392 protein-coding genes, 2 tRNA genes, 1 other RNA gene and 2 pseudogenes (2 of these 397 cut by a window edge) are annotated in these 461,373 nt (G+C 43.6%); 226 read left to right on the forward strand and 171 right to left on the reverse strand.

The window, feature by feature from the left end:
* A protein-coding gene (locus AC6H3C_RS12670; protein WP_497515736.1) for a PepSY-associated TM helix domain-containing protein crosses the window boundary here: on the forward strand, positions 1–609 show its 3' portion. The gene continues 540 nt to the left of window position 1, outside the view; the window shows 609 of its 1,149 coding nt (coding positions 541–1,149); the start codon falls outside the window, past its left edge; its stop codon occupies positions 607–609.
* A gap of 13 nt (positions 610–622) precedes the next feature.
* Entirely contained in the window at positions 623–2,227 is a 1,605-nt protein-coding gene (locus tag AC6H3C_RS12675; protein WP_497515738.1) for a diflavin oxidoreductase, read from the forward strand.
* A 15-nt stretch (positions 2,228–2,242) separates the two neighbouring features.
* Here AC6H3C_RS12675 and AC6H3C_RS12680 read toward each other — a convergent pair whose 3' ends face one another.
* Positions 2,243–4,483: a type IA DNA topoisomerase gene (locus tag AC6H3C_RS12680; RefSeq protein WP_497515739.1), complete on the reverse strand. Its 2,241-nt coding sequence runs from the start codon at positions 4,481–4,483 to the stop codon at positions 2,243–2,245.
* A 64-nt stretch (positions 4,484–4,547) separates the two neighbouring features.
* Positions 4,548–5,381: a CvfB family protein gene (locus AC6H3C_RS12685; RefSeq protein WP_497515740.1), complete on the reverse strand. Its 834-nt coding sequence runs from the start codon at positions 5,379–5,381 to the stop codon at positions 4,548–4,550.
* Positions 5,382–5,517: 136 nt separating this feature from the next.
* On the opposite strand from AC6H3C_RS12685, the gene AC6H3C_RS12690 reads away from it, so the two are divergent.
* From AC6H3C_RS12690 to hemH, 6 genes are all read left to right on the forward strand, one after another.
* The gene (locus AC6H3C_RS12690) at positions 5,518–6,621 is read left to right on the forward strand and encodes a Gfo/Idh/MocA family protein (RefSeq protein ID WP_497515741.1); all 1,104 of its coding nucleotides are present in this window, start codon (positions 5,518–5,520) and stop codon (positions 6,619–6,621) included.
* Positions 6,611–8,107: a 4-alpha-glucanotransferase gene (gene malQ / locus AC6H3C_RS12695; RefSeq protein WP_497515742.1), complete on the forward strand. Its 1,497-nt coding sequence runs from the start codon at positions 6,611–6,613 to the stop codon at positions 8,105–8,107. The genes AC6H3C_RS12690 and malQ overlap by 11 nt, the downstream gene beginning before the upstream one ends.
* Positions 8,108–8,195: 88 nt before the next feature.
* Positions 8,196–9,572 carry an oxygen-independent coproporphyrinogen III oxidase gene (gene hemN / locus AC6H3C_RS12700; protein ID WP_497515743.1) on the forward strand — a complete coding sequence of 459 codons (1,377 nt, stop codon included), beginning with the start codon at positions 8,196–8,198 and terminating at the stop codon, positions 9,570–9,572.
* Complete coding sequence (gene hemG / locus AC6H3C_RS12705) at positions 9,573–10,922, forward strand: protoporphyrinogen oxidase (protein WP_497515744.1); 1,350 nt, start codon at positions 9,573–9,575, stop codon at positions 10,920–10,922.
* Between the two features lie 60 nt (positions 10,923–10,982).
* A complete protein-coding gene (gene hemF / locus AC6H3C_RS12710) occupies positions 10,983–11,879 on the forward strand; it encodes an oxygen-dependent coproporphyrinogen oxidase (protein ID WP_497515745.1) in 897 nt (298 codons plus the stop codon).
* A 74-nt stretch (positions 11,880–11,953) separates the two neighbouring features.
* A complete protein-coding gene (hemH, locus tag AC6H3C_RS12715; protein ID WP_497515746.1) occupies positions 11,954–12,976 on the forward strand; it encodes a ferrochelatase in 1,023 nt (340 codons plus the stop codon).
* Between the two features lie 66 nt (positions 12,977–13,042).
* Here the strand turns inward: hemH and AC6H3C_RS12720 are convergent, their stop codons facing one another.
* The 6 genes from AC6H3C_RS12720 to folP form a co-directional block, all read right to left on the reverse strand.
* Positions 13,043–14,314, reverse strand: a complete 1,272-nt coding sequence (locus AC6H3C_RS12720) for a M16 family metallopeptidase (RefSeq protein ID WP_497515748.1) — start codon at positions 14,312–14,314, stop codon at positions 13,043–13,045.
* Complete coding sequence (locus AC6H3C_RS12725) at positions 14,311–15,549, reverse strand: M16 family metallopeptidase (RefSeq protein ID WP_497515749.1); 1,239 nt, start codon at positions 15,547–15,549, stop codon at positions 14,311–14,313. The genes AC6H3C_RS12720 and AC6H3C_RS12725 overlap by 4 nt, the downstream gene beginning before the upstream one ends.
* Positions 15,546–16,514 (reverse strand): NAD(P)H-dependent flavin oxidoreductase, encoded by a 969-nt coding sequence (locus AC6H3C_RS12730; RefSeq protein WP_497515750.1) that lies wholly within the window; start codon positions 16,512–16,514, stop codon positions 15,546–15,548. Before AC6H3C_RS12730 ends, AC6H3C_RS12725 begins: the two co-directional genes overlap by 4 nt.
* Positions 16,515–16,631: 117 nt before the next feature.
* Positions 16,632–17,702, reverse strand: coding sequence for a mechanosensitive ion channel family protein (locus tag AC6H3C_RS12735; protein WP_497515751.1), 1,071 nt, complete (start codon positions 17,700–17,702; stop codon positions 16,632–16,634).
* Position 17,703: 1 nt separating this feature from the next.
* Positions 17,704–18,504 carry a diadenylate cyclase CdaA gene (gene cdaA, locus AC6H3C_RS12740; RefSeq protein WP_497515752.1) on the reverse strand — a complete coding sequence of 267 codons (801 nt, stop codon included), beginning with the start codon at positions 18,502–18,504 and terminating at the stop codon, positions 17,704–17,706.
* On the reverse strand, positions 18,505–19,383 hold the full coding sequence (gene folP / locus AC6H3C_RS12745) for a dihydropteroate synthase (RefSeq protein WP_497515754.1): 879 nt from the start codon (positions 19,381–19,383) through the stop codon (positions 18,505–18,507). It abuts the gene before it with no gap.
* Positions 19,384–19,618: 235 nt separating this feature from the next.
* Between folP and AC6H3C_RS12750 the strand changes: the two genes are divergently transcribed.
* The 3 genes from AC6H3C_RS12750 to AC6H3C_RS12760 all read left to right on the forward strand — a co-directional run bounded on the left by AC6H3C_RS12750 (position 19,619) and on the right by AC6H3C_RS12760 (position 21,912).
* Complete coding sequence (locus AC6H3C_RS12750; RefSeq protein WP_497515755.1) at positions 19,619–20,161, forward strand: DUF1599 domain-containing protein; 543 nt, start codon at positions 19,619–19,621, stop codon at positions 20,159–20,161.
* Positions 20,162–20,173: 12 nt separating this feature from the next.
* Entirely contained in the window at positions 20,174–21,322 is a 1,149-nt protein-coding gene (locus tag AC6H3C_RS12755) for a BT_3928 family protein (protein ID WP_497515756.1), read from the forward strand.
* A 152-nt stretch (positions 21,323–21,474) separates the two neighbouring features.
* A complete protein-coding gene (locus tag AC6H3C_RS12760; RefSeq protein WP_497515757.1) occupies positions 21,475–21,912 on the forward strand; it encodes a hypothetical protein in 438 nt (145 codons plus the stop codon).
* Positions 21,913–22,149: 237 nt separating this feature from the next.
* Here AC6H3C_RS12760 and AC6H3C_RS12765 read toward each other — a convergent pair whose 3' ends face one another.
* Together AC6H3C_RS12765 and AC6H3C_RS12770 are read right to left on the reverse strand one after the other, a co-directional pair.
* Positions 22,150–23,589 carry an FISUMP domain-containing protein gene (locus tag AC6H3C_RS12765; RefSeq protein WP_497515759.1) on the reverse strand — a complete coding sequence of 480 codons (1,440 nt, stop codon included), beginning with the start codon at positions 23,587–23,589 and terminating at the stop codon, positions 22,150–22,152.
* A gap of 308 nt (positions 23,590–23,897) precedes the next feature.
* Positions 23,898–24,758, reverse strand: coding sequence for a sugar phosphate isomerase/epimerase family protein (locus AC6H3C_RS12770; protein WP_497515760.1), 861 nt, complete (start codon positions 24,756–24,758; stop codon positions 23,898–23,900).
* 270 nt (positions 24,759–25,028) lie between these two features.
* Between AC6H3C_RS12770 and AC6H3C_RS12775 the strand changes: the two genes are divergently transcribed.
* The 3 genes from AC6H3C_RS12775 to AC6H3C_RS12785 all read left to right on the forward strand — a co-directional run bounded on the left by AC6H3C_RS12775 (position 25,029) and on the right by AC6H3C_RS12785 (position 28,799).
* Positions 25,029–25,679 (forward strand): DUF4377 domain-containing protein, encoded by a 651-nt coding sequence (locus AC6H3C_RS12775; RefSeq protein ID WP_497515761.1) that lies wholly within the window; start codon positions 25,029–25,031, stop codon positions 25,677–25,679.
* Positions 25,680–25,864: 185 nt separating this feature from the next.
* On the forward strand, positions 25,865–26,527 hold the full coding sequence (locus AC6H3C_RS12780; protein ID WP_497515763.1) for an SGBP N-terminal domain-containing protein: 663 nt from the start codon (positions 25,865–25,867) through the stop codon (positions 26,525–26,527).
* A 133-nt stretch (positions 26,528–26,660) separates the two neighbouring features.
* Complete coding sequence (locus AC6H3C_RS12785) at positions 26,661–28,799, forward strand: Tex family protein (protein WP_497515765.1); 2,139 nt, start codon at positions 26,661–26,663, stop codon at positions 28,797–28,799.
* Between the two features lie 26 nt (positions 28,800–28,825).
* Here AC6H3C_RS12785 and AC6H3C_RS12790 read toward each other — a convergent pair whose 3' ends face one another.
* Positions 28,826–29,026 carry a PspC domain-containing protein gene (locus AC6H3C_RS12790; RefSeq protein ID WP_497515766.1) on the reverse strand — a complete coding sequence of 67 codons (201 nt, stop codon included), beginning with the start codon at positions 29,024–29,026 and terminating at the stop codon, positions 28,826–28,828.
* Between the two features lie 12 nt (positions 29,027–29,038).
* Entirely contained in the window at positions 29,039–29,299 is a 261-nt protein-coding gene (locus AC6H3C_RS12795) for a DUF8828 family protein (protein ID WP_497515767.1), read from the reverse strand.
* A 258-nt stretch (positions 29,300–29,557) separates the two neighbouring features.
* Between AC6H3C_RS12795 and AC6H3C_RS12800 the strand changes: the two genes are divergently transcribed.
* Genes AC6H3C_RS12800 through AC6H3C_RS12815 form a run of 4 tightly spaced genes read left to right on the forward strand, consistent with a single transcriptional unit; the run spans position 29,558 to position 34,406 of the window.
* Positions 29,558–29,755, forward strand: coding sequence for a hypothetical protein (locus AC6H3C_RS12800; RefSeq protein WP_497515768.1), 198 nt, complete (start codon positions 29,558–29,560; stop codon positions 29,753–29,755).
* An 8-nt stretch (positions 29,756–29,763) separates the two neighbouring features.
* Positions 29,764–31,443: an alanine/glycine:cation symporter family protein gene (locus AC6H3C_RS12805; RefSeq protein WP_497515769.1), complete on the forward strand. Its 1,680-nt coding sequence runs from the start codon at positions 29,764–29,766 to the stop codon at positions 31,441–31,443.
* Positions 31,444–31,473: 30 nt separating this feature from the next.
* Complete coding sequence (locus AC6H3C_RS12810; protein ID WP_497515770.1) at positions 31,474–31,869, forward strand: response regulator; 396 nt, start codon at positions 31,474–31,476, stop codon at positions 31,867–31,869.
* Positions 31,870–31,922: 53 nt separating this feature from the next.
* The gene (locus AC6H3C_RS12815; protein WP_497515771.1) at positions 31,923–34,406 is read left to right on the forward strand and encodes an endonuclease MutS2; all 2,484 of its coding nucleotides are present in this window, start codon (positions 31,923–31,925) and stop codon (positions 34,404–34,406) included.
* 367 nt (positions 34,407–34,773) lie between these two features.
* Here the strand turns inward: AC6H3C_RS12815 and AC6H3C_RS12820 are convergent, their stop codons facing one another.
* The gene (locus tag AC6H3C_RS12820; RefSeq protein WP_497515772.1) at positions 34,774–35,985 is read right to left on the reverse strand and encodes a S8 family peptidase; all 1,212 of its coding nucleotides are present in this window, start codon (positions 35,983–35,985) and stop codon (positions 34,774–34,776) included.
* A gap of 125 nt (positions 35,986–36,110) precedes the next feature.
* Here AC6H3C_RS12820 and AC6H3C_RS12825 point away from each other — a divergent pair, with 125 nt between their 5' ends.
* The 4 genes from AC6H3C_RS12825 (at position 36,111) to rbp (ending at position 39,165) form a co-directional block, all read left to right on the forward strand.
* Positions 36,111–36,728 (forward strand): DUF5063 domain-containing protein, encoded by a 618-nt coding sequence (locus AC6H3C_RS12825; RefSeq protein ID WP_497515773.1) that lies wholly within the window; start codon positions 36,111–36,113, stop codon positions 36,726–36,728.
* A 5-nt stretch (positions 36,729–36,733) separates the two neighbouring features.
* Positions 36,734–37,312, forward strand: coding sequence for a 3'-5' exonuclease (locus AC6H3C_RS12830; protein ID WP_497515774.1), 579 nt, complete (start codon positions 36,734–36,736; stop codon positions 37,310–37,312).
* Complete coding sequence (locus tag AC6H3C_RS12835) at positions 37,309–38,499, forward strand: class I SAM-dependent rRNA methyltransferase (protein ID WP_497515775.1); 1,191 nt, start codon at positions 37,309–37,311, stop codon at positions 38,497–38,499. The genes AC6H3C_RS12830 and AC6H3C_RS12835 overlap by 4 nt, the downstream gene beginning before the upstream one ends.
* A 327-nt stretch (positions 38,500–38,826) precedes the next feature.
* Positions 38,827–39,165 (forward strand): RNA-binding regulator, encoded by a 339-nt coding sequence (rbp, locus tag AC6H3C_RS12840; protein WP_497515776.1) that lies wholly within the window; start codon positions 38,827–38,829, stop codon positions 39,163–39,165.
* Positions 39,166–39,283: 118 nt separating this feature from the next.
* Here the strand turns inward: rbp and AC6H3C_RS12845 are convergent, their stop codons facing one another.
* From AC6H3C_RS12845 to AC6H3C_RS12875, 7 genes are all read right to left on the reverse strand, one after another.
* Positions 39,284–39,730 (reverse strand): GAF domain-containing protein, encoded by a 447-nt coding sequence (locus tag AC6H3C_RS12845; RefSeq protein WP_497515777.1) that lies wholly within the window; start codon positions 39,728–39,730, stop codon positions 39,284–39,286.
* Positions 39,731–39,789: 59 nt separating this feature from the next.
* A complete protein-coding gene (gene pyrI, locus AC6H3C_RS12850) occupies positions 39,790–40,260 on the reverse strand; it encodes an aspartate carbamoyltransferase regulatory subunit (protein WP_497515778.1) in 471 nt (156 codons plus the stop codon).
* Positions 40,261–40,268: 8 nt separating this feature from the next.
* Positions 40,269–41,177: an aspartate carbamoyltransferase gene (pyrB, locus tag AC6H3C_RS12855; protein ID WP_497515779.1), complete on the reverse strand. Its 909-nt coding sequence runs from the start codon at positions 41,175–41,177 to the stop codon at positions 40,269–40,271.
* A gap of 294 nt (positions 41,178–41,471) precedes the next feature.
* Complete coding sequence (locus tag AC6H3C_RS12860) at positions 41,472–42,074, reverse strand: IMPACT family protein (protein WP_497515780.1); 603 nt, start codon at positions 42,072–42,074, stop codon at positions 41,472–41,474.
* 50 nt (positions 42,075–42,124) lie between these two features.
* Positions 42,125–43,555: a chromosomal replication initiator protein DnaA gene (gene dnaA, locus AC6H3C_RS12865; RefSeq protein WP_497515781.1), complete on the reverse strand. Its 1,431-nt coding sequence runs from the start codon at positions 43,553–43,555 to the stop codon at positions 42,125–42,127.
* Between the two features lie 273 nt (positions 43,556–43,828).
* Positions 43,829–45,091 carry an MlaD family protein gene (locus AC6H3C_RS12870; RefSeq protein ID WP_497515782.1) on the reverse strand — a complete coding sequence of 421 codons (1,263 nt, stop codon included), beginning with the start codon at positions 45,089–45,091 and terminating at the stop codon, positions 43,829–43,831.
* 72 nt (positions 45,092–45,163) lie between these two features.
* Positions 45,164–46,315 carry an N-acetylmuramoyl-L-alanine amidase family protein gene (locus AC6H3C_RS12875; protein WP_497515783.1) on the reverse strand — a complete coding sequence of 384 codons (1,152 nt, stop codon included), beginning with the start codon at positions 46,313–46,315 and terminating at the stop codon, positions 45,164–45,166.
* Positions 46,316–46,545: 230 nt separating this feature from the next.
* Here AC6H3C_RS12875 and AC6H3C_RS12880 point away from each other — a divergent pair, with 230 nt between their 5' ends.
* From AC6H3C_RS12880 to AC6H3C_RS12895, 4 genes are all read left to right on the forward strand, one after another.
* On the forward strand, positions 46,546–49,131 hold the full coding sequence (locus AC6H3C_RS12880; protein ID WP_497515784.1) for a putative LPS assembly protein LptD: 2,586 nt from the start codon (positions 46,546–46,548) through the stop codon (positions 49,129–49,131).
* Between the two features lie 194 nt (positions 49,132–49,325).
* The gene (locus tag AC6H3C_RS12885) at positions 49,326–49,913 is read left to right on the forward strand and encodes an FKBP-type peptidyl-prolyl cis-trans isomerase (protein ID WP_497515785.1); all 588 of its coding nucleotides are present in this window, start codon (positions 49,326–49,328) and stop codon (positions 49,911–49,913) included.
* A 62-nt stretch (positions 49,914–49,975) separates the two neighbouring features.
* Complete coding sequence (gene aroC / locus AC6H3C_RS12890) at positions 49,976–51,049, forward strand: chorismate synthase (RefSeq protein ID WP_497515786.1); 1,074 nt, start codon at positions 49,976–49,978, stop codon at positions 51,047–51,049.
* Positions 51,049–51,462 carry a DUF134 domain-containing protein gene (locus AC6H3C_RS12895; protein ID WP_497515787.1) on the forward strand — a complete coding sequence of 138 codons (414 nt, stop codon included), beginning with the start codon at positions 51,049–51,051 and terminating at the stop codon, positions 51,460–51,462. The genes aroC and AC6H3C_RS12895 overlap by 1 nt, the downstream gene beginning before the upstream one ends.
* On the opposite strand, the gene AC6H3C_RS12900 is transcribed toward AC6H3C_RS12895, so the two are convergent.
* Complete coding sequence (locus tag AC6H3C_RS12900; protein WP_497515788.1) at positions 51,459–52,679, reverse strand: dicarboxylate/amino acid:cation symporter; 1,221 nt, start codon at positions 52,677–52,679, stop codon at positions 51,459–51,461. The two genes, AC6H3C_RS12895 and AC6H3C_RS12900, sit on opposite strands and share 4 nt — an antisense overlap.
* A 142-nt stretch (positions 52,680–52,821) precedes the next feature.
* On the opposite strand from AC6H3C_RS12900, the gene AC6H3C_RS12905 reads away from it, so the two are divergent.
* The 4 genes from AC6H3C_RS12905 to AC6H3C_RS12920 all read left to right on the forward strand — a co-directional run bounded on the left by AC6H3C_RS12905 (position 52,822) and on the right by AC6H3C_RS12920 (position 58,380).
* Complete coding sequence (locus AC6H3C_RS12905; protein ID WP_497515789.1) at positions 52,822–54,603, forward strand: L-fucose isomerase; 1,782 nt, start codon at positions 52,822–52,824, stop codon at positions 54,601–54,603.
* Position 54,604: 1 nt separating this feature from the next.
* Positions 54,605–55,747: a DUF6786 family protein gene (locus AC6H3C_RS12910; protein ID WP_497515790.1), complete on the forward strand. Its 1,143-nt coding sequence runs from the start codon at positions 54,605–54,607 to the stop codon at positions 55,745–55,747.
* A 53-nt stretch (positions 55,748–55,800) separates the two neighbouring features.
* Positions 55,801–57,111 (forward strand): L-fucose:H+ symporter permease, encoded by a 1,311-nt coding sequence (fucP, locus tag AC6H3C_RS12915; protein WP_497515791.1) that lies wholly within the window; start codon positions 55,801–55,803, stop codon positions 57,109–57,111.
* A 276-nt stretch (positions 57,112–57,387) separates the two neighbouring features.
* Entirely contained in the window at positions 57,388–58,380 is a 993-nt protein-coding gene (locus tag AC6H3C_RS12920) for a substrate-binding domain-containing protein (protein ID WP_497515792.1), read from the forward strand.
* A gap of 17 nt (positions 58,381–58,397) precedes the next feature.
* On the opposite strand, the gene AC6H3C_RS12925 is transcribed toward AC6H3C_RS12920, so the two are convergent.
* Positions 58,398–59,213, reverse strand: coding sequence for a CPBP family intramembrane glutamic endopeptidase (locus AC6H3C_RS12925; RefSeq protein WP_497515793.1), 816 nt, complete (start codon positions 59,211–59,213; stop codon positions 58,398–58,400).
* Between the two features lie 381 nt (positions 59,214–59,594).
* Between AC6H3C_RS12925 and rpmB the strand changes: the two genes are divergently transcribed.
* Genes rpmB through AC6H3C_RS12940 form a run of 3 tightly spaced genes read left to right on the forward strand, consistent with a single transcriptional unit; the run spans position 59,595 to position 60,193 of the window.
* Entirely contained in the window at positions 59,595–59,837 is a 243-nt protein-coding gene (gene rpmB / locus AC6H3C_RS12930; RefSeq protein WP_423127431.1) for a 50S ribosomal protein L28, read from the forward strand.
* Between the two features lie 12 nt (positions 59,838–59,849).
* A complete protein-coding gene (gene rpmG / locus AC6H3C_RS12935; protein WP_497515795.1) occupies positions 59,850–60,032 on the forward strand; it encodes a 50S ribosomal protein L33 in 183 nt (60 codons plus the stop codon).
* Positions 60,033–60,040: 8 nt separating this feature from the next.
* A complete protein-coding gene (locus AC6H3C_RS12940) occupies positions 60,041–60,193 on the forward strand; it encodes a DUF4295 domain-containing protein (RefSeq protein ID WP_423127433.1) in 153 nt (50 codons plus the stop codon).
* A 63-nt stretch (positions 60,194–60,256) separates the two neighbouring features.
* On the opposite strand, the gene AC6H3C_RS12945 is transcribed toward AC6H3C_RS12940, so the two are convergent.
* A complete protein-coding gene (locus tag AC6H3C_RS12945) occupies positions 60,257–61,030 on the reverse strand; it encodes a TIGR03915 family putative DNA repair protein (RefSeq protein ID WP_497515796.1) in 774 nt (257 codons plus the stop codon).
* A gap of 4 nt (positions 61,031–61,034) precedes the next feature.
* Positions 61,035–62,339 carry a putative DNA modification/repair radical SAM protein gene (locus tag AC6H3C_RS12950; protein ID WP_497515797.1) on the reverse strand — a complete coding sequence of 435 codons (1,305 nt, stop codon included), beginning with the start codon at positions 62,337–62,339 and terminating at the stop codon, positions 61,035–61,037.
* Positions 62,340–62,495: 156 nt separating this feature from the next.
* Here AC6H3C_RS12950 and AC6H3C_RS12955 point away from each other — a divergent pair, with 156 nt between their 5' ends.
* The 3 genes from AC6H3C_RS12955 to rimO all read left to right on the forward strand — a co-directional run bounded on the left by AC6H3C_RS12955 (position 62,496) and on the right by rimO (position 65,653).
* Positions 62,496–63,269, forward strand: a complete 774-nt coding sequence (locus AC6H3C_RS12955; RefSeq protein WP_497515798.1) for a S24 family peptidase — start codon at positions 62,496–62,498, stop codon at positions 63,267–63,269.
* 98 nt (positions 63,270–63,367) lie between these two features.
* Positions 63,368–64,318: a signal recognition particle-docking protein FtsY gene (gene ftsY / locus AC6H3C_RS12960; protein ID WP_497515799.1), complete on the forward strand. Its 951-nt coding sequence runs from the start codon at positions 63,368–63,370 to the stop codon at positions 64,316–64,318.
* 33 nt (positions 64,319–64,351) lie between these two features.
* Positions 64,352–65,653: a 30S ribosomal protein S12 methylthiotransferase RimO gene (gene rimO / locus AC6H3C_RS12965; RefSeq protein WP_497515800.1), complete on the forward strand. Its 1,302-nt coding sequence runs from the start codon at positions 64,352–64,354 to the stop codon at positions 65,651–65,653.
* A 16-nt stretch (positions 65,654–65,669) separates the two neighbouring features.
* Here the strand turns inward: rimO and msrA are convergent, their stop codons facing one another.
* The 6 genes from msrA to AC6H3C_RS12995 form a co-directional block, all read right to left on the reverse strand.
* The gene (gene msrA, locus AC6H3C_RS12970) at positions 65,670–66,200 is read right to left on the reverse strand and encodes a peptide-methionine (S)-S-oxide reductase MsrA (protein ID WP_497515801.1); all 531 of its coding nucleotides are present in this window, start codon (positions 66,198–66,200) and stop codon (positions 65,670–65,672) included.
* An 89-nt stretch (positions 66,201–66,289) separates the two neighbouring features.
* The gene (locus AC6H3C_RS12975) at positions 66,290–66,595 is read right to left on the reverse strand and encodes a DUF6787 family protein (protein WP_497515802.1); all 306 of its coding nucleotides are present in this window, start codon (positions 66,593–66,595) and stop codon (positions 66,290–66,292) included.
* A 54-nt stretch (positions 66,596–66,649) separates the two neighbouring features.
* Entirely contained in the window at positions 66,650–67,216 is a 567-nt protein-coding gene (locus tag AC6H3C_RS12980) for a hypothetical protein (protein ID WP_497515803.1), read from the reverse strand.
* On the reverse strand, positions 67,213–67,449 hold the full coding sequence (locus tag AC6H3C_RS12985) for a 4a-hydroxytetrahydrobiopterin dehydratase (protein ID WP_497515804.1): 237 nt from the start codon (positions 67,447–67,449) through the stop codon (positions 67,213–67,215). The genes AC6H3C_RS12980 and AC6H3C_RS12985 overlap by 4 nt, the downstream gene beginning before the upstream one ends.
* A gap of 48 nt (positions 67,450–67,497) precedes the next feature.
* Positions 67,498–68,073, reverse strand: coding sequence for a flavodoxin family protein (locus tag AC6H3C_RS12990; RefSeq protein ID WP_497515805.1), 576 nt, complete (start codon positions 68,071–68,073; stop codon positions 67,498–67,500).
* A 49-nt stretch (positions 68,074–68,122) separates the two neighbouring features.
* Positions 68,123–68,698: a DUF4159 domain-containing protein gene (locus AC6H3C_RS12995; protein WP_497515806.1), complete on the reverse strand. Its 576-nt coding sequence runs from the start codon at positions 68,696–68,698 to the stop codon at positions 68,123–68,125.
* A 217-nt stretch (positions 68,699–68,915) separates the two neighbouring features.
* On the opposite strand from AC6H3C_RS12995, the gene AC6H3C_RS13000 reads away from it, so the two are divergent.
* Positions 68,916–70,151 (forward strand): aminotransferase class I/II-fold pyridoxal phosphate-dependent enzyme, encoded by a 1,236-nt coding sequence (locus AC6H3C_RS13000; protein WP_497515807.1) that lies wholly within the window; start codon positions 68,916–68,918, stop codon positions 70,149–70,151.
* A gap of 6 nt (positions 70,152–70,157) precedes the next feature.
* On the opposite strand, the gene AC6H3C_RS13005 is transcribed toward AC6H3C_RS13000, so the two are convergent.
* Both AC6H3C_RS13005 and AC6H3C_RS13010 read right to left on the reverse strand, forming a co-directional pair.
* The gene (locus tag AC6H3C_RS13005) at positions 70,158–70,859 is read right to left on the reverse strand and encodes a 16S rRNA (uracil(1498)-N(3))-methyltransferase (RefSeq protein ID WP_497515808.1); all 702 of its coding nucleotides are present in this window, start codon (positions 70,857–70,859) and stop codon (positions 70,158–70,160) included.
* Between the two features lie 38 nt (positions 70,860–70,897).
* Positions 70,898–71,392, reverse strand: coding sequence for a SixA phosphatase family protein (locus tag AC6H3C_RS13010; protein ID WP_497515810.1), 495 nt, complete (start codon positions 71,390–71,392; stop codon positions 70,898–70,900).
* A 63-nt stretch (positions 71,393–71,455) separates the two neighbouring features.
* On the opposite strand from AC6H3C_RS13010, the gene AC6H3C_RS13015 reads away from it, so the two are divergent.
* From AC6H3C_RS13015 to AC6H3C_RS13025, 3 genes are all read left to right on the forward strand, one after another.
* Positions 71,456–71,956 (forward strand): metallophosphoesterase family protein, encoded by a 501-nt coding sequence (locus tag AC6H3C_RS13015; protein ID WP_497515812.1) that lies wholly within the window; start codon positions 71,456–71,458, stop codon positions 71,954–71,956.
* Positions 71,957–72,040: 84 nt separating this feature from the next.
* Positions 72,041–72,691: a hypothetical protein gene (locus tag AC6H3C_RS13020; protein WP_497515813.1), complete on the forward strand. Its 651-nt coding sequence runs from the start codon at positions 72,041–72,043 to the stop codon at positions 72,689–72,691.
* A 4-nt stretch (positions 72,692–72,695) separates the two neighbouring features.
* Positions 72,696–73,418 (forward strand): DUF3307 domain-containing protein, encoded by a 723-nt coding sequence (locus AC6H3C_RS13025; RefSeq protein WP_497515814.1) that lies wholly within the window; start codon positions 72,696–72,698, stop codon positions 73,416–73,418.
* Position 73,419: 1 nt separating this feature from the next.
* Here AC6H3C_RS13025 and AC6H3C_RS13030 read toward each other — a convergent pair whose 3' ends face one another.
* From AC6H3C_RS13030 to AC6H3C_RS13075, 10 genes are all read right to left on the reverse strand, one after another.
* On the reverse strand, positions 73,420–74,085 hold the full coding sequence (locus tag AC6H3C_RS13030; protein WP_497515815.1) for a phospholipase D-like domain-containing protein: 666 nt from the start codon (positions 74,083–74,085) through the stop codon (positions 73,420–73,422).
* 2 nt (positions 74,086–74,087) lie between these two features.
* On the reverse strand, positions 74,088–74,918 hold the full coding sequence (gene prmA / locus AC6H3C_RS13035; protein ID WP_497515816.1) for a 50S ribosomal protein L11 methyltransferase: 831 nt from the start codon (positions 74,916–74,918) through the stop codon (positions 74,088–74,090).
* A 58-nt stretch (positions 74,919–74,976) separates the two neighbouring features.
* Positions 74,977–75,705, reverse strand: a complete 729-nt coding sequence (locus AC6H3C_RS13040; protein ID WP_497515817.1) for a TerB family tellurite resistance protein — start codon at positions 75,703–75,705, stop codon at positions 74,977–74,979.
* Complete coding sequence (gene coaE / locus AC6H3C_RS13045) at positions 75,698–76,285, reverse strand: dephospho-CoA kinase (protein ID WP_497515818.1); 588 nt, start codon at positions 76,283–76,285, stop codon at positions 75,698–75,700. The genes AC6H3C_RS13040 and coaE overlap by 8 nt, the downstream gene beginning before the upstream one ends.
* 5 nt (positions 76,286–76,290) lie before the next feature.
* The gene (locus tag AC6H3C_RS13050) at positions 76,291–77,214 is read right to left on the reverse strand and encodes a CdaR family protein (RefSeq protein WP_497515819.1); all 924 of its coding nucleotides are present in this window, start codon (positions 77,212–77,214) and stop codon (positions 76,291–76,293) included.
* A gap of 135 nt (positions 77,215–77,349) precedes the next feature.
* The gene (gene yajC / locus AC6H3C_RS13055; protein ID WP_497515820.1) at positions 77,350–77,664 is read right to left on the reverse strand and encodes a preprotein translocase subunit YajC; all 315 of its coding nucleotides are present in this window, start codon (positions 77,662–77,664) and stop codon (positions 77,350–77,352) included.
* 20 nt (positions 77,665–77,684) lie between these two features.
* Positions 77,685–78,113, reverse strand: coding sequence for a DUF1573 domain-containing protein (locus AC6H3C_RS13060; protein WP_497515821.1), 429 nt, complete (start codon positions 78,111–78,113; stop codon positions 77,685–77,687).
* Positions 78,110–79,072: a transcription antitermination factor NusB gene (nusB, locus tag AC6H3C_RS13065; RefSeq protein ID WP_497515822.1), complete on the reverse strand. Its 963-nt coding sequence runs from the start codon at positions 79,070–79,072 to the stop codon at positions 78,110–78,112. The genes AC6H3C_RS13060 and nusB overlap by 4 nt, the downstream gene beginning before the upstream one ends.
* A 72-nt stretch (positions 79,073–79,144) precedes the next feature.
* On the reverse strand, positions 79,145–79,870 hold the full coding sequence (locus AC6H3C_RS13070; protein WP_497515823.1) for a rhomboid family intramembrane serine protease: 726 nt from the start codon (positions 79,868–79,870) through the stop codon (positions 79,145–79,147).
* 1 nt (position 79,871) lies between these two features.
* Entirely contained in the window at positions 79,872–80,894 is a 1,023-nt protein-coding gene (locus tag AC6H3C_RS13075; RefSeq protein WP_497515824.1) for a threonine aldolase family protein, read from the reverse strand.
* Positions 80,895–80,997: 103 nt separating this feature from the next.
* Between AC6H3C_RS13075 and AC6H3C_RS13080 the strand changes: the two genes are divergently transcribed.
* The 3 genes from AC6H3C_RS13080 to AC6H3C_RS13090 all read left to right on the forward strand — a co-directional run bounded on the left by AC6H3C_RS13080 (position 80,998) and on the right by AC6H3C_RS13090 (position 85,152).
* Positions 80,998–84,330 carry a UvrD-helicase domain-containing protein gene (locus tag AC6H3C_RS13080; protein WP_497515825.1) on the forward strand — a complete coding sequence of 1,111 codons (3,333 nt, stop codon included), beginning with the start codon at positions 80,998–81,000 and terminating at the stop codon, positions 84,328–84,330.
* Positions 84,331–84,412: 82 nt separating this feature from the next.
* Positions 84,413–84,856 (forward strand): DUF4293 domain-containing protein, encoded by a 444-nt coding sequence (locus AC6H3C_RS13085; RefSeq protein ID WP_497515826.1) that lies wholly within the window; start codon positions 84,413–84,415, stop codon positions 84,854–84,856.
* Between the two features lie 17 nt (positions 84,857–84,873).
* Positions 84,874–85,152, forward strand: coding sequence for a tetratricopeptide repeat protein (locus AC6H3C_RS13090; RefSeq protein ID WP_497515827.1), 279 nt, complete (start codon positions 84,874–84,876; stop codon positions 85,150–85,152).
* A 9-nt stretch (positions 85,153–85,161) separates the two neighbouring features.
* On the opposite strand, the gene AC6H3C_RS13095 is transcribed toward AC6H3C_RS13090, so the two are convergent.
* Both AC6H3C_RS13095 and AC6H3C_RS13100 read right to left on the reverse strand, forming a co-directional pair.
* Positions 85,162–86,043 carry a fructosamine kinase family protein gene (locus AC6H3C_RS13095; RefSeq protein ID WP_497515828.1) on the reverse strand — a complete coding sequence of 294 codons (882 nt, stop codon included), beginning with the start codon at positions 86,041–86,043 and terminating at the stop codon, positions 85,162–85,164.
* A gap of 69 nt (positions 86,044–86,112) precedes the next feature.
* A complete protein-coding gene (locus AC6H3C_RS13100; protein WP_497515829.1) occupies positions 86,113–86,655 on the reverse strand; it encodes a glutathione peroxidase in 543 nt (180 codons plus the stop codon).
* 229 nt (positions 86,656–86,884) lie between these two features.
* Here AC6H3C_RS13100 and AC6H3C_RS13105 point away from each other — a divergent pair, with 229 nt between their 5' ends.
* The 5 genes from AC6H3C_RS13105 to AC6H3C_RS13125 all read left to right on the forward strand — a co-directional run bounded on the left by AC6H3C_RS13105 (position 86,885) and on the right by AC6H3C_RS13125 (position 92,629).
* On the forward strand, positions 86,885–87,988 hold the full coding sequence (locus AC6H3C_RS13105; protein WP_497515830.1) for a DNA polymerase III subunit gamma/tau: 1,104 nt from the start codon (positions 86,885–86,887) through the stop codon (positions 87,986–87,988).
* Positions 87,989–88,119: 131 nt separating this feature from the next.
* Entirely contained in the window at positions 88,120–88,620 is a 501-nt protein-coding gene (locus AC6H3C_RS13110) for a DUF8439 domain-containing protein (protein ID WP_497515831.1), read from the forward strand.
* Positions 88,621–88,730: 110 nt separating this feature from the next.
* Positions 88,731–89,243, forward strand: a complete 513-nt coding sequence (locus AC6H3C_RS13115) for a ferritin (RefSeq protein WP_497515832.1) — start codon at positions 88,731–88,733, stop codon at positions 89,241–89,243.
* 82 nt (positions 89,244–89,325) lie between these two features.
* Positions 89,326–91,512 (forward strand): RelA/SpoT family protein, encoded by a 2,187-nt coding sequence (locus tag AC6H3C_RS13120; RefSeq protein ID WP_497515833.1) that lies wholly within the window; start codon positions 89,326–89,328, stop codon positions 91,510–91,512.
* Positions 91,490–92,629 carry a glycerate kinase gene (locus AC6H3C_RS13125; protein WP_497515834.1) on the forward strand — a complete coding sequence of 380 codons (1,140 nt, stop codon included), beginning with the start codon at positions 91,490–91,492 and terminating at the stop codon, positions 92,627–92,629. The genes AC6H3C_RS13120 and AC6H3C_RS13125 overlap by 23 nt, the downstream gene beginning before the upstream one ends.
* On the opposite strand, the gene AC6H3C_RS13130 is transcribed toward AC6H3C_RS13125, so the two are convergent.
* The 9 genes from AC6H3C_RS13130 to AC6H3C_RS13170 form a co-directional block, all read right to left on the reverse strand.
* A complete protein-coding gene (locus tag AC6H3C_RS13130; protein WP_497515835.1) occupies positions 92,626–93,222 on the reverse strand; it encodes a nitroreductase family protein in 597 nt (198 codons plus the stop codon). The genes AC6H3C_RS13125 and AC6H3C_RS13130 overlap by 4 nt on opposite strands.
* 297 nt (positions 93,223–93,519) lie before the next feature.
* On the reverse strand, positions 93,520–94,974 hold the full coding sequence (gnd, locus tag AC6H3C_RS13135) for a decarboxylating NADP(+)-dependent phosphogluconate dehydrogenase (protein WP_497515836.1): 1,455 nt from the start codon (positions 94,972–94,974) through the stop codon (positions 93,520–93,522).
* A gap of 48 nt (positions 94,975–95,022) precedes the next feature.
* Entirely contained in the window at positions 95,023–96,159 is a 1,137-nt protein-coding gene (gene pdxB / locus AC6H3C_RS13140; protein WP_497515837.1) for a 4-phosphoerythronate dehydrogenase PdxB, read from the reverse strand.
* A 96-nt stretch (positions 96,160–96,255) separates the two neighbouring features.
* Positions 96,256–97,266: a Gfo/Idh/MocA family protein gene (locus AC6H3C_RS13145; protein ID WP_497515838.1), complete on the reverse strand. Its 1,011-nt coding sequence runs from the start codon at positions 97,264–97,266 to the stop codon at positions 96,256–96,258.
* Positions 97,267–97,360: 94 nt separating this feature from the next.
* Positions 97,361–98,650: a nickel-dependent putative hexonate epimerase gene (locus tag AC6H3C_RS13150; protein ID WP_497515839.1), complete on the reverse strand. Its 1,290-nt coding sequence runs from the start codon at positions 98,648–98,650 to the stop codon at positions 97,361–97,363.
* Between the two features lie 74 nt (positions 98,651–98,724).
* Positions 98,725–99,804, reverse strand: coding sequence for a sugar kinase (locus AC6H3C_RS13155; RefSeq protein WP_497515840.1), 1,080 nt, complete (start codon positions 99,802–99,804; stop codon positions 98,725–98,727).
* Positions 99,805–99,883: 79 nt separating this feature from the next.
* The gene (locus tag AC6H3C_RS13160) at positions 99,884–100,735 is read right to left on the reverse strand and encodes an SDR family oxidoreductase (protein WP_497515841.1); all 852 of its coding nucleotides are present in this window, start codon (positions 100,733–100,735) and stop codon (positions 99,884–99,886) included.
* On the reverse strand, positions 100,722–101,816 hold the full coding sequence (locus tag AC6H3C_RS13165) for a LacI family DNA-binding transcriptional regulator (RefSeq protein ID WP_497521268.1): 1,095 nt from the start codon (positions 101,814–101,816) through the stop codon (positions 100,722–100,724). Before AC6H3C_RS13165 ends, AC6H3C_RS13160 begins: the two co-directional genes overlap by 14 nt.
* Before the next feature lie 297 nt (positions 101,817–102,113).
* The gene (locus AC6H3C_RS13170) at positions 102,114–102,911 is read right to left on the reverse strand and encodes a 2-oxo acid dehydrogenase subunit E2 (protein WP_497515842.1); all 798 of its coding nucleotides are present in this window, start codon (positions 102,909–102,911) and stop codon (positions 102,114–102,116) included.
* 237 nt (positions 102,912–103,148) lie between these two features.
* Here AC6H3C_RS13170 and AC6H3C_RS13175 point away from each other — a divergent pair, with 237 nt between their 5' ends.
* From AC6H3C_RS13175 to AC6H3C_RS13195, 5 genes are all read left to right on the forward strand, one after another.
* Complete coding sequence (locus tag AC6H3C_RS13175; protein ID WP_497515843.1) at positions 103,149–104,396, forward strand: tagaturonate epimerase family protein; 1,248 nt, start codon at positions 103,149–103,151, stop codon at positions 104,394–104,396.
* 34 nt (positions 104,397–104,430) lie between these two features.
* Entirely contained in the window at positions 104,431–105,831 is a 1,401-nt protein-coding gene (uxaC, locus tag AC6H3C_RS13180) for a glucuronate isomerase (protein ID WP_497515844.1), read from the forward strand.
* 100 nt (positions 105,832–105,931) lie between these two features.
* On the forward strand, positions 105,932–106,969 hold the full coding sequence (locus AC6H3C_RS13185) for a PfkB family carbohydrate kinase (RefSeq protein ID WP_497515845.1): 1,038 nt from the start codon (positions 105,932–105,934) through the stop codon (positions 106,967–106,969).
* Between the two features lie 124 nt (positions 106,970–107,093).
* Positions 107,094–107,762 (forward strand): bifunctional 4-hydroxy-2-oxoglutarate aldolase/2-dehydro-3-deoxy-phosphogluconate aldolase, encoded by a 669-nt coding sequence (locus tag AC6H3C_RS13190; protein ID WP_497515846.1) that lies wholly within the window; start codon positions 107,094–107,096, stop codon positions 107,760–107,762.
* Between the two features lie 55 nt (positions 107,763–107,817).
* Positions 107,818–109,275 carry an MFS transporter gene (locus AC6H3C_RS13195; protein WP_497515847.1) on the forward strand — a complete coding sequence of 486 codons (1,458 nt, stop codon included), beginning with the start codon at positions 107,818–107,820 and terminating at the stop codon, positions 109,273–109,275.
* 135 nt (positions 109,276–109,410) lie between these two features.
* Here AC6H3C_RS13195 and AC6H3C_RS13200 read toward each other — a convergent pair whose 3' ends face one another.
* Positions 109,411–111,318 carry an AMP-dependent synthetase/ligase gene (locus AC6H3C_RS13200; RefSeq protein ID WP_497515848.1) on the reverse strand — a complete coding sequence of 636 codons (1,908 nt, stop codon included), beginning with the start codon at positions 111,316–111,318 and terminating at the stop codon, positions 109,411–109,413.
* Positions 111,319–111,409: 91 nt separating this feature from the next.
* Positions 111,410–112,456, reverse strand: a complete 1,047-nt coding sequence (locus AC6H3C_RS13205) for an aldose epimerase family protein (RefSeq protein WP_497515849.1) — start codon at positions 112,454–112,456, stop codon at positions 111,410–111,412.
* 149 nt (positions 112,457–112,605) lie between these two features.
* On the opposite strand from AC6H3C_RS13205, the gene AC6H3C_RS13210 reads away from it, so the two are divergent.
* The 12 genes from AC6H3C_RS13210 (at position 112,606) to AC6H3C_RS13265 (ending at position 124,394) form a co-directional block, all read left to right on the forward strand.
* The gene (locus AC6H3C_RS13210; protein ID WP_497515850.1) at positions 112,606–113,604 is read left to right on the forward strand and encodes a GntR family transcriptional regulator; all 999 of its coding nucleotides are present in this window, start codon (positions 112,606–112,608) and stop codon (positions 113,602–113,604) included.
* A gap of 90 nt (positions 113,605–113,694) precedes the next feature.
* Positions 113,695–114,750, forward strand: coding sequence for a UDP-glucose--hexose-1-phosphate uridylyltransferase (locus tag AC6H3C_RS13215; protein ID WP_497515852.1), 1,056 nt, complete (start codon positions 113,695–113,697; stop codon positions 114,748–114,750).
* 23 nt (positions 114,751–114,773) lie between these two features.
* Positions 114,774–116,063 (forward strand): galactokinase, encoded by a 1,290-nt coding sequence (locus AC6H3C_RS13220; protein WP_497515853.1) that lies wholly within the window; start codon positions 114,774–114,776, stop codon positions 116,061–116,063.
* A 92-nt stretch (positions 116,064–116,155) separates the two neighbouring features.
* Positions 116,156–116,518, forward strand: a complete 363-nt coding sequence (locus AC6H3C_RS13225) for a hypothetical protein (RefSeq protein ID WP_497515854.1) — start codon at positions 116,156–116,158, stop codon at positions 116,516–116,518.
* Between the two features lie 144 nt (positions 116,519–116,662).
* Positions 116,663–117,373, forward strand: a complete 711-nt coding sequence (locus AC6H3C_RS13230; protein ID WP_497515855.1) for an NUDIX hydrolase — start codon at positions 116,663–116,665, stop codon at positions 117,371–117,373.
* A gap of 18 nt (positions 117,374–117,391) precedes the next feature.
* Positions 117,392–118,885, forward strand: a complete 1,494-nt coding sequence (gene araA, locus AC6H3C_RS13235; RefSeq protein WP_497515856.1) for an L-arabinose isomerase — start codon at positions 117,392–117,394, stop codon at positions 118,883–118,885.
* Between the two features lie 36 nt (positions 118,886–118,921).
* Positions 118,922–120,640 carry a sodium:solute symporter gene (locus AC6H3C_RS13240; protein ID WP_497515857.1) on the forward strand — a complete coding sequence of 573 codons (1,719 nt, stop codon included), beginning with the start codon at positions 118,922–118,924 and terminating at the stop codon, positions 120,638–120,640.
* 29 nt (positions 120,641–120,669) lie between these two features.
* On the forward strand, positions 120,670–121,353 hold the full coding sequence (gene araD, locus AC6H3C_RS13245) for an L-ribulose-5-phosphate 4-epimerase (protein WP_497515859.1): 684 nt from the start codon (positions 120,670–120,672) through the stop codon (positions 121,351–121,353).
* Between the two features lie 17 nt (positions 121,354–121,370).
* Positions 121,371–123,044 (forward strand): ribulokinase, encoded by a 1,674-nt coding sequence (locus tag AC6H3C_RS13250; protein WP_497515860.1) that lies wholly within the window; start codon positions 121,371–121,373, stop codon positions 123,042–123,044.
* Positions 123,045–123,115: 71 nt separating this feature from the next.
* A complete protein-coding gene (locus AC6H3C_RS13255; RefSeq protein ID WP_497515861.1) occupies positions 123,116–124,024 on the forward strand; it encodes a metallophosphoesterase in 909 nt (302 codons plus the stop codon).
* Between the two features lie 196 nt (positions 124,025–124,220).
* Positions 124,221–124,294: transfer RNA gene (locus AC6H3C_RS13260), tRNA-Asp, on the forward strand.
* Positions 124,295–124,320: 26 nt separating this feature from the next.
* A tRNA-Asp gene (locus AC6H3C_RS13265) sits at positions 124,321–124,394 on the forward strand.
* 212 nt (positions 124,395–124,606) lie between these two features.
* Here AC6H3C_RS13265 and AC6H3C_RS13270 read toward each other — a convergent pair.
* The 3 genes from AC6H3C_RS13270 to AC6H3C_RS13280 are packed head-to-tail and all read right to left on the reverse strand — an operon-like array spanning position 124,607 to position 128,374.
* Positions 124,607–125,371: a phosphosulfolactate synthase gene (locus AC6H3C_RS13270; protein ID WP_497515863.1), complete on the reverse strand. Its 765-nt coding sequence runs from the start codon at positions 125,369–125,371 to the stop codon at positions 124,607–124,609.
* Positions 125,372–125,375: 4 nt separating this feature from the next.
* Positions 125,376–126,794 (reverse strand): tetratricopeptide repeat protein, encoded by a 1,419-nt coding sequence (locus tag AC6H3C_RS13275; protein WP_497515864.1) that lies wholly within the window; start codon positions 126,792–126,794, stop codon positions 125,376–125,378.
* Positions 126,795–126,841: 47 nt separating this feature from the next.
* Positions 126,842–128,374, reverse strand: a complete 1,533-nt coding sequence (locus tag AC6H3C_RS13280; protein ID WP_497515866.1) for a DUF4301 family protein — start codon at positions 128,372–128,374, stop codon at positions 126,842–126,844.
* A 212-nt stretch (positions 128,375–128,586) separates the two neighbouring features.
* Here AC6H3C_RS13280 and mnmL point away from each other — a divergent pair, with 212 nt between their 5' ends.
* The 7 genes from mnmL (at position 128,587) to AC6H3C_RS13315 (ending at position 137,038) form a co-directional block, all read left to right on the forward strand.
* Complete coding sequence (gene mnmL / locus AC6H3C_RS13285; protein WP_497515868.1) at positions 128,587–129,528, forward strand: tRNA modification radical SAM protein MnmL/YtqA; 942 nt, start codon at positions 128,587–128,589, stop codon at positions 129,526–129,528.
* Positions 129,529–129,551: 23 nt separating this feature from the next.
* Positions 129,552–129,945: RNase P RNA component class A (gene rnpB, locus AC6H3C_RS13290), an RNA gene on the forward strand.
* A gap of 1,322 nt (positions 129,946–131,267) precedes the next feature.
* The gene (locus tag AC6H3C_RS13295) at positions 131,268–133,916 is read left to right on the forward strand and encodes a type I restriction-modification system subunit M (protein WP_497515869.1); all 2,649 of its coding nucleotides are present in this window, start codon (positions 131,268–131,270) and stop codon (positions 133,914–133,916) included.
* Positions 133,909–134,268, forward strand: coding sequence for a restriction endonuclease subunit S domain-containing protein (locus AC6H3C_RS13300; protein ID WP_497515870.1), 360 nt, complete (start codon positions 133,909–133,911; stop codon positions 134,266–134,268). The genes AC6H3C_RS13295 and AC6H3C_RS13300 overlap by 8 nt, the downstream gene beginning before the upstream one ends.
* A gap of 41 nt (positions 134,269–134,309) precedes the next feature.
* Positions 134,310–134,921, forward strand: coding sequence for a transposase (locus tag AC6H3C_RS13305; RefSeq protein WP_497515872.1), 612 nt, complete (start codon positions 134,310–134,312; stop codon positions 134,919–134,921).
* A 101-nt stretch (positions 134,922–135,022) separates the two neighbouring features.
* Positions 135,023–136,186: an IS4 family transposase gene (locus tag AC6H3C_RS13310; RefSeq protein ID WP_497515873.1), complete on the forward strand. Its 1,164-nt coding sequence runs from the start codon at positions 135,023–135,025 to the stop codon at positions 136,184–136,186.
* An 18-nt stretch (positions 136,187–136,204) separates the two neighbouring features.
* Positions 136,205–137,038, forward strand: a complete 834-nt coding sequence (locus tag AC6H3C_RS13315) for an IS1380 family transposase (protein ID WP_497521269.1) — start codon at positions 136,205–136,207, stop codon at positions 137,036–137,038.
* 294 nt (positions 137,039–137,332) lie between these two features.
* Here AC6H3C_RS13315 and AC6H3C_RS13320 read toward each other — a convergent pair whose 3' ends face one another.
* On the reverse strand, positions 137,333–138,541 hold the full coding sequence (locus AC6H3C_RS13320) for an ISAzo13 family transposase (RefSeq protein WP_497515874.1): 1,209 nt from the start codon (positions 138,539–138,541) through the stop codon (positions 137,333–137,335).
* Positions 138,542–138,559: 18 nt separating this feature from the next.
* On the opposite strand from AC6H3C_RS13320, the gene AC6H3C_RS13325 reads away from it, so the two are divergent.
* The 6 genes from AC6H3C_RS13325 (at position 138,560) to AC6H3C_RS13350 (ending at position 145,587) form a co-directional block, all read left to right on the forward strand.
* Positions 138,560–139,564 carry a restriction endonuclease subunit S gene (locus AC6H3C_RS13325; protein WP_497515875.1) on the forward strand — a complete coding sequence of 335 codons (1,005 nt, stop codon included), beginning with the start codon at positions 138,560–138,562 and terminating at the stop codon, positions 139,562–139,564.
* A 57-nt stretch (positions 139,565–139,621) separates the two neighbouring features.
* Entirely contained in the window at positions 139,622–139,969 is a 348-nt protein-coding gene (locus tag AC6H3C_RS13330; RefSeq protein WP_497515877.1) for a four helix bundle protein, read from the forward strand.
* 85 nt (positions 139,970–140,054) lie between these two features.
* Entirely contained in the window at positions 140,055–140,669 is a 615-nt protein-coding gene (locus AC6H3C_RS13335) for a DUF6088 family protein (protein ID WP_497515878.1), read from the forward strand.
* Positions 140,662–141,690 carry a nucleotidyl transferase AbiEii/AbiGii toxin family protein gene (locus AC6H3C_RS13340; protein WP_497515879.1) on the forward strand — a complete coding sequence of 343 codons (1,029 nt, stop codon included), beginning with the start codon at positions 140,662–140,664 and terminating at the stop codon, positions 141,688–141,690. Before AC6H3C_RS13335 ends, AC6H3C_RS13340 begins: the two co-directional genes overlap by 8 nt.
* Entirely contained in the window at positions 141,683–144,907 is a 3,225-nt protein-coding gene (locus AC6H3C_RS13345) for a type I restriction endonuclease subunit R (RefSeq protein ID WP_497515880.1), read from the forward strand. Before AC6H3C_RS13340 ends, AC6H3C_RS13345 begins: the two co-directional genes overlap by 8 nt.
* Positions 144,904–145,587: a M48 family metallopeptidase gene (locus AC6H3C_RS13350; RefSeq protein ID WP_497515881.1), complete on the forward strand. Its 684-nt coding sequence runs from the start codon at positions 144,904–144,906 to the stop codon at positions 145,585–145,587. Before AC6H3C_RS13345 ends, AC6H3C_RS13350 begins: the two co-directional genes overlap by 4 nt.
* A 298-nt stretch (positions 145,588–145,885) precedes the next feature.
* Here the strand turns inward: AC6H3C_RS13350 and ltrA (AC6H3C_RS13355) are convergent, their stop codons facing one another.
* The gene (ltrA, locus tag AC6H3C_RS13355) at positions 145,886–147,280 is read right to left on the reverse strand and encodes a group II intron reverse transcriptase/maturase (RefSeq protein WP_497515882.1); all 1,395 of its coding nucleotides are present in this window, start codon (positions 147,278–147,280) and stop codon (positions 145,886–145,888) included.
* Positions 147,281–148,056: 776 nt separating this feature from the next.
* Here ltrA (AC6H3C_RS13355) and AC6H3C_RS13360 point away from each other — a divergent pair.
* The 6 genes from AC6H3C_RS13360 to AC6H3C_RS13385 all read left to right on the forward strand — a co-directional run bounded on the left by AC6H3C_RS13360 (position 148,057) and on the right by AC6H3C_RS13385 (position 156,364).
* Positions 148,057–149,517: a DUF3375 domain-containing protein gene (locus AC6H3C_RS13360; RefSeq protein WP_497515883.1), complete on the forward strand. Its 1,461-nt coding sequence runs from the start codon at positions 148,057–148,059 to the stop codon at positions 149,515–149,517.
* The gene (locus AC6H3C_RS13365; RefSeq protein WP_497515885.1) at positions 149,514–150,089 is read left to right on the forward strand and encodes a DUF4194 domain-containing protein; all 576 of its coding nucleotides are present in this window, start codon (positions 149,514–149,516) and stop codon (positions 150,087–150,089) included. The genes AC6H3C_RS13360 and AC6H3C_RS13365 overlap by 4 nt, the downstream gene beginning before the upstream one ends.
* Positions 150,090–150,126: 37 nt before the next feature.
* Complete coding sequence (locus tag AC6H3C_RS13370; RefSeq protein WP_497515886.1) at positions 150,127–152,346, forward strand: ATP-binding protein; 2,220 nt, start codon at positions 150,127–150,129, stop codon at positions 152,344–152,346.
* Between the two features lie 41 nt (positions 152,347–152,387).
* Positions 152,388–153,785 carry an IS1380 family transposase gene (locus tag AC6H3C_RS13375; protein ID WP_497515887.1) on the forward strand — a complete coding sequence of 466 codons (1,398 nt, stop codon included), beginning with the start codon at positions 152,388–152,390 and terminating at the stop codon, positions 153,783–153,785.
* 543 nt (positions 153,786–154,328) lie between these two features.
* Positions 154,329–155,207, forward strand: a complete 879-nt coding sequence (locus tag AC6H3C_RS13380; protein WP_497515888.1) for an SbcC/MukB-like Walker B domain-containing protein — start codon at positions 154,329–154,331, stop codon at positions 155,205–155,207.
* A complete protein-coding gene (locus AC6H3C_RS13385) occupies positions 155,204–156,364 on the forward strand; it encodes a Wadjet anti-phage system protein JetD domain-containing protein (RefSeq protein ID WP_497515889.1) in 1,161 nt (386 codons plus the stop codon). The genes AC6H3C_RS13380 and AC6H3C_RS13385 overlap by 4 nt, the downstream gene beginning before the upstream one ends.
* Positions 156,365–156,847: 483 nt before the next feature.
* On the opposite strand, the gene AC6H3C_RS13390 is transcribed toward AC6H3C_RS13385, so the two are convergent.
* The 4 genes from AC6H3C_RS13390 to AC6H3C_RS13405 form a co-directional block, all read right to left on the reverse strand.
* A complete protein-coding gene (locus AC6H3C_RS13390) occupies positions 156,848–159,394 on the reverse strand; it encodes an alpha/beta hydrolase family protein (RefSeq protein ID WP_497515890.1) in 2,547 nt (848 codons plus the stop codon).
* On the reverse strand, positions 159,394–160,764 hold the full coding sequence (locus AC6H3C_RS13395; protein WP_497515891.1) for a RagB/SusD family nutrient uptake outer membrane protein: 1,371 nt from the start codon (positions 160,762–160,764) through the stop codon (positions 159,394–159,396). Before AC6H3C_RS13395 ends, AC6H3C_RS13390 begins: the two co-directional genes overlap by 1 nt.
* Positions 160,765–160,956: 192 nt before the next feature.
* On the reverse strand, positions 160,957–163,989 hold the full coding sequence (locus AC6H3C_RS13400) for a SusC/RagA family TonB-linked outer membrane protein (protein ID WP_497515892.1): 3,033 nt from the start codon (positions 163,987–163,989) through the stop codon (positions 160,957–160,959).
* A 75-nt stretch (positions 163,990–164,064) separates the two neighbouring features.
* Positions 164,065–164,223, reverse strand: a complete 159-nt coding sequence (locus tag AC6H3C_RS13405) for a hypothetical protein (RefSeq protein WP_497515893.1) — start codon at positions 164,221–164,223, stop codon at positions 164,065–164,067.
* Between the two features lie 599 nt (positions 164,224–164,822).
* Here AC6H3C_RS13405 and AC6H3C_RS13410 point away from each other — a divergent pair.
* The 6 genes from AC6H3C_RS13410 to AC6H3C_RS13435 all read left to right on the forward strand — a co-directional run bounded on the left by AC6H3C_RS13410 (position 164,823) and on the right by AC6H3C_RS13435 (position 172,414).
* Positions 164,823–165,257: a helix-turn-helix domain-containing protein gene (locus tag AC6H3C_RS13410; protein WP_497515894.1), complete on the forward strand. Its 435-nt coding sequence runs from the start codon at positions 164,823–164,825 to the stop codon at positions 165,255–165,257.
* 961 nt (positions 165,258–166,218) lie between these two features.
* Positions 166,219–167,514, forward strand: coding sequence for a group II intron reverse transcriptase/maturase (gene ltrA, locus AC6H3C_RS13415; RefSeq protein WP_497515896.1), 1,296 nt, complete (start codon positions 166,219–166,221; stop codon positions 167,512–167,514).
* A 199-nt stretch (positions 167,515–167,713) separates the two neighbouring features.
* Positions 167,714–167,926 (forward strand): helix-turn-helix transcriptional regulator, encoded by a 213-nt coding sequence (locus tag AC6H3C_RS13420; RefSeq protein WP_497515897.1) that lies wholly within the window; start codon positions 167,714–167,716, stop codon positions 167,924–167,926.
* Positions 167,927–167,929: 3 nt separating this feature from the next.
* On the forward strand, positions 167,930–169,165 hold the full coding sequence (locus AC6H3C_RS13425; RefSeq protein WP_497515898.1) for a DNA cytosine methyltransferase: 1,236 nt from the start codon (positions 167,930–167,932) through the stop codon (positions 169,163–169,165).
* Complete coding sequence (locus AC6H3C_RS13430) at positions 169,158–171,479, forward strand: sensor histidine kinase (protein ID WP_497515899.1); 2,322 nt, start codon at positions 169,158–169,160, stop codon at positions 171,477–171,479. Before AC6H3C_RS13425 ends, AC6H3C_RS13430 begins: the two co-directional genes overlap by 8 nt.
* Complete coding sequence (locus AC6H3C_RS13435) at positions 171,479–172,414, forward strand: hypothetical protein (protein ID WP_497515900.1); 936 nt, start codon at positions 171,479–171,481, stop codon at positions 172,412–172,414. The genes AC6H3C_RS13430 and AC6H3C_RS13435 overlap by 1 nt, the downstream gene beginning before the upstream one ends.
* A 602-nt stretch (positions 172,415–173,016) precedes the next feature.
* On the opposite strand, the gene istB (AC6H3C_RS13440) is transcribed toward AC6H3C_RS13435, so the two are convergent.
* Together istB (AC6H3C_RS13440) and istA (AC6H3C_RS13445) are read right to left on the reverse strand one after the other, a co-directional pair.
* Entirely contained in the window at positions 173,017–173,736 is a 720-nt protein-coding gene (gene istB, locus AC6H3C_RS13440; RefSeq protein WP_497515901.1) for an IS21-like element helper ATPase IstB, read from the reverse strand.
* A gap of 19 nt (positions 173,737–173,755) precedes the next feature.
* Positions 173,756–175,306, reverse strand: a complete 1,551-nt coding sequence (gene istA, locus AC6H3C_RS13445; protein WP_497515902.1) for an IS21 family transposase — start codon at positions 175,304–175,306, stop codon at positions 173,756–173,758.
* Positions 175,307–175,573: 267 nt separating this feature from the next.
* Between istA (AC6H3C_RS13445) and tnpA (AC6H3C_RS13450) the strand changes: the two genes are divergently transcribed.
* The 3 genes from tnpA (AC6H3C_RS13450) to tnpC (AC6H3C_RS13460) all read left to right on the forward strand — a co-directional run bounded on the left by tnpA (AC6H3C_RS13450) (position 175,574) and on the right by tnpC (AC6H3C_RS13460) (position 177,997).
* Positions 175,574–175,879 carry an IS66 family insertion sequence element accessory protein TnpA gene (tnpA, locus tag AC6H3C_RS13450; protein ID WP_497515903.1) on the forward strand — a complete coding sequence of 102 codons (306 nt, stop codon included), beginning with the start codon at positions 175,574–175,576 and terminating at the stop codon, positions 175,877–175,879.
* 6 nt (positions 175,880–175,885) lie between these two features.
* The gene (tnpB, locus tag AC6H3C_RS13455; RefSeq protein ID WP_497515904.1) at positions 175,886–176,242 is read left to right on the forward strand and encodes an IS66 family insertion sequence element accessory protein TnpB; all 357 of its coding nucleotides are present in this window, start codon (positions 175,886–175,888) and stop codon (positions 176,240–176,242) included.
* 75 nt (positions 176,243–176,317) lie between these two features.
* The gene (gene tnpC / locus AC6H3C_RS13460) at positions 176,318–177,997 is read left to right on the forward strand and encodes an IS66 family transposase (protein ID WP_497515906.1); all 1,680 of its coding nucleotides are present in this window, start codon (positions 176,318–176,320) and stop codon (positions 177,995–177,997) included.
* 95 nt (positions 177,998–178,092) lie between these two features.
* On the opposite strand, the gene ltrA (AC6H3C_RS13465) is transcribed toward tnpC (AC6H3C_RS13460), so the two are convergent.
* Positions 178,093–179,400: a group II intron reverse transcriptase/maturase gene (gene ltrA / locus AC6H3C_RS13465; RefSeq protein ID WP_497515907.1), complete on the reverse strand. Its 1,308-nt coding sequence runs from the start codon at positions 179,398–179,400 to the stop codon at positions 178,093–178,095.
* A gap of 623 nt (positions 179,401–180,023) precedes the next feature.
* On the opposite strand from ltrA (AC6H3C_RS13465), the gene AC6H3C_RS13470 reads away from it, so the two are divergent.
* Positions 180,024–180,785, forward strand: coding sequence for a phosphatase PAP2 family protein (locus AC6H3C_RS13470; RefSeq protein WP_497515908.1), 762 nt, complete (start codon positions 180,024–180,026; stop codon positions 180,783–180,785).
* Positions 180,786–181,082: 297 nt separating this feature from the next.
* Here AC6H3C_RS13470 and AC6H3C_RS13475 read toward each other — a convergent pair whose 3' ends face one another.
* The gene (locus tag AC6H3C_RS13475; protein ID WP_497515909.1) at positions 181,083–181,331 is read right to left on the reverse strand and encodes a hypothetical protein; all 249 of its coding nucleotides are present in this window, start codon (positions 181,329–181,331) and stop codon (positions 181,083–181,085) included.
* A gap of 294 nt (positions 181,332–181,625) precedes the next feature.
* On the opposite strand from AC6H3C_RS13475, the gene AC6H3C_RS13480 reads away from it, so the two are divergent.
* The 5 genes and pseudogenes from AC6H3C_RS13480 (at position 181,626) to AC6H3C_RS13500 (ending at position 185,042) form a co-directional block, all read left to right on the forward strand.
* Positions 181,626–182,666: a Fic family protein gene (locus AC6H3C_RS13480; RefSeq protein WP_497515910.1), complete on the forward strand. Its 1,041-nt coding sequence runs from the start codon at positions 181,626–181,628 to the stop codon at positions 182,664–182,666.
* A 29-nt stretch (positions 182,667–182,695) separates the two neighbouring features.
* Entirely contained in the window at positions 182,696–183,247 is a 552-nt protein-coding gene (locus AC6H3C_RS13485; RefSeq protein WP_497515911.1) for an ORF6N domain-containing protein, read from the forward strand.
* A 304-nt stretch (positions 183,248–183,551) separates the two neighbouring features.
* On the forward strand, positions 183,552–183,962 hold the full coding sequence (gene rhuM, locus AC6H3C_RS13490) for a RhuM family protein (protein WP_497521270.1): 411 nt from the start codon (positions 183,552–183,554) through the stop codon (positions 183,960–183,962).
* Positions 183,923–184,165 (forward strand): annotated as a pseudogene (locus tag AC6H3C_RS13495) (transposase domain-containing protein); the annotation flags it as partial. The gene rhuM and the pseudogene AC6H3C_RS13495, both read left to right, overlap by 40 nt.
* 229 nt (positions 184,166–184,394) lie before the next feature.
* Entirely contained in the window at positions 184,395–185,042 is a 648-nt protein-coding gene (locus tag AC6H3C_RS13500; RefSeq protein WP_497515912.1) for a BRO family protein, read from the forward strand.
* Here AC6H3C_RS13500 and AC6H3C_RS13505 read toward each other — a convergent pair.
* The 3 genes and pseudogenes from AC6H3C_RS13505 to gmd form a co-directional block, all read right to left on the reverse strand.
* On the reverse strand, positions 185,039–186,142 hold the full coding sequence (locus AC6H3C_RS13505; RefSeq protein ID WP_497515913.1) for a GDP-L-fucose synthase family protein: 1,104 nt from the start codon (positions 186,140–186,142) through the stop codon (positions 185,039–185,041). The genes AC6H3C_RS13500 and AC6H3C_RS13505 overlap by 4 nt on opposite strands.
* 137 nt (positions 186,143–186,279) lie before the next feature.
* Positions 186,280–186,669 carry a GxxExxY protein gene (locus AC6H3C_RS13510; RefSeq protein WP_497515915.1) on the reverse strand — a complete coding sequence of 130 codons (390 nt, stop codon included), beginning with the start codon at positions 186,667–186,669 and terminating at the stop codon, positions 186,280–186,282.
* Positions 186,670–189,232: 2,563 nt separating this feature from the next.
* Positions 189,233–190,394 (reverse strand): annotated as a pseudogene (gene gmd / locus AC6H3C_RS13515) (GDP-mannose 4,6-dehydratase).
* Positions 190,395–190,610: 216 nt separating this feature from the next.
* Between gmd and AC6H3C_RS13520 the strand changes: the two are divergent.
* The 8 genes from AC6H3C_RS13520 (at position 190,611) to AC6H3C_RS13555 (ending at position 195,966) form a co-directional block, all read left to right on the forward strand.
* Positions 190,611–191,051 carry a nucleotidyltransferase substrate binding protein gene (locus AC6H3C_RS13520; protein ID WP_497515917.1) on the forward strand — a complete coding sequence of 147 codons (441 nt, stop codon included), beginning with the start codon at positions 190,611–190,613 and terminating at the stop codon, positions 191,049–191,051.
* Between the two features lie 68 nt (positions 191,052–191,119).
* Complete coding sequence (locus tag AC6H3C_RS13525) at positions 191,120–191,437, forward strand: nucleotidyltransferase domain-containing protein (protein ID WP_497515918.1); 318 nt, start codon at positions 191,120–191,122, stop codon at positions 191,435–191,437.
* A 683-nt stretch (positions 191,438–192,120) separates the two neighbouring features.
* Positions 192,121–192,312, forward strand: a complete 192-nt coding sequence (locus AC6H3C_RS13530; RefSeq protein WP_497515919.1) for a hypothetical protein — start codon at positions 192,121–192,123, stop codon at positions 192,310–192,312.
* A 280-nt stretch (positions 192,313–192,592) separates the two neighbouring features.
* A complete protein-coding gene (locus AC6H3C_RS13535; RefSeq protein WP_497515920.1) occupies positions 192,593–192,973 on the forward strand; it encodes an HU family DNA-binding protein in 381 nt (126 codons plus the stop codon).
* Between the two features lie 888 nt (positions 192,974–193,861).
* Positions 193,862–194,239, forward strand: a complete 378-nt coding sequence (locus tag AC6H3C_RS13540) for a PH domain-containing protein (RefSeq protein WP_497515921.1) — start codon at positions 193,862–193,864, stop codon at positions 194,237–194,239.
* Positions 194,240–194,436: 197 nt separating this feature from the next.
* Complete coding sequence (locus tag AC6H3C_RS13545; protein WP_497515922.1) at positions 194,437–194,610, forward strand: KilA-N domain-containing protein; 174 nt, start codon at positions 194,437–194,439, stop codon at positions 194,608–194,610.
* 59 nt (positions 194,611–194,669) lie between these two features.
* Complete coding sequence (locus tag AC6H3C_RS13550; RefSeq protein WP_497515923.1) at positions 194,670–195,302, forward strand: KilA-N domain-containing protein; 633 nt, start codon at positions 194,670–194,672, stop codon at positions 195,300–195,302.
* A gap of 25 nt (positions 195,303–195,327) precedes the next feature.
* Positions 195,328–195,966: an IS66 family transposase gene (locus AC6H3C_RS13555; protein ID WP_497515924.1), complete on the forward strand. Its 639-nt coding sequence runs from the start codon at positions 195,328–195,330 to the stop codon at positions 195,964–195,966.
* Between the two features lie 289 nt (positions 195,967–196,255).
* Here the strand turns inward: AC6H3C_RS13555 and AC6H3C_RS13560 are convergent, their stop codons facing one another.
* The 18 genes from AC6H3C_RS13560 to AC6H3C_RS13645 all read right to left on the reverse strand — a co-directional run bounded on the left by AC6H3C_RS13560 (position 196,256) and on the right by AC6H3C_RS13645 (position 214,834).
* Positions 196,256–196,705: a cupin domain-containing protein gene (locus AC6H3C_RS13560; RefSeq protein WP_497515925.1), complete on the reverse strand. Its 450-nt coding sequence runs from the start codon at positions 196,703–196,705 to the stop codon at positions 196,256–196,258.
* Between the two features lie 5 nt (positions 196,706–196,710).
* The gene (locus tag AC6H3C_RS13565) at positions 196,711–197,901 is read right to left on the reverse strand and encodes a glycosyltransferase family 4 protein (protein ID WP_497515926.1); all 1,191 of its coding nucleotides are present in this window, start codon (positions 197,899–197,901) and stop codon (positions 196,711–196,713) included.
* A gap of 14 nt (positions 197,902–197,915) precedes the next feature.
* Positions 197,916–198,785, reverse strand: a complete 870-nt coding sequence (locus AC6H3C_RS13570) for a dTDP-4-dehydrorhamnose reductase family protein (RefSeq protein ID WP_497515927.1) — start codon at positions 198,783–198,785, stop codon at positions 197,916–197,918.
* Entirely contained in the window at positions 198,778–199,905 is a 1,128-nt protein-coding gene (gene wecB, locus AC6H3C_RS13575; protein WP_497515928.1) for a non-hydrolyzing UDP-N-acetylglucosamine 2-epimerase, read from the reverse strand. The genes AC6H3C_RS13570 and wecB overlap by 8 nt, the downstream gene beginning before the upstream one ends.
* A 5-nt stretch (positions 199,906–199,910) precedes the next feature.
* Positions 199,911–200,942 (reverse strand): polysaccharide biosynthesis protein, encoded by a 1,032-nt coding sequence (locus AC6H3C_RS13580; RefSeq protein ID WP_497515929.1) that lies wholly within the window; start codon positions 200,940–200,942, stop codon positions 199,911–199,913.
* Positions 200,923–202,077, reverse strand: coding sequence for a glycosyltransferase family 4 protein (locus tag AC6H3C_RS13585; RefSeq protein WP_497515930.1), 1,155 nt, complete (start codon positions 202,075–202,077; stop codon positions 200,923–200,925). The genes AC6H3C_RS13580 and AC6H3C_RS13585 overlap by 20 nt, the downstream gene beginning before the upstream one ends.
* A gap of 106 nt (positions 202,078–202,183) precedes the next feature.
* On the reverse strand, positions 202,184–203,479 hold the full coding sequence (locus tag AC6H3C_RS13590) for an O-antigen polymerase (protein WP_497515932.1): 1,296 nt from the start codon (positions 203,477–203,479) through the stop codon (positions 202,184–202,186).
* A 24-nt stretch (positions 203,480–203,503) separates the two neighbouring features.
* Positions 203,504–204,733 carry a lipopolysaccharide biosynthesis protein gene (locus AC6H3C_RS13595; protein ID WP_497515934.1) on the reverse strand — a complete coding sequence of 410 codons (1,230 nt, stop codon included), beginning with the start codon at positions 204,731–204,733 and terminating at the stop codon, positions 203,504–203,506.
* Between the two features lie 155 nt (positions 204,734–204,888).
* Positions 204,889–205,680: a LicD family protein gene (locus AC6H3C_RS13600; RefSeq protein ID WP_497515935.1), complete on the reverse strand. Its 792-nt coding sequence runs from the start codon at positions 205,678–205,680 to the stop codon at positions 204,889–204,891.
* Between the two features lie 46 nt (positions 205,681–205,726).
* Positions 205,727–206,848 carry a phosphonoacetaldehyde reductase gene (locus AC6H3C_RS13605; protein WP_497515936.1) on the reverse strand — a complete coding sequence of 374 codons (1,122 nt, stop codon included), beginning with the start codon at positions 206,846–206,848 and terminating at the stop codon, positions 205,727–205,729.
* Complete coding sequence (gene aepY, locus AC6H3C_RS13610; protein WP_497515937.1) at positions 206,849–208,033, reverse strand: phosphonopyruvate decarboxylase; 1,185 nt, start codon at positions 208,031–208,033, stop codon at positions 206,849–206,851.
* Positions 207,985–209,283 carry a phosphoenolpyruvate mutase gene (gene aepX / locus AC6H3C_RS13615; RefSeq protein ID WP_497515938.1) on the reverse strand — a complete coding sequence of 433 codons (1,299 nt, stop codon included), beginning with the start codon at positions 209,281–209,283 and terminating at the stop codon, positions 207,985–207,987. The genes aepY and aepX overlap by 49 nt, the downstream gene beginning before the upstream one ends.
* 352 nt (positions 209,284–209,635) lie before the next feature.
* Positions 209,636–210,700, reverse strand: a complete 1,065-nt coding sequence (locus tag AC6H3C_RS13620) for a metallophosphoesterase (RefSeq protein ID WP_497515939.1) — start codon at positions 210,698–210,700, stop codon at positions 209,636–209,638.
* Between the two features lie 842 nt (positions 210,701–211,542).
* Positions 211,543–211,788 (reverse strand): hypothetical protein, encoded by a 246-nt coding sequence (locus AC6H3C_RS13625; protein WP_497515940.1) that lies wholly within the window; start codon positions 211,786–211,788, stop codon positions 211,543–211,545.
* A gap of 750 nt (positions 211,789–212,538) precedes the next feature.
* Positions 212,539–212,775 (reverse strand): hypothetical protein, encoded by a 237-nt coding sequence (locus AC6H3C_RS13630; RefSeq protein WP_497515941.1) that lies wholly within the window; start codon positions 212,773–212,775, stop codon positions 212,539–212,541.
* A 277-nt stretch (positions 212,776–213,052) separates the two neighbouring features.
* Positions 213,053–213,673, reverse strand: a complete 621-nt coding sequence (locus AC6H3C_RS13635; RefSeq protein ID WP_497515942.1) for a nucleotidyl transferase AbiEii/AbiGii toxin family protein — start codon at positions 213,671–213,673, stop codon at positions 213,053–213,055.
* Positions 213,628–213,939 (reverse strand): DUF6922 domain-containing protein, encoded by a 312-nt coding sequence (locus AC6H3C_RS13640; RefSeq protein WP_497515943.1) that lies wholly within the window; start codon positions 213,937–213,939, stop codon positions 213,628–213,630. The genes AC6H3C_RS13635 and AC6H3C_RS13640 overlap by 46 nt, the downstream gene beginning before the upstream one ends.
* Positions 213,940–214,693: 754 nt before the next feature.
* Complete coding sequence (locus tag AC6H3C_RS13645) at positions 214,694–214,834, reverse strand: hypothetical protein (RefSeq protein ID WP_497515944.1); 141 nt, start codon at positions 214,832–214,834, stop codon at positions 214,694–214,696.
* Positions 214,835–215,557: 723 nt separating this feature from the next.
* On the opposite strand from AC6H3C_RS13645, the gene hutI reads away from it, so the two are divergent.
* Both hutI and ftcD read left to right on the forward strand, forming a co-directional pair.
* Positions 215,558–216,805: an imidazolonepropionase gene (gene hutI, locus AC6H3C_RS13650; protein WP_497515946.1), complete on the forward strand. Its 1,248-nt coding sequence runs from the start codon at positions 215,558–215,560 to the stop codon at positions 216,803–216,805.
* A gap of 9 nt (positions 216,806–216,814) precedes the next feature.
* Complete coding sequence (gene ftcD / locus AC6H3C_RS13655; protein ID WP_497515948.1) at positions 216,815–218,497, forward strand: glutamate formimidoyltransferase; 1,683 nt, start codon at positions 216,815–216,817, stop codon at positions 218,495–218,497.
* Positions 218,498–218,619: 122 nt separating this feature from the next.
* Here the strand turns inward: ftcD and AC6H3C_RS13660 are convergent, their stop codons facing one another.
* Both AC6H3C_RS13660 and AC6H3C_RS13665 read right to left on the reverse strand, forming a co-directional pair.
* Positions 218,620–218,841 (reverse strand): PLDc N-terminal domain-containing protein, encoded by a 222-nt coding sequence (locus tag AC6H3C_RS13660; RefSeq protein WP_497515949.1) that lies wholly within the window; start codon positions 218,839–218,841, stop codon positions 218,620–218,622.
* Positions 218,842–218,976: 135 nt separating this feature from the next.
* Positions 218,977–221,049 carry an HD family phosphohydrolase gene (locus tag AC6H3C_RS13665; RefSeq protein ID WP_497515950.1) on the reverse strand — a complete coding sequence of 691 codons (2,073 nt, stop codon included), beginning with the start codon at positions 221,047–221,049 and terminating at the stop codon, positions 218,977–218,979.
* Positions 221,050–221,133: 84 nt separating this feature from the next.
* On the opposite strand from AC6H3C_RS13665, the gene AC6H3C_RS13670 reads away from it, so the two are divergent.
* On the forward strand, positions 221,134–221,922 hold the full coding sequence (locus tag AC6H3C_RS13670) for a C40 family peptidase (protein ID WP_497515951.1): 789 nt from the start codon (positions 221,134–221,136) through the stop codon (positions 221,920–221,922).
* A gap of 5 nt (positions 221,923–221,927) precedes the next feature.
* Here the strand turns inward: AC6H3C_RS13670 and AC6H3C_RS13675 are convergent, their stop codons facing one another.
* From AC6H3C_RS13675 to AC6H3C_RS13685, 3 genes are all read right to left on the reverse strand, one after another.
* Entirely contained in the window at positions 221,928–222,986 is a 1,059-nt protein-coding gene (locus tag AC6H3C_RS13675) for a tetratricopeptide repeat protein (RefSeq protein ID WP_497515952.1), read from the reverse strand.
* Between the two features lie 66 nt (positions 222,987–223,052).
* A complete protein-coding gene (locus AC6H3C_RS13680; protein WP_497515953.1) occupies positions 223,053–223,313 on the reverse strand; it encodes a hypothetical protein in 261 nt (86 codons plus the stop codon).
* A gap of 99 nt (positions 223,314–223,412) precedes the next feature.
* Positions 223,413–224,402: a Gfo/Idh/MocA family protein gene (locus AC6H3C_RS13685; RefSeq protein ID WP_497515954.1), complete on the reverse strand. Its 990-nt coding sequence runs from the start codon at positions 224,400–224,402 to the stop codon at positions 223,413–223,415.
* A 246-nt stretch (positions 224,403–224,648) separates the two neighbouring features.
* Here AC6H3C_RS13685 and AC6H3C_RS13690 point away from each other — a divergent pair, with 246 nt between their 5' ends.
* From AC6H3C_RS13690 to AC6H3C_RS13705, 4 genes are all read left to right on the forward strand, one after another.
* The gene (locus AC6H3C_RS13690; RefSeq protein WP_497515955.1) at positions 224,649–225,479 is read left to right on the forward strand and encodes a sulfide/dihydroorotate dehydrogenase-like FAD/NAD-binding protein; all 831 of its coding nucleotides are present in this window, start codon (positions 224,649–224,651) and stop codon (positions 225,477–225,479) included.
* A 2-nt stretch (positions 225,480–225,481) separates the two neighbouring features.
* The gene (gltA, locus tag AC6H3C_RS13695; protein ID WP_497515956.1) at positions 225,482–226,966 is read left to right on the forward strand and encodes an NADPH-dependent glutamate synthase; all 1,485 of its coding nucleotides are present in this window, start codon (positions 225,482–225,484) and stop codon (positions 226,964–226,966) included.
* A gap of 21 nt (positions 226,967–226,987) precedes the next feature.
* Positions 226,988–227,974, forward strand: a complete 987-nt coding sequence (locus tag AC6H3C_RS13700) for a dihydroorotate dehydrogenase-like protein (RefSeq protein ID WP_497515957.1) — start codon at positions 226,988–226,990, stop codon at positions 227,972–227,974.
* 110 nt (positions 227,975–228,084) lie between these two features.
* On the forward strand, positions 228,085–230,418 hold the full coding sequence (locus AC6H3C_RS13705; RefSeq protein WP_497515958.1) for a LysM peptidoglycan-binding domain-containing protein: 2,334 nt from the start codon (positions 228,085–228,087) through the stop codon (positions 230,416–230,418).
* A 153-nt stretch (positions 230,419–230,571) separates the two neighbouring features.
* Here AC6H3C_RS13705 and AC6H3C_RS13710 read toward each other — a convergent pair whose 3' ends face one another.
* The 3 genes from AC6H3C_RS13710 to rocD form a co-directional block, all read right to left on the reverse strand.
* The gene (locus tag AC6H3C_RS13710) at positions 230,572–231,306 is read right to left on the reverse strand and encodes an IS1634 family transposase (protein ID WP_497515959.1); all 735 of its coding nucleotides are present in this window, start codon (positions 231,304–231,306) and stop codon (positions 230,572–230,574) included.
* The gene (locus AC6H3C_RS13715) at positions 231,281–232,144 is read right to left on the reverse strand and encodes an IS1634 family transposase (protein ID WP_497515960.1); all 864 of its coding nucleotides are present in this window, start codon (positions 232,142–232,144) and stop codon (positions 231,281–231,283) included. The genes AC6H3C_RS13710 and AC6H3C_RS13715 overlap by 26 nt, the downstream gene beginning before the upstream one ends.
* Before the next feature lie 597 nt (positions 232,145–232,741).
* Positions 232,742–233,965: an ornithine--oxo-acid transaminase gene (gene rocD / locus AC6H3C_RS13720; RefSeq protein ID WP_497515961.1), complete on the reverse strand. Its 1,224-nt coding sequence runs from the start codon at positions 233,963–233,965 to the stop codon at positions 232,742–232,744.
* A 212-nt stretch (positions 233,966–234,177) separates the two neighbouring features.
* On the opposite strand from rocD, the gene AC6H3C_RS13725 reads away from it, so the two are divergent.
* Positions 234,178–236,094 carry a tetratricopeptide repeat-containing sensor histidine kinase gene (locus AC6H3C_RS13725; RefSeq protein WP_497515962.1) on the forward strand — a complete coding sequence of 639 codons (1,917 nt, stop codon included), beginning with the start codon at positions 234,178–234,180 and terminating at the stop codon, positions 236,092–236,094.
* On the opposite strand, the gene AC6H3C_RS13730 is transcribed toward AC6H3C_RS13725, so the two are convergent.
* A complete protein-coding gene (locus AC6H3C_RS13730; RefSeq protein WP_497515963.1) occupies positions 236,072–238,126 on the reverse strand; it encodes a BatA domain-containing protein in 2,055 nt (684 codons plus the stop codon). The genes AC6H3C_RS13725 and AC6H3C_RS13730 overlap by 23 nt on opposite strands.
* A gap of 43 nt (positions 238,127–238,169) precedes the next feature.
* Positions 238,170–239,156, reverse strand: a complete 987-nt coding sequence (locus tag AC6H3C_RS13735) for an alpha/beta hydrolase (protein WP_497515964.1) — start codon at positions 239,154–239,156, stop codon at positions 238,170–238,172.
* A 117-nt stretch (positions 239,157–239,273) separates the two neighbouring features.
* Between AC6H3C_RS13735 and AC6H3C_RS13740 the strand changes: the two genes are divergently transcribed.
* Both AC6H3C_RS13740 and odhB read left to right on the forward strand, forming a co-directional pair.
* Complete coding sequence (locus AC6H3C_RS13740; protein ID WP_497515965.1) at positions 239,274–242,000, forward strand: 2-oxoglutarate dehydrogenase E1 component; 2,727 nt, start codon at positions 239,274–239,276, stop codon at positions 241,998–242,000.
* Between the two features lie 19 nt (positions 242,001–242,019).
* Positions 242,020–243,270, forward strand: a complete 1,251-nt coding sequence (odhB, locus tag AC6H3C_RS13745; RefSeq protein WP_497515966.1) for a 2-oxoglutarate dehydrogenase complex dihydrolipoyllysine-residue succinyltransferase — start codon at positions 242,020–242,022, stop codon at positions 243,268–243,270.
* Here the strand turns inward: odhB and AC6H3C_RS13750 are convergent.
* A complete protein-coding gene (locus AC6H3C_RS13750; RefSeq protein WP_497515968.1) occupies positions 243,267–243,455 on the reverse strand; it encodes a hypothetical protein in 189 nt (62 codons plus the stop codon). The genes odhB and AC6H3C_RS13750 overlap by 4 nt on opposite strands.
* Between AC6H3C_RS13750 and AC6H3C_RS13755 the strand changes: the two genes are divergently transcribed.
* Positions 243,454–244,497 carry a sensor histidine kinase gene (locus AC6H3C_RS13755; protein ID WP_497515969.1) on the forward strand — a complete coding sequence of 348 codons (1,044 nt, stop codon included), beginning with the start codon at positions 243,454–243,456 and terminating at the stop codon, positions 244,495–244,497. The two genes, AC6H3C_RS13750 and AC6H3C_RS13755, sit on opposite strands and share 2 nt — an antisense overlap.
* A 42-nt stretch (positions 244,498–244,539) precedes the next feature.
* Positions 244,540–245,268, forward strand: coding sequence for a LytR/AlgR family response regulator transcription factor (locus AC6H3C_RS13760; protein ID WP_497515971.1), 729 nt, complete (start codon positions 244,540–244,542; stop codon positions 245,266–245,268).
* A gap of 34 nt (positions 245,269–245,302) precedes the next feature.
* Here the strand turns inward: AC6H3C_RS13760 and bamG are convergent, their stop codons facing one another.
* Both bamG and AC6H3C_RS13770 read right to left on the reverse strand, forming a co-directional pair.
* Positions 245,303–246,562, reverse strand: a complete 1,260-nt coding sequence (bamG, locus tag AC6H3C_RS13765; RefSeq protein ID WP_497515972.1) for a BamG family beta-barrel-assembly machinery protein — start codon at positions 246,560–246,562, stop codon at positions 245,303–245,305.
* The gene (locus AC6H3C_RS13770) at positions 246,555–247,886 is read right to left on the reverse strand and encodes a DUF4270 family protein (protein ID WP_497515973.1); all 1,332 of its coding nucleotides are present in this window, start codon (positions 247,884–247,886) and stop codon (positions 246,555–246,557) included. The genes bamG and AC6H3C_RS13770 overlap by 8 nt, the downstream gene beginning before the upstream one ends.
* 340 nt (positions 247,887–248,226) lie before the next feature.
* Here AC6H3C_RS13770 and AC6H3C_RS13775 point away from each other — a divergent pair, with 340 nt between their 5' ends.
* The 3 genes from AC6H3C_RS13775 to AC6H3C_RS13785 are packed head-to-tail and all read left to right on the forward strand — an operon-like array spanning position 248,227 to position 250,585.
* Entirely contained in the window at positions 248,227–249,264 is a 1,038-nt protein-coding gene (locus AC6H3C_RS13775; protein WP_497515974.1) for a Kelch repeat-containing protein, read from the forward strand.
* A 27-nt stretch (positions 249,265–249,291) separates the two neighbouring features.
* Positions 249,292–249,597, forward strand: coding sequence for a DUF4907 domain-containing protein (locus tag AC6H3C_RS13780; protein WP_497515976.1), 306 nt, complete (start codon positions 249,292–249,294; stop codon positions 249,595–249,597).
* Between the two features lie 22 nt (positions 249,598–249,619).
* Positions 249,620–250,585, forward strand: a complete 966-nt coding sequence (locus AC6H3C_RS13785; protein WP_497515977.1) for a D-2-hydroxyacid dehydrogenase — start codon at positions 249,620–249,622, stop codon at positions 250,583–250,585.
* A gap of 29 nt (positions 250,586–250,614) precedes the next feature.
* Here AC6H3C_RS13785 and AC6H3C_RS13790 read toward each other — a convergent pair whose 3' ends face one another.
* Entirely contained in the window at positions 250,615–250,830 is a 216-nt protein-coding gene (locus AC6H3C_RS13790) for a hypothetical protein (protein WP_497515978.1), read from the reverse strand.
* A gap of 273 nt (positions 250,831–251,103) precedes the next feature.
* On the opposite strand from AC6H3C_RS13790, the gene AC6H3C_RS13795 reads away from it, so the two are divergent.
* From AC6H3C_RS13795 to lgt, 6 genes are all read left to right on the forward strand, one after another.
* The gene (locus AC6H3C_RS13795; protein ID WP_497515980.1) at positions 251,104–251,244 is read left to right on the forward strand and encodes a hypothetical protein; all 141 of its coding nucleotides are present in this window, start codon (positions 251,104–251,106) and stop codon (positions 251,242–251,244) included.
* A complete protein-coding gene (locus AC6H3C_RS13800; RefSeq protein ID WP_497515981.1) occupies positions 251,241–251,684 on the forward strand; it encodes a thioredoxin family protein in 444 nt (147 codons plus the stop codon). The genes AC6H3C_RS13795 and AC6H3C_RS13800 overlap by 4 nt, the downstream gene beginning before the upstream one ends.
* An 82-nt stretch (positions 251,685–251,766) precedes the next feature.
* The gene (locus AC6H3C_RS13805) at positions 251,767–252,342 is read left to right on the forward strand and encodes a porin family protein (RefSeq protein ID WP_497515982.1); all 576 of its coding nucleotides are present in this window, start codon (positions 251,767–251,769) and stop codon (positions 252,340–252,342) included.
* Between the two features lie 657 nt (positions 252,343–252,999).
* Entirely contained in the window at positions 253,000–253,440 is a 441-nt protein-coding gene (locus AC6H3C_RS13810) for a hypothetical protein (protein ID WP_497515983.1), read from the forward strand.
* Positions 253,441–253,746: 306 nt separating this feature from the next.
* Positions 253,747–257,058, forward strand: coding sequence for a preprotein translocase subunit SecA (gene secA / locus AC6H3C_RS13815; protein WP_497515984.1), 3,312 nt, complete (start codon positions 253,747–253,749; stop codon positions 257,056–257,058).
* Positions 257,059–257,073: 15 nt separating this feature from the next.
* Positions 257,074–257,886 (forward strand): prolipoprotein diacylglyceryl transferase, encoded by an 813-nt coding sequence (gene lgt / locus AC6H3C_RS13820; RefSeq protein ID WP_497515985.1) that lies wholly within the window; start codon positions 257,074–257,076, stop codon positions 257,884–257,886.
* Positions 257,887–257,895: 9 nt separating this feature from the next.
* On the opposite strand, the gene AC6H3C_RS13825 is transcribed toward lgt, so the two are convergent.
* Both AC6H3C_RS13825 and AC6H3C_RS13830 read right to left on the reverse strand, forming a co-directional pair.
* Entirely contained in the window at positions 257,896–258,948 is a 1,053-nt protein-coding gene (locus tag AC6H3C_RS13825; RefSeq protein ID WP_497515986.1) for a DUF6340 family protein, read from the reverse strand.
* Between the two features lie 10 nt (positions 258,949–258,958).
* Positions 258,959–260,731: a hypothetical protein gene (locus AC6H3C_RS13830; protein WP_497515987.1), complete on the reverse strand. Its 1,773-nt coding sequence runs from the start codon at positions 260,729–260,731 to the stop codon at positions 258,959–258,961.
* A 473-nt stretch (positions 260,732–261,204) separates the two neighbouring features.
* Here AC6H3C_RS13830 and AC6H3C_RS13835 point away from each other — a divergent pair, with 473 nt between their 5' ends.
* Positions 261,205–264,102: a TolB family protein gene (locus AC6H3C_RS13835; protein ID WP_497515988.1), complete on the forward strand. Its 2,898-nt coding sequence runs from the start codon at positions 261,205–261,207 to the stop codon at positions 264,100–264,102.
* On the opposite strand, the gene AC6H3C_RS13840 is transcribed toward AC6H3C_RS13835, so the two are convergent.
* Complete coding sequence (locus AC6H3C_RS13840) at positions 264,094–265,296, reverse strand: metallophosphoesterase (protein WP_497515990.1); 1,203 nt, start codon at positions 265,294–265,296, stop codon at positions 264,094–264,096. The genes AC6H3C_RS13835 and AC6H3C_RS13840 overlap by 9 nt on opposite strands.
* Positions 265,297–266,178: 882 nt before the next feature.
* Here AC6H3C_RS13840 and AC6H3C_RS13845 point away from each other — a divergent pair.
* From AC6H3C_RS13845 to AC6H3C_RS13885, 9 genes are all read left to right on the forward strand, one after another.
* Entirely contained in the window at positions 266,179–266,595 is a 417-nt protein-coding gene (locus tag AC6H3C_RS13845; protein WP_497515991.1) for a helix-turn-helix domain-containing protein, read from the forward strand.
* Positions 266,596–266,631: 36 nt separating this feature from the next.
* Positions 266,632–267,411: a dihydroorotate dehydrogenase electron transfer subunit gene (locus AC6H3C_RS13850; protein ID WP_497515992.1), complete on the forward strand. Its 780-nt coding sequence runs from the start codon at positions 266,632–266,634 to the stop codon at positions 267,409–267,411.
* Positions 267,399–268,310, forward strand: a complete 912-nt coding sequence (locus tag AC6H3C_RS13855; RefSeq protein ID WP_497515993.1) for a dihydroorotate dehydrogenase — start codon at positions 267,399–267,401, stop codon at positions 268,308–268,310. The genes AC6H3C_RS13850 and AC6H3C_RS13855 overlap by 13 nt, the downstream gene beginning before the upstream one ends.
* Before the next feature lie 137 nt (positions 268,311–268,447).
* Positions 268,448–269,635: a serine hydrolase domain-containing protein gene (locus tag AC6H3C_RS13860; RefSeq protein ID WP_497515994.1), complete on the forward strand. Its 1,188-nt coding sequence runs from the start codon at positions 268,448–268,450 to the stop codon at positions 269,633–269,635.
* A gap of 81 nt (positions 269,636–269,716) precedes the next feature.
* Positions 269,717–270,172, forward strand: coding sequence for a hypothetical protein (locus AC6H3C_RS13865; protein ID WP_497515995.1), 456 nt, complete (start codon positions 269,717–269,719; stop codon positions 270,170–270,172).
* Between the two features lie 183 nt (positions 270,173–270,355).
* Positions 270,356–271,660, forward strand: a complete 1,305-nt coding sequence (locus AC6H3C_RS13870) for a dihydrolipoamide acetyltransferase family protein (RefSeq protein WP_497515996.1) — start codon at positions 270,356–270,358, stop codon at positions 271,658–271,660.
* Positions 271,661–271,667: 7 nt separating this feature from the next.
* A complete protein-coding gene (locus tag AC6H3C_RS13875; protein WP_497515997.1) occupies positions 271,668–273,713 on the forward strand; it encodes an alpha-ketoacid dehydrogenase subunit alpha/beta in 2,046 nt (681 codons plus the stop codon).
* A gap of 44 nt (positions 273,714–273,757) precedes the next feature.
* A complete protein-coding gene (locus AC6H3C_RS13880; protein WP_497515998.1) occupies positions 273,758–274,264 on the forward strand; it encodes a flavodoxin in 507 nt (168 codons plus the stop codon).
* Between the two features lie 185 nt (positions 274,265–274,449).
* Complete coding sequence (locus AC6H3C_RS13885) at positions 274,450–274,920, forward strand: methylglyoxal synthase (protein WP_497515999.1); 471 nt, start codon at positions 274,450–274,452, stop codon at positions 274,918–274,920.
* Between the two features lie 373 nt (positions 274,921–275,293).
* Here AC6H3C_RS13885 and AC6H3C_RS13890 read toward each other — a convergent pair whose 3' ends face one another.
* Positions 275,294–276,481: a tetratricopeptide repeat protein gene (locus AC6H3C_RS13890; RefSeq protein WP_497516000.1), complete on the reverse strand. Its 1,188-nt coding sequence runs from the start codon at positions 276,479–276,481 to the stop codon at positions 275,294–275,296.
* 79 nt (positions 276,482–276,560) lie between these two features.
* Positions 276,561–279,056 (reverse strand): DNA gyrase subunit A, encoded by a 2,496-nt coding sequence (gene gyrA / locus AC6H3C_RS13895; protein ID WP_497516001.1) that lies wholly within the window; start codon positions 279,054–279,056, stop codon positions 276,561–276,563.
* A 278-nt stretch (positions 279,057–279,334) separates the two neighbouring features.
* On the opposite strand from gyrA, the gene AC6H3C_RS13900 reads away from it, so the two are divergent.
* Positions 279,335–281,851, forward strand: coding sequence for an ATP-dependent Clp protease ATP-binding subunit (locus AC6H3C_RS13900; RefSeq protein ID WP_497516002.1), 2,517 nt, complete (start codon positions 279,335–279,337; stop codon positions 281,849–281,851).
* Between the two features lie 82 nt (positions 281,852–281,933).
* Here AC6H3C_RS13900 and AC6H3C_RS13905 read toward each other — a convergent pair whose 3' ends face one another.
* The 3 genes from AC6H3C_RS13905 to fabG all read right to left on the reverse strand — a co-directional run bounded on the left by AC6H3C_RS13905 (position 281,934) and on the right by fabG (position 285,786).
* Positions 281,934–282,962 carry a mechanosensitive ion channel family protein gene (locus tag AC6H3C_RS13905; RefSeq protein ID WP_497516003.1) on the reverse strand — a complete coding sequence of 343 codons (1,029 nt, stop codon included), beginning with the start codon at positions 282,960–282,962 and terminating at the stop codon, positions 281,934–281,936.
* Between the two features lie 48 nt (positions 282,963–283,010).
* Positions 283,011–284,906, reverse strand: a complete 1,896-nt coding sequence (locus AC6H3C_RS13910) for a SpoIIE family protein phosphatase (protein WP_497516004.1) — start codon at positions 284,904–284,906, stop codon at positions 283,011–283,013.
* Positions 284,907–285,039: 133 nt separating this feature from the next.
* Positions 285,040–285,786, reverse strand: a complete 747-nt coding sequence (gene fabG / locus AC6H3C_RS13915; RefSeq protein WP_497516005.1) for a 3-oxoacyl-[acyl-carrier-protein] reductase — start codon at positions 285,784–285,786, stop codon at positions 285,040–285,042.
* Positions 285,787–286,025: 239 nt separating this feature from the next.
* Here fabG and mnmE point away from each other — a divergent pair, with 239 nt between their 5' ends.
* Positions 286,026–287,423 (forward strand): tRNA uridine-5-carboxymethylaminomethyl(34) synthesis GTPase MnmE, encoded by a 1,398-nt coding sequence (mnmE, locus tag AC6H3C_RS13920; RefSeq protein WP_497516006.1) that lies wholly within the window; start codon positions 286,026–286,028, stop codon positions 287,421–287,423.
* Between the two features lie 155 nt (positions 287,424–287,578).
* Here mnmE and AC6H3C_RS13925 read toward each other — a convergent pair whose 3' ends face one another.
* Positions 287,579–288,823, reverse strand: coding sequence for an IS4 family transposase (locus tag AC6H3C_RS13925; RefSeq protein ID WP_497516007.1), 1,245 nt, complete (start codon positions 288,821–288,823; stop codon positions 287,579–287,581).
* Positions 288,824–288,922: 99 nt separating this feature from the next.
* Between AC6H3C_RS13925 and AC6H3C_RS13930 the strand changes: the two genes are divergently transcribed.
* On the forward strand, positions 288,923–289,921 hold the full coding sequence (locus AC6H3C_RS13930) for a virulence RhuM family protein (protein ID WP_497516008.1): 999 nt from the start codon (positions 288,923–288,925) through the stop codon (positions 289,919–289,921).
* 125 nt (positions 289,922–290,046) lie between these two features.
* On the opposite strand, the gene AC6H3C_RS13935 is transcribed toward AC6H3C_RS13930, so the two are convergent.
* The 8 genes from AC6H3C_RS13935 to AC6H3C_RS13970 all read right to left on the reverse strand — a co-directional run bounded on the left by AC6H3C_RS13935 (position 290,047) and on the right by AC6H3C_RS13970 (position 297,236).
* Positions 290,047–291,096, reverse strand: a complete 1,050-nt coding sequence (locus AC6H3C_RS13935) for an aldo/keto reductase (protein WP_497516009.1) — start codon at positions 291,094–291,096, stop codon at positions 290,047–290,049.
* A 17-nt stretch (positions 291,097–291,113) separates the two neighbouring features.
* Positions 291,114–291,980, reverse strand: a complete 867-nt coding sequence (locus AC6H3C_RS13940) for a VOC family protein (RefSeq protein WP_497516010.1) — start codon at positions 291,978–291,980, stop codon at positions 291,114–291,116.
* Between the two features lie 80 nt (positions 291,981–292,060).
* Positions 292,061–292,270, reverse strand: a complete 210-nt coding sequence (locus AC6H3C_RS13945) for a hypothetical protein (protein WP_497516011.1) — start codon at positions 292,268–292,270, stop codon at positions 292,061–292,063.
* 579 nt (positions 292,271–292,849) lie between these two features.
* Positions 292,850–294,529, reverse strand: coding sequence for an IS66 family transposase (tnpC, locus tag AC6H3C_RS13950; RefSeq protein ID WP_497516012.1), 1,680 nt, complete (start codon positions 294,527–294,529; stop codon positions 292,850–292,852).
* Between the two features lie 74 nt (positions 294,530–294,603).
* A complete protein-coding gene (gene tnpB / locus AC6H3C_RS13955) occupies positions 294,604–294,960 on the reverse strand; it encodes an IS66 family insertion sequence element accessory protein TnpB (RefSeq protein WP_497515904.1) in 357 nt (118 codons plus the stop codon).
* A 6-nt stretch (positions 294,961–294,966) separates the two neighbouring features.
* Entirely contained in the window at positions 294,967–295,311 is a 345-nt protein-coding gene (gene tnpA, locus AC6H3C_RS13960; RefSeq protein WP_497516013.1) for an IS66 family insertion sequence element accessory protein TnpA, read from the reverse strand.
* An 83-nt stretch (positions 295,312–295,394) separates the two neighbouring features.
* Positions 295,395–296,159, reverse strand: a complete 765-nt coding sequence (locus AC6H3C_RS13965) for a DUF4832 domain-containing protein (protein WP_497516014.1) — start codon at positions 296,157–296,159, stop codon at positions 295,395–295,397.
* A gap of 234 nt (positions 296,160–296,393) precedes the next feature.
* Positions 296,394–297,236: an RNA polymerase sigma factor gene (locus AC6H3C_RS13970; protein WP_497516015.1), complete on the reverse strand. Its 843-nt coding sequence runs from the start codon at positions 297,234–297,236 to the stop codon at positions 296,394–296,396.
* Between the two features lie 106 nt (positions 297,237–297,342).
* Between AC6H3C_RS13970 and AC6H3C_RS13975 the strand changes: the two genes are divergently transcribed.
* From AC6H3C_RS13975 to istB (AC6H3C_RS14040), 14 genes are all read left to right on the forward strand, one after another.
* Positions 297,343–297,927, forward strand: coding sequence for a vWA domain-containing protein (locus tag AC6H3C_RS13975; protein WP_497516016.1), 585 nt, complete (start codon positions 297,343–297,345; stop codon positions 297,925–297,927).
* Positions 297,928–298,042: 115 nt separating this feature from the next.
* Entirely contained in the window at positions 298,043–298,870 is an 828-nt protein-coding gene (locus tag AC6H3C_RS13980) for a hypothetical protein (protein ID WP_497516017.1), read from the forward strand.
* Between the two features lie 57 nt (positions 298,871–298,927).
* The gene (locus tag AC6H3C_RS13985) at positions 298,928–303,082 is read left to right on the forward strand and encodes a hypothetical protein (RefSeq protein ID WP_497516018.1); all 4,155 of its coding nucleotides are present in this window, start codon (positions 298,928–298,930) and stop codon (positions 303,080–303,082) included.
* The gene (locus AC6H3C_RS13990; protein ID WP_497516019.1) at positions 303,066–303,728 is read left to right on the forward strand and encodes an abortive infection system antitoxin AbiGi family protein; all 663 of its coding nucleotides are present in this window, start codon (positions 303,066–303,068) and stop codon (positions 303,726–303,728) included. Before AC6H3C_RS13985 ends, AC6H3C_RS13990 begins: the two co-directional genes overlap by 17 nt.
* A gap of 79 nt (positions 303,729–303,807) precedes the next feature.
* A complete protein-coding gene (locus AC6H3C_RS13995; protein ID WP_497515887.1) occupies positions 303,808–305,205 on the forward strand; it encodes an IS1380 family transposase in 1,398 nt (465 codons plus the stop codon).
* Positions 305,206–305,599: 394 nt separating this feature from the next.
* Positions 305,600–305,956, forward strand: a complete 357-nt coding sequence (locus tag AC6H3C_RS14000; RefSeq protein WP_497516020.1) for a hypothetical protein — start codon at positions 305,600–305,602, stop codon at positions 305,954–305,956.
* 11 nt (positions 305,957–305,967) lie between these two features.
* The gene (locus tag AC6H3C_RS14005) at positions 305,968–308,514 is read left to right on the forward strand and encodes an Hsp70 family protein (protein WP_497516021.1); all 2,547 of its coding nucleotides are present in this window, start codon (positions 305,968–305,970) and stop codon (positions 308,512–308,514) included.
* Entirely contained in the window at positions 308,511–310,268 is a 1,758-nt protein-coding gene (locus AC6H3C_RS14010; protein WP_497516022.1) for a protein kinase domain-containing protein, read from the forward strand. Before AC6H3C_RS14005 ends, AC6H3C_RS14010 begins: the two co-directional genes overlap by 4 nt.
* Before the next feature lie 324 nt (positions 310,269–310,592).
* Positions 310,593–310,937, forward strand: a complete 345-nt coding sequence (gene tnpA, locus AC6H3C_RS14015; RefSeq protein ID WP_497516023.1) for an IS66 family insertion sequence element accessory protein TnpA — start codon at positions 310,593–310,595, stop codon at positions 310,935–310,937.
* A gap of 6 nt (positions 310,938–310,943) precedes the next feature.
* Positions 310,944–311,300, forward strand: a complete 357-nt coding sequence (tnpB, locus tag AC6H3C_RS14020; protein WP_497515904.1) for an IS66 family insertion sequence element accessory protein TnpB — start codon at positions 310,944–310,946, stop codon at positions 311,298–311,300.
* A gap of 74 nt (positions 311,301–311,374) precedes the next feature.
* On the forward strand, positions 311,375–312,310 hold the full coding sequence (locus tag AC6H3C_RS14025) for an IS66 family transposase (RefSeq protein WP_497516024.1): 936 nt from the start codon (positions 311,375–311,377) through the stop codon (positions 312,308–312,310).
* Positions 312,295–313,053, forward strand: a complete 759-nt coding sequence (tnpC, locus tag AC6H3C_RS14030; RefSeq protein WP_497516025.1) for an IS66 family transposase — start codon at positions 312,295–312,297, stop codon at positions 313,051–313,053. Before AC6H3C_RS14025 ends, tnpC (AC6H3C_RS14030) begins: the two co-directional genes overlap by 16 nt.
* Positions 313,054–313,537: 484 nt before the next feature.
* Positions 313,538–314,899: an IS21 family transposase gene (gene istA / locus AC6H3C_RS14035; protein WP_497516026.1), complete on the forward strand. Its 1,362-nt coding sequence runs from the start codon at positions 313,538–313,540 to the stop codon at positions 314,897–314,899.
* Positions 314,900–314,982: 83 nt separating this feature from the next.
* A complete protein-coding gene (gene istB, locus AC6H3C_RS14040) occupies positions 314,983–315,702 on the forward strand; it encodes an IS21-like element helper ATPase IstB (protein ID WP_497515901.1) in 720 nt (239 codons plus the stop codon).
* A gap of 67 nt (positions 315,703–315,769) precedes the next feature.
* Here the strand turns inward: istB (AC6H3C_RS14040) and AC6H3C_RS14045 are convergent, their stop codons facing one another.
* On the reverse strand, positions 315,770–316,138 hold the full coding sequence (locus tag AC6H3C_RS14045; protein ID WP_497516027.1) for a transposase family protein: 369 nt from the start codon (positions 316,136–316,138) through the stop codon (positions 315,770–315,772).
* A gap of 436 nt (positions 316,139–316,574) precedes the next feature.
* Here AC6H3C_RS14045 and AC6H3C_RS14050 point away from each other — a divergent pair, with 436 nt between their 5' ends.
* The 6 genes from AC6H3C_RS14050 (at position 316,575) to AC6H3C_RS14075 (ending at position 321,041) form a co-directional block, all read left to right on the forward strand.
* On the forward strand, positions 316,575–317,156 hold the full coding sequence (locus tag AC6H3C_RS14050) for a TetR/AcrR family transcriptional regulator (RefSeq protein WP_497516028.1): 582 nt from the start codon (positions 316,575–316,577) through the stop codon (positions 317,154–317,156).
* Positions 317,157–317,240: 84 nt separating this feature from the next.
* A complete protein-coding gene (locus AC6H3C_RS14055) occupies positions 317,241–317,795 on the forward strand; it encodes a 1-acyl-sn-glycerol-3-phosphate acyltransferase (protein WP_497516029.1) in 555 nt (184 codons plus the stop codon).
* A 4-nt stretch (positions 317,796–317,799) separates the two neighbouring features.
* A complete protein-coding gene (locus AC6H3C_RS14060) occupies positions 317,800–318,714 on the forward strand; it encodes a patatin-like phospholipase family protein (protein WP_497516030.1) in 915 nt (304 codons plus the stop codon).
* A gap of 44 nt (positions 318,715–318,758) precedes the next feature.
* Positions 318,759–319,625 carry a patatin-like phospholipase family protein gene (locus AC6H3C_RS14065; RefSeq protein ID WP_497516031.1) on the forward strand — a complete coding sequence of 289 codons (867 nt, stop codon included), beginning with the start codon at positions 318,759–318,761 and terminating at the stop codon, positions 319,623–319,625.
* 12 nt (positions 319,626–319,637) lie between these two features.
* Positions 319,638–320,348: a glycosyltransferase family 2 protein gene (locus tag AC6H3C_RS14070; protein WP_497516032.1), complete on the forward strand. Its 711-nt coding sequence runs from the start codon at positions 319,638–319,640 to the stop codon at positions 320,346–320,348.
* Between the two features lie 69 nt (positions 320,349–320,417).
* Positions 320,418–321,041 carry a LysE family translocator gene (locus tag AC6H3C_RS14075; RefSeq protein ID WP_497516033.1) on the forward strand — a complete coding sequence of 208 codons (624 nt, stop codon included), beginning with the start codon at positions 320,418–320,420 and terminating at the stop codon, positions 321,039–321,041.
* Positions 321,042–321,283: 242 nt separating this feature from the next.
* On the opposite strand, the gene AC6H3C_RS14080 is transcribed toward AC6H3C_RS14075, so the two are convergent.
* A complete protein-coding gene (locus AC6H3C_RS14080) occupies positions 321,284–321,715 on the reverse strand; it encodes a transposase (RefSeq protein ID WP_497516034.1) in 432 nt (143 codons plus the stop codon).
* 228 nt (positions 321,716–321,943) lie between these two features.
* Here AC6H3C_RS14080 and AC6H3C_RS14085 point away from each other — a divergent pair, with 228 nt between their 5' ends.
* The 13 genes from AC6H3C_RS14085 to AC6H3C_RS14145 all read left to right on the forward strand — a co-directional run bounded on the left by AC6H3C_RS14085 (position 321,944) and on the right by AC6H3C_RS14145 (position 337,297).
* Positions 321,944–322,204: a hypothetical protein gene (locus AC6H3C_RS14085; protein ID WP_497516035.1), complete on the forward strand. Its 261-nt coding sequence runs from the start codon at positions 321,944–321,946 to the stop codon at positions 322,202–322,204.
* A complete protein-coding gene (locus AC6H3C_RS14090) occupies positions 322,192–322,455 on the forward strand; it encodes a hypothetical protein (protein ID WP_497516036.1) in 264 nt (87 codons plus the stop codon). The genes AC6H3C_RS14085 and AC6H3C_RS14090 overlap by 13 nt, the downstream gene beginning before the upstream one ends.
* A gap of 329 nt (positions 322,456–322,784) precedes the next feature.
* Positions 322,785–323,438, forward strand: a complete 654-nt coding sequence (locus AC6H3C_RS14095) for a hypothetical protein (RefSeq protein WP_497516037.1) — start codon at positions 322,785–322,787, stop codon at positions 323,436–323,438.
* Between the two features lie 104 nt (positions 323,439–323,542).
* Positions 323,543–325,375 carry a BamA/OMP85 family outer membrane protein gene (locus AC6H3C_RS14100; protein WP_497516038.1) on the forward strand — a complete coding sequence of 611 codons (1,833 nt, stop codon included), beginning with the start codon at positions 323,543–323,545 and terminating at the stop codon, positions 325,373–325,375.
* Positions 325,376–325,384: 9 nt separating this feature from the next.
* Positions 325,385–329,266, forward strand: coding sequence for a translocation/assembly module TamB domain-containing protein (locus tag AC6H3C_RS14105; protein WP_497516039.1), 3,882 nt, complete (start codon positions 325,385–325,387; stop codon positions 329,264–329,266).
* 206 nt (positions 329,267–329,472) lie between these two features.
* Complete coding sequence (locus AC6H3C_RS14110; protein ID WP_497516040.1) at positions 329,473–329,757, forward strand: YtxH domain-containing protein; 285 nt, start codon at positions 329,473–329,475, stop codon at positions 329,755–329,757.
* 31 nt (positions 329,758–329,788) lie between these two features.
* Positions 329,789–330,148 (forward strand): phage holin family protein, encoded by a 360-nt coding sequence (locus tag AC6H3C_RS14115; protein WP_497516041.1) that lies wholly within the window; start codon positions 329,789–329,791, stop codon positions 330,146–330,148.
* 9 nt (positions 330,149–330,157) lie between these two features.
* Entirely contained in the window at positions 330,158–330,367 is a 210-nt protein-coding gene (locus tag AC6H3C_RS14120; protein WP_497516042.1) for a hypothetical protein, read from the forward strand.
* Positions 330,368–330,511: 144 nt separating this feature from the next.
* Positions 330,512–331,411 carry an EamA family transporter gene (locus tag AC6H3C_RS14125; RefSeq protein ID WP_497516043.1) on the forward strand — a complete coding sequence of 300 codons (900 nt, stop codon included), beginning with the start codon at positions 330,512–330,514 and terminating at the stop codon, positions 331,409–331,411.
* Between the two features lie 142 nt (positions 331,412–331,553).
* Positions 331,554–332,057, forward strand: coding sequence for an O-acetyl-ADP-ribose deacetylase (locus tag AC6H3C_RS14130; RefSeq protein ID WP_497516044.1), 504 nt, complete (start codon positions 331,554–331,556; stop codon positions 332,055–332,057).
* A 213-nt stretch (positions 332,058–332,270) separates the two neighbouring features.
* Positions 332,271–334,688, forward strand: a complete 2,418-nt coding sequence (locus AC6H3C_RS14135) for a hybrid sensor histidine kinase/response regulator (RefSeq protein ID WP_497516045.1) — start codon at positions 332,271–332,273, stop codon at positions 334,686–334,688.
* A gap of 143 nt (positions 334,689–334,831) precedes the next feature.
* On the forward strand, positions 334,832–336,190 hold the full coding sequence (locus AC6H3C_RS14140) for a sigma-54-dependent transcriptional regulator (protein WP_497516046.1): 1,359 nt from the start codon (positions 334,832–334,834) through the stop codon (positions 336,188–336,190).
* Between the two features lie 207 nt (positions 336,191–336,397).
* Positions 336,398–337,297: a Cbp1 family collagen-binding glycoprotein adhesin gene (locus AC6H3C_RS14145; RefSeq protein ID WP_497516047.1), complete on the forward strand. Its 900-nt coding sequence runs from the start codon at positions 336,398–336,400 to the stop codon at positions 337,295–337,297.
* A 224-nt stretch (positions 337,298–337,521) separates the two neighbouring features.
* Here AC6H3C_RS14145 and AC6H3C_RS14150 read toward each other — a convergent pair whose 3' ends face one another.
* The 3 genes from AC6H3C_RS14150 to AC6H3C_RS14160 all read right to left on the reverse strand — a co-directional run bounded on the left by AC6H3C_RS14150 (position 337,522) and on the right by AC6H3C_RS14160 (position 340,465).
* Positions 337,522–337,905 (reverse strand): SRPBCC domain-containing protein, encoded by a 384-nt coding sequence (locus AC6H3C_RS14150; protein WP_497516048.1) that lies wholly within the window; start codon positions 337,903–337,905, stop codon positions 337,522–337,524.
* Between the two features lie 38 nt (positions 337,906–337,943).
* The gene (locus tag AC6H3C_RS14155; protein WP_497516049.1) at positions 337,944–339,917 is read right to left on the reverse strand and encodes a DUF3078 domain-containing protein; all 1,974 of its coding nucleotides are present in this window, start codon (positions 339,915–339,917) and stop codon (positions 337,944–337,946) included.
* 86 nt (positions 339,918–340,003) lie between these two features.
* A complete protein-coding gene (locus AC6H3C_RS14160) occupies positions 340,004–340,465 on the reverse strand; it encodes a CYTH domain-containing protein (protein ID WP_497516050.1) in 462 nt (153 codons plus the stop codon).
* Positions 340,466–340,711: 246 nt separating this feature from the next.
* Between AC6H3C_RS14160 and nuoE the strand changes: the two genes are divergently transcribed.
* From nuoE to AC6H3C_RS14215, 11 genes are all read left to right on the forward strand, one after another.
* The gene (nuoE, locus tag AC6H3C_RS14165; protein WP_497516051.1) at positions 340,712–341,176 is read left to right on the forward strand and encodes an NADH-quinone oxidoreductase subunit NuoE; all 465 of its coding nucleotides are present in this window, start codon (positions 340,712–340,714) and stop codon (positions 341,174–341,176) included.
* A 17-nt stretch (positions 341,177–341,193) separates the two neighbouring features.
* Positions 341,194–342,381, forward strand: a complete 1,188-nt coding sequence (locus AC6H3C_RS14170; RefSeq protein ID WP_497516052.1) for an NADH-ubiquinone oxidoreductase-F iron-sulfur binding region domain-containing protein — start codon at positions 341,194–341,196, stop codon at positions 342,379–342,381.
* A gap of 18 nt (positions 342,382–342,399) precedes the next feature.
* Entirely contained in the window at positions 342,400–344,190 is a 1,791-nt protein-coding gene (locus AC6H3C_RS14175; protein WP_497516053.1) for an NADH-dependent [FeFe] hydrogenase, group A6, read from the forward strand.
* Between the two features lie 100 nt (positions 344,191–344,290).
* On the forward strand, positions 344,291–345,307 hold the full coding sequence (locus AC6H3C_RS14180) for a serine hydrolase domain-containing protein (protein ID WP_497516054.1): 1,017 nt from the start codon (positions 344,291–344,293) through the stop codon (positions 345,305–345,307).
* Positions 345,307–345,588 (forward strand): serine hydrolase, encoded by a 282-nt coding sequence (locus AC6H3C_RS14185; protein ID WP_497516055.1) that lies wholly within the window; start codon positions 345,307–345,309, stop codon positions 345,586–345,588. The genes AC6H3C_RS14180 and AC6H3C_RS14185 overlap by 1 nt, the downstream gene beginning before the upstream one ends.
* Positions 345,589–345,686: 98 nt before the next feature.
* Positions 345,687–346,169, forward strand: coding sequence for a methylated-DNA--[protein]-cysteine S-methyltransferase (locus AC6H3C_RS14190; protein ID WP_497516056.1), 483 nt, complete (start codon positions 345,687–345,689; stop codon positions 346,167–346,169).
* Positions 346,170–346,420: 251 nt separating this feature from the next.
* On the forward strand, positions 346,421–346,810 hold the full coding sequence (locus tag AC6H3C_RS14195) for a hypothetical protein (RefSeq protein ID WP_497516057.1): 390 nt from the start codon (positions 346,421–346,423) through the stop codon (positions 346,808–346,810).
* Between the two features lie 10 nt (positions 346,811–346,820).
* Positions 346,821–347,510, forward strand: a complete 690-nt coding sequence (locus AC6H3C_RS14200) for a DUF2490 domain-containing protein (RefSeq protein ID WP_497516058.1) — start codon at positions 346,821–346,823, stop codon at positions 347,508–347,510.
* A gap of 9 nt (positions 347,511–347,519) precedes the next feature.
* On the forward strand, positions 347,520–348,332 hold the full coding sequence (locus tag AC6H3C_RS14205) for a polyphosphate polymerase domain-containing protein (protein ID WP_497516059.1): 813 nt from the start codon (positions 347,520–347,522) through the stop codon (positions 348,330–348,332).
* Positions 348,295–348,975 carry a DUF4956 domain-containing protein gene (locus AC6H3C_RS14210; protein ID WP_497516060.1) on the forward strand — a complete coding sequence of 227 codons (681 nt, stop codon included), beginning with the start codon at positions 348,295–348,297 and terminating at the stop codon, positions 348,973–348,975. The genes AC6H3C_RS14205 and AC6H3C_RS14210 overlap by 38 nt, the downstream gene beginning before the upstream one ends.
* Before the next feature lie 23 nt (positions 348,976–348,998).
* Positions 348,999–352,553 (forward strand): CotH kinase family protein, encoded by a 3,555-nt coding sequence (locus AC6H3C_RS14215; protein ID WP_497516061.1) that lies wholly within the window; start codon positions 348,999–349,001, stop codon positions 352,551–352,553.
* Positions 352,554–352,595: 42 nt separating this feature from the next.
* Here the strand turns inward: AC6H3C_RS14215 and hydE are convergent, their stop codons facing one another.
* Positions 352,596–353,687 carry a [FeFe] hydrogenase H-cluster radical SAM maturase HydE gene (gene hydE, locus AC6H3C_RS14220; protein ID WP_497516062.1) on the reverse strand — a complete coding sequence of 364 codons (1,092 nt, stop codon included), beginning with the start codon at positions 353,685–353,687 and terminating at the stop codon, positions 352,596–352,598.
* Positions 353,688–353,752: 65 nt separating this feature from the next.
* Between hydE and sigZ the strand changes: the two genes are divergently transcribed.
* The 5 genes from sigZ (at position 353,753) to hydG (ending at position 357,761) form a co-directional block, all read left to right on the forward strand.
* A complete protein-coding gene (sigZ, locus tag AC6H3C_RS14225; protein WP_497516063.1) occupies positions 353,753–354,415 on the forward strand; it encodes an RNA polymerase sigma factor SigZ in 663 nt (220 codons plus the stop codon).
* Positions 354,416–354,484: 69 nt separating this feature from the next.
* Positions 354,485–355,288 carry an arsenite methyltransferase gene (locus tag AC6H3C_RS14230; RefSeq protein WP_497516064.1) on the forward strand — a complete coding sequence of 268 codons (804 nt, stop codon included), beginning with the start codon at positions 354,485–354,487 and terminating at the stop codon, positions 355,286–355,288.
* A 99-nt stretch (positions 355,289–355,387) separates the two neighbouring features.
* On the forward strand, positions 355,388–355,819 hold the full coding sequence (gene arsN2 / locus AC6H3C_RS14235) for an arsenic resistance N-acetyltransferase ArsN2 (RefSeq protein WP_497516065.1): 432 nt from the start codon (positions 355,388–355,390) through the stop codon (positions 355,817–355,819).
* A gap of 284 nt (positions 355,820–356,103) precedes the next feature.
* Positions 356,104–356,358, forward strand: a complete 255-nt coding sequence (locus AC6H3C_RS14240) for a TM1266 family iron-only hydrogenase system putative regulator (RefSeq protein WP_497516066.1) — start codon at positions 356,104–356,106, stop codon at positions 356,356–356,358.
* A 5-nt stretch (positions 356,359–356,363) separates the two neighbouring features.
* On the forward strand, positions 356,364–357,761 hold the full coding sequence (gene hydG / locus AC6H3C_RS14245) for a [FeFe] hydrogenase H-cluster radical SAM maturase HydG (protein WP_497516067.1): 1,398 nt from the start codon (positions 356,364–356,366) through the stop codon (positions 357,759–357,761).
* A 74-nt stretch (positions 357,762–357,835) separates the two neighbouring features.
* On the opposite strand, the gene AC6H3C_RS14250 is transcribed toward hydG, so the two are convergent.
* A complete protein-coding gene (locus AC6H3C_RS14250) occupies positions 357,836–362,227 on the reverse strand; it encodes a hybrid sensor histidine kinase/response regulator transcription factor (protein ID WP_497516068.1) in 4,392 nt (1,463 codons plus the stop codon).
* 217 nt (positions 362,228–362,444) lie between these two features.
* Between AC6H3C_RS14250 and AC6H3C_RS14255 the strand changes: the two genes are divergently transcribed.
* From AC6H3C_RS14255 to AC6H3C_RS14280, 6 genes are all read left to right on the forward strand, one after another.
* Positions 362,445–363,863 (forward strand): glycoside hydrolase family 28 protein, encoded by a 1,419-nt coding sequence (locus AC6H3C_RS14255; RefSeq protein ID WP_497516069.1) that lies wholly within the window; start codon positions 362,445–362,447, stop codon positions 363,861–363,863.
* Positions 363,864–363,942: 79 nt separating this feature from the next.
* Positions 363,943–365,181, forward strand: a complete 1,239-nt coding sequence (locus tag AC6H3C_RS14260) for a DUF4861 family protein (RefSeq protein ID WP_497516070.1) — start codon at positions 363,943–363,945, stop codon at positions 365,179–365,181.
* Positions 365,182–365,206: 25 nt separating this feature from the next.
* Positions 365,207–366,592, forward strand: a complete 1,386-nt coding sequence (locus tag AC6H3C_RS14265; protein WP_497516071.1) for a glycoside hydrolase family 28 protein — start codon at positions 365,207–365,209, stop codon at positions 366,590–366,592.
* A gap of 21 nt (positions 366,593–366,613) precedes the next feature.
* Positions 366,614–367,585 (forward strand): alpha/beta hydrolase fold domain-containing protein, encoded by a 972-nt coding sequence (locus AC6H3C_RS14270; protein WP_497516072.1) that lies wholly within the window; start codon positions 366,614–366,616, stop codon positions 367,583–367,585.
* Between the two features lie 15 nt (positions 367,586–367,600).
* Positions 367,601–369,202 (forward strand): glycoside hydrolase family 43 protein, encoded by a 1,602-nt coding sequence (locus AC6H3C_RS14275; RefSeq protein WP_497516073.1) that lies wholly within the window; start codon positions 367,601–367,603, stop codon positions 369,200–369,202.
* 80 nt (positions 369,203–369,282) lie between these two features.
* Positions 369,283–370,026 (forward strand): rhamnogalacturonan acetylesterase, encoded by a 744-nt coding sequence (locus AC6H3C_RS14280; protein ID WP_497516074.1) that lies wholly within the window; start codon positions 369,283–369,285, stop codon positions 370,024–370,026.
* An 18-nt stretch (positions 370,027–370,044) separates the two neighbouring features.
* On the opposite strand, the gene AC6H3C_RS14285 is transcribed toward AC6H3C_RS14280, so the two are convergent.
* From AC6H3C_RS14285 to AC6H3C_RS14295, 3 genes are read right to left on the reverse strand one after another with little or no spacing between them, the layout of a single operon-like run.
* Positions 370,045–370,326 (reverse strand): secondary thiamine-phosphate synthase enzyme YjbQ, encoded by a 282-nt coding sequence (locus tag AC6H3C_RS14285; protein WP_497516075.1) that lies wholly within the window; start codon positions 370,324–370,326, stop codon positions 370,045–370,047.
* Positions 370,327–370,356: 30 nt separating this feature from the next.
* The gene (locus AC6H3C_RS14290) at positions 370,357–370,938 is read right to left on the reverse strand and encodes an indolepyruvate oxidoreductase subunit beta (RefSeq protein WP_497516076.1); all 582 of its coding nucleotides are present in this window, start codon (positions 370,936–370,938) and stop codon (positions 370,357–370,359) included.
* A 12-nt stretch (positions 370,939–370,950) separates the two neighbouring features.
* Positions 370,951–372,561: a thiamine pyrophosphate-dependent enzyme gene (locus AC6H3C_RS14295; protein WP_497516077.1), complete on the reverse strand. Its 1,611-nt coding sequence runs from the start codon at positions 372,559–372,561 to the stop codon at positions 370,951–370,953.
* A 111-nt stretch (positions 372,562–372,672) separates the two neighbouring features.
* Here AC6H3C_RS14295 and AC6H3C_RS14300 point away from each other — a divergent pair, with 111 nt between their 5' ends.
* Positions 372,673–374,019 carry a sodium:solute symporter family protein gene (locus tag AC6H3C_RS14300; RefSeq protein ID WP_497516078.1) on the forward strand — a complete coding sequence of 449 codons (1,347 nt, stop codon included), beginning with the start codon at positions 372,673–372,675 and terminating at the stop codon, positions 374,017–374,019.
* Positions 374,020–374,194: 175 nt separating this feature from the next.
* Here the strand turns inward: AC6H3C_RS14300 and AC6H3C_RS14305 are convergent, their stop codons facing one another.
* Together AC6H3C_RS14305 and AC6H3C_RS14310 are read right to left on the reverse strand one after the other, a co-directional pair.
* The gene (locus tag AC6H3C_RS14305; RefSeq protein WP_497516079.1) at positions 374,195–374,740 is read right to left on the reverse strand and encodes a hypothetical protein; all 546 of its coding nucleotides are present in this window, start codon (positions 374,738–374,740) and stop codon (positions 374,195–374,197) included.
* 13 nt (positions 374,741–374,753) lie between these two features.
* Entirely contained in the window at positions 374,754–376,160 is a 1,407-nt protein-coding gene (locus AC6H3C_RS14310) for an amidophosphoribosyltransferase (protein WP_497516080.1), read from the reverse strand.
* Positions 376,161–376,485: 325 nt separating this feature from the next.
* Here AC6H3C_RS14310 and AC6H3C_RS14315 point away from each other — a divergent pair, with 325 nt between their 5' ends.
* From AC6H3C_RS14315 to AC6H3C_RS14330, 4 genes are all read left to right on the forward strand, one after another.
* Positions 376,486–377,895 carry a voltage-gated chloride channel family protein gene (locus AC6H3C_RS14315; protein ID WP_497516081.1) on the forward strand — a complete coding sequence of 470 codons (1,410 nt, stop codon included), beginning with the start codon at positions 376,486–376,488 and terminating at the stop codon, positions 377,893–377,895.
* Between the two features lie 16 nt (positions 377,896–377,911).
* A complete protein-coding gene (locus tag AC6H3C_RS14320) occupies positions 377,912–378,610 on the forward strand; it encodes a CPBP family intramembrane glutamic endopeptidase (RefSeq protein WP_497516082.1) in 699 nt (232 codons plus the stop codon).
* Positions 378,611–378,643: 33 nt separating this feature from the next.
* Entirely contained in the window at positions 378,644–379,621 is a 978-nt protein-coding gene (locus tag AC6H3C_RS14325) for an SDR family oxidoreductase (protein WP_497516083.1), read from the forward strand.
* Between the two features lie 93 nt (positions 379,622–379,714).
* Positions 379,715–380,569: a pirin family protein gene (locus AC6H3C_RS14330; RefSeq protein WP_497516084.1), complete on the forward strand. Its 855-nt coding sequence runs from the start codon at positions 379,715–379,717 to the stop codon at positions 380,567–380,569.
* A 41-nt stretch (positions 380,570–380,610) separates the two neighbouring features.
* Here AC6H3C_RS14330 and AC6H3C_RS14335 read toward each other — a convergent pair whose 3' ends face one another.
* The 11 genes from AC6H3C_RS14335 to rhaT form a co-directional block, all read right to left on the reverse strand.
* Entirely contained in the window at positions 380,611–383,844 is a 3,234-nt protein-coding gene (locus AC6H3C_RS14335) for an ABC transporter permease (protein ID WP_497516085.1), read from the reverse strand.
* Positions 383,841–384,521 carry an ABC transporter ATP-binding protein gene (locus AC6H3C_RS14340; RefSeq protein ID WP_497516086.1) on the reverse strand — a complete coding sequence of 227 codons (681 nt, stop codon included), beginning with the start codon at positions 384,519–384,521 and terminating at the stop codon, positions 383,841–383,843. The genes AC6H3C_RS14335 and AC6H3C_RS14340 overlap by 4 nt, the downstream gene beginning before the upstream one ends.
* A 51-nt stretch (positions 384,522–384,572) precedes the next feature.
* The gene (locus AC6H3C_RS14345; RefSeq protein WP_497516087.1) at positions 384,573–385,862 is read right to left on the reverse strand and encodes a glycosyltransferase family 4 protein; all 1,290 of its coding nucleotides are present in this window, start codon (positions 385,860–385,862) and stop codon (positions 384,573–384,575) included.
* 191 nt (positions 385,863–386,053) lie between these two features.
* On the reverse strand, positions 386,054–387,349 hold the full coding sequence (locus AC6H3C_RS14350; protein ID WP_497516088.1) for a class II aldolase/adducin family protein: 1,296 nt from the start codon (positions 387,347–387,349) through the stop codon (positions 386,054–386,056).
* 83 nt (positions 387,350–387,432) lie between these two features.
* A complete protein-coding gene (locus AC6H3C_RS14355; RefSeq protein ID WP_497516089.1) occupies positions 387,433–388,797 on the reverse strand; it encodes an FGGY-family carbohydrate kinase in 1,365 nt (454 codons plus the stop codon).
* An 84-nt stretch (positions 388,798–388,881) separates the two neighbouring features.
* Positions 388,882–390,150, reverse strand: coding sequence for an L-rhamnose isomerase (locus tag AC6H3C_RS14360; RefSeq protein ID WP_497516090.1), 1,269 nt, complete (start codon positions 390,148–390,150; stop codon positions 388,882–388,884).
* Positions 390,151–390,193: 43 nt separating this feature from the next.
* Positions 390,194–392,917 carry a glycoside hydrolase family 78 protein gene (locus tag AC6H3C_RS14365; RefSeq protein ID WP_497516091.1) on the reverse strand — a complete coding sequence of 908 codons (2,724 nt, stop codon included), beginning with the start codon at positions 392,915–392,917 and terminating at the stop codon, positions 390,194–390,196.
* A 20-nt stretch (positions 392,918–392,937) separates the two neighbouring features.
* Positions 392,938–393,252, reverse strand: coding sequence for an L-rhamnose mutarotase (gene rhaM, locus AC6H3C_RS14370; RefSeq protein WP_497516092.1), 315 nt, complete (start codon positions 393,250–393,252; stop codon positions 392,938–392,940).
* 39 nt (positions 393,253–393,291) lie between these two features.
* Positions 393,292–394,512 carry a glycosyltransferase WbsX family protein gene (locus AC6H3C_RS14375; protein ID WP_497516093.1) on the reverse strand — a complete coding sequence of 407 codons (1,221 nt, stop codon included), beginning with the start codon at positions 394,510–394,512 and terminating at the stop codon, positions 393,292–393,294.
* 45 nt (positions 394,513–394,557) lie between these two features.
* The gene (locus AC6H3C_RS14380; protein ID WP_497516094.1) at positions 394,558–397,251 is read right to left on the reverse strand and encodes an alpha-L-rhamnosidase; all 2,694 of its coding nucleotides are present in this window, start codon (positions 397,249–397,251) and stop codon (positions 394,558–394,560) included.
* 42 nt (positions 397,252–397,293) lie between these two features.
* The gene (gene rhaT, locus AC6H3C_RS14385; RefSeq protein ID WP_497516095.1) at positions 397,294–398,346 is read right to left on the reverse strand and encodes an L-rhamnose/proton symporter RhaT; all 1,053 of its coding nucleotides are present in this window, start codon (positions 398,344–398,346) and stop codon (positions 397,294–397,296) included.
* Between the two features lie 145 nt (positions 398,347–398,491).
* Between rhaT and AC6H3C_RS14390 the strand changes: the two genes are divergently transcribed.
* Positions 398,492–399,358, forward strand: coding sequence for an AraC family transcriptional regulator (locus AC6H3C_RS14390; protein WP_497516096.1), 867 nt, complete (start codon positions 398,492–398,494; stop codon positions 399,356–399,358).
* Between the two features lie 81 nt (positions 399,359–399,439).
* Here the strand turns inward: AC6H3C_RS14390 and AC6H3C_RS14395 are convergent, their stop codons facing one another.
* On the reverse strand, positions 399,440–401,377 hold the full coding sequence (locus tag AC6H3C_RS14395) for an OmpA family protein (protein ID WP_497516097.1): 1,938 nt from the start codon (positions 401,375–401,377) through the stop codon (positions 399,440–399,442).
* Between the two features lie 100 nt (positions 401,378–401,477).
* Here AC6H3C_RS14395 and AC6H3C_RS14400 point away from each other — a divergent pair, with 100 nt between their 5' ends.
* Positions 401,478–402,674, forward strand: coding sequence for a hypothetical protein (locus AC6H3C_RS14400; protein WP_497516098.1), 1,197 nt, complete (start codon positions 401,478–401,480; stop codon positions 402,672–402,674).
* Here the strand turns inward: AC6H3C_RS14400 and AC6H3C_RS14405 are convergent.
* The 3 genes from AC6H3C_RS14405 to AC6H3C_RS14415 all read right to left on the reverse strand — a co-directional run bounded on the left by AC6H3C_RS14405 (position 402,666) and on the right by AC6H3C_RS14415 (position 405,799).
* Entirely contained in the window at positions 402,666–403,052 is a 387-nt protein-coding gene (locus tag AC6H3C_RS14405; RefSeq protein WP_497516099.1) for a response regulator, read from the reverse strand. The genes AC6H3C_RS14400 and AC6H3C_RS14405 overlap by 9 nt on opposite strands.
* Before the next feature lie 19 nt (positions 403,053–403,071).
* Positions 403,072–404,664: a response regulator gene (locus AC6H3C_RS14410; protein WP_497516100.1), complete on the reverse strand. Its 1,593-nt coding sequence runs from the start codon at positions 404,662–404,664 to the stop codon at positions 403,072–403,074.
* A gap of 535 nt (positions 404,665–405,199) precedes the next feature.
* Entirely contained in the window at positions 405,200–405,799 is a 600-nt protein-coding gene (locus tag AC6H3C_RS14415; protein WP_497516101.1) for a thioredoxin family protein, read from the reverse strand.
* 89 nt (positions 405,800–405,888) lie between these two features.
* Here AC6H3C_RS14415 and pdxH point away from each other — a divergent pair, with 89 nt between their 5' ends.
* Positions 405,889–406,518 carry a pyridoxamine 5'-phosphate oxidase gene (gene pdxH / locus AC6H3C_RS14420; RefSeq protein WP_497516102.1) on the forward strand — a complete coding sequence of 210 codons (630 nt, stop codon included), beginning with the start codon at positions 405,889–405,891 and terminating at the stop codon, positions 406,516–406,518.
* Between the two features lie 92 nt (positions 406,519–406,610).
* Here pdxH and AC6H3C_RS14425 read toward each other — a convergent pair whose 3' ends face one another.
* The 3 genes from AC6H3C_RS14425 to AC6H3C_RS14435 are packed head-to-tail and all read right to left on the reverse strand — an operon-like array spanning position 406,611 to position 408,705.
* Positions 406,611–407,585, reverse strand: a complete 975-nt coding sequence (locus AC6H3C_RS14425; RefSeq protein WP_497516103.1) for a TonB family protein — start codon at positions 407,583–407,585, stop codon at positions 406,611–406,613.
* Positions 407,585–407,992 (reverse strand): ExbD/TolR family protein, encoded by a 408-nt coding sequence (locus tag AC6H3C_RS14430; protein ID WP_497516104.1) that lies wholly within the window; start codon positions 407,990–407,992, stop codon positions 407,585–407,587. Before AC6H3C_RS14430 ends, AC6H3C_RS14425 begins: the two co-directional genes overlap by 1 nt.
* Positions 407,993–407,997: 5 nt before the next feature.
* Positions 407,998–408,705, reverse strand: coding sequence for a MotA/TolQ/ExbB proton channel family protein (locus tag AC6H3C_RS14435; protein WP_497516105.1), 708 nt, complete (start codon positions 408,703–408,705; stop codon positions 407,998–408,000).
* Positions 408,706–408,900: 195 nt separating this feature from the next.
* On the opposite strand from AC6H3C_RS14435, the gene AC6H3C_RS14440 reads away from it, so the two are divergent.
* Entirely contained in the window at positions 408,901–410,133 is a 1,233-nt protein-coding gene (locus tag AC6H3C_RS14440; RefSeq protein WP_497516106.1) for a nucleoside recognition domain-containing protein, read from the forward strand.
* Positions 410,134–410,144: 11 nt separating this feature from the next.
* Here AC6H3C_RS14440 and AC6H3C_RS14445 read toward each other — a convergent pair whose 3' ends face one another.
* Positions 410,145–410,555 carry a Dabb family protein gene (locus AC6H3C_RS14445; RefSeq protein WP_497516107.1) on the reverse strand — a complete coding sequence of 137 codons (411 nt, stop codon included), beginning with the start codon at positions 410,553–410,555 and terminating at the stop codon, positions 410,145–410,147.
* A 23-nt stretch (positions 410,556–410,578) separates the two neighbouring features.
* Positions 410,579–411,385, reverse strand: coding sequence for a 3-deoxy-8-phosphooctulonate synthase (kdsA, locus tag AC6H3C_RS14450; protein WP_497516108.1), 807 nt, complete (start codon positions 411,383–411,385; stop codon positions 410,579–410,581).
* An 86-nt stretch (positions 411,386–411,471) separates the two neighbouring features.
* Between kdsA and AC6H3C_RS14455 the strand changes: the two genes are divergently transcribed.
* Positions 411,472–412,194: a sensor histidine kinase gene (locus AC6H3C_RS14455; protein WP_497516109.1), complete on the forward strand. Its 723-nt coding sequence runs from the start codon at positions 411,472–411,474 to the stop codon at positions 412,192–412,194.
* A complete protein-coding gene (locus AC6H3C_RS14460; protein ID WP_497516110.1) occupies positions 412,191–413,276 on the forward strand; it encodes a response regulator in 1,086 nt (361 codons plus the stop codon). Before AC6H3C_RS14455 ends, AC6H3C_RS14460 begins: the two co-directional genes overlap by 4 nt.
* Positions 413,277–413,282: 6 nt before the next feature.
* On the opposite strand, the gene AC6H3C_RS14465 is transcribed toward AC6H3C_RS14460, so the two are convergent.
* The gene (locus AC6H3C_RS14465) at positions 413,283–413,933 is read right to left on the reverse strand and encodes a response regulator transcription factor (protein WP_497516111.1); all 651 of its coding nucleotides are present in this window, start codon (positions 413,931–413,933) and stop codon (positions 413,283–413,285) included.
* Positions 413,926–414,885 (reverse strand): sensor histidine kinase, encoded by a 960-nt coding sequence (locus tag AC6H3C_RS14470; protein ID WP_497516112.1) that lies wholly within the window; start codon positions 414,883–414,885, stop codon positions 413,926–413,928. The genes AC6H3C_RS14465 and AC6H3C_RS14470 overlap by 8 nt, the downstream gene beginning before the upstream one ends.
* Before the next feature lie 254 nt (positions 414,886–415,139).
* Here AC6H3C_RS14470 and AC6H3C_RS14475 point away from each other — a divergent pair, with 254 nt between their 5' ends.
* A complete protein-coding gene (locus tag AC6H3C_RS14475; RefSeq protein ID WP_497516113.1) occupies positions 415,140–416,507 on the forward strand; it encodes an alpha-L-fucosidase in 1,368 nt (455 codons plus the stop codon).
* 88 nt (positions 416,508–416,595) lie between these two features.
* Here AC6H3C_RS14475 and AC6H3C_RS14480 read toward each other — a convergent pair whose 3' ends face one another.
* The 13 genes from AC6H3C_RS14480 to AC6H3C_RS14540 form a co-directional block, all read right to left on the reverse strand.
* A complete protein-coding gene (locus AC6H3C_RS14480; protein WP_497516114.1) occupies positions 416,596–419,400 on the reverse strand; it encodes an alpha/beta hydrolase family protein in 2,805 nt (934 codons plus the stop codon).
* Between the two features lie 59 nt (positions 419,401–419,459).
* A complete protein-coding gene (locus AC6H3C_RS14485) occupies positions 419,460–419,969 on the reverse strand; it encodes a threonine/serine exporter family protein (protein ID WP_497516115.1) in 510 nt (169 codons plus the stop codon).
* A gap of 42 nt (positions 419,970–420,011) precedes the next feature.
* Positions 420,012–420,782 carry a threonine/serine exporter family protein gene (locus AC6H3C_RS14490; RefSeq protein WP_497516116.1) on the reverse strand — a complete coding sequence of 257 codons (771 nt, stop codon included), beginning with the start codon at positions 420,780–420,782 and terminating at the stop codon, positions 420,012–420,014.
* A gap of 161 nt (positions 420,783–420,943) precedes the next feature.
* The gene (locus AC6H3C_RS14495) at positions 420,944–421,885 is read right to left on the reverse strand and encodes a dihydrodipicolinate synthase family protein (protein ID WP_497516117.1); all 942 of its coding nucleotides are present in this window, start codon (positions 421,883–421,885) and stop codon (positions 420,944–420,946) included.
* Between the two features lie 91 nt (positions 421,886–421,976).
* On the reverse strand, positions 421,977–423,659 hold the full coding sequence (locus AC6H3C_RS14500) for an exo-alpha-sialidase (RefSeq protein ID WP_497516118.1): 1,683 nt from the start codon (positions 423,657–423,659) through the stop codon (positions 421,977–421,979).
* A gap of 9 nt (positions 423,660–423,668) precedes the next feature.
* Positions 423,669–425,147 carry a sulfatase gene (locus AC6H3C_RS14505; protein WP_497516119.1) on the reverse strand — a complete coding sequence of 493 codons (1,479 nt, stop codon included), beginning with the start codon at positions 425,145–425,147 and terminating at the stop codon, positions 423,669–423,671.
* Positions 425,148–425,227: 80 nt separating this feature from the next.
* Complete coding sequence (locus tag AC6H3C_RS14510; RefSeq protein WP_497516120.1) at positions 425,228–426,679, reverse strand: RagB/SusD family nutrient uptake outer membrane protein; 1,452 nt, start codon at positions 426,677–426,679, stop codon at positions 425,228–425,230.
* Positions 426,680–426,712: 33 nt separating this feature from the next.
* Positions 426,713–429,892, reverse strand: coding sequence for a SusC/RagA family TonB-linked outer membrane protein (locus AC6H3C_RS14515; protein ID WP_497516121.1), 3,180 nt, complete (start codon positions 429,890–429,892; stop codon positions 426,713–426,715).
* Between the two features lie 107 nt (positions 429,893–429,999).
* Positions 430,000–431,163 carry a sialidase family protein gene (locus AC6H3C_RS14520; protein WP_497516122.1) on the reverse strand — a complete coding sequence of 388 codons (1,164 nt, stop codon included), beginning with the start codon at positions 431,161–431,163 and terminating at the stop codon, positions 430,000–430,002.
* 22 nt (positions 431,164–431,185) lie between these two features.
* On the reverse strand, positions 431,186–432,109 hold the full coding sequence (locus AC6H3C_RS14525; RefSeq protein WP_497516123.1) for a dihydrodipicolinate synthase family protein: 924 nt from the start codon (positions 432,107–432,109) through the stop codon (positions 431,186–431,188).
* 30 nt (positions 432,110–432,139) lie between these two features.
* A complete protein-coding gene (locus AC6H3C_RS14530; protein ID WP_497516124.1) occupies positions 432,140–434,806 on the reverse strand; it encodes a sodium:solute symporter family protein in 2,667 nt (888 codons plus the stop codon).
* A gap of 7 nt (positions 434,807–434,813) precedes the next feature.
* Positions 434,814–435,521: a FadR/GntR family transcriptional regulator gene (locus tag AC6H3C_RS14535; RefSeq protein WP_497516125.1), complete on the reverse strand. Its 708-nt coding sequence runs from the start codon at positions 435,519–435,521 to the stop codon at positions 434,814–434,816.
* A 116-nt stretch (positions 435,522–435,637) separates the two neighbouring features.
* The gene (locus AC6H3C_RS14540; protein WP_497516126.1) at positions 435,638–436,663 is read right to left on the reverse strand and encodes a LacI family DNA-binding transcriptional regulator; all 1,026 of its coding nucleotides are present in this window, start codon (positions 436,661–436,663) and stop codon (positions 435,638–435,640) included.
* Between the two features lie 300 nt (positions 436,664–436,963).
* Between AC6H3C_RS14540 and AC6H3C_RS14545 the strand changes: the two genes are divergently transcribed.
* The 5 genes from AC6H3C_RS14545 to AC6H3C_RS14565 all read left to right on the forward strand — a co-directional run bounded on the left by AC6H3C_RS14545 (position 436,964) and on the right by AC6H3C_RS14565 (position 442,625).
* Positions 436,964–438,307, forward strand: a complete 1,344-nt coding sequence (locus AC6H3C_RS14545; RefSeq protein WP_497516127.1) for a Gfo/Idh/MocA family protein — start codon at positions 436,964–436,966, stop codon at positions 438,305–438,307.
* Between the two features lie 33 nt (positions 438,308–438,340).
* Positions 438,341–439,324, forward strand: coding sequence for a Gfo/Idh/MocA family protein (locus AC6H3C_RS14550; protein WP_497516128.1), 984 nt, complete (start codon positions 438,341–438,343; stop codon positions 439,322–439,324).
* Positions 439,325–439,400: 76 nt separating this feature from the next.
* A complete protein-coding gene (locus tag AC6H3C_RS14555; protein ID WP_497516129.1) occupies positions 439,401–440,582 on the forward strand; it encodes an N-acetylglucosamine-6-phosphate deacetylase in 1,182 nt (393 codons plus the stop codon).
* Between the two features lie 21 nt (positions 440,583–440,603).
* On the forward strand, positions 440,604–441,842 hold the full coding sequence (locus AC6H3C_RS14560; protein WP_497516130.1) for an Nramp family divalent metal transporter: 1,239 nt from the start codon (positions 440,604–440,606) through the stop codon (positions 441,840–441,842).
* 15 nt (positions 441,843–441,857) lie between these two features.
* Positions 441,858–442,625, forward strand: a complete 768-nt coding sequence (locus tag AC6H3C_RS14565; RefSeq protein ID WP_497516131.1) for a glucosamine-6-phosphate deaminase — start codon at positions 441,858–441,860, stop codon at positions 442,623–442,625.
* A gap of 66 nt (positions 442,626–442,691) precedes the next feature.
* On the opposite strand, the gene AC6H3C_RS14570 is transcribed toward AC6H3C_RS14565, so the two are convergent.
* Complete coding sequence (locus AC6H3C_RS14570) at positions 442,692–443,351, reverse strand: HAD family hydrolase (protein ID WP_497516132.1); 660 nt, start codon at positions 443,349–443,351, stop codon at positions 442,692–442,694.
* Positions 443,352–443,860: 509 nt separating this feature from the next.
* Here AC6H3C_RS14570 and ppdK point away from each other — a divergent pair.
* The 3 genes from ppdK to AC6H3C_RS14585 are packed head-to-tail and all read left to right on the forward strand — an operon-like array spanning position 443,861 to position 448,589.
* Positions 443,861–446,575, forward strand: a complete 2,715-nt coding sequence (ppdK, locus tag AC6H3C_RS14575) for a pyruvate, phosphate dikinase (RefSeq protein WP_497516133.1) — start codon at positions 443,861–443,863, stop codon at positions 446,573–446,575.
* Positions 446,576–446,592: 17 nt separating this feature from the next.
* Entirely contained in the window at positions 446,593–448,008 is a 1,416-nt protein-coding gene (locus AC6H3C_RS14580) for a nicotinate phosphoribosyltransferase (protein ID WP_497516134.1), read from the forward strand.
* 41 nt (positions 448,009–448,049) lie between these two features.
* Entirely contained in the window at positions 448,050–448,589 is a 540-nt protein-coding gene (locus AC6H3C_RS14585; RefSeq protein WP_497516135.1) for a nicotinamidase, read from the forward strand.
* A 72-nt stretch (positions 448,590–448,661) separates the two neighbouring features.
* Here AC6H3C_RS14585 and AC6H3C_RS14590 read toward each other — a convergent pair whose 3' ends face one another.
* Entirely contained in the window at positions 448,662–449,210 is a 549-nt protein-coding gene (locus tag AC6H3C_RS14590) for a DUF6515 family protein (protein WP_497516136.1), read from the reverse strand.
* A 201-nt stretch (positions 449,211–449,411) separates the two neighbouring features.
* Between AC6H3C_RS14590 and ruvX the strand changes: the two genes are divergently transcribed.
* The 5 genes from ruvX (at position 449,412) to AC6H3C_RS14615 (ending at position 455,465) form a co-directional block, all read left to right on the forward strand.
* Complete coding sequence (ruvX, locus tag AC6H3C_RS14595; RefSeq protein ID WP_497516137.1) at positions 449,412–449,831, forward strand: Holliday junction resolvase RuvX; 420 nt, start codon at positions 449,412–449,414, stop codon at positions 449,829–449,831.
* Complete coding sequence (gene def, locus AC6H3C_RS14600) at positions 449,831–450,391, forward strand: peptide deformylase (RefSeq protein ID WP_497516138.1); 561 nt, start codon at positions 449,831–449,833, stop codon at positions 450,389–450,391. The genes ruvX and def overlap by 1 nt, the downstream gene beginning before the upstream one ends.
* Positions 450,392–450,511: 120 nt before the next feature.
* A complete protein-coding gene (locus tag AC6H3C_RS14605) occupies positions 450,512–452,437 on the forward strand; it encodes a ComEC/Rec2 family competence protein (RefSeq protein ID WP_497516139.1) in 1,926 nt (641 codons plus the stop codon).
* 225 nt (positions 452,438–452,662) lie between these two features.
* Positions 452,663–453,997: a Trk system potassium transporter TrkA gene (trkA, locus tag AC6H3C_RS14610; protein ID WP_497516140.1), complete on the forward strand. Its 1,335-nt coding sequence runs from the start codon at positions 452,663–452,665 to the stop codon at positions 453,995–453,997.
* 19 nt (positions 453,998–454,016) lie between these two features.
* Positions 454,017–455,465 (forward strand): TrkH family potassium uptake protein, encoded by a 1,449-nt coding sequence (locus AC6H3C_RS14615; RefSeq protein WP_497516141.1) that lies wholly within the window; start codon positions 454,017–454,019, stop codon positions 455,463–455,465.
* Positions 455,466–455,482: 17 nt separating this feature from the next.
* Here the strand turns inward: AC6H3C_RS14615 and AC6H3C_RS14620 are convergent, their stop codons facing one another.
* The gene (locus tag AC6H3C_RS14620; protein WP_497516142.1) at positions 455,483–456,097 is read right to left on the reverse strand and encodes an L-threonylcarbamoyladenylate synthase; all 615 of its coding nucleotides are present in this window, start codon (positions 456,095–456,097) and stop codon (positions 455,483–455,485) included.
* Positions 456,098–456,183: 86 nt separating this feature from the next.
* On the opposite strand from AC6H3C_RS14620, the gene mnmC2 reads away from it, so the two are divergent.
* Entirely contained in the window at positions 456,184–456,858 is a 675-nt protein-coding gene (mnmC2, locus tag AC6H3C_RS14625; protein ID WP_497516143.1) for a tRNA (5-methylaminomethyl-2-thiouridine)(34)-methyltransferase MnmC2, read from the forward strand.
* 254 nt (positions 456,859–457,112) lie between these two features.
* On the forward strand, positions 457,113–458,192 hold the full coding sequence (locus AC6H3C_RS14630; RefSeq protein ID WP_497521271.1) for an ISAs1 family transposase: 1,080 nt from the start codon (positions 457,113–457,115) through the stop codon (positions 458,190–458,192).
* A 279-nt stretch (positions 458,193–458,471) separates the two neighbouring features.
* Here the strand turns inward: AC6H3C_RS14630 and AC6H3C_RS14635 are convergent, their stop codons facing one another.
* Complete coding sequence (locus tag AC6H3C_RS14635) at positions 458,472–459,623, reverse strand: aldose epimerase family protein (RefSeq protein WP_497516144.1); 1,152 nt, start codon at positions 459,621–459,623, stop codon at positions 458,472–458,474.
* Between the two features lie 332 nt (positions 459,624–459,955).
* Here AC6H3C_RS14635 and AC6H3C_RS14640 point away from each other — a divergent pair, with 332 nt between their 5' ends.
* The 3 genes from AC6H3C_RS14640 to AC6H3C_RS14650 all read left to right on the forward strand — a co-directional run.
* The gene (locus AC6H3C_RS14640; protein WP_497516145.1) at positions 459,956–460,477 is read left to right on the forward strand and encodes a helix-turn-helix domain-containing protein; all 522 of its coding nucleotides are present in this window, start codon (positions 459,956–459,958) and stop codon (positions 460,475–460,477) included.
* 113 nt (positions 460,478–460,590) lie between these two features.
* Positions 460,591–460,983, forward strand: a complete 393-nt coding sequence (locus AC6H3C_RS14645) for an HYC_CC_PP family protein (protein ID WP_497516146.1) — start codon at positions 460,591–460,593, stop codon at positions 460,981–460,983.
* A 110-nt stretch (positions 460,984–461,093) separates the two neighbouring features.
* Positions 461,094–461,373: the beginning of an efflux RND transporter permease subunit gene (locus tag AC6H3C_RS14650; RefSeq protein WP_497516147.1), read on the forward strand. Its footprint extends 3,590 nt past the window's final position; only the first 280 of its 3,870 coding nucleotides appear in the window; the start codon lies at positions 461,094–461,096; its stop codon lies off the right edge, out of view.

Consider the following 461,373-nt stretch of genomic DNA (forward strand, 5'->3'; position numbering starts at 1 on the left):
AACCTGTTTGCTTTCAGATGGAAAAAAACGGGCAATGGGTATAAAAAACTTTACGATTTACACAATGTAAGCGGATTTTACAGCCTGCTGCTTGCCCTGATTGTCGCTCTTACCGGGATGATTTGGGCTTTTAAATGGTTTCAGGCTTTTGTTTATGTACTGGCGGCCGGAACAACCAGCCTGCCTGAAGCCGGCCCGGTAAAATCTGTACCACGCGAAATTGAGGCAGTTCTTCCTGTTGATCGTGCGCTTGGCGAAACCCGAACCCGATATGCCGGTGCAGGGGCATACCGGTTGTCGCTTCCTTCCGACAGCCTGGGGGTAATTCAGGTGTTGGTACAGGAAAAGGCGGGCCGTTATGCTAAAACAAATCAGTTGCAGTTTGACCGATATTCGGGGCAGTTGCTAAATGAACGCAAACATGAGAACAAAAATCCCGGTGAAAAACTCATCGCGGCCAATTACGATATTCATGTGGGGGCAATTCTGGGTTTTCCCGGAAAAATTCTTGCCTTTTTTCTCAGTTTGGTTTGTGCGTCCTTACCCGTAACTGGCTTTTTGATGTGGTTGAAACGGCGTCGAAAAAAATCTTCTTTACTGGTCAACTAATTGGATATTAAACATGATTGCAACAGCTGTCCGAAAATTGCTTACACGCCGTAAACCTGTTGCCGGCGAACAAATTACCATTCTCTACGGAGGGAAGTCCGGTAATTCGGCTTACATCGCCAATGAAACCGGAAAATGCCTTCAGCGCAGCGGAAGACGCAGCCGGGTAGTCAACATGGCGTCCTACAACATGGACCAGCTCAAAAGCGAGTCATTTGTGCTGATTGTGGTAAGCACCCATGGCGAAGGCGAGCCGCCGCCTGCAGCAAGTCGTTTTTTTCGCCGGTTATTTTCAGAACAACCTGATTTGTATGGAGTTGGTTATGCGGTGTGCGCGTTGGGCGACTCGTCGTATGAGCATTTTTGCAAGGCTGGTAAGGATATCGACCATCGGTTGTCGGACCTGGGGGCGAAGCGTATTTGCTCCAGAGCAGATTGTGACCTCGATTTCGGAACAGCTGCTTCCGGCTGGATTTCATCGGTACTCAGGCGGCTCCCGGGACAGGTTGACGGACAGGACGTACTGAAACTAAACGCTCAGGAGAAGATTACCGTTAAAGCCGTGGTGAAAGAAAAATACCAGTTGAATGCCGGATCGGAAGATGCCGTATACCACATTTGCCTGGCAACCGATGATCAGTCGTTCCGTTATTGCAGCGGCGATTCGGTTGGCCTTGTGCCTCAAAATCCGGTTTCGCTGGTAAACAGCATCATCGATATACTGAATATCTCTGCCTATGACTTGCTTATGGCTGATCAACAGGAGTTTTTGGCTCGCGACTACCTGTTGCATCGGGCAGAACTGACTACGCTGAACAAAGAAGTTTTGGTAAAATACGCCGAAATGAGCGGGAATGAACAGTTGCTGGATTTACTCAACGGCAAATCCGGATTGGATGCTTACCTGGAAAACCATGATGTACTGGATTTGTTGCAGGATTTTCCCTGTCCTTTGCCGGCAGTCTGGTTGCCTGATTTGTTGCGGCCTTTACAGCCGAGGTATTATTCCGTCTCATCCTATCAGCCGGAGCACCCGGGCGAGTTGCATCTCACCGTAAAAAGGGTGCAGTTTCAATTAAAAAACCGTCTCCGGCAAGGCAGTTGTTCGGCTTATTTGAGCGACTGGCTTGAAACAGGTGCGGCTGTTTCGTTTTTCCTGGCGCCGAACGACAATTTTCGATTGCCCGGGAAACCCGGCATTCCCGTGATCTTTATTGCTGCCGGTACCGGAATTGCCCCGGTGAGGGCGTTTTTACAGGAACGCGCAGCCCGGGGAGAAACGAAAAACTGGCTTTTTTTTGGCGGGAAAAACCGCCGGACTGATTTCCTGTATGGCGCTGAGATTCTGGATTTTTATGGGCAGCAGGCGCTTGAACGACTTGATCTGGCCTTTTCACGGGACGGACAAGCGAAAGTATACGTGCAGGATCTCCTGTTGCAAAAAGGGAAGGAGTTACTGGAATGGATCAGCGAAGGAGCGGCCATTTATGTGTGCGGTTCCATCAAAATGGGCAAAGGTGTACGCGAGACGCTTACCGACTTATTCACTTCTGCTGCCGCTGACATGTCGCTCGAACAGTTAATCGCTGAGTGGAAATATCTGGAGGATTTATACTGATGGCGCCAGTCAGCCTTATTCGATCTCAAAAGGTATTCTGAAATCGCAACCGCCCTTGAAATTGGAACAACCCCATGCGGTTTTGCCTTTCAAAATTTTCCCATTTTGGCATTTGGGGCAGCTCAGTTCGTCTTTTATTTCAGCTTGAAGTTGAATGTGGTGGTCGCCGGTTAAAATCAACCGGCCGTCGAGTTTCAGATTCTGATAAACAAAGCCTTTAATCACAGCGCTTTTTTTCTTGCCAACCAGTTGGGCGATTTGTTTGTCAGTGAGTTTTTTTTCGTGCAAAACAAAAGGAATCATAAAGCGGCAGCCTTCTTTCCATCCGGAACAGCCCCAGGCCGATTTGCCCTTTAGCAGCCGGCCTTTACCGCATTGCGGACAAACGACCTCTTCATCCTCCTTTTTCTTTTCCCCCGCCTTTGGCTTTTTTACGTCTTGTTTTTCTGCCTTTTCCACTGGCTGAGCCTTCTCGTCTTCCAAAATAGTAATCTCCTTTTTGGGCGAACTTTTTACCTGGGTAATGACCTCGGTCACCATAGCTTTCAGTTCGTCCATAAACCGGCTGATCTCAAGTTCTCCCGATTCAATTTGCCGGAGTTTCCGTTCCCATTGACCGGTCAGTTCGGCTGATTTCAGCAGTTCATTCTCGATGCTTTTAATCAAATCGACACCGGTTTGCGTGGCTACCAGCCGTTTGCGTTCTTTGCGGATGTAGCGGCGGCGAAAAAGCGTTTCGATGATGTTGGCCCGGGTAGATGGCCGACCAATGCCGTTTTCTTTCATCAGGTCGCGAAGTTCTTCATCATCCATATTTTTACCGGCCGTTTCCATGGCCCTAAGCAGGCTTGCCTCGGTATAATAATTTGGGGGCTGGGTTTGTTTTTCCTGCAAATCGGGCTGATGCGGACCGTGTTCTCCCTTTGTAAAAGCAGGCAGTATGCGGTCTTCGCTGTTATCGTCCTTCTCATTTTGAAAAATGACCCGCCAACCCGGTTCCAGGATCTGCTTTCCGGTTGCCTTGAACGAATGGCGCCCGATTTCTGCTTCGGCATTGGTGTTGGCAACCTGGCAATCGGGGTAAAAAACAGCGATAAACCGTTTGGTTACCATGTCGAAAACCTTCCGTTCGATCTCGGTCAGATCGATCCGGTTTTGCCCGGTTGGAATGATGGCATGGTGATCGGTTATTTTTTTGTTGTCAAATACCTTGGACGATTTACGGATTTTTCCACCCTCCAAAACCGGTTGGGTAAAGTTTTCGTAGCCTTTCAGATTTTTCAGGATACCCGGCACTTTTTTGTAAATATCGTCCGACAGAAACGTGGTATCCACCCGCGGATAGGTGGTCACCTTTTTTTCATACAGCGCCTGAATGGTGCGCAAGGTTTCGTCGGCGCTCAGGTTGAGTTTCCGGTTGCAGTCCACTTGAAGGGAGGTCAGGTCTAAAAGCCGGGGAGGATGTTCGTTGCTGTTTTTTGTTTCAATTTTGGTGATGTATAAATCTACACCGGTGATCTCCTGCAATACGCCGGAGGCTTCCTCCGGGCTCTTAAACCGTCCGCTGGCAGCCGCGAAAACAGTATCGCGGTAGGTGGTTTTAATTTCCCAGTATGGCTCGGGTTTAAAATTTTCGATCTCCAGTTGCCGTTCAACAAGCATGGCCAGGGTAGGGGTTTGTACCCGTCCGATCGATAATACCTGTTTATTTTGTCCGTATTTCAGCGTGTACAAACGGGTGGCGTTCATGCCCAGCAACCAATCGCCGATGGCCCGTGCGCTGCCTGCTTCGTAAAGCTTGTCAAACTCTTTGCCGGGGAGCAGCTTGTCGAATCCTTCGCGGATTGCTTCTTCGGTCAGCGATGAAATCCAAAGCCTTTTTACCGGCGCTTTGTTTTGTGCTTTTGTCAGCACCCAGCGCTGAATCAGTTCTCCTTCCTGACCCGCATCACCACAATTGATAATTTCATCGGCTTTTTCAATCAGACCTTTCAGGATGTAAAACTGCTTTTTCACCCCTTCGTCGTCTATAACCTTAATGCCAAACCGCGACGGAATCATGGGCAGTTCGCGCAGATTCCAATATTTCCAGCGGTCGGTATAATCGTTGGGCTCTTTCAGTGTGCACAGGTGCCCAAAGGTCCAGCTTACCTGGTAGCCATTTCCTTCAAAATACCCGTCTTTCCGGTTTTTGGCCCCGATAATCTGCGCAATTTCTCTGGCGACACTTGGTTTTTCTGCAATACAAAGTTTCATGCTTGGAGTTACAGGTTACGTGTTTCGGGTTGCGAAACTGAGACTGATCACCACGACTGAATACTTAATATGCCAGCCTGATTCCTTGATCTTCGATATTGATCAACCGTTTTTTGTATAAGGCGCCAATGGCCTTTTTAAAATTCTTTTTACTAATGCCAAACACGTTTGAAATTACCTCCGGACCGCTTTTATCGTTGTAGGGAAGGTAACCACCCGCTGCTTTCAGTTTGTCCAATACCGAGCCCGATATACCGTCAATCTTTTCGTAACCGGCTTTTTCGAGTGAAAGATCGATTTTTTCATCCGGCCTGATATTTTTGATGTAGCCTTTCAGTTTATCCCCGGTTTTCAGGGGTTTGAACACTTCATTTTTAAATAATACGCCCCAATAGCAGTTATCGATAATGGCTTTGTAACCCAGGTCGGTTTGTCCTGCAATAATGAGGTCAACTTCTTCGCCCACTTCAAAATCAACCGGAACGTTATCCAAAAATTTATCGAGTTTGGACGAAGCAACAATTCGCTGGCTTTCATCGTCGAGATAAACGAATACCAGGTACGATTTTCCCTCTTCCATTTTTACCTGTTGCTCACGAAAGGGGACAAGCAGGTCCTTGGGCAGGCCCCAATCCAGGAAAGCTCCAATAGCCGTGGTCGAAACAACCTTTAAGCGGGCAAATTCACCAACCATGACGTATGGCTTGTCGGTTATGGCTACCAACCGGTCTTCAGAATCGAGGTAGATAAACACGCTCACGGTGTCGCCCACCTGACAATTTTCGGGAACATACCGTTTGGGCATCAGGATTTCTCCATGCTGCCCACCGTCGAGGTAAACTCCGAAATCGACTGTTTTTAAAACCTCCAGTTCATTTAATGAGCCAATTATTGCCATAAATCTGCATTTTTTATTGAACGCAAAGGTACTGCTTCGGGGCGGATTTGTTAGCTTTTAATTGTAATCTTTTTGACCGGGAAGAACCGATGCCAGTTGAAAAGTTATATTTTTGTCTGAAACAGAACCCCATACCATGAACAATATACGTATTGGATTTTTAGGGGCCGGCGGAATAGCGCGCGCTCATGCCTATGCCTTACAGGCCTTGAAGTATTACTACGATCAGGTTCCCGAAATCATCTTTGAATCAGTCTGTTCTGCTACGGCAAACAAACGTGAGAAATTTGCTTCTCAGTTTGGATTCAATCGGGCGGAATCGGAGGATGATTTTTTTCAGAACAAGCAACTAAATGGCATATTTATTTTAGGCCCTAATAAGGTTCATTTTGAACATTTGGAACAGGCGCTTAAAATGCCAAATGTCGGGTTTATTTACCTGGAAAAGCCGGTTTGCGCTTCATGGGAGGAGGAACAACAGATGTGGCAATTGCAGGAAAACCTGAACCCGGGAGTAAAGGTTCAGGTTGGTTTTCAATACCTGCAAACCGCTTCGGTGCGGGAGGCGCTAAACTTTTGGAAATCGGGGAAGTTGGGCAAGCCCATTCACTTCGACCTGAAATACTATCATGCCGACTACCTGCAACGGGCTTACCGCGATAAGCGGAAAACACGCCTGGTTGCGGCGCCCGACGGCGGGGCGATGGCCGACCTGGGCTCTCACGGAATTAGCTTGTTGCTGGCTTTCCTGGGCGACCAGCTTCAAATTACCGGGGCCTTGCAGGGGGGTAGCTTCAGCGATGTGCCGGATGATTCGGACTTGTTCAGTTCACTTTCGTTGTACGATCCTCAGAGCAGGGCAGTGGGTCACTTGTCGGCCAGCCGGATCAGTTCCGGGACCGGCGACCTGGTTCATCTCGAAATTTATGCCGAAAAGGGTTGCCTGCGTTATTCGTCGCACCGGCCGGAGCAGTTCGGTTACTTCCTCGAAGAAACCGGGCAATGGGTGAGCCAGGTGGTCGGGAGCCACTATCAGCCGATCAGCAGTTTTCCATCGGGACATGTGCCGCCGGGATGGCTGCGTTCGATGGTGCATGCGCATTATTTGTTTTTGGGCGGACCGGACGAAAAAGCTTTTATCCCCGATCTGAAACATGGACTGGAAGTACAGCGTTTGGTCCGCGAAACGGCCGGTTATCTTGGTGGATTCAGAAAAAAAATAAAAGAATATGGAGCGTAGTAGTGGTATTTTGCTTCATATCAGCTCGTTGCCAAATCCTTACGGTATTGGCAGCATGGGGCACGATGCCTATCAGTTTGTCGACTTTTTACACGAAACAGGGCAAACGCTCTGGCAGATCCTGCCGCTCGGACCTACCGGCTATGGTAATTCGCCCTACCAGTCTTATTCGGCTTTTGCAGGAAATGTCCTGTTAATCAGCCTGGAAAAACTGATTGAAGCGGGTTTGATTGGTGAAGAAGATCTGGAAGATATGCCCGTGCTGTCGTCGCAAAAAGTAGAGTACGATTTGGTAACGGAAGGAAAAACCAAACTCCTGCGAAAAGCCTGGTTAACATTCAATAAGAAATTTGATATCTGGAAAGATGATTATTACATTTTTTTGGATGAACACTCCTGGTGGCTCGATGATTATGCTCTTTTCAGCGCCATTAAAGGGAAAGATGAGAAATTGTGCTGGAACGAATGGGCTGAAAAACTGAAATACCGCGATACCCACGAACTGGATGTGGCCAAACACCGGTATCACGAGGATATCCGGTTTCATTGTTTTGTGCAGTTTATATTTTTCAGGCAGTGGTCAGAGCTAAAAGCCTATGCCAATTTAAAGGAAGTCCGGATCATCGGAGACCTGCCTTTATATGTTTCGCTCGACAGTTCGGATGTTTGGGCTAATCAGGACATTTTTTTACTGAATGAGCAAGGTGAAATGACCCATGTGGGCGGAGTGCCTCCTGATTATTTCAGTGAAACGGGACAGTACTGGGGCTGTCCGGTGTTCGATTGGGAACGGTTGGAACAACGCAACTACGATTGGTGGGCGGCCCGGGTCCACTTTAACTTACGGATGTTTGATTTGATTCGTATTGATCATTTCAGGGGACTGGAATCGTTTTGGGCGATTCCGGCCGGCGAAGAAACTGCCGTAAACGGCGAATGGCGCCCTGCCAAAGGCTTTGAACTGTTGGCACTGCTAAAATCGCAGCTGGGATCATTACAGGTGATTGCCGAAGACTTGGGTATCATTACCCCTGAGGTTGAGAAGTTACGCGACGATTTTGAACTACCAGGCATGAAAGTACTCCAATTTGCTTACGCATCCGACGAAACCAATGAAAATCTGCCGCATAATTTTAGTCCGAACTTTGTTGTTTATACCGGGACCCACGATAACGACACGACCATTGGCTGGTTGAAATCAGCTACAAAAACGGAACGGAAGAACCTGAAACAGTATTTCGCCTCGGGTTGGGGAAATATGCACCGAAGCTTAATTGAAGCAGCCTGGGCGTCTGTGGCGAAGATGGCCATTTTGCCCATGCAGGATCTGCTGGAACTGGATGGCCGGGGGCGGATGAATACGCCGGGAACCGTAACCGATAACTGGGAATGGCGGCTGGAATGGAAACAGCTTAAAAAATCGCATAAAGCCTTTCTGAACACGCTGACCCGGAAGTATAACCGGTGCGGGAGCCGGCAGGCGTAAATCAGCTGCGGTTGATATGTGTCAAACTCATTTATGGAACAGATAATTTTTGCTATTTTTGGAATCTTGCTGAACAAAAAAAGAATACATGAAGATACCTCAAGCATTAGTCGAAAAATACAATATTCCGGTTCCCCGGTATACCAGTTATCCGCCTGCCAACTTTTTTGGCGATGACTTTGGTACGGCCGACTACCTGAAGGCCGTGGAACAATCAAACCGGGAGAAACCTGAAAATATTTCCATTTACCTGCATATTCCGTTTTGCACCCGGTTGTGCCTTTACTGCGGGTGCAACACGCACATCACCCGCGACCAGCAGTTAATGCGTCACTATGTGGACGTCCTGAAAAAGGAAATCCGCATGATCCGTCCGCTTCTGGACAAAAATCGCAGAGTATCGCAAATTCACTGGGGAGGGGGTACGCCGAATGCACTTCCGGCTGAATACATCGGTGAAATTATGGAATTGCTGACTTCGGAATTTCACTTCATAGAAAAGCCGGAGATTGCGGTGGAATGTAATCCCGCCCACCTGGACAAATCCTATATCGACAAACTGGCTTCTTTCGGTTTTAACCGCATCAGTATGGGGGTGCAGGATTTTCAGGAGAACGTATTGAATGCGGTCCACCGCGAAGTGCCGGCCATCCCGGTACCCGAACTGTATGCCATGATTAAATCGCATCCGGGCATGTCGGTTAACCTCGATTTTATTTACGGGTTGCCTTATCAAACGGCTGAAACTTTTGCAAAAACCATGGAGCAGGCGCTGGCGATCTCGCCCGACCGCCTGGTCACCTTTTCGTATGCACACGTTCCCTGGGTGAAAAAAGCCCAGCAAAAACTGGAAAAATACGGCTTGCCTTCGGCCGACGAGAAGGTGAAAATGTTTGAATCGGCCTGGGAGCAGATAAAAGCAGCCGGTTATATCCCCATCGGGCTCGACCATTATGCCAAACCCGACGACGATATGGCGCAGGCGCTGTTAAGCCGGACGCTTCACCGGAATTTTCAGGGATACTGTACCCGCGAAACAACCGGGCAGGTATATGCTTTCGGTGTAACCGGCATCAGCCAGTTGGAAAATGTTTACGCTCAAAATGCGCGGACGGTAAAAGAGTACATGAAGTATCTGGATAAAGGCGAAATACAGATTGTAAAAGGGTACGCCCTTTCGCGTACCGAAAAGATCATCCGGCAAATCATCAACGAAATCATGTGTAACCAGTATTTATCGTGGCAGCAGGTTGCCGGCAACTTTGGAACAACGGCAACCGAAATCAAGCAGTTGCTGAATTTCGGGAATGAAAAGCTGGAACCCTTCAAGGCAGACCGCTTGCTGGAATACAACGATGATGAAGTGGTGATCCACGATATCGGCCGGTTCTTTTTAAGGAATATTTCGGCCGTCTTTGATATTCATATCGGCGATCCCAACCGCAAATTTTCAAAATCGGTTTAAATGACAAAAAAAGTAGCTGTTATCGGCGCCGGCTTAACCGGGTTAACTACTGCCTATTATCTTCTAAAAAGAGGAATTGACGTAGCTGTGTTTGAAAAAGCAGACCGGGCAGGAGGAGTGATCCAAACCGTTCAGCAAGATGGATTTTTATATGAAAACGGACCCAGTACGGGAGTGTTGGGGCACCCGGAAGCGGCCGAACTAATTGAAGAACTGGCTGGTTTGTGCGAACTCGAAATAGCCGACGAGACAGCCAAATACCGCTGGATTTGGAAAGGCGACCGATGGCATGCTTTGCCTTCGGGTTTGATTGGCGGTATCCGGACTCCCTTGTTTTCAATTGCCGACAAGTTTCGCTTGTTGGGCGAGCCTTTCCGAAAACCCGGAACCAATCCGAATGAATCACTGGCCGACCTGGTCAGGCGCCGGATGGGCAAAAGTTTTCTGGATTATGCAGTCGATCCGTTTATCCTGGGTATCTATTCGGGCGATCCCGAAAAACTGATTACCAAGTACGCCATGCCCAAGTTATATAACCTGGAGCAGAAATACGGCAGTTTTATCGGCGGGGCAATCAGGAAAGCAAAAGAGCCGAAAACCGAACGCGACAAAAAAGCGACCCGGCAGGTATTTTCGCTGAAAGACGGCTTGTCGAATCTGATTGACGCGCTGGTTCATGAAATCGGTCCGGATCGGATTCAACTGAATGCGACCGGCATAAAAGTTAGCAGGCTAAATCAAGGTTACGAACTGAAGTATGCCGGCGCCTCGCCGCTTCATTTTGATCAGGTTATTTCGACGGTAGGTGCGTATACCCTAAAAGATATTTTTGATTTTTTACCAACCGGTCAACTGGCAAAAGTTGAAAAATTACCCTATGCCCGGGTGGTACAGGTTTCGGTTGGCTTTAAAAAATGGGAAGGTATTGATTTAAAGGCCTTCGGCGGATTGATCCCTTTCCGTGAAAAACGGCAGGTACTCGGATGCCTCTTTCTGTCTTCATTTTTGAAAAACCGGGCCACTGAAGGAGGTGCGCTGATTTCTACCTTCTTAGGAGGTGTGCGTAAACCCGAAATGGTTGATCTGGCCGACGAAGAGATCCGGAATATCGTTTCTTCCGAATTAAAAATGCTCCTGGGTCTAACAAAATGGGCCCCTGACTTGTTGGTAGTAAATCGCTATCAATATGCTATTCCGCAGTATGGTATTGAGTCGGAGGAAAAACTGGCTGCTATCGCTGATCTGGAAAAAGCAAACCCAGGCTTGGTTCTGGCCGGTAATATCCGTGACGGTATCGGCATGGCCGACCGGATCAAACAGGGGCGAATGATAGCTGAAAGCCTGACCTGAGTTTTGTTGTAAAAAGCACGGCAAGGGTAGGCCCACCAGTATGGATTTACAATAAAAACCATGAGAAAAGATCGGGTAGCAACTACTTACCGTAAATTGCAGCAGCAAATCTGTCAGCAACTGGAAACAGCCGACGGAAAATCAGAATTTAGAACAGATCGTTGGGAAAAGTCTATTGGTCACGGGTATACGATGGTATTTCAGGGAGGCGATGCCATTGAGAAGGCCGCGGTCAATTTTTCGGCTGTCGGCGGAAATGTAACACCGAGCATGCGCAAAGCCCTCGCTATTGAAGAAGGGCAGGAGTACTTTGCCAGCGGAATCTCATCCATTATCCATCCGTTAAATCCGCATGTTCCGGTTACCCATATGAATGTACGTTATTTTGAGTTAAGCTCGGGCCAGTCGTGGTTTGGAGGAGGAATCGATTTGACGCCGCATTACGTGGATCAGCAGGAAGCTTCCTGGTTTCACCGGGAGCTAAAAACGGTCTGTGATCGTTTTGATACCGCTTACTATCCTGAATTTAAGAAGTGGGCCGACGATTATTTTTTTTTGAAACACCGGAACGAAACACGGGGTATTGGTGGCGTTTTTTTTGATCACCGGCCGGCAACAGAAGACGAAGCTTTTGAGAAACTGTTTGCTTTCACCCGCGATTTGGCCGAAGCCTATCCGCGTATTTACATCGAACTGCTCAATAAGAACCGTAACCGGAAGTTCACCGAGGCCGAAAAAAAATGGCAAAGCCTGCGACGAGGCCGCTACGTGGAGTTTAATCTGTTATATGACCGCGGCACAAAATTCGGTTTGGAATCAGATGGCCGCACTGAGTCCATTTTTTTAAGTATGCCTCCAATGGCTTCGTGGACTTACGATTATCAGGCAGAACCGGGATCAAGGGAAGAGGAGACGCTTAATCTGTTAAAAAAGGAAATCGACTGGCTGAATGCTTAAAAACAGGAGATCGTTTCATCTTCATAGGAGAAAGTTTGTTTGCATAAAGAAGACACATAAAAAACCAAAAAGCAATGAAAGGAACAGATCATTCAAAACGCACCGCTGTTTTGCTGGTGAATGTAGGCACGCCCGACGAACCAAAAGTGCCTGCCGTTCGTCGTTATTTGTTTCAGTTTCTGAACGACCGCCGGGTCATTGACCTGCCGCTCATTCTGCAAAAGTTGCTGGTAAACCTGATCATTGTGCCATTTCGGGCACCAAAGTCAACCAAACTGTATCAGATGTTATGGACCGACGAAGGTTCGCCTTTGCTGGTAAATGCCGAAAAAAACAGGGCAAAGCTTCAGGAGGCGCTGGGCGACGATTACGAGGTGTTCACTGCCATGCGCTACCAGAATCCGGCATTGAAACAGGTTTTACAGGAAGTACGCCGGCGGGGTTTCGGGAAAATGGTGGTGATTCCGGTTTTCCCTCAATATGCCTCATCAACAACCGGCACCATCTTTCAGTATGTGGCCAGGGAGATTTCCGGCTGGGAAGTGATTCCTGAGTTGCGGCTGGTCGGCCAGTTTTACGATCATCCGAAGTTTGTGGAAGCCTTTGTTTCGCGCATCCGGGAATATCAGCCGGAAAGCTGGGATCACCTGATATTTTCATATCACGGTTTGCCGAACCGGCAATTAAATAAAGTGCATCCTCAGGCCGACTCAACGGCATGTCAGTGTACGACCGGGATGCCTGCGCACGGAAAATTTTGTTACCGGGCCACCTGTTATCATACTTCACGCCTGCTGGCCCAGGCATTAAACCTGACTCCGGCAGATTATTCGGTTTCTTTTCAATCGCGCCTCGACCGCAACTGGATGGAACCTTTTACCGATGAGTTACTGATTGAAAAAGCCAAAGAAGGTAAAAAGAGGATTCTGGTGGTTGCGCCTGCCTTTGTTGCCGACTGTCTCGAAACTTCGGTTGAAATCGGGATTGAATACCAGGATTTGTTTGTGGAACATGGCGGCGAAAAGGTCCAACTGGTCGAAAGCCTGAATGACCATCCCCTTTGGATTGAAACACTCCGGCTGCTGGTTGAAAATTAGATGCGCCAGATGAAACCTTTATAAAACCGTCGTTTTTGTAAAAGAAAAGTATGGCCGGGTCTCGCTTTACCCGGCAATCACGGTGTAAAAGCTGTCCCGGTCGAAATATTTTTGGGCTAATTGCTGCAATTGAACGGGCGAAACCTCGGTCATGCATTGATAATATTTGTCGTAGAATGAATAGTCGAGCCCAAAATCGTGTATGTTCCGAAAGGTCTGTGCCAGGGCAAAAGGTCCGTCCAGGTCGCGTACAAATTCGCCCAGCAGATATTGCCGTACCCGGTCGAGCTCATTTTCACCGACAGCTTCCTGTTTCAGCCTTTCCAGTTCATTAAAAATTTCAGTAATTGTGTTTTCGGTATAACTTTTATCTACCTCGGATGAAATGACCAGGTACCCCAGTTCTTTAAAGCTGATAAAACTGGCGCCTATGCCATAGGTATAGCCTTTTTCTTCGCGAATGTTGGCCATCAGTCTCGAACTAAAATAACCGCCAAGAATGGTGATGAGCACTTGCAGTGGCAAATAGTCCGGATGGCTTTTATTGACAAGAATTTTACCGATACGGATAGCCGATTGAATCGAGTCGGCCTTGGGAACGTACCGTTTTTTAACAACCGATGGATTAACCTGAAAAACGGGATCAACGCTTTTCGTTCGCAGCCAGTCATTTTCACCGAAATGAGTATTAAGCAGGTGTTCAACACCGTCGTCGAACCGGCCGGCCAGTAAGATTTCGCAATTACCTGCATGATAAAATTTTCGGTGGAAGCTGAGCAACGATTCACGCTGAAGCAGGTCAAAGTCTTCAGCCTTTACCGTTTGTGCGTAGGGGTGACCTTCGCCAAATAATAAGGTGGAGAACATTTTTTGGCACAGCACTTTTACCTTTTCGTTTTCGAGCAAAAAGCGTTGTTTCCGGCGTTGTACCAGGGTTTCAAATTCCTGCTCGGGGAATGTCGGATTTTTAAGAAGATCTTCGATTACCGGCATTAATCCGGGTAAATGCCTGGTCAGGCTGATGATACTGACCAAGCCGTACTGCTGGTCGGCCAGCAACTGGAGGTAGGCCCCGTGAAAATCGAAAATTTCAGCAATCTGCGGGGCCGAATACGACTGGCTGCCTTCCTGTAACATGGCATTGCACAAGGCCGCTTGTAACTGGTCGGTTTGTTGCCACGAACCGGCCTCAAACATAAAATCAATCTTACAAACTTCCTGGGTTCCCGCGTGAAGCGAATAAACCGGGATCCCGTTATCCAGCCGTGTTTTTTTTGCTTGAAGAATTTCCGGTTTATCCGTTGGCCTGACCGGAGGCGCCATGTATCTGTTAATCATGGTTTGGCAAGGTAATTAAGTTGAGAACAGTTTTCGGGCCGGAATAATTTTTGTGCCGTCATCATCAGTTCAGCCGGACTCACCGAACGGTAGATATCCAACTCTTCATTGATCAGTTCCGCTTTTTCAATATTTTCGAAGGTGGCCAGTTCCTGGGCCATATTCAGGTAATTCATCTGCGAATAGACATGGTTGGCTTCGAGCTTGTTTTTCACTTTTTCCAATTCCGACCTTGGTACAAACTCCTGCTGCAACTTTTGCAATTCAACCCATACCGCCTTTTTTGCCTGCTCAATGTTAACCTGTTTCGATAATTTTCCGGAAACAATGAACAGTCCGGGATCGTGATCCCCCGAAACGTAGGCATCGAGCTCAATAAAAAGCCGTTCTTCTTTTACCAGTTTTTGGTACAGGCGCGACGAATTTCCGTTTGACAATACATCCGAAATCAAATCGCAAACGTAATATTCGCGATTGCGCCGGTCGGTCATGTGAAAAACCAGGTATATGGCCGTATCGGGTACCGAACGTTCAACGGTTAACTCGCGGAAAGCGGTTTGTTCAGGCTCGTCAGGTATCTGCGGTTTTACGACATTTCGGACAGGAACGGAGCCAAACCATTTTTCCGCCATCGTTAAACTCATGTCAACATCGACATTTCCGCTTAAAACCAGTACCGCATTGTCAGGTGCATAAAAGCGGTAGAAAAACGATTTGACATCGTCAAGAGTGGCATCGGCGATGTGGCTGATTTCTTTTCCGATGGTTGGCCAGTTATACGGATGCACCCGGTAAGCCAGGTCGCGGATTAAAGCCCAAACATCACCGTAGGGCTGATTCAGGTTGCGTTGTTTGAATTCTTCGATCACTACATTCCGTTGCACATCCAGGCTTTCTTCCGAAAAAGCGAGTTCGAGCATCCGGTCCGATTCGAGCCAGAATCCGGTTTCCATGTTTGTTTTGGGAACTGTCAGGTAATAATTGGTAAAATCGTTGGTGGTATAGGCGTTGTTCTCACCTCCGGCTTGTTGCAGGGGGATATCGTAGTCGGAAATATGTTTTGAGCCGCCAAACATCAAATGTTCAAACAGATGGGCAAATCCGGTGCGGTTGGGGTCTTCATATTTTGCTCCCACATGATAACACAGATCAAGCGCCACCATCGGTGTCGAATAATCCGGATATACCAGGATGCTGAGCCCGTTTTTGAGTTGATGCCTGTAGAATTGAATCATACGCTGAAATCAAAATTTGTACCTTCAACAAGTTCGCGAAGGGCTTGTTCAAATTCACTGATCAGGGTATGCATAATTTCTTCGACCGTTGGAATATGATCAATCATGGCCGATACTTGTCCGATTTCGAGTTCGCCTTCGGTCAGGTCTCCTTCAAACATACCTTTTTTGGCGCGTCCGCGTCCCAGCAACTGACGAAGTTCTTCTTCAGATGCCCCACGTAATTCATATTCATTCACCTTGTTAAAGAATTCATTTTTTATCAGTCGGACCGGTGAGAGTTTCTTCAAAGCCAGTTTGGTGCCGCCTTCTCCCAGGGAAACAACCAGTTTTTTGAAATCGGGGTGCGCCGACGATTCCTGCGAAATGGCAAAGCGCGACCCGATTTGAACGCCGTCGGCCCCCAGGACCATAACGGCCAGCATGGAACGCCCGCAGCCGACGCCACCTGCTGCCATTAAGGGCATATCCGTAGTTTTCCGCACCGACGGGATCAGAGTCAGGGTGGTTGTTTCATCCCGTCCGTTATGGCCGCCTGCCTCAAAACCTTCGGCTACAATGGCATCCACTCCGGCCTCTTCGCATTTTTTTGCGAAGTAAGAAGAAGCGATCACATGGGCAACCATTATCCCCCGTTGGTGCAGCCAGCTGGTCCAGGCTTTCGGGCTGCCGGCCGAGGTAAAAACAATGGGCACTTTTTCGGCGGCAATGATTTCCATGATGGTTTCCAACTCGGGATAAAAGAGTGGAACATTAACCCCGAAAGGCTTATTGGTGGCTTTTTTGGTTTTTTGAATGTGTTCGAGCAGGGTTTCGGGATGCATTGAACCGGCGCCCAACAGCCCCAACCCCCCGTGGTTACTTACGGCCGAAGCCAGTTTCCATCCGCTGCACCAGACCATACCGCCTTGCACGACCGGGTATTTGATATTAAATAATGTTGTAATTCGGTTTTTTGTATTCATCGTGTATTTCTTGCTAAAGAAGAGCGACAAAGTTAGCAAAAATGGGTAACAGGCAGAATGAACCGTGCCGCAAGAAACGAGCTTAAACCGCTAATTTAATATCGCGGGCTTGGATGCCTATTCGAAATGCTTTGATTTGAGATGCAGATCGCGTTGGGGAAAAGGAATCTCGATCTGATTTCTGCGAAACTCATCGTCGATAATAAAGCGAAGGTCACTTTTAATACTTTCAACAATAAAGTCGTTTTCTGTCCAGAAATGCAGCTCAAAATCGAGCGACGATTCTCCAAAATCATTAAACCGGACAAAGGCTTTCGGTTCTTTCACGATGAGCTCATGGCGGGCAGCGGCAGCCAGCAGAATCCGCTCCACCAGCCTCACATCCGAACCGTAGGCCACGCCTACCTTTACATGAAACCGGGTAACTTCTTCATTATGGGTCCAGTTAATTACTTTTTCGCCGGTAAACCGCGAATTTGGAACAATAATGACGACATTGTCGCGTGTCAGCACTTTTGATACCCGAAGGCCGATCTCAAGAACCCGGCCGACCACGCCTTCCACTTCGACAATATCATTTATTTCAATGGAACCGTCAAACAAGATGATGATACCGGAAAAGAAATCGTTAAAGATATGTTGCAAACCGAACCCGACTCCAACCAATAAGGCAGATATACTGGCAACCACCAGGGTGATCTGAAATCCCAGAGAGCTGATGATCACGATAAAACCGATCATCCAGGCCAGGTATTTAATGATTTGCATGAGCGATTTTCCGCGCCCGATGTCCATATGTTTCTGTTCTACACGCTTGTCCATCAGGTATTCCAGCATATAAATAAGAATCCGTGTGAAATAGATAATTAGGAAAATGATAAACAGATTGACCACCTTGATGGTGAATTTTTCTCCGGTGTACAACGGAAATTGTGAAACCGACTGGTAATGGATCTGTAAAATTTCCAGGAAAAGCATAAGAGCTGTAAACCAGATGAAAAAGCGGATTCCCTGCCGGATAAAACGGGCAAATTTTGCCGGAAATTGTTTTCTGCGTTCGACCTGATTAACCAGGCTGATACCGAAATGATTGAGAAATATGGCCGCAAGCAGTACCGATGCAAGAAAAATAACTTCGGTAAGCGTATAGGTGATGCCTCCTGATTGAAAAACTACCAGTTCATTCATGCTAATCTAATTCGTCGTTGATTGGTTGAAAGACATCTTCCAACCTTTTTATTAGTTCGGCCAGCGAAATATGCAGGTGGATTTCTCCGGCCTCTGCCAACGAGATTTTTCCTCTTTCTTCGGAAATCACGATCGCGATGGCATCTGTTACTTCTGTAATCCCGAGGGCTGCCCGGTGCCGAAGTCCCAGTAAGGGATCGAGGTCGCGTTTTTCGGTAATTGGCATGATGCAGCGTGCTGCAGCGATACGGTTGCCAATGATGATTAGCGCACCGTCGTGCAGTGGCGTATTTTTAAAAAAAATAGTTTCGAGCAGAGCGTCGGAGATACGGGCATTAATTTTTTCACCGGTACGTACAAACTCCCGAAGCTCCGATTGTTGTGCAATAATAATCAATGCCCCGGTTTTAGTACGCGCCATATTTTCGCATGCTTTTACCAGCATTTTTAATTGCTGGTTGGTCACTGCCTTGTGTTTGTCAGACGAAAAAAGTTTATCCATACCAAACAGCCTGTTCACCTGGTTGTTACTGCCAATCAATAATAAAAAGCGGCGGATTTCCTGTTGAAAAACCACGATAAGCGCCAAAACACCAACTCCGATAAACTGCCCCATCAGGGTGTCAATCAATTCCATATTCAGCGCCCTGACCAGTAACCAGAAGAGGTAAATAACAAAAAGCCCGATAAAAATATTGAACGCTACGGTGCCTCGTATCAGCTTATATAACTGGTAAAGCAGGAAAGCTACCATGAAAATATCCAACAGGTCGAGAATGCGTATGGTGATAAATAAATTCATTTATTTGGCCACTTCCTTAATCTTTTTAAATAAGTTGACCGACTGTACGGCATCCCGAACATCGTGGACCCGCAAAATATCGGCTCCGCCAAGCAAGGCCATTGTATTGGCGGTAATTGTTCCTGCCAGTGCGTTTTCCGGATCGGTTTCGAGTAATTTGTAAACCATAGACTTTCGGCTAAGGCCTACTAACAGCGGCAATTGGAATACTTTAAAGGAATCCAGCTTGTTAAGCAGGTCATAATTATCATTCAGGCTTTTTCCAAAGCCAAACCCCGGGTCAATAATGACATCTCTCACGCCGGCTTTGGTGAGTTTTCGTACTTTTTCCGAAAAATATTTCGAAATATCTTTAATGATATCCTCATATTGCGGGTTGTCCTGCATGGTCCGCGGGGTTCCCTGAATGTGCATCAGGATATACGGAACGCCTAACTTGGCAATTGTGTCGAACATGTGCTCGTCAAAATTGCCGCCTGATATATCATTAACAATACATTCCCCGATTTCATCGATTACACGCAGGGCAACCCATGAGCGAAAAGTATCGACCGACAGGGGAATATCCGGGAAATGTTTCCGGATGGCGGTAACAGCAGGCAGCAAGCGGGTAAGTTCTTCTTTGGTTGAAACACTGTCGGAGCCAGGGCGGGTAGAAATGGCTCCAACATCAACAATATCAACTCCTTCTTCAATCATCTGCTCCACTCGTTTTAAAACGGCATCTTCGGTAACATATTTGCCTCCGTCGTAAAATGAGTCAGAACTCACATTTAAAATACCCATAACAAGCGGATCAGTCAGATCCAGTAACTTGCCGTTGAGTGATATTGTATTTTTACGTTTAAAGAACTTACTTGCCGAACCGGTGATTAACATAGATCATCAAGATTTGAGAAGTTAAACAATGCTTCTTACAAAAGTAAAATAATGCCGTCAAATTACACATTTAATTCCTATTTTTATGGCTGAATGCATCAACGAAATCAAGATGGAGCTACACGGCCGGGTGAAAAGGGATATCAAATATAGTGCACCGCAGAATTTAGCCGGTAACACAGTTGATTCTCGCCGTGCAGCTTACTTACCATAAAAGACTCAAATTAAACAAGCAATGGAAAAAACGATTCAGGAATATGATCATGTGATTAGCATTTGTCAGGATATTTTTACGAAAAAAATGAAAGATTACGGGACAGCCTGGCGGATTTTACGGACCAGTTCGCTGACCGATCAGATTTATATCAAAGCCCGGCGAATCCGTAATATCGAGATGACAGGCACGATGAAAGTAAAGGAAGACAGCCGTTCGGAATATATCGGTATCATCAATTACTGCATCATGGCGCTGATTCAACTGGAAAAGGGAACATCGGAGAAAGATGATCTGAGCCATGAGGAAACCCTGCAATTATACCTGAGTTGGTTTAATCAGGCGAAAGAGCTGATGCTGAATAAAAATCACGATTACGATGAGGCCTGGCGAAATATGCGGCTTAGCTCGGTGACCGACCTGATACTAATGAAAATCAGGCGAACCAAACAAATTGAAGACCATGCCGGACAAACACTTGTTTCGGAGGGAGTTGATGCAAATTACCTGGATATGATCAATTACGCTGTTTTTGCGTTAATTATGCTGGAGTTTTACAAATAAACAGAATTTGTTATGAAGCTATTTTGGCATATCGCCCGTATATTGCTGGGCCTGGTTTTTATTTTCTCCGGTTTTGTCAAAGGAATTGATCCCTGGGGATCGGCCTATAAGTTTACCGACTACTTCAGCGCATGGGGGATGGAAGGTTTCAGTGTTTTATCGCTTCCCCTGGGGATCTTGTTGTCGGCCACCGAGTTCATCACCGGCCTGGCTTTGATGACCAATGTTTTCATCCGGTTCTTTTCAACTGTTGCCCTGTTATTCATGTTTTTCTTCACCGGGCTCACCCTGGTTATTGCCATAAAAAATCCGGTTACCGATTGCGGTTGTTTTGGCGACGCCCTGGTGCTTACCAATTGGCAAACCTTCTATAAAAACATTGTTTTTCTGGCTTTTGCCGTTTTGGTATTCCGCTACCGCCATGAATTTGGCCCGGCAAAGCTTTTACTAATTCCGGCCATCCTGAGCGGGGCGACTGTTTTGGTGTTTGCCTACCTGGTTGATTATTCGTATAATCATTTGCCAATCATTGATTTTCGCCCGTATAAAGTGGGCGCTAATCTTATTGAAGGGATGAAGACACCCGAAGGAGCGCCTGTTGACGAATGGGCCAATATCATGTACTACAAAAACAAGACAACCGGAAAAACCGAAAAATTTAACCAGAATAATTATCCCTGGCAGGATAGTCTGACCTGGGAATTTGTATCGATGGATTCCAAACTGGTTAAAAAAGGTTATGAGCCGCCTATTCAGAACTTTACCATCGAAACGTCTTACGGCGAGGATATTAAGGATTTTTTCCTGTACGACGAAAACTACACCTTTATTTTGGTAGCCTACAATCTGGAGAAATCCAATAAGTCAAAAATCAATGAAATCAGGGAACTGTCTCAATACGCGATGAACGACGGGATGAATTTCATCGGGCTCAGTTCGACTACCTTTGATGAGGCAGAACAGTTTCTGCGGGTCTATGATTTACCTTTCGCGTTTTTTAACTGTGACGAAATTACGCTGAAAACCATGATTCGCTCCAATCCGGGGTTGTTTTTGGTAAAAAGAGGCACCATTTTATATAAATGGCATTACAACGATATCCCTTCGGTGGATGAATTTATTAAACACCGGGCCTATCTGGAAAAAACCGATCCATCCTGATAATATTAGGTTGTTTGACGATATATACAGCCAGTCGCGCGACTGGCTGTATTTTTTACAGACCGGCGTGTACCGGAAAATCAACTTGTCGAAGAAATTTGCTGGCAGCGCAACCAGCCCTTGACCTTTTGCATCTTCGAAAAAACAGATAGATGAAAACCTTAAATTTTGTATTTGCCTTCGTGATGATCAGCTTGTCCCTTCCGTCCTGCACGAAAGGCAAGGACGACTGTCATCAATCACCGGTTTGCGATCAGTTTGTTATTATTGATGGCGCTCAATATCTGACTGCTCCCGACGATCAGCTTACGATCGTCAGCGCTGAATTAACTGACGATTGTTTGAGAATCAAATTTGCATCAAGCGGATGCAGCGGAAGCAGCTGGAAGGTCAAATTGATCGATTCGGAAACAGTCCTGTATTCAGATCCGCCACAACGGAACTTAAGGTTGTCATTAAAAAATCAGGAATTGTGTGATGCGTATATTGGAAAAGAAATAACCTTTGATATCAGTGTGTTACGGGTGAATGGGAATCGGGTTTTACTGAATATTACCAATTCAGGGAGCCAGATTTTGTATGAATATTGATTCTGTTTTTTGCCGGATCAACAGAATGATGTGATTTGCCACAGCAAATGATCCATTTTTTCCATGCAGGTTTAAAAGCAGAGGCTATATCAAAAGTCTTTAATAGAGTCATCCTGTCCGGAAGTTGCCGGATCAGGATCTCAACCCCTTGAATGACAGACCCCGAAATAAATTTGGGGTGACCAGATTCTCAAAGATTAACGACTTTTGATATAGCCTCTAATTTTTTTCATCGTTTTATTGTTCGTCTTTTACGCAGCGAATCGAAAAAAGAATGAGTGGATTAGCGGTCGCCTGTTGACGGACAATTCTACCCGTACTGTTTGGAGGGTAGTATAATTCACGGGTAATAATCCCCTGGCTGGCATCCCCCGTTGAAGTCCAGAAGGTTGTTCCGTTTCCAAGGTGATTATAGGCAGCGTTCATTGCAAAACCGGCCGGAAGAGCGTTAAATCCGCTGGCATTATTCACTGTTGGAGAGGGAGTAGTCCAGTGTGCCGAACCTTGTTCCCGCATTTTGTCAGCAACAATATTCGAGAGGCCGTTGTTGTTTGCTTCTATTTCGGTCATACCCAGGTAAACCAGCAACTGGTTCCATTCTGCATCAGAGGGTAGGTGCCAACCTGCAGGGCAAACCTGCTGGGCAGCATTCCAGTTGTAAAGTACCCCGTACTCCCGGTAATTTTCGGTGTTTCCAGCTTCCGCTACATCTGTGCCGGTATATCCGTACACCTTAAACAGGGGTACATCGCCGGGTGTGTTGTTTACTGCCGGTAAGAGTGCCAGGTTTTCGGCCATCCATTCCTGTTGGCCGATTTTCACCGTCTTGTAGGTTTTATTGTCCCGGGGATCGGTAAAGCTTCCGGTGGTGATGGGTTCTGCCCAGTTGACGGGGTTGACGGTAAACCAGGATTCTTCGCTTTCGGTTGATTTATGCGCATCGTCCATCGAAGTGACTTTCCAGTAATAGGTTTCTCCATGCCTGAGCGGTGTGGTCAGGGTATAGGAAGTACCGGAAAGCGATGTGGCCAGGTAATTTCCGTATTGACCGGGTTTAGTTGCCAGCGAAACAGAATATGTAATTCTCTTCATTTCAGGATCGGTGGAAGCTTGCCAGCTTAGTGTGGGAGTTGGCGCCACCTGCGTCGCCCCTTCGGCCGGAGAGGTTAACATCGCAGCCGATGGAGCCTGGTTGAGTGTAAAGAAAAAGAAAACAGGTGATTCAATACGACTTCCGTCGTTCTTTTTTGCTGCAACTTTCCAATAGTAAATCTCACCCGCTGCCAGATTTGCCTGATAGGTGGAAGCCGTTTGATTCTCACTGACCAAACTAAACCGGTGGTTTCCCGCTGCATCATCGTCTCGCTGTTTGGCCAGGTAAACATCGAAAGTTAATCCGGTTGCCGGACTTGCTGTCCACGCGAAGGTGGCATTAAGGGGAACATCGTTCTGTACCATCGATGGAGAAGATAGTTCAATTGTCACCGGTCCGTCAGGAGTGGTTTTGATTGGGATGACCTGTTTGGAAATGGGTTTTGTCGCCGGCGTGAGGATTTTTTTGTTTGGTTGAATCTGTCCGGTAACCTGGCCCTGAAACAGACAACAGGTTGCCAGTAAGAGCCCGAAAACTTTGATTTGCCCTGAACGGCAAAAACGACTGAGGTTGTTGTTTTTCATTGGTTTTGTTTTAGTATGACATAAGGATGATGTAATTTACGAAAAAAAAAGAAACAGATGTTCATAATTTTAGCTTAACACATTACCTTAAACCTGCGGAAGGGAAACGAGGACGCTGTTTATTTTTCGTTTTTTTTGAGGAACCTTTAACAATCGCGGTTACACCGGTCGAATTCGGCGGGATTAGAAAAGAAAAAAAATCATCAACTTGCAGCGAAATCCTTTAAATACAGACAAAAAAAAATCCCCCGCCGGTAAGGTGAGAGAAAGGATTTTGGCGGGGGGTTAATATGAATGATTGATCAAAGTTATACAAATTTAGCCTGATTCAGATAGTTAAAGCTGAGTTCAACGCTTTCGAAGGGGTCGAGATCACGGAAACGATCTTGTTCCACAAAGAAATATTTCAGTCCGGCGGCCTCTTTTTCAGCAAAGATTTTTTCAAAATCGATTCGTCCATGGCCAACCGGCGCAAAGAACATATCGTCGGTGGTTACCATATCTTTTACATGCCACAATTCGAAACGTCCCGGGTATTTCCTGAAATAATCAACCGGATCGTACCCGCCCCGTGTGACCCAATACAGGTCGATCTCGTAAGTAACCAGCGCCGGGTCGGTTTGGTTGATTAACAGATCCATCGGGATTTGTCCTTCCATTTCTTCAAATTCGAAGGCATGGTTATGGTAGCCGAACTTTAAACCGTATTTTTGAGCAATCTCGCCCATTTTATTGAATTTTTCGGCCGTAGCTTTATAGCCATCCAGGTTTTCCCGCAGGTTATCGGGCAAATACGGGTAAATCAGGTATTCAACACCTGCTTTGGCCGCATCTTCGCTGACTTTTTCGGCGCCGTCCAATTCGTAAACCGTGTGCGAGGCGTGTAAGGTCATGCCCATACCTTTGGTTAACGATGCAAAGGCATCGGGAGCCATTCCGTAGAAGGTGCCGTCGTTCATGTTGTAACCGGCTGCTTCGAGCGAGTTGTAGCCAATTTGAGCCAGCTTTTCGAGTGTCGAATTCAAGCCGGCATTGATTTTATCACGTACAGTATACAGCTGTAAGCCAATAATTTTCGTCCCCGGTTGGCAGGAGATCAAGGACGGAATAAATACCGATCCGGCCGTAAATGCTGTTGCTGTCCTTAAGAAATCGCGACGATTGGTCATAGCTTGTCCGTTTAGTTATTAAATTTTGGGTATCTGTTTTTTTGTAAAATGATAAAAATAGTAAATAATTTAGAAAGCGGGAAGCTTCAGGTGTCTGGTGTTTATATTTTATTCTTAACGATTCAACTATTTTAAAAAGCCGCAATCATAATCGGTCAATGTAGAATTAAAATGATTCCAAATTAGCTGTCAATTAATAATAATTACGCAACGTTTTGGTTATATTACTCATCTATACAGACGTATATACCCGAATAAAATTAAAAAAAAATGAAGAGAATGAATTTGCTTTTAAGTGTCATCCTGGTCAGTGTTTTTTTTACGAGTTGTTTCAACGATGATGATGGCGACAAGGAAAAAATCGTTGAAATGACCATCTACGAAGAGACGGGCTATGGGGCAAGTGTATTGAGTGATATACTGACTGAACCGCTGCTGTTTTCCGACAGTGATGACACGCAAAAGCGAATGTTGGTTGACATCATGACTGAAGGATTTGATTTTGAGTATGAACGGGGCTATCAGTATATCCTGAACGTAAAAAAGATCTGGATGAAAGAACCTCCGCAGGATGTTTCTTCGGTGAAGTATGTATTCATCGGGCTTCTTTCGAAAAATAAAGTAATCACGGAAGATAGCGAAGAAGAAGTTGAACTTTTTGTGTCATCAGAGACCGTTAAGTTTATTCCAAGATATCCGGTTGAATATGAAGAAGCAGTAGGTGGCCAAACTCCGAAGATCTATGATGCTTTACATGTTAAAAAAATTGGAACAAATGACTGGATGGCGCTGACCGGGATCGAAGGATTTGATTTTGAGAGTGGCTACGAATACAGACTAAGCGTAAAAAAGATAACGCAGGCAGAGCCTTATTCCGTCAGATACATGTTACTTGCTGTTTTATCGAAAGAGATCGGCTAACATCCCGGAAGTACATCCATGAACCCTTCAAAGTCTCCAGGTGAATTTAAGAGCAAAAGGACCTTTTGACGTAAACTAAATCAAAAATCAAAAAGAATTTTAAAACCTTAACCGTACTTTTTCTGGTTTTTATGCTGGCATGCCGGAAGGACGACACAAAAAACGATGCAGTTTCGATTGTGAAAATGAACTTTGATTTTGGCGAAGTTACATTCCACGGAAATGAAGGCACCATCAATGCGCCTGTAAATACAGATTTAAAAAAATTAGTCCCCGCAATATATCTGTCCGAAGGGGCAGTCGTACATCCTCCGTCAAATGCGATCACCGATTTTACAACTCCGGTTGACTATATTGTCACATCGGAAGATGGGAAAAATGTGGCACATTATACGGTTTCTGTTTTTCTTCCAGTGGTGAAATTCATTGTTTTTGACTGCACAAACCGTTCAGCGGATCATCCAACGGCAGAATTAGCCCTTGGCGACAAAATCTCCATATACACCGATAAATCAGGACAGAAAGAACTTTTAGAAGAACTTACCACGGATGATAACGGGGAAGCTTTTTTATACGCTGACCGGGATCTGATATATTATTTTCGGACAGATCAAAACGGAGCTGTTGACCTGATTGACGGGTATGTGATAAATGGAATATTTGAAAGTCAGGCAGGTATCGACGTTTATCCACTACAAATTCAACCCTCTCAAATCGGCGATTTGAAGTTTTTGGATACCAATGCAGACGGCGTCGTTAACGAAGATGATCGGGTAGATTATCAAAGTATCCGGAATATCCCGGAGCCGGGTTTATATGAAATTAATGTATACATCGCAAGAGAATAAACGCCAGGTTACCGCGGGTGCCGGTTTCGACCATTCTTTCGGCCTAAGTTGAGGATTCATCGAAAATAAGACGGCCCAACGGTACGCAAGTCCTCGTTTTTCTGTGTATCTTCGTTCCCCCAAAATAAAACGCATGATGAGCCCCGAATTGATTCAACGGATAGCCGGATTGCTCAACCTGAGCCCGGTACAGGTAAAAAATACGATTGATTTGTTAGATGATGGCGCTACTGTGCCCTTTATTTCGCGTTACCGGAAAGAACGGACCGGCAGCCTGGATGAAGTGCAGGTGGGGCAGGTTAAGGATGAAAAGTCCAAATTGGAAGAATTGTTGAAGCGGAAAGAAACCATCCTGAACACCATCGAAGAACAAGGTCAGCTCAGTCCTGAATTAAAAAGCCGGATCGAAAACTGTTTTGATTCCACTGAACTGGAAGATATTTACTTGCCGTATAAACCCAAACGAAAAACCAAAGCGACCATCGCACGAGAAAAAGGTCTGGAGCCTTTGGCTAAAATCATGATGAAACAACAGGAACGGGATTTGGAAAGTCGCGCTCATGATTTTGTGAAAGACGAGGTAGAAACGGTGGAAGACGCGCTGTCGGGGGCCCGCGACATTGTGGCCGAGTGGGTTAACGAAAACGAAAAAGCCCGTAACATGGTACGCCGCGCTTTCGAAATCGGGGCGGTGGTTAAAAGTAAAGTGGTAAAGAACAAGGAAGAAGAAGGGGAGAAGTACCGTGATTATTTCGACTGGGAAGAAAGTCTGAAACGTTGCCCCTCGCACCGGCTGCTGGCGATGCGAAGAGGCGAAAACGAAGGCTTTTTACGCTTATCGGTCGCCCCCGATGACGAGGATATTCTGGAGCGGCTCGATCGTTATTTTGTACGTTCGGAAAACGAATGCGGACAGCAGGTAGCGCTGGCGGTGAAAGACAGCTATAAGCGCCTGCTGGCGCCTTCAATCGAAACTGAATTCGCCAATGCTGCCAAACAAAGAGCCGATCAGGAGGCGATTCGTGTGTTTGCCGAAAACCTGCGTCAGTTGCTGCTGGCTGCTCCGCTCGGACAAAAACGGGTGCTGGCCATCGATCCGGGTTACCGCACCGGCTGCAAGGTCGTGTGTCTCGATGCCCAGGGGAATTTACTGCACAATGAAACGATTTATCCGCATAAACCCCAGGAAGAAACCAAACAGGCTGCCCGGAAAATTAGCTCGTTGGTTGGCGCTTACCAAATTGAAGCGATTGCTATCGGTAATGGAACAGCCAGCCGCGAAACGGAACACTTCATCAAAAAGCTGCACTACGACCGCGATCTGAAAGTGTTCGTGGTCTCCGAAGACGGCGCTTCCATTTATTCGGCCTCCAAAGTGGCGCGCGACGAGTTTCCGCAATACGACGTTACCGTGCGCGGGGCGGTTTCGATTGGTCGCCGGCTGATGGATCCGCTGGCCGAATTGGTAAAAATTGATCCGAAATCAATTGGGGTGGGACAATATCAGCACGATGTTGATCAAAAACTCCTGAAAGAAAGCCTCGATACCGTTGTTGAATCGGCTGTGAATCTGGTTGGGGTCAATGTGAACACCGCTTCAAAACACCTGTTAACCTATATTTCGGGCCTGGGGCCACAATTGTCGCAAAATCTGGTTGATTACCGCAAAGAAAACGGGGCTTTTTCGTCGCGGAAAGATTTGCTGAAGGTTCCGAGGATGGGAGCAAAAGCCTTTGAACAGGCTGCCGGATTTCTGCGTATTCCCGATGCGAAAAATCCGCTCGACAATTCGGCTGTTCACCCCGAGTCCTATCATGTGGTGGAAAAAATGGCCAAAGACCTGCATTGTACTGTCGCCGAACTGATGGCCAACAAAAGCCTGCAGGAGCAAATTAAACTCGAAAGTTATGTGGATGGGGCGATTGGCCTTCCTACCTTAAAAGATATTCAGGCTGAACTGACTAAACCCGGCAGAGATCCGCGCAAGGGAATCAAGGTATTTGAATTTGCCGACGGTATCTTTAAAATCGAGGATTTACAGGTAGGCATGGTGTTGCCCGGAATCGTGACCAACTTAACCAAGTTTGGAGCCTTTGTTGATCTGGGAGTGAAACAGGACGGCCTGATCCACATATCACAACTGGCCGACCGTTTTATCAGCGACCCGAATGAAATCGTAAAGCTACATCAACATGTAAAGGTAAAAATAACCGAAGTTGATATCGCCCGAAAACGAATACAACTGAGTTTGAAAGATGTACCTCAGGAATAAAAATTTCAGATTAAAACCGAGAGACTTTACTTTTTAGGAATAACCAACCACAGAACCAGATATACCAGAATCCCTGGGAATCCGGCCGTGAAAAAACTTAAAGCCACATAAATGATCCGGACAATCAGCGGATCCATGTCGAAGTATTCGGCAAATCCACCCAACACCCCGGCGATGATTTTTTTGTCTGATCGTTTGATTCTTCTGGGTTCCGGTAATTGGTTCATAATTATCCTAAATTAATCGTCTTCTCCTTCATCTTCAGCATAAAGGTTATCCTGATTTTCAAATTCATCATCCAGAAAGGTCTCTGCATCCTCAAGTAAGGCCTGGATTAATTCTTTTGATGCCGGGGCTTCGCTGATCCAATGAACGTGCTGGTTAGACCAAAAGTCCTCAATATCACTTTCAACAATAAATTTGGGTTCTTCGGTGTGAACAACAAAAATAGTATCCGGGCATTCCTGCGAATTGTCAGCTAATAAGAATTTTGGCAGCATAATGGTTTTGTTTAATCGTTTGAAACAAAAATAGGGAAAAACAAATTCATAAAGCCGAAATTAGACTGAATTTTAAGTAAAATTTTTTTTTGAATGGCAGATTATTAAAACTTGGTGATATCATTAAATAATTTTAAGGAAAATAACGTTTAAATTTTAAGGAGAAAAAACTTAATGCTATTTTAGGCAATGAAACGGGCAGCTTGCTATTCCTTTCAACAGGATTTGAATGCAAAATTCTAAAAATACAAATAAGATATGGGAAATTTGAAAACGACATCCGGCAGGATTTTTTACGGATGGGAGTATCTTTATTTTTTGATTGCTGCCGTGGTAACTGTTCTTGCTTTTTTCCCTTCTTACTTCAAGCGTTTAGCGGATACCGACGGTGCAAATCATTTGCATGGGAGCACTGCTGCTTTGTGGATACTTTTACTCGTCATTCAACCTTTTTAAATAAACTTATGAACAAATTAAACGAGGTACTATCGGTAATTGACGGGTATATTGGAGGAAGCGACTGGTTCGTATACCTGCTGCTGGGTACCGGTTTATTTTTTACGCTTTATCTTAAATTTCCGCAGTTTCGCTACTTAAAACATGCTGTCCGTATTGTTCGGGGAAAATTTGACCGGGAGGGCGATGTCGGCGACACTTCTCACTTTCAGGCCTTAACAACGGCTCTTTCGGGTACCGTTGGCACCGGAAATATTGCCGGGGTTGCCCTGGCGATCCATTTGGGAGGGCCGGCGGCTTTGTTTTGGATGCTGGTAACAGCCCTGCTGGGGATGACCACCAAATTCGTGGAGGTGACGCTGTCGCATAAATACCGCGAAAAAACCGATGACGGCACCATGGCCGGCGGGCCGATGTATTATATGCGAAACCGGCTGAACCTGAGATGGCTGGCGGTAATTTTCGCCATAGCCACTGTGTTTTCGTCTTTTGGCACCGGGAGCCTGCCACAGATTAATTCTATATCGAACTCGGTTTTTGCCACATTCGGCGTCAATAAAGTGCTCACCGGGGCAGTACTGGCCTTGCTGTTGGGGTTTGTCATTATCGGCGGTATTAAGCGCATTGCCAAAGTGACTTCGCGGCTGGTACCCATCATGGCCCTGATCTATTTTATCGGAGCTTTGTTCGTCATCATCTATAATTACGAAAATATTATTCCTTCGCTGATCGCTGTTTTCCGGGATGTTTTTACCGGAACAGCTGCCGTGGGAGGATTTTTGGGCGCAGGTTTTGCCTTTGCATTTAATCGCGGGGTAAACCGCGGATTGTTCTCAAACGAAGCCGGGCAGGGTTCGGCCCCGATTGCCCACGCTGCTGCCCGCGCCCACGAACCGGTTTCTGAAGGCCTCGTGGCTTTGCTCGAGCCGTTTATCGATACCATTATCATTTGTATGCTCACGGGTATGGTGATTCTCTCATCCGGGGTGTGGACCGAAAAACTGGATAATCGCTTCCAAAATGCTGACCTGACGATCTTGTCGTCGTATTACAACGAACAAGATCCGGAGGACAAGCAAAAACTCCATGATTTTCTGCTCGGTCATGAACACATACAAGCGTACTCGGGAGAACTCGAGGTGGTTGATGGTCAGATTCGGAATCACCTGACAATTCTGCATGCCCGTTCGGTTGCTGAAAACGTGAAGGTTTTATCGGGGGAAAAACCATTTTCAGGGAAAGTGACGATCAGGAATGGGATACCTGCGAATAATGCACAGGTGGTATTAACCGGAAAGTCGCTGACCCACAGCGCTCCGCTCACTACCGAAGCCTTTACCAAAAGCTGGCTGGGCAGTTATGGGAGATATATTGTGGCCATTGGATTGTTGCTGTTTGCTTTTTCAACAGCAATCTCCTGGTCGTATTACGGCGACAGGGCCATGACTTTTTTGTTTGGCTCAAAAAGTGTGTTTTATTACCGCTTGGTGTATGTTATTTGCTTCTTTTTTGCTTCTTTTACCGATACCACGATCATTTGGACATTGTCGGGAGTTACCATTGCCCTGATGACCGTTCCAAACCTAATCGGTATTTTGTTGTTAAGAAAGGAAATGAAGTCGGAAGTGAAAAGCTTTTGGAAAGAATACGCCGAACGTTTTCCGGGTGAAAAAGTACCGGTTGATTAGAAAAAACAATAAACGATAATTAACCCTTACATGTTAGCAGAACCTGATTATTCGAACTTAAGCCTGTTAATTGTCGACGACAGCCCGATCAACCACCGGGTGGTGACGTTGTCGCTTCGGGGAAAATTTAAGGAAATTGACAGCGCGTACAATGGTCTGGAAGCCTTTGAAAAATATAAACAAAAGCCTTTCGACCTTATTTTAATGGATGCCATTATGCCGGTCATGAATGGTTTTGAGTCGACGATTGTTATCCGGGTGTACGAAAAGGAACAAGGATTTGAAAAGAAATCAAAAATAATTGCCATGACGGCCAGCGATGGAGACGGAGAAGTTGAACAATGCCTGAGCGCCGGGATGGATGCTTTTCTTGGAAAACCCTTTGTCGTTTCACAATTTCTCAAGATTCTTGAAGAAATACTTTAAGCATTGGCATAAAACGCCGCTTCTTTCTATTTTTGCTCCGGCAAAAAACAACTATGACAAAAATTTATCCTGAAAATTTCGAAACAAAAATCGGTTTCGACCGAATCCGGGAACTCTTAAAAGGCTCTTGTCTCAGCTCCCTGGGAAAAGACAAGGTAGACGATATCGCCTTTATGACCCATCCCGGCGAAATCGGGTTTGAGCTGTCGGCAACCTGGGAATTTTCAAGATTGATCATCGAAACCGATCATTTTCCGACGAATTTTTATTATGATCTTCGGCCGGCGCTTGCCAAAATAAAAACTGAAGGCCGTTTTCTGGAAGTGAACGAGTTATTTGACTTAAAAAGGTCGCTCGAAACGATTATCGCCATTGTTCGTTTTCTCAATAATTTAAAAGAAGAAGTTTACCCGACGTTAAAAAAAATACCGGAACACGTGCAGGTATTTCCGTACATTAAAGATCGGATTGACCAGATTTTGTCGCCCTACGGAAAAGTGAAAGACCAGGCATCGCCCGAGTTGGGGCGCATCCGCAGGGATTTGCTGGCCCGGCAAAACAGTGTGTCCAAACGCCTGCACAGTATCTTAAAACAGGCCCAAAAAGACGGGCTGGTCGAAGACGATGCCACCATCTCGATCCGCGACGGCCGGCCGGTTATCCCGATTTCGTCGGGAGTAAAACGCAGGCTGAACGGGATTGTTCACGATGAATCGGCGACCGGAAAAACAGCTTATGTGGAGCCTGCCGAAGTAGTGGAAATGAACAATGAGATCAGGGAACTTGAGTATGCCGAAAAGCGCGAAATCGTTAAAATCCTGATAGAAATTTCGAATGATATCCGTCCGTATTTACCCGCTTTAAACGAACAGTATGAATTTTTGGGGACGATTGACCTGATCCGTTCAAAAGCCTTGTTGGCTAACCGGATGGGAGGCATCAGGCCGGTTTTTGACCCGGAAGGACAGTTGTTTTGGAATAAAGCAATCCATCCTTTGCTGAAGTTTAACCTGGAAAAGGAAAAGCGTACGGTTGTTCCGCTGGATATTCAGTTGAGCCTGAAAAATCACCTGTTACTTATTTCGGGACCAAATGCCGGGGGAAAGTCGGTTTGCCTGAAAACGGTGGGACTGCTGCAATACATGTTGCAGTGCGGTTTGCTGATCCCGGTTGACGAAACCAGCCGGGCCTGCATTTTCGATCGGATTTTTATCGATATCGGCGACGAGCAGTCGATTGAAAACGATTTGAGCACGTATAGTTCGCATTTGATGAACATGAAGTTCTTTTTGAGATATGCGAACAACAGGACCCTGGTTTTGATTGATGAATTTGGTACCGGCACCGAACCCATGCTGGGCGGCGCCATTGCCGAGGCCATTCTCGACCAGTTAAACCAGCTTGGCGCTTTTGGCGTGATCACGACCCACTATACCAACCTGAAACATTTTGCCTCGTCGGCCGAGGGCATCGAAAACGGGGCCATGATGTACGATTCGCACCGGATGGAGCCTTTGTTTCAGCTCCAGATTGGCAAACCGGGCAGTTCGTTTGCCTTCGAGATTGCCCGCAAGATCGGGATGCCCGAGATCATTTTACAGGAAGCTACCAATAAAATTGGGAAAGATCACATCAATTTTGATAAACATTTGCGCGATATTTTGCGCGACAAGCGTTATTGGGAGTCCAAACGACAGCGTATCCGGCAGGTTGAAAAAACGCTGGATGAAATTTCTTCGAAATACGAAACCGATCTGAAAAAACTGAATGAGCAGCGCAAACAGATTATCGAAGAAGCGAAATCGGAAGCCGGAAAGATCCTGTCGGAAGCCAACAAACAAGTAGAAAATACCATCCGCGAAATCAGGGAAAGTCAGGCCGAAAAGGAGAAAACAAAGGCTATTCGCAAGCGCCTGGAGACCTTTAAAGAGGAAGTCGTCAGGAGCGATGCGGAAGCGGATGACTGGATCAAACGCAAAATGGAGAAGCTGAAGCAAAAGCAGCAAAAGCAGAAAGAAAAGAAAGTTGTTCCGGCAGAAAAGAAACTGGCAGAGCCTAAGGAAAAGAAGGACCTGACCATTGGCGACAAAGTAAAAATTGAAGGGCAAAGCACAATTGGCGAGATCCTGGAAGTAGGAGAGAAGTCGGTGATTGTGGCTTTTGGGCAGCTGCGTACCTCGGTGAATCGTGAAAAGCTCACTTGGTTGAGCAGCAACGAGGCGAAACGCGAGATGCGCGGGCTCAATCAAACAAAGGCCAACATCAACAAAAATATTTCGGAGCGCAAGCTTACTTTTAAACCCGACATCGACATCCGAGGGCAGCGGGCCGAAGAGGCCATTACAAACATCCAGGCGTTTATCGATGAAGCGATCATGTTGGATGTTCACGAGTTGCGCATTCTGCATGGTAAAGGGAATGGCATATTGAAAGAAGTGATCCGCAGTTTCCTGAAATCAGATCCGGTGGTTCGTTCGTTCCGCGACGAACACGTCCAGTTTGGCGGCGCCGGAATTACCATTGTCGAGTTGGGCTAAAATAAACCAGATCCCCCTTTTCAGGTACTGCATTTATAGCATCCATGAGCCCCTTGTTGTCGATACAATAATTCAGCGAATCAACAATCAGATGTTTGTAAACCGGTCGGGTAAACAAATCAATCCATTCTACAACCGTCAACGTTAGGCAGTAAACATAGCCTGGTGATATTTTTTGCGTATTCCCATAGGCGTGAAGGTATAAATTCTTTGGCTTATGTGGATTATAAATCCAGTGTTAAAAGGTCAGGATTGCAAATCCTGACCAGTCATTCCAGCTTTCGACATATCAGGAAGAGCGGGAGGCTGCAGCGATTAAAAAATCCCGTCTGCCTGACGGGATTTCATTCATTGGTTTTAATAGAAATCAGCGATGGGCGATTGGATCCGGATTTCCGTCGGGGTCGCCCGACACGGTTCCGTCGGTATTCACGGTGCCCAGCAATAACAGACCGGCAACATGCGGGGCGGCCATGGAGGTTCCGCTCAGGGTGGCATAACCGCCGTCTTTATAGGTTGAATAAATGCTCACGCCTGGTGCGCAGAAGTCGACCGGTGGATTGCCGTAATTCGAGAAATAGGCAAAAACATCGCTGCTGTTCATGGCCGAAATGGTGTAAACGTGGGGTCCGTTTGCCCTGGCAGGAGAATGGTTGTTTGCATCGTCCGACTCGTTTCCGGCAGCAAGTGAAAATTGAATACCGGTCGCGGCAGCTGCAATAACCGCGTTATCCAGGGTAGTTGAAACTCCTCCTCCCAGGCTCATATTGGCCACATCGCCCGGAGAACCATTGGCAGCAACGAAATCGATGCCGGCAATTACTCCCGAGAAAGTTCCGCTACCTCTCCGGTTTAATACTTTTACCGGAATTACTGTTGCTCCGGCAGCGACGCCAATAACTCCCAACGAATTGTTTGTCGCAGCAATGGTGCCGGCAACATGCGAGCCATGCCCGTTCAAATCATCAATGGTCTTATCGGTTGAGAAATTTGCTCCGCGCGAAGCATCCACGTTCAGGTCGGGATGGTCGGTGTCGATGCCGGTATCAATTATCCAGGCTGTTTTTTCGACTCCGCTTTGTCCGCCGCCAACACGGGAAATTCCCCACGGAATGGTTTGCGGGGGAGGCGTCGTACCGGCAGGTTTTACTGAAATTTGAATCGGGCTGAGCATAACAAGCTGATCTTCCTCAATGTGGATGATCACACCGTCGGCTGCCAGTTTTTTAAACTGACCCGGAGGAATCTTCACCGAGAAACCGGTTATGGCTGTAGAATATACAAAACCAATTTCACTGTCGGTAATGCCGTTTCGTTTAAAAATTTTTTCAACTGTGGCCTGTACTTTTTCATTCCGTTTCGCATAGTCTTTCACTGAAACAAGTTCCTGGTTCAGCTCCGGTACATGGATACGGACAATGTAGCTCATTTTGTTCAAGTTCGCAGATTTCAGGACGAGACTTAAATCTGAATCTGTTTCTACTTCTTCAAGGATGGGCGATTGGCACGATTGGATTGCCGTAAAGATCATCACCACCAGAAAAAGTCTTGCGATTTGGGAAAAGGTTTTTAATGGCATAAGTACAATTTAATTTTAAATGTTAAGATAAGATACGATTACACCCATACAATTGTTTGTCAGCCGTCATAAAATTCTCGCGAAAAGGAAAAACTTATTACTTTTGCAGCAATTAAAATAAGTATATGACTGACGATGGTTTAAATCCGCTGGTCTATTCCAGAGATATAATCGAATTTGTTACTGTTGCCAATGAATATTGCCGGTTTGTTGAGAACGCAGGTTCGGAGAACACGCGGGAGGTGCTGGGTAAAATCCAGAAAATACTTCCTTTGCTGTACCTGAAAGCCAGTGTTCTGCCCGAATTTGACAGTACAGAGGAGCTTGGGCTGGAAAAATATGTGACCGAGGTGGATTATAACTTTTTGCAGCAGCGGATCATGAATTTGCTGGGGGAGCACGATGATTACCAGGAAATTTTTGATCCGGAAATGCAGTTCAGTGATGTACCCTTAACCTCCAGTATTTCGGAAAACCTGGCCGATATTTACCAGGATCTGAAAGATTTCATTATGCTTTACCGTACAGGCGATGAGTTGGTTATGCAGGAAGCACTTTGGGAATGCCTGAATAATTTTAGAAATTACTGGGGACAAAAACTGGTGAATGGTCTTCGGGCGATTCATGCGCTTATTTACAGTCAGATTGACTTTAATCAGGAGGTTAAATTGAGCCATGAAGAGGATGAAGAAAATACAAAGCCGGATTGGTTGAATAATCTATTTAATAACCAGATTGATTAATACAGATGTTTCAGGAAAGTATTACCAAAGAACAGTTAGATGAATTGCCATTAAAAGCATTTGACGGGGAAATTATTCTGGTTGATCATCTCTCCTCGCTCAAATTGGCGGTGGCCAGTTTGTCGGAAGCAGATGTTCTGGGGTTCGATACTGAAACAAAACCTTCGTTTAAACGCGGACAGGTGAATAAGGTGGCTTTGCTTCAATTGTCAACCGATAAAAAAGCGTATCTGTTCCGAATAAACCGGATGGGATTACCTGCCGAACTGAAATCGCTCTTTTCGAATCCCGGGATATTAAAGGTGGGCGTTGCCATTCGCGACGACATTAAAACATTGCAGCGTATCAGTCATTTTAAACCAGCCGGTTTCGTTGAACTTCAGGACGAAGTAAAAGATTATGGCATCCACGATTTCAGCCTGAAAAAAATAGCCGGAATAGTGCTGGGCATACGCATTTCAAAATCACAGAGGTTAACTAACTGGGAAGCCGACGAATTAACCGACGCTCAGCAACTCTATGCTGCAACCGACGCCTGGGTTTCCTATGAAATATTCCATTCTTTAGCCGCCGCGCAATCATGACAAACAAAATGACCAACCTGGTTCTGAAACCTGGTAAAGAACAATCGCTTCAGCGTTTTCACCCCTGGGTCTTTTCCGGGGCTATCAGAAAAATCGAAGGAGAAGTTCAGGAGGGCGATTTGGTAAGGGTACTTTCCAATGACCGGAGTTTTCTGGGAATCGGCCATTACCAGATTGGTTCGATTGCTGTGCGGATTGTTACTTTTACCGACGAGCCAATTGATTCGGCTTTCTGGAAACAAAAACTTTCGGAGGCCCTTCGGGTCAGGACGTCGCTGGGATTGTTCGGGAGCGCCAATACCACAGTTTTTCGGCTCGTACATGGCGAAGGTGACGGTATGCCCGGATTGATTGTCGATTTTTATAATGGAACTGCCGTATTTCAGTTTCATTCCATCGGCATGTATCTGATCCGGACCGAACTGGCCGCTTTGCTGAAAGAATTGTTGGGTAACCAACTTCAGGCGGTTTACGACAAAAGCGACAAGACCTTGCCGTTTAAAGCGGATATTGAGCCGGAGAATGGTTATTTGCTGGGTGAATCAGCTCCGACTATTGTGAAAGAATACGGGCATGCTTTTCAGGTTGATTGGGTGGAAGGTCAAAAAACCGGTTTTTTTATCGATCAACGCGAAAACCGTCGCCTGGTGAAAACGTATGCGCAAAACCGCGATGTGTTGAATATGTTTTGTTACAGTGGCGGTTTTTCATTTTACGCCATGAGTGGCGGAGCGCGTTTGGTCCATTCGGTGGATGCTTCGACCAAGGCCATTGAACTGACGAACCGGAATGTACAACTTAATTTTGACAACGATCCGCGACACGAAGCCTATGTGGCTGATGCCTTTGAGTTTATGCGTGATATGAAAGACAAGTACGACCTGATTATCCTTGATCCGCCGGCTTTTGCCAAACACCGCAATGCGCTGCATCAGGCTTTGCAGGCCTATAAACGACTAAATGCCAAAGCCTTTGAGCAAATTCGTTCCGGAGGTATTGTATTTACGTTCAGTTGTTCGCAGGTGGTGACAAAAGAAAAATTCAGGGAGGCCGTTTTCTCAGGGGCCGCAATTTCAGGCCGGAAAGTCCGCATTTTACATCAACTAAACCAACCGGCTGATCACCCGATCAACATCTACCATCCGGAGGGCGAGTACCTGAAGGGCCTCGTGTTGTATGTTGAATAAGCGTAAAGATCAGACTTTTGCGTCATCTTTCCATCATAAAACCAACTTAAAAAATAACAAGGAAAGCACTTGCCAAATCAAAACAATCTTTAATTTTGTATAGAGCGGTGGTGTAATGACTTGTAATATTTTACGTGAAAAGGGCCTGCCTTCCATGTTAATTGACTTACCAATCATGACCATCTCGTTGATTTAATGAATGGCAGGATCTTAGCTTTTAGGTTTCAGTGATTCTCTCATTTTCAACAGATAAATCTCCGGTCCGAAATTCAACGATTCTGCCAACTGTGTACTTAAATTTTTTATTTAATTCTTATCCTTTTATTTATGAACATTTATGTAGGTAATTTAAACTACAACCTCAAAGAAAGCGACTTGGAGGAATTGTTTTCACAATTTGGAGAAGTAATTTCTGTAAAGATTGTAAAAGACCAGGAAACCGGACGAGCCAAAGGGTTTGGTTTCGTTGAAATGGCTGATGACAGTGAAGGCGCCCAGGCAATTGAAAAATTAGACGGCGCTGATGTGCGTGGCAGGAACATCAAAGTAAATCAGGCAAATCCAAAACAGCAAAGAGGTAGCAGACCGGAGAGAAACGATCGGTTTCAGAAACCGCAACAACGCCGCTCTCAGCAACGACCATCGCAACGGCGGGAGCATTACTGATAAGTAAGTAAAACTTAGAACTGAAACAGCTTGCTGCTTTCAGGTACTCCGAATTGAACCGGACGTTTAGTCAAACAAAATATGGTTCGCCGGGAATTTCCGGGCGGACCTTTTTGCTTTAAAACTGATCGGCAATCATGGTGCAAACCAATTCCAGAAACTTCCGGTCAATCGGTTTGAACGGGGCAGGAGAGTGGCTGTCGATATCCAGCTCGGCCACAAATTCCCCGTTTCTTAAAACAGGTACCACAATCTCCGACTGCACGTCAATACTACATGAAATGTAGTTATCTTCCTGGCTGACATCCTGAACAACGATGGTTTGTTTTTTTTCGGCCACCTGCCCGCAGATGCCTTTTCCTACAGGAATGCGGGTGTGTTCGGTTGGTTTACCAACATAAGGGCCAAGAATTAATTCGCCGTTTTCGAGCTTGTAAAAACCAACCCAGTCGTAGTGGTAGATGTTCTCTTTCAGTAATTTGCATACTCTGAGCAACAAGTCAGACGGCCTTTCTGCAGCTAATGCTCTGATTTCTTCCAGGGTTTTATCAAATATTTTTTCCATTTTCTAATTTAGTTGAAAAGCGAAAATAGCAGGTATTCCCGAAATTATTAAATGACTCCTTATTTAATAACCATCTGGTGACCGTGGGTAATTTTCTCGCAATACCTGCACTTTAAGGCCAGAGGTTCTTTGTTAATCACTTTAAATGAGGTCACAACTGCTTCGTTGTTTGTAATACATTTCGGGTTGAAACACTTCACGATACCGATGACTTGTTCCGGTATTTCAACCGATCGTTTCTCAACTACTTCGTAATCGCGAATGATATTCAGTTTGGCATGGGGCGAAATCAACGCGATTTTGTTAATGTCGTCGTCTTTGAAAAATTGGTTCGACACCTTGATGATTGCCTTGCTTTTCAATTTGTCGCTGTCCAGGTTTGCTCCAAACGTGATCATGTTCGGTGTTTTGTCCAACTCAAGGATCGATATTACCTTGAACAGGTTTTCGGAAGTGATGTGGTCAATCACGGTTCCTTCGCTGATGGCGCTGACTTTTAACTTGAGTTTCTTTTTTTTCGAATCTTTCATGGTGTCTGCTATTTTAAGTTCAGGGTATGGGCAATGATGGCTTCGCGGGTAAATACGCCGTTACGGGCCTGTTCAAAATAATAGGCTTTTTCATTTTTATCCACATCAGGATGGATTTCGTTTACTCGTGGCAGCGGATGCAGAATACGCATGTTGGGCTTGGTGTTTTTCAACATGTTGTTTCTCAGGATGTAAACATTTTTAACCTGTTCATATTCAATCGGGTCGGAAAAACGTTCTTTTTGTACCCGGGTCATATAAACAATATCCGCTTCGGAAATAATATCGGTGAACTCGCGGTGTTCGAAGTAACGGATTCCTTTTTCGCGGAGGAAAATCTTATATTCTTCGGGCATTTGCAGTTCTTCGGGCGCGATAAAGTTGAAAATCGGGTTTTCAAATTGCGACATCGCCATCAGCAACGAATGAACTGTTCGTCCGTAACGCAGGTCACCCACCATGAAGATATTCTGGTTGTCCAGTGTTCCTTGTGTTTTGATGATCGAATACATATCAAGCAAGGTTTGCGTAGGGTGCTGATTGGCTCCGTCGCCTGCATTGATAATGGGAATATCCGATATTTCAGCCGCATAGCGGGCGCTGCCTTCGTGTGGATGACGCATCACAATCAGGTCGGCATAGTTGGATACCATCCTGATGGTGTCGTGCAGGGTTTCTCCTTTTGAAACACTGGAAGAGTTGGAGTCGGAGAAGCCGATGATCCGGCCACCAAGCCGGTTAATGGCTGTTTCGAAACTTAACCGGGTACGCGTAGAAGGTTCGAAGAACAAGGTGGCCACCACTTTCCCTTCGAGAAGTTTTTGATTCGGGTTCTCCTCAAACTCGGCAGCCAGTTGCATGATCCGAAGATATTCTTCTTTCGAATAATCAGTGATTGAAATTAAATCTTTCTTCATTTATGGTGTTTTTTTGAGATGTGACCTGAGGACAAAAAAAAACCAACAGAATTAAAAATGACTGTTGGTTTTTTTACCGGCATACTGCCTGATAAATGATTTAATTTGAATAACGCATTGTTATCCTTATATCCGGTGTTTTGGGAAAAACTTCTCCCGTGAGTTAACTCATCAGGGGAAGGGAAACGATATCGAATTAGTGCACCTTTCATCAAAACTCAAAGTTAATAGCTGTAAGCTGTAATAAATAGGATACAGAACATGATTTATTACCGACTTATGAACAACATGGCATCATTCAATTAGTTGGACGACGACGCCTTCAATTTTTTTAAACGACTGAAACAATCGTTCTGATCCACTTTTCCGGATGAACGTTTTGATTTTACAGCGTAAATCAAATTCATTTTTTAGTTGAGGCAGGTTTTCATCTTTAAAAATTTTCATCACCTTGTTCATATTCAGGTAATCAAATTCAACCCAAAACGAAACTTCAACCAGTTTCTTAACGATCTCGGCATGATTCAGGGCATCGGCGGCCGCTTCCCGGTAAGCATGAATCAAGCCGCTGACACCAAGCAAGGTTCCGCCAAAATAGCGAACAACCACGATCAGCACGTTGGTCAGGTTGAACCGCTGAATTTGTCCAAGGATTGGCTTTCCTGCCGTTGACGAGGGTTCGCCATCGTCGTTTGCGCGGAAAAGGTTTTTTTCGGCGCCCAATTGCCAGGCATAACAATGGTGGCGGGCCGAGAAATGTTCTTTCTTCAGATCTTGAATCAGTTGCTTGATTTCATCTTCCGTCTCAACCGGATAGGCATAGGCCAGAAACCGACTTCCTTTGTCCTTAAACAGTCCTTCTGCAGATTTTGCTATGGTCAGATAAGAATCGGTCATGTTTACGGGCTCATGAAAAAGGCAGATCAACTGACCTGCCCTGGTGTGTCTTACATTTTTAGTTTCTTTTCGATCTCGTCGACAAACAGCCGGAAATTTTTGTCGGTTTCGATGAGGTTGTTTACGGTTTTACAGGCATGCAGCACCGTCGCATGATCTTTTTTTCCGATTTGAGAGCCGATGGAGGCCAGCGAAGATTTGGTCATATTTTTTGAAAAATACATCGCCAGTTGCCTGGCCTGAACAATCTCGCGTTTTCTTGTTTTCGTCTGCAAATGATCAACCGATAAGTTGAAATAATCGCATACCACTTTTGATATATAGTCGATCGATAATTCGCGTTTCGAACTTTTAACCAGTTTTGTGATCATTTCACTGGCCAATTCGATGGTAATCTCCTTTTTATTCAGGGTGGATTGCGCCAACAGCGAAACCAGCGCTCCTTCCAGTTCACGGACATTGTTGTTGATGTGTGACGCGATGTATTCCAATACTTCGTCACTGATTTCAATGCCGTCCTTATAAATTTTTCGTTTCAGAATTTCCATCCGGGTTTCAAAATCAGGCGCCTGTAAATCGGCCGTCAATCCCCATTTAAAGCGGGACAGCAGACGTTGTTCCATTCCTTTTAACTCAATTGGCGGCTTATCGGATGTTAAGATCAATTGTTTTCCACTTTGGTGTAAGTGGTTGAAGATATGGAAAAAGGTTTCCTGAGTTTTCTCTTTGCCTGCAAATTCCTGAACATCATCGAGAATAAGCACATCAATCATTTGATAGAAGTGAAGAAAATCATTCCGGTTATTGTTCCGGGTTGCCTCTGTAAATTGAGTTTGAAATTTATTGGCATTTACGTACAAAACAACCTTGTCAGGGAATCTTTCTTTCACCTCGATACCAATCGCATGAGCCAGATGTGTTTTACCCAGGCCGGAATTGCCGTAAACCATTAATGGATTAAAAGCTGTTCCTCCCGGATTCTGAGAGACGGCATAACCGGCGCTCCGCGCCAGTCGGTTACATTCTCCTTCAACAAAGTTTTCGAAGGTGTTGTCCGGTCTCAGTTGCGGATCGACATGCAGTTTCTGAATTCCGGGAATAATAAAGGGATTTTTTATAGAGGGCTTTCCCTCTGTTTTTAAAGGGACCGTAAGTGGTTTGTTCTGAATTTTAGTGTTGTTGTTTGTCGGGTACTTCACGGTGTAGGGCTGCGAGTTGGCCTGGTTGTTTCCCATAACAACGACATACTCAAGCTTGGCGTCCTGACCTACTTCCTTACGTAATGTTTTTCTCAACAAATCAATGTATTGCTCTTCAAGATACTCGTAAAAAAACGGACTCGGCACCTGAATCGTCAAAACCTGATTATCGATCTTTAACGGCATGATTGGTTCAAACCACGTCTTAAAGCTAATTGCAGGAACATTGTCGCGTATTACCGAAAGACAACGATTCCATACAGCAAGATGATTGTTACTCATTTTGAACAGTAGGATTTTAAAAAATTCGACAAAAACTTCCCTGTTATTTTTCCCGAAAGCAAAAGTGTTTAAAAAAAAAGTATAAAAAAAATGAAAATAGCCTTGACTTTTTAGAAATAATTATAACGGGTTTATGAGTCAGGCACTTAATCTTTTGATTTTTTTATATGTTCTATAATTAACTGATAATCAATTAATTGACATTATGCACATTTGTAAGTACCGTGAATAAAGCAAGTTGTGTGATTTTCAATAAATTATAATTATGAAAAATTATTTGGCCGCTCTCCTTAAAGCCCGGTCAAGCTTGATTTGGCGGTTATTTTTAAATGCGATAATACTGGCATCCGGAAACACGTTTGTTGCCTGCTCATGCAATTTTATGATTTTTTCGATGTTAGACGAATTTCCGGTCATGTAGTTGTATATGCCGGAGATTTCCACCTCTTCAATTTCTTCAAACGAGCTGAATACCTCGTTTTCCAAATCCAGTCGGGTAGGGCTGGAGATTAAATGAACCTTAAACGAGTAGTCTGATTTTTCGTCCTGACTCTGGCTGCGGGTGGTGATGTATACGTCTTTGCCGAAATCCATCGCCGAGAAATGGACGTAACGTTTTGGATTGCTGCGGATGTCTTTCATCAGGTAATCCAGGCTCAGGCTCAATTGGGTCAGGTTATTATACAAGCCGGTATCGTTTATTAATAATCCGGCAGTACCTTCGCCTTCATTTATTTTTTCGATGATTTGTTTCATGTTTTCAGCTGAACCGGCAAAATCGTTTATCAGGCTTTTAATTTGCGTGTCGGCAATACTGTCGCTGATATTTGAAAAATTTTCAGCAATATTGGCAAAATTGACAGCACTGTTACTTAGGGTGGCGCTCAGCTGATTCAGGTTTCCCAGGATCGCATGAATATTTTCTCTTTCGGCAAGCAGCAAGGCGTTCAGGTGTTCGGAGGTTTCTTCCAGGTTGATGATGGTCCGGTTGATGTGCTCAAAACTTTCAGATAAATTTTGGCGGGTTTCGGCGTTAAATACATAAGTTACCACGGTTATGGCCGAATCGAGTGACGCCAGCAACTGTTCGGCCTTGTTTTTTAACGGCAATACCTGCATGCTGACTTGTTCTTTTAATCCTTCTTCGATGGTTCCAGGGATGGTATCATTTTCCTGGTAATATTCATTCGATTGGTTAATCAGCAGTTTTACGGATTTCGTTCCCATGATGTCACTCGAAACAATTTGTGCAATCGTTCCTTTCGGAATTTTAAAATCGCCTTCAAGTGAGAAAGAAACCAACAGACTGCCATCATTTTTTTCGGAGATATTGATTTTTTTTACTTGTCCAACCTGATATCCGTTCATGGTCACTGCGCTGGATTCAAGCAATCCGTCGATATGGCCGTAAACAACGTAGTAGGTTGTATTCTTGTTAAAAAAGTCAATGCCTTTCAGGTAGTTCAGCCCCCAAATAAAGACAGCGATGCAAAATGTAATGAGAATTCCGAGTTTTGTGTATTTGGATAATTTCATCCGTATAAATTTGTGTATTTCGTTATACAATATTAAGAAGCATTGTGCAGGAAAGCAAACGATGAAACCGGCCTAAAGTTTTATTTTTTGCAAGGCATTTTGCAGCGGAACCTGATTTTCATTTTCAAAAGCTGTAATAAAAGCATCCCGAAAATGCTTAACGGCTTCGTCTTTTCTTTTGGTGATCTCGTCGTATGAGCGTTCTTTCCCGTAAAAATATTTAAAAAGACCATCCTTTTCAACGACAAAAACATTCTTAAGTCCTTTGAAGTTGGCAGGTGTTGGTGCGATACGCCTGGACGAAACGGCGAGTTGGACACTGAAGGTAATATGGGTGTTTTTTTGGATATCGGTTATTGGTACTTCTTCCGTGTTTATTTTTTCGTATTCCTGGATAGGTTCTGTTTTTATGTCGGTGTGTTCTGCCAGTTTAATTTCACTTCTTGATTCCAGCGAACTTTTATAGTCTTTAAACGCCCGAAAGATTGCCGAGGCAAGGTAGGTCTGGCCGTCGTCTGAATTCATATACTGGGCTTCCGACTGGTTACTCAGAAAACCTGCTTCAATTAATACGCCGGGCATGCTGGTTCGTCTTAAAACCAGGAATCCGGCCTGTTTCACGCCCCGGTCTTTTCGCGATGCCCTGTTCCTGAACTGATCCTGAACCAGGGCCGCCATGCTGATGCTCTGGTCGAGGTATTGATCCTGCACCATTTCAAACATGATATAGGATTCAGATGAATTTGGATCAAATCCTTCATATCGGGTTGAATAATCATCTTCCAAAAGGATTACCGAGTTTTCTTTCTTTGCCACATCAAGGTTTTCGTTGGTACTGTGAAGTCCCAGTACGAATGTTTCGGTGCCGGTAATCGAAGGCGTCCCGCAATAGTTCGCATGCAGGGAGATAAACAAGTCGGCTTTGTTGCTGTTGGCAATTTCGGCTCTTTGGTGCAGCGGAATGAAAATATCTTTATCGCGGGTGAAAATGACTTTGGTATCGGGCATGTTTTGACGGATATACTCTCCCAGTTTGAGCCCCAGCTTTAAAACGATGTCTTTTTCCCGGATGTTTCGGTAAACGGCTCCCGGATCTTTCCCGCCATGACCGGGATCAATAACAACGGTAAACGGCTTTCCCTGAATATTTTTTGAGAATCCGGATTGGCTTATCGGGATCGTAAAAATAAGCAGCAGCAAGATGTAATAATGTGTATTCCCCATGGTGAAATGAATATAAGTCAAACAAAAATAGAAATATTAAAATTATTTTGCATTTGTTGAGTCTTTAGTCACCAATGAATTTATATTTTTGTGGCCAACCAGCCATGATGGCTATCTAATTTTCTGTTTTGATAAGAAAACTAATAATATACTTATTTTTGTTTGCCTGCTTTTCTGTTGCTGCGCAGGAGCAACCAGACACAACGATTCTGGTAAAACCGGAGCCGCTGATGGTGACTGATAGTTTGCTCAGGGATGAAACAAAGCTTGTACCGGATAGTATAGAATTTAGTCTGAGTAGCGAACCGGCAGATAGTTTGGCAGGCGATAGTCTCAAAATTCAGAATCAGAAAAAACCTACCGTACTCGAAGCGCCCATCAATTATACTGCTGTTGATTCAATTATCGTGTCTCTCGACGGGCAAAAGGTGTTTCTGTACAAATCGGGGGTGGTCACTTATCAAAGTATTGAGTTAAAGGCCGACTATATCGAGCTGGATTTGAACACCAAGGAGATTTATGCCGAGGGGCTTCCTGATTCGGCCGGAGTTGTACAGGGTTCCCCGGTGTTTAAAGATGGAACTGATGAGTTTGAGTCTAAAGTGCTTCGCTACAATTTCCAAACGGAGAAGGGGATAATCTTGGATGTAAAAACGGAGCAGGGAGAAGGCTATGTGCACAGTGAGCGAACCAAAAAAATTGATAAAGACTCGTTTATTTTGAAACATGGCAAGTATACGACCTGTGATGCCGATCATCCTCATTTTTACCTGCACATGACCAAGGCGAAGGTCATTTCAAATAAGAAGATTATTACCGGGCCTGCCTATATGGTGCTGGAAGATTTCCCGATTTATTTTCCCATATTGCCTTTTGGTTTTTTCCCGAATACGCCTTCTTATTCGTCGGGCATCATTATTCCTTCGTACGGCGAAGAGTATAACCGTGGTTTTTTCCTGCGCGAAGGTGGTTACTACTGGGCTGCCAGCGAGTTTTTTGATTTAACGCTGAAAGGTGATATTTATTCAAAAGGCTCGTGGGGAACTTATCTGAACTCAAAATACAAGAAACGGTATAAATACTCGGGGAACGTTGATCTTCGGTACAATGTAAACAAATACAGCGAAAAAGATCTGCCCGATTACAGCCGGAGCCCCGGGTTCAGTATCCGGTGGTCGCATTCACAGGATAGCAAGGCTAACCCTAATCAAACGTTTTCTGCGAGTGTTAACCTGTCGACAACCAGCTACGATAAGCAAAACTCGTACGATGTAAGCAGTTATTTGAGTACGCAAAAATCATCCAGTATTTCGTATACCAAAAAGTGGGAGAATTCTCCCTTTAATATGTCGGCAAACTTCAGGCATTCGCAAAACTCAACAGATTCGACCATGAGCCTGAGCTTCCCGGAACTGACTTTCTCGATGGCTAAGATTTATCCGTTCAGGGCAAAGGTTCGCACGGGCAAACTCATGTGGTACGAAAAAATCGGCTTTAATTATACCGGAAATATTAAAAATTCAATTACGGCAAAGCAAGATGTTATTCTGGAACAATCGTTGATAAAAGACTGGAAGAATGGCTGGAAACACTCCATCCCGATTACCCTGCCCAGTTTTAACCTGATGAAATACATCAATGTGAGCCCCAGTGTAAGCTATTCGGAAAGGTGGTATACCAATAATATGAACCGCCGGTATTATTATGACCATGTGGCCCGTGAAGGCACATTGGTGGTGGATACCATTTACGGATTTAAGCGAAACTATGATTATTCTTATAGTATCAGTTCATCGACCAACATTTACGGGATGTACATGATGAAAAATCCAAACTCCCGGATTAAAGCGATTCGCCATAAAATGACTCCTTCATTAAGCTTTAGTTATCATCCTGATTTTGGCAATCCAAAATACGGGTTTTGGGACAGTTATGTGGATGAAAACGGGAAAGAAATCTTTTATAACCGTTTTGAGGGCGCCGTGTTCGGATCGACCGGGCGGGGAGAAAGCGGATCAATCAGCTTTAACCTGGCGAACAACCTCGAAGCCAAAGTCGCGGCAAAAAATGATACGACCGGGAAAGGTGATAAATTTGAGAGAGTAAAAATTATTGATAACCTGGGTCTGAGCGCTTCCTACAATTTGGTGGCCGATTCATTAAACCTCAGTAATATTCAAATTCGCGGACGTACTACCGTGAAAGGGATCAGCATTAACTTTGGAGGTACCTTAAACCCTTATATGACTGATACAACCGGCAGCAGGCTGATCAACGAATATGTTTGGAACCATAAGTCGGGCTTAGCCAAGCTGGGGCGCTTAACCAATGCGAACCTGTCGTTTGGAATGTCATTCAAATCGAAAGATAAAAAGAACCAGGGAGCCGGCGCCGGCGATGAGCCGGATGGTGATGCGGTTAGGCCCGAAGAGTTACCGGTAACCACCATGATGGGGCCTGTTTACTACGATTTTACAATGCCCTGGGAATTTCGTTTTGATTACAGTTTCAGTTACAACCGTTCAAATCCGTTCAGAACGGCAACAATCAACCAAAGTCTTAATTTTAACGGGCGGATGAGCCTGACGGATAAATGGAATATGGCATTAACGACTAACTTTGACGTTCAGGCTAAAAAATTCTCGTTTACAACGATTAATGTGACCAGGAACCTGCATTGCTGGAATATGAGTTTCAATTTTGTGCCTTTCGGGCAACGCCGAAGTTACAGTTTTTCACTCAATGCCTCTTCTTCCATGCTGAAAGACCTGAAGATAAACAAACAGCGCAGCTGGTTTGATAACAGGAATTTTTAACGCACGTTCAAACTTGCCCGTTTCTCGACGGGAATAGAAAAACCTTTTCTCAATTTAGCTGTTTATAAAAAACGACAAGTTAGTGTGATTTTATCCTTAAAATAAACATCGGGAAGGCAATAGAGATTTCATTATATGAATGAATTTTATTTCTTTGCAAATTAATAATTAAAAATCAATCTAAATAAATTGTAATGGTAATTGCTAAAAACAAAATGGTTTCTTTGACTTACGACTTACGGATCGAAAGTGCAGAAGGAGAATTGATAGAGCAGGCGACTGCCGGGAGGCCATTAAACTTTGTATACGGAGCTGGAACTATGCTTCCCAAGTTCGAAGCTTTGCTCGAAGGTTTGGAACAGGGAAAATCATTTGAAATAAGCCTGGCATGTGAAGATGCTTACGGCGATGTTGATGAAAATGCGATTGTTGAACTTCCCAAAGGTATTTTCCTGATTGATGGCAAGTTTGATGAAGAGATGATTAGTATCGGCAACACCGTTCCGATGATGAGCACCAGCGGTCAGCGAATGAATGGCCTGGTGCTGGAAGTCACCGACGATATGGTGAAAATGGATTTTAATCATCCGCTTGCCGGCGAAGATCTGTTTTTTCAAGGTGAGATTCTGGAAGTCAGGGATGCAACTGATGAAGAAATTGCGGCTACCGTAGGCGGCGGCTGTGGTTGTGGAAGCGGCGGTTGCGGCGACCAGGGTTGTGGTTGCGACGATGAAAGTTGCGCCACCGAAAAAGCGCATGGCAGCTGCGGCTGTGGCTGTTAGTAATACTCAGTTTTTACGAATTGCTTCTGATTAATCAGAAGCAAATTTTTTATATTTCAAGCATGAACAGCTTCGGACAAATTTTCAGGTTAACATCGTTTGGCGAATCTCATGGCCGTGGAATTGGAGGAATCATAGATGGCTGCCCTGCCGGACTTGAGATTGATTCTGATTTCATTCAACACGAGCTGAACCGACGTAAGCCTGGTCAGTCAAAAATTACTACACAGCGGGATGAAGCGGATCAGGTTGAATTTTTATCGGGTATTTTTGATGGAAAAACTCAGGGAACACCCATCGCTTTTGTTGTTTGGAACAAGGACCAACATTCGGGCGATTATGATAATCTGAAAGATGTATTCAGGCCGTCACATGCCGATTATACCTACCTGAAAAAGTACGGTAGCCGCGATCACCGGGGTGGGGGACGTTCGTCTGCCCGCGAAACCATTGCCCGGGTTGTGGCAGGCGCTGTGGCCAAGTTGTTGCTGAAACAGGTTGGAATTCAGGTGCAGGCATATGTTTACCGCGTTGGCGAAATTAGCCTGGATAAAAGCTACCGGGAACTTGATCTGAGCCTGACGGATACAAACATTGTTCGCTGTCCGGATCCGGTGGCGGCGGAAAAAATGATTGCCCGGATTGAAGAAGCCGGGCGAAATCACGATACGGTTGGCGGTGTCATTCAGGGGGTCATTCAAGGCGCTCCTGTTGGGCTTGGCGAACCTGTTTTTAATAAATTGCATGCTGATTTGGGGCATGCGATGCTTGGAATTAATGCCGTAAAAGGCTTTGAATATGGTTCCGGGTTTGAAGGAACAAAACTTTCAGGATCCGAACACAATGATATTTTTGTGAAAACTGAATCCGGTATACGGACAAAGACCAATCATTCCGGGGGGATACAGGGTGGTATCAGTAATGGAGAAGATATTTTCTTTAACGTTGCATTTAAACCCATTGCAACCCTCCTGAAAGAGCAACAAACGGTTGATAAAGAAGAAAATGTAACCGTGATCAATCCCAAAGGTCGTCACGATCCCTGTGTTTTACCGCGTGCCGTACCTATTGTTGAAGCCATGGCTGCGTTAGTGCTGGCTGATCATTATTTGTTGAGTAAAATAAATCACTTGTAATGCCAAGAAAAAAGAGAGACCGCAAGCTTTTAGCTCCGCCTTCCATAAAGGGATTATCAGTTTATGGCCCTAAAAACAGATCAGAGCAGATTATGCTGTATTTTGAAGAATATGAGGCCATCAAACTGCTGGACTATGAGAACATGACACAGGAAGAAGCTTCAGTTTGTATGGATGTTTCTCGTCCAACCCTGACGCGAATTTATGAATCGGCGCGGAATAAAGTGGCCCGATCGATGGTTGAAGGGAAAGACCTGATAATTCGCGGGGGAAATTTTCAGTTTGATGAAAACTGGTTCTGTTGCAATTCGTGCCAGGCAAAATTTAACTTGTTATCCGAAAATGATAAGAACTGCCCTGTATGCAGTTCAACCGAGATAATCACATTAAACCAGTTTTACACCGAAGATTAAACTCGTATTGTTTCACCTTCGCTTTTTGCGATAACTACTGCGGCGCAGCTGTCGCTCCATACATTGACGGCAGTGCGGTACATGTCTAAAATACGGTCGACGGCCAGGATAAATCCAACGCCTTCCAGCGGAAGGTTGACAGCTGTTAAAATAACGGTCATCATAACCAATCCGGCCATGGGAATTCCGGCAGCGCCAATCGATGCAAGCAAAGCGGTTGCTACAACGATCACTTGCTGGCCGAAACCGAGCTCCACCCCGTAAACCTGAGCAATAAAAAAGACAGCAACGCATTCATAAAGCGCCGTACCGTCCATGTTGATGGTTGCTCCCAATGGCAAAGTAAAACTTGTAATTTTATTGGAAACACCGCTTTCATTCTCAACGGCGTCCATCGTTAAGGGCAAGGTGGCGCTTGATGAAGCGGTTGAAAAAGCGGTAATCAGCGGGCTGATCATATTTTTCAGATGCTGGTAGGAACGGGCTTTGCCAATAAACCTGACAATTACCGGCAGGGTAATAAAGGCATGAACCGTTAAGGCGACAAAAACAGTCAGCATGTAAAAAGCCATACTCCCGGCGATTGATGCCAGCTGGTCTGCATTTCGGGCCACTTCGGTGGCTACAATCCCCAAAATTCCCAGCGGGGTGAACCGGATAATAAACATGGTCACTTTCATCATAACATCAAACAGACCATCAAAGAAATTAGTCAGAGTTTGTTTATAATTGTCGTTTACCCGGGTAATGAAAAAGCCTAAAACAATGGAAAAGAAAATAACGGACAGGATGTTTCCTTCGGCCATGGCCTGAATAATATTATCCGGAATCATCCGGATAAAAATATCTTTCACCGACGTCCCTTCTGCCGTGAATTCTTGAGTAGGTGAAGTAAATCCTAAATCAACACCAACGCCGGGACGGAAGAGATTGACAAATAACAGCCCGGTTAAAATGGCAAATAACGAGGTCAGTAAATAATACGAAATGGTTTTAAAACCTAATCGTCCCAAACTTTTACTGCTTCCCATGCTGGTAACCCCGCTGACAATCGAACTGAAAATAAGCGGAATAATAATCATTCTCAGAGCACGTAAAAACAACTCGCCCAACCAACTGATATAGCCAACATGCTCATTAAAAAAATAACCAAATAAAACAGCAGCGATTAAGGCAGTAAAAATTTGCCAATGCAGCTTCAATTTCAGAAGGTTCATAGCGTAAGGGATTGATTATGCACAAATCTAACTTTAAAAAACATGTTTACCAACATAATCCAGGATAAACGAATTCTTCTTATTTTAGCAGCACAGTACAGCACAATACAATATACTATAAAATTTTTAAACACGAATAGATATGAAAAATCGTTTAATCGGACGCTTGCCTAAAGTTGGGATACGTCCTGTTATTGATGGGCGTGAACGCGGTGTTCGCGAATCGCTGGAAGAACAAACCATGAATATGGCGAAAGCAGCCGCGCGGCTGATTGAAGAAAATCTGCGTTTTCCGTCAGGCGAAAAGGTGGAATGTGTTATTGCAGAAACAACCATTGGCGGTGTGGCCGAAGCCGCAAAATGTGCCGACCAGTTTAGCAGGGAAGGAGTTGGCGTTTCGTTAACCGTTACCCCCTGTTGGTGTTACGGTACAGAGGTAATGGACAGCGATCCGCTGGTGCCGAAAGCCGTGTGGGGTTTCAACGGAACCGAAAGACCCGGGGCCGTTTACCTGGCAGCAGCTTTGGCCGGATACGCGCAAAAAGGCTTACCGGCTTTTGGAATTTATGGCCGCGATGTTCAGGATGGAGGAGATACAACAATTCCGGAAGACGTAAAAATAAAGATTCTTCGTTTTACGAAGGCTGCTCTGGCTTCTGCTCAAATGAAAGGGAAATCGTACCTGTCGATTGGTTATACCTCTATGGGAATTGCCGGCTCAATGGTCGACGCCAATTTCTTTCAGGAATACCTGGGAATGCGTACCGAATTTGTTGAGTCGGTTGAGTTAATGCGCCGGATGGACGAGGGTATTTTCGATAAAGAAGAATATGGAAAAGCGCTGACCTGGGTGAAAGAAAACTGCATGGAAGGCCAGGATCGTAATGCGCCTGAAAAACAACACAGTCGCGAACGGAAAGACTGGGAATGGGAAACGGTGGTTAAAATGACCCTGATTTGCCGCGATCTGATGATCGGTAATCCCAAGTTGGCTGAGCTTGGCTTCGGCGAAGAATCAAAAGGACACAATGCCATTGCCGGCGGTTTCCAGGGACAGCGCCAGTGGACCGATTATTATCCGAATGCCGACTTTACCGAGGCGATCCTGAACTCTTCGTTTGACTGGAACGGTATTCGCGAAGCCTTTGTATTTGCCACCGAAAACGACAGTTTAAATGCTGTGCCCATGTTATTTGGCCATTTGCTGACCAATACAGCGCAGATTTTTTCGGATGTCCGTACTTACTGGAGTCCGGAAGCGGTGAAGCGGGTAACCGGAAAAGAACTGACCGGATTGGCTAAAAACGGGATTATTCACCTGATTAACTCCGGTTCGACTACACTTGACGCGACAGCCCGGCAAAAAGATGCAGGCGGAAATCCGGTGATGAAGCCTTACTGGGAAGTAACCGAGGATGAGGCAAAAGCCTGCCTCGACAATACCCGCTGGTGCCCGGCAAGCCTGGGATATTTCCGTGGAGGCGGCTACTCGTCACAATTTAAAACGGCCGGACAAATGCCGGTTACCATGTCGCGCATTAATTTGGTTAAAGGAATCGGGCCAGTACTTCAAATTGCCGAAGGTTGGACGGTTGAATTACCCGACGATATTCACCCGATCCTGGATGAACGGACTGATCCTACCTGGCCCACAACCTGGTTTGTTCCCCGTTTGAATGATTCTGACAACTTTAAAGATGTATACAGCGTGATGGCGAACTGGGGCGCTAACCACGGCGCGATTTCCTATGGCCATATCGGGGCCGATTTAATGACACTGGCTTCGATTTTACGCATTCCCGTGTGTATGCACAACGTGGATGCGAAAGATATTTTCCGTCCGAGCGCCTGGGCTTCTTTCGGAATGGATAAGGAAGCGGCCGATTATAAAGCCTGTCAAAACTACGGACCCTTATACCGTTAACATGATGTTCACAAAGGGACAATATGGTTTTGATCTTGAAAAACTGAAGGAAAATTTTTCGACAATAGAATTAGTAGCGGGACCATCACGACTGGTGTTGGTCCCCGAACTTCAGGGGAGGGTAATGACCAGTACCACTTCAGGGGAAGACGGATTCTCATTTGGTTGGATTAATCATCAGCTGGTTACGTCAAACGAACGTTCGGAGCAGTTCAACGCTTTTGGAGGCGAAGAACGTTTATGGCTGGGACCGGAAGGCGGACAGTTTTCGGTGTATTTTGAAAAAGGAAAACCGATGGTCATAAACAACTGGAAAGTTCCTGCATGTATCGACACCATGCCTTGGGAAGTCAGGGAAGTGATGCCGGAGATGGTTACTTTTTTCAAAGAATTTTCGGTGAAAAACTATTCCGGAACGGAATTCAGTTTGGCCGTTACCCGGCGCGTGGGAGTTATTTTCCCGGAGGAAGTGGCTGATATTCTACCGGTTGAGATTGGGACTTCCATAAAATCTGTCGCTTACGAATCCATCAATGAAATTAAAAATAATGGTTCTGACGACTGGAATAAAGAAACCGGTTTATTGTCGGTTTGGATGCTTTCCATGTACAACCCGTCGCAGGAGGTTACCATTGTGGTTCCGTTCAAAAAAGATGGAAGCGGCGAGATTGTAAAAGATGATTATTTCGGTAAAATTTCCCCGGACAGGCTAAAAATAGCGACTGATGCGGTTTACTTTAAAGCCGATGGAAACCAACGCGGTAAAATTGGCATTTCACCCGAACGGGCTATGCCGGTTTTGGGAAGTTACGATGCTAAAAACGGCTGCCTGACTATTCTGGAAACCTCAATCAACCCGGAAGCTTCGGACTATGTTAATTCGTCCTGGGAAGAGCGTCAGGAAGAACCCTTTAAGGGGGATGTCATCAATGCCTACAATGACGGACCGCTGGACGGCGGTGGCCAGCTTGGACCATTTTACGAATTGGAATCATCTTCGGCAGCTCTGGCATTAAAAGCGGGCGAGACAAAATTTCATTTGCAGCGGACCTACCATTTCGAAGGAAATGAAGAAGACCTGAGCCGAATTGCAGAAAAAATACTGGGCGTTTCCATTCAAACCATAAAAAAGGTTTTTGATTGAACATGTATTGACGCCAAACCAAACATTTTAAAACTAAACAAACTAACTGACACGTGAAAAAAAAAGAAAGAGTTATTCCTGCGGAATACCTGGTTCCGTTTATTCTGATTACAAGTTGCTTTGCCCTGTGGGGATTTGCCAACGATATCACCAACCCGATGGTCGAAGCATTCTCGCGGATTTTCAACATGGGAGTTGGCGGAGGTACCTGGGTGCAGGTGGTGTTTTACGGCGGATACGGAGCCATGGCTTTTCCCGCGGCGTTTTATATCCGTAAATTTTCATATAAAGCCGGTATTTTGATGGGCTTGGGCCTGTACGCCACTGGTGCTTTGCTGTTTATTCCGGCCAGCTACATCGGTTTGTATTATCCGTTCCTGATTGCCTACTTTGTTATGACCTGTGGATTGTCATTCCTCGAAACGAGCGCCAACCCCTACATCCTGTTTATGGGACCCGACAGTACTGCCACCCGACGCTTGAATTTTGCACAGGCTTTTAATCCGATGGGGTCGATTACCGGAATGTTTGTGGCAAAAACCTTCATTCAGGCCCGGCTTGATCCGCGGGGAGCAGACGAACGCGCATTGCTTTCTCCTGAGCAGTTTGAGGCGGTAAAAGCAAATGACCTCCACATTTTGAGTTCGCCCTATATCGCCATTGGCGGTGTGATTATTGTGGTTTTCCTGATCATTTTTTTTGCAAGGATGCCAAAGAATGAAGATTCGGATCACAAGCTGAACTTTTTTGGGGCCGTAAAAAATCTCCTCAGGGTAAAGCGTTATTGGGAAGGAGTCATCGCACAACTGTTTTATGTGGGCGCTCAAATTATGTGCTGGACCTTTATCGTGCAGTACGGGCAACGTATTTTTACAGAGCAGTTTGGCATGTCGGCAGGAGATGCTGCACAAAAGGCCCAATACTATAACATCATTGCGATGGGAATTTTTCTCGTTTCACGTTTCATCTGTACCTTCCTGTTGAAATATATTCAACCCGGGAAACTATTGCTTGTGCTTTCTTTGGGAGGAATCGGGCTTTCGGCCGGAACCATGTTTTTGCAGGATATCACAGGTCTCTATTGTCTGGTAGGTATTTCGGCCTGTATGTCGCTGATGTTTCCTACCATTTACGGAATTGCCCTGAGAGGAATGGGCGAAGATGCCAAATTCGGGGCAGCCGGATTGATCATGTCGATTGTAGGCGGAACTTTTCTGCCTAAAATACAAGCTTATATCATCGATATGGGGACCGTATTTACTTTTCCGGCAGTTAATATCTCGTTTATCATGCCTTTGTTTTGTTTTATCATCATTGGTATTTACGGTTATCGCACGTTTACGGTGCATTTTAAACCAGTTTAATCAAGATCCGGCGGGTAATGAAAGGTACTGCGATAGATGGACAACTCCGAAGCTTTTTTCCGAAAGCATTAAGAAAGACTGTCTGTTTTTTAGCCGGAATCGCTATTTTTGAGACGAATATAAAGGTTGTCGTAAAAAACAACCGGGTTAGAATATCCGTTAATGGCCTATCCGGGTCGCTAACGCTTTTCTACTCAATATTCAGATAAGTTGTTGGGTTTATAAGCCTGAATTGCAAAGGCAGTTCAGGCTTTTCGCATCCATAAAATATTCAGCATGAGTTTTAATTTTAAAATAGATGACACATCAGCTCAAACCAAGTTGCAACAACTGATTCATTCCATTAATGAAGCGATCAGTAACGGGCTGCTGAAAGAAGGTGATTTTCTTCCCTCTGTTAATAAACTGAGCAGGGACAGCGGATTGTCGCGCGATACGATTTTTAAAGCTTATACCATCTTAAAACAACGGAGTATTATCTCTTCAACGCCAACGAAAGGATATTTTGTGAATTCCTTATCATTTAAGGTGATGATGCTGCTGGATGATTTTAGCGTTTTTAAAGAACAACTTTACAACAGTTTCCGGAGCCAATTGCCCGAGAATTATTCGGTCGACCTTTTGTTTCATCATTATAATGCCGATGTATTTGAACAACTAATCCTGAATAGTCTGGGGCGATACAGCATGTACATCGTGATGAATATCCACAACCAGCGGATGGAAGACGTGGTGCGCAAGATTGACCCCAATAAATTACTGATCCTGGATATGGGAATGCCCGATAGTCCCGAAATTTCGTACCTGACGCAGGATTTTTATCTTGGCGCCATAAACTGCTTAAACGAAGGGTTGGGAAATATTTCAAAGTACAAGGAATTTCACTTGGTTTTCCCGGCCACCACGCCCCACCCGCAGGAAATAACCGAAGCGTTCAGACAATTTTGCAGCTCCAGCGGGTTGAAACATTCAGTCATTCAACAGATCAAAAATCATGAAATCAGCGCAGGGCAGGCATTTTTGGTTATTAAAGAAGACGATTTGGTTTATATCATCAAAACCTGTAAACAGAACGGCTTGAAGGTGGGAACCGATGTCGGGCTGATTTCATACAATGACACGCCGATGAAAGAAATCGTCGGATCGGGGATTACGGTTATTTCGGTTGACTTTCAGGAAATGGGACAAAAAGCCGCACGCTTTATTGAAACCAAGCAGAAAGTATTTGAAACACTTTCGCCCCGACTGATTCTGAGAGGCTCGCTCTGATAATTATTAAGTTGGGTTCAGGTTGATTTTTTGCGGCTTGTAACGGCAATCAGGCCAATTAACACGACACTAAATCCGGCTGTCAGGTAGCTAATTTCTAATTGCTCATCTTTTCCCATCAGGAAAAAGGAGAATTCATTGATTTCTTCCCAGTATTCCAGACTGAGCAATACCAGGAGGTTGTTGATGGCGTGCCCGGCAATACAAACAAAAATATTACGGGTAATCACCATCGCCCAACCCAGAAGTAAGCCGAGCAGAAAGGTTGCCGGAAACTGCCACGGATTGAGATGAAACAGGGCAAAAAACAAGGCTGAAATTAAAATAGCCGTAATTTTAGAATAATTGCGCATGAAACCATGCATGATAATTCCCCTGAATATCAGTTCCTCAATGACAGGGGCAATAATCACCACTTTCATGAAAGCGCCGTAGATGCCGTAATCGTTCTCAAATATCCGGTCGAACAACTCCCAGAACCAGGGTGGGGCAGGTATCAACTGATCGACAGCCCGGTTGATTTCAGTTAAAAATACATGGGCCGACATTAAAAACAGTGTCATGGGAATAAAAATCAGCGGGTTGAATCGCCTGGCAGGGAAAAGTTCCTTTAAACTTGTTTGGGCTTTCCGGTAGCCAAAAAACAGAATAAAAACAACTGAACCGACTCCCAGCGCGATCTTTTTGAACGGATTGTATAAAAACTCGGTTCCGTGGTAATAATCCCAAACAGCCAGCGGAAAATCAACAATCGTTTGAATGAAAATATATAAAATAACCAGGTGTGCAGCACCCAGTATCGTTGGATAATAATTCGAGCGTTCCTGATTCATTGTTTGATTTTGCACTAAAATAAGTTTCTTTTCTCAAAAAAGAAAAAGAACAGCCTTTCAATTCAAAGCTTATTTCCGACAAACAAAAAGATCAAGGTGATATGCTTTTCAGCTTGCAATAAATCCTGACTTGAAGAACGAAACTCGCTTTGCTGTAATAGAAAATAGTAAATTTGCCGGTATAACCTTGAAGTAAAATGAGGGTGTAAACGGGAATAGGACATGGCGGTTCCCGGCCCGAAAAAAAACATTTTGATTTTTAAACAATTAGTTGTTGAAAAAAGAAGAAAAAACTTTGCTGACAATTTGATTAATTCAGGAAAAAGCACTTATTTTGCGATCTGTTTGAAAAACGTGTGATTCTGCTAAAAAAATAAGACAATGTCAAGAATTTGTCAAATAACCGGAAAAAAAGCGATGGTGGGAAATAATGTTTCTCACTCGAAAAGAAGGACCAAACGTCGGTTCAGTCCGAACTTATTCAACAAGAAATTCTATCTTCCCGGCGAAGATCGTTGGATTTCGTTGACTGTATCGGCTGCCGGCTTGCGTACCATCAATAAGAATGGGCTGAGTGTTGCATTGAAAGATGCTAAAGCAAAAGGTCTGGTAACAAATATTTAAAAAGCTTAAGAAATGGCAAAAAAGGGAAATAGAGTTCAGGTAATTCTGGAATGTACCGAACAAAAGGAAACAAGCGTTCCCGGAACTTCGAGGTATATTACAACTAAAAACCGGAAAAATACAACTGAACGTTTGGAGTTGAAAAAATACAATCCAAACCTGAAAAAAGTAACTGTTCACCGCGAAATTAAATAATTTGAGATATGGCAAAGAAAGCAGTTGCATCATTACAAAAAGGAGCAGGTAAAGGTTATGCCAAAGTAATTAAAATGGTAAAATCGAGTAAAACCGGCGCTTACACATTTCAGGAAGGCGTAGTTCCTAACGAAATGGTTAAAGATTATTTCAAAAAGTAAAATATTTTTGCTTACAGGTAAAAGCTTTCACTTGCAGTGAGAGCTTTTTTTGTTCGGGATGTTTTACAATCCCGGTGTTTTTTCAGGCAGGAATTTCCAGTAACGACGGGGCATATGTTGTGCCTGAAGCTTTGAATTTTTTCGTTCTTCAATATGGATGTGGTCGAAATAGGCTTTCCACAATACCTGGTAGGTTATTTCCTGTTCTTCAAGCAAGTTGGCCCGGATTTTTCCGTTCGTTTCGGAGAATGTCTTTTCAGACAAAACTATTTCCCGGGTTTCCCTAAGGTTGTAAAAGATTCCGTAATCGCGCCTGAGATCATAAATCAACCATTGCTGATCGGCAAAACGATGTTTGAAATGATCGATAGTAAAAGGCAGGACATCATATTCCGGTTCGATGGGCGCAAAGTAAAGGCCGTCTTTTGTTTGCTGAAACCGCACAAACTGGAGTATTCGCATGGTTTCGCGTAAAACCTGGCGTTCAATTTTTTTTAGTTCAAGCACATCCGGATCGCCAAAGTCGGTTTCAATACTTCGTTGTGTATCAAACAGCCGGCGGATAAAACGGTAAAGTTTCATTTCTATCCCCTGGTTTTCAGACAGGAAAGCATGCAAGAGAAGGTATTTGTTCCGTTTGTGCAATTTAGACTGTAAGGCTTTCCATACCCTCCTGGCTTTTTGTTCATCGCCGGGAATTCTCATTTTATCGATAAACAAATTCTCCTGAAATGAGGTTTCCTTACAAATTTCAGTTGGAATAATCTGTTGTGCGTAACATTCGAAAACAACGGTTAGGAAACCTTCAAAACTGCCGTCATATAAAAGAAATGCCATATGCTCAATGTTTAAAATGGAGTAGCGCTTTCGCAGGTGGAGTTGCCTGACTAAAGTGAAACAGATTCAGTTGGGTATCGCCTGTTTTTTTGCCTTTGCAGTGGCTCTCCGTTATTAGTTGGTTCCTTAGCCGTTCCGAATCCCAATAATTTGGATGAGATGGCAGTTCGTTGCAGGTAATAAAATATTGTGCCCGCTTCATCACTACGCCTATTTTTTTGAGGTGATAGCTCGTCAACCGGCGAAATCTGCGTGCATCCACAATCATTCTTGCCGATTGTACGCCAACGCCCGGAATGCGCAGAATCATCTCGTAATCAGCTTTGTTCACATCAACCGGAAAAAGATGCAGGTTTCGCAAGGCATAAGCCAGTTTGGGGTCAATTTCAAGATCGAGGAAAGGTTGTTCCTGTGTTAGGATTTCATCGGCCCGGAAATAATAAAAGCGCATCAGCCAATCGCTTTGATACAGGCGGTTTTCGCGAACCAGCGGAGGCGATTGGAGCGCCGGCAGCCGTTTGTCGTATTCATTAACCGGTAAATAGCCGGAGTAATATACCCGCTTTAATTTTTGTTCGTGATAAAATCCGGAGGCCAGTTGCAAAATTTGCCGGTCGCTTTCGGGGGTGGCGCCAACAATGAGTTGTGTGCTTTGTCCCGCAGGGGTGAAGACCGGCGCATTACGATATTTTTTCCGTTCTTCCCGGTAAAGTTGAATACCTTCTTTTATCTGGTTCATCGGTTGCAAAACGGTGTCGAAATTCTTTTCGGGGGCCAGCCTTTTTAACTCAGTTTCAGTAGGAATCTCGATGTTTACACTTAGCCGGTCGGCATACAGGCCAGCTTGTTGAATTAGCAGTTGGCTGGCTCCAGGGATGGCTTTCAGGTGAATATACCCGTTGTAACGTTCTTCCAAGCGCAGTTTTTTGGTTACGAGCATCAAACGTTCCATCGTGAAGTCCGGGTTTCTGACGACCCCGGAGCTTAAAAACAAACCTTCAATATAATTGCGCCGGTAAAAATTGATGGTTAAATCAACCACTTCCTGAACGCTGAAGGTCGCCCGTGGACGATCGTTGCTCCGGCGATTGATGCAATATGCGCAGTCATAAATGCAGTGGTTGGTCATCAGAATTTTCAAAAGGCCGATACAGCGGCCGTCATCTGTAAAGCTGTGACAAATTCCGCAAGCTACCGCGCTGCCAATGCCTCCCGTATTTTTGCGGTTATTGCCGCTTGATGAGCAGGATACATCGTATTTTGCAGCGTCAGCCAATATTTTTAGTTTTTCTTCAACAGTTTGCTTCATGTTCTGCTATTTTTATCAAATCAGATTAATCGATTTGCAGAATACAATTCAAAATTACTAAAAATATTAGCAATTACTAAAAATATTAGCTAATTTTGAAAGACATTTTTACGATTATATTTGAATGAATTGTGAATCAAATACATCCGTTTTTTTATGAATTACCTGTCCGAAAACATAAAGCTGCTAAGACGAATTCACCGGTTAACTCAACAGGAGCTGGCCGATAAAATCTATGTAAAACGCTCATTGGTTGGCTCATACGAGGAGGGGAGAGCGACCCCTAAAATTTCGGTATTGCAACAGTTGGCTGCTGTTTTTGAATTATCAGTTGATCAGCTTGTCAGTCTGAATCTGGAGCAGGATGGTTTGCCCGAAAACAAGTTGGTGAAGCCTGCTTTGCAGGTTTTGCCAATCGTTGTTGATCGGCACAACGACGAACTGATTTCCATTGTACCGGTCAAAGCTTCGGCCGGTTACCTGAACGGTTTTTCCGATCCCGAATTTATTGGTCAGTTACCCCGGTTTTCCATGCCTGTTCCTGAGCTTTCGGCCGGGAAAACATATCGTGTATTCCAGATAAAAGGAGACAGCATGCTTCCTGTGACAGCCGGTTCATACCTGTTTTGCGAATTTGTGGAATCGGTTTCCGAATTGCGCGACGGACAAACTTACGTATTGATTACCAGCGAAGAAGGCTTGGTGTACAAACGGGTTTATCTGAAAGAAAATAATCAGTTTTTATTGAAATCGGACAATCCGGACTATGAGCCTTATCGGGTATCCGGGGAGTTGGTGCTGGAAATCTGGAAAGCCAAAGGTGTGCTCAGTTTTGAACTTCCGAAACCCGACAGCTTGGATATTACCCGTATTTCGGATGTGCTGGATGAAATGAAAGAGGAGATACGCAAACTCAGAAATTCAGGTTGATTTCTTGGTTTACTGATGTTTATTCTGCTCAAGACCGATTTTAATCCCTGATTATCCGTCAAATTTTGTAAATTGCACACCTAAAAATTTTGAAAATTATGGGTCTTTTCGGAGCATTTTCCAAAGCTAAAAAAGAAAGCCTTGATCAGGGACTTTCCAAAACCAAGGAAAACGTATTTAAGAAACTTAGCCGGGCGGTTGTTGGGAAGTCAACAGTTGATGATGAAGTTTTGGATAATCTGGAAGAAGTTTTAATTACTTCGGATGTGGGTGTGGATACAACGCTTAAAATTATTCGCCGGATTGAAGACCGGGTCAACCGGGACAAATACCTGGGAGTTGATGAACTGAACCTGATTCTGAAAGAAGAAATAGCTGCTTTGCTTGAAGAAAACAACACGGAAGATGTTTCTGATTTTGATCTTCCTGAACGCTCTGATCCGTATGTGATTATGGTCGTTGGGGTAAATGGTGTCGGAAAAACCACGACGATCGGAAAATTGGCCTGGAATTTTAAACAAGCCGGTAAACAGGTTGTTTTGGGGGCTGCAGATACCTTCAGGGCTGCTGCTATCGATCAGCTTCAAATATGGGCTAACCGGGTGGATGTTCCGATTATCCGTCAGAATATGGGATCAGATCCGGCTTCGGTAGCTTATGACACGCTAACCTGGGCAAAAGCTTCGGGCGCCGATGTGGTTATTATCGACACCGCGGGCCGCTTGCACAACAAAGTTAATCTGATGAACGAACTGTCGAAAATTAAGAAAGTGATGCAAAAAGTGGTTCCTGACGCACCGAATGAAGTGCTGCTGATTCTCGATGGTTCTACCGGCCAAAATGCATTTGAGCAGGCCAAACAGTTTACATTAGCCACCGAAGTGACCTCCCTGGCATTGACAAAGCTTGACGGAACGGCAAAAGGAGGCGTTGTTATCGGGATCAGCGATCAATTTAAGATACCCGTAAAATACATCGGAATTGGCGAAAAGATGGAAGACCTTCAAATTTTCCGTCGAAAAGAATTTGTAGACTCCTTGTTTTCTTAATAGAAACACCTATTCAGCGATTAAAAGACAGAGATGAAGAGAGGAAAAGTCAATATCATGACACTGGGTTGTTCCAAGAACCTGGTTGATTCGGAAATGTTGCTGAACCAGTTGGATTTAAATGGTTTTAAAGTGGTTCACGACAGCGACCAGGATGATGCCAATATTGTCATACTGAATACCTGTGGTTTTATTGCCGATGCCAAAGAAGAATCGATCAATACGATCCTGAACTTTGCAGACGCCCGGAAATCGGGGAAACTCGATAAACTTTTGGTCATGGGATGCTTGTCGGCAAGGTATAAAGACGAACTGACCAGTGAAATCCCCGAAGTGGATAAATTTTACGGTAAGTTCGACTTTAAGGAAATCATCAAAGATTTAAATGCCAATTTTTACGAACAGAAAATATACCATCGGGTAAAGACCACGCCAGGACACTTTTCGTACCTGAAAATCAGCGAAGGCTGTAACCGGCATTGTTCGTTTTGTGCCATCCCTCAGTTTACGGGCAACCACAAATCCCGCAGCCTGGAAAGCCTGCTTGAAGAAGCCCAAAATCTGGTGGATGGCGGCGTAAAAGAACTGCTGATTATTGCGCAGGACCTTTCGTATTACGGAATTGACCGCTACGGCGAAAGTAAACTGGCCGAGTTGATTGATAAACTGGCCGATATTGAAGGGCTGGAGTGGATTCGCTTGCATTATGCATACCCGTCAAAGTTCCCGGCAGATGTGCTTGACGTGATGCGTAAGCGCGATAATGTTTGCAAGTACCTGGATATCCCTCTGCAACACATCAGCGACCGGATGTTGGGTATGATGCGCCGTAAAATTACGAAAGAAGAAACCATCAGCCTGATAAAAAAGATTAGAGAAGAAGTTCCCGGAATTGCCTTGCGTACAACTTTTCTGGTGGGACATCCGGGAGAAACCGAAGACGATTTTGAAGAGCTGAAGGCTTTTATTCAGGAATATCCGTTTGAGCGGATGGGCGTGTTTGCCTATTCGAGTGAAGATGACACTTATGCTTTTAAAATGTATAAAGATGATATTCCACAGGAAGTGAAAGATGCCCGCGCCGCCGAATTAATGGACATACAGCAGGAAATTTCGGCCAATCTGAGTCAACGGCAGATTGGTAAAACGCTAAAAGTTTTGGTTGACAGGGAAGATGATGACTATTATATTGGCCGGACAGAATATGATTCTCCTGAAGTAGACGGCGAGGTTTTAATTGATAAATCAGATCATATTCAGATTGGTAAATTTTACCCGGTCCAAATTGACGATTCTGCTGAGTTCGATTTGTTTGGAAAACTGATGCCGGTATAGCCAGATGTGATTCCGCTTAAGGTTTTAGTTTTTCACGAAAGATTTTTCTGAACTTTTTGACTTTTGGGATAATTACAAACCGGCAATAGGCCTGATTGGGGTTATTGCTGAAATAGTTTTGATGATCATTTTCAGCTCTGAAAAAATTTTTCCAGGGGCTAAGCTCGGTGACGACCGGTTTTCCATAGATGTTTTCCCTGTTGAGCCCGTCAATTACCGATTCGGCAATTTCCTTTTGGTTTTGATTATGGTAGAAAATAACCGACCGGTATTGAGTTCCCACATCTGCTCCCTGCCTGTTTAGGGTTGTTGGATCGTGGGTGGCAAAAAATACTTCCAACAAGTCGGCAAATGAGATGATCGCAGGATCAAATTCAACTTCAACCACTTCGGCATGCCCGGTTCGTCCGGTGCAAATTTCTTTGTATGAAGGGTTGACGATATCGCCTCCCGAATACCCCGAAATGACTGAAATGACGCCGTTCAGTTCATTGAATATGGCTTCGGTGCACCAAAAACATCCGCCTCCTAATGTAATCCGGTCCATACTTTTTGATTTTGGTTGTGCCGGTAGATCAACGTTTAAACTACCGGAAATGATTATTAAAAGAGCAACTGTTTTTATTGTTTGCTTCATCAGCATGGCTTATCCAGTTTTATTCCTAAGCGGCGCAGAGCCTTTTTCTCGAAACGCCAAAAAAAATCAAACTGTCCAAACAGGGTGCCGATAAGCAATAAAGTGATCTGGTAGATCGGGATAATTGTCAGAATGTAAATAATCGCCTTTAAAATAAATGGCCACTCCGGGTCATAATTGATCCAATGGAAAAGGTAATTTTTTATAAAAAGGGTTGCACTTCCGCTAACCGAAAAAACAATCAAAATAATGATTAACTGTATGTTAGAGTCTACTTTCCAACGTAATTTTAACTTATTCAACATGTATTCCAAATTAAACCTTCAAGCTATTAAACAAGCAGGGGCGCGAATGGTTTTTCAAAATTGATGGGTTTGAAATATAATGTATCCGTAGGCAACAAAACGGAAGATCCGGAAAAAGGCCATGTAAACGAAACGTTTCATGGGGTACTCGGTTGAGCCGACCAACATGCTGATAGCAGCCCAAGGCAAGGGAGTCAGTGCAGCCGTGATAATCAGAATTGATCCGTATTTTTTGAACAGATCCCAATAGTGGCTAAAAAACCGACGACTCATATACCTGAAAATTACAACGCGGCGCAATACCCTGCCGATCAGAAATGCCAGGTATCCTGCTCCGTATGAGATTACCGCAAAAAAAATAACGTTCAGGGAGTAATGCAGGAGATCTGATTTGTAATATGCCCAGAGCATAAAAAATTCGGGGGGAAAAATCCCAAAGAAGATTTCAGAACCGATATAGATCAAGTAAACCGTTAAGGGTTTGCTGTAAAACCGTTCAATCCAAACTTCCTGGTTTTCATCGATAATAAATTTTTTAAAAAGCAGGTAAGCAACAGCAATTACTGCCATGTACATCAAAGCCCGAAGCAGGTTTTTCAGCAGAAACTTGTATTTGGTCATGTTGTTAGTTGATCAATTTTTTTTGCTAACTCGTAGTCTAAGCCGGTAACTTTACCTTGACTGTGTGTCATCAGACTGATCTTTACTTTTTTGTATGAGAAAATCAAGATATCCGGGTGATGATTCATTTCCTCGGCCAGGTTGCCAACCTGGTTTACAAATTGTAAGGCTTGCCTGAAATCTTTAAAGATAAACTCTTTTTCTATTTGGTTGCTAACAGTTTCCCAATTCATAACATTGTTTATTCATCAAAACGAGCCGGCGAATTGAAAGTTTACCGGTTAGCGATGAATTTTACCGAGCAGCCAGGCCATGTTTTCGCCCAGTGTTTTCATGGTTTGCATCCCTTCTTCATCCTGTAAAACATCACCCTCATTTTTTCCGTAGGCAAAGTTCCAGTAGCTGGAGCCGGGAATAATCATCTGATTGATTAAAAAGAAATTGTTTATGGTTTCAAAAGCGTGCAGCTGACCACCCCGTCTGACCGAAATAACAGCTGCGCCAATTTTTCGTTTCAGCAGATGTCCGTTCCCCCGGCATACATAACCCGACACATCAATCAATGCTTTCATTTCGGTACTGATATCGGCAAAATAGACCGGTGAACCCATAATGATTGCATCGGCATCAATCATCTTTTGGATGCATTGGTTGAGAACGTCATTTTTGATGTGACATCTTTGATCTTTAATTTCCCTGCATTTTCCGCAAGCCGTGCACCCGTGTACCTGTTTTCCTCCCACTTGAACTAATTCGGTTTCGAAACCGGCCTCCTCCAACGGTTTGAAAACCGATTCAATCAGTATTTTTGTATTTCCGTTTTTTCGCGGACTTCCGTTTATTCCTAAAATTTTCATCTTTGTAATGCTTTTCTACTGATTCTTGATGGATTTGTCTTCGTTGTATTTAGTTGCTGAAAACATAAGAGACTATATTGGCGCCCATTTCCAGCGCCTTTTTTCTGGTTTCCGGCGGGTTATTATGTACCGAAGGATCTTCCCAGCCATCGCTAAGGTCTGATTCGTATGTGTACAGGCATACGAGCCGTTTACCGATATATAGTCCAAACGCCTGAGGGCGTTGATTGTCATGTTCATGTATTTTGGGCAAGCCGTTCGGGAAATCAAACTTTTGATGAAAGACCGGATGACCGACAGGTAATTCGGTAAATTCCTGGTCGGGAAAAATTTTTTTCATTTCGCGGCGAATGTACCTGTTTAGCCCGTAATTATCGTCGATATGCAGAAAACCGCCTGCTTCGAAATAAAGCCTGAGGTTACGGCATTCATCGTCGGTAAAAATAACATTGCCATGTCCGGTTAAATGTACAATCGGATAATTAAATAACTCAATACTTCCCGGTTCTACTGTCCCGGGTTCGGCAGCAAACGAAGTGTTTAATTCCTGGTTGCAAAACTTCATCAGGTTGGGTAGGGCGGTGGGGTCTGCATACCAGTCGCCACCGCCTTTATATTTGATCAATCCGATTTTTAATTCCGGGTTTTGAGCAAATCCGGCAATGAAAAATAGGCAGCACAAATATGTTCCAAAAAATTTATTCATCCTGAATATAAACTGAATCAAATATAAGAAGAAAGTGCCAGTTGGATAAAAAAAATATTGTCGTCAGGTAAAGTTTAACTTGAACAACTATTTCTGTAAAAAGCTGTTATTTTTACAGACTTTAAATTTAAACTCCATGCAAAAAAGTTTTACGACCCGAGCTTTAAATATACCATTTCCAAAAAATGATCCGTATCAGGCGCTCGATATGCCTGTATATGAATCAGTGGCCTTTGAATTTAACTCGGCTGAAGAAATTTCGGCCAATTTCAGAGGAGAACTGCCGGCCCATGTTTACTCGCGAACGAGCAACCCTACGGTAGAGTATTTTGAAAAGAAAATGAAAACGCTTACCGGAGCGCATCAGGCTTTGGCTTTGGCTTCGGGAATGGCAGCCATATCAAATACGGTATTGGCGCTGTGCAAGGCCGGCGACAACATTATTTCAGGTAGTCAATTATTTGGGCACAGCTATTCCTTGTTTGATCAGACATTGTCGAACTACGGTTTGGAAACCCGTTTTGCCGATACAACAAAAGCTGAAAAAATAGAAGCTTTGATTGATGAAAACACCCGACTGATCTTTTTTGAAACAGTTACAAATCCGCAATTGGAGATCGCTGATATTGAGGCATTGGCGATGATTGCAAATAAACATGGAATCGTACTGGTTTCCGACAGCACAATTACTCCTCCCGTAGTTTTTAATTCAAAAAACATGGGTGTTCACATCAACGTAATGTCGACTACAAAATTTATTTCAGGAGGAGCCACTTCGTTTGGTGGCGTAGTTTTGGATAACGGTATATACGATTGGGCGGGAAACCCCAATTTGAAACCAATGTATGAACGTTTTGGAAAAGACGCGTTTATTGCGCAGTTGCGTAAGAACTATTACCGGAACACCGGTGGGTCGATGACCGCACACACCGCCCATTATCAGATTATGGGACTGGATATGCTCGAATTACGGTTGGAGAGATGTTATGAAAACTGCATGGCTCTTGGAAAATTTTTAAGTGAACATCCGAAAGTTGTAAAAGTTACCTATCCCGGTTTAATTACGTCCGATAGTTATAGCTTGAGTATGGCGCAATTTTCAGGGAAACCGGGAGCCATTATGACCTTCGATCTGGAGTCTCAAAAAGCCTGTTTTGAATTCATGAACCGCCTCCAAATTATCCGCCGGGCAACAAATCTGAATGATAATAAATCGCTCATTATTCACCCGTATTCAACCATTTACGTCGAATTCTCGGAAGATTACCGGGATAAGATGAAAATACGTGATACCATGATGCGTCTTTCTGTTGGGATAGAAGCTGCAGCCGACCTGATTGCTGATATTGGACAGGCCCTGGAACTGATTTAAGAAGATTTATTCGTTTAATAAGTTGGCAGTATGGCAGGCCGCAATAGCCGCTGTTTCTGTGCGCAGGCGGCTGCTTCCCAAGCTCACCGGGAGAAAATTCTGCCCGATGGCCTTGTTTACCTCGTCTTCCGAAAAATCACCTTCGGGACCAATTAAAATAAGATTGGAAGAACTTCCCGCGATTTCAGTTTTAAGTTCTTTTTTGTTCTGATCATAGCAGTGAGCGATGAATTTTTTTCCCGGAAACCCAGCTTTCAAGAGTTCGTTAAGCGGGATTAGCGGATTCAATTTGGGAAGATAAGCTTTCAGCGATTGTTTCATGGCCGAGATGATTACCTTTTCCAAGCGATCCTCCTTAACTGTTTTCCGTTCGGAACGATCGCATAAAATTGGCGTTATTTCGTTGATACCGATTTCTGTAGCTTTTTCAAGGAACCATTCGAAACGGTCGATGTTTTTTGTTGGCGCCACGGCCATATGCAGATAATGCGCACGTTTGCCATATCCACTTGCGTGTTTTGTAACCTCAATCCTGCATTTCTTCGGGTTTACATCGGTTATTCGCGCTTCGTAAAAGTTACCCTTCCCGTCAATCAGGTTAATCAGATCTCCCTGATTTAGCCGGAGAACCCGAACAGCATGTTTCGACTCGGTTTCCTCTAAACAATATGTTTGATTTTGGATGTCTGGCGTATAAAAAAGATGCATGCGTATGATTTTCGATGATAATTGAAAAAACAACCTGTTTATCTGAAGGCCCTCGGAACCAGGTGAAAGCACATTTCTCCCCCTCGTGCCGAAAGCTCGTTCCATGATTCGATCCTGAATTCAATTCCAACCGTTGAACAGGTTGGCATATCGCTGTTGAAAAAACGAACCAGATTGTTTGTCAGGTAATAAATCGTCGGATTATGACCAAAAACAAAAACCGTTTGGACCTCGTCGGGAAGTTCCCGAAGCATATCAATGAAATCCTGAGTAGTCATTTCTTCGTACAATTCCTCTTCAGCCCGGATTTTACTTGCCGGGTAACGAAGGATCTCCGCATAGATTTTTGCCGTTTTGTAGGCCCGTTTTGCCGGACTTGATATCATTAAATCAGGCATTATTTTATTCTCTTTTAGTTTAGAGCTAAGAAGCTTTGCATCATCTTTTCCGCTACTCCGCAGCTTCCGGTTAAAATCATCATTGTATCCGTAAGGAACAGCCTTTGCATGTCTGACAATTACTACACGTTTCATTGGTTTAATTTTTGCTCTAAATTTAAATTAAATTTGAACGATCGAAACAAATAAATGTCATTAATGAAGCGAATAGGCTTAATCTCTGATACACACGGCTCAATAAGTAATCGCACCCTGAAATTCCTCGAAAATGTTGATGAAATTTGGCATGCCGGAGATATCGGGACAGTTTCCCTGGCAGATCAGTTAGCTCAGTTTAAACCATTGCGGGCCGTTTACGGTAATATTGATGACCACATTTTACGAAGAATGTTTCCGGAAAACCAACGTTTCTTTTGTGAAGAAATAGATGTTCTGATGACCCACATCGGGGGATATCCCGGAAGGTATGAACCCCGCATCAGGAAAGAAATTCAGCGTATTTCCCCAAAAATATTTATATGTGGGCATTCCCATATTCTAAAAGTTATTTACGACAAGAAGTATAATTGCTTGCACATTAATCCGGGAGCTTCAGGCAATAATGGATTTCATCGTGTTTGTACAGCGGTTCGTTTCGTTATAGACCAGGACAATATTCGGGATTTAGAAGTCTTAGAGTTTGAACGAATACGATTTTGATAGATTTTTAGATCTATTTTATTAGAATATAGAATATATAATCTAATAATTGTATTTATAGAATAATTGACTTATATTTGTTGAGTGAAAAAATTAGCAGTCATATCAGCAGATGTTATTAATTCTTCAAAATTTGAGGAAAAGGCATTTTTAGACACAATCCAGGTTTTGGAAGAGCCCCCCGGAAACTATCTGGTTTGTCGGGGAGAGTCGATGTTAACAAGTAGGGGAGACAGTTTTCAGGTGATGATTGAAGATGTGAGCAACGCATTTTTGAAGGCAATCTATTTAAAGTCATATTTCAAAAAAAAGGAAATCGGTTTAAAAAACGGAAGTTCACAGCGAGCATTAGATGTCCGAATATCTTTAGCTGTTGGATATGTAACAGCAATTCCCGAAAATATCGGAAAATCATTCGAAGAACCTTTTATTTTATCGGGTAGAGCGCTTGATAAAATGAAAGTAAAAAAGCAAACTCTTATCATCACAACGAATAATGAGGAATATAACAACGAGTTAGAGCTGGCCTGTTTATTTCTTGATGATATTTTAGGTAGATGGACTATGGCACAAGCTGAAGTAATTTATTATCTTGTTCAGGGTTACAAACAAACAGAGATTGCCGAAAAGTTGAACCTGACCCAACCATCAGTCAGTAACAGGATTCAGCTTGCCCGGTGGAACCTGATTGAAAAAATGAATGACCGTTTTATGGCGATTGTTGATAAATTATAATGTCATGATTGTATTTCTTCGACTACTGCTTGCACATTTTGTTGCCGATTTTTTGTTGCAGCCCCGATCCTGGGTGAACGATAAAAACCAGTATGGAATAAAGTCGATCAGGTTATTTTACCATATCCTGATTGTTACATTTTTGTCAACTGTTTTTACGATTGATTATTTTACATGGAAAATACCCGTATTTATTTTTCTGCTTCATTATTTGACAGACTTGGGTAAGATTTATTTGAAACCGAAAAAGGTCAATCATTTACTTTGGTTTCTGACCGATCAAATCGTTCATTTGTTCATCATCGGATTAATAACCGGGTTGGCCGATGAAAATTTCTGGCAGTATGTTGAGATCATGAAGGATAGCTTCGCCAATGAGCGGATACTGATCTATTTGTTATCCTATTTTTTTGTGATTTGGCCGTCAATGGTTACAATCAACCTCGCTACCCGGTACTGGCAAAAACAGGTTAACCGCACGTTGGAACCAAACCTGAAAAATGCGGGAAAATGGATTGGAGTATTGGAGCGAATACTTGTTCTTACATTTGTTCTTTCAGCACAATTTCAGGCAATTGGTTTTCTCATTGCAGCAAAATCAATTCTCCGGATCTCTGTGAAAAATGAAGCAACGGCCCGGATCATGTCCGAGTATGTATTAATTGGCACACTGATTAGTTTTACGATCGCTATTATGACCGGCATACTTGCCAATTCGGTACTTTAAGCTACAACGAATACATTTCTGTCCAAAGTTGCTCAAACTCTTCCATGTATTGTTGGGTAATATCGTATTTTGATGTTACCAAAAGGTTTTCCTGATTGTGTTTTGAGGCCGTATAAGTCCAGTTGAAACTTCCTGTAAAAGCAATTCGCTTGTCAATAATGCCGAATTTGTGGTGCATATGATATTGCGAATGGTCAATTTTTACAGATATGCCGGCCCGGCTAAGATTTGAAATAGCAGATCCATGATCAAAGGTTTTCCTGTCGTCAGTAATAATTCGAATGTAGATGCCTCGCCTGGCAGCTTCGAGAATGTGTTCTGCAAGCCTTGAATCGGTTATCGTGAAAATACATAAATCCAGGCTTGTTTTTGCCTGATCGAGCAAATCAGAAATGATCTCAAGAATATCAGTCCCCGGGCTAAAATAAACTTTATGAAAGCGGAAGGTGTATTTTTCGATGAGTCCAAAACAGAACTCCAGCCACGCAAACGCTTGTCCGTTGTTACTTTCATGTTGAAAAATTCGGGCTTCGTGAAAAAGCTTGCTTCTCAATTCATCCCTTTCTTCGCGTGAGAGCCTGTTTATCAGCGTAGCTACTTCAGCTCCGTTCTCTGTAGAATAGATCTGGCCGAAATGTAGTTTGAAATACCGGATGATCTGATCCATACTTATTTTTCAAATGAACAGGCAATCCAGCTGTTTCGTTCTTTGATCGACAATTTGTGCAGGTAAAGCTCCGAAGCCTTACCCATAATATCTTCCAGGTCATCTTTATAAAAGCCGCTTACGATCAGGATTCCATCATCATTCAATACCGAAACATAGGTTTCTATATCTTGCAGAATGACGTTTTTTTGAATATTTGCCAGGATCAGGTCGAACTTTCTCTTTCCCAAAAGTTTCGCGTCGCCTATACTGGCTTCTACGTTTGTAATCTTATTCAACCTGCAATTTTCGACGATGCTCTCAAAAGCCCAATTATCAATGTCGATTGCCGTAACGCTTTTACAGCCACGCATGGAGGCAAAAATGCCCAGAATCCCGGTGCCGCAACCCATATCCAGTACATCCAGATCGTTCACGTTCAAATCAAGCAGATGCTCGATCATTAATGAAGTCGTTTCATGATTTCCGGTACCAAAAGCCATATTTGGTTCGATTATAATCTCGTATTCAGCCGTTGGGAAATCTTTGTGGAATGGCGCTCTTACCAGGCATTTACCGTCAATTAACAAGGGTTGAAAATAATTTTTTTCCCATTCTTCGTTCCAGTTTATGTCGGGCATATTTTCTTCCGTATAGCTTACATCAAATGGCAAGCCCGAAAGAATAAGCTGAATCTCACCCTCGTTCAACTTTCCTGAAGGATAAAATGCATTTAGTTCGTTTACCGTATCATCAAAGCTTTCAAAATCGAGCTGGGCCAAATAAGCAGTTAGGATCTCCCTGTTTGTTTCGTTGTCGGGAGTTAGCTTGAAAATTGCCTTTGTATATTGCATATAGCCAATTGATTAATAGTGAATTTAATTGCTTTGTAAAACCTGATTCGCACACAGTTTATACGAAATTTCTTTCTTTTTTGATTTGTGCGTATGCGTCATTAACCTTTTGAAACTTTTCTTTAGCTGCATGTTGAAACTCTTCGCCCAAATAACTCACCTTGTCTGGGTGATATTTTACGGCCATTTTCCGGTATGCTTTTTTAATTTCTTCGTCTGCCGCATCCGGTGCAACTTCCAGTATTTTGTATGCCGCGTTGGTATTGGCTATAAACATCGATTTGATTGATTCGAAATCTTTTGTCGATATTCCCAGATTTTTGGCAATATGATTGATCAGGTTAAGTTCTTCAATCTCCACCTTTCCATCGGCATTGGCGATGCCAAACAAGAAATGCAAAAGCTGTAACCTGGATGAATAATCCATGTTCTTTTGAATCTGGTGGCAGACATCAGTAACAGGAATATTGTGATTTAAAAGGTCGCGCAGCATTTTAAGCGCTTCCTGGGCTGAGGCAGCGCCAAAAGTCCGGACAAAAAAATCTTTCACGTAATTCAGCTCCGACTTAAGCACTTTTTGGTCAGCCTTCATAACAGCAGCTACCAGTACGAGCAAACTCATAACGTAGCCGCCGGTAGTTGTTTTTGTTGCCTGCCCGGCGCCACCGGTTGTAAATGCAGTTTGGTTTTCAAACATTGAACCGAGTACAAAACCTAACACGCCGCCAATCGGGCCTAAAAAAGCCCATCCAAGTCCTCCGGCAATCCATTTTCCAAATTTAGCCATGTGATTTAAACTTTTTATCTAATTCTAATAGTCGCGGAATGATCAGTTCCGCATTGTTATTATTGATCGTATAGGTGGCCAATGCCTCTTTTTCTTCATCAGTCCACTGCTTTGATATCCGGTTCTTCACCTCTTCTTCAGTGGTAATTTCGCGTGTCATCACCCTGTGGATCCGATCATTAACCGGAGCTTTAACCAGAATGGTCTGATCCATCATTTTATAAAAGCCGCTTTCGAACAAAATAGCTGCTTCGTGAATAATATAGGGTGTGTTTTGCGTTGCACACCATTCAAAAAAAAATTTCCGTACTTCGGGATGAACAATGGCATTGACTTTTTCGAGCAAAATTGGAGAATTAAAAATTAAACCGGCCAATTTTTTTCGGTCAATCGACTGATTTGCCAGGTAAATGTCATTTCCAAATAACCGCTTTAGCTCACTTCGAACGAAAGCAGAACTGTTTATAATGTGTTTTGCCTCCGTGTCAGCTTCAAAAACAGGTATTCCCAGTAGTCTGAAGAAATAGCAAATGGTTGTTTTTCCGCTACCTATGCCTCCCGTAATTCCTACTTTAAGCATATCATTTATTTTTCTATCAAATATTCTACTTTATTGGGATTCACCGAAACTGAAAGCAGATGGGGTGGTTGAGATTCGAGTTTCAGTTCAAGCAATTCTGCTTTATTTTGAATGTCTTTATAGGATACACTAAGTTTAAAATCAGACGGAAGGATTTCAGAGAAATGGGTCAGACCGGTCATGAAACTGACTTTTGCTTTATCGGGAAACAGATTAATTTGCACGTCTTCAGGCAGATCGGTAATTGTGATCGGAACAACGAGTTGTTTTTCTGTAAATTCTTCTACCGGAATGGTAACAGAAATACGTTTTTCACTGTATATCAATCCTTTATGTTCTGTCAGCCCTAGGTTGCGTTGTGTTGTTTGGTTTAATTCTTTAAAGTTATAGGGTTTTGTTTTTATAAATTTGAGCGTATCCAGGATGGTTTCCGGACCACTCACCAGAATTGAATCCGGATCACAGATAATTTCGCTGACCAAAAAATGTTGTTTCCCCAATTCATAGTTCACTTCGGGTTTTACCTTAGTTTTTCGTTCAACAATCCGGTCGAACCTGAAAAACAGTGTATCGGGCTGAATATCAATAATTGTGAGTTCTTTACTTACCTGCGAAGATATCTTATTGATGTATTGTCTGCTGGTGATCGCATAGTCGGCATAATCCGAATTTTCCATTTTATTCCCGGTCAGTTCATTCACATTAAAAATCAGGGGAGAAAAGGCCAGGCTCAATTTGTGTTGCAGCAAGATAAAACCATATGAATTTACCTTTAGAACAAAATGATCAGGTAAATCACTGACAAGCACTTTGTTTTTCGGGAGATTGGTGAATTTAACAGGAAAAGGTAATTCAACTGAATATTCTTTATTCAGGGCATTCAAAAACCAAAATACAGTGGCAATACCAAGGCATATCAGGTAAATCATGAGCTTACCTTCATTTTTTATGCGAAGTTTCCTGAGTAAAGCCTGAATTCTATTTATCCGTTTGTATTCCACGACCTCAAAGATAAAAAAAAGGGCTGACATCAAAGCCAACCCTTCATATTTCGCGTGATCCGTTTATTTTTGTGGCGTAACGTCAGACATGTCTTTTACGACAGCGCTCTTATCAACGCGCAGTTTTACATTGTCATCCACCTGTAATAAGATATAGTTATCTTTCAATTCAATAACTTTTCCGTAAATTCCACCGGTTGTCACTACTTTGTCACCTTTTTGAAGGCTTTCACGGAATTTTTTCAGTTCTTTTTGTCTTTTTACCTGTGGCCTGATCATGAAAAAATAGAAAACAACAATAATCAGGATCAAGGGTAAAAACGCGGTAAACGGACTTGCTTCACTTCCTTGTTGCGGGGCCATTAATAAGTAATTCATGCTTTTTGACTATTTAGTTTTTACTGTAAATTTATCATTTCATGTTGCACATTAGCCGTAATAACCAGCTTTATTTCTCCGGGTCCGGCATTTGAGCTGATCTGTATTTCCTTGTATACTTTTCCCACTTCACCGGCCGAGTTGAAAATGACCTCAATATATTCGTTTTCACCCGGGTTGATAGGCTCTTCCGGAAATATGACTGAAATGCACCCGCAATCGCTACCGGTTTTTTCAATGATTAATTTCCGGGTTCCACTATTTGTAAACTGAAAACTGTATGCAACAATTTCGCCGGCTTGCAACGATCCAAAATTATGCAATTCTTCCTGAAACACAAATTTTGCTGTTCCTTGTTTCTCTCCGGTTTGCTTGTCGTCATTTTTTGCAGCATTTTGGCATCCTAAAGCAAACAACAACAGCATAATCGTTGAAACGAAGAGTCTCATTCAGGCAGGTTTTCTTCACCGATAAGTCCCCGCCCAACTTTAATAATCCGGTTGTCTTTTTTCAGGGCTTTCAGCGTTTTGTCGAGAATTCCGTTGATAAAATTCCGACTTTTCTGAGTGCTGTAATACTTCGACAGTTCGATGTATTCGTTTAAAGTAACTTTTGTGGGGATCGACGGAAAGTACAAAAATTCGGCAATTGCCAGCTCCAAAATCAGGGTATCAATGCAGGCTATCCGTTCAATATCCCAGTTTACCGTGTGCTCTTCAACGATTTTTTTCAATTCGCTGTGATTGACAACCGTTTTACGATAAAGATTTTTGGCAAATTCCCGGTCTTCGTCATCTTTAAAAATAGGAAGGAGCGACTGATCTTCACCGGAATATTCTTTGAATTTTTTTAATGTTTTGATGATCATACTGATCACAAAGTCGACGTCGTCATTCCAGTATATACTTTGTTCTTCCAGTAGATAAAGTAAATCTTCGGATTGCAGGATAATTTCAGCAAATAAGTGTTCAATCAGTTTTTTATCATCCTGGTACGTGTGATTTTTAGCCGACATGTATCCGGTGTAGAAATCGGAGTTGACAAGGGCAGTGTATAGTTTTTTGATCAGTTCAGGTTCATTTTCCCAGCTAAGCTTCGATTGCTCCAATTGCTTTTTCAGCGTACTATTGGTACGGATCTGGTGGATCAAAAAGTTATTAACAAATCGGGTATTGGGATTTAAATCGTCCTCGGTCGGAAAGTGCTTTTTCTTGCGTAAGCCGATCACCGAGTTAGCATGATTAGCAATTTCTACGGCCAGTTGAAACAGGTAATGATATAGATCGTACGTTTTCTGAATACTGAAAAATAATTCTTTCTCGGTATTGTTGATTGATTTGTCCGGTGACGTATTGAAAGCGTACAGTACCTGCAATACTTTTATTCGGATTATTCTTCTGCTAATCATTGTTTTAGAACTAGTTATCTTTTTTGCGGGTGGCAAAGTTACAAAAAATCTTTTAGTGTTATTCAATAAGCTTCAAGTTTTCTCCATCTCTTTTTCCTTTTCATTATCCGGCCAATCCAGGTTTCCTGAACCATCTTCCTCATTATAAACCAAATCGTCGTCATCTTGTTCATTTTCCCATTCAAAATGAGATCGCCGTGGCCCTTGGTTTCGGTAATAGACACTCAGGAAAAGCCCGCTGACAGAGCCCCACAGGTGACTTTCCCACGAGACCCGGGCTTCAATCGGGAAAATCCCCCAAAACATACCGCCATACAAAAAAACCACGATGATGGAGATGGTCAGCAATTTCACGTCGTTGCGAAAAATGCCGCTAAAGAACAGAAATGCACCCAGGCCATAGATAATTCCGCTGGCGCCTATGTGCCAGGCTTCCCGTCCTCCCATCCATACAAAAATGCCTGAAAACAAATAAATTAAAAAGAAGATGCGGTAAGCCAGCTTCCTGTAAAAATAGAAAAGGGCTACTGACAATACCAGGAAGGGAACTGAATTAGCCGCCAAATGCGTTATTCCGCTGTGGATGAATGGCGCCAGGACAATCCCTTTTAATCCTTTTACATGATGCGGAAAAATGCCGTACTGAGCAAAGTTGAGTTCAAGCGTTGCTTCGGTCAATAAAACGATCCAGCATATAAAAACGAATAAGGCGGGAATAATGAGGCTGTGTTTGAAGATTTTTTTCTCCAACGCGGCATCGGTTTCGTTTTTGCTTGGATAGTAATTGAATAAACGCATGTTAAAGCAACTTTTTCAATACGTCTATAAAACCCAAAATATCTTCTTTTGTTGTGTCAAAGGAGGTCATCCAGCGTACTTCAGAGCTTGACTCATCCCAGACATAAAAAAAGTATTCTTCCTGAAGTTTTGGGATGATATCTTTCGGTAAAATGGCAAAAACGCCATTGGCCTCGGTCTTTTGGGTAATTTTTACTCCCTTCAGGTTCGAAACTTCATTTTCAAGCAGTTTGGCCATCTGGTTCGCATGGCTTGCATTTCTTTTCCATAAATCATGTTCAAAATAGGCCAGGAACTGAGCGCTTACAAAACGCATCTTTGAAAACAGTTGCATACTTTGTTTTCGGATATACTTGGTTTGCCGCGATAATTCGGGACGAAAGAAAATGACTGCTTCACCCAGCATCATGCCGTTCTTTGTTCCCCCAAACGAAAGCACATCAATGCCGGCATCGCGGGTGAAAGCTTTAAACGGCAAATTCAATGCAACAGCCGCATTGGCAATCCGCGCCCCATCCATGTGAACGAGCAAACCAAACTGGTGGGCGAGCGTCGTAATCGCTTTTATTTCTTCAACCGAATAAACCGTGCCCAGTTCGGTTACCTGCGAAATAGAAATAATACCCGGTTGGGAATGATGTTCAAAGTCGAACCCATGCAGATGTTTTTTGATTTCATCCGGGAAAATTTTCCCGTTGACCGTTTTAACCGGAAGTAGCTTACATCCGGTAAATTTTTCAGGTGCACCGCATTCATCTGTCTGAATGTGCGCTGTTTCGGCGCAAATTACCGAATGAAAACTGCTGGTGAGACTGGAAAGCGCCAACACGTTGGCCCCGGTGCCGTTAAATACAAAATAAACATCAATGTCGTGGCCAAATTCGCGTTTGAAACGTTCAATAGCCTGTTCGGTCACGGGATCACCTCCGTAACCAACCATATGCCCTTCATTTACAGCGTGCAGTGCATTTAATATTTCCGGGTGCACTCCGGCATTATTATCACTTGCAAAACCTCGTTTCATAAATATCTTTGTGTTATATTTATAATCATGGATATCTTTACCGGCGAATTTCGATAAAATTAAGCAGCAATTAAAATTCATTGATCAGGAAAATTGATATTACATGTCACAACTTCGTGTTTTTAAAGCTTCTGCTGGTTCAGGAAAAACCTTTCGTTTGGCGGTGGAATACCTGAAAATAGCCTTGTCGTCCGACTGGAATTACAAACATATACTGGCCGTTACGTTCACCAACAAAGCAACCACCGAAATGAAATACCGTGTGGTGCACGAATTGTATCAACTGGCGCAGAGAAAACAAACGGCTTACCTGGAAGTACTAACAGAGGAAACGGGATTGCACGAAGCGGAGGTGGCCGAACGCGCCCAAAAATGTCTGAAGCGTATTTTACACGATTACTCGCGTTTTTCGATCAGCACGATTGATAGCTTTTTTCAACGGGTAATCAAAGCGTTTAACCGCGAATTGGGACTTAATACTGCTTACCAGGTTGACCTCGATGCCGACCAGATTCTGGCAGAAGCCGTGGATGAATTATTAGTATCGATTGATGATGACCCGGATTTACTGGAATGGCTGAAACAGTTTGCCCGCGATAAAATTATGGAAGGCGGCGGCTGGAACCTGAAGAATGACATCCTGAGCCTGGGTAAACAAATTTATAACGAGACGTTTAAGGAACTGAGTCAGGCTTTGCACGAAAAGCTGGTTGATAAGACGTTTATACGTGATTATCGGCGCGATTTGCAGCAAATCATCGTTTCGTATGAAAATAAATTAAAACAGCTTGGCCGGGAAGGGCTCCGGTTAATTGAAGCGGCCGGATTGACGATCGCTGATTTTAAGCATGGGAAAAGCGGCGCAGCCAATAGTTTTACCAAAATGCTGAACGCTGATCTGACGCCCGGAGTCCGCTTACTGGATGCCGTTGCTGATGTTTCTAACCTGTACAAACTACCGGATAAAAACGGAGTTGGTCCCGTCGCCGAACGGATTCATCCGCTTCTGGTTGAAGCGATTAATCTGTACCGTAATGAGAATCATCGGTATAATACGGCAAAATTGATTGTCAGACAATTATATACGCTGGGAATTTTGGTCGATTTGCAAGCTATGGTCCGGAAAGTGACACGGGAGAAGGGCGTAGTGCTCATCTCCGAATCGGGAAACCTGCTGAAACAAATCATTGCTGACTCCGAAACGCCGTTTGTGTACGAAAAAACGGGTGTTTTTTATCAACATTTTATGATTGATGAATTTCAGGATACCTCGGGCCTGCAATGGAGTAATTTTAAACCGCTGATCGGGAATTCGCTAGCCGAGGATAACCTGGGCATGCTTGTCGGAGATGTAAAGCAAGCGATTTACCGTTGGCGCAACGGCGACTGGAACCTGCTGGCTTCAGAGGTATTGAACGCTTTTCCCGCAAACGGAGTACACCAGGAAACTTTGCAGAAAAACTGGCGTAGCGCTGGTCGGATTATCCGCTTCAATAATCGCATTTTTCAGCTCGTGCCGGCCATTTTGCAGCAACATTTAAATGCAGAACTGGAGGAAACTGCTCATTCGGATTTGCCTTTTCGCGAACAGATCAAAGATCTTTACCGGGAGAGTATCCAGGAAATCGGGCAAAAAGCCGGCGCCGAGCAGGGGTATATCCGGATGAAATTTCTGGAGAAACCCAAAAAAAATGACGAAAACGAGGATGACGGGCAAACTGTTCTTGACGATTTGGTGGAACAAATAAAACGGGTGCAGGATTTAGGTGTTGCCGCCGGCGAAATTGCTGTATTGGTCCGCGAAAAACGAGAAGCCAGGCAGGTAGCCGATCGTCTGCTTCATGAAAAGGCCAAAGGTGATCCGGCCTACAACTTCAATGTGCTGTCAAGTGAGTCGTTGTACGTCAAAAATTCAGCTTCTGTCGCTTTTATCCTGGCCCTGTTGAATTTACTGGCCGATCCGGATGACAAATTATCGCTTGCATTTGTCAATTACCAGTATTACCAGGAAATTGAACCGCGGCTGAAAACAATTGGTAAATTACCTGTTCTGAAGTCGTATGACGGGCAGGTTCAGTTACAAATGGAATTCCGGGAGCCTTACAAGCCTGATGGTTCGCTCAAGTTTGAAGATATTGAAGATGAACAGAATGATTTATACCACTTTCTTAAAAGTGATTTTTTTAACGACATGCTGGCGACACGTAATTTGCAGGAGATTATCTTTAAACTTTGCGATATTTTCTTCTTGTTCGGTTTGAAGGATGAGTTGTCTTACATCCAGGCTTTTATCGATCAGGTAGGCGCTTTTATGAAAAACCGGCCGGCCGATATTTCGGCATTTCTAAACTGGTGGAAACAACAGGGGCAGGAAAAAACCATTTCGGTATCGGAACAGTTGGATGCCATTCGGATCCAAACAATTCACAAAGCCAAAGGGTTGGAATACAATTATGTGTTTATCCCGTTTTGCAACTGGAATTTGGGAGTTCAGACCATGCATGCGCCGATTTTGTGGTGCCAACCTGATTCCGCTCCCTTCGACCGGCTCGAACTGGTTCCGGTGAAATACGGGAAAGACATGGGGAATTCCTTGTTTTTTCGGGAATATTTCCATGAAATCATGAGTCATTACATCGATAATCTGAATCTTTTATATGTTGCTTTTACCCGTGCCAGGCAAGCCTTATTCATCTGGTCGTTTTATAAAGACGATAAGTTGAACACAATTGGCGATTTGTTGAAGCTTTCGTTAGACACAGATGAAAGCTATTCATGCGGAGGGCAGGAGGAACTGACACTGAGCCTGGCAAATAATTACCGACAGGAAGAGCATATGGCCGAACTTGAAATTGGTATGCTTTCGCTTGCAAAACCGGCAGAGAAAGACGATCGTGGAACCATCCGATTGCATGAATTTCAGTTTGCCGATTTCAGCAATTACCTGAAATTGCGCAAAAACCACGAGCATTTTTTCGATGCCGACGGGGTAGTGGAGAAAAACATCAACACGGGACGGATTATCCACGAGATCCTGTCGCAAATTAGCACGGCCGATGAATTGGACCGCGCGATTGCCAACTTGATTTTTCAGGGGAAACTGGATGAAGAATCTGTCGGGACAATTAAACGGCAGATTACCGGAATGCTGGCTGATCCGGAGGTGCAAAGCTGGTTCGACGGTTCATACCGGGTGCTGAATGAACGAAATATCCTGACCGGCAAAAACGGGCTGAAACGCCCGGACCGGATGATGCTGGCCGATGATCAGCTGATTGTTGTGGATTATAAATCGGGCGAAAAAGAGTTGGAAAAGTACGAATACCAGGTTCGCAATTATATGAACGTATTAAAAGCATGCGGTTATCGCAACCTGAAAGGTTATCTTTGGTATACCCGGACAAACAAACGGATCGAGGTGAGTTTTAATCACTGATGTGCCCTGACCGGGAGCGAACTTTCAGAAATAACTTGCCGGTTTTCTTCAAAAATGTAATTTTGTCAAAAAATGAACGAAAATGTTACAACGAATACAAACCGTCTACATGCTGATCTCAGCTATTTTATTGGGTATGTTGTTTACCTTTCCTTTTGCCGAAATTGTTCACGATAAACAACTTTTCCTTTTCGATATCAGGGGAATCGTGCAGAACAATACGGTGGTTGAAAACGGGATAGCATTAGCTGCATTCATCAGTATTATCCTGATTTTGCATGTAGTCGCTCTTTTTAATTACAAAAAGCGTATCCTTCAGGTTCGCTTGCTTGTTTTCTCTATATTGCTGATGATTGGCTTGTTTGGTATGTTTTACTTTTTCACCTACTATACCTTCGACGATGCAAACTTCAGTTTTAAACTTCCGGTTGTTTTTCCGTTAGTTGCCATTATACTTGATTACCTGGCTATCCGGAACATCGGGAAAGATGAAGCGTTGATTCGCTCTATCGACCGGATTCGCTAATTCAATTTGTGCGCGAGATGAAAGAATCATTGGAAGAGGCGGCCCGTTTAATCGACGCCAACCGGTTGGATGAAGCGAAAAGATTGATATCCGGCTCGCCGGAGCTTCAGGAGCATGCTGCTGACAGTCATTTTTTATTGGGAAAGATTGCCTGCAGAAAACAGGAATGGGGAGTGGCGGTCAATCACTTCAACCAGGCGCTGGCCATCGATCCGGACTATCCCTCTGCGCAGGCCCAAATTGATATGGTCAACGATATTCTGGGCTATTATACGCCCGATATGTTTAATCCTTGATTTTTAGCTTTATATAAACCTTCGTGCGACCGTTAAGGCCTGTCGTCCGTACGACCCTCCAAAAAGGTAATAGTGGTTCAGGATATGGTATAGCTGATACAATTGTACCCGTTCCTGCCAACCTGTTTCGAGCGGAAAAGTATCCTGATAAGCGTCCCAGGTAGTTCGTGAAAATCCTCCGAACATGGTCATGATGGATAGTTCCATTTCCCGGTCGGCATAATACGATGCCGGGTCGATCAGCGCCGGGCCAGAGGTGGTGTACAGGTAATTCCCCGACCATAAATCGCCGTGAATCAGCGCCGGAGAAGATGTGCCGGGAAGAAATTCAGGCAGCCTGTCAATCAGTTTGTTGTAAACGGCTTGTTCTTCAGCAGTCAACGACCGCTGGAGCTTAATTAACTGCAAAATGGATCTCAGCCGGTTTTCTCTGAAAAAATCAAGCCAACTGCTGCATTTGTTGTTTAGTTGCGGGGTAGAGCCGCAATAATTATGATGGTGAAACCCAAATTGTTCGCCAACCGATTGATGCAGGCGGGCCAGGCCTTGTCCCAGTTTTTCATCCTGCTTCGGCATATGGCCCGGTTCCAGGTATTCCATTAAAATAAAACCAGGCAGTTCGTCGGCTTCTTTGGATAAAATCACTTCGGGAATCAGCAGATCGCTTCCGGCATGTTTCCTCAGCTCGGTCAGGCATTCGGCTTCGCGGACAAATAAATCACCGGCACACGAAGAGTTCCATTTTAGAAAGAAGGGGCCATGCGTCGTTTTTATTTTCAGGGTATGACTGATACATCCTCCGCCAACCTGCCCGGTTTGCTCAAGCCGGAAACCGGAACCAAATACAGGGCGGAGTTTTTCTTCTGCATATCGAAGTATTTTTTGTTCCATCAGAAACAAATCTGGCTAACTTGTTTAGGCATTTCATTAAGCATGAGACCCTGATCTTTCAGCCGACGACTATAAATCAGCTTTAATCCATTCAATAATTTTTGGATCGTCAGGTTTTGTTTTAGGACTGGCAAAATCGACCAGTTTCCCGTTTTCGTCGATTAAATATTTCTGGAAATTCCAGCCCACCTCCGAATCCATGACGCCATTTTTTGCTTTTTGTGTCAGCCATTGGTACACCGGAGACATATCATCGCCTTTTACCGAAATTTTTGACATCATCGGAAATGATACACCATAATTCTTCTGACAAAATTCCATGATTTCTGAGTTGGACCCCGGTTCCTGCTCCAGAAAGTTGTTCGCCGGAAAACCAATAATGATAAATTTCTCGCTGCCGTATTGTTGGTATAAAGCTTGAAGCGCTTCGTATTGCGGCGTTAAACCACATTTTGATGCCGTGTTGACCACCAGCACCTTTTTTCCTTTTAAAGTAGCCATACTAAAGTCGTTACCTTCAATATCCTTTACAGTGAAATCGTGAAAAGATTTTTGTCCAAAACTGAAGACTGAGACCAGGATAACCGTAAGAAGTAAGCTGATTTTTTTCATACTCTGATTTTTTAGTTGATACCTTGTGCCGGGAGTTTGTTTTTCTCTTCAGTCACAAGTCAGTATCAGTTTAAACTCAATTATGTCGATATTATTTTGGTTTATAAAACAGATTTTCTTCGAAAAAGTTTAGACTGAAAGACTTACATGAATGTCTTTCGTTCTGTTAATAAAATCATCCCTCAGAATAGGGCAAAATGATTATCTTTGGTTTTCATTTACCGGAACTATGGAGAATTTTATTGTTTCTGCACGAAAATACCGACCAGATACTTTTCAGTCTGTCGTGGGGCAAGCCTCAATCACGGCGACACTGAAAAATGCCATTAAAAACAAACAATTGGCCCATGCATACCTGTTTTGCGGTCCGCGTGGTGTTGGCAAAACAACCTGTGCCCGTATTTTTGCAAAAACCATCAATTGTCAAAGCCTGACGGCAGAAATGGAGCCGTGTAACCAATGCGAATCCTGTCAGGCATTTAACAGCAACCGCTCGTATAATATTCACGAGTTGGATGCCGCATCAAACAACTCGGTGGATGATATCCGGAGCCTGACAGATCAGGTTCGTATTCCGCCGCAGATCGGGCATTACAGCATCTATATCATCGACGAGGTTCACATGCTGTCGCAGGCGGCTTTCAATGCTTTTCTGAAAACCCTGGAAGAACCGCCCAAACATGCCATTTTTATTTTGGCAACAACCGAGAAGCATAAAATTATCCCGACGATTTTGTCGCGTTGCCAGATTTTTGATTTTAACCGGATCAAAATCTCCGACATTGCAGGTCATTTGGGCTATGTGGCGAAACAGGAAATGGTTGGCATCGAGTCGGAGGCGCTGAATATCATTGCCCAGAAAGCAGATGGGGCCATGCGCGACGCCTTGTCAATTTTCGACCAGATTGTAAGTTTCTCAGGTCGCAGTATCACCTATAAAGATGTAATCTCGAACCTGAATGTGCTCGATTACGATTATTACTTCAGTTTAATCGACTTGTTTTTGAAAAACGACGTGCCGGGTGCGCTGATGCTCTTTAACGATGTGCTTGACCACGGTTTTGACGGGCATCATTTTATTACCGGACTGAGCAGCCATATGCGCGATTTGCTTGTGTGTAAAGACGCGATTACCGTGCAATTGCTGGAGGTAGGCGGCGAGATTAAAGAAAAATACAAATTACAGGCAGCGGCCTGCGATGCCGGTTTCCTGCTGGAAGCGCTGAAAATCAGCAATGAATGCGACCTCCAGTACAAAGCGAGCCAAAATAAACGTTTGCTGGTCGAACTCGCTCTTATCCGCATGGTTCAGCTTGGCGTAAAAAAAAAATAGCTGAGGATCCGGTTTCTGATGAACTGGAACCCATTTTCAGCAATCAACAAAACATCGTTTCAACGCCGAAGGCCCCGGCTCAACCGGCTGGTCAGCCAACCGGCGCCGAACCGAAAGCGGACCGGATACCGGTGAAACGCACCATTAAACGAAATGGCAGCGGTTATACACCTTCAATAAAAGATGCCATTTCAGGCAAGTTGGTAGAGGAAAGCCATGCAGCAGATGCCAAAGAACAAATCAAATATTACACCGGCGAGCAGCTTAACGAACCATTCACGCGGGAACAGTTTGAACGTAAATGGGCCGAGTACCTGACCCGTTTGGATGAGCGCCCCAACTTAAAAGCCACGCTTTCGCGTATTCCCGACATTTTTGAAGAGAATAAACTGCTGTTGAAAATTGAAAATTCGGTGCAGGACGGCGAGATCAGCAAGATTAAACCCGATTTGGTTTCGTGGCTGAGAAAAGAATTGCGCAATACACAGATTGAGTTAATTACCGAGATTGTTTTACAGGAAAGCGAAATAAAACCCTATTCGGAGACAGAAAAATTAGCAGAAATGATCAAAAAGAACCCGAATGTTAGTCTGCTAAAACAAACCTTCAACCTCGATTTCGGTGAACATTAACAATCCGGGAGTTTAAACCATTCTTAAATAATTTGGATATTGGTGATCATTCATGCGTGAGGTGTCTGCGTTTTTGACTATTTTTGATTAAAACTAAAAAATTTACAGTTATGCTAAAAGATACCGTATTAAAAGCCTTAAATGCCCAAATTAATGCAGAAATACATTCTGCTTATTTGTATCTGTCCATGTCGGCCTGGTTCGAAGACAAAGGTCTGGCCGGTTTTGCCAATTGGATGAAAGTGCAATACCAGGAAGAATTAACGCACGCCATGAAGTTTTTCGACTATGTACACGAACGCAACGGACGCGTGATTCTTGAGCCCATCGCCGGTGTTCCCACCGAGTTTGAAAGTATCATTGAGGTGTTCGAAAAAACGTTGGAGCATGAACAAAAGGTAACTGCATTGATTGATAATTTGGTCGATGTTGCCGCGGCTGGCAACGATCATGCCACACAAAGTTTTCTGCAATGGTTTATCGATGAACAGGTGGAAGAAGAAAAAAATGTAAATGCAATTCTGGATGATCTGCGTTTAATTAACGGTCAGGGAAATGGACTGTTTATGATGAATCGCGAATTAGCATCGCGTTCCTTTGTAGATACAACTCAGGCAGAATAAAAAAACAGAATAGTTTCATAAGGGCTGCCGTAAACGGTGGCCTTTTTTTATTTTTATCGTACACGGTAGTAAGCGAACAGTTATGGATAAAAAAATAGAAGAAGCATGGTTGTCATTGCAGGAATCCTGTCGCGCAAACATGAGCGGACACGACCTTCAGGAGATTAGCAGAGCATTTGATTATGCCTTCAACATCCTGGGTGACACCAGTTGGCCAACGGGCGAAATCATTCTGGTTCACGCCATTGAAGTGGCCCGTATCGTTAGCCGGGAAGTTGGTTTAGGAACCGATTCGGTTATTTCCGGTCTGCTTCATAACGTCGCATACGAAGGGGTTCCCCATCGTCCCGATTTCAAAGAGATCGGCAAGCAGTTTGGGCCTACAGTCTCCGGAATTCTGGAAGGGATGGCCAAAATCAATGCGTTGGGGACCGATACCGTTGATCTTCATTCGGAAAACTACCGTAAACTGATGCTTGCCCTTGCCGGCGATGTGCGGGTCATTCTGGTCAAAATTGCCGACCGGCTGCAGGTCATGCGTAATCTCGATAAGCAGAAACCGGATGTTCAACACAAAATTTCAGTCGAAACGTCTCATTTGTATGCTCCACTGGCGCATCGCTTAGGCCTGTACAATATTAACTCCGAGTTGCTCGACTTGTGCCTGAAGTACCTGACTCCGGATGCGTATAAACATGTTAGCGACCGGCTGAAAGAATCGGAACCGGAACGAATAAGCTTTGTAGCCGAATTTGTAAAACCCATCGAAGAAAAGCTCCATTCGCGCGGGTTTAAGTTTGATATGAAAGCGCGTACCAAGTCCATCAATTCCATCTGGAACAAAATGAAAAAACAGGATGTGAGCTTCGATGAAGTGTACGACCTGTTTGCCATTCGTGTCATTCTCGATTCGAAACCCGATATGGAAAAATCGGATTGCTGGCAGGTCTATTCCATTGTTACCGATGAGTATCAGGCCAACCCGGAGCGAATGCGCGACTGGATTACCGTGCCAAAATCAAATGGTTACGAAAGTTTGCATGCAACCGTATTGGGTCCAAATAAAAAATGGATTGAAGTACAGATTCGCACCAAACGAATGGACGAAGTGGCCGAGAAAGGCCTGGCTGCCCACTGGAAATATAAAGGCGGAGCGGCATCGTCGGAAATGGAAAAATGGCTGGCCAACATCCGTGAAATTCTGGAAAATCAGGAACTGAATGTGGTTGATTTTATCGACGAATTCAGTACCAACGTTTATAAGGATGAAATTTTTGTTTTTACTCCCAAAGGCGATTTGAAACGATTGTCTGCCGGAGCTACCTTGCTCGATTTCGCGTACGAAATTCACTCGGTGGTAGGCGACCACTGTGTTGGCGGCATGGTTGACGGCAAAAAGGTCACGCTTCGTTATAAACTAAGAAACGGACAGCAGATTTCGATTGATACCTCGAATAACCAAAAGCCCAAACTCGACTGGTTGGATTTTGTGGCGACCAGCAAAGCGAAAAACCGGATTAAAGCCAGTTTGAATGAAGAACGAAAAAGAGAAGCCGAAAACGGGAAAGAGATTTTGCTCCGTAAATTAAAAAACTGGAAGATTGATTACAACGACGAAGTGATCCGAACCCTGCTGAAACATTACCAGATGAAGCTCGCCCAGGATCTGTATTACCATATTTCGACAGAGAAAATCGACACGCTCGACGTCAAAGAGGTGCTGCTTGGTAAAGAAGCGGAACAAACTGCCCGGCAACGGCTCGAAGAGGTTATTCCTCAGGACCAGGTTAGAGAAATGGACTTTACCGGTGGCGACGATTACCTGATCATCGATAATAACATCAAAAATGTGAACCATAAGCTGGCGCCTTGCTGTAACCCAATTTTCGGCGATGAAATTTTTGGCTTTGTTACCATCCGTGAAGGAATTAAGATCCACCGGCGCAGCTGTCCGAATGCCAAACAGTTGTTCGAGCGTTACCCGTACCGTGTGATCCCGGCGAAATGGCGCGAATCGAACAAACGAACCTCTTTCCAGGCCACTATTAAACTGTCGGGGACGGATGAAGTAGGCATTGTCGGGCAAATATCTCATGTCATATCAAAAGATATCGGCGTTCAGATGCGCTCCATCAATATCGATTCGGTAAACGGCGAGTTTGAAGGAACCCTGCGCATTTACGTGAATAACCTGGAACATCTCGACTTTCTGATGCGCAAACTTCAACACATAAAAGGCGTCCTGCATGTATCCCGGGCCGACCAGTAAGATCCGGGTCATCGCGGCCCCGAACAGCATGAAAGGTAGCCTCAGCGCCATCCGCTTTGCCGATCTCATCGGGCAGGCTTTTCATGCAGTGTCCGATCGGTTTGACGTGATTAAAATACCGGTTGCCGATGGGGGAGACGACACGGCCGGGGTGCTGATGAAAACCCTTCATCTGGAAGAAATCAGTATTCCGGTTCACGATCCGCTGGGGCGGATGATTCAGGCTCGATATGGCTACGGAAATAAAACAGCCCTGGTTGAAATGGCCGGTGCCAGCGGGTTAAAACTGCTTAACCGAAACGAGTTCAATCCGCTTAAAACATCGAGCCGCGGTACCGGCGAATTGTTGCTCGATGCGCTTAGCCGCGGAGCAAAACACATATTACTTGGAGTGGGCGGCAGTGCAACAATTGACGGTGGTATGGGTTTACTCGAAGGACTTGGCCTTTATTTTACAGATAAGAACGGAAAAAAGCTAAGAGCGTCAGGGGCCAACCTCGGATTAATCGATTCGTGGAACGACGAGGCGCTTCAGGCCTTCAGTAATGTTGACCTGAAAGTGATGTGCGATGTGAACAATCCCCTGCTGGGACATCGCGGAGCGGTAGCCGTTTTCGGCCCTCAAAAGGGGGCAACACCCGAAATGATGCCGGTGCTGGAGAAAAACCTGGCGCATTTTGCCGGTTTAATCCGGGAGCGGTATGGTTTCGAACTGGAAGATGTCCCCGGAATGGGAGCGGCAGGGGGCGTCAACTTGGCTTTATTTGTCTTTTTGAATGCCCAACTCCTTTCAGGAGCCGACTTTGTGCTGGACGCGCTTGGTTTTGACGAGGCGCTGAAAAACACCCGGCTGGTCGTTACCGGTGAAGGCCGGATCGATAGCCAAACAGCCGGCAATAAAGCACCCTTTGTTGTTGCGAAACGCGCCAGACGACAACATGTCCCAACAGTTGCCATTGGCGGCGAAATTACCAGCGAGGGTGCTTCCATGTTCGATTTTTCATACGCCTTGGTTAACGATCGGGTCGATCAGTTAACGGCCATTGAGCAGGTCGACCGGTTGGTTTTTGAAGGGGCGAAGCAGGCTGCAAGAGATTTTTTGGATCAATTGGACTAATGCCTGATCCATTCGGTTTTTTCAGTTGCCGGAATCCGGCTTCGCGGTGGACGCCTGAAGGTTTCATCCACTTGGCCCAAAATGAAAAAACCGACCGGTTCATCGTCCTCATTCAGGTTCAAAAAATCGCGCATGGGCTGCGAGTAACAAACATCGCCGGTACTCAGGTAACCGCCTATCCCAAAGACCCCGAGGCTGAGATAGATGTTTTGGGCCGCGCAGGCTACCGAAACAAGATCTTCCTGTTTAGGAAAACGTTTGTGCGGGTCGCGGCGGGCAATCACCGCGATCACGTGCGAGACGCGCTTCCATTTATCGCCGTATGCCTCGTACTTGAAATCGTAAAACTGCTCCGGGGGCGTAATTTGTTTGTAGATGTCTTTTTGTACCGCGAAAAACCGTTTCACCGCTTCTCCGGCAAAAACCTTAAACTGCCAGGCTTGTACCAAGCCGTGCGATGGCGCCCAAACGGCATTTTCGAGTAGTTGTTCAATCAGCCGGTCGTCAATCTTGCTTCCTTCTTTCAAACCATTAACAAAGGTCGACTGGCGGTCTTTAATCCAAGCTGAAACCTGTTCTCTTTTCTCTTCCATTTCTCATTTTGTTTGTCTCAATAACAAACCGGAGGCCTCTTGGTTTTGAAATGGAGTTAGGGCTGTCGCGATTTCCGAACCACGATACGTTATTTGGGGTTTGAACTGCCGTTTCTGAGATGTAATGCCAGTAAAACAAAGGATTCTGCATGCGTGGTATGAAGTCTGAAAATACCACTTGCGGTTTTGCCCGAAACCGCTTTTATGTTCTTCGTTGAACGGATTTCAAATTAATTACAGAGAGGGTTTCACCTCAAGTAAAACCCTCCCTTTTGATGTCAGCGATTAGCTGAAATTTTATACCACATAGGTCGTCGAAGCGGTATCGCCGCCGCGTCCGGTCCAGTTGGTGTGGAAGAACTGGCCGCGTGGCTTGTCGATGCGTTCGTAGGTGTGTGCGCCAAAGTAGTCGCGCTGGGCCTGAAGCAGGTTGGCCGGCAGGCGTTCACTGCGGAAGCCGTCGAAATAACAAAGCGCCGATGTGAGCGCCGGAACCGGGATGCCGTTTGATAATGCCGTCGCGCAAACACGGCGCCATCCGGCCTGTGCCGCTTCTACTTTTTCTTTGAAATAGGGGTCGAGCAGCAGGTTTTGCAGGGTCGGGTTTTTATCGAATGCCTTTTTGATGTCGCCCAAAAATACGGAACGAATGATGCAACCACCGCGCCACATCAGGGCAATGCCGCCGTAGTTCAGGTTCCAGCCGTATTCTTTGGCCGCTTCCATCATCAGGTTGTAGCCTTGGGCGTACGAAATAATTTTAGCGCCGAACAAAGCGTCTTTCAGGTCCGAAATCATTTGAACTTTGTCGATGGTTTTATCAACGGCCGGTCCGCCAATGACTTTAGAGGCTTCAACACGTAAATCTTTCTGAGCCGACAGGCAACGGGCAAATACCGATTCGCCGATCAATGTCAGCGGGATACCGAGGTCAAGCGCTGAAACACCGGTCCATTTCCCGGTACCTTTTTGTCCGGCTGTGTCGAGGATTTTTTCAACCAGCGGTTCCCCATCTTCATCTTTGAAACCCAAAATGTCGCGGGTAATTTCGATCAGGTATGAATCGAGTTCTTCGGTGTTCCATTTTTTGAACACTTCGTGCATCTCATCGGCGCTCATACCCAACATTTCTTTCATCAATTGATAAGCTTCGCAGATAATTTGCATATCGCCGTATTCAATTCCGTTGTGCACCATTTTCACGAAGTGGCCGGCGCCGCCTTCGCCAACCCAGTCGCAGCAGGGCGAGCCGTCTTCCACTTTAGCGGCGACTGCCTGGAAAATTTCTTTCACGGCAGGCCAGGCGGCAGGCGAACCGCCAGGCATCATCGACGGGCCTAACAAGGCGCCTTCTTCGCCGCCCGAAACGCCGGTGCCGATGTAAAGCAGGCCTTTACTTTCCACGTATTTTGCACGACGGATGGTGTCGGGAAAATGGGAGTTTCCGCCATCGATGATGATATCGCCTTCTTCGAGGTGCGGAATAATCAGTTCAATAAAATCATCCACCGGTTTTCCGGCTTTCACGAGCATCATCACTTTACGCGGTTTTTCGAGGGAAGCCACCAATTCTTCGATCGAATGTGCCCCGATGAAATTTTTACCGGCGCCGCGTCCGCTGATAAATTTATCCACTTTGTCAACTGTACGGTTGTATACGGCTACGGTATAGCCCTTACTTTCCATGTTTAAAACCAGGTTTTCACCCATCACGGCCAAACCGATCAGGCCGATGTCTGCTAATTTTGCCATAGCTTTTGTATTTATTTTTTGATTTTAATTAATTATTAGTTTCAAGCTTCAAGCCCCGGGTTTCTTTGTCTTGAATCCCAATGCTTTTAGCTTTTCAATAGTTTCTTCTTTTATGTGATGATATTCAAGGGTGAACACCGGAAATTCGCGTCGCACCGGGTAATCACCCCTCAATTTTTCAAATTGAGCCGGATCAGCCCTCAGCGCGCGGTCGTCATCCCGGATATCATAGGTTGCCAGGACCGCTTTTGCCAAAACCTCTTCTTCCGACAAGTTGAAACCATACATGGGAATAATTGTTTGATCGGGTAGTTCTACATTTTTTGCCTGCCAGTCGTCTATGCCCAGGTTGAAATACCGGCTGATGGCCTGGATGCTCATACTGGTGCCGTTGGCCTTACCGTCTTTCGAATAGCCTGCAATATGAGGTGTGGCCAGATCGCAGGCGGCCAGCAGTTCCAGGTCGATGTCGGGTTCATGTTCCCAGCAATCGAGCACCAGGCCGGAGATTTGCCCTTTGGCCAGCGCCGATTTTGCGGCTTCGGCAGCAACAACTTCGCCGCGGCAGGAGTTGATTAAAACCGGTTGTTTTGCCAAATCGTTGAAGAATCCGGTATCGGCCAGGTGCCAGGTGGCATCTTCACCGTCTAAATTCAAGGGAACATGCAGGCTGATGATGTCGGCTTTCTGCCTGATCTCGCCGAGGCTGACAAACATTGCAGGTCCTTCGTTCCGGGTGCGGGGCGGGTCGTTCAGCAGAACGTTCATTCCGAATAGCTCGGCAATTTTCGCCACTTTAGAGCCTACCTGGCCAACTCCCACAATGCCGATCGTTTTTCCTTTCAGTTGAAAATTTTTCTTTTTGGCCAGCACAAAGAGGGCGGAGGCGATGTACTGTTCTACCGATTTGCTGTTGCAGCCCGGCGCATTGGTCCATGCAATGCCTGCCTGTTCGCAGTAGCCGGTATCGATGTGGTCGAAACCAATGGTGGCCGTGGCAATAAATTTCACGGAAGAACCTTTCAGTAATGTCTCATTACAAATGGTTCGGGTGCGGGTAACTATGGCATCGGCATCTTTCACAATTGCTGCCGTTGTTTTTGCCCCCGGCAAATAAACGACCTCGCCAAATGGTTCAAGCGCCCCCTGGATGTACGGTATTTTATCGTCGATAACAAACTTCATAAATACAGTGAATTAGGTGTTCGGTTTTTAGACATCACGCCATACTTTTCAGTTCTCATTCGTTTCGTCTAATATCCAATGTCCACTTACTAATGTCTAATATCTAATATCTTCACCAGCATAATATCCGTTCACAATTTCTTCCATCACCCGGCTTGTCCGGGATCCGGATACTGCGGTGCTTGGCGAGTATCCTTCGCCGCGGAGTTCATCCACAACCAGTTGGATAAGTCCGCCGCCAACATGTTCCGGTTTTGGAAAATCAAACTCGATAGTGCCGTCTTTCTTTTTCAGGATTAACTTAAACGGTGAAAAGCAGGCAAAACGGAGGCTGCCCTCTGTCCCAAAAATTTCGATACTGTCTTTTTCCGAAGACTTATCGGTTACGAAACACCAGCTTCCGGCGCCTGTTATGCCGTTTTCGAAACTGAAAACAGCATTGACCGTATCTTCGGCAGGGTAGAGGCCACCCCGGTTCCGGGCGGTTCCGGCGACATCATTAACCGGGCCAAATATGAAATCAAGAATATCCAGTTGGTGAGAAGCCAGGTCATAAAAATGGCCGGCTCCGGCAATTTCGGGATCAACGCGCCAGGGTAATTGCTCCGGACTTAACCCCTTTTCTGCAGCTTCTTTGTATAGACGGATACTGACGGTTAGGGGAATGCCGATGATTTTTTGCTCCACGAGTTCTTTCACCTTCAGAAATAAAGGCATGGCCCGCCGGTAATAGGCGACAAACAAGGGAACGCCGGTTTCTTCCGAAACGCTGATCATCTCCAGACACTCGTGGTAGGTTCTCGCCATGGGTTTTTCCACATAAACCGGCTTACCTGCCCGCATGGACTGAATCGCATAAGCAGCATGGGTATTCGGTGGTGTGGCTATATAAACGGCGTTTACCTTCGGGTCGTTGATCAGGTCGGTTGCCTGGTCGTACCAGTTCGGAACGCCATGCCGTTTGGCATAATCGGCCGCTAAATCGCCATTACGCCGCATGACAGCCACCAGGTTTGAATGTGGCGTCTTATATAACGGAGGGCCGTTTTTTACTTCGGTCACGTCCCCGCAACCAATAATTCCCCAATTAACCGTTTCAAGTTTCATCGCTTAAGTTTTGAGTTTCAAGTTCCAGATTCCGGACCATACCCATAAATTCTCCACACCCCACACCCCATGCTCCATGCCCAATCATCATTCATCAATACTTAAACCGTTCCCGGTAGGCCCACAAGCCGATAGCCGGGTTGGAGATGTAAAAAATTTCCTCGCCATCGGGCATGATGTTCAGCCCGTCTTTTAGTTTGGCAGGATCGTATTTTTGCATGACTTCATCGATGTCGGCATACTGAAAGCCCACACTTTCGATTTCTGCCTGAGTCAGGTTTTCCGGCCCTTTTCCCGGGCAGTAGGTGATGGAGAACCTTCCCTCGGATGATCCGTGAATGAGGTGGGCAGCAGCGCTCAGGTTGTTGCGTAGCTCTTCGTTTTCGTCGCAGGCCTTCAAGGTCGCGGGAGTTCCAAAATAGCCGTACTTGCGGATTAACCTGTCAATTTCCTTGTCTTCGCCAAACTCTTTCAGGGCCGGGGCCAAAACTATGAGTTCACCTTCGTCATCAATGGCCATACGGGTGCGGTACACCGATTTGTTTCCCAACCAGGTTGATTTGAATTCAGTGGGATCGAGCCAGACAATCACTTTTTTCAAGGGTTTGTCGAGCATTTCGAAGTTTACTTCCAGCGACAGTTTGGCGGCTTTGTCAAACACCTCGTAGTCATCGCCGATGAACAGCCCGCGTGTTTTGACTTTCCCGTCGGTTTTATCGAGGCCAACTACGGTTTGTACGTACAAAATCGGCAGGTGATTGGTGAAATTCTCCGAGGCATAGTTGAAGATTCTTCTGACGGGCGTATCGGCGTGCCCCATCATGCGTTCCATGCCGTAGGCGGCACCCACAAAATGGCTTTTATTGATGCCTTCGGCACCACCGGTGCCTACAAAAACATTTTTATTGTAGTTGGCCATACCCACCACTTCGTGCGGAACAACCTGTCCGATCGACATAATCAAGTCGAAATTCCCCATCAGCAACAGTTTGTTTACCTGGGCCGGCCAGGGAAAATCAACCGCGCCTTCCGAAACTTCTTTCACAAACTCGGCCGGTACTTCGCCCACATTTACCACATCGTTACGCCAGTCGTGATCCCTGATCAGCGAGGCCGGCAAACTGCCGAACATATGGCTGATTTGTTTGGGGGTCATCGGTGAATGCGTTCCCAGCGCGGGCAACACATCCGTCAGTTTGTCGCCGTAATATTGCCAGGCAAATTCGGTCAGTTCGCCTGAACGGCTTGGTAAACGGGTGTAGTCCGGCGGAATGGCCAGCACCTTGTTGATGTTTTTCAACTGGTCCAAAGCCGCGTAAAGTCCTTTTTTCAGGTCTTCGGCGCTCAATTCATGTTCTTTCGAACCTATTTCATAATATAGCATAATCGTAAGTTTTTCTTTCACTCCCGGTTTTGCGTGGAACCTCCCCGCACAGGGGAGGTGGGGAGTAATTTCGGTTACCTTCTCACACGTGCATTTCCCTGCCAGATACTCCAAACCATTTCTTCGTCGGCAGGCTGGCCATAGTCGGTCAGGAATGTTGTTGCCAACGCGCCGGTAGCCCAGCCAAATTGAGGCCATTTTTCCGGTTCCCAACCTTTCAGAATTCCGTAAAGTAATCCGCCAACAAATCCGTCGCCTCCTCCAATCCGGTCGAGCACGTTGATTTTTCGCGGCTCAATCACTTGCCATTCGTCACCGGCAAGCATGATGGCTCCCCAAAGGTGTTCGTTTGTGCTGATAACCTGCCGGAGGGTCGTTGCAAATACCGAAGCATTCGGGAACGACTTTTTGACTTTGGCAATCAGTCCTTTAAACCCTTCAATTTCGGCTTCGATCCCTTTTCCACCGGCTTCCGGACCTTCAATGCCAAAGCAAAGCTGGAAATCTTCTTCGTTCCCGATTAAAATATCGGATACCGAAGCGATTTCGGTAAAGTTTTTACGCAGTTCTTCGGCCCGGCCTTTCCAGAACGAAGCCCGGTAGTTGAGGTCGAATGAAATGCGGGTGCCATGTTTTTTCGCAGCACGCGCAATTTCGAGGCAGAAGGCGCTCGTTTCGGGCGACAAGGCCGCAATGAGTCCTGAAAGATGAACAATCTGTACCCCTTCAGTTCCAAAAATTCGTTCCAGGTCAAAATCCTTCGCGTTGAGGGTGCGGCCCACTTCGCCTGCGCGGTCGTTTTGAACGCGCGGGCCGCGGGCGCCAAATCCGCTGTCGGCAATATTAAACTGGTGGCGGTATCCCCACGGGTCGCCTTGTTCCACTTCGGGACCTTCGTAATCCATATGCCGGCTTTTCAGGTTGTTTTTGATGAAACGGGCAATTGGACTGCCTTTCACGAAGGTAGTTAACACTTTCACCGGTAAACCCAGGTAGGATGAAACGCTGGCCACATTGGTTTCGGCGCTGGTAGCCTGCATTTCAAACAAGGTACTGCTGTGTACCGGTTGTCCGTTTAGCGGAGTGATGCGCACGCCCATGCTGGTAGGCACCAGCAGCGAATATTTACAGTTCTGTTTTAATTCGATGCTCATATTCTAAGTTGTTATTGGATGAATACTTGATAATTGGTCATTGCATTATCCGAAATGACCCATGACTCCGATAGCTGGATTATACTCCGCCAAAGGCGCTGTAGCCACCGTCGACCGGAATGACAATACCGGTGATAAATCCGGAAATATCGGATAACAGGAAGAGGGTAGCGCCCTGCAAATCTTCCGGTTCGCCAAATTTGCCCATAGGCGTGTTGTTTACAATCTTTTGTCCGCGGGGCGAGTAACCGCCTGTTTTTTCGTCAAGCACCAAAAAGCGGTTTTGGTTCGTGATAAAAAATCCGGGAGCAATTGCATTGACCCGAATACCAACCTTCGCCAAATGCACTGCCAGCCATTCTGTAAAGTTATTGATGGACGCTTTAGCTGCCGAGTATGCCGGAATTTTGGTTAATGGTTTATACGAATTCATCGATGAAATGTTGAGCACAACGCCTTTGCGGTTTTTCAGCATATCCTTGGTGAAAACCATCGAGGGCAACAAGGTCCCTTTGAAATTGAGCGCAAAAACCTTGTCAAACCCGTCCATCTCGAGGCCGTAGAATGTGTCTTCCAATTTGTCGATGTTGCTGTCGTCCATTTGTTCCACTTTGGTTGTTGCCGAAGGATGATTGCCTCCGGCCCCGTTGATCAGCATGTCGATCTCGCCGAGTTTTTCATTAATAACGGCTTTGGCTGTTTCGAGTGAAGCTTTGTCGAGAACATTGGCTTCCACTCCGATTACGGTTGCCTGGTGCGATTCCGAGATTTCGGCGGCTACTTTATCCGCTGTTTCTTTATTGATGTCAACAATGGCAATTTTTGATTTCACCGAGGCCAATGCTTTGACCATTTCAACTCCGATTACGCCGGCGCCTCCGGTGATCACACATACTTTCCCCGAAAGGTCTTTAAAACTAATTGGTTCCATAATTTATTAGGTTAAATTCTTTGTAAAAGTCCAGGTTCTCTTTGGTAATGATATCGATTGATGTATAGTTTTCGGCAGGGATCTGTTTTTTCAGGATAACGTGAGAAAACAAGGTGTTAATGGCTTGATAACCTTGTTCTTCCGGCCGTTGGCAAATCAAAAAATCGACAATTCCCTCGCGCAGGTATTCGATATTCTGCCTGATCAGGTCGTGGCCGATCAAGCGGATATTTTTCAGGTTGCGTTCTTTCAGGTATTCGGCAACACGGTAAACCTGCGAGTTCGTAACAAAAATTCCATCGGGTTGGCCGGTTTTTTCAATTTGCTGATCAATGAGTACATAGAAGTTATTACCTGCGTTTATGTTTTCGATTTCGATCGTGTGTAAACTTCGGTTTCCTTGCAGGTCATTTTCTCTGAAATAACTGTAAAAACCTTGTTCCCGTTGTACCAGGTGGTTTTGGTTGTCCATTTCTTTTGCAAAATGGATGACTAAAATATTGGCTTTTCCCGGAAGGGAGAAATCGATCAGTTTGGCCGACAATGCGCCGCTTTGAAATGAGTTTTGTCCGATATAACTTGTTTTATTGCAGTCTTTTAAATTGGAATCGATGAAGATGTAGGGGATGTGCTGTTCTTCGAGTTGCGAAATGAATTTTCGTGATTCGCGTGAAAAGAAAGGAGCCAAAACAACACCTTCGGGCCTGCTTTCCAAAATCTCATTGGCTTTTTCTTCAAAAGACCGGGCATCGGTTTGCGAATATTCGTAACTGCTGATCTGGATACCGTAATGCTGTAATTCGGCAAAAGCCTGCCGTACTCCAATCATCGGTTTATTCCAGTACGATTCGTTTGATTGGGGCTGAGGGAACAGAATGGCAAACTGATGTATTTTTTTTGATGCCAATGTACTGGCCAGAATGTTTGGATGATAATCCATTTCTTCCAGTATGCTCAAAACTTTCTCTTTCGTGGCTTTATTCACTTCGCCCCGATTGTGAATCACCCGGTCCACCGTTCCGATCGAAACATTGGCCTTTTGGGCAATATCTTTAATCCGTATTCTTTTTATTGGTTTGATAGCTGTACGGTTTTAAGGGAAAATTCCCATGTTAATCCTTAAGTCAGAAACAAAACTAATTAATTTTTCCATTTGTCGTGTTCGCACACGGAAAAATCTGTATATTATAAAACATCTCTTGCAAGGCACTTTCAGAAAAAGCGGTTGAAGGATAAACGAGCAGGATTGCTATTTTAGTTCTCGTCAATTGGGGAGATACGGGTTAACATGTATCGATTATAAAATAGGAGTGCGGGAGATAGCAGAATTACTGAAGATATTTGGCTGATGGGAGAACTTGAAGGGTTTTACCGGTATTTATTCGAGTTCGTGCAGGTTTTTCAGTGAGTGTTTTATAAAACGGAAGAGTTTGCCGCCATGAGAGGCATCGGCCACCCGGTGATCGATGACAATGGAAAGGGACATGATACGGCGGATGACAATTTCGTCGTGAATAACAACCGGTTTTTTGCTGATACCGCCCATAATCAGGACAAACGCTACATTGGAGCTGGGAAGCAGAGCCGGAAAGCCGGTTTCGAGACCAAGTGTGCCGATATTTGAAATGACATACGATCCGAAGCTGTCGGAGGTAAGACCGGTGAAAGGAACCGAAATTCCCCAGTTGATGGTCACGGTTTTATAAAGCCAGAAGATCCAGTTGCGGAATGGCCAGGGGAATGACGACAACATATCTTTGGTTTGCATGGACTGATTTTCTTCACCTTGCCTTGACTCCTGAATCTCCTTCTTCATGAGATCGGCCAAACTGCCCAGGTTCAGCTTGTCTGCCTCCGGGATCCGGACAGATCCCATCTGTCCGCTGGCCTGTAAAACACTCACCAAGGCATCGATTTGTTGACGGGAAACTACTTTTCCTCTTTTTATATAGGTATTGAATTCCGGAATCTCTTGTTTTAAGGCACGGGCAACGATTAATACAAAAACATGGGTCGGAGTAATTTTCAGGCCTTGTTTTCGTTTGTCGGCGATAAACTGCTCCAACTCGGTGACATCCAGTTCTACTGCTCCAAAAACTTTTGAGTCGGTTGGTTTCGTATAAATGGTAGCCGCTACGGTCCGCCAGTGCGAATTAAGGTCGATTTCCTTTTTCATGGCTGTAAAAATAGTTTTTTAGCCTAAAATGCCAATCGGTTCGGGCAGATCAATTCAGGATTGTCAGAATTTGTTTTCCTGGTTATAAGCGAAATAAGGCGATGAAAATTGAAAACTTGATTTAAAACAGGTTTTTAAAGTTTGGAGTAATGAAATATATCTCTATTTTCGTGTGCGAACACGGAATCATTTTTTTCGTTCAACTAAATGTTAGTCAATAAACAAATCGAATAACTTATGAAACTTGGAAAATACAGTTTTGGGGTAGGAGACCGCTTCAATCACGAAGGGGAAGCTCAGTTACGGGCGCTGATGAAAGCAAATGCCCGGGGAATTGAAGTGACACCTGTCTGGAATAAATCAAACAGGGAGCATAATATTGTCCATTCAGAACCAATCGGAACCCGGCAGGAAGCCGATGCCGCCGTGAAAGCACTGGGATGGAACGGCGCCTATTGTGTGGATGCCGATCATATCAACCTGAGTAATGTTGACCGGTTTATTGATCATTCCGACTTTTTTACCCTGGATGTGGCCATGTACATCGGCAACCCGTCGGAGCCGGCCGATGAAGCTGCTTTTAAGGTCTCCTGCAAAGCATTGGGATCTGAAGTGAAAATTGACGGAATTGACGAGCCCATTCTTATTACCGATGAATTACTGACGAAAGTATCCGGAAAATTTTTGGCTGCAGTAAAAGAAGCCGGGAAAATTTATCGTCACATCGAAGCGACTAAAGGCAAGGGAAATTTTGTCACCGAAGTTTCGATGGATGAAGTGGAATCACCGCAAACTCCGGTCGATATGTTTTTTATTTTAAAAATGATTGCCGACGAACAGATCCCGGCACAAACCATCGCTCCGAAATTCACAGGCCGTTTTAACAAAGGCGTCGACTATGTAGGCGATGCGGTTCAGTTTGCCAAAGAATTTGAGCAGGACGTGCTGGTTATCGACTACGCCGTGAAACATTTTGGTTTGCCCGAAAATCTGAAACTCTCTGTTCATTCGGGCAGCGATAAGTTTACCATTTATCCGATTATGGCCGAAGTGATTAAAAAATACAACAAAGGCCTGCATGTAAAAACTGCCGGAACAACCTGGCTTGAGGAAGTGATCGGTCTGGCGGTGGCCGGTGGCGAGGCGCTGGAGACAGCCAAACAAATTTACATCAATGCCCTGGGCCGGAAAGACGAACTCTGTGGTCCGTATGCCGACGTAATTGATATCGACGATTCGAAACTACCTTCGGCGGAAGAAGTGGCCGGCTGGAGCAGCGAAAAATTTGCCAATACCCTGCGGCATATTCCCGGCCATCCGGATTACAACTCCAATTTCCGCCAGCTGATCCACGTGGGTTATAAAGTAGCTGCCGAGATGGGCGATACCTACACGGGCTTGTTAAAAAAACATGCCGCCATCGTTGGTGGATGCGTGGAAGAGAATATTTACGACCGCCATTTAAAAAGATTATTCAATCTGTAATTGAAACCAAAAATCAGAAAATAAGATAGATAAGATGAAAAAGTTCATGGATGAGAATTTTCTGTTGCAAACCGAAACTGCTCAGAAATTGTATCATAATCACGCGGCAAACATGCCGATTTTCGATTACCACTGCCACATTAACCCGAAAGACATCGCGGAAGACCGGATGTTTAAAACCATCACCGAAATTTGGTTGTACGGCGATCATTATAAATGGCGCGCCATGCGTACAAACGGCGTTGACGAGCGCTTTTGTACAGGCAATGCCAGCGATTGGGAAAAATTTGAAAAGTGGGCCGAAACGGTGCCTCATACCTTGCGTAATCCGCTTTATCACTGGACACACCTGGAGCTGAAAAAATTCTTCGGAATTAACGATATTCTGAGCCCGAAAAACGCACGCGAAATTTACGATGCCTGTAACGAAAAGCTGCAAACACCTGCCTACAGCTGCCGTAACATCATCCGGATGGCCAATGTGCATACAATCTGCACCACCGACGACCCGGTTGATACGCTGGAATATCATCAGCAAATTAAAGAAGACGGTTTTGAAGTGGCTGTTCTGCCGGCCTGGCGCCCCGATAAAGCCATGATGGTGGAAGACCCGAAATTCTTTAATCAATATATGGACCAGTTAGCCGAAGCTGCCGGTATCCACATCGAATCGTTCGAGGATTTGATGGACGCCCTGGATACGCGTCACCAGTATTTTCACGACAATGGTTGTCGTTTGTCCGACCACGGTCTGGATACCGTTTTTGCCGAAGACTATACCGATGAAGAAATAAAAGCCATCTTCAAAAAAATCCGTGGCGGCAGCAAGCTCTCCGAAACGGAAATTCTGAAATTCAAATCCTGCATGTTGTACGAATTTGGCGTGATGGACCATTCGCGCGGCTGGACACAACAATTGCACATTGGCGCACAACGCAACAACAACACCCGTTTGTTCAAAAAATTAGGCCCCGATACCGGTTTCGATTCGATTGGCGATAAGCCGATCGCTGAACCACTGGCCAAATTGCTCGACCGTTTAGATCAGGAAAATAAATTGTGTAAAACGGTTTTGTATAACCTGAATCCGCGCGATAACGAGTTGTACGCTACCATGTTGGGTAATTTCCAGGATGGCTCCGTCCCCGGAAAAATTCAGTACGGCTCAGGTTGGTGGTTTCTCGATCAGAAAGACGGCATGATTAAACAGATGAATGCCCTTTCCAATCTGGGTTTGCTGAGCCGTTTCGTGGGAATGTTAACCGACTCACGAAGTTTTCTTTCATACACCCGTCACGAATATTTCCGTCGTACACTATGCAACCTGCTGGGGAATGATGTTGAAAATGGGGAGATTCCGGCAGACATGGAGCTTTTGGGAAGTATGGTTGAGAATATTTGTTTCAATAACGCGAAAAAATATTTTAATTTTTAGTCATTCCAGATAAGCTGAAATACATTCATTTATCTTGCGGGAAAGGAAAAGATTTCTATTTTTGCAATCGATTGCACAAAGAAATTTAATGATTTGAAAAATGAATAAGAAAGTTGTAACATTCGGAGAAATCATGTTGCGTTTGGCAACACCCGGTTATTTGCGTTTTTCGCAAACTGATAATTATTCGGCCACATTTGGAGGAGGAGAGGCTAACGTAGCCGTTTCGCTGGCCAACTATGGCATTCCTGTTGATTTTGTAACCCGGTTGCCGAAGAACGATATTGGTCGTGCCTGCCGGATGGATTTGAGAAAATACGGAGTTGGCACCGAAAAAATTGTTTGGGGCGGCGAGCGTCTGGGAATTTATTTCCTTGAAACGGGAGCTGTAAGTCGCGGCAGTAAGGTGGTTTACGATCGTGCCCATTCGGCCATTGCCGAGATCAAACCGGGAATGATTGACTGGGATGAGGTTTTCGAAGGCGCTGAATGGTTCCACTGGACAGGCATTACACCTGCTATTTCGCAAGGGGCTGCCGATGTTTGTCTGGAAGCGATTAAAAAGGCAAACGAAAAGGGAATCACGGTTTCCTGCGACCTGAACTACCGTAAAAACCTGTGGAACTACGGCAAATCAGCTGGTGAAGTGATGCCTGCCTTGGTTGAAGGAACGGATGTGGTGCTGGGCAACGAAGAAGACGCCGCGATGGTGCTGGGGATTCATCCCGAAGGGGTGGACGTAACCGGTGGACATGTGGAAGGCGCTGCTTACGAATCGGTTTCAAAACAAGTGATGGCTCGTTTCCCACGGTGTAAAAAAGTAATCACGACGCTACGCGGCTCGGTTAACGCCAACCATAACTCGTGGGCAGGTGTTCTTTGGAATGGTGAAAAATTATTCGAATCGCCAACCTACCAGATTACACACATTGTTGACCGTGTTGGCGGCGGAGATTCATTCATGGGCGGCCTCATTTATGGTTTGTTAACTTATACGGGCGACGATCAGAAAGCGCTGAACTTTGCCGTTGCCGCTTCGTGCCTGAAACACACCATTTACGGCGATTACAACCAGGTAACCGTTGATGAAGTAGAAAAGCTGATGGGCGGCGATGCCAGCGGACGGGTGGCGAGATAAAAGCCCCTCCGGCTCCCCCCCGGGGAGACTTGTATATTTGGTTTTGAAAATAACCAATGACCAGTAACCAATCTCAAGCAATTTGAAACCTGGAATTTGGAACATTAAATTTTAAACTGATTTTATGGCAAGATTTACAAGAATAGAAGTCGCTTTAAAAATGAAGGAAACCGGCATTGTTCCGGTTTTCTATCATCAAAGTGCTGAGGTATGCAAGTCTGTATTAAAGGCTTGTTATGATGGCGGAATCCGTGTGTTTGAATTTACAAACCGCGGCGATTTTGCACACGAGGTATTTGGAGAGCTCAACAAATGGGCAGCCGGCGAATGTCCCGAAATGATCCTGGGTGTCGGATCAATTGTTGATGGCCCAACTACTGCCTTGTACATTCAGCTTGGCGCCAGTTTTATTGTGTCGCCGCTGATTGAGGAAGAAATGGCCCGGATCTGCAATAAACGAAAAATAGCCTGGAGCCCTGGCTGCGGTTCGGTATCGGAGATCGGGAAAGCCCATGAACTGGGAGCCGAGGTGGTTAAAATTTTCCCCGGTTCTTCGGTGGGCGGACCAAGTTTTGTGTCTGGTGTCATGGGGCCAATGCCTTATGCCAGCATTATGCCAACCGGAGGTGTGTCGCCCGACGAAGAAAACCTGAGCAAATGGTTTAAAGCAGGCGTGCACTGCGTGGGAATGGGATCGCAATTATTCCCAAAAGAAGTGTTGGCCAATAAAGATTGGTTGTTTATCACCAACAAGTGCAGGGAAGCGCTTGATATCGTAAAGAAGCTTCGGTAAGTTTACCCCTGTAAGCAATTAAACCTAATACTAACATTTAAAATTGACTATGTCTTTGACTACAATTAACGAGAAGATGTCCAAGTACCGGTGGACAATTGTTGCGATGTTGTTCATGGCAACAACCATTAACTACCTGGATCGTCAGGTACTTTCGCTAACCTGGAAAGATTTTATCGCGCCAGAATTTCACTGGACAGATAGCGACTATGGAACGATCACGTCCCTGTTTTCCCTCTTCTACGCCATTAGCCTGGTTTTGGCCGGTCGGTTTGTTGACTGGATGGATACCAAAAAAGGTTTTCACTGGGCCATTGGAATCTGGTCAGTTGGCGCTGTATTGCACGCGTTTTGCGGGATTGCAACTTCCGGTATTATTACAGGCAACTGGTTTGTCGGTTTTGCCGAGGCTCGGCATATCATTGAAGGAGTTCAGGATGTTGCCCGGGTGTTGAATGTGAGCGTGGTCTTGTTCATCTTTGCTCGTCTTGTATTGGCAATTGGTGAAGCGGGTAACTTCCCTGCTGCAATTAAGACAACCGCAGAATATTTCCCTAAAAAAGACCGCGCTTACGCCACCAGTATTTTTAATGCCGGTGCCACCGTAGGCGCATTGGCTGCTCCGATTACCATTCCTTTGATTGCCAAACACTGGGGATGGGAATCTGCGTTTATCGTGATTGGCGCTCTTGGTTTTCTTTGGATGATCTGGTGGCAAATTGGCTATTATAAACCCGAGCGTCATCCCCGCGTAAATGAGGCAGAGCTGGAATACATCAACCAGGACCTTCTGGCTGGCGAAGCAGAAGCAGAAGCTGCAAGAGTTGCATCCGGAAAGAGAATCAGCTTTAGGAAGTGCCTGCGTTACAAACAAACCTGGGCGTTTGCTTTTGGTAAATTCATGACTGACGGCGTTTGGTGGTTCTACCTGTTCTGGACACCAGCCTACCTGAGTTCAGTATACGGACTGGAATCATCTGATCCGAGAGCACAGCTTGGATTATTTGTGCTTTACGCCATTACCTTGCTCTCAATTATTGGTGGATGGCTACCTACTTATTTTGTTGATAAACAAGGCATGCATCCTTATGCAGGACGTATGAAATCGATGTTGATTTTTGCATTTTTCCCGCTGCTTGCTGTATTTGCTCAACCCTTGGGCGGATTATCCTACTGGTTCCCAATACTCATCATCGGTATTGCCGGTGCAGCACACCAGGCCTGGTCGGCCAACATCTTTTCAACTGTTGGCGACATGTTTCCGAAAGCGGCTATTGCAACCATTACCGGTATCGGCGGTTTGGCCGGAGGTTTAGGATCTGTAATCATCAATAAAGGATCCGGCGTATTGTTCGATTTTGCCCGGGAAACTGAAATGAGCTTCATGGGATTTAAAGGAGTTGAGTCCGGTTACTTTATCATTTTCTGTATCTGCGCCATTGCTTACCTGATTGGCTGGATTGTGATGAAGTCATTGGTCCCGAAATACAAACCAATTACCGACCTGGCATAGTTTTAAGACGAATTAACGACTAATAATAAAATCCGGGATGAATTTGCAGGAGCAAAGTTTCCCGGATTTTTTTATATCCAAATGGCCGAAGTATACTTTTCCGATGCCGATCACAAGTTGCAAAAAGGGTTTATATCAGGCATTCCATTTGGCGATGGCCTGCTTGTTGCGTTCGTTTACGATATTCTTTGCTTCGGCTGTATACAGAAATTCCAGCTCTTCGGCAAAATATTCGGTGATTTTCCCCCGCACCATTTTTAGCATTGAGTTCAGCAGGTGATTTTGCTCATTGAACGCTTCAGGTAATACGGCAATGGTTGTCGGAAGCCAACGTTCGGGGAACATATTTTCAAACTCTCCGCCTTTTTTGTATTTGTCAATTTCCGCCTGGATAAGCTTCAGACTTTCTGTATTTCCTTCATCCGAGCCGGGTGTAATGCCTTTGGCTGTCAGCTCGCGGTTGATGGCCTGTATATTGGGGACGATCATCCCTAAAGTGAATGGGTTCTGATTATTGTACAACATGCACTGATCGATTAATTTTGACTGATCAACCATCGCTTCTTCAATTCCTTCAGGGCTGTACTTTTCACCATCATTGGCAATCAACAGACTTTTAAAACGACCTAATACATACAAAAACCCGTCTTGATCCAGGTATCCCATATCTCCGGTGTGCAGCCATCCGTTTTTGATGGTGTCAGCGGTAGCTGTTGGATTGTTCCAGTAGCCCAGCATCACATTGTCGCCTTTGATAACAATTTCGCCTTTCTCACCTGTTGGCAGCTCATTGCCCTGATCGTCCAAAATTTTCAGTTCCATGTATTTCACCAGTTTCCCGGATGAGCCAAATTTAATGGCATGTAATGCGTTTGACGAAATAACCGGAGATGCTTCTGAAAGGCCGTAGCCCTGGCACATCGGGATGCCGATGGCATAGAAAAAGCGTTGCAGTTCAACATCCAGCAGCGCGCCGCCGCCAATAAAAAACTTCAGGTTCCCGCCAAAACTTTCACGGATTTTTGAGAACAGGATCTTATCATATAAGGCCAATAAGGGTTTGTAGAAAGCGAGCATTCCTTTGCCCCGTTTGAACCCGTCTCCATTGTATTTGTAGGCGATTTTTAGTGCGTGGTTGAACATTTTTTCGGCTGTTTCTCCTTTTTGCCTGATCCCGGTTTCAATCCCCTTACGGAAGTTTTTGGCAACGGTCGGGACGCTCATCAATACATTCGGTTTAATCTCTTTAATGTTTTTTGGAATGTTTTTGAGGGTTTCCATGGGGCTGTTGCCTGTTTCGAGCGAGGCGACGCTGGCGCCGTTGTACATGAAACAATACAGGCAGGCCGTGTGCGCAAAGGCATGATCCCAGGGCAAGAAGGCCAGTGTTCTCCAATCGGGGGTGATTTCCATCAGGGTGTTCGACTGAATGACGTTGGCGGCATAATTCAGGTGCGAAAGCATGATGCCTTTCGGGTCGGCTGTGGTTCCCGAGGTGTAAGAAATATTGGCCAGGTCGTTAGGTTGAACTGATTTGAATACTTCTTCAACCCGATTTTTGTCTTCGCGAAGAAATGTTTTGCCGGTATGGATGATGTCATAGTAGTACAGATCGTTTTCACCCGGTTCTTCTTTTTCATCAAGATAAATTACCTTTTCAAGCATTGGTAAATCCTTCCGGATTTCTTCAATTTTGGGCGCCTGTCCGCCGGAAACAATTACCATCCGGCTTCCTGAATGTGCCAGCCTGAATTTAATTTCCGTTTGGGCATCCAGTTTCACCGATAGCGGCACGTTGATGGCCCCGGCATATAAAATTCCCAGTTCGCTAATGATCCATTGGTTCCGCCCCTCTGAAATGAGCCCGACCCGATCGCCTTTTTTAATGCCGATGGATTGCAATCCCGCAGCGAATTGCAGTACTTTTTCACGTGTCTCTTTATAAGTCATCCCTTTGTATTCGCCGTTTTGCTTTTCCCACAGGTAGATGTTGTCGGGATACTTACTGACACTTGTCTCAAAAAGTTCAACAATCGTTTTCATAAATTCAGGTTTTTTTGAAATAGATGAATTCAAAAGTAGCAAAATTCACGAAAATGTTATGAAAAAAAGGAGGCGGTAAAGCCTCCCTTTTTTATTTCGTTCCAAACTGGTAGATGGTTGTTTGCCGGTATTTATCACCCGGGCGTAGGATGGTTGACGGAAAATGGTCGTGGTTGGGCGAATCGGGGTAATGCTGCGTTTCGAGCGCTACGCCCGAGTAACTGCCGAATTTTTTCTTTCCGTCAATTTCCAGTTCAGGAATCCAGTAGCCGGTATAAAGCTGGATGCCGGGTTGCGTGGTAAACACTTTTACTTCGCGGCCGGATTTGCTTTCCGACAGGCATCCGGCATAAATCAGCTGGCCGTCTTCGTTGTCGAGCACATAATTCAGATCGTACCCGTCTGCCAGTCCGGCAATGTCGCGTCCCAGTTTTTTGCCCGAGGTAAAGTCAAAAACGGTTCCTTCAACCGGAATGATATTCCCGGTGGGGATCATTTCTTTGGCTTCGGTTATCTTTTTAGCGGTCAGCTCCAGATCGTGGTTCAGTATATTTTCTGAGCCACCGGTCAGGTTAAAATAGCTGTGATTGGTCAGGTTCACGATGGTTGCCTGATCGGTTTCCGCTTCATAATCAATCGAAAGTTTGTTTTCTTCATCGAGGGTATAGGTGCAATAAACATGCAGGTTACCGGGGTAACCCTCTTCCTGGTCGGGGCTCAGGTACGACATTCTTACGCCTGCCTTACCCGGTTCTTCAAACACCTCGGCCGACCAAATACGACGGTCAAAACCAATCAGCCCGCCATGTAAATGATTCGGTCCGTTGTTGACGGCGCCCGAATATTCAATGCCGTCAATGCGATATCTCCCCTTGGCGATGCGGTTGCCAAAACGCCCGATGATACAGCCAAAATAAGGATAACTTCCCAGGTAAGCATCACTCAGGTAATCCTCCAGTTTATCGAATCCGCATACAATATTTTCGGTTTTCCCTGATTTGTCGGGGGTGGTGATGGCGGTGATTACCGCGCCGTAATTCGTGATGTTTACCCTTACTTGTCGGTTGTTTGCCAGGCTGAACAGTTCAACCGTCTGACCATCCGGTGTTTTTCCAAATGTTTTACTGGTTATTTTCATTCTATTGGTAATTAAGTAAATTTGACTTCTTTTTACTTCTCTTTGAAATACAAATATATTTAAATCTTTCGTACTGGTGGGTACCGGTTGTTATTGTTGGCGATATTTTTGTACTTTTAAATTCTGAAAACCTGAGAAAATACAAACTTGTGAAGAATATACAAATTGACGACACCCTGGGGGTTCCCAAATACCGGCAGATTATCAATTCGATTTACCAGGCCATCTCAGCCGGCGATCTGAAAGTCGGTGATAAGATTCCTTCGCTGAACCAGATTTGTGTTGAATTTGATCTTTCGCGCGATACCGTGATGGTAGCCTTTAACGAACTGAAAGCAAAAGGAGTGATTAGCTCCATCCCGGGGAAAGGCTATTATATTAATAGTACCGACATTAACCGGGATGAGCGGATCTTTCTTCTTTTTGATGAATTGAATGCCTTTAAAGAAGATTTATACACCTCGTTTATGAATAGCCTGGATACCCGGTCGAATGTGGATATTTACTTTCATCATTTTAATTTCCGGTTATTTAAAGATTTAATTCTGCAAAGTGCGGGCAAGTATACCTCGTATGTCATTATGCCGGCTACCTTCGACCATACCGCTGATATTATTTCTGTTTTACCCGAAGATAAGGTATTTATTCTCGACCGGTTAAAAGATGATTTAAAATCCTTTCCGGTTGTTTATCAGGATTTTGAAGGAGATGTATATCGGGCGCTTCAGGATGGTGAAGATCTGCTGAAAAAATACAATAAGCTGGTAATGGTTTTTCCGGGCGGAAAAGAGCCTGAAGGACGGATGGTTGGTTTTCAGAAATTTTGCGAAGAACGTCATATCCCGTTTGAAATTTTACGCAGTTTATTAAACCGGAAAATTAAACAGGGAGAGGCCTATTTTATTCCTTCAGACCGGAATCTGGTTCGCCTGGTGAAGATGGCTGCCGAGCAAAACCTGATGCTTGGAAAGGACTTGGGTATCGTTTCTTTCAACGACACGGTTTTAAAAGAAGTTGTTGCAGGCGGAATTACAACCATATCAACCGATTTTGAGCAAATGGGAGCTACCCTGGCCAATATGATTGTTGAAAAACACCGCGATCATCTGGCAAACCCGGCCGCGTTGATCCGGCGAAACTCTTTGTGATATGTTTGAAAACATAAATAGGTGATCATCCTCAAGGCGGAATATTTGTATTTTTACCCACCAGTACCTACCAGTGGGAAATTTTAATTTATGAGTAATTTTAACATTGAAGATCATCCGCACAAAAGGTTGAATCCGTTGACGAATGACTGGGTTTTAGTCTCGCCGCACCGGGCCAAAAGGCCGTGGCAGGGACAAGTAGAAAAGGCAGTTCCGGATGAACGGCCCCAGTACGATCCGACTTGTTATTTGTGCGCAGGAAATGAAAGGGCAGGAGGGAAGCTTAATCCTGACTATAAAGGGACCTTTGTGTTTACAAACGATTTCAGCGCGCTATTGACCGATACGCCCCACGGCAAGGTGGATGAAGGCAGTCTGTTTCAGGCGCAAAGTGAAAGAGGCATTTGCAAGGTGATTTGCTTTAGCGAGAATCACAGTCTGACAGTGCCGGAAATGGAGGTGGCCGACATCCGTCATGTCGTTGATGTTTGGTGTGAAGAATTTGCTGAACTTGGAAGCAAAGACTTCATCAACTACGTTCAGATCTTTGAGAATAAAGGGGCCATCATGGGCTGTTCAAATCCGCATCCGCACGGGCAGATCTGGTCGTCGTCATCAGTTCCTGCAGAACCCGCCAAAGAGTCGGTCACCCAAAAAGAATATTTTGAGAAACACGGCACGACCTTGCTGGGTGACTACCTGAAAGCCGAGTTGAAGAAACAGGAACGCCTCCTGGTTCAGAATGAGCATTTTGTAGCGCTTGTGCCGTATTGGGCTGTCTGGCCATTCGAAACCATGATTATCAGCCGACGTCCCGTTCAGAATATCCTTCAGCTGACTGAGGCCGAAAAAACCGGTCTGGCCGATATCTATAAACAGCTCACCGTGAGGTACGATAACCTGTTTGAGGTTTCGTTTGCCTATTCGGCCGGTTTGCACCAGGCCCCGACCGACGGGAACGATTATCCTGAATGGCATTTGCACATGCACTTTTATCCGCCTTTGCTGAGGTCGGCCTCGGTGAAAAAGTTTATGGTCGGCTACGAAATGCTTGCCTCGCCGCAACGGGATATCACCGCAGAGCAGGCTGCGAAGCGCTTACGCGATCTGTCTGATTTACATTATAAAAAACAAATCAATAAATAATTAAACTCAATAGAAATCGAATTATGGCAAAAATTAGTGCTTTAACGGAAAAGATAAACGGAGGGAACAATGCCTTGTTCCATGAGTTGTATGGCCTTGATGCTGTTGTTTTGAACGAACAGGCCGCCCGCTATACCGGTTTAATGGACGAATTCCGGAAGTTATTCGGAACCGATGATGTAGCGCTGTTTAGCTCTCCCGGGCGTACCGAAATTGGCGGGAACCACACCGACCACAACTACGGTCGTGTGCTTGCGGGGGCAGTAAACCTCGATAATATTGCCGTTGCTGCGAAAAACGGGACAACGGTCATCCGGATCAAATCGGCAGGTTATCCCGAATTTCAGGTTGATCTTTCCGACCTCCGTATGGATGAGTCACAATTTTACACCTCCGCCTCATTGGTCAGGGGCATCTGTGCCCGCATGAAGGAACTGGGCTACGAGATTGGCGGCTTCGATGCCTGCATTGAAGGTCGCGTGCCGAAAGGTTCAGGTTTGAGCTCGTCAGCATCTTTCGAAGTGCTGGTGGGGGCCATCGTGAACCATCTTTTCAACAACGGGAAAATGAGCGGGGTCGAAAATGCCATCATCGGACAGTGGGCCGAAAATAACTACTTTGGAAAACCTTGCGGTTTGATGGACCAAACGGCTTGCTCGGTCGGAGGGTTGATTACAATCGATTTTGAAGATCCGGCCAAGCCAATTGTAAAAGAAGTGGATTTTGATTTCGTTGCGACTGGTTTTGCCCTGGTGATTACCGACGTTGGCGGCGGTCATGACGATCCGGCATCACAAGCTGAATATGCGTCTTTACCTACTGAAATGAAGTCGGTTGCAGCCGAACTCGGCGCAAAAGTGCTGCGGCAGGTAACGCTGGAGCAAATTGTTGAAAAAATTCCTGAAATACGGCAAAAAACCGGCGACCGGGCTATTCTGCGGGCATATCATTTCCAGGGAGATAACCAACGGGTGGTCGATCAGGTTGCGGCTCTTGAAAATAACGATTTTCAATCATTCCTCAAGATGGTTGTTGAGTCGGGATACAGCTCATACATGTACAATCAAAATATTTTCGATGTTGTTCATAAGGATGAACAGGTGGTATCGTTGGGATTGGCGTTGAGCGAAATGGTTTTAAAAGGAAAAGGCGCGTGGCGCGTTCACGGCGGCGGATTTGGAGGGACCATTCAGGCTTTTGTTCCCCAGGATTTGCTCGATAAATATGTGAAAACATTGGAGCATGTGTTTGGCCAGGGGACCTGTCATAAGCTGTTCATCCGTGCCAAAGGCGCTATAAAGCTGGACTTATAAATCACAGACCGAAGTTTTAAATTTCTGAAAATGAGCAAGAACAAGTATCTGTTCCCATCGTGTGGTTAGGCTCACTGGCTATCTTCTTTTATATGGGCATTGAAATAGGTATTCCCGGTTTCTTTGCTGATTATTCGGAAAAGATTGGCCTCAATTTTACATCGCTGGAACGGACAGATATGCTGAAGTATTACTGGGGTGGTTTGATGGTTGGACGATTAATCGGAATTTTTGTATTGCAAAAATTTATCGCCCGCCAGATTCTTACCTTATGTGCTTTTGGCGGAGCCGCCTTTGTAGCTGCTTCGTTGGCAATTGGCGCTGCTATTCTCATGCCGGTGATGGGCGCTATCCAAACCGCTACCGGTTCGGTTGTGGTGGCTATCAGCTGTTTGTTTATTTATTACCTCTACCTGATCTTCTTTGCTACGAAAGGTTCTAAAATCAGGAACTGATCCGTTTAAAGAGATTAATTCATAAATTTAGCCATCCGCCAACCAGCGGATGGTTTTTTTATTTTACATGTTCTGTAGCATAAGAGGGAAAAAAAAGAACAATTCATATTAAGAGTATATATTACTTTTATAATTTTGACTCGTATGGATGCAATCAAGAAAAATCTTCTGAAGGAACTTTACGAAGAACACCCGCAGCATTACGTAGCTGTGGACTGTGTCATTTTTGGATATAAGGACGATGAGCTGAGGTTACTGCTTTATCCCCGAAGTTTTGAACCGGCAAAAGGCAACTGGTCGCTGCTGGGCGGCTTCATCCAGGATAATGAATCGGCAGACCAGGCGGCTGCACGCATCTTAAAAAGAACAACCGGTTTGGATCAGATTTATATGGAGCAGGTGGCTGCTTTTACCAAACCGGATCGTGAATCGGCCGCCCGGGTGATCAGCATTGCCTACTATGCCCTGATCAGACTGGATAAACACGACGAAGAAATTGTGCATCAGTATGGAGCCGACTGGTTTCCCCTGGAAAAAAAACCGGATTTGATTTTCGACCACGATGAGATTGTGGAAAAAGCCTTGTCGAAATTGCAGCAAAAGGCCGGTTACCAGTTGGTGGGGCCGGAGCTGTTGCCCGAATTGTTTACCCTGACACAGCTTCGGGGATTATACGAAGCCATTTTTCAACGGGTACTCGATCCCGGAAACTTCCGGAAGAAGGTTTTATCGCTTGGATTGCTGAAACGCTCCAATAAGAAAGATTCAACCGAATCGAAAAAAGGAGCATTCTATTACAGTTACCTGCATCAGGATGATCAGGATAAGGATATTGGCCGAATTATAAAAACATAATATAAAACGATAATTGAGATGGAAAAAATTGATTTCAAAAATTTAGAAGTGTGGTTTGTAACCGGAAGTCAGCATTTATACGGGCCTAAAACCCTGAAACAGGTTGATCAGGATTCGGAAACCATTGCCAACGCCTTGAATGTATCGTCACACATTCCTGTTAAAATTGTGTTTAAACCGGTAGTTACCACACCGGCCGAAATTTACAATTTATGCCTGGCAGCCAACAGCGACGAAAAATGTATTGGCCTGATTACCTGGATGCACACGTTTTCGCCTGCTAAAATGTGGATTCAGGGTCTGGGTGTGCTGAGCAAACCTTTTGCTCACTTCCATACTCAGTTTAACCGGGATATTCCATGGAATGAGATTGATATGGATTTTATGAATCTGAACCAGTCGGCTCACGGAGACCGGGAATTTGGTTTTATTTGCACCCGTATGCGTTTGAACCGCAAAGTGGTCGTTGGTTTCTGGCAGGACGAACAGGTTCAGAAAAAACTGGGCGACTGGTCAAGAGCTGCCGTCGGTTATCACGAATCAAAATCGTTGAAAATTTGCCGCTTCGGCGACAATATGCGGCATGTGGCTGTAACCGAGGGAGATAAGGTGGAAGCGCAGAAAGTGCTTGGCTGGCAGGTGAATTATCACGGCGTTGGCGAATTGGTTGCCAGCATGGCGACGGTCACCGAAAAAGATATTGATGCCCTGATGGATGTTTATGCCGCTGAATATCAGCTTGCCGACAAATCGGATAAAAACGTTCGTTACCAGGCAAAAATTGAACTGGGAATGAAAAAATTTCTGGATCAAAACGGTTACAAAGCATTCACCACAAACTTCGAAGATCTGACCGGTCTGGAACAACTTCCGGGTTTGGCCAGTCAGCGCCTGATGGCTCAGGGTTACGGATTTGGCGCCGAGGGAGACTGGAAACAATCCGCACTGGTCCGCATCATGAAAGTCATGGGCGCCGGATTGAACGGAGGTTGTTCATTCATGGAAGATTACACTTATCACCTCGATCCGGCACAACCGGCCGTATTGAGCGCTCATATGCTTGAAATTTGTCCGTCGATTGCCGGAGGAAAAGCGGCCATTGAGGTGCATCCGCTGGGTATTGGAGGTAAAGATGCCCCGGCCCGTTTGGTTTTTGATGTTCCTGAAGGTGACGGAATTAATGCCTCGCTGGTGGACATGGGCGGCCGTATGCGGATGATTCTAAACCCGGTGAAATCGATCAAAGCCAAACCGCTGCCTAAATTGCCGGTTGCCCGGGCGCTCTGGATTCCGATGCCCAACCTGGAAATCGGGGCTGCAGCCTGGATTTACGCCGGCGGAGCTCACCATACCAGCTTCTCGATGGCGCTGAACCGTGAAAGTCTGGAAGATTTTGCTGAAATGATCAACCTGGAGTTGGTCGTTATCGACCAGCAGACAACGATTACTGAATTCAAAAAGGAATTGAGATGGAATGATTTGTATTATCACCTGTCAAAAGGTTTGCAGTAATAACCAACGAATACAATAAACTTAAACTTAAATTGAATGGCTTTATTAGACTGGATCGTAATCGGAATCTTTGCCCTTGCACTGATTGGAATTATTGCCTGGGTGTTCAAACAAAAAGAGGAAACCTCGGGAGACTATTTTTTAGCGGGCCGGGATGCTACCTGGATTGCTATCGGGGCTTCAATTTTTGCCTCAAACATTGGATCTGAACACCTGATCGGACTGGCCGGCGCCGGAGCTTCGAGCGGGATGGCGATGGCGCATTGGGAAATCCAGGGCTGGATGATCCTGATCCTGGGCTGGGTCTTTGTTCCGTTTTATTCCCGAAGCATGGTCACCACGATGCCCGAGTTCCTTGAGAAACGTTATAATTCCGAATCGAGAACCATACTTTCGCTGATCTCCCTGGTTAGTTACGTGTTGACCAAAGTGGCTGTAACCGTATACGCCGGAGGTTTGGTGTTTAAAGAAGTATTTGGCATCGAAAGTATCTGGGGGATTGACTTCTTCTGGATTTCTGCAGTTGGACTGGTATTGCTGACTGCTGTTTACACGGTCATTGGCGGTATGAAATCGGTTCTGTATACCTCGGTGCTGCAAACCCCGATTTTGCTTTTAGGTTCGTTAATCATTGTTGTGCTTGGGCTGAAAGCCGTTGGCGGCTGGGATGAGGTGATGTCGATTACCAGCGCCGTGAAAGTGAATGAATACGGCGACAGCATGACCAACCTGATACGAAGCAACCGGGACTCTGATTTCCCCTGGCTGGGCGTGTTTATTGGCTCGGCAGTCATCGGTTTCTGGTATTGGTGTACCGACCAGTTTATCGTGCAACGGGTATTGTCGGGTAAAAACGAAACTGAATCCCGTCGCGGAACCATTTTTGGCGCTTACCTGAAGTTAACTCCCGTGTTTCTGTTCATGATCCCGGGGATGATTGCTTTCGCCATGGCACAAAAGGGAGTGGTGATTAATGGCGAGGTATTTACCTTAACGTCGTCCGATGCTGCCTTCCCGACCTTGGTATCCAAGTTGTTACCGGCCGGGGTAAAAGGATTGGTAGTTTGCGGTATTTTGGCTGCGTTGATGAGTTCGCTGGCTTCTTTGTTCAATTCGTCCTCCATGCTTTTTACCATCGACTTCTACAAAAAATACCGTCCTCAGTCCAGTGAAGCAAAATTGCTTCGGGTTGGGCGTATGGCAACGGTCGTTGTGGTGGTGTTGGGCGTTTTGTGGATTCCCATCATGAGAAGTATCGGAAGCGTATTGTATAACTACCTGCAGGATGTTCAATCGGTATTGGCGCCGGGTATTGCCGCCGCATTCCTGTTGGGGATTCTTTCAACCCGGCCTACTCCCAAGGGAGGGATGTGGGGAATGATTGCCGGTTTTATTATCGGCGTCCTGCGCCTTGGGGCTAAAGTGTTGTATACAACCATAGCCGGGAATGCCGGTTATGACGATGTAAAATCATGGGCCGCCGAGCACGGTGTAAATAACTTCTTCTACGTCCTGTTTTACGATGTAAACTGGTTATTCTTTAGCGGGGGGATGCTGGCGTTTAGTATGCTGGTGATTGTTGTGGTCAGTATGTTCACGCGACCGGCGCCTGCAGCACAAATCGAAGGCCTGACTTTTGCATCGGCTACAGCTGCTCAAAAAGCGGCAACCCGGGCCAGCTGGACGAAGTGGGATCTCTTCCATACCATTGTAATTATAGGATTGACCGTGGCTTTCTACATCTATTTCTGGTAGGATATTGTTGATCTGTAAAAATTGAAAAAATGTTGAAAAAACTGAAAGAACAGGTGTGCCGGGCCAATCTGGATTTGGTCAGGCATGGCCTGGTGATTTTTACCTGGGGAAATGTCAGCGGGATTGACCGGGAAAAAGGCCTGGTGGTCATTAAACCCAGCGGGGTTTCGTACGATGGCATGAAACCGGATGATATGGTAGTGCTTGATCTGGACGGGAACCTGGTGGAAGGCAAGTATAAGCCTTCGTCCGATACGGCCACCCACCTCGTTTTATACAAACATTTTAAAAACATCGGCGGCATTGTGCACACCCATTCCGAATGGGCAACAAGCTGGGCACAGGCGGGTAAAGCCATTCCGGCGGTAGGCACCACGCAGGCCGATTATTTTTACGGCGAGATTCCCTGTACCCGTAAAATGACGGATGAAGAAATAAACGGGGCTTACGAACTGGAAACCGGAAATGTGATCGTTGAATGTTTCAAGGAATTGAACCCCGATTATATCCCGGGCGTGTTGGTGAACAACCATGCTCCTTTTTCGTGGGGAAAAGACGCCCTTGATGCGGTTCATCATGCCGTGGTGATGGAGGAAGTAGCCAAAATGACTTTCCGTTCATTTCAGCTTAATCCTGATACGGCGATGTCTCAAACGCTTTTAGACAAACATTTCATGCGTAAACATGGGAAAGATGCATATTACGGACAATAGAATAAAAACTGTTAAAGATGACAAAAGCAAAATATACGATTGGACTGGATTATGGCTCCGACTCGGTGCGTTCGCTCATTGTGAATGTTGAAACCGGCGAAGAGGTGAGCAGTGTGGTGTTCGAATATCCGCGCTGGAAAAAAGGCCTGTATTGCGATCCTTCAAAAAATCAATTTCGTCAGCATCCGAAAGACTACCTGGAAGGACTGGAATATACCATTACGGAGGCCCTAAAACAGGCTCCGGCAGGCGTTGCCGAAAACGTGGTTGGCATTTCGGTTGATACCACCGGGTCAACGCCGGTAGCTGTCGATGAACAAGGTACACCCTTGTCTTTAACCCCGGGGTTTGAGGAAAACCCAAACGCGATGTTCGTGTTGTGGAAAGACCATACGGCGGTGAAAGAGGCGGATGAAATCAACGCACTGGCCCGCATATGGGAGATTGATTTTACGAAATATGAAGGCGGAATTTATTCGTCGGAATGGTTTTGGTCGAAAATCCTGCATGTTTCGCGCGCTGATGCCGGCGTTTTAAGGGCCGCTCACAGCTGGGTCGAACATTGCGACTGGATTCCGGCCGTACTGACCGGCAAAACCCGGCCAAAAACCCTGAAACGAAGCCGCTGTGCCGCGGGACATAAAGCCATGTGGCACGAAGCTTTCGACGGTTTGCCTTCCGAAGAGTTTTTAACTTCGCTCGACCCCATCCTCAGCGGATTACGCGACCGGATGTTCAAGGAAACCTATACCTGCGATGTGGCGGTAGGTAAACTGACTGATGAATGGGCACAAAAACTGGGACTTTCAACCGACGTTGTGGTTGGGGTAGGGGCTTTCGATGCGCACCTGGGAGCGCTTGGCGCCGAAATTCAGCCCTATTACCTGAGTAAAGTGATGGGGACTTCCACCTGTGATATGCTGGTTGCCCCGATGGAAGAATCGGGCGATAAACTGATTGCCGGCATATGCGGGCAGGTAGATGGTTCCATTATTCCGGGCATGTTGGGTATGGAAGCCGGACAATCGGCTTTTGGCGACATCTATGCCTGGTTTAAGCGCGTACTGATGTGGCCGGCCGAACAAATTCTGGCAACAACGAGCCTGGTGAATGAAGAAACCCGGCAGAAACTGCTGAATGAAATTTCGGATAAGCTGGTTGCCGAGTTAAGCAAAGCTGCCGCTGAATTGCCGATTGCCGAAACCGGCGTGTTAGCTGTCGACTGGATGAACGGACGCCGGACACCGGATGCCAACCAAAATCTGAAAGGCGCCATGGCCGGGCTTAGCCTGGGAACCGACGCCCCGCGTATGTTCAGGGCCCTGGTCGAAGCAACGGCTTTTGGGTCAAAAGCCATTGTCGACCGTTTTGTCCGCGAAGGCGTACGGATTGACGGGGTTATCGCGCTTGGAGGCGTGGCTAAAAAATCGCCCCTGGTGATGCAGATTGTTTCCGATGTGTTGAATATGCCGATCAAAGTGGCCCGTTCAGAACAGGCATGCGCCCTCGGTTCGGCGATGGCTGCCGCTGTGGTAGCCGGGGTGTACGCGACAACGGAGGAAGCACAGGCAAAAATGGGCGGCGGTGTTGAAACAGAATACCACCCGATTCCTGAGAATGTAGCGAAGTACCAGGCGATTTATGACAGGTACTTAAAACTGGGCGGATTTATTGAAGCTGAATTAACCTGATTTTAGCTTGCCAAATCGGCCCGATTCTCGCGAAAAAATAATAAATTGCCCGGTAAAACCGGGCAATTTTTATGTATGACATTATAGGAGACGTACATGGTCAGGCAGATCAGTTAAAGGTGTTATTGACTCAGATGGGGTACAGCTCATCGGGTCAGGTGTATTCGCACCCTGAACGGAAAGCAATTTTTGTCGGTGATTTTATTAACCGCGGGCTTCAAATCAAGGAAACCATACGGATGATCCGCGCCATGGCCGAGAACGGACATGCTTCTGTCATTCTTGGAAACCACGAAATCAACGCGATTTATTATTCTCTGCTGGACAAGCAGGGAAAGCGTTTAAGTAAGCGCTGGTCGCGCCTGCGCCTTGATCTGAATCCGACCTTAAGTGAATTCGCCTCGAATATGGACGAATGGAACAGCCATATTAAATGGATGCGTACCTTGCCGATGTTCCTGGAATTAGACGAAATACGTATTGTGCATGCCTGTTGGCAGGACGAAAATATTCGCCTTTTAAAAGAGCATCTGACTGAACCAAAATTGAAAAAGTCGTTTTTGAGAAGCATGGGGAAAAACAATTCGGAGGTAGCCAGGGCCTTTTGGGAAACCTGTAAAGGAATTGATTTTCAGTTGCCCAAAGATTTGTTGATTTTTGACAGGGATGGCCGTCCGCATCGTTCGTTCCGGTCGAAATGGTGGGTCGATCCCTGGGGTAAAACCTTCCGGGAGCTTTCGTTCGAGAGTCGGTTTGATTTGCCTTTTTACACCATCCCCGAGGAGATCATTATTAGCCGGAAGCCTTATTCGAAGAAGGAACCGATTGTATTCTTTGGTCATTATTGTATGAAAAACGGTTCAAACATTATCGAACCCAATATTTGTTGCCTCGATTCGTGCGTGAGCAGGAAAGGAACACTGACGGCTTACCGCTGGAGCGGTGAAAAAAAACTGAAGCCGGAAAACCTGGTGAAATAGGTACATATTTTTGGTGTTGAAAATAAGATTGTTACTGAAAGCCCAATTTTCACGGTTGTTTTTCCTGCTTTTTTTTAATTGTTGCTATTGCAGAGAAAAAAAGAAAGTATATATTTGCAAAGCCTTTTAAGAAACGGATTTCAGGAGGTTGGTTCTTTTAAAAAGTACTTTTGGTATCATTGTAAAAACCTTTATTGGTGCGGTAGTTCAGCTGGTTAGAATATCGGCCTGTCACGCCGGGGGTCGCGGGTTCGAATCCCGTCCGCACCGCAAAAAATGATGCTTAAGTACGATTTGGTGCGGTAGTTCAGCTGGTTAGAATATCGGCCTGTCACGCCGGGGGTCGCGGGTTCGAATCCCGTCCGCACCGCTCAGGGTTCGCCAAACGGCGAAAACCAAAAGCCATCAAGAGGCCGTCTCAACGTAAATTTGGGACGGCCTTCGTTTTTTTACATTTTGTTGCATTAACAGGCCGGGATGACTTCATATTCCCGATGATCTCGTTACGAACAGCGGAAATGAAAACAGCTTCAACGGTGTATCTAAACCATTGAAGCTGTTTTTGTGATTCGGACAATTGGCCTATCTGCAGGGCAAAAAGCTAAGCAGCGTATCGCCGCGAAGACCCCGGCGGAGCGTTTCAAGCGGGATAACCTCGTTTTCGGCAATGTTTCCCAGGTTTACGTTGGGACCTAATAATTTGATAAACCATACTTGCTGGCTTTTTAGCGGAGCTTCCCAAAGGATTTGATCGGCGTTGAGTTGTTTGCGGATGTCCAGGATCAGGTTAAAGTTGGCAGAGCCGTCTTCGTTGTAAATGCCTATATTTCCGCTTTCACGGGCCTCAGCAATCACTTTCCAGGCGCCAGCCTGCAATTCGGTCTGCATCCACGAGACCCACTCTTCGTTTGAAATCTCTTTGCCTTTCAGTTTGGTCCCTACTTCTGATAAAACCACGAAATCTTTCGAAAGCGTTTCAATATACTGACATTTCCGCCCGTGTTCGATGGGAAGTACCCCGTCGGAAACTTCGGCCATCCCGACGCCGCTTTCGGTAATAAATTTGCGGAAATCATCAAACATATCCCGTGCAATAAAGGCTTCGAAAAGCGTTCCCCCAAAATAGGGTTTCAAGCCGGCCTGCTGGTAAAGTTTAATTTTTTCCTTCAGTTTTGGAGTGAGCAAGCCTGTGCCGAAGCCTAATTTGACCAGATCAACATATTCAGAGGAAACGTCGCAAAAATCTTCAGCCTCCCGTAGGCTTAATCCTTTGTCCATAACCATGGTGAGACCTGAATGTCTTGGTTTATCCGGCCTCTCAGGGATAAATGGCAAATTAAAATTCATTATTTTATAGTTTGGTGGATTGAAATTTCTTGATGAGTTTCCGGATCGATTCGTTTTGGCTGGCTTCCGGGTAAAAATCAAATAAATCGCGGTAGCTGTTAAAATCAATCTCCAGGGCTTTTTCAAAATAACCGGTAGCCGACACTTCATCTTTATTTTCGAGCAAATAAGCGGTCAGCCGGTAATTGATTCCCGAATCGTTGGAAAGTATTTTGTATGCGCTTTTTAAAATGTCGATGGCCTTGTTCAGGTTGCTGCGGTCGTATTCCATTTCGGAATAAGAAACCCAGCAATCCGGGTTGTCGGGATCGAGGACGGTTGCTTTTTCATAAGCCGTTTCGGCCTGGTCGAAATTATCGAGTTCGTGGTTGATCTTACCGTAAATCAGCCAGAAGTCGGGGTTTTCGTCTTCCAGTTTCAAGGCTTTTTTCACAAAGGCCAGGGCTTCAGTTAGTTTACCTTCCATCCACATGATCATGCCGCAGCCGTACCAGGCATTGGCGTTGTTTTTATTGAGCCGGATGGCTTTCCGGTAGTTAACCAAAGCGTCGTTGTACTGGTCGAGGTTCAGGTAACATTCGCCTAAATAGCAGTACGCGTCGTCGTTTTCTTTATCGCGTTCGAGGTATTCCTGGTAACATTCGATCGCTTCCCGGTAGCGGTTACTGTTCGAAAGGGCATTGGCTTTGTTAAACCAGGCCTGTTCAAAATCATCCTGCAGGGCAATCGAATAGTCGTAAGCATCAACCGCTTCGTCGTGTTTGCCAAGGCGGTTGTAAGTAATTCCCAGGTTGTACCATACCGACGAGTTGAACGGATCGATATCCAGGTATTCGTCGTAATAGCGGATACTCTTGTCGAAGTCCTGTATTTTATCGAAATAATAACCTAATTCGTACAAAACAAGTTCATTTTCCGGATTGATCCGGTAAGCTCTTTCGAGGAAGTCAACGGCTTTTTCTGCTTCTCCGGATTGTCCAAGCGTGACTCCGATGTTGTAAAGTAATTCATCCTGATCTTCATCGCTGTACCGAATGGATTGTTCATAGGCATCGATGGCCTCGTCGACCATGCCGAGCATGATTAGAGCAGAACCCCTCACCAGGTACACGTCCGAATTGTTCTTTTCAACCCGTTCGGCCAGATGGACCAGTTCGAGCGCTTCTTCGGCATGTCCGTCGACCAGCAGGATTTGGGCTTTTTTAATTTGCAGGCTGGTGGAGGCGGGGTGAATGGCCAGTCCGTTTCCAGCGGCTTCGTAAGCAAGTTTGATTTTTCCTTCATCCAGAAAATAGTCAATAATCCCTTCAAATTCGAATACATCAAAGTATCCGAACTCCTGGGTTTTGATCATTTTTTTGAAACGCTTAACTGCTTCAATGATTTCTTCATTTTCGAAATAATCCCTTGCGTCCTCGTCCATAAAAAGAAAATTGCAGTTGCAAATTTAGAAATTGTTTTTGAAACAACTTACTCCGGCTGATGCTCTTTTCTTAAAAGGTCGTTTATCGTCTTCACCGGATTGAAAGTTGTGATCGGAACTTCCACAAAAAGCGTGTTCCAATCAGCCATAGCTCCGTTCCACAAACCGGGTAGTTCCTGCGCCTTAAGCGCTTTTCCGTCTTTTGACTTTCGGGAAATAAACCCGGTGGCCGGATCGGTATATTTGTTCAGGTCGTATTTTTCTCCTTTGTAGTTTTTAAATGCGCAAACCAGGTCAACGGGGTTAAAGTGGGTGGCTTCACCGGTAATTGCCATTTGTTCGAGGTTGTCGGCGTCGATTTGTGAACTCTCGACCACCTGCAACGAGACCGACCCATCGGCGTTTTCGGCCAGAAAGGGCCCCCCGCCCGGTTCGCCTTCATTTTTTACCATCCCGCAAACCCGGATTGGCCGGTCGAACTTTGATCTCAGGTAATGGTATAAATTTTCTTTTTCGATGTAATATTGATCTGTTGGCGGTTGAATATTCAGGATATTTTCGAGGAAATTGACTGCTTCGGCAAAGAAGGCGCTGTCGAGCGCGTAATAATGATGCGTATCGAGGATTTGCTGATAGCTGAAAATTTTATGCTGTAGCCGTAATAATAAACCTGCCAGCACTTTCTTGTACTTTACCGTTTCGGGTTTAAGGTAGTCGGGTACCACATTGTCGATGTTTTTGATAAACACCAGGTCGGCATCCAGCTCATTCAGGTTCGAAAGCAAGGCCCCGTGCCCGCCGGGACGAAACAACAGGCTGCCGTCGTCGTTTCTGAACGGCTCATTGTCGGGGGTGACGGCAATGGTGTCGGTTGACGGTTTTTGGCGGCTAAATGTAATCTCGTAAACTACCTGAAACTCTTTTTCGTACCGGGATTTTATGTCAGACAGGTGCTTTTCGAATGCCTGTTGGTGTTCGGGCGAAACGGTGAAATGAATTTTTACTTTCCCGTCGGCATTTTTAGCGTAAAGAGCGCCTTCCACACCATGTTCTTCAAAGGAGGTTCGTGCCTGCTTGCCGTAGCTGTGAAATTTTAACAGGCCTTTGGGCAGGTTGCCGTAGTTTAAACCGCCTTCGGTTAATATCAGCCGGAGCAGTTCTGCCGCTGATAATTCTTCGGGTGGTCTGCCTGCAAGTTCTTTTAATTCATGATAAAAAGCGAAATTCTTCAGTCCCGAAAAAAAAGGTTTCATTTCTTTGTCGGCCCGGATTTCTTCTTCCGGAACGCCTTTGTCCAGCTTTTCCCTGGCTTCAAACAAGGCTTTAAACATCCGGCTGGCTGCGCCCGAGGCCGGTACAAACTTCAGCAGGCTGGTTCCCTGTGCTACTTGTTCCTCAAAATAATCGGTATTTTGGGCGGTATCCGCTTCATTCAACCGGATAATACCCTTGCCGACGGTGGCGGCTTGTATCACTTTCAGGAAAGGAAATCCCTTTTTAAAATTCTCAATCTGTTCAGAAACAATCCGATGGTCGCTTCCTCTTTCTGCTATGTCCGAAATGTCTTTTGCGCTAAACATCGTTTTTGGTTTACAGGTTTCGTATAAATTTAGGAAATCAGGCTTAATAAAAGGTGAAAGCCGGGTGGTTCGTGGGTTAAAGTTTTCAACAGTTGTTGATAAACCGGATTCGGCGGCAGGGAGAAATGCTTGCTTTTTGTGAATGAAACGAAATTACATTCCCGTTTTATCCTTTAGACTTAATCATTAATTTTGCCGCATAATGAAAACGAATGACCGAACATAAATTTCCGTGGGGACATCAGAAACGGTATAACGATTTTCCGACTTATTTCCGCAGTAAATTTACCGACCGGGTACAAAAGGTATCGGTTGACGCGGGTTTTACCTGTCCGAACCGGGATGGGACCAAGGCCCGGAACGGCTGTTCGTATTGCAACAACATCACCTTTAAACCCGATTATTGCCGCCTGGAGAAAAGCATTTCGGAGCAGCTTCGTGAAGGAGTTGACTTTTTTGCCCGCAAATATAAGTCGATGCGCTTTCTCGCTTATTTTCAGGCCTACTCCAATACCTATGCCGACTTGCCGGTGTTGAAAGAACGGTACGAAGAAGCCCTGTCGCATCCGAAAGTGATTGGCCTGGTGCTGGGTACCCGCCCCGATTGCGTGAATGAAGAAATCCTGGATTACCTGGCCGGATTGTCGGAAAAGTGTTACCTGATGGTTGAATTTGGCATTGAGTCGGTAAACGACGACACGCTGCGCCACATCAACCGGGGACACCAGTTTGCCGAAGCCCGGTGGGCATTGGAAGAAACCGCGCGCCGAAACATTCACAACTGCGCCCACCTGATTCTGGGTTTACCGGGCGAAAACCGGGACGACTTTCTTCGTCAGGCCCGGCTTATTTCACAACTTCCTGTTGAAAACCTGAAGTTACACCAATTGCAAATCCATAAAGGAACCCGGATGGCCGTTGAATATGAGCGACATCCCGAGGCTTTTCAGCTTTTTTCGGTCGAAGAATATGTCGACCTGGTGGTCGATTACCTCGAATTGCTGAACCCGGCCATTGTCGTTGAGCGATTTGTGAGCCAGGCCCCGGCGGGTATGGTCATCGCGCCCAACTGGGGACTGAAAAACTTTGAGTTTGCCGCCAAACTGGAAAAACGGCTCGAAGAACGCGCTACCTGGCAGGGACGTTTATTCTGATCATTAAATTTTACTACCTTTGCCGCGCAGACCGCTCTATCGCTTTCCCGTAACAGGGAAGGAGGAAAGTCCGGGCAACGCAGGGCGCCATGCTTCCTAACGGGAAGAAAGGCGAAAGCTTTTAGTAACGTAACAGAAAATAACCGTCCGGCTTGCCGGATAAGGGTGAAAAGGTGAGGTAAGAGCTCACCGGTTTCGGGGGTGATCCCGAAAGCCGTACGTCTCATGGGTTGCAAAGCCAAATATATCATGATCAGCGTTTACGCTCACAGGGTTGCCCGCCCTGTTTCAGGACTCCGGTCCTGATTATCATGAGGGGTAGGCTGCTAGATTGTAACAGCAATGTTACAGCCAGATAAATGATAGAGGTCCCGGTTTTCCGGGAAACAGAACCCGGCTTACAGGTCTGCTTTTTTTCTTTTTAAATCTGCAACGCTTTTTTGAAATGGCCGTGGCGTGGTTTTTAACCGCGCATTCGGTGCATTCGGTCATTGCCGGTTAAAAACCGGCGCACCCGGGGCGGGTATTTTGACGACCACTGCTGCGCTTAAAAAAATGGTTCTCCATACAAAAGCAGGCAACAGGGCTTATGTCCTTCCGGACGGGATTTACTTTTTTGTCTTGACACAAAAAAGTAAACAAAAAAAGTCAAGGCTGACGATGATTTTGAAGGAAAACGACGGGTTATGAATGCCACACGGCCCCAACTCGTCGTTCCTCCTCAAACAGGGCTGCTTACCAGTCCCAGCTCGGATTCCCTTCCCTTGTTTTCCGGGTTCAAAATCCCCGTAGGCCGCAGCCGGACGACAGTTCGTCACAGAAACGCGGGTCATGCTGAACTTGTTTCAGCATCTGTTGCCATTTGTTGCCCCGGCGGATGAAGTGTGACGCCAGATCAATGATCCGGAAAATCCGTTTCAATTATCCGGAAAACTCATTTGTATTTTCCGGGAAATGCAATCGGATTATCCGGTTATTCGGAAAGATTCTCCCGCTACCGACAATTTACAATTCGTCTGCTGACAGGCATTTATGAACCGGCGGTTCGGAAACCGCCGCACCCGATTAGGAACGCCGTTCGTTAATCGCTTGTTTTTTAAATTGATTCCAAATTAGTTGCTTAGTAAAATTTATTACGTCAAGTTTTGTAAATTGGGGAGCGAAACTGGAAAATTCCGGTCGGTTGGTTGATTTGAAGCGAAAGGAAAAAAACGACATAAACCCTTAGAGGCGATGTTGGAGAGGCTGTTGGAGGGGAAGAAACAGATCGGGGGAAGGACGTTTTAGGTTCCAATTTTTTTATTGCCGGATAGAAAAGTACACGATTGATGGTTTGATGTGGGTGAGAGGAGCGTATAACGATACTCTCCGGATTTGGAAGAATATATTTCACTTTCCATCTGACAAAACGGAAATATATTTCATAGTAAATTTACACAGACGTTGGCAACAAGTGTAAAAAAAACGGACGAACAGACAGATACGATAACGACAAAATTAAAATAAGAAAGGATTTAGCTTTTTGACAAGACAGTGCAAATTTGATGGAAATTTATTTTGTTTTTTTCTTCCCCCCCCGCAAAAAAAGAAGAAGGAAGCCCCACCCACATTGCAGCACATTTGCAAGCCCCACGAGCCGATGCTCAAAACCAAAGCTTGCAAAAGAGCTGCAATTTTGCTTACGCACCCGTGCTAAATTGGTACATTTGAGTTTTAATTAAAAAAACAGATTTTAATAAATGGCAAATAAAATATCACTTTCACGTTTAGAAAACTTCCTTTTTGAGGCATGTGACATTCTGCGGGGTAACATGGACGCCTCGGAATATAAAGAATACATCATTTCCATGTTGTTTCTTAAAAGGGTAAATGACCAGTTTGATATACAACGTGATAAACGTAAAAAGAAATTAACAGAAGAAAAAGGCTTGCAAGACCCTGAAATGATTTACGGGGAACTTGAAAAAGAAAACGCACCTGAGTACGACTTTTTTGTGCCAATTGCTGCCCGATGGAGACGTTTGGATGGAGACCCTGAATACTACACGGATGATGAGGGCAAACAACAGGCGTGTAACTATATAAAAGATTTACAGGAGGAAATTGGAGACCATTTAAACAAAGCCCTTGCTGCCTTAGAAACTTCCAACCTTGACAAACTTGAAGGTGTATTCAATCAGGACAATATTAACTTCAATAAGACCTTTGGCAAAAACAGCAAGCAAATAAGCGATGAAGATTTAAGAGAACTTATCCGGCATTTTAATAAAATGAATCTGAAGGATGACAATCTTGAATTTCCTGATTTAATGGGTGCTGCGTATGAATACCTGATTAAACATTTTGCTGACAGTGCCGGAAAGAAAGCCGGAGAATTCTACACACCCAACGAAGTTGTAAGATTATTGGTAAATATTTTGGAACCGGGTGAAGATGCCGAAATTTATGACCCAACCGTGGGAAGTGGTGGTATGCTCATTGAAAGCAAAAACTATGTGGAAAGCCGATATGGAAGTGCCAGAAACCTTTCGTTGTTTGGTCAAGAGAAAAGCGGAACAGTTTGGGGCTTGTGTAAAATGAATATGCTTTTCCACAGTATTTACGACAGCAAAATTTCAAACGGCGATACACTGGTAAAATCTCTGCATACCGAAAACGGTGAACTGAAAACCTTTGATATTGTTATTGCAAATCCGCCTTTTTCGCAAAACTACAGCTGGACAGCAACACAGCAGAAAGAACGCTTTCATTTTCGGATGCCCGAAAAAGGAAAAGCCGATTTTATGTTTGTGCAACACATGGTTGCCTCGCTCAACAATAATGGTCGTATGGCTGTGGTTATGCCCCACGGTGTTTTGTTTCGAGGTGGCGATGAGCGTAAATTCAGGGAATGGCTCATTCAAATCAATGGCGGTACCGACCGTTGCTTTTTGGAAGCGGTAATTGGTTTACCTTCGGCTTTGTTTTATGGTACTGGTATTGGCGCAAGTGTAATTGTGATAAATAAAAAAGATGCACACTTACGTGAGAAAGTGCTTTTTATAAATGCCGACCGGGAATACAAGGAAGGTAAAAACCAAAACAAGCTACGCCCCGAAGATTTAGAAAAAATTGCATTTACTTACCGCAACAAACAGGAAATTCCAAAATACAGCAAACTGGTAAGCAAAGCTGAACTGGCTGCCGAAGAATTTAACCTGAACATTCGCCGGTTTGTGGACAATGCACCGCCACCTGAACCGCACGATGTACATGCTCACTTGCAAGGTGGAATACCCGAAAGCGAAGTAAATGCAATAAAAGATTATTTCAATTGCTATGCAGGGTTGAATGCAAAACTATTTGAACCCTTGAAAGAAAACTATCTGAAATTTACCAATGCCGTTGCGGTAAAAGAAGATATTAAGAAACTGTTTGACGAGAGCAACGAAGTTAAAACAGCTCATGCTCAATACACCGAATCTATAAACCAGTGGTGGCAATTGCAAGTACCCGTAATTGAGCAACTGCCTACCAAAACCATTAATATTTTCGACCTTTACAATCGGTTTTCGGCTACACTTACCGAAAAGTTGAACACACTGCCCATTCTCGACGAATTTAAAAGTCGTGGTTCTTTTGCTGCGTATTGGAGCGAAATTACCAACGACATTAAAAGTGTTATTGCCAGCGAATGGAACGCAGAACTGATACCCGATGATGAAATTCTTGAAAGCCAGTTCCCCGATGTATTGGCAGAATTGCGGAGCAACGAAGCACGAAGAGACGAGCTACAAGCCCAATTTGATGAAGTAAACGAACTGGAAGACGAGGTTTGGAACGAAGAAGATTACGAAGTATGGCGCAGTAAGGAACTGAAAGAACACAAAGACAGCATTAAAGCACTAAAAGCCGAAAACAAAGTAGCCGAAAAAGAATATAAAAACCTGACCTTACGAATTAAAGCCAATGAAAAAGCAGGTGCTTTGTTTAACAATGAAGCTGAAACCTTAAAGAAAGAGTCTGCAAAATTGGCAGTACAGATTCAGCAATTAAATGAGCAGATTAAAGCTGATGAACTTCGAATTGCCAAACATACCGCCCTGGAAGAAGAACTAAAGCTTTGCAAACGAAAAGTAAAAGAGATAAAAGACCGCAAACAGACATTGGTTGACCAGTCCCGTTTATTAATTACACCCGAAGAAGCCAAAGAACTCATTCTTAAACGTTGGCAGTTTATCCTGCACCAAACCATTAACGGTTATTTGCAGACGCACCAACGCACGCTTTTGCAGGCAGTTGAAAACCTATGGGATAAATACACCGTTCCATTGCACAGTATTTTGAGCGAGCGTGAAAAAGAAACCCAATTGTTGAATAATTTTTTAAAGGAGTTGGGGTATGAGTGAACTTAAAGAATACATATTTGAAGATATTATAGCATCAATGCAGCTCGGAACAAATGAATTAGGCAATGAATATAATTTCGGGATTCCTTTGTTGAAAATGGGTAATCTTACAATAGGTGGCTTTGATTTTGAGAAACTTGAAAGGCTTAAAGAAGAAAATAGTAAAGAACTAACTGAATTTGTATTAAAAAAAGGTGATTTTCTCTTTAATACAAGAAATACCTTAGAATTGGTTGGAAAATCATCAGTTTGGAATAATCAATTACCAACTGCAACTTTTAACTCAAACATAATGAGAATAAAGTTTAACCTGAATAATTCACAAAAACGAAGAAAAGCTCACGAAAATTAAAGATAAATTACTATCTTACAGCGTCTTACAACCGTATTTCCATGAGCTCTTCAGAAAATAAAATTACCGAAAAAACTCTGGACAAGCAAACAGACGTTGCAATTTGCCAGGGAAAACTCTTCGATTTACAACCAATTGACAATAAGCGTATTGAGGTAAGTTTTACTGCATCTGAGATTTCTTCAGATGGTGGTTTGCTGTTGGTCAAAGATATCGAGAGCCGGATTGGCATCATCAAGTCGCTGGTTACTTGTATTGAGGACACCCGGCATCAAAGCTATGTTGACCACTCTTTGGAAGAGATTGCTGCACAGCGGGTATATCAGATTGTTGCTGGATATGAAGATGCCAATGATTGCAATACCTTGCGCGATGACACGATCCTGAAAATGAGTGTTGGACGTTTGCCCATGACAGGGAATGCCTTGGCATCTCAATCAACTATGACCCGTTTTGAGAACACCCCAAGAGCCAGTGAACTGTACAACATCGCGTATGCCTTTGCCAATAAGTTTATTGAATCCTACCCTTCGGAACCTCCTGTGATTATTATCGATTGCGATGACACCAACATTGATACCCACGGGGGGCAGCAGTTAACCCTGTTCAATAACTATTACGGAGAGTCACTAGTGTCTATTAATTTTTGTTAAAATGCCTCATATCTGTTTTATGCACAGCATGCTAGCTTTTCAAAACCTTGTCGCCCTTTTGAAATTTGTTCCTTTGTACTCAGGTACAAATTGGAACAAGTATGAACGTTGGCAAATATGTTTTCGCACAGATTGTGGAGTTTCTCCCGAAACGTTACTTCGAACGACTGGTAATAAAACACAAAGACAGGACAGTCAGAATGGCACCATCCTACTGGAGCCATATGCTGGTTATCATGTACGGCCAGCTCATAGGCTGCCATAGTCTTAGAGAACTCACAGATGTCACTATTGCTCATGCCAAAAGATCTTTTCACCTCGGGTTTGGAAAGGTTCCCATCAACAGAAGCGTTCTTTCCAAAGCAAACAGCCTTAGAGACCATGGGATCTTTGAGAAGTTTGCCTTTTACATTGTGTCTATTGCCCAGGCCAAACGTATCACCAAAGAGTTTGAACTCCACGGAAGGTTCTATGCCATTGATTCCACTACCATCGACCTGTGCATGTCGGTCTTTAGATGGGCAAAGTTTAGGAGCACAAAGTCTGGCATCAAGATTCATACCCAGATTGATATTGCCACTGAAATACCGGTCTTCTACAGAATCAGCCATGCAAATGTGCATGACACCAAGTCTATGGACTGGTTTACATACGAACGGCACGCTTGCTATGTGTTTGATAGAGGCTACTTTGATCTCTCCAGACTCTACGCAATTGAGCTGGCCGGAGCTTTCTTCATCATACGGGAGAAGTCCCGCCCTGATTATGAAATTACGGAAGGAGATGACATGCTTGAAGGAGATGACAATGTCCTGCGGGACCAAACGGTTAGGTTTACAGGAAAGCGAAACAGTGGAAACTATCCGGTTTCGCTCAGACGCATCGTATTCTATGCCCCTGACCTTGGAAGGGCCTTCACCTACTACACCAACAACTTCTACCTCAAAGCAAATGAAATTGCTCTTCTTTACCGTTACAGATGGCAGGTGGAGCTGTTTTTCAAATGGATCAAGCAGCATCTCCGTGTCAAATCCTTTTGGGGAGAATCCGAGAATGCGGTCCGCATACAGATACATGTCGCCATCATCACGTACTGTCTTGTCGCTATTATTGAACACGACCTCAAACTGGGCAGACCTGTTGTGGAGGTCATGCGTATCCTTGGTAATTCCCTGCTGGTCAAGGATCCCATTCAAGAACTCTTGGCTCCGAGGGAAAATAAGGCCTATGATGATAGCGATTGCCAACTGCATTTGGACTTCTAATTGAATTAACATTTTTTAATAGACACCAGTGACGGAGAGTATTGCTACATGCCCCTTCACATTTATGAAGGCTTGTCGGGAAAACTGATTACCACCATACTCAAACCAGGCAGGCGCAGCAAAAGTGCCAATGTTTTTGGGATACTCAAAAGGCTTGTTGCCCATTTGCGCAAATCGTGGAAAAATACGGTGATCATTGTTCGGGGCGACAGCCACTTTTGCAGCAAAGAGTTGATGGACTGGTGCGTTGGACAACCCAATATCCATTTTATAACTGGCTTGACCGGAAACAGCGTATTGAATTCGAGTGTTGAAACTCTTGTAAAGAGTTGCGAAAATGAATTTGCCAGATATGCCAAACCCATAAAGCGTTATCACTCATTTGGCTACAAAGCGGGTAGTTGGGAAAACCAGCAACGCGTGATTGTTAAAATCGAAGTGACAAGCAAAGGATCCAATATTCGTTTTATTGTAACCGACCTTTGGGAATACCGGACAAAGGCACTTTACGAACAAGGGTACTGCGGACGGGGCAGGATGGAACTCAATATCAAAGACCACAAAAACTACCTGCAATCAGGCCGGATGTCGTGCAATAGCTTTTATGCCAATCAGTTCAGGTTATTCTTGCATTCAGCCGCTTATGTGCTGATGCACTCGTTGCAGGAGAACATGCTAAAAACAAAGGGGTTGGCAGCTGTTACGATGAAGACATTACGTGAAAGGTTCATTAAAATTGCTGCCCAGGTTAGACAAATGAAGACAAAAATAAAAGTGGAATTTCCAGCTTCATGCCCGCAAGCCAAACTGCTTGAGAATTACTTCCTCGAAATCGGACAGTTGCGCCGTTAGCAACAACCCAACTATATTCAAAAATACATATTAATCAGGCACTTGCAAAGCACAAGATAAAATACCTATGTTCTGTGAAGAAAATACACACAATTTTTGGTCTAAAACTAAACAGGCCAACCTCTAAAATGACCAATCGAAAACAATCGCAGACAACAAATTTTCTTTTCAGCATATGGGTTATTAAATCCCACGGCTGAAAAAATCAAATATTCACCTTTTTAAAGTTTATGAATTATTCAGGTGAAAGAAGGTATTGATGATTTTTACTTAGGGCTTGATACAAAATAAACTTTACATATTTGGTACAATGGAATAATTCCATTCTCCATGAAAATCGTTTTTTGTGATATTTATCTTTCTCAAATCCTCATCTATTATTTTAATTCCTTTTTCATAGACCGTGTCATCGATTTTTGCTTTTATCAACAAGCCTTTTGTTGTTGTCGTAGCTGCAATCAGGCTTACTATTACCTGTAGGCTTGTCAGTGGTTTTGCCCGCCAGTTCATGGAGATATATGAAAACATCCTGTGTTCAATTTTATTCCATTTGCTTGTCCCTGGCGGAAAATGGCTTACAATTATTTCCATGTCCAACTCATTTGAAAGTGACTGTATTTCTGATTTCCAAAGACGGCTTCTCGCACTGTTGCTCCCGCCACCATCTGCTGTTATGAACAGGCGTTTTGATTTTCCGTACAAACCCGCCCCCATTTCATACCACCAGTTCCGTATGGATGAAACGGCAAACTTAGCTGTGTCGTAATTAACCCCAACGCTTACCCAGCCTTGGTTTTGCTCTATATCATACACCCCGTAAGGTATGGCTTTCCCTAGTTCCTTGTCGACAAAATCGTAAACCTTTACTTCGGGGGATCCGCCTTTTGGGTGCCATTCTTGTCCTGAATTCTTATAATTCCCCACTAATTCCTTCTTTTTGCAATCTACCGAAATAACCGGGTCCCCTAAAGCAATAAATTCTGTCGCCACTTTGTTGATATGTTCAAACTGTGCATCCCTATCTTCGTGTTCCCCGCCTTCGTCAACCTTCTTATTACCCTGCAAGCTAAACCCTTCGGAACTCAATATACGGTTAACTACGTTATAGCTAACATTATACCCTTTCCTTTTTAACTCCACCGCTATCTTTCTCGTACTCTTGCTTGTCCATAAAAGTGTATTCATCGGGTCTCCAACAGTATGGGGGCCTACCAATTCGCGGACAGCTTCTGTTAATCCAATTTCTTTGTCTGTCAGCTTTTTTCTGCCACCACCAGTCTTTCGGTTGCTTTTTAAATCAATCTTGTTTACATCTGCCGACCGCAATTCTTTAATCCCTGACGTTAGCGTCACCCTGGAAAACCCAGTAAGTTTAGCAGTTTTACTTATACCCCCACGCCCATGCCCGATCGATTCTGATGCCAAATACAGACGCTTGCTTTTTTCATCTAAATGGGGCAATAGCAAATCATATTTTTCCTGTAAAAGTTTATCGCTTTGCATACATTTTGTTTTTTTCAAATGTACATATTATTTCGTATCAAATCCTTAGGTTTTTATTTTTCAAATGGTATAGGTTGGAACGAATTTAAAAGAATTGCAACAGGGACAACCAGTGTTGCTGCAATTTATTCAAGAGATTTACTAAAGTGTAAAGTGTTTTTACCAGACTATCTAATTCAACGCCGCATCGCCCAAATCCTCACCACCACCGATGCCGTTATAGAAAAAACGCAAGCCGCCATAGCCAAATACAAAGCCATAAAGCAAGGCATGTTGCACGACCTCTTTACGAGAGGAGTGAAAAGTGAAAAACTAACAGTGAAAAGTGAAAAGGGGGAAGAAGAAAAAATAATTTGGAAACTGCGCCCAAGCTGCGAAGAAGCACCGGAATTGTATAAAGAAAGTAAGCTGGGGTGGATTCCGAAGGAATGGGAAGAAGAGATGTTAAGTTCCGTTGTTGAAATTATTAGTGGAGGAACTCCATCAACCCATATAAAAGAATATTGGAATGGAGAAATTCCCTGGTTATCAGTTGATGATTTTAATACTGGGAACAGGTATGCAACAATTGCGAATAAGAGAATTACAGAAGAAGGATTTAATAACTCCGCCACTAATATGCTTCTCCCAGGCATGTTAATTATTTCTGCTAGAGGAACTGTTGGAGTTATTTCTCAAATGAAAATACCAATGGCATTTAATCAATCTTGTTACGGTTTAAACTCAACAAGTAAGTTATTAGACAACGATTACCTTTATTATTTTCTGATTTACTTCATGGAATTTTTAGGTTTCAATTCTTATGGTAGTGTCTTCGATGTTATTACAAAAAAATCATTTGACAAAGTCTATATTCCAATCAACAAAAATTTTAATGAACAAAAATTGATTGTTGAACGATTAACTGCAATAGATAATAAACTCCAATCCGAGCAAGCCTATCTGCAAAAGCTACAACAAATAAAAAGGGGCTTGATGGAGGACTTATTAAGTGGAAAAGTAAAAGTGAAAAGTGAAAAGTGACAGAATAAATATGAAATACACGGTTAAAAATTATTATACTTTAAACTTAATTTTTCTATGTCAAAATCAATATTAAGAGATAAAAGTTATGCCTTTGCAATTCGGATTGTAAAACTTTCGCAGTTTTTACAGGCAGAGAAGAAAGAATTTGTATTAAGCAAACAAATATTGAGAAGTGGAACAGCCATTGGGGCATTAATACGTGAAGCTGAATTTGCTCAAAGCAAAGCCGATTTTATTAATAAAATGAATGTGGCATTGAAGGAAGCCAACGAAACGGAATATTGGCTTTGCATATTAAAAGACACAGACTACTTAGAAGAGAAATTGTTCATGAGTTTGCAAAAAGACTCCAAAGAATTAATAGCCATGCTTGTATCAACAGTAAAAACTTCAAAGCAATGACCCCAACTTTTCTCTTTTAGTTTTTCACTTCTCACTTTTATGTCCCAAATATTTACTAATTTTGGGACATAAATAAGCATATATAATGACTGAAAGCACTGAAATAAAAATACTTGACAGAATAAAAAAAGCAGGACGGGGTGTGCTGTTTTTTACCGAAAATTTTATTGCTTACGGGAATAATGAAGCCGTTAAAAAAGCCCTGCAACGCTTAACCAATGCGGGGGAACTGGAACGGGTCGCCACAGGTATTTATGTACGCCCACAAATAGATAGCATAATAGGCAAAGTAACCCCCGGTATTGAGGAAATTGCCAAAGCCATTGCCAAAAGAGATAAAGCACGGATTGTTCCCACGGGTGTTTATGCGCTCAACCGCCTGGGGCTGTCAACGCAGGTGCCGTTAAATGTGGTTTACCTAACCGATGGTGCTGCCCGAAAAATTAAAATAGGTAAGCGTACCATAACTTTCAAAAAAGCCACCCCTAAGAATGTTGCTACAGTTGGAGAAATTAGTGGATTGGCAATACAGGCATTACGTACCATTGGAAAAGATAGGGTAACAACTGAAGAGATAACGAAAATTCAGCAACTGCTGAAAAAAGAAAAACCAACACGCTTGGAACAAGATATGCGCCTTGCCCCGGTATGGATTCGCGAAATCATGAAGCCTGCATTAAAACAATTATACAATGAATAAAGAAGCCTTACAGCATTGGTTTAAACTTACGGAGCAAAACAAAAGGAACATTTTTGAAGAAACTGCAAAAAGAATGGGCTTACCGGTTGCTGCGGCTGCCGAAAAAGATTGGTGGGTTGTTAAAACGCTGGAAGTAGTTTTTAAAACCGAAATTGCATCGCATACCGTTTTTAAGGGTGGTACATCGTTAAGTAAAGCATGGAACCTGATTGACCGCTTCTCGGAAGATATTGATTTGGCATTGGACAGGAAGTTTCTGGGTTTTGAAAAACCCGATTCTGAAATGACCAATTCCCAAGTCTCAAAACTTCGTAAACATTCGTTCAAATACATTACTGAGCAATATTTGCCGCTTCTTCGACAAGAATTTATCAATTCTGGTTTCTCCGATATAAACTTACAACTTGTCGAAATAAAATCACCCGACGAAGACCCTGTAAAGATAGAAGTGAATTATCCGGCTTTAACAGAAAAGACGGAATACCTGCCGCCAAGAGTGCTCATTGAAATTGGCAGCCGTTCATTAATTGAACCCTACACCGAAAGAGAGCTTATTTCATTTGTAGGCCAACAATTTAAAGAAAGAAACTTTGCTGATACTGAAATAACAATCCCGGTTGTAAACCCGGAGCGGACTTTTCTCGAAAAAATATTTCTGCTCCATGAAGAATTCCAACAATTACCCGAAAAAATAAAAGTAGAAAGAAAAAGCCGTCACCTGTATGACCTTGAAAGGCTTATGGATACTGAATTTGCAACAAACGCCCTTACTGATAAAGACTTATATAATCATTTAGTTGACCATCGAAAAATAATTACTCCATTGCGTGGAATTGACTATGCGAATCATATACCGGAAAAAATCAATCCAATTCCTCCCGATGAATTGCTGGATGCCTGGAAAAAAGATTACGAGTTGATGCAACAAAGTATGATTTACACAGAATCACTACCATTTGATAAATTGATGGCAAGAATTACTGAGCTGAAAAACAGGATAAATAAAATCAAACATGGCTGAATATACCAACGTAGAAAAACCATTTCTCGATAAGCTTCGCCAATTAAATTGGAGAGTAATAGACCAAGGCTTTGGTATACCGCAAGACCCTGAAAAAAGTTTACGGGAAAACTTTAAGCAGGTATTACTGCCCAAGGTTTTTAAAGACAGCATAAAAGCCATAAACAAAACTGCCGATGGTCGCGAATGGCTTACCGAACAACAGCTAAACGAGATTTTGTTTGAGGTACAAAACTTTGCAGGTAAAACCTTGCACGAAGCCAACAAGGAAATTCACCGCATGTTGCTGAAAGGCACAAGCGTAAATAAAAACGAAATAACAGGCGAGCAAAACCCTACCGTTCGTTTGGTCGATTTTAAAAACTGGGACAGGAACTCGTTTACTGCCATAAATCAATTCAGAATCAACACGCCCGGAAGCACCAAAACAATGATTATTCCTGACATTGTTCTGTTTCTGAACGGTATGCCTGTAATTGTGGTTGAAGCAAAAGACGATGATGAAAATGCTGAACCACTAAGCGAGGCGTTTTTACAAATTAGCAGATACGCCAACACTCGCGAAGACCGATTTAAAGTAAATGAAGGTGAAGAACGATTGTTTCATTACAACATATTCAGCATTATAACTTATGGAAGTGAGGCAAGGATTGGCACTATTAGTGCCGATTTTGAGTTTTACAACAACTGGGTTGATATTTTTCCCGAAGAATATCGTGTGGTCGATTATCCACCCGAAGAACAACGACAGGAAGTGTTGATTCATGGCGTTCTCAACAAAGAAATATTGGTTGATATACTTAAACATTTCACCCTTTTTATGGAAATCAAAAAAGGTGTGGAAGTGAAAGTGGTAGCACGTTACAATCAGTATCGTGCTGTTGGGAAAATTATTCAAAATATAAGGGAAGGAAGTACACCACTTGAACGTGGTGGCGTAGTTTGGCATACACAAGGCAGTGGAAAGAGTTTAACAATGGTGTTTCTTATCCGCAAACTTCGCAGTTGCGACGATTTGAAAGACCTGAAAATAATATTTGTAGTTGACCGTCTCGAATTGGAGGAGCAACTTTCTGATACAGCCATTCTCACAGGCGAACCCATTCGTATTATTGACAAGCGTAATCGGTTAAACGAATTAAACGATGACACAGGCGATGTGAATATGATAATGATTCACAAATTTTTGGTTGATAATAAAGTATCTGCCGAATCCTTGATTGCCGCTGGTATTATTCCAAAATTTGAGAAATTTGAAGCCATTAATACAAGTGAACGCATTTTAATGCTTGTTGATGAAGCCCACAGAACACAAGGCGGCGATATGGCCGATAATATGTTCAACGCATTTCCCAAAGGCATACGCATTGGTTTCACCGGAACACCTTTGATAACCGAACGACATAAAATAAAAACCCACGAACGCTTTGGTGGCAAACTCGATGTAAATGGTTTTCCGTGGATAGATTTTTACAAATTCGACCAAGCGGTTAAAGACCGTGCAACTGTTGAAATTAAATACATAGGCAAAGTTTCAAAAGATAAATTGGACGATAAGGAAGCATTCGATGCCGAGTTTGAAGATATGTTCAGAGAACGCACACAGGCTGAGAAAGAAGAAATTCAACGCAGATACGGTTCGTTCATAGCTTACTTGGAATCCATCGACAGAGTTTCAGAAATTTCAAAAGACATTATTGAGCATTACAGCAAAGAAATTTTAGTAAATGGGTTCAAAGCTCAGGTTGTTGCTTCAAGCATTGTAGCAGCGGTTACATACAAGAAATGCTTAGAGATTGCTATTCAAAACAAAATCACAGAATTGGAAGCATTGCCCGATGATGAAAGGGATGATGAACTTATTAAACAGTTGAAATTTTTGAAAGTACATGCAGTAGTTTCAAGTATTGGAAATAACGAACCAGCATACATTCGTGAAGCAAGAAATGAAGCATCTAATTCCGATGCGGTTAACAGCTTTAAGAAAGATTTCAATTACGATAAACCTGAAAGTGGAATAGGAATACTTTGCGTATGCGACCGCTTAATTACAGGATTTGACGCACCTGTTGAGCAGGTAATGTATTTGGATAAAAGTTTACGGGAACATGATTTATTTCAAGCCATTACTCGTGTAAACAGAACGAAAAAGGGAAAATCTTTTGGTTTGATTGTGGACTATTTTGGTGTAACTAAGCATTTACGGGAAGCTTTAGATATTTACACCGACAACAAAAAAGACATGGAGGCATTGAATGAGTTTATGAATGTTTTCCGTGATATAAATAAAGAAATTCCGGTACTTGAAGCACGGTACAATCGCATCTTACATTTATTTACCGACTTAAAACTGAATGAAATAAAAGATTTTCTGGAACAGAAATTCACAGACGATAAAGCAGAGTTTGAACTTGCCGAAAGTTGCATTGAAATGGCTAAGAACATGAAGTTCCGAGCCGAATTACTCACTTATTCTAAAAGTTTCTTTGATTCTTTGGATTTGCTTTTCAATACACAAGCAGGAACAGATTATTGGATTCAGACAAAACGCCTGGGTTATTTGTTGTGGCGCATAAAAGACCGATATAAAGATGCCACAATGGATTTGAAATGGGCTTCTGAAAAAGTTCGCAAACTTATTGACAAGCATCTTATCTCAATGGGTATTGATACAAAAGTTCAAGAGGTTTCTATTCTTTCAGATGAATTCCAAAACAAAGTGGATTCTCAAAACCATACTCCCAAATCCAAGGCATCGGAAATGGAACACGCTATTCGTTGGCACATAAAAGTAAATCTTGACAAAGACCCAACCCTTTACAGTCGTTTCAAAGACCGACTTGAAAGAATACTAAATTCCTACAAGGAGAATTGGGAAGAGATTGTAAAACAATTGGGCGACTTAAGAGAAGAAATGAAAGTGGAACGTAAAAAGGAAGAACCATTTTACGATTTGATAAACTCGTTTATTCAAAATCCTGATAGCGATACACTGGAACGAACAAGAATCATTACTGATAATGTATTGGTAATACTCAAAGATTCTGCCCAGATTAAAAACTTTTGGGATAAAAAAGCAGCTATCAGAACAATGGAAGGCTTGATTGATGAGGAATTGAGTTACTCTAAAATTGAAAGTATTAAACAAAATGCAGTTGAATTACGCACTGAACTGATGAAATTAGCGAAAAACAGAATTATTGAATTACGTAAATGAAGTTAGAAAACATTGATATTACCATAGAAAAAACCGACCGAAGAAAAACGGTTAGTATTTTTATTGAACGTGATGGTTCTGTAAGAGTACTTGCCCCAATTACATCAACAGATGAAATAATTGAATCGGCTATAAAATCAAAGGAATATCAGATTTTCACTAAACTGGCAAAATGGAAAGAACTAAATCAAGGTAAAGTTAATCGTGAATATGTAAACGGTCAATCGTTTTTGTATTTAGGTCGCAATTATCGTTTAAAAATAATAGATAATCAAGATGTTCCATTAAAAAATAGTGGCGGTTTTTTCCTTCTTGACAGAAAGCATATAGACAAAGCAGATAAGGTTTTCAAAGACTTCTATAAAACTAAAGCAGAGCAAAAAATCAAGGAAAGATTGAAACTGCTTGTAGATAAGTTTCAACAGAAACCAGCAAACATTAAAGTTTTAGAATTACGCAATCGTTGGGCATCTTGGACACCTAAAAATGGTCTTAATTTTCATTGGAAATGCATAATGGCTCCAGTTTCGGTAATTGACTATATAATTACCCATGAGATGGTTCATTTAAAATATCCGAATCATTCAACAGAATTCTGGAACGAGTTAGACAAGAAAATGCCAAACTTTAGAGAACATGAAAATTGGCTAAAACAAAATGGAGTAAAAATGTCGTTATGAGAAACAGCCAGCCCACAGTCGTAAGCACATTTGCAAGCCCACACGAGCCAACGCTCAAACCAAAGGCTTGCAAAAGAGCTTCTGCCTTTCCTGCCCACGTAACCGCCTTTCAGGCCGGTTTTAGGATTGCCCACGCTCAAAAAAACAAAATAAATTTGTGCTTCGTGGATAGGTTGATGCAGTTTGGAAATGACTAAAAATAAAAGCTAAATAAATGACAGTCAGACGGATATGAATGAACACCAGTTGCCAATCGAGTAGACTGCCCCGCCAGTAATTAGCTGACGGGGAGAGCCTCTCACACCACTGTACGTACGGGTCTCGTATACAGCGGTTCATTAAGATATGGGGCAACTTTCTCGTAATACGTAAGCAACGCTTGATAACCTCTTTTTCGCAATCGCTCCAGGGTAATGGTCGTTCCCAGAATCGGGCTTTGGGCAATAGCCCATCCCCCCATTCGCGAACGGCTCCATTGGTAGGCCTGTTCGGGTGAAACACCCAACCGGATCAGGTTCTTTCGTTTCCGTTCCGGCTTTTTCCAATGATGCCAGATACAGTACCGCAGGCGATTCCTCAGCCACCCGTCGATATCCTTCAGTTTGACCTGGATACTGGCCATCCGGAAGTAATTAAGCCAACCCTGGGAGACTTCTTTGAGCTTTTGGATGCGCTCGTCGAAGCTCATCGGGGTGGTTTTTCGGGTGATCGTTTTCAGCTTTTCTTTGAGTGATTTCCAACTCTTTTCGCTTGCAACCAGTTGGTATTTGCCTTTCTCCCCTTTTCGGTAAGTGGGTACGAATCCGTAGCCCAAAACCTTGAAGTTGACCGGACGGCGGATGCCGCTTTTCTCCCGGTTGATGGGCAGTTTCAGCTTATCCTTTAGAAACAGGAAAATGCTGTTGCCAATCTTGCAGGCTGCCGTTTTACTGTTGGTGTACACACTAAAATCATCGGCATAGCGCACATAGCGAAATCCTTGCTTTTCCAGTTCTTTGTCCAACTCATTGAGCATGATGTTGGACAGCAGCGGGCTAAGCGGGCTTCCCTGTGGCACGCCTTTACGACGCTTGACCAAGTTGCCGTTGATTTGAATCGGCGCTCTCAGCCATTTGCGGATCAGCCGTAGCGTGAGCGGGCATTTGACCTTCCTGTAGATCAATTGCAGTAAAATACAGTGGTCTACTTCATCGAAGAAGCTTTTCAGGTCGATATCAACAATATGCTGATAGCCCGAGTTGATGTATTCCTGCGCTTTTAACACGGCCTGCCGGGCATTGCGGTTAGGCCGGAAACCATAGCTGTAATCTTCAAACTCCATCTCAAATTTGATGGCTAAAACCTGACCAACGGCTTGTTGAAGCATCCGGTCGGTTACGGTAGGTACGCCCAACAGGCGGACTTTACCGTTGCTTTTGGGGATTTCCACCCCTCGAATGGCTTGTGGTTGGTACTTCCCTTGCCGGATTTCGGATTCTATCTGCTCCCTGTTAGTGGTCAGGTGGGCATATAGTTCCTTCACCGGCATACCATCAACGCCTGCCGAACCTTTGTTCGACACCACCTGACGGTAAGCACGCATCATATTCCTCCGGTTGAGTACCTGTTCAATCATTCCCGTTTTCGTTTTATTCGGTTGCCCTGTTCCGCTTAAGACAGGGCTGGCAATGCCTCCCTGACGAATTTGGAACATCTTAATGTTCGGCCCTTCACTACCTCGGTGAGTCCTCCGATTCATTCATCGGCTCGTTACCGGCAGCTACTATGTCCTCTGCTGACTTCTCACTCCGGCCAACACGTGGTTAGTGAGATCTCCCCTGGTAAAAGCTTTTCCCTTCCTCCAATGCCTGCCTGATCTACTATAAAACGATTTTGGCGTTCGTCGGACGTTACAATGATGTGCTTGCTTATCCTCGTTTAATAGCCTCGTATCAGATTCCTGTTCGTCAGTACCGGATTTTGCCGTTTGGCTTCCTTCAGTGCATTCCTCACGGAAAACCACCTTGCCACTTGCTAATACTTCCGGGCGTTACCCCAGCGTATAAGGGATTTACACCCTTTGGAAAAATACACACTTGTTATTTGCTACTATGTAAAGTTTATTTGTATTTTTAAACTTTTTCCAGAGCTTACAACAAGTGTGCGCGCTGCTTATGCAGGGCGCACACAAGCGGTATAGTTAATTGCCGGTGCAGTGGGTATTCGAGCGGCACAGCTCGTATCAAAAGTAGTTGTAACTTGATAGGAAAGTGCTTCGAAATCGGCAACTAACCATACCGCCAAACGTTACCGCCAAGTGTAAAAAAAAACGACACAGCAGACAATTTGCTACTAAAATGACAGAAAAACAAAACGAAATTATGAACAGCCAACACACAAAACAGCACATTTGCAAACCGCACAAGCCAAGGCACGACCAAAGTTTGCAAAAGAGCTGTTTTCTTGCCGACGCACCAAGATTGTCATAGAATGATTGAAATTCAAAAGATAGCAGAAATATTAAATAGCTCACCAAGTGTAGAACTTCTCCGATTGAGAAACAGAGAAGCTATCATAGTATTTCTCATAAATACATTTTCTAATCAGCAAGGAGCTATATCAGAAGAAAAAATTATTGCCCAACTTGCAGACTTCTTAGATTACAGAAAAATTGAGAAAGACGAAGAAAGTGACATTGATGTTTTTGATTCCTACGAAACAAAAGCCAAAAAATATATCTTAAGTTGGACAAACAAAGGTTTTTTAACAAATTATCCCGATGAACAAGGTGAAGTTTTTTATGAACTTTCATCTCATTCAAGCAAAACCATTGATTGGTTAGCGAGTTTGAAAAAAGAAGAATTTGTAGGTACAGAATCAAAATTCAATAACTTCTTAAATCAATTGAAAGAATTGGTTGAGAATACGAACGAAGATTCTGAAAAACGTATTCAATTATTGGAAGAAAAGAAATTGGAAATTGAACAACAAATTCAACGAATCAAAACGGGCGAAGATGTAAAAGTATTCGAGGAATTTGAAATTGTTCCTCGTTTCAATCAAATCAATCAATCTGCAAAAGAATTGTTGTCTGACTTCAAAGAGGTTGAAGACAATTTCAAAGAAATCACCAAAGGCATTTATCAAAAACACGCTGACGGGAGTTTATCCAAAAGCGATATTTTGGAATTTACTTTCGATGCACTAGATGCGTTGAAAGAAAGTCAGCAAGGAAAAAGTTTTTATGCTTTTTGGTCGTTCATCCTAAATCCCGACTTGCAAAACAAATGGGATAGTCTTACGAAAGAATTGTACAAGACTTTGGAAGAGAAATCAATTCCTGTGAGCGACCCATTCCTGAAAGGAATGAAGAAACATCTTCACAGTGCTGGCCAAAAAGTGTATAAAGCCAACGATAAAATGGCTGAAAAGCTCAGCCGTATTATCCGTGAAAACGAAGGTTCTAAATCAGAAGCCACGAAAACCATCATTCAGGAAATAAAGAAACAACTTGTTGAAATCAGCAAGATAAAAAAGAAGCCTGAAATTTCATTTGAATTGGAAACCGAAATCATGATTAACATCACGTTTGAACGCAAATTAACCACAGAACAAAGCGAAGACATTATCTACAAAGACAAGCCCAAAATTGCAGACGAAGACATCACTTCTTCCAACCATTTGGTAAAACTGTTTTCTCAATCAAATATTGACAAAGAGTTGCTGAGGAAAAGGATTAAAGATATTCTGAAAGAAAAATCTCAGGCAACACTTTTAGATGTGGTTAATTATTACGGTGGGCTTGATAAAGGACTTCCTGAATTGTTTGGATACATAGGAATTGTAAAAGAATTTAAACACGTCATTAGTACAGACAAAACTCAAAGCATTGTGTTTGATTCTGAAAACAGAAAGCAAATCAAAATCCCCGAAATTATATTGACCAAATGAATTTAGAAAAGTATAAAAAGCCATATAGCAAAGCAATTGTTAGATTGTTGAAATCACCAATTGAGCGAAACTCAAATGAATGGGAAAATATAGTAATGTATCAAAACGAGATACAAGACTATATAAGCCAAATTGGTTTGGAACTCATTATAAAAAAAGATGAAGGATTTGCCTTTGTAAAGCAACTTGAGGATAGCGAAGGTAATACTCTGGGGTTAGTTCAAAGACGACAAATTGGTTTTGAAACATCAATTGTGCTTGTTGTGCTAAGACAGAGTTTGGAAGAATTTGATAGCAACCCAACCCAGTTAGCTACTGAAAAATTTATTACAAATACTGAAATAAGGGACGAATTAGAGTTATTCCTTCCCGAAAAGTTCAATAGAAAGAGTTTCATAAAAGAACTTGACAGGTATATCAATGCTGCTGTTGATTTGGGCTATTTGAAAGAAGTCAGTAAAAAAGACAACGAAACAAGATACCGAATACATCGAATAATCAAAGAAAAAATAACACTGGATATCTTACAGGATTTCAAAACAAGATTGCAAGAATATGTTGAGTCTGTTTAGTACAAGTTCCGATAAGGCGGGTTTCAGACTTCAATACATGGAAGTTTATAACTGGGGAACGTTTGATGAGAAAGTGTTTAGGATTAACCCGCAGGGTAATAACTCCTTGTTGACTGGTGCTAATGCGTCAGGAAAAAGCACATACATAGATGCATTACTTACATTAATGGTTCCTGCAAAAAAAGACAGGTTTTACAATCAATCATCAGGCGTTGATAAGAAAGGTAATCGAACCGAAGAAACCTATGTTTTGGGGCATTATGGCAATATTCAAGAAGAAGGTAAAAGCTCTACTTCTACGCAAAAGTTAAGAGATAAAAACACTTACTCAGTTATTCTTGCTCATTTTAAAAACACAGATTTAAAACAAGTAACACTGTTTCAAGTTCGTTGGTTTAGTAGCAGTGGAGAATTAAACAGGCAATTTGGCATTGCTCATACATCGCTTGAAATAGAAAAAGATTTTCGAGATTTTGATTCAAAAGGATTGTGGAAAAGAAGGTTAGATAAAACATACAATTCAAATACAACAAAAAAGAAAATTGAATTTATTGAGGGCCCAACGGCATATGCTGAAAGAATGGCTAGTTTGTTTGGAATGCGTTCCGTTAAAGCATTGAGTTTGTTTAATCAGGTTGTCGGCGTAAAAGTTTTGGAGGATTTAGATGAGTTTATCAGAACAAATATGTTAGAGGAGCTAGATGCTGAGACAGAGTTTATTCAGTTGAAAGAAAGCTTTCTGACTTTAATGGACGCAAAAACAAACATTGAAAAAGCCAAAGAACAAATCAAACAATTAATGCCAATAAATGAGATTGCCCAAAAACTAACCAATATACAAGTTGATTTGCAACAATTAGAAAAAACAAAAGAAACGTCAGTTTATTGGTTTGCAAAAAAAGGAGTTGAATTAGGCAAAAAGGAATTAGAAAAATGTAAAGAAGACTTGCAACGTCTGAATGATGAATTAGCTTTATTACGAAACAGAGAAGAAACACTGAAACAAGAAGAACGAGCGATTTCCATCTCTATTGAAAAAGACGAAGTTGGTAGTAAAATCAAGGATTTGGAAAAAGAAATTAAGCAGCTTGAGACAAGTAAAACATTGCGAAGCAAGAAACTTGACGACTACAATAAAATAGCTCAAAATATTGACTTGCAAACAAATCCCAATGAAGATACTTTTATTGCAAACCGAGAAAAAGCAAAGCAATTAAAACAAAACACTCAACAAAAAATTGATAATGAAAGTGAAAATCTTCGTGCATTGAAAAACAAAGATGACGAATTAACAAAATCAACAGAGGAATTAGTAAGCACGATTCAAACTCTTCAAAAAAACAAAAACAATATCGCTGGACGAGAAGCGGAAATACGAGATGAGATTATTGCACAAATTGGAGCAAGCAAAGAAGAAATCCCGTTTATTGGCGAACTCATCAAAGTAAAAGAAGATGAAGTGAATTGGGAATCTTCTATTGAAAAGGTGCTTCACAATTTTGCTCTGCGATTGATTGTTCCGCCAAAATATTACTCCAAAGTAAACGAATATGTAAACAGCAATAATTTGAGAGGTAGAATTCGGTATGATAAGTATGAAGAAAACTATCTCAAAAATTTTCAGAACAAAAACATAACCGATAAATCTATAATAAATAAAATTGAAATTAAGCCAAAAACACAATATTATGAATGGATTGAAGATTATTTACAGAATCAATTTGATTTTGTTTGCGTAGATAATCTTACCGAATTTGAGCGTTATTCCGAAATGGCAATAACCCAAAGCGGACTGATAAAATTCAAAAAAGGGAAGCACGAAAAGGATGACCGTCCACATATCACGAAAAAAGAAAACTATGTTCTGGGCTGGGATAACAAAGAAAAAATTGCTGCATTAAAGAAAGAATTAACCAATCTGCAAAACCAGCAAACCGATAATAGGAAAGCTATTACAAGTAAAAATAGCGAAATAAAAAATTTAGGAATATTTAGAGACGAATGTCATAATCTGTTTTCAAAATTTGATAAATACGATGATATAAACTGGCAAATCTATGCTCAAGATATTCTTGAAAAAGAAAAACAGAAAACTGATTTAGAAAAAACCAACGACCGAGTAAAAAAATTACAAGAACAACTGAATAATGTCCAAATAAATTTAAAACAAATTTCGGATGTAGATATTTTCAATAAAAGTCAAGAGATTTTTAGCCTGAATAATTCACAAAAACGAAGAAAAGCTCACGAAAATTAAAGATAAATTACTATCTTACAGCGTCTTACAACCGTATTTCCATGAGCTCTTCAGAAAATAAAATTACCGAAAAAACTCTGGACAAGCAAACAGACGTTGCAATTTGCCAGGGAAAACTCTTCGATTTACAACCAATTGACAATAAGCGTATTGAGGTAAGTTTTACTGCATCTGAGATTTCTTCAGATGGTGGTTTGCTGTTGGTCAAAGATATCGAGAGCCGGATTGGCATCATCAAGTCGCTGGTTACTTGTATTGAGGACACCCGGCATCAAAGCTATGTTGACCACTCTTTGGAAGAGATTGCTGCACAGCGGGTATATCAGATTGTTGCTGGATATGAAGATGCCAATGATTGCAATACCTTGCGCGATGACACGATCCTGAAAATGAGTGTTGGACGTTTGCCCATGACAGGGAATGCCTTGGCATCTCAATCAACTATGACCCGTTTTGAGAACACCCCAAGAGCCAGTGAACTGTACAACATCGCGTATGCCTTTGCCAATAAGTTTATTGAATCCTACCCTTCGGAACCTCCTGTGATTATTATCGATTGCGATGACACCAACATTGATACCCACGGGGGGCAGCAGTTAACCCTGTTCAATAACTATTACGGAGAGTATTGCTACATGCCCCTTCACATTTATGAAGGCTTGTCGGGAAAACTGATTACCACCATACTCAAACCAGGCAGGCGCAGCAAAAGTGCCAATGTTTTTGGGATACTCAAAAGGCTTGTTGCCCATTTGCGCAAATCGTGGAAAAATACGGTGATCATTGTTCGGGGCGACAGCCACTTTTGCAGCAAAGAGTTGATGGACTGGTGCGTTGGACAACCCAATATCCATTTTATAACTGGCTTGACCGGAAACAGCGTATTGAATTCGAGTGTTGAAACTCTTGTAAAGAGTTGCGAAAATGAATTTGCCAGATATGCCAAACCCATAAAGCGTTATCACTCATTTGGCTACAAAGCGGGTAGTTGGGAAAACCAGCAACGCGTGATTGTTAAAATCGAAGTGACAAGCAAAGGATCCAATATTCGTTTTATTGTAACCGACCTTTGGGAATACCGGACAAAGGCACTTTACGAACAAGGGTACTGCGGACGGGGCAGGATGGAACTCAATATCAAAGACCACAAAAACTACCTGCAATCAGGCCGGATGTCGTGCAATAGCTTTTATGCCAATCAGTTCAGGTTATTCTTGCATTCAGCCGCTTATGTGCTGATGCACTCGTTGCAGGAGAACATGCTAAAAACAAAGGGGTTGGCAGCTGTTACGATGAAGACATTACGTGAAAGGTTCATTAAAATTGCTGCCCAGGTTAGACAAATGAAGACAAAAATAAAAGTGGAATTTCCAGCTTCATGCCCGCAAGCCAAACTGCTTGAGAATTACTTCCTCGAAATCGGACAGTTGCGCCGTTAGCAACAACCCAACTATATTCAAAAATACATATTAATCAGGCACTTGCAAAGCACAAGATAAAATACCTATGTTCTGTGAAGAAAATACACACAATTTTTGGTCTAAAACTAAACAGGCCAACCTCTAAAATGACCAATCGAAAACAATCGCAGACAACAAATTTTCTTTTCAGCATATGGGTTATTAAATCCCACGGCTGAAAAAATCAAATATTCACCTTTTTAAAGTTTATGAATTATTCAGGTTAGAAAGGGAAAGGATATTGAAATTATTGAAGGAGAAATAGAGGGAAATGAAAAGACAATTCAGATTACAGGTATTACTGACATTGTTGAGTTTGAAAACACCAATCTTGAAATTTTAAATATAGAGTTTTCCAATATCAAGATAACACAATCTAATTTTCAAAAGGAATTATTAAGAACAGAAACTGAACTAAAAAATCTAAAACAACAAAGCGAAAGAGATGTAGTTATTAAAATTAACACCTTTAAACAACCGTCAGAAGAAATTCTAAATAAGTTTAAGGATTGGCGTTCTGATGTGAATTCATTGCCTGATTCTACCAATTTAGACTTAATCAGTGAATATCAAAGATTTTTAGAAAGATTAGAAAAAGACAATCTTCCAAAATTTGAAAAGAAATTCAACGATTATTTGCAGGAAACCATTACCAACAAAGTGGGCGATTTCAGAATGTTTTTCGAGAACTGGTCAGATTCAATCAAAGAGAACATCAAGCATTTGAACGACTCTTTGAAAGAGATTGATTTTAAAAGTAAACCTCAAACGTACATCCAACTGGTAGCACCTAACAAAATCAGTGATGAAGTAAAGGAGTTTAGAAAGCTTTTGGAAGAAGCCGTTCCTAATGTTTATCAAATGGAAAAAACAATTGATGGAAGAGAGTATCACTTCAATAATCACATTCACCCATTTATAGAAAAATTAGATAAAGAAGAATGGCGTAAAAAAGTAATGGACGTTCGCTCTTGGTTCAACTATAAAGCTGAAGAGTTCTACAAAGAAAACAATCAGAAGTTTAAAACGTATGAAGCAATGGGTCAACTTTCTGGTGGTGAAAAAGCTCAACTCACCTACACAATTTTAGGCTCAGCCATCGCTTATCAGTTTGGCTTAACAAATAATAATCAAGGATTAGAACCAAAATCATTCCGTTTTATTGCAATTGATGAAGCATTTAAGGCACAAGACGAAGATAAAGCCCGCTATCTGATAACGCTTTGCAAGCAACTTCATTTGCAATTATTGGTTGTTACACCGAGCGATAATATTCACATTGTAGAAAACGACATTTCTTTTGTTCATTTTGTTGAACGCAAAGAAGAAAGACATTCGTGGTTGTATGATATGCCTATCGAACAATTCAAAGAAGAAAAAGCAAATTATCTGAATCAATGATTACACCCAAAGAAATAAAAGACAAAGCCGAAAGAAAATACATTTCTTTTCTACAATCATTGGTTGAGAATAGGTCTTTTGAAATACTTGTAATTCGTGGCGATAAGTCATATGCCAAATCTTCTTTATCCGAATTTGAAAAAGAAATACAACAAATCGTCAGCCAATCTAAAGAGAAAAAAGGATATGGATACACATTGGAGTTTCAGCAAATAAAAACAAAGTCATTAGGAATACAAGATTTACCAATTTCAATTTTCTTTGATACTGAAAAAGATTTCTTAAAGTTTCTGGGGAAGGAAAAAGAAGTTGAATTATTCAAAACGAGTGTAGAGATAATCATTAATGCGTTTCCTGAATTAAAAGATTGGATTATCACAAACCCCATTAAAGTTGTTAATAACCAGGCTGAATGGGAAAGTATTTTAAAAGTTTGTCGATACTTTAAACAAAACCCTAAACCAAATTTGTACATAAGGGAATTGCCGATAAAAGTTCATACAAAATTTGTTGAACGCAATCAAAGTGTAATTAGAGAACTGCTTAATACTTTAATTTCACAACACGTTTACAGCGAAGAAAAGGAGTTTGAAAAAAGATTTAACCTGAAATATGCCGAATCTCAAATTCGGTTTAAAGTTCTTGACAGAGCAATAGCAGAAAAGTTCTTTTCAGGAATTGACGATATTGCCGTTCCGATAAGCCAATTTGAAGCATTAAATTTGCCAATCAAAAAGGTTTTAATTGTTGAAAACAAAACAACACTTTATACAACTTTGACACTTCCAAAGATGAATGACACTATTGCGATATTTGGAAGCGGATATAGTGTTTACAATCTCAAAAATGTTCATTGGTTTGCCAAACTTGAATTACTTTATTGGGGCGATATTGATGTGCAAGGTTTTGAAATTTTATCACAATTCAGGGGCTATTTTCCACTGACAAAAAGTGTTTTAATGGATATTGTAACCTTTGAAAAATTCTTTGAAAATGATTTAGGAACCCAAACGAATATTTGTACATTACATAATTTGACTGAAAGTGAACAAAAACTATATGAAATTTTGAAAACAAATAATTGGCGATTAGAACAGGAAAAAATTCCATTCGATTATGTCAATGAATTTTTTGATAAAGAAAACCTCGCTTCGTAGTCAAGCACATTGGCTGGTCGCTCAAAAAAAAGCCAACGCACGACCAAAACCAGCCAAAGAGCTTGCCTACCCATACGCACGGCAGACAGAAACGAAGTAGCAAATTGATAGAAAAATGATAGAAAACAAAAAAGGCCAGTTGGTAATAAATAGGACTCTGAGCGGTCTGCAAGACCCAGCGATGAGTCGGTGTTGAACTACACCCCGGCCCTAATTGCAGAATTTTTATCTATGTACTTAATGACCGTTTTGGGGATATTGTTAATTTGAATGGTGTTTCAGGTGAAAGAGAAAAGAATATAATGAACCTTTAAAGCACAAATATAGCGATTAATCGAAAATACAAAATCACAATTAGACTATGAAAATTTTAAAGTTTAGGCACATCAAAATAGTGAGACAAAAAAATAAAGATAAAAGCTATCCCGTAGGGATTTAGTTCAACACCTTGTACAAACAACCGTAAAAAAAGTGAAGGATGCGCTACGGGGCATCCTTCCTGTTTATCGCTTTTTCAATCCATCCGGTTTTTGTTTCTTCCCCCTTTAAAAAATAACCAAACCAATCCAGAATGCGGGTGGTCAGGTCAAATTGATTCTGCAGCTTTTGCAGGCCATGTCCCTCGTTTTTATAAAACAGCGCGATCACATCTTTTTTATTCCTGCGCAGGGCGTTATAAAAGGCCATGGAGTGGTCGCTGGTTACATTCTGGTCATCCAGTCCTGACCATAACAGCACAGGTGCATTCACTTTTTCCGCATGATAAAGCGGGTTGTTTTTAAAATACAGGCCTTTATCGGATGAGAAAGGCTTTCCCAATCTGTAGTTGTTGGCTTCAATCCGCACATGATCAGGAAAACGAAAGTTATAATTAAAGGCATGGGAAGCCCAAATGATATCGCTGTGGCCGGAGCCGGAGACATAAGCAGCAAAACGTCCGGAGCGCGTAGCAATGTAACTGGTTTCATAGCCACCAAAGGAGTGCCCGATCAAGCCGGGCCGGTGTTGATTGATCAGCGGCTTGCGGGCCAGGGCATCCAGGGCGCGGTGCACACAATCCAGTGCATCCATTCCCGGGCCTTCTTTCCCTTGGACCAGGATATCCGGCAAATACACAAAATACCCGTTTTCAAGCAGCAGCCTGATGTTAAAGCCCAGGCTTTCGTAATACGAAGGGTACGGGTACCGGTTAGCCAGGCGGTATTGCTTTTCGTAAATATGCACCACCATGGGGTATTGTTTTGAATGATCGAAGTTTAACGGGTAATACAAAATACCTTTCAGGGGAATACTGTCGCTGTTGGTATAAGAAATGATCTCCTGTTTCAGTGACAAAACGGCTGTATCCTGCGGGTTGCTTTGGTACAGCGCCTGTTCCGGTTTGCCCGTCACTTTGTAAACCAACCGGGGCGGCAGGTTGTAATCTTCTTCCAGCCAGGAAAAACAGGTAAACGACGGGTTGTAGTTCAGGTTTTGGATACGTTTGGCCGTCGGGGCTACAATTGTCTTATACTGGCCATCTTTCCATAAGATGTAAGTACTCCTGTTTTCTGACGGCTCATACAGCTTAATCACCAAAGGCTTATCCGGGCTGACTGTCTTTTCAAATAAGTTAAACCCCGGCAAGGTCGTGCGTGAAGTTCCGTTCAGGATTGTTGTTTGATATCCTTCGAAACTGTTCCATTGTACAAGTTCTTTTTGCTCCGGGTCATAACGCCACAGCCCGCCATCGCCGTCAAACAGCACCGTTTTGTCATCAGCCTCAAAATAAGGTGTTTTCAGCTGGGCACCACCAACCGTCTCTGCGGTGCCGGATGGGATGTGGTAAACCTGCCAGGTGTTGTTTTTAAAGTACAGGGCATAGTGGCCATTGGGGGAAGTATATAACCGGGAGGAGATGGTATCAATCACCGTGTAAGTATCACTTATCCGGTCGTAGCGGCAGATTTTCAGCGGTGCATTTTCCCGGGTATAATCCTCTAACAGATAAGGGTCAATGCTCAAAAAAAAACGTTCATTCCCGATGTTGGCGCTTTTGGTGAGCTGCTTGTTTCCCAACGGTTGAAGCTTTTTGTTTTTCGGTTCCCAGACATAACAGACCTCCCGGGTAGACGGAAGAAATTTCTCTTTCAACCGGTTATCGTTACCATACCAGATATCAACCGGAGAAGTGTCATCTTTCGGCTGGTGTATCCACAGTCGTAAAAAATAAGTACTCCCTTCGCTGATCACATCGGTAAAGGCCCGCTGAAATGACATGGAAGTTATCTCGTTTAAGGACCAGGCGGTTTTTGTATTGAAGTCCAGGTACAGTACTTCAGGGGACGAACCTTCCGGGTTTTGCTGGTGGACCATCATCCCTTGCTGGTTGGCATCGACTTCCAGGGAAGTAATTTTTTGGGACGTTGTGTACACCTTTTCTGTTGTTTTTCCTTTGAGCCGGAAAACATCAAAAACAGGTTCCGGGTTTTCAGTGACCGCGTAGATGTTTCCATTTCCGGTAAGGTAGAACTGGCTTACATGCTCCAGGGTATTTAGAAGCGCTCCGTTGGTGTCACGCAGTTCCAGCCTGTTGTTTTCGTCTTTGCCATAATGCAGCACCAGTTGATTTTTGCCTTTCAGCACCTGCATGCGCTGCAGGCAGGTAAAATAACGGCTTGTTTGCCTGTTCAGGTCCAGTAATTCTGTTTGCAGTTCACCGGATAAGAGCAGGTGGGTGTTCCCAACAAAGGCCATGTTCCTGACCTTTTGCCGGCAGGCGGCGATTTTAGGCTTACCGGCCTGCCGGAGGTCAAACAACAGTACGGTGTCCTTGTCCAGGTCGTTTGGGTCACGGGCAGGTACCCAGCTTCGTTTGCGTAAAACCAGCCAGTTCCCGTCGTCCGGCATCAGCGGGGATGCCAGTGTGTGAAAGGTTTCCGAAAACAGGCGGCTTTGGTTGTCATACCGGCTTTGCCCGGTTGATTCCCGGCCTGCCGCAAAGAGCAGGCACAGGAATAACAGGAACAAGGAATACATGGACTTTATCATCAGTAACCGGGGTTTTGCGGGTGAAGGTTTGAATTAAGCAACAACTCGCTTTGCGGCAGCGGCCAAAGCTTTTTATCATCATCCCAGTTGGTTTTCAGGGAGCTTAGTTCATCCAGGCGGCCCAGGCGTTTGAGATCGAAAAAACGGTGGCCGAACTCGCAGAAAAACTCGCGGCGTTTTTCTGCCAGCAATTCCGTGATGAAAGCTTCGCCCGATAATGAAGCCAATGCTTCGAGCCCGGCCCTTTCGCGGGTGGCATTCAGGTAAGGCAGGGCATCATCCGGGCGGTTTTGCCGGGCCAGGGCTTCGGCCAGGATAAAATAGACCTCCTCGAGCCGGAAGATCACGGAATATTCATTGGTGTTGGTCCCGTTTGTCCGGTTTTTGTATTTAAACGGGCGGTGCCAGGAACTGCCGCTAACGGTGACTACTGCCATCCACGTCTGCCGGCGAAGGTCATTGTTTGCAAAGGAACCCAGCAGATCCGTTGTCAGGGCATAGGCATTGGGCGCCGCACCCGTGAAATAATAGAAGGACGCTTCCCGTGTGGCATCCCCGCTGTTTTGCGGTTTCAACTGCCAGAGGATATGGCTGCCGCTTTTATTAAACACTTCGTTTAGATCAGCCTGGAACCGGTATAAGGGCGATTGCAGGATGCCTTCGGCCGTTTGTTCCGCCAGCTCCCATTCTCCCTGGAGCAAATAAATACGTGAAAGAAGCAGTTCGGCTGCTTTGCGGTTGGGATAAATGCGTTCGGTATCGCGGTATTCGTCTTTCAAAAGGGAAACGGCTTCGGTCAGGTCAAGCGCCAGTTGCTCCAAAACGGCCTCTGCCCCGGTTTTGCTTAAACTCCGGTTGTATTCGTAGTCGGGGCTGGCCGTATAAGGGATATCGCCAAAAAGCTGCTGCAGGTAAAAGTAAATCAACGAGCGGAGAAAGAGGGCTTCGCCTTTGATCCGGTTTTTATCGGCGCCGGACAGGGCCATTGAATGTTCTGCGCCGTTAAGAATGGAGTTGGCATAGTAAATTTGCTGGTAAGCGGTCTTCCAGACACTTGCTATGTAAGTGTTGGTTTGCTGGGGTTGGCTTCGGTAAATATCCATTACCCCGTTCTGGTCATTCAGGTAGCAATCCAGCTCATCAGCAAAAGAGGCGGCCAGGATGCTGATGGTATAATACCCGGCGCCGGAGATAACCGACTGGTCGCGCAGACCGGCGTATAAACCTGCCAGTGCGGCATTGGCGGTCTGGACATCTTCAAAAACCTGTGCCGTGCCCAGTTGGTTGGTGGGATCGTTTACCTCGACCAACTCTTCGCAGGAGGCCAGGAGCAGCGCCCCGAGGAAGAAATAGAGATATCTTTTTTTCATGTTGTCATTTTTTAGTGATGTGTGTTTCAGTATTCAGTATTCAGTATTCAGTGATCAGTGACCAGTCAACCAGTGTCCAATGTCGGATGACCAGTGACCAATGCCCAATGCCCAGTCTTCGGTATTGGAAAATTGAATCCCGATCATTTAAAATCATATTTCATCTGTCTCATCTGCGTTCCATACCTTTTTCTAAAAGTTTAGCTGGACACCGAGCGACCAGGTTTTCAGGGGAGGCAAAAAGCCGGTCAGAACAAACTCCGGGTCCACGCCGAAATAATCCGTTATCGTCAGCAGGTTTTGGCCCTGCACGTAAAACCGGATATCCTGTACATATTTGTTTATCGGTAGCCGGTAACCCAGCTGGACATTTTTGAGCCGGATAAAGGAAGCATCGCCGACGGTGGCCGTACTGCCCCTGAAATACCCCAATAATTGGTAGATCGCCGGGTGGGCGCCTGTCGTATAGGGCATGTACCGGCCGTCCGGATTGGTTTCAGACCATACATCCAGCAATTCCACCGGTTGGTTATACATCACCCCGGGATTGGGCAACAGCGCATGATAGTCCTGCTGCCGTTGGTTGACAAACTGGAACAAAAACGAAAACTCCCATTGTTTGTAAGTGATCTGGTTTGACCAGCCTCCGAAATACTTCACGCCCACTTTTTCGATCACCTTGTTATCATCGGGTGAAGTGATGGCCCCGTCGGTATTGTAATCGGTAAAGACATACAGGCCGGTTTCGGGATCGATGCCCTCGTAGTTATACACCTTCATAATGGAGGTTGGATACCCCACCACGTACTGGTTGGCATAGGTGGAGCCTTCCAGCCCCGGAAAGGACACCAGCTTGTTTTTCGGGAAACTGATGTTAAAGCTGCTGTTCCAGTTGAACCGGCCAGTTTTTACAGGTGTGGCGCTGAGTTCCAGTTCCAGCCCCTTGTTTTCCACCGTGGCAGGCAGGTTGGCCTGGATACTGGCAAAGCCGGTAGTGGCCGGCAGGGGGATGCCCACCAGTTGGTTGCCCGAACGGTTGCGGTACCAGGCGGCGCTGAGCCGGATGAGGTCTTTCAGGAAGCCCAGTTCCAGTGCCGCTTCAATTTTGGTTGTTTTTTCCCAGCTAAAATACGGGTTGTGCAGCCGGGAAGGGTTCAGGGCTACGCTGCCCCCGTAACCGGTACTGCTCACCGTGTAGGTGTCCAGGTACTGGTAGTCGCCAATCAGGTCGCTGCCGGTTGTCCCGTAACTGCCACGCAGTTTTCCAAAGCTGAACCAGTGACTGCCCGACAAAAAACTTTCTTCGCTGAAAAGCCAGGCGGCTCCCACGGCCCCGAAGCTGGCAAAACGTTTGTCAGGGCCGAAACGGCTGGAACCATCGCGGCGCCCGGTCAGGTTCAGGATATAGCGGTTTTTGTACTGGTAATTGATGCGCCCGAATACCGCGGCGTATTTGTATTCCGTCTCCTGGTCCTGTGCAACGGTCACCTTTTTGGCAGCAGCCATGTTGGTGATCAGGGCATTGGTATCGAAGCCAACACCCGACAGGCGCAAAGCTGAAGTGGTTGTTTGCTGGTACGTGCCGCCGATCAAGACATCCAGCTGATGGCCGTTAAAGCTGCGGGCATACTGCAACTGGGGTTCGGCCAGGTAAGAAAACCGCTGGCTCCGGCTTTTTGATGCATTGGAACTGGCAGGGGTTATACCAAAGGAGGGGTTATAGATGGTACTGGGACGTAGCACAAGCTCCTCAAAAAACTGGTGGTTGATCCCCCCGTTCAGCCTGGCATATAGAGAAGGAAACAGTTCGTAGCCCAGGTTCAGGTTGATGTTAAAGCTTTTGCTGTCGTTGCCGTAAGTGCTTTCGTAAGCTGCCACGGGATTGGTAAAGGTGTTGTTTTCCCAGTTCAGGCTGCCGTCTTCCTGGTACAAAGCGGGGGCATTGGGACTGAGCCGCAGGGCCTGGCTGGTGATATCGGTTTCAATCAGATTATTCGATTGGACTGAAAACTGCGCGGAGACGTTCAGGGCCAGCCGCTTGTCGCCGGAGCGGTGGCTCAGGTTTCCCGATACGTTATCGGTTTTGTAGCGGAAATCATCAGAGAAAACCGTGGTTTGCCGGTTGTGGCTGCCGCTGATCAGAAAGCTGGTGTTTTCGCTGCCCCCGCTTAGTGAAAGCTGCACGTTGGTATTGACGGCCGTTTTGCCAATCAGTTCATCCTGCCAGTCGGTGTAGCGCTCCTGGTCCCAGACACCATTCACATCATAGGCGTTGGCGGGATAGTTGGCGATACCGTCGTTGATATAAGCCTGCCGGCGCATGTCCAGGTATTGCTCCGTGTTCATCAGTTCCATTTGGTTGGCTACCCGGCTGATTCCGTAACTGCTGTTGATGCTAAAGGATGTTCTACGCGCGGCCTTTCCTTTTTTTGTGGTAACCAGGATCACCCCGTTGGCGCCACGCGAACCGTAAATGGCCGTGGCATCGGCATCTTTTAAAATTTCGATGCTTTCAATATCATTGGGGTTAATGGCCGCAAGCGGGCTGATTTCGGTGTAAGGCAAAATGCCACCGGATAAAGAAGAACTGCCCTCTGCGCTTACCGGTACCCCGTCGATAATGTACATGGGGTAGTTGCCGGCGCGGCGCAGGCTGTTGGTTCCGCGGATCTGTATGCTGTAGCCGCCGCCGGGTACCCCGCTGCCCTGGGTGATGCTCACCCCGGCCATACGGCCCTGCACCGACGAAAGCACATTGCTCACCGGCTGGTTTTCCAGCTCTTTGACCGTTACCCGGGCAATGCTGCCGGTACGCTCCCGGTCTTTCACGGTGTAATAGCCCGCGTTAATGGTGACCTCCGAAAGGGTGGTCACATCTTCCTGTAGTTGGACATCGATTTGTGTTTGTTCGCCAACCACTACTTCGCGGGTTTGAAAACCGATAAAAGAGAAAGAGAGCACGGCGCCTGCCGGTACGCCCTTTAAAATATAGCTGCCGTCGGCGGCGGTAGTGGTTCCAACAGGTGAGGGCCCTTTTACCACCACATTAACACCCGGCAAAGGCTCGCCTGCCGGGCCGGTAACAAGCCCTGAAACGGTGGGGGACTGGGCCTGGGCAGGGAAAGCCGAAAGAAGGATTCCGGCCACAAGCAGGAGCCATAAGCCGTGGTGTTTGTGTTTACCGGGCAAAACGTTTGCCGGTAAATGAGGGTTATAATCATACATGGTTATGTCTTTTTTTGGGTTATTAACGGGTTGACAAGTTTGTGTTGTTGGAATGGAAAAGGTGGTTGGGCCGTCTCATTCGGGCGATTTAATCTTTTTTGCGTACAGGATTTGGCGGTGGCGCAGCGAGTACACATCCCGGCACCGAAACGGCCCGAAATGTTCGACACGTAGGACCATATGTGCATGGGGCAGGATAATTAAGAAGGTACGGTAGCTATCGAACTGGAGCATGACAGGTTGTTTTTTGGTTTTAAAAGAAAAAAGTGTTTACCCTCCCGGCCGCATGGCAAAAGCATCGGAGGTAAACCTGGGTAATTTTGGTTACATGCAGTAATGCTCAAGCTGTTTTGAGCATTTAATTGTAGCGTTTACGCCTGTCTGTGGATTGTTCCGCTTGCAAGGTGCAGCAACCGGATGGAATGTGTGGTAAAAACAATATAAAAAAGAAGGCGTGAACGATTGTCATTATTCCTTGAAACAGGCTCCGCAAGGGCCGAACGAGAGAATAAAACAATGTCCACGCCCTTATTTCTAAGGGCGCTTCCATGCTTCGACCTCTCGTATTGAATTTTGCGGATTCGTTTCAAAGGTCAAAAAAGCGCTATGTCATTTTCGAATCGTTATATGCGATACAAAAATAATGTTTCAGTTTAATACTGCTATGTCTTCATCGTATTTTTGTTTTTCGGTTCAAAATTGATACTTCAAAGGAAACAGTATGTGAAGAAATGGCAAAAGGAATCCGGTTAATACTTATTAATTTCAACTTTATAATTATCAACCTATGAATGATTTGATTACTTTTGTTAAAAACCAGATGACTAAACATTATGGATACACAAGAAAAAGCAGCAAAAAATACTCATCATGGGCATGCCATCAAACGCTACCGCCATACGCTGGGTATTAAACAGGAAGTTTTAGCGGCAGATATGGGAATCAGCCAGTCGCTTGTTTCTTTCTACGAACAGAAAAAGGTTATCGATGACGATATGGTTGATAAATTCGCCAAAGCCCTGAGTATTACTCCGGCTCTTATTAAAGAACTGGAAGAGGATCCCGTAACTGTAATTATTGAAAACAATAATATTGAAACAAATCATGGCAGAGGTTATGTCGGTGTAGACAACAGTGTAAGCCATTGTAATCCGATAGAGCAGATTCTGGAATTAAGCAAGGAAAAGCAAGCTCTGTATGAGCGAATGCTTGAGTTGGAAAAAGAGAAGAATGCGCTGCTGGAGAAGTTGTTGAAGGAGAGGAAATAATCTATTGCGAAAGCAGTAGCGTTAGTTCATGTTTGTTGGGCTTATGGGAAAGAAGTAAATATGAGGGATGACTTCTTAGGTTCCAATATCTTTATTACCGGGTAAAGAAAAATCCTGACTGATGGTTTGATGTGAGTGAGGAGCGTATAAAGATACTTTCCGGATTTGGAAGAATATATTTCACTTTTCACCCGACAAAACGGAAATATATTTCACGATAAATATATTTCGACGTTGTGCACAAGCGTAAAAAGACGGTGCAACCCTGAGATGACTGAAAACGGAGACTTTGCAACCTGACAATTAAGCGGACATTAACTGGACAGTTCTTTAGCATCTTGACAAAGACCAACGAGCCGACACTCAAAGCCGACCTGAATGTTTTTAAAATTTTTGCCGACCCGCATTTTTATTTTTTTCCCAGCGCACATTTAGCACAGTGCGCCTCGAAGTAAGAGGACATAATGTTCTTTAACATGCTATCATTGAGATGGTGGATGTCCCACCGAAAGCGGCATGCAGGAGCAGCTTTCAAACCACTTTATGGTGCTTTTGACTGAAAGGGCATTGGTGCTTAGCAATAAAGAAAAGGCTTCATAAAAGGAGTCAGGTACGGTTAAAGGAGATGAACGCAAGTGAACCTCTGATGAAGTGTCGAGAAAATGTAACCCGTTGGCGAAACTGCCTATTTTGTGCTATTGGCAGGACGAGCATAGCAGATACCTGTTTACTGGCTATGTGCCAACCGATATTAAGGGGGCATGAACTTTAACCAGGCTCATTGATGGAACGAGGGAACCCATACGTTGATGATAAGGGAAAATGCACAAGTGCGACAACACGAGGCAGAAAGTACCAAAGCGATGTATGGGGGCGGACTAAACCGTAGTAGTGTTGAGAGCTATGGAAACATAGAAGGAGCGAAGGGTTTAGGTCAATTAGTAAAACAAATTTTAACAACATGCCATTTTTGGCAAGGAGGATTAAAATGAGTGGAACAAAACCAATACCGGTTACAAAACCAATGGTATGGGAAGCTTACAAGAAAGTGAAAGCCAACGGAGGTTCGGCAGGGATTGACGGGGAAAGCCTCAAGCAATTTGAGGAAAACTTGTCAAATAACCTGTACAAGCTATGGAACAGGCTTTCATCGGGTTCGTACTTTCCACCCCCTGTAAAGGAAGTTGAGATACCCAAATCCGATGGTAAAACCCGAAAGCTCGGGATACCAACAGTAGGGGACAGGGTGGCACAAATGGTGGTTAAAGATTATTTAGAGCCAAGAATGGAAGTAATTTTCCATGAAGACAGTTATGGTTACCGCCCCAACAAGAGCGCACATGATGCACTCCGAAAGGCAAGGCGCAACTGTTGGCTGTTTAATTGGGTGATTGATATTGACATTAAAGGGTTCTTTGATAATATAGACCATGAAAAGTTGTTGCTTGCCATCGATAAGCATGTTAGCGAGAAATGGGCAAAGATGTACGTTGTTCGTTGGTTAACTGCACCTGTGCAGAAATCCAACGGTGATATGTTACACAAACAAGGCAAAGGCACACCGCAAGGTGGGGTTATCAGCCCTTTGCTTGCCAACCTGTTTCTGCACTATGCTTTCGACCAATGGCTGACCAAGTATTTTAACGGGGTAAAGTTTGAACGGTATGCCGATGATATTGTGATTCATTGCAAATCGTTAGAACAGGCACGGTACGTGTTGGAACGACTGCGAAAACGCATGCAAGATTGTAAGCTGGAACTGCATCCTGAAAAGACAAAGCTTGTTTATTGTAAAGACCACAAGCGGACAGGAGACTTCGAATTGGTAAAATTCGATTTTCTTGGGTTTACATTCAAACCACGGTCATCGAAAACAAAAGATGGGCATCTATTCTTGGGTTTTGATTTGGCAATCAGCGTCAAATCGGGTAAACGTATTTTAGAAACCTTACGGCAAACAAACTTTCATCGTTGGACAAGTGCCACCATAGAAAGCATTGCAGCGGAGTTAAACCCGCAACTGAAAGGATGGATAAATTACTATGGCAAGTTCCGTCCATCAGCCATGTCATTTATTTTTCGGTGCTTACATCGCCGATTAATAAAATGGGTTATGAACAGGTATAAATCATTACGGAACAAATTAAAGAAAGCACATCAGTTTCTGGCTAACATTCAGAAATCAAAGCCAACTTTATTTGCATCATGGCAACATGAAACCACCGTAACAGGTTTAAAATTGACAAAAGCCGTATGAAGCGAGAGTTTCACGTACGGTTTTGTGAGAGGCTTGGGCTGAAATGCCCTTGCCTACTCGACTTTGGCTTTGCCCCTGCCCACAAAGCCGACCCTTCGCAAAGCCAAAAGAGCTAAATTTTTGCCCACGCAAACAAATTTACTTGACAGAGAACTTCTTTTACTGAATTATACATATCTTTGCCTAAAACACAAAGAAATTGACTACTAAAGAGCTAAATAGGATTAGAGTTGTATTAGCGGAGCTAAACAAGAAGAACAAATGGCTCGCTGACGAACTCGGAAAAAATCAGGCGACTGTTTCACAATGGTGTAACAACGTGAGACAACCCTCTATTGAAACGCTTGCTGAAATCGCCAATGTTCTTGACGTTGACATACGACAACTGCTTAATCCTACAAAAGAGAAATAATATATGCCGACAAAAAACACATACATTGATTTGTTTGCTGGTTGCGGAGGACTTTCTCTTGGCTTAAATCAATCCGGATGGAAAGGACTATTTGCTATTGAAAAAAGCCCTTATGCTTTTGCAACGTTGAAACACAACTTAATTGACAATCTTAATCATTTTGACTGGCCTGATTGGTTAGAAAAAACCCAGCACGATATAGACGAAGTGCTAAAAGGGAAAATAAAAGAACTAAAAAAATTAAGAGGTAAAGTTGATTTGGTTGCCGGAGGACCGCCTTGTCAGGGCTTTTCTACTGCCGGACGCAGAGAAGAAAGCGACCACAGAAACGAATTGATAAGTTCCTATATCAAGTTCATTCGTCTTGTTCAGCCGAAAATTATCTTCTTTGAAAACGTAAAAGGATTTACCCAACGCTTTGAGAAGAACCGTAGCAAAGGAATTAAATATTCCGAGTTTGTTCAGAAAGCTTTGAGACGTTCAGGAAAAGATTTTAAAGGATACGAAGTTTATGGAGAACTGATTGACTTTTCGGAATTTGGAATACCTCAAAAAAGAACACGCTTTATTTTAGTTGGTATAAGAAAGGACATTTTTGAAAAATCACACTTTATCCCAAGTCATTTCTTTGATTTGCTAAAAAGTAAAAGAAAATCCTTTTTGGTAAACAAAGGTTTAGGCTTAACCCAAAGCCTGCAAGATGCTATTTCTGATTTGTTAGAGAAAAACGGAACGGTTGATTGCCCTGATTCAATTGGGTTTCTATCTTCTGTTTACAGCAAAGCGCAAAGTCCGTATCAAAAATTGATGCGGTCAAAAGTTTCGTCAAAATCTGTTCCTGACAGTCACCGTTTCGCTAACCACGGTAAGGAAACAATATTACTGTTTCAAACGCTTATATCTAAAGCCCCAAAAGGGAAAAAGATTGAGGGAAAAGAAAGAGAAAAGTTCAACATCAAAAAAAGAGGCATTGTCGTTTTAGACCCTAACAAACCTGCTCCAACACTTACATCACATCCTGACGATTATGTTCATTATTGCGAACCAAGAATTTTAAGCGTTAGAGAATATGCCCGAATTCAAACATTTCCGGACTGGTTTGAATTCAAAGCGAAATATACAACCGGAGGGAAATTGCGGATTGTGGAAGTTCCGAGATATACACAGGTGGGTAATGCAATTCCACCACTGTTTGGCGAACAAGCCGGATTAGCTTTAAAACAAATTCTAAATGGCTAATACTGAGACATTCAAAATAAGTGCAGCATTAAAAGACCTTATCGGTAAGGAACTGATTACCGATGAGTTTGTTGCCGTTTTTGAATTAGTCAAAAACTCATTTGATGCAAACGCATCAAAAGTTGAAGTAATTTTTGAAAACAACTATGAACCCGACAACGCAAGAATAATTATTAAAGACAACGGTAAAGGAATGAACTATGACGACCTTAAAAATAAGTGGTTGTTTGTGGCTTATTCTGCCAAGCGTTTGGGTAAAGAGAATGAAGATTATAGGGACAAAATAAAAACGCAAAGAGTATTTGCCGGAGCAAAAGGAGTAGGTCGCTTTTCTTGTGACAGATTGGGAAGATTCTTAAACCTCATAACTATTAAGGATGAATCCAAGCCAAAGATTGAAAACCTTGTAGTGAATTGGGAGGACTTTGAAAACGCTGATGATGAAGAATTTGTAAACATCAAGGTAACGCACAAAGTACTTACTGAAAACGCTTACAAACTAAAAAAAGGAACAGTTTTAGAAATTACCGGACTTCGTGATAATTGGGATAGAGAACAAATTTTAAAATTAAAGAAGTCATTAGCTAAACTCATTAACCCCAATCAGGAAAACGATAGTGATAATTTTGAAATTGAAATAATTGCTAAAGATGAATTAGCACTTGACAAGGAAAAAAACAAAAAGGGTGAAAAGAAAAATGATTTAGAAATTGTAAACGGACTTGTTAGGAACTCCATTTTTGAAACTCTTGAAATAAAAACCTCAAATATTCTTGTTCAAATTAGCCCGAAAGGTGATTACATTGAAACTACATTACAGGATAGAGGCGATTTGATTTATTACCTGAAAGAAAAAAATCCGTACAAGGATTTGAAAAATGTAGGCGTTTATTTGTTTCAATTAAACAGAGCGGCAAAAGCAAATTTCACTCGATTAATGGGAATGGAACCGGTTAAATACGGTTCCGTTTTTATGTATAAAAATGGGTTCAGGGTTTATCCTTATGGCGAAGAGGGCGAAGACGGCCTAGGTATTGAAAGAAGAAAGCAACAGGGATATAAGCGATTTCTCAGCACAAGGGATTTAATTGGGCGCATTGAAATAAACGGCAACCAACCTGAATTGAGAGAAACGACCAGTAGGGATGGAGGACTTGTAAAAACTCAAACTTATCGTGATTTAGTTGATTTCTTCAATGATTATGTTCTAAAACGATTAGAGACATATGTTGTGAATGTTATTCAATGGGGAGATGAAAGGGTAAACAAGGAAACAGGAGAAGTTACCCCTGAACTATGGGCAAAGGATGTTAAGATTCAAATATTGGAGCTTATTTCAGGTTTTATCAACTCGAAGGATATAATAGACATTCAATATGACAAAGATTTTCTTAAAATCATTTCGGAAAAACAAGAACAGAGTGTTGATAAGATTGTAAAAAACATATCAAAAGTAGCTGCCAAGTCTGGGAATCCGGAAATGGTTAAAGAAGCGAAAAAGATTGAAAAGGCTGTTAGGGAAATAAAAGCTGATGCAGACCGGGATAAAGCAAAAGCAGCTATAGAGGAAGAAAAACGCAAGGAGACCGAAAAGAAGCTTGACTATGTTGTAAGCCAAAAAAACTTTCTTCAAAAGGACATTAGTGATGACACCAAGAATTTAGAAAGCATTTTGCATCACATTGGCTTAACAACCAATTTTATCAAAAAAGACATTGAAAACCTTGTTAAGGCAATAAACAGCAATGCTTCAAAGGATGAATTGCAAAGCATTGTTAAGCGATTAAGTCAACAAAACGAAAAAATCACTTCATTTTCAAAATACTTTAAAAAGGTCAATTTCAATATTCATTCAAACAAACTGGATGTAGATGTAATCTCATTCACCAACGAATACATTGAAAACGTGTATAAACTTCGTGATGATTTACGCATCAATAGAGAACTGCTGAATGTGAAAATTAATATGCTTAAAGGATTGGAGCATAAAATCAAATTCAACCCTATTGATATGATTATTGTATTGGACAACCTCATTAGCAATTCATCCAAACACGGAGCATCCATGGTTGAACTGACTTGGACAATGTCCGGTAAATCAATTCAGCTATCCTTCAAAGATGATGGGAAAGGCATTGCCGATAATATTGTGGACAGCATTTTTGATTTTGGTTTCACCACTTCCCGCAGGGGTTCAGGAATCGGTCTTTATCACGTAAAGGAAATCATTGAAAGTTTAAACGGAACAATAAAAGTAAATAACAAACTCAGTAAAGGTGTGGAATTCCTCATCTCTTTTAAAAGCAATAAGTAATGAAACTGGATTACAACATACTATGGTTGGATAACGACCTCAAGGAATACATAACAAATGGAGATGTCGAAAGCATCAAGGAATATCTTATTGAATTGGGTTTTGAGCCAAATATCGTTACGGTTTTTGATGAAGCAGAGCTTGATAAGTATTTGGATATAAGTTACGACTTGATTATTTCCGACTTTAATCTGAATAAAGAGAATGGTGATGTTGTCATTTACCGATTGCGGGAAGAAAAAAAGCTAGACACCGAAATATTGTTCTATTCGGCTAAAACAAATTTTATCCAAGATGCAGCAGTAAAAGAGCGATTGGCATTTATGGAACGAATCAATATTCAAATTGGTCGTGATAGTCTATTGGATAAAATTGAAAAGGTAATTGAACTCACAGTAAGAAAGTTATTTGAACTAAATGCAACCAGAGGATTAATAACTGAGGCAACAAGCGAATTGGATGTTGAGATAGAAGCCCTTTCAATAGCTATTTTACGTAATCATTTGAAAAAGTCAGATGATGAATTAAATAGCATTGTGGAATTTTATGTAAAAGATTTTCTAACTAAGAATCCTGATAAATTTATTGAAAGACATCAGAAAGTTGGATTTGACAGTTCGTTTAAGTTCATCGAAGCAAATAGGAAGTGGGGCATATTTCGGGATTCATTGAAAGAATTTAGCAAATCAAATACAGCAGATGAAATAAAGAAGTTCCTTGAATTTAATAAAACCTACTTTGAAGATGTGATAAAAATCCGAAACAAATTTGCACACTCCAAAGCTGAGAAAAACGGTGATAAGGTCGTTTTAAAAGGACAAATTGAGGGAGAAGATTTTGAATTTGATACAGCTAAGTGTATAGAAATACGGAAGAAACTTATTGACCACAAAAGAGAAATTGAAAACCTGAAAGCATTTTTGGGTATCAAGTAAACCAAATGCCAACTCTTCACAGTCAAACACATTGGCAAGCCCCGCAAGCCGACATGCAAACCAAAGCTTGCCAAAGAGTATGCCTGTCCCACCCGCTAAAGAAAAAATTAAAAATTTCCTTCCCTTCTAAAAATTTTAAAAACTCCAATACGCAACCCGATAGAAATACATTTGGATATTTGGTCGCAAAACTAAATATTGATAAGGGTAGCAAGACATGGATGAAAGAACGCCAGGGCATAATCGAGTAGACTGCCCCGCCAGTAATTAGCTGACGGGGAGAGCCTCTCACACCACTGTACGTACGGGTCTCGTATACAGCGGTTCATTAAGATATGGGGCAACTTTCTCGTAATACGTAAGCAACGCTTGATAACCTCTTTTTCGGTAAGCATTCGGCGTAATACATATTGCCAGCCAGGGGATCTCGCCGTTTCTTTGATGGAAAAAAATGAGGATGACACGATCAACATTTGAGAGGCTCTTCCAGGAGTATCAGGAGTCGGGCTTGAACGTAAAGTACATATTCCGGTGATACCCGTTCACGTTTTCCGGTGATATCCGTTCACTTTTTGTTCAAAAACGATTAGGCAGATATAAAATTAATACTTCTTTCTAAGACTTTCTCCTTTTAATTGAAAACGTATCGACTTATGGACAATTCTGTCCAAACAAGATTCTGCAATCAATTCATTTCCTATAACTGCATACCAGTCGTTTACCGGTAGCTGGCTGGATATTATCAATGCTTTTTTTCGATATCTGTCATCAACAATTTGTTGAAAATCGTTTTGTTGTTGCCCTTCTAATGCTTTCATGCCAAAGTCATCTATGATTAACATGTCCACCCGTGAGAGCTTTTCCATGAATCGCATTTCTTGACCTTGCAATCGTTCGAGCTTGATTCTGTCTAATAACTTTTGCATAGTAATGAATGCGACATTAAATCCCAATCGACATGCCCTATCGCCCAAGGCAACAGCTAAATAGGTTTTGCCTGTTCCGGTAGGTCCGTTAATCACTATTGTTTGTCCATTGCGGACAAATCCACACGTACCCAACAGTGCCACAGTGGTTGCGTCAACACCTCTGGCTGTGCCATAATCAAGTTCCTCCAGCGAAGCCGGATACGGGAACGCGGCTTCTTTGAGCAACCGGGCTATACGGTTTGTTTTTCGGGTGTCCTGTTCGGTTTGCAACATTAGCTGCAGCCCATCACGAAGTGAGAGTTTGTCGGCCCTGCGTGTTTCACACAGGGAGGTCCAGCAATCGGCCATACCGGGAAGCTTCAGTTTGTGAAGCGATTTTTCAATTTCTTGCATACAATGTTTTTTCAATTGGTTATTTATAATACGAGTTTCCCCGCATGTTTTCATGGTTCGTTGGTTGTGGATTCATGCATTTCTCACTCTGGATCTGCGATTTCGCCACATTAAGATTGTTGATTACGTTTTGTAAAAACTTGCCCGAGTATGACCTGTTTTGGATGGCAATCCGGCAGGCTTGTTCAAAATCGGCAATTGGTGTTTTCCGCCCTATCGAGAGCATATAATCACAGGTCTTGTATTTAAACTCGGGAGGAATCTGGCGTTGTTCCAAATCAAGAAACATGTTCGATACAAGCTGCTTAAATACAGCACTGTGCTTATCCGCTTTCTCCTGATAATACTCGGGCGAACGGCTCAAAAAGGCATTGGAATTGGATGCCAGATGTTCTTTTATGTGCGTATGCCCAAAGCCTAAGCGACGCTCATGTGTAGCCACCAATTCATTGTTTACAAATATCTTGACCAATGTGCGGGTGTAAATTATATGGCTGCGTTTGCCAATATGGATAAAGGGGACGGAGTAATAATGTTTGTCGCGTGCCAGGCAAACAAACCCATCGTTACGGACTTGCAAATTGCAGGTAAACTTCATTTCATAAGGCTGTTCGGGCAAAGGGGAGAGCGTGTCCTTTTCAACCGCAAAAAATTGTTCTTCACGGCTGTAGGGGCGTTGTTGCATCCGTGTTTGATTGTGTTCAAGCATTTTTTGCGATACCGCTTCATTCAAATCCTCCAATGAATAAAACGTGGTGCTGCGCAGCTTGGCATATACCCGTCGGTAAATGATCTTCACCTGGTTCTCTACCAATGCCTTGTGTGTAGGAGAATATGGGCGGCAGGGAATGGTTACAAAGTGATAATGGTTGCCCATGTCTTCCAATGCTTTGTTCAGCGTTGGTTCATACCTGTCTGCCTTTATTACAGCCGATTTAAGGTTGTCGGTTACCAAAATCTTGGGTACGCCCCCAATGGCTTCCAAACACTTGGAAATGGCATGTAGAAAATCCTCCACCCGTTGAGAGGGAATGCACATCGCAAAAGCATAATCCGTGTAAGGCAAACAGGCCACAAATACTTGCACCTTGGTTATTTCACCTGTTTCTGTGTTTATATATTCCATTGTATCGCCTGCAAAATCGACAAATAATTTTTCGCCCGGTACATACGTATCACTCAACACCGTTGTAGGTTTAGCGGCTGCTAATTGCTGTTTTAAGTGATGGAAAAACTGAGTCTTACGATAGCCGTCAGGATGCTTGGCGATATATTCCTGCCATACAAGAAATCGGGTTACATGTTTGTGCCCCAACGAGGCTTTAAAATGTGGCAACTCATCTAAAAACGTTTGGTGCCGGTAGTCTGTATATGCCGGATTGCCTGCCCTGAAGCGTGCTTCAAGTTCGGGATCTTCCATGCTCAATGCTTGTTTTAGCGTCAATGAATCAAGGTTAAAAAACCGAACATAATTATTGACCGTCTCTTTGTTTATGTCCAAATCCTTGGCTATTTGACGGTTCGACACTCCGTTCCCGCTCAACTGGAGAACTTGTTTTATTCTACTCATACTTGCTGATTTTCCTGCCATATTGCCTTTGCTCAGTTGGGTGATTATATTGTTGCAAAGGTGCGAATGAACGGATATGCTCCGGAAAATGAAAAGTGCCAATCCGTGAACGGGTATGCTCCGGAATTCAAGTGTTTTTGTTACAGTTTTTTGTCTTCTCATCCTGTTTTAAGCCTATTTTTAGCGAAAACAGACATGAAAAACGTGGTTTTGAAGGATCAACTTTCAATTTGGAACTGAAATGTTTCTACTCAAAAGTGGGTGGGTATGCTCCGGAATATGTACGTAAAGGACTTTTGTTCCAACCAGGGCTTTGCCCCTTCCACATTCTACTACTGGAAGAAACAATTGGGTGAGATGTCGCGGCATCAGCCCGAGAGTTTTGTTCCGCTGGTCTTTGATTCCAACTTACCGGTTGCCAGTCGGCGGACAATCCAGGCTCCCATCAATAGTTCCGGTATCCCAGGCAATCAGGCTCCCATCGAGTTTGTGTTTCCCAACGGTACAAAAATGATGATAAGAGATAAGGCCGATATGCATTTGCTAAAAGCAATTGTTCACCTGTTTGATTAGAGCCGGATGTTTCATTTACATGGTAAGCTAAAGTACTTTCTTTATCCGGCACCGGTGGATATGCGCAAAAGCTTTTACACCCTCAGTGGCATAGTAAGCTCGGTCATGAAACGCGATGTTCAAAGCGGTGAGGTTTTCATTTTTGTCAACCGAAGACTCACCATCATGAAGATTCTGCACCTGGAGCACGGTGGCCTGGTTATCTATCACAAGAAGCTTGAAAGTGGGGTTTTTAAGCTTCCCACCTTCGGTGAAGCCCTCACGTCTCAGTCCATTGATTGGCACGATTTAATGATGATTGTAAAAAATGTGAAGCCTAAAAAAAGGCTCTTGAAAAAGCGACAAAGCGAAGCACTTTTTTAGTTTTTTTTCAGGCACCAAAAATTGGCTGAAAGCCTTGATTTTACTATCTTTACGCTCATAATCAAACAGTGGTAAATGAGCGATTTTGCAACCGGTAAAGATGTGTTAATCCAGGAGCTTCTTCAGGAACGTGATGAGCTGTTCCAGGAGCTTTCCCGGTTGCGAAAAGTCGATAACGGGGCCTTGGAAGCCCTGGAGTCCAAAAATCAGAAACTCGAGGTTGTCGTAGCTCAAAAAGACCAGCAAATCCATAAGCTTACCGATCAGCTGGCCTGGTTTCGCCACAAGTTTTTTGGGAAATCCAGCGAAAAGCATATTGCAGAAGATCCCAATCAAAGAAAGATTGACTGGGATGGCCTGGATGTACTTTCTGAAGAACAGATCGCCATAAAAGATGCAGAGAAAGAGTTAATCGAGTATGAACGGCGCAAGCCTGAAAGAGAGAAAAAGAACGCTGTTCGCCAGCCGCTTCCAGACCACCTCAGGCGGGAGATAGAAGTAATAGAGCCCGAAGGAGTCCAGGATAACTGGGTACGCATTGGCGAGGAAGTAACAGAAATACTTGAACACAAACCCGGCGAGATTTATGTACGCCGGATAGAACGCCCAAAATACGCCGTAAAGCAATCAGCAGGAGAAGAAAATATTACGAATGAACAGGACCGGAAGGAAAACCCGGCTATCCGTATTGCATCCATGCCACTATTGCCTTTACCCCGAAGCAATGCCGGCCCTTCGTTGTTGGCCGAGCTGATGATGAACAAATATTTTTACCACCTGCCTTTTCATCGTCAGATTGCCATATTAAAGATGGTCGGGGTAAGATTGCCCGCATCAACCGTTAATGGTTGGTTCCAGGGCAGCAGCGATTTACTTCGGGCGCTTTATCTTCGCTTAAAAGAACTCATTCTGGCATCCGACTACATCCAGGTTGATGAAAGCACCATCCCGGTTATCAATAACGAAAAGCACAAAGCCAGTAAAGCTTACCTGTGGATGGTCCGCTCGGTAATGGACAACCTTGTTTTCTTTCACTACGATAAAGGCTCCCGGGCCGGGAAAGTAGTGGTTGATCTTTTGAAAAATTACCAGGGAGCTGTTCAAACCGACGGTTATCAGGCATACTCAATCTATGAGCAAAAGAAAGGTGTTTTGCTCCTGGGTTGCTGGGCGCATGCGCGCCGCAAATTCTCCGAAAGTCTTCCCGAAGACAAAGCCGGAGCAGGGTATGCATTGGCACAAATAGCCAAACTCTATCAAGTTGAAGAAATGGCCACTGACCAGGAAATGGATTTCCGGCAAAGAGCTGAACTTCGAAAACGGCTGGCCTATCCAATTATGCGTGCCTTTGAAAAATGGATTGAAGGATATTACCCTAAAGCGCTGCCGGGTGGTAGAATGGGCAAAGCGCTGGCTTATACCTACAATCTTTTTATGCGTCTGTCCCGCTATCATTTGGATGGCCGCTACCTGCCTGACAACAACCTGGCCGAAAATGCCATCAGGCCACTGGCCGTAGGAAGAAAGGGGTATTTGTTTTGTGGCAATCATGAGTCGGCAGAGAATGCTGCCATCATGTATTCCCTGCTGGGGTGCTGTAAAGCCAGTGATGTGAATCCCCGGGAATGGTTGACCGATGTATTTACCAGAATCTCATTGTACAACAACAACTACGATTTAGACTTGGCCGACCTTTTGCCACACCGTTGGAAAAAATCCAACAAATGCCAGAGTTTTTCAGAAAACTCCAACTAATTCCAAGAGATTCCAGTAGAACTTAGAAAATTCCAAATCTCAGGCTGGTATCCCCGGTCTAAGAGAAAATTCAGTATACGTGGCAGGCCGAATGCTTACCTTTTTCGCAATCGCTCCAGGGTAATGGTCGTTCCCAGAATCGGGCTTTGGGCAATAGCCCATCCCCCCATTCGCGAACGGCTCCATTGGTAGGCCTGTTCGGGTGAAACACCCAACCGGATCAGGTTCTTTCGTTTCCGTTCCGGCTTTTTCCAATGATGCCAGATACAGTACCGCAGGCGATTCCTCAGCCACCCGTCGATATCCTTCAGTTTGACCTGGATACTGGCCATCCGGAAGTAATTAAGCCAACCCTGGGAGACTTCTTTGAGCTTTTGGATGCGCTCGTCGAAGCTCATCGGGGTGGTTTTTCGGGTGATCGTTTTCAGCTTTTCTTTGAGTGATTTCCAACTCTTTTCGCTTGCAACCAGTTGGTATTTGCCTTTCTCCCCTTTTCGGTAAGTGGGTACGAATCCGTAGCCCAAAACCTTGAAGTTGACCGGACGGCGGATGCCGCTTTTCTCCCGGTTGATGGGCAGTTTCAGCTTATCCTTTAGAAACAGGAAAATGCTGTTGCCAATCTTGCAGGCTGCCGTTTTACTGTTGGTGTACACACTAAAATCATCGGCATAGCGCACATAGCGAAATCCTTGCTTTTCCAGTTCTTTGTCCAACTCATTGAGCATGATGTTGGACAACAGCGGGCTAAGCGGGCTTCCCTGTGGCACGCCTTTACGGCGCTTGACCAAGTTGCCGTTGATTTGAATCGGCGCTCTCAGCCATTTGCGGATCAGCCGTAGCGTGAGCGGGCATTTGACCTTCCTGTAGATCAATTGCAGTAAAATACAGTGGTCTACTTCATCGAAGAAGCTTTTCAGGTCGATATCAACAATATGCTGATAGCCCGAGTTGATGTATTCCTGCGCTTTTAACACGGCCTGCCGGGCATTGCGGTTAGGCCGGAAACCATAGCTGTAATCTTCAAACTCCATCTCAAATTTGATGGCTAAAACCTGACCAACGGCTTGTTGAAGCATCCGGTCGGTTACGGTAGGTACGCCCAACAGGCGGACTTTACCGTTGCTTTTGGGGATTTCCACCCCTCGAATGGCTTGTGGTTGGTACTTCCCTTGCCGGATTTCGGATTCTATCTGCTCCCTGTTAGTGGTCAGGTGGGCATATAGTTCCTTCACCGGCATACCATCAACGCCTGCCGAACCTTTGTTCGACACCACCTGACGGTAAGCACGCATCATATTCCTCCGGTTGAGTACCTGTTCAATCATTCCCGTTTTCGTTTTATTCGGTTGCCCTGTTCCGCTTAAGACAGGGCTGGCAATGCCTCCCTGACGAATTTGGAACATCTTAATGTTCGGCCCTTCACTACCTCGGTGAGTCCTCCGATTCATTCATCGGCTCGTTACCGGCAGCTACTATGTCCTCTGCTGACTTCTCACTCCGGCCAACACGTGGTTAGTGAGATCTCCCCTGGTAAAAGCTTTTCCCTTCCTCCAATGCCTGCCTGATCTACTATAAAACGATTTTGGCGTTCGTCGGACGTTACAATGATGTGCTTGCTTATCCTCGTTTAATAGCCTCGTATCAGATTCCTGTTCGTCAGTACCGGATTTTGCCGTTTGGCTTCCTTCAGTGCATTCCTCACGGAAAACCACCTTGCCACTTGCTAATACTTCCGGGCGTTACCCCAGCGTATAAGGGATTTACACCCTTTGGAAAAATACACACTTGTTATTTGCTACTATGTAAAGTTTATTTGTATTTTTAAACTTTTTCCAGAGCTTACAACAAGTGTGCGCGCTGCTTATGCAGGGCGCACACATCGTATATAAAACATTTGGCAATCAGTGGGTTATCGAACGTTTCAGCCCGTATCAAAAGTAGTTGTAACTTGACAGGGAAGTGCTTCGAAATGCCAAACGTTTCATATACGTAACCGTTAGGCAAAATTAAAAAATGACACATATACATGACAACCAGTAAAATTTCCCTATTTATTTTGATTCTTTTATCATTTTCTTGCAGAGTTTTTGGACAGGAATCTTCCTCTGATTCTATTACCACGAATAAAAAACAGGAATTTAAATACTCATCGTTAATTGTTCCATCTGTATTAATTGGATATGGAGTTGTTGGAATTGAAAGCGATGGACTTAAAATCTGGAATTCAGAAATAAAAGAAGAGGTTAATGAAAATATTGATGAGAAGCTAACAATTGATGATTTCTCTCAATATGCACCAATGTTGACTGTTTATGCACTAGATGCATTGGGAATAAAAGGAAAAAATAATTTTAGAGATAAAACAACTATTTTAGCTACATCATATCTCATAATGGCAACTACTGTTTCTAGTCTGAAATTAACAACAAATATAATGAGACCAGATGGTAGTTCTAATAATTCGTTTCCTTCAGGTCATACTGCCACAGCATTTATGGGAGCTGAATTTCTTTGGCAAGAATATAGAGATGTTTCTGTTTGGTATGGAATTACAGGTTATATTATTGCGACAGGAACAGGTTTTTTTAGAATGTATAATGACAGACATTGGTTAACTGATGTTGCAGCGGGTGCAGGTATTGGGATTCTAAGCACAAAAATTGCTTACTGGGTGAATCCATATATTACAAAGAAACTCTTTCACGATAGAAATAAACAATCTGCATCATTACTCTATCCATATTATAATGGAGAACAATTGGGGCTAGGATTTGCAATAAGATTTTAAAATAAACTTTGCCTAATAAATAGGACTCTGAGCGGTCTGCAAGACCCAGCGATGAGTGTGTGTTGGACTACACCCGCCGGGCCCAGGGCTATGCACTTACCGAAGGTTTTTAGTGATTTTTTTAAAATAAAACAGGCAGAAAGCGGCCTGAGGTTCTTTGACGTATGACAGGTTTTTGTGCTTTTTCACGCCAATGACACAAGCACGTTGATGGCTATGCCCTGTTTTTTTGCCGTTTTTGCCGGTAACGGGGCATACCTCTCCCGGTTGCGCGGGAACGCAAGTTGGAGTTGTTGATTATGATTGTGTTAACGGTTTGTTCAACTGGCCCCATGCCGGAGACCGGATGCGTGGCAGTTCTCTTACAGCGATCATCTTCCCGGTTTTGCACACCGGGCAAAGGCAGGGGTTTATGCCAGTCAGCCTTGCAAACCGTTCAACATTGGTTTCGGGAGGTTTTTGCTTTTTGATTAGCGCGTCAATGTCGGGCTTTTCTTCCGAAACAAACTGTAGCTCAATCATCGTAAAACCCGATTTCTTTCTCATATTCAGAAATTTTAAGGTAAATAATCTCCGAGTATAGGAAGAATCGGGTAATTTTAAACCAGCTACCCGCGAAGGCGGGTTTAGTTCAACAACGGCTCATACCCAATTGGGGTTTAAGTGGTTGTTTAAGAGTTGTAGCTCGTTCGTTCATTTATGTATTTTGATAGGTTCGTACTTCGCATTCCCCAAATGGGCATAGCCGCTAGCGTTGTGGCTCATTTAAAGAAAAAATAAAGCTCAAATAAACGAATTAATGAGCTATAAAAACTATCTTTGTGAGCTAAATTATTCAGAATGATTGATTCAAGAGAACAACAGATAATTGACTTTATAAAGCAAAGAGGAGCCTGTTCTTCAAAAGAAGTCCACGATAATGTAGACATTTCTATCAGTTATGCAACATTAAAAAGAATTTTATCAAAGTTAATAACAGACAGTTATCTTGTAACAGTTGGACAAGGTAAAGGAACCAAATATACTATTTCCCCAACATTTGAGCTTTTAGCGCCAATTGACATTGAAAAGTATTATGAGGAAGAAATTGATGATAGAGTTATAAAAGAAAGTTTCAATTTTTCAATTATCAACGAAGTTCTTGCGAAGAATAGTGTTTTTACTGAAACTGAAATAGAGAAACTCAACTTACTTCAAGCAAAATTTCGGAACAATATTTCACAACTCTCAGAAATTGAATATAAAAAAGAATTTGAACGATTAGCAATTGATTTAAGTTGGAAATCTTCGCAAATAGAAGGTAACACATATTCATTATTGGAAACCGAGAGGTTGCTAAAAGACAGGGAAACAGCAGCTGGAAAAACTAAGGAAGAAGCGATAATGCTTTTGAACCATAAAGAAGCATTGGATTTCATAATTGAAAACACCGATTATTTGAATCCATTATCTGTTTCAAAAATAGAGGACATTCATAGTATTTTGACCAAAGAACTGTTAGTAGAGCGAAATCTAAGAAAGCGCCGTGTTGGTATTTCAGGGACAAATTATCGTCCATTAGACAATGAATTTCAAATTTTAGAAGCATTAAGGAATTCTTGTGATGTAATTAACTCTAAGAAAAGTGTTTTTGAAAAAGCGTTGTTGGCACTAGTGTTGATTTCATATATTCAGCCATTTATGGATGGGAATAAAAGAACTGCAAGAATTGTGAGCAATGCAATTTTAATGAATGAAAAACACTGTCCCTTATCCTTTAGAACGATTGATTCTATTGACTACAAGAAGGCAATGTTATTATTTTATGAGCAGAATAATATTTCCAAGTTCAAAGAGATTTTTATAAATCAATTTGAATTTGCAGTGAAAACATATTTCTAGAAATGAAAAACGAGCCACAATGTGTTTAAATGATGGAATTACAGGTTATTCAAAGCAAAATTCACGAGATCAGGGGCCAGCAGGTCATGTTGGACCGGGATCTGGCCGGAATGTATGGTGTAGAAACACGTGTACTAAATCAGGCAGTTAAGCGCAATATGGAAAGGTTTCCTGAAGATTTTATGTTTCAGTTAACCGATGAAGAATTTCAGAATTGGAAATCACAAATTGTGATAACCAATTCTGTTAATATGGGGTTAAGACGTAAACCGTATGCTTTTACCGAATTGGGAGTAGCCATGTTAAGCAGTGTACTTAACTCAAAAATGGCGATTCAAATAAACATGGGTATCATGCGAGCCTTTGTCGCTATCCGGAAGTATATGATCCAAGCTGCTCCATCGTCCCTTTCCCTGGAACTGGAAGAGATTAAGGAACGCATCAAAGCCCTGGAAGAAGTTAGCGAAGAAAATGAAGAGAAGTTTGATGACATTTATGTTGCGTTGACCGAACTGGCCATGAAACAAAAACTTGCTGCCAAATCACGTCAGCCCATTGGATTTGTAAAACCAAAGGAATAAATTAAGACTCCCGGTTCGGCCGGCGTGGTTTTGCAATTGGACTGGATTTTGGGAAAATGAGTCGCTTGCCGGCCGCTGGCTGATCAGCATTTGTAGCGCTGATCGTATTTAGCCCGGCATTGTTAACCGGAATTTCGAATAAACGTTACGATATGGCAAATTCAGAAATCATATTATACACCACGCCGCAGGGAGAAATTAAAGTCGAAGTAATTCTTCAGGATGAAACAGTTTGGCTTACTTAGCGAGCGATGGGCGAATTGTTTGGGGTCTTGATTTTTATAATCTCGACGCCATTATTTCGGTGGGGTACCGGGTAAATTCGCATCAGGCAACACAATTCCGGATTTGGGCAACCAAAACATTAAAAGAATTTATTATTAAGGGTTTTGTTCTCGACGACGAGCGGTTGAAACAGGGGAAAAGACTTTTCGGGAAGGATTATTTCGATGAATTACTGGAAAGGATTCGCGAAATCCGGGCAAGTGAGAGAAGATTCTACCAGAAAATTACTGACATCTACGCAGAATGCAGTATTGATTATCAACCCAAAGCTGAAATCACGCAGTTATTTTATAAAACCGTCCAGAATAAAATGCACTGGGCCATTACCGGACAAACTGCTGCCGAAATAATTTCATCGAGGGCAAAAGCAGAATTGCCAAACATGGGATTAACAACCTGGCCGAAAATGCCATCAGGCCACTGGCCGTAGGAAGAAAGGGCTATCTGTTTTGTGGCAATCATGAGTCGGCAGAGAATGCGGCCATCATGTATTCCCTGCTGGGATGCTGTAAGGCTAGTGATGTGAATCCCCGGGAATGGTTGACCGATGTGTTTACCAAAATCTCATTGTACAACAGCAATTACGATTTAGACCTGGCCGACCTTTTGCCACACCGTTGGAAAAAATCCAACAATTGCCAGCGTTTTTCAGAAAACTCCAAACTAATTCCAAGAGATTCTGGTTACAAACCCTCGAGAGCGGAAGTTCTCAACAGAGAATAAAAAAATAAGTTCGATGCAGAATATACAGAAATGTTGGCGGTCATTGTAAAGTGACACAGTAGACAGCAACTACAAGATAGGAATTATCATAACTTTGGATGGAAAATTACAAAGAGACAGAATAGATAACAGTTATATTATGAGTAAGGCAAAAATATCCATACGTTTTTTTGACGACCGTGAAGTACGGGCCATCTGGGATCAGGAAAACGCCAAATGGTGGTTTTCAGTGTTGGATATTGTTGCCGTACTTACCGACCAAAACGACTATACCAAAACCCGCAACTATTGGAAATATCTTAAAGCGAAGTTGAAGAAAGAAAACAGTCAAGTGGTTAGTGCCACTACCCAGTTGAAATTCCTTGCACCGGACGGTAAAAAGCGTTTAGCCGATATGTTGGATTACAACGGCATTATCGCGTTGGGCAAAGAGTTTCCGAGCAAAAAAGCAAACCGATTTATTGAATGGTTTACTTACAGTGATGAAAGCATCGACGGAAAAAGTAAAACAAAAGCGTATGCGTTGTTTGATAGTTCGTTTATCAACAGCATTGAAGTTGGTACAACCAAAGGTTTGCAACAAATACACGCTTATTTGTTTGGCGGATTGTATGATTTTGCGGGACAAATTAGACAAAAAAATATTACTATGAAGAAACACTTGTACATGCAATTACCTCACATAAGAGACAATTATTGCAGCCACGTGCCGAAGGCGAAGTTTAACCATTGCAAAACCTCTCGCCGACAAATTCTGATAACAGAGCTGTTTTCACTATTTGTTTAGGCATTTAAATACCACTGATATAATCTTTCAATCCCTTCTTCAATGTCAATTTGATGTTTCCACCCCAGGGCATGGAGCCTGGACACATCGGTTAGTTTACGCATGGTACCGTCGGGTTTCGAGCTGTTGAATAGCAGTTGACCCCGAAAACCTACTTTTTCTTTGATCAGGCCGGCCAGATCGCGGATACTGATTTCCTGACCGGTACCAATATTGATGTGGGTGTTTCTCACCTCAGTCGGGTTGGGATTGGTGCGAAGGATGTCGTCAAAATTGATGCTCTCCATGAGGTAAACGCAGGCATCGGCCATTTCTTCGCTCCAGAGAAATTCGCGCAGGGGTTTGCCGGTACCCCAGATTTCGATCGAGCAGCTCCTGTTATGTCTCCCGGAAGGTGGAACGAGGCCGTATTTGCTGAGTATCCCGGTCAGTTGATCCCGGGACACGTCTCCACCGATTGCTTCGATCGGACGTGCATCGAGATCCTTTTGGATGGCTTGCCAGTTGTTGTCTTCCATACATTTACCCAGATGAATTTTCCGAAGCAGGGCTGGCAGTACATGCGATTTTTCGAGGTCAAAATTGTCATTAGGACCATACAGGTTGGTGGGCATGACCGAAATAAAGTTGGCGCCGTATTGCAGGTTGTAACTTTCGCATAGTTTAATACCGGCAATTTTTGCAATCGCGTAGGGTTCGTTGGTGTATTCGAGCGGCGATGTGAGCAGGCTGTCCTCTGGCATCGGTTGCGGGGCCTCACGCGGGTAAATACAGGTTGACCCCAGAAACAACAGTTTTTTCACTCCTTGTTTCCACGCCTGGTGGATCAGGTTGTTCTGGATCATCAGGTTTTCGTAGATGAACTGTCCCCGGTAGGTATTGTTGGCCATGATACCGCCTACTTTGGCCGCGGCCAGAAAAACATATTCCGGTTTCTCCGCTTCAAAGAAATCAGCAACGGCTTGCTGGTTGGTTAATTCCAGTTCGGCATGACTGCGGGTAATCAGGTTGGTATACCCTTTTCCTCGAAGGTTATTTACGATGGTGGAACCAACCAGGCCCCGGTGTCCGGCAATATATATTTTAGCGTTTTTGTCCATGTTTTATTTTTTTGAGTCCACAAATTTCACGGATTACGCGAATTTAAAAAGGTCGGCGATCTTCTTATTATCATTCGACTATTTTTTCGTGTAATCAGCAGACAAATTTTTGTTTACGGATAAGCCGGAAACGCGAATCAAAATACGATCCGCTTATAATCCAAACTAATTGTTCCAAAATTTACAAGCAATCCAAGCTGATATCCGGTTATTTTAAGATAATTCATCGTTTGCGCCCAATGTTCGGGCTGAAGCTGGCTTAAGGCTTTTATTTCAACAATGATCTTGTTGTAACAGACAAAATCTGCCACGTATTCTTTTTTCAATAAATTCCCTTTATAAAACACCGGTAGCTTTCTCTCTTGATTAAACGGGATCCCTCTTTGTTCAAATTCGATTGCCAGAGCTTCCTGGTAAACGGCTTCCAAAAAACCGCATCCCAAGGTATTATGCACTTCCATACATGCCCCAATAATCTGGTAACTTTCCTGCTTATAAATCAGCATTTGTTGTTCGAGCAAATCCATATTTTTCTGTTTAAGTCCACGAATTTCACGGATTACACAAATTTAAAAAAAGGTTGGCGATCTTCTTATCCTTTTATTTGTGTCATTCGTGCAATCGGTGGATTGTTCTTTGTCCACGAATTACACGGATTAAACGAATTTTTTAAAAAAAGTCTGTTGTCTTCTTATCCTTTTATTCGTGTCATTCGTGCAATCGGTGGATTGTTCTTTGTCCACAAATTACACGGATTAAACGAATTTTTTAAAAAAAGTCTGTTGTCTTCTTATCCTTTTATTCGTGTCATTCGTGCAATCGGTGGATCGCTCTTTGTCCACGAATTTCACGGATTACACAAATTTAAAAAAAGGTTGGCGGTCTTCTTATCCTTTTATTCGTGTCATTCGTGCAATCGGTGGATCGCTCTTTGTCCACAAATTACACGGATTAAACGAATTTAAAAAAAGGTTGGCGGTCTTCTTATCCTTTTATTCGTGTCATTCGTGCAATCGGTGGATTGTTCTTTGTCCACAAATTACACGGATTAAACGAATTTTTTTAAAAAAGTCTGTTGTCTTCTTATCCTTTTATTCGTGTCATTCGTGCAATCGGTGGATCGCTCTTTGTCCACAAATTACACGGATTAAACGAATTTAAAAAAAGGTTGGCGATCTTCTTATCCTTTTATTCGTGTCATTCGTGCAATCGGTGGATTGTTCTTTGTCCACGAATTTCACGGATTAAACGAATTTTTTAAAAAAAGTCTGTTGTCTTCTTATCCTTTTATTCGTGTCATTCGTGCAATCGGTGGATTGTTCTTTGTCCACAAATTACACGGATTAAACGAATTTTTTAAAAAAAGTCTGTTGTCTTCTTATCCTTTTATTTGTGTCATTCGTGCAATCGGTGGATTGTTCTTTGTCCACGAATTTCACGGATTAAACGAATTTTTTAAAAAAAGTCTGTTGTCTTCTTATCCTTTTATTTGTGTCATTCGTGCAATCGGTGGATTGTTCTTTGTCCACAAATTACACGGATTAAACGAATTTTTTAAAAAAAGTCTGTTGTCTTCTTATCCTTTTATTCGTGTCATTCGTGCAATCGGTGGATTGTTCTTTGTCCACGAATTTCACGGATTACACAAATTTAAAAAAAGGTTGGCGGTCTTCTTATCCTTTTATTCGTGTCATTTGTGCAATCGGTGGATTGTTCTTTGTCCACAAATTACACGGATTAAACGAATTTTTTAAAAAAAGTCTGTTGTCTTCTTATCCTTTTATTCGTGTCATTCGTGCAATCGGTGGATTGTTCTTTGTCCACGAATTTCACGGATTAAACGAATTTAAAAAAAGGTTGGCGGTCTTCTTATCCTTTTATTTGTGTCATTCGTGCAATCGGTGGATTGTTCTTTGTCCACGAATTTCACGGATTAAACGAATTTTTTAAAAAAAGTCTGTTGTCTTCTTATCCTTTTATTCGTGTCATTCGTGCAATCGGTGGATTGTTCTTTGTCCACAAATTACACGGATTAAACGAATTTTTTAAAAAAAGTCTGTTGTCTTCTTATCCTTTTATTTGTGTCATTCGTGCAATCGGTGGATCGCTCTTTGTCCACGAATTTCACGGATTAAACGAATTTAAAAAAAGGTTGGCGGTCTTCTTATCCTTTTATTCGTGTCATTCGTGCAATCGGTGGATTGTTCTTTGTCCACGAATTTCACGGATTAAACGAATTTTTTAAAAAAAGTCTGTTGTCTTCTTATCCTTTTATTCGTGTCATTCGTGCAATCGGTGGATCGCTCTTTGTCCACGAATTTCACGGATTACACAAATTTAAAAAAAGGTTGGCGGTCTTCTTATCCTTTTATTCGTGTCATTCGTGCAATCGGTGGATCGCTCTTTGTCCACAAATTACACGGATTAAACGAATTTAAAAAAAGGTTGGCGGTCTTCTTATCCTTTTATTCGTGTCATTCGTGCAATCGGTGGATTGTTCTTTGTCCACAAATTACACGGATTAAACGATTTTTTTTAAAAAAGTCTGTTGTCTTCTTATCCTTTTATTCGTGTCATTCGTGCAATCGGTGGATCGCTCTTTGTCCACAAATTACACGGATTAAACGAATTTAAAAAAAGGTTGGCGATCTTCTTATCCTTTTATTCGTGTCATTCGTGCAATCGGTGGATTGTTCTTTGTCCACGAATTTCACGGATTAAACGAATTTTTTAAAAAAAGTCTGTTGTCTTCTTATCCTTTTATTCGTGTCATTCGTGCAATCGGTGGATTGTTCTTTGTCCACAAATTACACGGATTAAACGAATTTTTTAAAAAAAGTCTGTTGTCTTCTTATCCTTTTATTTGTGTCATTCGTGCAATCGGTGGATTGTTCTTTGTCCACGAATTTCACGGATTAAACAAATTTAAAAAAAGGTTGGCGGTCTTCTTATCCTTTTATTCGTGTCATTCGTGCAATCGGTGGATCGCTCTTTGTCCACGAATTTCACGGATTAAACGAATTTTTTAAAAAAAGTCTGTTGTCTTCTTATCCTTTTATTCGTGTCATTTGTGTAAATCGGCGGACGATTCTATTCAAAATAATTCATAATCGTGTAGCCGCCGTCTTTCAGGTAGGCATCTTTTTTCATCAGTCTAATATCGCTTTGCATCATATCTTTCACCAGCCCGTTCAGATCGTATTGAGGTTCCCAGCCCAGCACGGTTTTGGCTTTAGTGGGATCGCCAATCAGCAGTTCAACTTCAGTTGGGCGGAAATAGGCCGGGTCGACCTCGATCACGGATGACTTATGGTTGATGAGCGATAAAATATGCGGCAGGTATTGTTCTCCTGCTTTCTCGGCAAATCGTTGTTTATCCACCGCAGCAATCTGAGCTTTCTCATTTGCTCCTTCGCCGGTGAATGCTAATTCGAGCCCGATTTCGGCCGCGGCCAGGCTGATAAAGTAGCGAATGGTGGTGGTTGTACCCGTGGCAATCACGTAATCGTCGGGCCGGTCCTGCTGCAGAATGAGGTACATGGCCTTGACGTAATCTTTGGCATGTCCCCAGTCGCGACGGGCCGACAAGTTGCCGAGGTAACATTTCTCCTGCATGCCCAAGGCGATACGACTCATGGCCCGGGTGATTTTCCGGGTAACGAATGTTTCGCCGCGGATGGGCGACTCGTGGTTAAACAGGATGCCGTTGCTGGCGTGCATACCATAGGCTTCGCGGTAGTTTACCGTGATCCAGTACGCGTACAGCTTGGCCACGGCATAGGGCGAACGCGGGTAAAAGGGCGTGGTTTCTTTTTGCGGTGTTTCCTGCACCAGGCCGTACAACTCGCTGGTGGATGCCTGGTAAATCCGCGTTTTTTCACTCAACCCTAGCAGGCGAACGGCTTCGAGTATACGCAGTGTTCCGATCCCGTCGGCATTGGCCGTGTACTCGGGCGTATCGAAGCTGACCTTCACATGGCTCATAGCCGCCAGGTTATATATTTCGTCGGGTTGTACTTCCTGTATGACGCGGGTAAGGTTCATACTGTCGGTCAGGTCGCCGTAATGCAGAATCAGGTTCCGGTTCTCCACGTGCGGGTCCTGATACAGGTGGTCGATCCGTTCGGTGTTAAAAGAGCGACGAACGCCGTTTCAGACCGTGTACGATGTACCCCTTTTTTAACAGGTATTCAGCGAGGTAAGCTCCGTCCTGCCCGGTAATCCCGGTAATAAATGCGGTTTTTTGTGACATGCTGTTTTTGTTTATTCAGATGATTGAGGCTGCAAGTTTACCATCTATTATCAAAAATTGGAAGTATTTTTCCGTTTTTTGTCAGTAATGGGGCGTCATCCTTGAACTTGTTTCAGGATTTGTTCCTCTCCCGCCCGAAGCCGTTCATGAAAAGCCTTTGGATGTAGAATTAAATGCTTACTTTTGAAATCTGTCGTTTTAACTGAATTATTGAAAATGGACCAGGATATCAGATGGCAACAGCGCCTGGCAAATTACCGCAGCGCGCTGGGCCAGTTGGAAAGAGCGGTGAAGCTCGCGCAGGAAAAAACATTGAGCGAGCTTGAAAAACAGGGCTTGATACAGGCCTTTGAGTTCACGCACGAACTGGCATGGAATGTCATGAAAGATTATGCTCATTTCCAGGGCAATATCCTGGTGGCGGGTTCGCGCGATGCCACACGCGAGGCTTTCGCCCTGGGCCTGGTAGTCGATGGCGCCGGATGGATGGAGATGATCAAAAGCCGGAACCAAACATCACATACCTACAACCTGGAAATTGCAGAAGAAATCGTTGACAAAATCATCGAACGTTATTTCAGTCTTTTTAAAGCTTTCGAAACGGTGATGCTGGAGAAGAAAGCCGGTGAAGAGCTGGATGAGTTAGATAGAAGATGAGAAGATATTAGATATTGGTTATTAGAGATGAGAAAACTCGTTGCGTATCCTTTTTTCAAATATTTCTTATGAATTACGGATTAAATCAGCAGGATATTGAAAAAATCAGGGCCGTACTGGAAGGGTACCCGGAAGTGAAACAGGCAATTCTTTACGGTTCAAGGGCCAAAGGTAATTACCGCTTGTCGTCTGATGTTGATATCAGCCTGGTTGGCGAAAAACTGACTTTGTCAGACCTGCTGGCTATCGAAAACCGGTTAGACGACCTGTTATTACCCTATAAAATAGATCTCTCCATCTATCGTCTGATCGAAAACCCTGGCCTGATTGCCCATATCGAGCGCGTTGGTACCGTTTTTTACGAACGGGAAGGAGGTTTATCCTGAAAGGATCAGATTTTACTCCTGCCGGATGGCACACCGGGTACCAGCCGGCGTGAGCCGGGGAGGGTGGTTCCTGTAGGGATTGCGGATGAATATGTACGTTAAAGCCATCCGAGTACTTTTTTACCCCCATGACTTTTAACCTTCGGGTAAACGTTTCGGCGTAGCAGTTTTTACGATGTTCCGTGGCATTTGGGACAGGGTGGAAGTGTATCGGTATTGTCTTCAAATGAATCACTTCTCCGCATGTGTTGCACGTGTAGACTCCTTTTCCGGGTTTTTCTCCTGTTGTTGGCCTAATTGTTAGATTTAAGAGTTATAGAATCGGGAACTGTAAGTCTGTTAAGTGGTATGGCAAGGACGGCAACAATAATAGCACCCGTTTGATTGGCGGTAGTACCTTTTTGCTTCCTTTACTGCATCCCTGCAATTTGAAAACGTGCCCAGATATATTCGATTTTCCTGATTTGGGAGATAAGAGCAACTGGAGACATGTACTTCATGATCTCCATTGGATTGTGGATTTTTGTTAACGTAATAGGGTTCCATAGGTTAATTTTTCATTGGATTTATTATAAAAAAGGGCTTCATGAATTTTGGAGAAACAGAACTTGCATCATATTGAAAGCATATGTTTAAAAACATCTATTGTTTTCTGTTGGTAATCAGCACTAAAGATAATTGTTTTGAGTAAAAATAGAATTATTTTTTCAGAAATTCACGTTCCTGCTCTTCATATCGGATTAGCCGAACAAGTCGGTAATCAAAACAACGTCAGCCACTTTAGAAAGCTCTTGACAAAAAAAATAGTGAAAATCGTTGACAAACAAAATAATGACGTCAATACAGACAATAAAATCAGGCGTAATCTCCCCTGAAAAAGCTGCACGCAAAATTTATCTGAAACATAAATTGAATAATTTTATTGTTTGTTTAAGTAATAATTCATAACTTTTTACTTGATTTAATAAAAACCTTTAATCATGAACTTTCGATCAAATGACCTGCTCCGTTCGCGATTGCTTTTACCTACCCCCGTCCGGTACCTGTTTGTCGCGAGCGGGGTACCTCAGCGGTTACCACAGGAACCATAAGCTTTAGATCAGCTGCTTCCTGTATCGTTTTTTAACACATAATCATAAATTAAAAAAGTATATCATGTCAATTTTGTATAAAAAAGTTCAGCGGATCAATCCGCGGGATCCTGAAGGAGCCCGGAAATGGTACATCACTCCCAAACGGATAGGACAAAAAAGTGTGAAAGAAATTGCCGAAGCCCTGGCTAAAAACACGACCTTAAGCAGAGGAGAAGCAAGCCTGGTCATCGACGAATTGCAGTCGGTCATCCTGACCACGCTCCTGGACGGCTATACCGTACAAATGGGCGACTGGGGAACGTTCCAGTTAACCCTAAACAGCGAAGGTACAGATACCGAAACCGAATCTTCGCCCGATAAAATCAAGGGGGTCAACATTCGCTTCCGACCGGGCAAAGAGATGAAAGAAGCCATTGCCAAAGCGACCTTTTCGCCCCGTTAAATGCGGTTACAACCCCGGGGCCAGGTATTGGTCCCGGGGTTTTTATGCTTCTGAATCAGGCCAATCTCGCCCGGTTTAACCGGTATATTTAAACTTCTCCGTATAAGTTGGCAAACTTCTCCGTATAAGTTTCAGAACTCCTCTTTAGAAGTTTTCGAACTTCTCAGTATAAGTTTGTAAACTTCTCTTTAGAAGTTTTGTGACTTCTCTTTACAAATTCTGAGCTTTCTCTTTTGGTCATGCCGACGCGATTTGTACCATATCCCATTCTGCCGAATGGCACACCGCTTACATGCCGGTGCGAGCGGAGGAAAAGATCACGGATAATCTTTTTCAAAAAGATACGATAGCCTTTCCTGTTTTACAGTTTATACATTGTGCCTGTATGAACAGGTTTACATCCGGACATTTAGTTCTGCCTCCCATGTGGGCAATTTTTGGATTTCCGATTCTTTAGTTTAGTCTGTCCTTCAGCGCTTTTTTATTCTATTTACAATAATTTCCAGGTAATCAATAATTATTTGGTCAAAATTATTGTAACTTTCTGTCACCAAACTAAAAACTAACAATGAAAACGACACCTGAACACCCTCCAACGTGAACAGCACAAAGATTTTTGGGATGTTAAGAGTAGCGACAATCTAAAGATACTGGAGATGGTGTGGCTGTTATTATAAGCTAAAGTATTGTTTTGGGGATGGTGGGGAAGAAGTGATTTGAGGATTTGGAGCGGTAAGTTGGTGTTTTTAAGGGAGAATAAAATAGCTTTAGCCATTTTTTATTATCATATCAATGAATTCTAAAACATAAACTAGCTGGAGTCCAGAAACCACATAAACGGGGCGATACCTGAAAAGCCAAATGAGTATGGATTAAATATGTTTAATTATGGCCATAGATTTAATTGCAAAATTTAGCGTTGTCAACAAGGTTGACCCAAATGATAGTAAAGAGATATTTGAACCATTCTTAGCTCCAGATGAGCAAATTATCTTGTCTTTTAAGCATTCAAGAGACAAAGTTGTATTTACTTCATACAAAATCATTTGTTACGATGTTCAAGGATTGACTGGAACAAAAAAGGAATACCGCTTTTTTCCATATTCAAAAATTACCTCGTTTTCCGTAGAAACAGCAGGATTTTTTGATGCAGATTCTGATTTTAAAATTTGGGTCTCAGGAGTAGGTTGTTTTGAGATAAAATTTGGATTAAGATTAGATATAAAAGAAGTAGGATCTTTTATGGCATCGAAGATATCGCATTAAAAAAACAGCCGCCAATAACCAGGACTCTGAGCGATCTGCAAACCCCGGCGATGCCGGTTGACGGGTTAAACGTGGGGCAGGAGGACTGGTATTTGGAGAGTGTGAACTTGTATATTTAAGGGCAATAATTTTGGAGTGGGCAGGCAGATTCCACACAATACAATAGTTTATACAGACCACGATAAAATGGATACACCATGACAAAAATTAACGTAAAAGACACGGACGTAACGGTTTTAACGATAGCTGATCATGATTATATTTCTCTTACAGACATTGCAAAATTCAAAACGAACGACGCAAGTGCAGTGATTGGTAATTGGATTCAAAACCGCAATACGATTGAGTTTTTAGGGATTTGGGAAACATGATATAATCCTGAATTTAAACCCATCGAATTCGAGGGGTTTAGAAATAAAATTTAGAAAAAATGGCAAAGAGTAATAAAATAAATGTGAAAGGCACTGAAATACTTATTTATGCTGAAAAAGCAGAAGAGTACATCAGTTTAACCGATATTGCCCGATACAGAGATGCCGAACGCAGTGACTACATTCTGCAAAATTGGATGCGTAACAGAAGCACAATTGAGTTTGTTGGGCTTTGGGAAATTTTTAACAACCCTCATTTTAATTCCATCGAATTCGATGGAATTAAAAATTTGTCGGGTTCAAACAGCTTTGCTTTAACTCCAAAACGATGGATTGAAGCCACCAATGCCAAAGGTATTGTCTCTAAGACAGGGCGTTATGGCGGCACTTTTGCCCATAAGGATATTGCGTTTGAGTTTGCATCTTGGTTAAGTGCTGAATTTAAATTCTATTTAATCAAAGAATTCCAACGCCTCAAAGAAGAAGAACAAAAACAACTGGGCTGGACAGCCAAGCGGGAATTGGCTAAGTTAAATTATCACATACACACCGATGCGATTAAGCAGAATCTTATACCCCGGGAACTTTCACCGGCCCAAACGTCAATAATCTATGCCAATGAAGCAGATGTTTTGAATGTTGCGTTGTTTGGTATGACTGCAAAACATCCAGGAGCTTCTTCAGGAACGTGATGAGCTCTTCCAGGAGCTTTCCCGGTTGCGAAAAGTCGATAACGGGGCACTGGAAGAGCTGGAGAAAGAGTTAATCGAGTATGAACGGCGCAAGCCTGAAAGAGAGAAAAAGAAGGCTGTGCGCCAGCCGCTTCCAGACCACCTCAGGCGGGAGATAGAAGTCATAGAGCCCGAAGGTGTCCAGGATAACTGGGTACGCATTGGCGAGGAAGTAACAGAGATACTTGAACACAAACCCGGCGAGATTTATGTACGCCGGATAGAACGCCCCAAGTACGCCGTAAAGCAATCAGCAGGAGAAGAAAATATTACGAATGAACAGGACCGGGAGGAAATCCCGGCTATCCGTATTGCATCCATGCCACTATTGCCTTTACCCCGAAGCAATGCCGGCCCTTCGTTGTTGGCCGAGCTGATGATGAACAAATATTTTTACCACCTGCCTTTTCATCGTCAGATTGCCATATTAAAGATGGTCGGGGTAAGATTGCCCGCATCAACCGTTAATGGCTGGTTCCAGGGCGCTAGCGATTTACTTCGGGCGCTTTATCTTCGTTTAAAAGAACTCATCCAACAGCAATTACGATTTAGGCCTGGCCGACCTTTTGCCACACGTTGGAAAAAATCCAACAAGTGCCAGCGTTTTTCAGAAAACTCCAACTAATTCCAACTAATTCCAAGAGATTCCAACAGAACTTAGAAAATTCCAAATCTCAGGCTGGTATCCCCGGCCTAAAAGAAAATTCAGTATACGTGGCAGACCGAATGCTTACTTTAGAACAGATTCCAAAAAAGTCCAACCTGTGTCGGAATGTTTTTGGAATTTTTAAAACAACGATAGAAGCTACCAGATTGCGCACCTGTACCAGGCCGATAAGCTCTGCAAACTACTGCCAGCAAACCTTTACTAATTTTGCTGCAAACTTAAAAGAGGTTCATGCCCGGAGGGATACTTAAAACTGATGCCAGTTTATCCACAGATTTTTGTCATACCGTATCTTATCATCTAACGATTCATTAAGCCCATGATCGGAAAATACCATGATTCTATAATTGGCTTTTAATGCTTTTAATCCGTTGGCATATCCTGCCGGAATGGATAATACAGCGTTGGTGTTTTCTGTCATAATTTCAAAATTTGCCTTAAGGTTGGGGGATGGATTAGCCCAATTATCGATTTCGACCCATGCAACAAGAAAACTCCCTTCAACCACATGGAAAAATTTGTGTTCACATTGGTGACCTTGCCAAGCCCTGATTACATTAATGTTGGGATGCGTAATGGTATAAAATCGTTTTACAAATGATAAATCAAATTCATTTATGTATGAAAGAATTCCTCTTTCATCTTTGTAATTGTCTCCGATTATTAACTTCGGCTTATCAATTTTTATAGTTGCCATCCAAATCACTTTAAACTGTTTTCTATTTGACGACAAGCCCGGCCAACTGAAAACTGATTGATTAAAAGCTGACGCGCCAATTTACCGGTTTCGTTCCGTAGCGATTCTGACTGAATTAGTCTTAGTGCAGCATTGTAAAATTCTTCATCTTCCCCATGATCGAAAATAAAACCTGCTTTTGCTTGATTTACGATTATCTTTAGATCATTCCCTTTATTAACACTGCCAAGAATGGGTTTTGAAAATTCCATATATCCCAAAAGTTTCCCCGGGAAGTTATGTGTTTTGTGGCCCGGATGTAAACTGAAAAGACCAATATCAAATTCATTTAACATCTTAAAATAAGTTTGCTGACCTACGGGGGGCAGATAGGTAACATTGTCAAGTTGGTTTTTCTTTTTTTCAGTGAGTATAAGATCCACTTCATCCCCCTTGCCAACAAACAGAAAATGGACATTGGGATTATCCTTGAGCCGGTGTGCCAGATGAATCAAGTTAATCATATTTTGAGCGTGACCAATATTCCCACCATAAAAAAAAACAACCTTCTCTTTTAGACCTAATTGATCGCGAAAATGTGAGTCAGCTATCCTGGGAACATCAATTTTTGCCCAGTTATACAATACTTCAAATTTTATTACATCTTTTTGAACAGATTGAAAAAAAGACAGATTTGATGGAGACATGACTCCTATCTTGTCCGCGTGTTTATAGTTGATCCGTTCAAAAAATTTGAAATATTGATAGATGGGAGATCTTTTACTTATCAATCCATTGTCTACAGTCCACTGGGGGAAAATATCACGAAGGATCAAATATGATTTTGCCCCCCATAGCCGTTTAAGCCGGCCAACCATCGGTCCCCAGAAGATGGATGGAGAATAATAGATAATTGCATCATGAGGATTTGATTTTAAATATGATCTGGTTGTGTTCCATGCACGTACGGAGAGCAGACTTTCATTGATCGCTCTTCTTACCTTCGATATATTTTTAACTTCACCGGATTTAAAGAAAACGATCTTGATTTTATCAATTTCTTCCACTTTAAATGGAATCCTTAGTCTAGGATCAGGGGTTAAAACGGTAACATCATGGTTGTTGGCTTTAAATTCCAATGCCAGCTCATGCATCATCTTTGCAGCTACTTTTATACTATGCGGCAGGTAATCATCAACGATCAATAAAAGCTTCATGGATAAATTTGCTGTTAAAACCTGTAATATTGCGAATACCTTTCTCTGTTTGAATCCATCAGTTGAAATAAATCTCGTACCATTGTTTCGTAGGACGGAACCTGATATCGGAAGTCGTTTCGCTCGGAGATTAAACTTTTATCAACTAGTTTTCCTTCAACCGAATTAATTGTAACGTCAGATTTATTGAAAGCTCTTTGGAAAAGCTTTAGCAAATCATACTTACAAATGCGCTTTCCATTGGTGATATTTATTAGACCAACGATTTTTTGATCAAGAGTGGCATCAATGACCTTTGCTAATTCCAACGTAGTGATCCCTCCCCAAAAGGCTTTCGTAAATCCGTTGATCTCTCCGGTTTGATTCATAAACCAATGAAACAATCCTTCTCCGTTTTGTTTTATTTCCGGGCCAATGATTGAGGTCCTGATTGTCAGGTGTTTGTCGCTGATAACCTCTCCCAGCGCTTTGCTTCTGCCATAAACATCGTCGGCATCCCTGAAATCAGTTTCACGGTATGCACCCTTCTTTCCTGAAAAAACACAATCGGTACTGATATGAATGAGCTTTGCATTCATCGATTCAGCGATCCTGGCCAAGGAATGAGGGAGGTATGCATTGATGTAAATAGCATTGAGCGGGTTTTCGCATGAACCTTTTATTAGAACGCCAATGCAATTAATAATGAAATCAGGATTTAGATCAGAGATTATTTTTTCCAACATCTCTTTATTATTCACGTCAGCAATGATGCTTTCTGCATTCAGTGGACTACGATAAACGAGATTGATAATATTATATTTTCCCAACCTGGCGAGGTACTGATATACGACATGACCGGCCATCCCTGTGGCGCCGAGTAAAACTATTTTAGGTTTATTCATGGGTGTTTCCTTTTGACCAAACAGTACGGTTTATATAATCAACATATGAAAGGATGATTCTCAGTACTTTTTTAGAAACGTTATTGGTTTCATAATCATTCACCGTATGGATTAATTCCGGATTTTCTTCGAAATGAGTCGTTACAATATTGATAGATTCGATAATCCGGTCTTTTTTTAACCCTGTCATGATTAAAGTTCCTTCATCCATCCCTTCAGGTCTCTCATGTGCCTGTCGTATCGTAATGGCAGGAAACTTTAATACAGACGATTCTTCGGTGATGGTACCACTGTCCGAAATCACGCAAAACGCATTTTTTTGGAGCTTTATATAGTCTAAAAAACCAAAAGGTTTCATAAACTCAATAAGCGGGTTTTGATTGGTAAAACCGATTGCTTCCAGCTTCATTCGTGTACGCGGATGAGTGGATACAATGACTTTTTTATTATACATTTCTGTTAGTGCATTCAGTGATTCCAACAGGTTGTTGAAGTTGCATTCCGAATCTACATTTTCTTCGCGGTGTGTGCTTACGATGAAATAACCTCCCTTTTTTAGATTTTCTTTTTCAAGCACATCCGATTTTTCAATATTTTCCCGATGATAGAGCAATACTTCTTTCATAGGTGAACCCGTTTTTATGATGGTTTCCGGCGGGATTCCTTCCGCTATCAAATATCGGCGTGCATGTTCCGAAAGTGGTAAATTGATATCGCTTAAGTGATCAACTATTTTCCGGTTGATTTCTTCGGGAACCCGTTGATCAAAACAACGATTTCCGGCTTCCATATGAAAAATCGGAATTTTTCTGCGTTTAGCTGAAATAACTGACAAGCAACTATTGGTATCACCATAAATCAGTACCGCATCCGGTTTTACTTCTTCAAAAATTGCATCTGATTTAATAATGACGTTTCCGATGGTTTCGGCGGCATTTGCACCGGCAGCATTCAGGAAATGATCGGGCCTGCGGATTCCTAACTGATCAAAGAAGATTTCATTTAATTCGTAATCAAAATTCTGGCCGGTATGGACTAAAATATGATGGGTGTGTTTATCCAATTCAGGAATCACACGACTGAGTTTGATTATTTCGGGCCGTGTGCCTACAATAGTCATTATTTTTATTTTTGCCATAATCTTAATTCTTCCTGGATGTAATCCAATGATAAAAGTTTTTCTTTCACCTCTTCAACATTAAGTCGTTGCGTGTTGTGTGAGTTGTAATCTTCGAGTGCCGAAGTGTTGACATCGCCCGTTTCAAAATATTTGCCGTAGTTGAGATCTCGGTTGTCGGCTGGTATCTGGTAAAAATTTTCTAAATCGATAGCTTTGGCCATTTCTTCGCGGGTACACAAGGTTTCGTACAGTTTTTCTCCGTGGCGGGTACCAATTACCTGGATGGGATTTGGTGCATTAAACAGTTCTTTGATGGCCAAGGCTAAATCGCCAATGGTTGAAGCAGGCGCTTTTTGAACAAAGAGATCGCCTTGATTCCCATTTTGAAAAGCAAATAGTACCAGATCGACCGCCTCGTCCAGCGACATCAGATAGCGAGTCATATTGGGGTCGGTAACCGTAATCGGGTTGCCGGCTTTAATTTGTTCTACAAAATGAGGAATAACCGATCCACGCGAAGCCATCACGTTACCATACCGGGTAAGACAAACCTTTGTGTCACCTTCAGGTATATTGCGAGATGCAGCAACTGCTACTTTTTCCATCAATGCTTTGCTCATGCCCATCGCATTAATCGGATAGGCAGCCTTGTCGGTACTCAGACAAATTACGTTCTTTACTTTGTTTGCAACAGCGGCTTTAATTACGTTGTCTGTACCCATTACATTTGTACGCGTTGCTTCAATGGGGAAAAACTCGCAAGAGGGAACCTGTTTCAACGCAGCTGCCTGAAAGACAAAATCGACACCACGCATGGCCATTTCAATGCTGTCGAAATCGCGTACGTTTCCAATGTAAAACTTGACCTTGGGGTTATTCAGCGATACCCGCATATCGTGTTGTTTTTTTTCATCCCGGCTGAAGATGCGAATTTCTTTTATTTCTGTATCAAGAAACCGGTTTAGAACGGCATTACCAAAAGAGCCAGTACCACCGGTGATTAAAAGGATTTTGTTTTTAAACATGGTTGTATTCATTGTAAATTCGTTCAATAAAGTTAAAAGTTTGTTCAGTTGTTTTTTTCCATGAGAATTTTTTTACTTCTTTTAAATTGTTCTTTGCCATTTGCTCTCTTCGTTCCGGATTCAATAGCAGTTGTTCCAATGCGTTTTCGATAGAACAAATGTTTTTTGCATCGAAATAATATCCATTTTCCTTTAAAAATTCAGGCATGGGTTGTTTATTACTACAGGCAATCGGAACGCCTGATGCCATAGACTCGATCAATATATTTGGCATATTTTCACAAGTGGAAGCATAGACAATACCATTTGCATCTTTATAAAATTTTTCGATCCCATTATAAGGAACATGCCCATGATAATGTATGAAATTTCCTTCGGGATCAAAGTTTTGTATCGTTTCCGTCAACCGTCTTCCCGCCGGTTTATAAATAATTCCACCTACTAAATCTAAACTAATCGGATAGCCTTTTGTCCGTAGATTTGCAACGGATTGAACCAAATTCCATTGATGTTTATATACATGAACTGTGGAAACATATAGAAAACGAAAAGGGTTTTCAAATGAAAATTCTGAAACCAGTAGTTGTTTTTTCACAGGCCCCTGGAATCGGGGAGATATGCCATGATGAATAATGGTTTTAGCCTTTTCTTCAAGATTAAATTGTTTTAGAACTTCCTCACACGCATAAATGGAAATGAAAATAATACCGGCAGCATTTCTAAATGAGCGTTTTTGCTTTTGATATATGAGCCAAAAACGAAAAATCTCACGCGGTTGCTTAATCTCTTTCCATATTTTTCGTTCGTACAATAGCATATTCTGGGACATACTAATAATTGGTCTAAAACTGCCTGTATAATCTCCTGTGATTGAAAATAGTATGTCACAACGCTTTTTTATTTCTTTATCAAAGTAGAATACCTGGAAAATTATTCGGTGGTATATTTTCTTATTTAACCAAGAGAAGGTTATTTTTTCAACATGGTTTGATTCAGGAAGCTCTTTAAGAACATTTTCTGAGCCGAAAACAATTAATGTTAACGGTTTATCGTCGGAAATTATATCATTGAGATAAAACAGAATTTCTTTCAAGTGAGTTATCCCTCCACCTCCTCCAATATTGGTCGCATCTATTCCGATTCTCATAATAAGGTTATTACTTTAGTTACATACATAGGATTTGTCGAATAAAGAATAATATAGGATTACGTTATCTATTTGGGCTGTTTAAATAAGTAAAGCACTTGTTAATTCAATTTCTGGTTTTATTTGGCATGCACATAATATTGTCTTTTTTTATAATGATTCTTAGCCTGATAACTGTGGCAATAATCACGGCAGCAATAATAAATCCGGTAGTAAATGCAAATGAAGACATCAAATCGCCTCGTAATATAAAGAATATCATGCCCAGTGAGACTGGGTAGAAAATTTTTATAAAATTCAACTTCTTGCTGTGATAAAAGAATGCGTCAAGCTTTGAAACGGTATAACCTAAAATAATAGCAAATATAATTACACCAATAAAACCGAAGTTTAAATATCCTTCTGCAACATATGAGCATGAGATGTTTGTAAACGACCAATTGTTTGATTCAGCAACAAAAGCCCCTGATCCAATTGGTTTCGACAGCCAAATACTGCGAGGAACAAAAAAAAATAAAACGCCCAAAAGCTGAGAGCCATATGTGATTGAGTGTTTATTCACATAATCGATTACCATATTTAAGGTTGCATAATTATCAAAATCGCCTGTTAAAAATGAAGCTGCCGCCAGTGAAACTTGAATATCATTCACCGATTGATCTTTTACCCTGAACACCGATAACGCGGGATAAATAATGAAAATCAAAATAGCTAATCCGATTGTAGGAAGGCTCTTATGTTTAAAGTCAGGCATCAATACAAACACAATGGCAATATAAAAAGCACCCGCCATATATCGAGGTATTGCTAACGGAAAATTGGTAAATATCAACAAGAAGAGGGATAACAGTAATATAATCAACCGTTTCCTTGATGGAGTGGATTTATAGTAATACGCAAAAATGATGGTGCAAAAGGTTGTGGACGCTCTTAAAAGCTGATTGATAATTAGGTAGGTTGATTGCGTGCCGGAAATGGTCTGTGCATCAAAGTCTCCTCTTAAGAAAACAAATCCTCCGCTTATTAGGTAAAAAAATAGTAGAATAAGAAACTGTATGCTTAATAATAATAAAATTGAAGATGGTTTAAGAGACACTTGAGGGCTTAAAACGGTTACATCAATATTCAATTCTTTTCTTTTAAATGTATTATATGACAATATATAAAATACAATCCACAATAAAATCAACATATTTGCTTTTATAGCATTGAATTCGCTAACCTTAATGTTCCATGGAAATATGTCAATGCGGTATTGAACTAATGGAACAATAGCCCAGAAAATAAGAATATAGACCCATAAAAATTTATTTATGGAGTAGGCTTCTCTATTCTTTATAAAAGATTGATAAAAAGAGATGATAATTATAATCGCAAAAAGGGATATCGTTATGAATTGCATCAGTTCGTATATTGTTTTATCCTGTTAAGATATATTTTTTTTGTATAGGCGCAATAGTCGGAAATAGAATATGCCGGACAAAATCATTCTAACAAATTGTGCTGTGATAATTGAAATAATTCCACCGGTAATTCCAAATTTAGGAATCAGTATCAACGACATTAGTACCTGGCTAATTAAAATGATCGGATAATATTGTATATGAGCTTTAAAAAATCTTAGCGCGTTTATTGCATAAACGAAGACACTTGAAAGAAACAGGGGAATTATTCCAAGCATAGATAAGCTGAGATCTGAATGGAGAACAGCATGATCACTGCCCCATACAATTTTTAGAACAAATTTTCCAAATAAGATAAAAAACAATAAAACGAATGTAGACGCAAGGAAAAAAATAAAAATTGTTTTATTAACCTCGATTCTAAACTTTTTTAAGTCGTTATTATTCAGACACTCTTTTAACCTGACAAGAAAGGGATGTCCAACTGAAATAACAAAGATTGTTGAAGCGATAAAGAATTGAAGGACCATTGTAAATTTGCCCAATTCCGTTTCATCAAAATAACCTTTTATAAAATAGCGTGGAATTGCAACAATCAATGAATCAAGAAAGGCTATTGTCGAAAGTGATATTCCTGAAATAACTATGGGATTAACTGCTTTCAAATTAAAATCAAATCTAATATCACAACCATCGTTCCTGATTTTAGGAATATCAAAAAAAATGAAAATAAAAAGCCAGGTACTACTTATTAGAAAAAAAGAATGATGCAGAGAGATTTCATTTGAAAGTGTCAACCATAGAATCAGCAATAGAGAAGCACTTCTGATTAATGCAATTAGAAATGAGTTATAGAAGTCATTTTTCGATTGATGATACCCTTGAATAAGCCAATTTAATGATTCAAGTATCTTAAATACTGCAAATGAATAAAATAGAATAGTTTGTTTTAATAATATTCCTAATATAATGACAATTGCCAGGAATGTAATTTCTGATAAAAGATATGTGTTTAGATAAGTTGAAAATTTCTTTTTAATATTGGTATCTATGGTGGCTAATACTTTAAGTTGCAGGTGAAAAAAAAGTGTCAGAGGGGCAATTATTGCCTGAATCAGAGAATATTCGCCTAAGGCTTCCACTCCATAGTAAAAATTAATAATTACGGCAATGATCCAAACAGCAAATGTGTAAAATATATTGCTTATGAACGCAAATATCGTCTGCTTGGATTTTAATATAAAGTGGAACATTTGTTTTGGTTTTTTTTGATAATCACAATAATAAATAATACCAGCAATGCTTCTTTATGATAGGTGTAAAATAAGTAAATCGTTTTAGAATCTATTTTGTGTGTTCTCTCATCATTTTGTTTAATTATGAGCGAATTTCTATTTCATCAAAATAATTAGTTTATAAACGCTAGATTTATTGTATGAACACGTCTGTCATTTTCGTCTGGTAGTTTCATATAGTCACCGTAAAGTTCCTTTAAGTAGGCATCCGGATTTGCAGGGGAACTAAAATATTTTCCTTCAAAGCTAATTTTCGTAAGAGGAAATATATCATTAATATGTCTTTTCTTTGTAAATCCTGTTCCAAACGGGAGGATTAAGGTTTTAATTCCAAATAGTCTTGCCCACAATCTAAGAAATGGAAACAGGATAGAGTGAATTGTGTAGTATAGAATATTCTTTAGCGAAAGAAGGATACCGAATGAATCGTTTTTTATTAAAGTAAGAACAAATAGAAACTTTTGAATATTAACTGTTGTTCTGGCAAGAAATGAGTTTCCTCGATCCAAATAGAAGATATCAACAAAGATTCCCCTATATCGATAATTTTTATCTGCATTTCTGTTTTCACTGATAACGGAGTTTGTATCCCTAAGTTTAGCAATAGGATAAATATAATTCTTATCTGATTTATGCGTCTGAAGTCGATAATTTGATGGAGTTTCTTTTTCCAGAATTCTTAAAAGTTTTTTATAATCATCTTTAAGCATTTCTATATCCAAGTCATCGTCCCAAGGAATAAAGCCGCCGTGCCTCACCGCTCCCAAGAGAGAACCCGCTGCCAGCCAATATTGTATGTTGTATTTCTGACAAATAGAATCTATAAATATCAGCATTTCGAGCATGCGTAATTGCATTTTTCTTAAATCAGACCCTTCAGAGTTATATATTAATAAATCGTCCATATTATATTCAAATTCATTATTCTAATTATTCAATAATATTCTGTTATTAGTTCGTTGTGTCAAATTTATTATTGAAATAGTATATGCTTTTAATTAATTCTTTGGTTACCAGGCCCGGATTATTCTGAAGTCTTTCTATATTCACAAGACCTGATACTGACTCAAAATCAACAGATGTTAAACCTAATTTTTTAAACCTAATTTCTAACTTAATGCTTTTTAAGAATCGAGCAATTGATATTTCAATTGCAGTATCCTCAATATCCAGATATTGTTTGATATTTGAAACTTGTTTTTTTACAAAATTAGCGCCTCTCGGATCGAAACAATCGTTAATATTTAAGTTTCCATGATAGTAAGAGAAAAAAGGCAAAAATAAGGCGACGGCATGTCCGTGTGGCAATCCAAACGTTGTTGTAAATCCGTAGGACAAGGCGTGTGGCGCAGTTGTTTTTGTGATATTAATTGCTTTCCCTGCCATAAATGATCCCTGTGCGATGTTCTGTCGTGCCGGTTTATCTCCATGAATTGCTTTTTCAAGGTTGTTCCAAATAAGCTTAATGGCTTTCTCTGCATATTGCATGGATTCTTCAGTAGAGTGGATACTCCAGTAAGATTCAATCCCTTGTGCAAAGGCATCGATTCCGGACACTGCCATCTGGTAATTGGACTGGCCATGCAGCAGGTTTGCATCAACAAGAGCTACATTGGGCAAAATTGACTCATGTGCATAAGAATGTTTGATCCCTTCAATATATACGACTGCAAAATGGGTAGCTTCACTTCCCGTACCTGCAGTTGTGGGTATAGCAATTAGCTGCGGAATTTGCATATTACTGTTGGCCGGATCGTTAAGAATGAGGTACTTGATAATTTTGGCCATATCAATGACGCTCCCACCACCGACTGCAATAATTAATTCGGCCTTACTGCCCTTAAATAATTCAAGACCTGTTTGGGCTTCCTCAAGTTTCGGGTTTACACTGAATCCCGAAAACTCAACTACCTTACATTTCTGTATGATAGGTAATAGCGCCTTATCTGCTCCTGATTTAAAATAAGAATTGTTTCCTCTGACCAAAAAAACATTTTTGGTTCCTGATTTTTCAACTAGGTCATCCAGTAGCTGGATTGATCCGGGCGAAATCAATTCTTTCTGGCTTACCATCTACTTTTTAAAATTTTCTTTGAATGCAGCTTTGTTTTGTATAGGAGTTGATGTTGGTCTTCCCAAATCTTTACGTGCTCCTTTTTTTATTCTGATATCGAGAAAAGCAATCGTATTGGCATTTACAAATTGTGGTAAAATATTTCCAATTTCCCGCCTATTTATTGCCGTTCCGAAACTTTTTGCATGCGTGGATTCAGCGACTTTTGAGAAATCTATCTTCTGTCCAATTGTCGGTTGCCCTCCAACAGAGTCGTGTGCGCCATTGTTGAAAATAATTATCTTCAGGTTTTTAGGCGCCAGGCTTCCTGCAATTGCATAATTTCCCAGATGCATCAAGGCAGAGCCATCTCCATCGAAACAAAATACCTGTTTATTTGGCTTTGCCAGTGCTATCCCTAAGGCGATTTGAGAGGTGTGTCCCATCGAGCCAACCGTAAGAAAATCGGTTTCATGGGATTGTTTCTGCTTTTCACGTAATTCGAATAATTCGCGCGAAAGCATGCCCGTTGTTGATACAATAACAGCCTCGTTCGGAATGTATTTCAAAACTTCTTCCAAGGCTTCTTCTCGTGTTAATTCGTATGTGCTTTCGTTATTCTGATTTAGTTTAAACGGTTCGAAAGTTCCTTTTCTTACCAGAATTGCAACCGGGGAAGAAATTGTATGAGTTGTTTCAACAGCATTTTTGATTACAGTTCGATAGTCGGATGTATCATCAATAATTTGATACGGAATCTCCAGACTATCAAGTAATTGAGGAGTAACCCGTCCTTGTTTAATATGTTGTGGTTCGTCCTTTACTCCAGGCTCGCCTCTCCATCCAATCAGAAGGATCATCGGGATGGCATATACCTCTTTGTCTGCCAGCGACATAAGCGGGTTCACCGCATTACCAATCCCTGAATTTTGCATGTAAATCAAAGGAATGTTATTGGTGGCAAGATGATAGCCAGTTCCCAGGGCAATGGCAGCTCCTTCATTCGCCGTAATGATATTTTGTTCTGGTGGTGTATTGGAAGTAATATATGCACAAATATCTTTTAATAATGAATCCGGAACACCTGCGAAAAAGTTTATCTTACTTTTTACCAATTCGTTGTAGAAATCCTGTACACTTATCATATCCTTATGTGTTATTTTGTTCCCGGGATCAAATTTAAAATCTCTTTTATCGGCATGCATTGGTCATCTGCTTCCAATGATCTGTTATTGCTTAAAATAGATTTTGCAACATTGACCATGGCCGGATAGGAAGAACGTAACATGTGGTTGGCATAAATTACGACATTGGCTCCCCACTCGATTAATGTTTGTTCCTTCACGTGGTTATATGTTGAGGGAACGACGATGATTGGAGTGGTACTATCTGTTTTGCGAAATCTTAGACAAAATTCTTTTACATCGTCGCCTGTTTTTTCTTTACTATGAATCATGATTCCGTCAGCACCAGCTTTCACATAGTTTTGACCGCGCTCAATGGCGTCGTCAATACTTTTTCCACAGATTAAGCTTTCAATCCTTGCAATGATCATAAAATCTTTAGTAATCTGGGCTTTTTTCCCTGCTGAGATTTTATAACAAAATTCTTCGGGACTATCCTGTTCCTGCTTGACATCCGTTCCAAAGAGAGAATTCTTTTTTAATCCAATTTTATCTTCAATGATTATCGCGGAGATACCCAATCTTTCCAGAGTCCTAACAGCAAACACAAAATGTTCCGGCTTTCCACCCGTGTCTCCATCATAAATCAGTGGTTTAGTGGTACACTCAAGCATATCATTGATAGCGTGGAGGCGGGTGGTGAGATCAACCGCCTCAATGTCGGGTTTACCTTTCGATGTTGAATCAGTAAGACTTGATGACCACATACCATCGAACTCTTCTTGTTTACCGTTTATATTCACAGAAATATTCTCGCAGATTAGCCCGGTTAATCCACTGTGGGACTCAAGAATCCTAACTATTGGTTTGGATTCAATTAATCTGCGTAATCTTTTCAAACGAATGTCAGGCGTTGTACCAATTTCTTTGATACTGCCGTTGAGCTGGGTTGATGAAATACCTTTTGTATATGGTACATCAACCAGGACACCTCCCCATTCAGCAAGAACATCAATTACTTTTTGTCTGGTCTTTTGTTGTATCCCTTCTTTCCAATCGTCACCATGTACAACGAAGTCAGGTTTGAGGCTGCGTAAATTGGGTTCATAATCCAAAGTCGTTTGTGGAATAACATAACTTACTCCTTTTATATTTTCAACAACTATTTTGCGCTGTTCATATGTCATGTATGGCAAGCGTTTATAGCTTGCAATTGCTTTATCGGTCAAAACGCCCACAGTTACATCTCCTAATTTTGCCCCTTCTTTGATGATATTTAAATGGCCAGGATGAACAATGTCGGCACTCATACCAATATATACTTTTTTCATTCTTATTATATTTAGTTGATTCGTGATCTTTGAGATACGATTATGTCAATCCGTTTCTGAAATAATATTGAGCCCAAATGTAACTCTATTTTCGTCCCCAAAAGTAATCAATTTCCCCTAAGAAGAAGAATAGAAAAGTAAAGAAATTACTGTTCAACAGGGAAAAGACGGATTCATTCAATCATTAACCAACATGATTGACTAAATTTTGTAGCTAATTTTGTGTTGCAACATGAAGCTGAATCACAAATGCAGGGGAAATAATAGCGTTGAAAGAGTGTGATAGAAAAGAATTTCGTCGAATATTAGAATAGGCTTAATCCATAGTCGTTCGATAAAATGGGTACAATATTTATTCGATTAGGTTATAGGTAAAATCATATTGGTGAACTGAGTCAGTTTTCCAAGTATTCAATAAAGTAGAATAGGTTTTGACACCAACTGTTTTTTTATCGGCGTAAAATTCCAGGATTTGTACCCAACCTTCAATGGCTTGAGGCATATTATGCTCTGCAAAAACCATTTGTAGCACTTCTTGTTCACTTTGATTAATAGAGATGAGGTAATTAGTGGCACTCTTAAGGTGTCCGCAAAAAACGAATTGAAAATTATTATTAACCAAAAATTTACTCCAAAGTTGCTGGCCATCATTTACTTTCCCAACCTCAAATTCCGGATTATTCAAAGTCCAGGCATAGGGAGATAATGTTTGATTAAGTTTAAGATTGGCGTAATCAAATCGTTTATTATCAGTGGCTAAGTATGCATGAGTAAGTAATATTCCATACTTTTCTTTATTAAGATTGGCCATACTATCCGCCCAGGTAACGACTTCATCTCGCGGACCAAATTCAAGCGAAAAGAGCTGAAAAGGTTGTCCCTGTATGCTAAATTGGAACCATGAATTTTCGTAATTATTTTGCTGATATCCGGTGATAAATGATTTATTTTCGTTGTATTGAAAGTAGTCGTTAAACAACGTGTTTCGATTATTACAGGTTCCATTGTCACCGTAGTCGTGATTCCCGGTGCAAAGTATATAGTCGATTTTATTATCAAGTTTGGAGAAAACTGTTTTCACGCTTTCCCACTCATCTTTTGTATTGCGGTCAGTGATATCTCCAACCTGAAGTACAGCTTTAATTTTAAAACCGGCATCATGAATTTCAATTATCCGCGAAATAAGTTTATCTAACAAATAGTGATTCTCTTTATAAACAGTATAGAATTGAATATCAGGAATAATGACAATAAATTCAGAAGCTTCCGTTAACTGGATATTCTGGATTGGATCAAAATTTTTAAATGGACCGGAATCAACCTTTACGTCCAATGTGTCAGACAGAAGTCCACACGAGATTATTTGTACCCCTATGATCAGAGGAAAAAGTATCTTAAAGATTTTATTCAGGTTCATGGTTAATTTTTAGCACTTAAATCAATATACTCGTTTTGGACACCATTCATATTCGCATTAATCCCGATCTTACAGGCAAAAAAGGAAGATGAAGCGTTCGAATCTACAAATTATTTTTCAGATAATGTGAAAGTAAGCGAAAGCTCCAAGTAATCTTTTTTTGCATTCAGATTTCGCTTCATTTTGGTTGTAAAATAGCACCAAAGTCCTACTTCCGGTTCCTTGTTCATTCATCTCTTTGCCTTTCGCGGCGTCTTGCCTTCCTCTGCATTTAAAAATGTGCATGAGTGTATAGGTTTCAAGTTCAAATTAGCCTGATGATGAAGGTTTTGTATTATTGTCCTGTCGGTAATCAGTGATTGGTGATTAGTGTTCAGTGGCACGTTGCTACGGCGGTTAGATAATTGGTCATTGGATAATTGGTCATTGGATAATTGGTCATTGGATAATTGGAACTTGCAGCTAAGAAGTGCCTGAGTAAAGCTGCGACTGAATACTGCGACCTTCTCCCGTCTTCGGTCTTCGATCCTTCGTTAATCGGTAATCCGTAATCCGTAATCGGTAATCAGTAACCAGTGACAACTCGAAATTTGGAGCCTGGAGCTAAAAAGCGCCTGATTAAAACTGGAAAATAGCGGTCATCAATGGTTATTGGCTGATTTATTTGTGAAATTTGATCCCTTGGATGAATTCGAAATCTTTCTTTCCGGTTGTCTTAGCTCCTACCAACAATTCAAGTTGTGTTATGACCGAATAAGCGGTTCGTCCCTCAATTGCATTGAGGTCGTTTTTAGCAGTTGTGTCATTTCGAAAGGCTCTGATAAATACGCAACTATCAACAATCACAAGACTTTTGGCCATGCTTGTTTTCTTAATTCATTCAGCGTTGGAAAATCAGCAAGTTGTTCAAATAACGAAAATGGATCGCCCGCATTTGCATCAGGTAAAATCAAATCAAAATCTTTCTTTTTTTGTTTTATCTCGCTGATTGAAATGGATGTATGATCATTTTTCTCCAGTTCTTTCGCAAGAAGAATCAGTGCTTTAAAAGCTGGTTTATTCTTTTTTATGGTGATGATCGTTTTCATTTTACTCCGATGTTTGGATCAAAGTTAGGAAATATTTTCAGTTGGATTGCCGGATTACGGATTTTCAGAATTGCAAATACCGGAACTTTCCCCGTCTTCGGTCTTCGATCCTTCATTTATCGGTAATCGGTAATCCGTAATCAGAGATTTGAGGTTTGCAGCTTGGAGCTAAGAAGTACCTGAGTAAAACCGCGACTGAACACTGGTACTGAACACTGAATACTGGAGTTTTTTCCGGTCTCCGGGAATTCGTGTTTAATTCTTCTTATAGACGCCTTTACGGGCGCGGCGCATGAGGCGGGGGAGTGTTTTTGCCATACCGGTGGCTGCGCCTTGTTGTTGTCTGCCGGCAGCTGGTCGGCTTACCCGGGGCTACACATATTTCACCCCGCCGGGGTGGGAGGGTGGAAGATTGGTAATTGGTAATTGGTCATTGGTAATTGGTCATTGGTCATTGGTCATTGGTAATTGGTCATTGGGCATTGGTAATTGGTCATTGGAACTTGCGGCTTAAAGCTTGTTTCCGCGTTAAAAAGCGCCTGAGTTCCGCAAATAAGATATACCCTTCAACAATTAAACCCTGGACTGATTCAATTTCGGTTTTTACCCCAATATCAGGATATTTAATGAGCAGGTTTAATTCCTTGGTAAATTTTTCATAAAGCTTTTTTGAATACTCCTTACTCTTATTCCTCTCATTGTAAAACTCCAGGATCTCGAAAAGTTTACTATTCGCCCTATGTGACCAGACTATTTTACGTTTAGCCATTTATCAAATTCCTTATCCAATTCAGCTTGTTCCAAAAACAAATCTTGTTCAATCTGTTTCTTTGACTCATTTATTTCGTCACGTTGTTCCTGTGTTAATAAAAAAATCCGGGAATGAGCCTTTGAATCCAGAATCGTTTTAATGGCATTTAAAAAGGACTCGTCATCAATCTCAGCTATTCTGTGTATTAATACCTTTTTTAATTCAATCGCTGTCATATCCTTCATGTTTCTATTTTGTAAATATACAATAATCCCGAGGCAAAAGTCCTAAAAATCAAAAATGGGAAGCTCTTTTTAGATAATTTGCCAAATTTCAAAGCATATCAGCATGTTTTTGGAGTTTTTGTAATCAGTGATCAGTGATTGGTTGGATATCGGTAATCAGTGGTTGGATCATTGGATAATTGGGGCTTGGAGCAGGGAGCCTGGGGCATGAGGCGGGGGTGTTTTTTATGAACTTACTAACTTCGTATGCTCGATCTATCTACACGTATTACCTGAGATCCAGGTTCTTTTTTGTGTGAAGAATGATTTTTGATTTTACGGCATTCCAGTCCACTTTTTTTAACATGACCGGAAGTTGTTCATTTTCCGCATCTTCAAAATAAGTAAGACTTTTTACGACCAGGAATTCAGAACCATCCGGAAACTTTTGACGATAAAATTTAAGCATCATTTCCAGCGAAAATTCATCTAATAAGAAACTGATGTCGATAAAATTTTTTTTGGAGCCCCGCCCGGTTATGGCTGCAAGTTTCATCGCTGCAATATCGCTTTTGGCTGCCAAACGGATTCCGTCAACCAAGAGACCGGGTTCGAGCCAAGGGTAAGGGTAATTGACGAAATCGACTTTGATTTTATTAATGAGAAATGTTTTGATATTGGCGGTCCTGTTTATTAACTGCACGGAACCGAATGGTTTCAGGATCGTTGTAAATTGATAATCATCCAGCTCAAGATATCCAAACAAATCAAGGTCAATCGACTTCCGGTGTCCGATCTGCAAGGCCAGGCTCGTGCCGCCAACCAAATTCAATTCGCTGAATTCCCGAATGTGCATTAACCGGCTTAGAAGTTCCAGTGCCGGGGGGTCGATTGTTTCCAGGTGTAACATTTGAATTCTTCTAATTTTGATCCTGACAGCCCTGCAATAAAGTGGATTGATTTGTCATCCAGATCCCGGATTTGTTTTGCTTCGTTGGTAATTTTCTCCAGTCCGAAATGTTTATAAAACAGAATCCAGTCGTTGATTAATCCATATTGCAATATTCTGGCTAATACAAAATGAAAATCCTTCTCCAAATCCAGCTTAACCGGGTCGACATCCCAAAATAAATGAGGAGACAGATCGTGGACCGTTAATGTACCTTGTTTTTGCATAAAGTAATCATCTGGTATACAAAGATATCAAATTAAGCGAATGGATGGGCATTTCGGTTATTAGTTTGCCTTTTTGTAATCGGTGGTTAGTCATTGGTCATTGGATAATTGGTCATTGGATAATTGGTCATTGGATATTGGTCATTGGATATTGGTCATTGGATAATTGGTCATTGGATAATTGGTCATTGGTCATTGGTCATTGGATATTGGTCATTGGATAATTGGTCATTGCAGCGTGGGGCTTGGAGCTTGGAGCTTGCCCTCTGCGAAACTTTGCGGCTTCTCGGCGTTCTTTGCGTTAAGAAAAACTGAGGGATCATTGGATAATTAGTCATTGGATAATTAGTCATTGGATAATTAGTCATTGGATAATTAGTCATTGGATAATTGAACTTGCGGCTTGCAGTTAAAAAGCGCCTGAATACATCGATTTTCGGCTCCTGGTCCATCGTTGATCGTTAATCTTTAATCGTCGATCATTAATTTTTTTGCCTGAGTACCGCTGAGATTGAACACTAAAGGAACACTGTACAGCAGCAAAAAAAAAACAACAATGGGAATGCGATGCCCTGTTGTTGTAAAATGAGACCTTTAGAACAAAAATAGCCGGATATGATACCGATAAATCCTTGTATTGATATTGCTCATCAGAATCTGATGCAAGTTTTGTTGAATTCAACAGTCAAAAATAAGACCCCGTAAATTTATAATGTTCGATTTTTGCGCTGATGAATAATGCGGGTTAATGTGCTTATTGTTTTATTGGAATCATTCCCGGATTTTTTGCCTCCCGGTATGACCAATAGCGGGCGCGGGCTTTTTCCGGATCGGCATCAAGCGGAACATAGATCCTGGTCCGGTTATCAATCACAACTGCTTTTAACTTCGACATGTCGGGTGAATTGAACGTGTTTTGCTTCCTGTCAAACATAGAATTACTCCTCCTCATTTAGTTTTTAAATCATTGTAAACTATAGCCTGCTTCGTATGACGAATGGTTATGATGTATGTTTCCGGCGGTTACTGTATTTCTAAATACAAAGGCTCTTTTATCCGAAACAAGAGCAACCAACCAGCAATAGGAATTGCTAAAGGAAAGTTTTTTGTTAAAGTTTACGCGATAAAGATACTCAAAATTAATGACTTATTCTGATTATCGCTGTCTTTAAAATTAAGGAAGCAGTAACATTGCATTGTTGGTGCAGGAATATTTACCGGTAATTCATCGTAAAAACAAGAAAATCTGTTGTAAGTATCCTTCACCCTGCCGCTTTCTGATCTGCCAAAAGTCGTCTGAACCGCCGCATTGGTGTCCCACGACAGCTCCGGGCTCATGATTACAGAATAATCAAAAATACTCGTTCAGTCGACCATTTTCTGCAGCCCGGTTCATAGTCATCAATTTGGTTTTTAAAGATTTTTGCCTATTTTGAATGACCAAAACCGAAAAAAAAACAATCCTTTTTCGGTTTCGGTTACGGTTTAAAAGCGCATTCTTTCGGAATTTCCGGCTTGAATCTGACTGCAAAATCATTTAAAATAAAATGAAGAAAATGACCTTTAACAGCTTATTTGTTCGCTGACTTTGATTAACTTGTAATAAGAATTGAGACGCATGAGACTTGTTTTGGAAAATATAAAGGAGTTAATTCAGATAGAAGATTGTTCTGTGAAATTTAAGTCGGGGAAGAACATGGGGGTTCTTCCATCGCTTAAAAATGCTTACCTGGTGATGCGCGACGGGCTGATTGAAGGATTTGGCCCGATGGACGAGCTAAACCACGAAAAGCTCGACAACGACGTGTTAATGGAACTCGATTGTTCAGGGCGTCTTGTATTCCCGGCCTATTGCGATTCTCATACCCATTTGGTTTTTCCAAACGACCGGATACCGGAGTTTGTTGACCGGATCAAGGGATTGTCGTATGAGGAAATTTCGAAGCGGGGAGGAGGTATTTTAAATTCGGCTAAAATGATGGCAAGCTGTTCGCCCGACGATTTATACGAAGCGGCAATGAAGCGTTTGCAGGAAATCGCCATGATGGGTACCGGAGCTGTTGAAATTAAGAGCGGCTATGGCTTGTCTGTCGAATCGGAGTTAAAGATGTTGCGGGTGATCAACCGGTTGAAGCGGGACAGTTACATGGTGATCAAATCTACTTTTTTAGGCGCCCATGCCATTCCCGAAAACTTTGCAGGCGATCGTCAAAAGTATATCGAACTGATTGTTCATGAAATGATTCCACAGATTGCAGCAGAAGAACTGGCCGATTACATCGATGTTTTTTGTGATCAGGGATTTTTTACTCCGCTCGAAACAGAGCAGATTCTGATGGCCGGGCTGAAATTTGGCCTTCGCCCGAAGATTCATGCCAACGAGCTGGCTCTAAGCGGAGGCGTGCAGGTTGGCGTAAAATACAATGCCCTTTCGGTCGATCATTTGGAACACATAGGCGATGAAGAAATCAGGGTTTTAAAAGGGAGTGAAACCATGCCCACCGTATTACCGGGGGCAGCTTTTTTTCTCGATCTGCCCTTGTCGCCGGTACGCAGCATGATCGAATCGGGCCTGCCTGTAGCGCTGGCTTCCGATTATAACCCGGGCTCTTCGCCATCGGGCAACATGAATTTCATCCAGTCGCTTGGATGTATCAAATACAAAATGACTCCGGCGGAAGCGATTAATGCTGTCACCTTAAATTCGGCTTACGCGATGGGCGTAGAAGGTATTTGCGGAAGTATTTGCCAGGGTAAGCTCGGTAATGTGTTTATCACCAAAGAAATACCCGGTTTTGAGGCCATCCCGTACTATTTTGGAAACGACTTGATTGAAACAGTCATTCTTGACGGAAAAATAATCTAATATAAATCTATGAACCAGTTAGTTGAATGTGTCCCCAACTTTAGTGAAGGACGAAATCCTCTTGTTATCAAGCAAATTACCGATGCGATAGAACGCGTAGCCGGCATAAAACTGTTGAATGTTGATCCGGGGAAAGCAACCAACCGGACAGTCGTCACTTTTGTCGGTTCGCCCGAAGCAGTGGTGGAAGCCGCTTTTATGGGTGTAAAAAAAGCATCCGAAGTGATTGATATGAGCAAACACCAGGGTGAGCACCCCCGGTTTGGAGCCACCGATGTTTGTCCGTTGGTGCCCATTGCCAATATCAGCATGGAAGAAACCGTGAAATACGCACATCAATTGGCCAAACGGATAGGAGAGGAGCTGGCGATACCGGTTTATTGTTACGAATTTGCCGCTCAAAATGACGAACGACGAAGCCTGGCCAACTGCCGGGCTGGCGAATACGAAGGCTTAGCCCAAAAATTGAAAGATCCGAACTGGACACCCGATTACGGCTCGGCCGAATTTAATGCCAAATCGGGGGCAACAGCCGTGAGCGCCCGTAATTTTCTGGTTGCCTATAATGTTAATCTGAATACCACATCGGTGAGGCGAGCCAATTCGGTTGCCTTTGATGTGCGCGAAGCCGGACGGATCTTGCGCGAAGGCAATCCGGTCACCGGTAAAATAATCACGGATGCAACAGGAGAACCGGTGAGAATTCCCGGTACATTAAAAAAGGTTCGCGCCATTGGCTGGTTTATTGAAGAATACGGCATTGCTCAGATATCCATGAACCTGACCGATATTACGGTAACGCCGGTACATATCGCATTCGATGAGGTTTGCAGGAGTGCCGATAAGCGGGGAATGCGGGTGACCGGCTCGGAACTGATTGGCCTGATTCCCTTACAGGCCATGCTTGACGCCGGTAAATATTTTTTACGCAAGCAGGAACGGTCAACGGGCGTTTCGGATGAAGAGATCATCAAAATTGCAGTCAAATCAATGGGGCTCGACGAACTGGCCCCATTTGATCCCCGGCAGCGAATTATTGAATATTTGCTGGAAGATAACAAACCCAAGCTAAAGCAATTGAGTTTGGAGGCCTTTGTCAGCGAAACCGCTTCTGAATCGCCGGCTCCCGGTGGCGGATCCATTTCAGCCTATGTGGGTTCGCTGGGGGCCGCTTTGTCTGGCATGGTGGCGAACCTGTCGGCCCACAAACGCGGGTGGGAAGAGCGTTGGGAAGAATTCTCCGGTTGGGCAGAGGAAGCAAAAGCATACCAAACCCGCTTGTTGCAGTTGGTGGATGAAGATACCCAGGCCTTCAACCGGATTATGGATGCTTATGCTATGCCTAAAGAAGGTGCGGATGAAAAATTGAAACGGACAACGGCCATTCAGGAAGCAACCCTTCGGGCTATTCTGGTGCCGCTGGAAGTGATGGAAACGGCGTTTGCATCAATGACCGTTATTCAGGAAATGGCAACGATCGGGAACCCGAATTCGGTCTCCGATGCCGGGGTGGGTGCGCTGTGTGCCCGCACAGCGGTGCATGGGGCGTACCTGAATGTTTTGATCAACCTCCCCGGATTGAAAGACGAACAAAAGTCAGCCGAAATAAAACACAAGGCTGAAGCATTGCTGTACCAGGCCGGGTATAAGGAACAGGAAATTTTAAGCCTCGTTTATGAGAGAATAAGCTGACATTACAGTCGGGTATAAGGACTGTAAAACAGAAAACAACGATTCGGCAGGTGACCTTCGTCAACGTTAATAATCCGTTTTTCTTATCGGATTCAATTCGTTAACGAAATTGCCGTTTCCGGTTAATACCTGTTAAGCCTGCGTTCTCTCCCGATAAAAATGTAGAGAATCGATCCGATAATTGGCAGCAGAATGACCAGCGTAAGCCAAATATAACGATCAGACAGCTCAAATTCATTACGTAATATGCTTAAAACGGACATTACGGGGAGAATAACAAGCAGAACAAGCATGGCCTGAATTGCAAGAATCTCGTGCGACAGTACGACTAACAGTGAAAACATGTGATGTTGTTTTTGAATACGAATACAAGTTAAAATAATTTTGTCAAATATGAAAATAATCACTCATTTTCTATTGGCTTAATTTATTGAAAACTTGTTCTCTGTAACCAAGGTCCCGGTTTGCCTTTGCTTTGTCTATTTTTTCTGTTCTTTTGGATATTCAATCCGGGCGTGATAAATATTGATCAGCTTTTCAACAAGTGTTTCTTTCACCAGATTGATCTCGCGCATAGTCAATTCTGCCTGATCCAATTGCCCGTCGTCAAACTTTTGCCGAACCATCTGGTCAACCAACTCTTTCAGGTTTTCCGGGGTTTTTTCTTTCAGAGCCCTGGCCGCGGCTTCAATTCCGTCGATCATCATTACCACCGATGTTTCTCTGGTTTTGGGCCTTGGTCCCGGGTACGTGAAGTCGTCTGGAGAAATCTCTTTATCCTGATTTTCATTTTTGTACAGGGTGTAAAAGTATTTCGCCTGGGTGGTGCCATGATGCGTGGTGATAAAATCGATCAGCACTTCCGGTAGCTTGTATTTCCGGGCCAGACGCACTCCGTAGGTCACATGGTCGATAATAACCCGGGCGCTTTCTTTGTAATCCAGATTGCTATGCGGGTTCATACCCGATGCCTGGTTTTCGATGTAATAAACCGGCTGGTTGGTTTTGCCGATGTCGTGATACAGGGCGCCTGCATAGGCCAGAAACGGATTTCCCCCAATCCGGTGGATTACCGCTTCAGCCAGGTTGGCTATCTGCAGCGAATGCTGAAACGTTCCGGGCGCTTCTTCGGCCAGTTTCCGTAACAGTGGCTGATTGGTATTCGAAAGTTCAATCAGGGTAACATCCGATACAAAACCGAATATCTTCTCAAAAATATAAATCAGCGGGTAAGCGAGCAGAATCAGAATGGCATTCCAGACAAACCATTGCAGTTCTTCCCAGCGAATCGCCTCCAGGTTTCCCTCCTGCACCATGTTCAGGGCCAGGTAAACAATGCTGTAACTAACCAATACCCATAAAGCAGTAAACACCAGGTGTGACCGGCGGTGTAACTTATCGAGGCTGAAAACGGAAATGATGCCGGCAATCATCTGTAAAAAGATGTATTCGTAATTGTTTGGCGCCGAATATCCAATTAACAACGAGGTAACCAACAGAGCAAAAATGGCCGTCCTGGAATCGAAAAATATCCGGAGCAAAATGGGCAGGATGGCCAGGGGGACAATATAAATATTGACAAAATCATGGGTGACCACAAAGCGCGTGGCAAATACCATTAAAATAATCAACAGTAAGATAAAGCTGAGATGAAGTTTTTGATTAAAAATTTCGGGCCTGAAGTAAGCTAAATAAAGGATCAAAATGAGCATACAGGCCATAATCAGGATGAGTTTCCCCAGAATGAGCAAATAACCGTCGATATCCTGGCCCTGCTTGGTTTTGTAGGTTTTTTTTAACGAATTTAAAATGAGGAACTTTTCGGGAGTGACAATATCTCCCTTAAAAATAATCCGTTCGCCCCCTTGCACCATGCCTTGGGTGTACGAAACCGAATTGATCAGTTTTTCCATCTCCTGCACATTGAATTCTTCATTATACTGCAGGTTCGACTGGATAAAATCGGACAGATTGGTATTTTGGTGCAGTTCGTCGTAATGGCTGGCCAGCAGGCTTCGGGCGCTGTCGCTTATGCTTTGAAATGCTGTTTTCAGGGAGTAAATCCGGCTGATCGGAACCTTTTGTGCAGTTTTGTCACGGACAATAAACAATTCATTCTTATCCTTCAAAAGCGGATGCATCTCGGGCGATTGATCAATGATTCCGGCCAAATAAATCTCCGACATATAATTGCTTAAGCTGGAAATGATTTTGGGGTTAAGTCCGGGAATCTGTGTGCTGAGTTCTTGCAGCTCCAATTCAAAATTTTTGGTTTGCTGTTCGCTGATCAGGGTATCGGCCGTATAGTACGGTACAAATTGCTTTCGAATGGAATCCTGTTCCTGCTTGATGATTTCGTCAGGTTTAAAAATGGCGAAGTTAAACGGGGCAATCAGGGTTTCGTGGCGCCAGGGCGAATTTTTTTGAAACTCGTAGCGAAAACGGCTTTCACCCGGAACCAACAGATAGAGTATCAGCATAGAAGCCGAAAAAACCAATGCGATATAAAAGATATGATAATAGCGTACCAGACGGGTTAATAACTTTTTCATAAATACCTTTTTAAAGACTTATGTAACCTACAAAAACTTACGGTGAAGTTTTATCTTTGGAAAATAAAATTAACAAATTCTTTCATGAATTACGGCATTTCGGGTTTAAGTATTATTCCTGTCAGAAGAGAACCGTCAGAAAAGAGCGAAATGATCAGTCAGATCTTATTTGGCGAGCATTTCCTGGTCAGCGAGCAGTTTGTGGGGTGGTGCAGGGTAAGCCTGGCCTACGACGGCTACGAAGGTTGGGTTGATTGTAAAATGATCACTCCCGTAAGCGACCGGATCTTTCATAAAATAGAAAAATCACCTTCGGCCGTTTGCACCGATATTTTTAACCTGATTCCGGTGAACGATGAACAGAACATGATGATTGTTGCCGGTAGTTCGCTACCCTGCTGGAGACCCTATAAACATGAGTTTTCGATTAACCGGGATATTTACAGGATGACGGGTAACTTCAGATACCATCAACCGGAAGAGTTGCGGAAATTCATGATCAGACAAGCTTTGATGTATTTTAATGCGCCCTACTTATGGGGAGGCCGGTCGCCGTTTGGAATCGATTGTTCCGGCTTTACGCAGATCATCTATAAAATGGCGGGCATTAAATTGCCCCGCGATGCGAAAGACCAGGTTTTTTTAGGGGTGCCGTTGAGTTTTGTTGATGAAACACAACCGGGCGACCTGGCATTTTTTGACGACGACGAAGGCAATATTGTGCATGTGGGGATTATCTGGGAGAAAAATAAGATCATCCATGCATCCGGGAAGGTGAGAATTGATAATGTTGACCAATTCGGCATTTTTAACGTCGACACCAAACGATATACGCATAAAATGCGGGTGATGAAACGGATTCTTGACGTGTAGCCTGTTTAATAATCCGACCGGTGAAACTTCTGTTTTTCACCGATCGCCATCGGGTTTTCGGTAAACCATTCGATAAACGCATCGAAGTTTTCGGCATTGGTCTGATGCCAGTGCCTGAATTCATCGGGCGCTCCGTGCATTAAAATCCAGTAATTGTAACATTCAAGGTAGCCACTGTCAATCAATGCTTTATGCCAGTCGAACAGGATGTTTGGGTGTGTTTCATTAAAACCTTTTTCGAAATACAGAGTTATAAAATTTTTCCTGATCCGGTTGAGCGATTCAAGCGTAATTTCATCTTCGGTAACAGCCATCATGAGTGTTGGCTCGTAAACCAGCCCAAACGGAATAACCTGTTCCCTGTCAGGTTGAATCGTTGCATTTTTATAAAAACTAAGACTCACCGAAGTGTCGGAAGTAAATTGAATTTCGCTTAAATAAGTATCGAATAAGATCTTACTGATTTCTTCAGTTCTTTTTGTTCCCCGTTCCAGGTTCATGAATAATTCTCCGTAGATCATTCCCCACAATTCTTCATTCGAACTGCAAAAGATCCGGGTTGCCCAGTAATAGTTTGATGGGAAAGTGGGGTCAAGTTCAATTCCCCTTTCGTAGAATTCAAGCGCTTTGCTCCAGTCTCCCTGATGCATATTTCCAAGCTCGAGATACAACATGCCGGAGTTCGGGAATTCCTCTAATCCAAGCTGGTAGGTTGTAATGGCTTTTTCGGGCTGGCCGTTCATATCGTAGGCATTGCCAAGCATCTGATAACACTGGTCCGTCACGCCATCCATCAGAATTACTTTTCCGAAATATTCAACTGCTTTTGCATAGTCCTTTTTCAGATAATAGGCATAAGCTGTTTCATACGGATAGTTGATATTCGACGGGTCAAGCCGGCTCGATTCTTCCAGGATGCGGATGGACTGATCAATTTCTCCGCTGTCCATCAGTTTAATAGCTTCCAACGCCTGGTCGTAGGCTTTCTGCTTGTCCGAATCAGTCTGGGCAAAGCAGGCCACAGCCAGAAAAAGGGAGAGCAGCGTGGTGAATAATTTTTTCATGTTAAGTTTCCTTCTGATATGCCGAAACAGCAAAACAGCCCGAAACTGTACGGCGAAAATCAATCCTTAGTCTATCTTGTCGATCGGGTGGGCGGAGAGAGGTGCAATTAACTGGCTCGAACCGCTGCCCGGTTCAATGGGTTTTACATGTTGATCCGGTTCGGCAAACAACTTGGTTTTTTCCTGAGCCTCAGGCGTTTTTTGCTCCTCGTTGATGATGGTGATTTTTGCCGTATCTGCTTCCATTTTCTGGGTTTGCTCAATGTGATGGGTCATTTTCAAACCCAGCAAAAAAAAGATTGATGATGTGAGGATGTAAGTTTTCATGTGCTCAATAATAAATGCTGGGTTAAAATTAAGTTTTTTATTGGACAATGAAACAGAATTATCGGTGAAAATAGTTTATCAGTCGACAAACACATCAGATCAGTCAAAACCGGGAAATACAATTCCGGCATCCTGTCTGACCTGATCCAGAATTTCCATCAGATCCTGTGAGAATTGCAGCGGCATCAACTCGCTTTCTGTTTTACCGGCATCCAGGCATTCCATTACATGGGCGGCTTCAAACTGGTAACCAAACCCGTCGACCGGGGTCGAAGGCAGAATTGTTTCTCCGCTGTCGCCTTCCCTCCAAATGGTGATTTGGGTAGGGGCAAACCAGCGTTTATTGAGGCGCAGGTAACCCTTTTCGCACCAAAACTCGGTTTGGATGGATGAGTGCGATGCAAAGCTGGAAGCCAGCGAAGCCATTTCTCCTCCGGCATATTTAAAACTCATGACAATGGATTCTTCCGTACCGGTCGGGCTGAAATCGGCCAGTGTTTTGATTAACTCCGGTTTTCCTAAAGTGACCAGCGAGGCAAATACCGGGTAAATGCCGATATCCAGTAACGAACCGCCTCCAAGGGCCATGTTGTACAAGCGTTTTTGCGGATCTTTAAGGCTGTTGAATGCAAAATCAGACCGGACCATTTTCAATTTGCCGATTTGCCCCGAATTTAAAATATTGAGCGCTTGCTGAAAGCTTGGCTGAAACCGGGTCCAGAAAGCTTCCATCAGAAAAGAATTGTTTTGCCGGGCACAATCCACCATTTGCTGAACCTCTTTGCTGTTGATGGCAAACGCTTTTTCGCACAATACTGCTTTTTTATGCTTCAGGCAAAGTATGCTGTGATTTTTGTGGTGCGAATGGGGCGTCGCAACATATACCGCGTCGACAAGGGGATCGGCCACCATCTCTTCGTAACTGCCGTATGCTTTTTCGAATCCAAATTTACGGGCAAAATCCTGTGCCCGTGTTAAATCACGCGAAGCCGCCGCATAAAGTCGGGCGTTTGGCAGGCGTTTCAGGTCGCTGCTGAATTTTTCGGCAATATGCCCGCAACCCAATATGGCCCAGTTATACATCTTCATTTTTTTGTGTTTATTTTGGTTTGGGCAAGATATAAAAATCTCTGCTTACCACGGAAATTCAAGTTGAATTTATATTTTGTCTGAATTTTTCGGATTGAAAATTTGCCGGATAGCCTGGTGAATCGGGACAAAATCCTGAAAATTGTTAAAATCGTCCGAAAAAAACTGAAAATTGACTCATCTTGAAGTTCACATTGTTATTTTTGCTCATTCAAAAAAAAGCCAAATTAACTGTTTATACCTGATATGAATTCAATTATTAGAACCGAACAGTTTTCGGAGAATGTTGTAAAAGTAGTGGTCCATGCGCCACGCATTGCACGTTCACGGAAACCCGGGCACTTTATCATTTTACGTATTGATGAGAAAGGGGAGCGTATTCCGCTGACCATAGCCGGATCCGACGAAAAGGCCGGTACCATAACACTTGTAGCCCAAAAGGTAGGGGTAACTTCCAAACGGCTTTGCGAAATGAAGCCCGGCGACCAGATCCTTGATCTGGTAGGCCCTCTTGGCCGCGCCACCGACATTCATCGGGTGGGCACCATCCTGGCTTGTGGAGGCGGTGTTGGTGTTGCGCCTCTGCTTCCGATTGTCGAAGGCTTCAAAAAGGCCGGTAACCGGGTGATTACCATCCTGGCTGCCCGCAGTAAGGACCTGATTATTCTGGAAGATGAAATCAGGAAATGGTCGGACGAAGTGATCGTGATGACCGATGACGGGTCGTACGGTACAAAAGGACTGGTAACTGCCGGCGCTGAGCAGATTATCCTGCGCGAGAAAATTGACGAATGTGTTGCCATCGGACCTGCGGTGATGATGAAATATACAGCGCTTTTAACCAAAAAGTATGACATACCGACCCAGGCCAGCTTGAATGCCATTATGGTTGACGGAACCGGAATGTGCGGAGCTTGCCGTGTTAGCGTTGGTGGACAGACTAAATTTACCTGCGTGGACGGACCTGAATTTGATGCCCATCAAATTGATTTCGACGAGCTGATACTCCGGTTAGGTGGATACAAACAAGAGGAGCAAGTCGCTTTTGAAACGTATTTACAATTACAAAACAGCTGATTATGACACCGGAATATCTGAAACAAGAACGTGAACAAGCGTGGCGGGTAGAGCTGCGTAACAAGATAAAAAATAAAGAGCGTACCGAAATACAGCGCGTTAAAATGCCCGAGATGGAAGCTATGAAACGGGTGTGCTACCAGGATCGGGAAGTTAACCAGGGTCTGGATGCCAAAAGCGCACGTCTGGAAGCTTCGCGATGTATGGATTGTGTGAATCCAACCTGTATTGAAGGTTGCCCGGTAAGTATCAATATTCCCAAATTTGTGAAGAATATTGAACGCGGCGAATTTACCGAAGCCGCAAAAACCTTAAAGGAGACCTCGGCTTTGCCGGCAGTTTGCGGCCGTGTTTGCCCGCAGGAAAAACAGTGCGAAGCCACCTGCTTTTACACGCTTAAACTGAAAAAAGACCCGGTGGCCATTGGATACCTCGAACGTTTTGCTGCCGATTATGAACGCGAAAGCGGTTGTATCTCGGTTCCTGAAACAGCGCCAAAAAACGGATTGAAAGTAGCAGCCATCGGTTCCGGTCCGGCATCGCTGTCTTTTGCCGGAGATATGATCAAGCTGGGCTACGAAGTAACTGTTTTTGAAGCCTTACACGAAATAGGCGGCGTGTTGAAATACGGTATTCCCGAATTTCGTTTGCCCAATAAAATTGTAGATGTGGAGTTGGATAACCTGCAAAATATGGGCGTTCATTTTGAACGAAACTTTATTGTAGGGCGAACAGCCTCATTCGACGATTTAAAAGACGAAGGTTACAGCGCCTTTTTTGTAGCCAGCGGCGCCGGTTTACCCCGTTTTATGAATGTTCCGGGCGAGAACTACAACGGCATCCTGTCGTCGAACGAATACCTGACCCGCGTAAACCTGATGAATGCTGCCAACGATTCGTTTGACACCCCGGTGCTGCGAGGCAAAAATGTAGCCGTAGTGGGCGGCGGTAATACGGCGATGGATTCGGTCCGCACGGCCAAACGGTTAGGAGCCGAACGGGCGATGATTATTTACCGGCGCACCCGGGAAGAAATGCCGGCCCGTATTGAAGAGATAAAACATGCCGAAGAAGAGGGCATCGAATTTATGAACCTGGCCAATCCGGTTGAATATTTTGCCGACGAAAAAGGCCGGGTGAACCGGATGCGGATTCAACGCATGGAACTGGGCGAACCGGACTCCTCCGGACGACGACGTCCGGTTGAAGTGCCCGGATCGGAATACGATATTGCCGTGGACGTGGTGGTCGTAGCGATCGGCGTTTCGCCCAACCCGCTGGTTCCGTCAGAATTGCCGGAACTGAAGGTTAGCCGCTGGGGAACCATTGAGGTCGACCCGGAATCGATGCAGAGCTCCATTCCCGAAATTTTCGCAGGCGGCGATATTGTAAGGGGAGGGGCAACGGTGATCCTGGCAATGGGCGACGGACGCCGTGCCGCTGCCGGTATGCATCAATTCCTGATGGCAAGTAGTGATAGTTTATAATTCAGCTCAAATAATAAGCTTATGGCTAATTTATCAACCCGATTTTTCGGATTAGAATTGAAAAGCCCGGTTATTGCTGCCAGCAGCAGTATGACCGGCCAGATCGACCAGATCAAAAAGATAGCGCAAGCCGGAGCCGGCGCTGTTGTTCTGAAATCGTTGTTCGAAGAAGAAATTTATTTTCAGCTTCGCGAAGAACTAAATGAACGCAAAGAGCTGGTTGCCGATCCGGAGTACCTGGATTATTTCGACTATGTGATCAAAGAAGAAAACCTGAATAAATACACCCGGCTGATCAGCGAAGCAAAAGCGGCTATCGATATACCTGTTGTTGCCAGCGTGAGCTGTATCAGTTCGTCGGAATGGACCTTGTTTGCCCGTAAATTGCAGGATGCAGGCGCCGATGCATTAGAGCTTAACCTGTTTATTATTCCGGCTGACACGGGAAAAAGCAATGAGGCCAATGAACAGTTTTATTTTGATACGGTGCGAAAAGTACTCGACGTGGTTTCGATACCGGTTACCATCAAAATCAGCCATTATTTTTCCAACCTGGCCCGGGTAATCAAAGACCTTTCGCAAACAGGTATCGCCGGGATCACCTTGTTTAACCGCTTTTATTCGCCCGATATCGATATCGAAAATGAAACACTCATTTCGGCTGATGTTCTCAGCGGAAAGAATGAGTATTTGCTCCCGCTGCGCTGGACAGGCATTTTGTCTGATCAGGTGGATTGCCCCTTAGCGGCAACTACAGGTATTCATGACGCCCAAACAGCTGTGAAATTTCTTTTGGCCGGCGCCGGAGCGGTTCAATTGGCATCTGTTTTGTACCGTGAAGGCCCGGAAGCAATCTGCCGGATAAATGAAGGCATAACGAAATGGATGGAAGCCAAATCGTATTCTTCCATCGATGATTTTAAAGGCAAACTCAGTATCCGGACCGGTCACGCGACGGCTTATGAACGTGTGCAGTTTATGTCTCATTTTGGCGGAACGAATTATTAAACTGATAATACGCCCCGAATCGAGGCCTGGCAATGAATTGTTTTTTTAACCGTTTATAAACCCGGAATTCTGACTGTTGTATTATTTTTGTTGATTCAATACGCAAAAAAATGAAGTATTCAATTCTTGTCTTATTTTTTTTAACGGCTTTTCTGACAACAAGCTTCGCTCAAACCACTGCCGGATCGTACCAGGAAGGTAACTTTTCGGTACACCAGGTAAAGGTGGGTGAAACTATTTTTTCAATTAGTAAGGCTTATGCCATTGATCAGAAAGATCTGCTGAATGCCAATCCGGATTTAATTTTTGGGCTGAAAGCAGGGCAGGAACTAAAAATACCGGTCAAACCTGCCACCCCGGAGGTAACTCCGGCAGAACAGGTTCGGCAACAGGAACCGGCATTTGTGAATTATAAGGTTAAAAAGAAAAATACCCTTCATTTTATTGCCAAAGAATACGGAGTTACCGTTGATGATATTCTCCGGTATAACCCCGAAGCCCGGTCCGGAATTAAAGCAGGGCAGATCCTGCGAATTCCTGTTGCTGCAAAATCCGGCAGCGATATTCGCAGTGACAGGGCAGAGCATAAGTTGCCTGAAAATCAGGAAACGATGACGGTTCACCGTGTAGTTGGCGGTGAAACATTGTATTCCATCTCGGGAAAGTACCATTGCAGCATTTCTTCCATCCTCGATTTAAACCCGGAGGCCCGTAACGGCTTACGGATTGGTATGGAACTAAAAATTCCGTCGGCTGAAGCAGACGAACTCTCTGAGCCGGTAACGCCGGGTGAGGGCTTCTTTTTTCATATGGTGGAAAGTGGCGAGACTTTTTGGGGGCTTGAAAAAAAATACCAGACAACCAAAGCCGAACTGATTGAACTAAACCCGGCATTGAAGGATGGTTTACGGACCGGACTAAATATCCGGATTCCGCTGAGGAACATCCCCGAATTTCAGGTGGTGCCAGCCAACGACCAGGCTTTTCTGAAACATATAGCCGCGAAAGGCGAAACCCTTTACAGTATTTCGAAACGATTTGATGTAAAAATATCAGAATTAAAGCGGGTAAACCCGGTTTTGAATTATCGGGGACTGGCCGCCGGCGATACCGTCCTGATTCCGCGAAAAAACGGAAAACCAATACCGGTTGAGCCGGAGTTCGGACAGGAAGAGCCGGAAGATAGTCAGAATTATTCGGTTGAGATACATACACCCCATTTGTTTGCCGACTGTCAACCTAATGTTCAGGCGGCCCAGGAAACATATCGCGTTGGACTGATGCTGCCGCTTTATTTGCCGGCCAATGATTCGCTGAACCGTTATCAGTCTGCTTCGGCAGAAAACCTGACCGGCGGCGCTGAGCGGCGGCGTACGGATAAAACCATCTATGCCCGCTCGGAGAATTTTCTTCATTTTTATGAAGGTGTTTTACTGGCTGTCGACAGTTTGCAGGAGGCGGGAATGCATATCCAATTGCATGTGTTCGATACCAACCAGAGCGCCCGGACAATTGATTCGTTGCTTCGCTTACCCGTATTCCGCGAACTCGATCTGATCATCGGGCCGGTATTTCCGGAGTTGCAGGGACCGGTTGCTGATTTTGCCAACCAGCGTCAGATCCCGATGGTTTCGCCCTTGTCGGCTTCAGGGACCTTTGAAAATACCAATCCGTACTATTTCAAAATTAACCCCACAAAAGATTACCTGATCCGGAAAACAGCCGATTATATTGCCGAAGAATTTGTCGACAAAAACCTGATTGTCATGCAAATGGGCGAGTACAAACATTTGCCCGAGGCTGAACTGGTGAATTTATGCCGGGAAAAATTTTTCCTCTCCGGCTATAACCACCAAAGTAGCCGGGTATTATTTCACGAATATAATTTCGCGGCTGAAGGAACCTGGGGGCTGACGCGAATTTTATCAAAAGACCAGGAGAATGTATTCATCATTCCCTCTGAAACAGAAGCACAGGTGAGTGTTGCCGTGACCAACCTGAATGCCGTTGCCGAGAATTATCCGGTTACCCTGGTCGGCTTGTCCAATTTTCCGCGATACAAGAGTATTCAGACAGAATATTTTCACCAAACCAACCTGAATGTGTTAAGCCCCTATTTTGTCGATTACCGTTCGCGGACGGTTAACCGGTTTATCCGTAAATTCAGGCAAAGCTATTATACCGAGCCCAACCAGTTCAGCTACCAGGGGTATGATGTGGCCTTCTATTTTATGTCGGCGCTGTTTAAGTACGGGAAAGATTTTATCGGTTGTCTTCCTTCGCACCAGGTCAGCCTGACCCAAAGCGAGTTTTCGTTTGACCGGGTGAGCCGCGATGGCGGATACATGAACAAGGGCTTGTTTATTATGGAATACGACAAAGCATTTAACATCAACAGTAAAGGCGTTGTCGGGAAAAATACCGGTTACCTCACCGGCGAGTAAGCCGGAACCCCAGGCGAGTCTGTTACCTATTCGGATGCCGGCTGCATCGTATGTTTTGTTTGCTGAATATTGAAAAATCCAGGATCAATCCGTTTCTATCTGTTTAGGGAATCCCACTTCTTCTCCTGTTTTCGTCAATGGGACACCTAAATTTCAATTTACAGTTTTGGATTGGATTATAATATCATATAGTTCCTGTTGCTCGCTATCCATTCTTAACATTCGAGCTTTGGTATCTTTCGAGTAGGGTAATTGATAAAGGATTTGGTACATATTGTGCGTTATTTCTTGTGCCCTTTTCAAACTAATGACCGATTTTTTGGCCTTGAGCAATCTTTCCAATTCGAGCATTACCGTATATGCAGTGAAACAGATGCAAATGTGGGCTTCGATCCTGTTATATAGCCGATGGTATATTGGACGTACCCTAAGATCGGTTTTGTTCATACGAAAAGCACGTTCAATAAACCATAAGTTCCTGTAATTTGCGATCACCTGTTTTGCCTGAAGGGCAGTGTTGGTCAAGTATCCTTTTATGCCATCCCAGGCGGCATCGGCATTGAACTTTTCCAAATCAATAGAGATGGTAACTATCCCTTCCATCTTTAAATACTTGTTGTATCCCTTGTTGTTGATGTTTGATTTGGTCAGTTTTCCGCTGTTCAGGCGCTTGGTCAGCCTGTCCAATCCACGTTTGCGGTTATGGGCATCTTTGGACATCCGCTTGTTTGTCCGGGACAAAACCAACCGGGTGGCCCCTGTTTTCTTTATCGTCCGCACATCACCGTCTTTTAAATCAAAGGCAAGAATCTTTTGCTTGATCAAGTCGTTTTCGTTTTTGGGGCGTGCCCCAAGGATATATTCATACCCGTTCTCTTCCAATGCCAAGGTTTTTCTTAGACAAAAGGCCAGAATCGGCAATGACAACGGGTTTTCCAAGGTTATACCGCTCTTCCATGCGTTGCAGTACCGGGATAAAAGTATTTCCCTCGAAAATATTCCCTTCAAACAGTTCATAACCGATGGGGTTCCCGCCCTGGCCAACCAACAAGCCAAGAAAAATCTGGGGGCATTGATGTTTGCCGTCCTTTGAGAAACCGGTTTTCCGAAGATCGTCTTCGTCGCTTGATTCAAAATAGAGCGTGGTCATGTCGTAGAAAACCACATCGATCTTCCCTCCCAGCACACGAAGCGTATGGGAATAGGAGATATCTTCCACCTGCTTTTTTATGTCGGGGATCCCATCTGGTTGGCTTTCCACTGCCTCCCTGCGGAAGCACAGGTTGTCCAGAAACCGGTAAATCTTACTGATGTTATAGACAACGCCTTGATAACGGAAAAGGTAATCGATCGTTTTCAGCTTGCTGCCCGGATTAAACAGCCGGGTTATAACCAGGTGCCGGAACAACTCATTGTGGATACGGCCATAGCCGATCCGGTCATAAAGTGTCCCAAATATGATTTCAGGGCCTATGACTTGTATCTGTGAGTTGGAAATGGTTGATAGGAAGTCCTCCAGCTTGATTTCATCTTCATCCTCAAAAAGAGACCTGTTTGTTCCGGTAAGTTCGCGTACATGTTGGCGAGCTTTCTCTTCTAAACGGACAACTTCCGCCTCGGTCCTCCCTGCACCCAAACTTTTGATTACCCGGTAACGCCCATGGCTCTTGTCAACAACCTGGACACTGACCGATCCCGTTTTATTTGCTTTGCGACGAACAAACATGCAACAAAAATAGCCATGAGACACCCAAAATCAAAATAAAACAAGCCTATTTTATTCTGCTTCAATTAGATATAAATTATCGGAAAAAAAGTGACGAAAACAGGACAAGGGCTTGTTTATTATGGAATACGACAAAGCATTTAACATCAACAGTAAAGGCGTTGTCGGGAAAAATACCGGTTACCTCACCGGCGAGTAAGCCGGAACCCCAGGCGAGTCTGTTACCTATTCGGATGCCGGCTGCATCGTATGTTTTGTTTGCTGAATATTGAAAAATCCAGGATCAATCCGTTTCTATCTGTTTAGGGAATCCCACTTCTTCTCTTTGCCGCTTTGCCTAAAAGATAGCTGGGGTTTTACCATATTTCAATCCAATATATCACGTCATTTTCAAGTTCATTAATTGCAATTACTTCTTCTGGAAAATGATTTAATAATAAATTCGTCAAATTTATTGCTAACTTCATTAAGATCAGACTTATAATTATTAATAGCACTACTGCATCCCGCTGATAAAGCTAAAAGAAACAGAATTAGTTTAGTCATATTTTGATTTGTCTTGTAGAACCCTTCAAATCGGCATCAGAGTAAAAACGCTTATCCCCCCAACTGGCCGAATGTTGTTTTAATCCGGCCGATGGCGTCGTTCATTTGTTCTTCGGTAATGATCAGGGGAGGCGTGAACCGGATGATGTGCTGGTGAGTGGGTTTGGCCAGGATGCCGTTCGCTTTCATCGCCAGGCAAACATCCCAGGCAGTTTTACCGCCGGTTGGTTTAATGGCTATGGCGTTCAATAAACCTTTTCCGCGTACAATTTCAATCATTTCCGATTTGATTTTGCGCATTTCGCTGCGGAATAGTTCGCCCATTCCAGTAGCATTTTCGGCCAGCTTTTCTTCGCGAATCACCTCAAGGGCAGCGATGGCCACTTTGGCGGCAATTGGGTTACCACCATAGGTAGAGCCGTGTTCGCCGGGCTTAATGGTGAGCATGATTTCATTGTCGGCCAGCACGCAGGAAACGGGATAAAGGCCTCCTGAAATGGCTTTCCCCAGGATCAGGATATCGGGACGAACGCCTTCGTGGTCGCAGGCCAGCATTTTCCCGGTGCGGGCCAGGCCGGTTTGCACTTCGTCAGCAATAAACAACACCTGGTGTTTTTTGCACAGTTCAGCGGCTTTTTTTAAGTAACCGTCTTCCGGAACATAAACGCCTGCCTCGGCCTGGATGGGTTCGGCCAGAAATCCGGCAACATCGGGGTCTTGCAGGGCTTTTTCAAGCGCTTCAATATCGTTATAAGGGATATTTACAAAACCGGGCGTGTAGGGCCCGTAATCGTTGTAGGCATCGGGGTCGGACGACATCGAGATGATGGTAATGGTTCGCCCGTGAAAGTTGCCGTTACAAACAACAATTTTGGCTTGGTTGCGCGGAATTCCTTTCACCTTGTAGGCCCATTTTCGACACAGTTTTAAGGCCGTTTCGTCGGCTTCGGCGCCCGAATTCATGGGAAGCATCCGGTCGTAACCAAACAGTTTGGCGGTATATTCTTCCCATTCGCCCAATACGTTGTTGTAAAAAGCGCGGGAGGTGAGCGCTAATTTTTGAGCCTGCTCCTGCAGCGCTTTAACGATTTTCGGATGACAATGCCCTTGATTCACGGCCGAATAAGCCGCCAGAAAATCATAATATCGGTTGCCGTCAACGTCCCATACAAAAACGCCTTCGCCCCGTTCGAGCACAACAGGCAGCGGATGATAATTGTGGGCGCCATACTGGTTTTCACGGTCGATGTAATATTGAGAAGACAGGTTTTTCATAACGACAGACTTTATGTATTTAAACTTTATGACAGAATTAATAAATATCCGGCTCATATCAAAGCTGATTGATCTGTTAAAAAATATGGATTGAAATGACTTTCCTTATTTCCGGTTATCATTTTTTTATTATTAACGCGCGGAAACCGATGTACAGAGGCAACTAATTTTATTTTGTTATATATTTGGTTGCGAATAGCGTATGATTGTTTATGATGAAGAAGTTTTACCTGTTGCCTGTTCTTTTCCTGGCTTTTCAATCTTTCCTGTTTGCTCACGGGGTCGATATCGATTTATTAAAAAGTAAATTGGTCCATTCCGGGCAACACGAAAAACTGGCTGCTTTGCTCGAATTAGCCTATTGTTACCTCGATTCGGCCAATAACTATCCGACAACCCTGGAATATCTGAATGAAGCCAGCCGGTTGGCCATACAACTGGAAGATGATTCGGCCAAAATTGTTTTGCAAAACTACTACGGGCTGGCCAATTACTTTGCCGGTAATTACGAAACGGCCACAGCCTGTTTTTATACCGGTTTAGCTATGGCCGAAAAAAGCGACAACCAGGCTTTGAAAAGTAAGTTTTTAAATAACCTGGGCCTCATTTATATTAATCTGGAAGAATACGACAAAGCCATTGAATTTTACCGGCAATCATACCGGATTGACAGCCTGGCCGGTGACGATGCCGGCATGTTGCTTACCGGGATTAATACGGCGATTTGTTACCATAAAAAACAGATGCCCGATACGGCATTTTACATGAATGAAAAGCTGTACAACCTCGCGAAGAAAATAGGAGACAGCCTTTCGGTGGTTCATATTCTCAATAATCAGGGGACGATTGAGTATGAACGCAAAAATTATGAAAGAAGCCTTGATTTTTATTCCCGGGCGCTCGAATTGTACCAGGCGATGGATAACCAGGACGGCGTAGCGACTACCTACACGAATATCGGGGTGATTTACCTGAAGCAAAAGGATTATGATTTAGCCCGGTCGTATTTCGAAAAAGCGCTGAAACTCGTGTCCAAATTTAACCTGTTTGGCTTGTCGTCCGAGTTATATTACAATTTGTCTGATTATTACGAGGCAGTTGGCGATTATAAAAATGCACACCTGTTTTATCACAAATACAACGAAGTGAACGACAGCATTGCCGGAGAGAAGAAAAACTTAATGATCCGAAAGCTGGAAGCGCAGTACCATGCAGATAAAAAAACGCGTGAAATTGAACAACTTCAGCAGCAAAACCAACAGCAGCACCAGGAACTGATCAGCCGGAAATTGCAACAGTCTTTTTTGTATTTATTCATTTTGCTGGTTATTAGCTGCCTGGTTGTGGTGTTTTTGTTGTTGCGCAAGGAGCGTAAGTTGGGCATTCAGCTTAAGGAAAAAACGCTTGAACTGAAACGTTTGAATAACACCCGCGACAAGTTTTTTTCGATTATCGCACACGATCTGAAAAATCCGTTTAATGCCCTGATCAGCTACACCAGCCTGCTTCGTGAAGACTTCGAGCGGTTTTCGCGCGACGAGATCCTTCGGATTATTACCGACCTGAATAATGCCACGGAACAAGGGTTTAAACTGCTTGAAAACCTCTTGCACTGGACCCGATCGCAAACCCACCGGATCAAGGTATTCCGCACCCGGTTTAATTTGCTTGATTTGTGTAAAGAAGTAGAAGAACTTGCCCGTCCCAACCTCCATGAAAAGTCGCAGCAATTGATCATCGATGTACACCAAAATCTGATGGTTTTTGCCGATCGCGACATGATTGCCACCGTCATCCGCAACCTGGTTTATAACGCGATTAAATTTTCGCAACGAGGCCAGTCTATCCGGATGGTTAGCGAACTGGATAAGAACATGGTTAAACTTTCAATTATCGATCAGGGTATCGGGATAAAAGAATCGGATCTGGAACGGATTTTCCAATATGATGAAAATACAACGACGCATGGAACTGAAGGTGAAATCGGGAGCGGGCTGGGATTGCTGATCTGTCGCGAATTTATCGGGAAAAACGGGGGAGAGATCCATGCTTACAGCAGACCGGGCGAAGGGGCCACGTTCAGCTTTACGGTTCCTTTTTCCGACTTTATGTCTTCCAAAAGCGAGTGATTGCCGGTTCGGCCAGCAAAAACAATAAGCCAAGCAAAATACACAATTTCCAGGTTTCGGTTCCCCGGTTGGTCTCCTGTATTTTTCTCGAAAAATCGGGCTGCTCACTATCAACAATCAGAGGTTGAGTGTCCCAGTCGCTGGTCATTTTCCTTATTTCGTCGGTTTGATAACGATCAGACAACGATTCCTGTCTGCTGTAATTAAAAGCGAGTGTTTTGAGGTAATCCTGTCCGTGGCTTAGCTCGTAAAAGCCAGCCTCGCCGATAAATGCCGACGGATTGATCCGAAAGTGATTTGTCCGGCTGACGATAACCGGGAGTTGACTTTTTCCGCCGGTTTCGTTGGAAATGCTTAAAAACTGACCTTCCGTAAAATCGCGGGGTTTTCGTAACTCGATAACCGACGCGTCGGCCAGGTTGTATTGAATTGTTTGCGGTTCGTAGCTGTTCAGGGCGATGTTATACATCACGGGAACAAAAACAGCTTGTTTATAAAAGTCGGTAAACTGCGGATCGAGGGTGAAATTGAACTGGAACAAGCGCCCCAAACCGGAAGGGTATTCTGCAATGGCCGTACTCCCGTTGTTGTTGGTCATCACGTTGAATTCAACGGTATTTGCCCCCGTCCGAAAGTGGAACGATTCATTCAGGTAGGGGAGATCAAGCTTCTCATTTTCATGCAGAAACACATCCTGAAATAAGGAGTGTTTGAAGTTCAAAACAGCCATTTTCAGCCGGCTGGTATCTTTGGCTGAAATATACCCGTTGGTAAGCCGGCGATAAAATGAGTTGTAATTTGGCAGGTTGGCATTTTTTCCGGGGAAAACACCAAGGGTGCCCCCGTTGTTCACAAATTCGATTAAGGCGGCGCTTAATCCTCCCGGCAATTCATCCAGGTTCAGTAAAAACACACACTGGTAATCATTAATCCGGCTAAGCTGCATCTTTTTTTCCTCCATCGCCGAGAAATGAATGTTTTCATCTTCAAGGTAGAGTTTTTCCAATAGTTGAATGGCTTGCTGCTCTTGGTTGTATATGGCCAAAACATTTACCTTTTGCTCCACCTGGTATGAAAAAAAGAAAGAATTATCGAAAACAACCGGATAGTCGTCCAGTTCAACTTTTCCACGGTGAACGCCCTGCTTATTATTCCGGTAATTCAGCTCCAGTTCGGTATCTTCATTCGGTCCAATGGTCAGCGAACTGACGGCTTTTAACGAATCGTTCATCAACAGGCGTAGCGGAATATTCTGAAAAGTTTGATTGGACTGGTTTCGGACACGGATATGCAGGGTTTCGGTCTGGCTTTGTCGTCGGCCCGGGCTTTCGAACCAGCAGGTGTCAACCAGCAGGTTATTGGTCAGGCCGGTTTCGAAGGGTACCAGCACCAGTTGCTGGCTGCTGTCGGTTTTTAGTTGATTGAAATCGCTGGAATACTTCTGGAAGTCGGAAAGCAGGTAACAGGTTTTTCCGGTATTTGACGCTGTTTTTTCGAAATAGTTATTCAGCAATTGATGCGCCTTGGAGAGTTTTAACGAAGCCGGGCTTTCTTTGATCCGGGCTACCGCGGCAACAAACTGTTCCTTGTTCATTACCTGTCTGTATTCCGTTTCCGATTGGTTAGTCACCAGGATAAAATGGGTTGCCGGGCCGTAACTGTTGGCGATGTTGATAGCCCTGTTTTTGGCCAGTTCAAGCAATACGCCGTTTTCCGACTGATTTTTCATGCTGAACGAGTTGTCGATATAAATCCCGATCAGCTGATGGTTTGTTTGCTGTTCACCGGGATTTGCCGGGAAATAGGGTTGGGCAAAGGCCAGGACCAAAAAGACGACAACCAGAATCCGGGAAAGCAGGATCAGGAGTTGTTTCAGGTCGTTTTTCTTTTTCGATTCCTGCTTAATGACTTTTAAAAATCCGACCTGGCTGAAATAAACCGTTTTGTACCGTTTAAACTGAAAGAAATGGATCAGTATCGGGATGATTACCAAAAGGAGCGCGTACAAAAACAGGGGATCTGTAAATCTCATGATATCCTGTGTGTTTTAATCAAAATAGTGGAAACGTTCATGCTTAAAAATAGTTTTCAGCAAATTCGATCAATGCTTTTTCTACTTCTGCCTGGGTTTTGGAAAACATGCCACAACCGATCACATGAAAGCCGGCATTGAACGCCTGCTTCTGTTTCAGCGAGTCGGGAGTTCCCAGTTTGTCGAACATATCCAGCATGGCGTCAACCCGGACAACTTCATCCTGGTGGTTCTCGTCCTGGTAATAATAGGCAAGAAAAACGGGCGTTTTAACCTTCCTGAAAATTTTATTGGTCATGGCGCCCTCCACCAGTTGCTGAAGGTAAACGGTTGCTTCCAGCCGGTAATAACAGTTCCAGTATTTACATTCGGGATCGTCCGGATTTTCGTTGATGTAACGGTATTTACCGCCAAAGGTTTTACGGGCAATTTGCAATCCCCAGGGTTTGGAGAGTAAAAATGCAGCCGGGTTATTGATCTTCACATTCGGCGACATGAGTAATAAGCCATCAACCAAATCGGGGAAATCAGCCGCCAGTTTTAGCGAAAGTGTGCCGCCGGTTGACGTACTCATGATGATCACTTTTTCGCCGAGCAAACGGGCAATTTGCAAAGCTTCCTTAGCCGATTCGTAAAGCCTGTCGGGAGTCATATCCAGTAAAGGTTCTTTCTCTTCAAGCCCGTGTGAGGCCAAACGCGGAAGATATAAATTGGCTTCGAAATGTTTGGCCCAGTTCGTATGTGTCGGAAAACCTTCGTAAGCTGAAGCGGAAAAACCGTGCAGGTACAAGAGGCAATACCTTGTTTTCTCTTTTAACGAATCGTTGGCCCAGATAATTTTGCTTTCGTTTTCCGGTTTTACAGGAAGCCCTTCTTCCTTTTCCCGGATGGATTGCTCCAGGGTGAGCAAATTGACCTCAATGGCTTGTAACCGGTTATCAAAAACCGGTTTTGGAGGCCGTGGGCCAACCCAGTAAATAAACAGGGAAAAAAGAAAAAAGACCAACAGTGAGCGCAAAAATTTTTCCATCACATCAATTTTGATTTAATGGAAAAGTAATAAAAGTTCCTGACTAAACATTAAAATCAAATGGATTGTTATTTTATCGAAGTTAATAATGATCTGTAAAAACCGAATTTTCAACCTATGGATAAATTTTCGCAAGTGGGCAATCAGGAGATTGCTGCTGTTGAAGAGTTGTACCAGGACTATTTGAGAGATCCTGAAAGCGTAGCAGATAGCTGGAAATATTTCTTCAAAGGATTTGAGCTGGCCAGAACAAATTACCAGGCCAAATCCGAATTTTCAGGAAATCACATTGATAAGGAGTTTGCTATCCTGAATTTGATTCACGGGTATCGTCAGCGCGGACACCTGTTTACCAAGACCAATCCGGTACGTGCCCGGAGAAAATATTTACCAACCCTTGATGTCGAAAACTTTGGCCTCGAAAAAAGTGATCTGGAGAAGGTTTTTCAGGCTGGCACCAACATTGGAATCGGGCCGGCCAAACTGAAAGATATTATTGCCCATCTGGAGGCAACTTACTGCGATTCCATTGGGGTCGAATACATGTACATGCGTCATCCTGAAGTGGTTCAATGGCTGAAGGAACGGATGGAAGGAAGCAAAAATTCGCAGCCTTTTTCAGATGAGAAAAGAAAACACATTTTTTATCATTTAAAGCTGGCTGTTGGTTTCGAAAATTTCATTCATAAGAAATTTGTCGGGCAGAAACGTTTTTCGCTCGAAGGCGCCGAGACGCTGATTCCAGCGCTTGATGCGGTTATTGAACATGGCGCCGAACTGGGTATTCGCGAATTTGTGATCGGGATGGCGCACCGCGGGAGGCTCAATATTTTGAGCAACATCATGAAGAAACCTTATGAAAATATTTTCAAGGAGTTTTACGGTACAGAATACGAAGAAGACATTTCGTTGGGCGACGTAAAATATCACCTGGGCTTTGAAAACGTTGTGGAGTCTGATTCCGGCAATCAGATCAAGCTCAGCCTGGTGCCCAATCCTTCGCATCTCGAAGCTGTTGCGCCTTTGGTTCAGGGCATGTCCCGTTCGCGCATCGATTCGCTTTACGGGGGCGACGAAAGTAAACTGGCGCCCATCGTGATTCACGGCGATGCAGCAATTGCCGCCCAGGGGGTTGTTTACGAGGTGATCCAAATGTCGCAGCTGAAGGGCTACCGGACCGGGGGCACCATTCACCTGGTCATTAACAACCAGGTAGGTTTTACCACCAATTATCTGGATGCCCGTTCCAGCACGTATTGCACCGATGTGGGCAAAGTAACCCGGTCACCGGTTTTCCATGTCAACGGAGATGATGTGGAAGCGGTCATCTACACGATCAAACTGGCGATGGAATTCCGTCAGAAGTTTCACTCCGATGTGTTTATCGACATTTTATGTTATCGAAAATACGGGCACAACGAAGGCGATGAACCCCGGTTTACGCAGCCCTTGCTGTACGACGCTATTGCCAAACATAAAAACCCGCGGGATATTTATGCTGAAAAACTGGATAAATTGGGCATCATGACCGACCAGGAATCAAAACAACTGATTTACGAGTTTGACCAGTTTCTGGAATCGAAATACAAAGAGTCGGAGAAAATTGAAAAACTGAAAATTAAAAAGTTCCTGGTTGAAGAATACCATCACTATTATAAACCTTCGAAGTCGGATTTTTCGCAATGGATTGATACGCGCGTACCCAAGTCGAAACTCATCGAATTGGCCGAAAAGATTAATTCTATTCCCGAGGATAAACCCTTCTTCAGCAAGATCAACCGGATTATCGCCGACCGCAGGATGATGATTCTGGATGATAAGCTGGATTGGGCCATGGCCGAATTGCTGGCTTACGGCAGCCTGTTGAATGAAGGACATCCGGTGCGAATCAGCGGACAGGATACAGAACGCGGGACCTTCGCGCACCGCCATGCCGTTTTTGTCGTCGAAGATATGGACGAAAAATACTTTCCATTGAAACACGTATCTCCGGGGCAGGCTCCTTTCCATATTTACAATTCGTTGTTATCGGAATACGGCGTGATGGGTTTTGAATATGGCTATGCTATGGCCCAACCCAATGCGTTAACCATTTGGGAAGCCCAGTTTGGCGATTTCAGCAACGTGGCCCAGGTCATTATCGACCAGTATATTACGTCGGCCGAAGAAAAATGGGGTTTAATGAATAACCTGGTGTTGTATTTGCCTCACGGATATGAAGGGCAGGGGCCGGAACACTCGAGCGCCCGTATCGAACGCTTTCTGACGCTGGCAGCAAACAATAATATTCAGGTGATTGTGCCTACAACTCCCGATAACCTGTTTCACGTTTTACGCCGTCATATGAATTGGAAGACCCGGGTGCCCCTGATTATTTTTACGCCAAAAAGCTTGTTGCGTCATCCCCTGGTAAGCTGTACCCTGGAAGAACTGGCAGAAGGAAGGTTCAGGGAAGTGATTGACGACCACATGGCGAAAGCTGACCGGGTCAGGCAACTGGTATTTACTTCGGGAAAATTGTATTACGATTTAGTTAAACGAAGAATTGATACCGGCGATGATCAAACCGCGATTATCAGGCTTGAACAACTTTATCCGCTTCCAATAGGGCAGATTGAATCCATCCTTCAAAAATACCTGAAGGCCGAACGGATGATTTGGGCACAGGATGAACCCGAAAACATGGGAGCATGGCCATTTATTCACAGGAAGTTAAACCACATTCCGTTTGAAGTGGTCTCCCGTCCTGAAAGCGGCAGCCCGGCAGGCGGTTTAATGAAGCAGCACAACCTGCGACTGGAAGGTATTATGAATAAGATATTTGGCGATAAAATATTAGCCTAATCAAATAAAAAACCAAAATATGATCATTGAAATAAAGATCCCTACCCCGGGCGAGTCGATCACCGAGGTTGAGCTTGGCAAATGGCTGGTAGAGGATGGCGATACGGTTGATAAGGACCAGGAAGTAGCAGAAGTTGAATCGGATAAAGCAACTTTAACCCTGGTGGCTCCCGAAGCCGGGCAAATTAAGTTTCAGGTCGGGGAGGGGCAGACGGTTGCAGTTGGCTCCATTGCCTGCACCATCGACACAAGCGTTGCCCCGGCAAAAAGAGCGGAGAGAAAGGAACCGGAAGCCGCCGCGCTTAAAGAATCCCGACCGGAACCGGAGAAAAAGACAGAATCCATTGAAAAGCAGGCAGAACCGGAGTACTCGCGGGTAAAAACAACGGCAGTTGCCCAAAAGATGATGGAAGAATACCGCCTGTCGGTTGAAGATATCATACAGGGTTTGCAACGGATCGGGAAAAAAGAGGTGGAAACGGTGCTGAACCTGCCGGCAAATCAAACAATTGCCTTTACGGCGAAAGTGCCGGCATTTTCGCGTGACGAAAAACGCGAAAAAATGAGTATGCTCCGCCGTAAATTAAGCGAACGGCTGGTGGCCGTGAAAAACGAAACGGCCATGCTGACGACCTTTAACGAGGTCGATATGAGCCGGGTTATAGATATCCGAAAGCAATACCAGGAGTGGTTTGTCGAAAAACACGGGTTTAAGCTTGGTTTTATGTCATTTTTCACCAGGGCAGTGGCCGTAGCGATGCCTTTTCACCCCTCAGTCAATTCGATGATAGACGGAGAAGAAATTATTTCACCTGAATTTGTCGATGTTGGTATTGCTGTTCAAACCCCCAAGGGACTGATGGTACCCATTATCCGAAATGCCGAAAGCAAATCGATACCCGCGATTGAACTCGAAATAAAAGAACTGGCCGAAAAAGCCCGGAATAAGAAGATCTCGGTGGAAGAACTCACCGGGGGAACTTTTACCATCACCAATGGCGGAACCTTTGGCTCGTTGCTGTCGACGCCGATTATTAACCCGCCCCAATCGGCCATTCTGGGAATGCACAATATTGTCGACCGGCCGGTTGCTGTTGACGGTCAAGTCGTTATCAGGCCGATGATGTATGTCGCCCTGTCGTACGACCACCGGATTATTGACGGAAAAGATTCGGTTGGCTTTCTGGTAAAGGTGAAAGAATTGCTGGAGCATCCGGAGCGCCTGCTGACTGATGGCAAAGCGCCGGAACAATTTCTGTTGGAGATTTAACCCGTAAAATAACGATCAGGAAAGAGCTGTAATGATTGAATTGCAGCTCTTTTTTTAGCTGTCTGCACGGTAATCCCTGAAATTCTAAAAAAACTTAAATAGTTTGAGATCTGCTCAAAATATTTCACTTTTGCACCATTGCCCCTGAGTGCAGGTAGTAGCGACGAAAATAATTCCGGCTTCATGGCATCCGAAAATATGCATAACTCATTGATTCGTATATTATTGAATATTTCGGCTTGGGGAATCCTGTCGTTCCTGTTCTATCTGTTCCTGCCGGAACTGCGAAGTCAGCCTGCCAGCTATTTGTTTCTGCTGGTTGTTATTGTTCCAGCTGTTTTTTACCTGAATTATTGTGTGTTAACACCCTTGTTTCTTTCGTTCCGAAAGCTGAACTATTATGGATTTTCGATCGCCGGGATTCTTTTTTTAGTTTATCTGGCAAATGATTTTTCATGTTTTATCGGGGCTTCATGCGCCGATTCGAACAAGTTTGCCCCACACGCATCGCCGGCATATGGTCAAGCTTATTTTCCCCGATCCGCTTTGCTTGTTTTAAGTGTGATCTCTTTAGCCGTAAGTACGGGTATCCATAGTACCCGCAAATGGTTTAAGTATGAAAATCAACTAAAAGAAAGTGAGGATAGAACGTTACAAACCGAGTTATCCTATCTGAAAGCGCAGGTTAACCCGCATTTTTTCTTTAATACCTTAAACGGAATTTATGCGTTGGCCAGGCAAAAATCGGATAAAACCCCGGATGCGATTATGCAGTTGTCGTCGCTCATGCGGTATATGGTTTATGAGGCAGACACGGAAAAAGTATTACTGACAAAGGAAATCAGGCATATGAAGAATCTGATCGATTTGCAAAAGCTAAGACTGGCCGGGAACGTTCAGGTTGAATATGAAGTGACAGGGAATCCCGAAGATATTCTGATTGAACCCTTGCTTTTCTCTTGTTTCGTGGAAAATGCCTTTAAGCATGGCATCGATTATACTAAACCTGGCATCATAAAAATAGAACTGTCCATAGTTGAAAAAATAATAAAACTGACTGTTGCCAACCCGCTGGTGGCAAAAAATAAAACAATGAAAAACGATGCCGGTGGAGTAGGGCTGGAAAATATCCGGAAACGGCTCGATTTGTTATATCCGGCTAAACATCGCCTGGTAATTTCCGAGTCTGATCAGCATTATTCGATCGAATTAATTCTGAACCGGTAATCCTGAATGCTTAAATGACCTTAATTCATAATTAATAAGCAAATGAAGTGTATTATTATTGACGATGAACCTTTAGCACAACAAATTCTGGAAGAATATATCACCCACATTCCGTTTTTAAAACTGGAAAAGAAATGCCATTCTGTTTTCGAAGCCTTGGATGTGTTGCAAAAAAGTACGATTGACCTGATCTTTCTCGATATACATCTGCCCAATGTTTCAGGAGTGGAGTTCATTAGTAGTCTGGACAACAAACCCATGTTTATTTTTACAACAGCTTATTCGGAGTATGCACTCGAGGCTTTTGATTTAAATGCGGTGGATTACCTGTTAAAGCCAATTCCGTTTAAACGATTTTTGAAGGCGGCCAACAAAGCCTACCACCTGTTTACAGCCACCCGGAAAATGAAACGGGAAGAAGCGGCTGACAATCAGGATAATGAGCATGATTTTATTATGGTGAAATCGGATTATAAATCGGTGAAAATACAGATGAACCAGATTTTATATATCGAAGGATTGAAGGACTATGTGAAAATTTATACACAAACAGACGATAAGCCGGTAATTACGCTCAACTCATTGAAAAAAATGGCCGACAACTTACCTGTCAGCCACTTTCTTCGTGTTCATAAATCGTTTATAATCAATACGAACAAAATAAAATCAGTAACCAAAAACCGGATTATCATTCACGACCGATGGATTCCCGTGGGTGATAATTACAAAGATGATTTTCAAAGCTCAGTCGTCAACCGGTTTACCTTATAGACATTTTTTGATCAGAGGTCTCAGGTCTTATCTTTTAGTTGAACCTGCGGTGTTGGAACCACAAATCTTTCAGCGATAATCCCACTCTCACGCGAATAAAACGTTCCTGAATCAGCCTGTTTGCCGTTGTTCCGATTTGGCCGCCTTCGATGCTCACATCGATACGCGAAAGGTAGTTCCTGATTGGCAACCCAAAACCGATAGAAACTGTGGTTTCGTTTAACTGGTTGTTTCTTAAGTCGAGGTATGATTTGGCATACTGAAATCCGGCGCGATAATTTACCCGCTTGTAGAAATCGGCCAGAAAGTTGGTTGAGGGCGTATACTCCAAACCGGTCCGGATATACGGATTGTTTTTCAATTTCACTCTTTTGATGCCGTAATCGTGTTCCGACCACTTTTGAATTCCCCCGTCGAGCACATAAAGCAGGTTTTTGTTGTTGCCGATGGATATACCAAGACCAAACTCTTCGGGAATGACAAAGTCGTCATTATTTTCAGATTCTTCCTGGAAAACAGCGCCGGAAGAGTTGTAGGTGAGGTTCTCACGCTTGGTGACCAGTTTCTGACCGGGATTATAAATCGCCCCGATACTCAAACTGTATTTTTTGACATCAAACGTGTATTGTGCTCCAAACTCCCAGTAAAAATTATGGAAAAAGTCGGTTGTTTCGTTCGTGATCGAATTACTTCCGAAATAAGCCAGGTTGTGATACTGAGTTTGCGTAAGCGAACCAAACAGGAAAGATGTTTTTACGCCAAGGGCCAGGTTTTTGGCAGGCAAAAACGAAAGGTTTGCATATGCCCGGCTAATATCGCCCGAACCGGTTATATCCAGGGGGTATTCAGCCAAGGTCCCGTCAACGATAGCCATCGTATTAATTTCGTAGCCGGTTGAACTGTACGGATTTAAGCCGATACCGGCAGCAACCCGCTTATTGATCCGGAAGCCCATCGCCAGGTAACTGAAATTGACATCCGACAACTTACCGGTTTTACCTTGAGATTCAAAACGGGATAATTTTCCGTTAAGGCCTATTTCCAGAATGAAATTTAAGCTGTCGATTCCGTAATACGAAGCCGGGTTGGTTGTATTTAAAAACCGTTGCGACTTTAAGCCGATCCCGGCATTTCCCATGGCCGAATTAAAAGCATTGGTTTGCGATCTGAGTTCTCCCAATCCATACATGGAATAGGGGCTGCTGGTATTATTGTTTTGAGCAAATCCTTTAGCCGGAAAAGTAAAATATACGGTTAACAGACTAATGCAGAGAATAAATAACTTCTTATTCATATTTCAGGAAATAGAGATTTAATTTTGGCCTGAGACTACCGGACTTTTCACCGTTCAGCAGTAATAAATTTGCTTTTGATATTAGATCGGAAGTTGGAAAAGTAACTAATAAGCCATTGTTTGTATTATAAAAATAACCCGACAGTTCATTTTGCAGGAAGGTGGTAATATCAACAATATAGTACGAGTCTTCAAAATAAATATTATCAGAAACTAAGGTTGTTGATACATTTACTGAGCTTCCGCTCGACGAGGTTGTTGTGAGCGCGCTGCCAAAGCTGTTAATCCGGTCAGTCCGGTAAAAATGCAAGGTTCCGGGAAGGTTTCTCATGTCATTTTTAAGCGATGGCCTTAACACCAGTTCAGCTCTGATCATCACGCGGTCGCCATAGGTGAAAATTTCATTTAAAGTCGGAAAATCAATCCGGGTAGTTACTCCGGCGGTCCCTTGCAGGTAACTCAGGTTATTGGCCTGTACCGATGAAACTTTTTCCCGCTGCCCCGTCAAACCTGTAAAGTTGGTTCCCGAACGGTCGGTTATAACCTGGTTGAAGTTGGTTCCATCTGAAGCCAAGGCAAACTTATAGGTATTCTCCTCCTTATCCCATCCAAGTACGTGGGTGTACAGGATGAGCTGAATGCTGGCGCTGCTTGACGTGTATCCGATCACCGCCTTACTATCCGGATCTGCCATCAGAACAAACCCCTTTAAACGCTCCTTCAACTCGGTGCTGTTTGCCCCGTCTTCGTTGTGGTCATTTAAGATGTAGTTGATCAATTCGAGCCCCAGTGCATCATCCAGCCTGAATTCAATACTGTCTTTCGACGGACGGGGCGAGAACACATAGGTTCCAACCGGTTCCGGTTCAAAATTAAAAGAACTGGTATTATACAGGGAGGTAAAGCCGTCAGGGTCGGTTATCAGCTTAAGTTGTTTGGTCAGGCGGTGCATGGATAACTGTTGAACCTGTGTCGTGTCACCAACATAATAACTGTCATAATTTAGTTTCACCGTAATGGAATCAAAAATATCATTTTTGGTGAGTGAACCGGAGGTTTCGCTTAAGTCGAAATTTAAATAATGACGTATTTCTGTTGAGCCTGTAATCTCATTGTTATATTTCCCGATAAGTGCAAGCGTTGTGTTTGACGTCGGAATTGAATCACGAATGACCGTAGATAATTTAACCGAAAAGGTGTCAATCATGACAATCCGGGACTTGGTTTCTATCAGATCCTCTCCAATTTTAAAATTCCCGACATCGGTATTACACGACGTGAACAATACGATCAGGAGAAATACCAGGATACAATTTTTATTCATATAAAGTTTGAAATAATTTAAAGTGCAAGTATAAGAAAAGATACTGTGGATGCAAAGCAATTACATTGGCTTTAGTAGAAAAAGAAATATAGACTAACTCCTGAACATCTTTGTTTAAATGCTGTATTTTATCGACATACAGGGCATTAATCCTGATTGTCTCTTAAGTTTTGTTAAAATGCGTGAATTTATTTAACAAATTTGGAATATTCATCGGTTAAGTTTACTCTTATATGGATAGACTATTGTTTTTTCACAAAATAATATATCTTTGTCTATCATTTTTTTTTAGATATCGTTAACCATATATGTTTGCTACAAAACTGAATAATATTAAGCAATGATTCGAAAAAATTTATTTGTGCATAATTGGACCATCCGCGCTTTCAGGCTTGGGATGGCATTCTCGGTTCTTTTATCTGTTGCGTCGTGTGGTGGCAACGATGATGAAGATTTAGTAGGTAACTGGGTAAGGCTTGGCGATTTTAACGGCAATCCAAGAGCAGGGGCTATTTCCGGAACGATTGGCAATGAGGCCTTTATTGGAACCGGTTTCGATGGGGAAGACTATTTAGTCGATTTCTGGAAATACGACTTATCTAAAGATAATTGGACACAGAGAGCCAATTTTGAAGGTGTTGGCAGAAGAAGCGCTGTGGCATTTACTGCATCCGGTAAATTATATGTTGGCACCGGCTATAACGAAAGTCGGTTAAAAGATTTCTGGGAATACAATCCGGCCGACAATACCTGGACCCGGATTGCTGATTTCGGCGGCACTGCGCGGCGCGGAGCTGTTGCCTTCAGCATAAATAACATCGGATACGTTGCTACAGGCGATGATACCAACTACCTGAAAGATATGTGGGCTTATAACCCGGCGATAGGCGAATGGACGGAATCGACCAGCGTGGGCGGTTCAAAACGTCGCGATGCCGTGGTATTTGTGATCAATAATAAAGCTTACATCGCCGGTGGTGTCAACAACGGATTGTATGTTAGCGATTTTCATGCGTTCGATCCGGAAACCGAAATCTGGTCAAAATTGCGTAATATTTCGGATAATACAGCTGAGGCATTTGATGATGATTACAATATGGAAAGATCCTATGCGGTTGCTTTTGCCGTTAATGGAAAAGGGTATATCACTACGGGAGGAAAAGGTTCTCCGGGATCAACTACCTGGGAATATGATCCGCTGACTGATTTGTGGCAGGAAAAAACAAGCCTGGAGGGAGCTTCGCGCCAGGAAGCTGTTGCCTTTGTCCTGAATGATGTCGCTTATGTGGGCCTTGGACGGAACAGCAGTTATTATTTTGAGGATTTCTGGCGTTTTGAACCGAATGCCGAACAAAATGACTATGATAATGATAATTAGATGAGATTTCAAATATCTAAGCTGAAAATGATTGTATTACTCCTGGGCATCTCAGGAGTAATATTTTTTTCATGCCAACCCAAACAAAAAATCAAGGTTGATGCATTTGAAGTTGAAAATGGTTGGGGATACCAACTCAGTCTGGGCGATAAGGTTTTTATTCATCAGCCATTTATCCCGGCGGTTTCCGGGCAGCAGGCCTTTGTTTCAAAAGCCGAAGCGCTTAAAACCGGCAACTTTGTCCTGCAAAAAATGAGAAACCACGAGCCTCCTGCCATAAGTGTTCACGAACTGGACAGCCTTCGGATTACTTACATCAAGTCAGACAAGTAACTTGCCAATAATTGTTTAAATCATGAAGATTGTTGTTTTGGATGGATATACGCTGAATCCCGGCGACCTGAATTGGGATCTGTTAGCCTCGTTTGGCGAACTGACAGTTTACGACCGGACGCTTCCTGAAGAACGACTATCGCGGCTTAAGGGCGTTCATGCCGCTTTTACCAATAAAGTGATTATGGACCGGGAGCTGATTTTGGCTTTACCCGATCTGAAATATATTGGCGTGCTGGCAACAGGTTACAATGTGGTCGATCTGGATGCTGCCAACCAAACCGGAATTTATGTGACCAATATCCCGGCCTACAGTACCGACTCGGTGGCCCAACTGGTTTTTGCCCATATCCTACATATCACCAACCAGGTGGGTTTGCATGCCGATCGGGTTAAAAACGGAGCCTGGGTAAACAGCATTGATTTCTCGTTTTGCCTGACCCCGCAAACCGAACTGGCCGGTAAAACGCTTGGAATAATCGGCTTTGGGCAAATCGGACAACGGGTTGCTTTATTGGGAAAAGCATTTGGGATGAACATTATCTTCCAAAACCGGTCGGTAAAAACAACTATTCCAGACGACTATCAGCAGGTAGAATTGACTGATTTACTAAGTAAATCCGATATTATCAGCATCAATTGTCCGCTTACCGATGAAAATAAAGGCTTTATAAACAAAGAAAGCATTCGGCGGATGAAACGATCGGCGATCCTCATCAATACCGGACGAGGACCATTGATCAATGAACAGGATTTAGCCGACGCCTTAAATGACGGAATAATTGCGGCAGCTGGTCTGGATGTCTTGTCGGTTGAGCCGGCACAGGCAAACAATCCTTTGCTAAAAGCAAAAAACTGCTTCATCACACCCCACATTGCCTGGGCCAGTTACGAAGCCCGCCAACGATTGATGCGCGTAGTCATATCAAATTTTGAGGCTTACCTGAACAATAAACCTCAAAATGTGGTGAATAATCCAAATGGCTAAAGTTTTTTTTTTAGACGGGAAGGTGATTATCAGTACTCCTCTTCTTCATCATCGTATTCCGAATCATCATCCGATTCATAGTCCGGATCATCAAATGATTCTTCTTCATCAAACTCATCATATATCGATAATCTCTTTTTAGTACTTTTTTCTCTCTTTACAGCTTTGCTAAATTTGTTGTCAACGTCATTTCTCTCAACCTCAGAATGTCTAGTATTCTTTTTTGAGTGCTTGTTCGATTTCATTTCCGTAAGACTATTAACTTTAAATTCAATAATTTATAAATTAGAACAATGAGTAATTAATGATTTCGTAAACTACTTGATTTTTTTTTATTTTTCCAATACCTCCATCTATTTTTTTTCTGCTAACTACTTGCTGACAGCTTGTTAGTCCTTTCTTCCTGTTTTTAACGTTAAAGTTGCCTCATTCATTGTCTCCTGCTTTTGCGATGAACTGTCATCAACTTGTCCGCTTTTGTTTTGTTATAGAATAGTGAACGATAAAATTCAATCATTATGGGATTTACATTAAATGTCGGATCTAAAGCTATTGATTTTAATTTACCGGCTACCGATGGAAAAAGTTACACCCTGGCAGATTTTAAACACTCAAAATGCCTGGTTATTTTCTTTTCGTGTAACATTGCCCGTATGTGATCGGGAGTGATGAAATTACCAGGAAAACAGTTGAGCAGTTTAAGCCGCTGGGAGTCGAATTTGTGGCAATTAATTCAAACAGCGCGAATACCTACCAGGAAGATGATTTCGCGCATATGGTGGAACGGATGGAGGAACATCGATTTCCTTGGATCTATTTGAGAGACGAAAGCCAGGATGTGGCTCTGGCATACGGAGCGCTTCGCACGCCCCATTTTTACGTTTTCGATGAAAGCAGAAAGCTTGTTTATACAGGCAGAGGGGTAGACAACCCGAGAGATTCGTCGAAAATTACCGTAAACGATTTGGAGCGGGCTCTTACGGAACTGACTTCCGGAAAGCCGGTAAGTGTTCCGGTTACGAATCCGATTGGTTGCAATGTAAAGTGGGAGGGAAAAGACAAACATTGGATGCCTGCTGATGCCTGTGATCTGGTCTGAGATATCGTGTCGGATGGAGGACCTGAGCAATACTTCGTCAGGAATAACGTTATTATCATGTATATCATTTAAAATTATAGCCATGAAAAAGTTAGTATTATTAGTATTTACGCTTGGTATAATTTTCCAGGCGTCAAACGCGCAATCTCCGGTTAATCTGGGGATTAAGGCCGGTCTAAACAGCTCAAAGTTGACAACCAACCTGGATGATTATGATGAAAAAAACATCAATAACTTCCTCGCGGGGATGTTTTTACGGGTAAATGCCGGTAAATTCTATCTGCAGCCTGAAGCCTATTTTAATTCGAAAGGCGGTGATCTGAAAAACATCGAAGGAACCAATTCATTTGATTTAAAAGCGATTGATGTTCCTATCCTGTTGGGTTACAAAATTATTGATGTTGGTGCGTTCAACGCCCGATTGAATACCGGACCCGTATTCTCTTTCTTTACGAGTAAAGATGTTAATAACGGAAGCTCCTTTGATCCGAAAAATTTCAAGGATAACATTTTTGGATGGCAATATGGAGCCGGAGTTGATTTTATGTTCCTTTCGCTTGATGTAAGGATGGAAAACAGCTTTGGTGATATCTATTCCGGGTCAAGTGACGAGAAAATCAAGTCCTTTTTGGTAACACTTGGTTTTAAACTATTCTAAACGATTGAAGTCATAAAATAGCCATGAGTAAAATCAGATTCCTTTAACAGAACCGGGTTTTGCCATGGCTATTTCATATCTTTGAAGCCTATAGGTTAAAATACGGCGGAACCGGTTATTCTGCCAATTCAGTTTTTAATCCCTTTCCGCTTAATCCGGAATTTAAAAACATGAATATGCGGGGCGTATCCATGTTCCTGGAATATAAAGTTTCAAAAAATGTGCGGATTGGAGGAAGCATTCATGTAAACAGTCAGCAGGGTTTGTATTAATAATTCCATTCCTCTTCCGGATATTTTTATCGATTGAACCTCACCCTCACCTGGCTGAGTAAAAGAAGTGAAAAACAACACAAAAATTGTCGTTGTCAGCTGTATATTTTATCCCGATTCTTCCGATTAACGTCGTTTTTTGTTGACCGGTAAAAATACGACGTTTGCCGACTGGATATCCCTATTTATCGAAATGAGCCATCCACCGTGTAACATTTGAGGCCATTGTTTGTCTTTTAGGTAAATAAATCAGATTGTTCGGATAAAAGAAAGCGTGAATATGATGCCTTCTCCGGGCACTCTAACTAAGAAACAATGAACAGAATTAAGAACCTTAATTATTAAAATCAAAGTCATGAAAAACAAAATTTCAAAACTTGTTGCAGTGTGTGTGTTCGTAGTGGTTGCTTTTTCTGCAAGCGCTGGTTCCTGGGGTAGTATGTATGACGACTATCGGCTTACTCCGGTCGATAAGCAGGAGTTACAGGCAGGCGTCGAATCTGCCTGGGTATTGTCGTATAATGACAATGGATCTCCGCTGACAATTACTCTCCAGCAAACAAAAAAATGTAAAACGTACGTTGTTCGCGGCAGTCATTTCGAGGTGGCCTATGATTGTACCGCCAAAGGATTTGGGGCCAGAAACGTAAAAATGTCGGAATCTAAATTGCCCGAGGTGATGACCAGCCAGGTCATTAACTCGGCTGAATTGGCGAAACAACGCATAATCTCAACCTCGCAGCTCAACAACGAGCTTGCGCTGGATTATATTGCAGCTTACCTGCCCAGCTTAGTGAACCCCAGCTATCAACATTTGTTGAACTAGCATTTTATAAATTAAACAGTATCAATTCAAAAGCTGCTTTCTTTACGGAAGCGGCTTTTTTTATATACACCCGCAAACAAAACCTTCGGCTAATCCCTCTGTCAAATTCTTCTTTTTTATCCAATCGTGAAAACTTTCTGCTTTTATGTCAGTTCAAATTCGTTTAACTGATATTCTGTCTTTATTTTTGGGATGGATTGGTATGGCACGATTATTATTGAAAAAATAAGGCAGACCGGTTATATACTTATACAATATAATTACTTTTGTGTGCGTCAACGTAAATAATCAGAAAAACATTAAATAATGGCTTTTATAAGTAAGATGTTAGGTGGCTTTCTTGGGAAAAAATCCGACAGGGATATCAAAGAAGTTACCCCAATCCTGGAAAAAATCCGGGTTGAATACACCAGGATCACCCAACTTTCAAATGATGAGTTAAGAGCTGAATCAGAAAAGTTGCGGGCGATCATTAAAGAACGGATTAAACCCGAAGAAGACCAGATTGCTGAACTTAAACTACAGGCTGAAACAGCCGATATTCAGGAAAGCGAAAGTCTCTATCAGCAAATTGATAAACTTGAAGAACAAATAGATGAAAAAACCGAGGAAGTTTTAAATGAAATACTTCCGGCGGCTTTTTCGGTGGTAAAAGAAACGGCTAAACGTTTTACCGAAAATGAGAGAATCATTGTTCAGGCAACTGATTTTGACCGTAACCTGGCTGCTGTTAAAGATCATGTTCTGATTGATGGCAGTAAGGCGGTCTGGCACAATAAATGGATCGCGGGCGGCAACGAAACCACCTGGGAGATGGTCCACTATGATGTGCAGCTAATTGGCGGTATCGTTCTGCACTCGGGAAAAATTGCCGAAATGGCTACCGGTGAAGGGAAAACACTTGTCGCCACCTTACCGGTATTTTTGAATGCCTTAACGGGAAAAGGAGTGCATGTGGTAACCGTAAACGATTACCTCTCGAAACGTGACTCGGAATGGATGGGACCAATCTTCGAATTTCACGGGCTTAGTGTTGATTGTATTGATAAACATCAACCCAATTCGGATGCCCGCCGAAAAGCATACCTTGCCGATATTACCTATGGTACCAACAATGAGTTCGGTTTTGATTACCTGCGCGACAACATGGCCATCAACCCGCGCGACCTCGTTCAACGTAAACACCATTATGCCATTGTTGACGAGGTTGACTCCGTTTTAATTGATGATGCCCGTACACCTTTAATTATTTCAGGTCCGGTACCCAAGGGTGAGAACCAGAAATTTGAAGAATTAATGCCCAAAGTGGAGAAACTGGTGGCTGCCCAACGTCAATATGTCACCCAAAGCCTGACCGATGCCAAACGCTTGCTGACCAAAGAAAATATTTCGAAAGAAGAAAAAGAAGAAGGTTCCATGCAGTTGCTGCGCGCCCACAAAGGTTTGCCAAAAACCAAAGCGCTGATTAAATTTTTAAGCGAAGAAGGCATTAAAGCCAGCATGCAAAAAATTGAGAATTTTTACATGCAGGACAACAGCAAAAACATGCACGTGGTCACCGATCCGCTCTTCTTTGTCATCGATGAAAAGCTGAATTCAGTCGAACTCACCGATAAGGGTATCGACCTGATTTCTTCGGATGTGGATGACCCGGAATTTTTTATTTTGCCGGACGTTGGCTCGTCCATTGCCGAGATTGAAAATAATCCGGATTTGGACAGCCGCGAGAAGATCGAGAAAAAAGATATCCTGCTTCAAAATTACGCGGTAAAATCAGAACGCGTTCATACCATCAACCAGTTGTTGAAAGCTTATGCCATGTTCGAAAAAGACGTGGAATACGTAGTGATTGACAACAAGGTGAAAATTGTTGATGAACAAACCGGTCGTATCATGGAAGGACGTCGCTATTCCGACGGTTTGCACCAGGCCATTGAAGCAAAAGAACGGGTTAAGGTAGAAGCTGCAACTCAGACATTTGCAACCATTACCCTGCAAAATTACTTCCGGATGTATAACAAACTGGCCGGGATGACAGGTACTGCCGAAACCGAAGCAGGAGAATTCTGGGACATCTATAAATTGGATGTTGTTGTGATTCCTACCAACAGATCAATTGTCAGGAACGACTGGAATGATAAGGTTTATAAGAGCAAGCGCGAAAAATACAACGCTGTTATTCAGGAGATCGTTGAATTGAACGAGGCTGGCCGCCCGGTGTTGGTTGGTACCACTTCTGTTGAAATTTCGGAATTACTCAGCCGTATGTTGAAAATTCGCGGAATCAAACATAACGTACTGAATGCCAAGCTGCATGCTCGTGAGGCCGAAATTGTTGCCGATGCAGGTAAAAAAGGAATGGTAACCATTGCTACCAATATGGCAGGTCGTGGTACCGACATTAAGCTGACCACTGAAGTGAAAGCTGCCGGCGGTTTGGCAATCATCGGAACAGAAAGACACGATTCCCGGCGCGTCGACCGTCAGCTGCGTGGTCGTTCAGGCCGTCAGGGAGATCCGGGTAGTTCTCAGTTCTTTGTTTCGCTGGAAGACGATTTGATGCGCCTTTTCAATTCCGACCGGATTACCGGCATCATGGACCGCCTGGGATTGGATGAAGGGGAAGTGATTCAGCACTCCATGATTACCAAATCCATTGAACGGGCTCAGAAAAAAGTGGAAGAAAACAATTTCGGAATCCGGAAACGTTTGCTTGAGTACGATGACGTGATGAATTCGCAACGCGAGGTAATTTATAAAAAACGCCGTCACGCCCTGTTCGGCGAACGTTTGGAAGTTGATGTGCTCAACATGATGTACGATTCGCTCGAGAATCTGGTTAACGAATATTACGGGGGCGATTTTGAAGACTTCAACCTCGAACTGATGCGGTTGATGTCGATTGAATCTCCGGTTCGTCAGGATGAATTCCTGAAATTAAAACCGGAAGAAATTATTGACCGGATTTACCAGGTGATGATTGACTCCTATACCCGTAAAGTTGAAACAATTTCAAAACAAGCTTATCCGGTTGTCAAAGATGTTTATGAGCATAAATCTCATTTGTACCAGAACATTGTTGTTCCAATCTCTGATGGGAAACGGATTTTCCAGATTGTCACCAACCTTGAAAAAGCCTATCAAAATAAAGGGAAGGAACTGGTAAAATCGTACCAGAAGCAAATTGTACTGCTCACCATCGATGAAGCCTGGAAAGAACAACTCCGGGAGATGGACGATTTGAAACAATCCGTTCAGAATGCTGCTTACGAGCAAAAGGATCCGCTGCTGATTTATAAGTTCGAATCGTTCAACTTATTTAAGCTGATGATCCAAAAGGTGAACAAGGATATTGTCTCAACCCTGATGAAAGGTCATATCCCGATTTCCGATCCGAACCAGGTACGCGAGGCTGAAGCCGCGAAACGGACAGATATGAGTAAATATTCGACTCAAAAATCGGATGTATCCGAGCTTTCGGGCGGAAGACAATCCGGACCACGGGAACCGCAGAAAGTTCAGCCTGTTCGTGTTGAAAAGAAAGTTGGACGAAACGAACCATGTCCGTGCGGAAGCGGGAAAAAGTACAAAAGTTGTCACGGGAAAGGATTAGAATAATAAAAAACCAGTCACATGCATCAATTATTAGCGTTTATCCATTGGAATGTCAGTCCTGAAATTTTTCATTTAGGCCCGCTTTCAGTAAGATGGTACGGATTATTATTTGCTACCGGTTTCCTTTTTGGCTATTACCAGGGAGAATGGATGTTTAAATTTGAAAAAATCGACCTGAAATGGCTCGAAAGCCTGTTTATTTACCTGATTGTTGCCACCGTGATTGGCGCTCGTTTGGGGCATGTGATTTTTTATGGTTGGGATTATTATTCGCAACATCCGGCAGAAATATTAAAAGTGTGGCATGGTGGCCTGGCCAGCCACGGGGGAGCGTTGGGTATTTTCATTGCCCTGATTTACTGGAGCAAAAAAATTTCCAAACGTTCTGTTCTTTGGGTGCTCGACCGGGTTGTGGTGCCCACCGCCCTGGTTGCTGCCCTAATCCGGACCGGAAACCTGATGAACTCTGAAATTTACGGAGTTGAAACCAGCTTACCCTGGGGATTTATTTTTGAACGAAACGGGGAAACTGTGCCCAAGCATCCTACACAGCTTTACGAAGCGCTTTCCTATCTGATAACTTACGGAGCTATGCTTTTCATTTATTGGAAGACCAATCTTCGAAAACGCGAAGGTTTGCTTGTCGGCTTGTTCTTTGTGATGGTCTTTTTATCCCGCTTCCTGATCGAATTTATTAAAGAAGATCAGGAAACTTTCGAGGCTGCCATGACATTGAATATGGGGCAATGGCTGAGTATACCATTTGTGTTGGGTGGAATTTTTCTGATTGTGAGAGCATTGAAAAGGCCGGAAATCAATTACCGCAAATAAGCCGGGAGATTACTCGTTAACTTTTTGGAATTTTTGAAGCGTTTCTTTTCTCCTCTTCAGTTTGTACAGGTAGTTTTCGGTTTGCTTGTGGTATTTGGTGTAATACGATTTTGTTGCCCACTCAATCGCTTCGTCTACTGCTCCAAGCATTTCACTGGCTATGGCCAGGTTATATTCGGCCCTGAATTTGACCGATGGTTTGGAATGGTTGGAATAACCCAGCCAGTAATCGTAAGCCGCTTGCCAATCCTGGTTTTTGATAAAACCGTTCACTTTGTCGGCATCATCATTCAACAGGAAATACGACCGGTTTTCTTTAACCCAGGTTGGAGATAATTTAGCATCAAGTTCGAGCGCCACCTGAATACCTGTTTGAATGAGACATTCTTTTACCGAAGGAAGCTTCGCGAAAAGCCTTTCCGTGGCAGTGTCAGACTCAAACCACGAAATGGTATCCGACACCAGTACCTGGCGGACAACCTTTCCCGACTCAGGCTCATAAATTTTCACAATGGCATCGTATTTCGAGTCAATAGCGGCAGTTGCAAATTGCTCATATCCAAATAACGGCGGGTGGATGGTATAATCCGTTATCAGCTTGTTGTAATAACGTTCGATTACCAGCAGGGCATCTGTATTAAATTCACTGCAAATGCGGCGAACTTCATCCCTGTCAAGTTCTTCCGATAACTGGTAAAACTTCAGATCACGTGCAAAATTCCTGTCTTCCGGAATAACCACATCGTAACGGCCCGACGAGAATAACAATTCCGCCAGCACTTTCAAGGTGGTATCGGCCGCCATACTATCCAAAACAACCGCATTTACATCAAATTTTTTCCGATAAAAGTAACGTTGCAGGCTGTCCTTATCGTAATTCTGAAATTCATTGGTTACAGACCTGTTCATCAGGGTTAAACTGCCAATTTTATCGGGAAGCAGATCAGGGGATGGTGCTGCCGTTTCGATGGTAAATGTTTTTAAACTTACCGTACATGCCTCTAACAAAAAGAAAATAATTACTGCACCGATAAAAAACGTGTAATTCCGAATCGTAGCCATATTTTTCAGTTTAATATGAACCCCATAGTTTTTTCAAAAACCATTCCAAAGTTAAGACCAAAAGAACGAAAAAAAACAGCCATTTCAATGAGATAAACTCCTGAAAAATGAGTTGCCTTATTTTTTGTTCTTTCATCCGAGGGCTATCGTTCAATTCATCCGTTAACTCATCAAAATCGGATACCGGATAAAAATTTCCGCCGGTATTGGCCGCGATTTGAAACAGAACCCGGAAATCAGCATGGGTCCTGGCAAACTCGAGTTGCAATTTGCTCACCTGAAAACTCCCTTCTTCGCGATACTCCCGTTCTCCATGCTTTAATACCGCTTCAAACGTGTAGGTTCCAGCGGGCAGGCTTCCCATGTCCAGCTGATACTGGTCAGCTGTTTTATCAAAAACAAACGAATAATCGACTTCCTGGTCTGATTTGAGCCGAAGTAAAATATCCGGTTCATTATAAGCCTCATAACTATCGTTAAAAAATTCGGCTTGCATGGTTATCCGGCTGTCTTCCTGATATTCTTTTTTGTAGAAAAGGTTGAAGTTGTCTTCATTTAGCGTTAAAACCAGGTAATTAACGAGTTTCTGCATGAAATCGTCAAATGATTGGTGTGAGCCGTTTTGCAGGTAATTGTATAATCGCCAGCGCCAGATTCCGTCGCCAAAAATAAACCCAAGTTTTTTGCCTTGTAAGCGTCCGGCAGCTACCAGGGGGGAATCTGTTTCAACCGATTGTACACGTTGATAAAAAAGTGTTTGTATGCCGCCATCCAGCTTAATATTCCCAAACGGGGCGACCAGGGGAGGCCAAAGCAAAACCTGTTCTTTTAACTCTTTATCAAGTGTGAATAAGTTGAAATTGACATTCAGCAGGGGAATGGCATTTTCATAGCTCCCTGAAGTAATTATATCAACCCCGGCCTGCAAGTTCTGGAGACCGGCAATGGCGCCGGCGGAACTGCTCAGAAACAGAACCGGAACACGACTGCTGATCAAGTCCGTGTATAACCGGCTATTCGCAGCTTTTCCGTCAGGAAGCTGATGAACAATGACCAAGCTGTAATCTTCAAAACTGATGTTAGGGTCATCAGCGGTTTTTAATTCCCATTCATATGCAGCAATTTCCCCGATAGCTTTAATAATAGCCGCCAGATCGGGATGGCTGCCATGTGACCAGAATAAAATTTTCTGTTTTTCTGAAATGACATGTATCGTAAAATCATACCTGTTGTTAGCTCTGTTTTCTTCTCCGGGTATGGGATCAATCAGTACCGAATAATTATTTATCCCTTCATCTTCGGCTTTCAAACGAATTCGTTCCTGATGAAAATATTCATCCGATGAAATGTTTATAGTTGATTCATATACTTTTACGTTATTCTTTAATACGTTCAGATTTGCAACCTGGCCTCCGGCTTTAGCAAAAACCACATCAATTTCAACCGGGAAATAATTATTCAGAAATACAGAATGGTTGGTATTAATTTTCCTTATGGCAGCATCCGTTCGTAAGGTTGTATCGCCAACACCCAAGGTGTACACGGGAAAGGGGAGCGACTTGCTTTCGAAAACCGGGTCGTTTCCGTTGTTGTATAGTCCGTCACCTAAAATGATCATCGCGCCAATCGTGGGCAACAGGTAATTGTCGGTCACCGATTTTATCAGGTTGCTGTAGTCAGACCTGAGTTCTGAAAAATCAGGTTTATGATTGATTTTTGCGTTTTCTCCAAACGTCCAGTACTCAATCTGAAAATCGTTCAATGATTTTTTTGCTTGATTCATGAGCTCTTCGCACTGGTCGCGATATTTTATGAGCGATTGAGAGTTATCGGCGGCAAAAATCAGCACCGGTTTTATTTTGCTTTGTCGAATTCGTTTAACAGCCGGACCAAGTAGTAAAGCGCACAGGATAAAAACCGATAAAAACCTTAAAAAAAATAAAATTCTGACCTGTCCGGGAGTAAATATTTCCCCTTGCCATTTTCTCCGGTATAAAAAAAAAGCAACCAGAGTGGCAGTCAGCATACAGGCTAAAATCAGAAAAAATGAATATGGTTGATCAAAATAGATTTCCAAGGCTGAAATTTTAGAACTCAAATTTAACATTCTTCCCGTAAAGATTCATTTTCTTCTGAATATTAAAAAAACGACGTTCAGTCGAAACGGCAAGGGGAAATACAGAATCAGTAGAACCAGTTATTTTTTTCGATGATATTTTAGCTATATTTCAACCTTATTTTAGAGTTGACCTGATTATGCAGCTAAAACATTTTGCAGTACTTGCCTTTTTGATATTGATTTGTTTTACATCATTTGCCCAGTATTTTTCAAGCGGGGATGATCCGGCCAAAATCAAGTGGAAGGAGATTACAAGTCCTCATTTTCAGATTATTTTCCCGGAAGGGTATGAAGAAAAAGCCAGTCAGCTTGCCAATATTCTCGACCATGTATACGAATACGGCTACCGGACACTCAATCATCCGCCAAAAAAAATCTCGGTAATCCTGCATACACATACCATTAAGTCGAACGGACTGGTGGCCTGGTCGCCCAAACGGGTCGAATTATTTCCAACACCGCATCAGAAAATCTATGCTCAGGATTGGCTGGAACAATTGGCGATACACGAATTCAGGCATGTTGTGCAGATGGATAAAATACAAAGTGAATTGCCTGCTATATTCCCGGTTCTATTCGGAGAACAGGCAGCGACTCTTGCTGTTGGAGCATATTTGCCATTTTGGTTCATTGAAGGGGATGCGGTAGTTACAGAAACAGCTCTGACCAAGGCCGGGCGGGGCCGTTTACCTTCTTTTTTAATGGAACACAAAGCCCAGACCATCGAAAAAGGTCTCTATTCATACGATAAGGCAAGTATGGGTTCGTATCGCGATTTTGTGCCAAACCGGTATAACTTTGGCTACTGGATGGCCGGAGGAATTCGTGAAGCCTATGGCGCTGAAATCTGGACCGACGCGTTAAGCCGTATAGGCAGGGCACCTTTATCAGTGAATCCGTTAAACAGGGCACTGAAACAGAAGGCAGGTATGAATAAAGAGAAACTTTATAAAGAACTGTTCCAGAACTACCTGGATGAATGGAAATCGGAGCAGCTTGCATTGCAACTGACCAACCAGAGTTCCGTCAGTCCGAAAAAACAATCATCTTTTACAAATTATCGCTATGTTTCAGCCTTGTCTGCTGATTCGGTTATTGCCTATAAAGAAAGCCGGAACGACATCGGAAAAATCGTTGTTCTGACCAATGGAAAAGAAAAACTTATTCATACCCCGGGAATCATTCTGGAAGAATCGTTTTCAAGAACCGATGAGCTGTTAATCTGGGCAGAAAGGCGACCAGACCTGAGATGGGCGCATGCCGATCGTTCGGTTGTTGTGGTGTACAATATGTATACCAGGGACAGAAGGGTTATTACTGTTGAAAATAAATTAGTTAGTCCGGTAATTTCTCCCGATCACAGCCGTTTTGCAGCAGTGGTCACCGATCATTCCGGGAAATATAAATTAGGCATTTTTGATTTAAAAACAGGGGAGATGCTTCGTGAGTTTTTCACGGCCGATAACCAGTATTTTTTGACTCCTGACTGGAATACAGACGGGAATACCCTGTATTTTATTGCGCTTAATCGTGACGGGAAATATCTTGCTTCGTTGGACACCGGCACCGGTAAGTTTACCGCATTAAGCGAACCCGGCAGGGAAGATATCCGTAATCCGCATTTTTTTAATGGAAAATTGTATTTCACATCATCGGTTACCGGAATTGATAATATCTTTTCAATCGATGTGAAAACCAGCGAGATTGAACAACTCACGTCTGTGCCCTTTGGAGCCGATTATGCCTCGGTAAAAAACGGACATTTATTTTTCAGCAATTATATGGCAGATGGTTATGTTGTTGCTGCACTCAACATAAATGAAACCCTCCGTAAACCATCCCATCAAATTGAACCGTACAGGTACCCGTTGGCCGAATCACTGGCAGCACAAGAAGATACCGTGCTCGACTTTAATAGTCGCAAACAACGGCAATACGAGCTAAAACCGTATCGGAAACTGGCTCATTTATTCAATTTTCACAGCTGGGCGCCGGCGTACATTAATGTGAATGACTACGAAGTGAATCCTGGTGTTTCTTTTATGTCGCAAAATAAATTGGGAACTGCCAGCACCCATTTGGGCTATGAATATGACCTGACTGAAAAGGCGGGAAAGTATAAGGCTAATTTCGAATATTCGGGCCTGTTTCCGGTCATTGATACAGAGTTCGCGTACGGAAACAGAAAATCGAACTATTATGAGATTCTGGAACGAAGAGATAATCAGGGAAATGTGATCAGCCGGGATACTACCTTAAAGAGCTTCTCGTGGAAAGAACTGGATATTGATTTTGGGATGCGCTTGCCCTTGTATTTCAACAGCGGGAAGTACACGCAATTGTTGCAACCTGAAGCAACTTACGGATTCAGGAAAGTGATTCACGACAACACGACTCCTGATAATTTTTTCAGCGGCTACTATCATTTTATTTCATATCGTTTATATTTTAAGAATGTGATACGGATGGCCGAACTCGACCTGCAACCGAACTGGGGCCAGGTGTTTGAGCTGATTTACAGGCATAGCCCCACAGGAGATATCAGTCTTGGTCATTTAAACGCTTTCCGGTCGAACCTGTATTTTCCGGGTTTTATGCGCAACCATGGATTCCGGTTTTACAATGGATACCAGCAGAAATCATCAAACAGCGATGTCGGGTTTTCGGATATGATCCGGTATCCGCGCGGATTCAGCAGTTTCAATAATACTGATTTTTACTCGTTTGCAGCCGATTATGTCATGCCGCTTTGCTATCCTGATCTTAGCCTTGGACGATTGTTCTTTCTGAAACGGATAAGAACATCACTTTTTTATGATTACGCCAATTTGAAGGGGAATATCTATAACAATGACGGGACAATTCACGGTAAATTCAATACTAACCTGAAATCACTTGGACTCGAATTAAACGGCGATGGGCATATCCTACGCTTTGTGGCTCCGGTTTCGGTTGGTTTTAGAGGAGTCTATCTCCCGGATTATCAAGACTTCAGCCTTGAATTTTTGTTTACAATCGATTTTAACTCAATTTGATCTCAGGGTGATCACGGTAATTTCCGGCGCCATGTCTATTCTTCCGGGAAAACCAACACTGCCGATCCCACGGTTTACATACAGGTGTTGCTCATCTTGCCGGTACAAACCGCCCCAGTGTTTCTGGATGAGAGAAATCGGACTGAACTCGATGCCGGCAATCTTTAAGGCAAATTGTCCTCCGTGGGTGTGTCCCGAAAGTGTTAAATGAATTTCAGTTTGGTTTATCACCTGGCTTTCCCAGTGAGCCGGATCATGAGTCAATAATATTTGAAAAGAATTTTCAGGCAGCCCAATCATGGCTTCTTTCAGTTTCGCATACTGGGGAAACGGCTCATGTCCCCAGTTTTCAACACCAATTACAGATAACGAAGTATCTCTGATGGCAACTTGTGCTGACTCATTCAGCAACAAGGTGAATCCCGCGTCAATCAGTTTTTGCTTGATCATCTGCCGGTTGAAGATTTTGTCTTCCTCGTTCCGCCAATCCGAATAATCGCCGTAATCATGATTCCCAAGAATCGCGAATTTTCCGTATGTCGCATACATGCCTTTGAGTTGATCCTCAAATCCAAGCATTTCCTGGTAATAATTATTTACAATATCACCGGTAAAAAAGATCAGATCAGGCTGATGTCGGTTAATTTCCCGGGTGCAGCGCTCCAAAAACCGGTTGTTTTCGAAACTCCCGAGATGAATGTCTGAAATATGAACAATCTTTAATTGATCCAATGATTCAGGCAAAACGGGAAATGTCAGTTCAACCGATTCGGTACGGATCGACTTTTTTCCGAAAACAACAGCATAGCCAATATCTAGGATCATCCCCATGCTTAAAATCATTCCGCACAATAAAATCACGCGTGAACCAATTTTATTTTTAAGTAACAGGAAGGGTAACGAAAAAACCGTAAACAGCGATATCAGTGTTTTAGGCAGAATATTCAGAAAGGATATAAAAATAACAAAGTAGAAAAACTGGTAATTGGTCGTTTGTCTGATTTTGTCCGGATTTAAAAAGGCCAGCAACCAGATACCCAAAAAAACCACCGTTCCTCCCCAATAGAGGATACTCACTTTCTTTTTTAGTTTTCTTTCACGTACAAGCCGGATAATTCCCCAATAGGCCAATAGCTCGGTAAATAAGATGAACGAAATAAAAATGAATACCGCTGAACCAGGAATGCCTCGCATATTTTGATTTTTGAAATTTTACCGAACGAAAATAAGCATCTTAAACGAGAATCAGGCGGCTGAACAACAATTCTCATCCGAGACCGGTATTTTTTGAGCTTATATGGATCGGATGATATCCGGTTAATTTACTATTTATCAGATAGATGAATTTAAAATGTTCGTATTTTAATTGCCTGAGAATTGAATAATTAGATTTTCCATAGAGGAGCGTACGCAAATATTGGAAAGAAAAGCAGTAAAGAGATCGGCATGAAACATTGATCAAAAAAAACACACATCAGGACTCTAAAAATGAGATTCAGCAAGATGAATCAGTTTACCGAAATAAGCTAGTCCGGGTTAATGATACAACACGACTGTTATGCTATTTCAGAAAAATGCAAGAATGAAGCAGACTGATCGCTTAGGCAAGCAACGAATATTTACAAAAGTAAACATTTGTGGTGTTTTGTCAATCAAAAACGAATTTCATTTCAGAACAATCAAAAATAAATAGTCGGGTAGGGAAGGTGTACTATTTACACTAATAAATTGCCATTACTAGTATAAAATCACACACAATATTTTATATAAAGTATTTAAAATCAATGATTTATTCATAATATATAAAGCATAGGTTCGGGTTTTAATTTCAAATATTGGCAATTCAACTGAATGTGAAATAAAATAAGATTATATATACCTTTTATTCAGATTAATAAATGATTTATATGATCTAAATCTTTAAATATATTTAATCCTGTGAGGACTAAGTGTGATCCGATCTGATTACAAATGTAATCAGAAGCAATTTACAGATGTATTTTGAAGTTTAAATTTCATTCTTTACTTTTGTGAATACTTGGATTGAATTTCATGAACAACCGGATTAAACAGTTTATGGACCAAAAAGGACTGACTCCGTCGGAGTTGGCAGACACGATTGGTGTACAGCGGTCAAATATTACTCATGTTCTTCATGGGCGGAATAAGCCCAGCTTTCAGTTTATCGCCAAATTGCTTGAAAGTTTTCCCGAAATTGATGCAAAATGGCTGATCATGGGCGAAGGCAACATGGTAAACATTCCCGAATCACAAACAAAAATCCATTTTCACGAAAAAGAACCGCTAAAAACAGAGCCAATTCCGATTGAGAATCCACAACCATCGGTAAAGACAGAAAACGCTCCTGTCAGGCCCAAAACCACCCGAGACGACGGGGTAGCCACCGGGCTTTCCCCGAATAATAAGGAAATAGAGCGGATTGTTGTATTTTATACTGACCAAACTTTTAAGCAATACACGCCTTCAAACTAATTTTTCTTCTATATTTGTCCGCAAAATATGTTTGGAATGAAAAAAACCATTCAGGAACTATTACTTCTTGAAAACACACAATTAAATCACGATAATTTTCGTTTGGTACTGCAAGCAGAATCCCCGTTGCCGGAGATTTTTCCGGGGCAATTTGTAAATGTCGAGATTAAAAAAGCGACTGAAATATTCCTTCGGAGGCCATTTTCGGTATTGGATGTGGATTATGAGAAAAGGACCTTTTCGTTACTGGTAAAAATATTAGGCCGGGGCTCTAAAGTGCTGACCACTTATCAGGCAGGTGATAAAATAAGTGTAATACTCCCCTTGGGAAGAGGATTTTCGCAGCCTGATCCTTCAGATAAAATATTGCTGATTGGAGGGGGAAGCGGAGTTGCCCCGATGCTGTTTTTATCAAAAGTATGCGGTTTGAAGCCCGAAAACGTCCATATATTGCTGGGGGCCCGAAGCAAGGCTGATCATATTGATGTCAGCAGTTATCGGAAAAACGGGAACTTTTATTTCACGAGCGAAGATGGCAGCCTGGGCGAAAAAGGTTTTGTGACGGACCATTCAGTATACAAGAATGAACTAGGTACGTTCAGTAAAATTTACACATGTGGACCTGACGCGATGATGAAAGCTGTTGCAAAAGATGCTGCCAAAGCCAGGGCGTTTTGTGAAGTTTCGCTTGAGAATATGATGGCTTGCGGATTTGGGGTTTGTCTTTGTTGTGTGGAAAAAACAACTTCAGGAAACAAATGTGTATGCACAGACGGCCCCGTATTTAATATTAATGAACTGACATGGCAGATTTAACTGTAAAAATAAATGACCTGATCTTCAGGAATCCGGTATTAACGGCATCAGGAACCTGTGGATTTGGTGAGGAAATTTCGGATTTTATGGACCTGACCGGGCTCGGCGGCGTTGTGATGAAAGGTACAACCCTTAAACACCGGGAAGGTAACGATTATCCCAGGATGGCCGAAACCCCGTCGGGTATGCTGAATGCAGTCGGATTACAGAATAAAGGGGTCGATAACTTTATTAAAAACATCTATCCCGGGATTAAAGATATAAACACCAATTTTATCATTAATGTAAATGGCTCAACCATAGAAGAATATGTTGAGTTAACGGAACGAATAAATGAATTGGATAAAATTCCGGCGATTGAGCTGAATATCAGCTGTCCGAATGTAAAAGAGGGAGGGATGGCTTTTGGAGTAAGTTGCCCTTCGGCAGCAGCCGTAGTTAAGGCTGTTCGGGCAGTGTACAATAAGCCTCTGATCGTGAAGTTGTCGCCAAATGTTACAGATATTGCCGAAATAGCCCGGGTCGTTGAAGACCAGGGGGCCGACAGTGTGTCGCTGGTGAATACTTTTCTCGGTATGGCTGTTGATGCTGAAAAGCGGAAGCCGGTGCTTTCGACAGTAACCGGCGGACTTTCAGGACCGGCAATTAAACCGATTGCGCTTCGGATGGTCTGGCAGGTTCATCAGGCAGTTAAAATCCCGGTTATAGGGATGGGCGGTATCATGAATGCGACTGATGCCATTGAGTTTATCCTGGCCGGCGCTTCAGCCGTGCAGGTAGGAACGGCGATTTTTATTGATCCGACGATTCCTCTTCAGATTGTGGGAGGAATTAATGCTTATCTTGACAGGCATCACATGAAGTCAGTCAATGAATTAATTGGTAGTTTACAAATGTGAATCATGTAATTTGAGATTGTATTTTGCGATATTTAGTAATTTTAATAATCGTTATTGTATTTGTTTTATCCTTCGGAACCCGGGGATATCAAACAGAAAAACTGATCCCTCCTTATTATCAGTTGGAATTGCAGGGGTTGAACAATCGGATCAGCAACGAAATTTCTGACTTCGATCACGCACCTTATATTCAGGACCAGTTGGAACGGTTTATGGTGCAATGGGGATTGAAAGGCGTTTCAATTGCCGTCGTAAAAGACGAGCAGTTGGTTTATGCCCAGGGATTTGGAAGGGCCGATGATAACGGGACGCAGGTACAGCCGGGACATCTTTTCAGGTTGGCCAGTGTTTCCAAACTGATTACGGCTGTTGCCATTATGAAACTGGTGGAAGAAAAAAAATTATCGCTCGATGATTGTGTTTTTGGTCCGGATGGCATTCTGAAGAACCCGATTCTTGATCAGGTTCGGGATAAAAAGTTATACCGGATCACGGTCAGACATTTACTGGCGCACTCCGGCGGCTGGACTCAACGGTATGGCGACCCGGCCTTTAATCTGCTGAATATTGCAGAAAAATTAGGAGATACTCCTCCAGCCTCCATTGAAACCCTGTACCGGTATATTTCAGGACGCTGGCTGTCATTTGCGCCGGGAAGCCAAGTCGCTTATTCAAACATTGGCTACATGTTTTTAGGGGAAGTGATCAGCAAAGTAGCCGGAAAACCTTATGAAACCTACATACAGGACGACGTTTTGCTGCCTCACGGCATCATGGATATGCATGTTGGGAACAGTTACCGAAAGTATAAATTACCCAACGAGGTTCAATATTACGAACAGGACGGAAGCGAGATGATCCCCGAATTTAATGGTTCCGGAATGCTGGTTGCCAAATCGAACGGAGGCAATCCAATTGAAATGTTAGGCGCCGCGGGCGGTTGGATTAGCTCGGCTGCAGAATTGGCCAGATTTATTACCCTGATCGACGGTCAGTCTTTTGTGACAGATATGCTGACAGAAAAATCAATTCTCGAAATGACCGACAATACCTATGCGAAGGGCCCGTTGGGATGGAAAACCACATTGGGTAACGGGAATTGGTGGAGAACGGGCAGTATGGCCGGAACTTCTGCCATGTTAAAAAAACAAGCAGACGGGATTACCTGGGTCTTTCTTGCAAATTCAAGCAGTTGGAAAGGATCCATGCTTCCCGCAGAAATAGACCGGTTGATGCATAAAATAACCACTTTGGTCAAAGAATGGCCCGAGCGCGATTTATTTAATTATTACCCGATCCATTCACTGCCTCTGGCCTATAAATAGAAGGAGGTTTTAAGCATTTTTAACTTTTTTACATAGTTTCTCAACCGGATATTCTCTACTTTTAAAGCAAAAATCTGTCGTATGAAACTTTCCTTGATGCTTTGTTTTGTTTTTGTTACGGTTGTTTTTGCATCGGCCCAGGAGCAATATGTCTTTGAAAGTTCCCCGATTACCATTCCAAAAATTGAACAATGCCCGGAAGATAATTACCTGAGTGAAAATGTACGTATGAAGCTCGAACAGTTCAACCTGATTTATACCCGGAAAGTTGAACGCGGTTCACCGCAATACATGGCCGCCACCGAAATCATCAAGCCTGATCTTTATTATTCAATCCAGAAACTGACCCGGTATTTTTGTAAATGCATGAAAAAAGGTACGATCGGGAAAGCAAGTGCAGAGTCTGAACTGGCTTCAATTCTGGACAAATGTTTTCAAATCGTTTCCCAGGATACGACTCCATTGGAGGCTGAACTTCGGGCCACAAACAATCCGGAGGAAATGATCCATGTTTTTGCCAAAATCACTATCAGGTAGGTAGTTACAACACTTCTATTATCTGTCGGTTTTCCGCAGATAGCCGCTTTTTTCAGATTATCCCGTTTTAACATTCAACATTCTGTTGCAAACACCCGTATACCTTGAACTTTTCAGGTTCTGGCTTGTTCTATGAGGTGAAAATTTATTTTTGATATATTGTTAAATAAAATAAAGTGGAACATGTCTGAATTTAAGATTCAAATGCCCAAGATGGGCGAAAGCGTTCAGGAAGCAACCATTACAAAGTGGTTTGTCAAAGAAGGCGATAAAGTAGAAGAAGATGATATTCTTTTTGAAATTGCCACCGAAAAGGTTGATTCTGAAATTCCATCTCCGGTTGAAGGAGTTATTGCGAAAATTTTGTTTGAAGTTGACGCTGTCGTTCCGGTAGGCGAAATAGTCGCCTATATTAAAACTGACGAAGAAGACGACAACGGAGACGTAACGGAAACTGATTCAAAATCAGAAAAAACAGAGGCAGAACCATTAAAAGTACAACAGACAACTCCGGCTGCTGCAGACAGTCCTGAAGTCTTTAAAAGCGCTACACGTTTTTATTCACCGCTTGTCCGGTCAATTGCTAAAGAAGAAAACATTTCGTTGGCAGAACTGGAGAAAATTGAAGGAAGCGGTGTTCAGGGAAGGGTTCAGAAAAAAGATATTCTGACTTACATCGAAGAACGATCGCAACCTGCAACAGTTAAAAAATCAGAAATAAGTACTGCTACCGAAGCTCCAAAATCTGCATCACCCAAGGTTTCTGTATCCATCGGTGCCGATGATCAGGTTATTGAAATGGACCGTGTCCGCAAACTGATTGCCGAGCACATGGTGAATTCGGTGCAGACTGCTCCTCATGTTACGTCTGTTGTTGAAGCTGATGTGACGAATCTGGTTCTGTGGAGAAAGAAAGCGAAAGATGAATTCCAAAAAAAATACAACCAAAATCTGACTTTCATGCCGGTATTTACCGAGGCCGTAGCGATGGCCTTGCGCGAGTTTCCCCTGGTGAATTCTTCCGTTGACGGAGATAAAATTATTCTCCGAAGCAAGGTGAACATTGGGATTGCTGTGGCGAAACCCGACGGTAACCTGATTGTTCCTGTCATCAGAGATGCCGATCAGAAAAACCTTGCCGGATTAACCAGCTCGTTAAATGACCTGGCTAACCGGGCCAGAATCAACAAATTATCGCCCGATGAAATCACGGGCGGAACCTTTAGCATTACCAATTTTGGATCTTTCAGAAACATCATTGGAACACCCATCATCAACCAGCCCCAAGTAGCCATTCTGGCTACCGGGAGTATCGAGAAAAAACCTGCTGTCATGGAAACACCAACCGGTGATGCCATCGTGGTCCGTCACAAAATGTTCCTGTCATTGTCATACGATCACCGGATTGTTGACGGAGCCCTGGGCGGAGCTTTTCTGAGACGAATTGCAGACATTCTCGAAGAATTTGATATAAACCGAAAAATTTAATTTGATCATGAGTAGTGTATATCCCAAGATTTATACGATAAAGAACGTAGATAAAGAAACTCTTTCAGAATGGTACAAGACCCTGGTCGTTGGACGAAAACTCGATGAAAGGGCTCCAAATTACCTGAAACAGGCCATTGGCTGGTCGTATCATGCCCCATATGCCGGACACGACGGGATTCAGTTTGCCATTGGTCAGCATTTCGACCGGAATACAGATCACTTGTTCCCTTATTACCGCGATATGATGACCTGTTTCTCGGCCGGTTTAACAGCCGAAGAGATCATTCTGAATGGCATTTCAAAAGCCACTGATGTGGCCGGAGGCGGGCGTCATATGTCAAACCATTTTGCCAAGCCGGAATGGAACATTCACAACGTATCATCGTGCACCGGAAACCACGATTTGCATGCAGTCGGTGTTGCGAGGGCGATGAAATATTACGAACAGAAAGGCGTTTCAATTACCTCACACGGCGAATCGTCTACATCCGAAGGTTATGTGTATGAGGCAATTAATGGTGCATCGCTCGAAAAGTTGCCTGTTATCTTTGTCCTCCAGGATAACGGATACGGTATTTCTGTACCGAAACACATGCAAACGGCCAACAGGAAAACCGCCAACAATTTCAGCGGTTTTAAGAATCTGCGCATTATCCACTGCAACGGGAAAGATGTTTTCGATTCGATGAATGCCATGGCCGAAGCAAAAAAACATGTGCTGGAAGCCGGCGAACCGGTCATCTTGCAAGCCAATTGTGTCCGAATCGAATCGCATTCAAATTCAGACCGGCACGAATTGTATCGGAATGAAACTGAACGAAACTATGTGCGTGAGTACGATCCACTGGCTAAATTCAGACGATTATTGCTGAAATACAGCCGTTTAACCGAAGCCGAGTTGGTTGAAATTGAGGAACAGGCGACCCTGGTCGTCAAAGATGCACACAAAAAAGCGATGAAAGCGCCGGATCCTGATCCGGCTAGTATATTCGATTATGTGATGCCGGAGGCATACAAGGCAGAAAAATATCCGGATGGTACCCATCAGCATGAGGGGGAAAAACTCAAATTAGTTGAAGCCATTAACAAAACGCTGAAGCAAGAATTCCGCCATAACCCGGATACCTTTATTTGGGGACAAGACATTGCCAATAAAGAGAAAGGCGGCGCTTTCAATGTAACGAAAGGAATGCAGCAGGAATTTGGCGAAAAACGCGTATTTAGCGCGCCAATTGCAGAAGATTTCATTGTGGGTACGGCCAACGGAATGAGCCGCTTTAATGATAAGATCCGGATCGTTATCGAAGGAGCAGAGTTTGCCGATTATTTTTGGCCGGCCATGGAGCAATATGTCGAGTCAAGCCACGATTACTGGCGGTCGAACGGACAATTTGTGCCCAACGTAACAATTCGTCTGGCTTCAGGCGGTTACATCGGCGGCGGCCTGTACCACTCTCAAAACATCGAAGGCGCCTTGGCTACCATTCCCGGAGTACGTATCGTTTATCCAACTTTTGCCGACGATGCTGCCGGCTTGTTGCGCACCGCGATGCGATCAAGAGGAATGACCGTATTTATGGAACCCAAAGCGTTGTATAACGCGATACAGGCTGCAACCCCTGTTCCGGACGATTTTGAAGTGCCGTTTGGGAAAGCCAGGATTCGGAGGGAAGGCAAAGATATCACACTGATCACCTATGGTAATACATTGATATACAGTTTGGAAGCGGCAAATAAGCTGGCAGATGAAGGAATTGATATCGAAGTGATTGACCTGAGGTCTTTAGTTCCGCTGGATAAGGAAGCGATCCTCAAATCGGTTAAGAAAACCAATAAGGCAATGGTTGTACACGAAGATAAAGTATTTGCCGGATTCGGGTCTGAAATTACCTCCATCATTATGGAAGAGGCGTTTGAATACCTTGACGCGCCCGTAAAACGGATTGGATCAACCTATACGCCTGTGGGTTTTAACCAGATTCTGGAAAAAGCAATTTTACCTGATACCGATAAAATTATGGTTGCTGCAAAAGAATTACTGGCATATTAAACAGAGCTAAATTCCATCTGGCATAAATAAAAAAACAAAATCAAATGAAGAAAATAGGAATATTTTATAGCTTCAATTCCAATAAAACGGCCAAGGTTGGTGAAAAAATTATCGAGGCATTTGGCAAAGCTGACATCGAAGCTGTAAATGCAGAAGAAGTAAATGAAGAAAACTTCACAAAATATGATAACATCATTGTAGGCATACCAACCTGGTTCGACGGTGAACTGCCCAATTACTGGGATGAATTTGTCCCGGCCCTCGAAGATATCGATTTAAAAGGGAAAAGGGTCGCTATTTATGGTCTGGGAGATCAAAAAGGCTATCCGGAAAACTTCAATGACGGTGTTGGCATATTTGCCGGTTTGGTCGAATCATCAGGCGGCGAACTTGTTGGCTTTACTTCTCGTGATGGCTATACCTATGAAAGTTCCAGGGCTGAAAGAGGGAACCAGTTTTGTGGTTTGTGCATCGATCAGGAGAACCAGGCTCGATTGACAAAAGGCCGGATTGAAAAGTGGGTAGAAGAATTGAAAAAAGTCTTTTATTAACATCATCACAAAACAATAAAACAATAGAAAGCATGGGCCATTCGCTCGTGCTTTTTTGTGTTATGAAATCATTTTATCTGGAAATACGCCGATAGACAAAGATTGGATTGAACCTCGGAAGCCGTATCTTTACAGGAACATGTGGATTGGAATTTCACTCACGCATAGAAAAATCAGACAGAAAAATGAAAAAGAAAAAAACCATAGCCCTCGTGGCACATGACAACCGGAAAAAGGATTTAATTGAATGGGTATCCTACAACTGGAAAGAATTTTTACCTCACAGCCTGATATGTACGGGCACTACCGGTAAACTGATTCAGGATACTTTGATGCAAAAGTGCAGGGAAAATGATGTTATTCCGCCGGAAGTGTTGCGGTTAAAATCAGGACCGCTTGGAGGAGACCAGCAGCTGGGGGCGTTAATTTGTGAAGGTAAGGTTGATATGCTGATCTTTTTCTGGGACCCGATGCAACCACAGCCACATGATGTAGATGTAAAAGCGCTGTTGCGAATTTCGGTTTTATACAATATTCCTACTGCATCAAACCGGTCAACAGCCGACTTTATCATCTCTTCCAAGCTTTTTCATCAGGAGTATACACCCATCGTAAAAGATTATTCTTCGTACATAAAACGGGATATCGATGCCTGATTCGTCAGGATTCGGAGAGAATAGATTGTCGTAATCTAATAATGTAAATCAATAATTGCCTGTGAAATCACAAATACACGCCAATATCTCAATAATTTACAAATGTAACTTCTGTTTATTATGAAGCTGTCCTCAGCGACGAACCTGGAAAAATGAAAATTGGGTTTCCGGCCCATCAGATTTGCGGGCAAGGAAAGTCAATAAAAGCAGAATTGGATTTAAAGACAGAAAAGCGGTATTGATCTGATGTTGAGCATTAATCCTGTCTATTCGTGTAAATTAATTTCTAACCAGTTTGTCTTATAGTTGATATTATGTTATTTTTATGAATATAAAAAAGAGGGAAAAACTCCCTCTTCTGTATTATTTTTTATTATTTCAAATCTTCCAGTTTCTTATTTACCTCTTCAAATTTATCCATCATCTTTAAGCGGTAATACAATGTTTTCAATGATTCGAGCGAATAAGTATCTTCCGGATTTACTTCTGAGGCTTTTTCCATGTATGGAATCGCTTTCATAAATTCTGCATCTGCTTTGTTTTTTTCTGCTTCGTATTTATCCGGCTGATTACTTGGTACGGCATTTGCCACATCGACTTGTTTCACGCCTTTATTGTAATAGATTGCTCCCAGGTTGTAATAGGCATCGAAATAATCGGGTTTTAATTCAATGGCTTTTTCATAAGCGCCCATTGCTTTTTCTGTCTCGCCTATTTTATCATAAAGTGAACCTTTGGCAAAGTAAAATGAAGCATTTCCCGGATCCTGTTCAATAGCCAGTTCCAGATATTTCATCGCTTCATCAACTTTATTAGCATTCAAATAGATATTGATCATCAGAACCAAAATCGAGCTGTTCTCCGGATATTTTTCAAATCCTTCCTGCAAAGTCAGTAATGCGCTGGCGGTATCCTGCTTGCTTGTATAGCTTGAAGCAATCAGTTCATAAGTACGGGCGCCATTATATTCGTATTTGGCAGCTTCCTTGTAATATTTAATCGCTTCATCATATTTCTCTGCATTGTAGGCAGCCAGTCCGGCATTGAAAATAATCACGGTATCGATTACGGCCTCTTTCCCGGCTTCGGTCATCAGCGGTTGTTGCTGAATTTCAAGAATGTATTTGAACGATTCCAGGGCCAACTCATAATTATTGGCATTAAATGCATTGACAGCCTGGTCAGTAAAATCGGAAATCAAGAATGTCAATCCGATTTTCACTCCATTTCCGCCATTATTTTTTGGATCAAGCTCAATTGCTTTTTTAAACGATTCCCAGGCAGTTTTCAAGGGATCTTTTGCCAGTTTTTTGATGTTTGCATCTTTCGACTGATAGATAGCGCGATAAATTTCGCCGCGAACTTCCCATGTTTTTGACCATGAGATTGATTTTTCTGCTTTGGCATTTTCAGGATCAATAGCTTCATTAATTGCTTCGAGAGCTTTGTCGAGTTTTTGCGAATCTTTTAAAGTCTGTGCAGTAGTCACTTTTCCTTTTTGGGCGAAAGCTCCTGCAGCAGCAATTAAAAAGGCAAATAATACAATTGTTTTCTTCATCATCACAGTTAATTTAAGATATTTTTTTATTTTACAAATTTAGATTTTTTTTACATCCGGTTCAATTCTTATCAAACGCTTTTTATTCATTTTCAGGTTGATCAAATTCCGGAGCTGTTTCTTCGTCTTTCCGGTCTTCTTCCGATTCGACCCGGGCAACTGAAGCGATTGAATTCTCTCCTTTCAGATTAATCAGCCTGACTCCCTGAGTGGCCCGTCCCATGACCCGCAAATCGGAAATCGGTAAACGTATGGTTATTCCGTTAGCCGTGATAATCATCAGATCGTTGTTATCGGCGACACTGGTAATTGCGATCAGGCTACCGGTCTTTTCTGTTATATTGATCGTTTTCACTCCTTTTCCTCCCCTGTTGGTGATTCGGTAGTCTCCGATGCTTGACCGTTTTCCATATCCTTTTTCTGATACGACAAGCACGTCTTCCGATTCATTTTCAACAGATATCATGCCAACAACTTCATCTTGCTCATTTCCAAGGGTAATTCCCCTAACTCCCGAGGCTGTTCTTCCGATTGCCCGGACGATATTCTCGTGGAAACGAATTGCCTTGCCGGTTTTCACTGCGAGCATGATTTCGTGATTACCGTTGGTTAATAAGGCTTCGAGTAACTGGTCTCCTTCCCTGATGGTAATGGCATTAATACCATTCTGCCGTGGTCGGGAATAAGCTTCCAGTGAGGTTTTCTTAATGATCCCTCGTTTTGTGCAAAGAATGATGAAGTTATTGTTGATATAGTCCCGGTCATCCAGCCGCTTAACATTAATGTATGCCAATACTTTATCGTCCTGTTCAATATTCAGTAAGTTTTGAATGGCGCGGCCTTTTGATGTTTTTGTGCCTTCCGGAATCTCGTAAACTTTCAGCCAGAAGCATCTGCCCTTTTCGGTAAACAACAACAAGGTGTTGTGCATCGATGCAATAAACATATGCTCCAGGAAATCTTCATCACGTGTCGTGCTGCCTTTAGAGCCGACCCCTCCCCTTCCCTGAGTTCTGAAATCGACAAGAGGTGTCCGTTTGATGTAACCCAGGTGCGAGATGGTAATAACCATTTCTTCGTCTGCATAGAAATCTTCCGGGTTGAATTCTTCGGCATTCGGAACGATTTCAGTTCTACGACCGTCCGAATATTGTTTTTTCAACTCCGCGAGTTCATCTTTAATGATTTGCATCCGCAGTTCTTCGTTGGCCAGAATCTCTTTACATCGTTCAATGAATTTCTGTATTTCTTCGTATTCCTGATGCAGTTTGTCCTGCTCCAGTCCGGTTAACTGCCGCAGTCGCATTTCAACAATTGCGCGCGACTGGATTTCAGTCAGGGCAAAACGTTCCATTAATCGTTCCCTGGCCTCGTCAGGCGTTTTTGAACTACGAATGATGGCAATGACTTCATCAATATTGTCGCTGGCAATAATCAGACCTTCCAAAATATGAGCGCGCTTTTCTGCTTGTTCCAGTTCATATTGGGTGCGCCTTACCACTACTTCATGACGATGATCGACAAAGTAGCGAATCAGGTCTTTCAGGTTTAGCATTCTTGGACGTCCTTTTACCAGGGCAATATTATTTACACTGAAGGACGTCTGGAGTTGGGTGTATTTGTATAATTTATTCAGAACGACATTTGAAATCTCGTCTTTTTTAATATCCACGACGATACGCATCCCTTCGCGGTCTGATTCATCGTTGATATTCGAGATCCCTTCAATCTTCTTTTCATTCACCAGCTCTGCGATTCTCATGATCAGCTCGGCCTTATTGACCATGTACGGGATTTCGGTAATAATAATCCGTTCGCGGCCGTGTCCGTGGGTTTCAATATGGGATTTTCCCCTGATTACGATTCTTCCACGCCCGGTTTCGTACGATTCTTCTACCCCTTTGTACCCGTAAATGATACCGCCGGTAGGAAAGTCAGGAGCTTTAATAATGGGTATTAAATCCTTGATCTCGATCTGTTTATTATCAATGTAGGCCGTAATGGCATCAATCGTGTCAGTCAGGTTATGCGGCGGCATATTGGTTGCCATACCAACAGCAATACCCGAAGCGCCGTTTATCAGCAAATTTGGTATTCGGGTTGGTAAAACGGTCGGTTCACTCAGAGATTCGTCAAAGTTTGGTTGAAAATCGACCGTATTTTTGTCGAGGTCGCTCAGTGTTTCTTCGGCGATTTTTGACATTCTGGCTTCTGTATAACGCATAGCTGCCGGACTGTCACCATCAATTGATCCAAAGTTACCTTGTCCGTCAACTAATGTATAACGAAGCGACCAGTCCTGCGCCATGCGCACCATCGTCATGTAAACCGATGAATCACCATGCGGGTGATACTTACCAAGGACTTCACCCACAATCCTTGCAGATTTTTTATATGGTCTGTTTGATAAGATTCCAAGCTCATTCATCCCGAATAAAACCCGCCGGTGTACTGGTTTCAGACCATCCCGGACATCCGGTAAGGCCCTCGAAACAATAACCGACATCGAATAATCGATGTAGGCGGATTTCATTTGTTCTTCAATATTGATTTTTATAATTCTTTCTTCATCAGCCATTTAATCCTCCTTTTCAAGGTTGTTTAATGTTGTACAAATTTGACTTACAAAAATAAAAAAATACTAATAAAACCGGACCTTTTCATATCATTTAAATAACTGTTTTACCATTAAAGTTTCAACAAGTTAATGTTCAAAAAATCAATCTATTGAATCTGTGGCTTATAAAATTATATGTACCTTTATCAAATGAAGCCTACGGTTGACGGGCTCTGCCATCAACATTTAGGAATAGTTTTTGTTATTACTGATACCATTTAAACTTAAGGAAACAGATTATGGATTCTCAATTCTCACCAAGGATAAAAGATGTTCTCACATATAGCCGGGAAGAAGCGATCCGGTTAGGGAATGAACAAATTGGGCTGGAGCATATTTTTTTGGGAATTTTGAGAGATGGAGAAGGGATAGCAATTGACATCCTGTCGGGTTTGGGTGTAAATTTATCCGAAATCAAAGAAGCCGTAGAAAACGCGCTCAGAACAGATAAAGAAATTGATCCTCAAGCTTCTATACAGCTCTTAAAATCAGCAGAAAAAGCGCTTAAGTTAGTTTACCTCGAAGCACGTGCGCTGGGTAGTCAAACCATCAGTACCGGCCATCTGCTGCTGGCTTTGTTAAAAGATAAAGACAGCCAGATTTCGACACTGATGAATGAATTTCACATCAATTACTATATCCTGAAATCGCGACTTGAAGATTACAAGGAGCCTGAAGCTAAATCGGAATATGGCGATGAAGACGATGACATGGACGATCCGTTCGCCAAACAGTCATCTCCGGGTGCTCCCAAAAAAGCCGGTACCGCAAAATCAGAAACCCCTGTATTGGACAATTTTGGCGTTGATATTACCAAAGCTGCCGAAGAAAATAATCTCGATCCGATTGTTGGCCGGGAAAAAGAAATTGAACGTCTTGCACAAATCCTGTCAAGGAGGAAGAAAAATAACCCGATTCTGATCGGTGAGCCGGGCGTTGGAAAGTCGGCAATTGCCGAAGGACTGGCTCTTCGCATTGTTCAGAAAAAAGTATCACGCGTCCTTTTCGACAAGCGGGTGGTCAGCCTGGATATTGCATCGATTGTTGCCGGCACCAAGTATCGTGGTCAATTTGAAGAACGGATGAAAGCCATTTTGAACGAACTGTCGAAGGTTAGCAATGTCATTCTATTTATCGATGAAATTCATACCATCGTAGGAGCAGGCGGGGCTACCGGATCGCTGGATGCGGCCAACATGCTGAAACCCGCTCTCGCCAGAGGCGACATTCAATGTATTGGCGCGACAACCCTGGACGAGTATCGCCAGCAAATTGAAAAAGACGGCGCTTTGGAACGAAGGTTTCAGAAAGTAATGGTTGAGCCGACTTCGGTTGACGAAACCATCGAAATACTGAACAATATCAAAGAGCGGTACGAAGATCATCATAACGTCAACTACACCAAAGAGGCAATTAATGCCTGTGTTAAACTGACAGCAAGGTATATCACCGACCGTTTTCTTCCGGATAAAGCCATTGACGCTCTTGATGAGGCCGGGTCACGGGTACATATTTCCAATATCAATGTGCCCGAAAGGATCATCAAGCTGGAGCAAAAGATCGAATCGACACGGGAAGAGAAAATACATGCGGTAAAAAGCCAAAACTTTGAGTTAGCCGCCAGCTACCGCGACAAAGAAAAAAATTTGTTGCAATTATTGGAACAGGAAAAAGAATCCTGGGAAAAAGAACTGCTTAGTCACCGTGAACTGGTAACAGAAGACAAAGTTGCAGAAGTGGTTGCCATGATGTCAGGTATACCCGTCCAGCGGATTGCCCAGGCTGAAGGCAAACGCCTGATGAGCATGGGTATCCAGTTAAAAGGAAGTGTTGTCGGCCAGGATGATGCCATTGCCAAAATTGTAAAAGCCATACAACGTAACCGTGCCGGACTGAAAGATCCGAATAAACCGATTGGTTCGTTCATTTTTCTGGGGCCAACTGGCGTTGGAAAAACACAATTGGCCAAAGTGCTTGCCACGTATTTGTTCGACAGCATTGATTCTCTGATCCGGATCGATATGAGCGAGTACATGGAAAAATTTTCTGTATCCAGGTTGGTTGGAGCTCCTCCGGGATATATCGGCTATGAAGAGGGCGGACAGTTAACGGAGAAAGTTCGTCGTAAGCCCTATTCGGTGATTCTGCTCGATGAAATTGAAAAAGCTCATCCGGATGTTTTCCACCTCCTTTTGCAGGTTTTGGATGAAGGACGTTTAACGGATAGTTTGGGTCGAAGTATTGATTTCAAAAATACGATTATCATTATGACCTCCAATATTGGTTCGCGTCAGTTGAAGGATTTCGGCCGGGGAGTTGGTTTTACTACCGCCAAATCGGCCGCAGAAGACGAATCCGATCATGCGAAATATATTATTGAAAAAGCACTAAAGAAAGCCTTTGCCCCTGAGTTCCTGAATCGGATCGACGACGTCGTCATGTTTAACACGCTTTCGAAAGAAGATATCTATCAGATTATTGATATCGAGCTGAAAGGATTGTATGAACGCGTGGCTTCGCTAAATTATAAATTAAAAATCTCGAAAGCAGCAAAAGACTTTATTGCTGAAAAAGGATACGACACGCAATACGGCGCCAGACCCTTAAAACGAGCGATCCAGAAATACCTCGAAGACGAAATGGCCGAGGTGATTATCCGGGCATCTGTTTCGGAAGGCGACACGGTTTCAGTAGGCTTCGACAAGAAAAATGAAAAGATAAAAATCAGGATTTTAGGTGCCACGCAAAAAGCCTGACAACAAAAAGCTGCATCAATTGCAAAGGATGTTACTGCATGGTCGGTAAGGTTTCAACTGCTGTTGTTGCAGCTTTTTCCGTTTAATTATCCTGAACTTCTATCCTTGCTTTAGGAAGATATTGCGGATATTGTTCCTGAATAAAGCGGATAAGTCCTTCACGAATTTTCACCCGCAAATCCCAGGCTGTCGGCGAATCGGCAGCACTCATCAAAGCGCGAAGTTCCATGGTGCGTTCGGTTGCATTTGTTACCTGCAACACATTCACCATTCCATCCCATTCGGGCGAAGTTTTCAGCAGACGCATCAATTCAACGCGTAATGCCTCCACCGGAAACCCATAATCCACATAAATAAAAACAGTTCCCAAGATTTCAGCCGTGTTACGGGTCCAGTTCTGAAAAGGCTTCTCAATGAAATAAGTGATCGGCACAATCAACCGGCGTTTGTCCCAGATACGAACCACCACATAGGTCAGCGTGATCTCTTCGATCCAGCCCCACTCCCCTTCAACAATAACGACATCGTCCAGTCGGATCGGTTGGGTAAAAGCAATCTGGAAACCTGCCAGAAACAAAGCAATACTCCGCTGGGCCGCAAGGCCAATGATAATCCCGGCAATACCGGCGCTGGCCAGCAGGCTGATACCTACCTGCCTGATTTTGGGAAAGCCAAGCAGACTTACCGAAAAGGCAATCAAAATAACCAGAACAATAAGAATGCGCTCAATCACCACCAGTTGGGTTTGCATTTTTCGGGCTTTCAGGTTGTCTCTCAGGGTGATATCATACCTGTCCATAATCATTTGCCGGATACTTTTAATCGAAACGATTAACAGCCAGGCAATCATCAGGTTGAACAAAATTGAAAAGATGACATGTAAATCCAGCGGGATGTTTTCGGAATAATTTTCTGAAAATACAACAGACATAACTGTCGTGATTAATAAAGCGCCTACCGGGATACTTAAACGTTTGAGAATGTGAAGCCATACCTTTTCGTACTTTTCTTTCCGGATGATTCTTCGCAGAAGGCGGTACAGCCACACAGACAGGATCAAACCGCTCAGAATAACAGCCATTATCAGTAAAACAGTTTGAATATGGTTCATCGCAAAATAGATGTTTTATTATAGAAAGGAAAAAACAGGGTAAAATGTTTACTTGTTATTTCCAAGAAAGCGGACAGCCATAATGCTGATATCGTCGGTTTGCCTGGTTTTTCCCCTAAATGTTTCCAGCTTGTCCAATAAACCGGATACCACATCCCGCGCCGGCAATTCGGCCATTTCGGCAATATCTTCAGCCAAACGCTCTGTACCGTAAAAGTTGTTATAGGCATCTTTACAGTCGGTAACGCCATCGGAATAGAGTATTAGCATGTCTCCCGGTTCCAGTATGGCAAAATCGCTTGAATAGGTTTTATCCGGGTAAACGCCAATGGGTAAACCATGTGTTTTGGCTACCGGTTTAACTTCCTGATTTGAAGAGACAAGGAACGGATAGTTGTGTGCGGCATTACAATAGTTAAGTTCTCCGGTTTCGGTATTTAGTATCCCCAAAAATAAGGTCAGAAAATGCTGATTGGTGTTCTGAATGCTTAATTCGCTGTTTACCTGTTCGACAATCTGATGGGCCACCAGCACCGTTGCCTTGTTTTTAATCATCGTGTGGGCAACGGCCATAAACAAAGCAGCGGGAATACCCTTCCCCGAAACGTCGCCTAAGGTGAATAATAAGTGATTTGAGTCGATATAAAAATAATCGTACAGGTCTCCCCCGATGCTTTCAGCAGACTGCAGGTTAGCAAACAAATCGACTTCCGGATGGTCAGGCGACCAAATAAAATCTCCGGGAATGATTGTTGACTGAATTTCCTTGGCCGATTTCAGGTCTTTTTCAAATTTACGGCGGTCTTTCCGGTTTTTGCTTTGTTCCTGTAAGTTGAAATTGTATTGATACTGCAACTCAATCAGACTGTCGTGAAGCAGATCGATTTCGTTTTTGCGGGTGGCTCCCCTCCTGTCGCCAAAACTAAACCGCTGAATTGATTTGGCAACAGACGACAATGGCGACAACATCCTTCGGAATATCAGGATAATGATAAGCAAAATCGATGCAAGCCCGGCCAAAGATACCACAATGATTTTTCGAAGCATCAGATCAAGATCCTGAAACAAGTCTTTCGCCGGAATGGCAATGACGATGGACCAGTTTGTATACGGAACCGGTGAGAAACGAAACCAGCTTCGCGCATAATTAAGGAATGGAGGCCTGGCAAAACCGGAAGCAGATGAATGTAAACGCATTAATTCAAAATATTCTTCCCGTTTCTGTGGAATAATCTTTTCAGAAAGCAGGAAAAAATTTTGGTTCATCACAAACTCTTTTTGTGGATGAGTCAGGTAAGTACCGTCACTTCCGACGATGAAAGCGTATCCGTTTTTACTGACTTCTATTTGCGTGATCACATCAGCTAAAAAATCCAGGTTAATCTGAGCCGAAATAATTCCGGTAACCTGGTTGTCCTGAGCCATGATCGGGAACGAATAGGTATTGATTAACTTATTGGAATCGAGCCGGCAATAAAACGGGTTGGTCCAGGAGCCTTCCCTGTTTTCCAGTATCCTTTTCCTAATCTCTTCCGAATGATACATACTACAAGCCATGCATTGATCCAAAACACACAGTTCGCCGGCATCTGAACGCACGACCGAAATAAATTTATTCTCATCCGGTTCAAACAGTTCAATGTGGAAGCCCGAGATCATCCGGTTAAAATTCAGCACCTGCTTTAGAAAAAACTCGAGATCGCCGTGTTGGTTATAATACACGATCTGGTAGGCCACATTTTGTGTAATCTCCTGTGTGGCAACCACATTTTTCGAGATCTGATTGGTGATCAGTTCCGATTGCAGCGTAGCACTTTCTTCAATCCGTTGTATAATGATTTTTTTACTGAAGTTGTAATTTAAAAAAACGATGACAGAGATAACCAGCGTTACTGCCGTTAAAATGTAAATACTAAGTTGGAAAGCAATACTTCGGTTATTCATTACAACTTTAAAAAACGGATGATACAAGGTATAAAAAAAGCATGTTAAAAGAAAGTTTTGCAATCTAAAAATACAACAGCCGTCCTTTTGGTGAAGGCCGGCTGTATTTTATGACTTTCCAGGTCAATATCGGTTAGGTATTCATCGCTCCGCAAACATTCAGCACTTGTCCGCTCACATACGATGAAAGATCTGAGGCAAGGAATAAAGCCACTTTGGCTACCTCCTCCGGAGTGCCTCCGCGTTTCATCGGGATATTGGCTTCCCATGCTTTGCGTGCTTCTTCGGGAATAGCGCCTGTCATCTCGGTAATAATAAAGCCCGGAGCAATCGCGTTGCTGCGAATACCGCGCGAACCAAGCTCTTTGGCGATTGACTTGGTAAAACCGATGATCCCGGCCTTCGATGCCGAATAATTGGACTGGCCGGCATTTCCGCTTACTCCAACGACCGAACTCAGGTTAACGATGGAACCCGACTTCTGTTTCAGCATCACTTTCTGAACCGCTTTGGTAAAGTTAAAAACGGATTTCAGGTTGACATTGATTACCGCGTCCCATTGCTCTTCGGTCATGCGCATCAGTAAGGTATCTTTCGTGATACCTGCATTATTTACCAAAACATCAACTTGTCCGAAATCTTCAACTATTTTGTTGACAACATCATCGGTATCGGCAAATAAAGCTGCATTTGAAGCATAACCTTTTGCTTTAACTCCCAAAGCGGCCAATTCAGCTTCAGTGCCTTTCATGGCTTCGTTCTCAAAAAGGTCGGTAAATGCAATATTACAGCCTTCTTCAGCAAATTTTAAAGCGATGGCTTTGCCAATTCCCCGGGATGCACCGGTAATAATGGCTGTTTTACCTTCAAGTAGTTTCATTTTTTACAATTTTTATTTTTGCTGAACAAATATAGTGCTTTGATGGCTCGTCCGGTCAAAATAGCCTGCTTTTTTAACAGAACTGGTCTTAATCTGCCTGTAAATCATTGAATCTTCGACTGAAAAGTTTTACTCTGACAATGAAATACGCCTGATTGTTTCTTCCCGTCATCCTCATTAAACCGGCCGGCTGCGCTAAATGACCGATGTATTTTGTATTTTTGAGCTTTCAAACTGATATGATGTTCGATCAATCTACCATATGCGCAATAGCTACTTCACCCGGTATGGGAGCCATTGCCACCATTCGCCTGTCTGGTGAAAAAGCCATTGAAATAGCTGACCGGATATTTCGGTCGCCGGTAAAAAACAAGAAGCTGTCCAATCAAAAAGCGAATACACTTCATTTCGGCATACTGCGCGAAGAGGCCGAAATCATTGATGAAGTAGTGATTTCTTTATTTCGGGCCCCCCACTCTTTCACGGGCGAAGATGTGATTGAAATTGGCTGCCACGGTTCGGTTTACATCCAACAACGCATCCTGCAATTGCTTATTTCGAATGGTGCACGCATGGCCCGGCCGGGCGAATTTACGCAACGCGCTTTTTTAAACGGGAAGATGGATTTGTCGCAGGCCGAAGCGGTGGCCGACCTGATCGCGTCGACCACCAGAGCATCACAAAAAGTGGCGATGAACCAAATGCGCGGCGGCTTTTCGGCCGAGATTTCGGGCTTGCGGCAGCAGTTATTACATTTCATCGCGCTGGTGGAACTGGAACTCGATTTCAGCGAGGAAGATGTGGAGTTTGCCAACCGTTCGCAACTCAAACAACTGGTCGATCAGATCGCTGCGGTGGTGTTGAAACTGAAAAACTCGTACCAACTGGGTAATGTGATCAAAAACGGGATTCCGGTGGCCATTATCGGCGAAACCAATGTGGGTAAGTCAACCCTGCTGAATGCGTTGCTGAACGAGGAACGGGCCATTGTTTCCGAGATTCACGGCACCACCCGCGATGTCATCGAAGACGTGGTCAACATTCACGGAACGGCTTTTCGGTTTTTCGATACGGCCGGTATCCGCGAAACCACTGACACGATTGAAACTTTAGGCATTGAACGCAGCTACAGCAAACTGGAACAGGCCACCATCGTGTTATTGGTGGTCGATACCACCAATCCCCTCTCCCTGGTCACAAAACGCATCAACAAGATCCGCGAACGACTTACCGGTCAGCGCCTGATTATTACGGCCAATAAAGTCGATACCGGCTTAACCGACACCATCGAAGGGCTGAAACAACTTTCGCTGAAAGAACAGGAAGAACTGGTTTTTCTTTCAGCCAAAAACAAAGAAAACCTCGATGAGCTGATCACCAAAATGCAACAGGTAATTTCGCTCGAAAACATTGGCGAAGAAGATACCATTGTGACCAACGCCCGCCATTTCGACGCGCTCACCCGCGCCAGCGAGGCCATTGAACGGGTACAGTCGGGCATGGAACAGCAGCTGTCAGGCGACTTCCTGGCCCAGGACATCCGCGAATGTCTTTATTTTTTAGGCGAAATCACCGGCGAAATCAGTAACGACGAAGTACTGGGACATATTTTTAAGCATTTCTGTATCGGAAAGTAAATCTATTTTCTCTTGTTTTCTTTTCCTTTCATTTACTGGATTTTATAGGTAATTAATCACTATAATCCGACTAAAGTCGGGAATGCAAAGTTTTATTGTCTGTAATGGCCGGTTTTCGGGAGATTGTTTCTCAATCGCCAAACAGACCCTCCTGTTTATATCCACTTTAATTGCAATTGTCCGGGAGGTTCTCCGGCTTGTATTTTATATGCCCGGTTGGTACTGCGAAGCAGTTCTACCCTATCAAGCATGCTTATCAGGTGTATCCGTACCAGTGAAGCCACAACCGAAAAAGCCTTTTTGGTTTGTGCGATCTTTTGAATAACAGTCATCAGCAGTTGGGCAATGAGTGTGCACCAAACCTGTGTGCGTATTGCGTTTTCATTCTCTCCATAGAAATAGTGAAGCTGGAAGTTTTGCTTCATTTTCTTAAACAGCAATTCGATGCCCCAGCGTTTTTTGTAAAGAAAGGCGACCTCTTCGGCTGTTATGTCAAAATTATTGGTCAGAAACTCAAAATACCGGTTTTGTTCATCCTGGTAACATACTTTGCGCAACCGGATTTTTTCGAAAACATTCAATTGCTTTTTCCCTTTTTCATCTTCGGGGTGATAGGTGAGTTCGATTATCTCATCGCGCAGCACTTTGGCTTTCTCCTTTTTCCGGTAATGGGCACGTTTTACTTCAACAACCTGGTAAACTGCATTCTTTTTCAAACGGGTAACAAAATAAACCTGCTGTGTGGTCCACAAGGCAAACTGGTGGTAATCGTTGTAGGCTTTGTCGAACACGATCATGCTGTGCGAAATCAGCTCAAGGCTTTTCAAAAAGTTTTTGTCATGAACTTTTGCTGCCGTTATTTTTATAAACCGTCCTACCGACTGGACAGCATCAATGAGCATGTGAACTTTCAAACCGCCTTTCTTTTTCCTATCTCCTTTGGGATTACGTCCAACTCCTTTCAAAATATCGCTGAACAAACGAATCGTGGTCGAATCGATTAAAAGCACTTCTTTAAAGGTTAGGCCCAAGGTCCGGCTGTCCGACAAAAATGATCGGTATTTGTCAACCAAGGCAAAATATAAGGCCTCGAAAAAACGGTTATCCCGGTTTCTTAACCCGTCGCTGGCGGTACTTCTGGACGGAGCTTTTTCAAGTCCAAGGTGGTTTAATTTTCCTCCCATAGCCCGCAGCCCTTCACAGACTTCGGTCATCGAATCACACCGGATCAAGATCCCAAACAGCATCGTAATCAAATGGGTTCTGGACTTGAAGGCTTTGTCGTACCGGTCACTGTCATGTGCCTTTACGATCCAGGATATGTTGACTTTCTCTGTCAAGTTTAATATCTGTTTTAAAATCGGCTGTCCGACAAATTTTATTTCTGTATTTTTATCCATGTTGTAAAAAGTTTTTCGCAAAATCAATTTACAACTTTGAAGGGAAACCGTAAGGGAGTACCTTCTCTATTTTTTTTAGTCGGACACTAATGAGAAATTATGAACACTGGCGAAATACTCATATATCAAAATAACGAAGGTAGCATCAAAATAGATGTTCGCCTCGAACAAGAAACCGTTTGGCTTTCACAAACTCAAATGGGTCTGCTTTTTAATAAGGACAAACGTACTATATCTGAGCATATTAGCAACATTTTCAAAGAAGGCGAGTTGAACGAAAATTCAGTTGTCCGGAATTTCCGGACAACTGCAAATGATGGTAAAACCTACGATGTAAACCATTACAACCTCGATGTCATTATTTCGGTCGGTTATCGTGTAAAATCGCAACAGGGTACGCAGTTCCGTATTTGGGCAACCCAAAGGCTTAGGGAGTACATTGTTAAGGGATTTACCTTAAACGATGAGCGTTTCAAGTCGGGCAATTCCATGAATTACTTTACCGAACTTCAGGAACGCATCAGGGAGATACGCATTTCCGAACGCTTCTTTTACCAAAAAATCAAAGATATATATTCAACCAGCATCGATTACGATGCCAACGACGAAAAGACCATTACTTTCTTTAAAGTAGTGCAAAACAAACTGCTTTGGGCAATTAGCCAACAAACAGCCGCCGAATTGATATACCGCCGTGTCGATGCTTCTTTGCCCTTACTTGGAATGCAATCGTACGATAAGAAAGGCGCAGTGAGCATTAAAAAAACAGATGTAAGCATTGCAAAGAATTACCTAAACGAGAACGAAATAAAACTTTTAGGACTATTAGTTGAACAATACCTTGCTTTTGCCGAAACTATGGCACAACAGCAAATCCCCATGTACATGAAAGATTGGATTGAACGCCTCGATTCCATTCTGCAATTAAATGGCCGGGAACTACTCGCACACGCTGGCACAATAAGCCATCAAATGGCATTAAACAAGTCGGGTGTAGAATACGAAAAATACAAGGAAGAACAGAAGAAACTCTCCAAAGAAGCGAGTTTGAAAGAGATCGAGGAGGATATTAATAAACTGAAAAAATTAAAACCATAATAGTGAAACCATTACATACAATAAAACTTTACATTCCCGACTTTAGTCGGATAACAGTGATTTAAAATATTCACTTTTTGGAGTGGGCTCAATAATATTCTAAGGAAATCATACTTAATCCAACATTATCCCCAGTTCCCATCCCGGTAACATGGTTGCATCCAGGGCAGGTTTTTGTGGTTAAAAAACGGGGTAAGCTGGATCGCCATTTCTTTCATTTTTGCTTCGTCCATGGGTTTGAAGTTGCGTAATATTTCAAGGTTTGAATTAACTACTTCCATGCTGTCCAGCCCTAAAACAATCACATCAGGGCCTTTAAGTGAAAGGGCATATTTTATCAAATCAGTAGGATTTAGATTGGCAATGGTTTCACGCGGACGGACAACTTTCATCAGGATTACAGCCATCCCTTTTTCTTTGGCGGCCGGGATTGCCATTTCCTCGCGTTTCTGTGGATTGTTGCCCACATTCCAGTGGTTCATTGCAATAAGCATGGTATTGAAATCGCCCCGGCCTACCATTTCTTTCATTGCAACAGCGTCGGTGTGGCCTGAAAATCCAATAAACCGGGTAAGCCTCTGTTCTTTTAAACGATGCAAAATATCAATGAGGTTTCCTTTCTCGCTGAGCTTATCTACATCTTCAATCGTCCATACATCGTGAATCATCAGTTGATCCAGGTGGTCTGTCTGCAATCTTTTCAGGCTGGTTTCGATCTGGCGCATGGCCTCATCTGGGTCGCGGCTGGTCACTTTTGTTGACAGGAAAATCTCCTTTCTGCGCTCTTTTACTACCGGGCCTATACGTTCTTCGCTGGAGATGTACCGGGGGTTCTTCTTTTTTCCGGGAGGCAGGCCAAGTGTGTTGTCGTAAGCCCATGCAGTATCAAAATAATAAAGTCCATTGTCCAACGCATAATGTAGCATTTCTTGAGCTTGTTCATCACTATCAATATGGCAAAACCGTGAGCCTAAACCACAAAGGATACGGGGGACAGGTACCCCTGTCGAGCCAAACAGGACAGTAGGCAACCCTTTGGCATCATAGGGAGAATCTGATTTTAAAGTCGGTTGAAGAATAGAACATGAAGGCAAAAGCCCTGTTCCTGAAACGAGTAAACTGGCGCCAATAGTTTCCTTTATAAATTTCCGGCGGCTTAATCCATCCTTTTTCATATTTCACTTGTTTATGGTTATCGTATGGTGTGAGCTTCTGTAAATTCAACTTTTGTTCCATCGATGTTTTGCAGATTCAACAGCCAGCGTTTCCCTTTACCAACTATTGGCTTTGCAAGCTGGTTGTTCCCCTGTCGTTCTCTCAGGGTATAAATTGTTTCCTGCATGTCGTCGACTAAAAAACAAGGATGGCTGAAGTTGACGTCATCCGACGGATAGTGTTCTATATTTTCAATACAATCGGGAAAATGCAGGTAATTCATCTGCACTTTCTGCTGATGGTCTTCCGGGTAACGCCATAACTCTTTGCATCCCATTATCCCAACCCAAAATGGATCGTTGTCAAGGACTTCTTTGCAATACAGGCCCACATGATGGATGCGTTTGGATATCCTCCTGCCTGAAAGGAATTTTCCTTTCGATAATTTATGTAACGAATGTTCCCCAAATTTGATAAACTCCACAGGAACACCGGAGGGATCATGGATCAGGATGGTTTCGTTACCTGCCCCGTCTGTATTTGCTTTTGCAGGCGCTTTTATCCCTTTCTTCTGAAGGTATTCCTGCATTTGCCCCACATCTTCGGTTTCAAATGAAACGGACACCAAATGCGGTTTTTTCTTTGCATCTTTGTCTTCTACAAACTCAAGAAACTGGCGGTCGTTCACTTTAAAAGAAATGATTTTTCCTAAGTCAGAGGGATAAGAAAATGCTTCTTCAAAACCTAAAAATTCCCCGTAATAATCTCTGGCTATCTGGAAATCACTGACTAAAAAGGTCATTTTGACAATGCCCAAAACCAGGGGTCTTGCCACTTTCTGTCCAGTCACCTGAGATAAAAAAGTTGTACAAAATAAAATCAAGTATAATATCTTCTTTGTCATTTTACTGTTCGTTCTATTTCCTGAAACCAATATTTAGTAAGTCTGATTATATTCTTTCGATAAGTTATGTAAATCAATGGTTAAATTGCTAATGTTATAAAAGCAGAAGCCAATCGCCCAAAGGCATGAATCATGAGTTCTTTTGTTGACCTTACTTTACTGGCTTTTTGGATATCAGCCTTTTCAATCAGCCAATTGAATATGGCTTCAATTGGCTGTCTTATTCTTGAAACAACCGTTGAGAATAAATCATCAGCTGCCTTAATCCGTTGTTTGATTACTTCCTCCATTCCTTTAACTGCTTATGGTTGAACAAAAACCTTTATCGGTTATCTCAACAGCAACCTTTCCTGACCGTTTGCCAGAACAGTTTATAATGGGCATTGTTACTTTTCGGCGCCCTTCATGGTGCATGGCATACAAATTGATCGTCATAATCTCCTGGTCGCTAAATGCGGGTTTGTTAATGCATGTGAACCTTTAGCAATAAAATTGAAGTTCATCTTCAAATTTGTCGCATACAAAACAGTAAATTCTTATTAACTTGTCGTCCTTATCCTTGGAAATCATATCTCATAATCAATTCGAAACTGTTCTTAAGATGCTGATCTTCAAAAATCCAAACAAACATGATGCGTTGATTTTTAACTATTTAAAGAACTTTTTTTGTTAGTTTTTCAACCCTTGATTCGCATTTTTAATAAAAACTAGTATGAGTTTTGGGTTAAGCGGCGAATGACCCATCATGACGATAATTCCGATACTGTTGAGTAAGCATTCGGCCTGCCACGTATACTGAATTTTCTCTTAGACCGGGGATACCAGCCTGAGATTTGGAATTTTCTAAGTTCTACTGGAATCTCTTGGAATTAGTTGGAGTTTTCTGAAAAACTCTGGCATTTGTTGGATTTTTTCCAACGGTGTGGCAAAAGGTCGGCCAAGTCTAAATCGTAGTTGTTGTTGTACAATGAGATTCTGGTAAATACATCGGTCAACCATTCCCGGGGATTCACATCACTGGCTTTACAGCACCCCAGCAGGGAATACATGATGGCAGCATTCTCTGCCGACTCATGATTGCCACAAAACAAATACCCCTTTCTTCCTACGGCCAGTGGCCTGATGGCATTTTCGGCCAGGTTGTTGTCAGGCAGGTAGCGGCCATCCAAATGATAGCGGGACAGACGCATAAAAAGATTGTAGGTATAAGCCAGCGCTTTGCCCATTCTACCACCCGGCAGCGCTTTAGGGTAATATCCTTCAATCCATTTTTCAAAGGCACGCATAATTGGATAGGCCAGCCGTTTTCGAAGTTCAGCTCTTTGCCGGAAATCCATTTCCTGGTCAGTGGCCATTTCTTCAACTTGATAGAGTTTGGCTATTTGTGCCAATGCATACCCTGCTCCGGCTTTGTCTTCGGGAAGACTTTCGGAGAATTTGCGGCGCGCATGCGCCCAGCAACCCAGGAGCAAAACACCTTTCTTTTGCTCATAGATTGAGTATGCCTGATAACCGTCGGTTTGAACAGCTCCCTGGTAATTTTTCAAAAGATCAACCACTACTTTCCCGGCCCGGGAGCCTTTATCGTAGTGAAAGAAAACAAGGTTGTCCATTACCGAGCGGACCATCCACAGGTAAGCTTTACTGGCTTTGTGCTTTTCGTTATTGATAACCGGGATGGTGCTTTCATCAACCTGGATGTAGTCGGATGCCAGAATGAGTTCTTTTAAGCGAAGATAAAGCGCCCGAAGTAAATCGCTGCTGCCCTGGAACCAACCATTAACGGTTGATGCGGGCAATCTTACCCCGACCATCTTTAATATGGCAATCTGACGATGAAAAGGCAGGTGGTAAAAATATTTGTTCATCATCAGCTCGGCCAACAACGAAGGGCCGGCATTGCTTCGGGGTAAAGGCAATAGTGGCATGGATGCAATACGGATAGCCGGGTTTTCCTTCCGGTCCTGTTCATTCGTAATATTTTCTTCTCCTGCTGATTGCTTTACGGCGTATTTTGGGCGTTCTATCCGGCGTACATAAATCTCGCCGGGTTTGTGTTCAAGTATTTCTGTTACTTCCTCGCCAATGCGTACCCAGTTATCCTGGACTCCTTCGGGCTCTATTACTTCTATCTCCCGCCTGAGGTGGTCTGGAAGCGGCTGGCGAACAGCGTTCTTTTTCTCTCTTTCAGGCTTGCGCCGTTCATACTCGATTAACTCTTTCTCTGCATCTTTTATGGCGATCTGTTCTTCAGGAAGTACATCCAGGCCATCCCAGTCAATCTTTCTTTGATTGGGATCTTCTGCAATATGCTTTTCGCTGGATTTCCCAAAAAACTTGTGGCGAAACCAGGCCAGCTGATCGGTAAGCTTATGGATTTGCTGGTCTTTTTGAGCTACGACAACCTCTAATTTCTGATTTTTGGACTCCAGGGCTTCCAAGGCCCCGTTATCGACTTTTCGCAACCGGGAAAGCTCCTGGAACAGCTCATCACGTTCCTGAAGAAGCTCCTGGATTAACACATCTTTACCGGTTGCAAAATCGCTCATTTACCACTGTTTGATTATGAGCGTAAAGATAGTAAAATCAAGGCTTTCAGCCAATTTTTGGTGCCTGAAAAAAACTAAAAAAGTGCTTCGCTTTGTCGCTTTTTCAAGAGCCTTTTTTTAGGCTTCACATTTTTTACAATCATCATTAAATCGTGCCAATCAATGGACTGAGATGTGAGGGCTTCACCGAAGGTGGGAAGCTTAAAAACCCCACTTTCAAGCTTCTTGTGATAGATAACCAGGCCACCGTGCTCCAGGTGCAGAATCTTCATGATGGTGAGTCTTCGGTTGACAAAAATGAAAACCTCACCGCTTTGAACATCGCGTTTCATGACCGAGCTTACTATGCCACTGAGGGTGTAAAAGCTTTTGCGCATATCCACCGGTGCCGGATAAAGAAAGTACTTTAGCTTACCATGTAAATGAAACATCCGGCTCTAATCAAACAGGTGAACAATTGCTTTTAGCAAATGCATATCGGCCTTATCTCTTATCATCATTTTTGTACCGTTGGGAAACACAAACTCGATGGGAGCCTGATTGCCTGGGATACCGGAACTATTGATGGGAGCCTGGATTGTCCGCCGACTGGCAACCGGTAAGTTGGAATCAAAGACCAGCGGAACAAAACTCTCGGGCTGATGCCGCGACATCTCACCCAATTGTTTCTTCCAGTAGTAGAATGTGGAAGGGGCAAAGCCCTGGTTGGAACAAAAGTCCTTTACGTTCAAGCCCGACTCCTGATACTCCTGGAAGAGCCTCTTAAATGTTGATAGTGTCATCCTCATTTTTTTCCATCAAAGAAACGGCGAGATCCCCTGGCTGGCAATATGTATTACGCCGAATGCTTACACTGTTGATGATTTCATTTCAGTCCATCCGTCACTTCAATTTCGCCCATCGGATACCATCCTTCGTCATTAATTCCATCAATGGCCAACTTGACCATGGGTTCAAAAGTTGCCGGGGAGACAATAGCTACCTGCAATTGGTATTTTCCAACCGGCATATCATAGGGAATATAAAAGGCATCATCATATACAATATCACCTGGCAGCCATGTTTTAATATCGACACAAGCAGGCAGCACTTCTACTTTTTCAGAATTGATTAGCCGCAGTGCCAACAGGTAATCCTTGTAAATTGGCGCCACCCCTTTGTTTTCCCACCACGATGTTATTGCCATTTGTCCTTGTGGCGTTACCTTTGAAGGGAAAGTGAATTTCCGCAATACATAACGGTACCCCATTTTATTCAGCCATTTGTTTACCAATGGTCCCCATTCTTCCGGGATAGGTGAACTTTTTGCATTAAAGGAAGAAATATGCCACTTGAGGGCTTGTCCGAAAATATAATCCACAGTCATTTTATCGTATTTTTCCTTTTCCAGCCATCGCAAAAAAGTCCCGCAAATCTCCATGGTGACCGGTGCTTTTTTCCAGGCTTCACCCATTCCGCTTTTAATGATATGCTGGGGATAAACATCGGTCATGTGGTCCCATCCCCATTCCGGCCAAAACCCCATATCGCCCAAGCAGTCCAATCGCCAACCGAGGTGGCGCATTTCGGGACCGGTACCGTTGTTTTGCCCATCGGGCCAATAAGCAGCTATTTTTGTCCCTTTAACCAATACCCCAGGATCAGGCGCATCGCCATTAAGCGGTTGAAAATTTAGAATAATTCGTACTTAATCTGACAAATTTTGATTTGATAGTTTGAACTTGAACTTCCAATTTGAGTGAATATTTTTTGTGCGAAATCCTCTTTTAAAAACCAAATGAGAGATTTAGAACAAAAAATAATAGTCCGATCTAATCTGGACTTTTAAACTGAAAATGTAAGTGTAGATTCAGATTTTCACACATTAATTTTCAACATCAACTATTTTACGAACCCTTTCCAAACATTTATATTTTTGGTTCCTGGCACTGGCAGCATTGGCGTAACCGAGAGAACTGGCAATTTTATCCCAACCCTGGTTTTTGTAATAGAAACATTCTATCAATTGTTTGCATGGATCACCAAGAGTTTCAATAGCGGCATTGACGTTCTCATAGATATTGGAAGTATTTTCATATCCGTCAACTGTAATATCGGCATTAATATAGTAATAAGAGTCATTTAGCGGCATTTCTCTTTTGTTTTGACGGAGTCGATCCATCCACATAAGTCGGCAAATGGAATAGAGATAAGTCTTCACAGAACAGGTCAAATCAAGTTTCTTGGCATATACTTTTTCAATAAGTAACACCAAGGCATCCTGAAAGATGTCCTTTGCGGAATCAAGATCACCCGAATTGAGAATAACCAGTTTAACAGTTTTAGAAAATTCGCCTTCATACAAGTCATTTAAAACTTGCTGATCTCCTGATAGAATGCCAGTTATGATTTTGTGATTTTCTTTTAAATTTCTTTCCCTTTTTTCGGATTCGCTTAATTCAACTCTTCTGAAACTAATCGAATGACTCTCATACTTATATTCTTGTTCATTGATTAACTCATGGGCAAAATTGATTTGCTGTTCTTGATAATATTCAAATGCCTGCTTGCAGAAATTACCTATCCTATCCTTTTGTTTCTGCCTGAATGTAAGGTAAGTTGACTTTAAAATATCAATGAGTTGAAGGCTACTCTCATCTTTGTCCTCATTCAACCAATTGTTTAAATGCTTATCGGCCAGGTCCCATTCATTATTGCCGAAGTCCATAATTGAAGTTTTGATATGATAATCAAAAATAATTCAAAAAAAACGGAAAAGAAAGGGTGACATTTTAATCTTATCAACATTAAAGGAAAACACTAAATCCCTTAACATGAAAAACACTATTCATTACGTTTTAATACTTGATAAGAGTGGTTCGATGAGCGACCTCAAAAAGGAAGTTATCCTCAGCTTTAATGAGCAGGTTGACATGATATTAAAACTGAAGAAGGAGGAACCTGATTCAATTATCAAACTTACCTTTTGCGCTTTTAATGATTCTGTTGAGTTTAAATTCATTGCCCAGGATGTTGATCATATCAAGAAACTTACCGAAGCAGATTATCAACCAAACTGTTTCACTGCTTTGTATGATGCCATTGGAGTATCCATTGTTAAAATTTCTGAATTATCAGAACCTGACGATCAGGTGTTTCTTGCCATATTCACCGATGGGCTTGAAAATGCTTCCAAACATTACCGGGCTGAGGATATTCAATTTAAACTGGATGAAGCAGCCAAAAAAGGATGGGAAGTCAATTTCTTTTGCCGTTATGAGGACAAGCTACTTTATCAAAGCCGATTGAAGATTCCGGCAAAACAGATCGTCGGAATTACCATTGATAAAGTTGGTTTGGAGGTGATGGACTGTGAAATAAGGTATCGGATGATGAACTTGGTTAGTAAAAGGAAATAAGATGCTTTCTCAAATCTGTTTGTTAAAATCAGCTTTCATCGATATTTGAGATCCGAAATATCAATAGGGGTTTTCAATTAAAAAAATTGTATATTAACAATATAAATCAACTATAATGAATTTTGAGCTTGACCCATCATTTATAAAATACCTGAAAGATATTGACAAAGTAGATATTACGACTTCGTCTATCGAAGAAAATTTAATCATTTCTGAGCTAAAACACTTTAAACCTTTATGTTTTGCTTTTAATAAAGTTATACCAAACATACAAAGACTCACTATTAACAGGAATTTGCGCGACAATAATAATGAAACTATCAATGATATTGAGTTTTTAAAAAATCCGCCCAAAGAGGTTTTACATAAATACGGAAGAGCAAATCTTAAATATCAAAGTGTATTGTACGCTACATTTATTTTACCAACATTAATAAAGGAAACCAATCCTGATGTTGGTGATTTGGTTACAATTTCCAAATGGAAATTGAAAAATGAAGATACCCCATTAATTGTCTCTCCAATCATTGATTATGCAAAATGTAATGATTATCAACTTCGCACTGAATTTGAAAAGGCTTTATTGCAAGAGCCAGCACAATGGCAAAAAATGATATTCATGCACTATTGTATTATATCAAAACATTTTGGCAAATATGTCGAAAAGGGCAAGGACATAAATTACATCTTTAGTGCACACTTTGCAGATAAGATTTTTCATGAAATTTATGGTGGAAAAATTGAAGCGATTATTTATCCGAGTGTGCAGGATTCTGGCACCACAAGTAACATTGCTATGAAACCTGATGTCTTTAATGCGAAATATGAAATCGATGAAATATGTGAAAGTATTGTTTACTCAAAAGACAATCATTCGCTATTTCTAAAATCAATAAAATCGACAAAAAAAGTTAGCTTATCTGGTGAAATAATTTGGGAATGACAAATCCTTCGTTGTTTTTATTTTTAGCTTTACAGTTATGATAAAATTACTAACCGAATGAACGCTATTCTTAATAATCCTTTTCGGATATTAGGCTTGGAGCCAACTAATGATGAAACTATTATTTCTGAACGCGTTTTTGAAATCTTAAGACTTTTAACAAATGGAGAGGAAGTCTCTTTTCCGATTGATGAGTTTTATAATAAGATATTGGTTGATCCATATAATACTCTATATTTTAATAGTTTATCTACCAATAAAGGAGAACCCATACCTACCCGGAATATTAAAACGTTAAAAATCGCACAAGAAAAATTAAAAGATCCGATAAAGAGAAAGTACTATGCACTTTTTTCATTTAATCAATATCAAATAGATAATAGCCTTTTCAACATAGATCGATTTGCTGAATATTTGGAAAATGATTTGAATTTAAAAGAAGGTAGAATAAAACGACGTTCGAATCTGCTGAATGCGATTCTACTGAATGATTTTAAAGAAGAAAATAATCCGAATTGTATAGTGGAAAAGGAGTATGATAAATTAACAGTAAAAAATCTAACTGATAATGAAATTTGGATTGAACCTAATTCAACCTATACATTTAATGAAGATTGCAATTTCAGCTATGAATATAGTTGTGAATGGCTTGATGGTGTTGATAATAAGAGGTTTTCATTTTTTTGGGGAAAAGAATTTCTGAAAAATAATTATTACTCTTTTGGAATAACGGCTGAAGGATATTATTACTTAGCAAATGATGTTAATGGAAATTGTAAAGGTATTGAGATTGATTCTGACCTTTTTTCATGGAAGTATTCAGATGTTATTTGTAAAAAAGGCAAGAACCATATAGAAATTAGGCGAAATCATAATTGTTTGGAGTTTTATATTAACAAGGAATTAATTCATAAAACATCACAATATAGACAGTTTTATGGTAATAAATATGGTTTCAGTGTATGTGGTAAGCAAACGGTAATATTTTCAAATTTAAGGGTAAATATTTATAAAGAAGCTATCGATTATGCTTCTGATTTGACAATTAGTGCCTTAAATTTTGAAAACGTCAAAAGTCTTGCACTTCTCTTTTTCTATAAAACCTATCTAAGTATTAATCAACCATTAACTTATGCAAGTAGTAAATCGGATATAAAGAATGAGGTTTATGCTCCATCCAATTTGCGTTTGTCTTTGGATAAAGTCATGATATTATTTGGAAAATTATTCAAAAAGGAAGTACTATTATCAATTGGATTTTTACAGGAAGGTGCAGAAACTGAGAATTGTTGGAAAAATATAGCGCAATGGTTTTTTAATGATTTGGATATATTACTTGAACTCGCATTTGACAAGGATAAAAACATAAAAGACAATGGAATACATTTTAAAGAAAGATTTCAGGATATAACTTTAATGGAAATTGTAAATAATTATTCATTAGCACAATTAGAAACAAATGATGCATCAGCACAATTAGAAACAAATTATTTAAACTGGAAGACAAAATTACTGCAATTCCCCAGGACATCAGACACTGAAGAATTTCAGTTTGATATTGAGTTTTTCAGAAAATCTAAAATAAGTAAATCTCATTTTTCAAGCTCAATAAATAATCCATTTCGGATATTAGGTTTAAAACATGATGCCACAGATAAAGAAATTGCAAAAAGAGTTTCTGACCTTTTAGTTTATGCCGAAATGGGTAAAAAACCAAAATATGAGACTGATTTATTTTTTGGTGAAATTAACAGAACAATAGAAAACATAAGAGATTCTGAAAAAAAACTAGAAAACCCTAACCAAAAACTTTACTACACATTACTATGGTTTATCGAATTAAATGAATTAGATAAAACTTTTTTGAATAATTTAAGAATTTTAGACCGGGGCGAAGATAGCAGAGAATTCAATGGTAAGTTTATATACCAGTCGGCACAGTTTCTGGAGAAGAAAACGAATTATTTTGATGCTGCTAATAGTATTTACGAAGAGATGTTCTTGAATGCCACTAGTAATATTAAGGAATATTTTAATTCAACGTATGAATCAGAAAAAATAAGTTTTTGCTTGCACGATGACATAATTCCATTCATTCCTTTGAATATCGATTCAAAAAGAATAGAAAATCATTTGATCTTAAATTCAAATAATGATAATGGTTTTTGGTTACTTAATGAAATTATTTTTGACTATACGGCTGACTATGAAATTGAATTTGACTGTGAATGGTTAGAGGGCGAAGATTTTAATAAACTTTATTCTATTGTTTTTGCTAAAGATTCTGGAAATAATTATTACCGTTTTGGCATTTCTGCAAATGGAAACCTATTTTTTGATGCAGTAGTTAATGGAAAATATCAAAACTTATACGGATGGCAGCGAGTTGATAATTTAAATTTAAAATCAAAAAACTGTTTAAGAATCACTTACGATTCGAATAAAAATGAATTTAGTTTCTATGTTAATGACAAATATTACGCAGAAAAGGGGCGTTTCTTTGGTGTAAAGGCTTTGGTGAATCCGATTAAGGGTAATTTTATTGGCGTCTCCGTTTTTGGCAAACAAAAAGTCACTTTTTCTAATTTTAGAATGTCCTATACTCATCGGATTTCAAAAGAAGACACACAAACAAAAATTAGGACATCAAATATTTCTTCTTTAGTAAATCTTCTAACTGCAAACTTGTGTGTATGTAGTTTTGTAGAAAAGGAATTTCACTATAAGTTTCCTTTGACAATTACGCTATTTGGTAAAATTGTAAACAGTGATGCCTTTAATTCTTTTGCTACAAAAATAATTGGGGAACATGCTAACATTGATATAAAAGCTTTAGAAAAGTATTTTATTGATGATATTTACAGTTTCGTAAAACCACAATTTAATAAAGAGGAAGGAGTTAAACTCATTGAATTCCTTGATGCTTTTTATTCTTTCTCAAATATTAATCAGAATTATATAGTTCATAAATTTATTGGCAGACCTATTCTTGAAATTGAAAATTCACTCAAAAAGACAAAAGATTTTCTTAAGAATACACCTTTGGAGGGTTTAATTCTCGGATACAATTTATACAATACAACAAATGAGGACTTGTTCGCAGTCAGAAAGATTTTGTCCTATACCAATTATCAATACCGGTTACTAGCAAATAATCTTTCAGACAGCCTTCTCGATTGCGGTATTGTTTTTTTTAATACCACTCAAAAAAATCGAGAGGTACTGTTATCCGAAGGCAATCAGATTCTGGAACTTGTCCATTATGCAAATACAATTGCTATAGATGGAAATGCCAGAAAAAGAGTAGATGAAAATATGGTTTTCTTTATTAATTGGGTTTCTGATGCCCAAAAGAGGGAACAAGAAAAATTTAAACAGGAGCAAAATAAACAAAACGAAGAAAGAGAGAGATTACGAAAGGATCAAGAAGTACATAGACAAGTACAAGAACGGGAAAGTCTTCGAAAGGAAGAGGAATCTAAGAGAAATAAAACCAAACCAAGTTTTAATCAAACAATTAATATTCCATTAAACAAGCCGAATATTAGTAAGCAAATCTTTAAAAAGCTTGTCAAAATTGTGCTTGCGTATTTTTGGTATATACTTTTTGCAATTATTATATTGTTTGCCGTATTTAGCCCGGATAATAAAAAAGACTCATCATCCAGTAATAATCAATTAGGTAATAACAAGCCTATCACAAATAAAATTGAAAACTATACACGTCCGAAAGAAGTTTCAAGATGGGCTGGAAATAAATTGCAAAATGGGTTTTCGCCTTATGATGATGTTTTTGGGAAAGGAATATATGATTATGATTCAAAATGTTGGATTACTTTTAAAAATGGAAATTCAACAGATGCTATTGCTTGTTTAGTAAATAATTATACCGGTACAACAATAAGAAATGAATACATCAGAGCTGGTACAGATTATCAAATGACAAATATTCCGGAAGGTGTTTATAAGGTAAAGGTCTTCTATGGGAATGACTGGAATCCAGAAAAGACGTTGAATCAAGGATCAATAAAAGGAGTTTTTGATACTGATTTTAGTTTTAGTCTCTCTGACAACGCAGATGACCTGATACACATAAATATTACCAAAACCAATGAAGGTATCAGCTATACAACAGGAGAAATAACACTTTATACAGTAAGAAACGGCAATATGAATCAACGAAATATTAATAGCGATGAATTCTTCAAATAAATTGAGTCAAGAATTATTGCCAGAGGAAGAGAGTGCGAATTACTTATTTCATTATACTACGGAACTGAATCATTTGGTTAGTATTATGAATAATTTTTTCATGCCTTTTTATTGTATGGAAGGTTTGGATTATCTAAACAAAACTGAATATTTCATTGAAGGAATGGCATTTCCTATAGTATGTTTTTGTGATATACCTTTAAGTCGTCATAAGATTCATAAAATCAAATTTGGGGAATATGGTATTGGGATGAAAAAGAATTGGGGAAAAGATAATCATTTATCGGCAGTAGTTTATGCTCATTCAAAGAGTTTGACTATAACTAGTTTGAGTATTCTGATAAAGATGGCAAGATTACTTCAAGAAAAATTGAATGATGAAGAATTTAGAGCTTATAATAATGCAGTTTCATTATTGATGATGAATTATAAATCATACGAAGGAAGGCTGTATAATAAAAAGGAAAATCTTTTCGCGAAAGAATTAACATGTTTTTATAATGAGCGAGAATGGAGATACATCCCTCTTGAAGTAAATGGGCTAAAATTAAATTTGGAAATTTCGGAATATCGGAATATCGAAATACTTCAGGAGGAGAATAAGTTAATACAGAAAAATAATAGACTAAAATTTGATTTAACCTGAATAATTCACAAAAACGAAGAAAAGCTCACGAAAATTAAAGATAAATTACTATCTTACAGCGTCTTACAACCGTATTTCCATGAGCTCTTCAGAAAATAAAATTACCGAAAAAACTCTGGACAAGCAAACAGACGTTGCAATTTGCCAGGGAAAACTCTTCGATTTACAACCAATTGACAATAAGCGTATTGAGGTAAGTTTTACTGCATCTGAGATTTCTTCAGATGGTGGTTTGCTGTTGGTCAAAGATATCGAGAGCCGGATTGGCATCATCAAGTCGCTGGTTACTTGTATTGAGGACACCCGGCATCAAAGCTATGTTGACCACTCTTTGGAAGAGATTGCTGCACAGCGGGTATATCAGATTGTTGCTGGATATGAAGATGCCAATGATTGCAATACCTTGCGCGATGACACGATCCTGAAAATGAGTGTTGGACGTTTGCCCATGACAGGGAATGCCTTGGCATCTCAATCAACTATGACCCGTTTTGAGAACACCCCAAGAGCCAGTGAACTGTACAACATCGCGTATGCCTTTGCCAATAAGTTTATTGAATCCTACCCTTCGGAACCTCCTGTGATTATTATCGATTGCGATGACACCAACATTGATACCCACGGGGGGCAGCAGTTAACCCTGTTCAATAACTATTACGGAGAGTATTGCTACATGCCCCTTCACATTTATGAAGGCTTGTCGGGAAAACTGATTACCACCATACTCAAACCAGGCAGGCGCAGCAAAAGTGCCAATGTTTTTGGGATACTCAAAAGGCTTGTTGCCCATTTGCGCAAATCGTGGAAAAATACGGTGATCATTGTTCGGGGCGACAGCCACTTTTGCAGCAAAGAGTTGATGGACTGGTGCGTTGGACAACCCAATATCCATTTTATAACTGGCTTGACCGGAAACAGCGTATTGAATTCGAGTGTTGAAACTCTTGTAAAGAGTTGCGAAAATGAATTTGCCAGATATGCCAAACCCATAAAGCGTTATCACTCATTTGGCTACAAAGCGGGTAGTTGGGAAAACCAGCAACGCGTGATTGTTAAAATCGAAGTGACAAGCAAAGGATCCAATATTCGTTTTATTGTAACCGACCTTTGGGAATACCGGACAAAGGCACTTTACGAACAAGGGTACTGCGGACGGGGCAGGATGGAACTCAATATCAAAGACCACAAAAACTACCTGCAATCAGGCCGGATGTCGTGCAATAGCTTTTATGCCAATCAGTTCAGGTTATTCTTGCATTCAGCCGCTTATGTGCTGATGCACTCGTTGCAGGAGAACATGCTAAAAACAAAGGGGTTGGCAGCTGTTACGATGAAGACATTACGTGAAAGGTTCATTAAAATTGCTGCCCAGGTTAGACAAATGAAGACAAAAATAAAAGTGGAATTTCCAGCTTCATGCCCGCAAGCCAAACTGCTTGAGAATTACTTCCTCGAAATCGGACAGTTGCGCCGTTAGCAACAACCCAACTATATTCAAAAATACATATTAATCAGGCACTTGCAAAGCACAAGATAAAATACCTATGTTCTGTGAAGAAAATACACACAATTTTTGGTCTAAAACTAAACAGGCCAACCTCTAAAATGACCAATCGAAAACAATCGCAGACAACAAATTTTCTTTTCAGCATATGGGTTATTAAATCCCACGGCTGAAAAAATCAAATATTCACCTTTTTAAAGTTTATGAATTATTCAGGTTAAATGATGTTGGTTTCTTGTTTCTAAAAAACCAGGCTGAAATTGATCTGTTTTTATCTAAATTAAGTCCGAAATATTCAGAAGATGATAAGAAAGAAATAAGAAGTAAAATACGAGTTAATTAGTTTTCCATCCCTTACAAACAAAATATGTTCACAGAATTCCCATCAAATCCAGAAATAAACAACTCATTAGCTTTCAAAGTAGCAGACGAGATTACACGGATGCGACAAAGGTTAGCATCCATGCCTTCGGACATCAATGGTATTGCACAACTGTCAAAATCACTCGACCGATTGGAGGAAGAACTTAATATTTTGGAGTTTGAAATGCCAGTCTTATTAAATAAACCATTCGATGATGGTATGACTGTAAAGGCAAGGTTTATTCCTTCGGAAAGCATGAATACCGGTGAGAAAATAATTACGAAAGTAATTAAACCACAGATTAATTATAAAGGACAACTTGTTCAGGTTGCAGAAGTTGAAGTTAGTACAGGAGATTAAAAATCAAATATATGGCACGTCAAAAAATTGATTACGGTATTGATTTGGGTACAACTAATTCAGCTATTGCCCGGTTAGAAAATGGTGAAATCAAGATCATTAAAAGCAACGATGGTCAGATGGACACAACCCCTTCGGTTGTTCATATCAATAGGGCAAAGACCATTTTTGTTGGGCTAAAGGCATTTAACCAAATTGATGCTGATGCAAAAAAAGCGTTAAAGGAATTTCAAAATAAGGGCATTGACTCTGGGTCAAATACTTTCTTTGAGTTCAAACGGACAATGGGAACGGATAAAAAATACCTGTGTCCCAACATTGGTAAAGAGTTTTTATCGGAGGAACTTTCATCAGAAGTTTTAAAAAAGTTGAAGAGTTATGTACTTGATGAAACAATTCAGTCGGCTGTTATAACTGTACCTGCAAAATTCAGACAAAATCAATTAAATGCCACACAAACAGCAGCCGAATTAGCCGGGTTTGCTTATTGCGAATTATTACAGGAACCCATTGCGGCATCTATTGCTTACGGATTGGATGTTCAAAATATGAAAGGTTATTGGCTGGTATTCGATTTTGGCGGAGGAACCTTTGATGCTGCTTTAATGAAGGTTGACGATGGAATTATGAAGGTTGTTGATACTGAAGGCGACAACAATTTGGGAGGCAAGAATATTGATTATGCGATTGTTGATCATTTGTTTATACCGGAATTAAAACAAAAATTCCAGTTGAATAAAGTGATGAAAAATGATTTGGGGCAACACCTTCTTCGCGATGTTCTCAAAAAATATGCAGAGGAAACCAAAATAGAATTATCCTTAAATGAAACTGCTTCACCTTATGCAGATGATTTGGGTATAGATGATGAAGGAAACGAATTAATCCTTGAATTGGAAATCGGAATAGAACAATATGAAGAAGTTATTTCTCCAATATTTCAACGGGCAATTGATATTTCTTTGAATCTACTGGAAAGAAATAATTTGAAAGGATCGTTTCTGGAAACAATTCTTTTGGTTGGCGGTCCAACTTTTTCTCAAACGCTTCGCAGAATGTTGAAAGAACAAATATGTTCCAACATCGAAACATCTATTGATCCAATGACAGTAGTAGCGAAAGGCTCAGCCCTGTTTGCAGCTACAAAAGACATTCCTGTAAACCAACAAAAAAGAGACACAACCAAAGTTCAGCTTACACTCAAATATCCTGAAACAACAGTTGAGACCGAAGAAAAACTTGGACTTTTAGTATATAGAAATCATTCCTCAAAATCACTATCAGGTCAACTTTTTGCAGAAATATTACGAAATGACAATGCCTGGTCTTCGGGTAAAATTGAGATTGTTGATGATGCTGAAATAATCTCTTTACTTCTTAATCCCAATAAATCAAATTGCTTTACTATTACCTTATTCGACGACAAAGGGAACATCTTACCCTGTGAACCATCTGAATTTACAATTATTCAAGGATTAAAAGTTGCCAATGCAACATTGCCCTATAACATTGGAATTGATCTTTTTGATCCGGCAATGGGTAAGATTGGAGTATATACTTTAAAAGGCTTAGAAAAAAACACATCGTTACCGGCAAAAGGGAAAGATGTTTTTAAAACACAAAAAGATATACGTCCCGGGAATCAGAACGATCAACTTAAAATTGAAATCTATGAATGTGGTTATAAAGAAGATGGTTCCAAAAAGATACTGAATGAACTTATTAATCTGGTCATTATTTCCGGTGAGGATTTGCCACAATTTCTACCTGCAAACAGCGATGTCGAAATCGTATTGGATATTGATTCATCGAGAAGGATTCAATTTTCGGCATATTTCCCATATCTTGATGAAACCATTGAATTGAACGTACCAGAGCAGAGACAAACAGAATTTGATGCTGACAAGTTGATGTCAGAAATAATACAGGCTAAAGAATTACTATCCGATTTAGAATCTGATGCAATTCTTGTTAATTATAGTGAAACTGCAAAAATGAAAACTGAATTGAGCGAAATAGCAATTTTGCTTGAAATTGGGAAAGGGGATTACAATACCAAAACTCAGGTAATGGAACGATTAAGGGAAGTGCTTAAACAAATTGATCGAATTAAAGAAGAAAATGAATGGCCAACCATTGAAGATGAATTGAATTGGCTACTTGAAAGAATGAAAAACAATAATCAGCGATATGGCAATGACAAAACTAAAAAACAAGCTGAACAATTGGAATTACAGGCAAAAGAAGTTTGTAAACAGATGAATGTAAAAATCGCCAAGGAATTGATGGAGCAAATTCGTTCCTTTAATTTTACGTTAGTTCGCGATGATATTGGTTTCTGGATTAACTATATTAAAGATTTCGATAACAATTTTTCGTCGCATGAATGGATTAACCCTTCTCGTGCCAGAACTTTATTGGATGAAGCAAAACAAATTATATCCACCAACCCTTCAAAAATGAAAATTGAAGAAATTGTAAGGGAATTATTCACCTTATTGACTGATAAAGAAAAAGCCGTAATTTCAGAAAATGATGATTCAACTTTAATGAGATGAAGAACTTATCAAATGGAATATTAGCTAAAGGAGATGTAATTAATAGTACCTATGAAGTCCAGTTTTTCATTGGAGAAGGTGGATTTGGCGAAGTTTATAGGGTTAAGCACAAATACTTGGGTCTGCAAGTTCTTAAAGTGTTTAAAGAAGAATATTCACAAAAGACCAATATCGTAACATTGGTTCAGGAAGCTAAAATTCTTTCTAATCTTACGCATAACAATATAGTCAGAGTTTTTGAAGCCAATGAATTCACTAAAAACTGTAAAGTTTATTATTTTATTACAATGGCTTTTGTCTCTGGTGAAACACTTACTCAACGTCTATCGCGTTTTTCAAAATTACCATTTGTAGAAGCCTTAAATATTCAAACTGACTTATTGAATGGATTAAGTTTTCTGCATCAGCAAAATCCACAAATTATTCATCGGGATATAAATACGGATAATTTGCTGCTTTCGTATGACGACAATAAAATTGTTGGAAAATTGGCGGACTTTGGGCTTGCACAATCAATTAATCCAATATCAACAATAACTAATGCAGCAGGTCGCTATCAATATTTTGCTCCAGAGTGTTTTTGGAATAGTTATTTTCCTGCTAGTGATGTTTTTTCTGCTGGACTGATTTTTTATAAAATGGTAACCGGAGTTCATCCTTGGAACTATAATTTTGAAAACATTGATCAAGATGATTTTGAACAGCTATCCAATGTGATTATTTCTGCTCGCAAAGAACAACCCCGGAAACCCTCCCATTATAATGCTGCCTGCAGCGAACATTATGACAGTATCATATTGAAGGCGATTTCTTTAAATCTTGAAGATAGGTATCTAAATGCTATCGAATTTTATACTGCCTTAATTACTCAACCAATTGACCTAATTTCAACTATATATAATAGTAGGAAAAAACAATCTGATTCAAATTCGGTAGAAACGATTAATAAAATAAAGGAAAAAGGGAAAGGCTTTGATGCAATTGCAGGGATGACAGAATTAAAAGAAACTTTATACAATGATGTGTTATTGCCTTTAAAAGAGAAAGAATTATATGAAAAATATAAAGTTTCAGTACCCAATGGGATGTTGTTATATGGACCACCAGGATGTGGAAAAACATTTATCGCAAGACAGTTCTCCGAAGAAATCAATTTTAATTTTATTGAACTAAAACCATCTGATCTAGCGAGTATTTATGTTCATGGTACACAGGAAAAAATTGGTCAGGTATTTAAAGAAGCAAGAGAAAAAGCTCCTACTGTTATTTTTATCGACGAATTAGATGCCATTTTACCTAATAGGGAGGGCGATTTAGGACACCATTATGCTAGTGAAGTAAATGAGTTCCTCGCTCAAATGACCGAATGTAATAAAGATGGTATTTTTATAATTGCTGCAACTAATCGCCCTGAAAAAATTGATCCTGCAATATTAAGAACAGGAAGAATGGATAAGGTTATATATCTTGCTCCACCTGATTTTGAAGCCCGGCATGCAATGTTTAAAATGTTTTTAGATGGACGACCGGTTGATGAAAATATTGATCTAAGACGACTTGCAGAATTAACAATACTTTACGTGTCAAGTGACATTAGTTTTTTAGTTAATGAAGCCTCTCGTAACGCGCTAAAGGATAGAGTAAAGATTACTCAAAAACATTTCGAGGATGTTATAAGCAAATACCCGCCTTCAATTTCAGAAAGACAATTAAAAAAATATGAGTCTTTCAGAAATAATAGAAATTTTAATTGAATTACATTGTGATTCATGTGATCTACAAAAAGGCATTGCTGAATTCTCAAATACTGATTTTATAGCATGAAATATCTTACAGACTTTTGCAGAATTTAATGTAAAGAACCACTACTAACTAAGGCATTCAAGCCAAGCATAAAAGACAGTTTGACGAAACAAAAAGTGATAAGTTTTAAACTAAATTAGCATCTAAAATAAACTAATGATCACAAAAGAAGAACTCCAACATATCCTGCCACATATTCCGGAGCGTAAGCATTCGGCGTAATACATATTGCCAGCCAGGGGATCTCGCCGTTTCTTTGATGGAAAAAAATGAGGATGACACGATCAACATTTGAGAAGCTCTTCCAGGAGTATCAGGAGTCGGGCTTGAACGTAAAGGACTTTTGTTCCAACCAGGGCTTTGCCCCTTCCACATTCTACTACTGGAAGAAACAATTGGGTGAGATGTCGCGGCATCAGCCCGGGAGTTTTGTTCCGCTGGTCTTTGATTCCAACTTACCGGTTGCCAGTCGGCGGACAATCCAGGCTCCCATCAATAGTTCCGGTATCCCAGGCAATCAGGCTCCCATCGAGTTTGTGTTTCCCAACGGTACAAAAATGATGATAAGAGATAAGGCCGATATGCATTTGCTAAAAGCCATTGTTCACCTGTTTGATTAGAGCCGGATGTTTCATTTACATGGTAAGCTAAAGTACTTTCTTTATCCGGCACCGGTGGATATGCGCAAAAGCTTTTACACCCTCAGTGGCATAGTAAGCTCGGTCATGAAACGCGATGTTCAAAGCGGTGAGGTTTTCATTTTTGTCAACCGAAGACTCACCATCATGAAGATTCTGCACCTGGAGCACGGTGGCCTGGTTATCTATCACAAGAAGCTTGAAAGTGGGGTTTTTAAGCTTCCCACCTTCGGTGAAGCCCTCACATCTCAGTCCATTGATTGGCACGATTTAATGATGATTGTAAAAAATGTGAAGCCTAAAAAAAGGCTCTTGAAAAAGCGACAAAGCGAAGCACTTTTTTAGTTTTTTTCAGGCACCAAAAATTGGCTGAAAGTCTTGATTTTACTATCTTTACGCTCATAATCAAGCAGTGGTAAATGAGCGATTTTGCAACCGGTAAAGATGTGTTGATCCAGGAGCTTCTTCAGGAACGTGATGAGCTCTTCCAGGAGCTTTCCCGGTTGCGAAAAGTCGATAACGGGGCACTGGAAGAGCTGGAGTCCAAAAATCAGGAACTCGAGCTTGTAGTAGCTCAAAAAGACCAGCAGATCCATAAGCTTACCGATCAGCTGGCCTGGTTTCGCCACAAGTTTTTTGGGAAATCCAGCGAAAAGCATATTGCAGAAGATCCCAATCAAAGAAAGATTGACTGGGATGGACTGGATGTACTTCCTGAAGAACAGACCGCCATAAAAGATGCAGAAAAGGAATTAATCGAGTATGAACGGCGCAAGCCTGAAAGAGAGAAAAAGAAGGCTGTGCGCCAGCCGCTTCCAGACCACCTCAGACGGGAGATAGAAGTCATAGAGCCCGAAGGTGTCCAGGATAACTGGGTACGCATTGGCGAGGAAGTAACAGAGATACTTGAACACAAACCCGGCGAGATTTATGTACGCCGGATAGAACGCCCAAAATACGCCGTAAAGCAATCAGCAGGAGAAGAAAATATTACGAATGCACAGGACCGGGAGGAAATCCCGGCTATCCGTATTGCATCCATGCCGCTGTTGCCTTTACCCCGAAGCAATGCCGGCCCTTCGTTGTTGGCCGAGCTGATGATGAACAAATATTTTTACCACCTGCCTTTTCACCGTCAGATTGCCATATTAAAGATGGTCGGGGTAAGATTGCCCGCATCAACGGTTAATGGTTGGTTCCAGGGCAGCAGCGATTTACTTCGGGCGCTTTATCTTCGCTTAAAAGAACTCATTCTGGCATCCGACTACATCCAGGTTGATGAAACACCATCCCGGTTATCAATAACGAAAAGCACAAAGCCAGTAAAGCTTACCTGTGGATGGTCCGCTCGGTAATGGACAACCTTGTTTTCTTTCACTACGATAAAGGCTCCCGGGCCGGGAAAGTAGTGGTTGATCTTTTGAAAAATTACCAGGGAGCTGTTCAAACCGACGGTTATCAGGCATACTCAATCTATGAGCAAAAGAAAGGTGTTTTGCTCCTGGGTTGCTGGGCGCATGCGCGCCGCAAATTCTCCGAAAGTCTTCCCGAAGACAAAGCCGGAGCAGGGTATGCATTGGCACAAATAGCCAAACTCTATCAAGTTGAAGAAATGGCCACTGACCAGGAAATGGATTTCCGGCAAAGAGCTGAACTTCGAAAACGGCTGGCCTATCCAATTATGCGTGCCTTTGAAAAATGGATTGAAGGATATTACCCTAAAGCGCTGCCGGGTGGTAGAATGGGCAAAGCGCTGGCTTATACCTACAATCTTTTTATGCGTCTGTCCCGCTATCATTTGGATGGCCGCTACCTGCCTGACAACAACCTGGCCGAAAATGCCATCAGGCCACTGGCCGTAGGAAGAAAGGGGTATTTGTTTTGTGGCAATCATGAGTCGGCAGAGAATGCTGCCATCATGTATTCCCTGCTGGGGTGCTGTAAAGCCAGTGATGTGAATCCCCGGGAATGGTTGACCGATGTATTTACCAGAATCTCATTGTACAACAACAACTACGATTTAGACTTGGCCGACCTTTTGCCACACCGTTGGAAAAAATCCAACAAATGCCAGAGTTTTTCAGAAAACTCCAACTAATTCCAAGAGATTCCAGTAGAACTTAGAAAATTCCAAATCTCAGGCTGGTATCCCCGGTCTAAGAGAAAATTCAGTATACGTGGCAGGCCGAATGCTTACTCCGGAGCATACCCACCCACTTTTGAGTAGAAACATTTCAGTTCCAAATTGAAAGTTGATCCTTCAAAACCACGTTTTTCATGTCTGTTTTCGCTAAAAATAGGCTTAAAACAGGATGAGAAGACAAAAAACTGTAACAAAAACTCTTGAATTCCGGAGCATGCCCGTTCACGGGCACCTTTTTCCGGGGCATATCCGTTCACGTTATTTTCGGTGGGCGAGAAATACCCATTTTCCGGAGCATGTCCGTTCGCTTTTGGATAGTAGTGTTTTTGTTCCCAGTTCTTTCCGGAGCATATCCGTTCATTCGAACGTTCATTCGCACCTTTGCAACAATATAATCACCCAACTGAGCAAAGGCAATATGGCAGGAAAATCAGCAAGTATGAGTAGAATAAAACAAGTTCTCCAGTTGAGCGGGAACGGAGTGTCGAACCGTCAAATAGCCAAGGATTTGGACATAAACAAAGAGACGGTCAATAATTATGTTCGGTTTTTTAACCTTGATTCATTGACGCTAAAACAAGCCTTGAGCATGGAAGATCCCGAACTTGAAGCACGCTTCAGGGCAGGCAATCCGGCATATACAGACTACCGGCACCAAACGTTTTTAGATGAGTTGCCACATTTTAAAGCCTCGTTGGGGCACAAACATGTAACCCGATTTCTTGTATGGCAGGAATATATCGCCAAGCATCCTGACGGCTATCGTAAGACTCAGTTTTTCCATCACTTAAAACAGCAATTAGCAGCCGCTAAACCTACAACGGTGTTGAGTGATACGTATGTACCGGGCGAAAAATTATTTGTCGATTTTGCAGGCGATACAATGGAATATATAAACACAGAAACAGGTGAAATAACCAAGGTGCAAGTATTTGTGGCCTGTTTGCCTTACACGGATTATGCCTTTGCGATGTGCATTCCCTCTCAACGGGTGGAGGATTTTCTACATGCCATTTCCAAGTGTTTGGAAGCCATTGGGGGCGTACCCAAGATTTTGGTAACCGACAACCTTAAATCGGCTGTAATAAAGGCAGACAGGTATGAACCAACGCTGAACAAAGCATTGGAAGACATGGGCAACCATTATCACTTTGTAACCATTCCCTGCCGCCCATATTCTCCTACACACAAGGCATTGGTAGAGAACCAGGTGAAGATCATTTACCGACGGGTATATGCCAAGCTGCGCAGCACCACGTTTTATTCATTGGAGGATTTGAATGAAGCGGTATCGCAAAAAATGCTTGAACACAATCAAACACGGATGCAACAACGCCCCTACAGCCGTGAAGAACAATTTTTTGCGGTTGAAAAGGACACGCTCTCCCCTTTGCCCGAACAGCCTTATGAAATGAAGTTTACCTGCAATTTGCAAGTCCGTAACGATGGGTTTGTTTGCCTGGCACGCGACAAACATTATTACTCCGTCCCCTTTATCCATATTGGTAAACGCAGCCATATAATTTACACCCGCACATTGGTCAAGATATTTGTAAACAATGAATTGGTGGCTACACATGAGCGTCGCTTAGGCTTTGGGCATACGCACATAAAAGAACATCTGGCATCCAATTCCAATGCCTTTTTGAGCCGTTCGCCCGAGTATTATCAGGAGAAAGCGGATAAGCACAGTGCTGTATTTAAGCAGCTTGTATCGGACATGTTTCTTGATTTGGAACAACGCCAGATTCCTCCCGAGTTTAAATACAAGACCTGTGATTATATCGCAGATCCAGAGTGAGAAATGCATGAATCCACAACCAACGAACCATGAAAACATGCGGGGAAACTCGTATTATAAATAACCAATTGAAAAAACATTGTATGCAAGAAATTGAAAAATCGCTTCACAAACTGAAGCTTCCCGGTATGGCCGATTGCTGGACCTCCCTGTGTGAAACACGCAGGGCCGACAAACTCTCACTTCGTGATGGGCTGCAGCTAATGTTGCAAACCGAACAGGACACCCGAAAAACAAACCGTATAGCCCGGTTGCTCAAAGAAGCCGCGTTCCCGTATCCGGCTTCGCTGGAGGAACTTGATTATGGCACAGCCAGAGGTGTTGACGCAACCACTGTGGCACTGTTGGGTACGTGTGGATTTGTCCGCAATGGACAAACAATAGTGATTAACGGACCTACCGGAACAGGCAAAACCTATTTAGCTGTTGCCTTGGGCGATAGGGCATGTCGATTGGGATTTAATGTCGCATTCATTACTATGCAAAAGTTATTAGACAGAATCAAGCTCGAACGATTGCAAGGTCAAGAAATGCGATTCATGGAAAAGCTCTCACGGGTGGACATGTTAATCATAGATGACTTTGGCATGAAAGCATTAGAAGGACAACAACAAAACGATTTTCAACAAATTGTTGATGACAGATATCGAAAAAAAGCATTGATAATATCCAGCCAGCTACCGGTAAACGACTGGTATGCAGTTATAGGAAATGAATTGATTGCAGAATCTTGTTTGGACAGAATTGTCCATAAGTCGATACGTTTTCAATTAAAAGGAGAAAGTCTTAGAAAGAAGTATTAATTTTATATCTGCCTAATCGTTTTTGAACAAAAAGTGAACGGATATCACCGGAAAACGTGAACGGGTATCACCGGAATATGTACAAGTAATAGGTTGATTCAGTGGGAACTGGATCGTCAGCGTTATGTAAGCCAATGGCGCTACGGACCAACAGGTTAAAACGGCAGTTCTCAAAAATCTTTTGGTCGCTTAAGCCTTCGGCCTCTTTTAGTACCATCATTGCAACCAGTAGGCGGACAGGCGCATTGGGAGTACCGTTGTCCTGACAATATAAAGGCCGAAAGATATCTTCGTCGATGCGCATGGTAACCTGTTTTCGAAACTGGTTATGCCAAGCCTGTTCGTCTTCGTACATTTTAAGCGAATTGCCAGAAAACAAAGATTTGGGCGATGTGAAAATGTTAAGTTGACCTGATTTTGATGATTTCTTAAACATTTGTTGCTCTTTTTATTATGGAAGCAAGATACATAAAATAATTGAAATAAATATCTGATTATTAATTAATTAAAAACACGTACACTTTTCGGAGTGGACTCAAACTTCAAAAGGTGAAATAACCCATTTCCATTCCATCATGGCACACTTTTTCTTTATAAAAGTGCCCCAAAGAACTTATGCAAGCCGTTGATAAACGCCTGAAAGATTCAGGGCCCCATTACGCACCTAAATTTTCTTGTGCTTTGTTTTCTCTGGATTTTACAGACAAGATATCAGAGAAAAAAAATAATTGAGATTACTGTATGTAACGTTTCTTCATACAAAACTTATGTTCATAGGAAAGAATACATTCAAAATATTGAAAATTTTTGATGGAATTCAAATATTATAAATATATTTGTACTGAAAAACAATAATAGTACAAATAAACTATATGAGCATCGATAATACCAAAGATTCGATTTTAAGTGTTGCAACTAAGTTATTTAGTCGCTTTGGGTTTCACAAAACCTCAATGGACGAAATAGCTAGAATTGCAAGGAGAGCGAAAGGTTCTTTATACTATCATTTTGCAAGCAAAGAGGAATTGTTTAAGGAGGTAGTATCAATAGAAATGACAAAACTGAAAGATCAGTTGACTGTTATTGTTAATAATCAAGATTTAAATGCCTCTGAGAAAATCAAAAGATATCTCATTAAAAGAATGGAGATTTTAAATACTGCTGCAAATTACCATGAAACGCTAAAAGCTGACTTTTTTGAACATTTCGATTTCATTGATGATTTACGCACCGAATTAGATTTTTGGGAGAAGGAACATCTTAAAAAAATAATATTACAAGGAGTTGACAGAGGTGAATTTGCTGTCATCGGAGATATTGATGTTTTATTAGATGTTTTTATTATGGTATTAAAAGGACTTGAGATACCTTTCTTCCTGCAAAATAAGTATGAAAAATATTCGCCTCATTTTGAAGGTCTAATGAGAATATTAACAAAAGGGTTAGCACAATAATTTTTTTTCAATAAAACTGACTATAAAACGATTTAAGTACAATATTCCTTAAGTAATAAAATCAATAGATTAAAAACGCCAACCATGCAAACGATATCAGGATATATTCTCACAAATTTATTGGGTTGGCGAATTTCAGGCGAATTTCCCGACATCAAAAAGAGCATCATCATATTCGCGCCTCATACCTCCTATTTCGATGCTTTATATGGTAAACTTTGTTTTAACGAGCTTTGCATTAACCATAGGTTCCTATCTAAAAAAGAGCTTTTCTATTTTCCAATGAATCTCTTCTTAAAATGGTACGGATCGATACCGGTTCGCGGTGTAAAAGGTCAAAACGCTATTTATCAGGTTGCTAAAATGTTTGAAGAATCACAATCTCTGCATATCATTCTTTCTCCCGAAGGTGCTTTTGCAAAAACGACTAAATGGGACAAAGGTTTTTATTATATGGCCTGGAAAGCGAAAGTCCCGATTATTGTTGGCTATCTTGATTATCAGAAGAAAGAAATTGGAATAAAAGGGGTGATTGATAATCTTGAAAATATAAATACAGTCATACATCAAATAAATGCCATGTATAAGGATGTTAAAGCAAAATATCCTGAAAATTTTTCAATTGATCAAAGCAGCTAAAAGTATGAAACCATCAATATCATTAGTATTGTCAAGCGGTGGCGCCCGAGGGGTAGCGCATATCGGAGTAATTGAAGAACTGGAACGGCAGGGATATGAAATAAACTCCATATCAGGTTCGTCAATGGGAGCACTTGTTGGCGGAATCTACGCATCAGGCAATTTGCAGGTCTTCCGCGATTGGATGTGTAAGCTCGACAAGAAAGCAGTGTTTAATTTAGTCGATTTTACTGTGAGCACCAATGGCTTAGTAAAAGGGAATAAGGTAATATCGGAATTACAAAAGTTGGTGACTGATGAAAATATTGAAAATCTGCCTATCTCGTTCACCGCTGTTGCAACCGATATCAGGAATAAAAAAGAAATAGTTTTTGATAAAGGAAGTCTGTTTGAAGCAATCCGTGCTTCAATTTCGATCCCAACCATTTTTAAACCTTGTAACCTGGATGGGATGTTGTTAATCGATGGTGGCGTTATAAATCCATTACCAATAAACCGGGTTAAGCGAAGAAAAAATGATTTACTGATTGTTGTTGATGTAAGTGGACCCGTGTCTTCAACAGCGGATGCCCCAGAAGTAGAATCCTTGATAAATGGAAATAACGAGTTGAGCTACTTCTCATTCCTACTAAAAAAAGGATTTCGATTTTTACCCAAGATCACAGGAGATCAGTTAAATTATTATACGCTTTTATCACAATCCGGAAGCATGATGGTTCAACAAATATCAGCAATGTCTATTGAAATGCACCAACCCGATATTTTAATTCAGATTCCAATAAACTCTTACGGTCCCTTTCATTTTTATAAATCAGAAGAGATTATTGAAGCTGGAAAATTGGCAACACAACTTGCACTGAATGAGTTTAAGACTAAAACTGAAACTATAAATAATATAGATGTTTTTATCCAAAACTAGACTGCGAAATATATCCGTTTTAATAATTAAGCATAAAATAACACATGTATCCATCAGTATCATTAGTATTATCCAGCGGTGGTGCCAGGGGTGTCGCCCATATTGGTGTTATAGAAGAATTAGAACGACAGGGTTTTGAAATAAGATCGATAGCAGGTTCTTCAATGGGAGCTCTGGTTGGCGGAATATATGCGTCGGGGAATTTACAAGTTTACAAAGAATGGATGTGCAGCCTTGACAAAGAAGCAGTCTTTAATTTGATTGACTTTACTTTAAGTACCAACGGATTAGTTTTAGGGAGCAAAGTAATAAAGAAATTACAACAAATAGTCCCCGATGAAAAAATTGAAGATTTACCGATTTCTTTCACTGCTGTTGCAACCGACATCATAAATAATAAAGAAGTAGTTTTTGATAAAGGAAATCTGTTTGAAGCAATCTGTGCTTCAATTTCAATACCTACTTTTCTCAATCCAAGTAAGTTAAATGAGGATATTCTTATAGATGGCGGCATTTTGAATCCCATACCAGTTAATCGCATCAAACGAAGAAAGGATGATTTATTAATCGTTGTTGATGTAAACTCCCCCATACCATCCGAGAGGCTCTCTGTTACCCCAAAATCATCAAAGGAAGAAGAACCCGAATTGAACTATTCATCTTTTATTAGAAAAAAACGCCAGCTCCTTTCACCAAATATTAAAGAAGAGCCGTTGAATTATTATACACTTCTGGCCCATTCAGTCAATTTGATGATGCAGCAGATTTCTGCAATGACAATAGAGTTGTATCAACCAGATTTCATAATTAAAATTCCCATGGATTCGTACGGAGACTTTCTTTTTTATAAATCTGAAGAAATTATTAAGTCAGGGGAACTGGCCATGCACAAAGCACTTTTTGATTTTTAAACATATAAAAAGATGAAAAACGTTTCAGCAATTATCTGTGCATATAACGAGGAACGGACAATCAAAGATGTAATAATCTCCGTCGCCGAAAGTAAAATTTTTAATGAGATTATCGTTGTCAACGATGGATCAACTGACGAAACAAAAAGAGTTATTACTGATTCAAAGAATACCTGCCAAATAATTGACATCCATCTTCCAGAAAACAAGGGAAAGGGATATGCCATGGCGACGGGAGTCGAGAATTCAAATTCTGAAATTATTGTATTTATAGATGCTGATTTAACAAATATATCAACAACACTGCTCTCATTACCGCTTAACCAATTAATTCAGCCAATCATTAATAATGAAGCTGATATGGTTTTGGGCCAACCATTTGTTGCAATATTAAACTATAAAGTAAATCCATTTAAATCATTAACGGGAGAAAGGTCTGTTAAGAGAGAAGATATTTTGCCCCTTATAAATAAAATGAAAGCTTCCAGGTTTGGAGTAGAAACTTTGATTAATCTTTATTACCAAGCAACCGGTAGAGTTGTAAAATACGTTTTATTACCAGAACTTGACCATCTCTCAAAATTTAGTAAAGTTTCAACATTATCAGCAGCAAAACAATATGTAAAAGAAGGACAAGAAATTGCATATTCTACGCTGAAAAATTACGACTTAATTCTAAGAAATCTAAAGAATATTATTAAAAGTGACAAGAGAAAGATATAAAAATAGTTCGCTAAATGCTATTATAGGTAATTTTTTATTTAATATAAAGATGTTATTACGAAAATAAAAATGGATATATTAATTTTTAAAGGATTGTTTATTGGATTTGTTGCATCTATCTCTATAGGTCCAATTGCATTTACCACTATCCAGAGGACTTTAAATAATGGAAAGTTGAGAGGTTTAATTATGGGGTTTGGCGTTGCAATTGTTGATACTATTTTTGCAATTATCGCAACGTTAAGTGTAAACTCTATCTTTAATTTTATTGAATCATATCAGGTTCCGATCCGATTATTTGGGGGAGTGATAATTTTAGCTGTAGGGTTTAAATTATTAGCAAAAAAATCCATAGTGCAAACCGGTGAAATAAAAAGTAAAATTAGCACTTATATCGCGGATTTTTTTTCTACTTTTTTGCTAGCACTCTCTAATCCATTGACCATCGTTATGTATGCTCTGTTTTTTGTCACATTTAATATTGTGCCCAAGGGAAGCAATTATTTTGAACTGCTTGAACTTTATAGTGGCATTTTTATTGGAACAAACTTGTGGTGGGGATCAATCGTTTTTTCAACAAACTTCATTCGTAATCAATCGTGGTTAAAAAATTCTCAGCGATTAAACAAGTCCCTTGGAAGCATAGTAATATTCTTTGGCATAGTATCATTAATAAGTTTATTCGTTGTATGATATTTGAAATTGATAATTAGTATTTAAAAATCTAATTTGATTTTTTTGAACCAAAAATATTTTGGTGTATGAGCAAAAGCGATTCATATATGGCCAAATTAGTCTAACTCCGCGAATCGAACCTTCTGTTTTTCTTTGCCCATGCAGGGTGCATACCCCTTTTTAGCCGATATCCGGGCTATGTGAACGCACCGCTCCCATACACCCCCGTGTTAGTATCCATATTTTACTCCTTTCTGTTATTATGCCGCTTCGATGAGCCTGTCAAGTTCTTCCCAGTCGGCCTTATAAAAATGGTGTTTATACATTTTCAATTCTATTTGGTGCCCGCTGCTGGTTATTTTAGCCGGGACTGCAATAAACCAGTCGATAAAGGTCCGGTGTTCCTGTTTTTTGAACTTGCCTTTTTTCTGCCGCACCATCACCGACAGGTTATAGGCCAAAACATTCAGTTGCCATAGGATGTCGTTTGCCCAGAAGTCGCCGGTAAGCGTGCTTCCGGCCATCACATGGCCTTTTACCTGTTCGATCCATGTTTCGCTGACAGAACGTTGCTTATAAAGTTCGTGCAATGCAGCGGCATCAAGGTCAAGGTTACTTGCATAGCAAACGTACTGGTAAACCGGGACAATTTGCTTCTGCCCAAGATATTCGGCCTGTATCCAGCGATACAAAACCAATATTACGCAAAACACTGATAATCAGCAGAAAATAAATAGAAAGTAAATCAAAATTTGTATCGCGTTAATATTTAAAATATTGATATAATGAAAGTTGCATTTTCTGTATAGGAAATTGCCAGCGTAAAAACTCAGACCATGACCTGACAATCGTTCTTTCCATATGACTACTGAAATAAAACAAACACCCAACCCGCAATAAGTCTTGATCAACAAATAAATATGGAAACAAAACCGAAACAAATTTTTACGAACAAAGCGATTTCAATAGCCACATTTATAGGTGGGCCGCTTGCTGCCGGGATTCTGATTTCCAAAAATTACAAGGTTTTCGGCCATGATGAAGCTGCCAGAAATGCTGTCTTTGCCGGGCTTATCGCTACATTTATCCTGTTTGCCGGACTCTTTATGTTACCTGAACAATTGTTCGACAAGCTTCCGCATTCATTGATTCCCTTTATCTACAGCCTTTGGACGATGTAAAAACGGTAGAAGATGCCGTTAAACGGTTAAAAGCTTATTTTCCCGAGAACCAAACAATCGATATTATCTTTTTGACCACAGGCGATGACTACACCATTAAGTTTTTTGTATCCAGACATCTGTGGCAAAATCAGTCAATTACTGACCGCTTGAAAAGTACAGTTGATTACATTCAAAACAACGGGATTGACAGAACTATAAAACTGAGACTCATTGATATTCAAACATTTGAAGAATACAATCCCGTTTAGCTTTCCAGGAAAACAGGGATCATTTTTACCAACTAAACGATGAAACAGGCACTTATACTACTTATCTTTTCCGGCTTACTCAGTTCATGCGCAAGTTTGATGAATCAGCCATCGGTTAAAACAACCATTTGCACCACTGAGCCTTCCCTGATCATATTCAATCAGGACACCATCAGAACGATTGACAACAAAGTCCGGCTAATTGCCGAAAAAAAAAAGATCCCATAGCCATCACTGTTGTAACCGACAGTTTAGAAAAGAATGTAATTATCCATGCCAAAAATTCATTTGTCTATTATAGCAATATCTACTGTAACTATGGATTAGGAATGCTTGTCGACCGCAAGAATCCTAAGCGTTATTCTTATCCGCAACAGGTTTATCTGAATTCGTCCGATACGACCGGTCAATATTTTAGCTTAGGAAAAGCCAATAACAAAGGGGTATTATTGCTTCACCTGTCTTTACCACATATCAATAGTTTCCACTTGGTTTCTGATCAGGAAGAGAGCAAAACCAGCATTGGGTTTTGGGGAATTACTCTTGGTCTTGACTATTACCACCGCAAAAATCAATTTTTGAATTTGTCGGTTTCCGGAGTAACCGACTTTTTTGTGCCCTTCCCGGCGGCAATTGACATCAGCGGGGAGTATGAACTCATGAGTTCAAGATATGTAAGCTTATCAAATAATCATAAAATTAAACGATTTTCGGTTGGGTACGGGCTGTCTTACGCCAGAAATACCTGGGATCTCCGGTTCTATGATCAGTTTGACCCGCCTCCACCAACACGAGAACCGGTAAAAAAAAGAAACAATGCGCTGGGATTTATTTTTTCGTCGTACCTACAGACGGGGCAACACTTCAATTTAGGAATTAAATACAGACCAACATTTTACAGACCCGATGCGACAGAAAGATGGAGGTATGAACACCTGATCAGTCTTGATCTGGCATGGAAAATCCCCCTAATTCGCCGATAAGGAAGTAAAATGAATAAAACCGATGACACAATAATCAGAATAAACATTTAAACCTTTGGGGGCTGAACGGAATTATATAACTTGTAGCAGAAAACGGATTAGCCATGAAGATGCCTCTCTTCTCTTTCATGATTGTCGTCCTGATCAGTCTCGCTTTCCCCAGAAAAATGCAGGCTCAGGAAAACTATGAAATCAGAAGTATTGTGTTTCACGGGAACAAAACATTGGATGACGATTTTCTGCTCGACGGAATGGTTTTAAAAGAAGTTTCGTATCTCCAGAAAGTATTTACGAAAGAAGAACCGTTTCTGTATAACCGGGAATTGGTTGATCTGGACATGGAGCGGCTAACACATATCTACCAAAGCGAAGGATTTTTAGATGTTAAAGTGACGCTGTTGCCGTTGAAGGAAAACTCAAAAAGACAAGTGGTGAGGCTGGCTATTGAAATTGACGAAGGCAATCCGGTACTGACCGGGGATGTTGACATCAGTCTGGCCAAAAAAACCGATATCAACCTGGATTCGCTTAAGCAAAAAGTGTTACGTAAGCAGGAACTTGCAAAAGGCAAACGTTTCCGCGATGAAGCCTTAATGCGCGACGTCCAGTTACTTGAAGATGCGTTTCGCAACCTGGGATATGCATACGTGAAGATCGATTATCAGCTCAACCTGAAACCGGTTGAGTCTGTCACCGGAATCAGCTATGTTGTCAACCCCGGTCCTATTTGTTATAACGGCGAAACAAACATATCGGGAAATAAACATGTTTCTGAAAAGTTTATTCGCAAGCAACTCAACTACAAAACGGGTGAATTGTACAACAAGTCGTTGCTCGCAAAAACCAGGCAGGATTTGTACCAACTCCAACTTTTCCGGGTGGTTTCGGTGCTTCCCGAAACCGATGTAAAAACAAGGAAAAGCCCGATACCCGTTAATATTTACATCGAAGAGGCTCCGCGCGTAGGTACACGTTTCGGCTTTGGTTACGGTACCGAAGATAAGTTCCGCACCTTTATGGAATTAAATTATCGTGGTTTTTTGAGCGATGCAAGCCGGATGAACCTCTACCTGAAACATTCGGCCCTGATCCCCTACTCGGTCAGTTTAAGATGGATTCAGCCCCAATTCCCTGTTAAAAACAGCTCCATTGGCATTAATCCGTTTATCATCCGAAACACGGAACCCGGTTACGAAACACGCAGGCATGGAGTAAATGTGCCCGTCACCTACCGTTTTAACGACAGGTTAAACAGCAGCCTGACCTATTATCTTGAAAATGTGGAACAACGTATCGAGGCGGGTGATGAGGAATTTGAAGACATGGAAAGCAGTAAATTCCCCTACAACAAATCGGGAATTTTGCTCAGTACGGTGTTCACCAATTCAAAACCAAAATTTTCGCCAACAAAAGGCGAAAGTCTGTCGGTTGGATTTAAATTGAACGGGCATTTGTTTGGCAGCGATTTTAATTACACCCGGTTATGGGGCGATTTTCGCAGCTACAAAAAAATCGACCAATGGGTGCTGGCTTTCCGGCTCATGGGCGGTGGCATCAGTTCGGCCGACAGCAACGGGTTCATCCCGGTAGAAGACCGCTTTTATTCAGGCGGAAGCAATTCGGTACGCGGGTGGAACCGTTCTGAACTCGGCCCAAAACGCGACAGCGGCACTCCCATGGGCGGTAAAAGTATTCTGGAAGGGAATATCGAAGTTCGCCATCCGCTGTTTTGGCGCCTCAGCGGGGTGGCTTTCGTCGATGCCGGAAATGTTTGGACGGGATCATACCGATATCAGCTGAACGAACTGGCTTACGCAACCGGTACAGGAATACGGATTGAGACGCCCATTGGGCCAATCCGTTTGGATATTGGTTTTCCGTTGTGGAACGAGAAAAAAAGTCCGCAATTTTTTATCAGCGTCGGGCAAGCATTTTAAACGATACAAATGTCAAAAATTATTACATATGGCTTACGTATTTTGGGATGGCTGCTGTTGGCCATCCCGGTGCTGCTTTTGGCTGTTGCACTTCTTATTCAAACAAAACCGGTAAAACGAAAACTGATAAACCTGGTTGAGCGCCAGGCTGCAAATTTCGCACATGCCCAACTAACGATTGGCGAAATTGACGGAAATTTCTTCACGCATCTCAGCCTGAAAAATGTTTTGTTGACCAGTCAATCAGACACGCTCGCCTTGATCGAGACACTGGAAGCCCGCTACAATTTATGGGCGCTGCTTGACCGAAAACTTGAACTAAAGACGGTATCCGTCGGGAAACCCTTTTTCTACCTGAAACAAATCAACGATTCCACCTGGAACGTGCAGGAAATGATCAAGCCCTTTCCCCCGGATTCGGTTGCCGATACCACCGCATCCAAACCATTTGAAATTGACCTGGCGCTGTTTCAAATAGAAGAAGGATCGGTAAGAATCGACGCTGCTGATACCCTGATCCCGCGGCAAATCAAACAAATTAACACCCGTTTGTCGCTGAACTATTCCGGCCGGCAGCAATCGCTTCAGCTTCATGATTTTTCTTTTGTCACCAGGCATCCTGATTTTACACTGAAACAACTTTCCTTTGATCTGTCGATCAATAACGAATTGACAGAGTTAAAAAGGTTTTACCTGAAAACGGCTCAGAATCAACTCAGCGGCAACCTGGCCTATGCAGAAAACATTAAAACAGAATCCACTGCCCATATTCAAAGCGCCCCCCTTCAATGGAATGAACTTGAATTCTTCTTACCCGACCTGAAGATTCCGGCGACACCGGTTTTCAAGCTGGATGCGGCCATCAGGCAAGGTTCTCTTACGGCAAGTCTGGAATTGGCTGATCAGGATCAACGGATTTCACTCGAACTGGAATCCGGGAACCTGACCGAATGGGCTTTCAATCAGGATAGTTTACAACTGAGTTACCGGATGAACGGCATTTTTGAAAATATCTTCTTGTCCCATTGGCTCGGCGATTACGGCTTAAACTACCTGATAAACGGCGAGTTGAAGGCTACAGGCAAGGGTATCGACCCGAAAACGGCTGTCGTCAACCTGAATGGCGACTTCGATCATTGCTTCATCGAGGAAAAACCGGTTGACCGGCTTAGGTTCAACCTGAACTTAAACCACGGCAATTTGGACGGTATGGCTGAAGGCCGGGGCAATTTTGGTCAGTTTAAGCTGTTTTCAACTGTCCGCGACCTATATGGAAATCCTTCGTACCGGTTTGAACTATTGGCGCAAAAACTCAACCTGGCTCAGCTGACCGGAGTCGACAGCCTGGAATCAAACCTCAACCTGACAGCAAAAATATCAGGTCAGGGTATCGATCCGAAAACACTCCGTGCCCAAACGTCGGTCGTTTTTTCAGAATCACAAATACAACAAATCAAGGTGGATACACTGTTTGCCCGGGTCGACTATGCGTACGAAAATATCCGGATCGACTCGCTTTGGCTTCAAACGAAATCGGTTAACCTGACGGCACACGGAAATTATCACCCCGCTGCCGACTCCGACATCCGACTGTCGGCTACCATTGCCGGACTCGACGAATTCAGGTCGTTTATGCCGGCAACCGATCTGCAAACAAGCGGACAAATAAATGCCCGGCTGACCGGAAAAGCCGACTCGCTCCACCTGCACACAACCCTTAATCTGGCTAAAACCACCTACGAAAGTTATTCCGTCGGGCAATTGCTGGCCGATGCCCGGGTCAGCCTGACGGCATCAGATACCTTGGTAAATGCCCGTCTGACTGCCTTCGATTTATCCAATGAATCGTTTCGGCTGGACTCTGTAAGTTTGGATTTGGAAGCCAATCCCGACTCGCTGTATCTCAGCGGCCGGCTAGCAGGCATGGGCTTAAGCAGTCAGTTGGAAACCGGCATTCGCATGGGAGATCAACTCAGAATCACCCTAAACGAATGGCTGATCAACTACAAGGATCAGCATTGGGCCCTGCAACAGGCTCCCGCCATTATTGAAATGGATTCGCTGAGTTACCGGATCAGCAATTTCAAAATGGCGCCGGTGGAAGCAGACAGTTTACAATACCTTTGGGCAGAAGGACAAATCAGTCTGCACGGAGAAGAAGATTTCAGGTTTGAAGCAGCCCATATTGATATCCGAAAACTGGCCGGATTATTTGAGCAAAATGTGCCTGCTTCCGGTTATTTTGGATTAAAAATGGATCTGGGCGGAACGGCTGCATCGCCTGAAATAACAGGGACCTTCGACATTCGTGAAGCTGTTGTGAACGATTTTGAGTTTACCGACTTTGGCGGAACCATGAATTATCGTCACGGCTTGCTCAATTTGGAAGCCCAGATCGTTCCCCGCGACGGCGGCCATTTCGAACTGGCGGGAAGTCTGCCGCTGCAACTGAGCCTGGACAGTATGAACTATCAGTTTAATCCGAAAGATTCGGTGCAGTTCACCCTATCTGTTGACGAGTTTCCGCTGGCTGTTTTGCAAAACCTGAAACTGAACCAGGAAATCAAAGGTTATCTCCAGGGGGCGATTACAGTAAACGGAACCATCGAATCGCCAGATCCGAAAGGAAAACTGGAACTGAAAGAAGCCTCACTGAAAGTTCCTGAATACGGAATCGATTACCGCAACATCCTTTTCAACATCGAATTTCTTCGCGACAAGATACTCCTGGATACCTTCCTGATCCGCTCAGCCGACGGGACACTGACAGCCGACGGTCAGATTGATTTTAATTCGGATTTTTATAAAGGCGACATCAGCCAGTCATCCATCGCGATTCGGCTTCGGGATTTCAACCCGGTCAACCACCGGCAGTTCAACATGAAAGTTTCGGGTAATGCCAGCTTGGGTGGAAAAAAAGGAGAGGTCGCATTTAACGGAGATTTAAACATTCCTCAATCCGAAATATACCTTCCGGCAATCTTCCGCATGATGGGGAAAATGAACGTGCAGGAGATTCCCAAACCCCTGTTGATGCGAGAGATGGAACACATGAACCTGCGAGATGATACCCTGGCGACAATTCAAACAAGCAGCGCGACAGATACTTCCCGCTTCGATTATTTCAACCAGCTCACCGGTAAACTGCGGATTAAAATTCCCCGGAACACGTGGATCAAAAATGATGATCTTCGCCTCGAACTTTCGGGAGACCTGGAATTGATCAAACATGCCCGGTTTTTCGAACTGTTTGGCTCAATTGACGTGATACGAGGCCAATACGACCTGTTTGGGCGCACATTTGTCATCACCAGCGGCAGCATTCGCTTTAAGGGAGGTGAGGAACTAATCCCTGAAATGGACATTCTGGCGGCATATACTTTCAGAAACACGCAACGGGTGTCGCAAAAACTGACGGTTAACATTACCGGAACAGCGACAGCCCCTTCTGTCAGCTTCATGCTCGACGACAGCTCCATCAACGAGGGAGATGCCTTGTCATACATCCTGTTTGGGAGAGGAATGAACGAACTCACCTTGGACCAACAGGAGAATCTGAGCGGAGCCGGAGGCGGCAGTTTGGCCGGAACAGCCGCTGCATCGCTCTTATCCTCGCAAATCACCAAATTTTTAGGAGACAAACTTAATGTCGATTATATTGAAGTGAAAAGTGACGGCGGGTTCGACAATGCCACGGTGGTCGTAGGAAAATACATCACCCACGATTTGTTTGTCAGCTACGAACAACGGTTCGGTGAAACCGATGGAAAAGACATGGCCAAATACGAAGTCAAACTGGAATATGAATTGTTTCGCTTTTTATTCTTCCAGCTTAACAACTCATCCTATGACAGCGGTTTTGACATGATTTTTAAATTTGATTCAAAATAATTAATCAGTTATCATATAACCCAAAGTAAGGTCCTTCGTAAAAGAATCCAATAATACCAGCCATATTGCATGTTTACAACGAATATCATATTTTATACAGGCGGCCCGCCGGGCGGCTAATGTGGGCCGGAGAATCTCCGGCTGACTGAGGATTGAAATATCCTCGCCCCTTTATTAATCAATGTTTAACATTAAATTACAAAGTCATGAAAATTACAACAAAAGTGTTAATTGGGTTCCTGGCAGGAGTAACTGCAGGAGTGATTACCGGAATACTGGTTGCACCTGACAAAGGAGAAGAAACCAGGAAAAAACTGAAGAAAAAAGTATCGGATGTCTCTCACGATATCAGCGAGAAAGTCGGAGAACAAGTTGACCGGCTGGAAAAGCAGATCAAAAATCTGAAAAATGATATCAGCGAAAGAGTTGAAAAAATGAAACATGGCGGAAAAAATGAAGCCGAGGCCAAAAAAACAGCAAGTGCAAGTTAACAAGTTTATTTTTTAACGATTTCTATACACAATGAAAACAAACCTGTCAAATAATTTCAGCGAACTGGGGAATACCATCGGGGAATACCTGAGACTCCATTTGGATTTAATCAAATTATCGTTTCTTGAAAAAATGACGAAAATATCAGTATTCCTGATCAGCATGATCGTATTGATTGTGCTGGGCTCGATCTTTTTTCTCTTTGCATCGGCCGCTTTCGTCATCTGGTATGGCAATCAGTTCCAGGATTACTTGGCGGGTTTGCTCATTGTTATGGGGGCCATCGTCATGCTGGCCGTCATTTTCTTACTCATTCGCCGGAACCTGATTTCTTCGGCAATCATCAGAACCATTAATTCCATCTTGTTCGAAAACAACAAGGAAGATTAAGCTCAGGATATGGAAAAAATAAATTCACTGCGAGAGCTCCGCATGTTGCGCCAAATGAAAAAGCAACAACTCCGTTACCAGGAAGAGAAAATTGAAATGCGTATACGCGATACCATCTCAACCATCGAGTTAATCCTCACCGGAATCATCGTCGAAAAAGGAATTTATTCGCTGATCACCTACTTCTCGGGAAGGAACAGGAAGAAACAAGAGGATTGAACCTGCCCGCTAACCTTTTCACCCGTTAAAAATCCGATTTGCCGCTTTGCTTGATTAAGCAATGTTTAAACTTCAGCCGTTTCGGCCTGAAACAGACCTTCTGTGCCCAAAAGCGTATTAGTTTTGCGCCAAATCAAAAACAATATGTGGGTATTACTGGCATTAATTTCAGCCGTGCTTCTGGGTTTATACGATGTTTTCAAAAAGCTTTCACTTAACTCGAATGCCGTATTGCCTGTTTTGATGATTTCGACCATTTCCGGAGCGGCACTTGTTTTCCCTGTCGTTCTCGGATCGGTATTATACCCCGGTTTTTTAAAAGGAATCAGTCTGTACGTTCCGCCAATAAGCCTGCACGAGCACAAACTCATCTTTCTGAAGTCAATGTTGGTGGTATCGAGTTGGATTTTTGCATTTCACGCGGTGAAACATTTGCCGATCACCATCGTTTCACCGATCCGGGCTACCGGTCCGATCTGGACCCTGATCGGGGCCATTCTCATTTTCGGCGAAAACCTAAACTTGCTTCAATGGCTCGGAGTCAGTGTTACCCTGGTATTCTTTTATCTGCTGTCAACTGCCGGGAAACTCGAAGGAATCAATTTCCGCCGGAATACCTGGATATTTTGCATCATCGCAGCGACCTTACTCAGCGCTGCCAGCGGTTTATACGATAAATTTATCATCCGCAAAATCGACCGGTTGGCCGTACAGGCCTGGTTCTCCTTTTACCAGGTTGTGGTGATGTTGCCAGCCATTGCTATGTTCCGCTGGTCAAAACCCAAAAGCGAGCGCCCTGTCTTTCAATGGCGATGGAGCATCCCGGTGATCGGCCTGCTCTTGTTGCTGGCCGACTTCTCTTATTTTTATGCCCTCAGTTACCCCGATTCCATGATCTCCATTATCTCGCCCCTGCGAAGAGGAGGCGTACTGGTTGCTTTCGTAACCGGAGCTTTGCTTTTCAGAGAAAATAATATTCGTAGAAAAGGGATCTACATGCTGGGCATTCTGGCAGGGATCCTGATCATCAGCCTCGGTTCCTGATTCCGGCTGCGATAACCGCCGCTCACAAGCTCGCTCCGGACGTTATGGGGTGGATGACCACTATTTGTCTACACAAAAAACAAAAACCGGAGCTAATCCGTGTTGATTCATCTTCAAAGAAGTTTAACTTTATGGAAAAAAGATGGACAGGATTGAATTATACCTGGGAGATATTACCGGGATGCATGTAGATGCCATCGTAAATGCCGCAAATAAAAGTTTACTGGGAGGAGGAGGAGTTGACGGAGCCATACATCGGGTAGCCGGGCCAAAGTTACTCGAAGAATGCCGGACACTAAACGGCTGCGAAACCGGGGAAGCAAAAATAACACAGGCCTACCGATTACCGGCACGATTCGTCATCCATACGGTTGGCCCCGTGTGGTATGGCGGGATGATCGGGGAACAGGAGCAATTGGCCAATGCCTACCGGAACAGTTTGCTCTTAGCCAAAGAATACGGTTTAAAAAGTATTGCTTTCCCCAACATCAGCACCGGCGTTTATCGTTTTCCGAAAGACCTGGCAGCTGAAATTGCAGTTAAAACCATCCGTGATTTTTTGGAAAGTGATAAAACGATCGGGTCGGTTATTTTTTGCGTTTACGATGACGAAAATTACGGGATTTACAAACAATTGCTGGGGTAGTTTCAGGAACAAGAGAACCGGAGCGCGGCCTTTTCTCAAAATGAAAAGAACAAACAGCCTGCGGCACGGTTAGTATAATAATTCCCAATTCATTACATTTAACAAAAATGAACGGCATTGTAATTGCAGCCCGGCTTAACCACGCCCTAAACTGCTTAAAAAACAGGCTTGATTGAAAACAGGAACAAAAAATGACAAGCATTTCAAATTGAAATGAAAAAAATAAAAATTGAAATACAAATTACGCTGTTAAGTATTTTCATTGCAGCCGTAGTGATTGGTTCGGGCTATCTGGTTTATCACAGCTTTTCAAAGATTGTTGATTCCATTCATAGAGAAGCGCGACCCGATTTAAAGTTGCTGCTGATTAAAGATATTGCTTCAAACCTGAACGAGGTTGAAAATACTGTTCGGTTATACAGCCTGACCCTGGACGAATCGCTCATCCACCCCTACCGGAAACTGAATGAAACAATCCAGGGAAAACTCAATGATCTGGAAGATTATGCCATCCCCGGGTCGAATGAAGTCCAACTGATTGATTCGATCCGCCTGTTAACCAACCGAAAACTAATTATCTGGGCCGAGTTACGGGCGCTTCAAAAACAAAAAGAAAAGTCGCAGATCTCCTTTTCTGAACTTTATTCAAAAATCGACACCGCGATTATTTTACCGGATACCATTGTCGTTCAGCAACCGGAAAAAACGAAAGGATTTTTCAGACGTCTTCTGTCCCGAAAAGATACTGCCACCAGCCCGCCGCCAATTATTATTGACAAAAGTGAGGAAAAAGAGCAAATTAAACAGGAAATTGCTGAAATTGAACAGCAGGCATCCAACCAGACTCAGCAACTGCTCGCCCGCGAAAAAGTATTGGTCGAACGAAGCATCCTGGTAACCAATCAAATCAATCAATTGATTTCGCAACTTGAAAGCAGCGAGCAACAACGGTTGCGAAACAAAACGGAAGAAGCTGACTTTATGGCCGCCCAAACCTACCGGCTGTTAACGGTTTTTACCATTGCTGCTGTTTTTTTACTCGTCGTGGTCCTGCTGTTGTTTTTCCGCTATCTCCGGCACTCCCGCGCCTACCAGCAAATGTTGCAACGGGCGCGAACCGAAGCAGAAAATCTTTCGAAAGCCAAAGAAATGTTTGTTGCCACTGTCAGTCACGAGATGCGCACTCCTGTAAATGCAATTTACGGATTAACGGAACAGATGCTGAAAAAACCGCATTCCGACGAAGTGACAACCAATCTGGAAATTGTGTATAAATCGGCCAAACACCTCATTTCCCTGGTGAACGACACACTCGATTTCTCAAAAATTGAATCTCAAAAACTAAAACTTCAACAGCACGATTTTTATCTGAATGACGTAAGCAATGAGGTGTACACCTTGCTAAAAGATACCGCTGCCGAAAAAGGGCTCAGCCTGATTATTTCAAACGAACTTCCCCGAAACCGGGTTCTGAAAGGAGATCCGATCCGGTTGAAACAAATCCTGATCAACCTGTTGAGCAATGCCATCAAATTTACAGAACAAGGTCAGGTCAGCCTTTCCATGTCAGAAGAAAGAACCGTGAAAGACAGCTATATCCTTCACCTGAAAATTGCGGATACCGGAATCGGTATCTCAAAGGAAAACCTTTCCCGCATTTTCGATGAATTTGTCCAACTCGATGGAAGCATGACCCAAAGAAACCGGGGAGCCGGCTTAGGCCTGTCCATCGTTAAAAAGCTTATCGACTTGCATAGCGGTAAAATCAAGGTAGAAAGTATCCCGGGAAAAGGAACCCGTTTTATCCTTCAAATTCCTTACCAGGAAGGCAATCCTGACTTTGTGGCTCGCAAAGAAAACCATCAGTTGAGGATTCCGCAATCATGGAAAAAACTCCGGATACTTCTGGCTGATGACGAAGAATTCAACCGGTATTTACTCAAAAACATCCTGACCAAGTGGGAGATTCCGCACGAAGAAGCAACCAATGGCCAACAAGCCTTGCAATTGGCTACCGAACGCGCTTTCAATCTCGTCTTAATGGATATGCGAATGCCGGTTATGGATGGAATTGAAGCCAGCAAACAGATTCTCTCCATTTTGCCTGAAACCGAAATTATTGCCCTCACCGCCACCAACAGGCAGGAAGACATTCAAAAATGCCGTCAAGCCGGCATACAGGGATTTCTGCAAAAACCTTTTTCCGAGGCCGAACTTTTCGAGGCTATTTCGCAGCGAATACCAGCCGGGATTGACGAGACAAAAGCTAAACCGGAGGAAAATTCTGCCCCTGAAATTGATCTGGAAGAACTAAAAAAAATGGCGGAAGGCGATGAGCTCTTCTTCAAAGAAATGATTGAAATATTTATCAATTCGAGTGAAAAAGGAATGATAACCATCCGGCAATGTTTTGACAAGTCTGACTGGAACGGTATCGCCGAAGCAGCACATAAACTGGCAGCGCCGGCGAAACACATGCAGGCGACACAACTGTATGAATGCCTGAAAAATTTGGAAAGTCACGCCGGCAAAAGCAAAAATCCGGACGAGATCAAAAAGGTGATTGAGTTGATTGAACAAAAGATCGTCCCAATCAACCAATATTTGAAAGAGAAAATGACCGGACGATAATGTAACCCCCGATAAATTTCAGTCTATTGCCTGCATAAATGATAACTATTCTCAAATTGAGAAATAAAAATCGGCATTCATACAAATTCTTATTATCTTGCGGGCATTATCAGTTAAAATCAGTCAAACAAAAAAATACAGACATGCAGGAAAAAGCTTTTAAAATTTTTGTTGTTGAAGATGACGAATGGTATAACCGCCTGCTTGTTCACAACCTCTCCCTTATTCCCGACTACGAAATCCACTCATTTTCAACAGGGAAAGACTGTTTAGCCAACTTAACCGGGGAACCCGATGTAATTACACTCGACTACCGCCTGCCTGACATGAAAGGACTGGAAGTCCTCAAACAAATCAAAGAAATCAATGAAGACATCCAGGTGATCCTGATTTCGGAACAGGCCGATATTGATGTGGTGGTAGAATTACTGAAACATGGCGCGTACGACTATATTGTGAAGTCACGTGATGTCAAAGAACGTTTGCTGAACACCATCAATAATATCCGGAAGGGAAGTAAACTGAAGAAAGAAATCGTCAGCCTGCGCCAGGAAGTGAAAAAGAAATACAGTTATCAAAATACCATCATTGGCAAAAGCCCGGCCGCAAAACGAATCTTCGAACTCATCGACAAGGCCACCCGCACCAACATCACCGTGAGCATCACCGGAGAAACCGGGACCGGAAAAGAGCTGGTCGCGAAGGCGATTCATTATAACTCAAACCGTTCGAAAAACCCCTTCGTGGCGGTAAATGTTGCCGCAATTCCGCGAGAGTTAATTGAAAGCGAACTCTTTGGCCATGAAAAAGGATCGTTTACAGGGGCCGCTCACCGGCGTATCGGTAAGTTTGAAGAAGCCAACGGGGGCACCCTCTTCCTCGACGAAATGGCCGAAATGGATATCTCACTGCAATCCAAACTATTAAGGGTTTTACAGGAAAAAGAAATCATCCGGGTAGGTAGTAATGAACCTATAAAAACAGACTGCCGAATCATAATTGCCACCAATAAAAACCTGATGGAAGAAGTAAAAACAGGCAACTTCAGGCAAGATTTATATTACCGGCTGTATGGACTGCCCATCGAACTGCCGCCGCTGCGCGAACGCGGAAACGACGTGCTGGTTTTGGCCAAACATTTCATCCAGATATTTTGCAGGGAAAACGAGATGCACCCAAAATCCTTAACGACAGAAGCATCGAATAAACTTCTGACCTATCCGTACCCGGGAAATATCCGCGAATTAAAATCGGTGATTGAACTGGCCGTAACCCTGGCCGATCAGGACGAAATAACCGCAGACAACCTGATCTTTGGCGGCAGCACCGACCAGTTATCCTATTTACTGACAGAAGAACTTTGTCTTCGCGAATACGAAATCCGCATTGTAAAGCAGTTTCTAAAAAAATACGACAACAATATTAAACTGGTCGCCGAAAAGCTGGATATCGGCGTGGCCACCATTTACCGTATGCTCAAAGAAACAAAACCAGTTGAATAAACCGTCAGCTCCTTCATTTTGATACGCCCTGATCTGTTTTTGATCAATTTGATAAAGAAATCTACATTGTTTTCATTTTGCCGTGTTTGATTATCAGGTAGTTAACTCCAATTGCATTTATTGGCACACGAATTGGCTAATCAGGGCATGAGCAAGCGCTAAATATCGTCTTGCCATGCAAAACCTAAAAATGGAGGAAAAGTTATCATGGACAAAAAACAACTCAGGACAATTATTATCGCAGGTGCAATTGTGATTATCGGCGCCATTGCCGCCGTGTATGTTTATACACAAAAAGAAGCCGAAATTAAAACGTTAATGGCCGAACGCACCGGATTGAGCGAAATGATGCACCAAAAGGATTCGGTGATGGCTGATCTGGAGGACACCTTTACCGAAATTGAAGACAATCTGCGGTTCATTAAAGAAAAACGCCAGCAACTGTCGCTTGAAAAAGAAGGAGTCACCGACCGGAAACAGGCGCTGATTGACGACATCGCCCTGATGAACACGATGCTTGAAGAAAGCAGCAAAAAAATTGCTGATTTGGAAGCAAAGCTTAAAAATTCAGGAGTCAACATGAGATCGTATGAAAAACGTATCGCCGCCCTGAATGAAAACATTGAAGGTCAAAATAAACTGATTGCTGAACTGAAGCTGATCATTGAAGAAAAAGATTTTCAAATGACCGAGCTCAATACACGCATCGAACAGCTTGGCTTCGAAATGGCCCTGCAATCAGACAGCCTTTTGCACAAAGATCAGCAAATCACTGAGAAAACATACCAGCTGAATACCGGGCACATTGCTTTCGGCACGTATAAAGAATTGAAAGAAAAAGGATTGCTGACCAAAGAAGGCGGATTCCTGGGAATTGGTTCCACAAAAACAATTCAGCAAAATTTCGACCAGGAATACTTCACCGAACTGGATATTCGCGAAACGACCCTGATCCCGTTACATGCCAAGAAGGTAGAAGTTATCTCAGAACATCCCAACGGTTCGTACAAATTAGTTGAAGAAGAAGGACAAATTGCTTTCCTGCAAATTGAGAACCCGAATGAATTCTGGAAAATCTCAAAATACGCAGTCATAGCAGTCAAGTAAAATATTTGATAAGTTAATATTCTGATTATACAGAATACAAAAAAATCCCTTACCTCGAATAATTGCGTTAGCTAAGCCCCGAAGCTGTTCCGTTTTCCGGAACAGCTTCATTTTTTTGGCTTACGGTGAAACCAATTATGAATCCAGCGATAAGCCTTTTGGTTTGAATTTACGATCCGTGCTTTTTCTTTTGACATCAAGCCTAAGCTTTCTGCGAAGACCGTCTACTCTTCAAACAATTGATTCAGCGCATCAAAATAATCTTCCTGCCAGCCTTCGGCTATATTGTCATAGGCCTCATCCGGAATGTTCGTATGTTTTACTTCCATACTGGTGCCACCTTTGTCGGGATGCAACCGGATGGTCACGATGGAAGCTTCTTTTCCCTCTTCCCCAAAATACCATTCCTGTACAATCAGCTGGTTTTTGACAAACTCTAAATTCTTGCCGCAAATACTGCCGTCCCAAAGCGAAAACTCGGTTCCGGGAACCTCTTCCATTTCGGCTTGTTCGCCCGTCCAGATTTCGAGCATTACCTGATTGGTCAGCGCGTTGTATACATCTTCGGGCTTTGCCGCCAAATGAAAATATTTTTTATAGTCTTTCACGTTTAAATCTCCAAAAAACATTATTTGATGTGAATTCACTAAACTTCTTTTCTCTTGTAAATCGGTTTATTCAGCTTATAATTGAAACCAATGGTTATAAACTCTTTAAACTGCCACTTGGCTTTATTGATGGTGTTTCCTTCCGAATCTAATTTGTTCGTCGGGAATTTAACCTTATAATCGTAAATAAAATGAAACAATACCTGCATGTTGATGTAGTTGTTCAACCGCATCGCCAGGTTATTCTCCCAATCAACATCAAAGTTTGACGGATTCGAATAATTCACAAACATCTTATACTTCAACTCATACGTAATGTCGGGTGTGATGTTGTGTTTATATTTCAGGTCTGTATTCAAACCAGGCTCCCAGTAACTTCTTCTGCCAGCCTCAATCCCATACCTGGTGACATCAACACGGGCCGAATCGCGTACAAAAACCGTTTTCGATGTTAATGGCGAAATGAATAAGGAAAAATTATTGTTTGGTTTATAATCCAAACCCACCTTGATCAAGGTTTTAGCCGGAGATAAAAATCCGGAGATCAGGGTTTCCCGATCCGGGTATTTGTAGCCGTTAAACAATTGGGTTTCAAAATCAACCTCCGAAGAATAGTACCACTTTTTAAATGCGCTTACGCCAAAACGGGACGTAACCTGAAACTTATCGTCGTTCTTCCGTATTTTTTCATCAGCAGGTTTCATCCACCCATTACGGATTTCAGCCGAATTTTCCCATTTAATTTTTTTATAGGAATAGTTTGCATTCCCTTTCAGTACCATCAGGAAGGCAAAAGAACTTTGTCCTCCTTTTTTCCAGGTGTCACTGAGGTGTGTTTGAGTGAATCCCATGGTACCATCGCCGCGCAACACCCAGGGAGTAATCACCTGGTAGCGTTTCTCCACCGCCCTGAGCCGGCTATCCATTTGAAATCCGCTGAACTGAAACTCTTTCTTTTGCCGTTCGGCCAACCGGTGGAATGTCACAGCATCGTCGATTAACAGGCGCATCGAATTTTTACCTGTATTTTCTACCCGGACACTTAACGAGTCGTTCTGCTCATTCTTGATGAACAAACGGGTAAAATACCGGTCGTTGTTTCTCAGCCAGATTTGTGTGGAGTCGCGGTCTGAGTTTTTCACCCAAACCAAAGTGGAATCATTGTTTGCGTAAGACGTTAAAATACGCAAAATGCCTTTTATTGAATCGTTTACCGCTGCGATCACCGAATCGTTGTAATGAATCAGCCGGTTCCGGTTTTGCGTACGGATCGAATCCGCAAAGTCGCGCTGTACTTTTTGCGAATACTCCCTGATGTACTCGTCCCGGTAAACATTCGACACCGAATCGACATAATTGGCGACAGCCCGGTTATTATATTCAAGGCGGGCCTTTTCCAGAATTTCCCTCTTGGTGCTGTCCATTCGCTGTATCCGTCTGAAATCGGCCGGACTACTCATCAGCGAATCGGGAATTACATTATACATGGTCAGGCTATCCGGCATTTTAACCTTGTTTGACCGCAACAACCAGTCAACGTCTTCTTTTTGCAATAGCTTCACTTTTCGATCGAGGTTTTGCAGTAATTGTTCCGGCACAGGAATCTGTTCCTTCACAATGCTTGTCCGCACCGAACGGTCAATCCTTTTCAAACGTTCGCTCAACTCAGCATGTGGCATATAGCCGGAAATGGAAAGACTGTCGGCAACATGATTAGGCGAACGGTAAAAATAAAATTGGTTGGCATCGCCAAACTGTTTCAACTTGTGCAGGGTCGAATCAATTTTCTCATCTTCAACAAAATGAACCAGGCTCCTCAGGCTTCTTTCAAGCTCAGGGTTTTGAGGATACCAGCTTCCTTGTCGTCCCAAAAAATACTTTAGGTAATTAACACTGTTCTTTACAGAATCTGCTTCAACGGCATCTTTTCGTCTGTCAGCAGGATTTGCGGCAGTTACGAGTTGGACCGATAAGATCAGAAACAATCCAACAAAAAAAAGTCTGTAATTCATGATAATATAATTGTTTGTAGGCTTAATGGTTTAACGTGTTTCAATAAATTATCGGCTGATTTCAACAAAAATCAGGCCACAGGCGCTTACCACTTTGTAAACGGTTTTTGGCATAACTGCGAATTGTGAAAACGCATATCCGCGCTTACTTCTTCAGCCACCCATTCCGGTAAAACGATCTCTTCATCCGGGCTCTCCAGTTCAATCTCGGCCAGAATCAGGCCTGAGTTCAACCCATCAAAGACATCAACTTCCCATTTTTTCCCATGCTCATAAACTTCATTCCGCACCTTTTCAACCGGGTACCCCACTGCCAGCGCTAATAGTTCTCTGGCCTCATCAAGTGGAACCGGGTATTCAAACTCAGGTCTGGAAATCCCTTTGATGCTGCCTTTAATTGTCAGAAATGACTGATCATCAGCTATTCTGATTCGAATTGTCCGCTGCGGATCAACACATAAATAAGCTTGAAGCATCGGGATACTTCGTACAAAAACAGGCAACCGCTCTTTATATACCAGGAACTTCCGTTCAATCTCTACAGGCATAACATATTCGTAAGTACATTCACAAAATTAACCGACTAAATCAAAAAACAAACCATGGCAACTTAAGTTTTTGTTAACGCTGAAAAAACACAGTCCTCCACCCGACCCCTCTATTTAGAATCAGTCTGATTTAGAATGGCTCTAATATGCTGAATAACAGATGATCTTACGTTAATTCTGACAAATTATCTTAGTTTTTATCCGAACACTACCCTATTTTTATAGTAAATTGAAAATCACAACCATATGAATCCCTTACAAGATCTGATCAAATCCCTCGCCGATCAATACGGGCGAAACAGGGAAAACCTTCTTCCTATCCTTCAGGGAGTTGTAGAGCAAGAAAGGTATTTGTCCGAATACACCATGGTTGAAATTGCCCGGGAGCTGGACCTCCCGGCTGCCGAGGTGTTTGGGACCGCTACCTTTTATTCCTTCCTGGAACACAAAAAGATGGGACAATACATCATCCGGGTATGCAAAACCATTACCTGCTCGATGAATGGTAAAAACCAGATTCTGCATACCATTGCAGATATGTTGAAAGTGGAAGTCGGAGAAACAACACCCGACGGCAAATTCACCTTTCTTCAAACCAACTGCCTTGGTTGGTGTCACAAAGCGCCGGCCATGCTGATTAACGATGAAGTTTATACCGATTTGACACCTGAAAAGGTAAGGGAAATTTTAACTGCGTATATCAAAAAATAACCTAACAAAGAAACATTATGGCATTCGGAACATACCAACTCAAACGGGCAGATTTCATCTTCAAAAATGAAAACGACTGGGAAAAAATTCTTAGCCGGACATTAAGCCGTCCCCCGCAGGAAATCATCAACGAATTGATGAGCTCGGAGCTGAAAGGCCGTGGTGGAGCCGGTTTTCCTACCGGTTTAAAGTGGAAACTGACAGCCGAAGTTCCCGCTCAGGAGAAATACGTCATTTGCAATGCCGATGAAGGTGAACCCGGAACATTCAAAGACCGTGAAATTTTATCACTCGTCCCCTACAAGGTACTGGCCGCCATGGCAGTTTGCGGTCACGTGATAGGGGCCCAAAAAGGCTTCATTTATTTACGGGGCGAATACAAATACCTGGTGCCCGAACTCAACAAAGTGATCAGGGAATTTGAATATTACTGCAAAGAAATAAATCACACCTTTGACATTCAGATATTTATGGGAAGCGGCGCCTATATTTGCGGCGAAGAAACCGCCTTATTCGAATCGATGGAAGGAAAACGGGGCGAACCAAGAAACAAACCGCCCTACCCGACCGCTATCGGATATATGGGCAAGCCAACTGTCATCAACAATGTAGAAACCCTGGCGCATACCTTCACCATATTTAAATACGGCGCAAAAAAATTCTACGATCTGGGCGTACAGTATTCCCGCGGATCCAAACTGTTTTCGGTTTCGGGCGATACGCCAATTCCCGGCATTTACGAGCTTGAACTGGGGATGAGCCTCCAGGATTTTGTCGACGAGTTTGGCGACGGCGATACCAAGGCGGTCCAGGTTGGCGGGGCATCGGGCTTTTTGGTGCCGCGAAAAAAATTTGGAGAAACGGCCATCGGCTACAAAGGCAAACTTACCGGAATATCCTTACCTACGGGGGGATCGATGATGTTGTTTAACAGTTCACGGTCGATGTACAACGTTCTGGACAACTACCTGGATTTTTTCAAAGAAGAAAGTTGCGGCCAGTGCACCCCTTGCCGGGTAGGATGTCAACAATTGTATAATGGCATCAAGGCGGTAAAACGTGGCGAGAAACCCGCCCAATACCTGAACAAGTTGCTTAAGCTCACCGAAACCATGCAATTAACCGCCAAATGCGGGTTAGGACAGTCAGTGGCCAATTCATTCTCGTCCATTGTCGAAAACTTCCGGGAAGAAATGATTTACTAACCAGAAAAATGAAAAACGATGTCTGAAAAAGTTAATATCACGATAAACGGCATACCAGCCGAAATTGAAAATGGAAAAACCATCCTGGAAGCCGCCGATCAAATTGGCGTCATTATCCCGACCCTGTGTTACCACAAGGACCTGTGTATTGCCGGAAACTGCCGCGTTTGCGTGGTCGAAATCGTCGGGCAAAAACGCTTGTCGGCTGCCTGCGCCACCCCATGTGAAGAAGGAATGGAAATCCGGACAAACAGTCTGAATGTAAGGAATTCGCGCAAACACATTATCGAGCTGCTCCTTTCGGAACACAATGCCGAATGTACCAAGTGTTATAAAAACGGCAACTGCGAATTACAAAAACTGGCGTCCGACTATAAAATCATGACCCAGGATTTCATTTCGCTTGTTCCTCAAAAGAAATACACCATCGATATGTTCTCGCCGTCCATCATTAAGGACGACAGCAAATGTATCCGTTGTCAGCGTTGCGTACGCACCTGCGAAGAATTACAGGGAGTAAATGCGCTCACTGTTGCCTACAAAGGCGATGAGATGAAAATCACCACCTTCTTCGAAAAAAATTTAACGAATGTTGTCTGCACCAACTGCGGGCAATGTATCATCCATTGTCCTACCGGGGCTATTGTCGAAAAAAATTACATTGAAGAAGTTTGGGAGGCCATCTCCAACCCGGCCATTCATGTCGTGGTACAAACGGCGCCTGCCGTGCGTGTTGGGCTGGGTGAAGAACTGAACATGCCCGTTGGAACCCGGGTAACCGGGAAAATGGTAACCGCGCTGAAACGACTGGGTTTTGATTCGGTTATGGACACCGATTTCACGGCCGACCTCACCATCATTGAAGAAGGCACTGAGTTACTGGGGCGTTTGAAAAAAGCCATCGTCGACAAAGATGAATCAGTACATTTGCCGATGGCGACCTCCTGTTCTCCGGGATGGATAAAATACATCGAACACATGTATCCCGAATACCTGGGAAATTTGTCTACCTGCAAATCGCCTCAGCAAATGTTTGGGGCCCTGGTTAAAACGTATTATGCCAAAGCCAGGAACCTCAATCCCGAAAAAATTATTTCGGTATCCATCATGCCGTGTACCGCCAAAAAATTTGAAGCCAGCCGCCCCGAGATGCACGACAGCGGGTACCGCGATGTCGATTATGTATTGACAACCCGCGAACTGGCCATCATGATCAAGCAGGCGGGTATTGATTTTACAAAATTGTCCGATAGTAAATTCGACCGGCTCATGGGCGAATCGACCGGAGCTGCCGTCATTTTTGGCGTAACCGGCGGAGTTATGGAGGCGGCGCTCCGAACTGCTTACGAGTTGGTTACCGGCCGCGAAGTTCCTTTCAAAAATCTGAACATTACCCCGGTTCGCGGGCTCGACGGAGTTCGGGAAGCCAGTATAAAGATTGAAAACCCGCAACGCGACTGGGCTTTTCTGGAAGGCGTTGAGCTGAAATGTGCCGTTGCTCACGGTTTGGTGAATGCGAAAAAGGTTATGGATGCTGTGAAAGAGGGGAAAAGCGAATATCATTTCATCGAGATCATGGCCTGCCCGGGCGGTTGTTTGGGAGGAGGAGGACAGCCCATCCCCACCAACCCCGAAATCCGGAAGAAACGGGCCAAAGCCATCTATGCCGAGGACGAGGGTATGCCCATTCGAAAATCACACCAAAATCCGGAAGTTCTGAAAATTTATGAGGATTTTCTGGGTGAACCGTTGGGTGAAAAATCCCACCAACTGCTACACACAAAATATGTTGAACGAGATCATTTTTAATCAGAAAGGAAGCCGCTGTCTCATGCGGCTTTTTTATTACACAATAAACAAAAAATATATCCGAAATGCTTAATTTAGCCTGAACTCAAAAAATTATACCATGAAACATTTTCTTCTGTTTATCTTAATCGCTTTTACCGCCTGTAATTTCAATAACCGGATCCCGGCCCAACTGGCCGAAGCCACACCCGAGGAAGCCGGGTTCTCTTCTGATCGGCTTCAAAAAGTAGATGATTTGATCAATAGCTACATCGAAAATGAATGGCTCCCGGGCGGAGTTTTTCTGGTTGCCCGACATGGAAAGATTGTTTATTATAAAAATTTTGGATTCCGTTCAACTGCCAAAAACGACCCTTATCAGAAAGACGATATTTTCAGGATTGCATCGATGACAAAAGCAATTACCACCGTTGCCGTGATGCAATTATACGAACAGGGAAAACTCGGACTGAACGATCCTGTTTCTGATTTTATACCGGCCTTAAAAAATTCCGCCTTGCTTGATTCATTCAATGAAAAAGACTCCAGCTTTACCACGGCGCCGGTAGTCCGCCCGATAACCATCCGTCATTTACTGACACATACGTCGGGCATCACCTACGGCGACTTTAACCAGGGAAAGCTGAAGGCCGTATATTCAAAATTTGATATGTTAAAGGTAGGCTTGTCTCACAACTCCTGGACAACCGAAGAATTTATAAACCGCCTGGCAACTGTTCCGCTCGCATTTCAGCCCGGAGAAAAATTTATGTATGGACTGAATGTCGATGTGCTTGGCCGGGTCGTCGAGGTTGTATCCGGTAAAAGTTTAGCCGAATATTTCAGGGAAAATATATTCGAACCGCTCGGCATGACCGACACCTATTTTTACCTGCCCGATGATAAAAAAGACCGGCTGGTTCCGGTTTATGCTCAAACCGATGACGGGTTGAGCATGGCGCAGGAAGACGGGATGACTCTTTCGCTCGACTACCCCAAAAACAAAGATATTGGCCATTACGCCGGTGGCGGCGGTTTGTCGTCAACTGCGCTGGATTACGCCCGCTTTATTCAAGCCCTGGTCAACAATGGCAAATACAACGACATCAGTTACTGGGCCGAAAAACCATTGAACTGATGACTGCCGACCAGTTGATCAGACTTAACCAGGCAGGAAACGGAATCAGCCAGAACCCCGGAAACACTTTCTGCCTGGGCTTTGGACTGATAACCGACGACGCAGCCGGCTTAAACTCAAAATCGCCGGGAACTTACGAATGGGGAGGTTATTTCAGTACTAAGTTCTTTATTGATCCGAAAGAAGACCTGATTTTTGTTGGAATGACCCAACTGACTCCTTTTAAACACGGCGAATTTTACGACCGGCTAACGGCAACCGTATATGGAGCTATAAACTGATATCAAAACGGGAAGAGATATCCGGGAAAAACGCCGCTTGTTTATTTTCCCGGATATCTCTTAATTGTTAATTTCACATTAATCAAATAAAACCCGACTTGACAGAAAAATTTACATATTTCTCACCCATCGGTCCCCTGTTAATTGAGACAGAAAACGATGAGATCTGTGCCGTATCGTTTTGCGACAAAGACACGACAACCGGAGGATTTAATCCGGTGTTAAAAGAGCAGATCAGCGAGCAGATGGAGGATTACTTTAGCGGCCGCCGATACGATTTTGACCTGCCCTTGTGTGCATGCGGGACTGATTTTCAGAAAAAAGTATGGGATCAATTACGCTCCATCCCATACGGGCAATGTATTTCATACGCCGACCTGGCCATTAAATTAGGAGATAAAAACCTGGTCAGGGCAGTTGGAGGAGCTAACTCAAAAAATCCGCTTGCCATCCTGGTTCCCTGTCACCGGGTAATTGGCCGAAACAATAAACTGGTGGGCTATGCCGGTGGAATTTGGCGAAAAAAATGGTTAATTCAACACGAATTATCCAACAAGCCTGTAAAAACCGGATTATTTTGAACTTAAGACCTAACCCGGCCGAGAAACACCAGCTGATCAGGCCAATCAAATGATGAGTTTTTGTCAGGATATTTTGTTTTACATACTGACCGATTTATCTGTCCATATTTCAGAAAATATTTATTTCTTTGTGAAATATATAAGCATATAAAACCAACCTTAAGCATATGAAGCATATCTACAAATTTGTCCGGCCATTATTGATTTACATTTCCGCAAAAGCGATCAAAAAAAACCAAACAGCTCTGTTTTTGAAAATATTCTTTTTAATCTTAGCTGTCGGAGTCGTTTCTGCCTGCGAAAAAGAAGAAGGAGAAGGCGGCACCTCTACCATCGTAGGACGGGTGTATACCCAAAACTACAACAGTGACTTCACGGTAAAACTGGGAGAATATTACGCCGAAGGCGTCGATGTATACATCATCTATGGTGATGAAGTTGTTTACTCCGACGACTTCGAAACCGGATTGGACGGCTGGTACCGTTTCCAATTTCTAAACAAAGGGACTTATACAATTTATGCGATCTCCAAAGATCCTACCCGTCAGTCGCCCTCCGGTGAAATTGCCGTATCCCAAACAGTCACGATCAAAAGCAACCATTCCACGGTAGTCGTGGACGATCTGGTTATTCACAAGTAGAAGCCGATACATGAACAGTTTATTACGCGCCTACCGGCTCCGGTTTCTGATTTTCATTTTAATCGGCCTCGTAACCGGCATAAAAAGCTATAGCCAAACCGAAGACTTTGGACTTTGGACCGGAATTGAAGTTGAAAAAAAAATATCCAAACGTTTTGATTGGTCGATCGAACTGGCAAACCGGATGCAGGACAACCTGAACCAGCGGGACAAAACGTATATTGGAACGGAGATTTCCTATTCAAAAAAAATATTCTCGACCAGCTTTCTCTACCGGCTGTCGAATGAAAAAAAGAAGAAGTACGAACCAACCTCGCACCGGTTTACCTGGGAAATTGAAGTTGCCCCGAAGATTGACCGGTTCAAGCTCAGTTACCGCGGACGATTGCAAACGCAATACACCGGAATCAACAGCTCAGAAGATGGTCATATCCCGGAAAGTTTTTTCCGAAACCGGCTAAAGCTGGATTATAACATCAAAGGCTTGCCGTTTAAGCCCTCTGTCAGCTACGAATTGTTTTACCGGATTAACCAGTATACCACGAGACAAATTGAAAAGAATCGCTACATTGTCGGACTCGATTACAAAATCAACAAAAGCAATTCAGTCGGACTTTCCTTCCTTATCAATGAAACCGTCAACGTGGTTGAACCTGTAAAAAGATATATCATGGGAATTGATTATAAACTCAAGTTATAAAACAAAATTGTGGAGCTGCTTTTATCACATGCACAAAAATTAACTGCTGATATTCGAAGTTTATCAGAAGATATGGATGTGGTTGCGCTGAACGATCTTCCAAAAAATGATCAGATGAACCGCTTCGACAAGAAATTTATTTTCAACGTCGCCCTGGTTCCCGATTTGTTAAAAAAGGCAGGAGATGCTTATGCCATTCTTGAATCAAACGGAACACGGATCTTCAATTATTATTCCGACTATTTTGACACCGCGGATTACCGAATGTACACCCATCATCACAACGGGAAGAAAAACCGCTGCAAAATCCGGATCCGGGAATACCTCAACAGCGGAGATCAATTTCTGGAGTTGAAGCATAAAAATAACCGTTCGTTTACAACAAAAAAACGCATGCCTTATTCCGGAAACTTTCCGTTAACAGCCGACGCAGATACGTTTATAAAAAACAATACCCCTTTTGACGCAGATGGCCTTATTTATGCCTTGAGTACCCGCTACCAGCGAATTACCCTGGTCAACAAACAAAAATCGGAACGGATTACCATTGATTTCAACCTGCACCTGAGTACATCCAACGAACAAGTCAAACTTGAAAATCTGGCCATTGCCGAAATAAAGAACAATGACCGGCACCTGCGTAGTCCGTTCAATCAACTCCTTAAGTTACACCAAATAAAGCAGGAAAGTTTCAGTAAGTACTGCATGGGTATGGCCCTGTTAAATCCGAAAGTAAAGAACAATCTGTTTAAAGAGAAAATACTAAAAATAAAAAAAATCGAACATGAACCTATTGACTGTTATAGCCAATCAAGCCTTTAACGAGGTAGCATTTTACAACTCAGCCAGCTTCTGGGACCTGATCATCCGTTTTACATTTAACCTGCTGGTGACGCTGATGATCGTCCGGTTTATTTATTACAAAAAAACAAAGCGAAAAGACTACCTCTTTACCTATCTGCTGATCAATACGATGATCTTTTTGCTGGCATACCTGCTTTCGGGCGTGGAACTGAAACTGGGATTCGCCTTTGGCTTGTTCGCCTTATTTGGCATTTTACGCTACCGCACCAACCCCGTCCAGATTAAAGAAATGACCTACCTGTTCGTCCTCATTGGCGTGGCAGTTATCAATTCCATTTCAGACGAGTATATTCCTTACGCCGAGGTTATCCTCGCAAATCTTGCTCTTATTATCATTCTGTGGGTACTCGAATTTGCGTTTTTGTTATCTCACGAATCATCGAAAAAAGTGCTGTATGAGAAAATTGATCTCATCAACCAGAATAATCAGCAAGCGCTTATCGAAGACCTTCGAAAAAGAACCGGGATCAATATTCACCGCGTCGAAATTGTTTCCATTAATTTTTTGAGAGATACGGCACGGATTATCATCTACTATTACGAGAAGAATAAAATCTTTAACATCGAAGACCAATCCTACCCGCTGGATCAGGACAACTAACACTAACTTATAAACCTAAAAGGATGGGCAAACATTTACTTCTGTCATTTTTCATTCTTTTTTTAAGCATTTTTTCGGGATACCCCCAGGAACTTCGCACAAACGAGATGATGGCATCCAACACCCATACCTTACTGGACGAGGACGGGGAATTTTCTGACTGGATTGAATTGATCAACACCAGTTCGCAAACCATCAACCTTTCGGGCTATTATTTGAGCGACGATATTAAAAACCCGACCCAATGGAGATTCCCAAGCCTTCAGTTACCAAGCGGGGGTCTGCTGTTGGTTTTTGCTTCGGGCAAAAATAGAAGAGCTATTCCTACAAACTGGTCAACAATCATTAATAAAGACGATGAATGGAAATACATTCTGCCTTCCTCTCAAATTGAGAACTGGAAGAAACTTGATTTTGATGATTCGCTCTGGAACACCGGAAATAGTGGATTTGGATACGAAGATGACGATGATGAGACCATCATCCCAAAAACAATCAGCATCTACCTGCGTAAGAAATTCACCATTAACAATCCTTCGGCCATCAGCGAGCTAATCTTACACATGGATTATGATGATGCTTTTGTGGCCTATATAAACGGCACGGAAGTGGCCCGGGCCAATATCGGGACGGTTGGCGATATCCCTGCTTATAATGCGGGAACAACTGCCGGGCATGAGGCCCGAATGTACCAGGGATTTTCACCCGAAAGTTTTCCGGTGTTAAATCCGCAAACACTGTTAAATCAGGGAGAAAACATCCTGACAATTGAAGTCCATAACCAAACATTAAGCTCGTCCGATTTCACAGCCATCCCTTTTTTATCCGTTCGTTCATCCGCCATCACCACTCACTCGTCCCCTGAGATCCTGAATCTATCGCCAACCTATCTGCATACAAATTTCAAATTAGGATCAGGAGGAGACAGTATTTTAATCTTTAACACGCAAGGACAACTTGTTGACAAATTAATCTATGAACCCTTCCCCGCAGACTATTCCATTGGTTTCAAAGACGGAAATTTCAACACCTTGTGTTTATTTAAAGATCCTACGCCAAACCGGCCGAATGATTCAGACGCGGTTCACTACGATGTAAGCATAACTCCTTCCTTCTCCGTTAACGGCGGCATTTATAACTCGCCCGTGTCTCTTGTGCTTTCCGGTGATAATCCCACAGATATCATCTACTACTCCACCGATGGCTCTGACCCTGATAAAAATTCGCTGGTATACAACTCGCCAATTTTAATCGAAAACCCGGTAAGCATTCGGGCCCGAATTATAAGAACAGATCAAACATACGGCAAAGTCGTAACAAACAGTTATTTTCCAAATTACAATAAAGAATTACCCGTTGTTTTCATTTCAACTTCCCCGGATAATCTGTGGGACGAAAAAAAAGGAATGTATACTCTGGGACCAAATGCCTCGAGTGTTTTTCCGTACAAAGGAGCCAATTTTTGGGCTGATTGGGAAAAAACCGCGCATGTGGAGCTATTTTTCCCGTTCGATCAGGAGGGATTTAGCATTGACGCGGGCATCGCTCTTCATGGCGGCGGATCAAGAGGATACGAACAAAAATCGTTTACCGCTTTTGCCCGAAGCATTTATGGCGACAAGAACATTTCGTGTCAAATATTTGATCAGAAGTCAATTAACAAGTTTGAATCGATCACATTCAGAAACTCAGGAAACGACTGGTTCGGCGCAAGAAGACCAATCGGATCGATGTTTCGCGATATGATGATGAGTAACATCGCCTTAAGTATGAACATTGATGCCGCCGCCGGGCGACCGTCTGTTTTGTATCTGAACGGAGATTACTGGGGTATTTACAATATTCGTGAAAAACTCCGCGAGCATTTTATTGCCGGCAACCACAAACTGAAGACCGACGAATTTGATATGCTGGAATATAAATATTCGGTGATCAACGGCAGTCGGGATAATTACCTTTCCATGCTCAACTTTATCCAGGCAAATGATATTAGCATTGCCGGTAACTACCAGTATCTGGAAACACAAATGGATATCCAGAATTTTATTCGTTACCAGTCGGCAGAAATTTTCTTTGATAATTGGGATTGGCCGGGGAACAACATCAAATTCTGGAAAGATTATTCAACGACAGGCAGGTGGAGATGGGTCTTACACGATACAGACTATGGATATGGCCTGTACAATGTTAATGATATCTTCTATCATAATACCCTAACCTTTGCCACGGCAACAGATGGCGAAGAATGGCCAAATCCGCCCTGGTCGACCCTGATATTACGAAAACTCCTGGAGAACACTGATTTCCAGCGCAAATTCATCAATACCTTTGCTGATCACCTGAACACAACGTTAAAAACAGAAACAACACTCGGACTAATCGAGCACTACAGTTCTCTTATTGAATCAGAAATTCCCTATCATGTTACTAAATGGGGCTCCACTGTGGGCGATTGGCTAAGTACCGTCGACTTAATGCAGGAATTTAGTGAATTACGCCCTGAAATTATCCGGGGTTATATCCGCGATTATTTTTCTATTAACCGGAATCAACAGGTCAACTTAGAAATTTCGGGTTGTGACAATGCTTCCATTCTTCTCAATACCATCACCGTTAATCAATTCCCCTGGAACGGCATTTACTTCAACCAAATCCCCATCGAACTGACCGCAATGGCTCCGGCCGGATATAAATTTAGCCGGTGGGAAGGCGATCTGGAATCGACCGAAGCCAAAATTCAGGTTCCGATGGCCACTGATATGAACCTGACGGCAGTATTTGAAGAAGACGATCAGCAGGGCACAATTGTCATCAATGAGATTATGTACAGCCCATCCAACGAATTTGACAGCGGCGATTGGGTTGAACTGTACAACAACAGTTCAGGCTACATCAACCTGACCAACTGGATATTGAAAGATTCGGATGAGAACAATCAATTCCGGTTTGCCCCCAACACCATCATGGAACCTCATGCCTATTTGGTGGTTTGCCGGGATCAGGATGCTTTTTCTTCAGTTTATCCCGACGTAACAAACTATCAGGGACCTCTCGGGTTCGGATTTAGCAGCGCAGGCGAGTGTATCCGTTTGTATAACAACAACAGTGAATTGGTCGATCAGGTTTGTTATGCCTCCCAGTATCCCTGGCCTACCGAACCCAATGGCGGAGGTTACACGCTCGAGCTAAAAGATCCGGATGCGGACAATGCGGTGGCTCAAAACTGGTTTACATCGCTAACGAAAAACGGAACTCCCGGAAAAGCAAATACCGTTGGAGAACCGGAGGAACCGGAAGAACCAACCGACAAACCGGCCGAAAGCTTACTACTCCAGAACTACCCGAACCCATTTACCGGCAGCACAAGAATTCCGGTGTATTCTCATACGAATCAACTGGTGAATCTATCTGTTTATACCCTGCAGGGACAATTGGTATCGACAATTTTTAACGGAAATCTGAGCGAAGGGTATCATACTTTCGAATGGAATGCACCGGCGCTCAGGTCGGGCATGTATTTAATCAGGTATACCGGACCAAATCACAGCACGGTAAAGAAGGCAGTTTGTCACCAATAAGGAAAAAATTCGATCTCCGTCAAAAATAACCGCAGGAAAAACTCAATCCGGTTTGTTCCTGCGGTTATTAAAATGACGCGAATCGCCCCACTCGTTGTAACCGATTTCACTTCCGGCCAGTTCGATACGGGCCTCCAGACAATTCCGGCACAGAGCAGCATCTTCATCCAGGCACGGCTTGCCTTCATAAAGCTGGTATTCTTTTCTGAAATCACAGGGTGTGAGGTTTGGCATAATCACGTTGGCGCCTACCTTAATCGCTTTTTCCCTTCCCGCCGGATCAATCGACTGCAAGGCCGTAGCGGCGGCAATATTAATATCGGGCATCAGCAAACGCAGGGAGGCCACCATTTTTAAGGCCAGGTCGAAACGCGCCTGTTTTGTTTTCAGCAAATGCCGGTAAGCATGCAGCGGAGTGTCTTCATGTTCGATATACGGACCCATGCCAACCATGTCGACATCCAGCTTCCTAAAAAAAAGCAGGTCGTCCGCCAGATGCTCCGTGGTTTGGAACGGAAGCCCGATCATCACCCCGGTACCCACCTGGTAACCACAGTCCTTTAAATGACGGAGGCATTCCACCCGTTTTTCGAATGAATGACGCTCATTACCGGGATGAATTTTAGCATAAAGCTCCGGCGATGAACTTTCGATGCGCAGCAGATACCGGTGGGCGCCGCTTTCGAACCAACGTTGGTAGGTCTCCCGGTTCTGTTCGCCGCACGAGAGGGTGATGCCCAATTCGCCGTTCGACAGCTTTTTTATCGCTTTCAGCAAACGGTCGACCCGTTCAATATAAGCAGGAGAAGTTAACTCGCCCGATTGTAAAACCACCGAACCAAAACGGTTTTCCCAGGCAAAACGGCAGGCATCCAGAATTTCCCCGTCGCTTGCTTCGTAGCGGGTCACCTTTTCGTTGCTTTTCCTGATACCGCAATACAGGCAATCTTTCGAGCAGATATTCGAAAACTCAATTAAACCCCTGAAATACACTTTTTTGCCCAGCGCCTCAGCCTTTCGTGCCGAAGCCGCTTCAAACAGAAGTATCCGGTCGTCGTCTTCCGCCTTCAGCAAACAAACTAAATCGTCGCGGGTAAACGTTTTCTGCGCTACTATGTCTCGTACATTCTTCACTTTGCGAAGATAAAGAAATCCTAAACTTTTGCCTATCTGCACGATTGGTTTCGATTCAATAAAAAATGAAGATTCTTAGCCGTTCACTGTATCCATCTCCGGAAATTCCCGTCAATAAAAAAACAGACAAACATTTTGCACGATCAAATATAAAAATAGAATTTTACGCGACTATGAATGCACAGATCAACCATATCTGGAAACAACACCGTGACCAGTTGCTGAGCTTTATCCGGAAAAGAGTAGTTGACCCGGATCTGGCTGAAGATATCCTGCAGGATGTCTTTCTTAAAATCCTGCTAAAAATCGACGGCCTCCAAAACCGCGACAAACTACAAAGCTGGCTGTACCAAATCACCCGAAATACGATTTCGGATTATTTCCGTCAAAAAGAAAAAGAAAACCGCTTAACCGGACAACTTCCGGAAACGGACCTGGAGGAAGAACAATCGGCGATGAAGGAAGCAGAAAGCTGGATTGGCCTGTATGTAGCCGATTTGCCGGAGAACTACCGTCAGGCCGTAAGGATGTATGAGATGGAAGGATTGTCGGTAGGAGAAATTGCAGATCGGCTGAATATTAGTTATACCAATGCCCGGGCACGGGTTCAACGCGGAAGACAGGCGTTGAAAAAAAACCTGACTGATTGCTGTACCTTTCATGTGGATGTGTACGGGAATGTGCTTGAATACCGGCGTAATTCCGAAAAATGCGAAGGATGCGAATAATTTTCCCCGGAACTGTGTCTGCATGCAAAATTTGCCGTCTACCGGATACAAACATTAAAATTTAAGACTATGCAAAACAAAAATGAAATCAGGAATGCTGTACGCGAAAGATATCATCAGCTTGCAGAAAATTCTTCAGCCATTATCGGCGGGTGTTGTTCTCCCGAATCATCATCCTGTTGTAAACCCCAGGGAGAGATTGATCTTCAGTCGCTGAAACTTGGCTATTCGGCAGACGATTTAAACGCAGTTCCCGAAGGGGCCAACCTGGGTCTGGGTTGCGGAAACCCGCAGGCCATAGCCATGCTGAAGGCGGGTGAAACTGTGGTTGACCTCGGAAGCGGCGCAGGTTTCGATGTATTTCTGGCAGCCCGCCAGGTTGGCGAAACCGGGCGGGTAATCGGTGTGGATATGACCCCATCCATGATCAACAAAGCCCGCACGAATGCCGAAAAAGCGAATCTTCAGCAGGTTGAATTCAGGCTTGGAGAAATTGAAAACCTGCCGGTTGCCAACGAGCTGGCCGACGTGATTATTTCCAATTGTGTTGTCAACCTATCGCCCGAAAAGCCAAAAGTTTTTCGCGAAGCATTCCGCGTGCTCAAACATGGCGGACGACTGGCCATTTCCGATGTAGTTGCCTTGCAGGAAATTCCGGAACAGATTAAATCGGATCTGGCGCTTTACAGCGGGTGCATTTCCGGTGCCTCAACAATTCAGGAACTCACTGACATGCTGACTGAAGCCGGCTTTACCGGCATCCTGATTCAGCCTAAACATGAAAGTAAAGCCGTAATCCGGGAGTGGGACCTCAACAATTCAATCACCGACTACATCATTTCGGCAAGCATTGAGGCCGTAAAACCCGGATAATGATCCGTAAAAACACAAAATAAAAACGGGGAGTTGTGTCCCTTTTGTTTAATCAGGCAAAAGAACATGGCTTCCCCTTACAAACATCAGAACACCGCCATGAATCAAATCATTCCATTGAATCAGACTGATTTCCCAAAAATCAAAACCTTATTGACTGCATCAAACCTGCCTTATTCCGATCTGGACTTTTCTCCCGTTTATTTTTTCGGCATAAAAGACGATGAAAAATTAGTTACTACGGGAGCCTTGGAAATTTACGGCACAAATGCCATTTTGCGCTCTGTGGCCGTTCAACAAGAAAACCGGAATCAAGGTTTTGGCAAACAACTCACCAGCTTTCTTGAGCATAAAGCCACGGAGTTAGGTATCAACCGGTTGTTTTTGCTGACGACAAACGCCAGCCACTTTTTCAAAAGATTGGACTATCAGCCTGCCGAACGCAGTCAATGCCCGGAAGCCATTCGGGCCAGCTCCGAATTTACCGAACTTTGCCCGGCTACAGCGCTTTGTATGTGCAAAAAACTGTAAATAAGCGGATTCCGGGGAAAGTAAACGAGCTTTTTTCCATTCCTACTCAATTCCGGAAGAAAAATAAAAAATCAGGTCGAAGTTGAGCTTCCCTGTCACTTTTCTGCACAAACAATTGTAACTTTGTTCGCATAACCTGCGGGAAGGTCAACAGACTGACTTCAAGGGGGGGGTGGACGATTGATTATTGATTATTGGCAATTGCCGACTCAGGTATTTCAGAAATGTAATCCGGTTATCAAGCTGCTTTTCCTCTCCTTTTTCCGCATAAAAAACCAAAAATCATGGACACAAAAAAACGATTGGGTTTTATCGGCATTATCATTGATGACCGGGCCCGTTGTGCTGCAGCTGTAAATGAGATTCTCTCTGCCCACGCCGACCTCATCATGGCCCGCACCGGCATACCGCACATCAAAGGAAACACCTCGGTCATTACCCTGGTGGTTGACAGCACAACCGATGATCTGGGGCAGCTCACCGGCCGGTTGGGAAGCATTGAAGGCGTACAGGTAAAATCGGGACTGGCAAAAAAATAAGTATCATGGAATTGACGACAGCATCATTCATCAACGAACACGAAATCAGCAATATCCTGCAAAAATACGGTAAACCGGGTTATGAACAGGTGAAGGAGGTACTGGCTAAAGCACGCGAAATGAAAGGTCTTAACCTGCATGAAGTGGCCATTCTGACTGGCATCAGCGACCCCTTGCAACTGCACGAGCTGTTTCAGACCGCCAATCACATCAAGGATACCATTTACGGCAAACGGTTGGTTTTGTTTGCCCCCCTGTATATTTCGAACCTGTGTGCCAACGAATGCGTTTACTGTGCATTCAGGGCAAAAAATAAGGCCATTGTGCGGCGGGCATTAAACCAAACCGAAATTATTCGCGAAACGGAAGCCTTAATCAAACAAGGTCACAAACGGGTGTTGCTGGTTGCCGGCGAATCGTACCCCAACCAAGGCTTTGGCTATGTGCTCGATTCCATTCGCTCGGTATATGAAGCCCGCTGCAATGGGGCCGAAATCAGGCGCGTTAACGTCAATATTGCCCCGCTGAAGCTTGAAGAATTCAAATTGCTGAAAGCCGAAAAAATAGGAACATACCAGATTTTTCAGGAAACTTACCACCACGAAACTTACAAAAAAGTACACATTGGCGGAAAAAAAATGGATTACGACTGGCGGGTCACGTCGCTCCACCGGGCGATGGCAGCCGGCATCGATGATGTGGGAATTGGCGTGCTTTTCGGTCTGTTTGATTACCGCTTCGAGTTGCTGGCCATGATGCAGCACATTCACGAAATAGAGCGTGTTTTCGGCGTCGGGCCACACACCATCAGTGTTCCGCGTATAGAACCGGCCACCGGGTCCGACATTGCCTCGCATCCGCCTTTTGCCGTTTCCGACCTTGAGTTTCGGAAGATCGTAGCCATCTTACGCCTGGCTGTTCCTTATACCGGCATCATCATGTCGACCCGCGAAACTGCTCAAATGCGCCGCGAAACCTTCGCCCTCGGCGTCTCACAAATCTCGGCAGGCAGCCGGACCAACCCGGGCGGTTACGGAGAAGAAACGGAAGATGACGTTTCAGGGCAGTTCAGCCTGGGCGACCACCGTCCGCTCGACGAAGTGATCCGCGACGTGGCGCAAATGGGCTATGTTCCTTCTTTTTGTACCGGCTGTTACCGCTTGGGCCGCACCGGACAGGATTTTATGGACCTGGCCAAACCGGGAGACATTAAAGCGCATTGCGGCCCCAATGCCCTGTCGAGCTTCATGGAATACCTGAACAATTATGCATCGCCCGGCACGCGCGAAATCGGCATTCAACTCATTGAAAAAACAATTGACGAATTGGATGGACTACCCAAACAACGAGCCCGAAAACTGGTTGACCGCGTAAACCAGGGACAGAAAGACGTTTTCTGCTAAGCCCTCAGATCCTGCAACGACGCTTTTTGCAGGATTGAGGGTGTCAGTTGGTAAATCGTATTCCGGGAAGAAAATCAAACCGGCGATATTTCGTCTTTGTACTTGCTTGGCGGGCAATGGTAGCGTTCCTTAAACTTTTTGCTGAAGTATTTTAAATCGTTAAAGCCCGATAAATAAGCTGCTTCTGAAACGCTGTAACTACCATCAGTCAGGTATTGAACGGCAATTTGCAGTTTGGTGTTCCGGAGGAACTCAACGGGCGACATGCCGGTCAGTGTTTTTATCTTGTTGTAAAAAACGGTCCGCCCCAAGGCTGATTCTTTCACCAGGGCGTCGACGTTAAAATCGGTATCCTGGCAATTTTTCTCGATCAGGGCAAGCACATTTTTCAAAAATTCTTCGTCTTTATTGGTGATTTTCAGATCGCCTTTAAACGGATTACTTTTATTAAACCAATCGAGTACATTTTGTCGTTGCCGCAACAAATTCTGAATCACGCGGCTCAGGTATCCGGCATGAAACGGTTTGACGACATAAGCCTCCGCACCCGACTCGATTCCTTCCAGTTGATCGTTCATGGCCGATTTTGCCGTTAACATGACGATGGGGATATGACTAAGCGAAAAGTCATTTTTAATGATCCGGGTCATGGTCATTCCATCCATCACCGGCATCATCAAATCGGTAACAATCAGATCGGGATGGATTTTCCTGGCCATTCCAATTCCCTCCTCTCCGTCATTGGCCTGAAAAACCTGGTACCGGTCGTTCAGGATGGAATGGATGTAATTTCGTATATCCGGGTTATCTTCAACTAAAAGGATTTTATAAGCCCTGGGCAAGCTTTCAATCACACCCTGGACTTCTGCCGTAAAATCCGACAGATCGAATTCATTTTCAGCAGGGGAAGTTTTCATCATTTCCTCAACCTGCATCCCAGCCAACTCTTCTTTTGTGAAATGGTCTTTTCCCATCAACAGGTTTACCCGAAATTGGCTTCCCTCGCCCGGACGGCTTTGAACATCGATGTCGCCGTGATGCAGCTTAACCAGTTCGTACGAATAGGCTAATCCGATGCCGGTTCCTGTAAATTCAATCTGCTCATCGCTAAGCGAGCTAAACCGCTGAAAAAGAAGCGGAATTTTTTCGGCTGCAATTCCCTTACCTTCATCTTCAACAACAATCGAAACCATCTTTCGCTGTTCCAGAACCTCGATGCGGACAGCAATCTTCTTTCCCTTAGGCGTGAACTTGAAGGCATTCGACAGTAAGTTAAAAAGCACCGAATCGATCTTATCCCGGTCAAACAATAATTTGGGCGTCTCCTGCTCTTCCGGATAGCGGAAACAGATTTCCCGCTGCCGGGCCATCTGCTCAAAGCTTTGACAGACTCCCCGCACAAAAGGCCCGATTTCGATCTCGCAAAGCCTCATTTTCATTTTTTGATTCTGGATCTTTCTGAAATCAAGCAACTGGTTCACAAGCCTCAGCATACGTTTCCCGTTGCTGCTCATCCGGTCCATGATGTCTTTGATTGACGCGGGAAGGTTTTTAATTTGCCGCAGGTCTTCGAGCGGACCCAGCACCAGGGTAAGCGGAGTACGTATTTCGTGCGAGATATTGGTGAAAAACCGCAGTTTGATTTCGTTTACCTTGCGCTCGACCCGTAAATCAGTCCTCATGCGGTGATACTTGGTCAGTACGCGGCGGTTTACTTCGACAAACAGGACAAAGAGGATGAAATAGATCACATAGGCCTGTTTGGTTCGCCACCAGGGCGGAAGAATTGTAATTTTAAGCGAACGGGGAGTTTCGGCCCGGGTTCCGTCCCAATTGGCTGCCCTCACGTGAAAGATGTATTTGCCCGGAGGCACATTCGTATACGTGGCCTTCCGTTCGTTCCGAACCTGATACCAGTCCTTGTCGAAACCTTCGAGGGTATATTCGTATGAATTTTTGTTGGGGTCGAAATAACTCAGGGCGGCATATTCGATACGAAACCCGGATTGATCGTAATTCAGGATGATCTCATCGGTGAAATTGATGTGTTTTTTCAAAGGAGAATTTTTCTCTCTGAAAGATACTTCGCGGTTGAAAATCGACAAGCGGGTGAACACAACCGGCGGATAAAACAGCGCCGGTTTTTCTTCGTGCAGCGTAACCAGCAGAAGTCCGTCAAGGGTTCCGAAAAGCAAGCGTCCGTCGCGTAATTTACAGCAGGTATTTTCAGAAAAATTACTGCACTGCAAACCATTGTTGTCGTCGAAATTACTCAGGCTTCCGTCTCCGGCATTCAATCTTGAAATGCCATTCTCCGTGCTTACCCAGATGTTCGCTTGGTCATCTTCCAGAATACCAAAAACAGCATCGCTGATCAATCCGTCGTGATGATTGATTACCTGAAAACCGGCCTCTGCATCGTTCAACAACAGCCGGTTAAGCCCTCCTCCGAAAGTTGCGATCCACAAACGGCCTCCCGAATCTTGCTGAATGTGTACAATATCATTGTAACTGAGACTGTTCTTTTCGTTGACATCATAAAAATAAGGCCGAAACCCGATCGTATCGGCATCCGGGTCGCCGGTAAGCCGATTTAAGCCAAAGGTGGTGGCTACCCAGAGCGTACCATACGAATCCTGCGTGATTTGCCTGACGAAATCGTTGGAAAGATGACTATTCTGTGTTCCGATATGCCTGAAAACCAGTTGGTCGTCTTTAGGGTTGGTTATAAGATTGATTCCGTTGCCGTATGTGCCCACCCAGATTCGCCCGTCGCGATCCTGAAAAACAGCGTAAACATTGTCATTTGCCAGCGACTGCGAGTCGTTTTGGCGGTGTCGGTATATGCGAAAGCTGATGTCGTTATACGAAGGGTAATGCTGCAAGGGCTTCACACTGCGGGCCAGGCCGCCTCCTTTTGATCCCAGCCAGATAAAACCGTCCCGGTCTTCGAGAATGGCGTATACATTAAACCGGGGCAATATTTCACGGCTTGTCGGTATCCCCGAAAATTGTCTGGTCAACCGGAAATCTTCATCATAAACATACAAACGCCCCGACTTGCTGGCCATCCAGATGTTGTTTCGCGAGTCTTGGGCAATGGCGCGGATCACATTATCCGACAGGTTGTTAATTTGTGGTTCGGGTTTTAACTGACGAAACATGGGATTGGCCAGGATCACCTTGTTTACGCCTCCGTTAAATTGTCCGGTTCCAATCCAGATCAGGCCCGAATGATCCTGCGCCACACAATAGGCAATGTCTGAACTCAGCGAATTCCGGTCACGCGGATCATTCCTGAAAAACCGGAACGACCTGCTTGATTCGTCGAACAAAGCAACACCGCCGCCATGCGTAGCCACCCAAATATTGGAATCTTTGTCTTCGAAGATAAACTGTCGCTGCATATCGATCAGCGACTGAATTTCAAGGGGAACCAACTCATAAAACCCGGCCTTCTCCAATTCGGGGCCAATACGCGTAATCCCAAAACCGGACGTACTGATCCATAAAACGCCTTTACGGTCTTCTACGATTTGATCAATTGACTGCCCCGGCAAAAATCGTTTCTGCTGACCATTGGCCGGGTTATAAATATAAAGTCCGGCTGCTTTTGTGCCGATGATCAGATTTCCGGATTTTGCCCGGTTCATCACCGATATTTCGTCGTCCAGCCTGTCAATCAGCAGCTTCTCGGCGCGAAAATTCCGAAGATCAAGTTGCTGAACCCCCTGTTTTACTGTTCCCAAAAACAGCACATGATCTGCCAAAACACCACTGGTGAAGGCATATTCTTCCAAATAGGTCCGGCCATTTTTTCTTGAGTTATTTTCGTCTGTTGGTTCCAGGCAGCCTAGGCCGGCGCTGGTGCCAATCCAAATTCGCTGGTCCCGGTCGCTTAAAATAAAACAAACCGAATCGTTTGTGATGGCGGGGGTTGTACTTTTAGTCAGATACTCAACCCCGTAAACGCCGTCTTCGGTGGTCGGGGCAGTCAACCGGCAAACTCCGGCATTATTGGTGCCGATCCAGATTTCATCATCCAGTTCCAGGAACGATGATATCCGTGTATTTCCGCCATTACCCGGATCGGTAGTGGATGGAAAAGAATAAAAACGTTCCGTTCGCAAGTCAAGATAATGGTAATGTCCGTCATGCGATTCGAGCCACAGAAAACCTCTTTTATCTTCCCATATTTTTACAATCCGGTTATTGGTCAGCGAGTGAGGATCATTGTAATTGGCTTTATAAACCCTGAATTCGTATCCGTCATACTGATTCAATCCGTCCATCGTGCCGAACCACATAAAGCCCCGGCTGTCGCAAAAAATACTTTGAACCGAGTTTTGCGACAGCCCATCACCCGTATTCAGCAACTCAAATCGTTCAATCTCAATGGCCGGGAGCCAAAGGGGAAAAAAAATCAAGACAATAAGACCATATCTCTTGCTCAAACAGCTCAGCATTCCTAAAAAATTAGCGGTGAAAAGTAGAACAATTTCGGTATACTTTCAAATGTCCTATAACACAAATCCTGTCAGTTTATCCCCGGTGAACTAACAATTTGTCATCGGTTTATCGCTCTCAACTAAAGTAAGTTTGTTCCCGAAACTTCTATTTACATATAATTTTGATGTAACTATGTACAAAACATTTGGTATAACCGGTTTAAACCTGCTAAAAATGAAATCATTAAAAACCGTAATTGGATTATTCCTGCTTTCGGTAAGTTTAGTTGTTCAGGCTCAGCAACAAAACGAAAAATGGGCAGAGATCTATCAGATCATCAACGGGATAAAAGAGCCCGTTTTTAGCGATCAGGAATACAATATTGCAGATTTTGGCGCTGTGCCCGACGGAACCAGCCTGAATACAGAGGCCATTCAAAAAGCAATCGACCTGTGCTCAAAAACCGGCGGCGGTACGGTACTCGTTCCTCCAGGTATCTTTCTGACCGGCGCGATCCACCTGAAAAACGATGTCAACCTGCACGTTTCGGAAGGAGCCTTACTGAAATTTTCGACCAATCCGAAAGATTACCTGCCCCTGGTACACACCCGTTGGGAAGGAAATGACTGTTTTAACTACTCGCCCCTGATTTATGCCAACGGGCAAAACAACATTGCCGTAACCGGAAAAGGTACCCTCGACGGACAAGGCAGTAACGAAAACTGGTGGCACTGGAAAGGTCAAAGCCAATACGGATGGAAAGAAGGAATGCCCAGCCAGTTGCTCGAAACCGGCCGCCCTTTGCTCGACAAATGGGAACGCGAAGAAGCGCCGCTGTTCGAACGTCATGCCGGCGAAGGACACTACCTGCGCCCGCAGTTCATCAGCTTCATCTATTGTACTTCGGTAAAAATTGAAGACGTCCGGATAATCAACGCTCCCTTCTGGGTTATCCACCCGGTGTTGTCGAAAGATATTATTGTCCGCGGAATCCACATCGAAAGCCTCGGGCCAAACTCAGACGGCTGCGACCCCGAATCGTGCAAAAACGTATTGATCGAAAATTGCATTTTTGACACCGGCGACGACTGTATCGCGCTGAAGTCGGGCCGCAACTCAGATGGCCGGAAGCCCAATGTGCCGACCGAAAACGTGCTGATTCGTAACTGTAAAATGCTCGAAGGACACGGCGGCGTGGTTATTGGCAGCGAAATTTCGGGAGGCGCCCGCAATATTTTTACCGAAAACTGCGAAATGAGCAGTCCCGATCTGGATCGTGCCATTCGTCTGAAAACCAACAACAACCGGGGCGGTATAATCGACGGACTGTACGTCCGAAACATCCGGGTGGGACAGGTAAAAGATGCCGTTATCCGAATCAACTGCTCGTACGACCCCAAAGAAGGTCAGGGTAAGTACCCGCCCATGGTTCGTAACGTGTATATTTCGGGCATAACAGCTGATATGACCGGGAAAACCCCGGCCCAATACGGTCTTCGGCTCGAAGGGATTAAAGGTGAAAATGCCGTTGAAAACATTTACATCAGCAACTGCGAGTTTAACGGCGTTGAAAACGTCAGCCTCATCAGCGACGTAAAAAACCTGAATCTGGATGAAGTTATTATTAATGGTAAAAAAGTTGAGTTATATTAGTAGCAGAATTTTCCCTGTCCTGCCTGACAACAGATGGACAGGGAAAATTCAGACACCTTAACCTCAAAAAAATAAACGTATGAAATTCAGATTGATTAATCTTGTCGTTGCTGTACTGTTGCTGGCTGCTTGTGTCAGGCAGGAAAAAGGACAAACCCTAACAATTACCAACCCCCTTTCCGAACCGGTAACCGAACTGACCTGCCAACTTTCTTCACCGGCATTTATGCAATCGATTGCTAAGCTGCAACCGGCGGGCTTTCATCTGCTGGATGGAGAAATTGAGATTCCGTACCAGCTGATCGAACAGAACAATAGCCCGGTTGCCTTGCTGATTCAGGCCGACTTTGCCCCCGGGGAAGAAAAAAAGCTGATTGTCAAGGCCGGAAAAGGAAACGTTTTTCCGCAAAAAACCCAGGCCGAAATATCGGTAAAAGAAAATGGCGAGTGGGTTTGGGTAACCAAAAGCAATGGAAACGAACAATATGAATACCAGGGAGGAAACTGGAAAAATGTAAGCTCGGTTTGGGTGGACGAGAAACACACTGACCACTCATTCGACATTCGTTATGAAGGCCCGGGATGGGAATCGGACAAAATTGGCTACCGTTTTTACCTGGACTGGCGTAATGCCGTCGACATTTTTGGAAAAAAAGTAGATACTCTCGTCCTGCACCAGGTTGGATTGGATGGTTTTGATTCGTACCACGAAATGAGCGATTGGGGCGTTGATGTGCTGAAAGTGGGCAACGCGCTGGGTATCGGCACCATCGCCTACTGGGACGGTGAAAATGCCAACCGGGTTGCCGTAACCGACAGCATTTACAGTGAAGTAAGCTATAGCGGCGCCCTCGAATCGAAACTGACAACCAACTATTTTGGTTGGGAATATGCGAACGGCAAAACCAACCTGATCTCCGAAATATCGATCAGGGCAGGAAGCTATTTCACAAAAAACCGCCTGACCACCAGTAACCCAACCGATAACATCAGTACCGGGCTAATCCGTTTACCCAACACGACCGTTCTTCAATCAACCGATGACGAAGGAGAATGGGCCTACCTGGCTACTTTTGGAGTTCAAACGCTTGAAAATGATCACATGGGCATGGCCATCTTTTATAAAAAAGCTGATTTGATTGAACTCACTGAAGATAAATACAGCCATGTGGTCGTCCTGAAACCTGAAAACAACCAGCTAACTTATTTCTATGGAGCTGCCTGGGAACAGGATGCATCAAAAATGGATTCCATTGAAAAATTTGAAACTTTCCTGAAAAAACAACTGGCCTTGTTTAATGCCGGGTTGATGAATTAAAAACCGATGATCCTGAACCTGTAACATGAAACGAATCAGCAACATATTCCTGTTTATGCTGACTGCAAGTCTGGCAACAGCACAAGTTTCTGCCGACAGATTGGATACAAAAGAAGAGATTCTGGCCCGGATTCAAGCGCCGGTCTTTCCCGATCGCCGGTTTGCAGTAACCGATTTTGGTGCAATTGGCGATTCGGTAACTAACAATAAACCGGCTTTCGACGCGGCTATACAAGCCTGTCAATCAGCCGGAGGCGGTATTGTTATCGTGCCAGCAGGCACTTATCTGCTCGATGGTCCGATTCACCTGGAAAGCAACCTGAACCTGCACCTGGAAGAAGGCGCCGTTATTCGCTTCAGCCCCAATCCGGTCTCTTATCTGCCGGTGGTAAAAACCAGCTGGGAAGGAACCTTGCTCTATAATTACAGCCCTTTTATTTATGCCTTCGGAAAAGAAAATATTGCGATCACCGGGAAAGGGATGATTGACGGCGAAGGATCAGCTTATTTTACGCGATGGTACAAGATACAGGGAAAAGACCAACGCCTGTCACGCCGGATGAACCATAAAAATGTTCCGCTGGAAAAACGACAATTTGGTCGGGGACATTATTTACGCCCCCAGCTAATTCAGTTTTTCGATTGTAAAAACATTTTGGTGGAGGACCTGCACATCGAAGATTCGCCGTTTTGGTGCATCCACCTGCTGATGTGCGAAAACGCGACCCTGCGCGGTCTAACCTTTGATGCCCAAAATAAAAACAACGATGGCATTGATCCGGAATATTGCAAAGACATCCTGATTGAAAATGTAAATTTCAACAACGGCAACGACAATGTTTCGGTAAAAGCCGGACGCGATCACGAAGGACGGGACATGCAACGCCCAAGCGAAAATATCATCATCCGGAATTGCAGTTTTAATGGTCGCCACGCCGTGGCAGTCGGCAGCGAAATGTCGTCGGGAGTGCGTAATGTGTATGTCGAAGATTGTCATTTTTCCGACTATGTGACACGGGGTATTATTCTGAAATCAAATCCCAACCGTGGCGGAACCATTTCGGATATCTATGTAAATAACCTCCAATTCGGCGAGGTACTCGACTGTTTCATGGTGACTTCCAATTACCACAAGCAGGGGAAAAAACATCCTGCCACAGTCAAAAACATATACATCAACGATGTAACTTGCCAGAGAGCGCGAAATTTTGGAATTTATATCAAGGGGCATAAACGAAATCATGTTTCGGATATCCACATCGAAAATTTTCGCGTTGACCAGGCAAAAAGAACCGTATTTGTTGATTTTGCAGAGAGCGTGAATTTTAAAGAAACACAGGTGAACAGTGAAGAAATTAAATGGAATCCTGCCCGATTACGAAAAAATAAATACCGGGCATATAATTACTAACAGCAACAAACAACACCCAACATGCTGAAAATAACCACTGTATTGTTATTATTGCTCATTATCCCGGGAATGATCACCGCCCAGCATGAATTTCCGCGCGACAGCTCGTTTACCGTGTATTCGGCCTGGCAAAAAATTAAAACAGACTATCCGCAGGCAACACCCGTGAAGCCATTCGTTTCGGCCGATTTCTTGTCGCTGACCAACCAGGTTTACCGGGTACGCGGAAACCGTCAACTCCACATGGATATCTTTTTGCCAAATAAAACAGATTTGGTGAAACGTCCGGCCATTCTGATGATTCATGGAGGAGGCTGGGCGTCCGGCAACAAATCGCACCTGGTACCCCTGGCCCAAAAACTGGCCATCGATGGTTTTATTGGTATTGCGGTTGAATACCGCTTATCGCCCGAAGCGTTGTACCCGGCAGCCATCTGCGATTTAAAAGAAGCCATCCGCTTTGTAAAATACAACGCCGGGCTCTACGGGATCGATACCACCCGGATTGCCGTGCTGGGAACTTCGGCCGGTGCAACACTGGCGGCTTTTATGGCCACCACCGGGAAGCTCAGCCGCTTTGATGACCCGAACTCCGTGTATCCGGGCATCTCGTCGGTTGTTCAGGCCTTAATCAATATCGATGGTGTGGTTGATTTTACCGATCCGAATGAAAGCGCCAAAGACGACGACCCGAAAAAACCATCGGCCGGCGCCAGGTTTTTTGGCGGAACCTATCAGAAAATGCCTGAAAAGTGGGTAGAAGCCTCGCCGATCAATTATGTGGATAAACACAGCCCTCCTACCCTGTACATCAACAGTGCGCTCGAACGCTTCCATGCAGGCAGGGAGCCGTTTTTGGCTGTTTTAAAAGCAAACCATACCTACTACGAGATCCACACCATACCGCATACCCCTCACCCCTTCTGGCTGTTTCATCCCTGGTTTGATGAGACCCACAGGTATGTGAAAGATTTTCTTACTAAACTATTTTAACCACGACGGAATACGATGACAACAAAAAACATTTTCACCCTCGTCAATGTAATTCTTTTTAGTATTTCCTGCTACGCTCAGCCCTGGCAGGCAGACCTTGGAAACGGCCGTTACAAAAACCCGATTATCCATGCCGACTATTCCGACCCGGATGTTTGCCGCGTTGGAGATGATTTTTACATGACGGCATCCAGTTTCAACTGCTCTCCCTCGCTGCCTGTCCTTCATTCAAAAGACATGGTCAACTGGGAATTGATTGGCTACGCGCTGGACAAACAAGTTCCGCCCGATTTTTTCGACAAAGCACAGCATGGATGCGGCGTTTGGGCCCCCGCCATTCGATTCCACAACCACGAATTTTATATTTATTATCCGGACCCCGACTTTGGTATTTACATGATTAAAGCCAAAAACGCCAAAGGCCCCTGGAGCGAGCCGGTGTTGGTTCAGGGCGGGAAAGGCTGGATTGACCCCTGCCCGCTGTGGGACGAAGACGGGAAGGCATATCTGACATACGCTTTCGCGGGTAGTCGTGCCGGTATTAAAACCATTCTGATGGTCAGTGAAATGACCACAGACGGAACCAAACTGATTGGCAACAGCGTCATGGTTTTTGACGGACACGATGGACACACGACTGTTGAAGGCCCGAAATTTTACAAAAGAAGCGGTTACTATTACATTCTTGCTCCTGCCGGCGGCGTAAAACCAGGCTGGCAATTGGCTTTACGTTCAAAAAACGTGTTTGGCCCTTACGAATACAAGGTGGTGCTGCACCAGGGAAATACCAACATCAATGGTCCGCACCAGGGAGCCTTGATTGAGCTGGATAACGGCGAATCGTGGTTTTATCACTTTCAGGATGCCTATGCCTACGGACGTATTGTTCACCTGCAGCCGGTTACCTGGATCGACGGATGGCCGATGATGGGCGTTGACCGTAACGGCGACGGCATTGGCGAACCGGTTAGCGAATATAAGAAACCAACTGTGGCTTCAACCGAAAAGGTGGGTATTATCCCTGCCTCTGACGAATTTAACGGACACGAATTTGGTCTGCAATGGCAATGGCATGCCAATCCCGAGGTAAACTGGGGATACATGTCGGGAAACCTCGGATTTATGCGATTGAACTGTATTGCTCTCGAAGGCCGGGTAAATAACCTGTGGGACGTCCCCAACCTCTTCCTTCAAAAATTTCCTTCCCGCGTATTCTCGGCAACCGTTAAACTCCGTTTCAGCGCTCACCGTGATGGCGAAAAAACCGGCCTGCTCATCATGGGCGAAAGTTATGCCTACATCGGGCTGGAACTGGTTGACGGAAAACTGAAGCTCCTCCAAGTGACCTGTATCGATTCGCACAAGGGAACCGAGGAAAAAGAACAGGCCACCATCGATATGGCCCAAAACGAGGTTTACCTGAAGGTAGAAGTGGACAAAAACGCCATGTGTACATTTAGCTACAGCGAAAACGGCAAAAATTTTAAAAAATTCGACAACGAATTTGAAGCGGTCGCCGGCCGATGGATCGGTGCGAAAGTCGGCCTGTTTGCCCTGGGCGCTAAAAAAACCAATGATGCCGGTTATGCCGACTTTGATTGGTTCAGAGTGGAGTGAGGTTGGGCCTTGGTCATTCATTTGATTATTGTCTAATGACCAATTGACTGCTTTTTTAGAATTAAAAACCGGAAATTTTTATGAAGACAAAATTTATCCTGCCCGTTTTCCTGTTTATGGTGTTATGTGCGTTTCAGGGAACAAACGAAAAGAAAGTCCGTATTTTTATGATCGGCGATTCAACCATGGCCCACAAAGCGCCGGAGAAAGCGCCGGAAACCGGTTGGGGAATGGTATTCGGAGATTTTTTCAATGACCAGGTGGTCATCAGCAACCATGCGTTAAACGGACGAAGTACAAAAAGTTTTATTGGCGAGGGGCACTGGCAAACGGTTTACGATCAGCTGCAAGCGGGCGACTATGTCTTCATCCAGTTTGGGCACAACGATCAGAAAGATAAAAGTCCCGACCGTTTTACCAATCCTTTTACGACTTACCGGGCCAACCTCGAAAAATATGTTCGTGAGAGTCGCGAAAAGGGGGCTATTCCCGTTTTATTAACGTCGGTGGTGCGCCGTAACTTCAACGAAGAAGGCACATTAGTGGACACACACGGCCTTTATCCGCTGGTGGTGCGGATGGTTGCCCGGGATATGCAAGTGCCGTTTATCGATCTGCAACTATTGACTGAGCTGAAAGTGACGGAACTGGGACCCGACAAATCAAAAAAACTTTACCTCTGGATCGAAGCCGGTGAGAATGCCAATTACCCTAATGGAGTGCAGGATAACACCCACTTTAACCGGAACGGGGCCTCAGAAGTAGCCCGCATGGTAACCGATGAACTGAAGAAGCTCGGGCTACTTGAAAATGATCTGAAGTAACCAATCCCCTTCTCCCAATCAACTGTAAACCGTCAACACCAGGCGGCGTGAGCCGCCGTGATTGCGGAATTCGCACAGGTATATACCCTGCCAGGTGCCTAAATTCAGCTTACCGCGTGTAATTGGGATGGTCAGTTCGGCGCCAATCAGCGATGATTTAAGATGAGCAGGCATATCGTCGCTTCCCTCGTAAGTATGCGTGTAAACCGGGTGGTCTTCCGGGACCAGTTTATTCATAAACAATTCGAAATCGGTCCGGACCGACGGATCGGCATTTTCATTCAGGCTGATACCTGCCACATGAACTGTTTCGCCCGAGACTTCCCTTGTCTACCTGTTTTCTTCGGCAAAACGGCGCCCGGCATGAAATGCATCCAGGTTCAATTTCACAATATCTTCGCCTTTCTTCTCAAAAATAGTGCGTATACCGTCCTCTATTTTCTGAAATTCAAGATCAATAAAGGGCGAAGCAGCCCCGAGCATCACCATATTCGATGCGCGTACATTGCCCGCTTCTTTGGCAAGCTGGTCGGCATCAATGGCTACAAAACGGCTCAAACGACGGACTTCGGCCAAAATTTCATCAACTTCGGGATAATTTCCAATATTTATGAAAGGGTTGGTGTTGGTAACCAAATAGCCCCTGGCCGACAAAAACGGCAAGTACCGCAACGATTCCATCGGCTCAACCGATAAAATTAAATCGGCAGTACCCAGCTTAATCAAATCGGAAGCGATTGGCCGGCTGGATATGCGCAGGTGCGAGACCACGGCCCCGCCCCGTTGGCTCATACCATGTGTTTCGGCCTGTTTCAGGTACAAATTTTCCTGCAAAGCGGCCATTCCGAGTACTGCCGCGATCGATAAAATTCCCTGTCCGCCGACCCCGGCTAATATGATATCTGATTTCATTCTTTTCCTGTTTTAATGGTTTGCATGACGGTTGATGTTTCTTTTTCGGCGGCTGGCGCGCTGGATACATTCGCGGCGCGGAATAATCACCGAAACGCCTTCATAAGCCAGTTCTTCGCGGAACAAACGCACCATCTCATCGTGGTTCTTTTTCAGGGGGACAATCACGCGAATGTGTTCCGGATCAACCCCCACACCGGCACAAATACTTTCTATTTTCCCGTAAGCCGACGAATCCTGCCCTCCTGTCATCGACACCGACTCGTTATCGGAAATCACGATGGTGATATTGGCATTTTCATTCACGGCATCCAGCAAACCGGTAATGCCCGAATGAGCAAAGGTGGAGTCGCCGATCACGGCTACAGCGGGAACCAGGCCTGCATCGGCAGCGCCTTTGGCCATCGTTATGGAAGCGCCCATATCCACACAGGAGTTTATGGTTTGAAACGGCGGCAAAGCTCCCAGCGTATAGCAACCGATATCCGAAAACACGCGTCCCTTTCCGTATTCGGCCAACACTTCGTTCATGGCCTGGTAGGCATCTATATGACCGCACCCCTGGCATAAAGCCGGAGGCCGGTTTGCAACCAGATCCGGAATTTTCAAGCCTTCGTAAACCTCCCGCCCGAGCGCTTTGGCCACATGATCCGGGTTCAGCTCTCCGTCGCGGGGTAAGGTTCCGTCCAGGCGTCCTTTTACCGGGGTCCCGTTGGCGAAAAATCCTTTGAGTTGCTCTTCCACCAGGGGATAGCCCTCTTCCAACACCAGGATTTCGTCGCACGACTCGTTCAGTCGTTTCAGCATTTTCTCGGGGATGGGATATTGTGATACCTTGATAACCGGGTAAGGACAGCTCGTTTCCTGGTAATTTTCGAGCAGATAATTATACGATATACCGCAACAAACTATGCCGAGGCTTTTGTCTTCACCGTCGATGTATTGGTTATAAACCGACTCGTCGCTGAGTTTGGCCAACAGGCTTTGCTTATCCAGCAATCCTTTATACCGACGTCGCGCAATAGCCGGCAACAGAATAAACTGCTGCGGATCGGCGGGTAAGTTCAGTTTATTTTCGGGCAACACCTCTTTACAAACAACACCCGAGCGTGAATGGGCCAGACGGGTGGTAATCCGCAACATGACCGGCAAACCGGTTTCTTCGGAAAGCCTGAACCCGTCGTAGGCCATATCGTAAGCTTCCTGCTGATTGGACGGTTCGAGTACCGGGATCATCGCAAACTGGCCATAATAGCGCGAATCCTGTTCATTTTGCGACGAGTGCATCGAGGGATCATCGGCCACCGTTACAATTAAACCGCCGTTAACACCTGTGATTGAGGAGTTAATAAATGCGTCGGCAGCCACATTCAGCCCCACGTGTTTCATGCAGGCCATGGTCCGTTTACCGGCATAACTCATTCCCAGGGCTGCTTCGTAAGCCGTTTTCTCATTGGCCGACCATTTCCGGTGAATATTCCGCTCTTCGGCCAGCGGGTTCTCCTGAATATATTCGGTGATTTCGGTTGAAGGTGTTCCGGGGTAAGCATAAACGCCTGATAATCCGCCATCAATTGCTCCCTGCCCGATTGCTTCGACACCTAAAAGTAAATGCTTTTGCATAGCTGATTGATTGATTTATTTTGGCTTTCAAAATTAGCATCCTGACACTTAGAAACAATCTAAATTGTCAGCTTCTCAAGTTGAAGGCATTTTCCTATTTTTACTGCAAGTATGAAATTAACCATCCTTGCCACATACGGAATTGTTTTGCTGCTGATTGGCATTTATTCAGCCTTTCGCATCAAATCGCCGGTGGATTATTTCGTTGCCGGAAAACGCAACGGACTGTTGCAGATTTCGGGTAGTTTACTGGCTTCTATTCTGGGAGGCTCGGCTATTCTGGGAACGGCCAACCTGGCGATGGAGCAAAGCTGGGCGGCTACCTGGTACCTGCTGGCGGCCTCGGCCGGACTGTGGTTGTTGCTTCCGCTTGTGCGAAAAGTAAACCGCCTGGGCAAATTCACCCTGACCGACCTGATTGGCCGCTTTTACGGCGAAACGGCCCGAAAATCGGCTTCGGTCATCATCCCGCTGGCCTGGACCGGCATTGTTGCGGCACAGGTGATTGCCGCCTCAAAAATACTGGTCAGCATTTTCGGACTTTCGTATGAAAACGGCGTGTGGTTGTCGGGTACAGTGTTTATCGCCTACACGCTGATTGGCGGGCAGGTATCGATCCTGAAAACCGATTTTCTCCAGGCCATTGTCATCCTGCTGGGAGTTCTTTTCTCGGGCATTTTTTTGTATTTCGAACAAGGTACCCAGGTTTCGCCCATCGCGTCGGCTTTCCCGTTCAATGCCGGTTTCGGCCCGGTTGACTTGTTCATCCTCTTTCTGACCTTTTCGAGCACTTTCGTGGTTGGCCCCGATATTTACTCGCGCGTGTTTTGCGCGCGCGATGAGAACACTGCCCGTAAAAGTATCCTGATCGTGGCAGCCATCCTCATTCCCTTTGCTTTTTTGCTGACTTACCTCGGCGTGTTTGCCGCCGAGAACCTGCCCTATGAACAGCTTCACCGCTCGGTAGCCTTAATTGAACTGATTGATTTTTACCTGCCCGATTGGGTCGTGGGCCTGATGGCAGCCGCCCTGCTCTCGGCCGTGCTTTCGTCGGCCGATACCACCCTGCTGACCGCCTCCATGATGCTGAGCGAACTGTTTAACCCCGACATCAACAACCGGAAGTCGCTGAACGAAACCCGCCTATTTATCGCACTTGTCGGCCTGGCCAGTATGGTGATTGCCCTGAAAGTGACCTCCATTATTGGTACTCTTTTGCTGGCGCTGGCCTTTTATTCCGGGGCCTTTATCGTTCCGTTGATTGCCGCGCTGACGAATATGAAAATCAATAAAAGGCTAAGTATTCCCGCGATGGTCATTGGAGGAAGTCTAGCACTCACCGGGAAAATCCTGGTTTCCAACTTCGGGATCAGCTGGGGAAACTGGCTGATCGTTTTGGCCTTCGCCATCAACTTCGTGCTGCTGAAAATTCCTTCAACCCGGACAAAAAACGGATAAAACGTCTTACGCTGGCGTGGTTTTTAACCACGCATTCAACCGGCGATTTTTAATCGCCGCACCCGAATGTCGGATAAGGCAATAGCCCCGTACCGTCCGGATTAACCGAGAAACAGGCGGAAAGCACCGCAACGATTTAATCATAGCCGCAAAAACCGGTTCCTTAACATCCTGATCAATTCGCGCGGGACAGGCTGTACGAAAGAAACAATACAAAATACGACTGATCTTCAATTCCTTCTTTAAAGTTTTTGTTATAGGTGTATTTCATTCCAAGCCCGAGACGTTTAAAAACAGTCATGTTCAGTTTAGCCTGCAAGGGAATATGCAACAGGTTATTGCCGTCGCTGTAAGTTAAAAGCGGTAAACCCGAGCCGCTTTGTTGTTGCTCGAAACCCCTCCCCGACGGGTCGAACATAATGGCGCCACCCGCCGAAAGCATCAGGTACGAATACTTGCCCAGTTTAACGTACGGGCCAACTTTTACCCCCAGTTCATGAAACTCAACCGAGTTTTTATCGGCCCCCAGGTTATACGAAAGCTCCACGGCAAACGACTCGGAGACGGCAGCGGTATAGGCCACATTAAACACGGCATGCACCTCCTGCGGGTACCAGGCCCCGACTCCGGATTCAACAAAACTAAAACTGTCTGTTCCCTGCGAAAATGCAAGCTTGCCAAACAGGATGATGGCAAAAATGATTACGTTTATTTTTTTCATACGGGCATGTCAATTAAAAATAACTCGATCCGTCCCAGCAGTGGGTGCAAAGCTTTTCTTTGGGGAGACCGATGGCAGCAACCAAATCGTTGATTTTTTGAAATTTAAGCGTGGTTAAACCGAGGTTTTCCCTGATTTGTTCAACCATGGCGGCATACTGCCCGTTACCCGATTCGGAATAGGCTGCCAAATCGGCATCTTCACGGCCTTCAAGCTGTTTGATGGCCTTACGGGTTGCCAGATCGAGGCTGGTGCGCGAGCGGCTGAAATTCAGAAATTCGCAGGGATAAGTCAGCGGCGGACAGGCAATACGCATATGGATTTCTTTGATTCCACCGGCATGCAAATGGCATACATTATCTTTCAACTGGGTGCCGCGGACAATGGAATCGTCTAAAAAGATGCCACATTTTCCTTTGATGACAGCCTGGTTGGTAATCAGTTTCATTTTAGCCACCAGGTCGCGGGTTTCCTGGTTCTGCGGCATAAAACTGCGGGGCCAGGTGGGTGTATATTTCGAATACGGACGCTTCAGCGGGATCTGTTTTTCGTTGCTGTATCCCATCGCATGGCCAATGCCCGAATCGGGAATGCCGGCAACGAAATCGGCCTTCACATCGTCGTTTTTGGCCAGGGCAGCGCCGCAGCGGTAACGAACTTCATCCACATTGATGTTTTCGTAAAACGATGGCGGATAGCCGTAATAAACCCAAAGGAACGAACATACCTGCATTTTGTCGTTCGGTTTACGCAGTTGGGTATAGCCCTCGGCCGTAATTTCAATAATTTCGCCGGGGCCAAGCAAATAGTCCATCTCGTAACCGAGATTCGGGAAAGCGCTGGTTTCGAACGAAACAGCATAGGCGTCCTTCTTCTTACCCAGTATAATCGGTGTCCGGCCTAATTGATCACGGGCGGCAATCAAACCTCTTTCTGTCATAATCAGCATGGAGCAGGAGCCTTTAATCATGTCGAAAACATGATTGATGCCCGACAGAAAACTATCGCATTCGGCAATCAGCATAGCAATCAACTCCGTCGGGTTAACAGTGCCCTGGCTTGTTTCCGAAAAAGTGAGCCGCTGTTTCATACAACGTTCTTCCAATTCGTCGGCGTTGGTGATTTTACTCACGGTAACAACAGCAAAACGCCCCAGGTGAGAGGTCACCACGATTGGCTGGGCCTCAAAATCGCTGATCACGCCAATCCCGCAGTTGCCCGAAAAACCTTTGATGTCGTTGTCAAACTTATTTCTGAAATAGCCGTCTTCGAGACTGTGGATTGCCCGTTGAAAACCATGTGTTTTTGAGTAAAAGGACATTCCCGCCCTTTTTGTCCCCAGGTGAGAATGGTAATCGGTGCCATAAAACACATCCATCACGCAATCCTGCTTTGATATACTTCCAAAAAATCCGCTCATAATACTTTTATAACAATCGTTAAATACCGGTAACCGGACATCAGGGCGACAAGTTAATAAGATTTGCTTTTTTTTTAACCGAAAAGATGATGTTAATACAAACGGGTTATCAACAAGGTAATTTTTTGAATATCATCGTTGCAGAGAATGGTACCCCGGAAAAGAAAGCCAATCATACCCCGGGGAAATCGCCTTTAACGATCTAAAGGTTTTTGAAGTATCCGGTTCCCCTTCCATACCCACCCGTGGAGGGTTCCACATGAAATGATTTAGAAAGACGTTCATCGTAGAAAGCAAAATATTCTAAAAGCGATTTCCCTTAATCATGCCCGGTTTTGTCGGTAATTTTCATAAGTTTGTTTATTCATTTTCGCTTGTAACCATGATCAAAAAGATACAACAAACCTTTGATCAATACCATATCTTGCTGTATGTGGTCAAATGGTTTTTCCTGGTGCTTCCGGTTGCTTTTGTGGCCGGATCGTTTGTCGCTTTATTTTTGTTTTTGCTCGAACAGGCAACCTTATTCCGCTGGAGAAACGAATGGCTGCTTTATTTTCTGCCGCTTGCCGGTGTCGCGATTGTTATGTTGTACCGCTTCAAAGGCAAAAATGCTGAAGCGGGAAACAACCTCGTGATGGACGAAATACACAAACCCGGCGGGGGGATTCCGGCCCGGATGGCTCCCTTTGTGTTGATCACTACGGTTGTCACCCACCTGTTTGGCGGTTCGGCCGGACGCGAAGGTACTGCCGTGCAAATCGGAGGCAGCGTGGCTAACCTGATTGGCAAAAAAATGAAGTTGAAAAAAGAAGATCTCCGTATTTTGCTGATATCGGGTGTGGCAGCCGGCTTTGGGGCTGTTTTTGGCACACCGGTGGCGGGAACCATTTTTGCACTGGAGGTAATGGCCATTGGCCGTATTAAATACGATGCTTTATTGCCTGCTTTTTTTGCTTCGGTGATGGCCGATAAGGTCTGCTCGGCATACGGAATCGGGCATACGCATTATCACATTAATTTTCACGAACAGGCAAGCGCGGGGGCATCTTATTTCAATTTTGACCTCTCCCTCATTTTATATGTTGTGCTGGCAGGCGTATTTTTCGGACTGGCCGGTTATGCTTTTTCCGAGCTGTCGCATACCATAAAAAGCCTGGTGAACAAATATATTCGCCGGAAATTTATAATTCCGGTGCTGGGGGGCTGCGCAGTGATCGCCCTGTCGCTGATCCTCGATACCAACGACTATTTAGGGCTTGGCGTTACAAGCTCCGACCGAACCGGAAACAGCATTGTCAATGCGTTTGTTCCCGGCGGTGTTGATTCCTTCAGTTGGTTCTGGAAGCTGTTGTTCACGGCCATCACCTTAAGCACCGGCTTTAAAGGCGGCGAGGTTACCCCGCTGTTTTTTATCGGCGCCACTTTAGGCAATACCCTGGCAACAATCACGGGCAACCCGGTGGAGTTGTTTGCCGGTTTGGGTTTTATCGCTGTATTTGCCGGCGCTACCAATACCCCCCTGGCATGCACCCTGATGGGGGTTGAATTGTTTGGAGGCGAACACGTTTTATACTATGCCATTGCCTGCTTTATCGCTTACTATTTCAGCGGGCATTCGGGTATATACAGTTCTCAGCGGGTCAGCGTTTCGAAAGCCGGTTTAAATGATCAGCTCGGCGAAAAAAACACATTAAACGATATTCGTAAAAATAAAAAGAATGAAGTGGATTAAATAAAACCGATGCACGATGGTTAACAATGAACTTTGGATAGCGTTGGGAACAGCGCTTGTGTGTGTGGCTGTCAACTTTTTGGCAAACGCCATCCTTAAACAAAGGATAAATGCAAATCGCCGGAATGAGTGGCCTGTCACCTTACAACGCTTAACCGGGGTAGTCAATTTCGGCGGACTGCCCTTGCTGATGATTGTTTTGTTTTTACCAACAGCAATGTCCGATTACGGATTGATGGTCAGCCAGCCGCTGGCAACGCTTATTTGGTTGTTTATTATGGGTGGCATTATCGTACCGCTTGGCATTTCACGTGCGAATAGCCCGTCGAACCTGGCAATGTACCCGCAAATACGTCATCCTGAGTGGAACTTGAGACTGCTTGTCGGCAGCGCGCTTAGCTGGGCTGCATACCTGCTGGCGTACGAATTTTTCTTTCGCGGATTTTTACTTTTTGCCTGCGCACGCGCTGTTGGCCCCATACCCGCTGTTATAATCAACGTCGTTTTATACGCGATTGCCCATATCCACAAAGGCAAATTCGAAACCATAGGAGCTATTCCGTTAGGAGTCATTTTATGTATCGCAGCCCTTACAACCGGCTCAATCTGGGTTGCTTTCGGGGTTCATCTCATCATGGCCTGGTCGAACGAGTGGGCATCGCTCGCATACCACAAACACATTTCTTTTAAATCAGGAAAACACACAGCGGATTAAGCGTTATGCTGTAATTCTTTTAAATGAGTTGATATGAATATATTGGTAACAGGAGCAACCGGCTTAATTGGCAGTCAGCTTTGCCTCAAACTGGCCAACGAAGGCTACCAGGTACACGCCTTATACCGGTCGGTGGCAAAAACACATGACCTGGATCATCCGTCCATCCGGCTGTTTGAAGGAGATATACTCGATCCGGATTCGCTGAATAAAGCCATTTCCGGATGTCAGGCTGTTTTCCACCTGGCTGCCTTTGCCCGGGTTTGGGATAAAGATCCTCAAACTTTTCGCCGGATCAATGTGCAGGGCACATCCAATGTGCTTCAGGCGGCCCGCGATGCCGGTGTGAAACGCTTTGTACTCACATCAACTGCCGGGGTTTACGGTCCTTCCATTGACGGAATAATTACTGAACAAACAAAAAGAACCATCCCCTTTTTTACGGCCTACGAAAACACCAAGGCCGAGGCTGAAAAGCTGGCGCTGAACGCTTCAACCGATCATCCGGAAGTAATCATCGTAAACCCAACCCGCGTATATGGGCCGGGCCTGCTGAGCGAAAGCAACGGCGTTACCCGTTTGTTGAAGCTTTATACTGAAGGGAAGTTCGGTATCATCCCCGGTAACGGCAAAAGTATTGGCAACTATGTTTTTATTGACGATGTGGTTGAGGGGCACCTGTTGGCCTTTAAGTATGGCCGGCCAAATGAAAATTACCTGTTGGGAGGCGATAACGCCAATTTTAACAACTTTTTCAGTTGCGTGGCGTCTGTTACCGGCAAACAGAAACCAATGATCCGCGTTCCTGAAAAAGTATTAATGGCAATTGCTTTTTTGTTTGAACTGCGCACTTCGGTTTTTCGGACAGCTCCCCTGATCACCCGCGAATGGGTGAAGCGATACCTGTACCATTGGGAAGTTTCGAGTCAAAAAGCCATTGCCGAATTGGGCTACAAAATAACCTCGCTGGAGGAAGGCTTAAAAAAGACCAGTGACTGGCTAAACAGCTGACCCCTAAAATGCGGAGAGAGTCAAAATCCGGATGCAAAGAGTCAGCCATAAACTTTTTATTGAGCAAGGTGTTTTCATTCTAAAATGAAGCGCATGCGGACGATAAAACGAATACACAAACCTGTTTATGAGCCTATTGAAGATCTGATTACCTACCGGGTGATCCCAACGCCATCAATTACTTATCTCGATCCGTTCCTGTTTTTAAATCATCACGGGCCGCAGGTGTATAAAGCCAGAAACAAAGGGCTTCCTTTTGGGCCCCATCCGCACCGCGGCATGGAAACCGTTACCTTTGTGCTGAGCGGCGATATTGCGCATTTCGACAGCGGAGGCGAGAAAAGTATTATTACAGCAGGCGGAATCCAATGGATGACTGCCGGGCGAGGCCTAATTCATTCGGAGATTTCCTCGGATGAATTCAAGGAAAAAGGCGGGATGCTGGAGATCTTGCAATTGTGGATTAACCTGCCTGCGTATATGAAGATGACGGAACCTTTTTATAAAGGGCTTCAAAAAGAAGCCATCCCCATCGTCCATTCCGACGACGGGACGGTGAAAATAAAACTGATTTCCGGCTCATACAAGGGGATTGAAGGACCTTTCCATTCGGCTATTGGCGTCCATCTGGGAACGATTCATTTTGAAACCGGGGCCGAATTCAGTTTATCTGTTCCAAAAGAAGAAAATATCTTTTTTTACCTGATCGGCGGAGAAATGTCGGTCAACGGCCGGCTGATACCGGAAAAGAGCCTGGTCGAATTTCAAAACGATCATACCCAAATTGATTTGCTGGCTACAAAAGAAAGCTGTTTACTGCTTGGACATGCTTTGCCGTTAAACGAGCCGGTGGTGTCGCAGGGCCCGTTTGTGATGAATACACAGGCCGAAATCAGGCAGGCTTACGAAGACTATCACGCCGGTAAATTTGGGCGTTGGAGGCATTGAGTAGTGAGTAGGGAATCTTTAATCTTTAATCTAATCCACGCTTATTCATTGCGCAAAGCCTCGTATAAATTGCCGCGTACAGATAAGCGGTTTCCGGTAAACACCCAAAACCAGGCGCTGACCAGCACAAGCGCGAATAGTCCCAGGCTCCGGTAAATCAGGCCCGGATACAGGGACGAAAATAAAACGGGAAGACCCGACAAAATTGCCGGAATTAATCCGGTAAATAAGGCCAATGATACGATATAAAGGTTTCCGTACAGAATCATCTTTCGAATTTTCGCCTTTCGGTAACCGGTGGCTTCAAGCAGAGCAAATTGCGCACGTTTCTCGAAAATACTCCGGTAAATGATAATCCCTAAGCCAATAGTTCCGATTAATAAACCTAAAGCACCAAGCATCAGGAAAATATTCAGATAGGTATTTTCAATCTGATAAAACAGCAGCAAACGATCTTTCGCGCTCGAAATTTCCATCCCGTAGTTCCGAAATGCAGAACGAAGCGCCTCTTCATCGTCGGCATCCGCCTGAATTAAAAACAGCCCGGAACCGCTCACCGAGGGAAAATTGTCGTAAAAATAATGATCTGCAATCAGAATATTCCCCTGGAATACCGAATTGTCCAACCCGCCAATTAGTTTCAGCACAAGCTGTTCACCGGCTTCATTCTGATAAACCAGCGTATCCCCTACCGATTTGCCCAGGCCCCACTTAATCACGGTTTGGTCGGCAATCGCCGGTATCTGACCATTTGTCAGTTCTTTTGTTAACGACAGCCAGGGATGTTCCGGGTCCAGGTCGTCGGTTTGTGTAACAAACGAAAAGGCCTGTCTCCGGTCGAACGCAAGCGGGTCAAAACCCAGCAGGCGGGGACGTGAAATCCGGTTCAGGTTCAGGCAACTGCCATCGTCGCCGGGTGCAGCCTGAAATTGGACAAATTCTGCATCCAAATCTTCCAGTCCAACTTCAAACCGGCCTTCCCGGGTGTTTAAATCAAACAAAACGGGGAAACTGCTTTCGGCAAAAAATTGATATCCGCCGGTTCCCGAGCCGGGCTCATCTGCCCGACTAAGCAAATCTTTTCGGTTCATTCCGGTAGCGAGCACCAGAAATACGCCAACCGAAAGAAAGCTGACCATTAACACGTTCCTGCGTTTATCGGATAACATCAATGAAAATACCAATGATTTAAACGACATTTTTTTGGCCGGCCTACTCATCATTTTGCCAAACCTCCACGATAACATCAGAATTAAGCCGGGCAAGAGTAGAAACCCGCTGATAAAAAAGAGCATCGGATTTATTTCGCCGCCAGCACCGGCAGTTATAACCACAATCAATGTGATTGCAATGAATACGATGCCCAGGAGAAAGCTTTGTTTTGAAGCTTTGTTTTTTTCAGCACCGAAACGTTGCACTTGCACAGCCTGTTTCCTGCCGTACTGTTTCAGAATAAACCAGATACTCACCAGACTAATCAGGCCAACAAGGGTCGTAGCCTTTACGATTGCACCCGTGGTGATGTGAACGTGCAGAATGGAGGTGCGGACAATATCGTGCCAGATTGAATTAACTGCATTCAAGATCAATCTGTTATAGGCAAGTCCCAGCGGAACGCCCGCCAAACAGCCCGGAATGACCAGAAAAATGGCTTCAATAAAAAACAACCGGCGAATTTTTACAGCCGGAAAACCAAGGGCGTGTAAGGTGCCGATTTCTTCCCGGCGAAAGTTCAGGTACAACTGAAACATAAGATATGCCAGCAATAAAGCGGCAAACAGCACGAAAAAGCTCAGCCCGATGAAAAGCTCCGAAAAATCGGTTCCCTGCGCGGCCGCCTGCAAGCCGTCCTCCTTTGCTTCGGTAAACTGAAAACCAACCTGTTCGGGCTTAAGTTCAGTCAGCGCCAGCTTTTCAAATTCAGCAGCCTGCAATCCATTGACGCGAATAGCGGTGGATGTTCCAAACCGGTTGCCCCATAATTGTTGGGCCTTAGCGAAGCTGACAAACGCTTTTGGTGTACCTTTATATTCATTCCAGTAATTTTCGTCTTTTTGCCTGATTTTAGACAGATCAACCGGAACACCGGTTTCCCAGTCGCTGCAATGACCGGCATCCGACAACCCCGGAATTTCGGGCATCAGGTTGATGTCGGCCCAGCTCCCTTCCCTGTTAACGATACGGGCAACCCGAAACCAGGCTGTTTTTTCGACCAGTTGCCGAAGCGGGCCAACTTCAAAATAATTTAACTGAAGTGAATCTCCGGGTAAGGCTTTTAAATCATCAGCTAACCAATCATTTAAAATTATTTCATCATCAGCAATATTTAACTCTTTACCCGGCAAACCGGCGATAAACGAATACGGAGTTGATTGATCTCTATGCCTGATTTCATTGACAAAGTAACTGAATACCAGAACGGAATTCGGAGCCGATTCTGACAAGCGGTCAGCCACCGCAGGTTCAATAAAAACCCGACCTGAAATCAGTTCGGTGTATTGCAATGCCGGATTTTCACGAATTTCCAGACTCAGATCTTCCAACTGCCAATGGCGGGAAAGGCGCTCCGCCAATTCCGGTTTTGACAAACCTGAACCGTGAACAAGGATTAAATTGGCTTTGCCGTTGAGTTGCATTTGGCGGTTCAGGAAATCGAGCGATACAAATATATTTTTAGGGGCCGACTGGATGTTCTGCAGATTGAAGTTTCCGCTTTGCCCCGCAGTGGCAACCGCTTTCACTTTTACCCGGAATGACAGCGTACTTTCATCGGCCGAAACAAAAGGGGTATTGGCCGGAAAAACTGTTAACTTATTAACGCGCACCAACAGTTCTTCGCCAAGGTCAATTCCGAGGATTTGCGCCAGTTGCTCGTTGATCACCGCTTCATTTCCGGCAATTGTATATAAATTCGGATCTTCTGTGAATGCACCGAACCCTGAATCAATTCCCCATACCTGCACCTGATTAACTCTGGCCTCTCCCCCGTTCAAAACAGCCATCCCGTTTGTGAAGAGCATGGGACAAGCCGGCAGGTCATCTTCAGTCAACTCGTCGGCCAGCGCTTTCCTGAAAAGCCGTTCCCCTCCCGAAATCAGCCAGTCGGTATTTCCCAGGCGTTGCAGGGTAATTTGTTTCAAACTGTGCGAAACGGTATCGCCAATCACGAAAGCTCCTAACAAAATAGCCGTGCTGAGGGCAATGCCCAGCATTACGGTAAGATTGAGTTTCCAGAAGTGAAGCAGCGATTTTAGGGCATATCGGAGTAGGGTCATAAGCCGGCTGATTGCAGTTTACCATCGGTCAATTGGTAGATTTTATCCATTTTTGAAGCCAGTTCCATCGAATGGGTAACGACGATTAAGCTCACCCGGTCGTCTTGATTTAACTCCAGGAGCATCTTCGTCAGTTGTTCGGATGATTTTTTGTCCAGGGCCCCGGTTGGTTCATCGGCCAACAAAATCCTGGGTCTATTGATCAGTGCGCGAGCCACCGCCGTTCGCTGGCACTCACCGCCGGAGAGTTGCCCCGGGTTCTGATGCTTTAAAGCCGCAAGCCCAAGCTTAGCGATCAGTTCTTCCGCCCGTTGCAGCGATGGTTGATCGATCGCTGATTTTCCTGCCAGCGCCGGCACCAAAACATTCTCGAACAAATTGAGCTGAGGCAACAAATGATGCAATTGAAAAACAAAACCCACAAAGCGATTTCGGAATAGGGCCAGTTCTTTTTCGTTTTTATGAAAAACCGGCTGACCATCGATCAATACCTCGCCGGAATCCGGCCGGTCTAATGCCCCTAAAAGATTAAGCAGAGTGGTTTTTCCCGAACCGGAGGGGCCAACAATAGCTACCCGCTCCCCTTCCTGAACAGTCAGGTTCAGCTGATCCAAAATAACCCGTTTCTCTCCCGAAGCTGAAGTATAACTTTTAGTAACGTCTCTAACTTCAAGCATATGAATAATTTCAAATATCCAATTCCCAATTAAACAATGACTACTAACTAATTAACCAATCACCTTCTCATAAATCGTTACAAGCTTCTCTGCCTGTTTATGAATGTCAAATTGCACTTTCACCCCGGCTAAACCTTTCAGGCTCATTTCATGCAGTTTATTTTTATCGAGGACCAGGCTTTTCCAGGTTTTAGCCAACTTTTTAGGGCTGTTTGGCCGATAGGTCATTCCACCGCCATCGGTTAAACCAATAATCTCCGGGAAAGCGCCCAACTCAGGCTGCACCAGCGGTATGCCCGAAGCCAGGGCCTCCAACTGGTAAAGCCCAAAAGCTTCGCCATTCAGCACCGGAACAGTCAGCAGGACCACCGAATTGAAAAATTTTTGCCTTGATGTTCCTTCAAATTCGTCTACCCAAAACACATCCTGTTCCAGTCCGGCTGCAGCAATTTTCGTCTTTTGTTCTTTGATAAATAAGGTATCGTCGTTGGTCTTTCCACCCGTGATTTTCAATTTTACCGGTTTATATTTTGCTTCTTCTTTTAAAAGAATGAAAGCATCCACCAGGATACCGAGCCCGTTTTCTTCACACATCCGCGAAATATAGCCGATAACCGGTTCTTTATCACGGATATCGATTACCTGGTAATCTACGGGATCGACACCAATGTAATTGATATGCAATTGTTCCTCGCGGATATGCAGTTTTTTAGCCATTTCACCGGCATAATACCGGCTAACCGAAACAAACGCATCAACTTCCCGGCCCCGTTCCTCCATCAATCGCCATACTTCTTCCCGGTGCTTTTCGCTCATCACGTCCACCCACACATCCTCATCCTGAAGCGAACAAACCACCGGGATGTTCAGTCGCTGTTTAATTCGCCGCGCCAAACCCAGCAACAAGGCATTCGACAGATGAACCACATCGGGTTTAGCTTCGTCGCGAAGCCATTCGACCAATCGTTCAAGCTCCTCTTTTTGAAGACCATCTTCGCCCAGCAACATGGATACGGTCATTTCTTCGAGACCTTTTGCCCGGGTCGATCCGGCATTTTGGGCAGCTAAGTTGAGCACAGGCTTCGAGTTCAACATTCGATCAACGAATGCCGGCATGTATCTGAAAACCGGAAAGCGTTGTTTCAGGTAAATATCTACAGCGCCGTAAAATACAGGCACTTCAGTCAGGTCGCTGCCATCCTCAAAGATGGGCAAATACAAAGGAACTTTAACGACTTCCTGACCTGCATCCTTCAGTGCTTTCATGTACTTGCTGTCGCGCAGGCAATTTCCGCAATAAAAGCTACCTCCTGAACCGGGTATGATATGTGCGATTTTCATGGAATTACAAATATGGCCATCATTTAAAAAGAAATGACAGATTTACTTTCCGAAAAATAATTTCCTTTCGAAGTTAGTAAATAAACCGCTAACAGGCAGAAAATGTTGAAAAGTCATGTTTATCTCACCGAAACAGGAGATTCTGAAACATTTTGCCGACGTAACGAAAAATTGGAAATAAATCCGGCTGATCAGCCTAAAAACTTTTTCCTCAAATCTTCAACCTGCTGTGGGTTTATCGGAATTAAATTGCCTAAAGAAGCGCCCAATGTCAGGGACTTCGCACTAAATTCGGCCACTTCGAGGCGGTCGAAGGTTCCCAGCAGTTTGTCGCCGGTGATCAGCACCGAGTCGTTATTAATGATGACAGCCGGCGTATTTTTCGACAGGATGTTCAGGATTGTTTCCTGCCCTGCAAAATGAGATCCGAAAGGCACATTGGGCACATCCTGCAGGAAAATCCAACTTTCGGGGATGGTGCGAACGTCAAATTTTGTGTCGGTCACACTGTAAGCCATCAGGTAAGGAGTTTGCGTGAGGATGATGGAATTTACATGCGGGTTCCGCTTGTAGATTTCCTGGTGCAGCCAGGTTGAACGGCTCGGAATTTTACCTGGTTCGCGTTTGCCGTCCTTAATTTGCACGATATCTTCGTTTTGAATATCCCAGCGCGAAACTGTTGGAGGGGTTATCAAAAAATCGTTGCCGCGCCAGCGTACCGAAACCGTTCCGTACGAGCTGATCATCAATCCCTGATCGCAGGCCCGGTGAACAATCCGGGTGATTTCTTCGCGTATGGCCCGTTCGTCCGACGAGTATTCAACTGAAGCCATCTCGGGCAACAGGCGCGGAATCTGGCTTTCAAACTCGTCAATCTGGTCGTCGGAGAGGTACTTGGGTTTGCCAATGGTGCTGCCGTAAATAATGGTCCGCGCACAAAATTCGAGTGTTTCGAAACGCTGAAATGCATCGTTCAGGTCCGACCCGCCAACTACTGTCCCGTGGTTTTCCATGATCACCGCGTTGAAGCCCTTGCGAAACTCTTTGGCAATTTCGTCGCCAAGCCTGTTGCTCCCGGGAAGTTCATAAAAAGCATAACCAATATCGCCACAAATGTATTTTGCCTGTGGAATGATATTGGTATTCGGAATCTGGCGGACAATACTAAAAGAAACCAGTGCAGGCGGATGCGCATGGATGACCGCTTTAATTTCGGGGCGACAATCGTAAATGGCCTTATGAAAAGGGTATTCGGATGACGGCTTATGGCGGCCGTCAATTTTTCCGTCATTCCGCACACAAACAATATCGGAGGGGCGAAGCGAGCCTTTGTCAATTGCTGAGGGAGTTACCCAGATGTCGCCGTTCTCATCAATGATGGAAATATTTCCGCCTGACGTGGTGGTTAAGCCACTTCGGTAAATCTTGCTGATAATCATCGTGATCTGATCACGGGGATGCATCAATGCGGTGTCTAATCTTCTCATCTTATCGGTCACTTAACAGGTTAACAATGAAGTTATTTGATGAATTTTTGTCCGTATTTTGTTTTCAATTTTTTACAGCAGAATCACCAGGTTTTCAGCCCCAGATCGAGTTTCGACAAGTCGGCTCCCTCCAGGGTATCGGCAATAACGAGGGCTGCTCCAAGCGCGCTGGCGTTATCAACTTCAGAGGTGTATACTTTTTTTCCGGAAAAGTGTTTGGCCAAAAGCCGGATAAACAATTCATTTCGCGCAAAACCGCCTGATATATAAATGTTTTTGGTTTCATCATTTCGGGGAATAACCAGCTTAATTGCCTGAATACAAAGATTTGTCAGTTCAATAAGCAGTTTGGTGTAGGCTTCATCGTACGTATTAAAAGCGGCCAGCCTGACTGATTTCAGCCCTTCTTCAAAACTTTCTTTTCCTCCCGGAAAGAAAACAGCCACTCGCTGATTCATCTGCATTGCAGAATTGACGAGCTCTTCGCTGTAAATTACGGTTTTAAATCGTCCGGGTTCCACCTGAAAATGTTCAGCCAGTTTCTTTGCCCACTCCTCGTGAAAATGCCCCATAAACAGGCGCGACGATTTTACCTGCTGCATCTCCGGACTCAAATAACACAGACAATCCTGCTCCAGTTGTTCAGCCGTCAGCGGTTCGCTGTTAAACGGATTCATGCTGATACACCAGGTTCCGGTAGACACTAAAATAAATTTTTCCCGGCTACCCTTCAAATAAGGCACCAGCGAGGCTGAACTGTCGTGCATACCGGTTCCTGTCAGAACAGATTTATCAGCCAGTTTTGTTTGAAAAACAACCTTATTGTTCACCGGTTGCGGTAACAAAATCCCTTTGTCCGAGAGCCACTGATGATAGCTCATTTGGTCGAAATCCCAAAGAAAGGTATGGCACCCGATGGAGGTTGGCTCTGCAACAACCTGTTTACAAAGCGAATAAGACAAATACTGCGGAAAATGCAGAATGGACCTTGTCCGGGAAAAAATTTCCGGCTTTTCCTGTTTCAGCCACAAAATCTGAATCCCCGAATTCAGCAATAAACCAAGTGCGGGACTGGCCGTTTTCCGGCAAAATTCATCCTGCCCGCCATATTCATCAAACAAGCGATTGGCAATTGAATCGGCCACCGGTTTTAAGTAGTTGTAAACCGGTGTCAGCCGGTTGCCTTGTTCGTCCAGAAACATCAGGGAGGCGCCGTAGGTCGAGAAATTCACCGCAACCAGATCAAACTCGCCGCTAACGGCCAGGTTGGATAATTCATCTTTCATCCAGGAGGTAATCAGGTCAATATCATCACATTCAAACCCGTCGTCGTCGGTTATAACCGGAAACTTTTGCTCCTGCTGAAAAACCATTTGCAGATTTTCATCAAAGAGCAAAAGTTTTTTATTTGTTTTTCCTATGTCAAAAACAGCAATTACTTGTTTCATAAAAATAGATTAAAGCCGGGATACCAGACAAAATTCGTCATCCGGTATCCGGCATTCCAGATCACGTATTGATTTCTTTACAAATTATCGTTTGTCCAACACGTCTTTTTCATACTGTTGAATTTCGGCAATATAGCCGATACCAACCGGAACATTTTCCTGTAAACAGTAAAAATCCCATACCGCACTGAACGGCATTGTTTTCAATTCTTCGAGCATGGCTAAACGTTCGAAGTTTTTCCCTGCCTCTTCCAAACCAACCAGAGTTTTGGTCGGTTCAAGCATGGCAATCAGAAAAGCTTTTTGTGCCGCGCGGGTTCCGGTTACGTAGGCGCCAATCCGGTTAATTGATGCGTCGAAGAAATCCAACCCGACATTAACGCGGTTCAGGTAATTGTTCCGGACAATCTCGGAAGCAATCAACTGCACATCTTCATTGAGTGTGACCACATGGTCGGAATCCCAGCGAATAGGCCGTGTTACGTGCAAAAGCACTTCATCAATAAATTGAAGGCAAGCCGAAATTTTATCTCCTACCTGCTCGGTTGGATGGAAGTGACCATTATCCAAACAGATGAGTTTGTTATTTTGGATGGCATAGCCAAGATAGAAATCATGTGAGCCTACCGTCATTGATTCGGCTCCGATACCAAACAATTTACTTTCCACCGCATCTTTCATGTGTGCTTTCGGATAGTCTACCTTCATGGCTTCATCCAGCGATTTTTTCAACAAAACGCGATGCCCGTTACGATCGATCGGAGTATCTTTTGATCCGTCGGGAATCCAGGTGTTATGAACGCATGGTGTTCCCAGCTGTTTGCCGATTTCGGCTGAAATAGCCCGGCAACGCTTCAGGTGTTCCACCCAGAAACGGCGGTTTTCTTCATTTTTGCTTGATAGAGTGAACCCGTCGGCAGCTTTGGGATGAGAAAAGCAGGATGCGTTGAAATCCATGCCGATTCCCTGTTTTTTGCACCAATCAATCCAGCTCTGGTAGTGTTTGATCTCTATTTGATCGCGATCGACCAATTCTCCGCCAAAATCGCCGTAAATCGCATGAAGATTCAGCCGTTGTTTTCCGGGTAAAAGGGATAATACTTTTTCCAGGTCGGCGCGAACTTCGGCAATACTAGCGGCCTTTCCGGGATAGTTGCCGGTAGCCTGAATACCGCCGCCCGAAAGCGCTGCATCGGGAGTTTCAAACCCGCCTACATCGTCGGTTTGCCAGCAATGCAGCGAAATCGAAACTTCACTCATCCGTTTTAACACCGCATCGGTATCGACCCCCAGTGCGGCATACTGTTCTTTGGCTATGTCGTAAGCCTTTTTTACCAATTCTTTGTTACTCATTTTAATCAATTTAATTCATGTGTTTCATCTCTTCATCAACAATTCAGAATCCGGCCGCAGGATAACTGAAGCGGTAGTTTCCTGAGCCTAATTCGATAACCAGTTCATTGTCCAACTGTTGTATTCTTTTTTTCATTTCACTGTTCAATGGCGAAGCATTCAGTTTCAGCTCTCCGGCTTTTGCCTGCGGCAAGCTCACTGTCGCCGTTGTGTTGGCAGGAACAGTCACTTCATAAATAAAATTTTCTCCTTCAACGCGCCATGCCGATTTAACCGGACCGTACATGGAAAGAAGTTCTGCCCGGGCATTCGTCAATCCGCCGCCGGGATGAGGTTTCAGTAAAATGTGTTTATAGGCCGGATACTGCGGGTCAATATTAATCCCGGCAACATGGTTGTACATCCACTCGCCAATGGCGCCGTAAGCATAATGGTTAAAACTGTTCATGCCAACGTTCTGGAACGTACCGTCGGGCTTCTGACCGTCCCAGCGTTCCCAGATCGTTGTTGCTCCTTGTGTTACCGGATATAACCAGGATGGATATTCTTTCCGGTTCAGCAACATAAACGCCAGCTCGTCGTATCCGTGAGCCGACAAGGTTTTGCACAAAAGCGGGGTTCCCACAAATCCGGTGGTCAGATGCCTAAACTTCCTGACGTCGTCGGCCAGAAAAGCGGCGGCTTTCGGAACCAGGTTTTCAGGAAGAAGATCGAAGGCAAGCGCCAACGAATACGCAGTTTGGGTATGAGAGGCCAATCGTCCGTTTGGCGTAACAAACTCGGCATTGAAGGCTTTTTTAATTCCGTCGGTCAAGAGGGAATATTTTTCCGAATCTGCCGTGTTTCCGATAATTGAAGCAATTTTGCTGAGTAATTTTGCCGAATAAAAATAGTAAGCAGTGGCAATCAGGTCTTTTTCGGTCGTTGCGCCGGTATAGTCGGAACGATCGCTGGCAAAGGCGAGCCAATCGCCGAAATGTTGGTCTCCGGTCCACAGGTGGTCCTCCCCTGCCCTGTTTTTCATATAGTCAACCCAGGCTTTCATGCTCGGGTATTGTTCTTCCAAAATACGTTTATCGCCGTATGACAGGTACATTGTCCAGGGGACAACAAGGGCAGCATCTGCCCAGGCAGTAGAACCGCCATCTCCTTTCAGAACATCCGGAATAACATGTGGCACTCTCCCGTTGGGTAGCTGGTCGGCAGCGAGGTCTTTCATCCATTTGGTGTAAAAACCGGCGACATCATAATTAAAAGCGGCCGTCATGCTAAAGACCTGAGCGTCGCCCGTCCAGCCCAGTCGTTCATCACGTTGCGGGCAATCGGTCGGCACATCCAGAAAATTGCCGCGTTGTCCCCACTGGATATTCTGCTGCAACTGATTGATCAGCGAATCGGAGCAAGCAAATGTTCCTGTTTGTTCCATCGCCGAATGAATGACAACTCCTGTCAGGTTTTCCAATGACGGTGTTCCCGGAAATTCTTCCAGTTTTACATACCTGAACCCGTGAAAGGTAAAATGCGGTTCATACACTTCGTGGCCTCCGCCTTTGAGGATATACACATCGGTGCATTTAGCCAAACGCAGGTTGTCGGTATAAAAATTGCCTTCCTTGTCGAGCACTTCGGCAAATTTAATAACCACTTGGTCTCCTGCTTTCCCCTGTACGCTCAGGCGGACCCATCCAACCATGTTTTGGCCCATATCGAACACCGTTTCTCCTTTGGGTGTGGTCATCAGTTTAATGGGTTTGATTTCCTGAACTGCCTTTACCGGAACGCCTTGCGGCGCCGTCAGTACGCTTTTGTTCAGGTCGGGTACAGCCACTTTGCCCCATTTACTGTCGTCAAAACCGGCGCTTGACCAACCGGGCATTTCCAGCCGGGCATCGTAGGTTTCGCCGTTATAGATATCGGAGCTAACGATTGGTCCGGTGCTTACTTTCCAGTTTTCGCCGGTAGCGATGGTTTCCGTTGTTCCGTCGGCATAGGTAATGACTAACTGGGCCAGCAAGGCAATTTTGTTACCATAATACCCGTTTTCGTTCCCCCAGCCGATATTGCCCCGGTACCAGCCATCACCCAAAATGGCGCCCACGGCATTTTTAGCTTGAAGCAATGCCGTTACATCGTAAGTCTGGTACTGAAGCCGTTTGTGATAGCTGGTCCATCCCGGGGTAAACAAATCACTGCTTACTTTTTGGCCGTTCAGAAACAGTTGATAAAGACCGAGCGAAGTAACATAAACCCGGGCATACTGAACTTTTTTGCTGATTGTAAATTCGTTTCTGAAGTACGGACTGGGCTTCGACCGAACGTCCAACTCCGAAGGATTCGTGATCCAGGAAGCTTTCCATTCGTCGGAAGAAAGAATCCCGGTTTCCCAGTAGGCCGGGGCGCTCCAGGCAGTGGTGTTGTTCTGCCTGTCCCAGATGCGCACTTGCCAGTACGCCCGTTGCATCGATTTCAGCGCCGGGCCGCCATATTCAACATTGACCGACTGATCCGATTCAACCTTTCCGGAATTCCAGATCAGTTTACCTTTCTGATCAGTGACTTTAATTTCATAAGCTGTTTGTATCACATTTTGGCCGTAGGACTGAATTTGCCAGCTAAGCCGGGGTTTCTGAACATCGATACCAACCGGATTGACGAGGTATTCGCAAATCAGTTTTCCAACCGTATTTTTTGCAGAAACCGAAGATAATAATCCGACAGCCAGTATGAGTGTCAGGAAAAATCGAAAAAGATGGTTTATTTGTTTCATTTTGTTAGGATTAGTTTAGTTTATTCCATGTAAAATACTTCTTCGAGCGGAATGGTAACCGGCGAATTATCCGGTCTGGTTTTCATGATGTCGGCCATGTAGGCCCACCATTTCTGAACGATCTCCGTTTTTCCAAGATCCTGTGAACCACCACGCCCGCTTACCTTTTGAAATGCAAACAGAGTATTGGTTTCTTCATCCAGAAAGATCGAGTATTCGCTGACCCCTGCATCTTTCAATAATTTTTTCAGTTCCGGCCAGATTTCATCATGCCGTTTTTTATATGTTTTCTTTTGACCTTCGTTGAGGTACATTTTAAATGCTAATCTTTCCATTTCTTTAAAAATTATCTGTTATTCAGAATTTTACCCGGGTTAGTCTCCGTTACCCATCACCTTTTTAACCGCTTCCAGGTAACCGAATCCGTGGAGCATGTCGGGCAAAAGGTAACTGCCTTCGACCCATTCGTTCCAGGCGTTGATGGTAATCAGTTTGGGTTGTTCGGGATGGCTGTCGGCATATTCCCTGGCTTTGGATAGTAAGGTTTCAAAACTGGCGGGCGTATTGTGATAATGTACCACGTCTTTTATCCCTTTTGCCGGGAATCTGGGGGTATCGTCCCAGCCAATAGAGACACAGGGAAATAACGGCACATTCAGGATCGAATCCATTTGAGTTCTTATTTTTATTGAATTGGCGCCGTAAACCAGGTAATCTTCATGCAAGCCTCCCATGTTATACATGGCCACGCTGTTGAATCCCATTTCTGTTACCTTTTCAGAAAACTGTGTCGCTGCTTCTTTCGACATGACAGAACCCCCGCCTTGATTCCATTGGATATGCAAGCCCGGAAATCCGGCTTTTTTCACTTCTTCCCTAAAATAATCCAGCGCTTTACGGGTTTCCTGTACGCTTCCGCCAAAACTTTTCAGCAAATTATCTACACTGAAAACGGAAAACACCGGCTGTCCGTCGATTTTTAAATAGTTGGGCTGTTTAAAGTACTGCGAGATTACCCGGTCAACGATGATTTTGAAGTTTTCGTCATCGACCACTCCGGTCCAAAGCAACGAGGTATCGTCGGTATACTTATGCACGTTCCAGTAGTTATGCTTTACATCGTGGTTGGCCCACATGATGTAGAACTGCATTTTCGAATTATTTTTTGCTTTCAGGAATCCATTATTAAGCGAACTTTCCAGAAACGGGCCATTGCCGAACCAATACCAGTCGAACACAAAGGTATTGACGCCGTGGCTGGTGGCTGTATCAATCCACCGCTCCATGACCTGCGGATCATCATCCATTTCGTAGCCCCACAAAGGCAAACGAGGCTGGTAATGCCCGTCAAAACGGGGATTACCTTTTTTGATGATTTCCCACTCACCCGTACCTTCGGGCCACAGCATGTCGCCAAAACGTTCGTCATGGTGACACGATGGCCAAATATAGGCAGCAACGATATAATTATTTTTTTCCTTTGGGGCCGCAACTTTATCTCCGGACGAGGTACACGACAAGAAAACAGAAAAAACAGTCGAACAAAAAACAAACAAGCTATTCCTTCTTAAGGATGAGATATTTATTTGTTTCATTTTTCTTCAATTTTATGGTATTTCTATGTTCTGGCAGCGCCATTATTATTCGGTTTTCTCCAGAACGATTTTATACTGCCCCGCGACTAGTTTCACCACAGCTGCCCCAGAACCAAAATCAACATTTTTACCTTTGGCGCCGGCAAGGCTTTTGAGTTTATATTTATCAGGAACCGCAAACTCAGAAGTTGTATTGGCAGGGATCACCACGCTCATTTCTACCTTATTTCCAGCTCGTTTCCAGTTCGAAACAATCGTTCCATGCAAACATTTATGGCTGGTTTCCACAAACGAAATCTCGTCGGGAAATACCGGTTTGAGCCGAAAATGGTTAAACCCGGGATTGGCCGGATCGATTTGAATACCACCCAGCGCTTTGAAAAACCAGGTGCTGAAATCGCCCAGGAAAATATGGTTTTGCGAACCTTCACGGCCATCCCAGTCTTCCCATAAAGCCGTTGCTCCCAGTTCAATCCAATGTCCCCACGACGGAAAATCTTTTTGGTTGATCATTTTGTAAGCCAGCTCATGGTTACCTGATTCGCGTAAAACATTCAACACGTATTTGCTTCCAAGTAAACCAAAGTCAGGATGGTCGTTCTTCTCATTTATACTGGTGATCAAGTCATTCACTGTATTATCGACAGCCTGTTCCGGAGCCAACCCCTGAAACAGGGCGCAACTCAACGCAGTTTGCGTTTGCACCCGGTAACGGTTTGTTTCGGGGTCCAGAAACCTGTCGTTAAAAGCCGTTTTAATTTCTTCGGCCAATGCAGCATATTTTTCCCGGTCGGCTGTTTTTCCAAGGATACCGGCCATGTTCGACAGAGTCAGCGCGTCGTAATAGTAGTATCCCGTCGAAGTCACTTCAACCGGAGTTTTGGTCAGCGATACCCAGTCGCCCAGCCCGATATGTTGAATTCCCTGATCAGCCCGCGTTACCAGGTAATCAACGTAACGTTTCACAGCATCGTAGTTTTCGGCAAGAACACTCGTATCACCGTAGTATTCATACAAAGTCTGAGCAATCACGGGCAAAGCGCTGTCCCAGGCAGGCCCGTTTCCCCAATGATATCCCCAGCCCGAAGTGGGAACAATGCCGGGCAGTTCGCCGGTCGGACGTTGTTCGTCGCGCAGATCCTGCAACCATTTCCGGTAGGGCATGATGCCGTCAAAATTCCACAGGCCCAGTTCGCTGGCAATATGTGCATCGCCCGTCCAGCCGTTTTTTTCCCGGTGCGGACAGTCGGTCGGAATGCTGTGGAAGTTACTGAGGTACGAATTCATGGTCGCCTGGTAAAGCTTATTAAACAGGTCATTCGAACAACGGAAATCACCCGTTTTTTCGAAACCGGTACTTAAGAAAAGGCCTTCGATTTCAATTTCAGACCCATCAACGGCTGGCTCCGTGCTGATTTCAACATACCGGTAACCGTGGTACGTGAAGCGCGGCGTATATTCTTCGGCCTCGCCGCCTTTCAGGTAATAAATATCGGTTTGAAAAGGCAAGGCATCTTTGGCGATACGCGTATGACGGGCAATAATTTCCATCGCAACCGAGTGGTCATCGTTTACCTGTTCGCCGAACTGCATGGTTACTTTCGTACCTTTTCCGCCTTTAATTTTCAGACGGGCTGTGCCGGCAAAGTTTTCACCCATATCAAAAACATATCTTCCGGGGCTTAAGGTATGCGCGATTACCGGTTTCAGGCTGCGGACAATCTTGATCGACGGCGCCGTTTGAGCCGACAAAATGCCTCCCGGCGATTCGGTCAGCAAAACGGGCGACCAGCCTGAATCGTCGTAACCGGCCGATGACCAGTTGCCCAACTCCATGCGGGCATCGTAAATTTCGCCGGCATACAAACTGTTAAACCGCATGGGCCCTTCGCTGCATTTCCAGTCTTCGCCGGTCGTTATGAATTCAACCGAGCCGTCGCTGTATTCAAAACGAATATCCATCAGCAAGCGGGGCGATTTGCGCCAGGGCGCCTTCTCGAAATACCAAACTGCTTTCGACTGAACATTATACCAGCCGTTGCCCAGGATGACGCCAATTCCGTTCGGCCCTTCGGTTAACAGGCTGGTGATGTCGTAAGTCAGGTAAAGCGCCCGACGGTCGAAACGGGTGTAGCCGGGTTCCAGAAAACTGTTCCCGACTTTTTGATTGTTTACATACAATTCGTGGTAACCCAGTCCGGCCACATAAGCGGTTGCCCGCGTCAGCCCGGCTCTTGTCCTTATTTCTTTTCTGAAATACGGTGCAGGCTGCGAAGCCGTATCGTCGGTGTTGGTAATCCACTGCCCTTTCCATTCAGAGGGATCCAGGTAAGCGGTTTCAAAGGTGGCCGGTTCCGAAAACGGACTGGCTTTTTCCTCATGATCCCAGATTTTTACCGTCCAGAAGTACCGTTTACACGATTGAAGCGAAGCTCCTTGATATGGAATCCGGCTGACAGAACTTTCCTGTTTGCCGCTGTTCCACAAATCAGCCAGGTCGTCGCTCAGCAGGTCGGGCGAGGAGGCCACCAATACCTGGAATGCTGTTTGCCGCGCCCCCATCCGGTTGTCGTCGATTCGCCACGATAAAAGCGGCGCCGGATTGTCGGTACCCAACGGATTCACCGTATAATCGGCTTTTAGTTCCGTGGGCTGCCCATTGTTGTTCGTTGCCTGCCGGCATGAAACCGAAGATAAAGCTGAGGCAAGAACGAACACAAATAAAAATAGTCTGCTCATGTTCATATTATTTTGGTTTAGGAATCAGGTTTAGAATGATTTTTACATGGAGTTACCGATACCAACCAGAAATACAGACAGGATAATGACACTAATTCCAGTGATGATGGTCGTTTTTGTTTTTTTCGAAGTTCCGTTCCATTCTTTACGGACAATTCCCCACATATTGGCTGTCAGAATGATGGTTGACATATGAAGAATCCACGAGCTTGCGCCGTTGCCTAATTTACTCTCCCCCATTCCATAGAAAAAGAACTGCATAAACCAGGTTGTTCCGGCGAGTGCCGAAAACAGAATATTACGGGCAATCGGGGTCGATGTATTGACAAAATCGCCATAAGTTTTATTTTTCATCGTTAAAACGGCGGTCCAGATAAAGTTGGTAGTCAATCCTCCCCACAAAATCACAACAAATGTTACGTTGTTCTGAAACAACGGATTGTAACCGGCCACAACGGCAGCGTCGGCCATCGATTTTCCGGCTTCGATACCGAAGTTGAAAAACGAACTTAAAATACCGGAAATGATCGCGATGATCAATCCCTTTACCAGGCTGAACTCAGCCACACTCTTTTTACTTTCCTCTTCCGAAATATCGCCTTCCTTCATCATTCCGGCCCAACCCGAAACGGCAATCCCGGCCAAACAAACCAAAACACCCAACAATACCAGTTTTCCGCCCGGCGTAGCCAGCATATCGGTAAACGAGATTTTTCCTTCGGCGGGATTGAAATTGTAATAAATAGATGGCACAATGGCTCCAAACGCAGCACAAAAACCTAAGGTGACAGAGTTTCCCAGCGACATGCCGAGGTAACGCACGCCCAAACCGTATGTCAGGCCGCCAACGCCCCAAAGCAGACCCATTAAAAATGTAAGTAATAAAATTGGCCGTGCAGTGGCTACAATAATGTCGCCAAAGCCAGGGACAGTTAAATATGCGGCGATTGGCGGCACAATCAGCCAGGAGAAAAGTCCTCCAATAATCCAGTAACTTTCCCAGGCCCATCCTTTCACCTTATTAAAAGGCATGTAAAAACTACCGGATGCAAAACCTCCGATCGAATGAAAGATAATTCCTAAAATTGCTTGCATAGTTTAATTAGATTAATCAGGTTTACTATTGATTATTTAATAATTTTGGTTTGAATTTATTTGATACAGCAAATCAAAAATAGCTTGATATTTAGCCTTTATCAATACACATTTTGATCGATTATTTGCACTTTTTGACACAAGAATGAATGACGACTTTTTAAAATACCTGACACCCGGCGAACGCGACAAAGACTGGGGTATTTACCTGAATGTTGCCGGCTCTTCGCTGGTGTTGCCAAAAAGTATCTACCCTTCGCCAAAACACCCGACCGGTTATCATTTTAACTGGCAACAGGGGAGGATTTTAAATGAATATCAAATCAATTACATCACCGACGGAAAAGGTATTCTTGAAAACGAACACGGACGGTTTCAAATAAAACCGGGAAGCATCATGATCACTGCGCCTGGTGTATGGCACCGTTACAAACCCTTGAAAAGCAGCGGTTGGAAGGAACGCTACATCGGCTTTAACGGACAAATAGCCATTCAGTTTCTGTCGCATACGCTGTTCTCTTCCCGACAGCCGGTCATTCATGTAGGAATCCGGGAAGAAATACTGGATACCTATCTGAAAATTTTCAGCCTGGTTCACGATGAGAAACCCGGGTTTCAGCAGGTTGCTTCGGGCATGGTGGTTAAACTGCTGGGCTACCTGCTCTCTGTAGAAATGCAGAAAGAATTTACAGGAAAACGGATTGCCAACATCATTGAGGAAGCACGCTTTAAAATGCGCGCTGAAATTGACCGGCAAATCGACCTGGAACAAATTGCCCGCGATCACCACATTGGCTATTCTTATTTCCGGAAAATGTTTAAAAGCTATACCGGGATTGCTCCCCACCAATACCACATGGAATTAAAAATTATGCGATCCAAAGAATTATTATTGTCAACGGATAAAAGCATCAAAGAAATCAGCTTTGAGCTTGGATTCCAGTCCATTCATTACTTCAGCCGGATCTTTAAAAGTAAAGTAGGTGTAAACCCTTCTGAATTCAGGAGTTAATACACACGCATGCATGATATCCTTTTAACCAGTGATAAACTCGTTCTGTTTCCGGTAATCCAGTGAGCAATTCGCCTTCATCTATTCCATCCCGATGATTTTAAATTCGGTACGCCGGTTCCGGGAGCGCCCCTCTGCCCGATCGTTTGACTCTAGCGGCTGCGATTTGCCGTATCCTTTATAACTCAGTCGTACTTCGGCAATTCCGGCATCAACAAGATATTGAAATACGGCTTCGGCCCGTTTTTCAGACAAGTTGATGTTATACTCCTCACTGCCGACATTATCCGTGTGTCCGCCAATTTCAATTTCGAGAGCGGGGTTTTTCCTGAGGAAACTGATTAAACGGGAAAGTTCTGTTTTCGACTGATCAAGTAGCTCGTAAGAGTCGGTTTCAAAAAAGATATTGCGTAACACGGTTGAACCTCCCACCTCAATTTTTTTAAGCGGTATTTCCATAATAACGGGATCATCAGCATTCCGGACTTTCTTCAGGGAAAAATTTTCAGAAAAAAACAAATAGCCTTCGCGTGAAACGTTAAATGCGTATTCTTTTCCCAAAGGCAGGCACATTAAAAACTCGCCCGGCTCGATGCAGGACTCCGTTTTAACCACCACCTGATCTTTCTCAATATCCACCAACTCGACGATGGAACACAAGGGTTTTGTGGTTTCGAAATCAATCACCCTTCCTTTGATGTAGGAAACCGGCGTAGGCCTGACCTCCGGATACAGCTCAAACCGATAGATATCAACCCCTTTCGATCCGGGACGATCGGAAGAATAGTAGGCATTTTTTCCACTTGCGTCAACAATTAAGCCTTGCTCATCTTTGTGGGTATTGATGGGATATCCGAGGTTAACCGGTTGATGCCAGACAGAATCGTTTTTCACCCGGCTGTAAAAAATATCGGCCCGTCCCATTCCGGGCCAGTAATCAGAAGCAAAAAAAAGCGTTTGCCCATCCGGATGAATAAAGGGTGACATTTCGTCGCCGGGGGTATTAATCGAATCGCCCAGGTTCTGAAGTTTTCCCCATTGGGCCTTTCCGGTTTGATTGAATCCGGACAAACGACAACGCCAGATATCCATTCCGCCTTTTCCGTTTTTCCGGTTACTCACAAAATAAAGGTATTCGCCATTGGCTGAAACTGAAGGTTGCGATTCCCAGGCGCCCGAATTTACAGGTGACCCTGCATTTTGAGGTTTCGACCAGACACCTCCAATGTTCCGTGAAAAATAAATATCGCAGCTGCCATAACCATCAGGGCGGTTGCAGGCAGTAAAGAAAATCAGTTTCCCGTCGGCCGAAATACTTTGCGCACCCTCGTTCTGCATGGTATTAATCGCCACCATCGGTTCGGCGGGCTGCCAGTCTCCCTTTACTTTCCTCGATTCAAAAAAATCTTCCTGAAAACGGGGCAGTAGCTCGTTAACCGGATAATCAACCGGTATGAGCCGGGTGAAGATGAAGGTATTCCCGTCAATTGTTAAAGATGGCCAGTATTCGTCGAATTCGGTATTAATGGCTTCCCCTAAATTCCGGGCATTAAACAATTTGGGCGATTTTAGCATGTTCAACGCAAAATCGCAACGTTCAACCCGTTCTTTGGCCTTTGAACCTAAATTACTGTTGAACTGCATCTCCAGGTACTGCAAATAGGCATCTTTGGCTTTTTGATAATGTCCGGCCCGGTAACAGGCATTTCCGAGCACATAATGGGCTTTGGGGTATTTCTCCGGACTAAGCGAGATTGCCTGTTCAAGCATTTGTATTTGTAACAAAACAGAATCCATTTCTCCGTAAACATCAGCCAGCAAGAGGTACGCATCGGCGAAAGCCCCGTCTTCTTTAATCGCCCCTTGCAGCTTTTCTATGGCCTTTTCATTTTCTCTCGATTCATAATAAGTCCGTCCCTCGTTGAACAGCTTAACTGCTTTTTTATTGTATGAAGACAAATCCTGGCCGGAAACAAACGAACCGAATAAGAGAAATAGATATAATAAACTGTGTTTCATCTTAAATTGAAATTTTCAAAAGAATTAGCCCCGATGCTTTTCAACCAATCTGCTGATTAACAAATATAAAGATATAGTTGTATTTTTGACGAAAAAAAAATTGAAAAGTAAACCTGTTTCTGTTTTTCATTTTAATCCGACCTGTGAATTGGCTGTTGCCAATGGCTCTCCTTATTATACTGCCCCGGCCCTGCTTCGCCGGTTTGAGGACGAACTGGCCCCGTTGATGCTGTTTTTTGGCAGCAACAATGATCTGATTATAAAAGGAATGCCGGTATCAGACGCATTTCGTGAACGATTGACTGAATTTTCATTTCCCTGCCCGGATTTTCTTCCAAAACCGCTTATTTTGGCCGAACTGGAAAAACGGGATTGTAAAACAATCCGGGTAAACTCCTGGGGAATGAGTCCGGCAGAAGCTTACTATTTCCAGTTTCTGAACCGATATGCAACAAGAGCCTGGTTACCGGATCTGAAAAAATTATATGAACGCGAAACCTCTGCCCGGTTTCTTCAACAACTGATCCGGAATTATCCGAAAAATGAGTTTCCGAAACCGGATGAGTTGCCAGTGATCGTTAAAAGTACCGCCGAAATCGATCATTACCTCCAGAAATGGGACATGTTGGTTCTAAAAGCGCCGCTTTCGTCGAGTGGGCGGGGTTTACAGGTCATCCGAAAAAAGAGTCTCTCAGCTTCGCATAAACAATGGATTGAAATGAACTTAAAACAACAAGATTACCTGATTGCTGAAAAATGGCACAATAAGGCGCTCGATATTTCTTTTCAATTTCAAATCGGAGAAGAACGACAGCTGAATTATTTGGGGATCAGTTATTTTATGACCAACACAAACGGTCAATACCAGGGACATCATCTGCATTTTGCTGCCGGAGAACAACTTCCTTTACCGGTGGCGCTTCTGGATGAAACCGCCGAATGTTTGCGAAATGAACTTTGTCAATCGGTTTATGCCGGAACCCATGTGGGTTATCTGGGTATTGATGCCATGCTTTACCACGACGAAAACGAACTGAAGATACATCCGTGCCTCGAAATTAATGCCCGCTATACCATGGGAATACTCAGTAAATCGATTGAAAAATACATTCACCCGGAATCGCGGGGTTATTTTCGCACCTGGTATCACCCCAAATTGTCGTTTCACGAATTTGCACTGGAACAGGCAAAAAAAAATCCGCCGTTAAAAGCAGATCATCTTCTTCTGAAAGGATTTTTGGCTCTAAGTTCGCCGCAACCCGACAGCCCGTTTGGCGCCTACCTGGAACTATTTTAAATAACGCCCGATCGCTTCCATTAATAGCTTTAAACGCACCGGTTTGGCCAGAAATTCGTCGCAGCCGGCTTCGTAGCTTTTCGTTTCTTCGCCCGACAAAATAAAGGCGCTTTGCACGATTACCGGAATACCGGGTTTCAATTTCTTAATGAGCCGCGTTGCCTCATAGCCATCCATCTCCGGCATATTTAAGTCCATCAAAACCAGATCGATATCCGGGTTACGCTCAAAAAGAGTCAAGGCTTCAATCCCGTTTTTTGCCCACAACGTATCGGCATGACTCTTATTCAGAGCAACCTGATAATAATAACGACTGGTATCATTATCTTCCACAACAAGAATTTTCCGCCCGGTTAAATCGTAATTTAAGCTGCCCATAAATTCGTTTTTGCAAGGTTTAAGTAATTACCTTTTTCCGCACATTCTTCTCAATGATACCTGCCAGTTCTGCGGGTTTAAATGGTTTTCCCAGATGATCTGTCATACCGTCAGCCAGAAATTCATCAATATCTTCCTTATAATTATTGGCCGTCATGGCTATAATCGGGATAGGGTCTTTCACTCCTTTTTCGTTTTCAATACGCCGGATTTCGCGTGTCGCATCCAAACCGTTCATGCCCGGCATCTGGATGTCCATCAGGATCAGGTCGAAATTATTTTTTGCAAAGAGTTTAACAGCAGTAATTCCATTTGGAGCCAGCTGTACCTGGTGCCCCAGTTTACGAATGGTTAAAGCGGAAACCTTTTGATTAATAATATTGTCCTCGGCCAGCAAAATATTTAATTCCCGCGAATCATCGGGAAGGGTTATGTTCAGGTCGTTTACACTTTCCAGATCGTCGACTACCGAAATAGCAGAGGTTTTATCAAAAATGGCTGTAAACCAAAACAGGGAGCCTTTTCCTTCTTCGCTGTCGACGCCAATTTCGCCGTTCATCATATTGGCCAGTCGTTTTGAAATAACCAACCCAAGGCCGGTTCCTCCGAATTTCCGGGTTGTTGAACTATCGGCCTGCGAGAACAGCTTAAACAACTTTTTCTGATTCTCGACAGAGATCCCGATCCCGGTATCGGTCACTTCAAAGCGAAGCCGGCACTTTTGAACAAGATCTTTATCCAGCGTAACCCGAAGGCGCACAGCTCCTTCTTCCGTAAACTTAATTGCATTGTTAATGAGGTTAATCAGGATTTGTTTCAACCGAAGCGGATCGCCTAATACCAACTCGGGGATGTTCTCATTGATCCGGACGGTAAACTCCAGGTTTTTCTGGCTGGCCCGGTATGACAGCAATTTATACACTTCATCAATTTCGTGCCTGACATTGAACTTAATCCGCTCAAACGAAATCTGACCCGCCTCAATTTTTGAAAAATCAAGAATATCATTGATAATCATCATCAGGGTTTCACTTGAGATATCGATGATCTCGAGAAATTCCTGCTGTTGCTTGTCGAGCCTGGTTTGCCTTAAAATATCGATCATTCCGACAATGCCGTTCAGCGGAGTCCTGATTTCGTGGGACATATTGGCCAGGAACAACGATTTGGCCTTAGCGGCTTCCTCTGCCACATTTTTGGCATTTTCAAGTTCAGTTTGTGTTTTTCTCAGCGACAAGTGCAACTCAACCCTGGCCAGCAATACTTCGGGCTTAAATGGTTTTTGCACGTAATCAACCGAACCGAGTTTAAACAGGCTGATCAGCCGTTCTTCTTCCTCGCGCTGATTGATTAAAATAATGATCGGGGTATCCTGGTTTCGGGAATTTAATTTTATCTGGCGAACGACCTCAAATCCGTCGAGACCCGAAAAGGTATCATCAAAGATGATCAGGTCATAGGCATTCGATTTTATTTTCAGGATAGCAGAATGAACTCCAACGACAAAATCAACAACATAACCATGTTCCTGCATAATTGGGGTAGTAAGATTAAGGTCCTGAATGTTGCTGACTACACTCAGGATTGTCGAAGGCTTCTTTTTTTCTACCATTTGTAATACAACATTATACAACCAGACATCATATAAAGTAGTTGTTACACACTAATCCTTTGCCGGTAAGGTTCGGTTTGATTGTCTTTTTTATGAAAATCAAACATTAAAATTTATGCACAACCGGTAATATATAAAAAAAGAGGCTGCTTAAATTTCCCTACCTACGCACCCACAAACATAACACTTTATCACTTCTTCCACAACCGATTCCGTAGCTGCAAACAAAAAAGAAGTTGTCATTTTTCAACAATTACTTGAAAAATGTTAAAAAGTAGGACAAATAAACACTCGAATGTCCTGAAAATCGGACTTTCACCATGCAGATATCAATGCATATATTCTGAAAAACGAATACCTAAACGGATGGGGAGGATAGCTGAGAAAATACGTTCTAAGGAAAGGAAATGCGGAACATGGTTAGCCTTATGATAAAAGAAGGAGAATGTTCACAAACATAAAACAGCAGAAACCAAGATAAAAGCAACCGCACTTTTAATCTCTGCCAATTCCGTTTATGAACATTCTGTACTGTTTACAATTTTCGCTTGATGCTGCATCCCATGGATTTAGTTTCGGCCACAGCAATTTTTTTGCCGGCAGCGGTACTTTCGATAGCATCTTTCAGGTAGTTATGCTTGACGTCTGATGCACTTTTGTAATTGTCATCAATCAAACCCTTATATACCAACTTAAAATCTTTGTCAAAAACAAATACGTGAGGAGTCGTTTGTCCACCTAAAGCATTGGCAATCAGGCTTTCGTCATCAAGCAGGTAGGGAATCCGGTAGTTTTTTTCTTTTGCATGTTCTTTCATGGCCTGCATGGAATCTTCGCCATCCCTTTTCTGATGATTCGAGTTGAGCAAGGCCACTCCCATGCCATTCTTCCCGGCCCACTGACCAATCGCGTTATACCGGTCTTCCCATGCGATTACAAACGGGCAGTTATTACATGAAAAAATCATAACCAAACCGTTTTTCCCTTTCAGATCATCGAGAGACATTTTTTCTCCGGTAACACTTTCCATCTTCACATCAGTATACTTCGCCTTTTCTCCGATTTGCAGCTGTGAATTTCCTGCAAAAGACAAGGTCACTGAAAGCAAAAAAATAAACAACAATAAACTTTTCATGGTACGAATTGTATTGGTTATGTTGAAAAAACAATCGCTTCCATTCGGTTGTTTAGAATTAATCCAATTAAATTTTAAATAATTTGTTAATGCTTAGGGATATACGCACCAATTACCAGCAATTTAAACTGGAAGAAAAGGACCTGACCGCTCATCCGTTTCAGTTATTTCAGCAATGGCTGAATGAGGCCATCGGTCAAAAGCTCGATGAACCAACAGCCATGACCTTATCGACGAGTGTAGACAACCAGCCTGATTCGAGGATTGTTTTGTTAAAAGAACTGAACCAACACGGTTTTGTATTTTTCACCAATTACAAAAGCGAAAAAGGTCGGCAACTTGATCAAAATCATCAGGTTGCACTTAATTTTTTCTGGGCAAAGCTGGAACGCCAGGTCCGTGTGAAAGGCGCCATTACCAAGCTCGAAGAGGAACTCTCTGCCGCTTATTTCCGTTCGCGTCCGCGCGACAGTCAGCTTGGTGCCTGGGCATCCGATCAAAGCGCCGAAATCAAAAACCGGCAGGAACTGGACGATAAGTTTAATTTTTTCTCTGAAAAATTTGATCATCAGGAAATTGAAAAACCTGACTACTGGGGAGGCTACGTGGTATTACCTACCGAAATCGAATTCTGGCAAGGCCGTCCCAACCGGCTTCACGACAGGTTCAGGTATTACTTATCCAACGATTCGTGGAAGGTAAAAAGGCTGTCGCCCTGAAAACAGGCATTTAACCAGATCGTATCGGGTTCAGACTCAGCCGGGCGTTAAAATTAATGTCGTGTGTTTTGTTTGAAAATTTTCACCGACCCTTAATCGAGCACAAACCGGTAAGTAATCGTCCCTTTTTGATAAGTCGCCGCATTGGGGTCGGCATTAAATTTTGCTTTCAAGGCAGCTTGTTTGGCAGCAGCCAGCAGATTGGCATTATAGGTATTTGTTCCCTGCACGCCTGCTTCTGCGGCCGTAACGTTGCCGTTTTTATCAACCGTAACGGCTACTACTACGACACCTTCTTCATTTCCCGGATAGCTAGGTTTGGGAAGCGACAAGGCATTTCGTCCCGCCAGGCTGAACGAGGGTCCGCTTCCGGATGTTCCGCTGCCGCTGCCGCCGCTACCGTAATTATCAGCGCCGGCCACCCCGGTCGGACTTCCCTGGTTGCCGCCTGGAAAGGTCACGCCCTGACCGGTACTTGTTGTGCTGGTTCCTGCACCACCTGCCCCAAAGGCATTGGCCGCACGCGAATTAATTTCGGCAATCCGTTTTTGTTCCGCTTCTTTGCGTAAACGTTCTTCTTCCAGTCTTTGTCGTTCAAGCGCAGCTTGCCGCTGCTTTTCCAACTCAGCCTGTTTTTGCCGGTCGAGTTCCTGCTGTTTTTTCTGATCGTCAAGCCTTTTCTGCCGGTCGAGCTCTTCCTGCCTTTTCTTAGCTTCTTCTTCCTTTTTCTTTTTTGCCGCTTCCAGTGCTACCGTCTGCTCAAAATCCTGGGTCATCACCTCTTCCTTCGCCTGAGCCGGCGGCGGCGTTTGCTGAACCGTTGGTGGCGGCGGATTAACCGCCTGCCTGCGTTCTTCAACAACGGGCGTACTTTCCGGGCGCCGGGCCGGGGCCGGTTCTTCACGGCCTGACCCTTGCTCCGAGTCTCCAAAGTTTACCAGGATTCCTTCTTCGCCCGGTAATGGCAGGGGTGTAAAAAAATACAGAAAAAACAAGAGGATCAGAACAATTGCATGAACAACGACCGTCCCCCAAAATCCTTCCTTATGTTCTGAATAGTAACTCATTAGTTCTCTGGCGCTGTGGCAAGTATCATTTTATATTTGTGCCGTTTGGCAATATTCATAATTTTTACCACCTGCTCAACCGGCACCGATTTATCGGCATGAAGCGAAATATAGGCTTCGGGGTTATCTCCAATACTGCTGAGCAGGGCAGGTTCTATTTCGTGAAAAGCCACGCGTTTTAACTGCCCGTCGACATTGATGAAATATTTCAGGTCGGCCGTAATTGAAATGCTCGAAATGGGTTTTGCAGCCGTCTGGTTACTGCTTTGCGGCAACAGCAACTTCAGGGCATTGGGTGCAATCAATGTCGAAGTGACCATGAAAAAGATCAGCAGCAAAAACACGATGTCGGTCATGGATGACATGCTAAAACTGGCGTCTACTTTATTTCTACGTTTAAATGCCATTGTTTTTATTTTGCAGGTTCATTCAACAAATCCAGAAATTCAGAAGTTGCCGCCTCCATTTTGAAAACAACTTTTTCAATATTCGAAACCAGGATGTTATAGGCAAAGTAGGCGACAATACCCACAATCAAACCGGCAACCGTGGTCACCATGGCCTGATAGATACCCGAAGAAAGCAAGGTCACATCAATATTGTTCCCGGCATTAGCCATATCGTAAAACGCCTGAATCATCCCCATAACCGTACCCAGGAAGCCGATCATCGGGGCGCCCCCGGCCACGCTGGCCAAAACAGGCAAGCCTTTTTCCAGTTTCGCGATTTCCAGGTTACCTACGATCTCAATGGTCGCATTCACATCAGACATCGGGCGGCCAATGCGGGTAATCCCTTTTTCAATCATCCGCGCTGTCGGGTTATCCTGCGAACGGGCCATAGCCAGCGCCGAATCAATCTTTCCCTGCATGATATAATCTTTTACCCGTTCTAAAAGTGAATGATCAACTTTTGAGGCTTTTTTTACTGCAAAGTACCGGTCAAAAAAGATGAACACAGCCACCAGCGACAAGGCTACAATCGGGATCATAATCCAGCCTCCTTTCAACGCCAGATCAAAAAAACGGGTCACAATTCCTTCCTGTGCTGCATTTTGAGCCATTTCGCCGGCGCCTTCGGCAACCTGTGTTCCTAGTTGTAATAAAATGTTGTTTAGCATAGATCTGTTTTTATGAAGAACATTAAAAAAACGGGGGTATAACCAATAATATTATCCTTCGCAAAAATAAGGAATATTTTAAACCGTGAATCTTCCCCAAATCACTCATTGAGGGCGAATATATCATTTTTTACTGAAGTTTATGTCGTCCGTTTTTTGTAGTTTCACATTTCGTTATCCGTTTATCATTTGGTTATGGCTTTAAATTACATCTGGATCTTTTTCTTTTTGGTCGCCTTTGCTGTCGGGCTGGTTAAGTTGATTTTTATGGGAGATACCGGTATTTTTCCGGCGATGATGGAATCGACCTTTGATATGGCCAAAACCGGTTTTGAAATTTCGCTGGGTCTAACCGGAGTGTTGACCCTTTGGATGGGGATCATGAAAATTGGCGAAGACGGCGGAGTCGTCCGGGTGTTTTCACGTATTGTCGGACCTTTCTTCAAAAAGTTGTTTCCCGAACTGGGCGAGAATCATCCGGCCCAGGCGTCAATCATGATGAATATTGCCGCCAACATGCTTAACCTCGACAATGCAGCCACCCCGATGGGCTTAAAAGCCATGCAGGAAATGCAGGAAACCAACCCGAAGAAAGACGAAGCGTCCAATGCTCAAATCATGTTTTTGGTGCTGAATACTTCCGGGCTGACGCTTTTGCCCATCAGCATCATGGTTTACCGGGCACAACTGGGCGCCGTTAACCCAAGCGACATTTTTATTCCCATCATGCTGGCCACCTTCTTCTCAACCCTCGCCGGACTCATTTCGGTGGCCTATTATCAAAAAATAAACCTGCTCGATAAAACCATTCTCTCCTATCTGGGTGGAGTTACAGCGCTGATCATCGGGATTATCTGGTATTTCTCAGGCCTTGATAAAGAGCAGATTACCCTGATTTCGACCGTAGCCAGCAACCTGGTCCTGTTTTCGGTCATTATCTTTTTTATTCTGTTGGGTTTACGCAAAAAGATAAACATTTACGAAGCCTTTATCGACGGGGCAAAAGACGGATTTAAAGTGGCCGTGAAAATCATCCCCTACCTGATTGCCATTTTGGTGGCCATTGGCGTTTTCAGGGCTTCGGGGGCAATGGTTTGGCTTACCGACAGCATTGGCTGGGCGCTGACTCAAGTGGGCATCAATACCGATTTTATTGAGGCTTTGCCCACGGCATTTATGAAACCCTTAAGTGGCAGCGGCGCCCGGGGGATGATGATCGACGCCATGAACACCTACGGGGCCGATTCGTTTGTAGGGCGTGTTGCCAGTACGGTGCAGGGTGCAACCGACACAACCTTTTATATTTTGGCCGTTTATTTTGGTTCGGTGGGGATTAAAAAAACCCGCCATGCCCTGGCTTGCGGCCTCATAGCGGATTTTACCGGTATTATTGCGGCCATTTTAATGGCTTATCTTTTCTTCCATTAAACACACCCGGCTTACATGGCATCGTAAACAATCACCTTTTCCCATAAATCGCCGTACTCTTCCACAAATTTCAGGTGGGTTGGGTGAACCTGGTAAATATCCTGATCAGCCTGACTGTCGAAAACGGCCAGATAGGAATAGCTGAACGAATCGTCAACCACCTCGCGCGACGATTCAACCGCTCTGCCGACATGGCTCATCTTAATTTCCGGAATTGTAACCAATCGTTTCAATCCTTCTTCCAAACGTTTACAATCGGCTTCGCTGCCAGGATTCTTCAACCAGAAAAAAACATGATGAACAAAACCGCTCTCCATCTTTATTTTGAGTTCGGCGGCATTGGTTCTTTTTGATAAAAATGACAGTCCTAGGAAACCGGCTCCGGCCAGGGCCTGTCTGAAAAAATGTCGTCGGGTTTTCATCTTTCTATTGTTTTAAGGATTAATTACAACGAATCAACCGTTTGTTTTAGTTTAACGAGTTTCGTTAAAAGCCCCTCCAATAAATCCAGCCGAAGCATATTGGCGCCATCCGATTTTGCTACTGCCGGGTTGGGATGGGTCTCAATGAAAATACCGTCGGCGCCCACAGCAATACCGGCACGCGCGATGGTTTCAATCAATTCGGGGCGTCCGCCGGTAACACCGCTGCTTTGGTTGGGTTGTTGCAACGAATGGGTAATGTCCAAAATAACCGGACAATTGTTTTTCTTCATCTCCGGGATTCCCCGGTAATCGACCACCAGATCCTGATAACCAAAGGTGGTTCCCCGCTCGGTAATCATCACCCGCTGGTTGCCGCTTTCGCGAACTTTATCGACGGCAAACTGCATCGAATCGGGCGCCAAAAATTGTCCTTTTTTTATATTAACAACTTTTCCGGTTTCGGCAGCTGCAATCAGCAAATCGGTCTGACGGCATAAAAAAGCAGGTATTTGTAACACATCTACATACTTTGCTGCCAGTTCGGCTTCTGCTGCCGAATGGATATCCGTTACCACCGGGATTCCAAATTTTTCGCCTACAGCCTGCAGTATTTCCAGCGATTTCACATCGCCAATACCGGTAAACGAATCCAAACGCGAGCGGTTGGCCTTTTTATACGAACCTTTAAACACAAAAGGAAGGCGTAGCTTTTCACTGATCTGACAAATTTTTTCGGCTATCGCGAAAGCCATATCTTCACCTTCAATCACACAGGGTCCCGCCAGTAAAATGAAATTTTCGCCGGCAAATTTTATTTTAGGAATCATCTCTTTAATTTTTTTTGACGAAGATACAAGTTAATTGTTGTAAATTGTACCGATGATGGTTTTATAAAGATTTAGATACAGGGAAATTGAAAGAAACTTTACCAACGATTTACTACTCCGGCACCAACTCGTCGGAGCTTGAGCCCGAACGTCAATTAATCAGTTCAGTTTCGCACGAACTGAGGACTCCTCTTGCTATTATCAGTTCGAATGTTCAGCTTCTCAGAAAATTCAATTATCAGCTCGACGAAAACATTGTGAAAGAAACCTTCCTGTTGTGCGAAGAAGCCATTGAGTCAATCGGCAGCTTTATTGATGACGTTCACTTTTTAAATGTTTCATATAAAGGCGAATTGGAGGTGAATATAACTCAGGTAGATCTGGAGGATCTCTTCATTGACTTCGCCGAGAAAATGAGCTTGTCCGAATTCAACCGAAACAGAATAAAGCTGGAGACCAATTTTAATCATCATTCGTTTAACACAGACAAAGAATTATTGGAAAAGATTCTTTTAAACGTCATTGACAACGCGCTCAAATTTTCATCTGAAACGGTGAATTTGAGGGCATTTACCACAGATACAAAATTGGTTGTTGAAGTTGAAGACCACGGCATTGGGATTCCTGAGGATGAACTCGCGTGGATACTTGAACCGTTTAAACGGTCGAGAAATGCTAAAATGATTACTGGCTGCGGATTAGGCATGGCGATTGTAAAAAAGTGCATCGATGTTCTGCACGGAGAAATTGAAATTTCAAGCGAATTGGATGAAGGCTCCAGTGTCAAAATAAAAATTCTTAACCAATGAGCGCTAAGAAGATCTTAATCATTGAGGATGATTTGTTGTTATCGAAAACCCTCAAGAATGTCCTGTCGGTAAATGGTTATGAAACAGAAATTGCGAACAGCGGTTCCGAAGGAATTCAAAAAACCTATGAATTTTCCCCCGATTTAATTTTATGTGATATCAACATGAGCCCACTCGACGGCTATCAGGTATATAATATATTGAACGACAGCTCAATTACCAATAAAATTCCGTTTATTTACATTACCGGCAAATCCGATCTGGACGAAATCCGTATGGGAATGGAATTGGGTGTTGATGATTACATTGTAAAACCTTTTAGCAACGACGATCTTCTGAAATCAATCAGAGTCCGTTTATCGAAATACGAAAACCTGGTTAATATGGGGGAAAAGAATTACAGGGCTTTGGTTGAACTGTCTCCCAATGGGATTTTCCTGTTCGACGGTGAAACAATCTATGAGATCAACCAGGCATTCACCCAAATGACAGGCATCACGCCTGACGACCTGAAGATCATGTCATTTAAGAATCTGGTTGATGCAAGTACCTTCCAATCCATCCAGAACAAGGTGGTCAAATGCTCCACCGGCTTACTGAAAGGCTTTGATGAACAAATTAATCTGATTAACCCCAACCGGACCATCGATCAGTGTAAACTGTACGTCACCGGCAGTCAAAAATACAAAGGCTTCACCCTCATGATCGGACTGCTGGCCCCTGTCGAAATCAACAAACTGGCCGATAAGTACGAATATAACCGTCTGGTGAGCATTCTTTCCGAAGAAAAGGTCGATGTAAGCGGCGAGCTTGCCCGGAAACTTCAAAAAGCTTTTGACTTGAAGACTGTTGATCCGAAACAACAGAACGGAACCGGTGAAAAAAATATTTTTTCGAAACGTGAAGTGGAGGTATTGAAATTATCGTGCAAAGGGCTGCCCATAAAAATTATTGCCGATGAATTGGGAATTTCCGACCGGACGGTGGAAAAGCACCGGGCCAGTTTAATGGAAAAAACCGGTTCGAAAAATATTGTTGAAGTAATTATCTACGCGTTGAAGCACGATTTAATTGATCTGTGAAACGATCTATATTTCAACCAGCTGATTTTTAATCGCATACATCACCAACTGAGCGGTGTTTTTACATTCGCTTTTTTCCAGAATATTCGCCCTGTGCTTATCGACGGTGCGTTTTGAAATGAAAAGCTGGTCGGCAATTTCCTGGTTTGACAAACCCTGACAGATTAAGATAAGAATTTCTATTTCGCGTTCCGAAAGATCCGACTGCGGCACTTTACTTTTCGAACTGGAACGCAGGCTGTTTACCAGGGTTTGCAACAACTCCGACGAAAAGTAATTGCCTCCTTCGTACACGGCGCTCAAGGCGCTTTTCACCTCGTTCATATCCGAATTCTTCAGTAAAAATCCTTTCACTCCCGCGTCGACCATTTTATAATAGTAATCTTCTTCACCATACATCGATAAGGTGATGATCTTCAGATCGGGGTACTTCTGAATAGCCCGCCTGGCAGCTTCAATTCCATCCATTACCGGCATATCAATATCGAGCAAAACCAAATCAACGGCAGTCGTTTCGAGCAAGTCGATAAATTCCTGTCCGTTAGCGGCTTCTCCCGCCACCTGGTAACCGTTCAAACTGTTTAGCAAAATTCGCAGTCCGTTTCGAAATAAGGTATGATCATCAACGAGAATAATCTTTCGGATTGTACTATTCATCTTCCGTTTTTACTTTTATAACCACCACTGTCCCCATTCCGGGACCACTTTCCACATTGATTTCACCTTTCAGCGAGTTAATGCGTGAAAAAATATTTGAGAAACCCATGCCCTCGTTGCCGGTTTGGCTCAGTAATTTATTCGGATTAAAACCTTTGCCGTTGTCTTTATATACAATGGTAAGATTTTTTTCAGCTTTGATCAAACTGATTTCAATTTTTTTTGCCCGGGCATGTTTAATGGTATTGTTAATTAATTCGCAGACAACCCGGTAGAGTACTACCTCCACATTGGTGTCGAAACGCTCATCTCCCAGGTTCGAATCCAGCTTAATCCGGATCGCTTTTGTTGCATTAATTTTGTTTGAGAAGTTGCGAAGAGCCCGTAGCAGGCCAAAATTATCCAACACGTGCGGGCTCAGGTTGTCCGAAATTTCTTTTAACGATTTAATGGCTTCATTAATCACCATCTCGGTGTTGCGAACAATTTCATCCGAGGCTTTGTCGTGTTCAAGTTGCGCCAGCGACGAAACCGACATTTTCACGGTCGACAATAAAGGCCCCAGTCCGTCGTGCAGGTCTTTGGCAAAGCGCTTACGCTCTTTCTCTTCGGTTTGGATAATCGTGTTCAGAAACATTTTTTCCGTTAAACGCCGCGAATCTTCAACGCGTTTCATATACTTAAAAATCCGCTGGATCATAAATACGCCAATGGCAAAGGTGAGCGAAATAACCACGCCAAACCAAACCATAACTTCGCCCAACTCCTGCGGTTCAAAATTGCTGATATAAGGCAGAAACTCAACCAGACGGCTGATGGCCATCAGAATAAATCCAATGGTCAGCAAGATCCACGAAAAGTTGTATTTCGTCACTTTGGTCAGTTTGATGGCGACCCCTACGGCAAACAACTGTAAGATAATCGAAATGACGAGCAATATCTGAAGTACCATTTTGTTAAATTTTTGCTTTCCTACAAATATACAAAGCAAAACCGGCAATCCCGCAAATCACCCGGGTAAACAAACGATCACAGCTGCACCCGGGGTTTGTCCGGGCTGAGAAATGAGTTCAGCTTGAATTTCTGTTACTGTTTTCACTCTCTCCCTGTCGTCATCTCAGACTAATTTTTATCTTTGACATCAGACTGATATTCACGCAGAAAATATCAGGTACAGACTACAAACATCAACCTAAATCAATTACAATGAAAAAATCTGTTATGCTGGTGATGCTGATTTTCACAGCTACTCATTTGTTTGCTCAACCGGGTAAACTGGGCAAGGAAACCGATGCTCAAAAGGCCGAGCGAATGGCCCAATGGACCAACGATCGTTTTGGTATGTTTATTCACTGGGGGCTGTATGCTTTGCCGGCCCGCCACGAATGGGTCAAAAACAGGGAACAGCTCACGGATGCCGACTACCAGAAATATTTCGATTACTTTAATCCGGATTTGTACAATCCGCGCGAATGGGCCAAAAAAGCCAAAGAAGCCGGGATGAAATACGCTGTGATCACTACCAAACACCATGAAGGTTTTTGCCTGTTCGACTCAAAATATACCGACTACAAAGCCACCAATACTCCGGTTGGCCGCGACCTCATCAAAGAGTTTGTGGACGCATTCCGCGCCGAAGGGCTGGGTATTGGCTTTTATTATTCGCTGATCGATTGGCACCACCCGCATTTCACCGTCGACCGCGTCCACCCGCAACGAACAAGCGACCCGGCACAATATGCCGAACTTAATAAAAACCGCGACATGGCTAAATATCGCGAATATCTTCACAACCAGGTCCGCGAAATTCTGACCAATTACGGAAAAATTGATATTCTCTGGCTCGATTTTTCATACCCCGGTGAAAACGGGAAAGGTCATGCCGACTGGGATTCAAAAAAGCTGCTGTCTATGGTTCGCGGGCTTCAGCCCGACATCCTGATCAACGACCGTCTCGATCTGAAAGATTACGAAGATGGCTGGGATTTTACGACCCCGGAACAATATAAAGTGTCCAAATGGCCCGAAGTGAACGGCAAACGGGTTGCCTGGGAAACCTGCCAGACCTTCAGCGGATCGTGGGGTTACTACCGCGACGAAACCTCGTGGAAAGACACCAAACAGTTGCTGGTTCTGTTGATTGAATCGGTTAGCAAGGGAGGGAACCTGTTGCTGAATGTCGGACCAACAGCCCGCGGGGTATTCGATGAACGGGCCAACGCTGCGCTGGAGTCGATGGGCAACTGGATGAAATACAATAACCGCTCGATTTACGGATGTACGGAAGCTCCTGCAACCTATGCTGTTCCTGAACACAGCCTGCTGACATACAACCCGAGAACCAAACGGCTCTACGTGCATTTACTCGATTATCCCTTGCAAAATTTTACCTTGCCCGGGTACAAGGGGAAAGTGAAATACGCCCAATTCCTTCACGATGCCTCCGAAATTAAAATAACCAGCCGCTACGGACACGGGATGAGAGAAGAAGGATCGGAGAACGACCTGAACCTGAGTCTTCCGGTTGTAAAACCCAATGTGGAGATTCCGGTGATTGAACTGATCCTCGAATAAAAAACAAATCAGCGATCAACGAAAAAGGCCCGGGCGCGATTCATACGAAATCTGCTGCCTGAGCCTTTTTCCGTATAAGCGTTTTCGGTTAATACCCCGTTTCTATCCCTTTGTTTTTAGCCGGTATACCGTTTTTCATCCACAAAGGCATTGGCCTGTCTTTCAGGTAATGATCAAAAAAGCCTTTCATGCGAATATCCAGATCCATGCGGTTTCCCCAGCTTTCCTTCTTCAGGTTATGCGGTTCGTTGTTATAGGTCAGCATCCAAACCGGTTTATCCAGCCGGCGAAGGGCCGTAAACAGCTCAATTCCCTGGTACCAGGGCACTGCCCCGTCGTTATCGTTGTGCATAATCAGCAACGGGGTTTTCACTTTTGGCGCATAAAATAAGGGCGAATTTTCGATGTACTGCATCGGTTTATCCCAGAATGTCCCGCCAATCCGACTTTGCTTCCGTTCGTACTGATACATACGCGACATGCCGCTTTCCCAGCGGATACCACCGTACGCACTGATCATATTGCTGACCGGGGCGCCGGCCATTGCGGCAGCATACATCCCGGTTTGCGTAATCAGGTAGGCTGTTTGGTAACCTCCCCAGCTTTGTCCCTGCAAACCAATCTTTTTCTCGTCAATAAAGGGGTAATTATTTATCAGGTATTGTGTTCCGCTAACAATCGCGTCGTACGCGCTTTGGCCGGGATAACCGTTTTTATAGACAATGTCGGGTACAAAAATCAGATACCCGTTACTGGCGTAAAACGGTTTATTAATCACAGAGCGGCTTGGCGAAGGGATCGAATGCGCAAACTTGAGATCAGCATTCCGTTCATAAAAATACACGATCATCGGGTAGCTGTTCCGGACTGAAAAATTTTCAGGGATATACAGGAGACCTTCCATTTTCTCACCCGAAAAAGAGGTCCATTTTACCAGCATGACATCCACCCAGTTATATTGTTTTTGCTGAGGATTGGCATCCGATATTTTCACTGGTTTTTCAAACCTCAGATTGCTCAGCCAGAGGTCGGGAAATTCAACGCAGCTTTCCCGGGTATATACGATCTTTTCCTGTTTTTTTGCTTTCTGTGGTATTCCGAATTTATAATTTCCATCAAGCAGCAAGCGGGGTTCCTGAAAATTTCTGAAATCAATCCGGAAAAAACCAGAAGTTTTGGTGTTTTCGTCAAATGAAGCGGCCAGGGTCGTTTTCTCAGGATCAATAAAATCTTCTTCCGGATCGAGCTTCAGGTAACGAAAGCGCAGATTCATTTTCCGGCCAAAACCACGGGTTACATTGACCGGAATTGTCGTCATGCCTAAATCAATTTTCCAAATGTCGTACCGGTCGTAGATATATACAAACCGGTCGTCTTTACTCCATCCGGCCAAACCATAAGGCTGGGGATCTTCCGGGGTATCGCTCAGCTCATCGTAAAATGCAAGGGGAATGGATTGGGTAAGCCGGTTAACGGATTGACTTTCCGGGTTTGTTGAACGTGCATAATAACTGCTGTCGGCCGGATTGTACCAGACCAGATATTTTCCCTGAGGAGATATCCATACCCGATCCTTATTCCGTACCATGATTTGCTTCGCTCCGGTTTCCGTATCCACCACATAGTAATCGCCGCTGGAGTTGCCGGTCCATGATAAAGCCCGCTTGTATGGTAGCTCATCTTTTCCCAGGGCATATTTGCCATTTCCTTTCGCCGTGGTGGTGATGTCGCGAACTGACGGATCAGCCAGTTGAACAAATTTTTGCTCAGCCGGGAAAACAACAGCCAGGTAACTGCGTTTCTTTTCTTTTTCAACATTCACTTTTTGCTGACTTTGCAGCTCCAAATCGTGCCAGCTCCATACATCTACCTGAACCCGTTCTTCGGCAGTCAGCGTATCTTTCGGTTCCTGCACCGGAAGCGGTGCTGTGCCAAAAAATAAATGGCTTCCGTTTTCCGAAAAAAACAGGTTCCCGTGTTCGCATGGAGTCCATCCAATAGGCATTCCCTGCGTACTTTTATCCACCTGAAAATCGAAAAGTCCGCTTTTACAACTTCCCGTCTTCAGTACAAATGTTTTTATTTCGGTGGTATCGGGCGAGAACAAAAAAGCAAAGCGGGTTCCCCGATCGTCGGTGACCAGTTTTTTTGCCTCGCCCTGCGCCTGAAAAACCGTTCGGATTTCGCGCGATAACGGATCAAATAAGTGTACCGAAGCCATTTTAAGCGAATCGCCCGTTTCGCGGATAAACCCGATACATTGTCCTTCTTTCGGCACATAAAATTCGGTTACGCCTGTAACCCGGATTGTATCTGCGCTTTTTGCATGAAAAAGGATCATATTTTTCACCTTGTCGCCATTATTTTTTGGCGTTTTATCTTTCCCGGGAGTTTCGACGGCTTGCAGAACGGAATCATTTGTTACAAATTCTTCACCGGTAAGAAAGGTAATCCATTCGGCATTTTCTTTCGGAACAGCAAATGATTTCAGCTTAGGATACTTGTACGTTTTTTTTGTTTCCGGGAAGAAAACACCCAGGCTGTCCTGGTGAATATCTTCCTTTTTTACTTTCCGAAGTTCAGCCTTCCGCAGCGAATCAACGGGCGCTTTGATTTTGAAGACGATAAAATTTTCTTCCGGCGAAAAAATTGCTCCGTAAGCTCGTGGAATGGAGTCCACTTGACCGGACCCGGAATGATAAATCAGCAGTTTACCATCTCCCCGTTGCGGATTCCGTTCGTAACCGACATAACGGCCATTATCGGAAATGCTTACACCTTCGATGGTATTCCACGAGGCAAAGTCGCTGGTTGTTAATATTTTCTTTTCGGGATTTTGTGCATACAGGCACAACGAACACATCAAAAGAAGAAGTAAAGGTAGTCGTCTCATATCAATCTGGCTTTTTTGATCCGACTAAAGATAAGTCATGTTCGACATCCGGCAAAGAATTATTTTTTAATCAACTCGTCAATTCTCAGGGACACTTTAATTTCTTTTGCCGACTCCCTCCGGGTAAGTAACATGGGCGCAGAAACACCCAGCGACAGAGACAACAGGATGAATAAGGCTTTCAAGCCATTACTCACTGTGTCGTTCATTAACTCGACAAAGACGGCAGGATCGACATCTCCGGTGAGCTTGACAATCCCAATCATCATCCGGTAAGCAAATGCTCCGGGAACCATCGGAATCACCGCGGGTATGGCAAAAACCATTGGTGGCGCATGTTTATAATGTGCTGCGGCAATACTCATAAAACCAATCAATACGGCTCCAAGAAATGACCCCAGGACAATTCCGCCGCCCAGGCTCATGGTAACCAATTTTAATACCCCTCCCAAGGCGCCCAGTACAAATGTGGGCCACAAAGTGCGAAGCGGCACATTAAACAAAATAGCAAAGCCTAAAGCCGCGAAGCCCAACCAAACCCATTTTTCAACAAAAAAAATCCATTCCATATCTGTAAATCAACGTTACTGTGAGTTCGTTCTATGAGCAAATCAAATGTTATAAATCAAAATAGCGCCCAATAAGCCTAAAGCGATCGAAAAAGCGATCATCAAACCGTTTATTCCGCGCACAATCCCGTTCATAATATTGCCATCAAGCAAATCAGTCAGTGAATTAATTAACGGAACGCCCGGAATTAAATACAAAACTGAAGTAGCAAACGCGTAATCCGGATGCTCTCCAATATTCAGGAACACGGCCATCCCGGAAATCAATGACGAAACAAAGGCGGCCATAAACACGCATAAATAGATATTGTATGCCCGCTTAACCGTTTCCTGGCGGACAAACAATCCGATAACGGTGGCCACAAAGGCAATCAGCATTTCAATCAGCCCGCCGCCAAAAAGACGGCAAAACGAAGCGCCGGCCAGACCAACCAGCGACAGGGTCACCAGACGCGGATAATGCGGCAGGACCCTAAGCCGATCCAACTCTTGCTGAACCTGTTGCAGGTTCCATTTTTCTTCCACAATCCTCCAACTCATCCGGCTTATACCGCTCACAATTTTAAAGTTAATCCCGTGCGGCAGCGTACGTTTTAACCTGCTGAAAAAATAATCTTTATCCTCTGCAAACAGGGTCAACATCAATGCCCGGTGCGTAATCAGCAATTCGGCACTGTAGCCGTAAGCGCCGGCAATACGTAAAATGGTAATCCTGATCCGTGCTGTATTTGCCCCTGAAATCATGAGCAATGAGCCGATTTCCAGCAATAGCTTACAAAGTTCATTTATCTTTTCTTCTTCGGTGCGCGTCATACATTCATTTATTTGAAGGGCGCGAAATAAGTGAAAAATCCGGAACCCGTTTAGCAAATTTACAGCTTTGAGCCCGGATTTAAACTATTCTTATAACACATCAGCGCGAAACCGGTTTCAGAGAGGTGAATTGATGAGATTACCGGGGTTGCCGTTTTGAATCAATACTGCCCAAAAAATTCAGGGATTAACGCTTGCGACTTCTGACGAATTTGTGTTACAAAAGATTCGGGGATTGAACAGTATGGCCAACGAAGTTTTGCACCCACATCGGCCCAGCCGCCAACCAAGGCCATAAACCGGTCACACGCGTGATTGGGGTAGTGATGTTCGGCGATGAACGGGGAAATCAATTCTTTCATAAACTGATTGATTCGCTTTTCGAGTTCCAAAGCTGCCGGCAGATCGGTTTTTGTTTGTTCGTACCAACGCTGCGCGGCAAAGGGGTTCAGGCAGGCCATGTTGGAATACGAGCCCAACGCTCCGTTCTGAATGCCGGTAGCCAGCCGGTGCCCGGGAATAAACACCGACAACTCTTCGTGGTTTTTCCGCATACTGGCATACCAACTGGCATCGCCATTTTGATCAAACACCTTCAAACCAGCCAACGAGGTAATTTTTTTCTTCAGAATTGACCATTCTTCGGGCTGTAACTGTTTTTTTGCATGAGGCGGATTATACAGGATCAAACTGATTCCAGTTGCTTCTTCTTCCATTTTTTGCAGAAAAACAACTGCCTCCGCCAAAGTGACCGGGAACCAATCGGGCAAAATAACCTGCACCGCACCAGGCTTTAACTGACGGATCCGCCTTAAACGTTCCAGCGAAATTTGCGGGCTCATGTGGCTCACCCCAATCTGGTAAGGAATGCCGGTTTCTTCGCATTTTTCGGACAACATTAAACTGATCCGGTCAAACTCATCTTCGGTTTGGGCATAAAACTCGCCGGCCGTGCCATTCGAATAAATACCATTTGGACGGGAAGCAACCAACACATCGATTTCATCGGCCAGTTTTGAAAAATTGATGTTCCCATGGTTATCGGTAGCCAATAAAAGTGTTGCCCAGTTGCCGGAAATTTCGTGGTGTTTTAAAGACCTCATGCTACTTTTTTATCCAATTCTGAAAGTTTGCAACAGAATCATTCCAATCTTCTGTTTTCTGCATTGTCGCTGACTTCGCAACGGAAACCTGCTATTGGTTGATCAGTTCTTCCAGGCTGATTTTCTGAAAAACCATATCGGCCTGGCTCCCTTCGTATAAAATACCGATGGTTTGCTCATCGATCGAAGTCAGACAGGAATAACCTCTCCCCTTCCCTTCGTCCAATAAAAGCCAATGCTCTTCGGGCCAGGTAGCGCCATCGTCAAAACTCACTTTGATGGTCATGTGGTCGCGATTCGTTTTTGAGTTTGGGTTTGAGAACAACAAGATGCTTTTCTTTTGTCCGTTTTCGGTGTATTCATGCCTGTGCAGGCTGGCCATGCAGGCCGGTTCAATCAATGCCCCTCTTGAGGTGGGATGAACTGCCCAGCTTTCGCCCAAATCGTTCGTTAAACTAATCACCCGGCCATTTGTGGAAGAAAGATTGCCCTTGTTTTTTCCGTCGCGGGCATTGAGCATGATGGACCCATCGTTTAGCTGGACAACCATATTTTCGGTAGTTCCACTGCTGGCCGGCTTGCTCGTGTGCCAGGTTTCTCCGCCGTCCTTGCTCCAGGTGATGTTTGAAAAGGAATTCCCGGAAGCATCGCGTCCCTGTGTCGGAAAAACAAGCGTCCCGTCTTTCAGGGTAATGCCATGCCCGGGAGCCGGCGCCCAAAGCCACCATTCTTCTTTTTTGCACATGCGTGTCAGGTTCACCGGTTCCGACCAGGTTTGCCCGTCGTCGGTGCTTTTGGTGATCAGGAATTGGCAGGTTTGTTTTTCACCAAAACCGGGCTGCGAACCTTTTCCGCTCCACTGGTGCTGCCAGTTGGTTGAGTTCTCAGTCAGTCCTTCAATCCATTTTCCATTTGAATCCAACACCCCGTACATCCACAAACCGGCCAAAAAAATGGTGTTGGTGTTTTCATCCACCAGGATGCAGGCATCGCTGATGCCGTTAAACTTCTCGGGAAGCCCTCCCCAGGCGCCGCGGTCGAGTACAATCTGCAGGGGTTCCCAGGTGATTCCCCCATCGGTGCTGCGGTTCAGTCCAATATCCATATTACCCTGCAGGTCGCGCGCACTTTCCCGCCGAACATCGTAGATAGCCAGCAGCGTGCCGTTTTTGGTGGTTGTCAGACCGGGAATGCGGTAAGTGTGTACTTGGTCGTCCATGTGTTGGCGGAGGGCAATACCCATACGCACAAAACCTTCGGGCGACTGAACCTCGGGCACAACTTCAGTTTGATTAACCACAATCAGTTCGCAGGAAGCATCGATCTTGTGAATCGGGTCCGCCTGATTTTTCAATTTGGCAGATAAGCGAAAAACTGCTTTTGGTTGCGAGATATTCAGTTCGTCGCTGAAAACAACTGTTGTTGCTGCCGGCTGCAGTGTTTCTCCGAATTGCCGGTTGGCGTTGGGATTGTTTTCGTCTGACCCGATATAGGTAAGCCGGAGCGATTCAATGTCATTCAAATCGGAAGTACCCCCGAGGTTTATCCTGACTTTAGTTACCCGGTACTTTGATGCCCCTGCGAGCTGCATGCTGATTTTGAGGATGGTGTTGTCACCCTTGCCCGTTAGTGCCGGAGTTTGTTCCTGCAGAACTTCCAACGAGGCAGCAAGCCGCACTCCGAAAGTTTTGCAGTTATTATCGGCGGAGGTTTGTTCAGCGACAAAAAAAATGGCCGCCACCAATGCCACCCATTGAAAGTTTCGTATACTCATATCTTCTCACTATTTAAGATTAACAGTTTCAATATCTTGGTATTTCTGTTGGCTATAGTTTCGAAGCAACTCAAGCAATTTGGATTCGATTTCACGATGCTTTGGATTTCCGGCATAATTTTGTTTTTCGACTCCAACATCTTTCAAATAGTACAACTCCGTGTAATCAACCGAATCGTTTTGCTTGTTGAACCAAGCCGTGCAGCGCCATTCTTTTGTTCTTACCGAATAACCTATATGGCTGGCTGGTTCGGCAAACAGAGCGGAATACGGCCGCACAAACTGACTAAATGCCGCGTCTTTTAGTTCAGTTTCAGGATTTGAAAGAATGGGTTTTAAACTTACTCCAGCCAACTCGCCTTCCGGTTTTAAGTCACACAGATCAACTAGGGTTGGATAGATATCGATTGCTTCCACGATTGAATTTGACTGTGTACCTGTTTTTGATTGTCCGGGTGCGGAAATAATCAGCGGGATCTGGGTGTCCAATTCAAAATTGGTTGATTTGGCCCACAATCCCTGTTCCCCTAAATGATAACCGTGGTCGCCCCAAAGAATTACAATGGTATTTTTAGCCAAATCAAGTTCTTCTAGGGTTCGCATGATTTTGCCCACCTGGGCATCAACAAAACTGACGCACGCATAGTAGCCGTGCCTCAAGTTTCTTTCTTTTTCTGCACCAATTTCACCGACCTTTGGTATATCCTTGTAGCCCCTCAATTCCTGCGATAGATGGAACGCAATATCTGGAGCACCCATCGGTTTTTCACGATTAGGAATCTCGTCAAATTTTGAAGGATCATATAAATCCCAATATTTTTTGGGTGCGGAAAAAGGCAGGTGTGGTTTTTTGAAGCCAACGGCCAGAAAGAAAGGATTGCCGGTTGTTTTAAACTCTTGCAACTGCTTCATGGCCAATTTTGCGATTTGTCCGTCTTCGTAATTAATATCCTCCAGGTCGGCCTGTTCGTAAGCGGCTTGCTTATCGCCGGTTTTATGCTCAGGTAGGGCGTATTCATTGGCTTTTACGGAAGTAGCCAGTAGCGCCTTTTTGGTCCACGAAACAGGATCCTGCGCTTTTTTTGTTCCGTGGTAGATTTTACCGATTCCCACTGCTTCGTATCCGTTTTTAATGAACAGTTGGGGCATAGTGACAATTTCCGGACGTTTCTCCCTGAAATGCTTGTGCAAATCGGTTACTTCAATCTGATCCGGGCGCAAGCCGGTCATAATGGAGGCCCTGGACGGATTACAAACTGCCTGTTGGCAATATGCCAAGGTGAAAACAGTGCCTTGCAAAACCAGCTTATCGATATTTGGAGAAATGGCCAAACTATCGCCGTAACATCCTAAAGTCGGACGCAAATCGTCCACTGCAATAAAAAGGACATTGGGTTTCTGAACCGGTTCGCTACAACCAAAAAGCGTAAAGACAACTGAAACTCCGGTCACTGCGTGCTTTAACAAGCTGGTCTGTTTATTTCTCATATTCCTTCTTCCAAAAAAAAACCAATAAGGCTGCATCAAAAATCACGAATGCTGGCGTGTTTTTGATGCAGCCTTTCTTTTTATAAGAATCCTGGGGTTTGTTTAATATTCGGATTGCCATTGATTGACGCTGAGTTGACCGGCCACAATAAAATGTTTTGTTCATTTTCTCTACCAATCAGGCTCGGCACTTTTGCAAATGCAACACCAAAACGGACGAAATCCCACCATATTTTTCCTTCGGCGGCAAACTCCTTCATCCTTTCGTCAATTATCTTTTCGTTGACTTCGGCTGCGGTAAGCGTTGCCGGGTAATAATTATCGATGCCATATGCCCGTTTTGCTATTTTATTCAGTTCACTGATTGCTGCACCTTTATTGCCGAGAGAATTTTCGACTTCTGCATTGAATAAAATAACATCGGCATACCGGTAAACTACTATATCCGAATCGAATATGCGGGTTCCGCTCTCCCATGTTCCAGCGTATTTATTGATCCATTGGAATGTCTGATTTTTTGGGGTATCAAAAAATGTTTCGAAGCTGACAATGGTACGCTTGTCGCCGGGCACCGACGACAGAAAATCTTTGTATGCCTGTGTGTAAAATGCCCACTGCTGATGGCTTCCCACTTTCACTGGGTTTTCAATAGTTGCTGTCGATGTATATTGTGAAGGGACAAGGTAATCAGCCGGATAACCTCCCGTATATTCATCTTTTACATAACTCCATGCAAAAATAATCTCATTATTCAATTCATTTCTAAATACTGAATTAAAGTCGGAAAGCAGTGAATAAGCTGAATTGGAAATAACCTCGCCCAATGCGGTTTTTGCATTTTGCAAGGCCGTTGTTCCTCCGTTCCTCACTTTCGCCATCCACATCCAGTAATCGGCTTTTAGCAGATTGATGGAACCGCGTGATACTAGGTTTCGATCGGCCACATTGGCTGGCATAGCGGCCAAAGCAGCATTAATGTCTTTTTCCACCTGTGCAAAAATTTCAGAAGCAGCCGTCCGGCTTGGATACAAATCATCCTGTTTGTCAGATTCAAAACCATTCAGCAGTAACGGGGCATCTCCCCACACTCGCCCGATCCAATAGTAGCAGAACGCCCTCACAAAATGGGCATTTGCCAACACCTTATTTTTATTGTCTTCGTTTATGAATGGAATATTGGGTGTATATTTTAAAATCAGGTTACAATCGTTGATGGTTGTATAAATCCCTGCCCAATTCGACTGGCCATGACTGCTGCTCAGGCGGTTCAAATAAGTATTATCACGGTCAGACTGGGAAGCCAGGCCTTCACCCCACAACCCTGTGCGGTATTCGCCCCAATAAATATACCCGGCTGAAAAAGCCGAACGAAACTGGTTATGCATACCATACATGGCTGCAGTGGCGTCGTTTTCGCTGGTCCACATCGAATTTGCCGTAATCTGGCTTTTCTGCGACACCAGCAGGTCATCGTGGCACGATGACAGGAAAAAGACAACAAATAATGTGTATATCAATGCTTTCGTTTTCATTTCTATATTTTTTGCGTAGGTCATTAATTAAATTTAGAATGTAATCTTCGCCCCAATCGCATACCTGCGGATCGCAGGATAATTGTAATACGACGAATTATAAGTAGTTGAGGCACCAACTTCCGGGCTAATGCCCTTTACTGCCGTAAAATAATGCAGGTTGTTGCCTGAAAGCGTAAAAGTAATCCCGTAAATGCCCCATTTGCTGATCTTTTCCGGAGAAATGCTGTATTGCAGGCTCACTTCGCGGATGCACAGGTAATCGCCTTTATAGTTGAAGATGTTCGATGTCCTTGAAAAGTTTGCATTCCCGTCATCAGGATCGTTGGCTGTAAAACGGGCATATTTTGTATCATCACCGGGTTGTTTCCAAGCTTTTTTTACCTCGTCAACCAAGGTGTAATTGTTGGCAAAAGTATTCATAAAGTAACGCATGAACGAATTGTCATTAATGTAGTGCCCAATCGCCCAATCAACAAATACATTCATTCCGAAGTTTTTATATTTAAAGCTGTTGTTCAGTCCGCCAGTTGTATGCGGAACCGTCACTCCCAACTCAAACTGGTCTATACTGCTTATTTTTCCGTCTCCGTCACGGTCCATCCATTCGTAATCACCCACTGATTTCCTGCCTTTCACCGATTTCTTATCTGTCGTACTCCAACCTTTGGCAAAATCATCGTAACGGGCATTCGCTGCAGCTTCTTCTGTTTCAAGAATGCTCTCGACCATATATCCGTAGTACCTGTAGAGTGGCTCGCCTTCCGCTGTGCCGCCAAATGCGGTCCCATCGGGCAAAGTAATGCCACCAATACGGTTTTTGTCACGCCCGTTGTCAGGAAGTTCAAGCACCAGGTTTTTTACGTAGCTCCAAGTTAATTTTGATTCCCATTTGAAATCCTTTTTCAGGATATTCTGTGTTGTCAACTCAAAATCGAAACCGCGAAACCGCACTTTTCCAATATTTGTTTGTACAGAACTAAAACCCGATGTATTTGGCAAACTTTTACTAAACAAAAGGTTGTCAGTAATTTTATTGAAATAATCGGCACTTACAGAGACCCTGTTGTTCAGGATTGCAAGGTCGAACCCGGCATCCAATTGGGTAGATGTTTCCCAGGTAAGTTCCTGGTTAGGCATCGCTGAAGGCCTGATCCCTGCCATGCCGTAATACTTTGTATCCGTGGAATACCTGCCTTGAGCATCGTATAAACCGATGGAGTTATTCCCGGTTTGCCCATAGCTTGCCCTGAATTTTAAATTATTGATCGGTTTAAAGTTCTTCATGAACGATTCTTCTGAAATCATCCAACCAACGGAGGCACCTGGAAAAAAGCCCCACTGATTGCCATCTGCAAATCGCGATGAAGCATCTTCGCGGAAGGTTAAAGTCAGCATGTATTTTTTCAGATAATCATATGAAAAACGCCCGAAATAGCCGATCAGAACTTCCTCTTCAAAATTGCTGTCTGCCGCAGTTTTTGTTGGTCCCGCACTTAATGTCGGGACTTTATCGGAACTGGCCCCGGAAACAGCAGCCGAAAGGGATTTGGAATTGCGCAACTGATAGGAATATCCGGCCATTACAGAAAGCGCATGGACATCATTAATTGATTTCACATACGAAAAATAGGCGTCCAGTTTGGTTCTCGACAACTCGCTAAAATTGGATTTTGTTGGCCTCAACCCATTAAACTTATGGGCCTTTTCGAAATAATCGTATTGGCTTACATGATTGTAAGAAGATACCTGCACATTGGCCTTAAGGCCATTGACAATTTGATATGTCATCTCTCCAAAAAGGGCCAGCCTGTTGTTTTTCTCCGACTGGTCGCGCGTATAAGCATACCAAAGGGGATTAGGTGAAGTGGCATTGTACCCGGGTGTTGGAGTCCCGTCTTCATTGTAAACCCGCTGGGTTGGCGGACTGGATAGCCCTCTGGAAATAACGTTCTGCTGGCTTTCATATTCCTCTGATAAGGTAGTTGAGAAATCAATGCCGGCATTCAGTGAAAGTTTTTCCGAAATTTTGATATTCGTATTAGCACGGGTGCTGATACGGGAATAACCTGTTGCAACAGCTACACCCGAATCATCGGTGTATCCAACGCTGGCGGCATATTGGATCTCGTCACTGCCGCCGTCAATTCCAACGTAATAATTTTGCCATAATGCATTTCGGTAAATCAAATCCTGAAAGCTATTGTCCTGAAAAATTAGGGTTTTAGATGGGTCTAAAGGATCTGGCATTGACTTGTAACCTTCAGGAATAGTTTCCCCTGCATTCAGGTAACGGGTTGTATAAATTGAGTTGGCATCGTTGCCCGAACTTGCAGAATACCCCGATTGGGAATTGTATTGCGGCTTAGGGCCGACAGCGACTGCAGGACGGACGGTGTTGATATAATCTTCGGCATTCATAAAGTCAATCAGAGATTCAGCCTCCTGATGGGCTACACTCATATCAAAAGTAATCCGAGGAGCTTTGCTTTTTGATCCTTTTTTGGTGGTGATCAAAACAACGCCGTTTGAAGCCCGTGAACCATAGATTGCAGTTGAAGCAGCATCTTTCAAAACTTCGACCGATTCAATATCATTCGGATTTATACCTGAAAACGCCCTTTCAATACCATCAACCAGAATTAAAGGGTCGTTGCTTTTGTTGATCGAAGAACCTCCGCGGATGCGGATAATTGGGTCGGATCCAGGTGTATAATTGTTGGTATATAACCGGGCACCAGCAATTTTACCTTTCAAACCATCGCCAACAGTACTGATCGGAATGTTTTGGAGCACATCGCCGCCTACTTTTGTGATAGCTGAGGTGACTGTCCTTCGCGATTGGGTGCCATAACCAACTACGACCACCTCGTCAAGACCTTGAGTTGAAGGAATCAACCTGATGTTGATTTCAGACTGATCGCGAACAATAACTTCTTGGGATTGATAGCCAACAAAAGAGAATGACAATACCTCGTTCTTTAGTGTTCTCAACGAGAACTGTCCGTTCAAATCTGTGATTGCTCCGGTTGTTGTACCTTTTATCACAACTGTTACCCCCGGCAGCGGTAATCCTTGTTCATCTGTAACAGTTCCGGTAATGAGACCCGGTTCCTGCGAATAAACTTCAATTATAAAAAAAGAAAAAAGGAACATCAGTAAAAACCGGATGGAATATCGAAGCCGGCTTCCGATACAAAACTTTTTTTTCATCTTTGTAAAGTGTTTGGTTAATTAATACTGAACATGATTAGTTTTTGCATTGGAAGGGGGATTCGCTGTCCCCCTTCTTATTGAGAGTACATGATTAGTTTTCACATCTAATACCTTTTTGCATTAAAGATCATTTTTGGGGAGATGCTTACAAATCGCATCATTTCAAATGGTTTCTTTTCCCCTGCTTCATAAAAAATCCCAATGTTCCCATCGGAAAGCCTTACTAAACAGGAATAGGCCGAGGGACGGGCATCAACAAGAATGCCTGTTTGCCAGTCTGCGCAATCATCTTCGCTGATTTTGATGGTCATGTGGCTGCGGCCAACCGGTACGGCCGGATTGGAAAACAAATGATAGTTTTTTCCTTTGTAACTTCCATAATTCAGAATGCTTGCCTGGCATTTTGACTCGACCAGTTGATAATCATGTTCCACCTCGCTCCAGGTTTCGCCGCCATCTTTGCTCAGAGAGACGGCCCGGCTGTATTTGTCGTTGTAGGAACGCATATTCATCAACAAGGTGCCGTCGGACAACGCGGTCACCTGGCTTTCGTTGCAGCCGGGTTTAATCGGCGCACTCATTCGCCATGTTTTACCATAGTCGTCCGAAATCAGCACGTGAGCGCCATAACCAAACGGACCCTTGCGAACAGTGCCGTCCGGGTCATCGTAACTGTGGTTGGCCGGTGTCACTAATCGTCCTTTAAACTTTCCGTTTTTCAGTTGAATGCCAATCCCCGGACCGGTAGCATACCAGCCCCAGGAAGGATCTTTACAACTTACCGACATATCAATGGGTTTTGACCAGGTCAACCCGTCATCATCAGAGTAGCACAAAAAAGGTAGCCTGGATGAAACGGATGTTTTGTGAATAATTTCACTTTCATCATCTTTCCCGGAATTCCAGGTCATCCACAACCAAATCCGCGCTGTTTTTTCATCAACAACAGGACATGGATTTCCGCAGGTATTGAGGGCATCGTTCCAAACGACGATCTCTTCGCTCCATGTTTTCCCGTTATCGGTTGAACGTTTCAGAACCAGATCGATATCACCGCTGTCGCCACCGTCGTTCCGGCCTTCGGCAAAAGCCAGAACCGTTCCTTTGGCGCTGACAACAATTGCCGGTATCCGGTATCCTTTATAAGCGCCTTCACCGGTTTTCCAAAGCGTCTGATTGTGATTCATCTGTCCTGAAGTTATTTGCGGAACACACAGTGTAAGCAAAAGCATCAGGCAAATGGCGTAAGATTGAAGTTTTCGGTTCATGTTTCGGTTTGATTTAGATTTTTCACACACTCACTATAGGATTCACCCAATCAAAAAAACCGATCGCTTTCAGTTCTTTTTCATACTGATTAAACTCCTCAGACGAAAGGTTTTGGGCAGGCGCCCTAAGTGGTCCGCAATCCAGTCCGAGCATTTTCATGACGGGCTTTCCTCCAATCACACCTCCCCCGTAGCGGATAAGGATCTCAATAAATTTCACCGACTGGTACTGATAATGACGTGCAGCTTCGATATCTCCGGCCCAAAACGCTTCCATCAGATTCCGGTACATCGCGGCCAAGTAATTGAAGGTGCTTCCCACGGCGGCTTGCGCCCCCACACTTATGCCGCACAAAAGCTCTTCATCAAAACCGTGCAGAATGTCCCATTTCCCGCCATCCGCTTTTATGCACTGCATCATTTCCATCATGTTTCGGTGGGTAAACTTGATACCGGCCAGGTTGGGAATGACAGACCGGGCTTTTTTCAGAAACTCAGGCATTGACAACCAGATTTCAGAAACAGTCGGAATGTGGTAATAATAGAATGGCAGATCCGGCGCACCCGAAGCCACTTCGGAACAAAACCGGACCAAATCTTCCACCCTGCCCGGCTTCAAAAAGATGGGACCCATACAGCCAACCGCCGAAGCTCCAATCTGTTGGGCATGTTCGGCCAGTTTTTTCGATTGAACGTAAGAGGTCGTCCCTACATGAACAATCACCTTAAAATCAACGGTTTGTTCTTTAATCCATTCTCCGGCAACAGCCATCCGTTCTTCCGGGGCCATTAGCATTCCTTCGCCGGTGGTTCCACAAATAAAAGCGCCATTCACCCCGTCATTTTTTAATTTCGCTGCATACGGGGCAATCAATCCCAGGTTGAGGGTACCATCCTCAAACATGGGTGTAAATGGTGCTGCTATTAATCCTTTTAGTTTTTGCATTTGTTTGTTTTTATAATAATCTGTTTATCATTAAATTCTATAAATTGTGAATTCATCTGTTGATTTTTTTCCCGTGAAAAACAGGCTTGCCAGCCACCCGGCAATAAAACAGGAAACAACGCCGGTTGCCGTGTACATCAGCAGATGCACCGTGTGGTGGTTGCTAACCCAAACCTGTACCATGATACTGGTTGCAATCCCGATCAATGCCCCCGGAGCGTTGGCCCTGCGTGTAAGTATACCAAGCAGGAACAGTCCACCCAGGCTGCCAATAATCAGGCCGATCAGTTTGTTAAATTCATCCCAAAGCGACTGGATGTTCCAGGTCGCCATAAACAGGGCAAATAAGGTTCCGGCGAGGCCGATTATAAAAGTTGCAGACCGTGCAATTTTGAGTTTCGAAATTGTTGATGTTAGCTTAAAGCGGAAATGAATATCGGTGGAATAGGCCGTGGCAGCTGAATTCATACTACTCGACAAACTGCTCATTGCCGCCGCAAAGATCCCGGCAATCAACAGACCGGAAAATCCGTTCGGAAGCTCCGACGCAATGTACCACGGAAACACCGCATCAGCGTTTTCGAGCATCGGGTTACTCAATCCGGGAAAATTTTTATAAAAAACAAATAAAGTGGTTCCCATAGAGAAAAACAGGATGGTTGCCGGAATGGTCAGCCAGGCATTGGTCCATACGCTTTGCCGGGCTTCTTTCTCTGTTTTGGTGGTCAGGTAGCGTTGCACCATGGTTTGGTCGGTCCCGTAAGTGGTGATGTTTGTGAATAAGCCGCCAATCAGCATCACCCAAACGGTTGGCTCACGTAAGGTCAGCCGGAGGTCAAGCAAGTTGAACTTATTGGCCGAACTTGCTGTTTCGTAAACCGTGCCGATACCGCCATCAATGGCATTTATCATCAGAAAGATCGCAATCATGGCTCCGGTGAGCAACACAACGACCTGAATGACATCCGTCCAGATAACGGCTTCAATACCGCCCATCATCGTATAAATCAAACTGATAATGCCCATCAATACAATGCACAAAAAAACATTCATGCCCGTCACTACGTTCAGTGCCAGCGACGGCAACAACAGCACAACTCCCATACGACCGATCTGAAACAAGATGAATGAAACACTGCCCAGCAAACGAATCGTCAGGCTAAACCTTTTTTCAAGATATTCATAGGCGGTCGTCACATTCAACCTTCGGTAAAAGGGAATAAAAAGAATGATGATTACCGGGGCAACCAAAAAGATAGACATGTTAAACGCAAAATAGGCCCAGTCGGTGGCATAGGTTTTTGCCGGTACAGCCATAAAGGTGATGGCGCTCAGGGCCGTCCCGAAAAGGCTCAGACCGGCGGCCCACCACGGAATGCGGCCACCGCCCTTAAAGTAGTCATCGGTGTTTTTTTGTTTTTTCGAGAAGAAGTATCCCACAAAAACCAGCAAAAGAAAGTAGAGAAAAATGACCGCTGAATTCAGCCCGCCAAACTGAAAAGACTGCCGGACCGGCATGACCTGGATAATGTCGGGCGTGCGGATGCCGGGTTTAATTTCTCCACTCGTTAAAATGACCCCGCTTCCATAGAGAATGGCGTTGGTCGTAACCGGACATAAAAATCCAAATTTGCCGCCGGCGGTCACGGTATTTGTGATGGTATTGTAAAGCAAAATATTTTTTGAAAATCCCGGATGATTTTCCAGATGGCTGATCAATTCAGCCTGAATACGGGAAACAGCCTCCGTATCCCCTTCGCTGATCGTCCGGTTTAGTTGGCTTTTAAATTGTTGTTCTTTTAGCAAAAGTTCGCCCGAATCCCCTCCCACAAAAACAATACTGTTTGCCCCAAGCGGAAAAGCAGTTCCCGCCATCACCGGAAATTCCGGCGACCCCTGATTTCCATTCTCTTTCCATACTTTTAATACCGGATCATAAAACAAACCATCTTTGAGCACGGTCATTTTTTTCGATTCATCAACATGGCGCCCGCTAAACAGGTAAATACACGGGCGGGTACCATTTGACTGGACGGCAGAAACAGGAAAAACCCGGCCCAATCCGGGAAAAGCAGGAAGTTTTTCCCATTCAAATTGTTGGGCGCCTTTTTTCGAAAGGTCGAGTCTGAAAAAGTGGTTGCCGGGATCAATCCCGTCGGGAGAAGATGAGCCGCCAATCACATACACCGCGTTGCCCAACAATACGGCCGACGTAAAACTCAACGGTACCGGCAAGTCGGGATAGTTTTCGATATCAATAGTTTGCTGAAGGTCGTTCCAGCGCAGCAAAAAAACACGTGGATAACAAACCGACTGATCATTTCCCCCAATGCACAAAACACCTTCGGGCAAAGAAACCGAAGCTCCGTACGCCAGGGGATTCTGCAATCTGAATGACTGATCAACCAGACTGAGCTCGTTTCCGTTCAACAAAAACACAGTTACCCGGTCGTGATAAACTTTCCGGCCGCCTTCCCAGGGTAATGCGTCAGGAAAATTGGCGCCGCCGGCAACGATCAGTCTGCCTTGTGTAATTCCTGAAAATGCCCCGGCCACCCCCGGATTCGTTTGCACAGAATCAATTGCCGGCAGTTTACCTACGATGTTCACCTGAAAGTGATGCTCGTATGCCGGCTTAGCGTAAACATTCAGTCCGAATAACAAAACGGTGATAAATATGTAGAATTTCAAATTCATTCGTTTGCTAAATTCCCTTGTAAATAAATTCCATGTATGGTTGAAGATGGGTTTTGATGGCCTGGCGGTATCCTTCCATGTCCCGGTTTTTTATACATTGGAAGAGGTGCTGGTGAGTTACAATTTTTCCTTCCTGCAGTAAACGTTCGTTGACCGGGGCAAAATAGCTTTCATAATTCATTTTTGCGAATTCAAAAACCGGATGAATAATCTGCTGAAACTGAATAATGAAATTGTTCCCTGAAATTTCATAGATCTTTTTATGAAATTCGGTTTCCTGTTCCACTGTTAAGCTAAACTTCATCGCTTCCTGCGACCGGACAATGTTCTCCAATTCGTCAACCTTCCGGTCATCCAGGTTCTTGAACAAAAAATCGGTCAGCCCGATTTCCAGCGCAATCCGTAAGCCCATCATATCTACAATGGCCCTTTCTCCAAGCAGGTAAGGTTCAATTACTTTCTCGAAACCCGACATTAAAGATGGCTCCTGGATAACAATCCCTTTGCGGGTACGCGACTGCACGATGCCAAGCATCCGAAGCCGGCTAAGCGCTTCTCTTAACACATTCCTGCTAATTCCCAACTCTTTGGATAAATCCATCTCATTGGGAAGAGAGTCGCCCGGTATCAGTTTTTTTTCTTTGATATAGTCCAGAATGGACACTTCTACCTTATCAACCAGGGTAATTGTTCTATTGTCGATTTTAAAACTCATATTTATGAAATTAGTATAATCCTATTTGTCCTACAAATATGGCATATAAATAAAAATCCACCCAATCCGCCAATATGTTTTTTAGCAGAAATCTGACAGTTGGTGTGATAAACCGGCTATTTTAGAAGTGTTGATTTCCTTATAATCAGATCATTCCGTATAAAAACGGTTTCAGAAGCAATATTATCATCGTAATTTTCAATTTGCCGGATCAATAAACGGGCAGCAGCCTGCCCCATTTCAAAAGCATGGTCATCGATGGTTGTCAAAGCAGGCTCAATGATCACAGAGGCCGGGGTATTGCTAAAACCGGCAACAGCCAAATCTTCCGGAATTCTCAGATTTTCTTTTTTTGCCAGCTGAATAGCGCCGACTGCCGTTTCATCGTTGGCGCAAAACAATCCGTCCGGGCGTTTATCCAATTGAAGCAGCTGACCGGCAAACGTCCATCCCTCTTCCCTCGCCAGGTCGCTGGCATAACAAATCAGTTCATTATCCAGCTCTATCTGGTTCTTTTTTAACGCTGCTTTGTAGCCCTCCAGCCTGTTCCTGAATATCGACGAATTCTGGTTGCCGGCAATATGGGCAATCCGCTTACAGCCCATCGAAATCAGGTGCTCACAAACTTTAAATGCCGCCTCAAAATCATCAATCAGTATCCTGCTCGATTCAATCTCGTAACAAACCCTGTCGAAAAAAACGAGCGGCGTATTGTTTTCTTTAAATTTTAAGAAATGATCATACCGATTTGTTTCAAGCGCCAAACAGGCAATAACACCATCGGCCCTATTGGACAATAGCACCTTCGTGTTTTCAACTTCGCGCAGATACGAGTTATTTGACTGGAATATCCCGACATAATAACCGGCCTTATTTGCCACTTCTTCCATTCCGCTAATGGCGTACGAGTGAAAATGACGATCGATACGCGGTACAATCACCCCAATGAAATTTGTCTTTTTCCTTCTCAGGTTTGCAGCGATCGAATTGGGGAAATAGCCTAACCGGACAGCCAGTTTTTGCACCTTTTTGCATGTTTCCTTTCCAATACTTGGGTGATTTTGCAAAGCCCTGGATACCGTAGAGGGTGAAACTTCCAACAGTTCGGCCAGTTTAGTTATTGTAACACGCTTATTTTCCATATCAAAACGAGGATAGACTTCTGAATTAAAACGTTTGCGTAAAACTAAAATAAAAATGCGAGGTAGTCAATGATCTTGTTCTATTTTTAAATTACCTCTTCCAAATCGACATACGATATATAGTCGTGAAAAAATAATCTTTCTCATCTGATTCCATCTCAAAATACATGTAAAAATTTTTACGCAAACGTTTGCGTATATTATTTCAGTTCGATACCTTTGAAGCAACTTAACCGTAAACGTATTTTTAGAATAACGAATTCGGACGACAAAAATAAATAGTTTGTAAACCACTATCCCATGACTAATTCAAGAAGAACGTTTATCAAAAAATCGGCGACCGGAGTTGCCGCAACTTATTTTGGAGGTATCTTACCAGGGTTCAGCTCCCAAAGTTACAAACGAATCATTGGATCAAACGGGCGGATCAGGGTATCTGCAATTGGAGTCAACTCGAGAGGCAATGCGTTGGCTGATAATTTCGCCAGTCAGCCTAATTCCGAAGTTGCCCATGTTTGCGATGTTGATCGCCACGCTATGGAAAAATGCATCAGTACGGTTGAAAAAAGGCAAGGCCGGAAAGCAGTCGGGTTTACGGATTTTCGAAAATCGATCGAATCAAAAGATATTGACGCCGTTGTAATCGCCATGCCCGACCACTGGCATGCCCCGGCCTCTCTCTTAGCCATGCAGGCCGGCAAACACGTGTATGTTGAAAAACCTTGCAGCCACAATCCCCGTGAAGGCGAGTTACTTCGTGAAGCGGCCTCCAAATACAACAAAGTTATCCAAATGGGTAACCAAAGACGTTCGTGGCCCAATGTAATCAAAGCGATTGAGGAACTTAAAGCCGGGGTAATCGGGAAAACCTATTTTGGGAAAAGCTGGTATACCAATAATCGTGGTCCCATCGGGATTGGCAAAGAAGTTCCGGCTCCTGAATGGCTGGACTGGGACCTTTGGCAAGGTCCTGCCCCCCGACAAGTCTATAAAGACAACATCGTGCATTACAACTGGCACTGGCGTTGGCATTGGGGAACCGGCGAAGCCTTAAATAACGGCACACACATGGTCGATTTGTTACGCTGGGGATTCGGCGTAGATTACCCCGTCAGGGTAAGTTCGAACGGCGGGCGCTACCGCTATCAGGATGATTGGGAAACGCCCGATACCCAAGTGATCAATTTTGATTTTGCGGAGGGTGTGACCATGACCTGGGAAGGCAGAAGTTGCAACGGAACACCGATTGAAGGTAGTTCGGCCGGGGCAATGTTTTACGGAGAAGAAGGAACGATGCTACTGCCCGGCGGCAATAACTACACCATTTTTGACTTGAAGGGCGCAATCGTGAAAGAAGTTAAGGACGATTTCAAAATCGACCCGAGAAACCTGGCAAATCCCGCGCAAAACCTCGATGCCCTGCATATTCAAAACTTTTTCAACGCAATTTTGAATGGAGAAAAATTAGCAGCAGATATTGATTCCGGGCACAAAAGCACCCTGTTGGTCCAATTGGGAAATATTGCCCAACGCGTTGGAAACTCGCTCGGGATTGACCCGAAAACAGGTCGCATCCTAAATAACAAACAAGCAGAACTTCTTTGGTCGAGAGATTACGAAAAGGGCTGGGAAATGAAACTCTGATTGATTTAGAACGAACTTGTAAAAACTAAAAAAATGGAAACACGGAGATCATTTATAAAGAAAGTAAGTCAGGGAACTGCCATGTCTGCGCTTGCATGTTCACCGGCAATTGGAGCGGCTTCGAACATAATATTCAAAAATGAATCCAACGAAAAGCCCCTCATCATCGGGATTATTGGTGCAGAGAACTCACATACCATCGGGCTAGGCAAGGTTTTCAATATTGAAAAAAAATTCCCGGGAGTCGAAGTCCGTTACGTTTGGGGCGAAACGGAAGACTTTGCCAAAACGGCTATGCAAAAAGGAAATATTCCAAACATGGTGAAAGATCCCAAAGAAATGCTGGGAAAAATCGACGCGTTGATTGTCGACCACCGTCACGCAAAATATCACCTGGATGCAGCCAGACCATTTGTGGAGGCCGGAATTCCCGCGTTTATCGACAAGCCATTTTGTTACCGGGTATCCGAAGGAAAAGAATTTCTGGCTATGGCCAGGGAAAAAGGCACACCTGTTACCTCATTTAGCTCTGTTACCCAAAGCGCCGCCACATTCGATATCCGAAAACAAGTGCAGGAATTAGAAGAATTTAACAACATCGTCAGTTACGGGCCTGCCGATTTCGACTCGCCATATGGCGGGATCTTTTTTTACGGGATCCACCTGATTGAGCCCCTGATGGTCATTTTCGGAGAAGATATTGAAAAGGTCAGGGTGACGCGAAATGGCAGTCACGGCAGTGCAAGCCTGTTGTTTACAAGCGGCTTGTTGGCAACCCTCATTTTCAAGCGTCTTTCCTATGGATGGAATACCTACGTTGAAACCAAAAACGAAATTAAAGAACTAAAATCGAGGGTACAGGAACCTGTTCCGGGCAAGAATTACTCGGACATGGTCGAAATGTTCCGCACCGGAAAAGAACCACGAAGTCACGAAAGCATCCTGAAAAGTGTGGCCGTTTTGGAAGCCCTCGAAAAATCGGGCAACAACGGAAAATGGATAGACGTAAAAATCTAAAAACGAACAAATTGCAATGATTAATCCGGTTAAACGTCAATTCAACTATTTCCTGCTCTGTTTAGCTATGATATGGATGAAAACATCATATGGACAGATAAAAATTGAAGGGCTGCATTACCTCGACCATACCCCGGTTTCAGTGGTAATAACGGACGGAAAAATTGCGGATATCAGGCGAATCGAAAAATTATCAGATGAAAACCAAACGCTTTATATCGCCCCCGGGCTGATCGATAACCAGGTGAATGGATACATGGGAGTCTCGTTTGTATTTGGAGGCAGCGAACTGACGCTTGATGGGGTAAAAAAGGCCACGGCAGGGCTCTGGGAAAAAGGGGTCACCACTTACCTGCCCACGCTCACCACCAACAGCCGGGAAACCTTATTAAAAAACCTCAGGGTACTGGCCAAAGCCAAAAACGATCCATCGTTGCGAGGATCATTACCCGGATTTCACCTGGAAGGACCGTATATTTCTCCTGAAGACGGTTTCCGGGGAGCTCACCCGAAACAACACGTGCGTAAGCCCGACTGGAACGAGTTTGAAGCCTTTTACAAAGCTTCAGACAACAGCATCCTTACGGTAACCATTGCCCCTGAGTTAGATGGGGCGCCGGAGTTTATCCGTCGGTGTTCGGCAATGGGAATTATTGTCGCGCTCGGCCATCACAATGCATCAAAAAACGTTGTTGACCAGGCTGTTTTAAATGGCGCCCGAATCAGCACACACCTTGGAAACGGATGCGCCAACCTGATTAACCGGCACGATAACCCCTTATGGCCTCAACTGGCCAACGACGGATTGTCTGTCAGCATCATTTGTGACGGATTTCATCTTCGGGATGAAGAAATCAAAACGTTTTATGCAGTAAAAGGGCCGGAAAAAACAATCCTCACCTCCGACATTACAGGTTTTGCCGGCTTGCCTGCCGGAAAATACGTCAACGAGGACGGTGAAACCATCGAGTTGATGGAAAATGGATTGTTGCGCTATCCGGCGCAAAATGTGTTGTATGGCTCAGCCACACCCATCACGGCGGGCGTAGTCCACATCATGAATATAACCGGTTGTACCCTGGCTGAAGCCATCCGCATGGGAAGCACCAACCCGGCGAAGCTGTACGGTTTAACCGATCGCGGCGAAATGGCTCCCGGCAAACGCGCCGACCTAATCCTTTTCACCATTGGCGAGCGGGAATTGAATATAAAAAAAACCTACGTGGAAGGAAAGCTGGTTTACGAAGCTGAAAATTAATCATCATACATTCAATAATTTATGCAAAAAGGTTTGGTAAAAAAAATACTCGTTGCGCTCAGTGCAGTCGGGCCCGGATTGTTTTTGATCGGGTACAACATCGGAACGGGAAGTGTAACAACAATGGCAAAAACAGGAGCTGAACACGGCATGGAACTCTTTTGGGCGCTTGTTTTGTCATGTATTTTCACATTCATCTTGATGGTGGCTTACGGAAAAGTAACATTGGTAACCGGTAAGACCGCGCTCTTCAACATCAAATCCGAATTTAAACAAGGCTGGATACTGGCGCTTTATATCCTGATTGCATTGATTCTCGGAGAACTGCTGGCCCTCGTTGGCGTCATGGGAATTGTAGCCGATCTGGTCCAGGAAGGTATCCGCCTTGGTTTTAACGGCGCTCATGTTGACACCGTGTGGATTATCCTTTTCCTCGTTGTTGCGCTTTATTTTCTGCTTTGGTTTGGTCGTTATCAGTCCTTCGAGAAAGTGCTGATCACCTTTGTGATCCTGATGGGTCTGTCCTTTCTGGTGGTTTTTGTTATGGTTAAGCCCAGTATGGCTGCTTTGGCAAAAGGCCTGGTTCCGGGCATTCCCGACACCCCCGGCTCTTTCGGGCTGATTGCCGCCATCGCCGGCACCACCTGCTCGGCTGCCGTGTTTATCATGCGAAGTACAGTCGTTGCCGAAAAGGGATGGAATGTTGCTCACCTGAAAAACGAAAAAAGGGATGCTTTTGTCTCGGCAGCCATGATGCTTTTTCTGAGCGGCGTTATTATGGCCGTTGCTGCCGGCACCTTAAATTTGATGGGATTGAAATTAGACAACACGGTTGAAATGATCTCCCTATTTGAACCAATAGGAGGAAAAGTGGCTGCTTTTATATTAATTTTTGGCATTGTAGGCGCGGGGCTTTCAACCATCTTCCCCATCGTTCTGATTGCCCCCTGGCTGGTGTCAGACTATACCGGAAAACCCCGGAACATCCACTCCCCGCTTTCGCGTGGCCTTATCTTTTTTGCGATGCTGTTTGCTTTTGGCACCGTATTCCTCGAACAACGCCCGCCTGCCCTGATGATCTTTTCGCAGGCATTTCAGGCTTGCATTCTTCCGGCAGTTGCCATCCCGATTTTCATTTTGATTAACCGGAAAAATGTAATGAACGGACATCAGGCAAATCTGAAAGAAAATATGGGGATTGTGGCTGTTATCCTGTTCTCTTTCCTGACCAGTTATTATGCTATTGTTGAACTATTTTAAGATAAAATAACGACCATGAAAAAACCAAAAAATGCATTTCAGAAAGATCTTCTGAAGATCCAGATCTACAACGACAAAATACAAATGGGCGAAGCCGCAGCCGACTATGTAGCCGAAAAACTTGATAAAGCCATTCAACAAAAGGGATATGCCAATTTAATCCTGGCGACAGGCGCTTCGCAGTTTACATTTCTTGAAGCATTGAAAAACAAACAAATCAATTGGGAAAAAATCACCGTTTTTCATCTGGATGAATACAAAAAACTATCCGTTCAACACCCGGCAAGCTTCCGAAAGTACCTGAAGGAGCGCATCCTCGACCAGGTAAAACCCGGCAAGGTTTATCTGATTAATGGCGATGCAGCTAATCTGGATGAAGAAATAGAAGCTTACGAAAAACTTTTAAAAGAACATCCGGTTGATGTAGCCTGCATTGGGATTGGCGAAAACGGACATATTGCCTTCAACGACCCGCCGGTAGCCGACTTTAACGACCCGCGCTGGGTGAAAGTAGTGGAACTGGATCACGAATGCCGGATGCAGCAACTGGGCGAAGGTTGGTTTGCTACACTGGATGATGTGCCCAAAGAAGCCGTTTCGCTCACAATCACGGCCATCATGAACTGTAAAACCATCAGTTGTGTCGTACCCGATGAAAGAAAAGCAGAAGCGGTCTACCATACGCTTAACGCCGAAATTACAACGGCCTGCCCGGCAACAATTTTAAGAAAACACCCCGATACAATCCTGTTTTTGGACAAGCCGGCGGCTTCGAAAATATAAGATGACAAATGTGAATTAATATGGTATTTGCAGCCAGAATCTGCGAATACCCGGCTTATTTTCAAATCAGCTTAAAACACGCTTGATTAACTCCGGAGTTATCTCAGGTATGGTAGAAATAATGACATCGGCCTTGCTTAAATCCTGGCTGCCCGAGTTGGGGTTCCTAAAACCAATGCATTTCATATTGGCATCTTTAGCCGCCGTTACCCCATTGTATGAATCTTCAATCACCACACACGATTCGGACGAAACGTCAAGCAATTCGGCAGCTTTCAGAAATATCTCGGGATCGGGTTTGCCAACTTTTACATCTTCGCCGCTTACCGTTGACTGAAAATAGTTCCGTATTCCAAAAGCAGTGAGAATATAGTCGATTTGCTCATGTGGAGACGAAGAAGCCACTGCCAGTAAAAACTTATTCCGGTGCAAATTGGCAATTAGTTCGGGTATATATGGAATGGGAAGTAAATGGTTATCCTTCGTCAAACATTCCATATAAAGCGATTTTTTCAACTGAATGATATGCGGAACATTAATTGGCAATTCATACATCTCCCCTATTTTCGACCACAATATTTCGTCGGTTGTCCCGATAAAAGAGTGGTGTTGCTCATCAGAAACATTAATGCCCAACAAGTTGAAAATTTCTTTCTCACATGCCATATGAATGGGTTCACTCTCAATAATCACCCCATCCATGTCGAAAATTACACACTGTTTCATCGTTCAAATTTATTCCTGTTCCAGAGAAATCTCTTCCAGGGTTTTGCCTTTGGTTTCTTTCACGTATCGATAAACAAAAGCAAAGGCAGAAATACCGAATATGCTTCTAATTGGCTTAACGAATGCTTGTTTATAAAAGAAAATAGGATGGGGCTACCATCCTATTTTCTAACTTAACCAAACCTATCTCTATGAAAAAATTATGCTTATTCTTCTACTAAAATCACATCTCAAAGATACCCCGCATTTTCGTTAAGAAGCTACAAGGTACGTTAATAAATGTTAAGAAAACATTTAGCTCGCAATACATTCATTACAAGAACAATAAGCCCAACTTCATCGACAACACGGGTGATATATATCAATCAGAAGCGGAACGAATTACACAATAGCTACATAACAGTTCGATGTATTGACTTTCAATTTCAATTTTAAAAAAAATACGCCTACATTAGCAACTGAAAACTTAGACTTAATTCAATATTTTAACTAATCCAAAAAAGCGTTTTATGGGAAAGTACGTTTATACATTCGGTAATGGAAAAGCTGACGGAAAGGCTGGTATGAAGAACCTCCTGGGAGGCAAAGGCGCTAACCTGGCAGAAATGAACCTGATTGGAGTTCCTGTACCCCCGGGTTTTACAATTACCACAGAAGTATGTACCATTTATAATCAGCAGGGGAAAGCTGCAGCTTTGGAAGCCATTAAACCCGAAGTTGAAAAAGCGGTTGCCCTTATCGAAGAACTTACCAACACAAAATTCGGTGACAAAGACAATCCCTGCCTGGTATCTGTACGGTCGGGAGCCCGCGTTTCGATGCCCGGGATGATGGATACCGTACTAAACCTGGGCTTGAATGATCTGGCTGTTCAGGGTATCGCGAAGAAATCAGGTAATGAACGTTTTGCCTGGGATTCGTACCGCCGCTTTGTACAAATGTACGGCGATGTGGTGCTTGGCATGAAACCGGAAAGCAAAGAAGACATTGATCCGTTTGAAGGGATTATGGAAACCCTGAAAGAAGAAAAACACATTGAACTGGATACCCAGTTTTCTACAGAAGACTTGAAATTACTGGTGATCCGTTTCAAAGAAGCCGTATTGAAAGTGACCGGAAAAAGTTTCCCCGACGACCCGTGGGAACAACTATGGGGCGCTGTATATGCTGTTTTTGACAGTTGGATGAATGAGCGCGCCATATACTACCGAAAAATGAGCGGATTCCCTGCCGAATGGGGCACCGCGGTAAACGTCCAAGCCATGGTATTTGGCAATATGGGCAATACCTCAGCTACCGGAGTTGCCTTTACACGTGATGCCGCTACCGGCGAAGACCTGTTTAACGGCGAATACCTGATTAATGCTCAAGGGGAAGATGTGGTTGCCGGGATCAGAACGCCTCAGCAAATTACCCTTGAAGGCAGCAAGCGTTGGGCCGAACTGGCCGGCGTTACCGAGGAAGAACGAAAAGCGAATTTCCCGTCGCTTGAAGAAACCATGCCGGCTCTGTATGCTGAATTGGTGGCTGTTCAGCAAAAACTGGAAAATCATTACAAAGATATGCAGGACCTGGAGTTTACCATACAGGAAGGAAAATTATGGTTACTGCAAACCCGTAACGGGAAACGAACCGGGGCAGCGATGGTGAAAATTGCTGTTGATATGTTTGAACAAGGCATCATTGACGAAAAAACAGCTTTGATGCGTATTGAACCAAACAAACTGGATGAACTGCTTCACCCGGTGTTCGATACCGATGCCATAAAAAGCGCCAAAATACTGGCCAAAGGTCTTCCGGCATCACCGGGGGCAGCAACCGGGCAAATCGTATTCTTTGCCGATGAAGCCTCAAAATACGATGTTTCAATTCTTGTTCGGATTGAAACATCACCCGAAGACCTGGAAGGAATGAATATCGCACGCGGTATTCTTACGGCACGCGGTGGTATGACTTCTCACGCTGCCGTTGTTGCACGCGGAATGGGAAAATGTTGCGTATCCGGCGCCGGCGCCATCAAGATTGATTATAAGGCCCGGACAATGACTATCGGCGGAAATAAATTCAAAGAAGGCGACTGGATCTCGTTAAACGGATCAACCGGTGAAGTTTACGAAGGAAAAGTTCAGACCAAAAATCCGGACATGGGCGGCGATTTTAGTAAGATCATGGACCTGGCCGATCAATTTACCCGCATGTCTGTCCGCACAAACGCCGATACGCCGCATGATGCACAGGTTGCCAGGAAGTTTGGCGCCCAGGGTATTGGGCTCTGCCGCACGGAGCATATGTTTTTTGAAGGAGAACGGATCAAAGCCATGCGTGAAATGATCCTTTCATCAACAAAAGAAGGCAGGGAAAAAGCGCTGGCAAAACTTCTGCCCTATCAGCGCGACGATTTCGAGGGCATCTTTGAAGCCATGGAAGGTTATGGTGTAACCGTCCGTTTGCTTGACCCGCCATTGCACGAATTTGTTCCTCACCAGCAGGCAACGCAAAAAGAGCTGGCCGACGAAATGGGAATATCCATCGATGCCGTCAAATCGAAAATTTCGGAACTCGAAGAATTCAATCCCATGCTCGGACACCGTGGTTGCCGTCTTGGAATTACTTATCCCGAAATTACAGCCATGCAGGCACGCGCCATCATCGAAGCCGCCTTAAACCTCAAGGCCAGAGGGGTTGATGCCCGGCCCGAAATCATGGTGCCACTGGTGGGCACGGTTGCCGAATTGAAAAACCAGGCCGATATTATCCGTGAAACAGCCGAAAAAGTTTTTCAGGAACGAGGCGGCCGGGTTGATTTCCTGTTGGGGACCATGATTGAAATTCCGCGCGCGGCGCTCACGGCCGATCACATTGCCACCGAAGCCGATTTTTTCTCTTTCGGGACAAACGACCTGACACAAATGACACTCGGCTACTCACGCGATGATGCCGGCAAGTTCTTGCCAGTCTACCTGGATAACGGAATCCTGAAAAACGATCCCTTCCAGATTCTCGATCAAAATGGTGTCGGACAATTGGTTAAAATGGGTGTTGAAAAAGGACGCTCGACCAAACCCGGGCTCAAAGTGGGTATTTGCGGCGAACACGGAGGAGAGCCAAGCTCTGTTGAATTTTGCGACAGCGTTGGCCTCGACTACGTTAGCTGTTCACCTTACCGTGTGCCTATTGCCCGCGTAGCTGCCGCCCAGGCAAACATCAAACACAACCTGAACTGATAAAATAACGAGATAATATGTATCTGATCGGGAAAAACAGCGGATTATATACAGATCATTACGAACTGACCATGGCACAGGGTTATTTTCTGAGTGGCCGCCATCAAAAAAAAGCCTGCTTCGACTATTTTTTCCGAAAGAACCCGTACCAGGGTGGATACGTTGTTTTCTCAGGCTTATCCACCCTCATGGATTTACTTGAAAATTTCAGGTACGAAGCTGAAGCCTGCGAATACCTCGAATCTATTGGATTTGACCAACGATTTATCAGCTACCTAAAAACTTTTTCATTTCAGGCATCGGTGTATTCGGTCAAAGAAGGAGAAATTATTTTTCCCAACGAACCGGCCTTACGGGTTGAAGGCAACATCCTGGAAACGCAGCTAGTGGAAACCTTACTATTGAATATTCTAAACTTTGAATCGCTGATCGCGACCAAAGCCAGCCGGATGAGGTTAGCCGCGGGCGATAAACTGTTGCTGGAATTCGGTTTACGCCGCGCCCAGGGCGCCGGAGGAATAAACGCATCGAAAGCAGCAGTCAGCGGAGGCTTCGATAAAACATCGAATGTGTACAGCGCTCACTTGTACGGACTGGAGAGCAGCGGAACCATGGCCCATTCGTGGATCCAAAGTTTTGATGATGAACTGACCGCCTTTAAAACCTATGCCAACTATTTTCCGGATGACTGTATCCTCCTGGCCGATACCTACGATACCTTAAAGAGCGGCATTCCGAATGCGATAAAAGTAGCTGAAGAACTCCGCCAAAAAGGTCATCAGCTGAAGGGGGTCCGCCTCGACAGCGGCGACTTAACCTACCTGAGCAAAAAAGTAAGAAAAATGCTGGATGAAGCAGGTTTGCCCGAGGTAAAAATAGTCGCCTCGAACCAACTCGATGAAACCATCATTCAAAGCCTGTTATCCCAGGGAGCGCCAATCGATATTTTTGGCATTGGAACATCGCTGGTCACCGGAAAAGACGATGCTGCACTCGATGGCGTTTACAAACTTTCGTGGTTCGACGGAAAGCCTACGATAAAAGTCTCAGACAATCCGGCGAAGATGACCTTGCCCGGAATTAAAAACATTCACCGGTTTATTGACGAGGACGGACTGTTTTGCGCCGATGGCATTGCATTCGCCGACGAACAACTGTACGAATGGATTCTTCATCCGTCTGAACCGGGGAAACAGAAAAACATCAGTCGTTGCACCAAAGAAGCCCTGATGCAAACGGTTATGAAAGACGGTAAATCTATTGTAAATCAGCAAAGACCCCGGGATATCGCCCGCTACACCCTATCGCGGCTAAAACAACTACCCGAAGAACATAAACGTTTTCTGAACCCGCACGTTTATAAAGTTGGACTTAGCAACGAATTATTGAAATTGCGAAACCAACTTGCCGGTCGCTATTTAAACAAAACCTGAATTTGTTTTGATACGAGAACAAACCTAAAAGCAAATACGTGATGAAAACACTGATTATCGTTGATCTTCAAAATGATTTTTTACCGGGAGGCGCGCTGCCCGCACCAAATGGAGACCGGATTATCCCGGTCGTCAACAAGCTGCTCGACCGTTTTGATTGGGTGATCGCCTCCAAGGACTGGCATCCGAAAGAAACCATTCATTTTAAAAAATGGCCGGTACACTGCGTTGCCGGTTCATGGGGCGCTGAGTTTCCGCAGGAACTAAACCGCCCTAAAATTGACCTGGTGATCCAAAAAGGCACACAGGATTCAGACGACGGTTATTCGGCCTTCGAGGCCACCAATGTCGGATTAGACCGGCTACTCAGAAACAAAAACACGAAGACACTGTATATATGCGGGTTAACCACCGAATATTGTGTGAAAAATACAGTTCTCGATGCCTTGCAGGCCGGTTACGAAACCTACGTCATTAAAGATGCTGTTGAAGGCGTGAACGCTCAGGCCGGAGATGAAGAAAGGGCCTGGGAAGAAATGCAGGATGCAGGCGCCAAAATCATCTTGCATACCGAGCTGTAAGCGGTTTTGCTTTTCAGAAAAAAAGCCGTCAAAAAAATGACGGCTTCCGACAAATGTTCAATATATAGTGAATTAGAAATGGGCCGAAATATGGATCCCGACACGCGGAGCTAAACGGTAACCATTCCCGTAGTGCTCAAAATACAAGTCTCCGTGCCGGTAATAAACCTGTTGCCCTACGCGTACCCGTTCACACCGGAAAGGTAAATCAACAAAAACAAGGTGGCGGGGAAAATCAACTCTCACATAACCAACCCCGTGATGATAATGATAATAATGTCCTCCGTGGTAGTAATAGGTTTCGTGGCTGTGCCTGATTTTCACAGGGGTTGCATCAAATCTGCGGTAAACATATCCGTATTTCGGATGGTTATAGGCAAATTTGTTGTGCTTGTCGTAATGATAGGCATGGTCCTTTTTATAATGTTTATGGGCATAATTCTTATTTCCCTTGTTGTGAGGCGCGTGATAATTTCCACGGTTGTCATTCCCGTTCTTTCCCTGTTTTCTTACTTCGTACTGGTTATATTCACGTCTTTGCGCTTCTGCATCGAAGCTAAACATTACTGCTGCAAATATGAATGCTGCTGTAATTAATCTGAAGTTCAATTTTGCTTTCATGGCTTCCAATTTTAAAATTCAACATCCTTTTTTTGTTGGTGCCTGTTTACCGGTATTCAGTTAACTCAGACAATCAAAGCGCGTGCCAAAAACACAACAGACTGATTTTCATATAGATGTTAGTAAATCCGGCAGAATAATTAAAACACAAATCTTTTTTTCTGAGAAAGAGATTATTACTTTTGCAGCAAATCTTAAAATGTGGGAAGAATTTTAGCTATTGATTACGGGAAAAAAAGAGTCGGGCTTGCCGTTACCGATCCGATGAAAATAATTGCGGGTAAGCTCACCACTATACCCAGCCACCAGATCTTTGACTTTTTGAAAGAATACTTCCTGAAAGAAGATGTTGAAAAAATAATCATCGGTTATCCGCTTCAAATGAACAATGAAGCCTCTGAGGCCGTTGTGTATATCAATCCGTTTTTAAGGCGTTTTCAAAAGCTGTACCCGGATATGCCCATCGAACAGGTTGACGAACGATTTTCATCGAAAATGGCCTTTCAAACCATGATTGATGCCGGCTTGAAAAAAAAGGACAGACAAAATAAAGGAATGATTGATGCAGTAAGCGCAACCATCTTGCTTCAATCGTACATGGAACAACAAAAATATAAATAATGATTTACCCGATTACTGTTTACGGAGAACCGCTGTTAAGAAAAGTTGCAGAACCCATTACCAGGGACTTTAAAGGTTTAAAAGAGCTGATTGACGACATGTTTGAAACCATGTACCATTCAGACGGAGTTGGCCTGGCTGCCCCGCAAATCGGAAAATCGCTGCGTATTTTTGTTATCGATGCCACGCCGGCAGCAGATGATGAACCGGAACTGGAAGGTTTTAAAAAAGCGTTTATCAATCCCGATATCCTGGAACTCCGGGGAGATGAATGGATGATGAATGAAGGCTGCCTGAGTTTACCGGAGATCAGGGAAGATATAGCCCGCCCGGAGTTTGTCCGGATTAAATACCTCGACGAAAATTTCGTTGAACACATCGAAGAATATGGCGGCTTTGCTGCACGGGTTATTCAACACGAATACGACCACCTGGACGGGAAATTGTTTATTGATTACTTAACCCCTCTGAAGAAGCGCATCCTAAAAAGTAGACTTACGGCTATTTCGAAAGGAAAAGTGAAACCATCGTACCGGATTGTGCTGCCCGGAAAAAAGTAGTCGTTCATGCTGATAAAAGATATGTTTCGTCAAAAATTTACATACGTTCATAAAATTTAGCTTAAACGAAGATATTCATCTTCGCGGATTGCGGTAAATTGGATCTAAAAATTCCAATTCGTGAGTTTCTTTCATAGCAATCCGTTTATCAAAGTTGTAAGCGTTGCCTTGTTAGGGATTATCGCTGCGAACCAGATGCCGGAATCCATTTTCGGGTTTTGCCTGGTGCTCTTTATTTTAGCCATCCTTCTCGCCAAACCCGCGTTTACCAAACGCCCTCCCTATGACTTTGTTTCGTCAGTATTCCTGTTAACTACCATCCTGGTCCTTTTCATGGTCAATGTCCGTTCAAAACAGGTAACAGATCCGGAAAAGCCAAACGGGATGCAGGCATTCTCGGCAATTGTGCTGGAAAAACCAACCGAAAAAGCCAATTCCTTTCAATGTGTTATGCAAATAGACCACAGCCGTTCGCTTTATTTAAGCAACCGGAAAGTACTTGCCTATTTGGAAAAATCCGAACTGGCAAAAGATTTGCGGGCAGGCGACCTAATCGCGGCTGAAGCCTACGTCAATGAAATCAGGAACAACAGCAATCCATACGGCTTTGATTATAAAAACTACATGGCCCGGCAAAAAATCTATTTCAGTACCTTCATAAAATCTTCAAACAGTTACAGGACAGGCACGTCGTCGTTCTCGCTGCGTACAGCTACAGAGCGGTTTCGGGAGCACCTTCTGTCCCGGTTAAAAAGCCGGTTAAAACATCAACAATCATTTGAGGTGATTTCTGCCTTAACCCTGGGCTACCGGAAAGAGCTTTCGCCCGAAACCCGATCCTACTTTTCCGCTACCGGATCCATGCATGTGCTGGCCGTTTCGGGTTTACATGTAGGGATGATTTTTATGTTTCTGAGCCGGATCTTTTCATTTCTCAAACGCTCTGTTGCCGGCCGGGTTCTTAATTTTTTCGTGATTGCCGCTTTTTTATGGGCCTATGCCTTGCTTACCGGACTTTCCCCGTCGGTACAACGGGCGACTGTTATGTTTTCGTTTATCCTGGCCGGTAATAACCTGAACCGCCCTACCCCAATCTACAATTCGATTGCCGCGTCAGCCTTCTTTTTGCTGCTTTTCAATCCCGATCTGCTTTTCGAGGTTGGGTTTCAACTTTCGTACCTGGCGGTGATCAGCATTGTTTTTTTCTACCCAAAATTCGAGAAACTCATAAATCCCAATTCCGGTATCCGTCGATGGACCTGGCAATTGTTTTGTGTTTCGGTAGCTGCTCAAATCGGGGTATTGCCGCTTACCATCTATTATTTCAACCAGTTCCCTGTATTTTTCTGGCTGAGCAATTTCATCGTAGTTCCGGCGGCATACCTCATTCTCAGTTTCACCTTTGCCTTTTTCGTTTTCTCGTCTGTAAATATATTCAGCCAGGGACTTATTTGGATTTTGGAAGGGGTCACCACATCCGTTCTCTTTCTGCTCCGGTTGATCAGTGAGTTCCCCTATGCCCTGATCGAAGGAGTCCGGATATCCACCATACAGGTTTTGAGCCTGGTCATGATGTATGGGTTTGTGATGTTTTTTATCAAGTTCAAAGACCATATTTTCCTTTTTCTGAGCCTGTTCTCTGTTTTAGTGTTTCAATTCTCCGGGTTCATTGAACGATCAACCTTATTCAATCAACAAAAACTGATCGTTTATCAGTCAAACGAGCCGCTAATCCACTTGGTTAACGGCCGAACCAATTACCTGCTCTGCAACGCAGCGAATCAACCAAATCCTTACCTGTTTGAGCCGGTTCTTTTAAAACTGTATTTACACCCGCCCGAACTTATCCATTTAAATCCCGGATCCGGAACAAAAAGAAAAGATTTGATCTGCAAAACCGGTTATTTTCAGTTTATCAGCCATTCGTTTATTTTGGATCGCGGCATGAACGAAACAACACCTGGTAATTGTGACACCACAATCGTAAACGGCATGGCTGATCTGCATCGCATGAACCAATCAACCATCCGGCTGAAGCTCCGTTAATTCTTAAAAAAAACACCATTTTTCATCTGGATCAAACAGCCATAAATCTTTTTTAATCCAATCTTTTAACAGGCTAAATCATTAATCTCATTTTCAGAACAGTAACATCAAATAAAGGATAAAAAACACGGCGTTATTTCCAAAAATATACGCTTTTAGATGGAAATTGTCCTTTTTATACGTTACTTTGCCAGGCTATAATGATAATGACAGAATAAAACTGCAATGAAAATTGTAATTGTTGGTGCAGGTGAAGTTGGTACACATCTGGCTAAAATGTTGAGTCGGGAAGAGCACGACATCGTGTTGATGGATGATGATACTGACAGGCTTATAAAATCATCCAGTCAGGTTGATTTATTAACGGCAAACGGTTATGCCAACTCGTTTAAAGATTTAAAAGATGCCGGAACAACTAAAGCCGATTTGTTTATCGCCGTTACACCCTACGAAGAACGTAACATTTTTGCCTGTATCCAGGCCAAAGATATGGGCGCACAAAAAACGGTGGCCCGAATCAATAACGGCGAATATCTTCAGGAAAAATACAAAGACAAGCTAAAAAACCTGGGGGTTGATGAGTTGATTTACCCGGAAAGCCTGGCCGGAAAAGAAATAGCCACATCGGTAAAACAAGTGGGTACGCGCCAGTTAATTGAATTCTCGGGAGGAAAGCTGATCCTGATGGGAATTAAGATCAGGGAAAACGCGCTGATTATCAACAAAACCCTCGAAGAATTGTCTTACATCGATTCAGAAATCAGGGCGGTTGCCATAAACCGGGCCAATGATACGATCATTCCGCACGGAAAAGATTACCTGAAAAGCGGCGACATTGTATTTTTCATTACAACCAGGGCTTACCAGAATAAAGTTTTTGAAATAACCGGAAAGGAAATATTTCCTGTCAGCAACATTATGATCCTGGGAGGAAGCCGCATCGCCCAAAAAACAATCGACCGTTTGGGTGAACACTACAACATAAAAATCATCGATTCGGATAAAACCCGTTGCCAGCAACTGGCCGACCGTTTCGAAAATGTGTTGGTTATACAGGGTGACGGACGGAACCTGGGTTTGCTGCACGAAGAACGGATTGAACGCATGGATGCCTTTATTGCTGTAACCGGAAATTCCGAAACCAACATCCTGTCGTGCCACCTCGCTAAAAAACTGGGAGTAAAAAGAACCGTGGCCGAGGTTGAAAATATTGACTTTATGGGCATTGCCGAAAGTATGGACATTGGCAGCCTGATTAATAAAAAACTGATTGCAGCCAGTTACATCTACAAATACACCCTTGGTGCAGAAGTTGCACAGGCAAAATGTTTAACCGCCACTGATGCTGAGGTGTTTGAATTTATCGTGAAAGAAGGCGCCAAAATTACAGAACAACCGCTAAAAGACATCTCTTTCCCTGAAGATGCGATCATTGGCGGCGTTGTTCGCGGCTCCATGTCTTTTGTGGCCAAAGGCGACACGGTCTTTCAACCGGAAGATAAGGTCGTTGTTTTTGCCTTGCCTTCAGCAATCCGCAAACTGGAAAAGTATTTTAAATAGCTACTGAAAAACCAGTTTCATGCTCAATCTCAAAGCAATTATAAAAATCTTCGGACTCTTACTGATTGTTGAAGGTATCGCGCTGCTTTTATCGCTGGGAGTCGCGATCATATACCGGGGACACGACATCACACCCCTGCTAAAATCATCGTTAATTTGTTTGGTGACAGGCACCCTCACGTTTTTTGCAGCACGAAAAGCGGACATGAAATTACATAAAAACGATGGTTTTATCATCATGAGCATGAGCTGGATCCTCTTTTCGATATTCGGCAGCCTGCCTTATTTATTGAGCAACACAGTTCCTGGATTTACCGATGCCTTTTTCGAGTCCATGTCGGGTTTTACAACAACCGGCTCTACCATATTGACTGATCCGGAATCCGTACCCAAAGGAATTTTGTTTTGGCGAAGTCTGACCCAGTGGATCGGAGGATTAGGAATTATTTTGCTGGCGATAATCGCACTTCCACTCTTTGGAATTGGTGGGATGAATTTATTCACCAACGAAATTCCCGGGTCGGGCCCGGACAGGATGAATCCTAAAATCCAGCAGAACCTGTTCTCCTTTATGGCAGTTTACCTGCTTTTTACAGCCATCGAAACCATCCTGCTGTTTTTTGGAGGAATGAGTTTATTTGATGCCGTCAACCATTCATTCACAACGATTTCTACCGGAGGCTTTTCCACCAAACACGATTCTATCGCACACTGGAATGTGCCGTTTATCCAGTATGTGATCATTTTCTTTATGGTTCTGGGGGGAACAAACTTCACCCTCGTCTATTGTTTGGTAACTGGTAAGTTTGAAAAAATCCTAAAAAATGAAGAATTCAAATATTACCTCTTCTTCATCGTTGTATTTACAGCCATTCTATTCAGCGGATTATTACTTACAAGCTCGCTCAAGTTCAACCAAGTCTTTCGGAATGCCCTGTTTCAGGTCGTGTCAATCCTGACAACAACAGGATTTGTGACCACCGATTATCTTTTATGGTCTCCGGTTTTGATGTTACTGCTGTTCATTCTCTTCTTTTTTGGTGCCAGTAACGGATCAACCGGAAGCAGCATTAAAGTTGTCCGGATTGTATTATTGCTGAAGAACAGTTATTACCAGATGCGCCGTTTATTGCACCCGAACGCAGTCATTCCGGTCCGGCTAAATAAACGAACAGTTCCCGAGCAGCTGATTACCAATGTGCTGACTTTTTTTATGATCTATTTCTCGGTGGTGATTGCAGGTGCAATTGTGTTTGCGATTATTGAACCTGATTTTTATTCGGCCATCGGAGCGGTATCTGCAAATTTGGGAAACATTGGCCCGGGATTGGGCAGTTACGGGCCTTTCAGCAATTACCAGGCCGTACCCGACGCCGGGAAATGGTTTTTGTCTTTTCTGATGCTGCTGGGGCGCCTCGAAATATTCGCGGTATTGATTCTCTTTTCGCCCGCATTCTGGAGAAAATAAAACCGGGATAAGCCTTCCTATAAATCAATCACACCTTTTCCCTGACGAACAATCACCGGAGTATCGGTGGTGCAATCAATTACGGTTGATGCCGTGTTTCCCCCATATCCGCCGTCGATTACCAGATCGACGACATCACGGAATTTTTCGTGAATCAGTTCCGGGTCAGTGGTATATTCGATAATCTCATCCTCATCGTGTACCGAAGTCGACAGAATCGGGTTGCCCAGCTCCTGCACAATTTCCTGGATAATCCGGTTATCGGGCACACGGATACCAACCGTTTTCTTTTTGCCCTTAAAATATTTCGGCACCTGGTTGTTTGCTTCCAGAATAAAGGTGAAAGGTCCCGGCAAACAACGCTTAATGAGTTTGAATGTTTGGTTCGAAATCGGCCTCGTGTAATCCGACATATGGCTCAGGTCGCTGCAAATGAATGAAAAGTTTGATTTTTCAACCGAAACCTGTTTTATCCGGGCTACACGTTCAACTGCTTTTGCATTGGTAATATCGCAACCAATGCCGTATACGGTATCGGTCGGGTAAACAATCACCCCTCCGTTTCTCAGGACATCAACAATCTTAAGGATTTCCTTTGAATTAGGATTCTCTTCGTAAATTTTTACCAGCATAGCCATTCATTAAAAACTGTTAAATGTAAGACTATTTTATGGATGCCTCAAATAAAATCCCGAAATTCACGGGCTCAAATCCGCTTATGGAACGACAACTCATTCAAACAGAAGATGGTTCGCATACCTTATATGTGCCTGAAATAAAAGAACATTTTCATTCAATACACGGCGCTATTCAGGAATCAAAACATGTATTTATCGAAAATGGGTTACACCAGTGTCCGAAAGAAGAGTTGACGATATTGGAAATTGGCTTTGGCACGGGGCTTAACGCCTTGCTCTCGCTGATGTACAAAGGTTCAAAACGCATCAACTATTTCAGTATCGAAAAATACCCCTTAGCCGAAAACGAATTCAGGCAGCTGAACTATCCGGAACAATTAGGAGAAAACCTGAAAGAACCATTTCTGAAAATACATGAATGCCGATGGAACCAACCCGTTGCCATTGCTCCCGGCTTTCTGCTGACCAAATTGAAAGCAGATCTTCAGGATTTTGATTTTTTGAATCTCCCGCCGGTCGACCTGGTCTACTTCGACGCTTTTGCCCCCGACAAACAACCGGAAATGTGGCGGGAAACTATTTTCGCGAAAATTGCCCGGAACACGGTAAGCGGAGGCCGTTTTGTAAGCTATTGTGCAAAAGGAGAGGTTCGCAGGGCGCTCATCCGTTGCGGATTTAATATGCATCGAATACCCGGGCCACCCGGAAAAAAAGAAATGTTATCGGGAGATAAAATCCAGGGCAAACGCATTTAAGAAAGTTTGGTTTAAGCCATAAGCTCCTGCCGAGGAGCTTGGTTTCCTCATAACTCTTCATTATGTTTGAATGATTAATATTTTTGAAAGGCGGGTTTTGCATGTTGTAAATGGCCCGCCTTTCGTTTTGCTAATATACTAAATATCTGTTGATTAGTTACATGATTGGATAAAAGATTTGCCAGTTTTGCTATATTAATAAGAAGACAGAAGAACAAATTTCAGAAGCATGGAAGAGTTCGCTTTTCCACCAGATTTTCAGCAAGGTGAGCGAACCAAGAAGGACAAACAGGGGTAATTTCCGGCACCAGTTGCATGACATCCTGTTGCTGGTACTGTCCGCCGTTTTGTGCGGAATGGACGAATGGGAGGAAATCGCGGACTTTGGCCTGGAACAGCAGCATTGGTTGCGCAAGTACGGCTCTTTTGTTTATGGCATTCCCTCGCACGACACGCTTAACCGGGTTTTTTCGGCCATTGACCCAGTTGAGTTTTCGGCCTGTTTTTCCCAGTGGGCCAACAGTTTGCGGGCTCAATGCGACCAGGAGGTGGTTGCTATTGATGGCAAGCGCATGTGCAACTCCCATTATTTAACCAATCCGGCGATACACATGGTCTCTGCTTTCGCCACCCAAAACGGGCTGTGCCTGGGACAGGTAGCCACTCAGGAGAAAAGCAACGAGATCACGGCCATTCCCCAACTGCTTTCTCTCCTGGATGTCAAAGGGTGCATCGTGACCATTGATGCAATGGGCTGCCAAAAGAACATTGCCTCGAAAATATTAAAACAGGGGGCCGATTATATTCTTGCAGTCAAAGGCAACCAGCCGTCGCTCGAAGAAGGTATTCTGGATACAATCCGGTTCAATAAATCCATCAGTTCCGATGTAGATGTTGATTGCGGGCATGGCCGGATCGAAACCCGCGAATGCTCTGCGTACAGCAACCTTGAGATGATCGAAGGCGCGGATCAATGGGAAGGGCTGAAAACAATTTTCCGGATCGATTCTCAAAGGGTTATCAAGTCAACCGGAGAAACTTCCCGGCAAACAAGATATTACATATCAAGTCTGGAAGCCCAGGCAAAACAGTTCAACACCTGGACACGCAACCACTGGGCTATCGAGAACAACCTGCATTGGACTTTGGATGTAGTCTTTGGCGAAGATCAATCCAGAAAAAGAAAAGGTTATGCCGCCCAGAATTTTAACACCATACGAAAAACAGTCATGGCTTTGCTGGTAAACGAGCAACATTGGAAAGCCAGCAAAAAGAGAAAAAGATCAAAAGCTTTACAGAACAAAAAATACAGGGAAACTTTACTCAAAATTTAAATGCGTTTGCCCTGATCTTAAAATGGGTCGGATAAAAATTTCAGGCTGTTGTTTTGCATAAACGGATTATTCCCGTTTAAGTCAGTTGGGCCTGATCCCGCGATAATAACAGCCAGTGGAGGATTTTCAACCAACAATGGTTGATTTAAAAGCGAAAATAAAACAGGCCGCCGGTTTTTTTTCAAACAAAAAGGGTTGCCCGGAAGTCTTAATTTCCACGGCAACCCCGTCGGTCTTTTTTATCGTTGTCTTGAGACTTGAAACTTGCGTCTTGAAGCTTTATTCTTTCACCGAAAATTTGTAAATCGTTGTTGATTTCAAGGTGTCACCGGGATACAAAATCGTATTCGGAAAATTCGGATGATTGGGTGAATCGGGGTAGTGCTGCGTTTCGAGGCACAATCCGTAGCGGTGTTCATAAACCTTGCCGCTGCGTCCGGTCAGGCTGCCATTCAAAAAGTTACCCGTATAAAACTGCACGGCAGGTTCAGTAGTATACACTTCCATATACCGGCCTGAAACAGGTTCGTAAACACTGGCACAAAAAGTCATTTCGCCAGCTTCCTGGTCTTTATTCAGGATGTAATTGTGATCGTATCCACCGGCAACTGCCAATGCCTGCATCTCCGAATCGATTCGTTCGCCAACGGTATGCGGACTGGTAAAATCCATATCGGTTCCTTTAATTGACACAATGTTTCCGGTTGGGATCAGCTCATTATCCAGAATTTCGGTTGTTGAATCGGCATCAATAACCACAATGTGGTCAAGGATGTCGCCATTCCCCTCGCCTTTCAGGTTAAAATAAACATGGTTGGTCAGGTTAAACGGGCAAGCTTTATCGGTCGTTGCCTGGTAGTCTATTTTCAGTTCGTTGTTTCCGGTCAGGGTATAAGTTACTTTCACCTCTTTATTCCCGGGGAAACCGGAGGCTCCGTCGGCACTCAGCAAAGTCATTTCAACGGCAGGACCGTCTTCTGTTACCAACTCTTTGGCATCGTATACCTGGCGGAAAAAACTATTCGGGCCGGAATGCAGATTGGCTTTGTGGTTGTTTACTTCCAGCTCATAAACTTCACCGTCAAGCTCGAAGCGGGCGTTGCCGATCCGATTGGCAAATGGTCCAACCACCGCTCCCTGGCCGGCATCCAGAGTCTGATATTCTTCGATCGACTTAAACCCGAGCGCGACATCGGCCAGATTGCCTTCTTTATCGGGGACATAGATTGAAACAATTTTTGCTCCGTAATTGGTTAGCGTCACTTTCATCCCGTTGGAATTTTCCAGCTCGAAAAGAGTGGTTGGTTTTCCATCGATCGTCGATTCGAAATCAGCTTTTGTATAAATCGCTTTTTCCTTCTTTACAGGTTGTTGACAGGCAAAAGCAAACGCTAAAAGTAAAAATGTCAGTTTTCTCATAAGTCTATTCATGATTATTTTTTATAAAGATGATCGTAAAATTTCTGTCAAAGGTTGAAATTACTTCTAATATTCCCAATATTTTAGTATAAATTTATATCGTTTTGCCAGAGTGCTCTGTTTAACACTGTATTTTTGCTTCATCTAAAAGAAAAAGACAGATAACTACTTTTTATTCTTCGTTTTCTCGTCAAAATGACACAAAAAGACAGTCTGACTTTGCTAAATTAATCATTTACTAACTGATTCGACTTTTTTTCACAATGAAATCCAACAAGAAACTACGACTGTATATCAAAAGCATGGTCTGCCCCCGGTGCATTCAGTCGGTTCATGAGCAAGCGATGAAAGCCGGATTTCAGGTAAAAACAGTACAGTTAGGGGAACTGACGCTTTCAGACGCTTATACAGAAGCGCAACTCGAACAATTTGTTGCAGGAATAGAGGAGAATGGATTTTGCCTGTTAACTGATAAACGCTCGCGACTGGTGGAGTCAGTAAAAACTGAGATTCTGAATGTGGTTCATTATGAGAAAAAGATCCCGGGGAACCAGAACTTTTCTACCTACCTGGCATCAACCTTACGAAAAGATTATTCTTACCTGAGCGGACTTTTCTCAAGAATGGAAAAAACGACGATTGAAAAATACATCATCCTTCAAAAAATAGAGAAAACAAAAGAGTTACTGGTGTATAATGAACTAAGGTTAGGCGAAATTGCTGAAAAACTGGGCTACAGCAATACGCAACACTTAAGCGCCCAGTTTAAAAAAATTACCGGCATGAGCCCTTCGCAATATAAAAATGCAGATGAAAAAGATCGTAAGCCAATCGATCAGCTTATTTCCTGTAAAATCAAAACCTAGCACGTATCGCCATCCATCATGCAGCAATAATCACAAAATTTTATACCTCTTTCCAAAAATCAGATAAAACTTTCTTTGGATTTTTTTTGTTTATTTGTGTGGATAAAATTCACATGTTACGAAAAATCAGTCATATTACCTTTATGTTGCTGCTGTTTTTATTCACAGCAGGCTTCACGGTATCCAGGCATTACTGCGGGGGTTCGCTGATGGATGTAACATTTTTCTCCGACAGCGCAACCTCGTGTGACGAAAGCGGCATGGCCTGTTCTGCCGACAATTGCTGCCGTGATGAGAGCCAGGTGTTCCAACTGGATCATGAGTATACCTCGCCTTTAGTTCTGGATCACGTTCAGTTCATTCAATTTATTCTCACCGAACTGATTATTCCGTTGGCTTTTGAATGTCCGCTGAGTAAAAAAGTTGATTTATTCGTTGTCGCTGAATCACCGCCTCCGGGCGATGTAAGAGAAGTTCTGTCTGAACTGCAGGTTTACCGTTTATGATTTTGACTGATTCCGGTTTTAAATTGAGTTAAAAACCGGCTGATACCGTTGCATCTTTTTGCATCGGGCAAATTATCAATCATCATTCATCAATCATAAATTAGGGAACGATGCTGAATAAAATAATCAAGTTTTTTTTAGAAAATAAATTGGTGACCGTCCTGTTGTTACTCCTCATTGTAAGTTGGGGTATTGTTACGGCACCTTTTAATTGGAATACCGGTCTTCTTCCACGCGACCCGGTACCCGTTGACGCCATCCCCGATATTGGCGAAAACCAGCAAATTGTCTTCACCGAATGGATGGGACGCTCGCCGCAGGATGTGGAAGACCAGATCACTTACCCGCTGACAACGGCATTATTGGGTTTGCCGGGCGTGACCAGCGTAC

This window comes from Gaoshiqia sp. US2, assembly GCF_059705485.1.

Excerpts from the sequence above, each read along its gene's own strand:
- AC6H3C_RS13500 (WP_497515912.1), top strand. The coding sequence starts at position 184,395 with ATGAGTAAGGCAAAAATATCCATACGTTTTTTTGACGACCGTGAAGTA.
- AC6H3C_RS12690 (WP_497515741.1), top strand. The coding sequence starts at position 5,518 with ATGAACAATATACGTATTGGATTTTTAGGGGCCGGCGGAATAGCGCGC.
- AC6H3C_RS13680 (WP_497515953.1), bottom strand. The coding sequence starts at position 223,313 with ATGAAAACTTACATCCTCACATCATCAATCTTTTTTTTGCTGGGTTTG.
- AC6H3C_RS13620 (WP_497515939.1), bottom strand. The coding sequence starts at position 210,700 with ATGAACCTGAATAAAATCTTTAAGATACTTTTTCCTCTGATCATAGGG.
- AC6H3C_RS13295 (WP_497515869.1), top strand. The coding sequence starts at position 131,268 with ATGGCAAATAAAATATCACTTTCACGTTTAGAAAACTTCCTTTTTGAG.
- AC6H3C_RS13925 (WP_497516007.1), bottom strand. The coding sequence starts at position 288,823 with ATGGATAAAAATACAGAAATAAAATTTGTCGGACAGCCGATTTTAAAA.
- hemH (WP_497515746.1), top strand. The coding sequence starts at position 11,954 with ATGAAAGGAACAGATCATTCAAAACGCACCGCTGTTTTGCTGGTGAAT.
- pyrI (WP_497515778.1), bottom strand. The coding sequence starts at position 40,260 with ATGAAAGATTCGAAAAAAAAGAAACTCAAGTTAAAAGTCAGCGCCATC.
- AC6H3C_RS14140 (WP_497516046.1), top strand. The coding sequence starts at position 334,832 with ATGCAGGAAAAAGCTTTTAAAATTTTTGTTGTTGAAGATGACGAATGG.
- AC6H3C_RS14135 (WP_497516045.1), top strand. The coding sequence starts at position 332,271 with ATGAAAAAAATAAAAATTGAAATACAAATTACGCTGTTAAGTATTTTC.
- AC6H3C_RS13330 (WP_497515877.1), top strand. The coding sequence starts at position 139,622 with ATGTCAAAATCAATATTAAGAGATAAAAGTTATGCCTTTGCAATTCGG.
- AC6H3C_RS13130 (WP_497515835.1), bottom strand. The coding sequence starts at position 93,222 with ATGGAAGAGAAAAGAGAACAGGTTTCAGCTTGGATTAAAGACCGCCAG.
- AC6H3C_RS14230 (WP_497516064.1), top strand. The coding sequence starts at position 354,485 with ATGCAAAACAAAAATGAAATCAGGAATGCTGTACGCGAAAGATATCAT.
- AC6H3C_RS13605 (WP_497515936.1), bottom strand. The coding sequence starts at position 206,848 with ATGGTAAGCCAGAAAGAATTGATTTCGCCCGGATCAATCCAGCTACTG.
- AC6H3C_RS14145 (WP_497516047.1), top strand. The coding sequence starts at position 336,398 with ATGGACAAAAAACAACTCAGGACAATTATTATCGCAGGTGCAATTGTG.
- bamG (WP_497515972.1), bottom strand. The coding sequence starts at position 246,562 with ATGAATAAGAAGTTATTTATTCTCTGCATTAGTCTGTTAACCGTATAT.
- hutI (WP_497515946.1), top strand. The coding sequence starts at position 215,558 with ATGAGACTTGTTTTGGAAAATATAAAGGAGTTAATTCAGATAGAAGAT.
- AC6H3C_RS13775 (WP_497515974.1), top strand. The coding sequence starts at position 248,227 with ATGATTCGAAAAAATTTATTTGTGCATAATTGGACCATCCGCGCTTTC.
- AC6H3C_RS12820 (WP_497515772.1), bottom strand. The coding sequence starts at position 35,985 with ATGCCATTAAAAACCTTTTCCCAAATCGCAAGACTTTTTCTGGTGGTG.
- AC6H3C_RS12950 (WP_497515797.1), bottom strand. The coding sequence starts at position 62,339 with ATGAAGCAAACTGTTGAAGAAAAACTAAAAATATTGGCTGACGCTGCA.
- AC6H3C_RS12750 (WP_497515755.1), top strand. The coding sequence starts at position 19,619 with ATGGAAAAAACGATTCAGGAATATGATCATGTGATTAGCATTTGTCAG.
- uxaC (WP_497515844.1), top strand. The coding sequence starts at position 104,431 with ATGAAAAAGTTCATGGATGAGAATTTTCTGTTGCAAACCGAAACTGCT.
- AC6H3C_RS13660 (WP_497515949.1), bottom strand. The coding sequence starts at position 218,841 with ATGTTTTCACTGTTAGTCGTACTGTCGCACGAGATTCTTGCAATTCAG.
- AC6H3C_RS14580 (WP_497516134.1), top strand. The coding sequence starts at position 446,593 with ATGTATCTGATCGGGAAAAACAGCGGATTATATACAGATCATTACGAA.
- AC6H3C_RS13780 (WP_497515976.1), top strand. The coding sequence starts at position 249,292 with ATGATTGTATTACTCCTGGGCATCTCAGGAGTAATATTTTTTTCATGC.
- AC6H3C_RS13435 (WP_497515900.1), top strand. The coding sequence starts at position 171,479 with ATGAAACTGGATTACAACATACTATGGTTGGATAACGACCTCAAGGAA.
- AC6H3C_RS13090 (WP_497515827.1), top strand. The coding sequence starts at position 84,874 with ATGAAAGAATCATTGGAAGAGGCGGCCCGTTTAATCGACGCCAACCGG.
- AC6H3C_RS13930 (WP_497516008.1), top strand. The coding sequence starts at position 288,923 with ATGAACACTGGCGAAATACTCATATATCAAAATAACGAAGGTAGCATC.
- AC6H3C_RS14330 (WP_497516084.1), top strand. The coding sequence starts at position 379,715 with ATGCGGACGATAAAACGAATACACAAACCTGTTTATGAGCCTATTGAA.
- AC6H3C_RS12770 (WP_497515760.1), bottom strand. The coding sequence starts at position 24,758 with ATGACCAATCGTCGCGATTTCTTAAGGACAGCAACAGCATTTACGGCC.
- AC6H3C_RS13910 (WP_497516004.1), bottom strand. The coding sequence starts at position 284,906 with ATGAATAACCGAAGTATTGCTTTCCAACTTAGTATTTACATTTTAACG.
- AC6H3C_RS14120 (WP_497516042.1), top strand. The coding sequence starts at position 330,158 with ATGGAAAAAATAAATTCACTGCGAGAGCTCCGCATGTTGCGCCAAATG.
- AC6H3C_RS14290 (WP_497516076.1), bottom strand. The coding sequence starts at position 370,938 with ATGAAATCAGATATCATATTAGCCGGGGTCGGCGGACAGGGAATTTTA.
- AC6H3C_RS13740 (WP_497515965.1), top strand. The coding sequence starts at position 239,274 with ATGGATAAATTTTCGCAAGTGGGCAATCAGGAGATTGCTGCTGTTGAA.
- AC6H3C_RS12870 (WP_497515782.1), bottom strand. The coding sequence starts at position 45,091 with ATGAAATTATCCAAATACACAAAACTCGGAATTCTCATTACATTTTGC.
- mnmL (WP_497515868.1), top strand. The coding sequence starts at position 128,587 with ATGACCGAACATAAATTTCCGTGGGGACATCAGAAACGGTATAACGAT.
- AC6H3C_RS12885 (WP_497515785.1), top strand. The coding sequence starts at position 49,326 with ATGGTAATTGCTAAAAACAAAATGGTTTCTTTGACTTACGACTTACGG.
- AC6H3C_RS14130 (WP_497516044.1), top strand. The coding sequence starts at position 331,554 with ATGGACAGGATTGAATTATACCTGGGAGATATTACCGGGATGCATGTA.
- mnmE (WP_497516006.1), top strand. The coding sequence starts at position 286,026 with ATGATGTTCGATCAATCTACCATATGCGCAATAGCTACTTCACCCGGT.
- AC6H3C_RS14620 (WP_497516142.1), bottom strand. The coding sequence starts at position 456,097 with ATGCTGGTAAAAATTTACGAAGAGAATCCTAATTCAAAGGAAATCCTT.
- AC6H3C_RS13890 (WP_497516000.1), bottom strand. The coding sequence starts at position 276,481 with ATGATGAAGAAAACAATTGTATTATTTGCCTTTTTAATTGCTGCTGCA.
- AC6H3C_RS13755 (WP_497515969.1), top strand. The coding sequence starts at position 243,454 with ATGGCATCCGAAAATATGCATAACTCATTGATTCGTATATTATTGAAT.
- AC6H3C_RS14175 (WP_497516053.1), top strand. The coding sequence starts at position 342,400 with ATGTCTGAAAAAGTTAATATCACGATAAACGGCATACCAGCCGAAATT.
- AC6H3C_RS14100 (WP_497516038.1), top strand. The coding sequence starts at position 323,543 with ATGAAGATGCCTCTCTTCTCTTTCATGATTGTCGTCCTGATCAGTCTC.
- AC6H3C_RS12785 (WP_497515765.1), top strand. The coding sequence starts at position 26,661 with ATGATGAGCCCCGAATTGATTCAACGGATAGCCGGATTGCTCAACCTG.
- rhaM (WP_497516092.1), bottom strand. The coding sequence starts at position 393,252 with ATGGAAAGATTAGCATTTAAAATGTACCTCAACGAAGGTCAAAAGAAA.
- AC6H3C_RS12920 (WP_497515792.1), top strand. The coding sequence starts at position 57,388 with ATGAGTTTTAATTTTAAAATAGATGACACATCAGCTCAAACCAAGTTG.
- AC6H3C_RS13900 (WP_497516002.1), top strand. The coding sequence starts at position 279,335 with ATGGATTCTCAATTCTCACCAAGGATAAAAGATGTTCTCACATATAGC.
- AC6H3C_RS13000 (WP_497515807.1), top strand. The coding sequence starts at position 68,916 with ATGCAAAAAAGTTTTACGACCCGAGCTTTAAATATACCATTTCCAAAA.
- wecB (WP_497515928.1), bottom strand. The coding sequence starts at position 199,905 with ATGACTATTGTAGGCACACGGCCCGAAATAATCAAACTCAGTCGTGTG.
- AC6H3C_RS14065 (WP_497516031.1), top strand. The coding sequence starts at position 318,759 with ATGTATCCATCAGTATCATTAGTATTATCCAGCGGTGGTGCCAGGGGT.
- AC6H3C_RS14470 (WP_497516112.1), bottom strand. The coding sequence starts at position 414,885 with ATGGTACTTCAGATATTGCTCGTCATTTCGATTATCTTACAGTTGTTT.
- AC6H3C_RS13760 (WP_497515971.1), top strand. The coding sequence starts at position 244,540 with ATGAAGTGTATTATTATTGACGATGAACCTTTAGCACAACAAATTCTG.
- AC6H3C_RS13155 (WP_497515840.1), bottom strand. The coding sequence starts at position 99,804 with ATGAGCATCGAATTAAAACAGAACTGTAAATATTCGCTGCTGGTGCCT.
- AC6H3C_RS13070 (WP_497515823.1), bottom strand. The coding sequence starts at position 79,870 with ATGCGTTTATTCAATTACTATCCAAGCAAAAACGAAACCGATGCCGCG.
- trkA (WP_497516140.1), top strand. The coding sequence starts at position 452,663 with ATGAAAATTGTAATTGTTGGTGCAGGTGAAGTTGGTACACATCTGGCT.
- AC6H3C_RS12925 (WP_497515793.1), bottom strand. The coding sequence starts at position 59,213 with ATGAATCAGGAACGCTCGAATTATTATCCAACGATACTGGGTGCTGCA.
- AC6H3C_RS13305 (WP_497515872.1), top strand. The coding sequence starts at position 134,310 with ATGAGCTCTTCAGAAAATAAAATTACCGAAAAAACTCTGGACAAGCAA.
- AC6H3C_RS14280 (WP_497516074.1), top strand. The coding sequence starts at position 369,283 with ATGAAGACAAAATTTATCCTGCCCGTTTTCCTGTTTATGGTGTTATGT.
- AC6H3C_RS13875 (WP_497515997.1), top strand. The coding sequence starts at position 271,668 with ATGAGTAGTGTATATCCCAAGATTTATACGATAAAGAACGTAGATAAA.
- AC6H3C_RS12725 (WP_497515749.1), bottom strand. The coding sequence starts at position 15,549 with ATGATTCAATTCTACAGGCATCAACTCAAAAACGGGCTCAGCATCCTG.
- AC6H3C_RS14185 (WP_497516055.1), top strand. The coding sequence starts at position 345,307 with ATGACTGCCGACCAGTTGATCAGACTTAACCAGGCAGGAAACGGAATC.
- AC6H3C_RS12900 (WP_497515788.1), bottom strand. The coding sequence starts at position 52,679 with ATGAACCTTCTGAAATTGAAGCTGCATTGGCAAATTTTTACTGCCTTA.
- AC6H3C_RS13855 (WP_497515993.1), top strand. The coding sequence starts at position 267,399 with ATGGCAGATTTAACTGTAAAAATAAATGACCTGATCTTCAGGAATCCG.
- AC6H3C_RS13120 (WP_497515833.1), top strand. The coding sequence starts at position 89,326 with ATGGATAAAAAAATAGAAGAAGCATGGTTGTCATTGCAGGAATCCTGT.
- AC6H3C_RS13825 (WP_497515986.1), bottom strand. The coding sequence starts at position 258,948 with ATGGCTACGATTCGGAATTACACGTTTTTTATCGGTGCAGTAATTATT.
- AC6H3C_RS14305 (WP_497516079.1), bottom strand. The coding sequence starts at position 374,740 with ATGAAAAAAATAAACGTAATCATTTTTGCCATCATCCTGTTTGGCAAG.
- lgt (WP_497515985.1), top strand. The coding sequence starts at position 257,074 with ATGCATCAATTATTAGCGTTTATCCATTGGAATGTCAGTCCTGAAATT.
- AC6H3C_RS13300 (WP_497515870.1), top strand. The coding sequence starts at position 133,909 with ATGAGTGAACTTAAAGAATACATATTTGAAGATATTATAGCATCAATG.
- AC6H3C_RS14300 (WP_497516078.1), top strand. The coding sequence starts at position 372,673 with ATGAAATTAACCATCCTTGCCACATACGGAATTGTTTTGCTGCTGATT.
- AC6H3C_RS14555 (WP_497516129.1), top strand. The coding sequence starts at position 439,401 with ATGAAAACATCATATGGACAGATAAAAATTGAAGGGCTGCATTACCTC.
- AC6H3C_RS13220 (WP_497515853.1), top strand. The coding sequence starts at position 114,774 with ATGGCAAAAATTAGTGCTTTAACGGAAAAGATAAACGGAGGGAACAAT.
- AC6H3C_RS14005 (WP_497516021.1), top strand. The coding sequence starts at position 305,968 with ATGGCACGTCAAAAAATTGATTACGGTATTGATTTGGGTACAACTAAT.
- AC6H3C_RS13835 (WP_497515988.1), top strand. The coding sequence starts at position 261,205 with ATGCAGCTAAAACATTTTGCAGTACTTGCCTTTTTGATATTGATTTGT.
- AC6H3C_RS13870 (WP_497515996.1), top strand. The coding sequence starts at position 270,356 with ATGTCTGAATTTAAGATTCAAATGCCCAAGATGGGCGAAAGCGTTCAG.
- ftsY (WP_497515799.1), top strand. The coding sequence starts at position 63,368 with ATGGGTCTTTTCGGAGCATTTTCCAAAGCTAAAAAAGAAAGCCTTGAT.
- AC6H3C_RS12860 (WP_497515780.1), bottom strand. The coding sequence starts at position 42,074 with ATGACCGATTCTTATCTGACCATAGCAAAATCTGCAGAAGGACTGTTT.
- AC6H3C_RS14405 (WP_497516099.1), bottom strand. The coding sequence starts at position 403,052 with ATGGGCAGCTTAAATTACGATTTAACCGGGCGGAAAATTCTTGTTGTG.
- tnpB (WP_497515904.1), bottom strand. The coding sequence starts at position 294,960 with ATGTTTCATTTACATGGTAAGCTAAAGTACTTTCTTTATCCGGCACCG.
- AC6H3C_RS12990 (WP_497515805.1), bottom strand. The coding sequence starts at position 68,073 with ATGAAAATTTTAGGAATAAACGGAAGTCCGCGAAAAAACGGAAATACA.
- AC6H3C_RS13665 (WP_497515950.1), bottom strand. The coding sequence starts at position 221,049 with ATGAAAAAGTTATTAACCCGTCTGGTACGCTATTATCATATCTTTTAT.
- AC6H3C_RS14500 (WP_497516118.1), bottom strand. The coding sequence starts at position 423,659 with ATGAGTATACGAAACTTTCAATGGGTGGCATTGGTGGCGGCCATTTTT.
- AC6H3C_RS12975 (WP_497515802.1), bottom strand. The coding sequence starts at position 66,595 with ATGTTGAATAAGTTAAAATTACGTTGGAAAGTAGACTCTAACATACAG.
- AC6H3C_RS13050 (WP_497515819.1), bottom strand. The coding sequence starts at position 77,214 with ATGATTTACCTGATATGCCTTGGTATTGCCACTGTATTTTGGTTTTTG.
- AC6H3C_RS13350 (WP_497515881.1), top strand. The coding sequence starts at position 144,904 with ATGAAGTTAGAAAACATTGATATTACCATAGAAAAAACCGACCGAAGA.
- mnmC2 (WP_497516143.1), top strand. The coding sequence starts at position 456,184 with ATGGAACGACAACTCATTCAAACAGAAGATGGTTCGCATACCTTATAT.
- AC6H3C_RS13250 (WP_497515860.1), top strand. The coding sequence starts at position 121,371 with ATGACAAAAGCAAAATATACGATTGGACTGGATTATGGCTCCGACTCG.
- AC6H3C_RS13080 (WP_497515825.1), top strand. The coding sequence starts at position 80,998 with ATGTCACAACTTCGTGTTTTTAAAGCTTCTGCTGGTTCAGGAAAAACC.
- AC6H3C_RS13595 (WP_497515934.1), bottom strand. The coding sequence starts at position 204,733 with ATGTTCCACTTTATATTAAAATCCAAGCAGACGATATTTGCGTTCATA.
- AC6H3C_RS13685 (WP_497515954.1), bottom strand. The coding sequence starts at position 224,402 with ATGAAGATGTATAACTGGGCCATATTGGGTTGCGGGCATATTGCCGAA.
- AC6H3C_RS13980 (WP_497516017.1), top strand. The coding sequence starts at position 298,043 with ATGAATTTTGAGCTTGACCCATCATTTATAAAATACCTGAAAGATATT.
- AC6H3C_RS14255 (WP_497516069.1), top strand. The coding sequence starts at position 362,445 with ATGAAATCATTAAAAACCGTAATTGGATTATTCCTGCTTTCGGTAAGT.
- AC6H3C_RS13425 (WP_497515898.1), top strand. The coding sequence starts at position 167,930 with ATGCCGACAAAAAACACATACATTGATTTGTTTGCTGGTTGCGGAGGA.
- AC6H3C_RS13785 (WP_497515977.1), top strand. The coding sequence starts at position 249,620 with ATGAAGATTGTTGTTTTGGATGGATATACGCTGAATCCCGGCGACCTG.
- AC6H3C_RS13850 (WP_497515992.1), top strand. The coding sequence starts at position 266,632 with ATGAAAAAAACCATTCAGGAACTATTACTTCTTGAAAACACACAATTA.
- AC6H3C_RS12735 (WP_497515751.1), bottom strand. The coding sequence starts at position 17,702 with ATGAATGAACTGGTAGTTTTTCAATCAGGAGGCATCACCTATACGCTT.
- AC6H3C_RS13645 (WP_497515944.1), bottom strand. The coding sequence starts at position 214,834 with ATGTCGAAGTTAAAAGCAGTTGTGATTGATAACCGGACCAGGATCTAT.
- AC6H3C_RS12810 (WP_497515770.1), top strand. The coding sequence starts at position 31,474 with ATGTTAGCAGAACCTGATTATTCGAACTTAAGCCTGTTAATTGTCGAC.
- AC6H3C_RS13795 (WP_497515980.1), top strand. The coding sequence starts at position 251,104 with ATGGGATTTACATTAAATGTCGGATCTAAAGCTATTGATTTTAATTTA.
- AC6H3C_RS12780 (WP_497515763.1), top strand. The coding sequence starts at position 25,865 with ATGAACTTTGATTTTGGCGAAGTTACATTCCACGGAAATGAAGGCACC.
- AC6H3C_RS13335 (WP_497515878.1), top strand. The coding sequence starts at position 140,055 with ATGACTGAAAGCACTGAAATAAAAATACTTGACAGAATAAAAAAAGCA.
- AC6H3C_RS13430 (WP_497515899.1), top strand. The coding sequence starts at position 169,158 with ATGGCTAATACTGAGACATTCAAAATAAGTGCAGCATTAAAAGACCTT.
- AC6H3C_RS14510 (WP_497516120.1), bottom strand. The coding sequence starts at position 426,679 with ATGAAAACGAAAGCATTGATATACACATTATTTGTTGTCTTTTTCCTG.
- AC6H3C_RS14180 (WP_497516054.1), top strand. The coding sequence starts at position 344,291 with ATGAAACATTTTCTTCTGTTTATCTTAATCGCTTTTACCGCCTGTAAT.
- AC6H3C_RS14570 (WP_497516132.1), bottom strand. The coding sequence starts at position 443,351 with ATGAAACAGTGTGTAATTTTCGACATGGATGGGGTGATTATTGAGAGT.
- AC6H3C_RS14170 (WP_497516052.1), top strand. The coding sequence starts at position 341,194 with ATGGCATTCGGAACATACCAACTCAAACGGGCAGATTTCATCTTCAAA.
- AC6H3C_RS14530 (WP_497516124.1), bottom strand. The coding sequence starts at position 434,806 with ATGAATTTGAAATTCTACATATTTATCACCGTTTTGTTATTCGGACTG.
- AC6H3C_RS13115 (WP_497515832.1), top strand. The coding sequence starts at position 88,731 with ATGCTAAAAGATACCGTATTAAAAGCCTTAAATGCCCAAATTAATGCA.
- folP (WP_497515754.1), bottom strand. The coding sequence starts at position 19,383 with ATGTTAATCACCGGTTCGGCAAGTAAGTTCTTTAAACGTAAAAATACA.
- AC6H3C_RS14045 (WP_497516027.1), bottom strand. The coding sequence starts at position 316,138 with ATGTTTAAGAAATCATCAAAATCAGGTCAACTTAACATTTTCACATCG.
- AC6H3C_RS13320 (WP_497515874.1), bottom strand. The coding sequence starts at position 138,541 with ATGCAAAGCGATAAACTTTTACAGGAAAAATATGATTTGCTATTGCCC.
- AC6H3C_RS13385 (WP_497515889.1), top strand. The coding sequence starts at position 155,204 with ATGATTACACCCAAAGAAATAAAAGACAAAGCCGAAAGAAAATACATT.
- AC6H3C_RS13730 (WP_497515963.1), bottom strand. The coding sequence starts at position 238,126 with ATGAGATTTACAGATCCCCTGTTTTTGTACGCGCTCCTTTTGGTAATC.
- AC6H3C_RS14505 (WP_497516119.1), bottom strand. The coding sequence starts at position 425,147 with ATGAGAAATAAACAGACCAGCTTGTTAAAGCACGCAGTGACCGGAGTT.
- AC6H3C_RS14270 (WP_497516072.1), top strand. The coding sequence starts at position 366,614 with ATGCTGAAAATAACCACTGTATTGTTATTATTGCTCATTATCCCGGGA.
- AC6H3C_RS13405 (WP_497515893.1), bottom strand. The coding sequence starts at position 164,223 with ATGCTCCAGTTCGATAGCTACCGTACCTTCTTAATTATCCTGCCCCAT.
- AC6H3C_RS12940 (WP_423127433.1), top strand. The coding sequence starts at position 60,041 with ATGGCAAAGAAAGCAGTTGCATCATTACAAAAAGGAGCAGGTAAAGGT.
- AC6H3C_RS13410 (WP_497515894.1), top strand. The coding sequence starts at position 164,823 with ATGGATACACAAGAAAAAGCAGCAAAAAATACTCATCATGGGCATGCC.
- secA (WP_497515984.1), top strand. The coding sequence starts at position 253,747 with ATGGCTTTTATAAGTAAGATGTTAGGTGGCTTTCTTGGGAAAAAATCC.
- AC6H3C_RS13185 (WP_497515845.1), top strand. The coding sequence starts at position 105,932 with ATGAATAAGAAAGTTGTAACATTCGGAGAAATCATGTTGCGTTTGGCA.
- AC6H3C_RS14440 (WP_497516106.1), top strand. The coding sequence starts at position 408,901 with ATGGCTTTAAATTACATCTGGATCTTTTTCTTTTTGGTCGCCTTTGCT.
- AC6H3C_RS13830 (WP_497515987.1), bottom strand. The coding sequence starts at position 260,731 with ATGAATCAAGCAAAAAAATCATTGAACGATTTTCAGATTGAGTACTGG.
- AC6H3C_RS14025 (WP_497516024.1), top strand. The coding sequence starts at position 311,375 with ATGAGCGATTTTGCAACCGGTAAAGATGTGTTGATCCAGGAGCTTCTT.
- AC6H3C_RS14010 (WP_497516022.1), top strand. The coding sequence starts at position 308,511 with ATGAAGAACTTATCAAATGGAATATTAGCTAAAGGAGATGTAATTAAT.
- AC6H3C_RS13085 (WP_497515826.1), top strand. The coding sequence starts at position 84,413 with ATGTTACAACGAATACAAACCGTCTACATGCTGATCTCAGCTATTTTA.
- AC6H3C_RS13590 (WP_497515932.1), bottom strand. The coding sequence starts at position 203,479 with ATGCAATTCATAACGATATCCCTTTTTGCGATTATAATTATCATCTCT.
- AC6H3C_RS14550 (WP_497516128.1), top strand. The coding sequence starts at position 438,341 with ATGGAAACACGGAGATCATTTATAAAGAAAGTAAGTCAGGGAACTGCC.
- AC6H3C_RS13225 (WP_497515854.1), top strand. The coding sequence starts at position 116,156 with ATGGGCATTGAAATAGGTATTCCCGGTTTCTTTGCTGATTATTCGGAA.
- ftcD (WP_497515948.1), top strand. The coding sequence starts at position 216,815 with ATGAACCAGTTAGTTGAATGTGTCCCCAACTTTAGTGAAGGACGAAAT.
- AC6H3C_RS13690 (WP_497515955.1), top strand. The coding sequence starts at position 224,649 with ATGAATTCAATTATTAGAACCGAACAGTTTTCGGAGAATGTTGTAAAA.
- rimO (WP_497515800.1), top strand. The coding sequence starts at position 64,352 with ATGAAGAGAGGAAAAGTCAATATCATGACACTGGGTTGTTCCAAGAAC.
- AC6H3C_RS14425 (WP_497516103.1), bottom strand. The coding sequence starts at position 407,585 with ATGAGTTACTATTCAGAACATAAGGAAGGATTTTGGGGGACGGTCGTT.
- AC6H3C_RS13270 (WP_497515863.1), bottom strand. The coding sequence starts at position 125,371 with ATGAATTTTAATTTGCCATTTATCCCTGAGAGGCCGGATAAACCAAGA.
- msrA (WP_497515801.1), bottom strand. The coding sequence starts at position 66,200 with ATGGACCGGATTACATTAGGAGGCGGATGTTTTTGGTGCACCGAAGCC.
- AC6H3C_RS14445 (WP_497516107.1), bottom strand. The coding sequence starts at position 410,555 with ATGAAAACCCGACGACATTTTTTCAGACAGGCCCTGGCCGGAGCCGGT.
- hemG (WP_497515744.1), top strand. The coding sequence starts at position 9,573 with ATGACAAAAAAAGTAGCTGTTATCGGCGCCGGCTTAACCGGGTTAACT.
- AC6H3C_RS13190 (WP_497515846.1), top strand. The coding sequence starts at position 107,094 with ATGGCAAGATTTACAAGAATAGAAGTCGCTTTAAAAATGAAGGAAACC.
- AC6H3C_RS14070 (WP_497516032.1), top strand. The coding sequence starts at position 319,638 with ATGAAAAACGTTTCAGCAATTATCTGTGCATATAACGAGGAACGGACA.
- AC6H3C_RS14525 (WP_497516123.1), bottom strand. The coding sequence starts at position 432,109 with ATGCAAAAACTAAAAGGATTAATAGCAGCACCATTTACACCCATGTTT.
- AC6H3C_RS14435 (WP_497516105.1), bottom strand. The coding sequence starts at position 408,705 with ATGCTAAACAACATTTTATTACAACTAGGAACACAGGTTGCCGAAGGC.
- AC6H3C_RS13060 (WP_497515821.1), bottom strand. The coding sequence starts at position 78,113 with ATGAGACTCTTCGTTTCAACGATTATGCTGTTGTTGTTTGCTTTAGGA.
- arsN2 (WP_497516065.1), top strand. The coding sequence starts at position 355,388 with ATGAATCAAATCATTCCATTGAATCAGACTGATTTCCCAAAAATCAAA.
- AC6H3C_RS12765 (WP_497515759.1), bottom strand. The coding sequence starts at position 23,589 with ATGAAAAACAACAACCTCAGTCGTTTTTGCCGTTCAGGGCAAATCAAA.
- AC6H3C_RS14365 (WP_497516091.1), bottom strand. The coding sequence starts at position 392,917 with ATGAAACAAATAAACCATCTTTTTCGATTTTTCCTGACACTCATACTG.
- rbp (WP_497515776.1), top strand. The coding sequence starts at position 38,827 with ATGAACATTTATGTAGGTAATTTAAACTACAACCTCAAAGAAAGCGAC.
- tnpB (WP_497515904.1), top strand. The coding sequence starts at position 310,944 with ATGTTTCATTTACATGGTAAGCTAAAGTACTTTCTTTATCCGGCACCG.
- AC6H3C_RS13805 (WP_497515982.1), top strand. The coding sequence starts at position 251,767 with ATGAAAAAGTTAGTATTATTAGTATTTACGCTTGGTATAATTTTCCAG.
- ltrA (WP_497515882.1), bottom strand. The coding sequence starts at position 147,280 with ATGTTCCAAATTCGTCAGGGAGGCATTGCCAGCCCTGTCTTAAGCGGA.
- AC6H3C_RS13970 (WP_497516015.1), bottom strand. The coding sequence starts at position 297,236 with ATGGACTTCGGCAATAATGAATGGGACCTGGCCGATAAGCATTTAAAC.
- AC6H3C_RS14295 (WP_497516077.1), bottom strand. The coding sequence starts at position 372,561 with ATGCAAAAGCATTTACTTTTAGGTGTCGAAGCAATCGGGCAGGGAGCA.
- AC6H3C_RS13570 (WP_497515927.1), bottom strand. The coding sequence starts at position 198,785 with ATGAATAAACCTAAAATAGTTTTACTCGGCGCCACAGGGATGGCCGGT.
- pyrB (WP_497515779.1), bottom strand. The coding sequence starts at position 41,177 with ATGAAGAAAGATTTAATTTCAATCACTGATTATTCGAAAGAAGAATAT.
- AC6H3C_RS13030 (WP_497515815.1), bottom strand. The coding sequence starts at position 74,085 with ATGGATCAGATCATCCGGTATTTCAAACTACATTTCGGCCAGATCTAT.
- AC6H3C_RS13400 (WP_497515892.1), bottom strand. The coding sequence starts at position 163,989 with ATGTATGATTATAACCCTCATTTACCGGCAAACGTTTTGCCCGGTAAA.
- AC6H3C_RS14060 (WP_497516030.1), top strand. The coding sequence starts at position 317,800 with ATGAAACCATCAATATCATTAGTATTGTCAAGCGGTGGCGCCCGAGGG.
- dnaA (WP_497515781.1), bottom strand. The coding sequence starts at position 43,555 with ATGAGTAACAATCATCTTGCTGTATGGAATCGTTGTCTTTCGGTAATA.
- AC6H3C_RS13040 (WP_497515817.1), bottom strand. The coding sequence starts at position 75,705 with ATGGCTAAATTTGGAAAATGGATTGCCGGAGGACTTGGATGGGCTTTT.
- AC6H3C_RS14615 (WP_497516141.1), top strand. The coding sequence starts at position 454,017 with ATGCTCAATCTCAAAGCAATTATAAAAATCTTCGGACTCTTACTGATT.
- AC6H3C_RS14460 (WP_497516110.1), top strand. The coding sequence starts at position 412,191 with ATGAGCGCTAAGAAGATCTTAATCATTGAGGATGATTTGTTGTTATCG.
- pdxB (WP_497515837.1), bottom strand. The coding sequence starts at position 96,159 with ATGAAGTTTGTTATCGACGATAAAATACCGTACATCCAGGGGGCGCTT.
- AC6H3C_RS13935 (WP_497516009.1), bottom strand. The coding sequence starts at position 291,096 with ATGAAAAAGGATGGATTAAGCCGCCGGAAATTTATAAAGGAAACTATT.
- AC6H3C_RS14415 (WP_497516101.1), bottom strand. The coding sequence starts at position 405,799 with ATGAAAAGTTTATTGTTGTTTATTTTTTTGCTTTCAGTGACCTTGTCT.
- AC6H3C_RS13640 (WP_497515943.1), bottom strand. The coding sequence starts at position 213,939 with ATGCAAAAACAAGGTACATTAACGGTCCACGATCTGTCTCCTCATTTA.
- AC6H3C_RS13275 (WP_497515864.1), bottom strand. The coding sequence starts at position 126,794 with ATGGACGAGGACGCAAGGGATTATTTCGAAAATGAAGAAATCATTGAA.
- rhaT (WP_497516095.1), bottom strand. The coding sequence starts at position 398,346 with ATGCAAGCAATTTTAGGAATTATCTTTCATTCGATCGGAGGTTTTGCA.
- istA (WP_497516026.1), top strand. The coding sequence starts at position 313,538 with ATGAGTAGAATAAAACAAGTTCTCCAGTTGAGCGGGAACGGAGTGTCG.
- AC6H3C_RS12835 (WP_497515775.1), top strand. The coding sequence starts at position 37,309 with ATGACAAACAAAATGACCAACCTGGTTCTGAAACCTGGTAAAGAACAA.
- gnd (WP_497515836.1), bottom strand. The coding sequence starts at position 94,974 with ATGGCAAAATTAGCAGACATCGGCCTGATCGGTTTGGCCGTGATGGGT.
- AC6H3C_RS13885 (WP_497515999.1), top strand. The coding sequence starts at position 274,450 with ATGAAAAAGAAAAAAACCATAGCCCTCGTGGCACATGACAACCGGAAA.
- AC6H3C_RS13545 (WP_497515922.1), top strand. The coding sequence starts at position 194,437 with ATGACAAAAATTAACGTAAAAGACACGGACGTAACGGTTTTAACGATA.
- AC6H3C_RS13215 (WP_497515852.1), top strand. The coding sequence starts at position 113,695 with ATGAGTAATTTTAACATTGAAGATCATCCGCACAAAAGGTTGAATCCG.
- AC6H3C_RS14410 (WP_497516100.1), bottom strand. The coding sequence starts at position 404,664 with ATGGTAGAAAAAAAGAAGCCTTCGACAATCCTGAGTGTAGTCAGCAAC.
- AC6H3C_RS14520 (WP_497516122.1), bottom strand. The coding sequence starts at position 431,163 with ATGAACCGAAAACTTCAATCTTACGCCATTTGCCTGATGCTTTTGCTT.
- fabG (WP_497516005.1), bottom strand. The coding sequence starts at position 285,786 with ATGAAACTACTTGAAGGTAAAACAGCCATTATTACCGGTGCATCCCGG.
- AC6H3C_RS12720 (WP_497515748.1), bottom strand. The coding sequence starts at position 14,314 with ATGATTAACAGATACATGGCGCCTCCGGTCAGGCCAACGGATAAACCG.
- AC6H3C_RS12775 (WP_497515761.1), top strand. The coding sequence starts at position 25,029 with ATGAAGAGAATGAATTTGCTTTTAAGTGTCATCCTGGTCAGTGTTTTT.
- AC6H3C_RS12685 (WP_497515740.1), bottom strand. The coding sequence starts at position 5,381 with ATGGCAATAATTGGCTCATTAAATGAACTGGAGGTTTTAAAAACAGTC.
- AC6H3C_RS14055 (WP_497516029.1), top strand. The coding sequence starts at position 317,241 with ATGCAAACGATATCAGGATATATTCTCACAAATTTATTGGGTTGGCGA.
- istB (WP_497515901.1), top strand. The coding sequence starts at position 314,983 with ATGCAAGAAATTGAAAAATCGCTTCACAAACTGAAGCTTCCCGGTATG.
- AC6H3C_RS12845 (WP_497515777.1), bottom strand. The coding sequence starts at position 39,730 with ATGGAAAAAATATTTGATAAAACCCTGGAAGAAATCAGAGCATTAGCT.
- AC6H3C_RS13105 (WP_497515830.1), top strand. The coding sequence starts at position 86,885 with ATGGAGAATTTTATTGTTTCTGCACGAAAATACCGACCAGATACTTTT.
- AC6H3C_RS12895 (WP_497515787.1), top strand. The coding sequence starts at position 51,049 with ATGCCAAGAAAAAAGAGAGACCGCAAGCTTTTAGCTCCGCCTTCCATA.
- tnpB (WP_497515904.1), top strand. The coding sequence starts at position 175,886 with ATGTTTCATTTACATGGTAAGCTAAAGTACTTTCTTTATCCGGCACCG.
- sigZ (WP_497516063.1), top strand. The coding sequence starts at position 353,753 with ATGAAGATTCTTAGCCGTTCACTGTATCCATCTCCGGAAATTCCCGTC.
- AC6H3C_RS14345 (WP_497516087.1), bottom strand. The coding sequence starts at position 385,862 with ATGAAAATCGCACATATCATACCCGGTTCAGGAGGTAGCTTTTATTGC.
- tnpC (WP_497516025.1), top strand. The coding sequence starts at position 312,295 with ATGGTCCGCTCGGTAATGGACAACCTTGTTTTCTTTCACTACGATAAA.
- AC6H3C_RS13340 (WP_497515879.1), top strand. The coding sequence starts at position 140,662 with ATGAATAAAGAAGCCTTACAGCATTGGTTTAAACTTACGGAGCAAAAC.
- AC6H3C_RS12945 (WP_497515796.1), bottom strand. The coding sequence starts at position 61,030 with ATGGCATTTCTTTTATATGACGGCAGTTTTGAAGGTTTCCTAACCGTT.
- AC6H3C_RS13525 (WP_497515918.1), top strand. The coding sequence starts at position 191,120 with ATGAATTACGGATTAAATCAGCAGGATATTGAAAAAATCAGGGCCGTA.
- AC6H3C_RS13630 (WP_497515941.1), bottom strand. The coding sequence starts at position 212,775 with ATGACAGCGATTGAATTAAAAAAGGTATTAATACACAGAATAGCTGAG.
- rpmB (WP_423127431.1), top strand. The coding sequence starts at position 59,595 with ATGTCAAGAATTTGTCAAATAACCGGAAAAAAAGCGATGGTGGGAAAT.
- AC6H3C_RS12980 (WP_497515803.1), bottom strand. The coding sequence starts at position 67,216 with ATGACCAAATACAAGTTTCTGCTGAAAAACCTGCTTCGGGCTTTGATG.
- AC6H3C_RS12755 (WP_497515756.1), top strand. The coding sequence starts at position 20,174 with ATGAAGCTATTTTGGCATATCGCCCGTATATTGCTGGGCCTGGTTTTT.
- AC6H3C_RS14515 (WP_497516121.1), bottom strand. The coding sequence starts at position 429,892 with ATGAAAAAAAAGTTTTGTATCGGAAGCCGGCTTCGATATTCCATCCGG.
- AC6H3C_RS13725 (WP_497515962.1), top strand. The coding sequence starts at position 234,178 with ATGATGAAGAAGTTTTACCTGTTGCCTGTTCTTTTCCTGGCTTTTCAA.
- AC6H3C_RS14645 (WP_497516146.1), top strand. The coding sequence starts at position 460,591 with ATGTTACGAAAAATCAGTCATATTACCTTTATGTTGCTGCTGTTTTTA.
- AC6H3C_RS13345 (WP_497515880.1), top strand. The coding sequence starts at position 141,683 with ATGGCTGAATATACCAACGTAGAAAAACCATTTCTCGATAAGCTTCGC.
- hemF (WP_497515745.1), top strand. The coding sequence starts at position 10,983 with ATGAGAAAAGATCGGGTAGCAACTACTTACCGTAAATTGCAGCAGCAA.
- AC6H3C_RS13845 (WP_497515991.1), top strand. The coding sequence starts at position 266,179 with ATGGACCAAAAAGGACTGACTCCGTCGGAGTTGGCAGACACGATTGGT.
- AC6H3C_RS12730 (WP_497515750.1), bottom strand. The coding sequence starts at position 16,514 with ATGAATACAAAAAACCGAATTACAACATTATTTAATATCAAATACCCG.
- AC6H3C_RS12825 (WP_497515773.1), top strand. The coding sequence starts at position 36,111 with ATGACTGACGATGGTTTAAATCCGCTGGTCTATTCCAGAGATATAATC.
- AC6H3C_RS13365 (WP_497515885.1), top strand. The coding sequence starts at position 149,514 with ATGAATTTAGAAAAGTATAAAAAGCCATATAGCAAAGCAATTGTTAGA.
- AC6H3C_RS13750 (WP_497515968.1), bottom strand. The coding sequence starts at position 243,455 with ATGAAGCCGGAATTATTTTCGTCGCTACTACCTGCACTCAGGGGCAAT.
- nusB (WP_497515822.1), bottom strand. The coding sequence starts at position 79,072 with ATGATTAGCAGAAGAATAATCCGAATAAAAGTATTGCAGGTACTGTAC.
- AC6H3C_RS13240 (WP_497515857.1), top strand. The coding sequence starts at position 118,922 with ATGGCTTTATTAGACTGGATCGTAATCGGAATCTTTGCCCTTGCACTG.
- AC6H3C_RS14565 (WP_497516131.1), top strand. The coding sequence starts at position 441,858 with ATGAAAAAACCAAAAAATGCATTTCAGAAAGATCTTCTGAAGATCCAG.
- istA (WP_497515902.1), bottom strand. The coding sequence starts at position 175,306 with ATGAGTAGAATAAAACAAGTTCTCCAGTTGAGCGGGAACGGAGTGTCG.
- tnpA (WP_497515903.1), top strand. The coding sequence starts at position 175,574 with ATGCTCCGGAATATGTACGTAAAGGACTTTTGTTCCAACCAGGGCTTT.
- AC6H3C_RS13510 (WP_497515915.1), bottom strand. The coding sequence starts at position 186,669 with ATGGATTTGCTCGAACAACAAATGCTGATTTATAAGCAGGAAAGTTAC.
- AC6H3C_RS12985 (WP_497515804.1), bottom strand. The coding sequence starts at position 67,449 with ATGAATTGGGAAACTGTTAGCAACCAAATAGAAAAAGAGTTTATCTTT.
- AC6H3C_RS13150 (WP_497515839.1), bottom strand. The coding sequence starts at position 98,650 with ATGCTATATTATGAAATAGGTTCGAAAGAACATGAATTGAGCGCCGAA.
- aepY (WP_497515937.1), bottom strand. The coding sequence starts at position 208,033 with ATGCATGCCGATAAAAGAGATTTTAAATTTGATCCCGGGAACAAAATA.
- ltrA (WP_497515896.1), top strand. The coding sequence starts at position 166,219 with ATGCCATTTTTGGCAAGGAGGATTAAAATGAGTGGAACAAAACCAATA.
- AC6H3C_RS13160 (WP_497515841.1), bottom strand. The coding sequence starts at position 100,735 with ATGGAACCAATTAGTTTTAAAGACCTTTCGGGGAAAGTATGTGTGATC.
- AC6H3C_RS13670 (WP_497515951.1), top strand. The coding sequence starts at position 221,134 with ATGAATTACGGCATTTCGGGTTTAAGTATTATTCCTGTCAGAAGAGAA.
- AC6H3C_RS12875 (WP_497515783.1), bottom strand. The coding sequence starts at position 46,315 with ATGGGGAATACACATTATTACATCTTGCTGCTGCTTATTTTTACGATC.
- kdsA (WP_497516108.1), bottom strand. The coding sequence starts at position 411,385 with ATGATTCCTAAAATAAAATTTGCCGGCGAAAATTTCATTTTACTGGCG.
- AC6H3C_RS13075 (WP_497515824.1), bottom strand. The coding sequence starts at position 80,894 with ATGAAACGAGGTTTTGCAAGTGATAATAATGCCGGAGTGCACCCGGAA.
- AC6H3C_RS13700 (WP_497515957.1), top strand. The coding sequence starts at position 226,988 with ATGGCTAATTTATCAACCCGATTTTTCGGATTAGAATTGAAAAGCCCG.
- AC6H3C_RS13280 (WP_497515866.1), bottom strand. The coding sequence starts at position 128,374 with ATGTTTAGCGCAAAAGACATTTCGGACATAGCAGAAAGAGGAAGCGAC.
- def (WP_497516138.1), top strand. The coding sequence starts at position 449,831 with ATGATTTACCCGATTACTGTTTACGGAGAACCGCTGTTAAGAAAAGTT.
- AC6H3C_RS13565 (WP_497515926.1), bottom strand. The coding sequence starts at position 197,901 with ATGAAGCTTTTATTGATCGTTGATGATTACCTGCCGCATAGTATAAAA.
- AC6H3C_RS13880 (WP_497515998.1), top strand. The coding sequence starts at position 273,758 with ATGAAGAAAATAGGAATATTTTATAGCTTCAATTCCAATAAAACGGCC.
- AC6H3C_RS12805 (WP_497515769.1), top strand. The coding sequence starts at position 29,764 with ATGAACAAATTAAACGAGGTACTATCGGTAATTGACGGGTATATTGGA.
- AC6H3C_RS14540 (WP_497516126.1), bottom strand. The coding sequence starts at position 436,663 with ATGGAAAATAAGCGTGTTACAATAACTAAACTGGCCGAACTGTTGGAA.
- AC6H3C_RS12815 (WP_497515771.1), top strand. The coding sequence starts at position 31,923 with ATGACAAAAATTTATCCTGAAAATTTCGAAACAAAAATCGGTTTCGAC.
- AC6H3C_RS13170 (WP_497515842.1), bottom strand. The coding sequence starts at position 102,911 with ATGAAAAAGGAAATCGACCTTAATTCGCACTGGCGGACCGTAGCGGCT.
- AC6H3C_RS13015 (WP_497515812.1), top strand. The coding sequence starts at position 71,456 with ATGAAGCGAATAGGCTTAATCTCTGATACACACGGCTCAATAAGTAAT.
- tnpC (WP_497515906.1), top strand. The coding sequence starts at position 176,318 with ATGAGCGATTTTGCAACCGGTAAAGATGTGTTAATCCAGGAGCTTCTT.
- AC6H3C_RS14635 (WP_497516144.1), bottom strand. The coding sequence starts at position 459,623 with ATGAATAGACTTATGAGAAAACTGACATTTTTACTTTTAGCGTTTGCT.
- AC6H3C_RS13560 (WP_497515925.1), bottom strand. The coding sequence starts at position 196,705 with ATGGCAACTATAAAAATTGATAAGCCGAAGTTAATAATCGGAGACAAT.
- AC6H3C_RS13975 (WP_497516016.1), top strand. The coding sequence starts at position 297,343 with ATGAAAAACACTATTCATTACGTTTTAATACTTGATAAGAGTGGTTCG.
- AC6H3C_RS14395 (WP_497516097.1), bottom strand. The coding sequence starts at position 401,377 with ATGAAACACAGTTTATTATATCTATTTCTCTTATTCGGTTCGTTTGTT.
- AC6H3C_RS12680 (WP_497515739.1), bottom strand. The coding sequence starts at position 4,483 with ATGAAACTTTGTATTGCAGAAAAACCAAGTGTCGCCAGAGAAATTGCG.
- odhB (WP_497515966.1), top strand. The coding sequence starts at position 242,020 with ATGATCATTGAAATAAAGATCCCTACCCCGGGCGAGTCGATCACCGAG.
- AC6H3C_RS12905 (WP_497515789.1), top strand. The coding sequence starts at position 52,822 with ATGAAAAATCGTTTAATCGGACGCTTGCCTAAAGTTGGGATACGTCCT.
- AC6H3C_RS14000 (WP_497516020.1), top strand. The coding sequence starts at position 305,600 with ATGTTCACAGAATTCCCATCAAATCCAGAAATAAACAACTCATTAGCT.
- AC6H3C_RS14340 (WP_497516086.1), bottom strand. The coding sequence starts at position 384,521 with ATGCTTGAAGTTAGAGACGTTACTAAAAGTTATACTTCAGCTTCGGGA.
- AC6H3C_RS14360 (WP_497516090.1), bottom strand. The coding sequence starts at position 390,150 with ATGAGTAACAAAGAATTGGTAAAAAAGGCTTACGACATAGCCAAAGAA.
- AC6H3C_RS12800 (WP_497515768.1), top strand. The coding sequence starts at position 29,558 with ATGGGAAATTTGAAAACGACATCCGGCAGGATTTTTTACGGATGGGAG.
- AC6H3C_RS13585 (WP_497515930.1), bottom strand. The coding sequence starts at position 202,077 with ATGAGAATCGGAATAGATGCGACCAATATTGGAGGAGGTGGAGGGATA.
- tnpC (WP_497516012.1), bottom strand. The coding sequence starts at position 294,529 with ATGAGCGATTTTGCAACCGGTAAAGATGTGTTAATCCAGGAGCTTCTT.
- AC6H3C_RS13310 (WP_497515873.1), top strand. The coding sequence starts at position 135,023 with ATGAACGTTGGCAAATATGTTTTCGCACAGATTGTGGAGTTTCTCCCG.
- AC6H3C_RS14265 (WP_497516071.1), top strand. The coding sequence starts at position 365,207 with ATGAAACGAATCAGCAACATATTCCTGTTTATGCTGACTGCAAGTCTG.
- AC6H3C_RS13480 (WP_497515910.1), top strand. The coding sequence starts at position 181,626 with ATGATTGATTCAAGAGAACAACAGATAATTGACTTTATAAAGCAAAGA.
- AC6H3C_RS12955 (WP_497515798.1), top strand. The coding sequence starts at position 62,496 with ATGAATTACCTGTCCGAAAACATAAAGCTGCTAAGACGAATTCACCGG.
- AC6H3C_RS13390 (WP_497515890.1), bottom strand. The coding sequence starts at position 159,394 with ATGATAAAGTCCATGTATTCCTTGTTCCTGTTATTCCTGTGCCTGCTC.
- istB (WP_497515901.1), bottom strand. The coding sequence starts at position 173,736 with ATGCAAGAAATTGAAAAATCGCTTCACAAACTGAAGCTTCCCGGTATG.
- hydG (WP_497516067.1), top strand. The coding sequence starts at position 356,364 with ATGGAATTGACGACAGCATCATTCATCAACGAACACGAAATCAGCAAT.
- AC6H3C_RS14240 (WP_497516066.1), top strand. The coding sequence starts at position 356,104 with ATGGACACAAAAAAACGATTGGGTTTTATCGGCATTATCATTGATGAC.
- AC6H3C_RS14495 (WP_497516117.1), bottom strand. The coding sequence starts at position 421,885 with ATGAGGTCTTTAAAACACCACGAAATTTCCGGCAACTGGGCAACACTT.
- AC6H3C_RS14480 (WP_497516114.1), bottom strand. The coding sequence starts at position 419,400 with ATGAGACGACTACCTTTACTTCTTCTTTTGATGTGTTCGTTGTGCCTG.
- AC6H3C_RS13205 (WP_497515849.1), bottom strand. The coding sequence starts at position 112,456 with ATGAAAATAACCAGTAAAACATTTGGAAAAACACCGGATGGTCAGACG.
- hemN (WP_497515743.1), top strand. The coding sequence starts at position 8,196 with ATGAAGATACCTCAAGCATTAGTCGAAAAATACAATATTCCGGTTCCC.
- AC6H3C_RS13485 (WP_497515911.1), top strand. The coding sequence starts at position 182,696 with ATGATGGAATTACAGGTTATTCAAAGCAAAATTCACGAGATCAGGGGC.
- AC6H3C_RS14075 (WP_497516033.1), top strand. The coding sequence starts at position 320,418 with ATGGATATATTAATTTTTAAAGGATTGTTTATTGGATTTGTTGCATCT.
- AC6H3C_RS13735 (WP_497515964.1), bottom strand. The coding sequence starts at position 239,156 with ATGGAAAAATTTTTGCGCTCACTGTTGGTCTTTTTTCTTTTTTCCCTG.
- AC6H3C_RS14095 (WP_497516037.1), top strand. The coding sequence starts at position 322,785 with ATGCTTGTCGACCGCAAGAATCCTAAGCGTTATTCTTATCCGCAACAG.
- ppdK (WP_497516133.1), top strand. The coding sequence starts at position 443,861 with ATGGGAAAGTACGTTTATACATTCGGTAATGGAAAAGCTGACGGAAAG.
- AC6H3C_RS14325 (WP_497516083.1), top strand. The coding sequence starts at position 378,644 with ATGAATATATTGGTAACAGGAGCAACCGGCTTAATTGGCAGTCAGCTT.
- AC6H3C_RS13095 (WP_497515828.1), bottom strand. The coding sequence starts at position 86,043 with ATGGAACAAAAAATACTTCGATATGCAGAAGAAAAACTCCGCCCTGTA.
- AC6H3C_RS14535 (WP_497516125.1), bottom strand. The coding sequence starts at position 435,521 with ATGAGTTTTAAAATCGACAATAGAACAATTACCCTGGTTGATAAGGTA.
- AC6H3C_RS14350 (WP_497516088.1), bottom strand. The coding sequence starts at position 387,349 with ATGAGAAGATTAGACACCGCATTGATGCATCCCCGTGATCAGATCACG.
- AC6H3C_RS14640 (WP_497516145.1), top strand. The coding sequence starts at position 459,956 with ATGAAAGCCGGATTTCAGGTAAAAACAGTACAGTTAGGGGAACTGACG.
- AC6H3C_RS14115 (WP_497516041.1), top strand. The coding sequence starts at position 329,789 with ATGAAAACAAACCTGTCAAATAATTTCAGCGAACTGGGGAATACCATC.
- AC6H3C_RS13005 (WP_497515808.1), bottom strand. The coding sequence starts at position 70,859 with ATGCATCTTTTTTATACGCCAGACATCCAAAATCAAACATATTGTTTA.
- AC6H3C_RS13940 (WP_497516010.1), bottom strand. The coding sequence starts at position 291,980 with ATGACAAAGAAGATATTATACTTGATTTTATTTTGTACAACTTTTTTA.
- AC6H3C_RS13145 (WP_497515838.1), bottom strand. The coding sequence starts at position 97,266 with ATGAAACTTGAAACGGTTAATTGGGGAATTATTGGTTGCGGGGACGTG.
- AC6H3C_RS14160 (WP_497516050.1), bottom strand. The coding sequence starts at position 340,465 with ATGCCTGTAGAGATTGAACGGAAGTTCCTGGTATATAAAGAGCGGTTG.
- AC6H3C_RS13360 (WP_497515883.1), top strand. The coding sequence starts at position 148,057 with ATGATTGAAATTCAAAAGATAGCAGAAATATTAAATAGCTCACCAAGT.
- AC6H3C_RS14490 (WP_497516116.1), bottom strand. The coding sequence starts at position 420,782 with ATGACGCGCACCGAAGAAGAAAAGATAAATGAACTTTGTAAGCTATTG.
- prmA (WP_497515816.1), bottom strand. The coding sequence starts at position 74,918 with ATGCAATATACAAAGGCAATTTTCAAGCTAACTCCCGACAACGAAACA.
- AC6H3C_RS13395 (WP_497515891.1), bottom strand. The coding sequence starts at position 160,764 with ATGAAAAAAAGATATCTCTATTTCTTCCTCGGGGCGCTGCTCCTGGCC.
- AC6H3C_RS13255 (WP_497515861.1), top strand. The coding sequence starts at position 123,116 with ATGTATGACATTATAGGAGACGTACATGGTCAGGCAGATCAGTTAAAG.
- AC6H3C_RS14355 (WP_497516089.1), bottom strand. The coding sequence starts at position 388,797 with ATGAAACAAGTAATTGCTGTTTTTGACATAGGAAAAACAAATAAAAAA.
- AC6H3C_RS14050 (WP_497516028.1), top strand. The coding sequence starts at position 316,575 with ATGAGCATCGATAATACCAAAGATTCGATTTTAAGTGTTGCAACTAAG.
- AC6H3C_RS13675 (WP_497515952.1), bottom strand. The coding sequence starts at position 222,986 with ATGAAAAAATTATTCACCACGCTGCTCTCCCTTTTTCTGGCTGTGGCC.
- tnpA (WP_497516023.1), top strand. The coding sequence starts at position 310,593 with ATGACACGATCAACATTTGAGAAGCTCTTCCAGGAGTATCAGGAGTCG.
- AC6H3C_RS13600 (WP_497515935.1), bottom strand. The coding sequence starts at position 205,680 with ATGGACGATTTATTAATATATAACTCTGAAGGGTCTGATTTAAGAAAA.
- AC6H3C_RS14110 (WP_497516040.1), top strand. The coding sequence starts at position 329,473 with ATGAAAATTACAACAAAAGTGTTAATTGGGTTCCTGGCAGGAGTAACT.
- AC6H3C_RS12790 (WP_497515766.1), bottom strand. The coding sequence starts at position 29,026 with ATGAACCAATTACCGGAACCCAGAAGAATCAAACGATCAGACAAAAAA.
- AC6H3C_RS13905 (WP_497516003.1), bottom strand. The coding sequence starts at position 282,962 with ATGAACCATATTCAAACTGTTTTACTGATAATGGCTGTTATTCTGAGC.
- AC6H3C_RS13010 (WP_497515810.1), bottom strand. The coding sequence starts at position 71,392 with ATGAAACGTGTAGTAATTGTCAGACATGCAAAGGCTGTTCCTTACGGA.
- AC6H3C_RS14085 (WP_497516035.1), top strand. The coding sequence starts at position 321,944 with ATGGAAACAAAACCGAAACAAATTTTTACGAACAAAGCGATTTCAATA.
- AC6H3C_RS13990 (WP_497516019.1), top strand. The coding sequence starts at position 303,066 with ATGAATTCTTCAAATAAATTGAGTCAAGAATTATTGCCAGAGGAAGAG.
- gyrA (WP_497516001.1), bottom strand. The coding sequence starts at position 279,056 with ATGGCTGATGAAGAAAGAATTATAAAAATCAATATTGAAGAACAAATG.
- AC6H3C_RS13580 (WP_497515929.1), bottom strand. The coding sequence starts at position 200,942 with ATGAATACAACCATGTTTAAAAACAAAATCCTTTTAATCACCGGTGGT.
- AC6H3C_RS13370 (WP_497515886.1), top strand. The coding sequence starts at position 150,127 with ATGGAAGTTTATAACTGGGGAACGTTTGATGAGAAAGTGTTTAGGATT.
- yajC (WP_497515820.1), bottom strand. The coding sequence starts at position 77,664 with ATGAATTACTTATTAATGGCCCCGCAACAAGGAAGTGAAGCAAGTCCG.
- pdxH (WP_497516102.1), top strand. The coding sequence starts at position 405,889 with ATGCTTAGGGATATACGCACCAATTACCAGCAATTTAAACTGGAAGAA.
- AC6H3C_RS13025 (WP_497515814.1), top strand. The coding sequence starts at position 72,696 with ATGATTGTATTTCTTCGACTACTGCTTGCACATTTTGTTGCCGATTTT.
- AC6H3C_RS13375 (WP_497515887.1), top strand. The coding sequence starts at position 152,388 with ATGAGCTCTTCAGAAAATAAAATTACCGAAAAAACTCTGGACAAGCAA.
- AC6H3C_RS14320 (WP_497516082.1), top strand. The coding sequence starts at position 377,912 with ATGGTTAACAATGAACTTTGGATAGCGTTGGGAACAGCGCTTGTGTGT.
- nuoE (WP_497516051.1), top strand. The coding sequence starts at position 340,712 with ATGAATCCCTTACAAGATCTGATCAAATCCCTCGCCGATCAATACGGG.
- araA (WP_497515856.1), top strand. The coding sequence starts at position 117,392 with ATGGAAAAAATTGATTTCAAAAATTTAGAAGTGTGGTTTGTAACCGGA.
- AC6H3C_RS14215 (WP_497516061.1), top strand. The coding sequence starts at position 348,999 with ATGGGCAAACATTTACTTCTGTCATTTTTCATTCTTTTTTTAAGCATT.
- AC6H3C_RS13635 (WP_497515942.1), bottom strand. The coding sequence starts at position 213,673 with ATGTTACACCTGGAAACAATCGACCCCCCGGCACTGGAACTTCTAAGC.
- AC6H3C_RS13985 (WP_497516018.1), top strand. The coding sequence starts at position 298,928 with ATGAACGCTATTCTTAATAATCCTTTTCGGATATTAGGCTTGGAGCCA.
- AC6H3C_RS13520 (WP_497515917.1), top strand. The coding sequence starts at position 190,611 with ATGGACCAGGATATCAGATGGCAACAGCGCCTGGCAAATTACCGCAGC.
- AC6H3C_RS14125 (WP_497516043.1), top strand. The coding sequence starts at position 330,512 with ATGTGGGTATTACTGGCATTAATTTCAGCCGTGCTTCTGGGTTTATAC.
- AC6H3C_RS14260 (WP_497516070.1), top strand. The coding sequence starts at position 363,943 with ATGAAATTCAGATTGATTAATCTTGTCGTTGCTGTACTGTTGCTGGCT.
- rocD (WP_497515961.1), bottom strand. The coding sequence starts at position 233,965 with ATGAAAAACCTGTCTTCTCAATATTACATCGACCGTGAAAACCAGTAT.
- AC6H3C_RS14430 (WP_497516104.1), bottom strand. The coding sequence starts at position 407,992 with ATGGCATTTAAACGTAGAAATAAAGTAGACGCCAGTTTTAGCATGTCA.
- AC6H3C_RS13550 (WP_497515923.1), top strand. The coding sequence starts at position 194,670 with ATGGCAAAGAGTAATAAAATAAATGTGAAAGGCACTGAAATACTTATT.
- AC6H3C_RS13715 (WP_497515960.1), bottom strand. The coding sequence starts at position 232,144 with ATGTTTGTTCGTCGCAAAGCAAATAAAACGGGATCGGTCAGTGTCCAG.
- AC6H3C_RS13770 (WP_497515973.1), bottom strand. The coding sequence starts at position 247,886 with ATGAATAAAAATTGTATCCTGGTATTTCTCCTGATCGTATTGTTCACG.
- AC6H3C_RS14275 (WP_497516073.1), top strand. The coding sequence starts at position 367,601 with ATGACAACAAAAAACATTTTCACCCTCGTCAATGTAATTCTTTTTAGT.
- AC6H3C_RS13865 (WP_497515995.1), top strand. The coding sequence starts at position 269,717 with ATGAAACTTTCCTTGATGCTTTGTTTTGTTTTTGTTACGGTTGTTTTT.
- AC6H3C_RS14485 (WP_497516115.1), bottom strand. The coding sequence starts at position 419,969 with ATGGAATGGATTTTTTTTGTTGAAAAATGGGTTTGGTTGGGCTTCGCG.
- AC6H3C_RS13840 (WP_497515990.1), bottom strand. The coding sequence starts at position 265,296 with ATGCGAGGCATTCCTGGTTCAGCGGTATTCATTTTTATTTCGTTCATC.
- AC6H3C_RS13995 (WP_497515887.1), top strand. The coding sequence starts at position 303,808 with ATGAGCTCTTCAGAAAATAAAATTACCGAAAAAACTCTGGACAAGCAA.
- AC6H3C_RS13535 (WP_497515920.1), top strand. The coding sequence starts at position 192,593 with ATGTCAATTTTGTATAAAAAAGTTCAGCGGATCAATCCGCGGGATCCT.
- AC6H3C_RS13200 (WP_497515848.1), bottom strand. The coding sequence starts at position 111,318 with ATGAAAACGATTGTTGAACTTTTTGAGACAAGTGTCAGTAAGTATCCC.
- AC6H3C_RS13100 (WP_497515829.1), bottom strand. The coding sequence starts at position 86,655 with ATGAAAAAAATCAGCTTACTTCTTACGGTTATCCTGGTCTCAGTCTTC.
- AC6H3C_RS14545 (WP_497516127.1), top strand. The coding sequence starts at position 436,964 with ATGACTAATTCAAGAAGAACGTTTATCAAAAAATCGGCGACCGGAGTT.
- AC6H3C_RS12880 (WP_497515784.1), top strand. The coding sequence starts at position 46,546 with ATGGTGACTGATAGTTTGCTCAGGGATGAAACAAAGCTTGTACCGGAT.
- AC6H3C_RS13125 (WP_497515834.1), top strand. The coding sequence starts at position 91,490 with ATGTATCCCGGGCCGACCAGTAAGATCCGGGTCATCGCGGCCCCGAAC.
- AC6H3C_RS14155 (WP_497516049.1), bottom strand. The coding sequence starts at position 339,917 with ATGAATTACAGACTTTTTTTTGTTGGATTGTTTCTGATCTTATCGGTC.
- aepX (WP_497515938.1), bottom strand. The coding sequence starts at position 209,283 with ATGAAAAAAGTATATATTGGTATGAGTGCCGACATTGTTCATCCTGGC.
- AC6H3C_RS14475 (WP_497516113.1), top strand. The coding sequence starts at position 415,140 with ATGAAAAAATCTGTTATGCTGGTGATGCTGATTTTCACAGCTACTCAT.
- AC6H3C_RS13790 (WP_497515978.1), bottom strand. The coding sequence starts at position 250,830 with ATGAAATCGAACAAGCACTCAAAAAAGAATACTAGACATTCTGAGGTT.
- AC6H3C_RS12795 (WP_497515767.1), bottom strand. The coding sequence starts at position 29,299 with ATGCTGCCAAAATTCTTATTAGCTGACAATTCGCAGGAATGCCCGGAT.
- AC6H3C_RS13705 (WP_497515958.1), top strand. The coding sequence starts at position 228,085 with ATGAAGTATTCAATTCTTGTCTTATTTTTTTTAACGGCTTTTCTGACA.
- AC6H3C_RS14560 (WP_497516130.1), top strand. The coding sequence starts at position 440,604 with ATGCAAAAAGGTTTGGTAAAAAAAATACTCGTTGCGCTCAGTGCAGTC.
- araD (WP_497515859.1), top strand. The coding sequence starts at position 120,670 with ATGTTGAAAAAACTGAAAGAACAGGTGTGCCGGGCCAATCTGGATTTG.
- AC6H3C_RS13475 (WP_497515909.1), bottom strand. The coding sequence starts at position 181,331 with ATGAGAAAGAAATCGGGTTTTACGATGATTGAGCTACAGTTTGTTTCG.
- AC6H3C_RS14210 (WP_497516060.1), top strand. The coding sequence starts at position 348,295 with ATGAACCTATTGACTGTTATAGCCAATCAAGCCTTTAACGAGGTAGCA.
- AC6H3C_RS14335 (WP_497516085.1), bottom strand. The coding sequence starts at position 383,844 with ATGACCCTACTCCGATATGCCCTAAAATCGCTGCTTCACTTCTGGAAA.
- AC6H3C_RS14315 (WP_497516081.1), top strand. The coding sequence starts at position 376,486 with ATGCCCGGTTTTGTCGGTAATTTTCATAAGTTTGTTTATTCATTTTCG.
- AC6H3C_RS13505 (WP_497515913.1), bottom strand. The coding sequence starts at position 186,142 with ATGGACAAAAACGCTAAAATATATATTGCCGGACACCGGGGCCTGGTT.
- AC6H3C_RS14390 (WP_497516096.1), top strand. The coding sequence starts at position 398,492 with ATGAATGACGACTTTTTAAAATACCTGACACCCGGCGAACGCGACAAA.
- ltrA (WP_497515907.1), bottom strand. The coding sequence starts at position 179,400 with ATGTTCCAAATTCGTCAGGGAGGCATTGCCAGCCCTGTCTTAAGCGGA.
- cdaA (WP_497515752.1), bottom strand. The coding sequence starts at position 18,504 with ATGAATTTATTTATCACCATACGCATTCTCGACCTGTTGGATATTTTC.
- AC6H3C_RS14375 (WP_497516093.1), bottom strand. The coding sequence starts at position 394,512 with ATGAAACAAATAAATATCTCATCCTTAAGAAGGAATAGCTTGTTTGTT.
- AC6H3C_RS13325 (WP_497515875.1), top strand. The coding sequence starts at position 138,560 with ATGTACATATTATTTCGTATCAAATCCTTAGGTTTTTATTTTTCAAAT.
- rpmG (WP_497515795.1), top strand. The coding sequence starts at position 59,850 with ATGGCAAAAAAGGGAAATAGAGTTCAGGTAATTCTGGAATGTACCGAA.
- AC6H3C_RS13470 (WP_497515908.1), top strand. The coding sequence starts at position 180,024 with ATGACAACCAGTAAAATTTCCCTATTTATTTTGATTCTTTTATCATTT.
- AC6H3C_RS14465 (WP_497516111.1), bottom strand. The coding sequence starts at position 413,933 with ATGAATAGTACAATCCGAAAGATTATTCTCGTTGATGATCATACCTTA.
- gltA (WP_497515956.1), top strand. The coding sequence starts at position 225,482 with ATGACACCGGAATATCTGAAACAAGAACGTGAACAAGCGTGGCGGGTA.
- AC6H3C_RS13540 (WP_497515921.1), top strand. The coding sequence starts at position 193,862 with ATGGCCATAGATTTAATTGCAAAATTTAGCGTTGTCAACAAGGTTGAC.
- AC6H3C_RS14310 (WP_497516080.1), bottom strand. The coding sequence starts at position 376,160 with ATGAGCGGATTTTTTGGAAGTATATCAAAGCAGGATTGCGTGATGGAT.
- aroC (WP_497515786.1), top strand. The coding sequence starts at position 49,976 with ATGAACAGCTTCGGACAAATTTTCAGGTTAACATCGTTTGGCGAATCT.
- AC6H3C_RS12910 (WP_497515790.1), top strand. The coding sequence starts at position 54,605 with ATGATGTTCACAAAGGGACAATATGGTTTTGATCTTGAAAAACTGAAG.
- AC6H3C_RS14200 (WP_497516058.1), top strand. The coding sequence starts at position 346,821 with ATGAACAGTTTATTACGCGCCTACCGGCTCCGGTTTCTGATTTTCATT.
- AC6H3C_RS13625 (WP_497515940.1), bottom strand. The coding sequence starts at position 211,788 with ATGAAAACGATCATCACCATAAAAAAGAATAAACCAGCTTTTAAAGCA.
- AC6H3C_RS13945 (WP_497516011.1), bottom strand. The coding sequence starts at position 292,270 with ATGGAGGAAGTAATCAAACAACGGATTAAGGCAGCTGATGATTTATTC.
- tnpA (WP_497516013.1), bottom strand. The coding sequence starts at position 295,311 with ATGACACTATCAACATTTAAGAGGCTCTTCCAGGAGTATCAGGAGTCG.
- AC6H3C_RS13230 (WP_497515855.1), top strand. The coding sequence starts at position 116,663 with ATGGATGCAATCAAGAAAAATCTTCTGAAGGAACTTTACGAAGAACAC.
- AC6H3C_RS12675 (WP_497515738.1), top strand. The coding sequence starts at position 623 with ATGATTGCAACAGCTGTCCGAAAATTGCTTACACGCCGTAAACCTGTT.
- AC6H3C_RS14590 (WP_497516136.1), bottom strand. The coding sequence starts at position 449,210 with ATGAAAGCAAAATTGAACTTCAGATTAATTACAGCAGCATTCATATTT.
- AC6H3C_RS14380 (WP_497516094.1), bottom strand. The coding sequence starts at position 397,251 with ATGAGCAGACTATTTTTATTTGTGTTCGTTCTTGCCTCAGCTTTATCT.
- AC6H3C_RS14250 (WP_497516068.1), bottom strand. The coding sequence starts at position 362,227 with ATGCTGAGCTGTTTGAGCAAGAGATATGGTCTTATTGTCTTGATTTTT.
- AC6H3C_RS13175 (WP_497515843.1), top strand. The coding sequence starts at position 103,149 with ATGAAACTTGGAAAATACAGTTTTGGGGTAGGAGACCGCTTCAATCAC.
- AC6H3C_RS12760 (WP_497515757.1), top strand. The coding sequence starts at position 21,475 with ATGAAAACCTTAAATTTTGTATTTGCCTTCGTGATGATCAGCTTGTCC.
- coaE (WP_497515818.1), bottom strand. The coding sequence starts at position 76,285 with ATGCTTAAAGTAGGAATTACGGGAGGCATAGGTAGCGGAAAAACAACC.
- AC6H3C_RS14585 (WP_497516135.1), top strand. The coding sequence starts at position 448,050 with ATGAAAACACTGATTATCGTTGATCTTCAAAATGATTTTTTACCGGGA.
- malQ (WP_497515742.1), top strand. The coding sequence starts at position 6,611 with ATGGAGCGTAGTAGTGGTATTTTGCTTCATATCAGCTCGTTGCCAAAT.
- AC6H3C_RS14105 (WP_497516039.1), top strand. The coding sequence starts at position 325,385 with ATGTCAAAAATTATTACATATGGCTTACGTATTTTGGGATGGCTGCTG.
- AC6H3C_RS12830 (WP_497515774.1), top strand. The coding sequence starts at position 36,734 with ATGTTTCAGGAAAGTATTACCAAAGAACAGTTAGATGAATTGCCATTA.